General features: G+C 72.1%; 330 protein-coding genes, 2 tRNA genes and 7 pseudogenes (1 of these 339 only partly in view). 162 read left to right on the top strand and 177 right to left on the bottom strand.

Annotated features, from left to right (window positions below; genetic code table 11):
* Window positions 1-189 precede the first annotated feature (189 nt).
* Window positions 190-300: pseudogene (locus QSK39_RS32170) on the top strand (IS481 family transposase); the annotation flags it as partial.
* On the opposite strand, the gene QSK39_RS32165 reads toward QSK39_RS32170, so the two are convergent.
* A complete protein-coding gene (locus tag QSK39_RS32165) occupies window positions 297-929 on the bottom strand; it encodes a TetR/AcrR family transcriptional regulator (protein ID WP_285481604.1) in 633 nt (210 codons plus the stop codon). The pseudogene QSK39_RS32170 and the gene QSK39_RS32165 sit on opposite strands and share 4 nt — an antisense overlap.
* 70 nt (window positions 930-999) lie before the next feature.
* On the opposite strand from QSK39_RS32165, the gene QSK39_RS32160 reads away from it, so the two are divergent.
* A complete protein-coding gene (locus tag QSK39_RS32160; RefSeq protein WP_285481603.1) occupies window positions 1000-1881 on the top strand; it encodes an NmrA family NAD(P)-binding protein in 882 nt (293 codons plus the stop codon).
* Here the strand turns inward: QSK39_RS32160 and QSK39_RS32155 are convergent.
* Together QSK39_RS32155 and QSK39_RS32150 are read right to left on the bottom strand one after the other, a co-directional pair.
* Window positions 1872-2705: a carbohydrate-binding protein gene (locus QSK39_RS32155; protein ID WP_285481602.1), complete on the bottom strand. Its 834-nt coding sequence runs from the start codon at window positions 2703-2705 to the stop codon at window positions 1872-1874. The two genes, QSK39_RS32160 and QSK39_RS32155, sit on opposite strands and share 10 nt — an antisense overlap.
* Before the next feature lie 467 nt (window positions 2706-3172).
* Window positions 3173-7774 (bottom strand): DUF6531 domain-containing protein, encoded by a 4602-nt coding sequence (locus tag QSK39_RS32150; protein WP_285481601.1) that lies wholly within the window; start codon window positions 7772-7774, stop codon window positions 3173-3175.
* Between the two features lie 385 nt (window positions 7775-8159).
* On the opposite strand from QSK39_RS32150, the gene QSK39_RS32145 reads away from it, so the two are divergent.
* Together QSK39_RS32145 and QSK39_RS32140 are read left to right on the top strand one after the other, a co-directional pair.
* The gene (locus QSK39_RS32145; protein WP_285481600.1) at window positions 8160-9380 is read left to right on the top strand and encodes a sensor histidine kinase; all 1221 of its coding nucleotides are present in this window, start codon (window positions 8160-8162) and stop codon (window positions 9378-9380) included.
* Complete coding sequence (locus tag QSK39_RS32140; RefSeq protein ID WP_285481599.1) at window positions 9377-10078, top strand: response regulator; 702 nt, start codon at window positions 9377-9379, stop codon at window positions 10076-10078. Before QSK39_RS32145 ends, QSK39_RS32140 begins: the two co-directional genes overlap by 4 nt.
* Here the strand turns inward: QSK39_RS32140 and QSK39_RS32135 are convergent.
* Window positions 10012-10977, bottom strand: coding sequence for a type II CAAX endopeptidase family protein (locus tag QSK39_RS32135; protein ID WP_285481598.1), 966 nt, complete (start codon window positions 10975-10977; stop codon window positions 10012-10014). The two genes, QSK39_RS32140 and QSK39_RS32135, sit on opposite strands and share 67 nt — an antisense overlap.
* A gap of 217 nt (window positions 10978-11194) precedes the next feature.
* Between QSK39_RS32135 and QSK39_RS32130 the strand changes: the two genes are divergently transcribed.
* Window positions 11195-14329 carry a LamG-like jellyroll fold domain-containing protein gene (locus QSK39_RS32130; RefSeq protein WP_285481597.1) on the top strand — a complete coding sequence of 1045 codons (3135 nt, stop codon included), beginning with the start codon at window positions 11195-11197 and terminating at the stop codon, window positions 14327-14329.
* A 67-nt stretch (window positions 14330-14396) separates the two neighbouring features.
* Here QSK39_RS32130 and QSK39_RS32125 read toward each other — a convergent pair whose 3' ends face one another.
* Window positions 14397-15251, bottom strand: a complete 855-nt coding sequence (locus tag QSK39_RS32125) for a DeoR/GlpR family DNA-binding transcription regulator (RefSeq protein ID WP_285481596.1) — start codon at window positions 15249-15251, stop codon at window positions 14397-14399.
* A 258-nt stretch (window positions 15252-15509) separates the two neighbouring features.
* Here QSK39_RS32125 and QSK39_RS32120 point away from each other — a divergent pair, with 258 nt between their 5' ends.
* From QSK39_RS32120 to QSK39_RS32110, 3 genes are read left to right on the top strand one after another with little or no spacing between them, the layout of a single operon-like run.
* Window positions 15510-16655, top strand: a complete 1146-nt coding sequence (locus QSK39_RS32120; RefSeq protein ID WP_285481595.1) for an SIS domain-containing protein — start codon at window positions 15510-15512, stop codon at window positions 16653-16655.
* A 3-nt stretch (window positions 16656-16658) separates the two neighbouring features.
* Entirely contained in the window at window positions 16659-17630 is a 972-nt protein-coding gene (locus QSK39_RS32115) for an N-acetylglucosamine kinase (RefSeq protein WP_285481594.1), read from the top strand.
* The gene (locus tag QSK39_RS32110; RefSeq protein ID WP_285481593.1) at window positions 17627-18562 is read left to right on the top strand and encodes a DMT family transporter; all 936 of its coding nucleotides are present in this window, start codon (window positions 17627-17629) and stop codon (window positions 18560-18562) included. Before QSK39_RS32115 ends, QSK39_RS32110 begins: the two co-directional genes overlap by 4 nt.
* A 90-nt stretch (window positions 18563-18652) precedes the next feature.
* Here QSK39_RS32110 and QSK39_RS53115 read toward each other — a convergent pair.
* From QSK39_RS53115 to QSK39_RS32100, 3 genes and pseudogenes are all read right to left on the bottom strand, one after another.
* Window positions 18653-18970: pseudogene (locus QSK39_RS53115) on the bottom strand (DUF2218 domain-containing protein); the annotation flags it as partial.
* Window positions 18971-19029: 59 nt separating this feature from the next.
* A complete protein-coding gene (locus tag QSK39_RS32105) occupies window positions 19030-19455 on the bottom strand; it encodes a hypothetical protein (protein ID WP_285481592.1) in 426 nt (141 codons plus the stop codon).
* Window positions 19456-19536: 81 nt separating this feature from the next.
* Window positions 19537-20514: an AraC-like ligand-binding domain-containing protein gene (locus QSK39_RS32100; protein ID WP_285481591.1), complete on the bottom strand. Its 978-nt coding sequence runs from the start codon at window positions 20512-20514 to the stop codon at window positions 19537-19539.
* Between the two features lie 158 nt (window positions 20515-20672).
* Here QSK39_RS32100 and QSK39_RS32095 point away from each other — a divergent pair, with 158 nt between their 5' ends.
* The 16 genes from QSK39_RS32095 (at window position 20673) to QSK39_RS32020 (ending at window position 38112) form a co-directional block, all read left to right on the top strand.
* The gene (locus QSK39_RS32095) at window positions 20673-21626 is read left to right on the top strand and encodes a VOC family protein (RefSeq protein WP_285481590.1); all 954 of its coding nucleotides are present in this window, start codon (window positions 20673-20675) and stop codon (window positions 21624-21626) included.
* 11 nt (window positions 21627-21637) lie between these two features.
* Window positions 21638-22630, top strand: a complete 993-nt coding sequence (locus QSK39_RS32090) for an alpha/beta fold hydrolase (RefSeq protein ID WP_285481589.1) — start codon at window positions 21638-21640, stop codon at window positions 22628-22630.
* Window positions 22627-23805 carry an acyl-CoA dehydrogenase family protein gene (locus tag QSK39_RS32085; RefSeq protein ID WP_285481588.1) on the top strand — a complete coding sequence of 393 codons (1179 nt, stop codon included), beginning with the start codon at window positions 22627-22629 and terminating at the stop codon, window positions 23803-23805. The genes QSK39_RS32090 and QSK39_RS32085 overlap by 4 nt, the downstream gene beginning before the upstream one ends.
* 34 nt (window positions 23806-23839) lie before the next feature.
* Window positions 23840-24472 (top strand): alpha/beta hydrolase, encoded by a 633-nt coding sequence (locus tag QSK39_RS32080; RefSeq protein ID WP_285481587.1) that lies wholly within the window; start codon window positions 23840-23842, stop codon window positions 24470-24472.
* 342 nt (window positions 24473-24814) lie between these two features.
* Entirely contained in the window at window positions 24815-26845 is a 2031-nt protein-coding gene (locus QSK39_RS32075) for an AfsR/SARP family transcriptional regulator (RefSeq protein ID WP_285481586.1), read from the top strand.
* A 126-nt stretch (window positions 26846-26971) separates the two neighbouring features.
* A complete protein-coding gene (locus QSK39_RS32070) occupies window positions 26972-27385 on the top strand; it encodes a peptidase inhibitor family I36 protein (protein WP_285481585.1) in 414 nt (137 codons plus the stop codon).
* A 62-nt stretch (window positions 27386-27447) separates the two neighbouring features.
* Window positions 27448-28266, top strand: coding sequence for a hypothetical protein (locus tag QSK39_RS32065; protein WP_285481584.1), 819 nt, complete (start codon window positions 27448-27450; stop codon window positions 28264-28266).
* Between the two features lie 208 nt (window positions 28267-28474).
* Complete coding sequence (locus QSK39_RS32060) at window positions 28475-29557, top strand: LuxR C-terminal-related transcriptional regulator (RefSeq protein WP_285481583.1); 1083 nt, start codon at window positions 28475-28477, stop codon at window positions 29555-29557.
* A 121-nt stretch (window positions 29558-29678) separates the two neighbouring features.
* On the top strand, window positions 29679-31004 hold the full coding sequence (locus QSK39_RS32055; protein WP_285481582.1) for a cytochrome P450: 1326 nt from the start codon (window positions 29679-29681) through the stop codon (window positions 31002-31004).
* Window positions 31001-32194, top strand: coding sequence for an NAD(P)/FAD-dependent oxidoreductase (locus QSK39_RS32050; protein WP_285481581.1), 1194 nt, complete (start codon window positions 31001-31003; stop codon window positions 32192-32194). The genes QSK39_RS32055 and QSK39_RS32050 overlap by 4 nt, the downstream gene beginning before the upstream one ends.
* A 16-nt stretch (window positions 32195-32210) precedes the next feature.
* Window positions 32211-32528, top strand: coding sequence for a 2Fe-2S iron-sulfur cluster-binding protein (locus QSK39_RS32045; protein WP_285481580.1), 318 nt, complete (start codon window positions 32211-32213; stop codon window positions 32526-32528).
* A gap of 30 nt (window positions 32529-32558) precedes the next feature.
* Window positions 32559-33680 (top strand): NAD(P)-dependent alcohol dehydrogenase, encoded by a 1122-nt coding sequence (locus QSK39_RS32040; protein WP_285481579.1) that lies wholly within the window; start codon window positions 32559-32561, stop codon window positions 33678-33680.
* Complete coding sequence (locus tag QSK39_RS32035) at window positions 33677-35131, top strand: aldehyde dehydrogenase (RefSeq protein ID WP_285481578.1); 1455 nt, start codon at window positions 33677-33679, stop codon at window positions 35129-35131. The genes QSK39_RS32040 and QSK39_RS32035 overlap by 4 nt, the downstream gene beginning before the upstream one ends.
* A 143-nt stretch (window positions 35132-35274) precedes the next feature.
* Complete coding sequence (locus QSK39_RS32030; RefSeq protein ID WP_285481577.1) at window positions 35275-36069, top strand: enoyl-CoA hydratase-related protein; 795 nt, start codon at window positions 35275-35277, stop codon at window positions 36067-36069.
* A 15-nt stretch (window positions 36070-36084) separates the two neighbouring features.
* A complete protein-coding gene (locus QSK39_RS32025) occupies window positions 36085-37221 on the top strand; it encodes an acyl-CoA dehydrogenase family protein (protein WP_285481576.1) in 1137 nt (378 codons plus the stop codon).
* 15 nt (window positions 37222-37236) lie between these two features.
* Entirely contained in the window at window positions 37237-38112 is an 876-nt protein-coding gene (locus tag QSK39_RS32020; RefSeq protein WP_285481575.1) for an SDR family oxidoreductase, read from the top strand.
* Window positions 38113-38166: 54 nt separating this feature from the next.
* On the opposite strand, the gene QSK39_RS32015 is transcribed toward QSK39_RS32020, so the two are convergent.
* From QSK39_RS32015 to QSK39_RS31945, 15 genes are read right to left on the bottom strand one after another with little or no spacing between them, the layout of a single operon-like run.
* Window positions 38167-38634, bottom strand: a complete 468-nt coding sequence (locus QSK39_RS32015) for an AlbA family DNA-binding domain-containing protein (protein WP_285481574.1) — start codon at window positions 38632-38634, stop codon at window positions 38167-38169.
* Window positions 38635-38662: 28 nt separating this feature from the next.
* Window positions 38663-39670 (bottom strand): phosphotransferase family protein, encoded by a 1008-nt coding sequence (locus QSK39_RS32010; protein ID WP_285481573.1) that lies wholly within the window; start codon window positions 39668-39670, stop codon window positions 38663-38665.
* Window positions 39667-40599: a DUF7064 domain-containing protein gene (locus tag QSK39_RS32005; RefSeq protein WP_285481572.1), complete on the bottom strand. Its 933-nt coding sequence runs from the start codon at window positions 40597-40599 to the stop codon at window positions 39667-39669. The genes QSK39_RS32010 and QSK39_RS32005 overlap by 4 nt, the downstream gene beginning before the upstream one ends.
* A 7-nt stretch (window positions 40600-40606) precedes the next feature.
* On the bottom strand, window positions 40607-41407 hold the full coding sequence (locus tag QSK39_RS32000; protein WP_285481571.1) for an enoyl-CoA hydratase/isomerase family protein: 801 nt from the start codon (window positions 41405-41407) through the stop codon (window positions 40607-40609).
* A 9-nt stretch (window positions 41408-41416) separates the two neighbouring features.
* On the bottom strand, window positions 41417-42208 hold the full coding sequence (locus tag QSK39_RS31995; RefSeq protein ID WP_285481570.1) for an enoyl-CoA hydratase/isomerase family protein: 792 nt from the start codon (window positions 42206-42208) through the stop codon (window positions 41417-41419).
* The gene (locus QSK39_RS31990; protein WP_285481569.1) at window positions 42208-43224 is read right to left on the bottom strand and encodes an LLM class flavin-dependent oxidoreductase; all 1017 of its coding nucleotides are present in this window, start codon (window positions 43222-43224) and stop codon (window positions 42208-42210) included. The genes QSK39_RS31995 and QSK39_RS31990 overlap by 1 nt, the downstream gene beginning before the upstream one ends.
* 9 nt (window positions 43225-43233) lie before the next feature.
* Complete coding sequence (locus QSK39_RS31985) at window positions 43234-44001, bottom strand: enoyl-CoA hydratase/isomerase family protein (protein ID WP_285481568.1); 768 nt, start codon at window positions 43999-44001, stop codon at window positions 43234-43236.
* Window positions 44002-44024: 23 nt separating this feature from the next.
* Entirely contained in the window at window positions 44025-44849 is an 825-nt protein-coding gene (gene menB, locus QSK39_RS31980) for a 1,4-dihydroxy-2-naphthoyl-CoA synthase (protein WP_285481567.1), read from the bottom strand.
* Entirely contained in the window at window positions 44846-45604 is a 759-nt protein-coding gene (locus QSK39_RS31975) for an SDR family NAD(P)-dependent oxidoreductase (protein ID WP_285481566.1), read from the bottom strand. Before QSK39_RS31975 ends, menB begins: the two co-directional genes overlap by 4 nt.
* Window positions 45605-45614: 10 nt before the next feature.
* A complete protein-coding gene (locus tag QSK39_RS31970) occupies window positions 45615-46529 on the bottom strand; it encodes a hydroxymethylglutaryl-CoA lyase (protein ID WP_285481565.1) in 915 nt (304 codons plus the stop codon).
* Window positions 46526-47734, bottom strand: a complete 1209-nt coding sequence (locus QSK39_RS31965) for an acetyl-CoA hydrolase/transferase family protein (RefSeq protein ID WP_285481564.1) — start codon at window positions 47732-47734, stop codon at window positions 46526-46528. The genes QSK39_RS31970 and QSK39_RS31965 overlap by 4 nt, the downstream gene beginning before the upstream one ends.
* Window positions 47731-48906, bottom strand: a complete 1176-nt coding sequence (locus QSK39_RS31960) for a thiolase family protein (protein WP_285481563.1) — start codon at window positions 48904-48906, stop codon at window positions 47731-47733. Before QSK39_RS31960 ends, QSK39_RS31965 begins: the two co-directional genes overlap by 4 nt.
* Complete coding sequence (locus QSK39_RS31955; protein WP_285481562.1) at window positions 48906-49640, bottom strand: SDR family NAD(P)-dependent oxidoreductase; 735 nt, start codon at window positions 49638-49640, stop codon at window positions 48906-48908. The genes QSK39_RS31960 and QSK39_RS31955 overlap by 1 nt, the downstream gene beginning before the upstream one ends.
* The gene (locus QSK39_RS31950; RefSeq protein ID WP_285481561.1) at window positions 49640-50806 is read right to left on the bottom strand and encodes an acyl-CoA dehydrogenase family protein; all 1167 of its coding nucleotides are present in this window, start codon (window positions 50804-50806) and stop codon (window positions 49640-49642) included. Before QSK39_RS31950 ends, QSK39_RS31955 begins: the two co-directional genes overlap by 1 nt.
* Before the next feature lie 58 nt (window positions 50807-50864).
* Window positions 50865-51881, bottom strand: a complete 1017-nt coding sequence (locus QSK39_RS31945) for an acyl-CoA dehydrogenase family protein (RefSeq protein WP_285481560.1) — start codon at window positions 51879-51881, stop codon at window positions 50865-50867.
* A 110-nt stretch (window positions 51882-51991) separates the two neighbouring features.
* On the opposite strand from QSK39_RS31945, the gene QSK39_RS31940 reads away from it, so the two are divergent.
* Window positions 51992-52768 (top strand): FadR/GntR family transcriptional regulator, encoded by a 777-nt coding sequence (locus QSK39_RS31940; RefSeq protein WP_285481559.1) that lies wholly within the window; start codon window positions 51992-51994, stop codon window positions 52766-52768.
* Between the two features lie 6 nt (window positions 52769-52774).
* Here QSK39_RS31940 and QSK39_RS31935 read toward each other — a convergent pair whose 3' ends face one another.
* Together QSK39_RS31935 and QSK39_RS31930 are read right to left on the bottom strand one after the other, a co-directional pair.
* Complete coding sequence (locus QSK39_RS31935) at window positions 52775-54652, bottom strand: AMP-binding protein (protein ID WP_285481558.1); 1878 nt, start codon at window positions 54650-54652, stop codon at window positions 52775-52777.
* A 1-nt stretch (window position 54653) separates the two neighbouring features.
* On the bottom strand, window positions 54654-55823 hold the full coding sequence (locus QSK39_RS31930) for an acyl-CoA dehydrogenase family protein (RefSeq protein WP_285481557.1): 1170 nt from the start codon (window positions 55821-55823) through the stop codon (window positions 54654-54656).
* A gap of 63 nt (window positions 55824-55886) precedes the next feature.
* Between QSK39_RS31930 and QSK39_RS31925 the strand changes: the two genes are divergently transcribed.
* Both QSK39_RS31925 and QSK39_RS31920 read left to right on the top strand, forming a co-directional pair.
* Window positions 55887-56312, top strand: coding sequence for an FAS1-like dehydratase domain-containing protein (locus QSK39_RS31925; RefSeq protein ID WP_285481556.1), 426 nt, complete (start codon window positions 55887-55889; stop codon window positions 56310-56312).
* Window positions 56309-56710 (top strand): MaoC/PaaZ C-terminal domain-containing protein, encoded by a 402-nt coding sequence (locus QSK39_RS31920; RefSeq protein WP_285481555.1) that lies wholly within the window; start codon window positions 56309-56311, stop codon window positions 56708-56710. The genes QSK39_RS31925 and QSK39_RS31920 overlap by 4 nt, the downstream gene beginning before the upstream one ends.
* Here QSK39_RS31920 and QSK39_RS31915 read toward each other — a convergent pair.
* The 4 genes from QSK39_RS31915 to QSK39_RS31900 are packed head-to-tail and all read right to left on the bottom strand — an operon-like array spanning window position 56694 to window position 61302.
* The gene (locus tag QSK39_RS31915) at window positions 56694-58313 is read right to left on the bottom strand and encodes an AMP-binding protein (RefSeq protein WP_285481554.1); all 1620 of its coding nucleotides are present in this window, start codon (window positions 58311-58313) and stop codon (window positions 56694-56696) included. The genes QSK39_RS31920 and QSK39_RS31915 overlap by 17 nt on opposite strands.
* A 60-nt stretch (window positions 58314-58373) precedes the next feature.
* On the bottom strand, window positions 58374-59156 hold the full coding sequence (locus QSK39_RS31910; protein WP_285481553.1) for an enoyl-CoA hydratase/isomerase family protein: 783 nt from the start codon (window positions 59154-59156) through the stop codon (window positions 58374-58376).
* A gap of 10 nt (window positions 59157-59166) precedes the next feature.
* On the bottom strand, window positions 59167-60141 hold the full coding sequence (locus tag QSK39_RS31905) for a zinc-binding dehydrogenase (RefSeq protein ID WP_285481552.1): 975 nt from the start codon (window positions 60139-60141) through the stop codon (window positions 59167-59169).
* A 51-nt stretch (window positions 60142-60192) separates the two neighbouring features.
* On the bottom strand, window positions 60193-61302 hold the full coding sequence (locus tag QSK39_RS31900) for a LuxR C-terminal-related transcriptional regulator (protein ID WP_285481551.1): 1110 nt from the start codon (window positions 61300-61302) through the stop codon (window positions 60193-60195).
* 120 nt (window positions 61303-61422) lie between these two features.
* Between QSK39_RS31900 and QSK39_RS31895 the strand changes: the two genes are divergently transcribed.
* The gene (locus tag QSK39_RS31895) at window positions 61423-61971 is read left to right on the top strand and encodes a TetR/AcrR family transcriptional regulator (protein WP_285481550.1); all 549 of its coding nucleotides are present in this window, start codon (window positions 61423-61425) and stop codon (window positions 61969-61971) included.
* Here QSK39_RS31895 and QSK39_RS31890 read toward each other — a convergent pair.
* The 4 genes from QSK39_RS31890 to QSK39_RS31875 all read right to left on the bottom strand — a co-directional run bounded on the left by QSK39_RS31890 (window position 61958) and on the right by QSK39_RS31875 (window position 68426).
* Window positions 61958-63577: an AMP-binding protein gene (locus QSK39_RS31890; protein ID WP_285481549.1), complete on the bottom strand. Its 1620-nt coding sequence runs from the start codon at window positions 63575-63577 to the stop codon at window positions 61958-61960. The genes QSK39_RS31895 and QSK39_RS31890 overlap by 14 nt on opposite strands.
* Window positions 63578-63659: 82 nt before the next feature.
* Window positions 63660-65483, bottom strand: coding sequence for an AMP-binding protein (locus tag QSK39_RS31885; RefSeq protein ID WP_285481548.1), 1824 nt, complete (start codon window positions 65481-65483; stop codon window positions 63660-63662).
* Window positions 65480-66766 carry an MFS transporter gene (locus QSK39_RS31880; protein WP_285481547.1) on the bottom strand — a complete coding sequence of 429 codons (1287 nt, stop codon included), beginning with the start codon at window positions 66764-66766 and terminating at the stop codon, window positions 65480-65482. Before QSK39_RS31880 ends, QSK39_RS31885 begins: the two co-directional genes overlap by 4 nt.
* A 22-nt stretch (window positions 66767-66788) precedes the next feature.
* Entirely contained in the window at window positions 66789-68426 is a 1638-nt protein-coding gene (locus QSK39_RS31875; RefSeq protein WP_285481546.1) for an AMP-binding protein, read from the bottom strand.
* A 160-nt stretch (window positions 68427-68586) separates the two neighbouring features.
* Between QSK39_RS31875 and QSK39_RS31870 the strand changes: the two genes are divergently transcribed.
* From QSK39_RS31870 to QSK39_RS31845, 6 genes are all read left to right on the top strand, one after another.
* Complete coding sequence (locus QSK39_RS31870) at window positions 68587-69369, top strand: SDR family NAD(P)-dependent oxidoreductase (protein WP_285481545.1); 783 nt, start codon at window positions 68587-68589, stop codon at window positions 69367-69369.
* A gap of 56 nt (window positions 69370-69425) precedes the next feature.
* Window positions 69426-70271 (top strand): PaaX family transcriptional regulator, encoded by an 846-nt coding sequence (locus tag QSK39_RS31865; protein WP_285481544.1) that lies wholly within the window; start codon window positions 69426-69428, stop codon window positions 70269-70271.
* A gap of 28 nt (window positions 70272-70299) precedes the next feature.
* The gene (locus tag QSK39_RS31860; protein ID WP_285481543.1) at window positions 70300-71067 is read left to right on the top strand and encodes a PaaI family thioesterase; all 768 of its coding nucleotides are present in this window, start codon (window positions 70300-70302) and stop codon (window positions 71065-71067) included.
* A 173-nt stretch (window positions 71068-71240) separates the two neighbouring features.
* A complete protein-coding gene (locus QSK39_RS31855) occupies window positions 71241-72401 on the top strand; it encodes a 2-hydroxyacyl-CoA dehydratase subunit D (RefSeq protein ID WP_285481542.1) in 1161 nt (386 codons plus the stop codon).
* Window positions 72402-72424: 23 nt separating this feature from the next.
* Window positions 72425-73795, top strand: coding sequence for a 2-hydroxyacyl-CoA dehydratase subunit D (locus QSK39_RS31850; RefSeq protein WP_285481541.1), 1371 nt, complete (start codon window positions 72425-72427; stop codon window positions 73793-73795).
* Window positions 73792-74739, top strand: a complete 948-nt coding sequence (locus QSK39_RS31845; RefSeq protein ID WP_285481540.1) for an acyl-CoA dehydratase activase — start codon at window positions 73792-73794, stop codon at window positions 74737-74739. The genes QSK39_RS31850 and QSK39_RS31845 overlap by 4 nt, the downstream gene beginning before the upstream one ends.
* A 22-nt stretch (window positions 74740-74761) precedes the next feature.
* Here QSK39_RS31845 and QSK39_RS31840 read toward each other — a convergent pair whose 3' ends face one another.
* Window positions 74762-76249: an FAD-dependent oxidoreductase gene (locus QSK39_RS31840; RefSeq protein ID WP_353051098.1), complete on the bottom strand. Its 1488-nt coding sequence runs from the start codon at window positions 76247-76249 to the stop codon at window positions 74762-74764.
* A 50-nt stretch (window positions 76250-76299) separates the two neighbouring features.
* Between QSK39_RS31840 and QSK39_RS31835 the strand changes: the two genes are divergently transcribed.
* The gene (locus QSK39_RS31835; protein ID WP_285481538.1) at window positions 76300-76920 is read left to right on the top strand and encodes a TetR/AcrR family transcriptional regulator; all 621 of its coding nucleotides are present in this window, start codon (window positions 76300-76302) and stop codon (window positions 76918-76920) included.
* A 34-nt stretch (window positions 76921-76954) separates the two neighbouring features.
* On the opposite strand, the gene QSK39_RS31830 is transcribed toward QSK39_RS31835, so the two are convergent.
* Window positions 76955-77584 carry a transglycosylase SLT domain-containing protein gene (locus QSK39_RS31830; RefSeq protein ID WP_285481537.1) on the bottom strand — a complete coding sequence of 210 codons (630 nt, stop codon included), beginning with the start codon at window positions 77582-77584 and terminating at the stop codon, window positions 76955-76957.
* Between the two features lie 139 nt (window positions 77585-77723).
* Between QSK39_RS31830 and QSK39_RS31825 the strand changes: the two genes are divergently transcribed.
* Window positions 77724-78443, top strand: coding sequence for a phosphatase PAP2 family protein (locus QSK39_RS31825; protein ID WP_285481536.1), 720 nt, complete (start codon window positions 77724-77726; stop codon window positions 78441-78443).
* Here QSK39_RS31825 and QSK39_RS31820 read toward each other — a convergent pair.
* From QSK39_RS31820 to QSK39_RS31810, 3 genes are all read right to left on the bottom strand, one after another.
* The gene (locus tag QSK39_RS31820) at window positions 78433-79263 is read right to left on the bottom strand and encodes an undecaprenyl-diphosphate phosphatase (RefSeq protein WP_285481939.1); all 831 of its coding nucleotides are present in this window, start codon (window positions 79261-79263) and stop codon (window positions 78433-78435) included. The genes QSK39_RS31825 and QSK39_RS31820 overlap by 11 nt on opposite strands.
* Before the next feature lie 117 nt (window positions 79264-79380).
* Window positions 79381-79815, bottom strand: a complete 435-nt coding sequence (locus tag QSK39_RS31815; RefSeq protein ID WP_285481535.1) for a DUF1707 SHOCT-like domain-containing protein — start codon at window positions 79813-79815, stop codon at window positions 79381-79383.
* Window positions 79816-79885: 70 nt separating this feature from the next.
* The gene (locus QSK39_RS31810; protein ID WP_285481534.1) at window positions 79886-80575 is read right to left on the bottom strand and encodes a response regulator transcription factor; all 690 of its coding nucleotides are present in this window, start codon (window positions 80573-80575) and stop codon (window positions 79886-79888) included.
* Window positions 80576-80672: 97 nt separating this feature from the next.
* Between QSK39_RS31810 and QSK39_RS31805 the strand changes: the two genes are divergently transcribed.
* Window positions 80673-81968: a sensor histidine kinase gene (locus QSK39_RS31805; RefSeq protein ID WP_285481533.1), complete on the top strand. Its 1296-nt coding sequence runs from the start codon at window positions 80673-80675 to the stop codon at window positions 81966-81968.
* On the opposite strand, the gene QSK39_RS31800 is transcribed toward QSK39_RS31805, so the two are convergent.
* The 3 genes from QSK39_RS31800 to QSK39_RS31790 form a co-directional block, all read right to left on the bottom strand.
* Window positions 81919-83001 (bottom strand): phosphodiester glycosidase family protein, encoded by a 1083-nt coding sequence (locus QSK39_RS31800; protein WP_285481532.1) that lies wholly within the window; start codon window positions 82999-83001, stop codon window positions 81919-81921. The genes QSK39_RS31805 and QSK39_RS31800 overlap by 50 nt on opposite strands.
* 155 nt (window positions 83002-83156) lie before the next feature.
* The gene (locus tag QSK39_RS31795; protein ID WP_285481531.1) at window positions 83157-83789 is read right to left on the bottom strand and encodes a DedA family protein; all 633 of its coding nucleotides are present in this window, start codon (window positions 83787-83789) and stop codon (window positions 83157-83159) included.
* A 21-nt stretch (window positions 83790-83810) separates the two neighbouring features.
* Window positions 83811-84164, bottom strand: coding sequence for a hypothetical protein (locus QSK39_RS31790; RefSeq protein ID WP_285481530.1), 354 nt, complete (start codon window positions 84162-84164; stop codon window positions 83811-83813).
* A 234-nt stretch (window positions 84165-84398) separates the two neighbouring features.
* On the opposite strand from QSK39_RS31790, the gene efeU reads away from it, so the two are divergent.
* From efeU to QSK39_RS31765, 5 genes are all read left to right on the top strand, one after another.
* Window positions 84399-85244 carry an iron uptake transporter permease EfeU gene (gene efeU / locus QSK39_RS31785; protein ID WP_285481529.1) on the top strand — a complete coding sequence of 282 codons (846 nt, stop codon included), beginning with the start codon at window positions 84399-84401 and terminating at the stop codon, window positions 85242-85244.
* Between the two features lie 2 nt (window positions 85245-85246).
* Window positions 85247-86371 carry an iron uptake system protein EfeO gene (efeO, locus tag QSK39_RS31780; RefSeq protein WP_285481528.1) on the top strand — a complete coding sequence of 375 codons (1125 nt, stop codon included), beginning with the start codon at window positions 85247-85249 and terminating at the stop codon, window positions 86369-86371.
* Between the two features lie 62 nt (window positions 86372-86433).
* Window positions 86434-87345, top strand: a complete 912-nt coding sequence (locus QSK39_RS31775; RefSeq protein WP_285481527.1) for an undecaprenyl-diphosphate phosphatase — start codon at window positions 86434-86436, stop codon at window positions 87343-87345.
* Window positions 87346-87370: 25 nt separating this feature from the next.
* A complete protein-coding gene (locus QSK39_RS31770) occupies window positions 87371-87736 on the top strand; it encodes a BlaI/MecI/CopY family transcriptional regulator (protein ID WP_285481526.1) in 366 nt (121 codons plus the stop codon).
* A complete protein-coding gene (locus tag QSK39_RS31765) occupies window positions 87733-88656 on the top strand; it encodes a M56 family metallopeptidase (protein WP_285481525.1) in 924 nt (307 codons plus the stop codon). Before QSK39_RS31770 ends, QSK39_RS31765 begins: the two co-directional genes overlap by 4 nt.
* Before the next feature lie 28 nt (window positions 88657-88684).
* On the opposite strand, the gene QSK39_RS31760 is transcribed toward QSK39_RS31765, so the two are convergent.
* Window positions 88685-88978 (bottom strand): hypothetical protein, encoded by a 294-nt coding sequence (locus QSK39_RS31760; RefSeq protein ID WP_285481524.1) that lies wholly within the window; start codon window positions 88976-88978, stop codon window positions 88685-88687.
* A 330-nt stretch (window positions 88979-89308) separates the two neighbouring features.
* Between QSK39_RS31760 and QSK39_RS31755 the strand changes: the two genes are divergently transcribed.
* Both QSK39_RS31755 and QSK39_RS31750 read left to right on the top strand, forming a co-directional pair.
* Entirely contained in the window at window positions 89309-90349 is a 1041-nt protein-coding gene (locus tag QSK39_RS31755; protein WP_285481523.1) for an MGDG synthase family glycosyltransferase, read from the top strand.
* Window positions 90346-90807: pseudogene (locus tag QSK39_RS31750) on the top strand (polysaccharide deacetylase family protein); the annotation flags it as partial. The gene QSK39_RS31755 and the pseudogene QSK39_RS31750, both read left to right, overlap by 4 nt.
* Window positions 90808-91051: 244 nt before the next feature.
* Here the strand turns inward: QSK39_RS31750 and QSK39_RS31745 are convergent.
* From QSK39_RS31745 to QSK39_RS31735, 3 genes are all read right to left on the bottom strand, one after another.
* Window positions 91052-91125: transfer RNA gene (locus QSK39_RS31745), tRNA-Cys, on the bottom strand.
* Window positions 91126-91138: 13 nt separating this feature from the next.
* Window positions 91139-91211, bottom strand: a tRNA-Leu gene (locus QSK39_RS31740).
* 320 nt (window positions 91212-91531) lie between these two features.
* Window positions 91532-91927, bottom strand: a complete 396-nt coding sequence (locus QSK39_RS31735) for an anti-sigma factor antagonist (protein WP_285481522.1) — start codon at window positions 91925-91927, stop codon at window positions 91532-91534.
* A gap of 224 nt (window positions 91928-92151) precedes the next feature.
* On the opposite strand from QSK39_RS31735, the gene QSK39_RS31730 reads away from it, so the two are divergent.
* A complete protein-coding gene (locus QSK39_RS31730) occupies window positions 92152-93051 on the top strand; it encodes a PfkB family carbohydrate kinase (protein WP_285481521.1) in 900 nt (299 codons plus the stop codon).
* Between the two features lie 14 nt (window positions 93052-93065).
* Here QSK39_RS31730 and QSK39_RS31725 read toward each other — a convergent pair whose 3' ends face one another.
* The 3 genes from QSK39_RS31725 to QSK39_RS31715 all read right to left on the bottom strand — a co-directional run bounded on the left by QSK39_RS31725 (window position 93066) and on the right by QSK39_RS31715 (window position 95137).
* Window positions 93066-93242, bottom strand: coding sequence for a hypothetical protein (locus QSK39_RS31725; RefSeq protein ID WP_285481520.1), 177 nt, complete (start codon window positions 93240-93242; stop codon window positions 93066-93068).
* Window positions 93242-93430, bottom strand: coding sequence for a hypothetical protein (locus QSK39_RS31720; protein ID WP_285481519.1), 189 nt, complete (start codon window positions 93428-93430; stop codon window positions 93242-93244). The genes QSK39_RS31725 and QSK39_RS31720 overlap by 1 nt, the downstream gene beginning before the upstream one ends.
* Window positions 93431-93562: 132 nt before the next feature.
* Complete coding sequence (locus QSK39_RS31715; protein WP_285481518.1) at window positions 93563-95137, bottom strand: glycoside hydrolase family 13 protein; 1575 nt, start codon at window positions 95135-95137, stop codon at window positions 93563-93565.
* 26 nt (window positions 95138-95163) lie between these two features.
* On the opposite strand from QSK39_RS31715, the gene QSK39_RS31710 reads away from it, so the two are divergent.
* Window positions 95164-95973: a class I SAM-dependent methyltransferase gene (locus tag QSK39_RS31710; protein ID WP_285481517.1), complete on the top strand. Its 810-nt coding sequence runs from the start codon at window positions 95164-95166 to the stop codon at window positions 95971-95973.
* A 16-nt stretch (window positions 95974-95989) separates the two neighbouring features.
* Here QSK39_RS31710 and QSK39_RS31705 read toward each other — a convergent pair whose 3' ends face one another.
* From QSK39_RS31705 to QSK39_RS31670, 8 genes are read right to left on the bottom strand one after another with little or no spacing between them, the layout of a single operon-like run.
* A complete protein-coding gene (locus tag QSK39_RS31705; protein WP_285481516.1) occupies window positions 95990-96382 on the bottom strand; it encodes a hypothetical protein in 393 nt (130 codons plus the stop codon).
* 8 nt (window positions 96383-96390) lie between these two features.
* Window positions 96391-99618, bottom strand: a complete 3228-nt coding sequence (locus tag QSK39_RS31700; protein ID WP_285481515.1) for a WXG100 family type VII secretion target — start codon at window positions 99616-99618, stop codon at window positions 96391-96393.
* Window positions 99618-99935 (bottom strand): hypothetical protein, encoded by a 318-nt coding sequence (locus QSK39_RS31695; protein ID WP_284745683.1) that lies wholly within the window; start codon window positions 99933-99935, stop codon window positions 99618-99620. Before QSK39_RS31695 ends, QSK39_RS31700 begins: the two co-directional genes overlap by 1 nt.
* Before the next feature lies 1 nt (window position 99936).
* Window positions 99937-100194 (bottom strand): acyl carrier protein, encoded by a 258-nt coding sequence (locus QSK39_RS31690; RefSeq protein ID WP_285481514.1) that lies wholly within the window; start codon window positions 100192-100194, stop codon window positions 99937-99939.
* Window positions 100187-101833: a fatty acyl-AMP ligase gene (locus QSK39_RS31685; RefSeq protein WP_285481513.1), complete on the bottom strand. Its 1647-nt coding sequence runs from the start codon at window positions 101831-101833 to the stop codon at window positions 100187-100189. Before QSK39_RS31685 ends, QSK39_RS31690 begins: the two co-directional genes overlap by 8 nt.
* Before the next feature lie 10 nt (window positions 101834-101843).
* The gene (locus QSK39_RS31680) at window positions 101844-102446 is read right to left on the bottom strand and encodes a cysteine hydrolase family protein (RefSeq protein ID WP_285481512.1); all 603 of its coding nucleotides are present in this window, start codon (window positions 102444-102446) and stop codon (window positions 101844-101846) included.
* Window positions 102439-103830 carry an MFS transporter gene (locus QSK39_RS31675; protein WP_285481511.1) on the bottom strand — a complete coding sequence of 464 codons (1392 nt, stop codon included), beginning with the start codon at window positions 103828-103830 and terminating at the stop codon, window positions 102439-102441. Before QSK39_RS31675 ends, QSK39_RS31680 begins: the two co-directional genes overlap by 8 nt.
* Complete coding sequence (locus QSK39_RS31670; RefSeq protein ID WP_285481510.1) at window positions 103827-104270, bottom strand: MarR family winged helix-turn-helix transcriptional regulator; 444 nt, start codon at window positions 104268-104270, stop codon at window positions 103827-103829. The genes QSK39_RS31675 and QSK39_RS31670 overlap by 4 nt, the downstream gene beginning before the upstream one ends.
* A 79-nt stretch (window positions 104271-104349) precedes the next feature.
* Between QSK39_RS31670 and QSK39_RS31665 the strand changes: the two genes are divergently transcribed.
* A complete protein-coding gene (locus tag QSK39_RS31665; protein WP_285481509.1) occupies window positions 104350-104814 on the top strand; it encodes a DUF2087 domain-containing protein in 465 nt (154 codons plus the stop codon).
* On the opposite strand, the gene QSK39_RS31660 is transcribed toward QSK39_RS31665, so the two are convergent.
* Together QSK39_RS31660 and QSK39_RS31655 are read right to left on the bottom strand one after the other, a co-directional pair.
* Entirely contained in the window at window positions 104778-105746 is a 969-nt protein-coding gene (locus tag QSK39_RS31660; RefSeq protein WP_285481508.1) for a sigma-70 family RNA polymerase sigma factor, read from the bottom strand. The genes QSK39_RS31665 and QSK39_RS31660 overlap by 37 nt on opposite strands.
* Window positions 105747-105781: 35 nt before the next feature.
* Window positions 105782-106297 carry a bifunctional nuclease family protein gene (locus QSK39_RS31655; RefSeq protein WP_284745675.1) on the bottom strand — a complete coding sequence of 172 codons (516 nt, stop codon included), beginning with the start codon at window positions 106295-106297 and terminating at the stop codon, window positions 105782-105784.
* A gap of 158 nt (window positions 106298-106455) precedes the next feature.
* Here QSK39_RS31655 and QSK39_RS31650 point away from each other — a divergent pair, with 158 nt between their 5' ends.
* Window positions 106456-106932, top strand: a complete 477-nt coding sequence (locus QSK39_RS31650) for an SRPBCC family protein (protein WP_285481507.1) — start codon at window positions 106456-106458, stop codon at window positions 106930-106932.
* A 382-nt stretch (window positions 106933-107314) separates the two neighbouring features.
* A complete protein-coding gene (locus tag QSK39_RS31645) occupies window positions 107315-108748 on the top strand; it encodes an MFS transporter (protein WP_285481506.1) in 1434 nt (477 codons plus the stop codon).
* Here the strand turns inward: QSK39_RS31645 and pdxR are convergent.
* On the bottom strand, window positions 108676-110085 hold the full coding sequence (pdxR, locus tag QSK39_RS31640; protein ID WP_285481505.1) for a MocR-like pyridoxine biosynthesis transcription factor PdxR: 1410 nt from the start codon (window positions 110083-110085) through the stop codon (window positions 108676-108678). The genes QSK39_RS31645 and pdxR overlap by 73 nt on opposite strands.
* A gap of 81 nt (window positions 110086-110166) precedes the next feature.
* Between pdxR and QSK39_RS31635 the strand changes: the two genes are divergently transcribed.
* A complete protein-coding gene (locus tag QSK39_RS31635) occupies window positions 110167-111372 on the top strand; it encodes an MFS transporter (protein WP_285481504.1) in 1206 nt (401 codons plus the stop codon).
* A gap of 7 nt (window positions 111373-111379) precedes the next feature.
* Here the strand turns inward: QSK39_RS31635 and QSK39_RS31630 are convergent, their stop codons facing one another.
* Complete coding sequence (locus QSK39_RS31630; protein WP_285481503.1) at window positions 111380-112870, bottom strand: AAA-type ATPase lid domain-containing protein; 1491 nt, start codon at window positions 112868-112870, stop codon at window positions 111380-111382.
* A 121-nt stretch (window positions 112871-112991) separates the two neighbouring features.
* Here QSK39_RS31630 and QSK39_RS31625 point away from each other — a divergent pair, with 121 nt between their 5' ends.
* From QSK39_RS31625 to QSK39_RS31615, 3 genes are read left to right on the top strand one after another with little or no spacing between them, the layout of a single operon-like run.
* A complete protein-coding gene (locus QSK39_RS31625) occupies window positions 112992-114005 on the top strand; it encodes an amidohydrolase family protein (RefSeq protein WP_285481502.1) in 1014 nt (337 codons plus the stop codon).
* A 1-nt stretch (window position 114006) separates the two neighbouring features.
* Window positions 114007-114678 carry an iron-sulfur cluster assembly protein gene (locus QSK39_RS31620; RefSeq protein WP_285481501.1) on the top strand — a complete coding sequence of 224 codons (672 nt, stop codon included), beginning with the start codon at window positions 114007-114009 and terminating at the stop codon, window positions 114676-114678.
* The gene (locus QSK39_RS31615) at window positions 114675-115700 is read left to right on the top strand and encodes an NAD(P)-dependent alcohol dehydrogenase (protein WP_285481500.1); all 1026 of its coding nucleotides are present in this window, start codon (window positions 114675-114677) and stop codon (window positions 115698-115700) included. The genes QSK39_RS31620 and QSK39_RS31615 overlap by 4 nt, the downstream gene beginning before the upstream one ends.
* A gap of 208 nt (window positions 115701-115908) precedes the next feature.
* On the opposite strand, the gene QSK39_RS31610 is transcribed toward QSK39_RS31615, so the two are convergent.
* The 3 genes from QSK39_RS31610 to QSK39_RS31600 form a co-directional block, all read right to left on the bottom strand.
* On the bottom strand, window positions 115909-116700 hold the full coding sequence (locus tag QSK39_RS31610; protein ID WP_285481499.1) for a hypothetical protein: 792 nt from the start codon (window positions 116698-116700) through the stop codon (window positions 115909-115911).
* A gap of 87 nt (window positions 116701-116787) precedes the next feature.
* A complete protein-coding gene (locus tag QSK39_RS31605; RefSeq protein ID WP_285481498.1) occupies window positions 116788-118305 on the bottom strand; it encodes a CehA/McbA family metallohydrolase in 1518 nt (505 codons plus the stop codon).
* A gap of 81 nt (window positions 118306-118386) precedes the next feature.
* Window positions 118387-118713, bottom strand: a complete 327-nt coding sequence (locus QSK39_RS31600; RefSeq protein ID WP_285481497.1) for a hypothetical protein — start codon at window positions 118711-118713, stop codon at window positions 118387-118389.
* Between the two features lie 114 nt (window positions 118714-118827).
* On the opposite strand from QSK39_RS31600, the gene QSK39_RS31595 reads away from it, so the two are divergent.
* Together QSK39_RS31595 and QSK39_RS31590 are read left to right on the top strand one after the other, a co-directional pair.
* On the top strand, window positions 118828-119067 hold the full coding sequence (locus QSK39_RS31595; RefSeq protein ID WP_284745664.1) for a hypothetical protein: 240 nt from the start codon (window positions 118828-118830) through the stop codon (window positions 119065-119067).
* 274 nt (window positions 119068-119341) lie between these two features.
* Window positions 119342-124810: an ATP-binding protein gene (locus QSK39_RS31590; RefSeq protein WP_285481496.1), complete on the top strand. Its 5469-nt coding sequence runs from the start codon at window positions 119342-119344 to the stop codon at window positions 124808-124810.
* A gap of 40 nt (window positions 124811-124850) precedes the next feature.
* Here QSK39_RS31590 and QSK39_RS31585 read toward each other — a convergent pair whose 3' ends face one another.
* Both QSK39_RS31585 and folP read right to left on the bottom strand, forming a co-directional pair.
* Window positions 124851-125591, bottom strand: a complete 741-nt coding sequence (locus QSK39_RS31585) for a dihydrofolate reductase family protein (RefSeq protein ID WP_285481938.1) — start codon at window positions 125589-125591, stop codon at window positions 124851-124853.
* A complete protein-coding gene (folP, locus tag QSK39_RS31580) occupies window positions 125588-126451 on the bottom strand; it encodes a dihydropteroate synthase (protein ID WP_285481937.1) in 864 nt (287 codons plus the stop codon). Before folP ends, QSK39_RS31585 begins: the two co-directional genes overlap by 4 nt.
* A 203-nt stretch (window positions 126452-126654) precedes the next feature.
* Between folP and QSK39_RS31575 the strand changes: the two genes are divergently transcribed.
* Complete coding sequence (locus tag QSK39_RS31575; protein WP_285481495.1) at window positions 126655-127977, top strand: M14 family zinc carboxypeptidase; 1323 nt, start codon at window positions 126655-126657, stop codon at window positions 127975-127977.
* Window position 127978: 1 nt separating this feature from the next.
* On the opposite strand, the gene QSK39_RS31570 is transcribed toward QSK39_RS31575, so the two are convergent.
* The 3 genes from QSK39_RS31570 to QSK39_RS31560 all read right to left on the bottom strand — a co-directional run bounded on the left by QSK39_RS31570 (window position 127979) and on the right by QSK39_RS31560 (window position 131290).
* Window positions 127979-129010 carry a class I SAM-dependent methyltransferase gene (locus QSK39_RS31570; protein ID WP_285481494.1) on the bottom strand — a complete coding sequence of 344 codons (1032 nt, stop codon included), beginning with the start codon at window positions 129008-129010 and terminating at the stop codon, window positions 127979-127981.
* A gap of 218 nt (window positions 129011-129228) precedes the next feature.
* Window positions 129229-130296, bottom strand: coding sequence for a PadR family transcriptional regulator (locus QSK39_RS31565; RefSeq protein WP_285481493.1), 1068 nt, complete (start codon window positions 130294-130296; stop codon window positions 129229-129231).
* A gap of 91 nt (window positions 130297-130387) precedes the next feature.
* Window positions 130388-131290, bottom strand: a complete 903-nt coding sequence (locus tag QSK39_RS31560; RefSeq protein WP_285481492.1) for a LysR family transcriptional regulator — start codon at window positions 131288-131290, stop codon at window positions 130388-130390.
* Window positions 131291-131360: 70 nt separating this feature from the next.
* On the opposite strand from QSK39_RS31560, the gene QSK39_RS31555 reads away from it, so the two are divergent.
* Window positions 131361-132329, top strand: coding sequence for a YeiH family protein (locus tag QSK39_RS31555; RefSeq protein WP_285481491.1), 969 nt, complete (start codon window positions 131361-131363; stop codon window positions 132327-132329).
* Between the two features lie 116 nt (window positions 132330-132445).
* Complete coding sequence (locus QSK39_RS31550; protein ID WP_285481490.1) at window positions 132446-133930, top strand: sialidase family protein; 1485 nt, start codon at window positions 132446-132448, stop codon at window positions 133928-133930.
* A 69-nt stretch (window positions 133931-133999) separates the two neighbouring features.
* Here QSK39_RS31550 and QSK39_RS31545 read toward each other — a convergent pair whose 3' ends face one another.
* Window positions 134000-134602, bottom strand: a complete 603-nt coding sequence (locus QSK39_RS31545; RefSeq protein WP_285481489.1) for an MmpS family transport accessory protein — start codon at window positions 134600-134602, stop codon at window positions 134000-134002.
* A 159-nt stretch (window positions 134603-134761) separates the two neighbouring features.
* Between QSK39_RS31545 and QSK39_RS31540 the strand changes: the two genes are divergently transcribed.
* The 5 genes and pseudogenes from QSK39_RS31540 to QSK39_RS53325 all read left to right on the top strand — a co-directional run bounded on the left by QSK39_RS31540 (window position 134762) and on the right by QSK39_RS53325 (window position 137715).
* Window positions 134762-135973 (top strand): sensor histidine kinase, encoded by a 1212-nt coding sequence (locus QSK39_RS31540; protein ID WP_285481488.1) that lies wholly within the window; start codon window positions 134762-134764, stop codon window positions 135971-135973.
* Window positions 135970-136629 carry a response regulator transcription factor gene (locus QSK39_RS31535; protein ID WP_285481487.1) on the top strand — a complete coding sequence of 220 codons (660 nt, stop codon included), beginning with the start codon at window positions 135970-135972 and terminating at the stop codon, window positions 136627-136629. The genes QSK39_RS31540 and QSK39_RS31535 overlap by 4 nt, the downstream gene beginning before the upstream one ends.
* Window positions 136630-136672: 43 nt before the next feature.
* A complete protein-coding gene (locus QSK39_RS31530; protein WP_285481486.1) occupies window positions 136673-137188 on the top strand; it encodes an STAS domain-containing protein in 516 nt (171 codons plus the stop codon).
* 4 nt (window positions 137189-137192) lie between these two features.
* Window positions 137193-137649, top strand: a pseudogene (locus QSK39_RS31525) (chloramphenicol phosphotransferase CPT family protein); the annotation flags it as partial.
* Window positions 137599-137715 (top strand): phosphotransferase-like protein, encoded by a 117-nt coding sequence (locus tag QSK39_RS53325; RefSeq protein WP_285481485.1) that lies wholly within the window; start codon window positions 137599-137601, stop codon window positions 137713-137715. The pseudogene QSK39_RS31525 and the gene QSK39_RS53325, both read left to right, overlap by 51 nt.
* 1 nt (window position 137716) lies before the next feature.
* Here QSK39_RS53325 and QSK39_RS31515 read toward each other — a convergent pair whose 3' ends face one another.
* The 3 genes from QSK39_RS31515 to QSK39_RS31505 form a co-directional block, all read right to left on the bottom strand.
* Entirely contained in the window at window positions 137717-139012 is a 1296-nt protein-coding gene (locus QSK39_RS31515; protein WP_285481484.1) for an MFS transporter, read from the bottom strand.
* 79 nt (window positions 139013-139091) lie between these two features.
* On the bottom strand, window positions 139092-139598 hold the full coding sequence (locus QSK39_RS31510; protein ID WP_285481483.1) for a flavodoxin domain-containing protein: 507 nt from the start codon (window positions 139596-139598) through the stop codon (window positions 139092-139094).
* Window positions 139599-139707: 109 nt separating this feature from the next.
* Window positions 139708-140838, bottom strand: coding sequence for a nitric oxide synthase oxygenase (locus QSK39_RS31505; protein WP_502873329.1), 1131 nt, complete (start codon window positions 140836-140838; stop codon window positions 139708-139710).
* 438 nt (window positions 140839-141276) lie between these two features.
* Here QSK39_RS31505 and QSK39_RS31500 point away from each other — a divergent pair, with 438 nt between their 5' ends.
* Both QSK39_RS31500 and QSK39_RS31495 read left to right on the top strand, forming a co-directional pair.
* Window positions 141277-142278, top strand: coding sequence for a CobW family GTP-binding protein (locus QSK39_RS31500; RefSeq protein WP_285481481.1), 1002 nt, complete (start codon window positions 141277-141279; stop codon window positions 142276-142278).
* A 70-nt stretch (window positions 142279-142348) separates the two neighbouring features.
* A complete protein-coding gene (locus QSK39_RS31495) occupies window positions 142349-142627 on the top strand; it encodes a hypothetical protein (protein WP_285481480.1) in 279 nt (92 codons plus the stop codon).
* Here the strand turns inward: QSK39_RS31495 and QSK39_RS31490 are convergent.
* Window positions 142624-143622 (bottom strand): aldo/keto reductase, encoded by a 999-nt coding sequence (locus tag QSK39_RS31490; protein ID WP_285481479.1) that lies wholly within the window; start codon window positions 143620-143622, stop codon window positions 142624-142626. The genes QSK39_RS31495 and QSK39_RS31490 overlap by 4 nt on opposite strands.
* Before the next feature lie 121 nt (window positions 143623-143743).
* Between QSK39_RS31490 and QSK39_RS31485 the strand changes: the two genes are divergently transcribed.
* Window positions 143744-144337 (top strand): TetR/AcrR family transcriptional regulator, encoded by a 594-nt coding sequence (locus tag QSK39_RS31485; protein WP_285481478.1) that lies wholly within the window; start codon window positions 143744-143746, stop codon window positions 144335-144337.
* A gap of 10 nt (window positions 144338-144347) precedes the next feature.
* Here QSK39_RS31485 and QSK39_RS31480 read toward each other — a convergent pair whose 3' ends face one another.
* The 3 genes from QSK39_RS31480 to QSK39_RS31470 are packed head-to-tail and all read right to left on the bottom strand — an operon-like array spanning window position 144348 to window position 146903.
* Window positions 144348-144821 carry a GNAT family N-acetyltransferase gene (locus tag QSK39_RS31480; RefSeq protein WP_285481477.1) on the bottom strand — a complete coding sequence of 158 codons (474 nt, stop codon included), beginning with the start codon at window positions 144819-144821 and terminating at the stop codon, window positions 144348-144350.
* Window position 144822: 1 nt separating this feature from the next.
* Window positions 144823-145827, bottom strand: coding sequence for a non-homologous end-joining DNA ligase (ligD, locus tag QSK39_RS31475; RefSeq protein ID WP_285481476.1), 1005 nt, complete (start codon window positions 145825-145827; stop codon window positions 144823-144825).
* A complete protein-coding gene (locus QSK39_RS31470; protein WP_285481475.1) occupies window positions 145824-146903 on the bottom strand; it encodes an ATP-dependent DNA ligase in 1080 nt (359 codons plus the stop codon). Before QSK39_RS31470 ends, ligD begins: the two co-directional genes overlap by 4 nt.
* A 54-nt stretch (window positions 146904-146957) precedes the next feature.
* Here QSK39_RS31470 and QSK39_RS31465 point away from each other — a divergent pair, with 54 nt between their 5' ends.
* A complete protein-coding gene (locus tag QSK39_RS31465) occupies window positions 146958-147464 on the top strand; it encodes a DinB family protein (protein WP_285481474.1) in 507 nt (168 codons plus the stop codon).
* Window positions 147464-148390: a squalene cyclase gene (locus QSK39_RS31460; RefSeq protein ID WP_285481473.1), complete on the top strand. Its 927-nt coding sequence runs from the start codon at window positions 147464-147466 to the stop codon at window positions 148388-148390. Before QSK39_RS31465 ends, QSK39_RS31460 begins: the two co-directional genes overlap by 1 nt.
* Here the strand turns inward: QSK39_RS31460 and QSK39_RS31455 are convergent.
* A complete protein-coding gene (locus QSK39_RS31455) occupies window positions 148387-149547 on the bottom strand; it encodes a DUF1015 family protein (RefSeq protein WP_285481472.1) in 1161 nt (386 codons plus the stop codon). The genes QSK39_RS31460 and QSK39_RS31455 overlap by 4 nt on opposite strands.
* A gap of 125 nt (window positions 149548-149672) precedes the next feature.
* Here QSK39_RS31455 and QSK39_RS31450 point away from each other — a divergent pair, with 125 nt between their 5' ends.
* From QSK39_RS31450 to QSK39_RS31435, 4 genes are all read left to right on the top strand, one after another.
* The gene (locus QSK39_RS31450; RefSeq protein ID WP_285481471.1) at window positions 149673-151187 is read left to right on the top strand and encodes an MDR family MFS transporter; all 1515 of its coding nucleotides are present in this window, start codon (window positions 149673-149675) and stop codon (window positions 151185-151187) included.
* 360 nt (window positions 151188-151547) lie between these two features.
* Entirely contained in the window at window positions 151548-151760 is a 213-nt protein-coding gene (locus QSK39_RS31445; protein ID WP_285481470.1) for a DUF397 domain-containing protein, read from the top strand.
* 252 nt (window positions 151761-152012) lie between these two features.
* A complete protein-coding gene (locus QSK39_RS31440) occupies window positions 152013-152834 on the top strand; it encodes a helix-turn-helix domain-containing protein (RefSeq protein WP_285481469.1) in 822 nt (273 codons plus the stop codon).
* 513 nt (window positions 152835-153347) lie between these two features.
* The gene (locus QSK39_RS31435; protein ID WP_285481468.1) at window positions 153348-154562 is read left to right on the top strand and encodes a hypothetical protein; all 1215 of its coding nucleotides are present in this window, start codon (window positions 153348-153350) and stop codon (window positions 154560-154562) included.
* Between the two features lie 152 nt (window positions 154563-154714).
* Here QSK39_RS31435 and QSK39_RS31430 read toward each other — a convergent pair whose 3' ends face one another.
* Entirely contained in the window at window positions 154715-156949 is a 2235-nt protein-coding gene (locus QSK39_RS31430) for an ATP-binding protein (RefSeq protein ID WP_285481467.1), read from the bottom strand.
* A 169-nt stretch (window positions 156950-157118) separates the two neighbouring features.
* On the opposite strand from QSK39_RS31430, the gene QSK39_RS31425 reads away from it, so the two are divergent.
* Entirely contained in the window at window positions 157119-157952 is an 834-nt protein-coding gene (locus QSK39_RS31425; protein ID WP_285481466.1) for a hypothetical protein, read from the top strand.
* 2 nt (window positions 157953-157954) lie between these two features.
* Here QSK39_RS31425 and QSK39_RS31420 read toward each other — a convergent pair whose 3' ends face one another.
* Together QSK39_RS31420 and QSK39_RS31415 are read right to left on the bottom strand one after the other, a co-directional pair.
* Complete coding sequence (locus QSK39_RS31420) at window positions 157955-158836, bottom strand: TIGR03854 family LLM class F420-dependent oxidoreductase (RefSeq protein ID WP_285481465.1); 882 nt, start codon at window positions 158834-158836, stop codon at window positions 157955-157957.
* 35 nt (window positions 158837-158871) lie between these two features.
* The gene (locus tag QSK39_RS31415) at window positions 158872-159309 is read right to left on the bottom strand and encodes a MarR family winged helix-turn-helix transcriptional regulator (RefSeq protein ID WP_285481464.1); all 438 of its coding nucleotides are present in this window, start codon (window positions 159307-159309) and stop codon (window positions 158872-158874) included.
* Between the two features lie 79 nt (window positions 159310-159388).
* On the opposite strand from QSK39_RS31415, the gene QSK39_RS31410 reads away from it, so the two are divergent.
* Both QSK39_RS31410 and QSK39_RS31405 read left to right on the top strand, forming a co-directional pair.
* A complete protein-coding gene (locus QSK39_RS31410) occupies window positions 159389-159766 on the top strand; it encodes a DUF5313 domain-containing protein (protein WP_285481936.1) in 378 nt (125 codons plus the stop codon).
* A 16-nt stretch (window positions 159767-159782) separates the two neighbouring features.
* Window positions 159783-160718, top strand: a complete 936-nt coding sequence (locus QSK39_RS31405; RefSeq protein WP_285481463.1) for an RluA family pseudouridine synthase — start codon at window positions 159783-159785, stop codon at window positions 160716-160718.
* Between the two features lie 23 nt (window positions 160719-160741).
* Here the strand turns inward: QSK39_RS31405 and QSK39_RS31400 are convergent, their stop codons facing one another.
* Entirely contained in the window at window positions 160742-161320 is a 579-nt protein-coding gene (locus QSK39_RS31400) for a hypothetical protein (RefSeq protein WP_285481935.1), read from the bottom strand.
* Window positions 161321-161561: 241 nt separating this feature from the next.
* Between QSK39_RS31400 and QSK39_RS31395 the strand changes: the two genes are divergently transcribed.
* Together QSK39_RS31395 and QSK39_RS31390 are read left to right on the top strand one after the other, a co-directional pair.
* Window positions 161562-162137 (top strand): dihydrofolate reductase family protein, encoded by a 576-nt coding sequence (locus tag QSK39_RS31395; protein WP_285481462.1) that lies wholly within the window; start codon window positions 161562-161564, stop codon window positions 162135-162137.
* Between the two features lie 34 nt (window positions 162138-162171).
* Window positions 162172-162798 (top strand): alpha-ketoglutarate-dependent dioxygenase AlkB, encoded by a 627-nt coding sequence (locus tag QSK39_RS31390; protein ID WP_285481461.1) that lies wholly within the window; start codon window positions 162172-162174, stop codon window positions 162796-162798.
* 269 nt (window positions 162799-163067) lie between these two features.
* Here QSK39_RS31390 and QSK39_RS31385 read toward each other — a convergent pair whose 3' ends face one another.
* Window positions 163068-164345 (bottom strand): cytochrome P450, encoded by a 1278-nt coding sequence (locus tag QSK39_RS31385; protein WP_285481460.1) that lies wholly within the window; start codon window positions 164343-164345, stop codon window positions 163068-163070.
* Window positions 164346-164398: 53 nt separating this feature from the next.
* Window positions 164399-166060, bottom strand: a complete 1662-nt coding sequence (locus QSK39_RS31380) for a peptide-N4-asparagine amidase (RefSeq protein WP_285481459.1) — start codon at window positions 166058-166060, stop codon at window positions 164399-164401.
* A gap of 420 nt (window positions 166061-166480) precedes the next feature.
* On the opposite strand from QSK39_RS31380, the gene QSK39_RS31375 reads away from it, so the two are divergent.
* Complete coding sequence (locus QSK39_RS31375; RefSeq protein WP_285481458.1) at window positions 166481-167476, top strand: LacI family DNA-binding transcriptional regulator; 996 nt, start codon at window positions 166481-166483, stop codon at window positions 167474-167476.
* A gap of 77 nt (window positions 167477-167553) precedes the next feature.
* The gene (locus tag QSK39_RS31370) at window positions 167554-168765 is read left to right on the top strand and encodes an MFS transporter (RefSeq protein ID WP_285481457.1); all 1212 of its coding nucleotides are present in this window, start codon (window positions 167554-167556) and stop codon (window positions 168763-168765) included.
* Window positions 168766-168861: 96 nt separating this feature from the next.
* On the opposite strand, the gene QSK39_RS31365 is transcribed toward QSK39_RS31370, so the two are convergent.
* From QSK39_RS31365 to QSK39_RS31355, 3 genes are read right to left on the bottom strand one after another with little or no spacing between them, the layout of a single operon-like run.
* Window positions 168862-169752 carry an ROK family protein gene (locus QSK39_RS31365; RefSeq protein WP_285481456.1) on the bottom strand — a complete coding sequence of 297 codons (891 nt, stop codon included), beginning with the start codon at window positions 169750-169752 and terminating at the stop codon, window positions 168862-168864.
* Window positions 169749-172613, bottom strand: a complete 2865-nt coding sequence (locus QSK39_RS31360) for a glycosyl hydrolase 2 galactose-binding domain-containing protein (protein ID WP_285481455.1) — start codon at window positions 172611-172613, stop codon at window positions 169749-169751. Before QSK39_RS31360 ends, QSK39_RS31365 begins: the two co-directional genes overlap by 4 nt.
* A complete protein-coding gene (locus QSK39_RS31355) occupies window positions 172610-174040 on the bottom strand; it encodes an APC family permease (protein ID WP_285481454.1) in 1431 nt (476 codons plus the stop codon). The genes QSK39_RS31360 and QSK39_RS31355 overlap by 4 nt, the downstream gene beginning before the upstream one ends.
* 147 nt (window positions 174041-174187) lie before the next feature.
* Between QSK39_RS31355 and QSK39_RS31350 the strand changes: the two genes are divergently transcribed.
* Window positions 174188-175357 (top strand): ROK family transcriptional regulator, encoded by a 1170-nt coding sequence (locus QSK39_RS31350; RefSeq protein WP_285481934.1) that lies wholly within the window; start codon window positions 174188-174190, stop codon window positions 175355-175357.
* A 188-nt stretch (window positions 175358-175545) separates the two neighbouring features.
* On the opposite strand, the gene QSK39_RS31345 is transcribed toward QSK39_RS31350, so the two are convergent.
* A complete protein-coding gene (locus QSK39_RS31345; RefSeq protein ID WP_284745617.1) occupies window positions 175546-175776 on the bottom strand; it encodes a hypothetical protein in 231 nt (76 codons plus the stop codon).
* Window positions 175777-176005: 229 nt separating this feature from the next.
* Here QSK39_RS31345 and QSK39_RS31340 point away from each other — a divergent pair, with 229 nt between their 5' ends.
* From QSK39_RS31340 to QSK39_RS31325, 4 genes are all read left to right on the top strand, one after another.
* Window positions 176006-176275, top strand: coding sequence for a hypothetical protein (locus QSK39_RS31340; RefSeq protein WP_285481453.1), 270 nt, complete (start codon window positions 176006-176008; stop codon window positions 176273-176275).
* A 73-nt stretch (window positions 176276-176348) separates the two neighbouring features.
* On the top strand, window positions 176349-177836 hold the full coding sequence (locus QSK39_RS31335) for an MFS transporter (RefSeq protein WP_285481452.1): 1488 nt from the start codon (window positions 176349-176351) through the stop codon (window positions 177834-177836).
* A gap of 2 nt (window positions 177837-177838) precedes the next feature.
* Window positions 177839-178396, top strand: a complete 558-nt coding sequence (locus QSK39_RS31330) for a TetR/AcrR family transcriptional regulator (protein WP_285481451.1) — start codon at window positions 177839-177841, stop codon at window positions 178394-178396.
* 159 nt (window positions 178397-178555) lie between these two features.
* Window positions 178556-179116, top strand: a complete 561-nt coding sequence (locus QSK39_RS31325; protein WP_285481450.1) for a snapalysin family zinc-dependent metalloprotease — start codon at window positions 178556-178558, stop codon at window positions 179114-179116.
* On the opposite strand, the gene QSK39_RS31320 is transcribed toward QSK39_RS31325, so the two are convergent.
* Window positions 179104-180510, bottom strand: a complete 1407-nt coding sequence (locus QSK39_RS31320) for an APC family permease (protein ID WP_285481449.1) — start codon at window positions 180508-180510, stop codon at window positions 179104-179106. The two genes, QSK39_RS31325 and QSK39_RS31320, sit on opposite strands and share 13 nt — an antisense overlap.
* 120 nt (window positions 180511-180630) lie before the next feature.
* Between QSK39_RS31320 and QSK39_RS31315 the strand changes: the two genes are divergently transcribed.
* Both QSK39_RS31315 and QSK39_RS31310 read left to right on the top strand, forming a co-directional pair.
* Window positions 180631-181233, top strand: coding sequence for a TetR/AcrR family transcriptional regulator (locus tag QSK39_RS31315; protein ID WP_285481448.1), 603 nt, complete (start codon window positions 180631-180633; stop codon window positions 181231-181233).
* Window positions 181230-182291 carry a DmpA family aminopeptidase gene (locus tag QSK39_RS31310; protein WP_285481447.1) on the top strand — a complete coding sequence of 354 codons (1062 nt, stop codon included), beginning with the start codon at window positions 181230-181232 and terminating at the stop codon, window positions 182289-182291. Before QSK39_RS31315 ends, QSK39_RS31310 begins: the two co-directional genes overlap by 4 nt.
* A 181-nt stretch (window positions 182292-182472) precedes the next feature.
* On the opposite strand, the gene QSK39_RS31300 is transcribed toward QSK39_RS31310, so the two are convergent.
* From QSK39_RS31300 to QSK39_RS31280, 5 genes are read right to left on the bottom strand one after another with little or no spacing between them, the layout of a single operon-like run.
* On the bottom strand, window positions 182473-184152 hold the full coding sequence (locus QSK39_RS31300; protein WP_285481446.1) for a carbohydrate-binding protein: 1680 nt from the start codon (window positions 184150-184152) through the stop codon (window positions 182473-182475).
* A gap of 28 nt (window positions 184153-184180) precedes the next feature.
* On the bottom strand, window positions 184181-186064 hold the full coding sequence (locus tag QSK39_RS31295; protein ID WP_285481445.1) for a glycoside hydrolase family 127 protein: 1884 nt from the start codon (window positions 186062-186064) through the stop codon (window positions 184181-184183).
* 14 nt (window positions 186065-186078) lie between these two features.
* Window positions 186079-186876, bottom strand: a complete 798-nt coding sequence (locus QSK39_RS31290) for a carbohydrate ABC transporter permease (RefSeq protein ID WP_285481444.1) — start codon at window positions 186874-186876, stop codon at window positions 186079-186081.
* Window positions 186873-187796, bottom strand: coding sequence for a carbohydrate ABC transporter permease (locus QSK39_RS31285; RefSeq protein ID WP_285481443.1), 924 nt, complete (start codon window positions 187794-187796; stop codon window positions 186873-186875). The genes QSK39_RS31290 and QSK39_RS31285 overlap by 4 nt, the downstream gene beginning before the upstream one ends.
* Before the next feature lie 2 nt (window positions 187797-187798).
* Window positions 187799-189097, bottom strand: a complete 1299-nt coding sequence (locus QSK39_RS31280) for an ABC transporter substrate-binding protein (RefSeq protein WP_285481442.1) — start codon at window positions 189095-189097, stop codon at window positions 187799-187801.
* Window positions 189098-189265: 168 nt separating this feature from the next.
* On the opposite strand from QSK39_RS31280, the gene QSK39_RS31275 reads away from it, so the two are divergent.
* Window positions 189266-190297 carry a LacI family DNA-binding transcriptional regulator gene (locus tag QSK39_RS31275; RefSeq protein ID WP_285481441.1) on the top strand — a complete coding sequence of 344 codons (1032 nt, stop codon included), beginning with the start codon at window positions 189266-189268 and terminating at the stop codon, window positions 190295-190297.
* Window position 190298: 1 nt separating this feature from the next.
* Here the strand turns inward: QSK39_RS31275 and QSK39_RS31270 are convergent, their stop codons facing one another.
* The gene (locus QSK39_RS31270; RefSeq protein WP_285481440.1) at window positions 190299-192173 is read right to left on the bottom strand and encodes an RICIN domain-containing protein; all 1875 of its coding nucleotides are present in this window, start codon (window positions 192171-192173) and stop codon (window positions 190299-190301) included.
* 265 nt (window positions 192174-192438) lie between these two features.
* Between QSK39_RS31270 and QSK39_RS31265 the strand changes: the two genes are divergently transcribed.
* Window positions 192439-193944, top strand: a complete 1506-nt coding sequence (locus QSK39_RS31265; RefSeq protein WP_285481439.1) for an HNH endonuclease signature motif containing protein — start codon at window positions 192439-192441, stop codon at window positions 193942-193944.
* 125 nt (window positions 193945-194069) lie between these two features.
* Here QSK39_RS31265 and QSK39_RS31260 read toward each other — a convergent pair whose 3' ends face one another.
* From QSK39_RS31260 to QSK39_RS31250, 3 genes are read right to left on the bottom strand one after another with little or no spacing between them, the layout of a single operon-like run.
* Window positions 194070-194528, bottom strand: coding sequence for a dihydrofolate reductase (locus QSK39_RS31260; protein ID WP_285481438.1), 459 nt, complete (start codon window positions 194526-194528; stop codon window positions 194070-194072).
* Window positions 194525-195322, bottom strand: a complete 798-nt coding sequence (locus QSK39_RS31255) for a thymidylate synthase (protein ID WP_285481437.1) — start codon at window positions 195320-195322, stop codon at window positions 194525-194527. The genes QSK39_RS31260 and QSK39_RS31255 overlap by 4 nt, the downstream gene beginning before the upstream one ends.
* A 10-nt stretch (window positions 195323-195332) precedes the next feature.
* Window positions 195333-195926 carry a TetR/AcrR family transcriptional regulator gene (locus tag QSK39_RS31250; RefSeq protein WP_285481436.1) on the bottom strand — a complete coding sequence of 198 codons (594 nt, stop codon included), beginning with the start codon at window positions 195924-195926 and terminating at the stop codon, window positions 195333-195335.
* Window positions 195927-195980: 54 nt separating this feature from the next.
* Between QSK39_RS31250 and QSK39_RS31245 the strand changes: the two genes are divergently transcribed.
* From QSK39_RS31245 to QSK39_RS31200, 10 genes are all read left to right on the top strand, one after another.
* Window positions 195981-196649 carry a class II aldolase/adducin family protein gene (locus QSK39_RS31245; RefSeq protein ID WP_285481435.1) on the top strand — a complete coding sequence of 223 codons (669 nt, stop codon included), beginning with the start codon at window positions 195981-195983 and terminating at the stop codon, window positions 196647-196649.
* Window positions 196649-197590, top strand: a complete 942-nt coding sequence (locus QSK39_RS31240; RefSeq protein ID WP_285481434.1) for a carbohydrate kinase family protein — start codon at window positions 196649-196651, stop codon at window positions 197588-197590. Before QSK39_RS31245 ends, QSK39_RS31240 begins: the two co-directional genes overlap by 1 nt.
* A gap of 82 nt (window positions 197591-197672) precedes the next feature.
* Window positions 197673-198680, top strand: coding sequence for an Lrp/AsnC family transcriptional regulator (locus QSK39_RS31235; protein ID WP_285481433.1), 1008 nt, complete (start codon window positions 197673-197675; stop codon window positions 198678-198680).
* Window positions 198677-199564, top strand: a complete 888-nt coding sequence (locus QSK39_RS31230; RefSeq protein WP_285481432.1) for a polysaccharide deacetylase family protein — start codon at window positions 198677-198679, stop codon at window positions 199562-199564. The genes QSK39_RS31235 and QSK39_RS31230 overlap by 4 nt, the downstream gene beginning before the upstream one ends.
* On the top strand, window positions 199561-200847 hold the full coding sequence (locus tag QSK39_RS31225; protein WP_285481431.1) for an MFS transporter: 1287 nt from the start codon (window positions 199561-199563) through the stop codon (window positions 200845-200847). The genes QSK39_RS31230 and QSK39_RS31225 overlap by 4 nt, the downstream gene beginning before the upstream one ends.
* Window positions 200847-201614: an SDR family NAD(P)-dependent oxidoreductase gene (locus tag QSK39_RS31220; RefSeq protein ID WP_285481430.1), complete on the top strand. Its 768-nt coding sequence runs from the start codon at window positions 200847-200849 to the stop codon at window positions 201612-201614. Before QSK39_RS31225 ends, QSK39_RS31220 begins: the two co-directional genes overlap by 1 nt.
* On the top strand, window positions 201607-202593 hold the full coding sequence (locus tag QSK39_RS31215) for a ketopantoate reductase family protein (RefSeq protein ID WP_285481429.1): 987 nt from the start codon (window positions 201607-201609) through the stop codon (window positions 202591-202593). Before QSK39_RS31220 ends, QSK39_RS31215 begins: the two co-directional genes overlap by 8 nt.
* Entirely contained in the window at window positions 202590-203729 is a 1140-nt protein-coding gene (locus QSK39_RS31210; protein ID WP_285481428.1) for a M20 family metallopeptidase, read from the top strand. Before QSK39_RS31215 ends, QSK39_RS31210 begins: the two co-directional genes overlap by 4 nt.
* 89 nt (window positions 203730-203818) lie before the next feature.
* Window positions 203819-204316, top strand: a complete 498-nt coding sequence (locus tag QSK39_RS31205; RefSeq protein ID WP_285481427.1) for a winged helix-turn-helix transcriptional regulator — start codon at window positions 203819-203821, stop codon at window positions 204314-204316.
* 2 nt (window positions 204317-204318) lie between these two features.
* Window positions 204319-204846: a pyridoxamine 5'-phosphate oxidase family protein gene (locus QSK39_RS31200; RefSeq protein ID WP_285481426.1), complete on the top strand. Its 528-nt coding sequence runs from the start codon at window positions 204319-204321 to the stop codon at window positions 204844-204846.
* A 2-nt stretch (window positions 204847-204848) separates the two neighbouring features.
* Here QSK39_RS31200 and QSK39_RS31195 read toward each other — a convergent pair whose 3' ends face one another.
* From QSK39_RS31195 to QSK39_RS31185, 3 genes are all read right to left on the bottom strand, one after another.
* Window positions 204849-206294, bottom strand: a complete 1446-nt coding sequence (locus QSK39_RS31195) for an FAD-dependent oxidoreductase (RefSeq protein WP_285481425.1) — start codon at window positions 206292-206294, stop codon at window positions 204849-204851.
* 1 nt (window position 206295) lies between these two features.
* On the bottom strand, window positions 206296-207213 hold the full coding sequence (locus tag QSK39_RS31190; protein WP_285481424.1) for an AurF N-oxygenase family protein: 918 nt from the start codon (window positions 207211-207213) through the stop codon (window positions 206296-206298).
* A gap of 81 nt (window positions 207214-207294) precedes the next feature.
* Complete coding sequence (locus tag QSK39_RS31185; RefSeq protein ID WP_285481423.1) at window positions 207295-208059, bottom strand: AraC family transcriptional regulator; 765 nt, start codon at window positions 208057-208059, stop codon at window positions 207295-207297.
* Between the two features lie 86 nt (window positions 208060-208145).
* Here QSK39_RS31185 and QSK39_RS31180 point away from each other — a divergent pair, with 86 nt between their 5' ends.
* Both QSK39_RS31180 and QSK39_RS31175 read left to right on the top strand, forming a co-directional pair.
* On the top strand, window positions 208146-208889 hold the full coding sequence (locus QSK39_RS31180) for a sulfite exporter TauE/SafE family protein (RefSeq protein WP_285481422.1): 744 nt from the start codon (window positions 208146-208148) through the stop codon (window positions 208887-208889).
* Window positions 208890-208975: 86 nt separating this feature from the next.
* On the top strand, window positions 208976-210535 hold the full coding sequence (locus QSK39_RS31175; protein WP_285481421.1) for an adenylate/guanylate cyclase domain-containing protein: 1560 nt from the start codon (window positions 208976-208978) through the stop codon (window positions 210533-210535).
* Here QSK39_RS31175 and QSK39_RS31170 read toward each other — a convergent pair.
* Entirely contained in the window at window positions 210532-211539 is a 1008-nt protein-coding gene (locus QSK39_RS31170) for a zinc-dependent alcohol dehydrogenase (protein WP_285481420.1), read from the bottom strand. The two genes, QSK39_RS31175 and QSK39_RS31170, sit on opposite strands and share 4 nt — an antisense overlap.
* A 211-nt stretch (window positions 211540-211750) precedes the next feature.
* Between QSK39_RS31170 and QSK39_RS31165 the strand changes: the two genes are divergently transcribed.
* Window positions 211751-213679: a DNA/RNA non-specific endonuclease gene (locus tag QSK39_RS31165; RefSeq protein ID WP_285481933.1), complete on the top strand. Its 1929-nt coding sequence runs from the start codon at window positions 211751-211753 to the stop codon at window positions 213677-213679.
* Here QSK39_RS31165 and QSK39_RS31160 read toward each other — a convergent pair.
* From QSK39_RS31160 to QSK39_RS31150, 3 genes are all read right to left on the bottom strand, one after another.
* The gene (locus QSK39_RS31160) at window positions 213674-214492 is read right to left on the bottom strand and encodes a DUF427 domain-containing protein (protein ID WP_285481419.1); all 819 of its coding nucleotides are present in this window, start codon (window positions 214490-214492) and stop codon (window positions 213674-213676) included. The two genes, QSK39_RS31165 and QSK39_RS31160, sit on opposite strands and share 6 nt — an antisense overlap.
* Window positions 214493-214573: 81 nt before the next feature.
* On the bottom strand, window positions 214574-216085 hold the full coding sequence (locus QSK39_RS31155; RefSeq protein ID WP_285481418.1) for an FAD-dependent monooxygenase: 1512 nt from the start codon (window positions 216083-216085) through the stop codon (window positions 214574-214576).
* A gap of 76 nt (window positions 216086-216161) precedes the next feature.
* Window positions 216162-216809, bottom strand: coding sequence for a GntR family transcriptional regulator (locus QSK39_RS31150; protein WP_285481417.1), 648 nt, complete (start codon window positions 216807-216809; stop codon window positions 216162-216164).
* A 22-nt stretch (window positions 216810-216831) separates the two neighbouring features.
* Here QSK39_RS31150 and QSK39_RS31145 point away from each other — a divergent pair, with 22 nt between their 5' ends.
* Entirely contained in the window at window positions 216832-217248 is a 417-nt protein-coding gene (locus QSK39_RS31145; RefSeq protein ID WP_285481416.1) for a VOC family protein, read from the top strand.
* Here QSK39_RS31145 and QSK39_RS31140 read toward each other — a convergent pair.
* Together QSK39_RS31140 and QSK39_RS31135 are read right to left on the bottom strand one after the other, a co-directional pair.
* Window positions 217228-218217, bottom strand: a complete 990-nt coding sequence (locus tag QSK39_RS31140; RefSeq protein ID WP_285481415.1) for a TerC/Alx family metal homeostasis membrane protein — start codon at window positions 218215-218217, stop codon at window positions 217228-217230. The two genes, QSK39_RS31145 and QSK39_RS31140, sit on opposite strands and share 21 nt — an antisense overlap.
* Before the next feature lie 78 nt (window positions 218218-218295).
* Window positions 218296-218976 (bottom strand): TetR/AcrR family transcriptional regulator, encoded by a 681-nt coding sequence (locus QSK39_RS31135; RefSeq protein ID WP_285481414.1) that lies wholly within the window; start codon window positions 218974-218976, stop codon window positions 218296-218298.
* An 84-nt stretch (window positions 218977-219060) separates the two neighbouring features.
* Here QSK39_RS31135 and QSK39_RS31130 point away from each other — a divergent pair, with 84 nt between their 5' ends.
* The 3 genes from QSK39_RS31130 (at window position 219061) to QSK39_RS31120 (ending at window position 223102) form a co-directional block, all read left to right on the top strand.
* Window positions 219061-219804 (top strand): sigma-70 family RNA polymerase sigma factor, encoded by a 744-nt coding sequence (locus tag QSK39_RS31130; RefSeq protein WP_285481413.1) that lies wholly within the window; start codon window positions 219061-219063, stop codon window positions 219802-219804.
* A gap of 215 nt (window positions 219805-220019) precedes the next feature.
* Window positions 220020-221198 carry a GAF domain-containing protein gene (locus QSK39_RS31125; protein WP_285481412.1) on the top strand — a complete coding sequence of 393 codons (1179 nt, stop codon included), beginning with the start codon at window positions 220020-220022 and terminating at the stop codon, window positions 221196-221198.
* Between the two features lie 89 nt (window positions 221199-221287).
* Window positions 221288-223102, top strand: coding sequence for a flavin-containing monooxygenase (locus QSK39_RS31120; protein WP_285481411.1), 1815 nt, complete (start codon window positions 221288-221290; stop codon window positions 223100-223102).
* Here QSK39_RS31120 and QSK39_RS31115 read toward each other — a convergent pair.
* Genes QSK39_RS31115 through QSK39_RS31095 form a run of 5 tightly spaced genes read right to left on the bottom strand, consistent with a single transcriptional unit; the run spans window position 223099 to window position 228569 of the window.
* On the bottom strand, window positions 223099-224136 hold the full coding sequence (locus QSK39_RS31115; protein WP_285481410.1) for an acyl-CoA dehydrogenase family protein: 1038 nt from the start codon (window positions 224134-224136) through the stop codon (window positions 223099-223101). The two genes, QSK39_RS31120 and QSK39_RS31115, sit on opposite strands and share 4 nt — an antisense overlap.
* Complete coding sequence (locus QSK39_RS31110) at window positions 224133-225068, bottom strand: acyl-CoA dehydrogenase family protein (protein WP_285481409.1); 936 nt, start codon at window positions 225066-225068, stop codon at window positions 224133-224135. The genes QSK39_RS31115 and QSK39_RS31110 overlap by 4 nt, the downstream gene beginning before the upstream one ends.
* Complete coding sequence (locus tag QSK39_RS31105) at window positions 225065-226195, bottom strand: acyl-CoA dehydrogenase family protein (protein ID WP_285481408.1); 1131 nt, start codon at window positions 226193-226195, stop codon at window positions 225065-225067. The genes QSK39_RS31110 and QSK39_RS31105 overlap by 4 nt, the downstream gene beginning before the upstream one ends.
* Window positions 226195-227040 carry an enoyl-CoA hydratase gene (locus tag QSK39_RS31100; protein WP_285481407.1) on the bottom strand — a complete coding sequence of 282 codons (846 nt, stop codon included), beginning with the start codon at window positions 227038-227040 and terminating at the stop codon, window positions 226195-226197. The genes QSK39_RS31105 and QSK39_RS31100 overlap by 1 nt, the downstream gene beginning before the upstream one ends.
* Window positions 227037-228569 (bottom strand): FadD3 family acyl-CoA ligase, encoded by a 1533-nt coding sequence (locus tag QSK39_RS31095; protein WP_285481406.1) that lies wholly within the window; start codon window positions 228567-228569, stop codon window positions 227037-227039. The genes QSK39_RS31100 and QSK39_RS31095 overlap by 4 nt, the downstream gene beginning before the upstream one ends.
* 82 nt (window positions 228570-228651) lie before the next feature.
* Here QSK39_RS31095 and QSK39_RS31090 point away from each other — a divergent pair, with 82 nt between their 5' ends.
* Genes QSK39_RS31090 through QSK39_RS31080 form a run of 3 tightly spaced genes read left to right on the top strand, consistent with a single transcriptional unit; the run spans window position 228652 to window position 231724 of the window.
* Entirely contained in the window at window positions 228652-229797 is a 1146-nt protein-coding gene (locus QSK39_RS31090; protein ID WP_285481405.1) for an acyl-CoA dehydrogenase family protein, read from the top strand.
* Entirely contained in the window at window positions 229794-230564 is a 771-nt protein-coding gene (locus tag QSK39_RS31085) for an SDR family oxidoreductase (RefSeq protein ID WP_285481404.1), read from the top strand. The genes QSK39_RS31090 and QSK39_RS31085 overlap by 4 nt, the downstream gene beginning before the upstream one ends.
* Before the next feature lie 8 nt (window positions 230565-230572).
* Complete coding sequence (locus QSK39_RS31080; RefSeq protein ID WP_285481403.1) at window positions 230573-231724, top strand: acetyl-CoA C-acetyltransferase; 1152 nt, start codon at window positions 230573-230575, stop codon at window positions 231722-231724.
* 17 nt (window positions 231725-231741) lie between these two features.
* Here QSK39_RS31080 and fgd read toward each other — a convergent pair whose 3' ends face one another.
* The 8 genes from fgd to QSK39_RS31040 all read right to left on the bottom strand — a co-directional run bounded on the left by fgd (window position 231742) and on the right by QSK39_RS31040 (window position 238395).
* Complete coding sequence (gene fgd, locus QSK39_RS31075; RefSeq protein ID WP_285481402.1) at window positions 231742-232746, bottom strand: glucose-6-phosphate dehydrogenase (coenzyme-F420); 1005 nt, start codon at window positions 232744-232746, stop codon at window positions 231742-231744.
* A gap of 2 nt (window positions 232747-232748) precedes the next feature.
* On the bottom strand, window positions 232749-233804 hold the full coding sequence (locus tag QSK39_RS31070) for an NAD(P)H-dependent flavin oxidoreductase (protein WP_285481401.1): 1056 nt from the start codon (window positions 233802-233804) through the stop codon (window positions 232749-232751).
* Window positions 233801-234532, bottom strand: a complete 732-nt coding sequence (locus QSK39_RS31065) for a CoA-transferase subunit beta (RefSeq protein ID WP_285481400.1) — start codon at window positions 234530-234532, stop codon at window positions 233801-233803. The genes QSK39_RS31070 and QSK39_RS31065 overlap by 4 nt, the downstream gene beginning before the upstream one ends.
* Complete coding sequence (locus QSK39_RS31060; RefSeq protein WP_285481399.1) at window positions 234529-235392, bottom strand: CoA transferase subunit A; 864 nt, start codon at window positions 235390-235392, stop codon at window positions 234529-234531. The genes QSK39_RS31065 and QSK39_RS31060 overlap by 4 nt, the downstream gene beginning before the upstream one ends.
* A complete protein-coding gene (locus QSK39_RS31055; RefSeq protein ID WP_285481398.1) occupies window positions 235382-236122 on the bottom strand; it encodes an enoyl-CoA hydratase family protein in 741 nt (246 codons plus the stop codon). Before QSK39_RS31055 ends, QSK39_RS31060 begins: the two co-directional genes overlap by 11 nt.
* Window positions 236122-237000 (bottom strand): SDR family oxidoreductase, encoded by an 879-nt coding sequence (locus QSK39_RS31050; RefSeq protein WP_285481397.1) that lies wholly within the window; start codon window positions 236998-237000, stop codon window positions 236122-236124. Before QSK39_RS31050 ends, QSK39_RS31055 begins: the two co-directional genes overlap by 1 nt.
* Window positions 236997-237764: an SDR family oxidoreductase gene (locus QSK39_RS31045; RefSeq protein WP_285481396.1), complete on the bottom strand. Its 768-nt coding sequence runs from the start codon at window positions 237762-237764 to the stop codon at window positions 236997-236999. Before QSK39_RS31045 ends, QSK39_RS31050 begins: the two co-directional genes overlap by 4 nt.
* A gap of 232 nt (window positions 237765-237996) precedes the next feature.
* On the bottom strand, window positions 237997-238395 hold the full coding sequence (locus QSK39_RS31040; RefSeq protein ID WP_285481395.1) for a winged helix-turn-helix transcriptional regulator: 399 nt from the start codon (window positions 238393-238395) through the stop codon (window positions 237997-237999).
* A 118-nt stretch (window positions 238396-238513) separates the two neighbouring features.
* Here QSK39_RS31040 and QSK39_RS31035 point away from each other — a divergent pair, with 118 nt between their 5' ends.
* On the top strand, window positions 238514-239368 hold the full coding sequence (locus QSK39_RS31035; protein ID WP_285481394.1) for an SDR family oxidoreductase: 855 nt from the start codon (window positions 238514-238516) through the stop codon (window positions 239366-239368).
* Between the two features lie 86 nt (window positions 239369-239454).
* Window positions 239455-240492: a hypothetical protein gene (locus QSK39_RS31030; protein ID WP_285481393.1), complete on the top strand. Its 1038-nt coding sequence runs from the start codon at window positions 239455-239457 to the stop codon at window positions 240490-240492.
* A gap of 3 nt (window positions 240493-240495) precedes the next feature.
* On the opposite strand, the gene QSK39_RS31025 is transcribed toward QSK39_RS31030, so the two are convergent.
* Window positions 240496-241629, bottom strand: a complete 1134-nt coding sequence (locus QSK39_RS31025; protein ID WP_285481392.1) for a PucR family transcriptional regulator — start codon at window positions 241627-241629, stop codon at window positions 240496-240498.
* Window positions 241630-241732: 103 nt separating this feature from the next.
* Here QSK39_RS31025 and QSK39_RS31020 point away from each other — a divergent pair, with 103 nt between their 5' ends.
* Together QSK39_RS31020 and QSK39_RS31015 are read left to right on the top strand one after the other, a co-directional pair.
* Window positions 241733-242398 carry a TetR/AcrR family transcriptional regulator gene (locus QSK39_RS31020; RefSeq protein ID WP_285481391.1) on the top strand — a complete coding sequence of 222 codons (666 nt, stop codon included), beginning with the start codon at window positions 241733-241735 and terminating at the stop codon, window positions 242396-242398.
* A 131-nt stretch (window positions 242399-242529) separates the two neighbouring features.
* Complete coding sequence (locus QSK39_RS31015) at window positions 242530-243174, top strand: cutinase family protein (protein WP_285481390.1); 645 nt, start codon at window positions 242530-242532, stop codon at window positions 243172-243174.
* Between the two features lie 3 nt (window positions 243175-243177).
* Here QSK39_RS31015 and QSK39_RS31010 read toward each other — a convergent pair whose 3' ends face one another.
* The 7 genes from QSK39_RS31010 to QSK39_RS30980 form a co-directional block, all read right to left on the bottom strand.
* The gene (locus QSK39_RS31010; protein WP_285481389.1) at window positions 243178-244392 is read right to left on the bottom strand and encodes a lipase family protein; all 1215 of its coding nucleotides are present in this window, start codon (window positions 244390-244392) and stop codon (window positions 243178-243180) included.
* Window positions 244393-244422: 30 nt separating this feature from the next.
* A complete protein-coding gene (locus QSK39_RS31005; RefSeq protein WP_285481388.1) occupies window positions 244423-245391 on the bottom strand; it encodes an alpha/beta hydrolase in 969 nt (322 codons plus the stop codon).
* Window positions 245392-245402: 11 nt separating this feature from the next.
* Complete coding sequence (locus QSK39_RS31000) at window positions 245403-246980, bottom strand: acyl-CoA carboxylase subunit beta (RefSeq protein WP_285481387.1); 1578 nt, start codon at window positions 246978-246980, stop codon at window positions 245403-245405.
* Complete coding sequence (locus tag QSK39_RS30995; protein ID WP_285481386.1) at window positions 246980-253318, bottom strand: type I polyketide synthase; 6339 nt, start codon at window positions 253316-253318, stop codon at window positions 246980-246982. Before QSK39_RS30995 ends, QSK39_RS31000 begins: the two co-directional genes overlap by 1 nt.
* Window positions 253315-255045, bottom strand: a complete 1731-nt coding sequence (locus QSK39_RS30990) for a fatty acyl-AMP ligase (RefSeq protein ID WP_285481385.1) — start codon at window positions 255043-255045, stop codon at window positions 253315-253317. The genes QSK39_RS30995 and QSK39_RS30990 overlap by 4 nt, the downstream gene beginning before the upstream one ends.
* Window positions 255046-255137: 92 nt before the next feature.
* Window positions 255138-256535 carry an MFS transporter gene (locus tag QSK39_RS30985; protein ID WP_285481384.1) on the bottom strand — a complete coding sequence of 466 codons (1398 nt, stop codon included), beginning with the start codon at window positions 256533-256535 and terminating at the stop codon, window positions 255138-255140.
* A complete protein-coding gene (locus QSK39_RS30980; protein WP_285481383.1) occupies window positions 256532-258520 on the bottom strand; it encodes an MMPL family transporter in 1989 nt (662 codons plus the stop codon). Before QSK39_RS30980 ends, QSK39_RS30985 begins: the two co-directional genes overlap by 4 nt.
* Before the next feature lie 223 nt (window positions 258521-258743).
* Between QSK39_RS30980 and QSK39_RS30975 the strand changes: the two genes are divergently transcribed.
* From QSK39_RS30975 to QSK39_RS30950, 6 genes are all read left to right on the top strand, one after another.
* Window positions 258744-259979 (top strand): PucR family transcriptional regulator, encoded by a 1236-nt coding sequence (locus QSK39_RS30975; RefSeq protein WP_285481382.1) that lies wholly within the window; start codon window positions 258744-258746, stop codon window positions 259977-259979.
* A 59-nt stretch (window positions 259980-260038) separates the two neighbouring features.
* Window positions 260039-261073, top strand: a complete 1035-nt coding sequence (locus QSK39_RS30970; protein WP_285481381.1) for an aldose epimerase family protein — start codon at window positions 260039-260041, stop codon at window positions 261071-261073.
* A gap of 166 nt (window positions 261074-261239) precedes the next feature.
* Window positions 261240-261953: a transporter substrate-binding domain-containing protein gene (locus tag QSK39_RS30965; protein ID WP_285481380.1), complete on the top strand. Its 714-nt coding sequence runs from the start codon at window positions 261240-261242 to the stop codon at window positions 261951-261953.
* 133 nt (window positions 261954-262086) lie between these two features.
* On the top strand, window positions 262087-263670 hold the full coding sequence (locus QSK39_RS30960; protein WP_285481379.1) for an AMP-binding protein: 1584 nt from the start codon (window positions 262087-262089) through the stop codon (window positions 263668-263670).
* Window positions 263671-264106: 436 nt separating this feature from the next.
* Window positions 264107-265201 (top strand): J domain-containing protein, encoded by a 1095-nt coding sequence (locus QSK39_RS30955; RefSeq protein ID WP_285481378.1) that lies wholly within the window; start codon window positions 264107-264109, stop codon window positions 265199-265201.
* Between the two features lie 204 nt (window positions 265202-265405).
* On the top strand, window positions 265406-266107 hold the full coding sequence (locus tag QSK39_RS30950) for a LysE family translocator (RefSeq protein WP_285481377.1): 702 nt from the start codon (window positions 265406-265408) through the stop codon (window positions 266105-266107).
* Between the two features lie 47 nt (window positions 266108-266154).
* On the opposite strand, the gene QSK39_RS30945 is transcribed toward QSK39_RS30950, so the two are convergent.
* Window positions 266155-268614 carry a M14 family zinc carboxypeptidase gene (locus QSK39_RS30945; protein ID WP_285481376.1) on the bottom strand — a complete coding sequence of 820 codons (2460 nt, stop codon included), beginning with the start codon at window positions 268612-268614 and terminating at the stop codon, window positions 266155-266157.
* A gap of 210 nt (window positions 268615-268824) precedes the next feature.
* On the opposite strand from QSK39_RS30945, the gene QSK39_RS30940 reads away from it, so the two are divergent.
* Window positions 268825-269475 (top strand): DUF998 domain-containing protein, encoded by a 651-nt coding sequence (locus QSK39_RS30940; RefSeq protein WP_285481375.1) that lies wholly within the window; start codon window positions 268825-268827, stop codon window positions 269473-269475.
* Here the strand turns inward: QSK39_RS30940 and QSK39_RS30935 are convergent.
* A complete protein-coding gene (locus QSK39_RS30935; protein ID WP_285481374.1) occupies window positions 269463-270320 on the bottom strand; it encodes a LysR family transcriptional regulator in 858 nt (285 codons plus the stop codon). The genes QSK39_RS30940 and QSK39_RS30935 overlap by 13 nt on opposite strands.
* 68 nt (window positions 270321-270388) lie before the next feature.
* Between QSK39_RS30935 and QSK39_RS30930 the strand changes: the two genes are divergently transcribed.
* Complete coding sequence (locus QSK39_RS30930) at window positions 270389-271357, top strand: EamA family transporter (protein WP_285481373.1); 969 nt, start codon at window positions 270389-270391, stop codon at window positions 271355-271357.
* A 46-nt stretch (window positions 271358-271403) separates the two neighbouring features.
* Here the strand turns inward: QSK39_RS30930 and QSK39_RS30925 are convergent.
* Window positions 271404-271772: pseudogene (locus tag QSK39_RS30925) on the bottom strand (ester cyclase); the annotation flags it as partial.
* Between the two features lie 81 nt (window positions 271773-271853).
* Here QSK39_RS30925 and QSK39_RS30920 point away from each other — a divergent pair.
* Window positions 271854-273158, top strand: a complete 1305-nt coding sequence (locus QSK39_RS30920; protein WP_285481932.1) for a cytochrome P450 — start codon at window positions 271854-271856, stop codon at window positions 273156-273158.
* Window positions 273155-273796: a TetR/AcrR family transcriptional regulator C-terminal domain-containing protein gene (locus tag QSK39_RS30915; protein ID WP_285481372.1), complete on the top strand. Its 642-nt coding sequence runs from the start codon at window positions 273155-273157 to the stop codon at window positions 273794-273796. The genes QSK39_RS30920 and QSK39_RS30915 overlap by 4 nt, the downstream gene beginning before the upstream one ends.
* A gap of 1 nt (window position 273797) precedes the next feature.
* On the opposite strand, the gene QSK39_RS30910 is transcribed toward QSK39_RS30915, so the two are convergent.
* From QSK39_RS30910 to QSK39_RS30880, 7 genes are all read right to left on the bottom strand, one after another.
* Window positions 273798-274445 (bottom strand): GTP pyrophosphokinase, encoded by a 648-nt coding sequence (locus tag QSK39_RS30910; protein WP_285481371.1) that lies wholly within the window; start codon window positions 274443-274445, stop codon window positions 273798-273800.
* 314 nt (window positions 274446-274759) lie between these two features.
* Window positions 274760-276067: a hypothetical protein gene (locus QSK39_RS30905; protein WP_285481370.1), complete on the bottom strand. Its 1308-nt coding sequence runs from the start codon at window positions 276065-276067 to the stop codon at window positions 274760-274762.
* Between the two features lie 203 nt (window positions 276068-276270).
* Window positions 276271-277146 (bottom strand): LLM class F420-dependent oxidoreductase, encoded by an 876-nt coding sequence (locus QSK39_RS30900; protein WP_285481369.1) that lies wholly within the window; start codon window positions 277144-277146, stop codon window positions 276271-276273.
* 63 nt (window positions 277147-277209) lie between these two features.
* Window positions 277210-278349 (bottom strand): adenosylhomocysteinase, encoded by a 1140-nt coding sequence (locus tag QSK39_RS30895; RefSeq protein WP_285481368.1) that lies wholly within the window; start codon window positions 278347-278349, stop codon window positions 277210-277212.
* Window positions 278350-278489: 140 nt separating this feature from the next.
* Window positions 278490-278651 carry a hypothetical protein gene (locus tag QSK39_RS30890; RefSeq protein ID WP_285481367.1) on the bottom strand — a complete coding sequence of 54 codons (162 nt, stop codon included), beginning with the start codon at window positions 278649-278651 and terminating at the stop codon, window positions 278490-278492.
* The gene (locus QSK39_RS30885; protein WP_285481366.1) at window positions 278648-279922 is read right to left on the bottom strand and encodes an alpha/beta hydrolase; all 1275 of its coding nucleotides are present in this window, start codon (window positions 279920-279922) and stop codon (window positions 278648-278650) included. Before QSK39_RS30885 ends, QSK39_RS30890 begins: the two co-directional genes overlap by 4 nt.
* Window positions 279923-280010: 88 nt before the next feature.
* Window positions 280011-280787 carry a hypothetical protein gene (locus QSK39_RS30880; protein ID WP_285481365.1) on the bottom strand — a complete coding sequence of 259 codons (777 nt, stop codon included), beginning with the start codon at window positions 280785-280787 and terminating at the stop codon, window positions 280011-280013.
* Window positions 280788-280968: 181 nt separating this feature from the next.
* Here QSK39_RS30880 and QSK39_RS30875 point away from each other — a divergent pair, with 181 nt between their 5' ends.
* Window positions 280969-281694 (top strand): alpha/beta fold hydrolase, encoded by a 726-nt coding sequence (locus QSK39_RS30875; protein ID WP_285481364.1) that lies wholly within the window; start codon window positions 280969-280971, stop codon window positions 281692-281694.
* On the opposite strand, the gene QSK39_RS30870 is transcribed toward QSK39_RS30875, so the two are convergent.
* The gene (locus QSK39_RS30870) at window positions 281685-282680 is read right to left on the bottom strand and encodes a glycoside hydrolase family 113 protein (protein WP_285481363.1); all 996 of its coding nucleotides are present in this window, start codon (window positions 282678-282680) and stop codon (window positions 281685-281687) included. The genes QSK39_RS30875 and QSK39_RS30870 overlap by 10 nt on opposite strands.
* A gap of 60 nt (window positions 282681-282740) precedes the next feature.
* On the opposite strand from QSK39_RS30870, the gene QSK39_RS30865 reads away from it, so the two are divergent.
* Window positions 282741-283319 carry a TetR/AcrR family transcriptional regulator gene (locus QSK39_RS30865; RefSeq protein ID WP_285481362.1) on the top strand — a complete coding sequence of 193 codons (579 nt, stop codon included), beginning with the start codon at window positions 282741-282743 and terminating at the stop codon, window positions 283317-283319.
* On the opposite strand, the pseudogene QSK39_RS30860 reads toward QSK39_RS30865, so the two are convergent.
* Window positions 283295-284038 (bottom strand): annotated as a pseudogene (locus QSK39_RS30860) (helix-turn-helix transcriptional regulator); the annotation flags it as partial. The gene QSK39_RS30865 and the pseudogene QSK39_RS30860 sit on opposite strands and share 25 nt — an antisense overlap.
* 117 nt (window positions 284039-284155) lie before the next feature.
* Between QSK39_RS30860 and QSK39_RS30855 the strand changes: the two are divergent.
* Window positions 284156-285229, top strand: coding sequence for an alcohol dehydrogenase catalytic domain-containing protein (locus QSK39_RS30855; protein WP_285481360.1), 1074 nt, complete (start codon window positions 284156-284158; stop codon window positions 285227-285229).
* Between the two features lie 57 nt (window positions 285230-285286).
* On the opposite strand, the pseudogene QSK39_RS53110 reads toward QSK39_RS30855, so the two are convergent.
* The 3 genes and pseudogenes from QSK39_RS53110 to QSK39_RS30845 all read right to left on the bottom strand — a co-directional run.
* Window positions 285287-285430 (bottom strand): annotated as a pseudogene (locus QSK39_RS53110) (lipase family protein); the annotation flags it as partial.
* A 15-nt stretch (window positions 285431-285445) separates the two neighbouring features.
* Window positions 285446-285571 (bottom strand): hypothetical protein, encoded by a 126-nt coding sequence (locus QSK39_RS30850; RefSeq protein WP_285481359.1) that lies wholly within the window; start codon window positions 285569-285571, stop codon window positions 285446-285448.
* 122 nt (window positions 285572-285693) lie between these two features.
* Window positions 285694-287256 (bottom strand): GMC oxidoreductase, encoded by a 1563-nt coding sequence (locus tag QSK39_RS30845; RefSeq protein WP_285481358.1) that lies wholly within the window; start codon window positions 287254-287256, stop codon window positions 285694-285696.
* A 106-nt stretch (window positions 287257-287362) separates the two neighbouring features.
* Here QSK39_RS30845 and QSK39_RS30840 point away from each other — a divergent pair, with 106 nt between their 5' ends.
* Complete coding sequence (locus QSK39_RS30840; RefSeq protein WP_285481357.1) at window positions 287363-287980, top strand: TetR/AcrR family transcriptional regulator; 618 nt, start codon at window positions 287363-287365, stop codon at window positions 287978-287980.
* A gap of 321 nt (window positions 287981-288301) precedes the next feature.
* Here QSK39_RS30840 and QSK39_RS30835 read toward each other — a convergent pair whose 3' ends face one another.
* Window positions 288302-289180, bottom strand: a complete 879-nt coding sequence (locus QSK39_RS30835; protein ID WP_285481356.1) for a LysR family transcriptional regulator — start codon at window positions 289178-289180, stop codon at window positions 288302-288304.
* 127 nt (window positions 289181-289307) lie between these two features.
* Here QSK39_RS30835 and QSK39_RS30830 point away from each other — a divergent pair, with 127 nt between their 5' ends.
* Complete coding sequence (locus QSK39_RS30830) at window positions 289308-290186, top strand: TIGR03620 family F420-dependent LLM class oxidoreductase (RefSeq protein ID WP_285481355.1); 879 nt, start codon at window positions 289308-289310, stop codon at window positions 290184-290186.
* 115 nt (window positions 290187-290301) lie between these two features.
* Entirely contained in the window at window positions 290302-293433 is a 3132-nt protein-coding gene (locus QSK39_RS30825; protein ID WP_285481354.1) for a family 43 glycosylhydrolase, read from the top strand.
* Here the strand turns inward: QSK39_RS30825 and QSK39_RS30820 are convergent.
* Window positions 293424-293909, bottom strand: a complete 486-nt coding sequence (locus QSK39_RS30820; protein ID WP_285481353.1) for a pyridoxamine 5'-phosphate oxidase family protein — start codon at window positions 293907-293909, stop codon at window positions 293424-293426. The genes QSK39_RS30825 and QSK39_RS30820 overlap by 10 nt on opposite strands.
* A 126-nt stretch (window positions 293910-294035) precedes the next feature.
* On the opposite strand from QSK39_RS30820, the gene QSK39_RS30815 reads away from it, so the two are divergent.
* Window positions 294036-294362 (top strand): hypothetical protein, encoded by a 327-nt coding sequence (locus tag QSK39_RS30815; protein ID WP_285481352.1) that lies wholly within the window; start codon window positions 294036-294038, stop codon window positions 294360-294362.
* Between the two features lie 95 nt (window positions 294363-294457).
* On the opposite strand, the gene QSK39_RS30810 is transcribed toward QSK39_RS30815, so the two are convergent.
* The 5 genes from QSK39_RS30810 to QSK39_RS30790 all read right to left on the bottom strand — a co-directional run bounded on the left by QSK39_RS30810 (window position 294458) and on the right by QSK39_RS30790 (window position 300054).
* Window positions 294458-295435: a hypothetical protein gene (locus tag QSK39_RS30810; protein ID WP_285481351.1), complete on the bottom strand. Its 978-nt coding sequence runs from the start codon at window positions 295433-295435 to the stop codon at window positions 294458-294460.
* Window positions 295436-295460: 25 nt separating this feature from the next.
* Window positions 295461-297632 (bottom strand): xanthine dehydrogenase family protein molybdopterin-binding subunit, encoded by a 2172-nt coding sequence (locus QSK39_RS30805; protein WP_285481350.1) that lies wholly within the window; start codon window positions 297630-297632, stop codon window positions 295461-295463.
* Window positions 297629-298627 carry an FAD binding domain-containing protein gene (locus QSK39_RS30800; protein WP_285481349.1) on the bottom strand — a complete coding sequence of 333 codons (999 nt, stop codon included), beginning with the start codon at window positions 298625-298627 and terminating at the stop codon, window positions 297629-297631. Before QSK39_RS30800 ends, QSK39_RS30805 begins: the two co-directional genes overlap by 4 nt.
* A complete protein-coding gene (locus QSK39_RS30795) occupies window positions 298627-299109 on the bottom strand; it encodes a (2Fe-2S)-binding protein (protein ID WP_285481348.1) in 483 nt (160 codons plus the stop codon). Before QSK39_RS30795 ends, QSK39_RS30800 begins: the two co-directional genes overlap by 1 nt.
* Before the next feature lie 63 nt (window positions 299110-299172).
* On the bottom strand, window positions 299173-300054 hold the full coding sequence (locus QSK39_RS30790; RefSeq protein WP_285481347.1) for a helix-turn-helix domain-containing protein: 882 nt from the start codon (window positions 300052-300054) through the stop codon (window positions 299173-299175).
* Window positions 300055-300181: 127 nt separating this feature from the next.
* On the opposite strand from QSK39_RS30790, the gene QSK39_RS30785 reads away from it, so the two are divergent.
* Both QSK39_RS30785 and QSK39_RS30780 read left to right on the top strand, forming a co-directional pair.
* Window positions 300182-301045, top strand: coding sequence for a helix-turn-helix domain-containing protein (locus tag QSK39_RS30785; protein ID WP_285481346.1), 864 nt, complete (start codon window positions 300182-300184; stop codon window positions 301043-301045).
* Window positions 301042-301830, top strand: coding sequence for an SDR family NAD(P)-dependent oxidoreductase (locus QSK39_RS30780; RefSeq protein WP_285481345.1), 789 nt, complete (start codon window positions 301042-301044; stop codon window positions 301828-301830). Before QSK39_RS30785 ends, QSK39_RS30780 begins: the two co-directional genes overlap by 4 nt.
* Here the strand turns inward: QSK39_RS30780 and QSK39_RS30775 are convergent.
* Genes QSK39_RS30775 through QSK39_RS30765 form a run of 3 tightly spaced genes read right to left on the bottom strand, consistent with a single transcriptional unit; the run spans window position 301818 to window position 304331 of the window.
* Window positions 301818-302216, bottom strand: coding sequence for a hypothetical protein (locus QSK39_RS30775; RefSeq protein WP_285481344.1), 399 nt, complete (start codon window positions 302214-302216; stop codon window positions 301818-301820). The two genes, QSK39_RS30780 and QSK39_RS30775, sit on opposite strands and share 13 nt — an antisense overlap.
* A gap of 58 nt (window positions 302217-302274) precedes the next feature.
* Window positions 302275-302754, bottom strand: coding sequence for a universal stress protein (locus QSK39_RS30770; protein WP_285481343.1), 480 nt, complete (start codon window positions 302752-302754; stop codon window positions 302275-302277).
* Between the two features lie 11 nt (window positions 302755-302765).
* Entirely contained in the window at window positions 302766-304331 is a 1566-nt protein-coding gene (locus tag QSK39_RS30765; protein WP_285481342.1) for an MDR family MFS transporter, read from the bottom strand.
* Between the two features lie 87 nt (window positions 304332-304418).
* Between QSK39_RS30765 and QSK39_RS30760 the strand changes: the two genes are divergently transcribed.
* Window positions 304419-305000: a TetR/AcrR family transcriptional regulator gene (locus QSK39_RS30760; RefSeq protein WP_285481341.1), complete on the top strand. Its 582-nt coding sequence runs from the start codon at window positions 304419-304421 to the stop codon at window positions 304998-305000.
* Here QSK39_RS30760 and QSK39_RS30755 read toward each other — a convergent pair.
* Entirely contained in the window at window positions 304997-305593 is a 597-nt protein-coding gene (locus QSK39_RS30755) for a TetR/AcrR family transcriptional regulator (protein ID WP_285481340.1), read from the bottom strand. The genes QSK39_RS30760 and QSK39_RS30755 overlap by 4 nt on opposite strands.
* Before the next feature lie 115 nt (window positions 305594-305708).
* On the opposite strand from QSK39_RS30755, the gene QSK39_RS30750 reads away from it, so the two are divergent.
* Window positions 305709-306506 (top strand): SDR family NAD(P)-dependent oxidoreductase, encoded by a 798-nt coding sequence (locus QSK39_RS30750; RefSeq protein WP_285481339.1) that lies wholly within the window; start codon window positions 305709-305711, stop codon window positions 306504-306506.
* Window positions 306507-306519: 13 nt separating this feature from the next.
* Here the strand turns inward: QSK39_RS30750 and QSK39_RS30745 are convergent, their stop codons facing one another.
* From QSK39_RS30745 to QSK39_RS30730, 4 genes are all read right to left on the bottom strand, one after another.
* On the bottom strand, window positions 306520-307437 hold the full coding sequence (locus QSK39_RS30745) for an ABC transporter substrate-binding protein (RefSeq protein WP_285481338.1): 918 nt from the start codon (window positions 307435-307437) through the stop codon (window positions 306520-306522).
* 75 nt (window positions 307438-307512) lie between these two features.
* Complete coding sequence (locus QSK39_RS30740; RefSeq protein ID WP_285481337.1) at window positions 307513-308802, bottom strand: LLM class flavin-dependent oxidoreductase; 1290 nt, start codon at window positions 308800-308802, stop codon at window positions 307513-307515.
* Window positions 308799-309935, bottom strand: a complete 1137-nt coding sequence (locus tag QSK39_RS30735; protein ID WP_285481336.1) for an LLM class flavin-dependent oxidoreductase — start codon at window positions 309933-309935, stop codon at window positions 308799-308801. Before QSK39_RS30735 ends, QSK39_RS30740 begins: the two co-directional genes overlap by 4 nt.
* A gap of 146 nt (window positions 309936-310081) precedes the next feature.
* Window positions 310082-311992 (bottom strand): hypothetical protein, encoded by a 1911-nt coding sequence (locus QSK39_RS30730; protein WP_285481335.1) that lies wholly within the window; start codon window positions 311990-311992, stop codon window positions 310082-310084.
* Between the two features lie 396 nt (window positions 311993-312388).
* Here QSK39_RS30730 and QSK39_RS30725 point away from each other — a divergent pair, with 396 nt between their 5' ends.
* Together QSK39_RS30725 and QSK39_RS30720 are read left to right on the top strand one after the other, a co-directional pair.
* A complete protein-coding gene (locus QSK39_RS30725) occupies window positions 312389-312979 on the top strand; it encodes an RNA polymerase sigma factor (RefSeq protein WP_285481334.1) in 591 nt (196 codons plus the stop codon).
* The gene (locus QSK39_RS30720) at window positions 312972-313850 is read left to right on the top strand and encodes a CU044_5270 family protein (protein ID WP_285481333.1); all 879 of its coding nucleotides are present in this window, start codon (window positions 312972-312974) and stop codon (window positions 313848-313850) included. The genes QSK39_RS30725 and QSK39_RS30720 overlap by 8 nt, the downstream gene beginning before the upstream one ends.
* Window positions 313851-313852: 2 nt before the next feature.
* Here the strand turns inward: QSK39_RS30720 and QSK39_RS30715 are convergent, their stop codons facing one another.
* Window positions 313853-314551, bottom strand: coding sequence for a nitroreductase (locus tag QSK39_RS30715; RefSeq protein ID WP_285481332.1), 699 nt, complete (start codon window positions 314549-314551; stop codon window positions 313853-313855).
* Window positions 314548-315057, bottom strand: a complete 510-nt coding sequence (locus QSK39_RS30710; RefSeq protein ID WP_285481331.1) for a DUF4863 family protein — start codon at window positions 315055-315057, stop codon at window positions 314548-314550. Before QSK39_RS30710 ends, QSK39_RS30715 begins: the two co-directional genes overlap by 4 nt.
* 107 nt (window positions 315058-315164) lie before the next feature.
* On the opposite strand from QSK39_RS30710, the gene QSK39_RS30705 reads away from it, so the two are divergent.
* Together QSK39_RS30705 and QSK39_RS30700 are read left to right on the top strand one after the other, a co-directional pair.
* A complete protein-coding gene (locus tag QSK39_RS30705; protein WP_285481330.1) occupies window positions 315165-315791 on the top strand; it encodes a TetR/AcrR family transcriptional regulator in 627 nt (208 codons plus the stop codon).
* Window positions 315792-315842: 51 nt separating this feature from the next.
* Window positions 315843-316721 (top strand): S1 family peptidase, encoded by an 879-nt coding sequence (locus QSK39_RS30700; protein WP_285481329.1) that lies wholly within the window; start codon window positions 315843-315845, stop codon window positions 316719-316721.
* A 6-nt stretch (window positions 316722-316727) separates the two neighbouring features.
* Here the strand turns inward: QSK39_RS30700 and QSK39_RS30695 are convergent, their stop codons facing one another.
* The gene (locus QSK39_RS30695) at window positions 316728-317108 is read right to left on the bottom strand and encodes an ATP-binding protein (protein WP_285481328.1); all 381 of its coding nucleotides are present in this window, start codon (window positions 317106-317108) and stop codon (window positions 316728-316730) included.
* 223 nt (window positions 317109-317331) lie between these two features.
* Between QSK39_RS30695 and QSK39_RS30690 the strand changes: the two genes are divergently transcribed.
* Window positions 317332-317571 (top strand): hypothetical protein, encoded by a 240-nt coding sequence (locus QSK39_RS30690; RefSeq protein WP_285481327.1) that lies wholly within the window; start codon window positions 317332-317334, stop codon window positions 317569-317571.
* Between the two features lie 89 nt (window positions 317572-317660).
* Window positions 317661-318806, top strand: coding sequence for an NAD(P)/FAD-dependent oxidoreductase (locus QSK39_RS30685; protein WP_285481326.1), 1146 nt, complete (start codon window positions 317661-317663; stop codon window positions 318804-318806).
* Window positions 318807-318838: 32 nt separating this feature from the next.
* On the opposite strand, the gene QSK39_RS30680 is transcribed toward QSK39_RS30685, so the two are convergent.
* The 3 genes from QSK39_RS30680 to QSK39_RS30670 form a co-directional block, all read right to left on the bottom strand.
* The gene (locus QSK39_RS30680; RefSeq protein ID WP_285481325.1) at window positions 318839-322525 is read right to left on the bottom strand and encodes a CARDB domain-containing protein; all 3687 of its coding nucleotides are present in this window, start codon (window positions 322523-322525) and stop codon (window positions 318839-318841) included.
* Between the two features lie 120 nt (window positions 322526-322645).
* Window positions 322646-323518 (bottom strand): TIGR03619 family F420-dependent LLM class oxidoreductase, encoded by an 873-nt coding sequence (locus tag QSK39_RS30675; RefSeq protein ID WP_285481324.1) that lies wholly within the window; start codon window positions 323516-323518, stop codon window positions 322646-322648.
* 42 nt (window positions 323519-323560) lie between these two features.
* Window positions 323561-324343, bottom strand: coding sequence for an FkbM family methyltransferase (locus tag QSK39_RS30670; protein WP_285481931.1), 783 nt, complete (start codon window positions 324341-324343; stop codon window positions 323561-323563).
* Window positions 324344-324439: 96 nt separating this feature from the next.
* Here QSK39_RS30670 and QSK39_RS30665 point away from each other — a divergent pair, with 96 nt between their 5' ends.
* On the top strand, window positions 324440-324883 hold the full coding sequence (locus QSK39_RS30665; RefSeq protein WP_285481323.1) for a hypothetical protein: 444 nt from the start codon (window positions 324440-324442) through the stop codon (window positions 324881-324883).
* On the opposite strand, the gene QSK39_RS30660 is transcribed toward QSK39_RS30665, so the two are convergent.
* Entirely contained in the window at window positions 324870-325583 is a 714-nt protein-coding gene (locus QSK39_RS30660; RefSeq protein ID WP_285481322.1) for a hypothetical protein, read from the bottom strand. The genes QSK39_RS30665 and QSK39_RS30660 overlap by 14 nt on opposite strands.
* 163 nt (window positions 325584-325746) lie before the next feature.
* Here QSK39_RS30660 and QSK39_RS30655 point away from each other — a divergent pair, with 163 nt between their 5' ends.
* The 4 genes from QSK39_RS30655 to QSK39_RS30640 all read left to right on the top strand — a co-directional run bounded on the left by QSK39_RS30655 (window position 325747) and on the right by QSK39_RS30640 (window position 330418).
* A complete protein-coding gene (locus tag QSK39_RS30655) occupies window positions 325747-326946 on the top strand; it encodes a sialidase family protein (protein ID WP_285481321.1) in 1200 nt (399 codons plus the stop codon).
* A 5-nt stretch (window positions 326947-326951) separates the two neighbouring features.
* A complete protein-coding gene (locus QSK39_RS30650; RefSeq protein WP_285481320.1) occupies window positions 326952-327845 on the top strand; it encodes an isocitrate lyase/PEP mutase family protein in 894 nt (297 codons plus the stop codon).
* A 130-nt stretch (window positions 327846-327975) separates the two neighbouring features.
* Entirely contained in the window at window positions 327976-329967 is a 1992-nt protein-coding gene (gene ligA / locus QSK39_RS30645; RefSeq protein ID WP_285481319.1) for an NAD-dependent DNA ligase LigA, read from the top strand.
* Between the two features lie 58 nt (window positions 329968-330025).
* Window positions 330026-330418 (top strand): hypothetical protein, encoded by a 393-nt coding sequence (locus QSK39_RS30640; RefSeq protein ID WP_285481318.1) that lies wholly within the window; start codon window positions 330026-330028, stop codon window positions 330416-330418.
* Window positions 330419-330421: 3 nt separating this feature from the next.
* Here QSK39_RS30640 and QSK39_RS30635 read toward each other — a convergent pair whose 3' ends face one another.
* The gene (locus QSK39_RS30635) at window positions 330422-330562 is read right to left on the bottom strand and encodes a hypothetical protein (protein WP_169734863.1); all 141 of its coding nucleotides are present in this window, start codon (window positions 330560-330562) and stop codon (window positions 330422-330424) included.
* Between the two features lie 41 nt (window positions 330563-330603).
* Window positions 330604-331431 carry a phytanoyl-CoA dioxygenase family protein gene (locus QSK39_RS30630; protein WP_285481317.1) on the bottom strand — a complete coding sequence of 276 codons (828 nt, stop codon included), beginning with the start codon at window positions 331429-331431 and terminating at the stop codon, window positions 330604-330606.
* 82 nt (window positions 331432-331513) lie between these two features.
* Between QSK39_RS30630 and QSK39_RS30625 the strand changes: the two genes are divergently transcribed.
* The gene (locus tag QSK39_RS30625; protein WP_285481316.1) at window positions 331514-332485 is read left to right on the top strand and encodes a LacI family DNA-binding transcriptional regulator; all 972 of its coding nucleotides are present in this window, start codon (window positions 331514-331516) and stop codon (window positions 332483-332485) included.
* A gap of 3 nt (window positions 332486-332488) precedes the next feature.
* Here QSK39_RS30625 and QSK39_RS30620 read toward each other — a convergent pair whose 3' ends face one another.
* Window positions 332489-332917 (bottom strand): hypothetical protein, encoded by a 429-nt coding sequence (locus QSK39_RS30620; protein WP_285481315.1) that lies wholly within the window; start codon window positions 332915-332917, stop codon window positions 332489-332491.
* 156 nt (window positions 332918-333073) lie between these two features.
* Between QSK39_RS30620 and QSK39_RS30615 the strand changes: the two genes are divergently transcribed.
* Together QSK39_RS30615 and QSK39_RS30610 are read left to right on the top strand one after the other, a co-directional pair.
* On the top strand, window positions 333074-334255 hold the full coding sequence (locus QSK39_RS30615; RefSeq protein ID WP_285481314.1) for a sensor histidine kinase: 1182 nt from the start codon (window positions 333074-333076) through the stop codon (window positions 334253-334255).
* Between the two features lie 28 nt (window positions 334256-334283).
* Entirely contained in the window at window positions 334284-334922 is a 639-nt protein-coding gene (locus QSK39_RS30610; protein WP_502873328.1) for a response regulator, read from the top strand.
* Here the strand turns inward: QSK39_RS30610 and QSK39_RS30605 are convergent.
* Window positions 334815-335378: an RDD family protein gene (locus QSK39_RS30605; protein WP_285481312.1), complete on the bottom strand. Its 564-nt coding sequence runs from the start codon at window positions 335376-335378 to the stop codon at window positions 334815-334817. The two genes, QSK39_RS30610 and QSK39_RS30605, sit on opposite strands and share 108 nt — an antisense overlap.
* A 106-nt stretch (window positions 335379-335484) precedes the next feature.
* Window positions 335485-336249 (bottom strand): DUF3592 domain-containing protein, encoded by a 765-nt coding sequence (locus tag QSK39_RS30600; protein WP_285481311.1) that lies wholly within the window; start codon window positions 336247-336249, stop codon window positions 335485-335487.
* Window positions 336250-336477: 228 nt separating this feature from the next.
* Between QSK39_RS30600 and QSK39_RS30595 the strand changes: the two genes are divergently transcribed.
* Window positions 336478-338145: an alpha/beta fold hydrolase gene (locus QSK39_RS30595; protein ID WP_285481310.1), complete on the top strand. Its 1668-nt coding sequence runs from the start codon at window positions 336478-336480 to the stop codon at window positions 338143-338145.
* On the opposite strand, the gene QSK39_RS30590 is transcribed toward QSK39_RS30595, so the two are convergent.
* Entirely contained in the window at window positions 338126-338734 is a 609-nt protein-coding gene (locus QSK39_RS30590) for a hypothetical protein (RefSeq protein WP_285481309.1), read from the bottom strand. The genes QSK39_RS30595 and QSK39_RS30590 overlap by 20 nt on opposite strands.
* Window positions 338735-338957: 223 nt before the next feature.
* Here QSK39_RS30590 and QSK39_RS30585 point away from each other — a divergent pair, with 223 nt between their 5' ends.
* Both QSK39_RS30585 and QSK39_RS30580 read left to right on the top strand, forming a co-directional pair.
* Window positions 338958-340154: a metal-dependent hydrolase family protein gene (locus tag QSK39_RS30585; protein ID WP_285481308.1), complete on the top strand. Its 1197-nt coding sequence runs from the start codon at window positions 338958-338960 to the stop codon at window positions 340152-340154.
* Between the two features lie 137 nt (window positions 340155-340291).
* Window positions 340292-343045: a helix-turn-helix transcriptional regulator gene (locus QSK39_RS30580; protein ID WP_285481307.1), complete on the top strand. Its 2754-nt coding sequence runs from the start codon at window positions 340292-340294 to the stop codon at window positions 343043-343045.
* Here QSK39_RS30580 and QSK39_RS30575 read toward each other — a convergent pair.
* Window positions 343010-343804 carry an alpha/beta hydrolase gene (locus QSK39_RS30575; protein ID WP_285481306.1) on the bottom strand — a complete coding sequence of 265 codons (795 nt, stop codon included), beginning with the start codon at window positions 343802-343804 and terminating at the stop codon, window positions 343010-343012. The two genes, QSK39_RS30580 and QSK39_RS30575, sit on opposite strands and share 36 nt — an antisense overlap.
* 51 nt (window positions 343805-343855) lie before the next feature.
* Between QSK39_RS30575 and QSK39_RS30570 the strand changes: the two genes are divergently transcribed.
* Window positions 343856-344461 carry an SGNH/GDSL hydrolase family protein gene (locus QSK39_RS30570; protein ID WP_285481305.1) on the top strand — a complete coding sequence of 202 codons (606 nt, stop codon included), beginning with the start codon at window positions 343856-343858 and terminating at the stop codon, window positions 344459-344461.
* Between the two features lie 18 nt (window positions 344462-344479).
* Window positions 344480-344896 (top strand): DUF6924 domain-containing protein, encoded by a 417-nt coding sequence (locus tag QSK39_RS30565; RefSeq protein WP_285481304.1) that lies wholly within the window; start codon window positions 344480-344482, stop codon window positions 344894-344896.
* A 4-nt stretch (window positions 344897-344900) separates the two neighbouring features.
* Here QSK39_RS30565 and QSK39_RS30560 read toward each other — a convergent pair whose 3' ends face one another.
* Genes QSK39_RS30560 through QSK39_RS30550 form a run of 3 tightly spaced genes read right to left on the bottom strand, consistent with a single transcriptional unit; the run spans window position 344901 to window position 348637 of the window.
* The gene (locus QSK39_RS30560) at window positions 344901-346037 is read right to left on the bottom strand and encodes an iron-containing alcohol dehydrogenase family protein (RefSeq protein WP_285481303.1); all 1137 of its coding nucleotides are present in this window, start codon (window positions 346035-346037) and stop codon (window positions 344901-344903) included.
* Window positions 346038-346049: 12 nt separating this feature from the next.
* Window positions 346050-347540: an aldehyde dehydrogenase family protein gene (locus QSK39_RS30555; protein WP_285481302.1), complete on the bottom strand. Its 1491-nt coding sequence runs from the start codon at window positions 347538-347540 to the stop codon at window positions 346050-346052.
* Window positions 347528-348637: a mandelate racemase/muconate lactonizing enzyme family protein gene (locus QSK39_RS30550; RefSeq protein ID WP_285481301.1), complete on the bottom strand. Its 1110-nt coding sequence runs from the start codon at window positions 348635-348637 to the stop codon at window positions 347528-347530. The genes QSK39_RS30555 and QSK39_RS30550 overlap by 13 nt, the downstream gene beginning before the upstream one ends.
* A 110-nt stretch (window positions 348638-348747) precedes the next feature.
* Between QSK39_RS30550 and QSK39_RS30545 the strand changes: the two genes are divergently transcribed.
* From QSK39_RS30545 to QSK39_RS30535, 3 genes are all read left to right on the top strand, one after another.
* Window positions 348748-349539, top strand: a complete 792-nt coding sequence (locus tag QSK39_RS30545) for an IclR family transcriptional regulator (protein WP_285481300.1) — start codon at window positions 348748-348750, stop codon at window positions 349537-349539.
* 100 nt (window positions 349540-349639) lie between these two features.
* Window positions 349640-350200, top strand: a complete 561-nt coding sequence (locus QSK39_RS30540; RefSeq protein ID WP_285481299.1) for a hypothetical protein — start codon at window positions 349640-349642, stop codon at window positions 350198-350200.
* Between the two features lie 56 nt (window positions 350201-350256).
* Complete coding sequence (locus QSK39_RS30535; protein WP_285481298.1) at window positions 350257-350760, top strand: hypothetical protein; 504 nt, start codon at window positions 350257-350259, stop codon at window positions 350758-350760.
* Between the two features lie 66 nt (window positions 350761-350826).
* Here the strand turns inward: QSK39_RS30535 and QSK39_RS30530 are convergent, their stop codons facing one another.
* Both QSK39_RS30530 and QSK39_RS30525 read right to left on the bottom strand, forming a co-directional pair.
* On the bottom strand, window positions 350827-351303 hold the full coding sequence (locus QSK39_RS30530) for a DinB family protein (RefSeq protein WP_502873320.1): 477 nt from the start codon (window positions 351301-351303) through the stop codon (window positions 350827-350829).
* A gap of 2 nt (window positions 351304-351305) precedes the next feature.
* Window positions 351306-351923 (bottom strand): SAM-dependent methyltransferase, encoded by a 618-nt coding sequence (locus QSK39_RS30525; protein ID WP_285481297.1) that lies wholly within the window; start codon window positions 351921-351923, stop codon window positions 351306-351308.
* A gap of 65 nt (window positions 351924-351988) precedes the next feature.
* On the opposite strand from QSK39_RS30525, the gene QSK39_RS30520 reads away from it, so the two are divergent.
* The 7 genes from QSK39_RS30520 (at window position 351989) to QSK39_RS30490 (ending at window position 358437) form a co-directional block, all read left to right on the top strand.
* Window positions 351989-352573, top strand: coding sequence for a helix-turn-helix domain-containing protein (locus QSK39_RS30520; protein ID WP_285481296.1), 585 nt, complete (start codon window positions 351989-351991; stop codon window positions 352571-352573).
* Between the two features lie 91 nt (window positions 352574-352664).
* Window positions 352665-353495 (top strand): DUF4097 family beta strand repeat-containing protein, encoded by an 831-nt coding sequence (locus QSK39_RS30515; RefSeq protein ID WP_285481295.1) that lies wholly within the window; start codon window positions 352665-352667, stop codon window positions 353493-353495.
* 116 nt (window positions 353496-353611) lie between these two features.
* Window positions 353612-354517, top strand: coding sequence for an ABC transporter ATP-binding protein (locus tag QSK39_RS30510; RefSeq protein ID WP_285481294.1), 906 nt, complete (start codon window positions 353612-353614; stop codon window positions 354515-354517).
* Window positions 354514-355275 carry an ABC transporter permease gene (locus QSK39_RS30505; protein ID WP_285481293.1) on the top strand — a complete coding sequence of 254 codons (762 nt, stop codon included), beginning with the start codon at window positions 354514-354516 and terminating at the stop codon, window positions 355273-355275. The genes QSK39_RS30510 and QSK39_RS30505 overlap by 4 nt, the downstream gene beginning before the upstream one ends.
* Window positions 355275-356324, top strand: a complete 1050-nt coding sequence (locus QSK39_RS30500; RefSeq protein ID WP_285481292.1) for a hypothetical protein — start codon at window positions 355275-355277, stop codon at window positions 356322-356324. Before QSK39_RS30505 ends, QSK39_RS30500 begins: the two co-directional genes overlap by 1 nt.
* Window positions 356321-357004, top strand: coding sequence for a response regulator transcription factor (locus QSK39_RS30495; RefSeq protein ID WP_502873327.1), 684 nt, complete (start codon window positions 356321-356323; stop codon window positions 357002-357004). Before QSK39_RS30500 ends, QSK39_RS30495 begins: the two co-directional genes overlap by 4 nt.
* On the top strand, window positions 357001-358437 hold the full coding sequence (locus QSK39_RS30490; protein ID WP_285481290.1) for a sensor histidine kinase: 1437 nt from the start codon (window positions 357001-357003) through the stop codon (window positions 358435-358437). Before QSK39_RS30495 ends, QSK39_RS30490 begins: the two co-directional genes overlap by 4 nt.
* Here QSK39_RS30490 and QSK39_RS30485 read toward each other — a convergent pair.
* A protein-coding gene (locus QSK39_RS30485; RefSeq protein WP_285481289.1) for a potassium transporter Kup crosses the window boundary here: on the bottom strand, window positions 358434-359152 show its end. Its footprint extends 1174 nt past the window's final position; the window shows 719 of its 1893 coding nt (coding positions 1175-1893); its start codon lies beyond the right edge, outside the window; its stop codon occupies window positions 358434-358436. The two genes, QSK39_RS30490 and QSK39_RS30485, sit on opposite strands and share 4 nt — an antisense overlap.

Here is a 359152-nt window from a genome sequence, read left to right as displayed (position 1 = left end):
CGGGCTCGGCTCGGCTCGGCTCGGCTCGGCTCGGCTCGGCTCGGCTCGGCTCGGCTCGGCTCGGCTCGGCTCGGCTCGGCTCGGCTCGGCTCGGCTCGGCTCGGCTCGGCTCGGCTCGGCTCGGCTCGGCTCGGAGATGCTGTCGGACAACGGGTCGGCTTGCCGGTCCCAGGTCTGGCGCGGCACCTGCGCCGAGCCGCGCTGCCTGGATGGCTACCCTTCTACGATCACCGCCGACCCCACAGCTCAACCGGCGGCAAGCCACCGGTCGCGCAGCTGACCGACCTCCCCGGACATCACACCTGGTTCGCTGCCGGCAACGGAGGCAGCACGACGTCGCAGAGGCGCCGGATCCGGTCGAGGTCGACCTCCGCCGCCAAGCGGGCCTCCTCCGGCAGCTCGTCCACGGAAGGGTCGATGCCGCACAACAATCGGGGCAGCGCCGGGTGGATGACAAGGCCGATCAGCTCGTTCGCCGCCGTCTCGGCCTCGTCGGTCGCCAGGCCCCACGCCGCTGACAAGTGCGCCGCGAGTTCGCGGGCCGTGGTCCCGAACAGGACGTCGTGGAGGCCGGCTGCCAGGTCCGGCAGCCGGTCGGCTTCGGCGATGCCGAGCCGGAGCATCCTCGTGGTCGAGGACCAGCGCAGCAGCTGGAGGAAGCGCCCGCAGTACCGCACGACCGCCTCCCCCGGCTGGGCGGCGTAGTCGGCGGGCGTGCGCATCCGCTCGCCGAACAGGGTGCGGGTGCGCTCGACGACCGCGAGGAACAACGCGTCCTTCGTCGGGAAATGCGCGTACAGGGAACGCTTCGACGTTTCCGCGCGCGCCGCGATCGCATCCATCGAGGTCCGCTCGAAGCCGTCCTCCAGGAACGCGAGCTTCGCCGTGTCGAGGATGTGCTCGCGCAGCGCTTCGCCGCGTCGGGCCATGGCGTCCACCTTAAAGTATACGGTACAGTGTAGTTTACTTCCGCTTCCCGTTCGTCAGGAGTCATCATCCATGATCGTGATCACCGCCCCCACCGGGCAGATCGGCAGCAAGCTCGTCACCACACTGCTCCGGCGGGACGAGCCGGTCCGCCTCGTCGTCCGGGACGCCGGCAAGCTGCCCGCCGACGTGCGGGAACGAGCCGAGATCGTCGTCGGCTCGCACCGCGAGCGCGACGTCCTGGACCGCGCCCTCGACGGCGCCGACGCCCTGTTCTGGCTCATGCCGGCGGCCGCGACCGCGAGCAGTCCCTACGAGGCGTACGTCACCGCCTCGATCCCCGGCGCCGACGCCGTCGTCCGTCACGCGGTACCGCGCGTCGTGATCGTCTCCGCGCTCGGGCGCGGATCGCAGATCTACGCCGGCCACATCTCCGCCTCGCACGCGATGGAGGACCTCTTCCGCAGCACCGGCGCGCACGTGCGCGCACTGGGCCTGCCCGGCTTCATGGACAACATCCTGCGGCAGGTGGCCACGATCCGGAACGGCGTCGTCTCAGGCACCGTCCCGGCCGACTTCGCGATGCCCTGGATCGCGACGAAGGACATCGCGGCACTCGCCGCCGGGTACCTCCTCGACCGCACCTGGACCGGGCAGGACCCGGTCGAGGTGCTCGGCGGCGAGGACCTCTCGTACCGGGCCATCGCCGCGATCCTCACCGAGGTCCTCGGCACGCCCGTCCGTTACGAGCACGGCGACCGCGCCGCCGTCGAACCGTTCCTCGTCAGCCGTGGGTTCTCCGAGGCGATGGCCCGGTCCGTGGTGGACATGGACCTCGCCGGCGAGCGCGGCGTCACCAACGCCGTTCCCCGCACCGCCGCGAACACCACGCCCACCACGTTCCGAGAGTTCGCCGAAGAAACCGTCCGGCCGGCGGTGAACGGTCAGCGGTGAACCTGCCACTGGTCGTTGGCGTGCACCACGGTGCGAGACAGGTTCGGGCACAGGAAGTTCGCGGTCGAGGAATTGGAGATCACCGAAGTGTTGCCGGTGCTCGCGGCCTGCCACGAACCGTTCAGCTTGATCTTGTAGCTGCTGCTTTCGATGTTCCGGGTGCCCAGCGCGGTGCAGTAGGCCGCCGTGGTGTTGCCGCTGGCGTAGATCTCGAAGATGTTCCAGCTGCGGTTGTCCCGGGACTGGTCGGTGCCCGATTGCGTGTAGAGGGTGTCCCACCGGTTGGCCCGGTAGTTGAACAGTGACGCGGTCCAGGTGTTCCTGGCCGCGTCGGTCTGCTCCACCTTGCCGTGGTACGAGTCGTGGCCGTTCACCGAAGTCACGTAGCTGGTGCGGAAATTGGCGTCGATGTTCACCGACTTGGCCACGGTCACCCCGACGCACCAGTCCCAGGCCCAGACCTGCTTGGCCCCGCCGTTGTAGGCGGTCACCAGCTCCACGCAGGACCCCGGGGCCTTCATCGTCGGGGCGTAGAGGGTGTCGCCGGAGACGGTGAGATCGCTGTAGGCCGCCTGGATGGCGTCCTGCCCGGTGACCGCGGTGCCACCGGTGTAGACGCCCCAGTCGTCGTGGATGCTGGTGGCCTGCGTGCGGTGACCGGCCTGCCCGGTCCGGATCTCCCGGAACCGGTCGGCCGCGGCAACCTGGGTGGTGCCGTCGACGGCACCGGCCACGACGGTGCCCGCCGGGGCCGGCGCCGCGATCGAGGTGGCCGGCACGCTGAGGAACACCGCGGCGGACAGCACGATGAGGGTTTTTCGCATCAGAACTCCTTGTCTGAAAGCGCATCGCTCGGCACCGGTCCGGTGCATGAGCGGAATCCGCCGGGGCGGGTGACCCCGAGCGGGAATCAGGAAGTGACCGGCTTCAGGCCGCACTCGCACAGGATCCCGTTGACCGGCACCAGTTCCCGCACAGCTCGGAGTACTGCCGGCACACCGGACGGCCTGTTCCCCGTTCGCGAACCGGCCGGATCGTGCGCACTCGAGATCAAGGCGAAACCGAAGTGGCGGGCGTCAGGCGGCACCTCCGGGGACGGGGAGATATTCACCCACCAGTGTGAGAAGGGGTCACCCCCGTGGTCCAGACTTTCCGCCCAACCTGTCTGATTCCTGTCTGCACCGCGGAATCCGGCGCAGGACGAGCGGAGCCCTTCGCCGTGGGCGCGCTCGGAACCCGAGCGCGGACGCACCCGGGCACGGCGGCCACTCACTGTCCGCTTAGGACGGTCTCAGGTCGCGCGGTAGGGACGCTCGTAGTCGGTCCGGTCGTGGAACTTGGTGATGTCGCCCTTGCCGTCCTGCTTGAGCCGCGGGTACTCGGTCACGTCGAACACGTTGTCCGGGCGCCGGTACGGGTAGACGTCGTGACCCTTGCCCGGGTGGCTGGGGAAGACCACGTGCGTCTTGCCGGCCTCGGAGTTCTTGGCGAAGGTCTCGGAGACGTAGTCCCACTTCTCCTGGACCAGCGGCCGCCTCGGGTCGTTGGGGTCCTTGATCCACCCGGGCATCTTCACGTTGTTGTCCTTGAGGGTGCCTTCGAGCGTGTTGCCGCCGTGTTTCTTGGCGATCTCGGTGGCCTTGTCCTCCATCGACCCGAGGTACTTGTCCGGGTTGTTCTTCCCGGGCACCCGCTCCATGAGCCCGCCGGACCAGAAGAAGTGCTTGTCGGCCTTGAGCATCTTGTCGAGCTCCGGCTTGAACTTCTCGAACTCTTCCTTGGTCATGTTGTCGACGCGGATGGGCTGCTTCCGCGGGCTCTTCCGCGTCGCCGGCTGGGCCGCCTGCTTCCGCTTGTTCCGGTCGCGCAGCCGCTTCGCGCGGTCCTTCACCTTCCCCTTGAAGCACCGCTGCGGCGCGAGACCGAGCGGGTCGCTGTCGAGCAGCGGCTGGTCGACGTAGCCGACGGGGTTGGGCGCCGCGGCGAGACCCAGCGGGTCCTGGCTGAGGTAGCGCGTGGTCCGGGGGTCGTAGTACCGGAAGACGTTGTAGTGCAGCCCGGTCTCCTCGTCGCGGGACTGGCCGGGGAACGCCAGCGGCATCGCCGCGGTGTCGGCGCCGGCCAGCGGCACGCCCCAGAAGCTGCTGCGGTCCTGCCAGACCAGCGTCCCGCGCTCGTCGAGCAGCTCGGTCGGCGTCCCGGCGGGCGAGGTGATCACCACCCGGAACCGGGCCTCCTCGACGACACCGGCGTGCTCGACCTGCACGACGGGGCGATCGTCGTCGAAGCGCTCCCACGTGAGGAACCGGTAGGACCCGTCCGCCGGGCGGTGCTCCACCTGTTCGACGAGGTTCAGCTCGCTCCACAGGAACCGGACGTCCAGGGTGAGCTCGGGCTCCCCCTCCGGGCCGCTCACCCAGCAGCGCTTGGCGAACCGCCGCCCGATCGGGTCGTAGTGGTAGGTCCAGAGCGCACCGTCGGGCGTGCGCGCGGAGCGCAGCCGGTCGAGGTGGTCCCACTCGTAGCCGCACGACCGGTCGGCGTGGCGCCAGCCGGTGACGCGGCCCTGCTCGTCGCCTTCGAAGTGGATGTCCCCGATGCGGGCGAGCCGGTTGCGCTCGTAGCCGCGCGAGCCCGCCGGCGACGGGGCCGTCGCCGAGGTGATGTTGCCCGCGGCGTCACGGGTGAACCGTTCCGACACCCCGGGCCCGTGCGCCTCGCTGACCCGGCCGGCCGCGTCGTAGGAGAGCTGCCACGGCCGGATCGTGTCGTCGACGCCGGCGAGCCTGCCGTCCGGGCGGTAGCGGTAGGTGCGCCGCCCGACCCCGGCGACGTCCTCCTCGGCGAGCCGGTCCTCCTCGTCGAACCGCCGCCGGAGCACCACCTCGCCGTCGACGCTGCGGACGACCTCCCGCTCGGCGTCGTCGTAGGCGAATTCGACGTCGTGGCCGGCGATCCGCAGCGATCGGCGAAGCCCGGACTCCGTGAAGCGCCACTCACTGTCCACACCGGACGAAGTCCGCCGGATGACCGCGTCGCCCTCGTCGCGCCAGCACACGCCGAGCCCGTTGATCGTGTCGGCGATGACCCGGTCCCCGCCGTCGCGGCGGATCTCGACCCGCGACTCGGCGTTCTCGGCGACGACCAGCCGGCCGAGCGCGTCGTACACGTAGCTCGTGACGTCGTCGGGGGTCCGCCGCGCCACGACGTTGCCCTCGAGGTCGTAGTCGTACTCGACCACCTGGTCCGCGCCGGTGGTCATGCGCCGCAGCTGTCCCGCCGCGTCGTGGGCGTAGGTGGTCCGCCGTCCGTCGAAGTCGGTCTCTTCGACGAGCCGTCCGGCGGCGTCGCGGACGTAGTGCCAGGTGAGGCCGGCCGGGTTGGTCACCGAGGTGAGCCGCAGCTCCCCGTCGTAGGTGAACAGCGTGCGCGCGCCCGCGGCGTCGGTCTCCTCCAGCACCAGGCCGAACGGGCCGTGCTTGCGGCGCCGCGGCGCACCCGCCGCGTCGCGGTATTCGACGACGTTGCCTTCCGCGTCGTGCACCCACGTCTCGCGGCCGCCGTGCGGGCCGAGCCGCCAGGCGCGGCGGCCGTCGGCGGTCCAGCCGAGCCGCGCGGCCGCGCCGGACGCCGTGTGCGCGAGGCGCGGGCGGCCGTACAGGTCGCGGTCGCCGGGACGGGCCGCCCGGTCGGTCACGGGGGCGTCCTCGAACGGGTCGGGCGACTCGAGGACGTCCACCGGCAGCCCGTTGCCGAGCAGGGTGGTGACCGGGTCGAACTCGAACACCAGGCGCTCGATCTCGTCGTCGCCTTCGCCGGCCCGCAGCCACACCGCGCCGTCTTCGGCCGGGCTCAGCCGCACGGCGGGCGCTTCGGGGCGGTGGACGGCCACCAGCCCGTCGTCGTCGTAGTCGTAACGGGTTTCGCGGCCCAGTTCGTCCACTTGGGACAGCAGTTCGTCGCGCCGGTTCCATTCGTAGCGCCGGGAGTTGCCGAGCGGGTCGATGCGCTCGATCAGCTGGTTTGCCGCGTTCAGGCGGTAGGTCCAGGTGTGGCCGACGGCGTCGGTGTGCCGGGTCGCGCCGGGTTCGTAGGCGAAAGCCGCGTTGTAGTAGCCGTTCGCGCCCACCGCGCGGACACAGCGGCCCGCGTCGTCGTAGACGTAGCGGTACCAGGTGCCGACCCGGTCCTGCCAGCCGACGAGCCGGTGGTCGAAGTCGTAGTCGAGCGCCATCGAACGGCCCGCGAAGTCCGTCACCGTGCTCAGCTGGGCGTGCCGGTTGTACGAGAACCGCACCACCGGCGGCTGCCCCGGCGCACCGAGCGCGACGATCCGCCCCCGCTCGGTGCCGACCACGATCTCGACGCCGCCGGGACGGCGGAGCACCGTGGGCGAACCGTCGGCGGCGTACTCGATTTCGGTGCGCTCGCCGTCCTGCTCGATGGCCGTGACCGGCAGAACGCCGCCGGTGCCGGCGAAATGCAGCTCGCGATCGCCGAGCGAGAGCCGGAAACCCTGCGGCACGCGGCGGAGCCGGTGCCGCGGCCCCTGCACCGGCAGCACGGGCTCGTCGCCCGGGACGGGGTAGTCCAGCACCATGCCGTCTTCGGAGTGGAACCGGACGCGGTGCGCGTCGAGCTCCAGCCGCTGGTCCCAGGTGGACGTCCACGACGGGCCGAACCACCGGCCGGCCCGGTAGGAGGACAGGTGCGTGCGGGAGAGCTCCAGATCCGCGACCGCACCGGGCAGGGTGACGTCGACCTGGGTCATCACGACCTCACCCGTCGCGACGTCGATCGGGTCACCGCAGTAGTTCTTCGACTTGTCGGCCGTCGAACGGTCGGGGTTGTCCTTGGCCTTGGTGTCGTTGCCGCCGCCCTTGCCGCCCTTGTCCCCCTTGCCGCCGCCGCTTCCGGCGCCGCTGGTGCTCGTCTGGTCGCCGTCGTTCTTGGGGCCGCCGCCCTTGTCCCCGCCGCCGTCACCGCTCTTGTGGCCGTCGCCGCCCTTGCCGTCGCCGTGGCCCGCGCTCGAGGTGGACGTGCTGTCGTCGTCGTGCGGTTTGTCCTTCTTGCCGCCGGGGCCGTCGGGGCTGCCCTTCTCCTTGATCTTGGGCGGCGGGTCGACCTTGCCGGTCTTGCCGGGCTTGATCTTGCGCAGCGCCTTGGCGGCGTCGTCGAACAGCGTCCCGGCCTTCTTGAGCAGCGGGACGAGGGCCTTGAGCGCCTTGACGAGCTTCTTGGTGATGTCGGCGATCTTCGACGCGGTCTTGGCGACCGCCGCCACGACCTGCGGCACCACCCAGGTCAGTCCGATGCCGAGGGTGAACACCACCTGCAGCGCCCAGCTGATGAGGTGGCCGACGAGCTCGGCGATGATGTCGCGGACCAGCATCCGGACGGCGGCGACGACCTCACCGGCCGTCTTGACCCCGCTGGAGGCCCCTTCGCAGCCCTTCTGGGCGGCGGTGAGGAGGTCGACCGTGTCGGCGGCCCGCCGGCGGTACTGGTCGGAGGCGTTCCCGCTCCACGACTGCAGGTCGGCCTTGACCAGGTCGGCCAGCTCCTCGCCGACGGCCCCGAGTTCCTTGGCGACGTTGGCCCACGTCTGGGACTGGGCCTTGATCTGGTCGGCGTCCCCGGTCAGGGCGTCCAGCGCGGCGGAAAGCGGGCCGACGTGCTCGATCAGCCAGCCGACGCCGGCGGCGAGGATCGACCCGAAGGGATCCATGGCCATGGACAGCGCGTCGAGCGCGACCCCGACGGCGCCCATCGCGACCGAGGCCCAGTCGCCGCTCTCGATCCCCTGCTTGAGATCGTTCGCGGACTCCAGCAGCGGCAGCCCGGAAATGGCCGTGGTGGAATCTTCGCGCTGAGCTACCAGCGGGTTCGCCATGGCGTCGGTTCCTTCTCGCGGTTCATTCGCACTCGATGACGGCCGCAACCCCCCGCTTCCGCCGTGACGACGTCGCGCACCCCGGTGCCGCTGACGACTCCGGTGACCGGGCAGCGTCGATCCCCCACCGACGTGACCTTAGCCAGACTTCGCCACCAACCGGGGGTTAACGGCGCGGAAACTGCACGGGAGTCCCGCCGGAAGAGCCCGTTCGCACCTGCGGTTCGCGGCCACGGCCGCACCGGTGCGACGGGGACTGCGGGGCGGCGCGTGTCCTTCGGCTACCGTGCCGCGGGTGGTGGCAGCCGCGGCACGTCAGCCGAACCGATCGATCCGGGGACGGTTCTCGGCCGGCGGCGGTCGTCCGCGCTGGGAGTCACCGCCGGTGCTGGGCGTGGCCTGCGGGCTGGTCGCCCTCGGCTTGCTGCTGGCGGCGACGTTCTCGGTGTCGGCCGACCCGGCCGTGACCGGCCTCCCGCACCTCGGCGACGGAGCTTGGTGGCTGACGGCGGCGGTTCTCGGCCTGCAAGCGGCCTGCCTGGTGCCGGTGGACCGGCTTCCGGCGCTGTGGCTGACGATCCTCGCCACCGCCCCGCTCGTGCTGGCCCTGGTCGTCCCGAACGGCGCGGTCAGCCTGACCACGCTCGCCGTGGTGGTCGGCGGCTACCTCGCGATCTCCGGGAAGCTGTTCCGTCCGGTGTGGCTCGCGCTCCCGATCGCCGGGCTGCCGGTGATCGCGACCCAGTTCGCCAACGAAGTCAGCCTCGGCCCGCTCGCGGCCCCGGCCGCCTTCGGTGGCGCGGTGCTGCAGGGCCTGGTCGTGGTCGGACTGGGCCTGCTGCCCGGGATGGCGGTGGTGGCGCAGCGTGACCTGCGTGAAGCCCGGCACCGGGAAACGCTGGCGCAGCACCGCGAGCAGGAGGCGCTGCTGAAGGCCGCGGTGGAGCACCAGCGCGCGGCGATGTCGCGGGAACTGCACGACATCGCCGCGCACCACATGTCCGGCATCGCGCTCGTCGCGGGCACCATCGGCCGGCAGATCGACACCGACCCGGCGGCCGCGAAAGAACTGGCGCGGCACGTGCGCGAGCAGAGCAGCGGAGTTCTGGACGACCTGCGGCGGCTGGTCGGGCTGCTGCGCGAGGACACCGGCGAGGCCCCGGCGATCGAGTCGCTCGACGCCGTGCCGGGACTCGTCGCGGCGCGGCGGGCGGCGGGAATGGACATCGACCTCGTCGTCCCCGGCGGCCCGGAGGACGTGGGTGCCGGTGTCGGGCCGCTGGCCCAGGTCGTCGGGTACCGGATGGTCCAGGAGTCCCTGGCCAACGCCGCGGTCCACGCCCCCGGCGCGCCCTGCGTGGTCGAATTCGGCCGGCGGAGCGGGCACGGGCTCACCGTCGTCGTGCGCAACGCCGCCGGCCGGGAGCCGGATCCGGGACCCGGCGGCGGTTTCGGCCTGGTCGGCATGACCGAGCGGGCGCAGCTGGTCGGCGGCGGGATCCAGTACGGCGCGATCCCCGGCGGCGGCTGGGAAGTCCGCCTGACCCTCCCGGTGGGGGACACCGGCAGGACCGCACCGGCACACCCTCAGGAGGAGTCCGGATGATCCGCGTGCTCATCGGCGACGACCAGCACCTGGTGCGCGCCGGGATGTCCGCGTTGCTGGGCGCCGAACCCGACCTGGACGTGGTGGGCGTCGCCCGGGACGGCACCGAGGCGTTGACGATGGCTCGGGAGCTGGTTCCCGACATCGCCTGCCTCGACATCCGGATGCCCGGCCGCAGCGGGATCGAAGTGGCGGGCGAGCTCTGCGGCCCGGACGCCGATCCGGTGGTCCCGGTCCTCGTGCTGACCACCTTCGACGTCGACGAATACGTCTTCGGCGCCCTGGAAGCCGGGGCATCGGGTTTCCTGCTCAAGGACACCGAACCGGAGGCGATCGTCCGGGCCGTCCGCCAGGTGGCGGCCGGGCAGGGCACGCTCGACCAGACGCTGACGCGCCGGATCATGCGGGAGTTCGTCCAGCGCCGGCGCCTGCAGCCGGTGACCGCCGAGCGGGCCGGTCACCTGCTGACCCCGCGGGAGCACGAGATCCTGCTCCTGCTCGCGCAGGGGATGTCGAACGAGGAGATCGCGAAGTCGCTCGTCGTCGAGGTGTCGACGGTCAAGTCCCACTTGGCGCGGATGCTGCCCAAGCTCGGGGTGCGGTCGCGGCTGCAGGCGGTCGTCTGGGCCTATCAGAACCGGGTGGTCGCCGTGCCCGGGCCGGGGACCGCGACCGCGTCGACCGGCCGTTCGGGGTAGCCGAGCCGGCCCCGCGTCACGACCACGAGGACACCGGCGGCGACGACCGCGGCCGCCGCCATGGCCACCACCGCGCGGTTCGGGTCGATCGTCGGGAAGACCTCCGACCACACGACCGAAGCGAAGTTGTTGACGCTCACGTGGGCCAGCATCGCCAGGGGCAGGCTTTCGCCGGTGCGGTTGAAGATCCAGGTCATGACGATGTTGAACGCGACGCAGAACACGGTGAACGCCACCGGACGGCTCCAGTCCGCCTCCGGCCAGCCGCCCCACTCGGTGAAGAACAGCGGGAAGTGCCAGACCGCCCAGATCGGGCCGAGCAGCATCGAGCCGCGCAGCGGGCCGAACCGGCGCTGCACGCGAGGCAGCGCGAAGTCGCGCCAGCCGGGCTCTTCCGCGAGCCCGGTCGTGATCATCTGGGTGATCAGGCCCGGGATGTAGGCGGCGAGCACCATCATCGACGGGGCGCTGACCTGGTCGTCGGAGAAGACGATGCCGGCGGCGAACATCGCCGCGGGGACGCCGAGCAGGGAAATTGCGTACCAGCGGGGTTTCGCCCGCCAGCGCCACATCCGGGCGCCCCACTTCCGCAGCCCGGCGCGGCCTTCCGCCACCGCGGTGACCAGGAAGGCCGAGCCGATCGGCCCGAGGTAGGCCCCGGGCAGCACGCCGGCGAGCTGGCCCGAGCCGAGCACCTCCGGGAACTTGAAGCTCCAGACGCCGAGACCGTCCTGGGAAAGGATGTACGGCAGCCACGCGAGCCAGCTCAACGCGTTGGCGAGCAGGAAGAAACTCGGCAACGGGCGACGCCGGATGGCGCCCGGAACACCGCGGCCGCGCGCCGCGGGTGAGCCCGCGGCGGGCGGGTGCTGCGGTGGGTTCCAGCTCGAATTCGTCATGGCGCGGAGCGTAGGAAGGCCCCCGGTCACGCCACGAGCGGCAAAAGATCGAACTCGCTCGATGCCATCGAAAGGTGCAAGCCGGAGTGGCTCGCCCCCAAGGGCGTGGGCAGTCGGCCCTCGAGATACCGACATTCGGCGGTATCGAGGAGTCCGATTTATCTGTTTGGATCCCTCGGAGAGCGTTTTACAACGTTGTAAAAATGAAGGGTCGCCGATGAGAAGAGCTGGTTCCGTCCTCCTCGCCCTGCTCGTGGCGCTGGGCGTGGCGTCGGGAACGCCGCCCGCAGGTGCCGCCGAGCCCGTGCACGGCCTGAAGGCCGAGTACTTCACGCCGTCGACACCGGACGCGCACGACTTCGCCAACCTGGCCGGTACCGCCCTCGACTCGGAGGTCAACCACCCCGACCTGACCTCGGTCTTCGGGCTGGTCGCCGGGCGCACGGAACACACGACCGCCCGGTGGAGCGGGCAGCTCGCCGTGCCGCAGACCGGCGACTACACGTTCTACGCCATCGGCGACAACGGGTTCCGGCTGTTCCTCGACGGCGCACCGGTGATCGACCACTGGGTCGGCGACTGGGACACCGAGCAGACCAGCGCACCGGTCACGCTGACCGCCGGCAAGCAGTACGACTTCAAGCTGGAGATGTTCCAGGACACCGGCGGCGCCAACATGTTCCTGCGCTGGTCGAGCCCGGCCATCGCGAAGCAGATCGTGCCGCTCTCGGCGTTCACGCCGCCGGCCGACTTCGCCGTCGTGCCGCGCACGGCGGACGTGTCCCAGGACGGTCGCACGCTCACGGCCGGCTTCGACGGCCGCGTCTCGGGTACCGGCGACCTGGCCGACCACCTGCTGATCGAGGTCGACGCGACGCCGATGCCGATCTCGTCCATCACGACGAGCCGCGACCGCGCGACGATCCGGCTGGCCGAGCGGGTCCTGAAGGGCCAGCGCGTCACCGTCTACTACGACGGCGCGGGTGCGCTCGCGGTGAACGGCACGAAGATCGGCAAGACCGGACGCACCGTCGCGAACGCGTCGACAGAACGGCTCCGGACGCCGTGGGGCGAGCACGTCGACCCGCGCCACCCGCTGCCGGAGTACCCGCGGCCGCAGCTCGAACGCGACAAGTGGGTCAACCTCAACGGCCCGTGGGAGTTCTCGGCCGCCAAGGAGGGCCAGCAGCCCACGTTCGGCAAGAAGCTGCCCGAAAAGGTGGTCGTCCCCTACCCGATCGAGTCGCAGCTCTCCGGGCTCGAACGGCACGAGGACCACATGTTCTACCGCCGCACGATCACCGTCCCGCGCGACTGGAAGATCGGCGGCGGGCAGCGCCTCAAGCTCAACTTCGGCGCGGTCGACTACCAGGCCAAGGTCTGGGTGAACGGCAAGGTCGTCGCCGAGCACACCGGCGGGTACACGGCGTTCAGCGCCGACATCACCGACGCGCTCAAGCGCGGTGACGAGCAGGAGATCGTCGTCGCCGTCACCGACACGACCGGCCCGTACCAGCCCAAGGGCAAGCAGTCCCCCAACCCCGGCGGCATCTTCTACACGCCGTCGTCGGGCATCTGGCAGACCGTGTGGCTGGAACCGGTGGCGGACAAGGGCATCGACGAGATCAAGACGACCCCCGACCTCACCACGAACACGCTGGCGCTGACCGTCAAGTCCGCGGGCACCGCCACCGTCACGGCGGTCGCCAAGGACGCACGCGGCCGGCAGGTCGGCACGGTGACCGGGCCGGCGAACGCGAACCTGAAGCTGCCGGTGCCGAACCCGCACCTGTGGACGCCGGACGACCCGTACCTGTACCAGCTGGAGATCAAGCTGGGCGGGGACAAGGTCAAGAGCTACTTCGGCATGCGGTCCACCGGCATCACCACTGTCAACGGCGTCCCGAAGCTGACGCTCAACGGCAAGCCGTTCTTCTCCCTGATGCAGCTGGACCAGGGCTTCTACCCGGACGGCCTGAACACCGCGCCGAGCGACGACGCCCTCGTCTTCGACCTGAAGGCGCAGAAGGACCTCGGCTTCAACGCCGTCCGCAAGCACATCAAGGTCGAGCCCGCCCGCTGGTACTACCACGCGGACCAGCTCGGGCTGCTGGTGTGGCAGGACTTCGTGTCCCTCGACGACGGCAACAACGCCGGGGCGCAGCAGGCGTGGCTCAGCCAGGGCCTGGAAGAGATGCACCAGCTGCAGAACTACCCGTCCGTCTACGCCTGGATCGTGTTCAACGAGGGCTGGGGCGAGTGGGACAAGGCGGCCACCGGCCGGATCGCCGACCAGGTCAAGGCCGCCGACCCGAGCCGGATCGTCAACGCCCACAGCGGGGTGAACTGCTGTGCGTCCAAGGGCGACTCGGGCCGCGGTGACGTCATCGACCACCACGACTACAACAACACCGACCCGGCCGCCTCGGACGGCAGGCGCGTCGCGATGGACGGCGAGCACGGCGGCTTCACGCTGCGCACGCCGGGTCACCAGTGGCCGGGTGCGCCGATCGCGATCTACAGCGGCGTGGCGGACAAGGCGGCGCTGACGGCGAAGTACGTCGACAACACCCGCACGTTCTACCTCGGGCAGGCTCGGGCCGAGCTGTCGGCGTCGGTCTACACGCAGGTCACCGACCTGGAAGGCGAGCTCAACGGGCTTTGGACGTACGACCGCAAGCGCATCAAGGTCGACCCGGGTCCGGTCCGCGAGATCAACCGGCGCGTGATCGCGGCCGGTGCCGACGCGGGGAAGCCGTACCCCTACGCGGGCAAGGGCGCGTGGAAGCTCGACGAGCGTGGCGGAACGACCGCGAAGGACTCGAGCGGCGGCAAGAACCCGTTGACGCTCACCCCGACCGGGGCGGCGTTCAAGGACGGCGCGCTGCAGTTCACCGGCGGCTCCGCCGACACGCTCGGCCCGGTCGTCGACACGACCGGTGACTACACCGTGTCCGCGAAGGTGCGGCTCGACCAGCTGCCCGGCAACTACGCGACCGCGGTGAGCCAGGACGGCCGGGAGCGGGAGAGCCCGTTCTACCTGCAGTACGGGCAGGGCGCGTTCGCGTTCAGCACGCCCGGCGGCAACCGCGCCCGGTACGAGGTCGTGCCGGAAATCGGCCGCTGGTACCAGCTGACGGGGGTCCGGGCCGGCACCGAGATCCGGCTCTACGTGGACGGCGTGAAGGTCGCGACGGCACCGGCCGGACCGGCGCTCGCGGGCACCGGCGCGTTCACGGTCGGGCGGGCCAAGTACGACGGCCGCAACGTCGACTTCTGGAGCGGCGCGGTCGACGACGTCGCCGTGGTCGGCAAGGCGTTGACGGATGCGGAGGTCGCCGGGCTCTCCTGACGCCCACCCGGCACGCTGTCGGCGCGGGTGCCGGTCTCCGGCACCCGCGCCGCACCGGCGTTGCTCCTCACGCGATCGATCGGCGGTTCTCCCCCTGCGCCGGCATGTCGACGACCGTCACCCGCACCCCCACCGCGCGCAACGCCGCCACGCTGCCCGGGTCGGCCGATGAGTCCGTGATCAGCTCGTCGACCTCGGTGATGTCCCCGATCCGCGCCAGCGTCCGCTTGCCGAGCTTGCTGCCGTCCGCGACGACGACCACCCGTTGCGCACGGCCGAGCATCGCGCGGTTCGTCCTCGCCTCGTTTTCGTCGTGGGTGGTGATGCCACCCGCCGCGTCGATGCCGTCGACCCCGAGGAAGGCCGTGCCGATGGTGATCGACGCCAGCACCTGCTCCGCCCACGGGCCGACGAGCTCGTAGGACCGCGGCCGGGAGACGCCGCCGACGACGACGAGCTTCACCCGGGGCCGCAGCACGATCTCCATGGCCGTGTTCAGCGCGTTGGTCACCACCGTGAGATCCGCGCGGTCGGGCAGCTCCTTCGCCAGCTCGCGCGTGGTCGTCCCGCCGGTCAGCGCGATCACGTGCGGACCCGGGGGCAGCCGGCGCACCGCCTGCCGGGCGATCGCCCGCTTCGCGTCCCGCGACCGGCCTTCCCGGTACCGGACCGGCAGCTCGCAGGCCACCCCCTGGGCCAGCGCGCCGCCGTGGGTCCGGGTCAGCAGCCGCTGCTCCTCCAACGCGGTCAGGTCGCGTCGCAGCGTGGCGTCGGAGACGCCGAACCGGCGCGCGAGCTCCCCGACTCGCAGGCGGCCCGTTTCGCCCAGTTCGCGCACCATCTCCGCCATCCGCTCGGACCGGGGCGCGCGAGTGCGGGGCCGCTCTTCTCCCGGTGGATCGACGACATCGAGAAGGCTCATACGTGCGCACTATACGACGGTTTCGAGCACTTTCGTGCATCGATCCGTCGACTCATCCGTGGTGTCACCTCGGTTCGCCGGGTCCGATCGCGCAAACGCACATCCGCGATGCTCGTTTGGACGCCAACCCTTGCCCGCCGGACGCGGCACGACGTACCAAGAGCACGCCGCCGACGGCAGGCGACCTGCCTGGCGGAGCCGGCCGAGTTCCGGCGCACCCAGTCCAGGTGGCAGCCGCCGACCCGAGAGGTGATGTGGGTGTCGATCCACCAGACGCAGCCGGACGAAAGCCGCACCGCCGGCGAGATCCGGCAGCAACCCGGCACGTGGCCCGAGGTGGCGCGGACCGTCGCCGCCGCGCGGGCCGACATCGACCGCCTGCTCGGCGACGCGCTCGTCGATCCGCGGACCCGGATCGTCCTGACCGGCGCGGGGACCTCGGCCTTCATCGGGGAGGTCGTGGCCCCCGACCTCGCCCGGCACCTCGCCCGGCCGGTCGAACCGATCGCGACGACCGACATCGTCGCCGACCCGCGCTCCGTCGTCGTCGACGACCGGCCGGTGCTGCTGGTGTCGTTCGCCCGCAGCGGCGACAGCCCCGAGTCGGCGGCCGCGGCCGAACTCCTGCACCGGCTCACCCCCGCGCTGCACCACATCGTGATCACCTGCAACCCTGCCGGCGCGCTCGCCCGCCGCTGGGCCGACGCCAAGAACGCCGTCGTGCTGGCGCTTCCCGGCCGGCTGAACGACCGCGGCTTCGCCATGACGTCCTCGTTCACCGGGATGACCTTGGCCGCCCTGCTCGCCCTGGGCCCCGAAGTCGACGTGGCGGCCGCGGCCCGGGCGGCGGCCGCCGTCCTGGCCACCGCGGCCAGCCGGGCGGAAGCGGTCGCCGCCGCCGATCCGGCCCGGCTGGTCTACCTCGGCTCCGGCGCGTTCCGGGGGCTGGCCCGCGAAGCCGCGCTGAAGTGCCTCGAACTCACCGCCGGCGCGGTCGTCGGGATCGCCGACACCCCGCTGGGCTTCCGGCACGGCCCCAAGTCGGTCCTCGACGAACGGACCGTCGCGATCGTCTTCCGGTCCGGCGATCCGTACACCCGCCGCTACGACGACGACATCACGCGCGAGCTCGTGGAGTCCCTGGGGGCCGGCCGAGTGCTGGTGATCGGCTCCGACGCGGACGGCGACGCCCCGGCCGGCGCCGGCGAGTGGCCGATCCCGGGGATCGCGCACCTGCCCGGCGCACTGCGAGCCATCGTGGCGGCCGTTCCGGCGCAGTCGATCGCCCTGGCGTGTTCGCTCGCGCAGGGCCGGTCCCCCGACAACCCGTTCCCCGGCGGTGAAGTCAACCGCGTGGTCCGAGGGGTCGTCATCCACGAGTTCCCGAATCCGGCGGAGGGTTGAGCCATGTTCCTCGGTGTGGACGGCGGCGGGACGAAAACCGCCTTCAGCCTGATCGACGAGCGAGGACGCGTCGTCGCGGAAGCCCGCACGGCCGGCCTCTACTACCTGCAGCAGGGCATCGACATCGTCGAACCACTGCTGCGCCGGGGAATCGGCGAGGTGTGCGCCACCGCGGGCGTCGACGTCGCCGACCTGTCCTACGCCTTCTTCGGCATCCCTTGCTACGGCGAGATTTCCGCCGACGTGCCCGTGCTCGACGCGCTCCCCCGCCGCATCCTGGGCGAAGTCGGGTACGCGTGCGGCAACGACATGATCTGCGGCTGGGCGGCCTCCCTCGGCGGCGCGGACGGCATCAACGTCGTCGCGGGCACCGGGTCCATCGCCTACGGGGAACACCGGGGACGGCACTGGCGGGCCGGCGGCTGGAGCGAGCTCTTCGGCGACGAAGGTTCCGGCTACTGGGTGGCGGTCCAGGGGCTCGGCGCGTTCTCCCGGATGAGCGACGGGCGCCAGCCGCCGAGCGCGCTGGCCGAAGAGATGCGCCGGACCCTCGGCGTCACCACCGACCTCGACGCCATCGACATCGTCATGAACCGGTGGCACGGGGACCGCGGGAAGATCGCGGACCTCAGCAAGGTCGTCACCCGCGCCGCGGAGGCCGGTGACCCCACCGCGGCGGTGATCCTCGGCCGCGCCGGGCGGGAGCTCGCCCTCCACGTCGAAGCCGGTGCCGCCGCGCTGGGGTTCGCGCCGGAGCAGACGGTGCCGGTCTCCTACTCCGGCGGCATGTTCGGCTCGGCCCACCTCCTGGGTTCCTTCCGCGAAGCGCTCCAGCACGGCAGCCACGGCTACGAACTGCGAGAGCCCCTGCTGCCTCCGCACGTCGGCGCGGCGGTCTACGCCGCCCGGCTGGCGGGCCACGCCATCCCGCTCGACCGGATTTCCGCCGTCCCCACCCTGGAGGGGTTGTCATGAGCGCATCGAAGCGGCGCGCCGCCTGGATTCCCTACGCCGGCCTGCTGGTCCTGTTCTGGGGTGTCTGGGGCGCGTTCTCCAGCCTGCCCACCTCCCGCTACGGCTACCCCGACCCGATGGTCTACGTCATCTGGTCGATCACCATGCTCATCCCTGCGTACTTCTCCCTGCGCGGGCAGAAGATCGACCGCCGCCCGATCGCCGCGGTCTACGGCCTGCTGATCGGCCTGACCGGCGCGGGCGGGCAGCTGGTGCTGTTCAAGGCGCTCACCATCGGCCCGGCCTACATCATCTTCCCGATCGTGGCGCTCTCCCCGGCGATCACCGTCTTGATGGCGTTCGCGGCCCTGCGTGAACGGCTCACCGCGCTCAGCTGGATCGGCACCGCCCTCGCTTTGGTAGCCATCGTCCTGTTCTCGGTGTCTTCGGGCGACTCGCAGGAGACCGGCATGACCTACCTGTGGCTCGCGATCCTGGTCTGCGTCGCCTGGGGTGTCCAGGCGTACTTCATGCGCAAGGCCGCCGTCGTCGGGGTCAACGACGCGACGACGTTCGGCTGGATGACCGTCAGCGGGCTCCTGCTGATCCCGGTCGCGATCGTCATGATGGGCGGCCTCCCGCTGTCGTTCCCGTGGCAGGCTCCCGCGTTGACGGCGATCACGCAGCTGCTCAACGCCGTGGGCGCGCTGTTCCTCGTGATGGCCATGAGCCGCGGCAAGGCCACGATCGTCGCCCCGATCACCAACGCGCTGGCGCCGGTGCTGACCATCGTGCTCTCGCTGGCCGTGTTCCAGACCCTGCCGACCGGTTTCCAGGTAGCGGGCATCGTGCTCGCCCTGGTGGGCTCGTCGCTCATGGTGTACAGCACGGAAAAGAGCGGCGAAGAGCCGGCCGAAGCCGCACCGATCGATCGGCGGGAAGCCGCGTCGTGACCGCCGAGCGCAATGGCTGTGCCGCGCGGCCGGCGGACGACACCGCTGTCCCGGCCGGGGGGCGGGGTTGCCGGGGCCTTCCCAGCGCACCTCGAGGTCGTCACGCCGGCCGAACCGTTCCAGGTCCGCGGTGAGAACGTCCTGAAGCCGCGTCAACCGGTCGAGGTCGTCCGCCTCGATGCCCACCACCAAGGTGTCCGAAGTGGACCGCAAGGTGCAGGCACCCCAGCCGAAGGTGATCTTTCCTTCGTTCCCGGCGTGCTCCACCTGCACCACCTCGGGACGCGCCTGCCCGTTCCCGCCGTGCAGGTGCGCCGCCTTCCCGCCCATGGCTTCGGCGTGCCGGCACAGCTGGGCGAGGAACCGTTCGGCGCGTGAGGTGACGACGTGCGCTTCGGCGACCGGCATCGTTCAGCTCCTCCTCAGCGCGGCGGACCGGGCCGCGCGGGTGTGGGGTGTGGAGGTCATTAGCTCGAGAGCGTGCCGAAGCTGTGGAACGACACGATCGAGGCGCACCGGGAGGCGGTGCACGACGCGACCCTGGACGCGACTGCGGACCTGGTGGCCGAGCACGGGCTGACAAGTACTTCCCCGACGTTGAGGCGATCCTGTCCGCCTGGCACGACCGCCACGTCCGCGCCCACCTGGCCCGGCTGACCGAAATCCGCGACCGGGACGGCACGGCCTGCGAACGGCTCGACAAGGTGCTCGACGCCTACGCGGTGATCCAGTACGAGCGGGGCCGGCAGCACCACGGCACCGAACTGGCGGCGCTGCTGCACCGCGGCGAGCACGTCGCGCAAGCCCAGCACCACCTGCTCGCGGAAGCGGCGAAGTCCGGGGACGTCCGCGACGACGTGGCGGCCGACGAGCTGGCGGCCTACTGCCTCCACGCCTTGACCGCGGCCGGCACACTGCCGTCGAACGCCGCGGCCCACCGCCTGGCCACCGTCACGTCAGCCGCCCCGGCTGAGCTACTCCGCCGGCCCGGTGAGCGCCTGCCTGCGGAACTCGGCGGGCGTCAGGCCGGTCTCCCGTTTGAAGACCTGCCCGAAGTGGGACGCGCCGGAAAATCCGCAGCGGGCGCCGATGGCGGACGCCGGAACGTGGGTGAGCGCGGGGTCGGCCAGGTCGAGCCGGCAGCGTTCGACGCGCCGCTCACGGATGCGGCGGGACACCGTCGTGCCGGTCCGTTCGAACAGGGCGTGCAGCGACCGGGGCGACACGAAGTGCGCGGCCGCGATCCGGGTGGGGCCGAGATCGGCGTCGGCCAGGTTCACGTCGATGTAGCCGAGGATCCGCTCGAGCAGATCCTCGTGCGGGGACCGCGCGGGAACGGCGTGGCCGAGCTCGCCGCGCAGCATCGCGCCGACGAGGGTCATCAGTGAGCGCACGGCCGTGGGCCCGTGCACGCCGAGCGACTCGAGGTTGCGGTTGACGCTGAGCACCGTGCTCCACACCGTGTCGGTGAGGCCCGGCGCGCACTCGAACGGCCGCGCGGTGATCTCGCCCAGCGGATCGTCCGGCCGGGGTGTGATCGCGGTCTTGGGGAACCGGATGCAGGTGGAGCGGTAGTCGTCGCCGACGGTGAGCGTGGCCGGCTTGCCCGAGTCGTAGAGCGCGAACAAACCGGGCGTGAGCACGGCGACGCGGCCGTCCTGCGCGATGCGGATGTCCCCGGAGAGCTGCAGGGTGAGCACGTAGAACCCGGCGTCGGCGGCGCGGATCGTGCTGTGGTCGCGGTGGGCGGCGTGCCGTCCGGAGGCCATGTCGACGAAGCTGACCCCGTGCAGGTGCCGGTCGCGGACCCGGCCGGTGAACCGGTCCGGCCGGTCGCAGTCGAACTCGAAGCTCAGCACACTGCGCCGGACGGCGTCCGCCCAGGAAGCGAACGCGATCGGCCGTGGCGCCACCCCGGCGTACTGCTCCGTCAGCGCTGCGAATGACGTCATCGTCATCTCCACGGTCGTTCAGGCCACGGTACCCAGCCGGCGCGCCGCGGGCCACGCGCGCGCTGGTTCGACATCGTCGTGCGCTCTCGCGCCACACGCCGGCCCGCGGCGTCCCTACAGTTCGGCCCGGCGGACATCTCACTGTCGAGGAGTCACCCATGACCTACGTGCAAGGTTCGCACCACGTGACGCTCTCGGTGGCGAACGCCCAGGAAGACGTCGACTTCCACGTCAAGATCCTCGGGATGCGCTTCATCAAGCGCACCGTCCTGTTCGACGGTTCCCTGCCGATCTACCACCTGTACTACTCCAACGCCGCGGGCGACCCGTCGAGCGTCGTCACGACCTTTCCCTGGGCGCAGGCCGGGTTCTTCGGCAAGCGCGGCACCAACCAGGCGCGCGAGGTCCTGCTGTCGGTCCCGGACCACTCGCTGGACTTCTGGCACGACCGGCTGACCGGGCACGACATCGAGGTCACCGACGTCGAACAGTTCGGCCGGCGCCGGCTCGCGTTCCGGCACCCGTCCGGCATCGAGTACCTGTTCGTCGGCAACGACGGCGACGAGCGGGTGGGCCACCCCGGCCACGGCGTGCCGCAGGAGCACGCGATCCACGGCATCCACGGCGTCGGCGTGCACATGGCCACCCCCGACCGCATGGTCGAGTTCGCCGGCGAGTCGTTCTTCGCCCAGGACGCCCTCGCCGAAGAGGGCGACGTCATCGGGCTGCGGATCGGCGACGCCAAGCACGGCAACCACCTCGAGATCACCGTCGACCGCACCGGCGACCAGGGCACCTGGAGCTACGGCGCCGGCACCTACCACCACTTCGCGTGGAACGTCGCCACCCTGGAGAACCAGGACGCGGTGAAGTTCGAGATCGAGGGGCGCGGCTACACCGACATCTCCGAGCTGAAAGACCGCAAGTACTTCAAGAGCGTCTACGTGCGCACCCCGAGCGGCGCGCTGTTCGAGCTCGCCGTGACCCACGCCGACGGCGGCTGGACCTGCGACGAGTCGCCGCACGAGCTGGGCACCCGGTTCCAGCTGCCGGAGCAGTTCGAACACCGCCGCGACGAGATCCTGGGCCGGCTGGAACCGATCGACGTCTGAGGGTGGCCGGCGTGGCGGCACCGCACGTGGCCGGCGGGTACGAGATCACCGTCCGGCGTGGCCGGTTCTGGGTGTCCGGCGAGCGGGTGCGCACGGACCACGGGACCGTCCAGCGGGCGCCGCTGTTCGTGCAGTGGGAAGCGCCGCCGGGTGCCGCGCACCCCGTCCCGCTCGTGCTCGTGCACGGCGGTGGCGGGCAGGGCACCGACTGGACCGGCACCCCCGACGGCAGGCCGGGCTGGGCGACCCGGTTCGTCGAGGCGGGTTTCGCGGTCTACGTCGTCGACCGCTGCGGGCACGGACGCTCGCCCTACCACCCCGACGTGGTCGCCCCGATGGGCGCGCCGTTCCCCTACGAAGCGGCGCAGGCGCTCTTCCTGCCCGCCGGGGAGCGCGACGCGCAGACGCAGTGGACGTACGGACGGGAGATCGGTTCGGCCGACCTCGACCAGCTGCTCTGCCCGATGGGCCCGCTGCCCGCCGACCTGGCCGAGTCGCAGCGCCTCGACGCGGACCGGCTGGGCAGGCTGCTCGACATCGTGGGCGACGCCGTGCTGGTGACCCATTCGGCGGGTGGCCCGGTCGGCTGGCTGACCGCGGCCGCGCGGCCGGACCGGGTCGTGGCGATCGCCGCGGTCGAGCCGATGGGCCCGCCGTTCGCGGAGTTCCCCGGCCTCGGCGCGCTGACGTGGGGGCTGACCAGCGCGGAGCTCACCTGCGACCCGCCGGCCGGTGACCCGTCCGAGGTCCCCGGGCGGCGCATCCCGGCGCTCGCGGGCAAGCCGGTCGCGGTCGTGACGGGCGGGGCCTCGGCGTTCGCCGGCTTCGCTCCGGAGGTCGTGGCGTTCCTGAACGCGGCCGGGGCCGACGGCCGGCACCTGCACCTGCCGGACTTCGGCGTCGCCGGCAACGGGCACGGGCTGATCTTCGAGGCGAACTCGGACGAAACCGTGAAACCCGTCATCGACTGGATCCTGGCCACCACCCGAGGACGGACATCATGAACCAGCTGAACGTCAGCGACGAGTTCGACGCGCTCATGGCCCGGCTCGACGCGATCACGCCGCTGCTGGAAGAAACCGCCGAAGAGGGCGAGTCACTCGGTCGCGTGCCCGACAACGCCGCCAAGGCCCTGCACGAAACCGGCGTGTTCAAGGTCGGCATCCCCCGGGAGCTCGGCGGCTACGAGTTCTCGCCCCGCCAGGTGATCGACACGATCGCGAAGCTGTCCTACGCGGACGCTTCCGTCGGCTGGGCCTTCATGGCCGTGCAGATGGTCACCGGCACGACGGCCGCCTACCTCGGCCCGGACGCCGTCGCGCAGCTGTACCCGGACGTCGGCAACGGCGGCCACGCGCTCATCGCCGGCCAGGGCACCAAGCTCGGCACGGCCGTGCGGGTGGACGGCGGCTACCGCATCAGCGGGCACTGGCACTTCGCGTCCGGGATCTCGATGGCGACCCACGTCCACACCGCCGCGCTCTGCCCGGAGACCGGCGAGGCGCTGGTCTTCACCCTGCCCAAGGACCAGGCGAGGATGATCGACAACTGGGACGTCATGGGCCTGCGGGCGACCAGCAGCCACGACTACGTGTGCGAGGACCTGTTCGTGCCGGAGAGCCACGTGTACGGCATCGCGACGACCGACGTCCGGCACGGCGGCGCGATCTACCGCATGGGACTGGCGAACATGGCCGGGATCTGCCACACCGGGTGGGCGCTCGGGGTCGGCCGCCGGATGCTCGACGAGCTGAAGACGCTCGCGGCCAAGAAGACGGGCAGCCCGAACGCGTCGGTGGACACGCAGCAGTTCTACGCCGAGTACGCCCAGGCCGAGGCGAAGCTGCGCGCGGCGCGGGCCTGGGCGATGGAGGTCTGGGCGGACAGCGAAGCCACTTTGGACCGCGGCGAGCCGCTGGACACCGAGCAGGAGACGCTGACGCGCCTGATGCTCAACAACACCACGTGGTCGGTGCACGCCGTGGGCCAGACCGTCTACAAGTGGGCGGCGACGGCGGCCCTGCGGCGCGGTGTCCTGCAGCGGTTCTTCCGCGACCTGCACGCCGGCACGCAGCACATCACGTCCAGCCCGGTCGTGCTGCAGAACTGCGGCAAGCTGCTCAGCGGCCTGGCCCCCGGTGCGCACTGGGTGTTCCTGGACCTCCAGGAGGCGCGATGAGGCCGGCCGGCGCCCGGCACCCGTGGCGGGCGGGATGACCCCGTCACTCGTCGAATGGGGCACCCCGGCGGAGCAGGCCGAGCTGGCGGTGCTCGCCGTGCACGGCCGCGGCCAGGACCCGGCCTTCATGCGGGAGACGGCACGCCGGTTCGGTTCGGCGCCGGTGCGGTTCTTCGCGCCGGAAGCCGAGGGCGCCACGTGGTACCCGCTGTCGTTCCTGGAGCCGGTCGAGCGCAACCAGCCCGCGCTGGACCGGTCGTCGCGGACCGTGGCCGCCTGCGTCGACCGGCTCGCCCAGGCCGGTTTCGACCGACGGCGGGTGGTGCTGTGGGGCTTCTCGCAGGGCGCCTGCCTGCTGTCCCACGTGATCCTCACCGACCCGCGGCCGGTGGCCGGGCTGGTGTTGTTCACCGGCGGCTACGTCGGCACGACGCCCCCGCCGGCGCCGGGCGACCGGGCCCTGCACGGAGTACCCGCCGTGGTCCGGAGCATCGAAGACGACCCGTGGGTGCCCCGGCACCGGGTGGAAGACACGGCCGCGCTGCTGCGGCAGGCCGGGGCGCAGGTCGACCTGCGCATCGACCCGGGCACCGAGCACGTCATCACCGACGAGGCCTGCGCGGCGGCAACCGGTCTGCTCGACGCGGCGGCGCGCCAAGCCGGCTGACAACGTTTCGGGCCTGCGCGAAACTTCCCCGGCCGGTCACGTCCGCCCTGACCGGGAAGCGCCCGCACCCCGGCCACTTCCTGGGGCCGGCACCGGGATCGGAACGGCCGCCGGGCAATCCGGAGCGAAGCCGGACGGAAGCCGGACCGAAGCACGGGCGTCCTATCGTCCGCGCATGCCAGAACCCTCTCGGTCCTCAGTGGACTTTTCGTTCGCGCCCGGCGTCGCGGTGACCTTGTCACGGCCGAGCGTCGGCCCGCCGATTTCCGGTGGTGCTTCTCCGTCGCACAACGCCTGAACCGTCTCTCGCGTACTCCCTCGGTCACGAGGAGGACCTCCCCCTTGCCTGTCAGATTCCGGTTGCTCGGAGACATCGAAGCGCACGTCGACGGCCGGCCCGTCGACCTCGGGCACGTGCGGCAGCGCGGCGTCCTGGCCGCCTTGCTCGCCGACGTCAACCACCCGGTGTCGGTCGACCAGCTCGCCGATCGGGTGTGGGCCGGCCGGCCACCGCCTCGGGCGCGCCGATCCCTCGCCAGCTACCTGTCCCGGCTCCGGCGCGTCCTCGCCGGCGCCGAGGACGTCGTCATCGAGCACGGGCCGGGCGGGTACGTCGTCCGCGTCGCGCCGGAGGCGATCGATCTGCACCGGTTCCGGACGCTGGTGGCCGAAGCCCGGGAGAACCAGGAACTGGCGCGGTTCGACGAAGCGCTGCGGCTCTGGCACGGCGACGCGTTCGCGGGTGTGGACACACCGTGGACCGAGGCGATGCGGCAGACGCTCGCGGCCGAGCGCGAGGCGATCGAGCTCGACCGCACCGACCTCACGCTGCGCCTCGGGAAGCACAACGCGGTGCTGGCCGAGATCTCCGCGCGGGTCGCGGCGAACCCGCTGAACGAACGTGCCGCCGGCCAGCTGGTGCTCGCGCTCTACCGCGGCGGGCGGCAGGCGGATGCGCTCGACCACTACGAGCGGACCCGGCGGCGGCTCGCCGAGGAGCTCGGCGCCGACCCCGGTCCCGCCCTGCGGGAGCTGCACCGCAAGATCCTCACCGCCGACCCCGAGCTCGATCCGCCGTCCGCGGCCGCCGTGCCCCGGCAGCTGCCGGCCGCACCGGGGTGGCTCGTCGGCCGGGACGCCGAACTGGCCGTGCTCACCCGGGTCGTGGCCGCCGGCGGCACCGTGCCCGTCTGCGCGATCGGCGGCCCGGCGGGGGTCGGCAAGACGGCGCTCGCGCTGAGGTGGGCGCACGACCACCTCGCGCGCTTTCCGGACGGGCAGCTGCACCTCGACCTCCGCGGCTTCGACCCGTCCGGCGCGCCGATGGCACCGAAGACGGCGGTGCGGCGGCTGCTCGGCGCGCTGGGTGCCGACCCGGCGACACTGCCACTGGACGAGGACGAGCTGGTCGCGCGCTACCGCAGCCTGGTGGCCGGGAAGCGGCTGCTGGTCGTGCTGGACAACGCGCGGGACGCGGCCCAGGTGGAGCCGCTGCTGCCGGGGAGCGAGACCTGCGCCGTGCTCGTGACCAGCCGCCACCGGCTGACCGGTCTCGGCGTGCGCGGCGCCCGGCTGGTCGACCTGGATCTGCTGTCCGAGGCGGACGCGCGAGACCTGCTGGCCCGGCACATCGGCCCCGGCCCGGTCGCCGACGAGGCCGGTGCCGCCGCCGACCTGGTGCGGTGGTGCGCCGGGCTGCCGCTCGCGGTCGGCATCGTGGCGGCCCGCGCCACGGCGCGCCCCGGCTTCCCCCTGGACGTCCTGGTCAAGGAATGCCGGGACGCGTCCGCGCGGCTGGACGCGCTCGACGCCGGCGACCTGACGTCGAACCTGCGCGCGGTGTTCTCCTGGTCGTACACGGCCCTGGACCCGGCGGAGGCCGAGGTGTTCCGGCTGCTGGGCGTCGCACCCGGCCCGGACATCGCGCTGCCCGCCGCGGCGGCACTCACCGGTCTCGACGGCCGGCGGGTCCGTTCGGTCTTGCGGAGCCTGGTGGGTGCGCACCTGCTGCAGGAGCACGTCCCCGGCCGGTACCGGATGCACGACCTGATCCGGCTGTACGCCGCCGAACTGGCCGGCGACGAAGCCCGCGGCGCGGCCCTGGACCGCTTGACGGACGTCCAGTTGCACACCGCGCGCTCGGCGGCCTGCTTGCTGCGCCCGGAACACCCGGTCATCGAGCTGGCGACGGCGGCCGGGGGCGCCCCACCCGAGTTCGAGCACCGCGCGGCGGCGTTGGCCTGGTTCGAGGCCGAGCACGCCGGCCTGCTCGCGCTCCGCAGGGCGGCCGCGGCGCACGGCAGGCACCGGGCGGTGGGGCAACTGGCGTGGTTGCTGAGCGCCTACCACACCAGCCGCGGCCTGACGGCCTGACGGGCGGGCACCCCGGGGCGTCACCAGCCGATTGCACCGGTGCTCAACAGTCCCGCAGCTTCCGGTCCCTACGGTCCGATCGCCCAACTTGATCGAATCCCCGCGAGGGGATGGCGAGGAGAAATCGTGCGAAAGATCATTTCGGTGGCCATGACCGTCGCGGCAGTGGGTACCGGGCTCGTGGTCGCGGCGTCGCCCGCGCTGGCGGTGGGCAGCTGCGCCAGCGGCAACTTCTGCCTGTTCGAGAACAACGACTTCAACAAGGGGAACACCAACCACTGGCTCGACCTGCGGAAGGACGACTTCGACCTGCGCGACAACTACTGGTACGACGGCAACGGCAACCAGACCGACGACAGCATCGACAACGAAACCAGCTCGGTGAAGAACCGCATCGGCTGCAACGTGATGCTGTGGCAGGACGTCGGCGGCTCCGGCGCCTCCACGAAGTCGATCAGCGGTACCGACGACGGCTTCCTCGAGAACAACAAGATCGGCGACAACCGTCTCAGCGCCGTGGACATCTGCACCACGGCCTGACGCTCGCTCCGCCGGTGGTGCCCGCCCCCCGCCGGGCACCACCGGCGTTCCCGGAGGTCGCCATGCTCACCAAGGTTTTCGCCACCGTCCTGGTGCTCCTCACGCTCACCGCGTGCGGCGCCGAGCCGGTCGCGCCCGCGCTCCCCGCCGAGCGGCTCGCCCTGCCGTTCGACCGCTACCGGCCGGGCTTCGCCGAAGAGACGGAGATCGGGTGGGCCCGCGCCACGCTGGTCCGCGCCTGCCTGCGCGACCGCGGTGTCGAGCTCGCCGTGCCGGACGACGACCGGGTCCCCGGTGCGCTGGACCGCTCGCCGAACCTCCGCCGGTACGGCGTGATCGACGAAGCCTCCGCCACGAACTTCGGCTACCACTTCCCGAAGACGCCGGAGGAGCGGCAACGGCAGAGCAAGCAGCGCCGGTGGGTGGCCGGTCTCACCGAGGCCCAGCGCACGACGCTGTTCGGTGAGCACGGCTGCACCGAACAGGCGGAAACCGAGCTGACGGCCGTCGACGACGGATTCCTCACCGACGCGGACTTCCGGTCGTTGCGCAGTTCGGAGACGGACCCGCGCGTCGGCGCGGCCATCGCGGACTGGCGCACGTGCATGGCGGGCCGGGGCTACGACTACGCCGATTCGCGAGCGGCGATCTCGGACCCGCGCTGGCACCTCGACGCCGAACCGATCCCCGACGAGGAGAAGGGCACTGCCCTGGCCGACGTCCAGTGCAAGGCGACGGCCCACCTGGTCGAGGTGTGGCACGACGTAGAGGCGGCCGCGCAGGAGCAGACCATCCGCCACGACGCGGCCCGCTTCGACGGGCTGGCCACCGCCCGCCAAGACCGGCTGGCCGCCGCCCGGCGCGTCCTCGGCTCATCCTGATCGATGCCTCCGGCTGCGGAGTCGCGAGGCGCTGCTTTCGAGAGCGGCGGAGGATCGTCTCCCGGTCCAGTCCCACCACCCTCTTCCGGGAAGGATTTCCTCTCCCTTAAGGAGGCAATCGCCCGGCTCGGGTATCGATCCGGGCGTCGGCGGACGACAATCGGCCGAACAGCGCAATGCCCGTCCCCACACGAGCGAGGAGACGGCTGTGGACGACGACGTCGACGAGCTGGTGCGGCGGTCCCGCGCGGTGTTCCGCACCGCGGCCGGGCTCACCGGCGAGGCCGGCCAGGGACCGCGGGATCTGCGGTCGGCCGAAACAGTGCTCGCCCGGGCGGAACAAACGCTCGTCCGGGCGCTCACCGAAACCGGCGACCACACCGGACGGGCCCGGTTGGCGGTCGCGCTGTCCCAGGTGAGCGGCACGCTTGTGCAGGTGAAGGAAGCCCGGATCGCCGCGCGCTCGGCCGGCCTGGACGAGCTGCGGCGGAGCCTGAACCGGCTCCGCTCCGCGATCTCGGTCGCCGAGCTCGTCGACCGGGTGCCCGTGGAGATCAACCACCTCGGGTACCGGCGCGCGCTGTTCTCCCGCCTGTCCGGCCCCGACTGGAGCGCCCGGTCCGCGTTCGCCTACGCCGATCCCCAGCTGGCGCGCGACCTCGTCGAGATCGGCACGGCGATCCCCGGACGGCTGGGCCGCGAGCTCCCGGAGACCGAAGTGGTGCGCACGCGCACCCCGATCCTCGTCGAGGACGCGCAGCACAACCCGCACGTGCACCACCGGCTGATCACCCTGGCCCGGACTCGCGACTACGTCGTCGCGCCGCTGATCGGGCGCGGCGAGGTGATCGGGCTCGTCCACGCCGACCAGCACGTCGACACCGACCGGGTGGACGCCTTCGACCAGCGGCTGCTCGGCCTCTTCGCCGAGGGGCTGGGCTGCATCTTCGAGCGGGTCGTGCTCGCCGACCGGCTGGGCCGCCTCCGTGACCAGCTCATCGACCAGGCCGGCTCGGTCGACGAGCTGCTCGGCGGCGTGGACCGGGTCGATGCGCCCGAGCCCGCGGCCGACCCGCTCGCCCGGCTCGAAGGCCCGTTCTCGGAGCTGACCCGCCGCGAGGTCGACGTCCTCCGGCACCTGGTGCAGGGGCGGACGAACAGCCAGATCGCCGCCGAGCTGTTCGTCTCCCCCGGCACGGTCAAGACCCACGTCAAGAACCTGCTGCACAAGCTCGGGGCGGCCAACCGCGCCGAAGCCACCGCTCGCTACCACGCGCTGACCCGCCGGTAGCTACCCCACCGGGAGAAATCGCGGGAGAGAAACCTCTTCCCGCGGGGTGATGCACGACACGTCTCTTGGCCCAAAGATTGGACCAATACGTGCACCGTCGCCGTCTCCCGGAGGAATCCCGATGACCACCACGCCCGAGGTCACCACCCGCCCGATCCCGGACGAGATCGCCCGGCAGGTCGTGCTGCCGGAAGGCCACCGCTACGACGTCCCGCTGTTCGAGGCCTACCGGTGGCTGCGGGAGAACCACCCGCTCGGCCAGGCCGACGTCGAGGGCTACGACCGGGTCTGGCTGGTCAGCAAGCACGCCGACATCATGGAGATCGAGCGGCAGCCGCACGTGTTCACCAGCGGCGGCGGGGACGAGCCCGGTTCGCACAACCCGATCCTGCAGAACCAGGCCGGTGACACGTTCACCAAGCAGCTCACCGGCGGCAGCCTGCGCATCCTCGAGACCCTGACCTACCTCGACCCGCCCGAGCACACGGCGGTCAAGGACATCGCGAACGACTGGTTCCGGCCGGCCAACCTCAAGAAGTGGGAGGACCGGATCCGGACGCTGGCGCAGGAAGCCATCGCGAAGTACCTGCGCAGCGGCACCAACGAGCTCGACTTCGTCCAGGACTTCGCCCTCCACTACCCGCTGCACGTGATCATGAGCCTGTTCGGCGTCCCCGAAGCGGACGAGCCGCGGATGATGGCCCTGACGCAGGAGTTCTTCGGCACGGCCGACCCGGACGCCCAGCGCGCCGACGTCGAGCCGCTCACGCCGGAAGCCGCCGCGCAGCAGTGGTCCGCCGCGATCAACGACTTCTACGCCTACTTCGACAAGCTCGTCGAAGACCGCCGCGCGGACCCGAAGGACGACCTCGCCACCATCATCGCCGGCGCCCGCAAGCCGGAGGGTGAGTACTACCCGAAGGAGGTCGCCTACGGCTGGTTCATCGCCATCGCGACGGCCGGGCACGACACGACGTCGAGCACCATGTCCGGCGCGATCGAAGCGCTCGCGCAGTTCCCCGACCAGCTGGCGAAGGTGAAGGCAAATCCGGCCCTCATCCCGGACCTGGTCAACGAGAGCCTGCGCTGGGTCTCGCCCGTCAAGCAGTTCACCCGCCAGGCCACCCAGGACTACGTGCTGCGCGGACAGCAGATCCGCACGGGCGACCGGTTCATGCTGCTGTACCAGTCCGCCAACCGCGACACCGACGTGTTCGACGCGCCCGGCGAGTTCCGGCTGGACCGCAAGCCCAACCGGCACATCGCCTTCGGTTACGGCCCGCACATGTGCATCGGCCAGCACCTGGCCAAGCTCGAGCTGCGGATCATGTTCGAGGAACTGCTGCCGCTGATCGAGAGCGTCGAGATCGCCGGCGAGCGCAAGGCGGTGATGACGAACTTCGTCGGCGGGCTGCGGAAGCTGCCCGTCCGGCTGGAGCTGAAGTGAGCCGGGTCCTGATCGTCGGAGCCGGGCACGCCGGGGCCACGCTGGCCGGCCTGCTGCGGCAGGCCGGCCACCGGGGCCCGGTCGAGCTGTTCGGGGACGAGGTGGACCTGCCCTACCACCGGCCGCCGTTGTCGAAGAAGTTCGCGCAGGGTGAGCTGGAGCAGTGGCTGCGCCCGGCGGAGTTCTACCGGGAGCAGGACATCACGCTGCGCCTCGGCGAGCACGTCGTCGCGCTCGACACCGCCGGGCGCCGCGTGCACACGGCGTCGGGCGACGCCCACGACTACGACCACCTCGTCCTGGCCACCGGAGCGGCACCACGCCGGCTGGCCTTGCCGGGAACCGACTTGGCCGGAGTCGTGTCGCTGCGAACGCTGGCCGACGCCCGGATCCTGCGCAAGTGCGTCGTCGAGCGCCGCGCCCTGGTCATCGTCGGCGGCGGCTACATCGGCCTCGAAGTGGCCGCCGTCGCGCGAGCCAACGGCGTCAACGTCACCGTGCTGGAACGCGAAGAGCGGGTGCTCGCCCGCGTCGCCAGCCCCCGGCTCTCGGAGATCCTCGCCGGCCACCACCGCGGCCGCGGCACGCGGATCGTCACCGGCGTGCGGCTCACCGGACTCACCGGGCGCGATGGCCGGGTCTCGGGAGCCGTGCTCGAAGACGGTACGGAGATTCCCTGCGAGGCGGTGCTCATCGGCGTCGGCGCGGAACCCCGGGACGAGCTGGCCGCGGCCGCGGGCCTGCACTGCGACCACGGCGTCGTCGTCGACGGGCACGCGCGGACCAGCGACCCGCACGTGCTGGCGATCGGCGACGTCACCCGCCGCCCCGGGTTCGTCCGGCTCGAAAGCATCCCCAGCGCCACCGAACAGGCCCGCCAAGCCGTCGCCACCATCACCGGCGGGGCGCCGAACCCGGCCGAGGTGCCGTGGTTCTGGTCCGACCAGTTCGACCTCAAGCTCAAGATCGCCGGGCTCGTCCCGGCCGAGCCGGCCACCGTCGTCCGCGGCGACCCCGCGTCCGGCCGGTTCGCCCTGTTCCACCTCGACGGCGGTGCGCTGACCGCCGTCGAGTCGGCCAACAGCCCCGCCGAGTTCATGGCGGGCAAGAAGTTCCTCGCGTCGGGCACGCGGCTCGACCCGGTCCGGCTGGCGGACCCGGCGACCCCGTTGCGCGACGCCGTCGCCTGATCATCCGGAGGACACCGTGCCCAGCGTCACCTACGAACTGCCCGACGGATCCGTCCACCAGCTCGACGTCCCTTGTGGACAGAGCGTGATGGACGGCTCGGTCCGCAACAACCTGCCGGGCATCGTCGCGGAATGCGGTGGCAGCTGCTCCTGCGCCACCTGCCACGTCTTCGTCGAAGAAGGACAGTCCACTTTCGACGAACCGACCGGCGAAGAGCTCGAGCTGCTCGAATACGCCGACGGCGCGCGGCCGAACTCGCGGCTGTCCTGCCAGCTCATTCTCACCGACGGCTGCCCCCAGGTACGGGTGACCGTGCCGGACACCAACGGCTGATCCTCTTCCCCACCGGACAAAGGAGTTCACATGGACATCACGGCCGCAGTGGCCACCGAGCCGGGTGGCGACTTCACGCTCCAGCGCCTCACGCTCGACGATCCCGGCCCAGGCGAGGTCGTCGTCGAGATCGCCGGGGTCGGGCTCTGCCACACCGACCTCGCCGCCAAGGATGGTCATCTGCCATTTCCCCTGCCCGGCGTCTTCGGGCACGAAGGCAGCGGAGTCGTCACCGCGGTCGGCGAATCGGTCACGAAGGTCGGTGTCGGCGACAAGGTGGTGCTGAGCTTCAACAGCTGCGGCGACTGCCGCGAGTGCCGGCGCGGCGAACCCGCGTACTGCCACGAGTTCATGGCGTACAACTTCGGTGGCGCGCGCCAGGACGGGCGCAGCACCCTGCACCGCGACGGGCAGCCGCTGGGCTCGGAGTTCTTCGGGCAGTCGTCGTTCGCCACGCACGCGATCGCGCACGAGCGCAACGTCGTCAAGGTGCCCGACGACGCGCCGCTCGCCGTGCTCGGTCCGCTGGGCTGCGGCGTGCAGACCGGTGCCGGTGCGGTCATGAACTCGATGGACTGCCAACCGGGTTCCGCGCTGCTGGTGCTGGGCGGCGGGTCCGTCGGCCTGTCCGCCGTCCTGGCCGGCGCGGTGCGCGAGCTGGCGCACATCATCGTCGTCGAGCCGCACGCCGGACGCCGTGACCTGGCGCTGGCGCTCGGCGCCACGCACGTGCTCGACCCCGCCGCCGGACCGCTCGCCGAGCAGGTGCGCACGGTCGTACCGGACGGTGCCGACTACGCGATCGACACCACCGGCATCGCCGACGTGCTGCAGCAGGCCATGCAGGCGCTGGCGCACCGCGCGACCGTCGGCATCATCGGCGTACCCGCCGATCCCGAAGCGGCGCTGGCGCTGAACCTCATCCAGGCGCAGGTCCTCGGCGTCCGGGTGATCGGGATCGTCGAAGGCGACAGCGATCCCGACGTCTTCATCCCGCAGCTGCTCGAACTGCACCGGACCGGCCGGTTCCCGTTCGACAAACTCGTCACCACCATGCCGTTCGCGCGGATCAACGAAGCCGTGGCCGCCCAGCACCGGGGTGACGCCGTCAAGATCGTGCTCGTGCACGAAGGAACCCAGGAGCAGTCATGACGATCGACTACGACCACCTGTACGTCGGCGGTCGCTGGGCCGCCCCGGCCACCGGGCGGCGGATCTCCGTGCACGCGGCGGCCACCGAGGAACTCCTCGGCAGCGTCCCGGAAGGCGCCGAGGCCGACATCGACGACGCCGTCGCCGCGGCCCGGCGCGCTTTCGACGACCCGGCAGGCTGGCCCCGCTGGGAGCCGGCACGGCGGGTCGAGGCGCTCGAACGCTTCGCCGTCGCACTCGAGCAGCGCGCCGCCGAGACCTCGCGGCGGGTCAGTGCCCAGAACGGCATGCCGATCGGGCTGGCCCAGCAGTTCGAAGGCGGCTTCCCGCCGGTGCTGCTGCGTTACTTCGCGGGTCTCGTCACCGGTTCCCCGCAGGAGGAGACCCGGCCCGGGATGTTGGGCGGCAGCTCGCGGGTGATCCGCGAACCCGTGGGCGTCGTCGGGGCGATCGTGCCGTGGAACGTGCCGCAGGCGATCACCTTCCTCAAGCTCGCCCCGGCGCTGGCCGCGGGCTGCACGGTCGTGCTCAAGCCCGCACCGGAGACGGTGCTCGACGCGCTGCTGATGTGCGAGGCCGCCGCGGAAGCCGGGCTGCCCGACGGCGTGCTCAGCGTCGTCCCCGGCGGTCGTGATCTGGGCGCGTACCTCGTGGCGCACCCGGGCGTCGACAAGGTGTCGTTCACCGGCTCGACGACGGCGGGCCGGACGATCGCCGAGACGTGCGGACGGCTCCTGCGGCCGGTGACCCTCGAGCTGGGCGGGAAGTCGGCGGCGATCGTCCTGGACGACGCCGACCTGGCCTCCACCATCGAGAGCTTCTTCGCCGCGACCCTGCTCAACAACGGCCAGATCTGCTGGCTCGGCACCCGCGTCCTCGCCCCGCGGTCCCGCTACGGCGAGATCGTCGACACGGTGACCGACCTCGCGAAGTCGCTGCGCATCGGCGATCCCCTGGACGAGACCACCCAGCTCGGCCCGCTCGTGTCGGCGCGGCAACGGGACCGCGTCGAGTCCTACATCGCGAAAGGCCTGGGCGACGGGGCCCGGTTGACCGCGGGTGGCGGGCGCCCGGCGGACCTGGACCAGGGCTGGTTCGTCGAGCCGACGGTGTTCGCCGACGTCGACAACGGGCACACGATCGCGCAGGAGGAGATCTTCGGGCCGGTCCTGTCGGTCATCCCGTATTCCTCGGAGGACGAGGCCGTCGCGATCGCCAACGCGTCCGAGTACGGCCTGGGCGGCACCGTGTGGACCACCGACGCGGACCGCGGCGAGGCGGTGGCGCGCCGGGTGGCTTCGGGCACGATCGGGGTCAACGCCTACGTCAACGACCCGACGGCGCCCTTCGGCGGGATCAAGTCCAGCGGGATCGGCCGCGAGCTCGGGCCCGAGGGCCTGCACTCGTACCAGGTCTTCAAGACCGTCTACCTCGACCCCGGAAAGGGGTAGGCGGGCTCTCTCCTAAGGGGGAAATACCCGGCCCCCGGCGGCGGCATCCTTGATAACGATCGTTCACAGACCTAGATTCGGGTCACGGGCGGTCGCGAGGGTGCCGCTCGCTGTTCTTCCGACGACGAAAGGACCACTCGCCGATGGACGAGTTCACCGACGTGACGTACAAGGTCGACAACGGCCTCGCGTGGATCACGATCAACCGGCCCGAGCGGTACAACTCCTTCCGCGCCCGTACCGTCGACGAGCTCGTCAAGGCGTTCAAGAAGGCCTGGAACAGCGGCGAAGTCGGGGTGATCTGCCTGACCGGCGCCGGCGACAAGGCGTTCTGCACCGGCGGCGACCAGAAGCAGCGGGCCGAGACCGGGGACTACGGCCCGTCGGACTCCGGGCTGTTCGAGATCGACGCGCTGCACCACGTCATCCGGGACGTGCCCAAGCCGGTCATCGCCGCGGTCAACGGCTTCGCCATCGGCGGCGGGCATGTGCTGCACGTGCTGTGCGACCTCACCATCGCCGCGGACACCGCGAAGTTCGGCCAGAACGGCCCGCGCGTCGGGTCCTTCGACGCCGGCTTCGGCACCGGCTACCTCGCCCGCATCCTCGGCGAGAAGCGCGCCCGCGAGGTGTGGTTCCTGTGCCGGCGCTACACCGCGGCCCAGATGGAGAACTGGGGCCTGGTCAACCAGGTCGTGCCCGCCGCGGAGCTGCACGAGGAGGTGCGCCGGTGGGCCGACGAGATCCTCGCCCTCTCCCCCACCGCGCTCAAGGTGCTCAAGCAGTCGTTCAACACCGACACCGAGCAGTTCGCCGGTGTCGGGCAGCTGGCGTACTCGCACCTGAAGCTGTTCGGCGAGTCGGCCGAGGCGCAGGAGGGCATCACGGCCTTCGGCGAGAAGCGCGCGCCGGACTTCTCCGCGTTCCGCGGCCACTGATAACGGTCGTTCACGATGCGGTTCACCGAAGAGCAGCGGGCGTTCGCCACCGCCGTGCGCGAGTTCTGCGCGCGGGAGTGCGGGACGCCCGGGCAACGGGACGCGCTCACCGGCGGCGGCACGCTGGACACCAGCCGGGAGCTCCTGGACCGGCTGGCCGGACACGGCTGGCTCGGCGTCTCCGTACCCGAGGAGTACGGCGGAGCGGGCGCCGGGATGGTCGAAGAATGCGTGTTCCTCGAAGAGACGGCTCGCGGCCTCGCCCCGATCCACGCCTACGGGACCGGCCTCACCGCGGCGCAGACCTACCTGCGCTACGGCACCGAGGAGCAGAAGAAGGAAGTCGTCGGCGGCCTGTGCCGGGGCCGGATCGAAGCCATCGCGCTGTCCGAACCGGGCGCGGGCTCCGACCTGGGCTCGGCGCGGCTGAAGGCGGTCGCCGACGGCGGCGACTACGTCATCACGGGCCAGAAAACCTGGACGACGGCAGCGCACCTGGCCGACCACGTCCTGGTGCTCACCCGCACGGCCACCGGCGCCAAGAAGCACGACGGGTTGACGCTGCTGGTGGTGCCGCTGGACGCCGGCGGCCTGACGGTGCGGCCGATCCCGACCATGTCCACCCACACGGTCAACGACCTGTACTTCACCGACGTCCGCGTGCCGGCGGCGAACGTCGTCGGCGAGGTGGGCCAGGCGTGGCGGCACCTCATGCGCGGGCTCAGCGTCGAGCGGCTGATCATCGCGGCCATGTCGCTGGGCGCGGCGGAACGGGCGCTCGACGACGTCGTCGCGTACGTCTCGCAGCGGGAGCAGTTCGGGCGGACGATCGGCAGCTTCCAGGCCGTCCGGCACCGGATCGCCGACCTCGCGACCGAGATCGCGTGCAGCCGGTCCTTCGTCTACGAGGTCGCCGAGCGCATCGACGCCGGCGAGGAGGACCAGCTGGCCCGCGAAGGGGCGATGGCCAAGCTCAAGTGCACCGAGGTCGCCAAGCTCGTCACCCTGGAGGCGATGCAGCTGATGGGCGGCGCGGGGTACGCGAGCGAGTACGGCATGGAGGGCCAGGTGCGGAAGGCCCTCGCGCCGCCGATCTACGGCGGGGCCAACGAAATCCAGCGCGAGATCATCGGCAAGAGCTTCGGGCTCTGATCGGGAAGGTGGCAGATGAAGCCGATCTTCGCCCCGGACGTCCTGTCCGGCCAGCGGATCCTCATCACCGGCGGCGGCACGGGACTCGGCCGCGGCGTCGCGCGGCACCTGACCGCGCACGGCGCCGAGGTCCACCTGTGGGGCCGCCGCGAGTCGGTGCTCTCCGAAGCGGCCGCCGAAGCGGGTGCTCACTTCCAGGCGGTCGACGTCCGCAAGGGGGACCTGGTGGACGCGGCGATGGCGGAGATCTGGGACCGCCACGGGCCGCTCACGGGCGTGCTGAACAACGCGGCGGCGAACTTCATCGCCCCGACAGCGGGCCTGAGCACGCGGGCGTTCGAGGCGGTGAGCGGGACGGTGATGAACGGCTCGTTCAACACCACGCACGCGGCGGGCAAGCGGTGGATCGCTTCCGGGTTGCCCGGCGTGGTGCTGTCGACCCTGACGACGTGGGTGTGGTCGGGCTCGGCATTCGTGGTGCCGTCGGCGATGGCCAAGGCGGCGGTGCACGCGATGACGATGTCCTTGGCGGTGGAGTGGGCCCGCTACGGGATCCGGCTCAACGCGCTGGCGCCGGGCCCGATCCCGACGGACTACGCATGGGAGATGCTGAACCCGACGGAGAGCAGCGCGGTGGGAGCAACCCAGACGGACCAGATCCCGATGGGCCGCGCGGGCACGATCGAGGAACTGGCGAACTTGACGGTGTTCCTGTTCTCGGACGGCTGCAACTACCTGACGGGCGAGACGATCGCCATGGACGGCGGGCAGCGGCTGGCGGGCCCGGCGACCTTCGCGGGCTTGACGTCACTGTCCGATGAGGACTGGCGAGAGGTCCGCGAACGGAGCCAGGCTGCTAGTGCGGCGGCGAAGTCGCAGCGGTCGGTCTAGAAGCCACGAAGAGAGGGCCCGTGACGAACCCGGGCCCTCTCTTCGTATCAAGGGCTACGCCGCTTCGTCGCGTCGCTGCTTGGCCGTGTCTCGCGCCGCGGTGCCGGTGACCGAGTGGGGCGCGAACTCGCTCGCCGGCACGTCCACCACGAGAACCGTTTTCTGCTCGTCGGGCGTCTTCAGTTCCAGGTAGTCAACGCCGCCGAGGAAGGGCCGGACATGGTTGCGCAGCCACTGCCCGTACATCCGAACGTCAACGGATGCCAGGTCGACACCTCGCAGCTCCAGCTTGTCACTGACGCCGTAGATCAGCAGGCCACCACGAGTGTTCGCCATCGCCGCGACATCCTTCGCGAACTCGTTCCAGGCACCGTCGCGAGGTGGCTGTGGCAGAGGCTCTTTCCAGTCGAGGATGTCCGCTTCGGCCAAGCCGGTTCGAGCGGCGTCCGCGACGTTCTCGAAGGTCAGCGGCCCGGGTCGAAGCCCGAGGTGCTCGTGGATGCGGGTCCAGCTACTGGCCATCGGGCCACTTTAGGCCGCATCGCCGTGGTCAGCATCCGGCGGCGCGCTGGGCAGCATCCAGGAACGACTTCACCTTCACCGGGTCCGCGTAGTAGTCGTCACCGACACCGTCGACAGCTCGGCGACGCCCGTACTCGTACAGCACTGCCAACTTCCACAACGCCAGCGTCGTGTACCAGTCCAGTGTGGACAAATCACGCCCAGTCTGCGAGGCGTACCGCGAGGCCAGCTCGGCTCGAGTCGGATAGCCCGGCTCCAGCGCTGCGATCCCCAGCTCCTCCGTCGGTGTGAGAGGTGCGTCCGGCGACGGCCACGACGCCAGGAAATACCCGACGTCGAAGAGCGGGTCGCCCAGGGTGGCCAGCTCCCAGTCCAACACCGCCGCGATACGACCCGGGGTTGCCAAGACCACGTTGCCCAGCCGGTAGTCGTTGTGGACGATCGTCGCGCCTGACTCCGGTGGGACGTTTGCCGCCAGCCACGCTTGGACCTCGGCGAACTCCGGTGGTGCGTTGCCGTCCGCGTCCGCCACCAGACGGGCCATCCGGTGGAAGTGCCGTGCGTTGAAGCCCTCCGGCCGACCCAAGTCCGCGAGACCGAGGGCACGCCAGTCGACCGCGTGCAGGGCCGCCAGGGTGTCCACCAGCGCGTGACCGATCTGCCGTCGCGACGAAGGGGTGTCCAGCGGTGCCGGTGTCCGGTCGGTGACCACCGGGCCGTCGACGTAGCTCATCACGTAGAACGGGACGTCCAGCACCGCCGGAGCCACCGCCAGCACAGAGGCCACCGGCACGTCCGTCCCGGCCAAAGCGCCGATCAGCCGGGCCTCTCGCAGCATGTCGTGGGCACCCGGCGGGATCGGGGGTGGCGGTGGACGGCGGACGACCACCTGCCGCGAGCCGTCCGATACCAGGAACGTCAGGTTCGAGTGGCCGTCGCCGATGCGGCGGGTCGTCACCGGGCCGGAGCACAGGCCATGCGCGGCCAAGAAGCCGGAAAGCGCAGCCCGGGAGGAGGCGTCCCAGTCCCAGGTCACCGGTTGCTCTCGATCAAGTGCTGGAGGTACTGGCCCGGCCAGTGCGTCTCGAACTGCCCGGCGCCCTCCTCGCCGTCGATGGTCGCCGTGCACGCGGCTTCGGTGATGACCGTGCCCATCGGATCGCGGGTCGGCAGCTTCACCACGCCGAACGCGTCCATGACCAGGTGGGTCGTCTCGCCGGTGATGTCGACGACGTCCGCCTCCAGGCGCTTCTGCGTCATGTCGTCGTGGTACTCGGCGTGGTGGCGGATGTGCGACACCGGGATCGTGACGCCGTCCTTGACGACGTACCCGGCGAAACCCCACTCCCCGCGGGCGATCCAGATCCAGCCGTTCACCACGCGACCGCTTTCAGTGTAGGCGATGAACCACTTCCAGTGGTGCGGCACGCCCCAGTTGCGGACACCCCAGGAGTGGTCGCGATGCCCCTTGCGGTCCCACGCGATGCGCCGGCCCGCGACCTCGAGGAAGCCGGTCACGTGCCCGGTCTGCTCCAGGCGGTTCTCCGCGAACCACGCGGGCAGCCCGTCCGGGTTGGACCGGTAGCTGAACGCGTCGTGCAGCGCCGTGAAGTCGTACTCCAGCTTGACGTCGTCGCTCGTGTAGGAGACCGAAGCGGTGCGCCGCAGCTCCGGCTGCTTGACGCTCAGGCCCTCGAAGTGGAAGTTGTCGAGGTCCACGTCGTCGCCGACGACGCCCTGCTCGAGCTTCAGCGCGACCGGTTCGGCGTCCGGCCCCCACACCGACACGTTGTAGCCGGTCTTGCCGCGGTCGGTGAGGTACAGGTAGATCTGCACGCCCAGCTGTTCTTCGGGCATGATCAGTTCCCAGAACAGGCTGTCGCGCATCCGGCCGCCCGGCGCGGGCCGGTGCCGGAGGTCGTCGGCGGGCCCGAATCCGGGGTCGATGTCTCCGAGCGTCGTCATGAAACCCTTACCTTCCGGTGAACTGCGGCCGGCGCTTGTCCTTGAACGCGGCCAGCGCTTCGGTCATGTCTTCGCCGCGGGTCAGCAACGCCTGCCCGCGGTTCTCCAGCTCCAGCGCCCCGGCGTACGAGGTGATCTCCTGGTTGCGCTGCAGGGCCTGCTTCGACAGCTTCACGCCGCCCGGCGAGTTCCCCGCGATCTGCCGCGTCAGCTCGAGCGCTTCGTCGAGCAGCCGCTCGCTCGGCACGACCCGGTTCACCAGGCCGATCCGGAGCGCCTCCTCGGCCTCGACGATCCTTGCGGTGTAAGCGATCTCGGCCGCCCGGCCGGGACCGACCAGGCGGGTCAGCTGCCACGACGTGCCCAGCTCCCCCGCCGACAGGCCGACCTTGACGAAGGCGGCGTTGAACTTGGCCGTCGGCGCGGCGAGCCGGATGTCGGCGCTCAGCGAAAGCGACAGCCCGCCACCGGACGCGGCACCGTGGATCGCGGCGATCACCGGGAACGGCAGCTGCCGCAGCGCGGCGAGCCCGCCGGTGGCCAGCTCCTGGAACTTGAGGAACTCCCGCACGCCCATGCGGGTGATGACCTCGATCTCGGCGAGGTCGAACCCGGCGCAGAACGCGCGTTCGCCGGCCCCGGTGAGGATGAGCGCGCGGGCGCCGCTGTCGCGCAGCGCCCGGGCGGCGGTGCGGAGCTCGCCGAACATCTCGACCGTCATGGAGTTCATGCGGTCCGGCCGGTTCAGCTTCAGGACGAGGACACCGGGTTCGGGCTCCTCGACCAGGAGCGTCCGGAAGTCGGGCACGGCGGTCTCCTAACGTCCGGTGAAGTGCGGGGCGCGCTTCTCCTTGAAGGCGGCGAGCGCTTCGGGCATGTCCTCGCCGCGCGTGAGCAGGGCCTGGCCGCGGTTCTCCAGTTCGAGCGCGGCGGCGTAGGAGCCGATCTCCATGTTCGCCTGCAGCGCCCGCTTCGACAGCTGGACGCCGCCGGGAGAGTTCGCGCAGATCAGCCCGGCCATCGCCAGGGCTTCGTCCAGCAGGCGGTCGTCGTCGACGGTCTTGTTCACCAGCCCGATCCGCTCGGCCTCGTCGGCCAGCACGAACCGGCCGGTGTAGGCGATCTCGGCGGCGAGCGCGGGCCCGATCGTCCGGGACAGCAGCCACGACGCGCCGAGGTCGCCGGCCGACAGTCCGATGCGGACGAACGCCGCGTTGAACTTCGCCGAGCGCCCCGCGAGCCGGATGTCCGCGGCCAGCGCCAACGAAAGCCCGCCACCGGCAGCGGCGCCGTTCACCGCGGCGATCACCGGGACACGCAACGCACGCAACCCCGACAAGCCCCGCGCTGCCCGCTCCTGGCGGTCGAGCATGCCCAGCGCGGTGAGGCCGGCCAGCTCGTCGGCGTCGTCGAGGTCGTAGCCCGCGCAGAACGCTTTCCCCGCGCCGGTCAGCACGACCGCGCGGACGTCGTCGTCCTCGCCGAGGTCGAACGCCAGCTGCTCCAGCTCGGCGAACATCGTCACGGTCATGGCGTTGTACCGGTCGGGGCGGTTGAGCGTCGCCAGCACGACTCCGTCGGCGGGCCGGGTCAGGTCGATGGTCTCCATCAGCGCATCCCTTCGAGAACCGCGAGCGTCGCCGCTTCCGCTTCTTCCGGTTTCAGGCCCCACGGCGGGACGACGAGGTTCAGGTGGTCGTAGTCGCGGGCGTGCCCGGCCACCCGCGCCCGCAGATCCGCGGGACGGCAGGCCACTCCGACGGCATCGATCACGTCATCCGGGACGGCGGCGACCACGGCCGCTTCGTCGCGGGCGCGAACGGCTTCGCGGATCCGCTCCTGCGCGGAAGACCAGCCGTGCAGCGCGAAGAGCCGGTCGTAGACGCGGGACGCGGCGTACTGCGCCACCGCGAAGGCGAGCCGGCGGCGTGCGGCCTGTTCGTCCTCGTCGACCGCGCACATGAGAATCCCCATCAAGGTGATGTCGGCGGGGTCCCGGCCCGCTTCGGCCGCCCCGGCATCGAGCCCGGGCCGCACCACCTCGGCGATGTAGCGGGCGGTGTACATCGGGTGCCCGACGAGGCCGTCGGCGACCCGGCCCGCGACGCGGACCATCAGGCGGTTCACGCCCGCCGTCCAGATCGGCAGCCGCTCCTGGATCGGCGGGGCGGTGTCGGCGGTCGGGCGCAGGTGGACGCGGTAGAACCGGCCGTCGTGCTCGACCGGGCCCTCGTGCAACCGCCACAGCTTCCGCAGGACGGTGACCAGCTCTTCCATCCGCTCAGCGGGTGCCTCACCGCTGACGCCGTGCCAGTCCGCCATCATCCGCGGCGTGCCGTTGCCCAGGCCGAGCACCAGCCGGCCGCCGGACAGCTCGTCGAGGTCGCGGGCTTCGGCGGCCCAGACCAGCGGGGTGCGGCCGACGCCGTAGGCGATGTTGCAGCCGATCCGGACACGCTCGGTGGCCTGGGCCAGCACGGCCATCGGGACGGTGGCCGAGCGGTTGTACAGCTCGCCGGTCCAGACGGCGTCGAAGCCCGCCTCCTCGGCCCGGACGGCCAGGTCCGCGGCGCGCCGGAACCGCTCCGGCCCGGAGCCCGCGCTGAAGATCGTCAGTCCGTACACGACTCCCCCTCAGGCGAATTTCGGCGGGCGCTTTTCGAGGAACGCGGCGAGGCCTTCCCGCGCCTCACCGGTCTCGAAGAGCTGCTGGACCTGCTCGACCTCGTACCGGAACCCCTGCTCGAGCGGCAGGTCGAACGCCGCGTCGACGGTGCGGACCACCGCGCTCAGCGCGGGCCGGGACAGCGTGACGAGCTTCTCGGCCAGTTCCAGCGCGGCTGCCTCGGCCTTGCCCGCGTCGACGAGCCGGTCGGCCAGGCCGATGGCGCAGGCTTCGGCCGCGGGGACCTGCCGGGCGGTGAGCATGATGTCCAGGGCCCGGCCGCGGCCGACCAGGCGCGGCAGCCGTTGCGTGCCGCCCGCGCCGGGAATGAGGCCCAGCTTCACTTCCGGCAAGCCGAACCGGGCGTCGGCGCCGGCCACCCGCAGGGTGCAGGCCATCGCCAGCTCCAGGCCACCGCCGAGCGCGAGCCCGTCGACCGCGGCGATGGTGATGCGCTCGGGTGCGGCCAGCCGGTCGAGCACCCCGCGCAGCCGGTCGCCGTACGCGGTGAACGACTCGGTGTCGATACCGGACATGTGCTTGATGTCGGCGCCGGCGGCGAAGAACCCGGGTACCTCGGAGGCGATCACGATGACCTTGGCGTCCCCGGCAGCGTCGAGGGCCGCGTTCAGCCCGTCGATGATCGGCAGGCCGAGGGCGTTGGCCGGCGGGCGGGCCAGGGTGAGCACGCGGATGCCGGGACCGGCTTCGCGAGTGCTGACGGCGTCGTCAGTCATCGTCTTCCTCCACAGTGGACGGTTCAGGCACGGCGCGGGAAGCGCGCGAAGTCGGGGGCGCGTTTCTCCTTGAACGCTTCGCGGCCTTCCTGGGCCTCTTCCGAGGCGTAGAAGAGCAGGTTGGCGTCGTGGGCGAGCTGCTGGATCCCGGCGAGCCCGTCTTCGGCGGCGTGGAAACTGGCTTTGAGCAGCCGCAACGCGAACGGCGACAGTTCCAGCATCTCCCGGCACCACGCGACGGTCTCGGCTTCCAGGTCGGCCAAGGGGACGACGGTGTTCACCAACCCCATCTCGAGGGCCTGCCGGGCGTCGTACTGGCGGCAGAGGAACCAGATCTCCTTGGCTTTGCGCGACCCCACGAGCTGGGTGAGCAGGCCGGCTCCGAAGCCCCCGTCGAACGAGCCGACGCGGGGGCCGGTCTGGCCGAAGCGGGCGTTGTCGGCCGCGATCGCGAGGTCGCACACGAGCTGCAGGACCTGTCCCCCGCCGATCGCGTAGCCCGCGACCATGGCCACCACGGGCTTGGGCAGCCGCCGGATCTGGACGTGCAGGTCGGTGACGTGGAACCGGCCCGGGCGGCCGGGCTCGGACACATACCCGGTGTCGCCGCGCACGCGCTGGTCGCCGCCCGAGCAGAACGCCAGGTCGCCCTCGCCGGTCAAGATGATCACGCCGATCGATGTGTCCTCGCGGGCGGCGTCGAGCGCGTCGGAGATCTCGACCAGGGTCTGCGGCCGGAAGGCGTTGCGCACCTCCGGGCGGCAGATCGTGATCTTGGCGATCCCGTCGCCGCTGTGCTCGAGGCGGATGTCCTCGTAGGCACCCGCCTCCTTCCAGTCCACGCTCATGCCATGGTCAACCCGCCGCTGACCGACAGCGTCTGCCCGGTGATGTACCCGGCCGCGTCGGAGGCGAAGAACGCGACGGCGGCGGCGATGTCCTCGGGCTGGGCGAGCCGCTTCATCGGGACCGCGCGGACCATGCCGCCGAGCACCTTGTCGGCGTCTTGGCCGGAGCTGTCGGCGAATTTGCGCAGCGCCGGGGTGTCGGTCGGGCCGGGGCAGACGGTGTTGGCGGTGACGCCCTTGGTCGCGACTTCGCGGGCGAGGGTCTTGGTGAAGGCGATGATCCCGCCCTTGGCCCCCGAGTAGACGGCTTCCAGCGACGAGCCGACCCGGCCGGCGTCGGAGCCGATGTTGATCACCCGGCCGTAGCCGCGCTCGATCATGCCCGGGACGACGGTCCGGATCACCCGCAGCGCGCCCTTGAAGTTGATGTCGAGGATGCGGTCCCAGAAGTCCTCGTCGGTGTCGAGGAACTTCATGAAGTCGTCCCAGCCGGCGTTGTTGACGACGATCTCGACCGGCCCGAGCTCATCGGTGACCGTCTTGACGGCCGCTTGGACGGACGCGGTGTCGGTGATGTCGGCCTGCACCGCGAGCGCGCTGCCGCCGGCCGCGGTGATCTTCTCGGCGGTCGCCTGCGCGGCCTCGAGGTTGAGGTCGGCGATGGCGACGCGGTGCCCGTGCTCGCCGAGGGCCAGCGCGATGCCCTGCCCGATGCCCTGCGCACCACCGGTGACGAGGGCGACGCGGTTGCTCATGTTCTCTCCTTTACGCGTGAGCCCACTCGATGGGGCCGGCGACGATCGAATGGCTGGTCAGCTTGCGGCCGAGGACGTCCTGGACGTCGCGGGCGGCGTCGATGAGGGCGGGCAGCGAGATCCCGGTGGCGACGCCCATCTCGTGGACCATGCTCACCAGGTCTTCGGTGGCGATGTTGCCGGTCGAGCCGGGCGGGACCGGGCAGCCGCCCAGCTCGCCGAAGCTCGACTCGAAGCTGGTGCAGCCCGCTTCGAGCGCGGCGAAGGCGTTGGCCAGCCCCTGGCCGCGGGTGTTGTGGAAGTGCGCGGTGACCTCGACGCCCGGCAGCCGGTCCAGGGCGGCGGCGAAGAACTCCGAGACGTACGCGGGGTTCGCCATGCCGGTCGTGTCGCCGAACCCGACCTCGGTCGCGCCCGCCTCGGCGAAGCGCTCGGCGAGGCCGAGGACCGTGTCCAGCGGGACCTTGCCCTCGTAGGGGCAGCCGAACGACGTCGCGATGACCGCGGCGCAGCCGAGCCCGGCGTCGGTGATCCGGCGGGCCATGACGTCGTTGTCCGCCATGGTCTCGGCGATCGCGCGGTTGACGTTCTTCTTGTTGTGGGTCTCCGACGCGCTGACGAAGATGGCGGCCTCGTGGAACTTCTCGCGGGCCTTCAGGGCGTTGTCGAGGCCCTTGCTGTTCGGGACGAGCACCATGAGCCGGACGTCTCCGGGGACGTCGATCCGGTCGAGCACTTCGGCGCCGTCGGACAGCTGCGGGATGACGTCGGCGCGGACGAAGCTCGCCACCTCGATGCGCTTGAGGCCGGTGCGGCTCAAGGCGTTGATCAGCCGCACCTTCTCGTCGGTCGGGATGCGCTCGGGCTCGTTCTGGAACCCGTCGCGCGGCCCGACCTCGCGGACGTGGACTCGCTCCGGCCTCATTTCGTTCCCTTCAGCAGCTCTTCGCGGAACTCGGGCGCCGCGATCGCGGCCAGGCGGCGAGCCCGTTCGGTCAGGTCGCAGCCACGCAGGTGCGCGACGCCGTGCTCGGTGACGACGTGGTCCACATCGGACCGTCCGGTGGTGACCGGGCCGTGCAGGCGCGGGACGATCGTGGAGTGCGCGCCCGAGCGGGCGCGCACGGTGATGATCGAGCGGGCTCCGGTCAGCGCGGCGGCGCGGGAGAAGTCGGCCTGCCCGCCGATCGCTCCGATGTGGACACCGCGACGCAGCTCGGCGCCCACCTGGCCGGTCAGGTCGACCTCGATGGCCGAGTTGACCGAGACGAACCGGCTCAGGCGCGCCAGCACCTGCGGCGCGTGGGTGTAGCTCGCGGGCCGGAACTCGACCGGCAGTTCGGGCAGCCGGTCGTACAGCTCGGTGCTGCCCAGCGCCGCGCCGGTGACGATCAGCCCGCGGTCGATCTCCTTGCGGGCGCCGGTGAGGACGCCCTTCTCGACGAGCCGGAGCACGCCGTCGGAGATCATCCCGGAGTGGACGCCGAGGTCCTGGTGCCCGGCCAGCGCGTCGAGCACCGCGGTCGGCAGTGACCCGACGCCGAGCTGCAGGGTGTCGCCGTCCTCGACCAGGTCGGCGACGTGCCGGGCGATGGCCAGCTCGATGTCGTCGGCCGCGCGGACCGGGGCTTCGGCCAGGGGCCGGTCGGTCTCGACGACCGCGGCGAACCGGCTCAGCGGGATGCGCGGGGTCCCGGTGGTCGCGGGCATCCGCCGGTTGACCTCGGCGATCAGCACCGGCGTGTGCGCGAGGGCGTCGGCGATGTAGTCGACACCCACGCCGAGCGAGCACGTGCCGTCGGCGTCCGGGGGCGAGACCTGCACGAAGCCGACGTCGGACGGCAGGGCGCCCTCGGCGAACAGGCGCGGCAGTGCCGAGTAGTGGCACGGGACGATGGCGAGCCGGTCGAGCCGCCGCAGCTCGCCGAGCGCGCCGTAGGACGACAGCGCGACGCTCTCCGGCAGGTGCCGCGTCAGGCGTTCGTCCCAGCTGAGACCGCAGAACGCGCGCACCGGGCCGAAAGCGTCGGCCTGGTCGAGCAGGGCGTGCACGAGCGGCGTCGGCTCGGCGCTGGCCTGGCTCCACCAGACACCGTCGCCGGGCTTGACGAAGGCGCTCAGGTCGATCATGCGCCGAGCCGCTGGATCAGCGTCGCGGTACCGAGCCCGCCCCCGCAGCACATCGTGACCAGGCCGAACTCGGCGTCCCGGCGCTCCAATTCGGCGACGATGGTCGCCATCAAGCGGGCGCCGGTCGCGCCGACCGCGTGGCCGAGCGCGATGGCACCGCCGTTGACGTTGACGCGGTCCAGGTCCGGCTTCAGCTCGCGCTCCCAGGCCAGGACGACCGAGCTGAACGCCTCGTTGACCTCGAACAGATCGATGTCGGCCACGGTCATGCCGTTGCGGTCCAGCAGTTTGCGGGTGGCCGGGATCGGCCCGGTCAGCATGATGATCGGGTCCACGCCGACGGTGAGCTGGTCTACGATCCGGGCCCGTGCGCGCAGTCCGTGCTCTTCCACGGCCTCGGGGGACGCGAGCAGGACCGCGGCGGCGCCGTCCGAGATCGGCGACGAGCTGCCCGCGGTGATCCGGCCGTTCTCCTTGCGGAACGCGGGTTTCAGCCCGGCAAGGGTCTCGACGCTGGCGCCGGGGCGGATGCTCTGGTCGCTGCGGCGGGTCTCCCCCGCCAGGTCCAGGGGGATCATCTCGGCGTCGAAGCGGCCCGCGTCCCGGGCTTCGGTGGCGAGCCGATGCGAGCGGGCGGCGAACTCGTCCATTTCGGACCGGCCGATGTCCCAGCGATCCGCGATCAGCTCGGCGCTCTCGCCCTGGTGCACGAAGGAGTACTGCTCGCGCAGCTCCGCCGGCCACGGGTCGCCGTACAGCTCCTGGATCTTCACCGGCGAGTCGATGGGCACGTGACCCATGTGCTCGACGCCGCCCGCGATGACGACGTCGTGCGTCCCGGTGCCGACCAGGCCGGCCGCCATCTCGATCGCGGTCTGCGCGGAGCCACACCGCCGGTCGAGGGTCACGGCGGGAACTTCGGGCGGGTAGCCGGCCTGCAGCCATGCGTTGCGGCCGATGTTGCGCGACTGCTCGCCGAACGGCGCGGTGCAGCCGATCACGAGGTCCTCGACGACGTCCGGCGCGATCCCGCCGCGGGTCAGCAGCTCGGTGTAGCACGCTGCGAGGATCGCGTTCGGGTGCGTGTCGCGGTACCAGCCGCGCTCCGGGTGGGACTTCCCGATCGGGGTCCGCACGGCTTCCGCGATGAGCACTTCGCGTCCGTGGCGCATCAGATCACCGTCCCGCCGTCGACGGGCAGCACCTGGCCGGTGATGTACCCGGCGGCGTCGGAGGCGAAGAAGACGAAGCTGCCGGCGATCTCGCCGGGCTCGGCCCAGCGGCCGAGCGGGATCCGGGCGAGGGTCTTCGCGGCGAGCTTTTCGTTGCCGCGGATGTTTTCCGTCATCGCCGTCGCGGCCAGCGGGGCGAGCGCGTTCACGGTCACGTTGCGGCGGGCCAGTTCCTTGGCCAGCGACTTGGTGAAGCCGATGATCCCGGCCTTCGCGGCGCCGTAGTTGGCCTGGCCGATGGTGCCGGTCAGACCGGCGGCCGACGTCACGTTGATGACCCGGCCCGTCCCGTCGTCGGGCAGGTACGGCAGGACGGCCTTGCTGCAGACGAAACTCCCGACGACGTGGATGTCGAGGACCCGCCGGAAGGCCTCTTCGGTGAGGTCGGGGAACATCGCCGGGGCGATCGCGCCCGCGTTGTTGACCAGGATGTGCAGCGTGCCCCCGGCGAGCGCGGCCGCTTGACGTGCCGCTTCGGCCGCGGCCGCGGCGTCCCGGACGTCGAGCACGCAGTACTCCGCGCCGATGGCCTCGGCGGTGGTCTTCGCCGCCTGTTCGTCTATGTCGGTCACGAGGACTTTCGCGCCGGCGTCGGCGAACGCTTTCGCCACCGCCGCGCCGATTCCGCCGCCGGCCCCGGTGACCAGGGCGGCGCGGCCGTCGAGTCGGAACATCAGTAACTCCTGGGGAGGCCGAGGACGTGCGAGCCGAGGTAGTTGAGGACCATCTCCTGGCTCAGCGGGGCGATCTTGAGCAGCCGGGCTTCGCGGAAGTACCGCGCGACGTGGTACTCCTCCGAGTAGCCCATGCCGCCGTGGGTCTGCAAGGCGCGGTCGGCGGCCTGGAACCCGGCGTCGGCGCAGAGGTACTTGGCCGTGTTCGCCTCGCGGCCGCACGGCTTGCCGTTGTCGTAGAGCCAGGTCGCCTTGCGCAGCGCCAGTTCCGCGGCGTCAAGCCGGGCGAGCGAGTCTGCAAGCGGGAACTGCAGGCCCTGGTTCATCCCGATCGGCCGGCCGAACACCTCGCGTTCGTTGCCGTAGCGGACGGCGCGTTTCAGCGCGACCCGGCCGAGGCCGAGCGCTTCGGCGGCGACGAGCATCCGTTCGGGGTTGAGGCCGTCGAGGATGTACTTGAAGCCTTGGCCTTCTTCGCCGACGCGGTCTTCGACGGGCACGCGCAGGTCGTCGATGAACAGCTCGTTCGACGTCACGGCGTTGCGGCCCATCTTGCGGATCGGCCGGATGTCGACGTGCGCGCGGTCGAGGTCGGTGAGGAACAGCGTGAGCCCGTCGGTCTTCTTCTCGACGTCCTCGATTTTCGTGGTCCGGGTCAGCAGCAGGACCTTCTCGGACTCCACGGCCTTGGAGATCCACACCTTGCGGCCGTTGACGACGTAGTGGCCGCCGTCGCGGCGGGCGAACGTCGTGATCCGCGTGGTGTCGAGGCCGGCGCCGGGTTCCGTGACGCCGAAGCAGACGTGCAGGTCACCGGTGACGATCCGCGGTAGCGTCCGGCGTTTCAGCTCCTCGGAGCCGTGCTTGATCACCGGGTGCATGCCGAAGATGGACAGGTGCATCGAGCTCGCGGCGTTCATCCCGCCACCCGACGCGGAGACTTCTTCCAGCAGCAGCGCGGCTTCGGTGATGCCGAAGCCGTGACCGCCGTACTCCTCCGGCGTGGTGATCCCGAGCCAGCCGCCCTGGGCGAACGCGTCGTAGAACTCGGCCGGGAACTCGTGGGCCTCGTCCTTGGCGAGCCAGTAGTCGTCGTCGAACTTGCCCGCCAGCTCGGCCACGGCCGCCCGGATCGTGGCCTGGTCTTCGGTCAGCTCAAAGTCCACAGCAAGTCTCCCGCTACTCCATGTATGGACTGACTATACAAAAGGACTGACCAAATAGCTAGGCCACGGGAACCAGCGGGAGCGCGGCAGCGAGACGCTCGTTCCAGACACTGGGGCCACCGAAGAGCCGGTTGTTCAGCTTGGCGCGCTTGTAGAACAGCTGCAGGTCGTGCTCCCAGGTGTAGCCGATCGCGCCGTGGACGGTGAGCGCGCTGTCGGCGACCCGCTCCCCCGCCGCGCAGACCTGCGCCTTGGCCGCGGCCGCGTGCAGGACCGCGTCCTCGTGGCCGGCCTCGACCGACGCGGCCGCGTAGTAGACGAGTGAGCGCGCCGCTTCGACGTCGACCAGCATGGTGGCGGCCGCGTGCTTGACGGCCTGGAACGACCCAATGGGGACGCCGAACTGGTGACGCTGCTTGCTGTACTCGACGGCGAGGCCGAGCATCCGTTCCGCGGCACCGAGACTGTCGGCGGCGACGAGCACCGCGGCCCGCAACGCCGCCTGCCGCCGCAACACCTGTCCGCCCTCGGACAGCACGACCTCCCCGGGTTCCACCACGAGGTCGGCGACCGACCGGCTGCGGTCCAGGAGCTTGCGCGGCACGGCGGAAGCCTCGGCGAGCAGGACGCGATCACCGTCCGGAACGAGGAACCGCCGGGCCCGATCGCCGGCGAGCACGTACTCCCCCGTCTGCCCGTCGGCATCCAGTGGACGATCGGCACTCAGCGCGAGAACGGCGAATTCACCGTCCTCCAGAGAACTGGCCGCCAATTCGGGCTTTCCGGACAGGAATGGGGCCGCCAGCACCGCCGCCAGCCACGCGGAAGACGGCGCCACGGCACGGCCGAGTTCTTCGGCGGCCAGCGTCAATTCGACCAACCCGCCGCCTTGACCACCGTTTTCCTCGGCCGTGCCGACGGTGAACCAGCCTTCTTCGACGAACCGGCGTTCGAACGGGGTGGGATCGCCGGCCTCGAGCCAGCTCCGCACCCGGTCCGCCGGCGCGAACCGCTCCAGCCAGCCTTTGAAGGATTCCTGGAACAGTTCCTGGTCTTCGGTCAGGGTCCACCGCATGCCCGCGCCTCCCGGATTCCGGTGCCGACTACTGCTTCAATGCATCGCGGACGATACTGCGAAAATGGTAACTTAGGTCAGACCGTTAGACCACTTGTTGGGAGAACCACATGACGGGCGCTCGCGCGCAGGAGCCCAAGACCGTCCGATCGCCGGTCCGGCTCAGTCCGATGGAGGTGCCGAAGGCCTCCGACGTGCTCGCGAACGACCTTCGCGAGCGCATCCTGACCGGCGAGTTCCCCGAGGGCACCGCGCTGCCGCCGGAACGCGAACTGGTCACCCAGACGGCGATGAGCCGCACGACCGTACGTGAAGCGCTGCGCATCCTCGAGGTCCAAGGCCTGGTGCGGATCAAGACCGGCCGGGCGGGCGGCGCGTTCGTGCAGCGCCCCGGCCAGGAGGCGGTGGCGTCGTCGGTCGGCCTGCTCATCCGCGGTCAGCAGATCCGGCTGGCCGCCCTGCTCGAGACGCGTGAAGCGATCGAGCCGTTCTGCGCCCGGCTGGCGGCCCGCAACCGCACGGACGCCGACTTGGCCCGGCTGGACGCGGCGAACAAGGCGATCGCCGACACCGACGGCACGCTGGCCCAGTTCCTGCAGGCCAATGTGGACTGGCACGTCGGCGTCGCGACGGCGAGCCACAACGAGCTGCTCACCGGCATGATGACGGCGCTGTCCCGCGCGATCTACACGGCGACCGAGAACGAGGACTTCGTCGACGCCGAGGTCCGCAAGACGACGGTCCGCGCCCACCGCTCGATCACCGACGCGATCCGCGCCCAGGATCCCGATGCGGCCGTCCGCCGGATGAGCCGTCACGTCCACGCGTACGCCGAAGCGGTACTTCAGGTGGACGAGCGCACGGACATCCTCGTCGAGGACTCGTAACCGGCGTCACGCATCGGCCACGGCCGCGCGGATGTCGTCGAGCGCGTCGGGGTTTTCCGCACCGGACAGGTCCCCCGGGTCCTGGCCGAGCGCGGCCGCCCGGACCGCGCGGCGCAGGATCTTCGCCGAGCGCGTCTTGGGCAGCTGCGTCACCCGCCGGACGACACTCGGCGCGAAGGGCTTGCCGACCTCGGTCGCGACCAGGTCCCGCAGCTCCGCCGAGACGTCGTCGGAAGCACCGGCACGCGGGACCCAGAACGCCCAAACCGTCTCGCCCTTCTTCGGGTCCGGGACCCCGACCGCGGCGGCTTCGGCGACCGCCGGGTGCGCGGTGAGCACGGCTTCCACCTCGGCCGGGGCCAGCCGCTTGCCCGCGATGTTCATGACGTCGTCGGAGCGGCCGCGCAGGTACCACTGGCCGTCGGCGTCGACGATCGCGTGGTCGCCGTGGCGCCATATCCCGGGGAACGTCGACCAGTACGCCTCCCGGTAGCGCTCGTCGTCCTTCCACACCCCGCGCGTCATCGCCGGCCACGGCTGGCGGCACACCAGCTCGCCGACCTCGCCGCGCACCGGGCGCCCGGCGTCGTCGACGACGTCGACGTCCATGCCCAGCGACGGACCGCCGAGCGAGCAGCTGCGGATCGGCTCGACCGGGTACGGCGCGAGGAACGAGCCGCCCACCTCGGTGCCGCCGGAGAAGTTGATGATCGGGACCCGGCCACCGAAGACGTCGACCGCGAGCCATTCGTAGGAGTCCGGGTCCCACGGCTCGCCGGTCGAGCCCAGCGTGTGCACCGAGGACAGGTCGAAGGACGCCGGCGACGACGTGCGCAGCGTCCGGATCAGCGTCGGCGACACCCCGAGCATCGTGACGCGGTGCCGTTCGGCGAGGCGCCACAACCGGTTCAGGTCCGGTACGTCCGGAGATCCTTCGTACAGCACCAGGGTCGCGCCGTTGGCGTGCGTGCCGAAGATCGACAGCGGGCCCATGATCCAGCCCATGTCGGTGATCCAGCAGAAGACGCCGCCCTCGCCGACGTCGAAGGAGTACGCGACCTCGCTGGCCGTCTTGACGAGGAACCCGGCGTGGGTGTGCACCGCCCCCTTGGGTTTCCCGGTGGTGCCGGAGGTGTAGGCGAGCAAGAGCGTGTCCGTCGCGGCCATCGGTTCCGCCGCGACCGGCTCGCCGTCCGGCAGTCCCGTCCACCCGGACTCCCCGGCCACGACGACGTGCTCCACGGCCGGGCACGACCGCAAAGCCTCGTCCAGCAACGGTTTCATGGCGACTTCGCGACGCCGGCGCACGGTCCCGTCCGCGACGATCACCGCCTTCGTGTCGGCGTCCCGCAGCCGGGCGGCGATGGCCCCGGGCGCGAACCCGGAGAACAGGGGCACGAGGACCGCTCCGAGCCGCGCCACGGCGTAGCAGGCGATCACGGCTTCCGGGGTCATCGGCAGGAACAACCCGACGGCGTCACCGCGGCCGATGCCCAACGCGCGAAGCCCGGCCGCCACGCGAGCGGCTTCCGCGCCGAGTTCGGCGAAGGTCAGCGACCGGACCGTGCCGTCCTCGGCCTCGTGCACGACGGCCGTCCGGTCGGGCACGGCAGCCACCCAACGGTCCAGGCAGGCTTGCGCGATGTTCAGCTCCCCGCCGACGAACCAGTCCGGGTATTCGATCCCGCGCGAAAGGTCGACGACCTGGTCGTAGGGCTTGCCGAACGGCAGTCCGAGGTCCTGCACGACGGCGTCCCAGTACCAGCCGATGTCGGCCACCGAAGCCTTGCGCAGTTCGGCGATCGAGCCGAGACCGTGCGCCCGGGCGAGCCGGGTGACGTGGGCGTGCTCGACGTACTCCTCGGTCGGGGTCCAGGTGTACACGTCAGCTCCTCGGCAGGCCGAGCATCCGCTCGGCGACGATGTTGCGCTGGATGAAGGTCGAGCCGCCGGCGATCGCCGTGCCGCGGGCCTGGTAGGCCAGCCGCAGCCAGCGCGCGTCCGGCTCTTCGTCGAGGCCGAGCTGGCCACCCAGCGGGTCGAGCGAGAGCCGGAAGTCGGCCAGGTCCTCGACCAGCGGGCAGAAGTACAGCTTCCCGATCGACGTCACCGGGCCCGGTGGCTCGCCTTCGCTGGCCTGCGTCACGACCCGCTGGCCGATCAGGTAATGCGTGAGTGCGCGCCCGTACAGGTCCGCGACGCGCTGGCGGATCAGCGGGTCCGTCCCGAGGGGACGGCCGTCCGGCCCGGTCCGGGCGGCGATGTCGGCGATGATGTCCTCGACCGCGCGCTTGGTGTTGACGCGGCCCGTGGCGATGGCGACGCGCTCGTACCCCAGCGTGCCCATGGCGACGCGCCAGCCGCCGTCCACCTCCCCCACGACCAGGTCGTCCGGCACGAAGACGTCGTCCAGGAAGACCTCGTTGAACTCGGCCTCGCCGAGCATGTGGGCGAGCGGCCGGACGGTGACGCCGGGGCTGTCCATCGGGAGCAGGAAGTACGTGATGCCCTTGTGGCGCGGGCCGCCGCCGGTGCGGGCCAGGAGGATCGCGTGCGCGGCCAGCTGGGCGCGGCTCGTCCAGATCTTCTGGCCCTGGATCATCCAGCCGCCGTCGACCTTCGTGGCCTTCGTGCGCAGCGACGCGAGGTCCGAGCCGGCCTCGGGTTCGGAGAAGAGCTGGCACCAGATCTCGGCACCGGTGAGGATCGGCCGCAGGAAGCGTTCCTTCTGCGTCTCCGTGCCGAAGCCGGCGATCGTCGGGCCGGCGAAGTCCTCGCCGATGATGTTGAGCCGTTCCGGGGCGCCGGCGCGGTCGGTCTCCTCGGTGAAGATCGCGCGCAGCTTCTCGCCGGCACCTTGGCCGCCGTACTCCTTCGGCCACGACAGGCCTGCGTACCCGGCATCGAACAGGAGGGCCTGCCACTGCCGCCAGAACGGCAGCTTGCCTTCCAGGTCCGGCGGCTCCGGCCAGGGCAGGTTCGGCAGCGTGTCCGCGAGCCACTTCCTGAGCTCGGCCCGGAACCGGGCCTCCTCCGGCGAGTCCGCGAGATCCATCAGCACTCCTTCGTGATGCTACGGTCCGATGTTAATATAGGTCTGACCAAAACGGGAGGGCTTGTGACAGCGGACTTCGTCGACGAGGTCACTTTCGACGTCGAGCGGGGCAAGATCCTGGAGTTCGCGCGCGCGACCTTCGCCGAGGATCCGGTCCACACGAGCGAGGCCTCGGCACGAGCCGCGGGGTTCGCCCGGCTCCCGGCGACACCGACGCACGTCGTGGTCGCCGGGCACCACCGCGACCAGCGCCGTTTCGTCGAGAAGCTCGGCTTGGCGTTCGACCGCGTCGTGGTCGGGTCGGTCAAGTGGACCTACGTTCGCCCCTTGCTCGCCGGTGACCGCGTGCACGGCGTCCGCCGCGTCGTCGACGATCGGCGCAAGGGTGCGCTGCGGATCGTGACCCTGGAGACCGACTACGTCGACACGGCGGGCGAGAGCGTCGTGGTGGTGCGGGAAACCCTGATCGAGCGAGGAGCGCAAGCATGAGGACCCCGGTTCAGGTCATCGCCGGCGACCAGGTGCCGGCCCGCGAAATCGGCCCGGTGACCCAGACCGACGTCGTCCGGTTCGCGGGCGCGGGCGGCGACTTCAACCCCTTGCACCACGACCCCGCCTTCGCCGAGGCCGCGGGGTTCCCCGGCGTGCTCGCGATGGGCCAGCTGCACGCCGGCATGCTCGCGGCGTGGCTGAGCGATTGGGCGGGCGTGGAGCACCTGCGCGAACTGGAGGTCCGGTTCGTGGCGCCGGTGTTCCTGGGCGACGTCCTCCGGTTCAGCGGCGAAGTGACCACTGTGGACGGTGACCGCGCCGCGCTGGAGCTGGCCGCGAACCGCGGCGGCGAGCCCGTGATCCGGGCTCGCGCCGCGATCACACGGCGATCTTGAGCTTCTCCGCAATGTCGGCGCGCAGCACGTGCTTCTGGATCTTGCCGGTCGCCGTCATCGGGAGCTGCTCGACGACTTCGAGGCGCTCCGGGAGCTTCTGGATCGCCAAGTCCCGACCCAGTAGGAACTCCTTGATCTCGTCCAGCGTGACCGCGCGGCCCGGCTGCGGGACCACGTAGCAGCAGATCCGCTCCCCCAGGCGCACGTCCGGCATGCCCACGACCGCGACCGCCGCGACGGCCGGGTGCTCGGTCAGCAGGTCCTCGATCTGCCGGACGCTGATGTTCATCCCGCCCCGGATCACGATGTCCTTGAGCCGCCCGGTGACGCGCACGTACCCCTCGTCGTCCATCACGCCGAGGTCGCCCGAGCGGGAGTAGCCGCCGGGCGTGTCCAGCGCCGCGGTCTCGGCGGGGTTGCCGAGGTAGCCCAGCATGTGCGACGGACCGCGGTAGGCGATGTCGCCTTCGGTCCCGCGGGGCACTTCCGCGCCCAGGTCGTCGACGATCTTCACCGAGCTGCCCGGCAGTGCCCGGCCGTCGGACGTCACCGATCGCGCGGGGTCGTCGTCGACCGTGCACGTCGTCGTGGTCAGGTTCTCGGACCGGCCGTAGAGGCTGAGGATCCGGCAGTCCGGCAGCAACCGCCTCGCCCGCTCCACGAAACTGCCGGGGATCGGCGCGCCGGCGGCCACCCAGAGCCGCATGCTGCCGGCGTCGTGCTCGGCCGGGTCGTAGACGTCCATGAGCATCTGCAGGAACGTCGTCGCGGTGACCGCGGCGGTGCAGCCGAACCGGCGGATGTGCTCCGCGCCGCTGCGCGGTTCCCACGCGGCCATGAGGTGCGAGCCGGCGCCGTGCATCAGCGGCAGGAAGACGCTGGTGACCAGGCCGGTCGTGTGCGTGATCGGTGACGGCCCGAACTGGACGTCGTCGGCGGTGTAGCCGAACGCCGTCGCCAGCAGCCGGGAACCGCAGGCCATGGTGTTGAACGTGTGGACGCAGCCCTTGGGGCGTGACGTCGTCCCGGAGCTGTAGACGATGACGAAGGGATCGTCAGGGTCCGCGGCCGGGCCGAGTTCGGCCGCCGCCTCGTCCGGGTCGACGTCGGCGAACAGCGACTCGAACGGCGTCCCGGCCGACCCGCGCACCACGACCACCTGCTCGAGGCCGAGCGAGCGGTACATGCCGGCGTAGTCGAAGGCTTTGAACGTCTCGGCCGTGATCACCAGGCGCGCGCCGGCGTTCTGCGCGATGAAACCGACTTCGTCGCGCCGGTAGATCGGCATGATCGGCACCATGATCGCGCCGAGCCGCGACAACGCCGCCGCGGCCTGCACGAGTTCCACCCAGTTCGGCAGCTGGACGCAGACCCGGTCCCCCGTGCGGACGCCCCGGCGTCGCAGGCCGATCGCGAGCCGCAGCACGCTGTCGCGCAACCCCTTGAACGTCAGGGATTCGGTGTCGTCGGTCAGGAAGACCTTGTCCGGGCGTTCGATGGCCTGGGCGTCCAGCAGGTCGGCGAGGGTTTCCCGGCGCCAGCGGCCGGTCGCGTAGTACTGCCGGATTTCTTCGGCGGAGTAGCGGTCGTGGACCGTCATCATCGGCGATCATCCTCGATCTCGGCGATTCTGGTTCGACGGTAATATGGTTAGACCAAAACGTCAACGCCGCTGCCACACCGGTTCGCGCTTCTCCCGGAACGCCCGCACGCCCTCGACCAGGTCTTCCGTCGTGAACGCGAGCGCCAGCTGCGCTTGCAGCACATCCAGGGCCTGGCCGAGGTCGAGGTCCCGGGTCGAGTCCAGTGCGTCCTTGCCCAGCTTCATCAGCAGCGGCGACTTCCCGGCGACGCGATGCGCCCACACCCGCACGGTCTCGTCGAACTCGGCATCGGGGACGACCTTGTTGACGACGCCGAGCGCCGCGGCTTCGGCGGCGGACACCGTGTCCCCCAGCATCATCAGCTCGTTCGCCTTGAGCCGGCCGACGTTGCGGAAGATGAGCGCGGAGATCATGAACGGGAAGGCACCCACGTTGATCTCCGGGCAGCCGAACCGCGCGGACTCCTTGGCCACCACGAGATCGCAGGCGAGCGCCAGCCCGAACGCCCCGGCGAGGACGTCACCGCCCGCCGCGCAGAGCACCGGCTTGCCGAGGGCGGCGATGAGCTTGAACAGCCGCGGGAACCGGTCGAGCCCGGCGTACTTGGCGATCGGCGGCCGGTCGTCGGCGAACGCCTTCAGGTTGCCGCCCGAGGAGAAGATCCGCTCGTGCGACGACTCCAGCACGACGACCCGCACCCCGTCGTCGGCCCGCGCGGCCTCCAACGCGGCCAGGAGCTCGTCGAGGAGTTCGTCGCCCAGCGCGTTCCGGGTCTTCGGATCGTCGAGCGTCACCCAGGCGGCGCCGTGGTCGTCGACCCGGTAGCGCACCAGTTCCGGCATGCGTGCTCCTTCAGTGCGTCAGGACGACTTTGCCGAAGCCGTCACCGCTTTCGAGGTACTCGTGCGCGGCCGCCGCCTCGTCGAGCGGGAACGTCCGGTCGAGCACCGGCGGCGGAACGTCGTGCTCGGCCAGGAATCCCAGCAGCGCCGCGAAGTCGCGGGGGCTGCCCATGGTCGTGCCGAGCAGGCTGAACTGGCCGAAGTAGAACGACCGCACGTCGAGCGGCACCTGTTCGGCGCGCGACGCCCCGAGCACGACCAGCCGCCCGCCGGGTTTCAGCGCCCGCAGCGAGTCTTGCCAGGCCCCGACGGGATCGAGGACGACGTCGAACCCCTCGCCGCCCGGCGCGAGCGCCCGAGCGGCGGCAGCCCAGTCCGGCTCGGTGTACCGGACTCCCGCGGCGGCGCCGATTTCCCGCGCTCGTTCGATCTTCGCCTCCGACGACGACGTCACGCAGACGGTCGCTCCGGCCGCCGAGCCCAGCAGCACCGCGGTCGTGGCGACGCCGCCGCCCGCGCCGAGCACCAGCAGGGACTCACCCCTCCGCAACCCGGCTCGCGAGAACAAGGCGCGGAACGCCGTCACGCCGACCAACGGCAGCGCGGCCGCTTGCGCCCAGCTGTACCCGGCGGGCTTGGCGACGACGTTCTCCGCCGGCACCGAGACCGCCTCGGCGTACGTCCCGGGCCGGTGGTCGCCGAGGATCTCGAAGCCGGACGCCGGCGCGGCCTCGCCGGCACCCCACCCCAGCGACGGCAGGATCACGACTTCCTCGCCGGTGTCCAGCACTCCCGCGCCGTCGGCGCCGGGGACGTGCGGCAGCGGCGAACCGTACCGGCCCTGCCGCACCAGGACGTCGTGCCAGTTCAGCGCGCTCGCCCGCAACCGGACGACCACGTCACCCGGGCGCCCGGCCGGTGAGGGAACCTCCTCCGGCCGCAAGCATCCCGCCGCTCCGAACTCCCGCAGGACGATCGCCCGCACACTTGCCTCCTCATTAAGGTCGTACCATTAGACCCTAACCCGGAGGAGCGCTCAAGAGGGATCGGCCATGGCCAGCCGGAGGTACTGCGAGATCGCCTCCGCCCGGTTCTCCGCGCCCAGCTTGCGGAGGATGCGCTTGACGTGGGACTTGACCGTCCCGCTGGTGATGACGAGCTCGTCGGCGATGCGGTTGTTGGTCGCGCCGGTCGCCATCAGCGCGAGCACCTCGCGCTCGCGGCCGGTGAGCAGCTTCTCGAGCGCGGCCGACGAGTGCGGCCGCGTCCGCGACGGCCGCAGTTCGGCGACGGCGGCGTGCCGGGTCAGGTCGATCTCCGCGGAGGCCAGGTCGTCCAGAACGGCTTCGACGGTGCGCATCGCGACCCGCACCTGCTCGCGTTGCTCCCGCAGCCGCGTCAGGAGCACGGCCCGTTCGAAGAGCCGGCCGAAGCCGAGCGCAAAAGCCCACAGCAGGTCCCGGTCGAGCGCGGTCACCGGGCCGTCGACGTGGTCGGCGTGCAGGAACCCGATGACGCGCCCGGTCGGCAGCAGCGGCGCCGCGACGTACGACGTGAGCGCCGACGCCCGCAGGAGCGGCCGGTACACCCGCGGGTCGTGCGCCGGGTCGGTGACCAGGGCCGGCTGCCGCTTGCGGACCATCTCGGTCTCCAGCAGCAGGTGGTCGAGCCGGATCTCCGGGATCGCGGTGATCCACTCGCGGAACGTCCGTTCCGCCTCCCGGTCGCCGACCGCGTAGGACTTCCACGGCCGCCACAGCGAACCGTCGACCCGCGAGAGCATCACCCGGCCGAACCCGCAGCCCCCGACGACCGCCTCGCACGCCCGGTCCAGCAGCTCGTCGGAATCCGTCACCGCGCCGAGCCGGACCAGGCTCGCGTCGAGCGCTGCCCGCCGCCGCGCCCGCTCACCTTCGCGGAGCTCGCCCAGCTCGTGCCGCAGGGCGTAGACCTCCGCCAGCACCGCGCCGGTCCGGGCCGGATCCGCCGTTCCCACCGTCAGCCGCTCGCCGAGCTCGCCCGCGGCGGCGGTCAGGGCCACCTCGGCGGACTCCGGATCGCTCGCTCCGGCCGACGGCATCCCGGCCCGCTCGAGGGCCGAGCGCACCTGGGTGAGCAGCTCGGACGTCCGGCCACCGGTGGTCACGGCCGCGGGCCCGGCAGGAATGCGCGCACGTCGTCGTGCCCCTCTCGTCGCGATCGGGAGTCGCCGCCGATGGTAGCCCGACAATAACGATCGTTCACAGTCCTGTGTTAGGTTCGGCGGGTGGACAGGGAGCGCAAGATCCTGGATACGGCCGCCGCCGTCTTCTTCGAGAAGGGCTTCCACGGCGTCGGGGTCGACGAGCTCGGCAAGCGGGCCGGGCTCAGCGGCCCCGCGCTCTACCGGCACTTCTCCGGCAAGGACGAAATCCTCGCTTCGCTGTTCAACGAGGCGCTCGACGAGCTGCTCAGCGCCACCGCGCCGGTGCACGACGACCCGGCCGAGGACCTGGACCGGCTGATCCGCCACCACGTCGGGTTCACCCTCTCCCACCGGCACCTGGTGAACGTCTACCAGCGCGAGGACCGGTCACTGGTCGAACCGTGGAAGCGCCAGTTCGACCGCCGGCGCCGCCAGTACCTCGCCCGCTGGGAAGCCGCGGTGGCCCGCCGCTTCCCCGGCGCGGGCCCCGCCGAGGTCGCGGCCGGCACGCAGGCCTGCCTCGGCGTCATCTTCTCGGTCGCCTACTGGCCCACCGCGCTGGCGAGCACGCCGTCGCTGGCCGACCTGATCACCGGGTACGCGACGACCGGACTGTCTACTTTGGAGTGAGCTTCCGGCGGACGTCGTCGCGCAGCACGTGCTTGCGCACCTTTCCGGTCGCGGTCATCGGCAGCTCGTCCAGCACCTCGAGCCGTTCGGGCAGCTTCGGCGTAGCGACGTCCTTCTCCCGGAGGTAGCCCGTCAAGTCGGCGAGCGACGGCGGCTCACCGGCCGGGACGACGTAAGCGCAGACCCGTTCCCCGAGCCGTTCGTCGGGCATCCCGACCACGGCGACGGCGGCGACCCGCGGGTGCTCGACGAGCAGCTCCTCCAGCTCCCGGGCGCTGATGTTGAGCCCGCCGCGGATGACGATGTCCTTGAGCCGCCCGGTGACGCGCACGTAGCCGTCGGCGTCCATCACGCCGAGGTCGCCGGAGCGCGACCGGCCGTCGGCGGTGAACAGCGCGGCCGTCTGCTCCGGATCCCGGTAGTACTCCAGCATGTGGCTCGGACCGCGGTAGGTGATGTCGCCCTGGGTGCCTCGCGGCACCTCCTCGCCGAGCTCGTCGACGATCTTCACCGACGCCCCGGCGATCGCGGAGCCGTCCGACGTCGCCGACCGGTCCGGGGCGTCGTCGAGCGTGCACATGGTGGTGAGGAAGTTTTCCGAGCGGCCGTAGAGGCTCAGGACCCGGCACCCGGCGAACTGCTCCCCCGCGCGCCGCACGACCGAACCCGGGATCGGCGAGCCCGCGCAGACCCACAGGCGCAGGCTCGCCGCGTCGTGCCGGTCCGGGTCGTAGGCGCCCATGAGCATCTGCAGGAACGGCGTCGCGGTGACCGCGGCGGTGCAGCCGAACTTCGCGATCCGCTGCCACGCCTCGGCCGGGTCCCACGCCTCCATCAGGTGCGAGGCCGCGCCGGTCAGCAGCGGCAGCAGGAAGCTGGTGGCGAGCCCGGTGCTGTGGGTGACCGGGGACGGTCCGAACTGCACGTCGGCCTCGCCGTAGCCGACGCTGCGCGCGATCGCGGCGGCGCTGGCGCGCACGGTGTTCAGCGTGTGGAAACAGCCTTTCGGCCGCGCGGTCGTGCCGGAGGTGTAGACGATGAGGAAGCCGTCGTCGGGCGACGGCGCCGGACCGAGCTCCACCCCGGGCCGGTGGAGGTCGTCGAGCCGGACGTCGCCGTCACCGCGGACCGCGACGACGGCCGTCAGGTCCGGGCAGCTCCCCCGCAGCGCGGTGAACATCGCGAGGTAGTCGAACCCCTTGAACTCGCGGCAGGTGACCGCCACCTTCGCGCCGGAGTGCCGCAGGACGTAGCCGACCTCTTCGGCCCGGTAGATCGGCATGATCGGCACGAGCACCGCCCCGAGGCGGTTGACCGCCGCGGCGACGACGAAGAACTCGGTCCAGTTGGGCAGCTGCACCGCGACCCGGTCGCCGTGGCCGACGCCGAGCCCGGCCAGCCCGCCGGCCACGGCAAGAGCCTGGTCGCGAAGATCCGCGTAGGTGAGCTCACTGGTGCCGTCGGAGACGAACACCTTGCCGCCGCGAGCCTCGGCCTGCCCGTCCAGCAGGGCGGAAAGCCCCTCCGGGCGCCAGAATCCGGCCTCGTAGAAGGCCTTGATGTCGGCCTCGGCGTACCGGTCGTGAACGGAGATCGTGTGCGTCATCGGCAGCCCTTCCGACCATCAGTGATCCACACCACACTGAACTGGTCGAACGATATAATGGACTGACCATTACGAGCAAGGGTCAGCCGACCCGGACTTCGCTCAGGAATTCGTAGGCTGCCAGCCGGCTGCTCAGCAGGTCAGCGAATCCCCGACCGCCTTCCGGCAGCGAAACGACCACCCTCGGCCGGGGGCCGGAGTCTTCGACGTGCACACCGTGCTCGTGCCCGGCGTCCGACAGCTCGGCGACCAGCGCCCGGATCTCCCGGCGCAGCGCGTCCTGGCGCAGCGCGGGCTTGGCGACCTTGCCGACCGGGGTCACCGGCAGCCGGTCCAGCACGACGACCTCGGCCGGCACCGCGGCCCGTTCCTGGACGTGCTCCCGGCAGAAGGCCAGCAGCGCCTCCGGTCGCGTCGCCGTCCCGGCCTTCAGCTCGACGTAGGCCACGGGCAGCTCTCCCTTGCCCGCCGTGGGCCTGCCGACCGCGGCCGCCATGCTCACGTCGGGGTGGCGGGACAGCGCCTCCTCGATCTGCCCGGGGTCGATGTTGTGCCCGCCTCGGATGATGAGATCCTTGGCACGGCCGGAGATCCAGACGTAGCCGTCCTCGTCGACGGTGCCGAGATCCCCGGTGTCGGCCCAGCGGGTGCCCTCGTCCCGGACGTGGAGCGCGGCGTCCTGCGTGGCGTCGAGGTATCCCTCGGTCACCGACGGCCCGCCGATGACCAGCGCACCACGCTCGCCGGGCGCGCATTCGCGGACGACTCCCCCGGCCCCGTCGAGCTCGACCGCGCGGACGCGGAAGTGCGGCAGCGCCCGGCCCGCGGACCCGATCCGCGGGCGGCTGCCGTCGTTGTAGTGCCCGGTGATCGTGCCGTGCAGCTCGGTCATGCCCCAGTTTTCCCGCAGCCACACGCCGAAGCGCTCGTGGAACTCCGTCGCGAGCGCGACCGGCAGCTGGCTGCCGCCGACGTGGAAGTCCGCCAGGCAGTGGCCTTCGGCGTCGCCGCCGGCGGTGAGGATGGCCCGCGCCGTCGTCGGCGTGGCCAGCAGGGACGTCATGCGGTAGTGGCGGGCGATGTCCCAGAAGGACGCCACTACCTCGCGCGAACGGAACCCCGACGTGGTGAGCGTGAGCAGGGTCTGGCCGAAGAGCATCGCCCGCAGTCCCAGGGACAGCGACCCGCCACAGTGGAAGTTCGGCATCCCGTGCCCGACGACGCCGTCGCGTTCGGAGCCCATCAGGGCGCCGACGTTCCACGCCACGGTGAGCTGCCCGCGCTGGGTCATCCGGACGAGTTTCGGGGTGCCGGTCGTGCCGCCGGTCGGCATCGCCATGACCGTCCGGTCGGGATCGGGGTCGAAGACCCGGACGTCGTCCTCGTGCGCCTGGACGGCGGCGGCGAAGTCGTCGCCGACGGAGAACACGTGCCGCAGGCTCGGCACGTGTGCGCGTGGATCGTCCTTCCCGTCCAGGATCTCCCGGGTCGTGACCAGAGCCGTCGCGCCGACCTCGGTCAGGATCCGGTACAGCGACGCGGGTTCGAGGAACGGGTTGAGCGGCACGGCGACGCCCGCCGTCGCGGCACCCCACAGCGCGGTCAGGCCTTCGGGCACCATGGGCAGCAGCAACGCCGTGACACCGCCACTGGCGCCGAACAGGCGAGCCGACAGCTCGACCTCGCGCACCAGCTCGCGATACGTCACGATCCGCGCCGGGGCCAGGAAATCCGGCGGTTCGACCAGCACGATGGCCGGCTTCTCCGGGTCCAGCGCGGCCGCCGCGGACAGGCAGCCGAGGATCGTGTCGGCGGGACGCAGGTCCTCCGGTGGGCACGCTTCGACGTCCGCCACGTCCGCGGGCGACGTCACGCGGCGCCGCACCGGTTCGGGCCTGCGGTTCACGACTCCACCGCGACGGGCATCGGCACGGCCGCCGGCAGTGCCGGCCGCGACCGGTACAACGCGAGGGCCGCGCCTGCCCCGGCGAGGCACAGCGCCAGGCAGGCCGCGGTGATCGTCCAGATCCCGAACACGGAGTCTTCGAGGGCGACCGCGGTGAGCGGCGCGAAGCCGGCGATCACCCCGGCGACCTGCATGCCGAGGGATCCCGCGGTGTAGCGGACCTCGGTCGGCAGGCAGTCCACGATGAACGCCGGGAAGATCCCGTTGGCGGCCGCGTGGCCGAGGCCGGCGACCGCGAGCAGCGCACCGAAGATGAACGGCACGCTGCGGCTGTCCAGCGCCACGAAGTAGACGGCCAGCAGGAGGCCTTCCACAAGCAGCCCGGCGGCCAGCAGACGGCCGCGGTGCACGCGGTCCGACAGTGCGCCCCACACCGGGTTCATGACGACGACGAGGAACGTCGCCACGGTGATGACCCACAGCATCGTGGTGCGGTCGACGCCGGCGGTGTTCACCGCGTAGCTGAGGCTGTAGATCGTGAGGACGTACCAGATCGACATCATGCCGGCCATCACGAGGACGATGCCGAGGATGGCGCGCGGGTACCGCGTGAGCGCGGTGCGGATCGGCTTGGAGCGCGCGCCGGATGCGACGAAGTCGGGCGTCTCTTCCAGGCCGTAACGCAGCAGCAGGCCGACCAGGACGATCAAGGCGCTGCCCAGGAACGGCACGCGCCAGCCCCAGGATTCGAGCTGGGCCTGGGGAAGCAGCGTGACGAGCGCGAACACCGCGGTCGCCAGCACGGTGCCCGCCTGGGCACCGGCGGTCGAGAAGCTGCCGTAGAAGCCGCGTTTCCCCTCGGGGGCGTGCTCGACCGAGATGAGCACGGCTCCCCCGAGCTCACCGCCGACGGCCAGGCCCTGCCCGAGCCTGAGCACCACCAGCAGCACCGGGGCCAGTGGACCGATCGCTTCGTAGCCGGGCAGCAGGCCGACGAGGACCGTCGCGACGCCCATCAGCACGATCGTCAGGAGCACCGCCGTGCGCCGGCCGCGGCGGTCGCCGATGTAGCCGAAGAGCAGGCCACCGAGCGGGCGCACGAGGTAGCCGCTGGCGAACGTCGCCAGGGACAGCACGAGCGCCACCTGCGGGCCGACGCCGTGGAAGAACAGCTTGCCGAACACCAGCGCCGCAGCGGTGCCGTAGATGACGAGGTCGTAGTACTCCACGACGGAGCCGAGGAACGCGGCCGAGGCCGCCCGGCGGGGACTGTGTGCTGCCATGTCAACTCCACTCGAACCGGGGTCAGCGGGTGGTCGCGGTCGTCGACCGGACGACGTCGAAGGTGAGCGAGCCCTGCTCGGCGCGCTCGCGGAGGACGAACTTCCGGATCTTGCCGCTGGGTGTCGCCGGCAGCTCGTCGACGAACGCCCAGAAGACCGGAGTCTTGTGCGGGGCGAGCTGGGATCGCAGGAACCCGGTCAGCTCTTCCACCGACGGGCGTTCGAACCCGGCCCGCAGCTGGAGCACCGCGCCGATCTGCTCGCCCCACGTCGCGTCCGGGACGCCGATCGCCGCGGCGTATTCGATCGCGGGGTGCTCCTGGAGCGTGCCTTCGATCTCGGCGGGGTAGATGTTCATCCCGCCGCGGATGATCATGTCCTTGCTCCGGCCGCGGATCTTGAGGAAGCCGCGCTCGTCCAGGGCACCGATGTCCCCCATGTGCAGCCAGCCGTCCGCGTCGATCGCCGCCGCCGTTTCCTCGGGCATGCCGTGGTACCCCAGCATGTTCTGGTAGCCGCGGCAGCAGATCTCGCCGCTCTCGTGCAGCGGCACCGGAGCGCCGGTCAGCGGGTCGGCGATCTTGACCTCGAGCTGCGGGAGCGGCTGCCCGACGGTCTCCGCCTGGTCCTCCGGGCTGTCGGTGACGCGGGTCTGGCTGACGACCCCGTGGGCTTCCGTCTGTCCGAAGAGGATGCTGAACTGGCAGCCGAGCGCGGCCTGCGTCTTGCGCACGAGGGCCGCGGGCACCGCCGAGGCGCCGCTCATGATCGTCTGCAGGCTCGACAGGTCGCGGGTCACGAGATCGGGGTGGTCGAGCAGCGCGATCAGCATGGTCGGCACCACCAGGGTGTGCGTGCCGCGGTAGGTCTCGAACGCCTCCAGCAGCAGCCCGGGGTCGAACCCCGGCAGGATGACGAACGTGCCGCGCTTGGCCCACGCCCCGAGGGAGGTCACCGCGCCGCCGCCGATGTGGTACATCGGCATCGCGTTGACGTACACGCCGCCGTCGGCCATCCCGGCGCGCTCGGCCACGTGCCTGGCCTCGTTCACGAGTCCTTTGTGGTGCAGCATGGCCCCTTTCGGGAAGCCGGTGGTGCCCGAGGTGTACTGGATCTGGAGCACGTCCCCCGGCCGCACGACCGGCAGTGCGCGGGCCGGGTCGCCGCTCGCGACGAACGCGTCCCAGTCGTCGAACGTGACGATCTCCCGCAGGTCCGGGGTCTCGCCGCGGATGTCGTCGAGCATGCCGCGCATGTCGAACCCGCGGTGCCCGGCGGGGCAGAACACGCCGACGGCCCCGGACTGGCGGAGCACGAACCCGACTTCCCGGGCCCGGTAGGCGGGGTTGAGCGCCACGAGCACCATGCCCGCCAGTGCCACCCCCTGCTGCAGCACGATCCACGCCGCGCTGTTCGGGGCCCAGACGGCGATCCGGTCGCCGGGCGAGAACTTTTCCAGCAGCGCCCGCGCGACCCGCTCGGCGTCGGCGAGGAACCCGGCGTAGGTCCACGACTTCCGCGCACCGGGATCCGGCGCGCAGTCGACCAGCGCCACCCGGTCCGGGACGGTCGCCGCGGCGTGGCGCAGGGTGTCGCACACCGTGACGTCGTGCACCTCGCCCGGCTCGGCCGGCCAGTAGGACGTTTCGAGAACCCGCACGCCGCCCATCCCCAACTCCCTTGTCCGTGATGTGACCGGGGCCACCGGACCCTACCTCGACGGTCCGACAATAGGAATGGTCTGACCGGAATTTGTATGACAGACTCGGCGATGAGGTTGCATCATGCGTAGTCGATCAGCAAGCCATCCGGAGGTACCCGTGCCGCTCGTCCGCGACTACCCCGACTCCGCCGTCGTCATCGCCGGCGGCACCTCCGGCGTGGGCCTGGCCACCGCACTGGCCTTCGCGGATGCCGGCGTCCGGCGCATCGCCCTGCTCGCGCGCGGCACCGAACGCGGGAAGCTCGCCCGCGAGCGCGTCCTCGACCGGCACCCGGGCGCCGAGGTGGTGTTCATCCCCACCGACGCCGAAGACCTCAGCCAGGTCACCGCTTCCGTCGCCGAGGCGCACCGGGCGCTGGCGGGCATCGACGTGCTCGTGAACTCGACGACCGCCACCTACCGGCCGGAGCTGCTGCACCTGACCCCGCAGGCCGACGTCGAAGGGATCCTGACCCGGCAAGCCCTCCCGCCGATGCACCTGACCCGGGCGGTCCTGCCGCTGATGCGGGAGCAGGGCGGAGGCAGCATCGTGAACATCGCCTCCGACGCCGCGAAGGTGGCCACTCCCGGCGAAGCGGTGCTGGGTGCCGCGATGGCGGCGATCGTGATGTTCTCGCGCGTCACCGCCATCGAAGCCAAGCGCGACGGGGTGCGCGTCAACGCCGTGACGCCGTCACTGATCTCGGGCACGCCGACCGCCGACAACGTCCTGCGCGACGGGTTCAGCAAGAAGCTGTTCGAGAAGGCCGCGAGCCAGGCCCACCTGGGCGTCGCCGAGCCGGACGACCTCGCCGCGCTGATCGTCTTCCTGGGCGGCCCCGCGGCCGCGAAGCTCACCGGCCAGGCCATCAGCGTGAACGGCGGGATCTCCGCCGCCTGAGTCCTTCGCCATACATGGTCGTGGATCCGGTCGCAAGGCCTGTAGAATCTCCGGTCATGCCGACCCCAGGAGCTCTCGAGACGTCGTCGACCGACTCGGCGCTGGCACCCGGAAGCGCGCGGTCACTGCTGATCACGATCCTCGGCGAGCTGGTGTGGCCCACCGGCGAGCCCGTCTGGACCGCGACACTGGTGCACATCCTCAAAGGGGCGGGCTTCGAGGAGCAGACCGCCCGGCAGGCCATCGCCCGCGCGTCCGGTTCCGAGTGGATCGTCCCGGAGCGCCACGGCCGCGAAGTCCGGTGGACGCTGAGCGACAAGCTGATCCACATCTTCGAGACCGGGTCCGGCCGCGTCTACTCGCTGAGCGACCCCTTCAGCAGCTGGGACGGCACCTGGCTCGCGTTGTGGACCAGCATCCCGCAGTCCCTGCGCGGTGCACGGCGCCCGCTGTACGCCGGGCTCACCTGGGCCGGGTTCGGGAACCCCGTGCCCGGGCTGTGGCTGACCCCGCACGTCGAACGCGCCGCGGAGGTCGGCCGCCTCCTCGACGAGCTGGACCTCCGGCAGCACACCGTCGCCTTCACCGGCAACCTCGACGCGGTCGGGCTCCCCCGCGAGGAGATCGTGGCGCGGGGCTGGGACCTCGACGCGCTGCGGACCCGGTACGAGGAGGTCTGGGCGGCCATGAACGACCTGCGCCCGGCCGGCGACGACGAGATCCTGACCGCGCACATCCGGCTGGTCAGCGAGTGGCAGGAGTTCCCGCGGGTGGATCCGCAGCTCCCGGAGGCGCTGCTGCCCGACTGGGTCGGCCGGCGGGTGGCCCGCCGGATCGAAGCCTTCCGCGCGGAGTGGACGCCGATCGTGCGACGCCGCTTCGGCGAGCTGAATGCCGTCTGACCCGCTCACGACCACCAGGGGACCCTCGTTGAACCCACCAGCCGCACAACCCGTCGTCGTGGGCGGCGGCCCCGAAGCCCTGTTCGCGGTCACGGTCTTCGAAGACGGCGTCCGCGCCGAGATGACCACCGGGCCGTGGTCGGACAGCGCGGGTTCGCTGGGCGTGCTGGCGGACAACGTCCTCGGCTACGCCCTGATCGAGGGCGCGCCCGCGGGGCTCTGGTCGGTGAGTGCCGAGATCTCCCTCGACTTCTTCCGGCTGCCACCCGTCGACGGGACGACCCTGCGTGCCGAAGGACGGACACTGCACGCGACCTCGGCGACCGGCCTCGCCGAGGGATCGATCGTCGACGCGCAGGGCAGGTTGGTGTCCCGCTGCCGGCAGTGGGGGCGCTACGTAGCGCTTTCCGGCCCGGCACCCGAGGGCCGGCCCACCACCACACCGACCGTGGGACTCCTCGCCAAGATCCGGGAGCAGGTGTCCGCCGCGGACGGACGCGCCGAACTGCGCATCGACGTCGGCGACGACCTGGTCAACCCGATCGGCACACTGCACGGCGGGATTTCGTTGTGGCTGGCGGAACTCACGGCCAGTGCGGCGCTCGCGCGGCCGGACTTCGTCCCGGCGTCGTTGACGGCCACCTACCCACGCCCGTTTCCGCACGGGGAGGTCGCCACCTTCCGGGCCGAAGTCGTCACCGCCGGCCGGCGCATGGCCGTCACCCGGGTGATCGGCGCCAACCGGGCGGGCAAACCGTGCGTCGTCGCCACGGTGCACCACCACATCCCGGGCTGACCCCGGCCACGACGCCGGCTCGGTGTCGCCTTCGGTCCGGGCACGCTGCATCGACTCGTTCCTCCACCGCGTCAGCCGGGGGGTGCGGCACGTCTCCAATACTCTACGGCGATTGTGATCGAGTTACGTGACGCGTAGAGTCTCCCGTATCGCCCACGAGAGGAACCACGCTGATGACCGACGCGGCAGCCATGACCCGACTGGTGGCGGCGGCACGCGACCCGCGTGCGTACCTCGCGCGGTGGCGGTCCAAGCACCCGGGCGCGGCGGTGCTGGGCGTGCTGCCGATGAACTTCCCGCGCGAGCTCGGGCACGCGGCGGGCGCGCTGCCGGTGATCGTCCCGGACGACCAGCAGCCGATCACCGAAGGCCGGGCGCTGCTGGCGGAGTTCTACTGCGGCTACACCCGCAACCTCGCCGACCAGGCGGCGACCGGCCGGCTCGCCGTCTACGACGGGATCTTCACCGCGGACCACTGCATCCAGCTGATCGGCGCCGCCGACATCGTGCGCGCGGTGCAGCCGGACACGACCGTCTTCCTGGGCATGCTCAACTCGTCCATGAACGACCCGTGGGCGGCGGCGAAGATCGCCGACACGATGCAGCGGATCCGGGCGGAAATCGAGAGCTTCACGGGAAATCCGGTCGAACCCGAAGCACTCCGGGCGAGCATCAGGGCGTACAACCGCGACCGCAGGCTGATGCGGCGGCTGCTCGACGAGCGCAGCGCGGGCAATGCCGCGTTCAGCCCGGTCGAGCTCCAGGACATCATCGCGGCGAGCATGGTCATGGACCCCGGCGAACACCACGCGCTCCTCGCCGAGGTGCTGGCGGAACCCCGGGCCGCCGAACGGGACGACCGGGTGCGGGTGCACCTGTCCGGGCACCTCTGCCACGCGCCGCGCCGCGAGCTGCTCGAAGTCATCGAGGACAGCGGTGCGCTCGTCGTCGACGACGACCTCTACTACGGCCGGCGCTACCTTTCCACGGACGTGGCCGAGGACGGCGATCCGGTGCAGGCCCTGGGCGAGTGGTACGCGCGGCGCAACGTCACGATCCCCTGCCCGACCCGCGTCCAGCAGGACGTCGACTGGGACACCTACCTCGTCGACGCCGTCCAGCACAACGGGGCCGAGGCCGTCATCCACCTCATGCCCAAGTTCTGCGAACCGCACATGCTGTATTACCCCGAACTCCGGAAGAGTCTCGAAGCCGCCGGTATTCCCCAGCTCCAGCTGGAAACCGAGCACGAAGGCATGCCGTTGGAGACCTTCCGCACCCGGATCGAAGCCGTCGTCGAACGCGCCCGGCGGCGCCGTCCGGTCCGGGTCTGAGACCATCGATCCCAGGAGGACGAATGTTGGGCAGCATCGAAAAGCCCGTCGAGGACAAGAGCAACCGGCTGGGCGTCACCCGCCGGGGCGGCCGGATGATCACCGATTACTGGGAAGACCTCTTCACCGCACGGGAGCGGGGAAAGCAGATCGTCTGGTACAACGGCGGCGCGCTGAACCCGATCTTCCAGGCCGCCGGCCTGGCGTGGTGCCACGGCGAGGCGTTCGCCGCCCGGCTGGCCGCGCAACGGCTGGAGGGCCCGGCGCAGCTGGCCGGCGCGGAGTACGGCTACAACTCGGAACTCTGCTCGTACTCGCGGACGCACCTCGGCTGTTCCGTGCTCACCCTGCAGGGCACCGAAGGCGACCAGACGGGCGTGGTCGGCGTGCACGACCAGGAGGTGCTCGCCGCGAAGCTGCCGGCGCCGGACTTCTTCGTCAACAACTACGCCGGCTGCAGCACCGGGCAGCAGTGGGACGGCATCTCCTACCGGATCTTCGGCAAGGAACTGCCGATCTTCACCATCTCCCACCCCTACCTCTGGGGGAACCAGCCCGACGCCGGTTATCTGCGGGGCGAGGAGTGGGAAACCGCTTCCACGTTCGTCACCGACCAGCTGCGCGAGCTGATCGGCTTCCTCGAACACCAGACCGGCCGCCCCTTCGACTACGACGCGCTGTCGGAAAGCATGACCCACATCAAGCGTGCGGCCGAGCTGCGCCGGGAAGGGCTGGACCTGTGCAAGACCACGCCCGCCCCGGCGACGTTCTGGGACTGGATCGCGAGCGTCGCCCCGATCAACTTCCTGCCCGGCAACCAAGACCTCGTGGACTACTTCGCGGCCGTGCGCGACGAAATCCAGGACCGGGTCGACAACGGCGTCTCCGCGGTGCAGGACGAGAAGTACCGCCTGTACTTCGACGGCATCATGAACTGGAACAAACTCGGCTTCCTGTCACGGAAGTTCGCCGAGTACGGCGCCGCGGTGCTGGCCGGGCGCTACATCCAGAACGCGTTCTGGCAGGAGCCGCACCTCATCGACACCGAGGACCCGTTGCGCGGCATGGCGCAGCACTACCTGCTGTGCCCGACGAACCACGGCGCGAAGACCCTGGACCACCTGACCCTGCGCGACTGCCGCGACTACGGCCTCGACGGGATCGTGTTCCACTCGACCCGCACCTGCCGCGCCTTCACCGGGCCGCAGCGGTTGCTGGCGAAGTCCGCGCGGGACAACCTGGGCATCCCTTCCATCTTCTTCGAGGGTGACGTCGCGGACGCCTCCTTCTACAAGGACGGGGTGCTGGAGAGCCGGCTGGTGGCCATGCTGGAGGCGATCGACGTCCGCCGTGAGCGTGGCGCGCTGCCGGAGGACTACTCGGCCGTCTCATGACCCACTACCTGGGCGTCGACCTCGGGTCGACCACCGCCAAAGCCGTCGTCGTGGACGAGCACGGTTCCCTTGCGGGCCAAAGCGTCGTCCAGATGGGCGCGGTGAGCCGGCAGGGCATGCAAAAGGCCGTCGACGCCGCACTGACCGAGGCCGGCATCCCGGAGAACGGCGTCGCGGCCACGGTGTCGACCGGGTACGGGCGCAAGCTCGTGCCCGGAGCGCACCGGACGTTCACCGAGATCACGTGCCACGCCCGCGGAGCCGCGGCGATGCGCCCGGGTGTCAAGCTGATCATCGACATCGGCGGCCAGGACAGCAAGGCCATCAAGGTCGACGCCGACGGCCTGGTGGACGACTTCGCGATGAACGACCGCTGCGCCAGCGGCACCGGCCGCTTCTACGAAGTGCTCGCCCGCGCCATCGAGTGCGACATCGGGGAGCTGGGCGAGCTGGCGCTGACGGGCAGCGAGAGCCTCGAGGTCAGCAGCATGTGCGCCACGTTCGCCGAAACCGAGATCATCTCGATGCTCGCGGAAGGCCACTCGACGGCCGACATCGCGGCATCGGTGCACCGCGCGGTCGCGGGCCGGACCCTGGCGCTGGTGGCCCAGGTAGGCCGGCACGCCCCGGTCGTGATGACCGGCGGCGTCGCCCGGAACCCGGCGGCGGTGCGGTTCCTGGAGCAGGCGCTCCGCCTCGACGTCGAGGTGCCCGAGCACCCGCAGATCACAGGTGCCTACGGCGCGGCCCTGCTGGCGATGGAGTCGTCCGCGGAGCGCGGCGCGCCCGCGGACGGCGACGCCGACGCCGACACGAGTGAACGGCTGTTCCCGCGGACGCCGTCCGGCCATTCCTGCGCCGGGTGCGAGGGACACGCCGGCGGCGCCGTCCACTTGGGAGCGTCGATCAAGCTGCACCCGCTCAGCGAGGCGGGCCCACGATGACGTCCCCGAAGGGGAATTCCGGTCAGCGTGGTTTGCCGAACCACGTGCACAAGGCTTCGCGGAGCGACGTCGGATCGGGGGCGCCGTCCGTCGCCCAGGCGATGTAGCCGTCCGGGCGGAGCAGCAGCGCGGTCACCCCGGGCGTCTCGGGTAGCCGGCGCACGTCGACCCGGTCGGTCCAGCCGGCCGCGACGGCCCGCATCTCGGCCGAGCCGGTCAGATCGGCCAGGACCGGCCGCGGGCCTTCGGCCAGGCCGGGAACGTCGGGCAGGTACCGCCCGGTCAGCGAGTGGGTCCAAGGGCCTACGTCGTAACGGATGTCGAGGCCCTGCAGCCGGGCTCCCAAGATGTCGGTCAGGGTCACGTCGGCCTCGAGCAGCTGGGCGAACAGCGCGCGCATCGCGCGGCTGTGCGGATCCGGGCGCATGATCGCGATCTGGGCACGGGTGTTCTCCAGCACCCGCTCGGCCACCGGGTGCCGTTCGGCGGTGTAGCTGTCCAGCAAGCCGTCGGGCGCCCAGCCCCGGACGGCCGCGGCCAGCTTCCACCCCAGGTTGGCGGCGTCCTGCAGGCCGGTGTTCAAACCCTGGCCGCCGAAGGGCGGGTGCACGTGCGCCGCGTCGCCGGCCAGCAGCACCCGGCCCAGCCGGTACGTCGCCGCCTGGCGGGTGTTGTCGGTGAACCGGGCCGCCGACTCGACCGCGGTGACGACCACGTCGGTGTCGCCGACCCGGCGCAGGGCGTCCTGCAGCTCGGCCCGGGTGACCGGAGCGTCGCGGTCGGCGGGCGGTCCGGCGAACTCCACGCTGAGGACCCGGCCGGGTTTCGGCCCGTGTGCGTACAAGCCGCGGTCGGTGACGTGCCATCCGGTGGGCAGCGGCACGGCGGGGTCCAGGGTGAGCGTCGCCTGGTAGCCCGTGGTCAGCGGGTCCGTGCCGGGGAACGCGAATCCCGCCAGCTTGCGGACGGTGCTGCGGCCGCCGTCGCAGCCGACGAGATACGCGCACCGGATGGTCTTCGCGCCGCTGCCGGTGCGTACCTGCACGGTCACGTCGTCGGCGTTCCGGGTGAGGCCGGTGACCTCGTGGCCGGTCAGCACCGGCACGCCGAGCTCGGCCACCCACGCGCCGAGCAGCCGCTCGAGGGCTTGCTGCGGCAGGACTGTGGGCGGCGGGATCTCGAGGGACGACTCGGCGTTCAGCAGCAGGCCCGCGAAGTGCCCGCCGAACCGGGCCTGCCGACCGTCGGCAGCGGTGCGCTCGCGGGCGAACGACGCGAACCCCTCACCGTGCTTCGCGCTCTCCTCGGCGATCCGGTCCGCAAGCCCGCGCCGGGCGAGCAGCTGGGTGCTGCGCCCGCTGATCCCGCCGGCCTTGAGGGCTTGGTTCTGTTCGGTCAGGCGCTCGAGCACGGCCACGGAGACACCGGCAAGGCTCAGCTCGGCCGCGAGCAGCAGCCCCACCGGGCCGGCGCCGACAACCACAACGTCAGAGTTCATGAAATCTAGGATCGTCCTAAGTTTGTGACGGTGTCAAGTTTGACTCTGGTATAACTTCGGCCATGCACGAAGGACTGCGGGAACGCAAGAAGCGGGAGGCCCGGCAGCACATCTCCGATGTCGCGACGCGCCTGTTCGCCAAGCGTGGGTTCGAGGCCGTCACGGTCGTGGAGATCGCCGAGGCGGCCGGGGTCGCCAAGGCCACGGTCACCAACTACTTCCCGCGCAAGGAGGACCTGCTCCTGGATCTGCAGGCGGAGGCCGAGCGTCTGCTCGTCGACGCCCTCCGAGAGCGTCCGCCCGGCCAGCCCGCCGTCGAAGCGGTCCGGGCCTTGATGCACCGGTTGCTGGCCCAGCGGCACGTGCTGTCCACTGCCGCGCCGGGCATGGCGCGATTCGGTCGCCTGATCGCGGAGAGCCCCGCGTTGCTCTCGCGAGCCCGGGAACAACGCGAATACCTGGAATCGGCGGTGGCCCGCCGGCTGACCGAGGAAACCGGCGACGCGGTCCGCGCCGACCTGGTCGCCCGCCTGCTCCTGGCCACGGCGACCACCGTCGTGGTCACCCCGATCCGGCGGCTCGTCGCCGGTGAACCGGCCACGACGGTCACCAAGGAGCAGAACCAGGTGATCGACGAGGCCTTCGACCTGCTGGCCGCCGGGATCGGCACCTTCGGCAGCTGACCACTTCCCCGGCACCAGGCCGGACAGCGACTACCTAACGCTTTCCCACGGCTGCGCCCGCTTTCGCCCAATTGGCGCGCAGGTCCGTCAGATAGGTCCGGGCCTGCGCGCCGGGCTCGGTGCCGCGCGCGAACGCTTTCATGTTGCCGGGCCCGGCGTTGTAGCCCAAAGCGAGCAGTTCGTCGGCGGTGTACCGGGTGCCGTGCTTCGCGGGCAGCTGGGCAGCCAGGTCGTGCAGGTACCAGGCTTCGGCCTGGATGGCGAGGTCCGGATCGTCGGGCAGCTCCTGCCACTGCCGGGCCGCGAACGGCCGCCCGCGGCGGGTCTGGTCGTAGGTGGCGCGGTGCATGTTCGCCACCCCGAAAGCCGCGTCCGGCTTGAGGTTCTGCCACGCGCGCTCGAGCTGCGGATCGTGCGGTTTGTACGACTCGTTGTAGAGGATGGCCAGCACCAGCTGCGGATCGACGCCCGCTTCCCGAGCCCGGGCGATGACCTGCGAAGCGAACTTCGCCGGGTCGGGGTTCACCGCGGAGTCCTGAGTGGACGGACTCGTGGCGGGCGAAGCCGGGCCGGTCGACGTCGCGGGAGCACCGCCCACCGGGGCCGGGGAGCATCCGGCGATGGCCAGCGCCAGAGCGACCGCGAGAACTCGGTACGGTCGCATGCTTCCCGCCTTTCGTCGGCCTTCTGCCCACTCTAGGCCGTCAGCCGACGCCGGGGTGACACCGCACCAGAGCCCAGGTTAACGAACCTTTGCGTCCGGCGAACCCGGCGCTGACCACCGCGGTCATACCCTCGGCTCGGTGTCGTCCACATCGCCGCCGGGAAGGCCCGCCGTCCTCGGCACCCGGAAACCCTGCATCGCGGCCGCAGCCGGCCTCGTGGTGTTCCTGGCGCTCCTCGTCTCGGCCGGCGATCTGCTCCCCTGGGCCGGCGGATTCGACCTCGCCGTCCACCGCTGGTCCGCGACGGACCGCAGCGCCGGCCTGACGTCGTTCGCCGCCGGGGTCACGTCGACCGCCTCCTCGGCCTTCACCGCCCCGCTCGTCTTCGTGGTCGCGGTGGCTCTGACGCCGGGACCGGTGCGGGCCAAGCTGAACCGGGCCGTGCTCGTTCTCCTGCTGATGCTGCTCGGAGTGCTCACCCGGTACGCGATCTCCGAACTGATCGCCCGCCCCAGGCCACCGGCCTCGGATTGGGCCGTCGACGCCGGCGGCCTGTCCTTCCCCTCGGGTCACACCTCCGACGCGGCGCTCGCCGCGGGGTTGATCGCCTGGCTCGTCGTCCGCCGCTTCGCCCGCGCCCCACGGTGGCTCGTCTGGCTCATCGCGGTGGCCTACGCGCTCACGATCGCGTGGACCCGCGTCTACCTCGGCGTGCACTGGCCCACCGACGTCCTCGGCAGCCTCGCCTTCGTCACCACCTGGCTGTCCGCCGCACTGGTCCTGCAACGCATCGACGAACGCGAGGCGAACGACCGTCCGGGACACGCGGTCCCGGACCGCTCCGATCTCACGCGCTGAGCACGCCGGTCCCCAGCAAACCCAAGAGCACAGCGCCGACGACCACCCGGTAGACGACGAACGCCGTGAAAGTGTGGCCCGCGACGAACTTCAGCAGCCACGCGATGGCTCCGTAAGCCACGGCGAACGACACCACCGTCCCGACGAGCAGCGGCACCACGTCGAGACCGCCACCCAGTGCGTCCTTCAGCTCGTACAACCCGGCTCCCGTCAACGCCGGGATCGACAGGAAGAACGACAGCCGCGTCGCCGCTACCCGGTCCAGGCCGCGCAGCAAGCCGGTCGAGATCGTTGCGCCGGAGCGGGAGAAGCCCGGGAACAGCAGCGCGAGGATCTGGGACGACCCGACGAGCATCGCGTCCGTCAGCGTCGTGTCGGCTTCGGTGCGCTTGCCGGAGCCGAACCGGTCGGCCGCCCACATGATGGCGCTGCCGATGATCAGCGACGCCGCCACGACCCACAGCGAAGCCAGCGGTCCCTTGACCAAGGACTGGAACAGCAAGCCGGCCGCGACGATCGGCACCGTCGCGAAGATGACCCACCAGGCGAACTTGTAGTCGAACTCCTGCCTGGCTTCCCGGTGGACGATGCCCCGCCCCCACGCGCCGACGATGCGGACGATGTCGCGGAAGAAGTAGACGAGCACGGCCGCGATGGCACCGACCTGGATCACCGCGGTGAACCCGACGACGGACTGGTCGTCGACGGGGATGCCCATCAGGCCTTCGGCGATCTTCAGGTGGCCGGTCGAGGAGACCGGCAGGAATTCGGTCAGCCCTTCGACGATGCCGAGGATCACGGACTGGCCGAGGTCGATCACGCTCAAGAAAGGTTCCTTCACAAGAAGATGGCAAGCACCCGGGGCGGGGGTGGGGGGGGGGGACCCCGGATGCCTGCCAAGTCTGGTTCGACCGGTGGCCGGCCGGCCACCGCTGGTTCAGCCTCGATCGACGCCGTGGTGGTCGAATCCGTCGTCTCCGAAGCCGTGGAGCGCGGCAACGACCAGCGCGGCGAAGACGAGCAAGGCCGCCACTGCCGCGATCAGTATGACCAGGCGCCGGTTGCCGCCGACCGCCGCCTCACCGCGGCCGAGGAGAGTAGCGACGTCCGCACCGAGCTGTCGCTTGGCCGAGCCGAAGACCGGAGCCCAGCCGGCGGACGAACTCGCCGAGGCCGTCCGCGGGGGCAGGTCCGCGGCGGTCCCGGCGAGCTCGTCCCGGTACCGGGCCGCGGCGACCCGGGTCAGGCGCTCTTCCACTTCGTCGACCGTGAGCCTGCCTTCGCCCGCGGCCTCGGCCAGGTGCTGCCGAGCCTCTTCCCGTTCGGCGTCCGAGCACCGGATCCCGCTCGGATCGCTCTCATCGCTGCGCATATCCACCGCCAAGCTATCGGGTTTCGCGTTCATCACCGGCTAGGACCGGGTTAACGCCCGGCAAGAACCATCAGGGAGCGGGCAGTTCGAGGCGGTACCCGTAGCCGCGCACCGTCGTGATCGTGGGAGCGGGCGCCGAACTCGTCGCCGCGCCGGCGAGTTTCCGGCGCAGCGTCACGATGTGGACGTCCAACGTCTTGGTCGAGCCCCGCCAGTGGGTGTCCCACACGTCGGCCATCAGCGTGTCCCGGCTGATGGCCGCGCCGGGCTCCTGCGCCAGGCGGTGCAGCAAGTCGAACTCCTTGGGCCGCAACGCGATCTCGTCCCCCGACAGGGTCACCCGCCGGGCGGCCACCTGGACGACCATCTCCCCCACGCGCAACGGCACCACGCTGGACGTCCCGCGGCGCAGGTGCGCGTGCAGCCGGGCGAGCAGTTCACGCAACCGGAGCGGTTTGGTCAGGTAGTCGTCCGCGCCCACCTCGAGTCCGACGACGACGTCCATCTCCTGCGTCCGCGCCGTGATCATGATGATCAGGGCGTCGGGGGTGATCCCCCGCGCCCGCCGGCACACCTCGATGCCGTCGAGATCCGGCAGCCCCAGGTCGAGGAGGACGATGTCGTATTCGTCGATCTGCATCCGGCGCAGTGCGTCACCACCCGTGCGCGACCACATCACGTCGTAGTCGTGCATGCGGAGCGCGGATTCGAGCAGGCTCCCGATGGTTTCATCGTCTTCGACGAGAAGAACAGCGGCCATGACGAATTCTATCCGGTTTCCGATCACGAATACCGGATTTAGCAGAACGCTAACCTTCGCCGGGTGAAAAGCGCGTTCCACCGGGCAGACTGAGGACATGCGCAGACGCATCATCCTGCTCGCCGTCGCCGCCGCACTGCTGGCCACCACGCTGTTCGGAGCACCGCTGGCCGTCGGCGTCGCGAGCTATTTCGCGCAGGATGAACGCACGGAGCTCGAGCGCACCGCCGACGCGGCTGCCCTGTCGATCGCCGACGACGTCCTCACCCACGTCGGCCTGCCGCAGTTCCCGGGGTCCGAAGAGGACACGACCGGCTTGTACACCCCCGGCGGAACGCTGCTCACGGGTCACGGTCCGGCCGACGGCGACGCAATCGTGCGGCAGGCGCAGGGAGGCGAGGTCGCGACCGGGGACGTCGGCGCGGACCTGGTGGTCGCGGTGCCGATCCTGCACGACTCCCGGTTGCAGGGCATCGTGCGCGCGTCGACCCCGCACACCGAGTGGTACCAGAAGGTCGCGGTCTCCTGGCTGGCGATGGCCGGGCTCGCCGCCGCCGCCCTCGGGTTGACCTGGCTGCTGGCTTCGCGGCTCGCCGCCCGCGTCGCCGGGCCCCTCGAACACCTGTCCGGCGCGGCCGCCCGGCTCGGCGGGGGCGACTTCACCGTCCGCGCCCCGGTCAGCGGCATCGGCGAGATCGACCAGCTCGCCGAGGCACTGGATCAGGCCGCGGTCCGGATCGGGGACGCACTGGACCGGCAGCGCGCGCTGGCCGCGGACGCGTCACACCAGTTGCGGACTCCCCTGGCCGGGCTGCGCCTGCAGCTCGAATCCGCCCTCGACCCGCCGGGCCAGGACGTGGCAGCCGCGGTGGAAGCCGCGCTCACCACGGTGGACCGGCTGGAGACGACGATCGACGACCTGGTCACGCTGGCCGGCCGGCCACCGGAGGATCGCGGGGTGATCGACCCCGAGGGCCTGCTGCGCGATGTCGTGGCCGGCTGGAGCGGGCTGCTCGCCGGCCAAGGCCGTCGCCTGCGGATCGACCGCCAGGCGTCGGGGCGACCGCGAGCGGCCGAAGCCGCGGTGCGGCAGATCCTCGGCGTCCTGCTCGACAACGCCGTCGTCCACGGCCGGGGGACGGTGACGATCACGACGAGGGAAAGCGGAGACGCTTTCGTCATCGACGTCGCCGACGAAGGACGGGACGCCGCCGACGTGGTGAACATGTTCACCCGCGGCCACAGCGGCGCCGGCGGCTCGGGCATCGGCCTCGCCCTGGCCCGGGACCTGGCCGAGGCCGAAGGGGGCCGCCTGCGGCTCGGCGGCCCGGACCCCACGACGTTCACCCTGCTGCTGCCTTCGGCCCGGTCAGCGCGCCCGCTCGGGCGGTGACCGCGAAGAAGTCGCGCTGGTCGGCCGACAGGTAGCGGTCCGGCGGGGTCGGCATGTCCCCGGTCAGCGTCTTCGGGGACGAACCGGCGAGGTCCGGCCGGAACAGGTTCGCGCTGACCATCCCGCCGTGGATGTCCAGCTCCATGCCGCGCACCACACCCGCGGTCGACAACGCGTCCGCGAGCGCGGTCAGCGTGAGCTGGTCTCCGGCGACGTAGATCAGCCTGCCCTGCGCGTCGACGCCGATCCCGGAGCGCCAGGTGAACTGGAACTGGTTCTTCGCGCTGCCCCACTGCCCCGCCGGGTTGCCGGACAACCCGGGCACCGGCTTCCCGCCGTCTACGACCAGCTCCAGGTTCTGGCGCACCGCCGCGACATCCGGGGTCATGCCGGCATCCCGGCCCCACACACCGACGTCCGCCACGCCGGACTTGTCGATGACCAGGGAGGCCATGCCGTTCTTGAGCGGGAGGGCGGTCTGGCCGTCGGCGTAGAAGCCGCCTGGGGTGTCGCGGAACTTGAACCCCGAGTTGAAGGTCGCCAGCAACGACGCCCGCAGGGTGCCGGGCACCTGCGCGCCCTCGGGCCAGTGCCCGCCCGGCTCCTTGGTCCCGGCGATCAGGTGCAGGTTCGTCCACTTCTGGTCGAAGGCCACCACCGCGGCCACCACGCTGGCGTGGGCGGGATCGGGGCGGACGAACGTCGTGTAGTCGGCAGGCCGGCCACCGGCCATCCGGGCACCCGGCACCCACACGCCCTCGCCCCGCAGCGCTCCGGGCAGGGCCGGCAGCGCGGCGGGCGCGTTCGCCGGGTTGGCGGACGTCGCCGGCGGCGCCACGGGCACGGGGAGCGCGTTCACGTCGGGGGCGCCGTCGGCCGGCGGATGCCGGGTGTAGTACCAGTTCTCCAGCGCGTTCACGAGCGGCCCGGCACCCATCTGCCGCGCCCAGTCGGCCGTCCGCGCGGTGAAGGTCGCCGCACCCGGCGCCGTGAGGGCCTGGACGTAGGTGACCGCCGGATAGAGGAGCAGCACCACAATCACGACCAGCGCGCGGCGCAATCGCTTTTTACGGCGTTTGACCGGCGGCCGGGAAAAGGACGGATTTCCGGTTTGACTGACTACATCGACCATAGGTCACGGTAACGATCCCGCGGTTCGAGCCAGTCCATCGAATTGCTAGCGAATGGTTAAGCGCGATCGCCGGTCTCGCTGCGCCGCTTCCGGCTGCGGAGCAATTCCAGTGCGAGCGGGATGAGCGAGACGATGACGACGAGCGCGACGATCGGCAGCAGGTACTGGTCGATTCCGGGGATACTGGAGCCGAGAACGTAACCAGCGAGCGTGACGCCGACCGCCCACAGGAGCCCGCCGAGGACCTGCCAGATCGTGAACGTCCGCGCGGGCACGGCGAGGATGCCGGCGAGCGGGTTCAGCACGGTCCGCACGACCGGGACGAACCGCGCGAGGACGATCGCTTTGGCGTGCCCGTACCTGCCGAAGAGCTCCTCCGCCCGTGCCATGCCGCGATGCAGGTGAGGGTTTCGCGACTTGGCCAGCAGCGCTCGTCCGCCGCGCCGCCCCAGGAGGAAACCGGTTTGCGCGCCCGCCAGCGCTCCGGCGACGGACGCGACCAGCACCGCCGGCAGGGAGAGGTGCACCGTCGCCGTCGCGCTGGTCGTGCAGAACAAGCCTGCGGTGAACAGCAGCGAGTCACCGGGCAGGAAGAACCCGATCAACAAGCCGGTCTCGGCGAACAGCACGAGGAAGACCCCCGCCGTGCCGAGGCTGGACAACCACGACGTCGCGCTCAACGGGTTCATCGGCCACCTCCTCTTCGACATCTATGTAGTAGTTCTACACCTATGTCGTTTTTGGCTGCCACCCGCCCCGCGCAGCAGGTAGACGCCACCGAGCACGACCAGCACGACACCCTCCCCGACGAGCCCGCCGAGGATCGCCGTGGTGAACGCCTCGGCACCCCTGAGCGGCGGAGCCGCTTGCCCGCCACGCGATGCCGAGCCGGCCGGAACCGGGATGCCCGGGCGGACCGTCGCGACCGACACGACGACGAGCAGGCTCAGCACGAGCAGGAGAAAGACTTCGAGCCGGCCAGTTCCCCGCGCGGACCGCACGAAGATCGGCCTCAGCAGCCAGATGCGCCGCGCGACGGCGCCCGGCCTCCGCAAGGTGCACATGACACCAGCGTGCGCCGCCTACCGCAGCCGCCACAGCGTTGTCAACCGCGCGCTTGCCGGGCGCTGGAAGATGCTTGCCGACGACCGCCGCCCATCAGCACGATCCGCGCCGATGCCTGTTTTGCCCGTTCCTAAAGTTGGGCTAACTTCCCGGCAACCCCCTGGATCTGAAGGTGAGCCTTACCTAATGCTGGCGGAGTTCAGCTCGTCACCGGAGCACCAGGGAGTCGCGCGTTGCTGTTTTCCAGCCTGCTGATCGGCCTGCGGGAAGGGATCGAGGCCGCGCTCGTCGTGAGCATCCTCGTCGCCTTCCTCGTCAAGACCGACCGGAGATCGGCACTGCGCTGGGTGTGGCCGGGAGTCGCCGCCGCCGTCGCCCTGTCGATCGCCGTCGGCGCGATCCTCACCTACACCACGGCCCACCTGACCTTCGAGCACCAGGAACTGGTCGGCGGCGTGCTGTCCGTCGTCGCGGTCGCCTTCGTGACGGCGATGATCTTCTGGATGCGCACGGCCGCCCGGCACATCTCCGCCGAGCTGCGCGGGAAGCTGGAGAACGCGCTGAAGCTCGGCCCGCTGGCGATCGCGCTCGTGTCGTTCCTGTCCGTCGGCCGCGAAGGCCTCGAGACGTCCGTCTTCTTCTACGCCTCCGTCCAGACCGCCCGAGGCGAGACCGCACTCCCCCTGCTCGGCTTCACCATCGGAATTCTCATCGCCGTCGCGCTGACCTGGCTGCTCTACCGCGGCGCGCTGCGGTTCGACCTCGGGAAGTTCTTCCGGATCACCGGCGTGCTGCTGGTGTTCGTCGCCGCCGGCGTGCTCGGCTACGGCCTGCACGACCTGCAGGAAGGCGGTTTCCTCCCCGGTCTGTCCACTTTGGCCTTCGACGCTTCCGGTGTCCTGCCGGAAGCCTCGTGGTACGGCACGCTGCTCAAGGGCATCTTCAACTACTCCCAGCAGACCACCGCGCTCCAGGCGATCGCTTGGGTCGCCTACGTCGCGATCGTGCTCCCGCTGTTCCTGCGCCCGGCGCGAGCCGAGGCGACCGTTTCCCCGGCCGCGGCCGGACCGAAGGAGTGACCATGCCGACCGCATCGCGGACCGGTGCCGCAGTGACCGCTCTCGCCCTCCTCACGGCGTGCGACGCCCAGCCCCAGGCCGCCGCGCCCGGCGGGCCGATTTCGGTCACCGCCACGGACACGGCCTGCCAGGTGTCGGCGAGCACCGCGCCGGCCGGGAACATCACGTTCCAGATCTCCAACCAGGGCAGCAAAGTCACCGAGTTCTACCTCTACGGCGAAGGCGACCGGATCATGGGCGAGGTCGAGAACATCGCCCCCGGCCTGAACCGGCGCCTCATCGTCGAAGTCGCCACCGGTGGCACCTACCAGACCGCCTGCAAACCGGGCATGGCCGGCACCGGGATCCGCGGCACGTTCACCGTCACCGGCGGCGCGGCCAAGGGCACCGACGCCAACGCCGAGCTGGCCGGCGCCGCCCACGGCTACGCCCGCTACGTGACCAGCCAGACCGGCGCCTTCGCCGATGAGACGAAGAAGTTCGCCGCGACGATCAAGGCCGGGGACGTCGCCGCCGCCAAGGCCCAGTACGCCCGGACCCGCGTCTACTACGAACGCATCGAGCCGGTCGCGGCCAAGTTCGGCGACCTCGACCCGGCGATCGACGTCCGCGAAGCCGACCTGCAGCCGGGCCGGAAGTTCACCGGCTTCCACCGCCTCGAAAAGGACCTGTGGGTCACCGGCCTGCAACCGGACACGGCGGCCGTCGCCGACCAGCTGGCGAACGACGTCACCACGCTCGGCCGGAAAGCGGCCGCGCTGCAGCTGAGCGCGCTCGACCTGGCCAACGGCGCCAAGAGCCTGCTCGACGAAGTCGCCACCGGCAAGATCACCGGCGAGGAGGAAGCCTTCTCCCACAATGACCTCTCCGATTTCCAGGCCAATGTGGACGGTTCGAAAGCCGCGATCCAGGCGTTGCGCCCGGTGCTGACCCAGCGCGACCGCGCGCTGGTGTCCGCGATCGACAGCCGGTTCGCCGACGTCCAGAAGCTGCTCGACGCCCAGCGCACCGGCGACACCTTCAAGCTCTACACCGAGCTGCCGAAAGACCGGATCAAGGAGTTCGCCTCCGCGGTCGACGCCCTGTCCGAACCGCTGAGCAAGGTCGCCGAGGCCGTGGCCGAGTAGGCCGACTTCTACAGTCAGGTAGTATTTCTACATCACCGTAGTAATACCCCTGGGAAGGCGCTGTGCTGGACTACTTCGAAGCGATCGTCGTCGGCGCCTTCCAGGGCGTCACCGAGCTGTTCCCGGTGTCCAGCCTCGGCCACTCGGTGCTGATCCCGGCCGTGGTCGGCGGGCGGTGGGCCCAGGACCTGAGCGTGTCGGCCCCCGAGTCGCCGTACCTGGCGTTCATCGTGGGCCTGCACGTCGCGACCGCCGCCGCGCTGCTGCTGTTCTTCCGCCGGGACTGGGTCCGGATCATCGGCGGGTTCTTCAGCTCGATCCGGCACCGCCGGGTGCGCACCTCCGGTGAGCGGCTCGCGTGGCTGATCGTCCTCGCGACCATCCCGGTCGGGGTGAGCGGCCTGCTGCTGGAGCACCTGTTCCGCACCGCGCTCGGCAAGCCGATCCCGGCCGCGACCTTCCTGATCGCCAACGGCGTCGTGCTCTACGGCGGCGAACTCCTGCGGCGCCGGGCGAACGCGACCGCGACGCCGGTCCCGGCCGACTCACCCGGTGCCGCCGCGGACGCCGACATCGCGGCAGACGAACGCCTGTCGCGCATGTCCTTCGGCCGCGGCGTCCTGATCGGCAGCGCCCAGGTGCTCGCTTTGCTCCCCGGGATCAGCCGGTCCGGCGTGACGATGGTGGCCGGGTTGCTGCGCGGCCTGTCCCACGAGGACGCCGCCCGCTTCTCCTTCCTCCTCGCGACCCCGGTGATCCTGGCTGCCGGCGTGCTCAAGATCCCCGACCTCTTCGGCCCGCTCGGCGCCGGCATCCACGGCCAGGTCCTGGTCGGCAGCCTCGCCTCGTTCGTCAGCGCCTACCTCGCCGTGCGGTTCCTCACCCGCTACTTCCGCACCCGCACGCTGACGCCGTTCGCCGTCTACTGCGTGCTCGCCGGGGCGGGCGCGCTGGCCGTGCTGACCCTCCGCTGATACGACAGCCGTGTAGATTCGAAGGATGCGGAAGGAACCGGCACGACGCGCCCCGGGAGCCCTCGAAGCCGAGGTGCTGAACGTGCTGTGGAGCGCCGGCGAACCGCTCTCCCCCACCGACGTGCAGGCCCGCCTCGAAGACGAGCTGGCCTACACGACGGTCGTGACGATCCTCACCCGGCTGCACGACAAGGCCATCGTGACCCGGGAGAAGCACGGACGCGCGTTCCACTACGCCGCGACCGACGACGAAGCCGGGCTGGCCGCGCGGAAGATGACGAAGGTCCTCGACAGCGAACCCGACCGCAGCAGCGTCCTGGCGCGGTTCGTCACGCAGCTGTCGGACTCCGACGAAGCCGTCCTGCGAGACCTCCTGCGCGGCTCGAAGTGAGCACCGACCTGCTGATCCCACTCTTGCTACCTCTGCTGGCATGGCCCGCCGCGCGCTTGGTCGCGCCGCGGCTGGCACCGCAACCGGCGAGCTGGCTGCTCACCGCGGGCAGCCTGGTGCTCGCGGCGGGCAGCACCGCGGCGCTGACGCTGCTGGCGTTCTCCGGGCTGTCGCTGATCCCGGTCGTCGCCGCCCTCGGGCACTGGTCGCCGGAAGCGGTGCGCACGCTGAACGGCGTGGACGTGCCGCTGTCGATCGCCGCCGGCGGTGTATTAGGCGTGCTCGCGGTCCTGCTGACCCGCACCACCATTCGGTACATCCGGTGGGCCCGGCGCCTGTCGCGCGAGCTGGACCAGCACGGCCGCGACGGGATCGTGGTCCTGCCGGGCGAGGCCGCGGTGGCGTTCGCGGTCCCCGGGCGCGGCGGGCGGATCGCGGTCTCCAGCGGCATGCTGGCGGCACTGAACCCGCGGGAGCGCTCGGCGTTGCTGGCCCACGAGCGTGCCCACCTGGCCTCACGCCACCACCTGTTCCTGATCGCGTTGACGCTGTCCTCGACGCTGAACCCGTTGCTGCGGCCGCTGTGCTCGGCGGCGGGCTTCGCACTGGAGCGCTGGGCCGACGAAGCGGCCGCGCGCCGCGTCGGTGACCGCACGGTCGTCGCGCACGCGGTCGCGAAGGCCGCGCTCGCCGGCCGTCCGCACCCCGGCTTCGCCCTCGCCGCGACCGGTGGCCCGGTCCCGCAGCGGGTGTCAGCGCTGCTGACGCCGGCACCGCGGGTTCGCAGCCGGGTCCCGGCGGTAGTGCTGAGCGCACTGGTCATCGCCGTCGCGGGCCTGTCGGCCGAAACCGCCCTCGACAGCGCGGCCGACCTGCACGACGGGATCGAAGTCGCACAGGCCGACCACGCAGGCGGTTAGCCGAGCCCGGGCGCACCCGCGTCCCCCTTCACGTACTGCCCTCAGCGACCGAGGATCCAGGCCTAGCAGGCGCAAGATCGTCGGCGCGATCCGAGTCGTGGCCCCGAGCGGCACCGCGCGGTCGTAACGCGCCGCATCGGCACCCGCGTACACCGCCGGGGCCGGAGCGGGTGAACGGCTTGGCCGCGCCGGCGTGGTCGGTGCCGGTTCCGTTCTGCGCCAGCAGGTACCGCTTCGTGAACTCGGTGGTGGCCGGCGAGCGATCGGTCAGCCACAACAGCATCGCGTCGTCGTCGGTCGAGTGGGCGACGAGGTCGCTCACTCCCGGGCGGGTGGCCTTCCACTCGGCGTTGAGGCCATCCAGCAGCTTGCCGTCGTCGATGCGGATCAGCGCGTCCGGACCGGTGGGCGACTGGCCGTGCCGACGTCAGCACCGGTCCGGGGTCATGCCGCCCGGTAGGTAGCCGCCGGGTTGCCCGCCGGAGGCCGGGAGCTTCTCAGCGCTGGACTGGAACACGCCGAGAGCCGCGACACCACTCGCCCATTTCGGACGAATACCCCGCTCGACGACCCGTGACCATGGACCGATAACCGAACCTTAATCTACGGTCGTGTAGAACTTCTACTTAGTTGTCGTAGATGGGAGCGGGTCATGGCGCGCATCGTGATCGTCTCGGCGCGCGTGGGCGCCGGGCACGACGGAGCGGCTTACGCCCTGGCCGACCGGCTGACCGGCCACGACGTCGAGGTAGCCGACTACCTGGACCTCCTGCCCGGGTCGCTCGGGCCGCGCGTGTGCGCCTTCTACCACCGCCAGCTCGAGGTCGTCCCTCGCAGCTGGGACTGGACGCTGAGCGCGCTCGGGACCACTTGGGGAGCCGCGCTGGCCGCCCGGGCCGCCACCCTCGCGCAACCGCGCCTGTCCACGCTCGTCCGTGGTGCCGACCTGCTCGTCTCGACCTACCCCCTGGCCACCCAGGCGCTGGGCGCCCTGCGCACCAGAGGCGTCCTGACCGCACCGGTGGGCGTCTACCTGACCGATCCCGCGGTGCACCGGCTGGCCGTGCACCCCGGAGCCGACTTGTACCTCGCCCCGAACCGCCCGGCAGCGGACCAGGCACGGACGCTCGGAGCCATGGACACGGCCGTCACCGCCCCCGTGGTCCGCTCCGGCTTCCACCCGGCGAGCGCGGACGAACGACACCGGGCCAGGCGCGCCTTCCGGCTGCCCGGCCACGGCCGCCTGGCCCTCGTCGTCGCCGGTTCCTGGGGTGTGGGCCAGGTCCGCGAGACCGCGGCCGACGTCGCGGCCACCGGCGCGGCGATCCCGATCGTCGTGTGCGGCCGCAACACCGCGCTGCGCGCGCAGCTGCTCGCCGCCGGACACCGGCACGTCCTCGGCTGGGTCGACGACATGCCCCGGCTCCTGCACGCCGTCGACGTCGTCGTCCAGAACGCGGGCGGCTTGACGACGTCCGAAGCACTCGCCACCGGGCTGCCCGTCCTCGCCTACCGCTGCCTGCCCGGCCACGGCCGCGCCAACGCCGCCGTGCTCGATCGGATCGGGCTGGTCCCCTGGATCCGCGCCCGCCACGAACTCGGGGCGCTCCTCACCGCGGCGCGTCCCCACGATCGGCTCCTCGCCGCCCAAGACGCCGTGACACTGCTGGAAAAACTGATGGAGCCCACGTGAAAGCCGCTGCCGCGCTCGCCACTTTGGCCCTCGCCGCCCACGCCGCGCCGGCCGCGGCGTTCCTGCCCGGTCCCCGGCGCGCGCTCCTGCCGCGCCTGGCGGGCGCGACCACACCCGGGCAGGTCGCGCTGACCTTCGACGACGGCCCCTCCGCCGCCTCGACGCCCCGGTTCCTGAGGGTGCTGGCCGACCACGACGTCCGCGCCACGTTCTTCCTGCTCGGCGTCCAGGCACAGCGGGCCCCGGACGTCGTCCGGGCCATCACCGCCGCCGGCCACGACGTCGGCGTGCACGGCTGGGACCACCGCTGCCTGCTGCGCCGATCGCCTCGGGCAACCCACCGCGACCTGCGCGCGACCCGCGACCTGCTCCACCGCCTGACCGGCTCGCGACCGTGCTGGTTCCGCCCGCCTTACGGCGTCTTCAGCACGGCATCCTTGATCTCGGCGCGGCGCCTGGGTCTCACGCCGATCCTCTGGAGCACCTGGGGTTTCGACTGGACCGAGAGCTGCACACCCGGCTCGATCCGCCGCCGCGTCACGGGCCACCTCGGGAACGGCGGCACGATCCTCCTGCACGACAGCGACGTCACCACCGGCAACGGCGCCTGGCGAGCCACTCTCGGCGCACTCCCCGGCCTCATCGAAGACTGCCGCCGCCGCGGCTTGGCCGTCGGGCCGCTGCCGCGTCCGGAAGCGGCCGTGGAGGCCCACCCAGGAGTCGAACCCGGACCGTCCGGCTTTGCAGGCCGGCGCACGACCGTCGTGAAGTGGGCCGGTGAAGACCGAGTACCCCCACCAGGATTCGAACCTGGACTGAACGCGTTCTGAGCGCGTTGCCTCTTCCGTTGGGCTACAGGGGCGAAACAAAAGCACCGGCGGGACTCAAATAAATCCCCGGCACGCCAAATAAAGAAACAACGAAAAAGCCGCCCGGTTCGGTTTCCCGAGGGGCGGCTCCCTGACCTGACGGTTTCCCGTCACGGCGGGGAGCTTGCACCACCCAGCAGGCAGGCGAGTCGCGCACACGGCAGACATGCGAGGTTTCCCGCCGCCCGCGTGCTCGTGCTCGTCATGACTTGCTCCCGCCGAAATTCCCGAGGTGATGTCCATTCATCATGCACCCGCCCGGCTCCGCCGTCAATCATTTATCTCCGGCGCATTCACCGCCGGAAACCACCGCTCAGCCTGCCGCGTTCTGCATCCCTGAGGCCAACAGCTCCCGCAGCGCGTCCGACAGCGACGCGAACATCGGGAGCACCGCCGCCAGTCCCGTGATCCGGAACAGCCGCGCCAGGGTGCGGCTGTTCGCCACCACGACCAGCCGCCCGCCCTCCTGGCCCGCGAGCTCCGCGGCCGCCGCCAGGGCGCGGGCACCGGCCAGGCCGACGAACGCCACCTTCGACAGGTTCACCACCGTCGTGCCCGGTGGGGACTCCACCAGCTCGCGCTGCAGGATCGGCAGGGTCAGGGTGTCGATCTCGCCGGCGAAGGTCAGCACCAGCAGACCGGGGCGGTACTCCGTCCGGCGCGCCACGAGGGGCGCGGACCGGGTGGGGACCGGGAACGTGGGGGACACGGTTTCGGCAGGCCTTCCGCGCCGGCGCGGGGCCGGCGTCGCAGCGAGGTGATCAACGTCGGGATCTTGGTACCCAAACCGCCGGAACGGAAACGCCCTCTTTCGCCGTGGACGCCCGCCGATCGTGTCCGCAGACGACCCGAACGGGCGGTTTGCCGCCCGCCCGGGCCCGGGTAGCCGATATTCGCCAACCGAGGAGGCGCCATGGACCGGCGGTACCCGTGATGTTCAGCGAAGTCGTGGTGGTCGGGCAGATCGCCCGTGACCTGGTGCTCGAGGCCCCGGACGACCCGGCGGAGCTGCTCGGCGGGCAGGGCGCCAACCAGGCCCTGGCGCTGAGCCAGCTCGGTGTGACGGTCTCGCTGGTCGGCGTCGTCGGGCAGGACGCCGCCGGCGACGCGCTGCGTGCCCGCGCCCGGGCCGACCGGATCGGCACCACGCACGTGGTCCGCCGGCCGGGTACCGAGACGGCGGTGATCGTCGACGTCGTCGACGACGACGGCCGCCGCCGGTACCTCGAGCACATCCCGGACGCGACCCTGGTGACCGAGACCGACGTGGTCGCCGCGGCCGCCCCGATCTCGGCCGCCGGATCCCTCATCGTCCAGCTGCGCCAGCCCGCCCCGACGGCCCTGCTGGCGGCCCGGCTCGCGCGCACGGCGGGCACGCGGGTCGTCCTGGACGGCGCTCCCGGCCGCGACGCCGCCGGCCTGCTCGCGCTCGCCGACGTCGTGCGGGCCGACGGGCACGAGGCCGAGCTGCTCACCGGAGAGGCGGCCGACGACGTCGCCGGTGCGGCCCGCGCCGCGGCCGATCTGCGGCGGCGCGGGCCGTCGGTGGTCGTGCTCGAAGTGGCCGGGCAGGGGCACCTGTTCGCCGGGCCGGGCCAGGCGTGGTTCGTGCCGCACGTCGAGACCGAGGTGGTCGACCCGGCCGGGGCCGGGGACGCGCTGGTCGCGACCCTGACCGCGGCGCTGACCCGCCGCCGGCCGCTGGAGACGGCGGCCTGCCTGGCGGTCGCGGCCGCCGCGGCGACGACCGAGCACGCGGGCGGGCGGCCGCACCTGTCGCGTCCGGTCCTGGACCGGCTGCAGCCCCGGCGGCTCGAGACCGTCGACGCCTGAGCGGGGCCGCCGGGTTACTCGTGCCGGTTCGCCGTCGCGAGCCACAGGACGCCGGCGGCGGTCAGCGCGATGCCCACGACCGCCCACCAGGACCACCAGCCGAAGAACGCGACGACCAGCCCGACGGCGAGCAGCACGCCCCCGCCGGTGTCGGCGTTGCCGGCCCGCGAGAATCCCCCGGCGAGGGCCATCAACCCACCCTCCGGTCGACGGCGGCCACGACCAGCGCGGCGCAGTTCCGCACCGCCAGGCCGCGCTCCTGCGCCATCGAGATCAGCGCGGCCTGCGCGGCCGCGCCCGTCATACCCTGGGCCACCAGGACTTTCAGCGCCATGGCCACGACGTCGGTGGCGGGCGGGCGCGGGGTGCGGACGGGCATCGGACGACCTCCGGCTCGGGCAGAGCGGCAACGAACGCGACCGGATACCCCGCCGCTCCCGGTTTCACACCGCTTCACTCAACCCGCCCGGGTGATATTCGCTCAACTCCCGGCGAGCCCTCCCGCGGCCCTTCAGTCGCGGACGAGCCACACCGCCGCGTCCACCGGCACCCGGCCGCCCTCGATCGGCACGCTCGACAGCAGCACCCGCGAGCTCTCCGGCAGCTCGCACGGCTCCGCCGACAGGTTCACCACGCAGCCGAACCCCGGCTCCCGCGCGAAGGACAGCACCCCAGGAGCCGACGGTGACCACGTCAACGTCCCGTCCCCGAGCGCCGGGTGCGCCCGGCGGGCGGCGAGGGCCGCGCGGTACAGCCGGAGCATCGAACCCGGATCGACCGCCTGGGCCTCGGCCGTCGCCGCCCGCCACTGGGCCGGCTGCGGCAGCCACGGGCGGGTCCCCTCGGCCGTGAACCCGAACGGCGGCGCCGTCCCCGACCACGGCAGCGGCACCCGGCAGCCGTCGCGACCGCGGCGCGTGTGGCCGGAACGCTCCCACGTCGGGTCGGCGAGCACGGCTTCGGGCAGGTCCTCGACCTCCTCCAGGCCCAGCTCCTCGCCCTGGTAGAGGTACGCGCCGCCGGGCAGGGCGAGCATCAGCAGCAGCGCCGCCCGGGCCCGGCGCCGGCCCAGCGCGAGGTCGCCGCCGGGCGCGAACCGCGTCACGTGCCGGACGACGTCGTGGTTGGACAGCACCCACGTCGCGGGCGCGCCGACCGCTTCCAGCGCTTCGAGCGTCCGGTCGATCACCTCGCGCAACGCGGCCGCGTCCCAGTCGCAGCGGAGGAAGTCGAAGTTGAACGCCGTGTGCAGCTCGTCCGGGCGCATGTACCGCGCGAGGCGGTCCGGCCGGTCGACCCACGCCTCCGCGACGAACACCCGGTCCGGGCCGAACTCCCCCGCGATCTTGCGCCAGGACCGGTAGATCTCGTGCACGCCGTCGAGGTCCCAGTGCGGGTGCGAGCTGCGGTCGGGCGGCCGCGCGATCTCCTCGTCCTCGACGCCGAGGTCGGGGAACGCCGGGTCCTTGAGCAGGCCGTGGGCGACGTCGATGCGCACGCCGTCGACGCCGCGGGCGAACCAGAACCGCAGCAGGTCCTCGAACTCCGCGCGGACCGCGGCGTCGTCCCAGTTGAGGTCGGGCTGTTCGGGGGCGAACAGGTGCAGGTACCACTCGCCGTCGGCCACCCGCGTCCACGCCGGCCCGCCGAAGACGCTGCGCCAGTCGGTGGGCGGCAGCTCGCCGTCCGCGCCGCGCCCCGGCCGGAAGTGGTACCGCGCGCGTTCGGGCCCGCCGTCGAGCGCGGCGCGGAACCACGGGTGGCGGTCGGAGGTGTGGTTCGGCACGACGTCGACGAGCAGCCGCAGGCCGGCCCGGTGGGCCTCGGCGACCAGGTCGAGCACGTCGGAGTCGGTGCCGAACAGCGGATCGGGGGTCCGGTGGTCCTCGACGTCGTAGCCGCCGTCGACCATCGGCGAGCGGTACCACGGCGTGGTCCACACCGCGTCGACGCCGAGGTCGGCCAGGTGGCCCAGGCGCGAGCGCAGGCCCGCGAGATCCCCGGTGCCGTCCCCGTCCGCGTCGGCGAAGCTGCGTACGTAGACCTCGTAGACGACGGCGTCGCGCCACCAGTTCGCGGAGTCCATGACACCCGAGTATCTACGCTGGAGCCGTGAGCGACGCGTGGAAGTGGGATCCGTCCCTCTATTCGGGCAGTGCGGGCTACTACGCGCGGGGCCGCGCCGGCTATCCCCCGGAGCTCGCCGCGGCCTTCGCGGCCGAGCTGGAGCTCGACCGGTCCGGCCGCCTGCTGGACGTCGGCTGTGGGCCCGGCTCGCTCACGCTGCTGCTGGCCGGCTCGTTCGAAGAAGCGGTCGGGCTCGACGCCGACGCGGACATGCTCGGCGAAGCGGACCGGCTGGCCACCGAGGCGGGGATCGGGAACTGCCGCTGGGTGCACCGGCGCGCGGAGGAGCTGCCCGCCGGGCTCGGCCGGTTCCGGCTGGTCACCTTCGCGCAGTCGTTCCACTGGCTCGACCGGGAGCGGGTCGCCGCCGCGGTGCGCGGCATGCTGGCGCCCGGCGGCGCCTGCGCCCACGTGCACGCGACGACGCACGAAGGCGTCGAGGGATCGGTGCCGCGCGCGGAGATCACCGAGCTGGTGCGGGCGTACCTCGGGTCGGTGCGGCGCGCCGGGCAAGGCACGCTCCCGGACGGCACCGCCGGCGGCGAGACGGAGATCTACCGCACCGCGGGGTTCCGCGGGCCGCGGCGGTTCGAGGTCGCGGGCCGGGACGTCACCCGCACCGCCGACGAGGTCGTCGCCGGTGTCTTCTCGCTGTCCAGCGCGGCGCCGCACCTGTTCGGCGACCGCCGCGCGGAGTTCGAGGCCGACCTGCGCGCGGTGCTGCACCGGGCGAGCCCGGCCGGCACGTTCACCGAGCGGCTGCGCGAGATCGCGGTCGACCTCTGGCAGCCGTGACGTCCACTGTGGACGGTTACCAGGGGTTGTTGTCGTAGCCGTCGTCGTCGGCCTCGGCCGCGCGCGACCGGCGGGCGCGGCGAGGGGCGTCGTCCCGGGCCGCGTGCCGCGGCTCCGCCGACGGCGCGAACGGCGACCCCGCCCCGGGCTCGTCGCCGAAGGCGTCCGCGGCGAAGGCCGAGGGCGGTTCCGTGGTGCCCCGGTCGGTGCTCCAGCCCGACTTCGTCTTGCGCTGCGCCATTTCGCGCACGTGCTGGACGTACCGTTCGGCCGCCTGCACCTGCTTGGTCATGTACTCCTGGGACTGGGCCTTGATCTCCTCGCCCCGCTGCTCGCGCAGGACGCGCCGCTCGGACTGTTCGCGGACGAGGCCGTCCAGCTCGGCCTTCATCGCGTCGATCTCGCTCATGCGTGCTCCTACCAGGTCCGGGCGGACGGCGGGTCATCGTCGTCGTTGAGGGAGCCGATGATCCGGCGGCCGGGCTCGCCGAGGTTGTCGAAGACGGCACCTTCGATCCGGTAGGCCGGCGACCGGCGTTCGGTGTCCCCGCCCCCGGCGCCGCCGTGGGCACCGCCCATCGCGCCCATTCCGCCCATCCCGGTCATCCCCGACTGGCCGCTGGAGCCGGCCGACGCGCCGGCCGGGGCGAACGCCGCGGCGGGCTGGGCCTGGGTGGCACCGACGCCGCTGTGGACGCCGCCGGACATCGGCGTCTCGCCGAGCCCGGACGCGCCGCCCGCGCCGCCGGGGTCGAGACCGGCCGCCGAGAGGCCGGCGCCGCCGTGGGAGCCACCGCCGATGCCGGCCGGCGCACCACCGCCGTGACCACCGCCGTCGTGACCACCGCCGCTGCCGCCGTCGTGCGCCCCGGGGCCGTCACTGCCGTGCGAGGTGAGGTCGTCGAGGGTGCCGCGGTGGGTGGGCAGTTCGTCGATCTTCTTGTCGGGGGTGTCGCCGAGGACGTCGGAGGGCTTGTCGTCCTCGCCGAGGGTGTAGGTCGTCGGGGTGCCGCTGCCGTCGTCGACGGTGACGACGGTCGGGCCGTCCGGGCCGTCGGGCCGCTCGGCGGTGATCTTGAGGTCGCCGTCCTCGATGTGGATCTTGCCGTCGGGGCCCGGGCAGTACGTGTCGTCGGTCCCTTGTGGACCGTCGGCGTCCTTCGACCAGTCGAGCTTGAAGTCCTTGGCGGCGTCGGACCCGTCGCCGACCTTGATGTCCATCTTCCCGTCGGAGTCGGGTTCGGTCATCTCGAAGGTCTTGTCGCCCTGCTTGACCTTGAGGGTGTCGGGGGTGTCGTCGCCGAGCTTGTCCGGCTTGCCGTCGCCGTCCTTGTCGTCGCCGAGCAGGCCGTCGGGCTTGCCGTCACCGTCCTTGTCCTCGCCGAGCGGGTGGTCCGGCTTGCCGTCGCCGTCCTTGTCCTCGCCGAGCAGGCTGTCCGGTTTACCGTCGCCGTCCTTGTCGGCGCCCAGCGGGTTGTCGGGCTTGCCGTCGCCGTCCTTGTCCGCGCCGGGCTCGCCGGAGCCGGTGTCACCGAGACCCGCGCCGTCGCCGGAGTCCGTCTTGATCCCTTCGCCGCTGAACTCCTTCAGCGCGTCGGCCGCCTTCTGCTTCGCTTCTTCCGCGGCCTGTTCGGCCGCGGCCTTGCCGTCGTCGGCGCCGCCGGAACCACCCGAACCCGAGCCGGAACCGCCGCCCGAACCGGACCCGGAACCGCCGCCGGTGCCGGACCCGCCGCCGAGACCTTCACCACCGAGGCCTTCGCCGCTGCCGGAACCGCTGCCGCCGCCGAGACCGCCTGCGCCCTCGCCGGAGTCCGTCTTGATGCCTTCGCCGCTGAACTCCTTCAGCGCGTCGGCTGCCTTCTGCTTGGCCGCTTCGGCGGCCGCGGCCGCCTGCGCCTTGCCGTCGTCGGACGCCGACGGCGAAGTGTCGTCGGAACCAGAACCGGAACCGGACCCCGAACCGGAACCGGAGCCCGAACCGCCACCCGACCCGAGGCCGGAACCGCCGCCGGAGGAAGTGTCCAGATCCGGGATCGGCGGCATCGAACCACCGCCGCCGCTGCCGGAGCCCGAACCCGAGCCACTGCCCGAGCCGGACCCGCCACCGCCGGAGACGTCGGGGATCGACGGGATCGGGCCACCGCCACCACCCGCGCCGGAGCCACTGCCCGAACCACTGCCGGAGCCGCCACCCGCACCGCTGGGCAGGTCGGTACCCGAACCCCCGGAGCCCGCGCCACCGCCGGGCGCGCCGGAACCGGAGCCGCCCTCGGGAATCGGCGGCACCTGGCCGCCACCCCCGCCGGCCCCCGAGCCGCCGGAACCCGAACCCGAACCGGAGCCGGAACCCGAGCCGGACCCACCGGTACCCGATCCGCTGCCCGAGCCCGAGCCGCCGGGGCCACCGCCCGCGCCCCCGGTGGTGCCGGGGCCACCGGGCGCACCCGTGCCGGATCCGCCCGGCATGCTCACGCCCTCGAACTCGTTCTTGACCTTGCCCATGACCTTGTCGAGCGCGTCGTACGCCTGGTCGACGAGCTCCTTGGTGTCCTTGCAGGTCTTCTCGAAGCCCTTGTAGAGCCGGTCCCACATGTCGGGGTTGAACTGGTTCTGGATCCACTGCTTGGCCAGGTCCTGGCCGTGCTTCTTGATCTCGTCGCCGTCGCAGCAGCCCTGGTCGTTGAGCGTCTTGACCAGGTTGGTGCCGAAGTTGAGGTCCATCCAGCCCGCGATCTGGGCGAGGTCCTGCTCGTTGCCGTGCTCTCCGCTGGCGACCGCGATGACCTTCTGCGCCATCGTGTAGTCGGCCTTGCCGACCAGGTCGGTGTACATGCCGATGACGGCGTCGGCCTTGCCCTTGCACAGCTGGAACACCGTGGTCGCGGTGGTCTTCGTCGCTTCGCTCACGTCGCCGAGCGTCTGCGACAGCTTCGCCGCTTTGGGCTGGATCTTGTCGTTGTAGGTGTCGGACGCGGCGTCCGCGCCGGCGCCGCTCCACGTCTTGTACAGGCTGCCGAGCTGGGAACCGGTGTCGTCCAGGGTGCGGTCCACCGTCTCGGAGCCGGTCTTGAAGTGCGCGGCGTCCTGGACGAAGTTCGCGAAGCTGATCCCGCGCTGCTCGTCGAACGGGACGCGGATGTCCTTGTCGAGGTCGATCGCGCGCGTGTTGCCGCGGCAGTCGGCCGGGACCTTCGCCAGCAGCGACCCGAAGGTCTCGAACAGCTTCAGCGCGGGCGCGGCGGCGTCGAAGATCTCGTCGGACGTCTTCGTGCCGGTGGCGTCACCGCCGTTCTCGCCGGCCGCGGGCGGCTTCGTGTCGTTGAGCTTGGTCTTGCCGTCGTCGACGGCCTTCTTCTCCTGGTCTTCGTTGTAGGAGTTCTGGTCGCCGCTCGACTTGGCCTTGTCGTAGGCCTCGTCGACCGACTGCCCGGCGAAGAGCGGGTTGGCGTTGTAGGCGCCGGCGTACTTCTCGGCTTCCTGCCGCTTCTGCTTGATGTCGTCCGGTTCCTGGTCGGCCAGGAACGGCGGTGGTGGCGGGTTCTCGCGCATCCAGCTGCTGATCAGCGCGCTCTTCTGCCCGGCGGGGACGCTCGGGTCGTCGAGGATCGCCTTGACGTCGGACCACTTCTTCTTCTCGGCCATCAGAGCGAGCCCCCGGCGTTGGTGATGGCGCCGGACTGGTTGTCCTCGTTGGCGCTGTAGCTCGACCCGGCGGTGCCGAGGTTGGTGCCGAAGGAACCGAGCGTGGTGCTGTAGCCGGACACCGCGGCCCACAGCGCCTGCGCGCCGGCGGTGTACTTCGCGGCGTGGGCGTTGTGCGCCCGGCCGAAGCCCTCCGCGGTCACCTGCGGGGTCTCCAGGTCCGGATTGTCGTCCAGCAGGTGCTCCGCCAGGTCCCCGATGGTCTTGGACGCCGTCGACAACGCTTCCGTCGTCGCGGTGTACCCCCCGCCGCTCATTTCAGCGCCTCTCCTCAGATCCTGCAGTTCCCAGAGCTTCCGCGAGCACGTCCGCCACGGACCCCACGTCGGTGAACCGGTCGAGCTGGTCCAGATCGATCGTCACGCCGTAATAGACCTCCAGCGCCGCCAGGAGCTTGATCCGGCCCTTCGAGTCGATGCCCAGCTCTTCCAGGGGAGCGTCGGGCTCGACGAGGGCCGGGTCGAGCCGGAAGGTGTCGGAGACGACCTTCGTGACCTCGGCGCGGTGATCACCCACGGACGTCACCATAACGTGCCTTGGCCGCCGACCGGGCGACCTTGCCACTCGATGTGCGCGGAAGTCCGCCGGAAGGGACCAGATGTACCGCACGGAGGGTGAGATCGTGCTCGCGTGACACCGCGCGCAGCACCGCGCGGGTCACCTCTTTGAGGTCCGCGTCAGCGTCGCGCACCCACTCCGCCACCACCATCGCGCCCTCGCCGTCCTCGTCGGCGACCCCGAACGCGGCGACGCGGTCGCGGCGGACCGCGGGGTGGGCCTCGCCCGCCGCCGCCTCGATGTCCTGCGGGTGGAAGTTGCGGCCGTCGACGACGATGAGGTCCTTGAGCCGGCCGGTGACGTACAGGTCGCCGCGGTGCACGACGCCGAGGTCGCCGGTGCGCAGCCAGCCGCCGAGCCCGTCGAGCGTCGCGTCGAACGCGGCCGAGTCGCCCCGGCTCCAGTACCCGGTCGCGACGTTCGGGCCGTGGATCCAGATCTCGCCGACGGCGTCCTCGGGCTGCTCGTGTCCCTCGTGGACGATCCGGACGAGCTGCCCGACCGGACGGCCGACGGACACGAGTTCCGGTCCATCGACGGTTTCGACGGCCTGGCCCTGCGCAAGGGCTTCGCGGTCGAACTTCGCGCCGCGCGGTCCTTCTTCCCCCGCGCTCGCGACGTAGACGGTGGCTTCGGCGAGCCCGTACGACGGCCGGTACGCCTCGCGCCGGAAGCCGTGCGGCCCGAAGACCTCGAGGAAGCGTTCGACCGTGCGCGGGCGGACGGGTTCGGCGCCGTTGAGCGCGACCCGGACGTCCGAGAGGTCCAGCTCGTCGTCGCCGGGGCCGGCGTCGGCCGCGAGGTCGTAGGCGAAGTTCGGGGCGGCGGTGAACACCGCGGGGTAGTCCGCCATCTGCCGCAGCCAGCGCCGCGGCCGGTGCACGAACTCGGCCGGGGCCATGAACACCGCGCGGCCGCCGGAGAAGACCGGCAGGCACAGCAGCTGGATGAGGCCCATGTCGTGGAAGAACGGGATCCAGCCCGCGCAGGTCGTGCCTTCGTCGACGCGGTAGGCCTGGCTGCCCTGCCAGCACGCGGCGACGATGGCCCGGTGCGGGATCACCGCACCGGCCGGCTCCCGCGTCGACCCGGACGTGTACTGCAGGTACGCCGGGCTTTCCGGCGCGACCGGCACCGGGTCGGCGCCGGGCCCGGTCAGCTCGTCGGCCACGAGCAGCTCGCCGGGCGCCCCGAACTCGCGGACCCGCGCCGCCGCGGCCGAGGACGTCAGCCACACCCGCGCGCCGGAGTCGGCCAGGACCCCGCCGAGTCGCTCGGCCTGCGCGCGGCTGCCCGGCGGCATCAGCGGGACGGCGATCATGCCGGCCGCCAGGACGCCGAAGAACGCGAGCGGGTAGGCCAGCTCCTGCCCGGCGAGGACGGCGACCCGCTCCCCCGGTTCCGCGACCCGCCGCAGGCCACCCGCGACCACGCGGACGCGGGCGGCGAACTCCGCCCACGTCAGCGTGTGCTCGGCGGCGTGCGTGTGGTCCTGGTGGGTGAACAACGGGCGCGCGTCGTCCGCGCGGGCGAACAGCCGGTCCACGATCGAGGCGCGCAGCACCTCGCCGGGCACGGTCTCGGGCGGACGGGGCACGCAGCGCAACCTACTGGACGGCCCAGAGACCGCTCAGCTCGGCCACGTCCACGACGGTGGCGGTGCGGGGGAACAGCGAGCCGGTCAGGAAGTCGTGCGTCTCCTGTTCGCGGTCGGCGCACGCGTCGCGCAGGACGACGATCCGGTAGTCGCGGTCCATCGCCTCGCGGACGGTGCTCAGCACGACACCGCTGGTGCTGATCCCGGCGAGGACCAGCGTCGTGATCCCGCGCTTCTCCAGCTGCTGTTCGAGGTCCGTGGTGGTGAACGCGCCGACGCGGATCTTGCGCACGAGGACGTCGTCGGGCCGCGGCGCGAGCCGGGAGTGGATCCGCGTCCCCGGGGCGTCGGCGCGCATCGCCGCCCGGACCTGGTCGGAGGCCGCGAACGCGGCGAACATGCTCGTCTCGGGGATCGCGGCGAACTCGGCGTCTTCGAACGCGACGCGCACCCAGCCGACGTGGCCGCCGCGGGCGCGGACGTCGTCGACCACGCCGGCGACGCGGTCGAGCAGCGGGCCGGTGTCGGGCAGCTGCCCGACGATCCCCTCCTGGTAGTCCATCACGAGCAGCGCCGTGCGGTTCGGGTCCAGGGTGGTGTTCTGGTCAGGCATCGGTCTCGTCTTTCTCGGGTCGGGTGGTGCTTCGGGACAGGGAACGGTCGAACACGGTGAAGAGCAGGAACACGACGCCGATGCCGAGGAGCACCAGCGCGAGGGCGTGCAGCCCGCCGGTGTCGGCGACCGGGCCGTAGAGGGCGCCCTGCAGGGCGGAGGAAACGATCGCGCCGAGGTAGCCGAACGTGCGCAGCAGCCCGGCCGACGCGCCGATGTCGTCGGGATTCGCCTGGCGGTACACGGAGTTCTGCAGCGCGAGGCTGTTCAGCCCCTGCGGCACCCCGGCCACGAGCGCGACCACGACGAGCAGCCAGACGGCGGCCGAGGAGTCCAGGGTCAGCAGCAGCGCGCACCCGGCGAGCTGCCCGAGCGCGGCGACAGCCAGCTTGCCGCGCACCGCTTCGCGGCGCCCGGTGAGCAGCGACACGAGGATCCCGGTCGCGAACAGCGGCAGGGTGGCCAGGCCGGCTTCGCTCGCCGACAGGCCGCGGCCGTGTTCGAGCCATTGCGTGTAGCCGTAAAGGAAGCTGTACGCGACGACGTAGGCCAGCAGCGCACGGCCGTAGGTGCGCAGCAGCGGGCCGTTGCGGCCGAGCAGCCGCAGGTCGATGAACGGGTTGCCGTGCGTCAGCTCGCGCGCGGCGAAGCCCGCGGCACCCGCGACGGCGATCGCGAGCAGGTACCAGTCCCCCGCACCCGGGTGCATCAGGAACAGCAGCAGCGAGACGAGCGTGCCGGCGAACAGCGCCATGCCGGGGAAGTCGAGGTCGAACGAGCCCCGGGACTCCGGCTTCGCCGTCTTGGGGAACCGCTGGGCGCCGAGAACGAAGGCAGCCAGCGCGATGGGGATGTTGAGGGCGAAGGTCGCGCGCCAGCCGCCGACGCCGATGAGCAGGCCGCCCAGCGCCGGGCCGACCACGGAGATCGTCTGGGTCGAGATCGCCAGCACCGTGAGCACGGACGCGGGACTGTCCCGCCCGGTCCGGTCGCTCTCGTCGCGGATCAGCCGCATCGCCGCGGGGTAGCCGGCGCACGTGCCGAAGCCGAGGACGACCCGCGCGACGATCAGCCAGGCCAGGTTCGGCGCGAGGGTGCCGAGCACCCCCGCGAGCCCGACCAGCGCCGTCGCCGGGAGGAACACGCGCCGCGGGCCGTACCGGTCGATCAGCCGCCCGGCCACCGGCTGCCCGACCGCGGTGGCCAGGTACAGCGCGGAGATCAGCCACGCGGTCGCCGACGCCGGCTGCCCGAACGCGACGCCGATCGGCACCAGCGCGACCGCGATGATCGTCGAGTTGACCGGGTTGAGCACCGCGCCCGAAATCAGCGGCGCGAACAGCTTCCGGTCGAACCCGTCCCGCGTCCGCTCCCGGGTCGTCATTCTTCGACGACGCGGCCGAGCAGGGCCAGCGCCTCGTTGACCACGGCCAGCTCGTCCTCGGTGAGCCGCTGCGCGAGCGCCCCGGCCAGCCACTCCTGCCGCGAGGCGCGGGCACCCTGGCCGTACGCGCGGCCCTCGGGTGTGAAGAAGATCAGCTGACGGCGGCCGTCTTCCGGGTCGTCCTCGCGGCGGACCAGGCCGAGCTTCTCCAGCGCGGCCACCGTCGCCGCCATCGACTGCGGGCGCACCCGCTCCGCGCCGGCCAGCACGCTCGCCGTGGCCGGCTCCATCTTCGCGAGCCGGGCGAGCGCCGAGGCCTGGGCGGAGGTCAGGTCACCGACCGCCGTCGCGTCCATCATCTGCCGCCGCAGCCGGCCGACGAGCACGCGCAACGTCTGCGCGGCCGTGACCGCCGCGGCGGGAACCGTTTTCGAGGCCATATCGACAGCCTAGACTTATCAGTTGACCCTGTCGAGTTTTCGAGGCGGGCACGCGGAGTTCCGGATAGGATTCGCAGCCATGGCCTCTCCGGAAGCGCTGGTCTCCGCCCTCGCGGATCCCGCCCGTCTGCAGTTGTTCGCCCGGATCTGCGCCGGGCTCCCGGTCGACGGCGCCAAGCTCGTGAAACGGCTGGTCGACGCGGGGCTCGTCACCGTGGACGGCGACACCTACCGGGCCGTGCCCGAGGTGTTCCGCGAGGCGCTCGCCAAGGCCCCGGCCGACCCGCTCGACGGGCTGTTCCGCCACGGCAGGCTCGTCACCATCCCGCATTCGGGCCGGCGGCGGCAGCTGCTGCTCGCCCACCTCGCGGAGCGGTTCGAGCCGGGCCGGCTCTACACCGAGCAGGACGTCCGCGAGAAGCTGTCGATGGTCCACGACGACCACGCGACGCTGCGCCGCTACCTCGTCGACGAAGGCCTGCTGCAGCGCAGCAACGACGGCGGCGCCTACGGCCGCCCGTCGGAGGCCCGCGCCGCCGGCTGAGTCGCGGGCAGGTCGAACAGCGCCAGGACGGCCGGATCGGCGAACACCACGTTGTGCGCCACGCGGGCCCGGTCCACGGTGAACACCTGCAGGGTGTGCAACCGGTGGACGCCGGCGTCGTCGCGGCAGTAGGCGACGAGGGCGGGCTGGCCGTTGGCGGAGGTGCGCGTCATCCGCCAGTCGGGGCCGCGCATCGCGAAGAGCCGCTCGAGGAACCGGCCGTAGCCGTCGCGGCCGAGGAACCAGAGCGGCACCGGCGGCATCTCCAGCACGACGTCGTCGGTCAGGAGCTCGACGAGGCCCGCGACGTCGGCGGATTCGAACGCCCGGACGTACCGGTCGAGGACCGCTTCGACCGCTTTGTCGTCCGGTTCGGGAACTTCGTCCGCCGCCAGGCCGCCGAGACCCGCGCGGGCGCGTTGCAGGGCGCTGTTGACCGCGGCGGGCGTCGTCTCCAGGAAGCCGGCCACCTCCGCCGCGCTGAACTCGAGGACGTCCCGCAGGATCAGCACCGCGCGCTGCTTGGGCGGCAGGGTCTGCATCGCCGCGAGCAGCGCCAGCCGCAGCGTGCCCCGGCGGGCCAGGCGCAGGCCCGGGTCGTCGAGGCGCGCGTCCGGGAAGGGCTGCAGCCACGGGACTTCGAACGACGGCGTCAGCGGCGCGCCCGGGTCTTCGCCCGGGCGGCCGAGGCCCGAGGGCAGCGGCCGCCGGGCCCGGCCGTCCAGCGCGGTGAGGCAGGCGTTGGTCGCGATCCGGTAGAGCCAGGTGCGCACGGACGCGCGGGCCGGGTCGTAGCCGTCCCACGCCTTCCAGGCGCGGACCAGCGTCTCCTGCACCAGGTCCTCGGCCTCGTGGACCGAGCCGAGCATGCGGTAGCAGTGCACCAGCAGCTCACGCCGGTGCGGCTCGGTGCTCGTCGCGAAGTCCGGCATCGCTCTCCCGTCGCCGCCGTACGGGAGATGATTCCCTACAGGTCGTCGAAGTCCTCGGGCCGGAGGCCGTCGAGCTCCGCGCGGAAGCGGGCGACCTCGGCCTCGGTGTCCAGCACGTCGGCGGCGGGGCTTTCGGCCTCCTGCTCGACCTCCAGCTGCACCGACGCGACGTCGAGCACCTCTTCGGCGACGCTGATCGGCGCACCCTGGCGCAGGCCGAGCGCGACGGCGTCACTCGGGCGGGCCGACACGCGGGTGCCGTCCGCCAGCACCAGGTCGGCGTAGAAGATCCCGTCGCGCACCTCGGTGAGCTCGACCGCGGAGACGCCCTGGCCGAACGCGGCGAGCACGTCCCCGAGCAGCTCGATGGTGCCCGGCCGCGGCTGCGCGATCTGCTCGCGCGCCCGCACGAGGGCCTCGGCCTCGCCGTACCCGATCATGATGGCCAGCCAGCGGCGGGCGCCGTCGGGTTCCCGGAGCAGCATCAACGGCGCCTCACCGGGCACCGGGACGGCCATTCCCACCACCTCGATCGGGATCACGCTGACCACCGCACCCTCCGTGTAGGTACTCCTCCGCCCGCGAGGTACCCAGAACCACCGCGTTTCCAACGTGGTCGGGCGAGGGAGTTTTTCACCCGGCTCTCCTGGACTGCGGACTGCCCCCGGAATCCTTGCCCGGCCTGGGGCGGCGCTGTCACCGTCGTGGCGTGGAACCGACGATTTCGCGCACCATCGACATCCCGGCCGACCCGGGCACGGTGTGGTCGTGGGTCACCGACCTGCCCCGGATGGGTGAACTGAGCCCGGAGAACATCGGCGGCCACTGGCTCGACGCCACCGGCCCGGCACTGGGGGCCCGCTTCCGCGGCCGCAACGTGAACGGCGCCCTGCGCTGGTGGACCCGGGTGAAGGTGGTGCGGTTCGAGGAGGGGCACCGCTTCGCGTTCGACGTGCGGACACCGCTGGGTTCGCGGGTGTCGCGGTGGGAGTACGTGCTCGCGCCGAGCGCGGTGGGATGCCGGGTGACGGAGAACTGGTACCGCAGCGGCAGCTGGGTGGTGCGGAAGTTCATGGGACCGAAGGTGACCGGCCGGGCCGATCGGCCGGGGTACAACGTGCGGTCGATCGAGCACACGCTGGCCGCGTTGAAGGCCCGGGCAGAGGACCAGGCCGCGGCGGCTTGAGCCGAACCGCGGCGGGGCTCGGCGGGGGGGCTGGTGCGCGGCCGGCTCCACGCGCGGCGGACCCGGCGACCGCCCGGCCTCCACCAGGCCGAGCGCCGGGATCCGCGGACAAGCCCGCCGCCGGCCGAGCTTCTCCGGACCGAGGCGTGGCAGCCGCGGGCAAATCCACCGCCGGCCGGACTCCACCGCGCCGAGCGCGAGGCAGCCCGCCAACCCACCGCCAGCCGGACTCCACCGGGCCGAGCGCCAGCCAGCCCACCACCTCCCGAACTCCACCGCACCACCGCACTCCCCCACGTGACATACATCGCGCCGAACTGGTCAGTCTCTTGTTGAGACCCACCTCCTCCGGCTAGGTTGCTTTTTCAAACCTAGGAGGGCCATGACCGACACCGCGCCGAAGCCCGGCCTCGTGCTGCTGGTCGTCTCGACCGCGGCGTTCCTCGCCAGCCTCGACACCTTCATCGTCACCATCGCGTTCCCCGGCATCCGGGCCGCCTTCCCCGGCGACGATCTGGCCACCCTCTCGTGGGTGCTCAACGGCTACACCGTCCTGTTCGCCGCCTGCCTCGCCCCCGCCGGGCGGCTGGCCGACCGCTACGGCCGGAAGCGCCTGTTCCTCCTCGGCGTCGCCGTCTTCACCCTCGCCTCGGCCGCGTGCGCCGCCGCTCCGTCGATCCCGGTGCTCGTCGCCTTCCGCGCGGTGCAGGCGATCGGTGCCGCGCTCGTCATGCCGACGTCGCTCGCCCTCCTGCTGACCGCCTTCCCCGCGCACCGGCGGCCGATGGCCGTCGGCGTCTGGGCCTCCGTGGGCGCCGCGGCCGCCGCGCTCGGGCCGCCCGTCGGCGGGCTGCTCGTCGAAGCCTCCTGGCGCTGGGTTTTCCTGGTGAACCTGCCGATCTGCGCCCTCACCCTGCTGGCCGGGCCGCGCGTGCTGCGCGAGTCGCGGGACACCACCACCGGCGTCCCGGACCTCTTCGGCGCCGCCGGCCTGCTCGTCGGCGTCGGCGCACTCGCCTATGCGCTGGTCGAAGCGCCCGACCACGGCTGGAGCTCGGGGCCGGTGCTACTCGCGTTCGCGGTCGCCATCGCCGCCCTGGCGTGGGTGCCGCTGCGGTCGGCGCGCCACGCCGTGCCGGTGCTGGACCTGCCGGCGCTGCGCGTCCCGACGCTGTGGCTGGCGTGCGTCACGACCGGCGTGTTCGCGGCCGGGTTCGCGGCGATGCTGTTCGGCAACGTCCTGTTCCTGACGTCGGTCTGGCACGACTCGATCCTGGTGGCCGGCCTGTCCCTGGCCCCGGGCCCGCTGATGGTGGTCCCGGTGTCGATCCTCGGCGGCCGGTTCGTGCACCGCTTCGGCCCGGGCCCGATCGTCGCCCTCGGCGGCGTCTCGTTCGGGGCGGGCGTGCTGATCTGGGTGCTGCGCATGGATTCGACACCCGACTACGCGACGTCGATGCTGCCCGGCCAGCTCCTGACGGGCATCGGCGTCGGGCTGATCCTGCCGAGCCTCTCGGGCGTGGTGGGCACGGTCCTGCCCCCGGCCCGGTGGGGCGCGGGCTCGTCGATGGTCAACACGACGCGCCAGATCGGCACGGTCCTGGGCACGGCGGTGCTGATCGCGGTCTTCGCGGGCCCACCCGACCTGACGGACTTCCGGCACGGCTGGCTCCTGATCCTGGCCACCGCGGCGGCGACGTCGGCGGGCGGGCTGCTGATCGCCGCCCGCCGCCGCACGGATCACTACGTCGAGCCCCAGGCCTTGTCCAGCGCCGCGAGCCCGTCGTCGATCCTCTCCACCGGGATCGAGCCGTAGCCCAGCACCAGCCCCGGTGCCGGGAATCCGCCGCACAGATCGGACAGCGTCTGCACCGCCACTCCCGCGGCCGCCGCCCGCGCGGCGATCGGCTCCAGGTCGACGTCGGCCAGCGTGCACAGGTGCAACCCGGCCGCCGAGGGAACCACCCGAAGCCGCCCGGTGAACATCCGGTCCACAGTGGACACCAGACGCTCGTGCCGCTGCGCGTACACCTTCGTCGCGCGGCGGATGTGGCGGGCGAACAGCCCCTCGTCGACGAACCGGGCCAGTGCCGCCTGGGCCGGGACGTCGCCGTGCCAGTCCGACAGCCGGCGGGCGTGGCGCAGGGCGTCCTGCAACGACGGCGGCGCGACCAGGAAACCCAGGCGCAGCATGGGAAGCAGTGTCTTCGAGAACGACCCGACGTAAGCCACGCGCCCGCCGCGGTCCAGGCTCTGCAGCGGCTCCAGGGGCCGGTCGGAGAACCGGAACTCGCTGTCGTAGTCGTCCTCGACGACGACCGCGTCGGCGCGCCCGGCCCACGCCAGCAGCGCCGTGCGGCGGGCCAGGGACATCGGCGTCCCGAGCGGGAACTGGTGCGACGGCGTCACGTACACCAGCTTCGTCCGTGACGGCAACGCCGCCACATCGAGACCTTCGCCGTCCACCGGAACACCGACGACCTCGGCACCGTGGGACGCGAAGAGCAGCTTCGCCTGCCGGTAGCCGGGTTCTTCGACGGCCACGCGGTCACCCGGGGACAGCAGCACCCGGCACAGCAGGTCGAGGGCCTGCTGCGCGCCCTGCGTCACGAGCACGTCGTCCGCGTCGGCGCGCACCGAACGCGACACGCCGACGTGCCGGGCGATCGCCGCGCGCAGGCCCGGGTGCCCGCCGGGGTCGACGTAGTGCACGAACCCCGCCGCCTCCCGCAGTTCTCGCGCGAGCAGCCGCCGCCACGTTTCGAGCGGGAACAGCGCGGCGTCGGGGATGCCGACGCGGAAGTCGTACTCCGGCGCCTCCGCCACCGCGGCGGCCGGCGACGGCAGCGAACGCCAGATCGCCTTCGGCTGCGGCCCGCGCGCCGACGGGGCTTTACGCGGCTTCGGCGCGGGCAGCGAACCGCTCACGTACGTCCCGGCGCCGACGCGGCCGGTGAGGAACCCGTCGGCGGTCAGCCGGTCGTAGGCGACCGCGACGGTGTTGCGCGAAACGGCCAGGCGCCGCGCCAGTTCCCGCGTCGGCGGCAGCCGCTCGCCCGCCCGCAGCCGGCCGTCCAGCACGGCGTCGCGCAGCTGCCGGTAGATCCGGACCGACAGGTCGCCGCGCCCGGCCAGGCTGACGTGGAAGTCCATCCGGCGAGCCTACATTGGCCCAATCCGATTCGCGGGAATTGGATCTGGGATCGGGCCAAGTACCGATCTAGCGTTACCGGCATGACGCTGACCCTGGACCGCCCCGCGCCCCCGCGTTCCGGCCGCCTGCTCGCCGCCGCCCAACTGGCCGGCTCGCTCGGCGACGGCGCGTTCCTGACGTGCTCGGTGCTGTTCTTCACGCGGATCGTCGGGCTCTCCCCGGCACAGGTCGGGCTGGGTCTCACGCTCGGCTGGGCGGTGGGTTCGGTCGCGGGCGTGCCGCTCGGCCACCTCGCCGACCGCCACGGCGCCCGCGGCTCCGCGGTGCTGCTGGCCCTGTCGACGAGCGCGTCGATCCTGACGTTCCTGCTGGTCCGCACGCCGCTGCTGTTCGTCCTCGCCGCGTGCCTCTACGGCAGTTGCCAGACCGGCCTGTCCGCCGTCCGCCAGGCGCTGCTCGCGGCGCTCGCCGATCCGGAACGGCGGACGCGCATCCGGGCGCAGCTGCAGTCGGCGGGCAACGCGGGGCTCGCCGTCGGCGCCGGGCTGGGCGGGCTCGCGCTGTCGGCGGACACCGCAACGGCGTACCTGACGGTCTTCGTCCTGGACGCGCTGAGTTTCGTCGTCACCGCGGCGCTCATGCTGGCACTCCCCTCCGTGACGACGTCGGCCCCGCGCGCCGGGGAGCCGAAGCTGGCGGTGCTGCGCGACCGGCCGTACGCGGTGGTGACGCTGCTGAACGCGGTCCTGCTGCTGCGCATGCCGCTGCTGAGCGTCGCGATCCCGCTGTGGATCGTCGAGCGGACGGCCGCCCCGGGCTGGACGGTGTCCGCGCTGTTCGTGCTCAACACGGTCGTGGTGGTGCTGCTCCAGGTCCGCGTGGCCGGGCGGCTGGCGAGCATCGGCGCGGCGGCGCGGATGGTGCGGCGGTCCGGGGTGCTGCTGCTCGCGTCGTGCGTGGCGTTCGCGCTGTCGGCGTCCGGGACGTCGCCGTGGGTCGCGTTCGCGGTGCTGGTGGTGGGCGCGCTGGTGCAGGTGTTCGGCGAGATGCTGCAGTCGGCGGGCACGTGGGAGATCGGCTTCGCCCTGGCGCCGGCGGACAAGCAGGGGCAGTACCAGGGGTTCTTCGGAACGGGCGTGTCGGTGGCGCGCGCGGTGGGGCCGGTGCTGCTGAGCACGGTGGTGATCGGCTGGGGCCTGCCGGGCTGGCTGCTGCTGGGCGCGGTGTTCGTGGCGGCGGGCTGGGCGATGGGACCCGCGGTCCGCTGGGCCCAAGCCACGCGCTGATCGGCCCCTAGGACTTCAGCTGCCGCGCGTTCAGCCCGTACTGCGCCATCTTCCGGTACAGCGTCGCCCGGCCCATGCCGAGCTTCCCGGCCGCGTGCACCACCGTCGCCCCGGGCTCGGACAGGCACCGCACGATCTCGTCGCGTTCCATCGCCTGCAGCCGGCTCAACCGGTGCCCCACCCCGCTGAACACCTCCGCCGGCAGGTGCGCCGTATCGACCACGTCCGACCGCGAAGCCGCTTCGCGCACAACCCGCCGTAGCTGCTTCGCGTTCTCCGGCCAGTCGTAGGCCGTCAACGCCCGGGACGCCGCCGACGTGAACGTGACGTCCCGGCCGCGGTCGCGCCGGGCGAAGTGGTGGGCCAGCGGGAGGATGTCGTCCGGGCGGAACCGCAGCGCCGGCAGCTCGACCACCCGGTCCACCAGCGGCCGCAGCGCCACCGGCACCGCGCCCGCGTCCGGCGCGGTGAGCACGAACGGCGGTGGCCCGTCGCCCCGCACCTCGGCGAACTGCCGCGCCAGCTCCTCCGCCGCCCACGCCGGCAACGCCTCCACGCCCGACACGATCACGCACGTGCCGTCCTTGGCCAGTTCGGGCGTCCACAGCGTCAGCCACGTGTCGACGTCGTCGGGTGCCGGCGGCCGGGCGTTCAGCAGTCTCTCGCGGGACCACAGCGCCCGCCGCGCCACCGCGGCCAATGCCGTCTTACCCGCACCCGGCTCGCCGACGACCGCGACGACCCGGCCCGCCTCGAACGCCGTCCGCGCCGAATCGACCGCGGTCGTCCAGGCCGGCGACAACCGCGTGACGTCCCCCGGGGCGACGCGGTCGGCGTAGACCCGGAAGACCTCGCCGCGCGGGGTCGGCCGGGCGATGCGCCCGGACGCGCGCGCCAGCATCAGCGCCGCCGTGTTCCCGGCCGCCGCCTGGGCGAGCGCCAGCAGCAGCTCCGACGACTGCTCCGACCAGGTCGTGAGGTTGACGCTGCCGGCGAGCGCCCCGGTCAGCGGGTCGAGCACCGGCACCGCCGCGCAGGTGTAGCCGCGCAGGTCGGTGCAGTAGTGCTCGCCGGCCCGGACCAGCGACGGCGCCCGGTCGGCGAGCGCCAGGCCGAGCCCGTTGGTCCCCGCGTTGCTCTCCGCGAAGTAGAACCCCGGCGCCAGGTGCACGCGGTCGAGCGAGCGGTTGATGGAGGCGTCCGTGCACAGCCGGCTCAGCACCAGGCCTTCGCTGTCGGTGATCATCAGGCTGATCGGCTCGTTGGCCAGCGTCGCCTGCAGGCCGCGCAGCACCTCGGTGCCGCATTCGTAGAGCAGCGAACCGGTGTCGACCGCACCCGAGAACACCGGCATGACCTCGTCCTCGGGGACGCCGTACCGCTCGCTGCGCTGCCACGACGCCCGCAGCCGGGCCGCGTCGAACGACCGCGTGACGTGCACGTGCGGGTTTCCCACCTCGGCCTCCCGGAACGCGCCGTTGCGATCGGACTCCCCCACCCTACGTCCGCCGTCCGGGCGACGGCGGCCCGAGCTGTCTCATATCGAGACACCCGACGGGTCCCTGACCAGCCCCGACGTCCCTAGCGTCGCCTGCACTGCACCAACCGTGGAGGAACGCATGTACAGCAAGGACGGCGAGACGTACTTCATCGTGGATGCCCACGTGGCGCTCTGGGACGCGCGCCCGGAGAACCAGCGCAACATCCACGGAAAGCAGTTCATCGACTGCTTCTACGACTACCACCGCAACCTCAGCCCCGAGTCCGAGGTCTGGCCCTACGAGGACTACCTCTACCAGGGCGGCGAGCGGCTCGTGCGCGACCTGTTCGAGAACGGCTACGTCGACCACGCGATCTTCCAGCCCGCGCACCTCGGCGCGTTTTACAACAACGGGTTCGGGCAGACCGAAGAAGCCTTCGCGCTGACGCAGAAGCATCCGGGCAAGCTGACGTACAACCACAACTTCGACCCGCGGCTCGAACAGGCCGGGCTGGACCAGCTCAGGCGCGACGCCGAGCGCTTCGGCCTCAAGGGCGTGAAGCTCTACACCGCCGAGTGGCAGGGCGACTCCCGCGGCTACAAGCTCGACGAAAAGTGGACGTACAAGTACCTGGAAGCCTGCCAGGAACTGGGCATCAAGAACATCCACGTCCACAAGGGACCGACGATCCGGCCGCTGGACCGCGACGCCTTCGACGTCGCCGACGTCGACCACGTGGCCACCGACTTCACCGAGCTGAACTTCATCGTGGAGCACTGCGGGCTGCCGCGGCTGGAGGACTTCTGCTGGATCGCGACGCAGGAGCCGAACGTCCACGCGGGACTCGCCGTCGCGATGCCGTTCATCCACACCCGGCCGAAGTACTTCGCGCAGATCATCGGCGAACTGCTGTACTGGCTCGACGAGGACCGCATCCAGTTCTCCAGCGACTACGCGATCTGGACGCCGAAGTGGCTGGTCGAGCGGTTCGTCGACTTCCAGATCCCCGAGGACCTGCCGGAGTACGCGCCGCTGACCGTGAACCAGAAGAAGAAGATCCTCGGCCTGAACGCGGCGGCGATGTACGACATCCCGGTGCCCGCCGAGCTGCAACTGGCGCCAGTCGAGCCGCAGGCCGTGTCGGTGGCCTGAGGTGGACGCCTACACCGCGCTGGACGCGGTCCTCGACCCGGAGCTCGACGAGCCCATCACCGACCTCGGCTTCGTCAAGTCGCTCACCGTGGACGGCACCCGCGTGACCGTCCACTTGCGACTGCCGACGTCGTTCTGCGCGCCGAACTTCGCCTACCTCATGGCGTCGGACGCGAAGGACGTGCTGACCGCGCTGCCGTGGACGTCGGAGGTCGTGGTGGAGCTCGACGACCACCACGACTCGGACCTCATCAACCGCGGGCTCGCGGCTGACGCGGGCTACCGCGGCACGTTCGGTCACGAGGCCGACGAAGACCTCGAGGAGCTGCGGCTGACGTTCCGGCGCAAGGCGCACGAGGCGGCGATGGAACGCGCGCTGACGGTGCTCCTGCGGGCCGACGAGCACGTCGACCTGCACGGCGTGGTGATCGGCGACCTGCCGGACGTGCCCGCGTCGCACGCGCTGCTGCGGCGTCGCGAGGCGCTCGGGTTGCCGTCCGACGCGTCGGCGCCGGTGCTGGTCGACCACGACGGAACTCCCTTCCCCCGCGAGGAAATCCCCCTGCGGCTGCGGTTCGCGCGCTCGGTCCGGATCTCCATCGAGGGCAACTCCCACTTCTGCCGCGGGCTGCTGCACACCCGTTATCCCGAATCCACAGTGGAGGCTTCATGAAGGCGGTCCAGGTCGTCGGCTACCACGAGCCGTTGCGGCTCACCGAGGTGCCCGAACCGGAGGCGAGCGGCCCGTTCGACGTGGTCGTGCGGATCGGCGGCGCCGGCGTCTGCCGCACCGACCTGCACATCCTCGAAGGGCAGTGGCAGGAGAAGTCCGGCGTCGCGCTGCCCTACACGATCGGGCACGAGAACGCGGGCTGGGTGCACGCGGTGGGCAGCGCGGTCACGAACGTCGCCGAGGGCGACAAGGTGATCGTGCACCCGCTGATCACGTGCGGGCTCTGCCGGGCCTGCCGCTTCGGCGACGACGTCCACTGCACGCAGTCGCAGTTCCCAGGCATCGACACCGCGGGCGGCTACGCGGAGTACCTCAAGACATCCGCGCGCAGCGTCGTGAAGATCGACGACTCGCTGGAGCCGGCGGATGTCGCGGCATTGGCCGACGCCGGGCTGACGGCCTACCACGCGGCGGCGAAGGCGGCACGGCGCCTGCGTCCGGGCGACCGGTGCGTCGTCATCGGCGCGGGCGGGCTCGGGCACATCGGCATCCAGGTGCTCAAGGCCATCTCGGCGGCCGAGCTGATCGTGGTCGACCGCAACCCGGACGCGGTGAAGCTGGCGGTGTCGATCGGCGCGGACCACGGCGTCGTCGGCGACGGCTCGCAGGTTTCGCAGGTCCTCGACCTGACCGGCGGCGACGGCGCCGAGACGGTGATCGACTTCGTCGGCGAGGGTGGCGCGACGGCCGACGGGATCGCGATGCTGCGGCGGGCGGGCGACTACCACGTGGTCGGCTACGGCGAGAACATCGACGTCCCGACGATCGACATCATCTCGACGGAGATCAACCTCATCGGCAACCTGGTGGGGTCGTACAACGACCTGTGCGAGCTGATGGTGCTGGCGGCGCAGGGCCGCGTGAAGCTCCACACGGCGCGCTACTCGCTGGAGGACTTCCAGGACGCACTGGACGACCTCGACGCGGGCCGCATCCGCGGCCGCGCGATCCTGGTGCCGTAACGGCCGTGCGCCGAGGGGCATCACGCGTGATCAGCCAGGCATCACGCGTGACTGGGCGGGCATCATGCGTGACTGGGCGGGCATCACCGCGATGCCCCGCCCATCACGGGTGATGCCCCCGCAATCACGGGTGATGCCCCTCCAGTCACGCGTGATGCCTCTCCAGTCACACGTGATGCCCCTCCAATCACGGGTGATGCCCGCCGGGTCACTGGCTCGGCGGGGCCGCCGGGGCCTGGTGCACGGAAAGATCCGGACCGGCGGCGGAGTCCGGGGCCCAGGCTCCGGAGTCCGCCGTCCACGTCTGGCCGGCGAAGCTCACCTTGTCCACCCCCAGGGCTTCCGCGCGGCCGACCAGCCAGCTCGCGTACGTCCACCCCTGGGCCGCCGGGTGGGCTCCGCTCAACCGCGCCGTGCCCAGCTCGTCGGTGGCCGCCGAAGCCAGGTCGCCGGGCGCGGCCAACGTCAGGTTGCGGCAGGTCAGCGCGGCCGGGAACTGGCCGTTGAAGGCCGCCGCCATCGCGCGGGACTGCGGCTCCCACTGCGCGTACGCGTCCGGGACTCCGGAACGCTGGATCTCCTGGGCCGCCTCGGTGATCGGCAGCGTCTCCCAGCCCGGCAGCTTCTCGAGCTTCTCGTAGAACGCCGTCGCCGCGTAGACCGGGTCGCGCAGCTGGGCCACTGTGCCCCAGCCCTGGCTCGGCCGCTGCTGGAACAGCCCGACCGAGTCGCGGTCACCGCCTTCGAGGTTGCGCAGCTTCGACTCCTGCAACGCCGTGGCCAGCGCGACCGTCGCCGCGTGCGGCGGCAGCCCGAGCTTGGTCCCGACGGCCGAGATCCGCGCGGCGTTGTCCATCTGCTCCGGGGTGAACGTGTACCCGTCCTGCTGCCCGGGCACCGCCACCGTGCAGCCCGGCGTCTTGACCGGGCTGCGCGCCAGCACCGCCACCACGACGACCCCCGCGGTCAGCACCACGACCGCACCCAAGAAGAGGGCCACCTTCAGGCCACACCCGCGCACCCTGCCTCGCCTTCACCCGTTCGCCCCAGTCTGTCAAAGGCAGGACGCGGCGCACCGGGCGGAGGTTCAGTCGGAAGCGCCGAGGAAGATCGGGTTCGACATCGCGACCATCGCGTTCGGCTGGCTGGTGTTCGGGCCCCCGGACGGGCGACGCACCTCGACGCGGACCCACCGGGAGTACCGCGGGTAGGTCGTCCACGTCACCGTGGCCGCTCCCGAGTCGCCGACGGTCTCGGTGTGCTCCGGCCCCAGCTGGTCGAGGAACGTCACCGTCGTCCCCGGCACGCCGCCGACCACCGCGCTCACCGTCACCGGCGTCCCGGTGCCCGCGGGCAGCCGTGAGCCGATCCCCACCGTGCGACCGCCGCCGGACACCGTGAAGTCCAGCTGGACCGCCGACGACTCCGCCAGCCACGACCGGCCCGCCTTCAACCCGGCCAGGAGCTCCTTGCGGCGCAACCGGTCGGCGAGGACCACGGTGTGCGGGAGCGCGACGCGCTGGTCCGGGTTGTGCGCGTCGGAGTCGCCGATGGCCGGGATGAACCGGCCGCCGCGCAGCAGGCCGTCCCAGTGGATGACGCTCGCCTCGTCGTCCTGGGTCCACGGCCCGTTCCACACCTCGACGAGGTCGGCGATCTCGTACGCGAACTCGTAGGTGCAGCCGAAGCAGTTGGCGAACGGGTGCGCCGCGGTGACCAGCCCGCCCGCGCGGTGCACCTGGTCGGTGAAGCGGCGGAAGTCCGCCGCGTCGGCCGCCCGGTAGCGCCAGTCGATCCACGTGCCGGCCGGCAGGCCGATCGCGGGCCAGTGCCCGGACCGCGTCGTCACCTCTTCGCCGTTGAGGATCAGCAGGTCGTCGGTGGCGTACTGGCCCCACACCAGCTGCGAGCTGGACGTGTTGTGGTCGGTGGACACGATGAAGTCCAGCCCGGCGGCGCGGGCGTCGGCGACCAGCTGGTCCGGGGTGCGGCGGCCGTCGGAGTGGACGGTGTGCAGGTGGCCGTCGCCGCGGTACCAGGCGCGGCCGCGCTCGCGGGCCGGCGCGGACTCCGGCGCCGGATCCGGCTTGAACGGCGCGGCGTCCGGCCCGAAGGTGAGCGTGATGTCCACTTTGTAGTTCAAGCCCTGCGGCGCGACGGTGTACGGCCCGAGGATGACGTGCCAGCGGCCGGGCCGGATCGGGCCGGCGAGGTAGCCCGGCGTCGCTTCGGACGCGCTGATCGAGAACCGGTCGCGGAAGCCGCCGGACCAGCCGCGGAAGCCACGGGCGTTGCCCAGTTCGTGGCCTTCCGGGCCGAACATGCCGATGTCGCAGGCGTTCCCGCGGGTGCCGGCGGGCACCGACGGCTTGTCGTAGGAGTAGACGACGTCGATCTGCCGCACCCCGCGCGGGACGTCGACCGGCAGGTAGTACCAGTCCGGGACGTCCGGTTTCAGGGTGCCGGTGACGGTCCGGGTCTGGCTGCCGGTGCCGCCGGGCTGGTCGGCGAACGCGACGCCGGGCAGCATCCCCATGGCCGCCCCGGCCGCCGCCACACCACTCGCACGCAGCAGCGCGCGCCGGCTGAAGTCCCCAGAACTCATGCGTACCTCCGCATCGAAAGACGCCCCGACGCTAGGCCGTGAACGAGAACGCCGGCGAGAACCCGCGGTGAACTTACGGCGTCAGGACCTGGCGCGCCGCGAAAGGATCTTGGCCAGCGCGACGACCGTGACGGCGGCGGCGAGCCCCAACCGGGTGCGATCGACGGCGGGCACCCAGGCCACCGCGCCCTCGCGGACGACGAAGGCACCGGCGGGCCGGGCGAACACCCCGAACCCGGCACCTTCGCGGACGGGCAGCGGGGCCGTGTCGCCGGCGCCCCCGCCGCCACCGCCGAAGACCGCCGCGGCCGGGATCACGATCGTCCCGTCGCGCTCGACCGGATCGCCGTAGACGAGCTTCGCGGTGAACAGGTCCCGCGCGGTCGATGCCAGCTGCCCCAGTTGCATCCCGCCATCATGGCCGACTTTTCCCGCGGATCGGGTGTGAACCGGTTGTATCCGGGGCATTAACGCGTGACACCTGTCCTGCACGGGGAGTGCACGATCCGAGGGGAGACCGCGATGACCTTCGACTTCGTCGGCCGGTGGCTGGGCAGGCACCGTGACCGGCCCGGGATCACGGTGGACCTCGCCTGCGGCGGCCGGGTGACCCTGCGCGAGATCGACGGGCGGCCGGTGCTGGCGATCACGACGGCCCCGGGCCCGGACGGCCGGTGCAGCGTCGCCGCCGTGCCGCTGTCGGAGGCGGAGCGGCGGGAGCTGGGCCAGGTGCTGGAGTCGGACGTCCTCCTCGCCTCCTAACCCACCCCTTATCTCCGCGCCACCGGATGTTTCCCTACTGGTTCGCGCCGTAAGCTGCGCACCGTGCTTTGTGGCAGTCCTCGCGAGAAAAGCGTCCGTGGCAGTGTGGCCCCGGTCGCTTTTTGTGGGGTTCCCACAACGCAACCGCCTTGGCATGCGCCATCGCGGACATTGGTCTACCCGGCGGTAATCCAGCAGGGTGTAGACAGGTGCAGGCGACGCCCCAGGACAGGTGCGTCGCCTTCTGTGCGTGGGTACTTGGGAGGCTCAGCCGGTGTTCAATCGTGTCGCCATCGTCAACCGCGGAGAGGCCGCGATGCGGCTCATCCACGCCGTCCGGGATCTGTCGGCGGAAACCGGTACGAAGATCGAGACGGTCGCCCTCTACACCGATGCGGACCGCACCGCCACCTTCGTCCGTGAGGCCGATCTGGCCTACGACCTCGGTCCGGCATCGGCCCGCCCGTACCTCGACCTGGCCAAGCTCGAACAGGCCCTCGTCGAGACGAAGGCCGACGCCGCGTGGGTCGGCTGGGGCTTCGTCGCCGAGGACCCGGCCTTCGCCGAGCTGTGCGAGAAGGTCGGCATCACCTTCGTCGGGCCGAGCGCCGACGCGATGCGCAAGCTCGGCGACAAGATCGGCGCGAAGCTGATCGCCGAGGAGGTCGGCGTCCCGGTCGCGCCGTGGAGCCGCGGCGAGGTCGCCACGCTCGAAGACGCGCTGAAGGCCGGCGACCGGATCGGCTACCCGCTGATGCTCAAGGCCACCGCGGGCGGCGGCGGGCGCGGCATCCGCATGGTCGCCTCCGGCGAAGACCTCGCCGACGCCTACGAGCGCACCAGCCAGGAAGCCCTGCGCGCGTTCGGTTCCGGCGTCGTGTTCCTCGAGCGCCTGGTCACCGGCGCCCGGCACGTCGAGGTCCAGGTGATCTCCGACGGCGCGACGGCGTGGGCGCTCGGCGTCCGCGACTGCTCGGTGCAGCGGCGCAACCAGAAGATCATCGAGGAGTCGGCCTCCCCCGTCCTCGCCCCGGCGCAGACCGCCGAGCTGAAGACGTCGGCCGAGCGCCTCGCGGTCGCCGTCGGCTATCGCGGCGCGTGCACCGTCGAGTTCCTCTACCACCCCGGCGAGAAGCTGTTCGCCTTCCTGGAGGTCAACACCCGCCTGCAGGTCGAGCACCCGATCACCGAGATCACCACCGGCACCGACCTGGTCAAGCTGCAGCTGCACGTCGCCGGCGGCGGCAAGCTCGAAGGCGACCAGCCCGCCGAGCTCGGCCACGCCGTCGAAGCCCGGCTCAACGCCGAGGACCCCGACCGCGACTTCGCCCCCTCCCCCGGCCGCATCGCGCGCCTGGCGCTGCCCGCCGGGCCCGGCATCCGCGTCGACACCGGCGTCAGCGAGGGCGACACCATCCCCGCCGACTTCGACTCGATGATCGCCAAGATCATCGCCTACGGCCGCGACCGCGACGAGGCGCTCGGCCGCCTGCGCCGCGCGATGGCCGAGACCACCGTCATCATCGAGGGCGGCGCGACCAACAAGAGCTTCGTGCTCGAGCTGCTCGACCAGCCCGAGGTGATCGACGCGAGCGCCGACACCGGCTGGATCGACCGCGTCCGCGCCGAAGGCCGCCTGGTCACCCACCGGCATTCCGCCGTCGCGCTCGCCGCGGCCGCCATCGAGGCCTACGAGGACGAGGAAGAGGTCTCCGTCCAGCGGCTGCTCGCCACCGCGCACGGCGGCCGCCCGCAGGTCCAGCACGAGACCGGCCGCCCGCTCGACCTCAAGCTCCGCGGCGTCGGCTACCGCGTCGCCGTCGCGCGCATCGGCCAGAAGCGCTTCCGCGTCGGCATCTCCGCCGGGACGTCTGACGTGCACCACGCCGACGTCGAGATCGACCGCTTCGACGCCCACAGCGGCCAGATCCGCGTCAACGGACAGCGGTTCCGCCTGGTCGCGGCCACGCACGGCCCGATCCACCTCGTCGAGGTCGACGGCGTCACCCACCGCGTCAGCCGCGACGAAGGCGGCGTCGTCCGCTCCCCCGCGCCCGCGCTGGTGGTCGCGACGCCGCTGTCCGTCGGCGACGAGGTCGAGGCGAACGCGCCGATCCTCGTGCTGGAGAGCATGAAGATGGAGACGGTGCTGCGCGCGCCGTTCCGCGCCCGCGTCCGCGAGTGCCCGGTGTCGGTCGGCAGCCAGGTCGAGACCGGTGCCCCGCTGATGCGCCTGGAGCCGCTGGCCGACGGCGCCGAGGACGAGGTCGCCGAGGAGGCCGAGACCGTCGAGATCGACCTGCCGGCCGAGGCGGCGGACGTCTCCGCGGCCGACCGCGTCGAGCTCGGCCTGCAGGACCTGCGCAGCCTGCTGCTCGGGTTCGACGTCGACCCGTCGGAGCGCAAGCGCGTCCTGGCGGCCTACGTCGCCGCGCGGGCCGAGCTGGGCGGCCGGCCGGTCGAAGGCGAGCTGGAGCTGCTCACCGTCTTCGCCGACCTGTCCGAGCTGAGCCGCAACACCCCGGGCGGCGAGCTCGACACCGTGCCCAACGGCGCGGTGCACAGCCCGCGCGAGTTCTTCCACAGCTACCTGCAGAGCCTCGACGTCGAGCGCGCGGGCGTCACCGAAGGCTTCCAGGCCAAGCTGACCAAGGTCCTCGCCCACTACGGCGTCGCCGACCTGGAGCGCACGCCGGAGCTGGAGTCCGCGGTCTTCCGGATCTTCCTGGCGCAGCAACGGACTTCGGCCGACGTCGCCGTCGTCTCGGAGCTGCTGCGGCTGTGGCTGGCCGGGGCCCAGCCGGCGGAGTCGCTGAGCGACCGCGCCGGGCTGACCCTGGAGCACCTCGTCGAAGCCACGCAGGTGCGCTTCCCCGCGGTGTCCGACCTGGCCCGCGGCGTGGTGTTCCGCTGGTTCGCCCAGCCGCTGCTGCGCCGCCACCGCGCCGAGGTCTACGCCGCCGTCCGCACCGAGCTGCGCTACCTCGACCAGCACCCGGACGCCGCCGACCGCGCCGAGCGGATCCAGGCCATGATCACCGGCTCGCAGCCGCTCGTCCGGCTGATCGGGCAGCGGATCGGCCGGCCCGGCCGCGACCACGCGCCGCTGCTGGAAGTGCTGACCCGCCGCTACTACGGCAACCGCAGGCTGGCGGGTGTCGCCGTGCGCGACGTCGCCGGCTGCCGGCTGCTGACCGCCGAGCTGAACACCCCGGACGGCGTGCTGCCGCTGGTCACCACCGCCGTCGACCTCACCGCCCTGCCCGACGCCGTCCGCGCGATCGGCGAGGTGGCCACCGAAGGCGTCGTCGCCGACGTCTACCTGCGCTGGGAGGACCAGCCGGACGTCGACGCGACCGCGGAACGGCTCGGCGCGCTGCTGGCCGAGCACCCGCTGCCGGCGAGCGTGCAGCACGTCGTGCTGACCGTGGCCGGCACCGGCGGCGCGGTGATGCACCACCACTTCACGTTCCGGCGCGACGGCGCGGGCTTCACCGAAGACCGGCTGATCCGGGGGCTGCACCCGCAGATCGCGCAGCGCCTGCAGCTGCAGCGGCTGCACGAGTTCGACCTCACCCGGCTGCCGTCGGCGGACGAGGAGATCTACCTCTTCAAGGCCGTCGCCAAGAGCAACCCGGCCGACGAGCGGCTGATCGCGATGGGCCAGGTCCGCGACCTGACCCCGCTGCGCGAAGCCGACGGCCGCCTGGTCGCCCTGCCCGCGCTCGAGGATGCGGTCACCGCGTGTCTCGACGCGATCCGCAACATCCAGGCGCAGCGGCCGCAGAACAAGCGGTTCGACACCAACCGGATCATGATGTACGTCTGGCCGCAGACGGACCTGACCACCGACGAGCTGAACACGCTCGTCCAGCGCATCCTGCCGACGTCGGTGGGCGCCGGCCTGGAGGAGGTCCAGTTCCTGGCCCGCCGGCGCACCGACGCGGGCAAGCTGGCCGAACTGGCCGTCCGGATCACCTTCGACCCCGGTCACGGCGCGCGGCTGCACGTCGGGCCGGCCTCGACCGAGCCGGTCAAGCCCCTCGACGACTACCGCCTGAAGGTGCTGCGCGCGGCGCGGCGCGGCAACGTCTACCCGTACGAGCTGACCACGCTGCTCGCCGGGCCGGACGGCACGTTCACCGAGCACGACCTCGAAGGCGGCGCGCTGGTGCCGGTCAACCGGCCGAAGGGCGGGAACACCGCGGCGATCGTGGCGGGAGTCGTGACGACCCCGTCCGAGCGCCACCCCGAGGGCGTCACCCGCGTCGTGCTGCTCGGCGACCCGACGAAGTCCCTCGGCGCCCTGTCGGAGCCGGAGTGCTCGCGCGTCATCGCCGCGCTCGACCTGGCCGAGCGCCTGCAGGTGCCGCTGGAGTGGTTCGCGCTCTCGTCGGGGGCGCGGATCTCGATGTCCTCGGGCACCGAGAACATGGACTGGGTCGCCGCGGCGCTCAAGCGGATCGTCACGTTCACCCAGGACGGCGGCGAGATCAACATCGTGGTCAACGGGATCAACGTCGGCGCCCAGCCGTACTGGAACGCCGAAGCCACGATGCTCATGCACACCAAGGGCATCCTGGTGATGACGCCGGACTCGGCGATGGTGCTCACCGGCAAGCAGGCGCTCGACTTCTCGGGTGGCGTGTCGGCCGAGGACAACTTCGGCATCGGCGGCTACGACCGCGTCATGGGCCCCAACGGCCAGGCGCAGTACTGGGCGCCGAACCTGCCCGCCGCCCGCGAAGTGCTGATGTCGCACTACGACCACACCTACGTCGTCCCGGGCGAGGCCGGGCCGCGGAAGGTCGGCACGAACGACCCGGTCGACCGCGACGTCTCGCCGTTCCCGCACGCGATCGTCGACAGCGACTTCCGGACCGTCGGGGAGATCTTCTCGGCCGAGCACAACCCGGACCGCAAGAAGCCGTTCGACATCCGCACGGTGATGCGCGCGCTGTCGGACCAGGACCACCCGGTGCTGGAACGCTGGGCGGGCATGGCCGACGCCGACACGGCCGCGGTGCAGGACGTGCACATCGGCGGCCGGCCGGTCTGCCTGGTCGGCATCGAGTCGCGTTCGGTCCCCCGCCGCGGCTTCCCGCCCACCGACGGCCCGGACACCTACACCGCGGGCACGCTGTTCCCGCGGTCGTCGAAGAAGACGGCGCGGGCGATCAACGCGGCGTCGGGCAACCGGCCGCTGGTCGTGCTGGCGAACCTCTCCGGGTTCGACGGGTCGCCGGAGTCGCTGCGCAAGCTGCAGCTGGAGTACGGCGCGGAGATCGGCCGGGCGATCGTCAACTTCGAGGGCCCGATCGTGTTCACCGTGATCTCGCGGTACCACGGCGGCGCGTTCGTCGTGTTCTCCAAGGCGCTCAACCCGAACATGACGGTGCTGGCCCTGGAAGGCTCGTTCGCCTCGGTGCTGGGCGGCGCCCCGGCGGCGGCGGTCGTGTTCGCCGGCGAGGTGGCCAAGCGCACGGCCAACGACCCGCGGGTGACCGAGCTCCAGACCCAGGTCGCGGCGGCCGGCGCCGCCGAGCGGGCCGCGCTCAGCGCCAAGCTCGCGGAGACCCAGTCGTCGGTCCGCGCGGAGAAGGTCAGCGAGATCGCGGCGGAGTTCGACAAGGTGCACAGCATCCAGCGCGCCGTCGAGGTCGGCTCGGTGGACGCGATCATCAGCACGGCCGAGCTGCGGCCGCGGATCATCGAGGCCATCGAGCACGGTCTGAAGCAGTAGCGGCCCGGGGCCGGTCACCGAGGTGGCCGGCCCCGGCTCGTCACGGCACCAGGTAGCGGGTCAGCAGGCTCGCGCCGTCGGTCAGGACGGTGGCCAGCTCCAGCTCGAGCGGGTCGAACGCGCCGCCCACCGCGGCGCGGTCCGCCGTCCCGGCCACCAGGTAGGGCGCGACGGTCAGCCGGAACTCGTCGACCAGGCCCGCCTCGGCCAGCGACGCGAACAGCCTCGGCCCGCCTTCGCAGTCGATCCGCCGGTGGCCGCGCTCGGTGAGGGCGGCCACGGCGACGTCGAGCGCCACCGCGTCCTCGCCCGCGACGACCACGTCGGCTCCCGCGGCCGCCCAGGCGTCACGCAGGTCGACCGGGGCTCGCTCGCAGGTGAGGACGATCGTCGGCACCGCGGCCCGGGTGAGCACCGGCGCGTCCGGCGGCAGGCTGCTGCCGGTCGTCACGACGGCGATCGGCGGGATCGGCCGGAGTCCGTGCCTGCGGCGGCGGTCCGCGGTCTCCGGATCCGGGTGGACGCCGTCGAACTCCTCGATCACCGCGGTCCCCGCCCCGAGCAGGACGACGTCGGCCAGGTCGCTGCCCAGCTTGAAGACGACCCGGTCGGGCGCGGTGGACAGCGGCTGGGACCGCCCGCCCACGGTGATCGCGCCGTCGGTGCTCGACACGAAGTTGACGACCAGCCACTTCGCGACGTCGGGGAAGCGGTAGAGGGCTTCGAGGTCGTCCGGCCCGATCTCGCGGGTCTGCTCCGGCGGCCAGATCTGCCGGATCACAGCCACCGCACCGCGTTCTTGGGCGGGCGGGTGCCCACGATGCTCGCGATCATCTCGGTCACGTGCCGCGTCTCGCGGACCTGGTGCGCCCGGAACATCGCGGCGCCCTGCGCGGCCGCGTGCGCGGTGGCCGCGAGGGTGCCGGTGACCCGGTCGTCCATGCCGACGTCGAGCGTCTCGCCGACCACGCCCTTGTTGGACAGCGCCATCAGCACCGGCCAGCCGGTGGCGACCAGCTTGTCGACGTTCCGCAGGATCTCCAGGGACTGGTAGGTGTTCTTCGAGAAGTCGATGCAGGGGTCGATCATCACGCCCTCGCGGGGCACGCCTTTGGCGACCGCCCGTTCGGCGAGCTCGGCGGTGTCCTTGACGACCGCGGCGACGACGTCGTCGTACTGCGGTTTCACCGGGTCGGTGCGCGGGTCGAGGCCGTCGACGTGCGCGCAGATGTACCCGGCGCCGTGCTCCGCGGCGACGTCGAGGATCTCCGGCTCGTAGGCCGCCCAGTTGTCGTTGATCAGGTCCGCGCCGGCCCGGCACACCGCGTCGGCGACCTCGGCGCGGTAGGTGTCGACGCTGATCACGACGTCCGGGAAGTGCTCGTGGGCCCACGCCACGGTCGGCACCACGCGGGCGATCTCCTCCGCGACCGTGACCTCGGGCCCCGGGCTGGCCGGCACGCCGCCGATGTCGATCACCGCCGCGCCGTCCTCGATCGCCTGGCCGATGGCCGCCTGCGCGCGCTCCTCCAGGTACGTCACCCCGTTGTCGTAGAACGAGTCCGGGGTGCGGTTGACGATCGCCATCACCAGCGCGTGATCGCTGGTGAGGCGTTTGCCCCGGAAGACGAGTTCGTGGATCGGCAAGCGGCACCCCCGGTCGAAGAGCGGATCTGACCACTCCGAGCATAGTGAGCGCGGCGCCGTGGGGCGGGGTGCGACCGGTTTCGCGACTTTCGGGGGTATGGCGGGTTTGTCCCGGACCGACACACTGTGCGTGCCGGTCCGGTGACCGAGAGCCCCGGGCCGGGAACCCATCCGTGCGGCCGTGAGGAGATCCCCCGATGGCGTCAAGGTCCCTGTCCCGGCTCGCCATGGCGGCGACCGGGGTCGTGCTGTCCGCGCTGCTCGGCGGCACCGCGGCCGCGCAGCCCGCCGCCGACACCCCCGTGTTCTGGCGCGTCCCGGCGACCGCCGCCCAGGCGCACGCCCTCGAAAACGCCGGGTTCGACGTCGAGGAAGGGGACGCCGGAGCCGTGTACGTCGTCGGCGGCCAAGCCGTCGCCGCGCGGTTGCAGGGGCTGGGCTATCGGCCCACCTTCCACGACACCGTCTACAAGGAACTCCCGGCGCAGGCGAACTCCCTGGCCGCGGACACCTTCTACGGCGGGTACCGCACCGTCACCGCGCACGAGAACCACCTCACCGCGGTCGCCGCCGCGCACCCCGACCTGGCCACGAAGTACACGATCGGCCAGTCGTGGAAGAAGACCAAGGGCCAGGGCGGCCACGACATCCAGGCCATCTGCCTCACCAAGAAGCAGACCGGCGACTGCACGCTCTCGACGTCGTCACCGAAGCCGAAGTTCTTCATCATGGCCCAGATCCACGCGCGCGAGCTCTCGACCGGCGAGCTGGCCTGGCGCTGGATCGACTACCTCGCCGACGGCTACGCCACCGACGCCACCGCGAAGTCCATTTTGGACACCACCGAGGTGTGGGTGGTGCCGATCTCGAACCCGGACGGCGTCGACATCGTCGCCTCGGGCGGCAACTCGCCGAAGCTGCAGCGCAAGAACGCGGACAACAGCCGCGGCAGCTGCACCGGCACGAACATCGGCATCGACCTCAACCGCAACTCGACGTTCAAGTGGGGCGGCGACTCCAATTCGGCGTGCTCGGAGACCTACCAAGGCGTGAGCGCCGGGTCCGAGCCCGAGACGCAGGCGCTGGAGAAGCTGGCCCGCGCGATCTTCCCGGACCAGCGCGGCACCGGGAACAACGACCCGGCGCCGGCGACGGCCAAGGGCACGATGATCACGTTGCACAGCTACGGCAACGACATCATCATCCCGTGGGGCTTCACCCAGGCCACCTCGCCGAACGACGCGCAGTACCGCAAGCTCGGCGCGAAGTACGCGGCGTCGAACGGCTACCTCGTCGGCACCAACGAAGAAACGGTCGGCTACGACACGAGCGGCACCACCGACGACTTCACCTACGGTGAGCTCGGCGTCGCCAGCGTGACGTTCGAGGTCGGCGGTTCGAGCGGCACATGCGGCGGTTTCCTGCCCCGCTACACCTGCGTCGACAGCACGTTCTGGCCGAAGAACAAGGGCGCGTTCATCACCGCCGCCAAGGCCGCGGCGGCACCGTACCAGCAGTGAGTCACGGCCGGCAGGCGTAGATGCAGTTCTGCGGACGCGGGGAGTCGAGCACGTCGACGTGCCGGAACCCCGCGTCCGCGAGCATTTCCCGGGCGGTTTCGGTGCCCCACATCGCACCGAGCGCGGCGCCGCCCTCGGCCAGCGACGTCGTCGTGCAGTACATGAGGCTGATCGAGTAGCAGAGCGCGGCCAGCGGGTTGCCCACGTTCTTCGCCACGTCGCTGGAGAAGTTCGTGTCCACCATGAAGAACAGGCCGTCATCGGGCAGCGCGCCCCGGATCCGGCGCAGGACGACGTCCGGCCGGTCCTGGTCGTGGACGGCGTCGAAGGCGGTGATGACGTCGAACTCCCCGGCCAGCTCGGCGGCATCCCCGACGGCGAACTCGGCGTTCGGCAGCCCCTTGGCAGTCTCCCGCGCCTGCTCGACGACGTTCGCGTTGATGTCGAGCCCGGTGAACGTCGAGGCGGGGAAAGCCCGGGCGGCGACGGCGACGGCGTTCCCGGTGCCACAGCCGAGGTCGAGCACACGCGCGCCGGCGGTCAGTCTTTGTTTCAGCCCCGGGACCGCGCCGAAGAAGCCGTCGACGAGGTGTTCGCGGTAGACGTGCTTCCAGCTGTCGCCGGTTTTGGCGCCGAGGGTTTCGAGGTAGGGCCCGTACGCCGACCGCGGGACGCCGCCGCCTTCGGCGAAGCTGCGTTCGAGGTCGGGCAGGATGCCGGTGAAGGCGCTGAGCGTCAGCAGCGACGGCATGAGGTTCGCGGACGTCTCGCCGAGCAGGAACTTCGCGTGCTCGGGCGGGAGGGTGTAAGCGCCCGCATCGAGGGTGAAGATGCCCCCGGTGACCATGGCCCCGAGCCATTCCCGGACATACCGTTCACGCAGCCCGGCCCGGTCGGCGAGTTCACTGCTGGTGGCGGGCCCCTCGGCCGCGGCTTCGAAGAGCCCGGTGCGATGGCCGACGCCGATGAGCATGGTGAGCGCACTGCCGGTCATGGTCGCGGTGAGGTGCGCCGCAAAGTCCTTTTCCTCCATGCGGCCCGAGCTTACCCCGTGGGGCGGACCGTCCGAAGTGGACGGTCTCGCCGGCAGCCGACGCGAGGCGGCGGGCGAGGCGGGCCATGCCGGGGCCGGGCGGGCGATGCCGGCGCGGGGCCTGGCCGGGCGTCGGGGGTGGGGCGGCATTCCGCGCCGCGGGTGGCTGTCGCCCCGCGCCGGCGCCGCGAATGGCTCACTCGCGGCGCCGGCGTGGGTCAGTCCTCGTCTTCCAGGCCGGCGTCCGCGAGCACCGCGTAGACCCTGCGGCGGGCGTCGGCGAGGATCTTCTTCACCTCGGCCACCTGGGCTTCGGTACCGCTGTAGCCGACCTGGGCTGCGGCGCCGGACAGCTCGCCGAGCGCGTGCCAAAGCGCCGCGAAACGGTCGGCGCCCGGCTCGTCCTCAGGGGTGCCGTCGTCCCAGAGGGCGGCGAACTCGGCCTCCCGCCCGGCGACGTGCTCCCGACCCGCGTCGGTGAGCTCGGCAACGCGGCGGCCGCCCGTCTCGGCCGTGCGGACCAGGCCTTCGTCCTCGAGCTGCTGCAGGATCGGGTAGACCGAGCCGGGGCTGGGCCGCCACCGCTCGTTCGTGCGGCGCCGGATCTCCTGCATCAGCTGGTAGCCGTGCATGGGCTCTTCGGCGAGCAGCGCCAGCACGGCCGGCCGCACCGGCCGCGCCTGCGCCCGCCCGCGGAACTCCCGCACGCGCTGGAACGGCCCGGCCCCGCCGCCCCAGCCACCCGGCCCGCCGAAGGAACCGGGGCCACCGGGGAAGCCCGGGCCACCGGGGAAGCCGGGAAAACCGGGCCCGCCCGGCGCACCGGGCGGCTGAGGTGGGTGCGGCGGGTGGGGCGGGAACCCGCCACGCGCCAGCTCGGGCCCGGCGTCCCAGTCCTCGTGGCCGGGGTGATCGCCTGGCTCGTGGCTCGAGTGGCCGCCGAAGCCGCCCGGAAAACCGTGGCCAGGGTGCCCGAAGCCGCCGTGTCCGAGTGGCCCGGGGTGCCCCGGACCGCCGTGACCACCACCCGGGCCCTCCCCGTAGCCGGAGTACCCCGGGTGGCCCGGACCACCGTGACCACCCAGGCCGTCCCCGTGCCCGGAGTGCCCCGGCAGACCGTCCCCCGGACCGCCGTGACCACCCGAGTCTTCCCCGTGGTCGGGATGGCCAAGCCCCTCCCCCCGGCCCGGACGACCGAGCCCCGGCTGCCCGAAACCACCGTGGACGTGGTGGGCACCGAACCCGAAACCGCCGAACATGCGTCCCGCTCCCGCGCTCATCTCCATGACCGTCTCCTCCACTCGTCGTATCGCCGACACTATGACGATATATCGCCGTCCGATCGACGGCAACCCGCGGCAGCGAACCGAGGAAGCCTCAAGCCGTCCCGGACTTGACCGCCAGCGTCAGCAGCTCCGCCGCCGGGCCCGACAACCGGCGCCCCGCCGGCCACACCGCCCGCAGCACCCGGCCGAGCTCGATGCCGGCCACCGCGACCGGGACCAGCCGGCGGCCCGCCACCTCGCGCACCACGTCCAGCTCGCTGATCACCGCCGGCCCCGCGCCGGCGATCACCGCGTTGCGCACCGCCGACGCCGATCCCAGCTCCAGCAACGGTTTCACCACCGACGCCCCGGCCCGGCGCAACGCCGCCTCGACCGTCTCGCGCGTCCCCGACCCCGGCTCCCGCACCACCAGCGGCGTCGCCGCCAGCTCGGCCGCCGTCAGCGGACGACGGCGGCGGGCCCACGGGTGCCCGGCCGGGACCACCACGACGAGCCGGTCCGTCGCGACCCGCCGGGTGGACAGGCCCGGCCACGGCCCCGGCGACTCGACGAACCCGAGGTCCACCCGGCCGCCCTTGACCAGGTCGGCCACGTGCTCGGAGTTCACCACCTCGAGCCCGACGTAGGTGTCCGGCCCGGTCCGCTTCACCTCGCCGATCCACGCGGGCACGAAGTGCTCGGCCAGCGTCATGCTCGCCGCGACCCGCAGTTTCGCGCCGCGCTGGGTCCGCAGCGCCTCCGCGCCCGTGCGCAGTCCGTCCACTTCGGCCAGCACGCGGTGCGCCCAGCCCGCGATCACCCGGCCGTCCGGGGTCAGCGCCGAGCCGCGCCGGGTCCGGTCCACGAGGGACAGTCCCACTTGTCTCTCCAAAGTGGACAAGCGCTTGCTCGCCGACGGCTGGGCGATGCCGAGTGCCCCGGCCGCCTGGCCGATGCTGCCGAGGTCGTCGACGAGCACCAGCAGGCGCAGTGAGTCCAGATCCGGTCCGGTCATAGCCCCAGTCTATGACCTCCTCGCGAACCGGCGGCTACCCGAACGTCCCGGCAGGAGCGACGCTGGACGCATGGCACTGACGGCAGCGAAAACCTCCGGCCTCGCGATCACCGGGGTCGGCGTCGCCGCGGCGTACGCGCTGAGCTCGGTGTGGCCGGTGGCGGGCGCGCTGACCGTCGCCGTCGTGCTGGGCATCGCCATCGGAAGCACCCCACTGCTCACCGAAGAACACCGGAAAGCCGTCGCCCGGATCACGAAACGCCTGCTGCGCGCCGGTGTCGTCCTGCTCGGCCTGCAGCTCGCCATCCCGACCGTCCTCGCCCTCGGCCCCGGCACGCTCGCCGCGGTGGTGCTGACGGTCGCCGTCACCTTCCTCGGCACGCTCGGCCTCGGCAAGCTCACCGGGGTGCCGCGTGGCCTCGCCCTGCTGGTCGCCACCGGCTTCTCCATCTGCGGCGCCTCGGCGATCGCTGCCATGGAGGGCGTGGTCGAGCGCGACGACGAAGACGTCGCGACGGCCGTCGCGCTCGTCACCTGCTACGGCAGCCTCGCCCTCGGTGTGCTCCCCCTGCTGGCCCACGCCCTCGGCCTGGACGCGACCAGGACCGGCACCTGGGCCGGGATCTCGGTGCACGAGGTCGCGCAGGTCGTCGCGGCGGCCGGGCCGGCGGGCGCCGCCGCGGTCGCGGTCGCGATCGTGGTCAAGCTGAGCCGGGTCGTCCTGCTGGCGCCGGTGGTCGCGATCGTCGGCGCCACCGAACGCACCCGCCGCGGCGGGCACGCGCCGCTCGTGCCGCTGTTCGTCCTCGGCTTCCTCGCGATGGTCGCGGTCCGCAGCACCGGGCTCGTCCCGGCGTTCGCGCTCGACGTCGCGAAGACCGCGTCGACGCTCCTGCTCGCCGGCGCGCTGTTCGGCCTCGGCTGCGCCGTCCGGCTCGGACCGCTGCTGCGCGGCGGCGGCCGGGCGCTGCTGCTGGGTCTCCTGTCCACGCTTCTCGTGCTGGCGACCGGGTTCGGCGCGCTGGCCGCGTTCACCTGACATTTCCCTCCCGGCAAGGTGTACGTCGTTATACGCCGGGTTGTACGGGTCTTGTACGGGCCGCGTCGACGCTACCGCCGAGACGTAGGACGTAGAACGAATCCGTAGGAGAACCCGTGAAGATCACCCGGATCGCCAGAGGCCTGCTGGCCGGGCTGCTGGGGTGCGCCGCCTTCGCCGTCCCGGCCGTCGTCGGCACCGCCACCGCGCACGCCGATGTCGCCAGCACGCTGGTGTTCAGCAAGAACACCGAGGGCCACGACTGCTACCGCATCCCCACCGTCGTCAAGGCCAACGACGGCGCGCTGCTCGCGTTCGCCGAGGGCCGCAACGGCGGCGCCACCGTCTGCAACGACCTCGGCGCCATCGACCTCGTCATGAAGCGCTCCACCGACGGCGGCAAGACCTGGAGCGCGCTGCAGACGGTCATCAAGGCGAACGGCGACACGAAGGGGAACCCGGCGCCGATCGTCATCCCGGGCAGCAACCGGGTCGTGCTGCTGTCGACCATGCAGTGCTACACCAACCCCGGCTGCGGCCGGGTCCCACGCGTGTCGATCAGCGAGGACAACGGGAAGACGTGGGGCGCGCCGAAGGTGCTGACCACGGAGCTGGGCTTCGCGTCCGCGCCGAGCTGGCTGGCCACCGGGCCGTCGCACGGGATCGTGCTGACCCGCGGCGCCCACCAGGGCCGGCTGGTCGCCGGCATGAGCTACTCGAACATCGGCGCGCTGGTCTACAGCGACGACAACGGCACCACCTGGCACCTCGGTGCCACCGACAAGCCGGCCGCGAGCACGATGAACCCGCAGGAGATCAGCGTCACCGAGCTCAACGACGGCCGGATCTACGCCGCCGCGCGCAACCAGGCGAACGACGGCGACAAGTGCCTGCTGGACGGCACGCACAACCGGGCCTTCGCGATCAGCTCGGACGGCGGCGCGACCTTCAGCTCGAAGTTCGCCTTCGCCACCGACCTCGTCGCCCCGACCGTGGAGGGGTCGACGGCCCGGATGAGCGCCACCGACGCCGGCGGCAAGTACAACCGGATCCTGTTCGCCGCACCGTCCACTTGCGACCGTCGCAAGGAGCTGCGGGTGCACTCGTCGTTCGACGAGGGCGCCAACTGGACGGGCACCGCGGGCAGCCTGCTCGTGTGGGGCCAGGACGCCGCGTACTCCGACATGGTGCAGCTGTCCCAGTCCTCGGCCGGTGTGCTGTTCGAGGCGGGACCGGAGTTCCACGCCAACGACACGATCCGCTACGCCACGATCACCGACACCGCGCTCGGCGCCCCCGCCTGCGGTGGCGGCTACAGCGTGATCGACTCGAAGCCGCTCGGCACGGCCGGCACGGTCTACCTGTCCTACAACGCGGCCAACGGCCAGAACTGCGTCGCGACGATGAAGAGCGCGGCCGCCGGGACGGCCACGGCGACCTCGGCCTACCTGGAGGTCAAGGGCTCGGCGCGGCAGACCGACTCCGGCTCGTTCTCCTGGTTCGCCGGCCCGGTCAAGGCGGGCGCGGCGGACAAGTGCGTGAAGTGGGGCGGCGCCACCGGCGGCGCGTCCTTCGACAGCGAGTTCGAGCACTGCGGCTGACCCCCGTGGGTGGGACCCGCCCCCTGGCCGGGTCCCACCCACCTCCCTCCCCCTCCGGCGGCGTGGCCGTCAGAAGCCCGTGCAACTGGCCACCGCGAACTCCCCGGTCGCGGTGGCCGTCTTGACCTCTTTGCCGTCCACGACGACCTTGCAGGTCACCGAGCCGCCGTCTTCGCCGGTGGTCACGGTGAACGCGCCGACGAACAAGCCGGTGGCTTCGACGGTCTTCGTCCACGGCACCGCCGCGCCGGTCTCGCTCTCGACCGAACCCGCCCGGTCGAAGGTGCTGTAGTCGACGTCGGCGGTCTTCGAGTCCCCGGTCACCGAGTAGGTGATGGTGTGGTGCTGGGTGGCCTGGTCGTTGACGTCGCTGATGGCCTTGCCGATCACCACCACCCACAGGATGCTCACCACCAGGCCGAGGATCGACACGAAGACGCCGGCGATCGAAAGCCCTTTGTTCGTGGCCTTCCCGGCACGCACCCGGGCGACGCCGACCGCGGAGAGGATCAACCCCAGCACCACCAGTGGCCAGGCGACCACGCCGACGAACGGGATCGGCGAGAACACCAGCCCGACCAGGCCGAGCACGAAACCCGCCGTGCCGAGGCCGTTGCGCGGCGGCGCGGCCTGCGGAGCCGGGTACTGCTGGATCGGGGTGTAGTCGGTCATCGGGGATTTCCTTTCGCCTTTGCTTGACGGCGAGCAGGAAACCAGCGCCGCGGCCGTCCGCGCGTCGTCCGCGGGCCTCGACCCCGTACGACGAAAGTCGTCACCGCCGTCCCCGCGAACCGGCGCAACGGCTGAGGCCGCCGCCCGTACTCTTTCCCCATGGGACGGTCCGTGCTGGGCGTGGTGTGCACCGTGCTCGCGGTCGCCGCGAGCCTGGTGAGCGGGATCGGGAACCTCGCGCTGGAGATCAGCGTGGCCGGCAGCGACGACCTCGACCCGACCGTGGGGGCGCTCCTGGGCTGGTTCCTCGGGGTCGGCGCGGCGATCCTGCTCGTCTGGCGGCACCAGTGGCCCCTGGTCGTCACCGGGATCGCGATCGTGCCCCCGCTCCTGCTGCGCGCGGATTCGCTGGCCGCGCTGATCGCCCTCGCCGCGCTCACGACGTACTTCACCGGCTGGTGGCGCTGGAGCGCGGCGACGCTCGTGTTCGCCGCGACCGGGCTGGCGGTGTGGCGCGACGTCGGCCGGGACGCGCAGCTGTCCCTCTCCGAAGCCTGGATCTCGACGGAAACGACCGGTGCGATGCTGACCGGCGTCATCCTCACCGCGGCCGTGTACACCGCGATCCCACTGACCGTGGGGATCGTCCGGCACAGCCGGGCCGAGGCACGGCGGCGGAGCGTGGAGCAGGCGGCCCTGCGCGACCAGGTGGCGCGCCGGGAGGAGCAGGCGCGGATCGCTCGCGAGATGCACGACGTCCTGGGGCACCGGTTGTCGCTGCTCTCGCTGCAGGCGGGCGCGCTGGAGGTCACCAGCGGCACCACCCCGGACGCGACGGAGGCGGCCAAGACCGTGCGGACCACCGCCCGGCAGTCGCTCGACGACCTGCGCCAGGTGATCGGCGTGCTGCGCGGCCCGGGGTTCGCCGACCGGCCGTCCGGCGGGCCCGCGGAGCCACCCCAGCCGACGCTGGCCGACATCCCCGGCCTGGTCACCGGCGCCCGGCAGGCCGGGCTCGCCGTCAACCTCACCGTCCTGCTCGACCAGGCGGCCACGGCACCGCCCCCGCTCGGCACGGCCGCCTACCGGATCCTCCAGGAGGCGCTCACCAACGTCCTGCGGCACGCGCCGGGAGCGCCCGCGGAGGTGTCGGTGCGCGGCGCCCCGGGTGCCGGGCTGCTGATCGAGGTCGTCAACGCGCTGCCGCCGCAGCCGGTCCCCTCGCCCGGTTCCGGCACCGGGCTCACGGGCGTCAACGAGCGGATCTCGCTGCTCGGCGGCACTCTCGCGGCGGCCCGGCCGACGAGCGGACGTTCGTGCTGCGGGCCTCGCTCCCGTGGGTGGTGGCCGCGCCCTAGGCTGGCCGGGTGAGCGTGCGCGTACTGCTCGTCGACGACGACCCGCTGGTCCGCACCGGGCTGTCCATGATCCTCGGCAGCACCCCCGACCTCGAAGTGGTGGCGCAGGCCGGTGACGGCGACGAAGCCGTCCAGCAGGTCGCCCGGCACGCTCCGGACGTCGTGATCATGGACATCCGGATGCGTCGGATGAACGGGCTCGCCGCGACGGCGGCGGTGCTCGCCCAGCCGCGGGCGCCGAAGGTGCTGATCCTGACGACGTTCGACCTCGACGAGTACGTCTTCGAGGCGCTCGCCGCCGGCGCGAGCGGGTTCCTGCTCAAGGAAGGCTCGCCGCAGGAGATCATCGAGGCCGTCCGGGTGGTGGCCAACGGCGACGCGATGCTGTCGCCGCGCACGACGAAGCAGCTGATCGGCCAGTTCGTGGCGGCGCGGGCCAACCCGCGGCGGACGCGGGCCCAGGCGAAGCTGGAGCTGCTCAGCAACCGCGAACGCGAGATCGTCACGGCCGTCGCCCAGGGCAAGCCGAACGCGGACATCGCGGCGGAGCTGTTCCTGAGCGAGGCGACGGTGAAGACGCACATCACCCGCAGTTTCGCGAAGCTCGACGTGAGCAACCGGGTCCAGTTGACGATCTTCGCCTACGAAGCGGAACTCGTCACACCCTGAACCGCACTGTTGCGCCCGGGGCCCCGCGAGCGATGTAACCAGTATGGTCTGGCCCGAAGACGACGCACGGCACCGCGAGGTGCGGGCGGCGCTGCACGCATGGGCCCGCGAAATCGACGCCGCACCGTACCCGCCCGGCCTGGACATCGACGCGCTGCTGGCCCGCCACTACGCAAGCCTCCACGAAGAGCCCGAGATGGCGCTGGTGGTCACGACGACCGCCGAGGTCAGCGTCCTGGCCGTCCGCGGCGAGCTCGACCTCACCGGGAGCAGGCGGTTGCGATCCCGGCTTGCCGACGAGGTCGGCCTGGGACCGCGGGCCCTGGTCCTGGACCTGACCGGCGCGGCTCACTGTTCGGCACGAGGCCTGGCACTGCTCCTCGAAGCGACCGGGGAAGCGCGTGCCGCGGGCGTCCCGTTCGCGATCGCCGGGTGCGTGCGGGTGGTGCGCCGGGCGATCGACGCGCTGGGGATGGACCAGGCGCTGCAGCTGCACGCCACGACGGCCGAGGCGATCGAGTGGCTCGGGCTCGTGGAACGGATGAAAGCACTACGCTGACTCCGTGCCGGCCGAAGTGATCATCCTCAACGGCGGCTCCAGTTCCGGGAAGACCACGCTCGCCCGCGCGCTGCAGGCGGTCCTGCCCGGCGCGTGGCTCACGTTCGGCACCGACACCCTGGTCGACGCGATGCCCGGGGCCGGGGCGGGCATCGACTTCGGCACCGACGGCGAAGTGACTGTCGGCGAGGCGTTCCGGACCCTCGAAGCGGCGTGGATCGCCGGGCTCGCGGCCATGGTCCGCGCCGGCGCGCGGCTCGTCGTCGACGAGGTCTTCCTCGGCGCCGCCGCGTCCCAGGGGCGGTGGCTCACCGCGTTCGACGGTCTCGACGTGCTCTGGGTCGGCGTCCGGTGCGACGCCACGGTCGCCGAGGCGCGCGAACGCGCCCCGCGGCGACCGGATCATCGGGATGGCCGCGCGCCAGGCGGACCTCGTGCACCGGGGCGTGCGGTACGACCTCGAAGTCGACACGACGCACGACGAGCCGATGACGTGCGCGGAGGTCGTCGCCGCCCGCGTCCGGTGAGCTACTTCGAGCCGGCCGGCGCCGTCGCCACCGCCGACTCGCCGAACCGGATCCCCTTGGCCTCCTTGCCGATCGCGGTGAGCACGGCGACCGCGATCAGGCCGGGCACGACCGTCCACAAGAGAGCGGAGGTGTACCCGTGGGACTCCGCGATCGCTTGCTGGATCGGCAGGTTCAGCGCCGCCAGCAGGTTGCCGAGCTGGTAGGTCACGCCCGGGTAGAAGCCGCGGATCGCGTCCGGCGACATCTCCGTGAGGTGCGCCGGGATCACGCCCCACGCGCCCTGCACCATGATCTGCATCAGGAACGAGCCCAGCGCCAGCATTCCGGCGCCGTGGTCGAACGCGAAGATCGGGATCACCGGCAGGCCCAGCACCGCGGCCGTCACGATGGTCCGGCGCCTGCCCAGGCGTTCCGACAGCGTGCCGAACGTCAGGCCGCCGATGATCGCGCCGGCGTTGTACAGCACCGCGATCCACGTGCTCGCCGTCGCACTGAGGCCGGCCCCGCCGTTGTCGTGGGCCTTGAGGAAGCTCGGGTAGACGTCCTGGGTGCCGTGGCTCATCCAGTTGAACGCCGTCATCAGCAGGATCAGGTAGCCGAACCGGCGGATCACCTTCGGGTTGAGCAGGACGTCCTTGACCGACGTCCGCGTCACCTTCAGCTTCTCCCGCGTGGCCTCCCAGACCTCGGACTCGCGCACCCGCGCGCGGATCAGCAGCGTGATCAGCGCCGGGAAGATGCTGAGCACGAAGATCCAGCGCCACTCGAGTTCCAGAGCCGAGTGGAACAGCAGGTACGCGAGCGCGGCGAGCAGGTACCCGATCGAATAGCCGACCTGCAGCAGGCCGGAGAAGAACCCGCGTCGCGCGACCGGGATCTTCTCCATCGCCAGCGCCGCGCCCAGGCCCCATTCGCCGCCCATGCCGACGCCGTAGACGAACCGCAGGATCAGCAGCACGGTGAAGTTCGGGGCGAACGCGCACAGCAGGCCGGCCACCGAGTACAGCAGGACGTCGGCGATCAGCGGGATCCGCCGGCCGACCCTGTCGGCCCACAGGCCGAACAGCAGGGCGCCGACCGGGCGCATCACCAGGGTCGCCGTGGTGATGAACGCCAGCTGCGTCGCCGTCGCGCCGAACGACTTGTCCTTCGCGATGTCCGCCAGGACGAACACGACGAGGAAGTAGTCGAAGGAGTCCATGCTCCAGCCGAGCAGCGCCGCGAGGAACGCGTTGCGCTGGTCGGATGTAAGCGCTTTCTTGCCTGCTTCGGGTTCCGCCTGCCGATCCGTCACGTTTGCCCCGTCCCGTCGGTTCTCCACCGGAAGACCTCAGGGCTGGTCTAGCACTCACCGCCCCGCGTGGGCAAGGGTTTCAGAGCGGGACGCGCGTGCGGACGCGGCGGCCGACGTCGCGGGCCCACGCCTTGATCCGGTCCCAGTCGCGGAAGTCGCCCGCGCGCTGCCCCGACGCCATCAGCCGCGGGATCAGGCCGCGCACGCACGCCGGGTCGAGCCGGCCGCCGAAGGTGGCGGTGCGCTCCGCGTCGATGCGCGCGGCGAGCAGCGCCACGTTCGCCGGCAGGCTGACCTGCTGACCGGCCGCGCCCGGGCCGCACGGTCCGCTGTGGAACAGCCACACCGGACGCTCGGCGAGCGCCTGAGCGTTGCGTTCCAGCAACCGGACGGCCTCGGGCCGCCACCGGTGGTAGTACAGGGCGCTGCCGACGATGACCGCGGCGTAGTGGCCGACGTGCGCGACGTCGGCGGCGTCGCGCACGTCCACGCTCAGGCCGGCTTCGCCGAGCTCCGCGGCGATGACCTCGGCGATCTGCCGGGTTCCGCCGTGGCGCCCGGCGTAGGCGACGAGGACTGCGGTCATGCGTCCCATTGTCGGCCTTGGCGCGCCGCACTGCGGCGTGGGCCGGGCACGATCCGCCGAACGGGCGCTTTCACGTTGCTCTCCGTGGTTCCCGGCTTACCCGGCCTACTCAGTCCGGGGACAGGAAGGCCGGTCGCTGCTCGGGATCCGGTGGGTCGTAGTAGCGGTGGAAGACGGGAGTCTGGCCACCGGACAGCGGCGGGACGATCCAGCTCCAGTCGGCCGGGCAGCGGCGGCCGGACTGCTCCTCGCGGTCGAGGTGGGTCAGGAACCGCCGTGACTCGGTGTGGTGGTCGGCCATCGTCACGCCGGCCGCGTCGAACGAGTGCTGCACCGCGAGCGTCAGCTCGACCAGCGCCCGGTCGCGCCAGAGCGTGCGTTCGGACGCGATGTCCAGGCCCATCAGCTCGGCGATGACCGGCAGCAGGTCGTACCGCTGCTCGTCGGCGAGGTTCCGGGCGCCGATCTCGGAGCCGACGTACCAGCCGTTGAACGGCGCGGCCGGGTAGGTGACGCCGCCGATCTCCAGGGGCATGTTGCTGATGGCCGGCACGGCGTGCCAGCGCAGCCCGAGCCCGGCGAACCAGCGGTGGTCGGGATGGGTCAGCGGCACCTCCAGGACGGCGTCCGCCGGCAGCGTGAACAGCTGCGGATCGCCGGGGGACGCCTCGACCAGCAGCGGGAGGACGTCGAAGGACCCTCTCCGCTCCGGCGGCCGCCACCCGAGTCTTCGCACCTGCTCGGTGAACTCGGCGTAGCGCGGGTCGCCGAGGACCGAACCGTCCTCGAAGCGGTACCCGGCGTACCGGATCAGCTGCTCGTTGTGGATGCGCGGCCCGGGCGCGGCGGGCGTGTCCGGGGCGAACACCGTGATCGTCGGCCGGATCCGGCCGCCGCGGGTGGCCTGGCGCAGGTGGGCGACGCACTCGCCGGCGATCGCGGCCGGGTCGGTGACCCGGCGCCGGTCGCGGATCCGGAGACTGTGCCAGTACAACCGGCCGATGCAGCGAGCCGAGTTGCGCCACGCGACGCGCGCGCCGTAGGCCAGCTCGGCCGCGGTGTGCCGGTAGGTGCCCGTTTCGGCGATTTCCGCGCGGACCTCCGCCAGCCGCGTCTCGAAGCGATCACCTTCTTCGGCGGCGCCTTCGGCGAACATCCGGTCCAGGAATTCCTCCGCTTCCGCGGAATTGACGTTCTGCTCTTCCGAGACGCGCTGGTAGATCGGCAGCGTGGGCGTCACCCGCTCGGGTGTAACCGTCACGACGGCACCCCACTCTCCGAAATCGCGATCTGCATCCCGACCGAAAGGTTCACCGTTCCTCCGATGGTCGCCGACAACGGGACCGGCCGGAAGTCGCCGCGACAGCAGCACCTCCGGCCAGGCCGGGGAGAGTACCCCACGTTCTCGCGGACGCAATCCACCGGACGTGAACAACGCCCCGAGCACTCCGCAATTTACGCTCCCGCCAGCGGAAACGCCGCGAAAATAACTGCTACCAAGCGTTATCCGGACATGTCTCTGCGCATTTTCCGTCAATCGATCACAATGGACAGTGCGCCCGCCGTGATCCTTTCTCGCCGGATCTTGTTCGTCTTTTCGAGGGTATTCGGCGAACGGACTAGTGCGTCGGTACTCCCCCGTGTATCAGCACGCCCGCGCGCGACGTAGAGTCGTTTCGTGCGCAAGATCCCCGTGGTCCTCGTCGCCGGGTTCCTCGGCGCGGGCAAGACGACGCTGCTCAACCACCTGCTCGCCAACCGCGAGGGCGCCCGCGTCGGCGTCGTGGTCAACGACTTCGGCAGCGTCAACGTCGACGCACTGGCCGTCGCCGGCCAGGTCGACACGATGGTCTCGCTCGGCAACGGCTGCCTGTGCTGCGCGGTCGACGCGAGCGGTCTCGACGCCATGCTCGGGCGGCTTTCCTCGGCCGAGGCGGGGATCGACGTCATCGTCGTCGAGGCCAGCGGCATCGCCGAGCCGCGCGACCTGATCCGGCTGATGATCGCCAGCGAGAACCCGGACATCCGCTACGGCGGGCTGGCGGAGGTCGTGGACGCCGCCGAGTTCGAAGCCGCGCGGGAGCGTCACCCCGAGCTGGCCGACCACCTGCGGCTGGCCGACCTGGTGGTGCTGAACAAGGCCGACCGGGTGGCCGCCGAGGCGCTGGCCAAGGTCACCGCGACGGTCGAGGAGCTGGCGCCGGGCCGTCCGCTGCTGGTCACCTCGCAGGGGCGCGTCGACCCGAAGCTGTTCTTCGACCCGGAGCCCCGCGGCGAGCGCGTCGGCCAGCTGTCCTTCGACGACCTGCGCGAAGAGCACGACCACTCGCAGCACCTGCACGCGCGGTACGAGACGGTGACGTTCACCGCCGGGACGCCGCTGGCGCCCAAGGCGTTCGTCGACTTCCTCGAGCGGCGGCCGGCCGGGCTCTACCGGATGAAGGGCCAGGCGGACTTCGCCGCAGCCGACCGCTTCCACCTGCACACCGTCGGCGGGTTCGTGCAGCTCGAGCGATCGGCGTGGCCGTCGGGCGCGCCCCGGCGCACAGAGCTGGTACTGATCGGCGTGGGCCTCGACACCGACGCGGTGCTGGCGGACCTGCGTGCCTGCGTGGCACCGGACCCGTCGGCGATCGACGAGCGCGGGCTGATGTACATCACCCGGTACCTGCCGGCCTGACGGCGAGCCGCCACGCCGAAGGCCGGCAAATGCGCCGGGGTCCTGCGGGTCCCGACGGAGACTGGCGGCCATGACGACCACCGCGGTGAGCGCACCACGCTGGTACCTGGTCGGCGTGCTGCCCGAAGAAGTGCCGTTGGCCCACCTGATGACCCGCTCCGGCGACCTCCGCTACCGCCGTTCGGCGTGCGGCTCGAAGGAGTCCCGCAGCTGGAAGCCGGTGGACCTGACGACGTCGGAGGTGGCGCCCTGCCCGGAGTGCGTGGCAACCCTGCCCGCACCACCGGCGGGCCTGCGCGTCACCCCCGGCGGCGACCTCGGGCAGCTCTCGCTCGACCTGGAGCTTTAGCCGAGGGCCGGCGTCACGCCGTCGAACCAGTTGTCCCCGACTTCGCCTTCGCGCTCGCCGCTGACCGGGAGCGCGTCGAGGCGGGCGATGTCCTGCGCGGTGAGGGTCAGCGCGACGGCGCCGGCGTTCTCCTCGAGCCGTGACGCGTGCAGCGTGCCCGGGATCGGGACGACGTCGGGTGCCTTGGCCAGCAGCCACGCCAGGGCGACCTGTCCCGCGGCCGCGGCGTGCGCTTCGGCGATCTCGCGGACGGTCCGCACGGCGGCCAGGTTCGCTTCGAACGCCTCCTGGGCGAACCGCGGCATCTTGCGGCGGTAGTCGTCGGCGGGCAGGTCGTCGACGGAGGTGAGCCGGCCGGTGAGCATGCCGCGGCCGAGCGGGCTGTAGGGCACCACGCCGATGCCGAGTTCGCGGCACAGCGGGAAGATCTCCCGTTCGATGTCCCGCGACCACAGTGACCATTCGGTCTCCAGCGCGCTGATCGGGTGCACGGCGTGGGCGCGCCGGATCGTGTCCGGGCCGGCTTCGCTCAGGCCGAGGTACCGGACCTTGCCCGCGGTCACGAGGTCGGCCATCGCGCCGACGGTCTCCTCGATCGGGACGCCCGGGTCGATCCGGTGCTGGTAGTACAGGTCGATGTGGTCGGTGCCGAGGCGCTTGAGCGAACGTTCGGCGCTTTCACGGACGTACTCGGGCCTGCCGTTCATCGACGGCCCGTCCGCCTGGTGCACGATGCCGAACTTGGTGGCGAGGACCACGTCGTCGCGCCGGCCGGCGATCGCCTTGCCGATGATCTCCTCGCTCTCGCCGTAGACGTCGGCGGTGTCCACGAGCGTGACGCCGAGCTCCAGGGCGCGGCCGATCAGGCCGCTCGCGGTGTCGTCGTTCGCGTGCTCGGCGCTCTGGCCGTAGAACCGCCCGAAGCTCATCGCGCCGTAGCCGACGGCGCCCACGACGGGACCGCTCGTGCCGAGCCTGCGCTGGGGGATGGACATGGTGGTGACCTCTGGGTTCGTTCGCGGCGGGCCTGATGTCCGCACTCGTGGACATAGTAAGTCCACACTCGTGGACATGGCAACCGGCGCGTGGTGGCGCGGACCTCGTACGCTGTCGGCCATGGGCCGGGAAGAGCACACCGCGACCGCCGTCCGCCGCCGGGACTCGGCGGCCACCAAGGCGGCGATCCTGAACGCGGCCCGCGAAGCGTTCACCGAGCACGGTTACGACGGCGCCGGGGTGCGCGACATCGCGCGGGCGGCCGAAGTGGACGCCCGGCTGATCGGCCGCTACTTCGGTTCGAAGGAGGGCCTGTTCGCCGCGGTGGTCGACGTAGTGTTCGAGAAGTCGATCATGATGACCCCGGCGGGCAACGCCGACGCGGCGCGCGACCTGCTGACGGGAACGGGCAGCGTCCCGACGGCGGGCCTGCTGCTGACGCTGCGTTCGGCGCCCAACCCGCGCGCGGCGGAGATCATGCGCGAGAACATCGAAGGCAACTACGCACGCCGGTTGGCGGGCGCGCTCGACGGCCCGGACGCGGAAGGCCGGGCGGGGCTGCTGGTGGCGATCTGTTCGGGGGTGCTGCTGAGCCGCCTGGTCCTCGGCCACACGGCCTTCACCGGCCCGGACGTCGAGCGGCTGGTCCCGTACCTGCACGCGGCTTTGGACGCGGTGGCGAAGGACCCCACCGCCGAAGGCTCAGCCGACTAGCGCGACGCCGTCAGCGGGCATCGGCGTTCGGCCGCGGCCAAGCCAGATCCTTCTCGTAACAGACCGACTCGGGATCCGCTTCATGCGGCGGGAAGTTGGGCACCCGCCGGTACCCCGCCCGCTCGTAGAGCCGGATCGCCGCAGGCTGGCGCACCCCCGTCTCCAACCTCAGCCGCACCCCGCCGACGCCGCGGGCCAGCCGCTCGGACTCCGCCACCAGCTCGGCCGACACGCCGGTGCCACGAGCGTCCGGTGCCACGAACATCCGTTTCAGCTCGAACACTCCCGGTGACACCGGCTCCACCGCGCAACACCCGATCGCCCGGGCGCCGTCGCGGGCGAGCAGGTAGCGGCTCGCCGGGTCCAGTGGCCGCGGGCGCGCGTCCGAGGGCAGGTTGTAGACCACCACCAGCTCGGCCGTCATCGCCGTCATCAGCGCGAGCAGGAACCCGTCGTCGGCCGGGCACTCGGCGACCGTCGTCACCTCACGCCTTCTTCGCCCGGCTCGGCGCGACCCGGGGCGGCTCGTTCGGCATCTTCGGGTACACCGGCGGCCACGGCGCGTCCATCAGCCCGTTCGCCATATCCGCCTCGGACATCTCGAGCAGCGGCTCGATCGACTGCGGCCGCTCCCCTGCCCCGGCCCACGGGTCGCCGCGCTCGGCGACCCGGGCCGGCACCGTGCTCAGCGTGAACGCGTCGGGCTCGACGCCGTCCAGCTCGTCCCACCCGATCGGCGTGGACACCTGCCCGCCCACTCGCGGCCGCACGCACCACGTGCCGAACACGGTCTTGTGCGGTGCGTTCTGGTTGAAGTCGACGAACACGCGCGAGCCGCGTTCTTCCTTCCACCACTGCGCCGTGATCTTCGCCGGGTGCCGCCGTTCCAGGGCCCGCGCCAGCGCGACCGCCGCGGCCCGCACCTGGAAGCCGTCCCAGCGCGGCTCGAGCATCACGTACAGGTGCAGCCCCCGCGAACCGGACGTCTTCAGGTGGCCTTCGATGCCGTGCTCGGCCAGGAACTCCCTGGTCAGCACGGCGGCCTCGCGCAGCTCGTCGAACCCGATCCCCGGCGACGGGTCGAGGTCGACGCGCAGCTCGTCGGTCACCTCCGGCGCGTCGGCCAGGTACGGCCAGACGTGGAAGCCGAGGCAGCCCAGGTTCACCGCCCACAGGATGTGGGCCAGGTCCTTCGCGACCAGCGCGTCACTCGTCGTGCCGTTCGGCGTCGAGACGACCGTGGTGCTCAGCCACGACGGCGCGCCCTTCGGCACGCGCTTTTGGAACCAGTTCTTGCCGCCGGCGCCGTCCGGGTAGCGTTCCAGCAGCAGCGGGCGGCCGCCGAGCCGCGCCAGCAGCGGCCCGGAGATCGCCCGGTAGTACTCGACGAGCTCGAGCTTCGTCTCCCCGTGCTCGGGGAAGTAGACCTTGTCCGGGCTGCTGATCTTGACCTCGACGCCGTCGACGTCGAGCAGCATCGCCTCGCTCATCTCGCCTCCCCGAACAGCTTCGCGAGCTCGGCGGGCGGCGCCTCGTCGAGCTGGGCGTACGTGCACGACTCCGGGGTGCGGTCCGGCCGGAACCGGACCAGCCGCCCGCCGTGGCGGAACCGGCCGCCCTGCAGGTGCTCGTAGCGCACCTCCGCCACCCATTCGGTTCGCAAGGGCTCCCAGGTCAGCTCCTTCTGCGGCGCCCACCGGCTGTTCGCGCCCGGGCGGCGCCCCGGCTCCGGCTCGTACTCGGCCCAGGACCGCCACGGGTGGTTCTCGAGCGCGTTCTCGCGCAGCGGCGCCAGCTCCTCGACCAGCTCGGCCCGCCGCGCCTTCGTGAAGCTGCTGGCGACGCCGACGTGGTGCAGCACGCCTTCGTCGTCGAACAGGCCCAGCAGCAGCGACCCGACCCCCACGCCGTCCTTGTGCCAGCGGAACCCGGTGACGACGCAGTCGGCCGTGCGCTCGTGCTTGACCTTGAGCATGACGCGCTTGTCCTGCTCGTACGGCAGGTCGGCCGGCTTGGCCATGACGCCGTCGAAGCCCGCGCCCTCGAACCGGGTGAACCAGTCCTCGGCCTGGGCCGGGTCCTCGCTCAGCGGGGTCAGGTGGACGCGCTGCAGCCCCTCGGCCGCGGTCGAGAGCACGCTCTCCAGCTGCTTGCGCCGCTCGCGGAACGGCTCCCCGGTGAGGTCGGTGTCGCCGAGGGCGAGCAGGTCGAAGGCGATGAAGCTGGCCGGCGTCTCCTCGGCGAGCTTGCGCACGCGCGAGGCCGCCGGGTGCAGCCGCAGCTGCAGCACCTCGAAGTCGAGCCCCTGGGGCGTGACCAGCACGATCTCGCCGTCCACGACGCAGCGCGGCGGCAGCGCGGCGGCCAGCAGCTCCACCAGCTCCGGGAAGTACCGGGTCAGCGGGCGGTCGTTGCGGGAGCCGAGCTCGATCTCGTCGCCGTCGCGGAACACGATGCAGCGGAAGCCGTCCCACTTGGGCTCGAAGAGCAGCCCCGGGTCACGAGGCACCTCGTGCACGGCTTTCGCGAGCATCGGCCGCACGGGCGGCATCACGGGCAGGTCCACGCCGGCGAGCTTAATTGACTCCACCGACATTCTCGGGCGTGATACACACTGTCGGTGACCACCGAACGTCCCGAACCACCGCTGGTCGGGGGCGAGCGCGAAATGCTGCGCACGTTCCTCGACTTCCACCGCGCCACCCTCGCCATGAAGTGCGACGGACTGTCCGACGAGGACCTGCGCCGCGCGTCGAGCCCGCCGTCCACGCTTTCGCTGCTCGGCCTGGTCCGGCACATGGCCGAGGTCGAGCGCACCTGGTTCCGGCGGGTGATCGACGCCGAAGACGTCCCGCTGCGCTGGTCGGCCGAGGGCGACTTCCAGGCGGCCTACGACGCGAGCACGTCGACGCGCGCGGAGGCGTTCGAGGCGTGGCAGACCGAGGTCGAGCACTCGCGCAAGATCGAGGAGGCGGCCGAGTCCCTGGACGTCACCGGGCACCAGGCACGCTGGGGCGAGGACGTCTCGCTGCGGCTGGTGATGCTGCACATGATCCACGAGTACGCGCGGCACAACGGTCACGCCGACTTCCTGCGCGAAGCCATCGACGGCGTCACGGGGGCCTGATGGACGTGCTCGCCTGGCTGCGTGACTCCGACCCGGCCCTGCGCTGGCAGGTCGAGCGCGACCTCGCGGGCGAGCCGCCCGAGGTCTGGGAGGCGACCCGGGCGCGGGTGGCCACGGAAGGGTTCGGCGCCCGGCTGCTGGCGCTGCAGGACCCCGACGGCCAGTGGGCGGGTGGCGCATTCTTCCCGGCGGGCTTCAAGGGCGGCGAAGCCCAGCCCTGGACGGCGACGACGTGGACGTTGAACTCGTTGCGCGAGTGGGGCCTGGACGCCTCGGCGCTGCGGGGGACGGCCGCGTTGCTGGCCGAGAACAGCCGGTGGGAGTACGAGAACCTGCCCTACTGGGACGGCGAAGTCGACTGCTGCATCAACGCCTGGACCCTGGCCAACGGCGTGTGGCTGGGCGCGGACGTCGCGGGGCTCGCCGAGTGGTTCGTGACGCACCGCCTGCCCGACGGCGGCTGGAACTGCGAGTGGGCCGAGGGGGCGACGCGCTCGTCGGTCCACTCGACACTCAACTCCTTGAAGGGCCTGCTCGCGTTCGAGTCCGCAACGGGCGGCACCGGCGCGGCGCACGAGGCCCGCCTCGCCGGCGAGGAGTACCTGCTGGAGCGCGGGCTGGTCCGGCGGCTTTCGACGGGTGCGCCGATCGCGCCGTGGGTGGGCGAGTTCGCGTACCCGATCCGCTGGCACTACGACGTGCTCAACGCGGCGTCCTACTTCCGCGACGCGGACCGGCCGGACCCGCGCCTGGCGGAGGCGATCGAGCTGATCCGCGCGGCGCGGCAGCCGGACGGCACGTGGCTGCAGGCCGAGCGGCACACCGGCCGGGTGTGGTTCGAGGTGGACGCCCCGCCGGGCGAGCCGTCCAAGTGGCTGACGCTGTTCGCCACCCGGGTGCTGACCTGGTGGGACGCCGCCCGCTAGAGCTCCGCCAGCACGAGCCCGCTGCGCGGCTTCGGCGTGAAGTAGGTGGCCTTCCGCGGCATCCGGCGCCCGGCCGCGTGCACCGCGAGGACATCCGCGTACCGCACCGGCGCGAGCAGGACCACCGCGTCCGCGTCGGGCGGCGCGGGGCGGCCGGCGGGCAGCGGCTGCACGCACGGCCCGTCCGGATCCACCCCGAGCGCCTCGGCGAACAGCACCCGCTCGACGATCTCGTGGTCGATCACCGGCGCCGGCTCCGGCAGCTCCGGGAGCGGGACCCGCAGCACCGCCGAGCCGGCGCGGACCACCACCTCGCCTGTGACGGGCACCGCGTGCTCGTCGTACCGGACGTCCAGGCCGGCCGCGGACCACCGCGACACCAGGTCCTCGGGGCCGAGCCCGGTGCCCGTCAGGACCCGGTTGATCGCGCCGATCCGCAGCTGCGGGCCCGCCGTGACCAGGGCCAGCAGCGCGTCGTGGCCGGCCGCCGACGCCGCGGCCACCCGGTGGTTGCCGTCGGCGACCAGCAGTTCGGTGGCGGCGACCGCGGCCAGCAGCCGGCTCTGCAGCGGGCCCGCCGGCACCACCCACAGCTCGTGCCGCCGCCCGGCCGCGTCCGAAGTGGACAGATCGGGCAGGCCGAGGCCGGCGCAGGCCCGTTCGACCTGCTCGGTCAGCAGGTCGCCGCCGGACGCCGGGACGAGCATCGCCGCGCTCGTCGCGCAGCCCAAGCCCGCCAGCACGGCCGCGCGCTCGGCGACGACCTCGGCGTAGACGTCCTCGGTGTGCCGGACGCGCGCGGCGCCGTCGTCGGTCACCGCGGCCGGGTCGACCAGGCACAGCAACCCGAGCGCGGCGCCGTCCGGCCCGTCGATCCGGTACGGCGCGACGAACTCGCGCACCGGCCGGTAGAACCGCTTGCGGAGCCGCTCGAGCACGGCCCGCGCGACCGGGACCGCCGCAGTCAGGTCGAGCCCGCGCGCCAGCGCCGCGGGCGTGCGGGCCGGGTGCTGCACGGCCAGCAGGCTGTCCACGGCGCCGGGCGCGGCCAGCGCCGCGACGACGCGGTCGGGTTCGGCGAACTCGTCGACGTCGGGCCCGGGCACCGCGTCGCGGACCACCCACCCCTGATCGATCGGCCTGATCCAGTCGCTCATCGCACCCATCTTCCGCGCATCGCACGGTGACGGAAATTCACTGGGGTACTCGACCCTCGGATGGAATGCTTAGGATTGCAAAGTAGTTGATCCCCTTCATGACCGCCCCGAGGAGCAGCCCGCCGATGACGACCCCCGCCGCCACCAGCGCGAAAGGGGTCGGTTTCCGGTCGGACCGCGGCCCGGTGCTGATCGCGGTCATGCTGAGCACCGCCCTGGTCGCCCTGGACAGCACGATCATCGCGACCGCCGTCCCGTCGGTGGTGCGCGACCTCGGCGGGTTTTCGCAGTTCCCGTGGCTGTTCTCGGTCTACCTGCTCACCCAGGCGGTCACCGTCCCGCTCTACGGCAAGTTCGCCGACGTGCTCGGCCGACGTCCGGTGATGTTCTTCGGGATCGCGGCGTTCCTGGTCGGCTCGGTGCTGTGCGGCGCCGCGTGGAGCATGCCGGTGCTGATCGCGGCGCGCGCGGTGCAGGGCATCGGTGCCGGCGCGATCCAGCCGATGTCGATGACGGTGATCGGCGACCTCTACACGGTGGAGGAACGCGCCCGCGTGCAGGGCTACGTCGCGAGCGTGTGGGGCATGGCGTCGGTGGTCGGCCCGACGCTCGGCGGCGTGTTCGCGGAGTACCTCGACTGGCGCTGGATCTTCTTCATCAACCTGCCGCTGGGTGCGATCGCCGCGCTGATGCTGTTCCGCAATTTCACCGAGCGCGTGGAGCGCAAGCCCCACAAGGTCGACTACACGGGCGCGGCGCTGCTGACGGTCGGGTGTTCGCTGGTGATCCTGGGCCTGCTCGAAGGTGGCGTGGCGTGGGCGTGGGGCTCGGTGCCGAGCGTGGCGATCTTCGTCGCGGGCGCGGTGCTGCTGGTGGCGTTCGTGCTGGTGGAGAAGCGCGCCGCCGAGCCGGTGCTGCCGCTGTGGGTGTTCACCCGCCGCATCCTGGTGGGCGGCAACCTCCTGGCGGTGGTGGTCGGCGCGATCCTGATGGGGCTGACGTCGTACCTGCCGACGTACGCACAGGGCGTGCTCGGCGCGGGAGCGCTGGTGGCCGGGTTCGCGGTGGCGGCCCTGACGGTCGGCTGGCCGATCTCGGCATCCCTGGCGGGCAAGATCTACCTGAAGATCGGCTTCCGCGACACATCGTTGATCGGCACGGTGTTCGTGGTCGGCGGCGCGGTACTGGTGGCCCTGCTGGACGCGACGTCGTCGATCTGGTCGGCAGCGCTGGCGGCGTTCGTCCTGGGGCTGGGTCTCGGGTTGACGTCGAGCCCGACTTTGGTGGCGGTCCAGTCGGTGGTGGGCTGGGACCGCCGAGGCGTGGTGACGGCGACGAACCTGTTCAGCAGGTCATTGGGCAGCGCGGTGGGAGCAGCGGTCTTCGGCGCGATCGCGAACGCGACGTTGGCCTCGCGGTTCGCTTCACCACCGGCCGAGGTGGCGGGCAAGCTACCGCCGTCCGTGGACGCGACATCGTTGGTGCTGGGCGGGCATTCGGACTCCCCGGTGGCGACGTTCGTCAGGGGCGCCCTGGCGGAGGCTACGCACTACGTGTTCGTCGGATTGCTGGTAGTCGCGGCGGTTTCCGTCGTGGCGCTGCTACTCATGCCGCGGAAAGCCGAACAACTCGAGTTCTAGACCGCGGCTTCGGCACTTCTCACCGGGTTTCTTTCGCGACCGGAATTCGTGGCCACTCCGCAGCGGAACTCCGGATTCCCCAGGCAGCGCGGGTTGGTTCACCCCAGCTCGGACACACCGGATCGAGCACTCAGTTGCACGGAATTGTGCACGTGCACATCGACTACGAACGTCCCGGAAATGTCATGGATTTGACCCGCAATCGCTCCACAACAAACCTGTGGACCATGAGTTATCCTTCTCTCGGCGGTGCCGAACCGTCACGTTCCGCAGTTATGATCCGAACATTCGCACGCGATGCTCCGGCCCGACGCCGCCCGGCTGGCCGGTAACGCGCCTTTCGAGAACCGGAGGACGCACGTGACCGAGCAGGTCGGGCAGGCTTCACCCAGGACCGATCCCCTCGGCTTGACGTGGGTCAAGAGTTCGGCGAGCGGTAGCGGCAACGACGAGAACTGCGTCGAGACCGCCACCACGCCCGAACGGGTGTTTCTGCGCGACTCGAAGTTCCCCCGGCCGTTGCTGTCCTTCACGCACGAAGCGTGGAAAGCGTTCCTCGACTCACACTCCTAGCGACCTCAGCCACCTCTAAGCCCTGGTCAGCCCGCTCCACGGCCTGGCCAGGGCTTAGTTGCGTCGGCTGCAGGTCGGATCGCTGGACGGCCGACGTCTTGATAGCGTCTATACCAGTATCAGACTGACGCAAGCCCTAAAGACTGACGCCGATGTGCTATATGTCATACTGATGGGCGTCACATCCCGAGCGATAGGAGTGAATCGATCATGACTAGGGCACACTCGCCAGTGGCCTCCCAGCGGCGTGTGTTGGCTGAGATCAGGGAGGCACGGGAGGCTCTGCAGCTCACCCAGAAGGACGTCGCCGACGCGCTCGACTGGTCTCTGTCCAAATTTGTCCGCATCGAGGGCGGGCAGGTAGGGCTGTCGATCACCGATCTGAAAGCCCTGCTGCTGCACTACGGCATCACCGACCGGGATCGCGTGGAGACCTACGTGCAGATGGCCAAGGCCGGCAAGCAACCGGGCTGGTGGGACGCTTACAAACGCACCAACAGCCCGGAGTTCGTCAAGTTCCTGGGCCTCGAATCGGCTGCTGTCATCCTTCGCCAGTACCAGCTGCACTTGGTACCGGGACTGCTCCAGGTTCCCGAGTACACCCGGTCACTGGCGCAGAAATCCTCCGGCGACCCGGCCTTCATCGAGCGGAAAGCGAAGCTGCGCGCCGAACGACAGAGGCGACTGGAGGACGGCGACCTGCAGCATTTCTTCATCCTCGACGAGTCGGTGCTGCACCGGCGCATCACCGATGTCGACGGTTGGCGGCTGCAGCTGCACCACCTCCGGGCGGTTGCCCAGCAGGACAACGTGACACTGCGAATCCTGCCGTACCAGGCAGGCTGGGTCGACGGGATGCAGAGCTCCTTCGAGCTGCTCCAGCTGTCCGAGCAGCCCAACGACCTGTTCCTCAACCTGGAACGACCCGACGGTGACCAGTTCTTCGACGATGTCACCGGTGTCGTCAAGGCCGCCGAGTTCATCCGAATCTTCTTCGGACTCGAGGACGCCGCACTGTCTGCCGAAGAAACACCCGCGTTGATCGACCGGACATTGGAAAGGCTGGACGAGTGATGAGACCAGCGTAAAGAAGCGGCCCCCGGCTGCAACCAGGGACCGCTCCTGAAAGGCAATAACCGCCGACCCACCATGACGCGAGCGCGGACTTACTGCCGAGGCGACAGCATACGACTCTCCGACCGGAGCGTGGTGCCGCCGTCCGGCTAGAGACCCAAGAGCAACTTCCCGGGGAATGAAAACCACCCTATCGGTGATTCCGAGCCACCCCCCGGCCGAGCAAACGGGCCACGAACCCGCCAGCCGACCTCCGAGTGCCTCTCCCAAGGACAGGGTTGTCCGCGCCACACCGCCGGCTTGAGCCGATGCCGAGCCGGCCGGTGTACCTCGACCGCGCCGACGCGCGGCCGTCGACCCATGTCCGAGCCGCCGGCAATGCCCGCCGACGCCGCTTCAGGAGGCACTCGTGAAAGTCGAAGTCCCCGCCGACCGCAGATCCCAGCTCTCGCCCGTCACCCCGGACCGCGCCCGCGCGCTGCGCTACGCGTCAAGCTGTCCGGGGTGGCCACGATGAGCGACGACGGAGTACCCGACGGAGACGAGCACTGGACGACCCTGATCGGGGAATCCGTGCTGATCCTCGCCCCGCACATCGTCGCGCTGGCCCGGCTCGAAGACCTCGTCCCGCTCATCGAGGCCGACTACCGGATCCAGCACATCACCACCGTGCCGGACGACGGGGAAGATCGTCCTGACGCCGGCGAATTCGTCCGCGCTCGCGGCGGGATCCTCCTTCCCCCGCGGCAGGCCCGCCGGACCAGGCACGGACTCGTTCTCGCCGCGAGCACTCGCGGCCTCGAGGAAATGCGGGGACCAGTACTGCTGGTTCCGCACGGTGGCGGCCTCGGGCAGTTCCGCCCTTGGCGCACCGCGGCCGAGGGCGAACTCGTGACCGGCCTGGACTCGACTCAATTGCTGGACGACGACCGGGTCCGCGCCGACCGGATCGCCCTCACCCATGACCGCGAACTGGACCTCCTCTCCGAGATCTGCCCGCAGGCCGTTCCCCACGCCGTTGTCGCCGGAGACATCGCCTTCGACCGCCTCGTCGCGAGCGGTCCCTATCGCGATGTGTACCGGCGGGCGCTCGGCGTCGTGGACAATCGGAAAATCATCCTGGTCACGGTCACCTGGTCCCCCCGGTCGGGCTTCGGCAGCAACCCGGCGATCTTCCGGGAGATCACCGAGGCGGCGCGGTGCGAAGACTCACTGGTGGTTGCGTCGCTGCACCCGCAGATCTGGTCGCAGCACGGCATCAGGCAAGTACGCGGCTGGCTTTCGGACGCCATCGAAGCCGGGCTCGTGGTGCTGGCCCCGCACACCGACTGGCGCGGCGCGGTGGCCGCCGCCGACTACGTGATGGCCGATTACACCTCGGTCAGTGCGTTCGCCGCCGGGATCGGCATTCCCGTCCTACGGATTCCGCACGGCCGTCAGCCGTTGTTGCCGGGCACCCCGGTCGCGGTGCTGGCCGAGCACGCCCCGCTGTGGCAGCCGACGCGACCGCTCCTCCCCCAGCTGCACGCGGCTGCCGACGTGCAGGGCCGCGGGCTCGGCGCCCGCATCGCCGATCTGCTGACCTCGCGTCCAGGACAAGCGGGCGCAATCCTCCGAAAAGAGATGTACGACCTGCTCGGCCTCAGTGAACCGGCGCGAGCCGTGCCACTCTCTCCGGCACCGCTGCCCCGGCTCCTGCCGCGGCCGGGAACGTGGCCGACCGGGTGACGATCCCGCCGCTGCTCTGGAGCTACACGCTCGCTTCCGGCGCGCAGGGCAGCTTCACCAGCGCCGGGCACGACCAGTGCCCGGCGCTGGCGGACGTCCTCATCCACCCGGAAACACGTGTGTTCGCCGACGCACGTGCGCTGATCGCCCGGTCATTCACCGAGTTGCCCGGGCTGTCCGTCGCCGCCGCCGGTCTGGCGGGGCGCGGCTGGGTCGTCGGCGACCGTTCCGGGGGCCTCGGCGTCGTGAGCGGTGAGCTCGCGGCCGTCGCCGGCTACGTCTGGGTTCTCGGTGGCCGGCGGCTCGGCGATCTCGGCGTCGTAGCTCCTCAGCCGAGCCCGGATCCGGTCCTCCTGCGGCCCGCCGACCTGCTCGTACAACTGCAGTGCCTCGGCGAGGTAGCCGCGAGCTGCCGCCGGGTCGTCGTCGTACTCCGCCAAGTCGGCGAAGCCGACCAGCACGTCCGCGTGGTAGAACGTTGATCCCGACTCCGCCAGCACTTTTCGTGCCCGGTCCAGGCGCCGGGCCGCCGAACGGACGTTGCCGGCGCGAGCATCCAAGCGGGCGAGGCCCACCAGGACTTTCGCCTCGTCCTTCTCGTCTCCCAGGTCGGCGAACATCCCGCGAGCGAGTTCGAGGTGGTCGGCCGCTTCGCCGTCGCGAGCCACCTTCGCCAGCGTTTCGCCGATTCGGCGATGCCGTTGCGCGACGCCCCGTTCTATGCCCAACTCCATTTCGATAGCCAGGCTCGCGGTGTAGAACGCGATCGCCGCTGTGACGTCCCCTCGTCCCTGCGCCGCGGTGCCCAGCTGGTCCAGCGCCACCGATTCGTTGTGCCGGCTCCCCGCGCCACGCGCCAGCTCCAGCGCATGGCCGCATTCCCGGTCGGCCGCCTCGAACCGGCCGAGGTCCAGGTAGGCGCGACCCAGCTGGCACCGCAGCCGCGACTCCGCGACGACGTTGCCGCAGCGCTGAGCCGCGGCGATCCCCGTCTCATGCGAGCGCAGCCACTCCGGGAAGTGCTTGCGGTGCAGGAACAGCTCCCACAACGCCTCGCACAGCTGCCACGCCACCTCGTCGTGCCGCTGCGCGTACGCTTCCTCGAGGACCGCCATGGCGTTAGGCAACTGCTCGTCGAGCCAGTCGAGGGCGGCCCGCCCCGAGCCGAACGCCGGCGGCGCGTTCCGGTACTGCTCGCAGACCGGGCTGACCCTCCAGCGGATCGGGATGGCGACCATGTTCGCCCGCGTCATCGCGTGCAGGTACCAGCTCGCTACTCGCGGCACGACCTCGGCTCGGTCGCCGTCGTGCTGGGCGTGGGCGTGCAGCCGGACGAGATCGTGGAAGCGATAGCGGAACTCGTCGACCTCTTCCAGGAGGCTTGCGTCGACCAGGACCTGCAAACCTTCGGCGGGTTCGGCCAGGTCGGCCGCTGCCGCCGCCACGTCGATGCCGAACGAAGCACCCGGGAACTCACTCAGCAGCCGGTACAGTTTCGCGGGCGTCTCCGGCAGCGCCCGGTAGGACCAGTCGAACATCGCCGCTACCGAGGCGTCACCTTCCGATGACAGCCGCTTCAGCCGCGATCGCTCGTCGCCGAGTTCGGCCACCACCCGCGCCACCTGCCATCGGGGTCGCGATGCCAACCGAGCGGCCGCGACGCGCAGCGCCATCGGCAGCCGCCCGCACAACGAGGCCAGCTCGGCGACCTTGTCGAGTTCGCCGACGACCCGGGTCCGGCCCAGGACGCGAACCACCAGCTCCGCGGCGTTCGACGGGGAAAGCGGGGCCACGTCGAGGAACCGCGCGCCTTCGGAGACCAACCCGTCCAGTCGCAGGCGGCTGGTCACCAGCACCGTACAGCCGGCGGACGCGGGGATCAGCGGCCGTACCTGAGCCGCAGAAAATGCATTGTCCAGCACGACCAGCAGCCGCCGACCCGCGGTCATCGTCCGGAACAGACCAGCCTGTTCGGCCAGGTCCGGCGGCACTCGCTCGGACGCGACGCCCAATGCGCGAAGGAACGCACCGAGCGCATCCTGTGGAAGGACCGTGGTCCCGGGTGAGAACCCCCGCAGATCGGCGTAGAGCTGGCCGTCCGGGTAGCGGTCGGCGCACCGACCGCCCCAGATGACGGCGAGGGCGGTCTTGCCCACCCCACCTGGCCCGATCAGCACGGCGAGTGCGGGCTGCCCGTCGGCTTCTTGAGCGGCGATCTCGTCCAACGCCGCCAACTCGTCGGATCGGCTCGTGAAGTGCGACGGTGCCGAAGGCAGCTGCCGGGGTACCGGTTCCGGCGACCGCGGACCGGCGATCACCACGTTGCCGGTGATCGTCCCGGCCTGCAGCACCGCCCCGGCCGCACCGCCGTCGATGTGGTTGTGCACTTCGGATGGTGATGCGGCCCCGCTCCGAGAACTCATCCGAGAACTCCTGCCCAGACTCGAACTTATCTGTCTACCTGCAGCCGGCACGGCGCCGCACCGAATGTCGCGGTTTTTACCCCGAACGTACGAAAAATCGCGGTGCTTGCCTCCGCCGGTCCGTCAGAAGCAAATGATCGCCATCGACCAGGAAGGCACGACTGTGTCCGTCGACGACGTGCTCGCCGAACTCCCGCCCTACCGCGCCCTGCTGGTGGTCGACACCAAGGGTTTCGGCAGCAATCCCGACGCCACCCAGGCAATGATGTCCGCCGCGATCCCGGACGTGCTGTCCCAGGCGTTCGCCGGCGCCGGGCTGGGCGAAATCTGGGAAACGGCGCTGTTTCCCCACGGAACCGGCGACGGCTACGGGCTCGGCTTCGACCCGCGGTTCCTGCCCGCGGTGGTGACCCGCTTCTTCGATGAGCTCCAAACCGTGCTCGCCGCACGGGACGCGCGCCTGCGATCGGCCGCGCGGTCGGTCCGCCTGAGGATGCGGGCCAGCCTGAACGTCGGCCCGATCCTCGCACCCGCGCCGGGCACGACCTCGGCGGCCGCCATCGGCAGTGCCGCGATCACCACCCACCGCCTGCTCGACGCCGCCCCGGTGCGCGCCGTCCTGGAGCGTTCGGACCCCGACCAGACGTTTCTCGCGGTGGCGCTGTCCCAGCGGGTCTTCGAAGACGTCCTGGCCAGCGAATACGCGAAACTACCCGCGACGAAAGTCGTCCCGGCGGACGTCAGCGTCAAGGAATACTGCGGCACGATCTACCTTTACATCCCGAACCCGAGCGGTGACCTCCTGCGCTACGGCTACGGTGCCGGCGGCTATGCCGAGGACCTGGCCGTGGCCAAGGCCAAGATCGAGCCGCCGCCTCCGGGCAGCACAACGAACGTCATCAGCGGAACGCAGAACGGCACCGCGATCCAGGTCGGCCACGTGCACGGCGATCTGCGCCACCGGTGAGCCTAGTTCTGCAGCGGCACCAGCTCTTCCTGGAACTTCTCCAGAAACCCGTCGAAATCCCCATGCCCCGGCCGGATCACGAACTTCGACAGCCCCGCCTCGATGTACTGCTCCACCAACCGCCGCGCCTCCGGCCAGCTGGTCGCCACGAGATCCGCCAGCGGGGCGCCGGGACTCCGCCGGGCCGCCATCGCCGCCAGCTCGGGCGGCACGCCACGGTCCGCCACCAGCAGGCTCAGCCCGAAGTGGTCCTCCTCGATCTCCCGCCCCGCCTCGGCCGCGGCAGCCTGGATCGCCACCCGGGCCTCACGCGCCTGTGACGGCGTGTGGAAGCTCCCCAGCCACCCGTCGGCCAGCCGGCCCGTGCGGCGCAACGCCGCCGGTGCCGAACCGCCGAGCCACACGTCCAAGCGCTTCGCCGGACGTGGCCCCAGCGACACGTCGGCGACCTCGAAAAACGAGCCGGAGAACGACACCGAGTCCTCCTCCAGCAGCCGCCGCAGCAGCACGAGCGACTCGTCGAACACCGCCGCGCGCTTGCCGGCCGGTACCGGGAACAGGTCGTGCTCGTTCGCACGCGCCGGGCGCAGCCCGAACACCGGCAGCACCCGCTTCGGCGCCAGGCCGGCCAGCGTCAGCAGCTGCTTGGCCACCAGCACCGGGTGCCGTCCCGGCAGGATCGCGACGCCGGTGCCGACCTTGAGCTTCGACGTCCTCGCCAGTGCGTGCGCCATGCCGATCATCGGGTCGACCTCGGGCGAGTAGACCAGCTCGGACAGCCACAGCGAGTCGACGCCGGCGCTCTCGAGCCGTTCCGCGAGCCCGGCGAACTCCGCCGGCCCGGTCCCCGCCGCCGGTGCGACGCCCAGCCTGATCTTCAGCACACCGTGGTCAACCCGGCCCGGCGGCAGAGCATTCCTCAGGCCGTCGCCGCGATGACCCGGGACAGCACACTGTGGAGGGCCTCCAGCTCGGAGACCTCCATCCCCAGCTTCTCCACGACGCGATACGGGATCTTCTCGGCCTCGGCCCGCAACGCCCGCCCGGACTCCGCCAGCTCGACGATCAGCTGACGCTCGTCCGACCGGCTCCGGCTGCGCGTGACGTAACCGAGCGCCTCCAGCCGCTTGAGCAGCGGGGACAGCGTCGCCGGCTCGTGCCGCAGCGACGCACCCAGGTCCTTCACCGACCTCGGCGACCGCTCCCACAGCGCGAGCATCACCAGGTACTGCGGATGGGTCAGGCCGTACGGCTCCAGCAGCGGCCGGTAGATCGCGATCACGCTGCGCGAAGCCACCGACAGTGCGAAACACACCTGCCGGTCGAGCTTCAGCGGGTCCTCACCGAGGTCGATCATGGCGCGATCCTAACGTGGTCCACGAGACAGTTAGTACACTAACTATTAGTGTACTCTGGACCTCATGGAACGACCTGGTGTGCTCCGCTGGTTCGGTTACGCCGTCGGCGTCAAACTGCCGGACCGCTTCAAGGACTGGGCCCTGCACGACGCGACGTCCAAGCACTGGCGCGCCCGGTACGTGCTGCAGCGCTCGGTCGGCATCGTGCCGCTCTGCGCGGTGTGGCTGCTGCTGCCCGGCTCGATCTGGCTGCGCCTTTCGCTGGTCCTCATGGCGGCGCTCGTCGCGTACTTCTACTCCTGCGCCTACATGGAGGAGAGCATCGAGCACCGGCTCGGCCGGCAGGGCTTCCCGCACCACACCGGCCGCCGCGTCCGCGCCGAAGCGGCCGAGGCGAAGAACGCCGAAGCGACGGCCCGCTACATCGCGCGCTACCGGACGCCGTCGGAGGGTTAGCTACAGTCGGGGGACGATGAGACGCAAGCTCCGGCCCCCGATCCCGCCCCGCCACGGGCTGGAGCCCGCCCGGCTGAAACTGCCCGACGGCGAGTGGCCGACCCTGCTGGCGCACCTCGTCGAGCGCCTTCCGCGCGTGACGCCGGACCGGATCGAGCAGATGCTGCGCGAGGAGCGCATCCACGGCATGGACGGCCCGCTCGGCGTCGACGAGCCGTACGCGCCCGGGTCGTTCATCTGGTTCCACCGCGACCTGCCGGACGAGGTGCCGGTGCCGTTCGAAATCCGCGTCGTGCACCGCGACGAGCACCTGCTGGTCGTCGACAAGCCGCACTTCCTGGCGACCATCCCGCGCGGGCAGCACATCCTCGAGACGGCGCTCGTGCGGCTGCGCCGCGACCTCGACCTGCCGCACCTCTCCCCCGCGCACCGCCTCGACCGGGTCACCGCCGGGCTGGTGATGTTCGTGATCACCCCGGAGCTGCGCGGGAAGTACCAGACGCTCTTCCGCGACCGGCTGGTCCACAAGGAGTACGAGGCGATCGCGCCGTACGACCCGGCACTGGAGCTGCCCCGGACCGTGCGCAGCCGGATCGTCAAGGAGCGCGGGGTGCTGGCCGCGCAGGAGGTCCCGGGTGAGCCGAACGCCGAGACGTACGTCGAGCTGGCCGAGCACCGCGACGGCCTCGGCCGCTACCGGCTGACCCCCTCGACCGGGCGGACGCACCAGCTGCGCGTGCACCTCAGCGGCCTCGGCATCCCGATCCTCGGCGACGACTTCTACCCCGAACTGCGGGAGAAACCCCTCGGCGACTTCACGAAACCCCTGCAGCTGCTGTCCCGGGTCCTCGCCTTCGACGACCCGGTCACCGGAACGCCCCGCCGGTTCACCAGCGGCCTGCGGCTGGCGGCCCGCGACGGCCTCGACGCGTGGGCGGCGCCGCCGGCGTGACACCGGGGACGCCGCCGACGGCGTCACTGGTGCCAGAACTTGACCCCACTCCACGTCACCGTGATCGGTCCCGCGCCGCTGGCGGTGCGGTAGCTGCCGAACTTGTCGTAGTAGCTGCCGCTCGGGCTGGAGATGGTCTGCTTCAGCGAGCCGTTGATGTACACCTTGTGCGAGCTGCCGACCTGGTTGATCGTGTTGACCCGCACCGATGTGCCGACGGTCGCGCCGCTGCCCAGCGTCGCCCCGCCTTCCACGGCGTACATCCGGCCGCCCTTCTCCACGGCCAGCAGGAAGTACGGCCCGGCGCTCGAGCCGTCCCGGAACGTCTGCTTGAGGCTGATCCGGGAGCCGGTCATGCTGGTGATCTTGAAGGAGCCCTCGAACTGGTGGGTGCCGCCGGTGTAGGTGGCGTACCGGCGTTCCGCCCGCTGTTCACCGCTCGCGGTCGAGCAGGTGAGCTTGAAGGTGAGGCCGGACAGGCTGCCGCACCCCTTCTCCTGAGTATTGAAGCTCGGAGAATCCGAAATCCAGGACCCGCCGCCGACCTGGGCGTCCGCGTTCGGGACCAGGACCGCGAGCCCCGTCACGACCGCCGCGAGCACGCCCGCGCCGCGAAGTCTGCGCACCGTCAACCTCCTGTGTCACTCGAGGCGGCGGTGACCGGAAACAGGTTCAGACCTTTGTCCGGCGTGGAAGTGACTGTACGAGCCCGCGCGACCGCGGACAAGACCCACTTCGGCGCCCGGGAGTGTGTCGGAAGTTTTCTCGCGCGGCGCTGTCGAATCCGGCCGAGGCCGTTCGACACACTGGTGAACGCACCCAAGATCGACCTAGGAGCACCGCATGCGCACCCTGATCTCCACCTCGTTCGTCTCCCTCGACGGCGTCGTCGAAGGACCCGGCGGAGAGCCCGGCTACCGGAACTCCGGCTGGACCTTCAAGGACATCGAGTTCGACCCCGCCGCCTACGCCATGAAGGGCACCGAGCAGGAAGAGGCGACGGCACTGCTGCTGGGCCGGGTCAGCTACGAGGCGTTCGCGCCGGTGTGGCCGGGCATGACGGTCGAGTTCGCGGGCTACAACGCGATGCCGAAGTACGTCGTGTCGACCACGCTGCAGGAGTCCGACCTGGTGACGAACTGGGGCGAGACGACCATTCTCCGCTCCCTCGACGACGTCGCCGCGCTCAAGGAGACCGAAGGCGGGCCGATCATCATCAACGGCAGCGCGGCGCTGAACCGCGCGCTGGCCGACGCCCGCCTGGTCGACCGCTACCACCTGCTGGTGTTCCCGGTCCTGCTCGGCGCGGGCAAGCGGCTGTTCGGCGAGACCAACAAGGACAAGCAGGCCCTCAAGCTCGTCGAGAGCGAGTCCTACGGCAACGGGATCCAGAAGCTCGTCTACGACGTGATTCACTAGAACAGGTGTTCGATCTTGGTGTAGACTGGGGACCATGAACGCGGGTCTCCAGTCTTCCCTGTTCGGCACCGAAGGCGCGATCGCGCTGCGTCCGCTCGCGCCCGAGCGGACCGACCTCGGCTCCGGCGCGTGGGTCGACATCCAGCCAGGCTGGCTCGAGGGTGCCGACGAGCTGTTCGCGGCGCTGGTCGAGGGCGTGCCGTGGCAGGCGGAGAAGCGGAAGATGTACGACCGGGTGGTCGCCGTGCCGCGGCTGCTGAGTTATTACCGTGAGAACGTGGCGCTCCCCCACCTCGCGCTGGTCGCGGCGCGGGACGCGCTGAGCAAGCACTACCTGCGAGAGCTGCGCGAGCCGTTCCGCACGGCGGGCCTGTGTTACTACCGCGACGGCCGCGACAGCGTGGCCTGGCACGGCGACCGCATCGGCCGGGGCGCTCGCGAAGACACGATGATCGCGATCCTGTCGGTCGGCGCCGCACGCACTCTGGCGCTGCGCCCGCGGGGCGGCGGCGGGAAGACGCTGGCACGGCCGCTGGGGCACGGGGATTTGCTGGTGATGGGCGGGAGCTGCCAGCGGACCTGGGAGCATTCGGTCCCCAAGACGGCCAAGCCGGTCGGGCCGCGGATCAGCATCCAGTTCCGGCCGCGCGGAGTGAACTGAGCCCGGCCGGGGCCGGGGCCGGGGCCGGGGCCGGGGCCGGGGCCGGGGCCGGGGCCGGGGCCGGGGCCGGGGAGCGAATCGTGCGTCGGGCGTGGCGGTCTAGGGCTGATCGGATGGTTTCGGTTTCGGGCGCGCCGGTCTCGGCGTGGTCGCGCGAGTTCCGGCCTCAAGCTCGCCGATCCCGGCACCAGTCCGGCTAGTCCTCGCCCCTGGCGATCCGAGCGCACCACGGCGAGCGGCGGCCGCGGCGGCCCATCCCGCGCCGAACCTCAGTCCACCAGTACCGGCAGCTCGTCCAGACCGTACACAATGGACACCTTGCGGAACGCAAGCTCCTCCGCCGGCACCGCCAGCCGCAAGTTCGGGAAACGGCGGACCAGTGCCGGGTAGGCCGTGCGCAGCTCCATGCGGGCCAGCTCCGCGCCGATGCAGCGGTGGATTCCGTAGCTGAACGCCAGGTGCGACGTCGGCTCGCGGGCCGCGTCGAACTGCTCCATGTCCGTGCCCAGCTTCGGGTCGCGGTCCGCGGCCGACAGGGACACCAGCACGATGTCGCCCTCGGTGATCCGCACGCCGCCGATCTCCATGTCCTCCTTGGCGAACCGCGGGAACGCCATCTGCACCACCGTCAGGTAGCGCAGCAGCTCCTCGACGAACCGGTGCACGGACTGCTCGTCGCCGCGGACCGCGTCGAACGCCTTCTCGTCGCGCAGCAGCACCAATGCGCCGAGCGCGAGCATGCTGGCCGTGGTCTCCAGGCCGCCGGTGAGCACGCCGTCGGCGAGGCCGGCCAGCTCGCGGTCGGAGATCTCGTCGCCGTGTTCCTTGATCAGCATGCCGAGCAGGCCGTCGCCGGGCTCTTCGCGCTGCTTCTTCACGATGTCGAGCAAGTAGGTCAGCGACTCCGACATCGCGCCGAGCGACGCGCTCGCGCCGCCGAAGAGGTCGAAGCGCGCGGTGCCCAGCCGCTGGAAGTCCTCGCGGTCCTCGTAGGACACGCCGAGCAGCTCGCAGATGGTCAGCGACGGGATCGGCAGCGCGAACGCCTGCCACAGGTCGACCGGGCCCTCGGTCTTGGCCATCGCGTCGAGCTGCTCGGTGACGATCTCGTCGATGCGCGGGATCAGCCGGTTGAGCCGCCGCATGGTGAACTCCGGCGTGAGCAGCTTGCGCAGCCGGGTGTGCACGGGCGGGTCCGCGAAGCCCAGGCCGCCCGGGTTCTGGTCCTCGGTCACCCCGGCGTTGCCCACCAGGTTGGTGAAGTCGGTGGAGAACTCCGTCACCTTGCCGAGCACGGCCTTCGCCTCGTCGTAACCGGTGACCAGCCAGGCGTTCATCCCGAACGGCAGGTCGAGCTTGCTGATCGGCGCCTCGGCCCGGATCGCGCCGATCTCGGCGACCGGGTCGAGACTGTCGCGCCTCAGCGGCATCAGCGCCGACTCCGGCAGGAACGACGACATCTTCTCGAGGTCGAAGCCCTTTTTCGACTGACGCGCGAGATACCGACGCCCGACCCAGCCCAGGACCCGTGAGCGGAGACTCCCCATGTACCCGACAGTACCGCACTAGCCCGATCGGGTGAGGCGCACCGAGAGCTGTTTCACCTCCGCGGCGGGAGCTCCCGGTTCGCGGTGATCCGCCCGTGCTCGCTCGCGACGTAGTGGAAGTACGGTCGGCCGAGGTCGTCGGACCCGGCGAACGACGTGCGCGAGCGGCCGTCGGCCTCGGTGTTGACGCCGTTCGTGCGGGCCAGCACGCCGGACGAGCTCAGCCACTCCGTCGACCCGCGGACCGGCCACCAGCGCCGGCCGTCGCCCGCGAGGTCGGCCAAGGTCTGCGTCATCTCGGCCGAGCCGGAGATCCGCAGGTTCTGGTCGTCGGTGATGTTCGCGGTCGCGTCGGTGGTCAGCGGGTAGGACCACGTGTGCCGGGCCGCCGAGCGCACCCGTCCGTCCACAGTGGACGTCGACGTCTGCTGTCCCGAGTCGCCCTGCACGACGTGCTGGGTGAAACCGCCGCCGGTGACGTCGTCGGTGTTGCGGTAGTCGCGGGTGCGCTCGACGCGGGTGTACACGCGGCCCGCCGAGGTGTCGACGTAGCCCGCGGTCACGTCGTGACGCTTCGCCGTCACCGTCACGTTCACCCCATCGGGGATGTCTTTCACCGCAGTCTGCCTGGTCGGCGCCGCCGCGACGTCGTGCTGGGTCAGGGCGCCGGACGTCTGCGCGGCTTTTTTGTCGGTGTAGAGCAGTAGCGTCGGCACGACGGTGAATTCACCGCCGATGTCCGGGAAGGAGAAGGAGAGATCATGCGCACCGCCGTCCACGAGCCGGCCCGCGAACGGCGTGATGTCGTAGGTTTCGGCGTGCAGGCTGAAGGTGTCGATCGCGACGATCGGCCGCCACAGCTGCGGCACGATCCCGCCGGAGTAGATGTGCGGGAAGGTGAACGCGCTGCCGGCGGGCGTCCCGTCGAGCGCGAAGTTCGCTTCGCGGTACGGACCCTTGCCGCAGAGCCCGGCCGCCGGGTACTTCGCCGACACTGCATCCGGGACGTCGTCGAACCACTGCTCGTCGCAGGCGTGGCCTTCCAGCGTGACCTCGAGGTAGGCGCGGGTGATGTTGCGCGGCAGGTCCTTCGCGGTGAAGTGCACGGTGGGCGCGGCGGGTGTCGCGTCGACGTGCCCGAAGCCGGCGACGTGGTCGGCGGTCTCGGGCGCGGGGTGCTTGCGGTCGGCCTGGTAGTAGGTGAGCGTCACGGTCTGGGCGTAGACACCGGTGTAGACCGGCGAGTTGTAGTTCTCGATACCGCCGTGGAAGGGCTGCGGCGTGCGCAGCAGCGCGGCGTACGGCGTCAGGTCCTTGTCGAAGTGGTAGGTGATCGGGCGGTTGCCCTCGCCGCTGGGCTCCTCCGTGGTCCCCCACCAGACCTCGGTCGCGCCGATCCGGAGGTCGCCGATCCGGTCGTACTGGCGGCCGGAAACGGTGACGGTCTGGTCCATCACGACCTTCGCCCACGGCCCGGCGCAGGCCTTGGGCGGCGCGAGCGTGCCCTCGTAGAACTGCGGGGTGCCGTCGGCGGCGTTGGAGCGGAAGGCGTCGGCGAGCGTGACGGTGCAGTGCGGGGTGTCCGGCCGCGTCACCGCGGGCGCGGCCGCCACCGGGTCGTCGGTGTCGTGTTCGAGCACGGGATCGGCCGAGGCGACCGCCCCGGAGAGCACCCACGTCAGCACCAGTGACAGGACGATCGTGAAGATCCGCACCCGGACTCCTCCCAGTGGCAGGCACACCGCTGCGCAGCCTAGTGCGGCAACGGTGCGACGAACGGCGGGAAACCGTGAGCGGCTCGGCACCCGAATCAGGAGGAACCGGACACGATAGCCGCGTTCATCGGGCGGGCGCACCCCGCCGCCACGCTGCGAGCCAAGCTCGGCTCCGTGGCGGGCAAGGTCCGCACCGCCGGGAGGTCGGCCTCGGCGAGTTCCACGGGGTCGAGGTCCGTCGTCGCCGTGAACCGCCCGCCGACGCGTCCGCAGGCCCGGCCCTTCGCGCGCGTCGCCGATCAGCGCCATCACCCGCAGCGGCCCACCGTCCATTCCGGCCACCTCCCGTTCGCCGCCCCAACATCGGCTGAAACGTTTCATCCGCGTGGTAGGCTCACGCTTTCTCTGCGAGGGGGTGCTTTGGTCGGCATCAAGGACGTCGCCAAGCGGGCCGGCGTCTCGATCGGCACGGTGTCCAATGTGGTCAACCGGCCGCACGTGGTCGCGGTGGCCACCCGGAACCGGGTGCTGTCGGTGATCGAAGAGCTCGGCTACGTCCGCGACGAGTCGGCGCGGCAGCTGCGGGCCGGCCGCAGCCGGATCATGGGGCTGCTCGTGCTCGACCTCGGCAACCCGTTCTTCGTCGACGTCGCCCGCGGCGCCGAGCAGGCCGCGCACGCCGAGGGCCTCAACATCATCACCTGCAACAGCGGGCAGCGCTCCGACCTCGAGGCGTCCTACCTCGCGATGTTCGCCGAGCAGCGGGTCCGCGGTGTGCTGCTGAGCCCGGTCGCGACGTCCGGCGAGGCCCTGCGCGCGTTCCGCCGCAGCGGCACGCCGTACGTGTTCGTCGACCGCAAGGCGCCGACGTCGGAGGCGAGTTCGGTCGCGGTGGACGACATCGCCGGCGGGGCGCTCGCGGCCCGCCACCTCCTGGAGACCGGCCACCGGCACATCGCGTTCGTCAACGGTCCCGCGATCCTCGCCCAGTGCCGCGACCGCGAGCAGGGCGTCCGCACCGCACTGCAAGGGTCGGCGGCGGAACTGACGGTCCTCGAGGCGATCGGCCTCGATGTCTCCTCGGGCCGGGACGCGGGTGCCCGCCTCTTGGGCATGAGTCCCCGCCCCACGGCGGTGTTCTGCGCGAACGACCTGCTGGCCCTGGGCGTGCTGCAGGCGATGGTCGGCGCGGGCGTGCGCATCCCGGAGGAGATGGCGATCGTGGGCTACGACGACATCGAGTTCGCGGGCGCGGCGGCGGTCCCGCTGACCTCGGTCCGCCAGCCGGCCCAGCGCCTCGGCCGCACGGCCGCGGAACTCCTCCTGACGGAGACGGCGGACACGACGGCGGAGCACCAGGCGGTCGTGTTCACCCCGGAGCTGGTCGTCCGCGAGTCGACCCGGGTGCGTCGCTGAGCGTGATCGAAGCAGCCGGAAAATAGTTTGGCTTGCTTACGACTTTTCGGCACACTGCCGATCATGGGGCTTCACGCGTGACGAACAGGTGGGTGCGGCTGCAGGCCGTCGCGGTGTCCGGGTCCTCCGCCGAAGGGCTGATGCTCGCCGCGCTTCCGCTGCTCGCCGTTTCCATCACCACCGATCCGCGCGAGATCTCGCTGGTGAACATCGCCGGGCAGGCGCCGTGGCTGTTGCTGTCCCTCTTCGCCGGGGTGCTCATCGACCGCGTGCGGCGGACCGCCGTGCTCGCCTGGGCCTACGCCGTGCAGGTCGGGGCCGCGCTCGTGCTCGCCGCCGTCGCCTCCGCCGGGCTGCTCAGCCTGCCGGTCCTGCTGGTCGTCGCCTTCGTCGTCACCTCCGCGCAGGTGCTCGGGGACGGCGCCAGCGGGGCGCTCGTGCCCGAGCTCGTCGAGCCCGATCGGCTCGCCCACGCCAACGCGCGCCTCACCGTGATCGACCGGGGTGTCGTGCAGTTCGTGGTGCCGCCGCTGACCGGGTTCCTCGTCGCCGTCAGCGCCGGGGCGCCCGCGTGGCTGGCCGCCGCGTGCGCGTTGCTCGCCCTGCTCCTGACGCGGCGCATCCCGTCGGCGTCGGTGGTGGCCGCGCGCACCCATCCGCTGCGGGACCTGTCGGCCGGGCTCACGCACCTGGTCCGGACGCCGCTGCTGCGCTCGATCACGATCAACGTCGCGCTGGGCTCGTTCGCCGCCAGCGCCGGGAACTCGATGTTCGTGCTGTACGCGACGCAGATCCTGCACGTGGGTTCGGTCGGCTACGGCCTGCTGCTCGCGTGCCTCGCGATCGGCTGGGTGGCGTCGTCGTTCGTGGTGCAGAAGATCGTCGACCGGCTCGGGTATTCGTGGTCGATGCGGTGGGCGCAGAGCCTCGGTGCGGTGGCGCCGCTGCTGCTGGCCGTACTGCCGCCGTGGCCGCCGCTGATCGGCGTGGTGCTGGTCTTCCTGACCTCGACGGTGCTGGTCTGGAACGTCTGCTCGCAGTCCAGCCGCCAGCGCTTCACGCCGGCGCCGCTGCTCGGCCGGGTGCTGACCAGCCACCGCGCGCTGGCCTGGGGCCTGACCCCACTCGGCGCGCTGACCGGCGGCCTGGTCGCGGCGCACTGGAGCCTCCGGGGCGTCTGGCTGGTGGTCGCGGCGATCCAGGCGCTCAGCGCGGTGCTGGTGTGGTTCCAGCTTTCCCCGGAAGCCTTCCGCCGCACCGAACTCGCGACGGCCGAAGCCGCGAGCTGACGCGTCCCTCGCACGCCGCCGCTTCGCATTCGGGAAAGGCCCGGCGTGAAACCGGGTGGCGCACCGGGTCGGGGCACCGGCACGCCACCCGGAGGCCTACTCCCCCAGCGCCAGCGCCACCGCGCCCAGCAGTGCGGCGTCCTGGTCGAAGCGGGCCGACACCAGCTCCGGCGGGAACGGCACCGCGTGTGCCAGCCGGTCCGCGAGCGCCGGGAGCAGTACGTCCGCCGAACGCACCAGCCCGCCGCCGACCGCGATGCGTTGGGGGTCCAGCATGATCGCCAGGTTCGCCACGTGCATCGACAGTTCGTCGAGCGCCGCCGTCACCAGCTCCTTGGCCTCGACGTTCTCCTTGGCCAGGGCGAACAGCTCGCCCGCGGTGACCGGGCGGCCGAGCAGATCACTCGCCCGGCCGCCCAGCCCACGCCCACCGACGGCTTCCTCAAGCGGCGCCGCTCCGCTTGCGAAACCCTCGGTGTCCTGCGGCGAGAGCAGGTTGTACCCGATCTCGCCCGCAGCTCCGTTGGCGCCGGTCAGCAACCGGCCGCCGACCAGCACCGCCGCCGCGATGCCGGTGCCCAGCGAGAGGAACACCGCCGGGTCCGCCCCGGCCAGCGCACCCCAGCGCCATTCCGCCAGTGCCGCCGCCTTCGCGTCCGTCCCCACCGAAATCGGGACGTCCGGGAACTCGGCCGCCACCAGCTCGGCCAGGTGCAGCTCCTCCCAGCCCGGGACGTTCGGCGCGAGCAGGATCCGGTCCGGCAGCACGATCCCCGGGCTGACGACACCGATCGCGCAGGGGGTCGCGCCCTCGTCCGCCAGGAGCCGACGAGCCCCGGCGAGCGCCCGCACCACCACCTGCTCGGCCCCCGCCTGCGCGTCGGTGTCCAGCCGGCGCGTGGCCAGCAAGGTCCCGTCGTGGTCGGCGAGCCCCAGCGCCACCTTCGTGCCGCCGAAGTCGATCCCGAGAATCCGTTTCCCGCTCACTCCCTGAACCCCTCGATCTGCGGCGCGACCGCCGCGTCCCCGTGGTGGCCGTACCCGCCGGCCGCCTTGACCACGATCCGGCCGGTGTTGAACCCGTCGACGCTGATCACCGGCACCGCGCCCCGCAGGTCGGACGCCTGGTAGGTCACGGCCAGCGTCTGCGACTGGCCCGGCCACAGCGTGATGTCGTTGTCGTCCCAGGTCGCGTTCGCGAGCTGGTTGTCCCCCGGCGCCTCACGCCCGTCCGGCGTGCCGCGGCGGACGTCGGCCCGCAGGAAGAACGCCGCCCCCGGCGTCTTCGACGTGTTGGTCACGGTCACCGTGGTGACGTTCGCGCCCCCGGTCGAGCGCGTCGAAGCGACCGCGCTGACCTGCGACTTCGGCAGGTTCTGCAGGGCCTGCAGGTTGCTGTACTGCGACAGCGTCGCCTGCGGGTTACCGAGCGTCTTGCCCCAGTCGACGACGTCCTTCTGCGTCGAGAGCCAGTAGACGTTCCGGTCGACGACCTTCCCGCCCTGCTTGACCTGCAGCTCGACGAAGTAGACCTGGGCGGGTGCCGGCGCCTTCGTCTCGGCGGGCACCTTCGGCTTGAGAACGCCGGTCTTCACACCCTGCGAACCCAGCGAGAGGCCGGAAGCCGTCTGGTCGTCCAGGACCTTGCCCGCGGTGTCGAGCACGCGGGCCTGCACCGAAAGCCCGGACTGCGTCGTCGCCCCGAGGTTGTCCAGGGTCACGGAACCGTTGTCGTAGCCGTAGATCGCGTGCAGCGGCTTGTTCGCCTTCTTGGCGCCGAAGAACGCGCCCGCCTGGTCGCCGTCGTCGTTGTAGAGCGACCACAGCAGCGTCGGCCAGCCCTTGTTGAGCTGCCAGTAGACGACGCCGGTCGACGGGTTCGCCTTGTCGGTCGAGTGGTGCAGGAACGCCTCGAACTGCGAGCGCGTGTTCTCGTAGTTCGCGATGTTCGCGAGGTCCACATAGGACTTCAGTGAGTTCCACTTCCCGTACCGCTGCGTGATCGACTGGTCCAGCGTGTACAGCGTGCCGAACGCGTAGCCGCCGTGGTCCGGCTCGAAGTTGGCGTGGTACTGGTTGTACGCCGGGTCCTGCCACAGCTTCGCCTGCTCGGCCGGCGAAAGGAACCGCTTGATCGAGTCGAGCGTCGGCACGGTGTGCCCGGCGCTCTGCTCGCTCGCGAAGCCCCACGACCCGCCGGCGTTGGTCCGCGAGGAGTCGTCCGCGTCGAAGTGCGAGGTGTCGTACCAGTAGGACGGCGGGACCCAGTCGTACGGGCCTTCCTTCTCCCCCGACTGCCCGAGCGTCGGCGTGCTCTTGTACTCCGCCGAAGCGATCACCGGGACCTGGAAGTCCTCCTGCGCGAACGCGGTCAGGACGACGTTCTCCTGGTTGGCGAACGGCTCGTTGTCGCTCCAGCCGTAGTTGAACACGCTGGGGTGGTTGCGTTCGCGCTGCGCGATGCTGACCGACGAGTCGTGGATGATCCGCAGGTCCCGCTCGCCGAGCTGCTCGGCGGTGTCCGGCTGCCAGGCGTCACAGCACAGGAACCCGCCGATCACGAGCAGCCCGGCGCGGTCGGCCTGGTCGTAGAAGTCCTGCGGCATGTCGTGGCCCTCGAGCCGGACGCCGGAGAGACCCATGTTCTTGATCAGCGCGATCTGGTGCGCGGTGTCGGCGGAGTCGTAGCGCAGGAAGAGATCCGGCGCGAAGCCGCCGCCGCGGAACACGAAGTCCTTGCCGTTGATGGTGAACTGCCGTGCGCCCTCGGGCAGCGGCGCGGACTTCCCGACCAGGCGCGAGGTCACCGTGCGGATGCCGAAGGTGCCCTTGGACGACGTCGAGAGCACGCCGTCCTGCGAGACCGCGGTGCTCAGCGTGTACAGCGGCTGGTCACCCATCGAGTACGGCCACCAGACCCGTGGCTTGCTGATCTTCACCGGGGCGAACGTCACCGTCTGCTTGGTGTTCCCCGGGATCGTCACGCGCTGGTGGACGACGATCGGCGCGCCCGACGGCGGCGCGATGGTCGCGGCGACGTCGCCGGTCTGCGGGTTCGCCGCGTCGTTGGTGACGTCGACCTTGACCGTCAGCTTCGAACTGGACAGGTCGGCGGCGTTGTCCTGCACGACGTGCGCGTTGTCGCCGGTGAGCGCGTCGCTCACCTGCAGGGTCGGCGGGAACTGGATGCCGGTGTCGTTGTCCGGCGGGATCTGGCCCCAGTCGACCTGGTCGAGCGTGTACATCTTGAGCGGGTTGTTGGGGTAGACCTTGATCGCCAGGGTGTTCTTGCCCGGCTTGACCAGCTTCGAGACGTCGAACGTGTGCCCGGCGAACGCGCCGCTCACGATGTCCTTCGTGGCGACGAGCTTGCCGTTCACCCAGACGTCGCCCTCGCCGACGATGCCCGGGATGGTCAGCTTCGCGTGCTGGCCGTCCTTGAAGTCCGGGGTGAAGTCGGTGCGGTACCACCACGGGTCGGAGAACGGCTTGGTGACGACGGGGCCGAGCTTGTCGACGTACCCGAAGCACTTGCGCATGTTGTCGGAGTAGAAGACGTCGGGGCACTTGCCGTTCTGCACCAGCGCGTTGATCTCGGTGCCCGGCGCGCCCGCGTCGTCCGGCTTGACCGGCAGCCAGCCGCGGGTGGCGTACCCGGGCGTCGAAACCTTCTCGCCGCCGTCCTTGACGCTGGCCGTCGTGAGCACCTGCCAGCCCTGCGCGCCGATCGTGCTCAGGCCGTGCGGCCGCGTGGCCGTCTGGGTCTCCTGCGCCGACGCCGGCGCGGCCACGCTCAGCACCCCCGGCACCAGGAGCAGCGCGGCCAGCGCCGCGAGCTTCTTCGTCATGCCTGAGCCCCTTCGGTCTCGGTGGAGGCGAAGGCCTCCTTGATCTCCTTGGGTCCGAACGGCCAGGTGTTCTCGGCCTTGGCGTAGACCAGGTACGCGATCGCGCCGACGGCGATCCAGCCCAGCGACAGCCCGATCGAGAGCGGCGTCGCGGAGACGTAGATGTAGACCCAGCCGACCAGCGCGAGCAGCGTCGGCACGGGGTAGAGCCACTGCCGGTAGGGCCGCTTCAGCTCCGGCTGGCGGCGGCGCAGCGTCCAGATCGCCGCGACCTGGGCCAGCGACTGGATGATGACCAGGGTGGCGACGGCCGCGTTGATGACGTCGGTCAGCGTGAACAGCGAGCCGATGATGGTGATCGCGCCCATGGTGAGCACGCCGGCGGTCGGCAGGTTCAGCTTCGGGTGCAGCTTGCCGAACATCGACAGGAACACCTTGTCCCGCGCGGCTTCGAACGGCACGCGCGAGCCGCCGAGCAGGCCGGCGAACACCGAGCCGATCGCCGCGACGACGATGAAGACGGTGACGATCTTCGCCGTCACGGTGCCCCACGCCTGCTCCAGCACGGTGGAGGCGACCGAGGTGGCGGTCTTCAGCTCCTCCAGGGGAACCGAGCCGAGCACGCCGACCTGCAGCAGGAAGTAGAGGCTCATGATGCCGACGATCGAGAAGAGGATCGACCGCGGGATCGTGCGGCCGGGGTTGCGGACCTCGCCGCCGAGGTAGGCCGTCGTGTTGTAGCCGAGGTAGTCGTAGATCGCGATGATCAGGCCGGCGCCGAGGCCGCCCCAGAACGTGCCGGTGCCGGCCGAGCTGAACGCACCCGGGGTGAAGGCGAACGCCTGCGCGCCGCTGAAGTGCGAGAACGCCGCGACGATCGTGGTGAGCACCGCGATCAGCATGACCACGAACAGCACGGTCGTGAGCTTGCCGATCTGGCCGATCTTGCGGAACAGCGCGGCCACGATGACGAGCGTGATGCCGACGCCGATGATCTTGCCCAGTGGGGTCGTGCCCGCGTCGTCGGTGACGCCGGGGATCAGGTAGCCGAGGTACTGGACGAGGCCGATGATGCCGGTGGACATGATCAGCGGGATGAACAGCACCGCGCTCCAGACGAACAGGAACGGCATCAGCCGTCCGGTGCGGTACTGGAACGCCTCGCGCAGGTACAGGTAGGTGCCGCCGGCGCCCGGCATCGCGGCGCCGAGCTCGGCCCAGATGAGCCCGTCGGCCAGCGCGACGATCGCCCCGATGATCCAGCCGAACATCGCCTGCGGGCCGCCCATCGTGGCGACCATGGCGGGAATCGTGACGAACGGGCCGATACCGCACATCTGGGTCATGTTGATCGCGGTGGCCTGCACCGGGCCGATCTTGCGCTCAAGGGCGGGTTGCGGCTCCCCTGGGCGAGTGGGTGAACTCACGACGTGCCTCCGTCTAGTAGTTAGTAAAGTTTCTTAACATAGAACGTGCGGAGCCGGAAGAGTTCCGTCGATAAACTTGCCGCAACGCGGATCGGAGATGGGGACGTCGTGGGGCGAATCGGGCCGCAGGTGGGAACCCCGGCGAGCATGCGGGCGCTGAACCAGCGCCTGGTGCTGGAGCGGCTGCGCGGACGGGGCGAGGCGACGCGACCGCAGATCGCGGCGGCGACGGGCCTGTCGAAACCCACGGTGGGACAGGCGCTCCTCGATCTCGAGCAGCACGGACTGGTCCGGACCACTGGCCGCAGCATGGCCGGCCCGGGCCGCGCGGCGGTCGTCTACCGGGCGGCGCCGGACGCGGGCCACGTCGTCGGCGTCGACATCGGACGGCGGGCGATCCGGATCGCCGTGGCCGACCTGGAAGGCAGCATCGTCGCACGGCTCGACGAGCCCAACCGGTGCCGCTCGGCGAGCGCTTTGGTGCGCACGGTAGGCGAATCCGTCGAACGGGCGGTGGTGTCGGCCGGCCTGGCGCCGGACGACGTCGTCTCGACGGTGGTCGGCACCCCGGGCGTCCCCGACCCGGCGACCGGGACGGTCCACCGCGCGCCGAACCTCCCGGGCTGGGAGCGGCGCGGGCTGCTGCACGAGCTCGTCGCGGCGCTGGCCGGCGCGGGTTCGGACGTCGTGGTGGAGAACGACGCGAACCTGTGCGCGGTGGGCGAGCACGCCCTCGGGGCGGCGCTGGGGGTGGACGTGCTGGTGTGCCTGACGGTCGGCACGGGGATCGGCATGGGGCTGCTGGTGGACGGTCGCGTGTTCCGCGGAGCGCACGGCGCGGCGGGCGAGATCGCGGACTTGCCGTTCGGTCCGCTCCCGACGGCGGCGGGCGCACGACGGCCGGGCCCGATGGAGACGGCGGCCGCGGGGCAGGCGGTGGTTTCGGCGGCCCGTGCGCTGGGAGTGGCGGCGCGGTCGGCGAAGGACGTGTTCCGGTTGGCCCGGGGTGGTGATCCGTTGGCGCTGCGGGTGGTTGCGGAGGAAGCCGAGAAGCTGGCTTATGTGGTCGCGGCGGTCACTGCGGTGCTGGATCCGCGGTTGATCGTGCTCGGTGGCGGGATCGGGGGCAACGCGGACTTGCTGGCGGCGCCGATGCGGGAGGCGTTGGCCGCGACGGTGCCGGTGGTCCCGGAGATCGTGGCGGGGCAGCTGGGCGAGGACGCGGTCCTGGCGGGCGCCATCGCGACGGCCCTGGGGACGGCGAGGGAGCTGGTGTTCGACCGGCGTGGGTTACGCCGCGCGGCCGGCGACGGTTAGCGAGAACGACCGGTCACCCGCTGTCGCACTGCCGGAAGCCGCTGCAGGCCGGAAGAACGATCGGTCACTCCACGGGGAGAACGACCGGTCACTCCGGCCGGTGACCTACTGATCAGCCGACACAAGCCGCGACCCGCCCGTCCCACGAGAGCCACCGGCGACCGCACCGGCCTGGCAAAGCAGTGCCGCTAGTCCGAGGGACCGCGCAGCGTGAGCACCACCCGCAGCACGTGCTCGACCGCCGCCGGGAACGGCGCTGCCCGCAGCTCCCCCCGCTCCGCCAAGTTCTCCGAAGCGAACTCCAGCACCCGCTCCGGCCCACCCCGCCGCACCACGAGCGCCGCCAGGTCCTCCAGGTCCAGGTCCGGGTGGTCCAAGCGCGTCAAGGCGAACTCGATCATCAGCTCCTCCGACGTCATGTCCACCTCCTCCCCTCCATCCTAAGCACGTCGGGCTAACACTTGACCGAACGGAGATCGAGCCCCGATGTGGTGATGTCCACGTCGGCCCCGGACACCCACCGCACACACGATTGGGCCGTTCGACGGAGATTTCGGGCGATCGTGTACGGAACGCGAATACCCGGTAACCCGGACGAGCCGGTCAGTGCATGATGCAGGACCACCCGCCGGCGGATCGGAGGCGACCATGGCCCTGCATCGCCAGCGCACGCGAGCCGGGGTCCGGCGTCCGCGGCACGCCCTCCCCGCCCGCTGGTGGCCGCCCGTTCTCGTGGCCGCCTCGGTCGCCGCCGTGGTTCCCGGGGACACCGTCGGCGGCCTGCTCGTCGGGACCAGCGTGCTCGTCGCCCTCACCGCGCTCGCCGCCACCAGGCGGGTCCTGGGGCACGCCGCCGTGCACGTCAACCTGATCCTGGCCGAAGAGCTCGCCGGCGGCGAGCGCACCCAGTCCGGCTGAGCCACACCCCAACCCGAGGACTGTGACCTGTCTCGCCGCGTTACTGTACCGTCCAGACGGTATAGTAAGAGTCATGACGACGACCCTGACCCCCGCCACCGAGCCGTTGAGCCACCGGCGCCGCTGGGCGGCCCTCGGCGTGCTCGTCGGCGCGGTGCTGCTGCTCGCCGTCGACGGGACCGTGCTCTACCTCGCCGTGCCGTCGCTGACCCGGGAGCTCGCGCCGACGGCCACCGAGATCCTCTGGATCGGCGACGTCTACTCCCTCGCGCTGGCCGGCCTGCTGGTCACCGCCGGCAACCTCGCCGATCGCTTCGGCCGCAAGAAGGTCCTGCTGCTCGGCACCGCCGCGTTCGGGCTGGCCTCCGCGCTGGCCGCCTTCTCCCCCACCGCCGGCGTGCTCATCCTCGCCCGGCTGCTGCTCGGGATCGCCGCCGCGACGATCATGCCGTCGACGCTCTCGCTCATCCGCGGCCTGTTCACCGACCCCCGCGAGCGCACCCGCGCCATCGCGATCTGGTCGGCGGGCTCCGGCGGCGGCATCGCGCTCGGCCCGCTCGTCGGCGGGGCGCTCCTGGAGCACTTCTGGTGGGGCTCGGTGTTCCTGATCAACGTGCCGATCGTCGCCGTCTTCCTGATCGCCGGCGCCGTGCTGCTGCCCGAGTCGAAGAACCCGCGCCCCGGACGCTTCGACCTGCTCTCGGCCGGCCTCTCGATGGCCGCGATCGTCCCGCTCGTCTACGCCGTGAAGCACGCCGTCGGCTCGGGATTCGACGGTCAGGTGGCGCTCGCGGCCGGGATCGGCCTGACCGCGGGGACGGCGTTCGTCCGGCGGCAGCGGCGGGTGGCCGACCCGCTGATCGACGTCGCCCTGTTCCGCAACCCCGCGTTCAGCGGCGCCGTCCTCGCGGACTTCGTGTCGGTCTTCGCGCTGACCGGGTTGCTGTTCTTCTTTTCCCAGTACCTGCAACTGGTCCGCGGCTTCGGCCCGCTGGAGGCGGGGCTGGCGGAGATGCCCGCGACGCTGGCGTCGATCGTGGTCGTCGCCGCGGTGGGCGTGATCGTCGCGCGGCTCGGCCGGGGACGCGCGGTCGCGGCGGCCCTCGGCGTCGCCGCGCTCGGGCTGGCGCTGGTTTCCGTGGCGGAACGAGCGTCGCACTACGGCTGGCTCGCGCTGGCCCTGCTGCCGGTCGGGCTCGGCGTCGGCCTGGCGCTGACCCTGACCGTGGACTCGGTGCTGTCCGCCGTGCCGAGGGACAAGGCCGGCTCGGCGTCGGCGATTTCCGAGACCGCGTACGAACTCGGTGCCGCGCTCGGCATCGCGCTCCTCGGCTCGCTGGTCACCGTGGTCTACCGCGCGTTCCTGCCGGCAGACGCCCCCAGCGCGGCGCAGGACTCCCTCGCCGGCGCGGTGGCCGTGCTCGATCCGGCGTCCGGGCCGGCGCAGGCCGCCCGCGAGGCGTTCACCGGCGCGATGCAGGTAACGTCCGTCGCGGCCGCCGTCATCACCGCGATCGCGGCCGTGATCGCCTGGCGCACCATTCCGTCCGGAAAGGACTGAGCATGCCTCGCAAAGCCGGGCGCAGCCCGGAAGAAACGCGCCGGGCGCTGCTCGACGCCGCCGGGTCGGTGATCCGCACCCGCGGGATCTCGGCGTCCCTCGACGACATCGCCAAGGCGGCCGGGGTGTCCAAAGGCGGGCTGCTGTACCACTTCCCGGCCAAGGACGCCCTGGTGCGCGCGCTCGCGCAGGACATCCTGGACACCTACCGCGCCGAGGTGCAGGCGGCGCTGGACCCCGCGGACACGGCGCCGGGACGGCTGACCCGCGCGTACGTCCGCGCGTCGCTGGACACGTCCTACGACGAGATCGCCATCCGCGAGAACATCGCCCTGGTCGCCCAGCTGATCTCGATCCCCGAGATAGCGGAGCTCGCCCGCGCGGACGCCGAGCGGTGGAACGAGGAACTGAGCGAGGACGGCCTCCCCGACCACGTGGTCACCCTGGTCATCGCGGCGGCCGACGGCGCGAGCACGGCGCCGTTGTGGGGCGTCGGCCTCGAAGTGACGGCCGCACGCAAGCTGGAGCAGCAGCTCATCGAGCTGACGCTGAACGCCTGAGACCTCGCCGTCCGGCGTTTGTCAACCCGCAGTCAGTACTGGTAAATCACCACTCGCACCGCCCTACGGAAGTCGGCTCCGGGAATGGGAAACAACCGGTAAATTTTCGACAGCGCGCGCAAATCCGGCAAATCCCCGTCCCCCACGAGGAGTCTTCCGATGTCGAGGAAGTTCGCCCTGGCCGGCGCTGTCGCGCTGGCCCTGGCCGTGACGCCGATCGCCGCGGGCACCGCGTCCGCCGCTCCGGCAGGCACCCAGCAGGAAGCCGCCGTCACGACCGTTTACTACAGCACGGCCAGCGCACCGTCGTTCCGCTCGGTGATCAACGCCGGTGCCGCCAACTGGAACCGCAGCGTGACCAACGTCAGACTGGTCGAGCGCAACTCCGGCGCCAGCCTGCGCTACACCGAGGGCAACGACCCGCGGGGCTCCTACGCCTCGACCAACGGGCACGGCAGCGGCACCATCTTCATCGACTACACCCAGGCCCGCCAGTACAACCCGACCCGCATCGCGGCGCACGAGACCGGGCACGCCCTCGGGCTGCCCGACCACTACTCGGGCCCGTGCTCGGAACTGATGTCGGGCGGCGGCCCCGGCCCGTCCTGCACCAACGCGGTGCCGAACTCGGCCGAGCGCAGCCGGGTGAACTCGCTGTGGGCCAACGGTCTCGCGGCGACGAACCAGCAGCAGGTCTTCGAAACGATCTACGGCTTCTGATCGGTCCGCGCGCCGGTGGCCCCCTGGTCACCGGCGCGCTCCGGCACGTCTTCGGCCAGCTGCCACCCGCCCCGGCGACGCAGCACCACCCCGTAATACCCCGCCGCCAGAAGCACGATCGCCGCCGTGACGATCAGGCTCGGCCGGCCCACCGCCGGGTCCAATACGTTCTGGTACACCACGAACACCAGCACCGCCAACGCCAGCACCGGCGCCACCGGGAACCACGGCATCCGGTACTGCGCGTGCGCCGTCGATCCCGTGCGGCGGCCGTTGAGCGCTCCCAGGCACAGGGCCGCGTACACCGCCACGATCGACGTGCTCGTCACCACCAGCAGCAGCTTCGGGTCGGCGAAACACAGCAGCGCCGCCACCACTCCCGTCGCGACCGTTGCCACCCACGGCGTCCCGAAGCGGGGGTGGACCGCCGCCACCGCGCGGTTGATCGCGCCCGGCCAAGCTCGGTCGCGGCCGCTGCTGAACACCAGCCGGGAACTGATCAGGACGATCGCCAGCACCGCGTTCACGATCGCCAGCGCGACCGCCAGGCTGAGCACCGTGTCGAGCGTGCCGCCGCCGCGTGCGGAAATGAACTCCGACACCATGTTCTCCGCGCCGAACAGCCGGCCGAGGTCCGGCGCGCCCAGCAGCACCGCCGTCACCGGGACGAGCTCGGCGACCACCGTGATGCCGAGCGCCAGCAGGATCGCGCGGGCGATGCCGCGCGAGGCGTCCTGGGTCTCCTCGCCGAAGTAGACCGCCGAGCCGTAACCGTTGTAGGCGAACATCGCCACGGCCGTCGCGATCGCGATGGCGCCGACGGTCGCCGGGCTCCCGTCGGCCGCCACCGGGTGGGCGAGCAGGTCGGTGAACGCCCGCGCCGGGTGCAGCAGGCCGAGCGCACTGACCACGACCAGCGCGAGGATTTCGATGGCCAGGAAGATCCCGGTGACCCACGCGTTCAGCTTGATGTCGAACACGCCGACGACGGCGGCCAGCACGCACGTCGCGGCGGCGACCGCCGGACCGGGCAGGCCGGGCCACAGCACACCCAGGTAGGTGCCGACACCGAGCGCGATCACCGCGACGATCAGCACCTGCGTGATGATCATCAGGCCCAGCACGGCGAACCCCGGCAGCCGGCCGAGCGTGCGCGCGACGATCGCGTACTCGCCGCCGGCCAGCGGGAACGCCGACGCGAGCTCCGCGTAGACGAACGCCATGAACACGCCGACGACGGCCGCGGCCGCGAAGCTCAGGAACGCGCCGGTGCCGGCGCCGGTCAGCACCCCCGGCGCGATGATGAACACCGAGGACGCGGGGCTGATCGCCGAGAGCGTGATGAGCAGGGTGCCGAGGGTGCGCAGCCCTCGGCGAAGCGCAGGGGTGGTCACGACCGGGCCTCCAGTTCTTTGAAGCTCCTTCGATAAACCAGGTGACCACGGATCAAAGGCGCTCACGACCAGCTAGTCAAGGTCTTGCTTCTTTCGAAGATCCTTCGAAGAATGACCCGCATGGCACGACCGAGCAGGGCTCCCGAGCGGCGGGCCGAGCTGATCGCGGTGGCGCGGCGCGCCGTCGTCGAACGCGGAGTCCTCAACCTGCGGCTGCGCGACATCGCCGACGGCGCCGGCCTGTCGTCCGGCTCGGTGCTCTACTACTTCCCCACCCTGGCCGACCTGCTGCAGGAGGTGCAGCACGAGGCCGTCGAACGGTTCTGCACCCAGCGCGAACAGGCCTCCGCACCCGGCACCCCGAGCGAACGCCTGCTCGCGACGATCCGCGGTGGCCTGCCGACCGGCCCGGACGACGAACTGTGCGTGCTGCTCTACGAACTCGGCACGATCGCCCGCCGCGACCCGGCGTACGCCGCCCGGCACGTCGCGCTCTACGAGCGGCAGGTGCAGATCTACACCGGCATCCTCGAGGCCGGCGCCGCGACCGGCGAATTCACCCTGACCGACGCCGCGGTGGCGATCGCGCGCAACCTCGTCGCCCTCGAAGACGGCTACGGCCTGCACCTCACGCAGGCCGTGCCGACGCTGGAGCGAGCCACCGCCGAAGCGATGCTCCTGTCCTACGCCCGCACCGCCTGCGCCCTGGAGGAACCGTCATGACCCGTGCCCGCGACCTGGGCATCACGCTGCCCGGCCGGCCGGGCACGCACAACGCGCTCACCGACGTCCCCGGCGTCGAAGTCGGCTACACGACGCTGGTCGAGGGCGACTCGGTGCGCACCGGCGTCACCGCGGTCCTCCCCCGCGGCCGCGACGGGTTCGCCGTGCCGTGCGCCGCGGGCACGTCCTCGCTCAACGGCAACGGCGAGATGACCGGCACCGCGTGGCTCGCCGAGACCGGTTCGCTCACCCTGCCGGTGCTGATCACCAACACCCACGCCGTCGGCGCGTGCCACCGCGGCGTGATCGACTGGGTGGTGCGTGAACACCCCGACGGCGCGGCTGAGTGGCTGCTCCCGGTGGTCGCCGAGACGTGGGACGGCTACCTCAACGACATCAACGCCCCGACCGTCCACAGTGGACACGCGGTCGCGGCGATCAACGCGGCCCGCCCGGGTGCGGTCGAGGAGGGCTCGGTCGGCGGCGGCACCGGGATGACCTGCTACGGCTTCAAGGGCGGCACCGGCACGGCGTCCCGGATCGTCGCCCACGGCGCGGACGAGTACACGGTGGGTGCGCTGGTGCAGGCCAACTTCGGCAGCCGCCGCGAACTCACCGTCGCCGGTGCGGCGATGGGTACGCGACTGTCGGCCGACAACCCGATGGAAGAGTGGGCGGCCCCGGCCGGCGCGGGTTCGGTGATCGTCGTGGTGGGGACGGACGCGCCCTTGCTGCCGGGCCAGTGCACGGCGCTCGCGCGGCGCGTCCCGCTCGGGCTGGCCCGCACGGGCACGACGGGCTCGCACTTCTCCGGCGACCTCTTCCTCGCCTTCAGCACGGCCAACCCGGGCGCGCTGACCAGCACGTTCCCGCGCACGGCGGAGGCCGAGTACGAAAGCCTCCGGTTCGTGCCGTGGGGCCGGATCGACCCGTTCTTCGAAGCGGTGGTACAGGTAGTCGAGGAAGCGGTGCTCAACGCGCTGGTGGCGAACCGGGAGATGACCGGCCACCGCGGCCGCCGGGTGCCCGCCCTGCCCACCGCACCCTGGCTCGGCTGACCCTGTCCGGGACGAAATCGGTGATCATCCCGACGGCGCAGCGAAGGTCGCGTCCGACGGCGCCGACCTCGACGGCAGCATGGCCTGCTCCCAGTCCGCCCGTGACTTCGGCCGCGTCGCCGACGAGGGACTCGACCGGCCGTTCCTGTTGCTGAGCGCGGGCGACCCCCGAGGTGAGGCCTCAGGTGAGCTGGAGGTAGTCGAGCTCGGCGTACCCGGTGCCGCCGGCGAAGAACGGTGCGCCCTTGGCCAGCCGGATCACGTTGTAGCCCGCGTGCAGGCTCACGGACGTCGAAACCGTCCCGAACTGCCCCCAGCCGGCGGTCGGCGGGTAGCTCACCGCCGACCAGCCGCCGCCGTTGTACGCCAGCCCCTGGGTCGAGGTCGTCCCGGTGCCGTTCGCGTAGCCGATCGTCATCGTGTAGGCGCGGGCGGTCGGGACGTTCACCACGAAGTCGACGTAGCTGTCGCTGCGTGGGTCACCGGAGTTGTCGATGCGGCCGACGTAACCGCCGTTGGACGCGCTCCCGCTCGACAGCCGCTGCGCGCGGAACACCGACGCGTTCTCGGCCTCGTACCGCTGCTGGTACGCGGGCACACCACTGGTCGGCTCGACGACCAGGTGGTACGCGCTCGTCGCGGACATGTTCGGCACCGGCACGGTGATCTGCCCGTTCGCGACGGTGTAGGTCGACGTCGAGATCGCGGTCGGCGCGGGCACCGCCGTGAACCGTCCCGACGACGGTGTCGACTCCAGGGTGACGCGGACGGTGCCGCTGAGCCCGGTCACCCGCACCGAGTTGGTGCCCGACTCGTCACCGAAGACGACGTCGACCCGCTTGCGCGCGGAGTCGTAGGACGCGAACCCGTCCAGGCCGGTCTGCGCGGGCGGGGTCGTGCTCACCATCGAGCCGGCCATGTCGCCGTACCACTTGTAGAGCCACCACGTCCCGGTCGGCTGGGTGGTGTTCACGACCAGGCCGTTCACCGTCCCGTACTCGTACCAGAACGCCCGGTCGGCGCCCGCCACCCCGGCGCGTTCCAGCTTGGCGACGTAGTTCGCCACCCGCCCGGGGACGTCGACCTCGTCGGTCCACGCGTACTCGTTGATGAAGATCTGCCGCGGGCTGATGCCGAGCGACGACTCCAGCGACCGGTACGCCGCGACGTCGGCCGCGATCGCCGCGCTGCTGTGGTTCAGCTCGTGCCAGACCACCAGGTCCGGCACCGTGTTCGTGTTCTTCGCGTTCGTCAGGAACGCCCGCATCCGGGTGGCGTCCCAGCCCGAATACCCCGGGCCGGCGACCGGCGTGAGCGTGTCGCGGGTCCGGATCCGCTGCACCGTCCGCGTCCACCCGGCGGTGAAGTCGCCCGCCGCCGCGGTGTTCCAGGTCCAGTCGGGCTCGTTCCAGATCTCCCACGCGGCCACGTTGCTCACCGAAGTGGCCGCGAGCCGCTTCGAAACCATGGTGTCCACTTTGGCCAGCCAGTCGTCCCAGCTCACCCACTTGTAGGGGAAGTCCGGGTAGATGTCCGGCATCCGGATCACCTGCGCGGCACCGGCGCGGTCGGCCTGTGGCGCCACCTTCAGCGCGTCCCCGCCGGCCGGCTGGCCGTTCGGCTTCTGCCCGACGTCCGGCGGCGGCTGGGTGAGGGTGTTCAGCTTGAGCGGCAGCAGCGTCGAGTCCGCCGGGCGGCTGTTCTCGGCCAGTGCGTAGAGGCCGCCCGCGGCGGCGTGCGTGACGGGCCGGAACGGCGCCGCGGCGTTCACCACCAGGGTGTGCCCGGCGGCTTGGGCCGGAGTCACCACCGTGACGGCGGTGAGAACGGCGGCAGCGAGCGCGAGAGTACGTCGTGACATCGGTTCCTCGATCCTGACGGGGACGGGGTCACTCGGTGGTGGCGACCGGGATCCAGACCCGCATCGGGCCGGGAGTCCGGTTGCCCCAGAGGAAATACGGGATCGCGGTCAGCTCGACCGGTTCGCCGGGAGCACGGGCACCGGCGCCGTACAGCTCGTCCGACGCGGGCGGCTCGACGGAGCCCCGCGCGGTGAGGGTCACCGGCACGTCCGGCAGCCGTCCCTCGGCGAACCGTGCGGCCGGGTCGATCCGGACGTCTTCCAGCGTGACGCCCTCGGGCAAATCGGCCTGCTCCAGGCAGTACACGAGCGGCCCGCGCGTCACGGCGACACAGCCGCGCACGGCGTCGATCCGCGGGTGCGGCCGGACGATGCGGGCGGGCATCGGCAGGTCCAGCGTCACCGTGACGCCGGCCGACCAGTCGCGGCGCACCTCGGCGTAGCCGTCGCGGACGTCGGCGGGCTCACCGTCGACCAGTGCGCCGGAGGCCCAGCCCGGGATGCGCAGGGCCAGCACCAGCGCGGCGTCCGTCGTCACGGTCAGCTCGATCCGGCCGTCCCACGGGTATTCGGTGCGGGTGACGAGGTGGACGTCGGCACCGTCCACAGTGGTCCGCAGCGTCCCGGCGGTGTACAGGTGCACCTGCAGGCCGCCCTGGTCGGTGGTCGCCACGTACCCGGACAGCGACGCGACCAGCCGGGCGAAGTTGGGCGGGCAGCAGGCGCAGGAGTACCACGGCAGCCGCTGGGACGGCGCGTCCTCGTGCGAACCGTCGTGACCCGTGCGCAGGTGCAGCGGGTTGGAGTAGAAGAAGTGCGTGCCGTCGAGCGCGGTCGAGCCGGCGATCACGTTGTACAGCGCGCGTTCCATCTCGTCGGCGTACTTGCGCTCGCCGGTGGCCAGCAGCAGCCGCCAGTTCGCCTGGAAGCTCGCGATCGCGGCGCACGTTTCGCCGTACGCGCGGTCGGGCGGCAGTTCGTGCGGGTCGCCGAACGCCTCGTCGCGGTGGCGTGAGCCCTGCGCGCCGGTGAGGTAGGTCTTCGTGCCGAACGCGTCGGCCCAGACGCGGCGGGCCGCGTCCAAGAGCTGTTCGTCGCGGGTCTCGACGGCGACGTCCACGACGCCGGCGAGCAGGTAGAGCTGGCGCACGACGTGCCCGGCGACCTCGTCCGCGTCCCGCACCGGGACGTGGTCCTGCAGGTACCGCGGGCCGAACCGCTCGCCGTCGATCAGGCCGCGGCCGCGCAGGTCGAGGAACCGCCGCGCCAGCTCCAGGTACGGCCGGTGCCCGGTCACCCGGTACAGCTCGGCCAGCGCCGTCTCGATCTCCGGGTGCCCGTCGACGTCGTCGACGGTGGAAAACCGCTCCACGATCAGGTCCGCGAACCGGCGGGCCACGGTGACGAGCTGGGCGCCCACCCCGGCCCGCGCGGCGGCGACGGCGGCCTGGATGAGATGACCAGCACAGTACAGCTCGTGGCTCCAGTGCAGCTCCCGCCACCGCAGCTCGGGCTTGTCGACGGCGAAGTACGAGTTCAGGTAGCCGTCCTCCCCCTGCGCCTTCGCCACCAGCGCGGCGGTGGTGTCCAGGAACGCGCGCAGCTCGGCGTCGTCCGGCGTCCGGCCGAGCTGCCAGGCGGCCGCTTCGAGGGTCTTGTAGACGTCGGAGTCGGCGAACCACATGTTCCGGCGCGCGGCCTCGACCTCGCCGGTGACGCGCCGGAGGTTGTCCAGGGCGCCCGCGGCGTCGAGCTGGTCGACGCAGTGCGGCAGGGTCCGGGTGGCGTTGCGGTCCTGCCAGCCGCCGAGCAGGCTGTCCGGCGTGAAGGTGACGGCGCCGAGGAACAGCGGCCGCAGGATGGCCGTCGCGGCGGACGTGGGGTGGGCGGGGCCGAGGATGCGTTCGGTCATCGAGTGCTCCTGTGTCAGCCCTTGAGGGCTCCCGAGGTGAAGCCGCGGACGTAGTACCGCTGCAGGACGAGGAAGACCGCCACGCACGGCAGGGCGGAGACCACCACTCCCGCTTGCAGGGCCCCGAAGTCGACCGAGCCGAGGCTGCCGGACTGCAGGTTGAACAGGGCTACCGGCAGCGTGAACTTCTCGCCGTCGGTGAGGAAGATCAGCGGCGCGACGAACTCGTTCCACGCCGCCAGGAACGAGAACAGCGCGATGGTGACGACGCCGGGGAGCACCCCGCGCAGCAGGACCCGGCGCAGCGCACCGCCGACGGAGCAGCCGTCGATCAGCGCCGCTTCCTCGAGCTCGATCGGCAGCGCCTCGAAGGAGTTGCGCATCATGAACAGGCCGAACGGCAGCTGGAGCACGGCCATCACCAGCCCCAGCCCGATCAGCGAGTTCTGCAGGCCGAGCCAGCCGAGCAGGATGTAGAGCGGCACCAGGATCGTCGTGTAGGGCACCATCAGGATGGCCAGCGTGACCAGGAACAGCAGGTTGCGGCCGGGGAAGGCGAGCCGGGCCATGGCGTAGCCGCCGAGCGTGGTCGTCACCACGGTGACGCTCACCGCGACCAGCGCGACGACGGTCGTGTTGAGCAGGTAGGTGCCGAGGCCGGTGCCGTACTCGGCGAGCCGCCGGTAGTTGTCGGTCCCGGAGTCGCCGGCCTCGCGCCCGGTGAGCGACGAGTAGAGCGTCCAGAGCAGCGGCAGCAGGAACAACACGGCCAGCGCCGCGCTCGTGACGTACCGGCCCGCGCCGCGGATCACCGGCCCTCCCGGCGGATCAACCGCAGCTGGGCGACGTTGAGGACGATGAGCACGGCGAGCGTCGCGACCGAGATCGCGGCGGCCCGGCCCAGGTCCTGCGAGAGGAACGCCTCGCGGTAGATGTCGATGACGACCGTGGCGGTGTCGTGCCGGCCGCCGGTGAGGATGAAGAACTGGTCGAACGCCAGCAGCGAGCCGGTCAGCGACAACACCGCCGCGAGGGCGAGCGTCGGGCGCAGCAGCGGCAGCGTCACCCGCCAGAGGATCTGCCACCGGGTCGCGCCGTCGATGCGCGCGGCCTCGTAGAGCGCCGGGTCGATGCTCTGCAGGCCGGTCAGCAGGATGAGCATGTAGAACCCGGCGAACCGCCAGGTGATCATCCCGACCGTCGAGCCGAGCGCGCCGCCACCCGAGCCGAGCCAGTCCACGCGGCCGAAGCCGAGGAAGTCCACCAGGTGGTTGAGCGCGGAAGAGTCCGTGTTGAACAGCCCGTAGAACAGCAGGCTGGTCGACGCGAGCCCGACCGCGCTGGGCAGGAAGAACACCGTGCGGACCACGCCGGTGCCGGGCCGGTCGTGCTGGACGAGCAGCGCCAGCCCGAAGGCGACGACGCCGAGCACGACGGTCGTGACCAGCGTGTACTTCACGGTGAACCAGACCGCGCGCAGGAACAGCGGGTCGCCGAGCGCGTCGTAGTTCTCGACCCCGTTGGGTGCCGAGACGCCGACCAGTGGCCAATGGTTGACCGACATCCACAGCATCAGCCCGAGCGGGATGACGAAGAAGACGGCGACCAGCACGGCCATCGGCGTGGCGTAGGCGATGCCCAGCCGGCGCCTGCTCCGGGCGATCGAGCGGCGGCGGGGCGCCGGTGCCGGGGTCTCCGGCGCCGACACCCGCGAAGGCAGCAGCGACACCATCGTCAGCTGCCGGCGAGGGACTCGGTGACGGCCGCGTTGTGCTGCTTCAGGATCGAGCCCACGTCACCACCGCCGAACACCGCGTCGATCACCGTCGCGGTCCAGGGACCGTTGGTGTCGTTGAACGTCTTGCCGAAGTTGACCGAGATCGGGGTCTGGCCCTGGCCGGCGAGCCGGTTGAACACACCGAGCCGCGGGTCCTGCTTGGCGTAGGTGTTGTCGGCGAGGTCGGAGCGGACGGTGATGTTCTTGCTCTTCGCCACGACGTCGACCTGGGCCTGATCCGACAGCGTCCAGGCGATGAAGTCCCACGCGGCCGCGGCGTGGGCGCTGTTGCTGCCGATCCCGACGACGTCCCCGCCGACGAACGACGAGCTCCCGCCGGTCAGGCCGGGGATCGGCGCGACGCCGACCTGCAGCCCGGGTCCTTCCTTGATGCCCTGCAACGCGGTCGCGCCCATCGGCTGGATGCCGATCTTGCCGTCGAGGAACGGCTGGGTCCACGTCGGCCCGGACTCGTTCTTCGCCGACTGCGGCACGACGCCGTCGGTGTAGAGCTGCCGCAGCAGCGAATAGACCTGGGCGGCCTGCGGGCTGTCGAGCGTGGCGGCGGTCCCCTGGTCGTTGAGCACCGTGCCGCCGGAGGCCCAGATCATCGGCCAGCTGGTGAACAGCTGGCACCCCGGGCAGGCGCCGCCGAAGAAGTAGCCCTTGACGTCCCCGCCGAGCGCGGCGATCTTGCGCGCGGCCGCGGCCAGTTCGTCCAGCGTGGCCGGTGGCTTCGCGGGATCCAGGCCGGCGCGGGTGAACAGGACCTTGTTGTAGAAGACCGCGGACAGGTCGATGTCGTGCGGCACCGCGTAGTGCTTGCCCTCGAAGGTCGCCGCCTTCATGTGCGCCGGGGCGAGGGAACCCTTGAACGCCAGCTGGTTCACGCGGCCGGTCAGGTCCAGGAACAGGCCCTTGGCCGCGTAGTTCGGTGCGTAGACGACGTCGGCGGCCAGCAGGTCGGGCAGCTGCCGCGCGCCCGCGGCGGTGCCGACCTTCTGCTGGTAGGAGTCGGCGGGGAAGACGGTCAGCTTGACCTTGTTCTTGTGGCTCGCGTTGTAGGCGTCGATCAGCGTCTGGCTGAAGGTGGCCGTCGGCGACCGGGTCCACATGGTGATCGTGGTGCCGTCGTCCACGCCGGCGGTGTCGCCTGCCGCCGCCCCGGAGGGCCCGCTCTGGCAGGCCGCGAGGAAGAGCACGCCGGCGAGGGCGGCCACGACCCGCCCGGTCCTGGTTCGGATGTGCGAAGTCATCGACTCTCCTAACGGGAGGCCGCCGCCGGTGAACGTCGAGGAGGAAACTTCGGAAACCGGTTGCCGAATCAAGTTAGGCTCCTCCTCGCGGGTGCGTCAAGCGCCATTTGCACCACTTCGTCGGCGTTGCTGGTGGTCGTCGATCGAGGCCGGAGGTACTGTGCCACCATGCCCCCGAGGAAACTTTCGGAAACTCCCGGAAACGTCGCCAAGCCGGCCACGATCAGCGAGGTCGCGCTGCTGGCCGGCGTCTCGGTCGGCACGGCGTCGAAGGCGCTCAACGGCCGTGGATCGCTCCGCGCCGAGACCCGGCAGCGCGTGCTGTCCGCCGCCGAGCAGCTGGGCTTCCAGGCCAACCGGGCGGCCGTCACGCTCAACTCGGGCCGCACCTACACCGTCGGCATGATCACCACCGACACGATCGGCCGGTTCAGCATCCCGCTGATGATGGGCGCGGAAGACGCGCTGGGCGCCGGCGAGATGTCGGTCTTCCTCTGCGACGCCCGCGACGACCCGATCCGCGAGCAGTACTACCTGCGCACGCTGCTGTCGCGCCGCGTCGACGGCATCATCGTCACCGGCCGCCGGACCCAGGCCCGGCCGCCGATCGGCGACGCCCTGCCCATCCCCGTGGTGTACGCGTTCATCAGCTCGGCCGACCCGCACGACTGCTCCGTGGTGCCGGACGAAGCGGGCGGCGCTCGCAAGGCCGTCGAACACCTCCTGGCCACCGGACGGCGCCGCATCGCCCACGTCACCGGCCCCGAGCACCACCATTCGGCGACGGTCCGCGCCACGGCCGCCACCGAGCGGCTGGGGGAAGCCGGGCTCGAGCTCGTCGGCGCGCCGATGTTCGGCGAGTGGAGCGAGGCGTGGGGTCGCCAGGCGGTGCGGATGCTGCTCGGCGCGGGCACCGAGTTCGACGCGGTGTTCTGCGGCAGCGACCAGATCGCCCGTGGTGTCGCCGACGCGGTGCAGGCGGCCGGGCGGCGCGTGCCCGGCGACGTCGCGCTGGTCGGCTTCGACAACTGGGACGTCATGGCGCTGGCCTGCCAGCCACCGCTGACGAGCGTCGACATGGAACTGGAGGCGCTCGGGCGGACCGCCGCGGACCTGCTGCTGGCGGCGATCAACGGCGCACCTTCTCCCGGCCGGCACACGCGGCCGTGCCGGCTGGTGATCCGGGATTCGACCGCGTAGGTCACCGCCGGGTCCACTGCTGGTTGGCCCCACCGCCGCAGGTCCAGAGGATGATCTTCGTGGCGTTCGCGGTGCCGGCGCCGCTCGCGTCCAGGCACAGCCCGGACAGCGCGTTGGTGATGGTGCCGCCGGTGTTCAGGGTCCATTGCTGGTTGCGCTGGCCGTTGCAGTCCCAGATGACGACCGCGGTGCCGTTGGACGTCCCGTTGTCGTAGGCGTCCAGGCATTTGGTGCCGTTGACGACGAGCTGCCCGCGGGCCGGCGTCCAGGTCTGGTTGGGTCCCGCGGCGCAGTCCCACAGCTGGGCCTGGACGCCGTTGGCGATGCTGTTGTCGTCGACGTCGAGGCAGCGGCCCGACTGCGTGCCGACCACCTGGACCCCGGCGGTGCCCGGCAGCGGCAGGATCGCGACGTCGGTGACCGGCGGCGAGGTGCCGGCGAACGTCAGGGAGTTCGCCCCCTTGCCCAGTGAGACCACGGCGGAGACGGTCTTGGCCGTGCCTCCGGTGGCCGGGAACGCGACGACGGTCGGCTGCTGGCCGTTGACCGCGAGAGTCGGAGTCTGGGTGGTGGCGGAGCTGTAGGTGAAGGTCGCGACGGCCAGACCTGTTGCGGGCGCGGTGAAACTCGAGCCGTGGTACGCCGGGGCGTCGGACCCTTGGACGGTCAGGAGCACCGAGTCGCCGGCCGGGACGCTCACGCTGTACCCGGTGGCGAAGCTGCCGTTGTCCTGGGCGGCCCAGAGGTTCCGCACGTTCGCCGGCGCGGTGGTCAGGCCGAGGTCGGCCCAGCGCAAGGTCATCGTGGCCGCCTTGGACGTCCGGTTGAGCAGCAGCGCGGCGCGCTTCCCTTCGCCGGCGAGGACTTTGCCGTAGACCTGCAGCCCGGCGGCGTCCTCGGCGATCTTCACACCCTGTAGCCCCCGCGGATCCTGGTCGACGGCGACGACTTCCCGGTTCTTCAGGATCGACGCGGTTTCCGCACTCATCGTCGCGAGGTTGTTGCCCGCCAGCAGAGGCGCGCCGGAGATCGCCCACATGCCCAGTTCGGTCCGGCCCTGCGCGGCGGAGAGCCCGGGCATGCCGACGGTGAGCATGTCCGGGTCGTTGACGTACCCGGTGTGCTGCGACACGGGGTGCTGCGCCTGGTCGAAGTTGGTCAATGCCTGCCGGAGGGTCGCAGTCTGGCCGTAGTAGATGATGTCCGTGCTCGTGCGCCACATCGGGGCGGTGCCGGGGCCCCAGTTCCACGGGTTCTTCTTGCCCCAGTCGCAGACGGACAGGGTGAGCGCGCGGCCGGTTTGCGCGGTGGCGGCGCGATTGGCGTCGCTGATGGCCCGGTAGGTGCTCGCCGGGTCGAGGCCCTCGGCGTCGCCGCCGCACCAGTCGACCTTGACGAAGTCGAAGCCCCAGCGCTGGAATTGCAGCATGTCCTGGAGGTAGTGACCTTCACTGCCGGACCCGGGTGCCGCGGGGCGGCCGGTCGGGAAGTAGTAGCCGCAGCCGTCGCGCCCGGCGTCGGTGTAGATGCCGGCTTTCAACCCTTTGGCGTGCAGGTAGTCCGCGATCGCCGTCATCCCGCCGGGCCATTCGGTGGGGTCGACGGTGATGTTGCCCGCGCTGTCGCGGGTGCCCTGCCACCAGCCTTCGTCGATGTTGACGTGGGTGTAGCCGGCGTCCTTCAGGCCGGTCGAGACCAGCGCGTCGGCTTGTGTCTTTATGACGTTGTAGTCGATCTTGGCGGCGAAGGAGTTCCAGGAGGCCCAGCCCATGACGGGCGGTGGAACCTGCTGTTCCGTGGCGGCTTTTGCGGTGGCCGGTGCCAGGAGCGTTCCGGCCAGCAGCAGGAGCGTGGTCACCGTGGTGCGCAGCTTCATTGCTTCGCTCCGATATGTTAGCGTTAACATTCCTTGGTACGGGTGAATTGTTGACCTTTGGTGGCTGCTACGTCAAGTGGCGGATGTCGTGGGGCTGGGTTTCCAAGATGCGGCTTCGCCGGGGCGTGGGGAATCGGCGCTTCGTGTGGTTGCTTGCTGCTCGGCGCGGGAGCGCCGATTCCCCACGCAACGGTGTCCCTGCCGCTGTACGGCTTTCAGCTGATCGAGTGATGAACTTGCGTTCGACTGGCGGTAATCTTGTTGTGTGGACAGCGAAGTGGCGTGGCAAGCGGATGCGGTGGCCCTGGCCGACCGTATCTCCGCGCTGCTCACTTCCGTGCGTTCCTTGGAGGCCGAGATCGGCTCGCTGCTCGTCGAAATCGAGTCCCGTGGTGTCCTGGAGCTCTTCGGATACCGTTCTGCTGCAAGGCTCTTCGAGCATCTCGCCGACATCCCCAAGTCCGCCGCCGAGACCGTGGTCAAACGAGCCCGCGCCCTCAATCCTGGCCGCACCCTCGACGGCACCCCGATCCCCGCCGTCGCCCCCGCCACCGGCCTTGCCGCCTCGGACGGCCGGTTGAGCACCCCGATGATCGACACGATCGTCGGCGTGATGAGCCAGATCCCACCGGAGCACCGCGACGAAGCCGAGCATCACCTGCTGACGTTCGCCTCCGAGGCCGGCCACAGACAGGTCGCCGCTCTCGGAGCGCGCATCGTGGCCCACCTGGACCCCGACGGAGCCGAACCCGACGAGACCGAACCGGCCACCCCCAGCCGCGAACTGTCGTTGCGCCGCAAGAGAACCGGGTTCTGGGAACTGAACGGCCGTTTCGACGACGAAACCGGCACCCGAGCCAGCGTCCTACTGGACGCCCTGTCGCAACGCCGCACAACCGACGAGGGCCCAGACTTGCGTTCGCCGTCAGAGCGCTACGGCGACGCATTCTCCGACGCGATCGACCTGGCATTCAACTCCCCAGACTTACCGATGCAGGCCGGCGAGCGAGCGCACGTGATGGTGGCGGTGTCGTTGGCGGACCTGAGGTCTGGCCTCGCCACAGAAATCCTCGCCGACACCGGCGCCACGCCCACCACCGGCCTGACCGCCTTCACGAGCACCGACACCACACCCAAGACCGCTGGCGACCAGCCCGCCTTCGCCAGCACCATGCCAAAGCACGCCGCCGACCGTGCCACGCTCGGCAACACCGCGACCACACCCAAGCCCATTGCCGGACAGACCACCTTCGGCGACACTGCGACCAGGCCCCAGCCTGGTTCCGGCCAGGCCGTCTCCGGCAACTCCGGCACCACACCCAAGCCCGGCGCCGGCCGAGCGATCCTCGGCGACCACGGCACCATCTCCGCCGCCGAAGCCCGGATCCACGCCTGCGACTGCAGGCTCATCCCCGCCGTCCTCGGCACCACCAGCGACCCCCTCGACCTCGGCCGCCAACGACGCCTCATCTCCACCCCACTCCGCCGCGCCCTCTACCTACGCGACCGCGGCTGCGCATTCCCCGGCTGCCACCGCCCACCCCGCCACTGCCAAGGCCACCACATCCGCCACTGGGCCGACGGCGGCCCGACCGAGCTGGGCAACCTGGTCCTGATGTGCGCCCACCACCACCGGCTGCTGCACCGCTCCGGCTGGCAAGTCCGCATCGCCGCCGACGGACTGCCCGAATTCCTCCCACCGGCATTCCTCGACAGGCGCCGAAAACCCAGGCGCAACAACCTCCACCAACCCCTGCCATTCGCGGCATAAACGGGAAAGGCCCGCAGCCAACCGGCTACGGGCCTACACCCACGCCCAAGAAACAGCATCCCGAGCCGGGCCAAGCCACCGCCTCCCCGCAGCTACGGCTCGCCGCGGCCCAGAAAGCGCCGACCTCAGCCCCAGGTCAAGAACCGGTAGTGCAACCCCGTCGACGACTCCTGCCACTCCCCCACCGAATCCGGTGCACGCCCCACCTCAGGCGCCCGCGTGTCGCCCTCGAAACTCTCCCGGATCTCCGTCACCATGATCCGGTCCGCGAACGGCAACGCCGCCCGGTACACCGCCGCGCCGCCGATCACCCACCCGTCCCCCGACACCTCCGCGAGCGCCGGTTCCAAGGAGGAGAACGTCTCCACCCCCTCCTGCCGCGCACGCGACAACACCAAATTGCGCCGCCCCGGCAACGGCCGGAACCGCGGCGGCAGCGACTCCCACGTACGGCGTCCCATCAGGACAGTCGCCCCCGCCGTCAGCGTGCGGAAGTGCTTCAAATCCTCCGGCAAATGCCACGGCAACTCCCCGTCGCGGCCGATCACTCCGTTGGCCGACTGGGCCCAGATCAGGCCGATCACACCGCCACCGGGGCCTTGATGCCCGGATGCGGGTCGTAACCGTCGAGGGCGATGTGCTCGTACGTGTAGTCGAACAGGCTGTCCGCGGGCTTCAAGCTCAGCGTCGGGAACGGCCGCGCGTCGCGGGCCAGCTGCCTGCGGACCTGGTCCTCGTGGTTGTCGTAGATGTGGCAGTCGCCGCCGGTCCAGATGAAGTCGCCGACGCCGAGGCCCACCTGCTCGGCGATCATGTGCGTCAGCAGCGCGTAGCTCGCGATGTTGAACGGCACGCCGAGGAACAGGTCCGCGCTGCGCTGGTACAGCTGGCAGGACAGCTCGCCGTCGGCGACGTAGAACTGGAAGAACGCGTGGCACGGCGGCAACGCCATCCGCGGGATGTCCGCGACGTTCCACGCCGACACGATGATCCGCCGCGAGTCCGGGTTCTCGCGCAGCGTGCGCAGCACCTCGGCGATCTGGTCGATGTGCCCGCCGTCCGGGGTCGGCCACGATCGCCACTGGACGCCGTACACCGGGCCGAGGTCGCCGTCCGGGGCGGCCCACTCGTCCCAGATCGTGACGCCGTTCTCCTGGAGCCACTCGACGTTGCCGTCGCCCCGCAGGAACCACAGCAGCTCGTACGCGACCGACCGGAAGTGGACCTTCTTGGTCGTGACCAGCGGGAAGCCGTCGGCCAGGCGGTAGCGCAGCTGGTGCCCGAAGATCGACCGCGTGCCCGTGCCGGTGCGGTCCGCCTTGCGGGCTCCCGTGTCGAGGACGTGGCGGAGGAGGTCTTCGTACTGCGTATCGGGCATGCCCGGGAGCCTAGACGAGCCGCTCCAGGTAGGCCCGAAGCATGGCTTTCAGCGAGTCGAGCAGCCCGGCGGCGCCGTCGGGATCGGCGCGGAACGCCTCCTGGATGACGGCGTCCGCGGCCAGGAACGCGGTGCGGCACGCCATCGCGGCCTCGGCGTCGTCGCGGAGCAGGCGCTGGGCGACGAGCACGCGGTGCACGCCGGTGGCCATCACGCGCTTGTGGGCGACGTCGGCCTCCCGCGTCGCCTCCGTCAGCCCGCGGCCCAGCCAGAGGGCACGGAACCCGGGTTCGGCGCGGTAGAGCGCGGCGAACGCGTCGACGAGCAGGCCGACGGGGTCGTCCCAGGTCTCCTTCGCCGCCTGGTCGGCGAAGGACGTCATGAGCTCTTCGAGCCGGGCGAGGTAGCTGTCCGCCAGGGCTTCGGTGATGGCGTCGCGGTCCGGCAGGTACTGGTACAACGTGCCCACGGAGACGCCTGCCGCCGCGGCGACCCGGGTCGTCGTCAGGGCCTCGACGCCCTCCTCGGCGAGCAACCGGTCGGCCGCTTCCAGGACCCGGGCCAGCTTCTCCCGGGCCCGGGCCTGACGCGGGACTCGCTGCATGCCGCTCCAAACCTGAACGTGACTTTGTTTCGCATTTATTCTAGCCTCGGGCCCATGGCAGTGGGAAGTTCCGTACTCGACGACGCGCGCCGGGCGGTCGCCCGCGCGAGCAACGGCCTCGCCGGCGAGGGCCTGCTGATCGGCACCGCGGGCAACGTGAGCGTCCGGGCCGGCGACCACGTGGCGGTGACCGCGACCGGGATCGTGCTGGGCGCGGCCACGCCCGACGACGTGACCGTCGTCGACCTCGACGGGACGATCGTCGCCGGGGAGCTGACGCCGACCTCGGAACTGGAGCTGCACCTGGGGATCTACCGGCGCTACGACGCCGGCGCGGTGGTGCACACGCACTCGCCGCAGGCCACCGCGGTGTCACTGGTGCTCGACGAGCTCCCCTGCGTCCACTACCAGCAGCTCGCGCTGGGCGGCGCGGTGCGGGTGGCGCCGTTCGCCGTGTTCGGCTCCGCGGAGCTGGCCGCCGGCACCCTCGCGGCGCTCGACGGCAAGACGGCGGCGCTGCTGGCCAACCACGGCGCGATCGCCCACGGCCCGACGCTCGAGGCGGCGATGGACAACGCGCTGCTGCTGGAGTGGGCGTGCGGGCTGTACGTCCGGGCCGCCGCGCTCGGCGCACCCCGGGCGCTGGACGACCTGCAGCAGGAAGCGGTCGTGACCGCGGCCGTGCGAAGTGGGTACGGCCGGCCCCGGCGGATCGAGGACTGATGACGCAGACCGTCGTGACGCTGGGCGCGCACGTGTTCGACGTGCAGGTCCGGCCGGTCGAGGCCATCCCGGAGGGCCAGGGCGCGGCGCTGGTCGAGCAGATCCGGTTCGGCCCGGCGGGGACGGCCGCGGGCACGGCGGTGACGCTCGCGAAGCTCGGCGCCTGGGTCCGGTCGGCCGGCGCGGTCGGCGACGACCCCATCGGCGACCTGCTCCTGTCGATGCTCGCCCAGTACGGCATCGACACGTCGCTGGTGCTGCGCCGCGCGGGCGTGCAGACGTCGGCATCGGTGCTCCCGATCCGCCCCGACGGCAGCCGGCCCGCGTTCCACGTGCCGGGGGCCAACCTGGGTTACGAGCCGTCGGAGGCTCCCCTGGCGGCGCTGACCCGCGCGACTCACCTGCACCTGGGCGGGCCGGAGCTGATGGGCGGCGCGGCGGCCGCGTCGATTCTGGCGCCGGTGCGGGCCGCGGGTGTGGTGACGTCGGCCGACCTGCTGGCGCCGGGCGACCCCGGGGTGCTGGCCTGGATCGCGCCGGCGTTGTCCTCTTTGGACTACCTGCTGCCGAACGAGGAGCAGGTGCTGGGCTTGACCGGCGCGGCGGCACTGGAGGACGGCGCCCGGACGCTGCTCGATCAGGGCGTCGGGTGCGTGGCGGTCACGCGCGGTGCGCGCGGAGCACTGGTGGTGACAGCCGAGGAGACCATCGCGGTCCCGGCGTTCGCGGTCCCGGTGGTCGACACGACGGGCTGCGGCGACGCGTTCTCGGCGGGCTTCCTGCGAGGCGTCGGTCTCGGCCGCTCACTGCGGGAAGCGGCCGTGCTCGGGTGCGCGGCGGCCGGGTTGGTGGCCCAGGGACTGGGCAGCGACCACGGCGAATTCGACCTGGCGGCGGCCGACGCCTTCGCGGCGGCCACGCCGGTACTCCCGACGGAGTGACCCACCGAACCAGGGCACGGGTGCATCTTTCCAGCACCGCCACCCCTTGACTTGACGTTTTCCTGCACGCAGGATGCCCCTTGTGCAGAACGAAGGCAAAGCGACCGAACTGGACCGCCGCATCGTCGCGGCCCTCCAGCTCAACGGCCGGGCGTCCTGGGGTGCCATCGCCCGGCACGTCGGGGCCAGTGAGTCCACCGTCCTCCGGCGGGCCGAAAAGCTCACCGAGAGCCGCCGCCTGCGGGTCATCGGGGTCGTCGACGTGCTCCGGTGCGGGCTCGGCGTCCCGGTCATCGCCCGGCTGAAGTGCCGACCCGGCGCTGCCGCCGCCGTTGCCGAAGCGCTCGCCGCCCGGCCGGATGTCCGGTACGCCACCGTGCTCGCCGGGAGCGCCGACTGCTCCGCCGAGTTCGTGCTCCCGTCCTACGCCGACATCGCGAGCCTGCAGGAAGACGGCTTCCCCGCCGCCGAGGCCATCCGGGACGCCGAGACGTTCGCCGTCATGCGGACCTTCACCTCCAACCACGACTGGGACTCCGGCGAGCTCACCCCCGAGGCGGCGAAAGCGCTGCGCGGCGGCGACGTGCGGCCGTTCGAGGAGCAGCACTGGGAACGCCCGCCCGAGCAGCTCGACGAGCTCGACCTCGCGATCTGCGCCGCGCTCGGCGAAGACGGCCGGCTGCCGTTCAAAGAAGTGTCCAAACAGGTCGGTACCAGCGAGTCCACGGTGGCCCGCCGCGTCGATTCGCTGGTGCGCCGGGGCTGCCTGCGGTTCCGGACGCTCGCCGAACCCGCCATGTTCGGCTACGCGCTCGAGTTCATGCTCTGGCTCTCGGTCGTCCCCGGCGAGCTCGACCGGGCCGGGCAGCAGCTCGCCGCCCACCCCGGCACGAAGTACCTGAGCGCCACCACCGGCCGCTTCAACCTCGTCGGCCAGATCGTGCTGCGCCACTACGGGGAGCTCTACCGCCACACCACCGACGTCGTCGGCGCGCTGCCCGGGCTCCGGGAGGCCGACGTGACCCTGCAGGTTTCGACGCTCAAGCGCGCGTGGGCCCCGACGCCCGCGGCCAGCTTGGAGGACGCATGACGGAACAACCGTGGCAGTGGGACGAACAGACGTGGCGCGGGCACGTCGAGCACGTCCGCGCCGGACGCGCGCTGCGCCCGGCATCGTGGCCCGGTGGCGCGAAGGTCGCCGTCGCGCTGTCCTTCGACTCCGACCACGAGACGCCCGCCCTGCGCGACGGCGACGTCCTGCCCGGCAAGATGGCGCAAGGCGAATACGGCGCCCGCGTCGGCGTGCCGCGCATCCTGAAACTCCTGCGACAGCACAGCGCGCCCGCGTCCTTCTTCATGCCCGCCGTGTCGGCGCTGCTGCACGACGGCGAAGTCAAGTCCTATGTGGACGCCGGACACGAGGTGGCGCTGCACGGCTGGATCCACGAACGCAACACCGCGCTCACCGAGACCGAAGAGCGCGACCTGGCCTTCCGCGCCGCCGACGTCCTCGAACGCCTCGCCGGCACCCGGCCGGTCGGCATCCGGACGCCGTCCTGGGACTTCTCCGCGCACACCCTCGCCATCACGCGCGAGCTGGGCCTGAAGTACGACTCGTCGCTGATGGCCGACGACGACTGCTACGAGCTGATCGAGCGCGGCGAACCCACCGGCGTCGTCGAGCTGCCGGTGGAGTGGATCCGCGACGACGCGCCGTACTTCATGATGGACCGCTTCGCCTCGCTGCGGCCCTACACCCCGCCGCGCGGCGTGCTTTCCATCTGGCGCGACGAGTTCGACGCCGCCTACGCCGACGGCGGCATCTTCCAGCTCACCATGCACCCGCACATCATCGGCCACCGCTCGCGGATCGCGATCCTGGCCGAGCTCCTCGACCACATCACCGGTCACGACGGCGTCTGGTTCGCCACGCACGCGCAGATCGTCGACCACGTCCTGCAGGAGCGGTCATGACCACTGTGGACACCACCGTCGTCTCGCACCGGCTGACGGCGCAGCAGCGCAAGGCGATCGTCGCCGGCGCCGTCGGCAACACCGTCGAATGGGTCGACTGGGCCGTCTACGCGACGTTCGCCCCGGTCTTCGCCGGTCAGTTCTTCGCCGGTGGCAACGAAACCGCGGCCCTGCTGTCCACTTTGGCCGTGTTCGCCGTCGGGTTCGTCATGCGGCCGATCGGCGGCGCCGTGCTCGGCGCGTACGCCGACCGGAAGGGCCGCAAGAAAGGTCTCACGCTCACCATCTCGCTGATGGCCGGCGCGTCGATCGTCATCGCGCTGTGCCCGACGTACGCGAGCATCGGCGTACTGGCCCCGATAATCCTGCTCCTGGCGCGGCTCGTGCAGGGCTTCTCCGCGGGCGGCGAGTTCGGCTCCTCGTCGGCGTTCCTGATCGAATCGGCCGCGCCCGGACGCCGGGCGTTCGCCGGGTCGTGGCAGCAGGTCTCGGTCGGTCTCGGCTCGCTGCTGGCCGCGCTGATGGGCACGATCCTCAACGCGACGCTGTCGGACGCCGATCTGCACGGCTGGGGCTGGCGGCTCGCGTTCGGCCTCGCCGGGCTGCTCGGCCTGGTCGGCCTCTGGCTGCGGGTGTCGGTGCACGAAACCGAAGCGTTCAGCAAGATCTCCGCGAAGCCCCGGCGCAACCCGGTCGTCGCGATGCTGCGGGACCACCCGAAAGCCGCGCTGCGCGTGGCCGGCGTGACCATCGCCGGCACGCTGATCTACTACGTGTGGGTCTCCTACATGCCCGCCTACGCCCAGCTGGCCACCGGCATCCCGCTCAAGACGGCGCTGCTGGCGAACACCCTCGCCATGGTCGTGTTCATCGCGCTGCTGCCCTTCGGCGGCCTGCTGTCCGACCGGATCGGGCGCAAGGCGACGATGACCGCGTTCGCCGCCGGGTTCGTGGTGTTCGCCTGGCCCGCGTTCCACTTCCTCGGCAACAGCTTTTGGAGCGTGTTCGTCATCGAGCTGATCGGGCTGGTCCTGATCGTCGGCTACTCGGCGAACTGCGCGGTGATCATGGCCGAGCAGTTCCCGCCGGAGGTCCGCACCACCGGCATCGGCCTGCCGTACGCGCTCGCCGTCGCGATCTTCGGCGGGACCGCGCCGTACGTCACGACCTGGCTGAACGCGAACCACCTCGGCAACCTCGTGTGGGTCTACGTCGCGGCGGCCGCGCTCATCGGCGTCGCGGTCTACCTCACCATGCCCGAGACGAAGGGGAAGGAGCTGTAGTGCGGACCGTGCTCGTCACCGGGGCCGGCGGCGGCATCGGCGCCGCGATCGCGGCCCGGTTCGCCGCCGCGGGCGACCGCCTCGTCCTGTCCGACCTCCGCGCGGCGGAACTGTCCACAGTGGCGGCTGGTCTGTCCACTGAGGTCGTGCAACTGCCCGGGGACCTCGCCGAGGCGGAATTCGCCGAGGGGCTCGTCGAGCGAGCCGGGCCGGTCGACGTCCTCGTCAACGCCGCCGGGATCTACCCCGCCACTCCCCTGCTCGACATGACCGCGGCGATCTGGGACCGGGTGCAGGACGTGAACGTCCGGGCCGCGCTCCTGACCACCGTCGCGTTCGGCCGGGCGGGCAGGCCCGGCGCGGTCGTCAACATCTCCTCCGGCGCGGCCACCCGGGCGCGTCCCGGCGCCGCGCACTACGCGACGTCGAAGGCCGCGCTCGAGATGGTGACCAAGGCCTGCGCGGTCGAGCTGGGCCCGCACGGCATCCGCGTGAACGCCGTGAGCCCGGGGTTCGTCACCGTCGACAGCGACGCGAACCCGGTCACCGAGGCGTACGCGGCCGCGGTGTCGGTCAACCCGCTCGGCCGGCGCGGCGAGCCACGGGAGATCGCCGACGCGGTGTTCTGGCTCGCCGGGCCCGAGGCGGGCTGGATCACCGGCGCGGTCCTGCGGGTCGACGGCGGTTCGACCGCGGGTGCGGCCGGGCTGCCGCTGCACTGGGCCGGGGAGACACCCGTGCAACAAGGAGAGGAAGCGCATGTCTGACCGGCGCTCGTACACCGTGGTCGGCGGCGGCGCGATCGGCGGGACGCTCGCCTTCCACCTCGCGCGGGCCGGGCACCCGGTGTCCATCGTGGACACCGACGCGGGCCACGTGGCCGCCATCGCGGACCGCGGCCTCACCCTGCGCCGCCCGGACGGCGACGAGACCGTCGAGCTGCCCGCGTTCCTCCCGGACGAGGCGCCCCCGGTGTTCGGCCGGGCGCTGCTGGCCGTCAAGGCCCAGGCCACCGAGGCGGTGCTGCCGTGGCTGGCCCCGCGGCTGGCGCCCGACGGCTTCGTCGTCTCGCTGCAGAACGGGCTCAACGAAGAGCTGATCGCATCGCACGTCGGTCCGGAAAGGACGGTCGGGGCGTTCGTGAACCTCTTCGCCGACGTCGTCGAGCCCGGCGTCGTGCGGGACGGCGGTCTGGGTGCCCTGGTCGTCGGCGAGCCCGACGGCCGGATCACCGACCGCGTCGAGGAGATCGTCGCGGACCTGCAGGCGTGGGGCCCGGCGAAGGCGACCGCCAACGTCGAGGGCTACCTGTGGGCGAAGCTCGGCTTCGGCGCGATGCTCACCACGACGGCGCTGGCCGACGCCCCGATGGCCGACCTGATCGACCGGCACCGGCCGCTCATGCACGCGCTCACCGCGGAGGTGTTCGCGGCGGCCGGCGACCGCGCCCTGGAGCCGTTCGACCAGTTCGACCCGGCGGCCTACCTGCCCGGCGCGACCGGGCGCGAGGCCGCCACCGACCGGCTGGTCGCGTGGCTGCGGACCCAGCCCAAGGACCGCAGCGGCATCTGGCGCGACATCGCCGTCCGGCACCGCCCGGTCGAGGTGCACCACCACTACGCGCCCGTGCTCGCCGCGGCGGACGTCCCCCTGCTGCGGGCGATGCTGGCCCGGCTGCGCGACGTCGAGACCGGCGCCGCCGAGATGTCCGAAGACCACCTGACCGAACTGGAGCGAGCGCTGTGATCCGCGAACTGCACGAGTGGGTGCGCACGCACCGCGACGACCTCCTGGCCGACGTCGCGACCTACGTCGGCATCGAGACGCCCAGCGACGACAAGTCCGCTTTGGACCGCGGACTGTCCTGGGTGGACGGCTGGCTGCGCGAACGCTTGGGTTCCCCGGAGAACGTCCGCGACGTCGACGGCGGGCAGTACGGCGACATCAAGGTCTACGACTTCCCCGGCGCCGGCGAGCCGGTGCTCCTCCTGTGCCACTACGACACGGTGTGGCCGCTGGGGACGCTCGAGGCCTGGCCGTTCACCGTGGACGGTGACCGCGCCACCGGACCCGGGATCTTCGACATGAAGTCCGGCCTGGTGCACGCGGTGTGGGCGCTGCGCGCGCTCGACGCGGCCGGGCTGCCACGCCCGGCCGTGCGGCTGGTCCTCAACGGCGACGAGGAGATCGGCAGCCCGGCGTCCCGCCCGGTGATCGAGGAGGCCGCCGCGGGAACGCGCGCGACCCTGGTGTTCGAGGCGAGCGCCGACGGCGCGGTGAAGACCGCACGCAAGGGTGTCGGCCTGTTCCAGGTGCACACGACAGGTGTCGAGGCGCACGCCGGGCTCGACCCGACCAAGGGCGCGAGCGCGATCGACGAGCTGGCGCGGGCGGTACTCGCCCTGCACGGGCTGTCCGACCCGGACGCCGGGACCACGGTGAACGTCGGCGTGATCACCGGCGGCACCCGGCAGAACGTGATCGCGGGCGCGGCATCCGGCGAGATCGACGTCCGCGTGTCCAGCGCGGCCGAGGCTGCACGCATCGATGCGGGCCTCGCGGCGCTGAAGGCGCACGACCCGCGCGCGAAGGTCGAGGTGACCGGCGGCTGGAACCGGCCGGTGATGGAACGTTCGGAAGCCATCACGCGGCTGTACGAGCTGGCCCGCGAGGAGGCCGCGGACCTGGGCGTCACGCTGCGGGAATGCTCGGTCGGCGGCGCCAGCGACGGCAACTTCGTGGCGGCACTGGGCCACCCGGTCCTGGACGGCTTCGGCGCGGTCGGCGACGGCGCGCACGCCCGGCACGAGCACATCAGCGTCGAGGGGATGCTGGAACGCACGGCGCTGGCCGCCGCCGTCCTCCACCGGCTCGCCGGATAAACCGCTCTCGGTTTAGCACCAGTCCCCGCCGGGTACTACTGCTCTCGTAACGCAACCAGTTTTTGAGTAAGCACAGCGAGGTGGGAGCAGTGCGGGAAGCGCGGTCGAGGTGTCCGATCAACCTGTCGCTCGAGATCTTCGGCGACCGGTGGACGCTGCTCGTCCTGCGTGACGTCGTCTTCGGCGGGGCCCGGCACTTCCGGGAGCTGCTCGGCGGCGAAGAGCGGATTTCGTCGAACGTGCTGGCCGACCGGCTGGCCGTGCTCGTCGAGCACGGGCTGCTGACCCGGGCCGGCGACCCGTCGCACAAGCAGAAGGTCACCTACAGCCTCACCGAGCGGGCGATCGACCTGGTGCCGGTGCTCGTGCAGCTCAGCGCGTGGGGTGTCCGGCACCTGCCCGTCGCCGACGAGTACGCGGCCCGCGCCGAGGTGCTCACCGCCGGCGGTCCGCCGCTGTGGGAGGCCTTCATGGACGAACTGCGCGAAACCCACCTCGGAACCCGCCGCGGAACGGCGCCGGACGGCCCGACGGTCGCCGAGCGCCTCGAGGCCGCGGCTTCCTTCCGCGACCGACGAACGGAGTGACCATGGAAACCCGGCTCGACGAACGGTTCAGCGACCCCGGCACCGAGGCCACCGGCTGGGCCGAAACCGTGAAAGCCCTGGAAGCGGCCCAGATCAGCTGGCTCACGACAGTCCGCGCCGACGGACGTCCGCACGTGACCCCGCTGGTCGCGATCTGGCTCGACGGCGCCCTGCACTTCGGCACCGGCGAGACCGAGCAGAAGTACCTCAACCTGACCGCGAACCCGAACGTCGTGCTGACCACGGGCCGCAACGCGTGGGACGACGCCCTGGACGTGGTGGTCGAAGGGGTCGCCCGGCGCGTGACCGGACGCGACCGGCTGGAACGGCTCGCCGAGGCGTGGCTGGCCAAGTGGGACGGCAGCTGGGTCTACGAGGCGACCGAAGAAGGGTTCCGGCAGGGCGGGCACGACGTCGTGGTGTTCGCGGTCGAGCCGATGAAGGTGCTGGCCTTCGGCCGCAAGCGCTCGAGGACGGACGAGTCGATGCTGTCCACTGTGGAGTTCACCCACACCAGCCACCGGCCCTGAGTTCAGGCGCGGCGGAGCAGCCCGCGCCGACGGGTCCGGAGCCGGCCGGCGACCGCGTCCTCCAACAACGCTCCCACCGTCTCGCGGGCGCACGCCTTGTTCGCGCCGATGCCGCCCGACGGGCCGCGCTTGATCCACCCGGCCACATAGGTGCCCGGTTCGACGCGGCCGGCCGTGTTCGGGACCGTCCCGGTGGCTTCGTCGAACGGCAGGCCCGGCACCGGGGCACCCCGGAACCCGGCCGCCCGCACGACGCGACCGGCGACGATCTCGACGTCGCCGGTCACGCGGACGCCGCGGACCTCGGTGTCGCCGGTGAACTCCAGCGGCGACGAATGGAAGCGCAGGACGACCCGGCGCCCGCCGTCCGGGGGCGGCGAAGACCAGTCGACCTCTTCGCGCGGAACGCCCCGCAGCAAACCGGCCTTGCCTTCGCCGGCGTCGATCTCCGCGGCGACGCGCGGATCGTGCGCGTCCACCACGAGATCGCCGCGGGCCGCCAAGGCGAGCAGTTCCGATCGCGTGTACGCGGCGTCCGCCGGGCCGCGCCGGGCGAGCAGCACGACCTCGCGGACCTTGCTCGACTTCAGCCGGGCCAGCGCGGCCGGCGCGATGCTCGTGCCGGCCAGCGATTCCGGCGAAGCGGTGAGGATGCGCGCGATGTCGAGCGCGACGTTGCCGCTCCCCACCACGACCACCCGCTCGGCCGAGAGGTCGACCGCGCCGGGCGCGATCTCGGGGTGGCCGTTGTACCAGCCCACCACCGTCGCGGCCGGCAGGCTGCCACGCAGATCCTCGCCCGGGACGCCGAGGCGCCGTGCCTCCGTCGCCCCCACCGCGTAGATGACCGCGTCGTGCCGTTCGGCCAGCTCGGGCCCGGCCTCGACGCCGAGCCGCAGCCGCAGGCGGGGGTGGTCGTGGAACCGCGCGAACGTCTCGCCGATCTTCTTCGTCGACGGGTGGTCGGGGGCGACGCCGTAGCGGATCAGGCCGCCGGCCGTCGCCAGCCGGTCGATCAGCGTGACGCGGGAATTGGTGTGCAGCAGCAGATCCTCGACCGCGTACATGCCGGCCGGGCCGGTGCCGACGACCGCGACGTCCAAGGCCGCGAAGTCGCTGGGCAGGACGCGGCCGAACGCCGGCGGCGACCAGCGGTGGAAGTTCGGGGCGACCGTGGCCTCGGCGAGGACGTCCCGGCCCGTGTAGAACTCGGCGTTGATCTCCTCGTAGACCTGCAGCGGCCCGGTCAGGTCGCCGGCCGGGAAGATCGCGTCGACCGGGCAGGCGTCGGCGCAGGCGCCGCAGTCGATGCAGGTCGCCGGGTCGACGTAGAGCATGTCGGTCGTCCCGAAGTCCGGCTCGTCCGGCGTCGGGTGGATGCAGTTGACCGGGCAGACCGACACGCAGGACGCGTCGGCGCAGCAGGTCTGGGTGATCGCGAACGCCATGTCAGATCAGGTTCGCCCGCTTGTAGAACCACAGCGACGGCTTGGTGAGCAGCCCCGCGGAGTGCAGGAACTCCATCAGCCCGGAGCAGCTCGAGCGCAGCATCGACTTGTGGTGCTCGTTGGCCTTCGCCTCGCGCCGCGCGCGCTTGCCGTCGAGACCGGCGTTCTCGTACACCTTGGCGTTCCACATGCTGCCGACGATGACGTAGGACGCGATCGCGACGACCAGCGCGTTGACCTGCCGCCGCACCCAGCCGGCGCCCTCGAGCCGCTGCCGGGTCTCCTCGCGCGCGAACTTCATGTGGCGCGACTCTTCGACGACGTGGATGTTGTTGATGGTGCGCACGAACGGGACGACGCGCTCGTCGCGCATCCAGTCGCGCTGCATGACGTCGAGGACCTCTTCGGCCACGAGGATCGCCGCGTAGGCCGCTTCGCCGCTCGCGGTCGCCTTGAAGATCCGGCCGGCCTCGACGACGAACCGGCGCGGCCGGTAGGCGGGCGCGCGCAGCTTGGCGGCGCCGCGGGCGAACATGATCGAGTGCCGGCACTCGTCGGCGATCTCGGTCAGTGCCCACTGGAACGCGGGGTCGGTCGGGTCCTTCGCGTAGAAGTCCCGCAGGATCATCTGCTGCAGGATCATCTCGAACCAGATGCCGGTGCTGGCCACCGACGCCGCCTCCTGGCGGGTCAGCTCGCGCTGCTGCTCCGGCGTCATGTCCGCCCAGTAGGACGTGCCGTAGAGCGTGCTCCACTCGGGGCTCGCGCCGTGGTAGCCCGTGTCCAGCGGCGTCTCCCAGTCGACCTCCTTGACGGGGTCGTAGGAAAGCTGCTCCGACGAGTCCAGCAGCCGGCGCGCGGTCGTCTCGCGGTCCGAAGGCCCCACAGCCCCCGCTTCGCGTTCGCTGATGCTGGTCATCGCCGACCTCCTCGTCAGGTGTTACCCGAGTTCACTGTTACCAACCGTAACACATACCCGGTCCAGTGCACACCCGTCGGCTCAGTCACCGCGGAACGCGCTGGGCGGGACGCCGAGCAGGCGGTGGAACATCGTCGTGAACGCACCGGGCCCGGCGTACCCGAGGGCGGCCGCGACCTCGGCCACCGGGGTACCCGCCGCCAGCAGCGGCAACGCGTGCAGCACGCAGGCCCGGCGCCGCCACGGCGCGAGCGCGAGACCGGTCTCGGCGCGGAACCGCCGGTGCAGCGTCCGCTCGGCGACGTGCAGCCGCGCGGCCCACGCGGCCGGCCGGACGTCGATCCGCGGCTCGGCCAGGAAGCCGGTGCACAGCCGGCGCAGCGCCGGGTCGGCCGGCAACGGCAGGTCGAGCGGCAGCGGCGCGGCCCGGCGCAGCTCGTGCAGGGCCAGCTGCAGCACCGCCGCGTCCCGCCCGCGCGGTGCGTACCGCGGTTCGACGTCGACGGCTTCGCGGAGCAGCTCACGCAGCAGCGGGGTCACCTCGACGACCCGGCAGCGGGCCGGCAACCACGGCACCGCACGGGGTTCGACGTAGAGGCTGCGCGTGCTGACCCCGTCCATCCGCACGGCGTGCGGCACCCCGGCGGGGATCAGCACCGCCCGCTGCGGCGGAACGGTCCACGCCCCGTCGGCCGTGTCGACCCGCATCGACCCGGTGACGCCGTAGAGCACCTGGGCCCGCCGGTGCCGGTGCTCGGCCAGGACGTGGCCGGGCGGGTAGTCGGTGCCGATGGCCACGACGTCGCGGTCGAGGTCGTCGACGGTGTCGAGGGGGACGTTGCGCACGACCCGAGCCTAGGTGGCCGGCATTCGGAAGAAGGTGGCCGATCGGCGAATGCCTGCCACCGGCGCGCGCGGTAGCGTCGAGCCACGTGCCGATCACCTTCATCGTCCTTTTCGGACTCGGGATCCTCTCCGGCGTGACGACCGCGCTCTTCGGTTTCGGCGGCGGATTCGTGACCGTGCCGGTGGTCTACGCCGTCACGGGCGCGATGCACGTCGCGGTCGGGACGTCCACCGCGGTGATGCTGGTCAACGCGCTCGGCGCGACGGTCACCGTGGTGCGCGCGGGCCGCCTGCGCCGCGCGTACGTCTGGCCGCTGACCGGGTTCATCGCCCTCGGCGCGGGCATCGGCGCGCTGGCCGCGACGGGCGTGCCGGACGGGCTGCTGCACGCGCTGTTCACGGCGTACCTCGCGCTGACCATCGTGGACAGCGTGCTGCGGCGGGGGTTCCTCTCCGGCGGGGAACCGCGTCCGCTGGGCCGCGTCACGGCGTCCGCCGGCGGAGTCGGGATCGGCGCGGTCGCGGCGTTCCTCGGGGTCGGGGGCAGCGTGCTGACCGTGCCGCTGCTGCGCCGCCGCGGCCTGCCGATGCGCGACGCGACCGCGCTCGCCAACCCGCTGAGCCTGCCGGTCGCGGTGGTGGCGACGGCCGTCTACCTGCTCGCTCCGGGCCCGGCGGCCCTCGACCCGGTGGCGGCGGGCCTGCTGCTCGCGGGGTCCCTGCCGACGATCGCGGTCCTGCGGCGGTGGCCGCCGGCCATCCCGGACCGGGCCCACGCCATCGCGTATCTCGGCCTCCTGGGCGCGGCGCTCGTCACGGTCTCGGCGTGAACCACTCGTCGGCGTGAACCGGCTCGCCCGACCTCGGCGCTTCGGTGTACATTCGTTCACTCAACTGCGTCGAACGGCAGGATCCGGTGCACTCACGAAGCGACATCCCCGCCCGGTCCGGGCCGTTCGGCTCCGGGCTGCTCGGGCCCCTCGACCAGGACGTGACCGTACTGCGCCGCCGCGTCCAGCGCCTGCTGACCGCGACCCTGATCGCCACGAACGTCATCGGCGCGCTGGTGGTCGTCGGGCTCGCGGCGCTGCTCATGCCCGCCCCGGGCATGTCCGGTGACCTCGTGCGGCTCATGGCGGTCGCCGTGCCGGTCTACGTCGTCTCGGCGGTCGTCGTCGGCACGCTCTGGGGCACCCGCGGGGCGCTGCGGACCCTGCGCTGGGCCGCCGAAGGACGACGTCCGACCGACGCCGAGCGCATCGCCAGCCTGCGCGTCCCCCTGCGGCTCACGCTCATGCAGGCCGTCCTGTGGGGCGTGGCGACGGTGGTGTTCGCCGCGCTGGCCGTGCTCGGGCAACCCGCCGTCGCGCTGACGGTGTTCCTCGTCGTCGCGTTCGCGAGCGTCGTCGTGTGCGCGATCGCCTACCTCTTCGGCGAGTTCGCCCTGCGCCCGTACGCGGCGCGGGCCCTCGACGGCACCGCGCCGCCGCGTCCGCTCAGCGGCGGCGTCAACCTGCGGATGCTGCTGTTCTGGTGCCTGGGCACCGGAGTGCCGGTGGCCGGGCTGGTCGTCACGGCGGTGCTGGCCTGGGTGCGCGGCGACGTCTCGACGACGAAGCTCGCGGTGTCGGTCATCGCGCTCGGCCTGGTCGTGCTCTGCTTCGGCCTGCTGGTCACCGTGTTCACCGCCCGCGCGGTCGTCAACCCGATCACGTCGGTCCGCGACGCGCTGGGCCGTGTCCGGGCCGGCGAGTTCGACGTGGCCATCCCGGTCTACGACGGCACCGAACTGGGCCTGCTGCAGGCCGGGTTCAACGACATGACGGCCGGGCTGGCCGAGCGGGAGCGGATGCGCGACCTGTTCGGCAGGCACGTCGGTCACGAGGTCGCCGTCGAGGCCATGCGCACGTCCGGAACCAGCACCGAGCTGGGCGGCTCGGTGCGCACGGTGTCGGTGCTGTTCGTCGACCTGGTCGGGTCGACGGCGCTGGCCGCGAGCCGCCCGCCCGAAGAGGTCGTCGGCCTGCTCAACCGGTTCTTCACGGTGGTGGTCGACGAGGTCGACCGCCACCACGGGCTGGTCAACAAGTTCGTCGGCGACGCCGCGCTGGCGGTCTTCGGGGCGCCGGCGCCGCTCGCGGACCACGCGACGTGCGCCCTGGCCGCCGGCCGCGCCATCGCCCGCCGGCTGGCGCTCGAGGTGCCGGACGGCCCGGCGGGCATCGGCGTGGCGACCGGCGACGCGGTCGCGGGCAACGTCGGCGACCCGCGCCGGTTCGAGTACACGGTGATCGGCGACCCGGTCAACGAAGCGGCCCGGCTGACCGAGCTGGCCAAGAACGCGCCGGACCGCCTGCTGGCGTCGTGGACGGCGGTCGAAGCGGCGGCCGAGGCGGAAGCGGCGCGCTGGCGGGCCACCGAGGACGTCACCCTGCGCGGGCGCAGCCGGCCGACGACCCTGGCGTCGCCCCGCTAAAGCCGCGGGTCTACGTGGATCTTCGGGCCCGCCGGGTACTCCCCCGCGAGCACGGCACCGACCTCGCCGAGCCCGACGGTCGCGCCGACGAGCGGGCGCGGGTCGACGTCGCCGCCGGCGTAGGCCGCGATCGTGTCGGCCAGCCCCGGTGAGGCGGAGAGGACGCCGACGGCCGTGACGTCCTTCAGCACCAGCGTGCGGGTGTCGAGCGTGCTGGGCCGGCCGGACAGTCCGATGTAGACGACCCGGCCGGCCGGTTCGACGAGGTCCACGGCCAGCGCGGGCAGGTCCGCGGCGCCGGTGGCGTCCACGACCGCGTCGAAGGGCAGGTCCGGGAGCGTCGCGCGGGTCCAGACGTGCTCGAAGCCGAGGCCGCGCGCGAAGGCGCCGTCGTCCACGCCCAGCAGGTGCACCTCGGCGCCCGCGGCCCGCAGGAACATCGCCGTCAGCAGCCCGATCGTGCCCGGGCCGAGCACGAGGGCCCGGTCCCCGGCGCCGGCACCCGCGGCCCGCGCCGCGCGCAGGGCGTTGCCACCCGGTTCGACGAGCGCGCCGAGCACGGCATCGACCTCGCCGGGCAGCGCGTGCAGCGACCACGCGGGGACGGCGAGCCGTTCGGCCAGCGCACCGGGCCGGCCGCCGCGGATCCCGACCTCCTGCCGGTTCTCGCAGGTGTGCTGGTGGCCCCGCAGGCAGCGGCGGCAGGTCCGGTCGCCGAGCATGGTGTCCCCCATGACCCGCCGTCCGAGCCAGCCGTCGTCGACGCCCTCCCCGACGGCGGACACCGTCCCGGCCCATTCGTGGCCCAGCCGCATCGGGTAGGCGGAGTGGCCTTGGTGCAGGTAGGTCATCTCACCGGTGAAGAACTCGACGTCGGTACCGCAGACCCCGGCCCGTTCGACGTCGACGACGACCTCGCCCGGTTCGGCCCGCGGGACGGGGACCTCGTGGACGGCTCCTTGCCGCGGCCCGGTGAGGACGAAGGCCCGCATGGTCGAAGACATGCCTGCATGCTCGCATCCCCGGGGTACGCGACGATCACCGCGCCCCGGCTCGTCGCGGGTGTTATTCGCCGACCCGCCGCGAGAGCGGGAAATAACGCGAACCGGCGGGAAAAGAATTCCTTTCCGCACCAAAGGATTCCTGTAACGAGGCCGGTTCCGGTCCGACTAACGGGTGTTTCGCCCGAAAAGCCGGGGAGGCGTCGTGGACGTGATGACGGATCGCCAGTCCGAACAGGAGCGAGCCACGGCCGCGCGCGCCGCCGAGCGGGCCGGGCAGCGGCGGGCGAAGATCGCCTTGCTGCGCACGCCCGGCGGGATCGCCGAGGCCGACGAGCCCAGCCGCGTCGCCACCCGGATCGACCGGCTCGGCCGCTACTACCCCGACGTGCGGCCGGTGAACCCGGTGGCGCTCGCGGCCGGCGACCCGAAGGCCATGGCGGACGCCGGGGTGATCCTCGAACGGATCGTGCTCACCGACGACCTGCTCGGCGTGGGCTACCTCGAGGGCGGCGTCACGGCGTCGGCCGCGATCGGCCGGGTGAACATCCGCGACGGCCGCGGCCGGCTCACCGGGTACGGCACCGGGTCGATGATCTCCCCGGAACTGCTGCTCACCAACCACCACGTGCTGCCGGACGCGGCCACGGCCCGGTCGAGCATCATCGAGTTCGACTACCAGGACGGCGTCGACGGCCTGCCCCGGCCGGTGCGGGCGTTCGGGCTCGATCCGGACCGGTTCTTCGTCGCCGACGAGGATCTCGACTTCGCGCTCGTCGCCGTCAAGGCGTCCGCCGACGAGCTGCGGCCGTACGGGTTCAACCGGCTGATCGGCAGCGAGGGCAAGGCGATCGTCGGCGACTTCGTCACGATCATCCAGCACCCGCGCGGCGGCAAGAAACAGGTGGCGCTGCGGGAAAACCGGATCGTCGACGTCCTGGAGCGGTTCCTGCACTACGAAACCGACACCGAACCCGGGTCGTCGGGTTCGCCGGTCTTCAACGACCAGTGGGAGGTCGTGGCGCTGCACCACGCCAGCGTCCCGGCCGAGGGCCACGCGGAGTACGGCGGGTTCCTCAACGAGGGAATCCGGGTCAGCCGGCTGCTGGAGTTCCTGCGCGGACAGCGGTTCACCCCGGCGCGCCAAGCCCTGCTCGACCGGCTTTCCACCCGGCCCGAACGGGACACCGCGGCCCGGCCCGGCGGTGCTCCGCAGGTGCTGACGCTGACGATGCCCGTCGACATCCGGCTGCGCGCCGAACCGCCCGCGGCGCCGGAGAGCATCCGGATCGACCCGGACTACTCGAACCGCGAGGGCTACGACCCGGACTTCCTGCCCGGGCACACCGTGCCGCTGCCGGGCCTGTCCGACACGCTCGCCGCGCTGGCGGCCACCAACCGGCAGGCGGCGGGCGAGCCGTCCTACGTCCTGCCGTACCACCACTTCAGCGTCGTCATGAACAAGGTGCGGCGCCTGGCGTTCTTCACGGCCGTCAACATCGACGGGCGCACGAGTCAGCCGTTGCGGCGCGAGGCGGACCGCTGGTCGCTCGACCCGCGCGTCGACGCGGGCGAGCAGGCCGGCGAGGAGATCTACCGGGCCAACCCGCTCGACCGCGGGCACCTGGTCCGCCGCCTCGACCCGGCGTGGGGCGCGACGGCCGCGATCGCGCAGCTCGGCAACGACGACACGTTCCACTTCACGAACTGCTCGCCGCAGCACGAGGACTTCAACCAGAACAAGACGACGTGGGCCGGGCTCGAGGACTACGTGCTGAACAACGCCGACAACGCGGATCTGCGGGTCAGCGTGGTGACGGGACCGGTGCTCGCCGAGGACGACGACCCGTACCGCGGTGTCCGGCTGCCGCGCCAGTTCTGGAAGGTCGTCGCGATGGCGAAGGCCGACGGCACCCTCTCGGCGACGGCGTACCTGCTGAGCCAGGAGGAGCTGATCCACGGCCTGGAGCTGGCGGGCGAGTTCAGCTACGGCGCGTACCGCACGTACCAGGTGCCGGTGCGCCGGATCGCCGGCTTGACCGGGCTGTCGTTCGGCGCCCTCCCCGACGCCGACCCGCTGGAACGCCTGGAGTCGACCGGCGAGGTGCGGGAGATCGGCGTCCTCGACGACCTGGTGCTATGACCACGGCGTGACCGGCCGAGGCAGCCGCTCGCCGTCCAGGACGACGTCGACGCGTTCGGTGAGGAAGGCGATGTGGCCGGCGATGTCGCGCACGTCGGACAGCGGCTCGTCGTAGGTCCAGGCGAGATCGCGGTGCGTGCCCACCGACCAGTAGGTCGCGTGTCCCTTGTAGGCGCAGGTGGTGCGCGTGTCCGACGGCGTGAGCAGGTCCATCCGGACGTCTTCGCGCGGCAGGTAGTACCGGGCGGTGATGCCGGTTTCGAACAGCAGCCGGGGCGCGGTCGAGTCGGCCACGACGACCCCGTCGACCTCGATCCGCACCCGGCTGTCGCTGCGCCGGACGTCGATGCGCGAGAACGGGTCCCGCGGGTGGCCGACGATCGCTTCGGCCTCCTCGAGCCACTCGTCGAACGCGGCGAAATCAAGGACGACGTGCTGCCCGAGGTCGTCGTCCGCGGGCCGAAAGCCCGCACCCGGCAGGGTCACGCCGTCGCCGTCCAGGGTCAGCGGCTCCCCCGCGCAGGTGTGGACGGCGAAAGCGGTCCGCGGGTCGAGGACCGGCGGACCGCCCTCGGCCAGCTGCACCGGGTGCTCGGGCGCCGGGGTGGCGTCCGCCGGGGTGAGGGTCGCGCGGAGGTCCGCAAGGGGGAACGCGTAGGACGGCACCACCCGCTTCGGTTCCCAGACGAGCACCGCGCGCCGCGAGTCGGCGAAGGTCCGTCCACTCGCGACGGCGCGGACCCGCTTGGCCACCGGTTCGTACCGCAGCTCGGCCAGGTCCCCGGTGAACCGCGCGCCCATGCGTGTCGCCATGGGGTCAACCATCCGCGCCGGCGCGGGCCGCCGTCAACACCCTGGCGGACCGTCTCCCCGGTTGTCGGAAACCGACGCTCCCTACCCGGCCGGGCCGAGCCAGGTCGTCATCGCCTCGCGAAGGGCCTTCTCCGCCAGCTCGCCGACCGAGGCCCACGCCAGGTACCCGTCCGGGCGGGCCAGTGCCGCCAGCTGCTGGTCCGGGAATGCCAGGGGCCGCGCCGTCACCACGCGGACCCGGCTCCCCCACTCCGCCGCCACCCGGGCCGCTTCCGCCTCCGCGGCCAGGAGCACCGCGCCGCCGGTGCGGAAGCGGGTTGCCAGTGTCGTTCCGTCGTCCAGGGCCAGGTCGGGCACCCGGTGGCCGATCAGGGGGAAGTCGCCCGGGATGTCGTAGTGCTGCCAGCCGCCGCCGATGGCCGTGATCACGTGGGTCGCGCCGTCCGGGGTGTCGAGCAGGTCGGCCACCACCCCGCGCAACGCCTCCGCCCGGGGCCCGCGCGGTGCGCTCAGCGCCGTCTGCGCCAGGCTCCAGCGCTGCACCCACTCGCCGATCGGGTGCCGCTCCGGCGTGTAGGTGTCCACAAGGGACTCCGGGGCGAGCCCGCGCGCGACGAGCGCGAGTTTCCACCCCAGGTTGACCGCGTCGCCGATCCCCAGGTTGAGGCCCTGCCCGCCGGCCGGCGAATGCACGTGGGCGGCGTCGCCGCACAGCAGCACCCGGCCGCGCCGGTAGGTCGTCGCCTGCCGGGTCGTGTCCGCGTAGCGCGTGCCGACGTGCACGCGCGTCACCGCGACGTCGGTGCCGCTGACCCGCCACAGGCTGGCCTGCATTTCCTCCGCCGTCACGGGTGCGTCGCGGTCCTCGCCCACCTCGTACTCGACGGTGTGCACGCGCGGCGGCCCGTCGCCGTCGGCCCAGCCGCCGAGCACGTACGAACCGTTCTCCCCGTGCTGCCAGCCTCCCGCGACGAGCTTCTCCGGCGCGTCGAGGTCGACGATCGCCTGCCGGCCGGTGAAGACGGGGTCCACGCCCGGGAAGTCGAACCCGGCCAGGCGGCGCACGGTGCTGCGCCCGCCGTCGGCACCCACCAGCCGGCCCGCCCGGATCGCGCCCTGTCCGGTGTGGACGGTCACGCCGTCGTCGTCCGCGTCGAACCCGGTCAGCGCGACGCCGCGCCGCACCTCGGCACCCGCCCACGCACCGAGGATCTCCTCCAGGTCGGCTTGGCTGATCACGCCCGCGCCGAGGAATTCGTCGCCGGGGCCGGGCGGCCGCAGCCGGTCGGCCCGGATCCCGATCCCCGCGAAGTGCCCGACGAAGCTGTCGCCCGCCGGGGCTCCGGGTGGCGGCAGCGTGGCCGGGCCGACCCACATCGCGGCGGCCCGTTCGACCTCGGGCAGCAGGCCACGCAGGTGCAGCGCGTGCACCGACGGGGTGTTGAGCGCCCGCGCACCCATCGAGCCGAAGCGCGCCCGCGGAGTCTCCGTCTCGCGCTCCAGGACCAGCACCCGGGCACCGCCCAGCCGGAGCTCGCCCGCCAGCAGCAGCCCCACCGGGCCGCCGCCGGCCACCACCACGTCGAAGTCCATCTTCCCCACCCCAGAAACCCGGAACGATGTGCTCGGAACCACGGTAGCGAACCGGGCACGGCACCTGCCGGCGTGCTCAAGACCGCCCGGTGAGGATGTCGAACGCGTGCTGCCGGTGCGTCGCGAACAGCTCGAGTGCCGCCTCCCGGTCACCGGCCCGCAGCGCGTCCGCGAGCTGCCGGTGTTCGGCGGGGATGCCCGCCAGGTAGCCGTCGGTGTCGACGCCGATGCGGGTCAGCAGGAACAGGTGCACCTGCGACCGGATCGCCTGCCACGCCTCGCTCAGCCGCCGGTGCCCGGCAGCCTGGTAGACCGCGTCGTGGAAGTCGAGGTCGCAGCGGACCAGCTCGTGCGCGTCGGCCGCCCGTTCCATGCGGGCCACGGCGGCGTCGACCGCTGCCAGGCCGGGTGCGCGGTCGATCACCAGCCCGACGGCGAGCTGCTCCAGCGCGGCCCGCAGGCTGTCCAGCTCGGCGACGTCCACTTCGGACAGTGACGTCACGGTCGTGCCCCGGTGCCATTCGCCGCGGACGAGCCCTTCGCGGTCCAGCTTGAGCAGCGCCTCGCGCACCGGCCCGCGGCTGACACCCAGCGCCTCCGCCAGCTCCACCTCGCGCAGCTGGCTTCCCGGCGCGTACGTCCCGTCGAAGATCGCGTCGCGGATGCGGTCGGCGACCTCGTCGGCCAGCCCGCGCCGGCGTGCGGGAGCCACTTGAGCACTCATGTCCTGATGTTAACATTCAGACATGACGATCCCCCGCTTCCACCTCGCCATGCCGGTCGACGACCTGGCCGCCGCCCGCCGCTTCTACGGCGAGGTCCTCGGCCTCGCCCAGGGCCGCAGCGCCGAGACGTGGGTCGACTGGAACCTGCACGGCCACCAGTTCGTGACGCACCTGGCGCCGGAGCGGCCGCAGCGCGTCCACAACCCGGTCGACGGCCACGACGTGCCGGTGCCGCACTTCGGCCTGATCCTCGAGGTCGAGCAGTTCAAGGCGCTCGCCGAGCGGCTGCGGGCGGCGGGGACGCAGTTCGTGATCGAGCCCTACGTCCGCTTCGAAGGCCAGGCCGGCGAGCAGTGGACGATGTTCCTGCTCGACCCCGCCGGGAACGCGCTGGAGTTCAAGGCTTTCGCGGACGACTCACAGGTCTTCGCGGTCTGACGAGCCCCGCAGCGAACCCGGGTGCGCCTTCGCGGCCGGGTCGCGCCGGGTCTTGACCAGGCTGGCGACCGTCACGACGACCAGGACGCCGATGATCACCGCCAGGCTCACCGGCGTGGCGATCTCCGGGACGCGCGGGTCCAGATCGACGTGCGCCCAGTGCAGGATCAGCTTCACCCCGATGAACGCGAGGATCACCGCGAGCCCGGCCGAGAGGTACACGAGCCGGTCGAGCAGGCCCTTCACCAAGAAGTACAGGGCCCGCAGGCCGAGCAGCGCGAACGCGTTCGCGGCGAACACGATGTACGGCTCTTCGGTGACGCCGAAGACCGCCGGGATCGAGTCGAGGGCGAACAGCAGGTCGACGCCGCCGATCGCGACCAGGACGACCACCAGCGGCGTCACCATCCGGCGCCCGCCGGCGCGGGTGAGCAGCCGGCCGCCGTCGTAGGCGTCGGAGACCGGCAGGATCCGCCGGGCCGTCCGGACGACGACGTTGTGCTCGATGTCGGGATCGGCGTCGCGGTGCCGGAACAGCTGCACGCCGGTGTAGATCAGCAGCAGCCCGAAGAGCAGGAACATGAACGAGAACAGCGCGAGCAGCGTCGCGCCGAGGACGATGAAGATCCCCCGCATGACGAGCGCGAGGATGATCCCGAACGTGAGCACCTTGTGCTGGTGCTCCTCCGGGACGGCGAACGTCGTCATGATGATCACGAACACGAACAGGTTGTCGACCGACAGGCTCTTCTCGACGATGTAGCCGGCGAAGTACTCGGTGCCGAACTCGCCGCCGTGGGCCAGCGTCAGCCAGACGCCGAACACGACCGCGACCAGGATGTAGCCCACCGACCACGCGACGGCTTCGGCGAACCGGACCCGGTGCGGCCGGACCGCGGCCAGCACGAGGTCGACCGCGAGCAGCGCCAGCACGACGCCGATGGTGACCAGCCAGGTGCCGACGCCCATCGCTCCCCCGCTCCCCGTGGTTGCGGCGATCGTAAGGGCCGTCCCGCGACCGCGCACCCGGAGTCCACAGTGGACACCTCAGGCGAGGTTGGCCGCCGCCAGCTCGGTGTGCGGGTCGAGCTCGAGGCCGCCGGCGCGCAGGGTGTCGTCGACGATCCGCCAGACCCAGCGGGCCAGGAGCGCGGCCAGCTCGGCGCGGTCGACGCCGCGCGGGTTCTCCAGCCAGCGCGAGGTGCTGGACTCCACCAGGCCGACCAGCCCGAAGGCGACCGCTTCGCAGACGCGGGTGTCCACTCCGAACAGCCCGAGGTAGTGCTCGAACACCACGGTCAGCTGCCGTGCGATGGCGGTCTTGCCGTCGGCGAAGACGTCGGGGGCGCCGTCCACCGCGTGCCGGGTCAGGTAGCGGTAGAGCGAGCCGTGCTCGGCCAGCCAGCGGGTGTGCGCGCCGATCGCCGAGTGGATCAGCTCCATCGGCGTGCCGCTCGGGTTCCACAGGGGCGCGAACTCCGCGGTGATCAGCTCCGCGATCCGGGCGGCGATCGCGTGCTGCAGGTCGGCGGCGCCGTCGAAGTGCCGGTAGAGGCGCGTGCGGGCGACGCCGGCTTCGTCGGCGATCTGCTCGGTGGACACCTCGGGCCCGTGCCGGGCGATCGCACGCAGCCCCGCCTCGACGAATTCGCGGCGGCGGCGGTCGCGCTGGCCGGCCCACCGCGCGGCCCGGCCATCGGGAGGCCGCGGCCTGTCCGTCGATGTCATCGGCACGGAGTGTACCGGCGCGGCACTATGGCGTACGATGCCGTACCTCTTACTTTGGGTGCCAGATGGTCGCGGAGAGTGACAATGAGGAACGTCGACGAGGAGCCGCCGGACGCCGTGCTGCTCGCCGCCCTCCGCGCGGGTGACTTCGACGCCGCCGGCGCCCTGTTCCGCCGGCACGCCGAGCCGCTGCGCCGGACCGCGGCGGCGTGGGCGGTGCAGCCCGCGGAACGCGACGACCTGGTGGCCGAGACGTTCGTCCGGGTGCTGGCCGTCGTGCACGCGGGCGGCGGCCCGGACGGCGACCTGCGGCCGTACCTGGTGGTGACGCTGCGGAACCTGGTGTCGCGGTGGGGCCGGCAGCGCAGCCGGGTCGAGCTGTGCGAAACGGTCCCCGAGACGTCATCGAGCGGCGCCGACGAGCTGGCCCTGCACCGGTCGCACGAGAAGCTCGTGTGGTCGGCGTACTGCACGCTGCCGGGCCGGTGGCGCACGGTGCTCTGGCGGACCGAGGCCGAAGGCGACACGCCGACGGAGGTGGCGCCGCTGCTGGGCCTGACGCCGAACAGCGTGTCGGCGCTGGCGATGCGGGCGCGCGAGGGGTTGCGCCAGGCGTACCTGCAGGTCCAGGTCCCCGACGCCGAGAAGCCGGTCTGCCGGGAGCCCCGCCGTCGCATGGGCGCGTGGGTCCGGGGAGCGTTGTCCCCGCGCCGGGCGAGCGTGGTCGCCGACCACATCGCGGGCTGCGGCTCGTGCCGCACGGTGGCCACCGGCCTGGACGAAGCGAACCGCGAGCTCCCGGGCTCGGCCGCCCGCCTCACCGGCTGACCACCTCACGTACCTGGAGGGTCGGCTCGCGTACCTGCACAGTCGGCTTGCGTACCTGGAGGGTCGGCTCACCCGAGCCGTGAGCCGACCCTCTGGGTACGCGAACCGACCGTCTGGATACGCGAGCCGACCCTCTGGGTCCACCGGAGGTTGCGCCGGGGTTGCCTCGACCCCGCTTGCGCGGGTTACCGTGAAGCCCGGCCCTGGAGGTGGCGGTGGACGACGAAGTCTGCGCGGTCCGGCCCGGTACCGACGTCGCCGGGCACGCCCGGCTGCTCGCCGGGATCCACGACGCCGTCCTGGCCGGGCGGGCGCCCCGGACCGCGCCGCGCCGGCTCGTCGAACGCTCGTGGCGCCGCGTTGCCGCGCAGGGTGTCGATCCCGACCGGCCGCCCGCGCCCGATCCCGTCGGCGCCGCCGAGGTCGAACGGCGGCGCACCGCCTCCCGGCTCGGCGAAGTCCTCCCCGAACTCCGCGGCGCCCTGACGTCGGTCGCCGAAGACGCGCACCACCTGATGGTCGTCACCGACGCCGACGGCGTCGTCCTCTGGCGCGAGGGTGCCCGCGGCGTCCGGCACCGCGCCGACTCGCTCGGCTTCACCGAAGGCGCCACCTGGTCCGAGCCCGCCATCGGCAGCAACGCGATCGGGACGGCGCTGGCCGAGGCCGCCCCGGTGCAGATGTTCGCCGCCGAGCACTTCGTGCGCTCCCACCACTCGTGGGCCTGCACCGCCTACCCCGTGCACGACCCGCGGACCGGCGACCTGCTCGGGATCGTCGACGTCAGCGGGCCGGCCGAAACCGTCCACCCGATGACCGTCGCGCTGGTCGGGACGTCGGTGCGGCTGGCCGAGGCCGTCCTGCGGCAGCGGCACGAGGCCCGGCTCGAAGGTCTCCGTCAGCTGTCCGGGCACGTCCTCGCGGGCGGGCCCGGACTCGTCGTCGACGACCACGGCTGGGTCGCGGCCCGCAGCGGCGTCTTCGGGATCGACCGCGTCGCCGCGCCCCGCCACGGCGTCCCGGTCGCGGTCCGCGGCGTCGGGGCGTGCGAACCCGAGCCGGTGCCCGGCGGCTGGCTGCTGCGGCCGAGCCACCACCGCGAAACCCTCAAGCTCACCCTCGAATTCGACCCGCCGCGCGCGATCGTCGAAGGCTCGGCGCGGTGGACGCACTTGCTGGGCCGGCGGCAGGCGGACCTGCTGCGGCTGATCGCGACCGCGGGCCCGGCCGGAGTGTCGGCCGCGCAGCTGTCGGAGACGGTCTACGGCGACCGGACGCACCTGGTGACCGTCCGCGCGGAGCTGTCGCGGCTGCGCAAGCTGGTCGGCGGCCTGCTGCTCGCCCGCCCGTACCGGGTCGCGCCCGGCGTCGAAGTCGTGCTGATGCAACCCTAGGGCAACCCTTTCGCGGACCCGGTCAGCCGGGGTTGGCTGCTCGGACGCGCCGCCGACGAAGACGGTGCCCGAGACGGGGAGGTCCGCTCATGACCCAGACCCTCGAACCGGCCGCGGCCGTCGATGCCCGGCAGCGCGTCGAAGGCTGGCTCGCCGGCTTCGAGGCCGCGCTCGCGGCCCGGGACGCCGACCGGGCCGCCGCCCTGTTCGCGACGACGTCGTTCTGGCGCGACCTGATCGCGTTCACCTGGAACCTCAAGACCGTCGAGAACCGTGACGGCGTGAAGGACCTCCTCCTCACCACGATGGACACCGCCGACGCGAGCGGCTTCCACGTCACCGAGGAGCCGACCGAGGCCGACGGTGTCGTGGACGCGTGGATCGGCTTCGAGACGGCGGCCGGACGCGGCCGCGGGCACCTGCGGCTCACCGCCGAAGGCGCGTTCACCTTCCTCACGACGTTGCACGAGCTCAAGGGCCACGAAGAGCCGCTCGGCACGACCCGGCCGAAGGGCGCCGAGCACGGCGTCAACCGCGACCGCGTGACGTGGTCCGAGGCGCGGCAGGCGGAAGCGGACGAACTGGGCACCACGCGGCAGCCGTACGTCGTCGTCATCGGCGGCGGGCAGGGCGGGATCGCGCTCGGCGCCCGGCTGCGCCAGCTCGGCGTGGACCACGTCGTCGTCGACCGGTACGCGCGGCCGGGCGACCAGTGGCGCGGCCGCTACAAGTCCCTGTGCCTGCACGACCCCGTCTGGTACGACCACCTGCCCTACCTCGACTTCCCGCGCACCTGGCCGGTCTTCGCGCCGAAGGACAAGATCGCCGACTGGCTCGAGATGTACACGAAGGTCATGGAGGTCAACTACTGGTCGTCGACGACCTGCAAGAGCGCCTCCTACGACGAAGAAGCGAAGGAGTGGACGGTCGTCCTCGATCGCGACGGCGAAGAGGTCGTCCTCAAGCCGAAGCAGCTGGTGCTCGCGACCGGCATGTCCGGCAAGCCGAACGTTCCCCAGCTGCCGGGGCAAGATCGATTCCGCGGGGAGCAGCACCACAGCTCGCAGCACCCGGGCCCGGACGCCTACCGCGGCAAGAAGGCCGTGATCGTCGGGTCCAACAACTCGGCGTTCGACATCTGCGGCGCGCTGTGGGAAGCCGGCGCCGACGTGACGATGATCCAGCGCAGCACGACGCACATCGTGAAGTCGGACTCGCTGATGGACCTCGGCCTGGGCGACCTCTACTCGGAACGCGCGCTCGCGGCAGGCATGACGACGCAGAAGGCGGACCTGACCTTCGCGTCCCTCCCCTACCGGATCATGCACACGTTCCAGCAACCGGTGTACGCCGCGATCAAGGACCGCGACCAGGAGTTCTACGACCGGCTCGAAAAGGCGGGCTTCCGGCACGACTGGGGCGACGACGACTCCGGCCTCTTCATGAAGTACCTGCGCCGCGGCTCGGGCTACTACATCGACGTCGGCGCGGCCGACCTCGTGGCCGACGGTGACGTCAAGCTCGCGCACGGCCAGGTCGTCGAGCTGACGGAGAACTCCGTGAAGCTCGAAGACGGCACCGAGCTGGAGGCCGACCTGGTCGTCTACGCGACGGGCTACGGCTCGATGAACGGCTGGGCGGCGGACCTGATCAGCCAGGAGGTCGCGGACAAGGTCGGCAAGGTGTGGGGCCTGGGCTCGGACACGACGAAGGACCCGGGCCCGTGGGAGGGCGAGCAGCGCAACATGTGGAAGCCCACCCAGCAGGAAGGGCTGTGGTTCCACGGCGGCAACCTGCACCAGTCCCGGCATTACTCGCTTTACCTGGCCCTGCAGCTGAAGGCCCGCGCGGAGGGCATCCCGACGCCGGTCTACGGGCTGCAGGAACGGCACCACCTGTCCTAGGCCGAAAGCGCGCTCACGGGGTCGCCGAACAGGAGGGCGGTCCCGTGGGCGCGCTTGAAGTACAGGTGCGCGTCGTGCTCCCAGGTGATCGCGATACCGCCGTGCAGCTGGACCATTTCCGCCGCCGCGTGGGAGAACGCTTCACTGCACACGACTTTCGCGGTCGTCACGGCTTCGGCGTCCCCGTCCACCAGGGCCGCGTACAGCGCCGAGCGGGCTGCTTCGACGTGGACGTGCACGTCGGCCATCCGGTGCTTCAGTGCCTGGAACGACCCGATCGCGCGGCCGAACTGACGCCGTTGCTTGGTGTACTCCACCGTCAGTTCCAGCGCACGGGCGGCCGCACCGACCTGCTCGGAGGCGACGGCGACGACCGCGGTGTCAAGCAGCTTCCGCAGGCCGAACCCGTCGGCGTCGAGACGTCGTGCCGGGGTTGAAGCGAAGTCCACGACAGCCAGCCGGCGGGTCGGGTCCAGCGTGGTCACGCGCTCCCGGCGAACGCCGTCGAGCGGGACTTCGAACAAGCCGATGCCCTCGGCCGTCCGGGCCACGGCCAAGAGGACGTCGGCGAGGTCGCCGTCGAGGACGTAGTGGGCGCGGCCGTCGAGCCCGGTTTCCGACGCGGTCAAGCCCGGCGCCCAGTCCTCGTCCGACCACGCCAGCGCGGCGAGGGTCGTGCCCGAGGCGATCCCCGGCAGCAGCAGTTCGCAGGCTTCGTCGTTCCCGGTGCGCAACAATGCTTCGCCGCACAGCACCGCGGAGCCGAGCATCGGCGCGGGGGTGAGCGTGCGGCCGAGTTCTTGCAGGACCACGCACGCCTCGGCCAGGCCGGCGCCCGCGCCGCCGTAGTGCTCGGGGATCGTGAGGGCGGCGACGCCGATCTGCTCGCACAGCGTCGACCAGAGCTTGTCGTCGTACCCGAGCGGCGACTCCATCGCCGCCCGGACCGCTTCCGGCCCCGACCGGCGGGCCAGCAGCGAGCGCACGGCATCCCGCAGGGCGGCGGACTCTTCCGACTCGAACGGATCCGTCATCGCAGCCCCGCCAGGACGCGCGCCCGGTGGAACGAGCCGGTTCCCCAGGCCCCGGCCAGGGCCCGCACCTTGGTCAGCCGCAGGCCGAGGTCGTGTTCGGCGGTGTAGCCGATGGCGCCGTGCACCTGGAGGGCCGTGCGCGCGGCGAGGTACGCGGCGTCGCCCGCCATGACCTTCGCCGCCGAGACGTCCCGGGCGAAGGTGTCCCTGGCGACGGCCGCGCCGTACAGGAGCGGCCGGGCGAGCTCGAGCTGCGTCACGACGTCGGCGAGCAGGTGCTTGACCGCCTGGTACTCGCCGATCGCCCGGCCGTACTGGCTGCGCTGCTTGGCGTAGGCGACCGAGGCGTCGAGGAGCCACTGGCCCGCGCCGAGGAGCTGGGCGGAGACGGCCAGGACGCCCCGGTCGAACGCGACCGGGTCGGCGGCGGTCGTCCGGGTGGTCCCGGTGATCCGGAACAGCCGCCGGGCCGGGTCGATCGACGGGACCAGCTCGGTCCGGACGCCGGAGACTTCGCCTTCGTTGAGGTCGAGGACCACTCCGACGACATCGGCGTCCAGGGCGAGCGGGACTTCCGGCGGCGCGACGACCGTGGCCAGCAGGTCACCGCCGGCGAGTGCGGCGAGCCGGTCGCCGGTCAGCACCGAGGGTGCCACGGCGGCGGTTTCGACCAGCGGGCCGGGCACGGCGTGGTAGCCGAGCGCTTCGAAGGCGACCACCAGGTCGACCGCGGAACCGCCGAGGCCGCCGTGGTCTTCGTCGACCAGCAGCGCGGGGACACCGAGGTCGGCGAGCGCTCGCAGCAGTTTCAGGCCGCGTTCCGGCGAACCAGCGGCCCAGGCCCGCGCGACCGCGGCGGTGTCCGCCCCGCCCAGCAGGTCGTGCAGCGACGCGGAGAACTGGCGCTGTTCCGGCGACAGCTGGAACTTCATCGGCGCGCCTCCCTCGGCAGTTTCAGCAGCCGTTCGGCGATCGTGTTGCGCTGGATCTGGTCGGTGCCGCCGTAGATGGGCCCGGCGAGGGAGAACAGGTAGCCGTCCACCCAGTCCCGCTCGGTCTCGGCGGCCGGGCCGAGCACGTCCAGGGCCGTCTCGTGCAGCTCGACGTCCAGGTGCGACCAGAACAGCTTGTTCACGCTGGACTCCGGGCCCAGCTCGCCGCCGTCGGCGAGGCGGCTCACCGTGCCGAACGTGTAGAGCTGGTAGGCGCGGGCCCCGATCCAGGCGTCGGCGACGCGGTCCTGTGTGGACGGTGGTGATTCCTGTGAGCGCCAGAGGTCCACGAGCCGGTCGGCGGCGGCGAGGAACCGGCCCGGGCTGCGCAGTGACAGCCCGCGTTCGTTGTTCGCGGTCGTCATCGCGACCCGCCAGCCCTGCCCGACCTCGCCGATCACGTCCTCGTCGGGCACGAAGACGTCGTCGAAGAAGATCTCCGCGAAGCCGGGTTCGCCGTCCAGCTGCGGGATCGGCCGGACCGTGACGCCGCCGGCGCGCAGGTCGGCCATGAAGTAGGTCAGGCCGTGGTGGCGCTGCGCGTCGGGATCCGTGCGGAACAGGCCGAACGCGCGGTCCGCGAAGGACGCCCGCGAACTCCAGGTCTTCTGCCCGGAAAGCCGCCAGCCGCCGTCGGTCCGGACCGCCGTGCTGCGCAACGCCGCGATGTCGCTGCCCGCCTCGGGTTCCGACCACGCCTGCGCCCAGACCTCGTCGCCGCGGGCCATCGCGGGCAGGATGCGGTCACGCTGCTCCTGCGTGCCGTGCGCGAACAGCGTCGGGCCCAGCATGAAGATCCCGTTCTGGCCCACCCGGCCCGGCGCGCCGGACGCGTAGTACTCCTCCTCGAACAGCAGCCACTGCAGCATCGAGGCGTCGCGGCCGTGGTACTCGCGCGGCCACGACACGACCGACCACCGCGCCTCGGCGAGTTCGGCCTCCCACTCGCGGTGCGCCGCGAAGCCTTCGGCGGTGTCCATCGACGGCAGCGTCCGCACGTGCGCGTCGAGCCAGTCCCGTGCTTCGTCGCGGAAAGCCGCGGACGCCTCGTCGATGTCGAGGTCCATCAAGCCCCCTTGTTCGCGTCACGCATGGACCGCGCGGACTGCCCGCCGAGCGAGTCTTCCGACGTCTCCGCGTTGTGGGCGTGCGCCAAGTGGTGCAGCCCGAACACGGAGTCCATTCCGGACCGCAGTCCCATCAGGTCTTCGGCCTGGTTGACGGCCTTCTTCGCCAGTGCGAGGCCGAACGGCGGCATCGCGCCGATCTTCTCCGCCAGCTCCAGGGTGTGCTGTTCCAGCTCCGCACGCGGGACGATCCGGGTGACCATCCCCCATTCCTTGGCCTGCTGGACGGTGAAGCGCTCGCCGGTGAACAGGACTTCCTTCGCCGCCCGTGGACCGAGCACCCACGGGTGCGCGAAGTACTCGACACCCGGAATCCCCATGCGCACCACCGGATCGGCGAAGAACGCGTCGTCGGCCGCCACGATCAGGTCACACACCCAGGCGAGCATCAGCCCGCCCGCGATGCAGGCGCCCTGGACGCTCGCGATCATCGGCTTCGGGATCTCCCGCCAGCGCCGGCACATGCCCAGGTAGACCTCGGACTCGCGGGCGAACCGCTGGTCGCCGCCGACGCGGTCGGTGTGGTCCCACCACAGCACCGCGCGCCGGTCGAACGACTGGTCGGCGTCGCGGCCCGGGCTGCCGATGTCGTGGCCGGCCGAGAAGTGCTTTCCTTCGCCCGCCAGCACGATCACCTTGACTTCGGCGTCGTTCACCGCGCGGGCGAAGGCGTCGTCGAGGGCGTAGGTCATCGCCGAGTTCTGGGCGTTGCGGTAGTCGGGCCGGTTCATGGTGACCACGGCGACCGGCCCGCGGCGCTCGTAGCGGACGACGTCTTCGCTCATTTCGTCTCCTCGGTGAGCAGCCGCTTCAGCACCTTGCCGGAAGCGTTGCGGGGCAGCGCGTCCAGGAACGCGACCGACCGCGGGGTCTTGTAGTTGGCGAGCCGTTCGCGGCCGAACGCGAGGACGTCGGCCTCGGTCAGGCCGCTGCCGACGACGAAGGCCTTGCCGACCTCGCCGAGCCGCTCGTCCGGGACACCGATGACGGCGACGTCGCGGACGCCGGCCAGCTCGGTGAGCGCCTGCTCGACCTCGGCCGGGTAGACGTTGAAGCCGCCGCAGATGTACATGTCCTTGAGCCGGCCGGTGAGCGTGAGATTCCCGGCGTCGTCGAGTTCGCCGACGTCGCCGGTGTGCAGCCAGCCGTCCTCGTCGACGGCCTTCGCGGTGGCCTCGGGGTCGTCGAGGTAGCCGAGCATCACGTTCGGTCCCCGCAGGACCACTTCGCCGGGCGAGCCCTGGATCGCGACCTCGAACCCGGCGGTCGCGCGACCGGACGTCCTCGCGACCAGCTCCGCGTCGTCGCCCGGACGGCACATCGTCACCACCACGGCTTCCGTGAGGCCGTACGCGGTGAGGACGATGTCGAAGCCCAGCTCGGCGCGCATGCGCCGGACGAGTGACGCCGGCACGTCCGCGGCGCCGGTGACCGCGAGCCGCAGCGAGGACAGGTCGCCGCGTTCCGGCTCGTTCAGCAGGGACTGGAAGATCGTCGGCGCGCCCGGCAGCACCGAGATCCGCTCCCGGTCGATCACCGCCAGCGCGGCCTTCACGTCGAACACCGCCTGCGGCACGATCGTCGCGCCGGTCAGCAGGCACACGACGATCCCGGCCTTGTAGCCGAAGCTGTGGAAGAACGGGTTGATCACCAGGTACCGGTCCTCGGCGGTGACGCGGCCGCACTCCGCCCAGGCCGCGGCGACGCCGACGACCTGGCGGTGGGCCGACAGCACGCCCTTCGAGCGGCCGGTGGTCCCCGAGGTGAAGAGGATGTCACTCACGTCGTCCGGCTGGACCGCGTCCGCGCGTGCCTCGGCTTCGGCGAGGGGCACTTCGTCCGCCAGCGCGAGGAACTCGTCCCAGCCGAGCGCGTCCCCGACCGGCCGGTGCGGCTGCTCCAGGGCGACCCGGACGACGGTGCCGAGGTCGGGCAGGTCCGTGCCGGTCGCGACGATCGCGGCGTGCCGGTCGGTACCGAGGAAGTCGGCCGCCACGACCAGCGCTTTCGCCCGGCTGCGGACCAGCAGGTCCACGGTCTCGGCGGCGGTGAACCGGGTATTGACCGGCACGAGCGACGCGCCCGCGTAGAGCGCGCCGAGCGCCGCCAGGACCCAGTGGTGGGTGTTGGGGAGGGTGATCGCGACGCGGTCGCCGGGCTGGACACCGCGGGCCACGAACGCCCGTGCGACCGACTGAACACGTTCCAGAAGGTCGTCGAACCCGAGCCGCAGGGAGCCGTCGACCAGTGCCTCCGCCGAGCCGAACTTCGCGGCGGCATCGCGGACGACGGCCGGGATCGTGGTCTGTCCCACCACACCCTCCTCTGGACCGACAAACTAGAACGTGTTCTCATTACCCTAGGTCCCGGACCGGCCCGGCAGCAAGGAGGCGAGCGTGGAACCGACGCGATTCCGCCGCGAGGTCGCGGGCTGGCTCGCGGACAACCTGACCGGCGAGTTCGCCGAGCTGCGTGGCCTCGGCGGCCCGGGACGCGAGCACGAGGCGTTCGACCTGCGCCTGGCCTGGGAACGCCACCTCGCCGCGGCGGGCTGGACGTGCGTCGGCTGGCCGGTCGAACACGGCGGGCGCGGCCTGTCCCTCGGCGAGCAGGTCGCCTTCCACGAGGAGTACGCGGCGTCCGGTGCGCCCGCGCGCGTCAACCACATCGGCGAGCAGCTGCTCGGCCCGACGCTCATCGCGTTCGGCACGCCTGAGCAGCAAAAACGGTTCCTGCCGAAGATCGTCGCCGTCGAAGAGCTGTGGTGCCAGGGCTACTCCGAGCCCGGCGCCGGGTCCGATCTGGCCGCCGTCTCGACGTCGGCGGTCCGGCGCGACGGCGAGTGGGTGGTCAACGGCCAGAAGATCTGGACGTCGCTGGCGCACGTGGCCGACTGGTGCTTCGTCGTGGCCCGCACCGAACCCGGATCGCAGCGCCACCACGGCCTGTCGTACCTCCTGGTGCCGCTGCGCCAGGACGGCGTCACCGTGCGGCCGATCCAGCAGCTGACCGGGACGTCCGAGTTCAACGAAGTCTTCTTCGACGACGCCCGCACGCCGGCCGAGCTGGTCGTCGGCGAGCCCGGCGACGGCTGGAAGATCGCGATGGCCACCCTCGGCTTCGAACGCGGCGTCTCCACGCTCGGCCAGCAGATCGGCTTCCGCCGCGAACTCGACGACATCGTCGCCGAAGCCAAGCGGACCGGCACCTACGACGACCCGCTGCTGCGCACCGACCTCGCGCGCGCCCGGATCGGCCTGCGCGTCCTGCGCGCGCACGCGTTGCGGACGCTCGGCCGGCCCGCCGGGCCGGAGGTCGCCGTCGGGAAGCTGCTGTGGGCCCAGTGGCACCGCGGGCTCGGCGAGCTGGCGATGCGTGCCCGCGGCGCGCGGTCCCTGGTCGCCGCCGGTGCCGAGCTGGACGACGCCCAGCGGCTCTACCTGTTCACCCGCGCGGACACGATCTACGGCGGGTCGGACGAGATCGAGCGGAACATCATCGCCGAGCGCGTGCTCGGCCTGCCGAGGGAGGCACGCCCGTGATCCCGCAGTACCCACCGGGCCACGACTTGCTGGCCGGCAAGGTCGTCGTGGTCACCGCGGCGGCCGGCACTGGCATCGGGTCCGCCGTGGCCAAGCGGTGCCTGGAGGAGGGCGCGAGCGTCGTCATCTCCGACTGGCACGAACGGCGGCTCGGCGAGAAGGCGGCCGAGCTGGCTTCGCTCGGCAAGGTGCACGCGATTCCCTGCGACGTCACGGCCGAGGATCAGGTCCAGGCGCTCGTCGACGGCGCGGTGGATCACTTCGGACGCCTCGACGTCATGGTCAACAACGCCGGGCTGGGCGGGACGAAGTCCGTGCTGGACATGGCCGACGACGAATGGTCCCGCGTGCTGGACATCACGCTCACCGGGACTTTCCGGTGCACGCGCGCGGCGCTCAGGCAGTTCGTCGCCCAGGGCGGCGGCGGGGCGATCGTCAACAACGCGTCGGTGATCGGCTGGCGGGCCCAGGCCGGGCAGGCGCACTACGCCGCCGCGAAGGCCGGGGTGATGGCGCTGACGCGGTGTTCGGCGCTCGACGCCGCCGAGCACGGCGTCCGGATCAACGCCGTCGCGCCGAGCCTCGCCATGCATCCCTTCCTCGCCAAGGTGACCAGCGACGAGCTGCTGGAAGACCTGACCAAACGCGAAGCGTTCGGCCGCGCCGCCGAGCCGTGGGAGGTCGCCAACGTCATGGTCTTCCTCGCCAGCGACTACGCGAGCTACCTCACCGGCGAAGTCGTCTCCGTCAGCAGCCAGCACCCCTAGGAGCTCCCGTGCCCGAAGCCTTCCTCCTCGACGCGGTCCGCACGCCCGTGGGCCGGCGCGGCGGCGCGCTGTCCGGGTGGCACTCCGCCGACCTCGGCGCGCACGTCATCCGGGCGGTCGTCGAGCGCGCGGGCGTCGACCCGGACCTGGTCGACGACGTCATCCTCGGCTGCACGGACACCCTGGGCCCGCAGTCGGGCAACATCGCGCGCACGGCGTGGCTGGCGGCCGGGTTCCCGGACCACGTGCCCGGCGTGACGATCGACCGGCAGTGCGGGTCGAGCCAGCAGGCCGTGCACTTCGCGGCGCAGGCCGTCATGTCCGGCACGCAGGACCTGGTGCTGGCCGGCGGCGTGCAGAACATGAGCCGCATCCCGATCAGCGCGGCGATGCTGGCCGGGCGCGAGTACGGCTTCGACGACCCGTTCTCCGGCTCGAAGGGCTGGCAGGAGCGCTACGGCAGTGTCGAGGTGTCGCAGTTCCGCAGCGCCGACATGATCGCCGCGCACTGGGACCTCAGCCGCGAGGCGATGGAGGAATACGCCTTCCGCAGCCATCAGCGAGCCCTCGCCGCCATCGATTCCGGGTTTTTCGACGCCGAGATCGCGCCCGTCGACGGCTTCGAGCAGGACGAGGGCCCGCGCCGGGACACGTCGCTGGAGCGGATGCGCGGGTTGAAGCCGCTCGCTCCGGAGTCCCGCCTGACGGCGGCCGTGGCCAGCCAGATCTCCGACGGCGCCAGCGCGGCTCTGGTCGCTTCCGAAGCGTTCGTGAAGGAGCACGGCCTGACGCCCCGGGCGCGCATCCACCACCTGTCGGTCCGCGCGGCCGACCCGGTCTGGATGCTGACCGGCCCGATCCCCGCGACGTCCTACGCGCTCCGGAAAACCGGGCTCGCGATCGACGACATCGACCTGTTCGAGGTCAACGAGGCGTTCGCCAGCGTGGTGCTGGCATGGCTGGACGAAACGGGCGCCGACCCGTCACGCGTCAACGTGAACGGCGGCGGCATCGCCCTCGGTCACCCCATCGGGGCGACCGGGACGAAGCTCCTCGCGACGCTCCTGCACGAGCTGGAGCGCCGCGGCGGCCGCTACGGCCTGCAGACGATGTGCGAAGGCGGTGGCACCGCCAACGTCACCATCATCGAACGGCTGTGACATCGAACGGCTGTGACTCAGCCGAGGGCGCGCAGCTTCGGCAGCACGTCCTCGGAGAACTGGGTCAGGAACCGCTCCTGGTCGTGGCCCGGGCCGTGGAAGACGAGGTGGTTGAGGCCCGCGTCCAGGTACGGCTTGATCTGGGCCACCGCCTCGTCCGGGTCGGACGCGACGATCCAGCGCTTGGCGACCTGCTCGATCGGCAGCTCGTCGGCCAGCCGCTCCATCTCGTCGGCCGAGGTGACGCTGTGCTTCTGCTCCGCCGACAGCGACAGCGGCGCCCAGAAGCGGGTGTTCTCCAGCGCCTTCTCGTGGTCGCGGTCGTACGACATCTTGATCTCGATGGTCCGGTCGATGTCGTCGACGGTCTTCTCGGCCGCCTCGGCGCCTTCCTTGACCGCGGGCATCAGCTTCTCCGTGTACAGGTCCATGCCCTTGCCGGACGTGCAGATGAACCCGTCGCCGGACCGGCCCGCGTACTTGGCCACCACCGGGCCGCCTGCGGCGATGTACACCGGCACCGGCTGCTCCGGCCGGTCGTAGATGCGTGCGTCGACCAGCTTGTAGTACTCGCCGTCGAAGTTCACGTTGTCGCTGGTCCACAGCTCGCGGATCAGCTTGACCGACTCGCGCAGCCGGGCGAAGCGCTCCTTGAACTCCGGCCACTCGCGCCCCGACACGGCGATCTCGTTCAGCGCCTCGCCGGACCCCACGCCGAGGATCACGCGGCCGCCGGACAGCAGCGACATCGTCGCGAACGCCTGCGCGATCACGGCCGGGTTGTACCGGAACGTCGGGGTCAGCACGCTCGTGCCGATCTGCACCCGCTTCGTGCGCTCGGCGACCGCCGGCATCCACGCCAGCGCCCACGGCGCGTGCCCACCCTCGTGGCGCCACGGCAGGAAGTGATCCGACACCCAGACCGAGTCGAGGCCGACCTCTTCGGCACGCACCGCGTACTCGACCAGGTCCCGCGGTCCGAACTGCTCCGCCGACGCCTTGTAACCGACCTTGAGCGCCACGCTCACCCTCCCGTTTCCCGGCCGAGTCTCCGCAGGATCTCACCTGCCTCGGCCACTGTGCCCTCGACGATCCCGGCCACCGTGGGCAGGTCGTGGATCATGCCCACCACCTGTCCCGACGCTAGCACTCCGGCGTCCGTCCGGCCGTCGACCAGCCCCGCCCGCAACAGCATCGGGGTGTTGGCCGCCATGACCAGCTGACTCCAGGTCAGATCGTTGCCGTGCTTCATCGCAAGGCCTTCTTTGACCATCGCAACCGGGGACAGTCCGGTGATATTCCGGAAGCGGAGGGCATTTCTCGCGGCCTGGGCGAGCCCGCGAAGCCGGCCGGTGCGTTCGAGCTTCTCGACGAGGTCGGTGCGCAGCACCCGGTGCGGCAGGCCGTCGACGCGCCGGGTGACGACCGTCCCGGTGAGACCCTGCTCGAGGTAGACGCGCTTGACCTCGTCGGGGACCGTGCTCTCCTTGCTCAGCAGGAACCGGGTGCCCATCGCGACGCCCGCCGCGCCGTACGCGAGGGCCGCGGCGAGACCGCGTCCGTCGAAGAACCCGCCGGCGGCCACGACCGGGATGTCGACGGCGTCCAGCACCGACGGCAGCAGCAGCGTGGTCGCCACTCCCCCGGTGTGGCCGCCGCCTTCGCCGCCCTGGACGATGACGGCGTCGGCGCCCCAGGCGGCGACCTTCTCGGCGTGGCGTGCGGCGCCGATGGACGGGATGACGACGATCCCGTGGTCCCGCAGCTTGGCGATCATCTCCTTGCGCGGCGCGAGCGCGAACGACGCCACCTTGACGCCCTCGCGGATCAGCAGGTCGACGCGGTCGCCGGCGTCGGCCGCGTCGGCGCGCAGGTTGACGCCGAACGGTTTCTCCGTGCGCTTCTTGACTTCCGCGATCGCGTTTTCCAGTTCGGGGTAGGTCATCGTGGCCGAGGCCAGGATGCCGAGCGCACCCGCTTCGGCCGTCGCCGAGACGAGCCGCGGGCCGGCGACCCAGCCCATCCCGGTCTGCACGACCGGGTGCTCGATGCCGACGAGCTCCGTCAGCGCCGTCTTCACGCCGGGACTTCCTTGTCGCGCAGGCTCTTCGGGTCCACGACCTCGCGGATGAGCCGCAGTTCTTCGTCGCTCGGCTCGCGGCTGGTCACGACGCTGCCGAAGTCGATCTCGAACGTCGTCGCCGCCGCGACCTCGTCCTGTGTGACGCCCGGGTGCAGCGACACCGCCCGCATCGAGTGGTCGGGCGTGGCGAAGTCGAACACGCCGAGGTTGGTGACGACCCGGTGGACGTCGTGGAACTTCTCGGCCGACGGGCCCGCCTTGGCCGCGTTGTCGTAGCCCACGCCGGAAACGACGTCCACGGTGTCCACGAAGACCCGCGAGGAGTGCCGGGGAACCCAGTAGCTGGTGCGGTGGTTGACGGTGTTGCCCGGCGCGCCCCGCACCCCCAGCAGCTGCTTCTTCGGCCGCGCGTGGTCGCCGATCGCGGAGATGTTCTGGTTGCCGTACCGGTCGACCTGGTTCGCGCCCATGACGACGTGGCGCCGCCCGTGCGGGACGATCGTGTCGAGCATCTTGCGGAACGGCTGCCAGCCCTCGACGACGCCGTCGGTGGTGACCAGGTACGCCTCGCCGTCGGACATCAGCAGGTCGGGTTCGAAGGTCAGCCGCGCGAGCTTCGCGCCGAGCTGCGGGATCAGGCCCATCGGGCTGACGACGATCTCGCCGTCGCCGCGGAACAGCTCGGCCACCGCCACGACGGCGATCTCGGCCCGGGTCGCGCTCATGCCGCCTCCGCCTCGAACTTGTCCACTTCGGACAGGTACTGCGCGTCGCCGCCGGAGAGGAACCGGTCCACGAACCCCGGCCACGCCTCGGGATCCTTGGCGCAAGCGGCGTAGTGGCGCTGGAAGCGTTCATCGCGGCCGTAGTCCGGGACCGCCGTGGTGAAGTGGGCGCCGCGCGGGGCCTCGACGACGCCGTCGACCGCGCCCCGGTTGAGCAGCAGCGACTGCACCGGCCCGCCCGCCAGCAGCTCGGGCGTGTCGACGACCTTCTCGACCGACACGAACCGCTTGGCCGCCGCCAGGCAGAACAGGTCGTCGAAGTACGGGTCCGGGCCGAGGTACTGGGCGTTGCCGCGAGCGTCGGCGCGGTTGAGGTGCACGAGCGCGACGTCGAGGTGCTGGGCCGGGACCGCGACCAGCTCCTCGCCGTCGGCGTAGGGCGAGCGCACGGTCCGCAGGTCCGGGTTGGCGCGCATCACTTCCGAGCCGAGCCCGGCGCGCATCGGGAGGAACGGAAGCCGTTGCGCCGCCGCGGAAAGCGCGGCGCCGAACATGCCCTCGTCGTACTCGGTGACGGCGATCGCGCCGGTCTCGCGGGCGCGGCCGAACCACGGGTCGAACGGGATGGAGTCGAGCGTGACGAACCCGAACACCACGCGCTTCACCTTGCCGGCCGCGCACAGCAGGCCGACGTCGGGGCCGCCGTAGGACACCACGGTCAGGTCCTTCACGGGCGTGCGGAGGATCGCGCGGACCAGCGCCATCGGCTTGCGCCGGGAGCCCCAGCCGCCGATGCCGATGGTCATGCCGTCGCGGAGCTCCGCCGCGACGTCGTCGGCGGTCGTGCGCTTATCGGCCATTCAAGAACTCCTCGCGGGCTTCGTCGGACGCACCGAGCAGGTTGAGTTCGAAGGTGAAACCCTGCTCGAACCGGTAGCTGCGGTGCACCTGCTGGGTGTCGATGCCGTTCAGGGCCTCTTTCGCCGCCCGGATCACCCGCGGGTCCTTCTTCGCGATGTCGCGGGCGATGGCCAGGGCGGCGTCGTCCAGCTCGGCGCGCGGCACGACCTGGTAGACCGAGCCGTGCGTGTGCAGCTCGGCGGCGGTGATGGTGCGCGCGGTGAAGTAAAGCGTGCGCATGAGGTGCTGCGGCACCAGCCGGGCCAGGTGCGTCGCGGCACCCAAAGCTCCCCGCTCGACCTCGGGGACGCCGAAGGTGGCGTCGTCGGAGGCGATGACGACGTCGGAGTTGCCGGCGAGGCCGATGCCGCCGCCGAGGCAGAAGCCGTGCACCGCGGTGACGACCGGCACCGCGCAGTCGTAGACCGCGCCGAAAGCCGCGTAACAGCCCCGGTTCGCGCCGACGAGCGCGTCGTACCCGGCGCTGCGCTGGATCTCCTTGATGTCGACACCCGCGTTGAAGCCCCGGCCTTCCGCGCGGAGCACGACCACGTGGACGTCAGAGTCCTCGCCGGCCTTCTTGAGCGCGTCCGCGAGGTCGAACCAGCCCTGCACGGGCAGCGCGTTCACCGGCGGGTAGTCGACGGTGATCACCTCGACGTGGCCGTCGCGCTTGGTCAGGATGCCCATCAGCTCGCTCCGTAGACGGGTTCGGGCTCGGGCGCTTGCTCGAGCAGGTCCTTCACCACCGGGCCGAGCTCGGCCGGCTCCCAGCGGGCGCCCTTGTCCACGACCGGGCCGTGCCGCCACGCCTGCGCGAGAGACACCTTGCCGCCCTCGACCTCGAACACCCGTCCGGTCACCGGCGCGGACTCCTCGCTGCCCAGCCAGACCACCAGCGGCGAGACGTTCTCCGGTGCCATCGCGTCGAAGCCTTCGTCCGGGCGCGCCATCGACGCGAACACGGCCTCGGTCATCCGGGTCCGCGCGGCCGGCGCGATCGCGTTCACCGTCACCCCGTAGCGCGCCAGCTCGGCCGCCGCCACGACGGTCAGCCCGGCGATGCCGGCCTTCGCCGCCGAATAGTTGCCCTGGCCGACGCTGCCCAGCAACCCGGCACCGGAACTCGTGTTGATCACCCGGGCGCTCGGCACCCGCCCGGCCTTCGCCTCCGCCCGCCAATGGTCCGCGGCGTGCCGCAGGGGCGCGAAGTGTCCCTTCAGGTGGACGCGGACGACCGCGTCCCACTCGTCCTCGCCGAGGTTGACCAGCATCCGGTCGCGGACGAAGCCCGCGTTGTTGACCAGGACGTCGAGGCGGCCGAAGTGCTCCAGCGCCGTGTCGACAAGGTGCTTCGCCCCGGCCCAGTCGGCGATGTCGTCGGTGTTGGCGACGGCCTTGCCGCCCAGCGCCCCGATCTCGGCGACGACTCCGGCGGTCGCGTCCGCGTCCACGTCGTTCACCACCACCAGCGCGCCCTCGGCGGCGAAGGCGAGCGCGTGCGCCCGCCCGATGCCGCGGCCGGCGCCGGTCACGACGACCGCCCGGTCCTGGCACAACCTGCTCACGAATCCTCCCGTTGGTTGACGTCGGCCGCGGCGAGGAACGCCGGGACCTCACCCCCGCCGTGGACGCGCAGGGTCGCGCCGGAGACGTAGGAAGCCAGGCCGGAGGCGAGGAACGCGGCGCAGGCGCCCACCTCCTCGGGCTCGGCGAGCCGGCCGAGCGGCACGGTCTTGCCGACCGCCTCGACCGCGGCCTCGCTGCCGTAGTGCAGGTGGGACTGTTCGGTCCGCACCATGCCGACGTCCAGCGCGTTGACCCGCACCTTGGGCGCCCACTCGACGGCGAGGCTGGCGGTGAGGTTGTCGAGCCCCGCCTTCGCGGCGCCGTAGGCGGCGGTCCCGGGTGACGCGCGGGTGCCGCTGACGCTGGAGATCATCACGATGGAGCCGCCGCCGTCCTGGCGTTGCATGACGGCGTTGGCTTTCTGGGAGACCAGCAGCGGGGCCAGCAGGTTCAACTGGACGATCTTGTCGTGCAGCCGCGGCGAGGCGTCGGCGGCCGGCGCGTAGGGGGCGCCGCCGGCGTTGTTGACGACGACGTCGAGACGGCCGTGCTCGGCGACGATCCCGTCGATCAGGGCGGCGACCTGGGCTTCGTCACGGACATCGCACGAGACGAACTCGGCTTTCGTGGCGGTTTCCCGCCGGGCGCAGGTGACGACGTGGGCGCCGTGGGCGAGGAACACGTCGGTGATGCCCCGGCCCACCCCGCGGACACCGCCGGTGACGAGCACGACGGCGCCGGACAGGCCCAGATCGGTCTTCACGTCCCCAAAACTAGAACACGTTCCAACTTTGGGCAAGGTCGGCGAGCCGGGGCGCATGGACAAGCAAGGCGAGGTCGAGCCGAATCGCCCTCGGAGGCATCGACCTCGAAGCCACGAAGATCACGACGGGCGGCGGACCGGGCCACGCCGAGCACCCTGGCCCCTGGCACTGCTGAACGACCCCGAACTCGAAGCGACACGGCTCCCCGAGCCAGACTAGAACGCGTTACGGCTAGCGCTTCGCGGCGTCGTACTCCGCGTTGGCTTCCATGACCTCCGGCATCTGCCCCTCGACGTCCTCGATCAGCGCCAGCAGCAGCGCCGCCGTCCGGCGGCCGCGTGGCGTCAAGCTGTACTCGACCTTCGGCGGGATCGTCGGCTGCGCCTCTCGATGCACGAAGCCGTCGCGCTCGAGGGCCTGCAGGGTCTGGGCCAGCATCTTCTCGCTCACGCCGGACACCCGGCGGCGCAACGCGTTGAACCGGAGCGTGCCGTCGTGGAGCGCGGCCATCGCGAGGATCCCCCACCGGCCGGTGATGTGCTCGAGCGTCGCCCGGGAGGTGCACGCCTGCGCGAACACGTCGAACACCACCTGCCCGTGCTCGTCCAGCCACTCCGGCGCCTCGCTCATGCCGTCAACGGTACCTCGCCGGCCGCGGAAACCCAGGTGAGGATGCTCACCAAGAGTTTGCACTTTCTCAAAGTTAGTACACTCTGTCGGTAAGCAGTCCAGCAGCGAGGAGAAGCAGATGATCGTGGTCACCGGTGCCACCGGCCAGCTCGGCCGCCTGGTCGTGGAAGGCCTCTTGAAGAAGGTGCCGCCCGCCGAGGTCGTCGCGGCCGTGCGTGATCCGGAGAAGGCCGCCGAGTTCGCGGCGCGCGGTGTCCAGGTGCGCCGGGCGGACTACGACGACCCGGCGAGCCTCGCCGCGGCCTTCGCCGGCGCGGACAAGGTGCTGCTGATCTCCAGCAGCACCCCCGGCCAGCGGCTGGCCCAGCACGAAGCGGTCGTCACGGCCGCTCGCGAAGCCGGCGTCGGCCACCTCGCCTACACGAGCGTCCTGTCCGCCGACACGACGAAGCTGTTCGTCGCGCCGGACCACAAGGCCACCGAGGCGGTCATCCGCGCGTCGGGCCTGCCGTTCACGTTCCTGCGCAACGGCTGGTACACCGAGAACTACGCGCAGACGATCGGCCAGGCGCTGGCGGTCGGCTCGTTCGCGGGCGCGGCGGGCGAGGGCAGGCTGGGCGCCGTCCCGCGGATCGACTTCGCCGAGGCGGCCGTCGAGGTCCTGACCGGCGAAGGCCACGAAGGCAAGGCGTACGAACTGGCGGGCGACGAGGCGTTCAGCTACACCGACCTCGCCGCCGCGGTCACGGCCGCGTCGGGCAAGGAGGTCACGTACCAGGACCTGCCGGTCGAGCAGTACCGGAAGGTGCTCGTCGGCGCCGGCCTGCCGGAGCCGGTGGCGGCCATGCTGGCCGACGCCGACCGCGGCATCGCCGACGGCGAGCTGGCTTCGACGTCCGGCGACCTGAGCCGCCTCATCGGCCGCCCGACGACGCCACTGGCCGAAGCCGTCACCGCGTTGGTCAAGAACTGAAGGGAAGGCCCTCCTCCCCAGTTCGGCGAGGAGGGCCTTCGCGGTTTCGCGGACGCCGTCCGCCGTGCATCTCCAGGCTGTGCCGGGTGGAGCCGCTGACCGCGATCACGATGATCGCCGCGAAGTACGGAGTTTCCGGCGTGATCGGCGCCCTCACCGGCAACCAGGAGCTCGGCAGCCTGTCCGCCGAGCTGGTCGGTGCCCTCTCGGCCAGCGAAGACCGGCTCGCCGAGAAACTCGCCGGGATCGAAGGCCGGCTCGACCAGGTGCTGGAGCAACGGTATTCGGCCGCGGTCGGCGCCGGTCTGCGCACTCTGCTCGACGCGGGTGCGACCACCGGCCCGCGCGCCCGGGCCGACGAGCCGGGCCGGGCGCGGGACCTGTTCCGGGACGCCGGCGCCTCGGCGCGGTCCCCGTTGCAGGTCGCGGTGGCCGAACGGTACCTGGTGCTGTGCGCCCTCGCCCTCGGCCGCCCCGAGGTGGCCCGCACGGCCTTGGGCCTGCTGCACAAATCCGCGTTCGAGGCGCTGGTCGCCGCGATGCCCTTGGTGGGCCCCGAAGTCTACGAACGCGCGCGAGAGCGGCTCGCGCAGTCGGGCCGGCGAGTCCCCCGGTCCCGGCGCGAGGAGCGGCTCACCGAGCTGTCGGAAGAAATCCTGGACGCGGCGTCGGAGGTGTCCGACCTCGCTCTCGGCCTGCTCGCCGAGGCCCGTGACCTCGCCGAAGCCCTCGGTGCCGGCCGCGTTCCCGAGCCGGTCGTGGACTTCCTGGAACCCGAAGAGGCCGGCGCCGAAGATCGCCTGGTCACCACCGGCCGGCTGGAGATCCGCCCGTCCGGGCCCGGACCGATCCGGTTCGGGCCGCTGTCGGTGTCCTGGGCGGGAGTGCCGTCCCCTCGGCCCGGCACCCACGACCTGACGGTGACGGTGCGAGCCGAACCCGTCCTGTCCGTGCCCCTTCACCTGACCCTGCTCGCACCGGGCGCGCCGGAACCGGCCTCATGGGACGGCCACACCCTGGCAGCCGGGGCGCCGGGAATCCGGCTCACGCGAGCACTGACCACCGGCTCACCGGCCGCGGGCACGCTGAGCGTGAACGGCCTGCTGCTCTTCCGGTCGGCTTGACGGTCAGGCACCACGGGAACGCAGCACGGACGCGCGCAACGCCGCCTGCATCGCGAACCGCGCCTCGGGATCGTCCAGCCGGTCGCCGAACGCCTGCTTCAGCTGGCGCACGCGGTAGCGCACCGTCTGCGGGTGCACCGACAGGTCGATCGCGATCTTCTCCGAGTTGCCGCCGTTTTCCAGCCACGACAGCAAAGTCTCGCCGAGCCGCCGCCGGGTGCGGTCCGGGAACCCGTCCAGCGGGGCGAGTTCCTGCCGGGCCACCTGGTCGGTCAGCGGCGAGTCGGAGAGCAGCCACAGCGTCGTCAGGTGCTGCGCGCACCACGTCACCGGCGCGTCCGGCAGGGCGCCGTCGCCCACCAGGCGCAGCGTCGTCCGGGCCCAGCGCAGGGAATGCGCCGCGGCCGTCGGGGAGACCGGCGGGCCCACCGCGGCCCGGACGCCGAGCGCGGCGAAGAACCGCGCGTCCACCGGGGCCGGCACCAGCAGGTACGGCTGCGGCGCCTCGAGGTCCGCCAGGACGTCGAGCTCCCAGCACGGCGCGACCGCGGACTCCAGCACCACCGCCGCCACCTCGCCGGGGACCGGCCAGCCGGCCGCCACCGCGAGCTCGGCGAGGACCACGTCCGTCACCGCCACCGGACCGGTCACCAGCCGCAGCAGGCGACGGCGCAGGCCCGCCCGCGTGCCGTCGAGCTCCGCCTGCGCCTCGCGGTGCCCGCGGATCGACATCCGCGCCAGCTCGTCCGCGTAGCCGAACAGCATCTCCGCCAGGCTCGCCATCACCGCCGACGGCAGCCGGTGCCGCCGGCCCAGGCGCATGATCCAGCGCCAGCCCGCGCGCGTGCCGACCCGGTACGCCACCTGGAGGTCGTCGAGCGTCCGGCCCTCGTGCGCCTCGCCCGCGCCGAGGCGGCGGCACGTCTCGTACAGCCGGTCCCGGGGCGCGAGCGGATCCTCGACCAGGTCGACGAAGAGCGCCACCGCGCACTCGACGCCGTGGCGGGTCACGCTGCCGTGCCGGGCGTACACCGGGACCTCGCGCCACACCTCCCGGACGATCCAGTCCACCAGCGCCGGGACCGCCGGACGCATGAGGGTGGCGAGTTCCGTCCGTCCGAGCACTTCTCGCGTCACCGGGACTTGCTGCCGAGCACCGTCGCCGGACACCAGGTTCCCTCCACGGGGGCGGGTGAGCTTTACCGAGCGGTAAAGCAGCGAGACCGTACAGTACACCGCTATGAGCCGGCCGCGTTTCCCTGATCGATCCAGCACCCGCCGGAGCCCGGCCGCCCGGCCCACCGACGACGAGCTGCTCGACGCCGCCCGCGCGGTGTTCGCCGAACGCGGGTACGCCCAGGCCACCATGGGCCTGATCGCCGAGCGCGCCGACTCCACCAAACCGACGCTGTACGCGCATTTCGGCGACAAGGCGGCCCTGTTCCGCGCCACCGTGACGCGCGAGGTCGCCGCGGTGCGCACCTGGGTGCTCACCGCGTACGAAACGAAGAGCACGAGCCCCCTCGAAGAACGCGTCCGGCTCGCCGTGATGGCCATGTTCAGCTACGCGGGCGCCCACCCGGCCGGCTTCCGGATGCTGTTCGACTCCGCCGTCGACGAGATGTCGGACGAGCGCCGCGCCCTCGCCGACACCGTCACCACGCACGTCGTCGACCGGATCCGGGAGCACCTGCTCGCCCACGGCCGCACCCCGGGCCCCGGCGCGGACCTGCTCGCCGCGATGATGGTCGGCCTCGTCGGCCGGGCGGCGATGCACGTCTCCCACTCCCCCGGCGTCGACCCGATCGCGGCCGGCGAGCTGGCCACCGGGTTCGTCATGGCCGCCCTGCGCAACCTCGACCCCGCGCTGCTGGACCACGTCGAGGCCGGGCAGAGCGTCACCTGAGCGTCCACATCGGACTGATTGTCACCGGCTGAACAATTATTCACACCGGCGGAAAACCGCTCTTGCCTTTGCCCGCAATTCGAGAAAGCGTTTGCGGACATTCCGGTTTCCCAGCAGAGGTGTGATCAGCCATGAGTCGTCTGCTTTCTTCCGCCATCACGGTCGGCCTCGCCGCGGCCGGGCTCGCCGTGGCCACCGCGCCGGTCGCGTCGGCCGCGCCCTGCACCGACATCGACGTGCCGATCGCCCGCGGCACGTTCGAGCCCGGCACCTACGGCCTCATCGTCGGCGACCCCGTCTACCAAGCGCTACAGAACTCGCTGCGGCCCCGCTCGCTGAGCGGCTATCCCGTGAACTACCCGGCCGACCTGGGCGAGCCCGCGTCGGTGCAGAAGGGCAACACCGACCTGGTGAACCACGTCAAAGCGCAGGCCGCGGCCTGCCCGCAGCAGCGGTTCGTGCTGGTCGGCTACTCGCAGGGCGCCAACGTCGTCGACAACTCGATCGGCGTCAGCAGCGACGGCGCGCTGGTCGGCGGCCCGATCGTCGCGACCATCCCGGCGGAGCTGGCCCCGCGGATCGCGGCGATCCTGCTGTTCGGCAACCCGATCCGCGCGATCGGCAGGCAGGTGACCGGGCCGTACCAGAGCCGGACCAAGGACTACTGCGCCGACGGCGACCCGGTCTGCCAGTCCGGCGGCGCGAACATCCTGGCCCACTTGAGCTATGGCGGCGACGCCTCCGACGCCGCCGCCTTCGCCGCGAGCAAGGTCTGACACTCAGCAGTTGGACGGGGCCTGCTCACCGGTGAAGCGCTTCACGATCCACTGGTGGGCATCCCCGTTCCCGGCCAGGATTCCCGTGGCGTGGTCGGAAATGTACGTCTGCCACTGTTCACGGACACCCGCCGCGCAGTACGCCCGGTGCAGCGCCTCGGCCTGCGGCGTGTTGACGATCTCGTCGGTGCTCGCGTGGTACTGGAACACCGGCACCCGGGGCGGGTTCGCGCCCAGCTTGTTCTGCGCCAGCCGAGCCTGCCACTGCGGCGTGCTCAACGGGTTCGTCGTCGTGTAGTCGCTGATCTTCTTGAACGAATAATCGAGCAGCAGTTCCGCGACGCAGGCGTTCTTCTTGGCGTCACCCAATTGCTGGCGCCCGGTGGCGTTGAGGAAGGAATCGAGCTTCAGATCCGGGTAGGCGGCATCGAGCCCGACCGCGGCGAACGCCAGGAACCCGAACCCGATGTAGCCGTCGAGTCCCTTGGCGACCTCGGTCAGGTCGGCGGGCACGCCGCCCGCGACGACACCCACCACGTTCAGCTCCGGCGCGTAGGCGGGCTGCTTCTCCCCCGCCCACATCGATCCGCCGCCGCCCTGCGAGTACCCCTGGAAGATCACCTTCGCCGATTTCGCCAGCCGCGCCGACGGCAGGTTCTGCGCCGCCCGCACCGAATCGATGACGGCCGGGCCCATGGACTGCCCGGTGATGTACGTCGGCACGGTCGTCGGCGAGTAGCCCTCGTAGTCGGTCACCGCGACGGCGTAGCCGCTGGACAGTGAGTCGTTGATGGCGGGCTGGTCGTACAGCGTCCCGCGTTCCATCGCCTTGGACGCCGTGCACTTGAACGCCGGGCCCTGCGTGCCGACCGCGTAGCCGACGATCGGCGCCCGCGCCGGGTCCTTGCCCTTCGGCACCAGGACGGTCCCGGTGACCGCGTCCGGCCGGCCCTGGGCGTTGGTCGAGAGGTACATGACCTGCCAGGCGTCGGCGTTGGCGGCGTTCAGCAGCGGCACTGTCGGCCGCCAGCGCAGGACGTCACCGGGCTTCCCGGCCGGCAGCGGCGACGGCGGCGTGTAGAACGAGTCGTCGAACGGGCCGGGCAGGATCGGCGCCGCGACCGCGCCGGCGGGCGGGCTCGCGGCGACGACTCCCAGCGCCGCCAGGGAGACGCCGACGAGCGCGGACAGCACGCGTCGCAACGGGACAGACTTCACCACAACCTCCATCGGGGAAAGGGAATGCGCTCAGGCCGGGAGGCCGAGCGCGCCGGCGAGCACCGGCCACGAGTTGTGCAGGGCCCGCTGCCAGTACGGCCAGCTGTGCGTGCCCGGGCCGTAGTAGTCGACGGTCGCCGGGATGCCGGCCTGCCGCAGCTTGTCGGTGAAGCTCTGCGACGACAGCAGCGCCGACGGTTCCAGCACGTCGGACTGCCCCGGTGGGTCGAGCGGCCCGGTCTGCCCGTTGCCGCAGGAAAGGTAGAGCGCCACGCCGCGCAGGTCCTGGACGTGGTCGTAGGGGTTGTGCGCCGACCAGATCGGCTGCATCCCGAAGGAGTCGCCCCAGAGGTTGAGGTAGTTGAAGATCCCGGCGCGGGCCAGGATGCCGATGATCCAGACCGGGATCCCGGGGTAGAGCGTGTTCGGCACGCCGCTGTAGGACGCCGCCGCGGCGAACATCCCCTTGTGCTGGAACGCGTATGCGAACGCGCCGTAGCCGCCGATCGACAGCCCGGCGATCGCCCGGCGCGTGCCGCCGTGGTACCCGCGTTCGACGATCTGGCGGACCTCCGCGGTGTGGAAGGTGTCCCAGTCGGGCTTGCTCGACAACCCGAAGTTCCACCACTTCGTGTACATCCCGGCCGGGCCGTCCGTCGGCATCACGACGAGCGCGTCCTTGTTCGCGGTGAACGCCTTCACATCGGTGAACTGGTCCCACGACTTGTAGTCGACGGGCTCGCAGCAACCGTGCAGCAGGAACAGCACCGGCCACGTCCGCGTCGGCTGCGCGGCCCACCCGGTCGGCACGATCAGCCGGACCATCCCGGTGGTGCCCAGGGCCGGTGAGTCGATCTTCAGGTCGACGGTCCGGGCGTCGAGCCAGGTCTCCTGGACGACCTTCGCGCCGTCGTCGGCCACGGCGGGACTCGCCTGGGCGGCGGTGACACCACTGGCGAGCAGGACCACGACGGCCAGCATCAGCAGGGTGGCTCTCATCGAAGTCTCCTTCACAGGGGGATGTTTCCGTGTTTCTTCGCCGGCAGGGTCTGGCGTTTGGTGCGCAGCGTCCGCAGGGCCCGCGCGACCTGTAGCCGGGTCTGCGACGGCGCCACGACCTGGTCGACGTAGCCGCGCTCGGCGGCCAGGTACGGGCCGGTGTGGCGCTTGCGGTACTCCTCGGTGAGCCGTCGTCGCGCCGCGGCCCGCCGCTCCGGCGGGAGCTCGGCCAGCTCGCGGCGGTAGAGCACCTGCACCGCGCCCTCCGCGCCCATCACGGCGATCTCCGCGGTCGGCCAGGCCAGGCACACGTCGGCGCCGAGGTGCTTGGAGCCCATCACCGCGTAGCCGCCGCCGTAGGCCTTGCGGACGACCACGGTCACCTTCGGCACGGTGGCTTCGGAGTAGGCGTAGATCAGCTTGGCGCCGCGGCGGATGATACCGCCTCGTTCCTGGTCGCTGCCCGGCAGGTAGCCGGGGACGTCGGCCAAGGTCAGCAGCGGGATCGAGAAGGCGTCGCAGAAGCGCACGAACCGCGCGGCCTTCTCCGACGCGTCGATGTCGAGCACGCCGGCCTGGTGGCGTGGCTGGTTGGCCACGATGCCGACCGTACGGCCCTCGACCCGGCCGAACGCGCAGATCATGTTGGCCGCGAAGGCGCTGTGCACCTCGGTGAACTCGCCGTCGTCGACCAGTGCGGTGATCAGCTCGGCCATGTCGTAGGTCTGGTTCGGCGAGTCGGGCACCAGCCGGTCGAGCTCCAGGTCGGCCGGGGTGACGACGGCGCTGGTGTCGTCGGCGTACTCCGGGACGGGGTCGAGGTTGTTGGCGGGCAGGTAGGCGAGCAGCGTCTGCACCCATTCGATGGCGTCCTGCTCGTCGGCGGCCCGGTGGTGGGCGTTGCCGGCGACCTCGCTCTGCACGGCCGCGCCGCCCAGTTCCTGCGCCGTGACCCGCTCGCCGGTGACGGCGTGCACGACGTCCGGCCCGGTGACGAACATGTGCGAGGTCTCGTCGACCATCACAGTGAAGTCGGTGATGGCCGGCGCGTAGACGGCCCCGCCGGCGCACGGGCCCATGATCATCGAGATCTGCGGGACCACCCCGGAGGCGTGGGCGTTGCGCCGGCCGAGCTCGGCGTAGTACGCCAGCGAGACGACGCCTTCCTGGATGCGCGCGCCGCCGGAGTCGTTGATCCCGACGACCGGGCAGCCGAGTGACAGGGCCAGGTCCATCACCTTGAGGACCTTCTCGCCGGAGACCTCGCCCATGCTGCCGCCGAAGACGGTGAAGTCCTGGGAGAAGACGCAGATCTGCCGGCCGTCGACGGTCCCGTGCCCGGTGACGACGCCGTCGCCGTAGGGCCGGTTGGCGTCCATCCCGAACTCGCCGCACCGGTGCCGCGCGAACTGGTCGAGCTCGACGAAGGAACCGGGGTCGAGCAGCAGCCCGATCCGCTCGCGGGCGGTGAGCTTCCCCTTGGCGTGCTGCCGGTCGACAGCGCGCTTCTCGGCGATCCGGACGGCTTCGTCCTGCCTGGCCGCGAGGTCGGCGATCCGGAACGCCGTCGTCGGCGTGAGCTCGTCCATCACCGCACCCCCACGCCGAGCCGGGCCGCCAGTTCCGCCGCCAGCGCGCTCACGTGCGGCGGGTCGATCATCGACACGTGGTCGCCCGGGACGCGGGCCACTTCGAGGGCGGAGCAGTACTCGTCCCAGCCCAGGGTGTCGTCGGTGCGCAGGTACCGCGGGTCCAAAGTGGTCGTCAGCGGATGCGGATCCTGCGCCCGCAGCAACAGGACGCGCCCGTCGTACCGCTCCGGTGTGTAGCGTTCGGCCACCCGGGCGTCCACATAGGACTCGTACTGGTGGCGCAGGACGCCGGCGCCGAGGTCGGGCACCTGCTCGGTCAGCCGGTCGAGGACCCGGCGGATCTGGGCGTCTTCGTCCAATCCGGCCAGCTCGTCGCGCGGGATCGCGAACGGGACGCCGTAGGTCTTCGACACGTGCTCGGCGAAGCGGTCGAAGCGGTCCAGCAGCAGGTCGGCCGGCTTCCCGGGCGCGGGCAGCGGCAGGATCGTGTCGATCAGGACGACGAGGTCGACCGGCCCGTCGAGCCGCCGCGCCGTCTCGTACGCCAGGCAGCCGCCGAACGACCAGCCGCCCAGGCGGTACGGGCCCTGCGGCTGGATCTCCCGGATCAGCTCGACGTAGCACGCGGCCTTGGCCTCGACCGTGTCCTCGTCGTCAATCCGCTCGAACCCGTACACCGGGTGCCCCTCCGGCAGCAGCCGGACCAGCTCGCGGTACACGCTCGTCGGGCCGCCGGCCGGGTGGAACAGGAACACCGGGTCGCCGACGCCGTCACGCAGCAGCCGCACCGGGCCGCCGCCGTGGCCTTCCAGCTCCGCGCGCAGCAGGTCGGCCATCGCCGCGACCGTCGGCGTCGCGAACAGCCGTTCCACCGCGGGCACCGCGCCCAGCTGCTCCGCGAACACCGCCCGCAGCCGCCGGGCGCGTTCGGGATCGCCGCCCACGGCGAAGAAGTCGTCGTGCACGCCGGGTTCCGGGCCGCCCAGCTCGGCCCGCCAGTGGCGGGCGACCCACCGCTCGGCGGGATCGCGCGGCCCGGCGGTGACCGGCCCGGCTTTCGCCGGTCCGAAGCCGGCCTGCTCGGCGAGGTGACCGGCGAGCTCGGCCAGGCTGGCGCCGCGCAGGAGCAGCGGGATCGGCAGCGGCAGGCCGAAGTCGCGTTCCACCGCACCCCGCGCGCGCATCGCCGACAGCGAATCGAGCCCGAGCCGGGTGAGCGGCACGTCCCGGCCGACCTCGGCGTAGCCCAGCAGGCCCGCGACGAGCCCGGCCAGGTGGTCGGCGATCGCTTTTCGCGCGTTTTCGGGTGTTCCGGCCCGAAGGGCGCTCATACCGTCCCAAGTGGACGGTCCGGTGCGCGGCGCGAACAACCCGAAGAACGGCCGGTCGGCCAGCCGCGGGAACAGCTCCAGCACGGTTTCGGCGCTGACGCGGGCCACGCCGGTCGCAGCACGATCTCGGGCGAGGACGACGTCCAATGCCGACAGCGCTTCCTCGGTGCCGAGCGGCTCGAGCACCGGGTTGCGCGACCCGGCCGCGGCGCCGACCTCGCCCCAGGCGCCCCACTCGATCGTCGCCGCCGGGAGGCCCTGGGCCCGGCGCCACGTGACCAGGGCGTCGGCCCACGCATTCGCTGTCGCGTAGGCGGCTTGGCCGGGCGAGCCGAACAGCGCGGCGGCCGACGAATACACGAGCCACCAGTCGAGGTCGTGCCCGGCGGTCGCCTGGTGCAGCCGCCAGGCACCCAGCGCCTTCGGCCGCCAGACGGCGTCGAGGGCATCGGCGTCCAGGCCGATCGCGGCGCCGTCGGCCAGGACGCCGGCGGCGTGCAGCACCCCGCGCAGCGGCACGCCGCCGTCGACGGCCGCCGCCACCAGGGCCTCGGCCGTGCCGGGCTGGGCGATGTCGCCGGCGACGACGCGGACGTCGATCCCCAGGTCCGGTACCGGGCTCGCGTGGCGGCTGTTCAACACCACCCGCGTCGCGCCGCGTCCGGCCAGCCACCGCGCCGCGACCAGGCCGAGGCCGCCGAGCCCGCCGGTGATGACGTAGGCGCCGTCGCGGACCGGCTCACGCACCGCATCGCCGGGCTCGGGCCGGACCAGCCGCCGCACGTGCCGGACGCCTTCGCGCCAGGCGACCTCGTCGTCCGGCCCGTCGGCGTGGACCTCGTCGCGCAGCTGGCCGACCCACAGCCGGGCCGGGTCCGGGCCGGCGTCGAAGTCGACCGCGCTCACCCGCAGTTCCGGGTGTTCGAAGGCGAGCACGCGGACGAATCCGCGCAGCGCGGCCAGGTCGGGGTCGCCGTGCTCACCGGGCTCGACGCTCTGCGCCCCGGCCGTGACCAGCCACAACCGCGGCGGCACCGTCATCTCGGCCAGTTCGGCGACGACCCCGGACAGGGTCCCGACCAGCCGCGCGGCCCGCTCGGGGTCTGGGGTGGCTTCCCCGGCCGGAAGGACCACGACCGCGGTCGCGCCGCCCTCGCGCAGAAGCTTCGTGAGGGCGCTTCGGTCGCCGAGCCGGGCGGTGGCGAGGTCGTCGTCCACTTCGGACAGCACGATCCAGCGGCCGTCCCGTTCCCCGGCGGGCAGGTCGGCGGGTTGCCAGGCGGCTTCGTAGAGCAGCCGGTTCAGGGCCGCGTCGCGGAACCGGCGGCAGTAGACGTCGCGGAACTCGACCAGGACGACGTCGTCGGCGTCGACGAGCTGGACGCTGCCGAGCAAGCCGTCACCGGACGGGTCCTTCGAGGTCAGGACGGCGTCCACGCGCACGCCGTTTCGTGGTTCACCGGCGAGCACCACCTCGCCGATCGTGAGCGGCAGGTAGAGGGCGTCCGCGTCCCCGACGGCCGCCGCGAGCGCGTGCAGGCAGGCGTCGGCGAGGGCGGGGTGCAGCAGGTAGGCGCGGTGGTCGGCGTCGGGCGGGGCGATCGACGCCGAGGCTTTTCCTTCGGCGGTACGGACGCGACGCAGGCCGCGGAAGGCCGGGCCGTAGTCCTGGCCCAGCTCGGTCAGGACGCGGTACAGGTCCAAGGGCTCGCCGTCGACCTCGCCGAACGGCGCCGACGGTGTGCCGCCGGTCTCGATCCGGGCCGTGGCGTGGCGCACCCAGTCGCCTTGCGCGGACTTCGCGTGGACGCCGAACTCGGTGCCGGTGAGGCTGGTCGTCACCTCGGTGTGCGCGTCGAGGGTGAGGACTTCCCGCAGTTCGAGGTCGCGGATCCGCCCGGTGCGCGCGGCGGCGAGCGCCAGTTCGAGGAAGCCGGTGGCGGGGAACACGGGCGTCCCCCGGACGGTGTGATCGGCGAGCCAGGGCAGGGTCTCCGTGCCGACGTCGCCGCGCCAGAGGTGGCCTTCCGGGTGGTCGATGTGGACACCCAGCAGCGGGTGGCCGCCGTGGACCTGGGCCCGGCGCTTCGGCCAGAACCGCTCGTGCCGCCAGACCGGGCCGGGCAGGTCGACCGGGGTCGTCCGCGGCCGGGCGGCCAGCGCGCCGGGGCGGCCGCCGACGTGCAGCCGGGCGAGGCTGGTGAGGAACGCCGTCCGTTCGTCGATCCGCCGGCTCGCCGACGGCAGGGCCTGGGCACCGGTTGTCTGCTCGACGGCGGCGAGGGCGACCGGGTGCGGCGACACTTCGACGAACACGGTGTGCCCGTTCTTCGCGGCGGCGGCGAGGGCTTGGCTGAACCGCACCGGACGGCGCAGGTTCGCGGCCCAGTAGTCGACGTCGAAGGCCGGTGTCTCTTCGGGATCGTCGAGAACGGTGGTGTAGCAGGGTATTTCCGGCTCTCCGGGCTGGAGTTCGAGGTCGGCCCGGAAGCGGCCGAGCACGGCATCGACGGCGGCGGAGTGCCCGGCCCCGCCGACGGGGAGCCGCCGGGCGAGCCGCCCCAGGCGTTCGGCGTGCTCGACGAGGGCGTCGACCTGGTCCGCGGCGCCGCTGACGGTGCACTGGGTGGGCGAGGCATACACGGCGACGGTGACCTCGGGGAACTCGGCCAGTTCCTGCGGCGAAAGTTCGACGACGGCCATGGCGCCGTCCCCGCTCCGGTCGAGTTCGGCGAGCAGCCGCGCCCGGGTGGCCATGACCCGCAGGCCGTCGCCGACATCGAGCGCCCCGGCAACGACGGCCGCGGTGACCTCGCCCATGGAGTGGCCGAGGACGGCGGCGGGGGTGACGCCGTGGGCCCGCCAGAGCCCGGCCAGCGCGAGCTGCATGCCGAAGAGAGCGAGCTGGGTGGCGGCGAGATCCTCGGGTTCGCGGTCGAGGAGGTCGCGCAGGGACGACCCGGTCTCGGCCCGGAAGACGGGATCGAGCGCATCGACCTCGGCGCGGAAGGCGGGTTCGGAGCGCAGGAACCGGCGGCCCATGCCGGACCACTGGGAGCCGTACCCGGAGAAGACGAACACCACGCCGGGACCGGCAGCCATCTCACCCGTGATGCCGCGGCCCTCGCCGTGACCGGCTACCGACTCGACGGCCCCGCGAGCACCGCCCGTGAGGCCGCAATCGGACACCGACCCACCAACTCCACGAGTACCGCCCACGCCCGCGCCCCGAACATCGCCCGTCAGACCGCGGCCCGCGGCCAGCTCGCGCAACCCCGCCACCACCTCGGCGCGGCTCTCCCCCACCACCGCGCCGCGCACCGGCAAGTGCTCGCGTCCGTGGGCCAGCGTCGAGGCCACCGCGCTCAGCGGCACCTCCGACCCCTCGACCCACTCCGCCAGCTCACCCGCCCGCGCCCGCAGCACTTCCTCCGACCGGGCCGAAAGCGCGAACACTTCCGGTCCCGCAACCTCGGCCGCCCGCACCGGGAACGACGCCGCCGGCCACTCCTCGAGCACCACGTGTGCGTTCGTCCCGCCGAAGCCGAAGGCCGATACCCCCGCTCGCGCCGTCCCCGGATAACGCGGCCACTCCGTGCTCGCGCTCACCACCTGCAGCCCCGTGAAGTCGATGTGCGGGTTCGGCTCGCGGAAGTGCAGGCTCGGCGGGAGCCGCCGGTGCGTCATCGCCAGCACCACCTTCAGCAGCCCCGCGATGCCCGCCGCCCCTTCGAGGTGGCCCAAGTTGCTCTTCACCGATCCCAGCAGCAGCGGACGGTCCGGTTCGCGCCCGAGCACCGCCGCCAGCGCGCCGGCCTCCAGCGGATCCCCCAACGGCGTGCCCGTCCCGTGCGCCTCGACGTAGTCCACACTGGACGGATCGACGCCCGAAAACGCGTACGCCGAGCGCAGTAAGTCGGCCTGCGCCAGCGGGTTGGGTGCCGTCATGCCGTTGGACCGGCCGTCGGAGTTCACCGCGCTGCCGCGCAGCACCGCCAGCACCCGGTCACCCGCGCGACGAGCCGCCCGCAGCGGCTTCAGCACGACCACTCCGCACCCCTCGCCGCGGGCGATGCCGTCGGCACCCGCGTCGAACGGCTTGCAGTGCCCGTCCGCGGCCAGCACCCCGGCGCGGTGGAAGCCCGCGGTGATGCCGGGCGACAGCAGCACGTTCACCCCGGCGGCCAGCGCGAGCTCACTCTCGCCGCGGCGGAGGCTCTGCATCGCCTGGTGCACCGCGACCAGCGACGACGAACACGCCGTGTCGAGCGTGAGACTCGGCCCGCGCAGGTCGAGCAGGTACGACAGCCGGTTGGCCGCGATGCTCGCCGCCGCGCCCGTGCCCGACCAGACGTCGACACCCGCGACGTCGGTCATCGTCAGCGAGCCGTATTCGGTGGCCGACAGCCCGACGAACACGCCGGTCCGGCTGCCGCGCAGCCCGGACGGCGGGATCCCGGCGTGCTCCAGCGCCGCCCAGGCCACCTCCAGGAGGATCCGCTGCTGCGGGTCCATCGCTTCGGCCTCGCGCGGGGTGATGCCGAAGAACTCCGCGTCGAACCCGGCGACGTCGTCGAGGAACCCGCCCCGCATCGGCAGCCCCGCGAGATCCGCCTCGGGCGCGAACGTCTCCCAGCGGCCCTCCGGGACCTCGCCGATACCGTCACCGCCGGCGTCGAGGAAGCGCCAGAACGCCTCCGGCGAGTCGATCCCGCCCGGCAGCCGGCACCCGAGGCCGATGACCGCGATCGGTTCCTCCACGTGCGGGGTCGGCACCGTGGCCACGGAAGAGTCCCCTGTGGACAGATGCGCGGACAGCGCGGTGACCGTCGGGTACTGCCAGACGAGCGTCACGTCCAGGGGACGGCCGACGAACCGCCCGAGATCGGCCGCGAGGACCGTCGCGTCCCGTGAGGACAGTCCCGTCTCCTGCAACGGCCGGTCGGGGTCCACCGGGCCGAGCCGGGCGAGGAGCCACGCGCGCACCGCGTCCGTCGTGGTCATCCGAGCCGCCGCCCGTCGAGCGATCCGGCCGAGTAGGACAGCCGGGAGTGCGCCCGGCTGATCTTGCCGCTGGAGGTCCGCGGCACCTCCCCGGGCGCCAGGACGACGACGTCGTGCAGGCGCAGGCCGTGCCCGGCGGACACGGCCGCTCGCACCGCGGCCGTCACCTCGGCGGCGCCGAGGTCGGATTTCTTGGCGCGTTCCAGTGCGACGACCGCGGCTTCCCCGTCGTCGGTGCCGATCGCGAAGACGGCGGCCGAGTGCGGCCGGACGCCCGCCTGCTGCTCGACCGTCTGCTCGATGTCCTGCGGGTAGTGGTTGCGGCCGTCGACGACGACCAGGTCCTTCAGCCGGCCGGTGACGTACAGCTCGCCCTCGAAGACCACACCGAGGTCCCCGGTCGCCAGCCAGCCTTCGCCGGTGTCCGGGTCGAGCGGCGGCAGGCCGAAAGTCCCGGACGACTCCCGGCCCCAATAGCCGCGGCCGACGTTCGGGCCGCTCACCCGGATCTCGCCGACCGCACCGGGTTCGAGAGCTTCGCCGGTGCCGGGGTCGGCGATCCGCACCCGCTGCCCGGCCGGGTGGCCGCACGAAACAAGCGTCGAACCGGATGTGGCCGGCACCGCGAAGCCGGCGGCCAGCCGGTCCCGGTCGAACGTGACCTGCCGGGCCGGTTCTCCGGCGCCGGACACGGAGACGAACACGGTGGCCTCGGCCAGGCCGTAGGCCGACCGGTGGACCTCCGGCCGCAGCCCGCACTCGGCGAACGCGTCTTCGAACTTCGCGATCGTCGCCGGCAGCACCGGTTCGCTGCCGTTGGCCAGCGAGACGACCCGGCTCAGCTCCAGGTAGCTCTTTTCGGCCTCGGACACCCGGGAAGCGCAGTACGCGTAGGCGAAGTTGGGCGCCGCGCTGATCGCGCCGGGGCTGGCCGAGAGCGCGCGCAGCCACCGGGACGGCCGTTCGAGGAAGGCCAGCGGGTCCATCAGCACCGACGCCATGCCGGCGACCATCGGCGCGGCGATGCCGAGGACCAGCCCCATGTCGTGGAAGAGCGGAAGCCAGCTGACCGTCGAGGTGGTCCGGCTTTCCGCGCCGTAGGCGGTGCACGCCTGACGGGCGTTGGCCAGCACGTTGCCGTGGGTCAGCACAACCCCGGCGGGCGAGCGGGTGGAGCCCGACGTGTATTGCAGGTACGCCGTGGCACCGGGATCCGGTGCCGGCCATTCCCGCGGTTCGGCCGGTGCCAGGGAATCGACGGCGACCACCGCCGGCCGCGTCCCCGAATCGGCGAGAAACGTCTCGACCGCCTCGATTTCCCCGGTCGTGGTGAGCACGACCCGCGGGGCGCAGTCGGCGAACGTCGCGGCCAGCCGGCCCGCGTGGCCGGGCAGGCCGGGTGCGAACAGCGGCACGGCGACCAGCCCCGCCCGGATCGCGCCGAGGAACGCGACGACGTAGTCCACGGACTGCCCGGCGAGCACCGCCGCCCGGTCCCCCGCAACCGCGATTCCGCTCAACCGTGCGGCAACCGCGCCGACCCGCTCGTCGAGCTGCCGCCAGGTGAGCGTGACGGCGCGGCCGTCCGCCGCGGCGCGGTGGTCCAGGTGGGTCACGGCGATCTCGTCGCCGAGCACCCGCGCCCACCGGGCCAGCAGGGTCGCCAGCGAGGCGCGGTCGTCGGTGGTTTCCCCGGTGACGGGAACCGGCTGGGAAATGGTTTCCATGGCTCCTCGCAGATAGCGTTTACCGGCGCAGTGAATAGCTGCTCCCGGGCGGTTGTCAATCAAGCGAATTCCGATGCTCACCGGCACGCGCATTACGGCACCGCGCGTTTGTCACGCGGCGACGAGGTCACGGCGGACCGGCTCCGCAGCACGCGCACGGACAGCAGCGCACCGGCGAACGTCAGGCCGGCCGCGACGAGGAGGCCGGCGGTGTACCCGGCGGCCAGCGCCGAGCCCGCCGTCACGCCCACGTCGAGCCGCACTGTCCGTACCGCCGTCAGGACAGCGCCGATCAGCGCGACGCCCAGCGCACTCGACAGCTCCCGGGACGCCGTGAGCAGCCCGGACGCCGTGCCGGACCGCCGTTCGGCGACGACGTCCAGCGCGTGCGACGTCAACGGTGTCGTGAACGCCGAGCCGGCCCCGATGAGCACCAGCCCGGGCAGCCGCGGAAGAACGGCCGGGACGTGGTTCACGGCGGCGAGCGCGAGCAACCCGCAGGCCACCACGGCGAGCCCGGCCGCGACCGTCCGATGAGGACCGAACCGGGCCACCGCCCACGGGACCGGCGGCGTCGCGGCCACCACCGCGACCGCGACCAGCGCCAGCGGCAACCCCGCCCGGACCGGGTCGAGACCGAGGAACTCCTGGTGCAGCAGGGGCGTGAAGAAGACGATGCCCGAGATCCCGAGTCCCCACAGCACTTGCACGGCGAGCGAACCGGCGAACACCCGGTTTCCGGTCAGGTCGGCCGGCACCAGCCGTTCCCGCGCCCGGCGTTCCCGGAGCACGAACCCCGCACCGAGCGCGGCACCGGAGATCAGCAGTGCGGCGCCGGCGCGGGGGTCGTCGCCCCACGAGACGAGCGCCGCGGTGAGCAGGACCAGGCTCGCCGTCACGACGACCATCGCCCCGACGGCCGGCCGCGGACCGGGTGGCTCGCGCCCCGCCGGCACGGTCCCCGGCAGCAGGACGAGCATCGCTGCCACGAACGGGAGGTTGACGAAGAAGATCCAGGCCCAGCCCAGGTATTCGCTCAGCAGCCCGCCGAGTGCCGGGCCCAGCGCGAGCGCGGCGGCCAGGCACGCGGTCCACACGGCGGCGCCGAGCGTCCGGCCGCGCGCGTCGAGGTTCGACCGCAGCAGGCTCAGCAGGCCGGGCACGAGGAACGCGGCGGCCGCGCCTTGCAGCACCCGGGCGGCGACGAGCAGGCCCACCGAGCCGGCCAGACCGCCGGCGGCCGCGCCGAGCCCGAACGCGAGCAGCCCCGCCGGCAGCGTCGCACGGCGGCCCCAGCGGTCGATGAGGGTGCCCGCCACCAGCAGCAGGCCGGCGAACGGGAGCATGTAGCCGAGGGCGACCCACTGCAGCGTCCCGAGGTCCAGCCCGAGGTCGCGGGCGATCGAGGGTGCGCCGGCCGCGACGATGGTGTTGTCGAGGGTCGTGACGAACGCGCCGAGCGCGATCAGCACCAGCGTCCGCCGCGTCACCGCGCGCTCCCCACCAGTTCGCGGGCGGCCGGGGCGCGCCGCGGGAACCACCAGTTGGCTTCGCCGAGCCACGCCATCACGGCCGGGACGAGGACGCACCGGACGACGACCGCGTCGAGGAGCACGGCGACGGTCAGCCCGGCTCCGGCTTCCCGCACGACGCGGGCGTCCACGAAGGCGAACGCCACGAACACCAGCGCCATGATCAGCGCGGCCGCGGTGATGGTCCGGCCGGTCGCCGCGATGCCGTCGACGATCGCGGCCCGGGTGTCGCGGCGGCGGCGCCACGCCTCCTGGATGCGCGCGATGAGGAAGACCTCGTAGTCCATCGACAGGCCGAACAGCCCGGCGAACAGGAACACCGGCAGGTACGGCTCGATCGGGCCGCCGAAGGCGACCACGACCGCGCCCGTCGTCGCGGCCGCGGTCAGCAGGTTCATCACCGCCGCCGTCAGCGGGATCAGCACGCTGCGGAACACCCAGGCGAGCAGCAGCACCGAGATGCCGACGACGCTGAAGAGGAACAGCGGCAACCGCGTGGTGATGGCCGCGGAGAAGTCGGCCCGGGCCGCGACCGGCCCGCCGACGTGCGTGTCCGGGCCGCCGACGGTCGTGGCCATCGTCCGGGTCCACGTCAGCAGCTCGCCGGTCGCCGGGTCGTCGGGTGCGGTGCGCGGGACGACCGTCAGCACCCAGCGGCCGCCGGGGAGGGTGGTCGGCGGGCCGACGTCGGCCCGGGCGAGCAGCGCCTCGCGGAGCGTGCCCAGCGACGGGTCGCCCGAGCCCACGACCAGCAGCGGAGCGCCGGCGCCCGGGCCGAAGGCGTCGTGGGAGAGCTCGGCGGCGGTCCGCGTGATACTGCCGGGCGGGTCGAGGGCGGCGTCCGGGACGCCGAGCCGGAGCCCGGTCATCGGCAGCGCGAGCACGGCCACGACCAGCAGCGCGGCGAGCGTCCACGGGCCCGGCCGCCCGGTCACCGCCCGCGCGAGGCGGGCCCAGCGGCGGCCGCTCCCCTCCGCCGGGATCCGCATCCGCGTGGCCACCGGCCGCAGCAGCGCGGGCAGCAGGGTCAGCGCGGCGGCCGCGGTGAGCAGCACGGAAACCGCGGCGGCGACGGCGATCCCGTCGAGGAACGGCAGGCCGACGGTCAGCATTCCGGCCAGCGAGACGCACACGGTGAGGCCGGCGAAGACGACGCTGCGGCCCGACGTAGCCGCCGCGACGGCCAGCGCAGCCGCGGGTTCCGCGCCTTCGCGGCGGCCCTGCCGGTAGCGCGTGAGCACGAACAGCGCGTAGTCCACGCCGACCCCGAGGCCCAGCAGGGCGGCGATCTCGGTGCTGATCTTCGGGAGGGTCATTACGTGCGACACCAGTGTCACGACGGCGAGCGCGCAGCCGACCGACACCGACGCGGTGAGGACCGGGAGCAGGACGCACGCCGCCGAGCGGAACGTCACCAGCAGCACCAGGGCCGCGGCGAGCAGGCCGATCGCGGCGTTGCCCAGGTCCGGCGCGGCGGCCGTCATCGCGGCCAGCTCCCCCGACGCCCCGGCGGTGAGGTCGCCGGCGTCCCGGACGACGGCCGCGAAGGCGTCCGCGGTGTCCTGGCCGAGGTCGGCGGCCGGCGCGTCGAACCGGACGGGCAGGACCGCCGTCCGGTGGTCGTCCGACACCCGGCCGGGCGGCGGTCCGACGGCCACGACGTGCGGGAGCGCCGCCAGCCGGGCGGCGAACGCGTCGAGCCGGGCGCGGCCGGTGCCGGTGTCGACCGGGCTGTTGGGCGCGCGGACGACGACGCGTTCTTCGGTGCCGGTGGCCTGCAGCAGCCGGGCCGCGGCGGTGCTGTCCGCGGCGGGCAGGTCGACCGTGTCGCGGAAGTCCGCCCCGGTGTGCAGCACGGCGGCGACGAGCCCGGCCAGCGCCGTCAGCCACACCGCGGCGACCACGCCGGAGTAGCGGAAGCACCACGAAACGACGCCCGTCATGCTGATCACGCTAACTACGGAATGGGCCGCGAAGATACGGGCCGGGCGCACAAATCGCATTCCGGAAACCCTTGCGGCCGTGAGTGTTCCGCCGCTTGTCGGACGGGTGACAAAATCGCGCGCGCCCGTTGGTCCCCGCGTGACAGAACCCGGTCCGGGCGGTTGCCAATCTCGTTTTCGTGTGCGTACATGACCTTCGCGACGATGCGGAAAAGGGGTGGCCATGACCCGGACGATCAGCGTCCCGCACCCCCGTGGCACCGGCCGGGCGCACCAGCTGTGGTGCTCGCTGCCGACCGAGCTGGCGCGGCGGTTCCGGCCGCACGCCGATCCCCTGTCCCGGCGGATCCTCGAAGAGATCCAGCGGGCCGTGCCCGAGTACGCCAAGCCCCTCGAAGGCGAGTTCGGCAAGATGATCGTGCTGGCGATCGAGCGGGCCGTGCTCAGCTGCATCGACAGCATCGACGCGCTACCGTCCACAGAGGACGACTGGCCGAAGTTGTTCCGGGAGGTCGGAAAACGCGTTCACCACGACGGCGGCAGCCTGAACTCGCTGCAGGCCGCCTACCGCGCGGGCGGGCGCGCGGCGTGGCGCTACTTCGCCGAGCTGGGCCAGGCCCACCGCTTCCCGTCGGCCGTGCTGTGCGTCGGCGCCGAGGCGATTTTCGCTTACGTGGAAGAGATTTCGTCGTACTCGGTCGAGGGGTACACGCTGGCGCAGGCGATGGCGACCGGCACGCTCGAACGCCGTCGCCGCCGGCTGCTCGAACTCCTCCTGGCCAGCCCGCCGTCGTCCCCGGCGACGATCGCCACGATGGCCGAGGCCGCGAAGTGGACCATGCCGGAGTGGGTCACGGTCGTCGCGCTCGACCCGCGCAGCGACCAGCACCTGACGCCGGCCCCGCAGGTCGCCGACGACGTCCTGCTCGACCTCGAAGGCACCGAGCCCTGCCTGCTGACCCCGAACCCGGACCGCGACCTGCGCGGTCTCGAAGGCCGGCTGCCGGGCTGGCGCGCGGCCGTCGGCCCGCGGGTCCGGCCGGCCGACGCGGCGACGTCGGCGCTGTGGGCGCGCCGCACGCTCGACCTGGTCCGCCGCGGGCTGGTCGGCGACCACGCGGTGACGCACACGGCCGACCACCTGGCGACGCACTGGCTGCTGCTGGACCGGTTCCTGCTCGACCAGCTGTCGGCGAAGACCCTGGCGCCGTTCGCGGGCCTGACGGTGAAGCAGCAGGTCCGGCTGGCGGAGACGTTGCTGAGCTGGCTGGAGCACAACGGGAACACGCCGGACATCGCGCAGGCGCTGGGCGTGCACCCGCAGACGGTCCGCTACCGCGTGAGCCAGCTGAGCGACCTCTTCGGCGACCGGCTGGCGGATCCGGCGCAGCGGCTGGAGATCCAGCTGGCCCTGCGGGCGCACCAGCTGCTGGGCACGCCGCCGCCGGGCGAGCACTGACCCTTGACCGCGCGGCGCCGTCTCCCGCATCCTGTTAGCGCTAACAGGGAGGCTCGCCGATGACGCGCACCGAACTCACCCGGGAGCTGTTCGGGCGCGCCGGCGGCACCGACGTCCACCGGTACACGCTGTCCCGGCCCGGCGGGCTCACCGTCCGGGTGCTCGACTACGGCGGCGTCATCCAGTCGGTGGAAGCCCCGGACCGTTCCGGGCGGCGGGCCGACGTCGTCCTGGGGTACCCCGACCTCGACGGGTACGTCGCGAACAACCGGCCCGGCGCCCCGCGGGTCTTCCTCGGCGCGGTGATCGGCCGGTTCGCCAACCGGATCGCCGGCGGCGCGTTCACCCTCGACGGCGTCCTGCACCGGGTGCCGGTGAACGACGGGAAGAACAGCCTGCACGGCGGCCCGGAGGGGTTCGACACGCGGGTGTGGTCGGCAACCCCGGTCCGCGACGGCGTCCGGCTCAAGCTGGTCAGCCCGGACGGCGACCAGGGCTACCCCGGCCGGCTCACGGCGGAGGTGACGTACCGCCTCGACTCGCGGCTGCACATCACGTACCGCGCGACCACGGACGCGCCGACGGTGGTCAACCTGACCAACCACACGTACTGGAACCTGGCGGGCGGCGGCACGGTGCACGACCACACGCTGTCGATCGCCGGCAGTTCTTACTGCCCGACCGACGAGGACCTGATCCCGGCGGGCGACCCGGCGCCGGTCGAGGGGACACCGTTCGACTTCCGCGTCCCGACCCCGATCGGCGCCCGCGTGTCGGCTCCTGACCCCCAGCTGGCGATCGGTGGCGGTTACGACCACAACTGGGTCCTCGACGAGGGAGCACCGTTCGCGGCCCGGGCATGGGAGCCGACGTCCGGCCGGCTGCTGACGATGTGGACGACCGAGCCGGGGCTGCAGTTCTATTCGGGCAACTACCTGGGTAGTCCCGGCGCGGGGTTCGCGCTGGAGGCCCAGCATTTCCCGGACTCGCCGAACCGCCCGGACTTCCCGAGCACGGTGCTCCGCCCGGGCGAGGTGTACCACCAGGAGACGGTCTTCGAGCTGACGACGGCGGAGGAGCTGCCGACCGTGTGAGCGGTTCGCCCGCGCCGGCGGCCTTGGGCAAGACTCGCCCGGCCGGAGCGAGCGACATCGCGCGGCCAGCAACGTCAGCGGCATCCACCCCGCGGCACCACCCCGCCGGTGGTGTGGGCGACATTTGGCCTGCTCTCGGGGGTGCTCGGCGTTACCCTCGCCGCTCATGGGAGATCTTTCCGCTGACCTCGCGCCCACCGGTGTGCTGCGTGCCGCCATCAACCTCGGGAATCCCGTGCTTGCCCACGGGACCGCGGCCGCGCCCGGTGGGGTCACCGTCGACCTCGCTCGCGAGGTGGCCGGGAGGCTCGGCGTGCCCGTGGAGTTCGTCTGCTTCGATGCCGCCAGGAAGTCGTTCGAAGCGCTGACCTCGGATGCCGCCGACCTCTGTTTCCTCGCGATCGAGCCCGCTCGCGAGGCCTCGGTGGCCTTCACCGCGCCGTACGTCGTCATCGAAGGCGTGTACGTCGTTCCCGAGGGTTCGCCGTTGCGCTCGCCCGCGGACGTCGACCGGCCGGGCGTCCGGATCGGCGTGAAGCAGGGTTCGGCCTATGACCTGTTCCTCACGCGGACCCTTGCGCACGCGACGGTCGTGCGCGGTCCCGACGGGGTCGTCGCGTTCGAGGACCAAGGGCTCGAGGTGGCCGCCGGGATCCGGCAGCCGATGACCTCCTATGTGGCCGAGCACCCCGGGACGCGGGTGATCCCGGAGCGGTTCATGCAGATCCAGCAGGCGGTCGGAACGACGCCGGATCGCCGTCCGGAGACAGTGGCGTTCCTGCGCGAACTGGTCGAGGAACTGAAGGCGAACGGGTTCGTCGCCGACGCGCTGCGCCGCGCGAACCAGCCGGACGCCACGGTCGCGCCGCCCGCGGAGTAACTCTGCGCGTTCCCTGGTCGACGGAGGGGTATCGCTTTCTCGTCGCTGCCGTCAGGAGTGCGGCATAGCGTCTTCTCGACGGTCGCAACGAGTGCTACGTTTCCTACGGTCCAGGTCGAACCGAGGAGCTGCGATGAGGCTTTCTCCCAGCGCTCACACCGACTCGTTCTGCCGCGACCGGCTGCCGCCCGGAGACCAGTGGCCGCGGCTCGTCTTCGACCTCCCCGAACTCGGCTACCCCGACCGGCTCAACGCCGCCACCGCCCTGCTCGACGGTGCCGTCGACCGCTTCGGCGCCGACCGGCCGTGCCTGCGTTCGCTCGACGAGACGTGGACCTACGGCGAAGTGCTCGCGCGCGCCAACCGGATCGCGCACGTCCTCACCGCCGACCTCGGGGTCGTCCCCGGGAACCGCGTGCTGCTGCGCGGCGCCAACACGCCGTGGCTGGCGGCCTGCTGGCTCGGCGTCCTCAAAGCCGGCGCCGTCGCCGTCTCGACAATGCCGATGCTGCGCCGCCACGAACTCGACAAGATCGTCGACCGAGCACGGCCTGCCGTCGCCCTGTGCGACGAGCGCCTGCTCGACGAACTACCGCCCGGACTGCCCGTCGTCGCCTACGGCACCGACCTCGCCGGACACTGCGCGCGGCACCCGGCGACCTTCGACGACGTGCCGACCGCCGCCGACGACGTCGCGCTGCTCGCCTTCACCTCCGGCACCACCGGGACACCCAAGGCGACGATGCACTTCCACCGCGACCTGCTCGCCATCGCCGACACGTTCTCCCGGCACGTCGTCCGCCCCACCGCGGACGACCTCTTCTGCGGCACCCCTCCCCTCGCGTTCACCTTCGGCCTCGGCGGCCTCCTCGTCTTCCCGCTGCACGCCGGCGCGTCCACGCTGCTCCTGGAACGCGCCACACCCCACGAGCTGGCCTCGATCGTCGCCGAGCGATCGGTGACCGTGCTGTTCACGGCACCGACCGCCTACCGCGCGATCCTCGGCTCCGGCGACGGGCCCCTTCTCAAGGGCGTGCGCCGTGCCGTCTCCGCCGGCGAAGCCCTGCCGGCGGCCGTGGCCGAGCAGTACCGCGGCCTCGTCGGCCGCCCGCTCATCGACGGCATCGGCAGCACGGAGATGCTGCACGTCTTCATCTCCGCGGCCGACGACGCCGCCCGCCCCGGCACCACCGGCACCGTCGTACCCGGGTTCCGCGCGGCCGTCCTGGACCTCGACGGCGCACCCGTGCCCGACGGCACGCCCGGGCTGCTCGCCGTGCAGGGCCCCACCGGCTGCCGCTACCTCGAGGACCCGCGGCAGGCCGACTACGTCCGTGACGGCTGGAACATCACCGGCGACACCTACGTCCGCGAACCCGACGGCTACTTCCGGTTCGTGGCGCGCAGCGACGACATGATCGTCTCCTCCGGTTACAACATCGCCGCTCCCGAGGTCGAAGAAGTGCTGCTGAGCCACCCGGACGTCGACGAGTGCGCGGTCGTCGGCACGCCCGATCCGGACCGGGGCGCGGTCGTGACCGCCTTCGTCGTGCCGCGGCCCGGCGCCACGCCGGGCCCGGACCTCGTGCACGCCCTGCAGGAGCACGCCAAAGCCGTTGCGGCGCCGTACAAGTACCCGCGCCGGGTGCGGTTCGTCGACGCGCTGCCGCGCAACGCGAGCGGGAAGCTGCAGCGCTTCCTGCTGCGCGAGCGGTGACGGGGGTGACGGGCCCGCTGCCGAGGTGGGGTGGCGGTGGGCCCGTCACGTCTGGGGAGTGCCGGGGGCATGCCTCCATCGTAGCCGCGGATTCGAACACCTGTTCCCGTCCCTTCGGGTGAATTGCGACTACGGAAAGTCGCCATCACCCGAGCAATTCTCGCCGTTACAACACTTCCGAGTGACATTAAGTCCTCAATGGACACTCGCGGACCACGGCAAACACGCCGGAAACCCGATCGGGACACCCGCCACGCGGCAGGCCGAAGCCGGGTGGATCACGCGGGCGATCGTCCCGCCGTCACCGGCAGAACTCCTGACACCGCACTGACCTGCGCCGGAGGACCATCACCCCGACGTGCCGCCGAGGCGGTGGCCGGCCCGGAAACCGGGTCCCATAAAGTCTTCGCGCAGCCATCCGGAGGTGAACGCCCGCGTGCCCGACGTCGACTACTACGAGGTGCTCGGCATCCGCCGGGACGCCACGGCGGCCGACGTCAAGACGGCCTACCGCCGGCTGGCGAAGACCATGCACCCGGACGGCGGCGGCACCGTCGGCACGTTCCGGCTGCTCCGCGAGGCCTACGACGTCCTGAGCGACCCCGTCGCCCGCACGCGGTACGACTCCGGCGGCGCGACCGTGGTGGCCGTCCCGGTCCGGCCGCGGCCCCGGCGGCGCTTCGGCGACGAGCCCGGGTTCGTCCCCGACCTGCCCGACCTCGACGCCGAAGACCTCGGCTGGTGGCACTTCGCCGGGCAGGACACCCGGATGCGCCACGGCCGCCGCCGCGGGCCCGGGCACACGCCGGTCGTCGCCGCGGTGGGCGGGATGGTGCTCGTGCTGCTGCCGCTGGTCACCGGGGTGGGGTTCAGCACGCCGGTGCTCATCGTCTGGCTGCTGCTGACCGCCGGTACCGCGCTGCTCGTCCAGCGCCTGGCCCGCGGCTACCTGCGGGCGAACAAGGCGCGCGAGGCGTACGCGGAGGAGTTCGGCGGCCGCACCGTGTTCGGCGCCCCCGGCACCGAGCGCGACGAGCTCGCCGAGCGTCTCACCGCCGACCTGCTCGAGGGCTACCTGACCCGGCTGCCGGGCGCGCGGATCTTCCACGGGCTCGCGTGGCCGGGCTCGGTGTTCGCCGACGTCGACCACGCGGTGCTGTGCGGCAAGCGGCTGGTGCTGATCGAGTCGAAGCTGTGGCTGCCCGGCCATTACGAGACGGCCGAGGACGGCAGGCTGCTGCGCAACGGCCGGCCGTTCCGCGGCGGCGGCAGCAGGCTGGCCGAGAGCCTCGCGGCGTACCGCGACCTGCTGCCCGGCGTGGCGTTGCGCGGCGTGATGATCGTGTACCCGAGCCGCAGCGGCGACCTGACCACGGCCGACCCGGGTGACCTGCCGGCGGCGCCGATGACGCCCGAGGAGTTCCTGCACGAGATCGGCGAGTGGCTGGCCGCGGACTCGTCCACTGTGGACCATCAGGCACTGCGGACGATGCGCGACCAGGTCGTGGGCGGCGGCGGCCGGGCGGCTTGATCCCGGCCGGGGTGAGCTTTCGCTGCACCGGCACGAGCCGAAGGTCGGCTCGCATACCTGGAGGGTCGGCTCGCGTACCTGGAGAGTCGGCCCGCGTGCCTGGAGAGTCGGCTCGCGCACCCAGAAGGTCGGCTCGTGGGGCTGGGAGTCGGCTTGTGGGCTGGAGGGGCGGGGCGTTGTGCGGAGGCGTGCGAGGGTGGGTGCGTGAATCCCGCCGCCACGTTGGGGACCGTGCTGCTGGCCTACCTTCCCGCGGCCGTCTCGCCCGGCCCGAACTTCGTGCTCATCGCGCACACCGCCGCGGCCGGTAGCCGGCGGGCAGCCGTGGCCGTCGCGCTCGGGGTGGTTGCCGCGGGTGGGGTGCTGGCCGCCGTTGCCGTCTTCGGGCTGGGTGGGGTGCTCGCCCGGCTGCCTTGGCTGGCCGCCGCCCTGCGGGTGGTCTGCGGCGGCTATCTCGCCTGGCTCGGTGTGCGGTTGTGGCTGCGAGCCCGCAAGCCGAAAGCCCCGGAAGCACCGGATGGGGCGGCCGACCGCGGCGGCGAAGCCACCCTGCGCACCTCCGGCGCCGGCGAGGCCACACCGACCCGACCCGGCAAAGCCCCGCCGGGCCGCGGGCAGCCGCACCACTTCCGCCGAGGCGTCCTCAGCAACCTGACCAACCCCAAAGCCGCCGCGTTCTTCGGCAGCGTCCTCACCGCGACGCTCCCCCCGGCCGAACCCACCGCCGTCAAAGCCGCAGCCGTCGCGCTGATCCTCCTCACCTCGGCCGCCTGGCACCTGAGCGTCGCCCTGCTGTTCTCCGCCCCCGCCACCCAGCGCTGGTACGCCCACGCCGAACCCACCCTCAACCGCGTCGTCGGCACGATCCTCGTGGTCCTCGGCGTCGCCCTCGCCGCAACGCCGTGAGGGCCTCCCCGCCCGAAAGCGAAGAGGCCCCACGATGCGAAACGAACCTACCGGACCCCACCCGAAGCACGCTGCTTCTGCGCGTGCGCGGAGCGGGTGCAGACCTCGCCGACGTCGACCGTCTGGCCGCGGTCGGCGTACACGTCCGCCACGCCCACGAGCTGGCCCTTCGGCGACGTGCACGTCAGCTGGTAGGCCTCCTTGGGCCCGTACGTCGGCGGGATCGGCGACGCGAACGACACGTCCCCGCTCCAGTCGTCGACCGTGGCCGGGTCGGCCTGGTCGTAGTTGACCACCACGGCGCGGTAGTCGCCGGCCGGCGGGTCGAACAGCACGGCGTGCTCGGACGTCGTGCCGCCGTTCGCCGACGAGCTGACCAGGTTGCCCGCCGCGTCGTAGATGAACAGGTCCCAGTCCGTCGCGGTGCTGGCCCAGTTGATGTTCACGCTGAACTTCCCGTTGTCGACCTGGGGCAGGCCGTTGACGTGGAAGGTGAACGAGTCACCCGCCGGGTCCGCCGGGTAGTTCTGGTTGATCGGCGGCACCCCGGCCGGGTTGGTCACCGGGATCCCCTGCTGCGCCGGGCCCTGCGGGTCACGCCCGTAGCGGCCGGCGACGTAGGGCCGCGTCGACGGGTTGACCGACCACGCGAACCGCCCACCGGTCGTGGTGAACTTCGAGTTCAGGTCGTCGGTGACGTAGATCGGCGGCTTGGTGGAGCCGTCCGGCTGGATCACCGGCGACGTCGGCGTCTGGAACGTCTTGTGCAGCTTGAGCTGGTAGCCCTTCGGCGCCGAACCGATCAGCGTCGAGTGCTGCTGCGGGTCGGCCGCGCTGCCCAGCTGGTCCAGGAACGCCTGCCGGTTGCCGCCCTTGCCGGCGCCGGCCGCGGGGGCCAGGCCCTCGTACTCGGCGACGACGCTGTCGGCGTAGGGACCGTGGAAGCCGTTGCCGCCCACCTCGATGGTGAAGCCCCAGCCGCCGGTGGCCCAGTACGACCAGTCCTCGGTGCTGCCGGTGGTGTCGTACAGCGCCCAGCTCGGCTGGCTGGTGTAGCCGTTGCGCGACGCCATCTTGTCGCCGAGGGCCTTGTAGGCCGGCTCCTCCAGCGGCGGCCGGACGTCGGCCACGCCCGGCGGGCGCAGCACCAGCGCGGCGACCGTGTGCATCGTCATCAGGTTGGTCACCTGGCGCGAGGACACGATCGAGCGAATGTTGCGCACCTCGGGCTCACTGAACGGCGCGGACCCGCGGAAGGTGTCACCGCTCCAGGCGAGCTCGGCGCCGGCGCCGCCCCAGAAGCCCGCGTAGTTGCGGTTCGGGTCGGTGCCGCGGACGCGGCCGCCGGGGTTGGCCTTGCAGACGCCGGTGGCGTACTGCGGCGGCGAGTCGTTGACGTTGCAGTTCTTGCGCTTCATCTCGTAGTCGAACCGGGTGAAGTCACCCTTCGGCTCGGCCTCGCGGGAGATCTCGAAGCCGTCCGGGTTGACGATCGGCACGATGATGTTGCGGGTCTTGCCGACGAGGCTGCGGATCGAGGCGTCGCGGGAGTACCCGTTGATCAGCTCGTACGCCCACTCGATGACGTGCTCGGCGGCCGGCCACTCCCGGGCGTGGTGCACGCCCATGGTGAAGTTCACCGGCTTGCCGTCGGTGATGTTCTTGACGTCGGACGCGATCTCGATGCCGACGACGTCACGGCCTTCCCAGGTCGACTCCGGCATGGTGAACGCCGACACGAGGCCCGGGTTCTTGCGGGCCAGTTCCTTCAGCTCGTAGTTGTAGTCGTAGAGGTGCCGGTAGGTCGTGCGCCCGGACGGCAGCGCCGAAGCGGCGGTCTTCGCGGCGTACTGGCGGTCGGTCTTCGCGTCCTGGACCGACTTGGCCGAGAGGTCGGCTTCGATCACCTTCGACTTGAAGCCGCTGTTCTTGAGCACCTGGCGGTCGGCGTCGTCGGCGAGGACGACCTCGATCCCGGTCGCGTCACCCTTCTCCGTGACGTCGAGGCCGAGGGTGTTCAGCTTGTTCTTGTCGGCGCGGGTCGGCGTCTCGACCCGGACCAGCTCCGCCTTCTGCGCGGTGGTCGGCGTGCCCTGCGGCGTGAGCGCGAGGAAGTCGACGCCGAGCTGGGCCTGGCCGGCCGAGCCGCCGTAGCGGCAGCCCTGGACGACGAGCTGCTGGCCCTTCTTCACGAAGCTTTCGGCGAGTTCGTGGGTGCGCAACGCCGTGGAAGCGGCGACCACCGCACCGGTCGTCTTGTCGAACACGGCGACGTCCCAGTCGCCTTCGGCGCCCGAAGTCGGCTTCAGCCGGGCCTGGACGAGTCCATCCACTGTGGACGTCAGCTCGCGGCGATCGGTGCCCGCGGTGCCCTTGGGCTGCACTTTCGCGAAGCACGAGCGTGGTACCGACTTGTCGGCACGCAGGATGTTCTGGGCCGCGCCGGCGGTACCGGCCGGTAACGTGACGAACGCCGCCGCCAGCGCCACGACCGAAGCCGCCAGCACCAGTCTTCTTGGTGAATTCCCCACAGGCAAAGGACCTCCTCGACGAGACCGGCACAGCACGGACGTACCGGTAGCGAGTGACCGTAATGGACGAAAACCGGCTACGGTAACCGCCGTAAGTCGTACAGCCTTGACCCTGTTTTCACACCAAGGTTCGCCCGAAAGGACATTTCACCGGGAGTTCAACCACCGGTCGGCTACTGTCGGTTCATGGTCACGGTCCCTGCGCGACGGACGTCGCTCGCGGTCTCGCTGAGCGGAATCGCCGCCCTCGTGCTCGGTGCCGCGCTGGTGCTGCTGCTCCAGGTCATCCCGCCGACCGACGAGATCAGCGCGACCCGCCGCACGATCAGCGAATACGGGCTGTCGGACCACAAATGGGTGTTCGACCTCGCGGTGATCCTGGTGGCGCTGGGCTCGGCGGCCGGGCTCGCCGTGCTGCACAGCCAGCGCCGGCTGCCCGTGCCCGCGGCCGTCCTGGGTACATTGTGGACGGTCGGCTTGCTGGTCATCGTGGCCTTCCCGAAGCCGGACTGGGCCACGGTCTCGCGCTCCGACTTCGGCGGCACGCTGCACCGGATCGCCAGCGTCGTGGCCTTCGTGGCGCTCCCGCTGACGGTGCTGGTCGCGGCGCGCACGGCGTTCCCGGGCTCCCCCGGCCGCCGGTGGCTGGCCCGCGTCCTGGCGATCGCGTCACTGGGCTGGTTCGCGGTGATCCTCGGCGCCGTGGTGGTGGCCGCGGTGGACGGCGGCCGCTGGTGGACGCTCATCCCGCTCGGCCTCGTCGAACGCGGGATGGCGCTGACGGAGCTGGTCGCGTTGGGCGTCTTGCTCGCTCCAGCGCGTGCTCAGGAGCGGTAGAGCTCCGTCAGGAGGGCGGCGGCCAGGTGCGTCGCCGGGTGCGCGTCGTGGTGGCGCCAGATCAGCCGGACCGGGACGCGGTCCGCGGCGCGCAGCGGCCGGTAGCGGATGCCGTCGCGCCGGTACTGCGCCGCGGTCGCCTCGGGCGTGACGCCGACGCAGCGCCCGGTCGCGATCGCCGCCAGCCAGTCGTCGATGTCGTGCGTGTACTCCACCGCGGGCCGGGCGCCTTCGGGCCACAGGTCCAGGGTCGTGGTGCCGGTGCGCCGGTCGACGACGAGCGTGCGGTCGCCGAGCTCGGCGAACCCGATCACGCGGCGCCGCGCCCACGGGTCGTCGGACGCGAGGGCGACGACCCGGCGTTCGTGCCCGATGAGCACGTGGGAGTACCGGCGCGTGTCGACGGCCGTGCGGACGACGGCCAGGTCGCAGCGCCCCTCGGCCAGGCCGCCGGTCGCCGTGTTGGTCCGCACCAGCTGCAGTTCGACGTCCGCGTAGCGGTCCTGCCAGCGCCGTTGGAACTCCGCGGTGTGGCGGCCCACCGCCGACCACGCGTGCCCGAGCCGGAGCCGGGTGTGGCCGGTCGTGACCTCGTGCACCAGCGTTTCCGCGTCGGCCAGCAGGACCCGTGCCCGGGCGAGGACGGTGACGCCGGCCGTGGTGGGCTCGACGGTCCGGCTGGTGCGGTGCAGCAGCCGGACGCCGAGGATCCGCTCCAGCGCGAGCAGCGTCCGCGACACCGTCGCCTGCGAGACGCCGAGTTCGAGCGCGGCGTCGGTGAAGCTCCCGGTGTCCACGACCGCGACGAGGTGCCGCAAGTGACGCAGCTCCAGCGAGGCATCCATGCGCCCAGCGTATAGCTGCCGTGTCGGATGCATTTTGCGTATGCGGCACCGGCGCTGATAGTCGGGGCATGACAAGCGAAGGACGCCGGCGCGGGGCCGCGCTGATGCTGGGCAGCGGACTGTCCAACCAGGTCGGGGCGTCGGTCGCGGCCCTGGCCTTCCCGCAGCTCGGGCCGGCCGGCGTGGTGGCCGTCCGCCAGTGGGTGGCGGCCGCGGTGCTGCTCGCGACCGCCCGGCCGCGGCTGCGCGCGTTCACCGCCGCCCAGTGGCGGCCCGTCCTGGCCCTGGCGCTGGTCTTCGGGACGATGAACCTCTCGCTCTACAGCGCGGTCGACCGCATCGGCCTCGGCTTGGCCGTCACGCTCGAGTTCCTCGGCCCGCTGGCCGTCGCCCTCGCCGGGTCACGACGGCGGGGTGACCTGCTGGGTGCGCTGGTCGCGGCGGCGGCGGTCGTCGTCCTGGTCCGGCCGAGGCCGAGCACCGACTACCTGGGCATCGGCCTGGCGCTGCTCGCGGCCGCGTGCTGGGCGGCCTACATCCTGCTCAACCGCGCGGTGGGGGCGCGCATCCCCGGCGTCGCGGGCTCGGCGGCGGCCGCGGGCGCGTCCGGGCTGGCGTACGTGCCGGTCGGTGTCTGGGCGATGATCGCGCACCGGCCGGGCCTCGGCGCCGTCCTCGCCGCGGTGACCGCCGGCGTCCTGTCGTCGGCCGTGCCGATGCTGGCCGACCTGCTGACGCTGCGCCAGGTCCCCGCATCGGTGTTCGGCACGGTGATGAGCGTGAACCCGGTCCTGGCGGCACTGGTCGGCCGGGTGGTCCTCGGCCAGCGCCTCGACGCGCTCTCGTGGGCGGCGATCGGCGTGATCGTCGCGGTCAACGTCGTCGTGGTGGTCAGGCCTGCAGCACCGGTTCCGTCGTCTCCGTCAGCCGAGGGTCCGGCTTCGCCCCCGACATCGCCAGGAAGCCCCGTGCCACCCGGAGCAGCAGCGGCCAGTTCTTCGGGTTCTTCTTGTCCACCCCGCCGATCAGCTGCTTGAGCATCGAGAGCGTGTCGAAGTAGATGCGCTCGCACACCAGCTTTTCCTCGGCGTCGAACACGAAGTAGGCCGTCATGCGGACGCGGAAGCGGGACCCGGTCGCCGGGATCGCGCCGAACGGGCCGAGGTGCGTGCCCAGCAGCCAGAACTCGACGACGACGGCGTCGGCGCTGTGCCGCAGCGCGATCAGCTCGTGGTGCTGGTCGGGGAACGCGGTGCGGGTGTCGTGGTAGTAGCCGCGGACGGCGCCGTCGCCGTCGTGGACCGTCATCGTCGCGATCACTTCGTAGTGCGGGTGCGGGAACGTCGAGAGCGTGGCGTCCCAGTCCTGGGCGACCTCGTCGCGGAAGTGGTCGAGCACCAGCTTCTGCCGGGCCGCGAGGACTTCGGGTGCGGGGATGTCGAACTCGGTCATCGACGCTCCTTCGATCTACAGTGTAGGTAATCGACGATAACCTACACTGTAGGCACGCTGAAGGAAGGGGACGTCGTGACGGTGCTCGACGCAGCTCTGGCCCGGGCGAAGCCCGCCATCCGGTGGAGCCTCGGCCACGCGCTCCCCCGGACGGTGCTGCGCCGCGAAGCCCGGAAGGGCGACCTCCAGGGCCGGATGGTCGTCGCCGCGGCCGAGGGGCACGACCTCACCGGGCTGTTCGAGGAGATCCGCGCGGCCGGCCCGCTCGCGCGCACCCGCTTCGGCTGGATGACCACCACGCATGCCGCGGTCCGGGAGGTCCTCTCCAGCGACGACTTCCGCGTCGGCGTCATCGGCTCCGACGGCTCGCCGCTCGGCAGGCTGGTCGAATGGTCGGCCGGCGAGCACCTGCACCCGGTGCGGCCGCCGTCGCTGCTCGCCGTCAACCCGCCCGAGCACACGCGCTACCGCAAGCTGGTCACCGGCGTCTTCACCGTGCGCGCGGTCGAGCAGTTGCGCGGGCGCGTCCAGGAGATCGCCGACGGCCTGCTCGACGGGCTCGACCCCGGCCGGCCGCTCGACCTCGTCGAGTCCTACTGCGGCCTGCTGCCGGTGACGGTCATCAGCGAGATCCTCGGCGTGCCGCCGTCCGACCTGGGCAAGGTGCTGTCACTGGGTGCGGCGGCCGCGCCCAGCCTCGACCTGGGCCTGGGCTGGCGCACGTTCCGCGACGTCGAGACCGCGCTGGGCGAGTTCGACACCTGGCTCGGCGAGCACCTCGACCACCTGCGCAGGCACCCCGGAAAAGACCTGTTCAGCAAGCTCGTCGCGGCCCGCGACGACGGCGTCGGCCTCACCGAGACGGAGCTGAAGTCCACGGCTGGCCTGGTGCTCGCGGCCGGCTTCGAGACGACCGTCAACCTGCTCGGCAGCGGGATCGCCCTGCTCGCGGCCGACCCGGAGCAGCTCGCCGTGCTGCGCGAGCGGCCGGAGCTGTGGGGCAACGCCGTCGAGGAGGTCCTGCGGTACGACCCGCCGGTGCTGCTGACCGGCCGGCTCGCGACGCGCGCCACCGAGGTCGCCGGGGTGCCCCTGCCGCGCGGGGCACTGGTGACCACGGTGCTGGCCGGCGCGAACCGCGACCCCGGGGTGTTCACCGACCCGGGCACCTTCGACGTCACGCGGGACGGCGCGCGCGACCACGTGGCGTTCGGCGCCGGGCGCCACCACTGCCTGGGCGCTTCGCTGGCGCGCATGGAGGGCGAGATCGGGCTGCGGACGATCTTCGACCGGTTCCCCGGCCTGCGCGTGCTGCCCGGCGGCCGCCGGCGGGAGACGCGGATCCTGCGCGGCTACGAAAGCCTGCCCGCGGTGCTCTCGTCGTGACGACCCGGCGGGGCCGTCCGCCCAAGGACGCGGACGTGTTGTCGCGCGCGCGGATCCTCGAGGAGGCGCTCGCGCTCGTCGACGAAGAAGGCTTGGCCGCGGTGAGCATGCGGAAGCTCGCGCGCCGGCTCGGCGTCGACCCGATGAGCCTGTACAACCACGTCGACGGCAAGGACGCCCTGCTCGACGGCGTCGCCGAGGTCCTGCTGGCCGCGATCCCGGCGCCCGTGGCGGGAACGGGCCTGCGGGAGACGATGTCCGCGCTGGCGCACGGGTTCCGGGCCGCGATGCTCGGCCACCCGCGTGCGGCGCCGCTCGTGCTGACCCGCCGGCTCGCGTCGATGACGGCGCTCGCCCCGGTGGAGGCCGTCCTCGGTCCCCTGCTCGCGGCCGGTTACCCGCCGGACCGCGCGGTGCACGGGCTGCGCGCGGTCCTGGCGTTCCTGATCGGGACGCTGATGCGGGAGGTCGACGCGGCGCCGACGTTCAGCGGTACCGGCGACCGGGCTCGGCTCGCCGATCTCTCGGCGTCCGGGCTGCCCGCCGTCGCCGCGGCGGCGCCGTACCTCGCGGTGTGCGACCACGAAGCGGAGTTCGAGTTCGGGCTGGGCATCCTGCTGGACGCGCTGGCGCCGTGACTCAGCGGATGCGTTCGTGCAGGGCGGCCATGCGGGCGTCGAGGTCCGCGGCCGTCCGGGCCGCGGCGGCCAGCTCGCCGGCGAAGTCGTCCGGGACGCTGTCGGCGTACTTGTAGGACAGCTTGTGCTCGACCGCGGCCCAGAAGTCCATCGCGATGGTGCGCAGCTGCACCTCGACCTTGACCTTCTCGACCCGGTCGGACAGGAACACCGGGATCCGCACGATCAGGTGCAGGCTGCGGTAGCCGTTCGCCTTCGGCTTCGCGATGTAGTCCTTGGTGCGCAGCAGCTCGACGTCGTCCTGGGCGGTGAGCATGCGCGCGACCTGGTGGACGTCGGAGACGAACGGGCAGACGACGCGGATGCCGGCGATGTCGTCGAGCACGTGGGCGGCGGCGATCCAGTCGTCACCGAGGCCGCGGCGGTGGACCTTCTCCTTGATCGCCTCCGGCCGCTTCACCCGGCTCGTGATGTGCTCGATCGGGTCGTGCTGGTGGACGAAGTCGAACTCCTCGCTGAGGATCCGCAGTTTCGTCATCAGCTCTTCGATGGCGAACTTGTACATCAGCAGGAATCGCGGGAGCTGCCCGGCGACGGCGAGCTCGTCGGCCGCCTCCCGCAGGTCCTCGGCCGCCGGATCGGTGGTCACTGAAGCCTCGTGCTGTCGTCGGTCGGTTGGGCACTCCAGGTTACTGCGCTCCCCCGGATCAACGAGCACCGGCGGGCCGGAGTTCCCGCCGGTCACCGGATCGGGTCAGGGAAGCCGGCGGGCAGCTCGGCCGGTCTTGCGGGTTCGGTTCGGCCGGGTCGGTGAAGAGCTGCAGGTGCCGGGCGTGTTCCGTGCGGATCGCTTCGAGTGCCGCGGCCGGTCAGGGTGGTGATCCGCGCCCCCGGTTTCGTGCTGGTGGTTCGTGTTGTCGGAGGGTGTGCACTGGCCCGCCGCCGGTGCACACCCTCCTGGTCTCACTTGCCTTCGGTGGCGGTTTCGGTGGGGCTGTCGGTTGCGCTCGCGGTGCCGGTTGCGGTCGCGTTGTCGGCCGAGGCGGCCACGCACTTCTCCGCTACCGCGGCCGCCGCTGCCTGCTCGGCCGCGTTGTCGGCGTTCTTGTTCTTGCCCTTGGCTTTCTGCTGGCCGTCGCCCTTCTGCTCGGCGGCCATGCCCTGCTGGTCCGCGGCCGCGCCGGCGTCGGCGGTGGCTTGGGTGACGCAGTCGAGGATGGCGGTGCAGTCCTGCGCCGAGACGGCGTTCTGAGCCGCGGCTTCGCCCTGCGCTGCCATGCCCTGCTGGTCGGCCATGCCGTTCTCGTTGGCCATACCATTCTGGTCGGCCATACCGTTGCCGTTGGCCATACCGTTCTGGTCGGCCATGCCGTTCTCGTTGGCCATGCCGTTCTGGTCGGCCGCGCCGTTCTGGTCGGCCATACCGTTCTCGTTGGCCATGCCATTCTGGTCGGCCATACCGTTGCCGTTGGCCATACCGTTCTGCTTGGCCATGCCGTTCTGCTTGGCCGCACCCTTGTCCTCGGCCATGCCGTTCTCGGCGGCCATGCCGTTGGCGTCGGCGGCGCCCGCTGCCTGGGCCACGCACTGCTGGACCACGTCGCAAGCCTGGACCGCCGCCGCGTCCTGAGCAGCGGCGTCGGCCGCGTCCTGCTGGCCGGCCATGGCGTTCTCGTCGGCGGCGCCGTTCTCCGCCGCCTTGCCCTTCTGCTTCGCCGCCTTGCCCTGGCCGGCGGCTTCCTGCTGGTCGGCCATGCCGTTGGCGTCGGCCATGCCGTTCTCGGCGGCCGCGCCGTCACCGGCGGCCATGCCGTTGCCGTGGGCCATGCCGTTGCCGTCGGCCTTGCCGTTCTGCTGGGCGGCCTTGCCGTTCTTGGCCTTGCCCTTGGCCATGCCGTTCTCGTCGGCCTGCGCGGCCGCGTCCTGCCCGGCCGCGTCGGCGATCGCCGCGCACTGGGTTGCCACCGCGTTCGCCGCGACCTCTCCCCCGCAGCCGGCCGCCGCGCGGCGCTGCTGGATCTGGTCGACCACCGCCTGGCGGTTGGCGATGCGGGCCGCCGACTGGGCGTCCGGGGCCGCCTGCTGGCCCGCGATGAACGTGAGGTTGTTCTGCAGCGCCGTGTCCAGGCCGCCGCAGCTCTCGGTCGCCGCGTTGCTCGCCGGGCTGCTGAGGGCGATCGCCGTCGCCGTCGCCCCCGCGACTCCCAGCAGCGCCGCCAGCCCGATCGTGGCCTGTTTGCGGTGTCGTCCGGTACTGCGTGCGTGGGGCATCAGCCCCTCCTCTCTGGTCGCCACCTCACCACGGCACACGGCGCGTCGCCGCGAACGGTTCACCGCAAAGGGAAAACGACTTCAGAGAGTCCACTGTGGACGAAGAGGGCAGGAGACACCCGGAACCGGCGGCCCGCCGGTTCGCCCCCTGACTACCAGAGCCGAGGTAACCGGGAAGTAAACCCGCGGGCCGGAGGCCTTGCCTACCCGAGCTCGGCCAGCTGCGGCACGGCCGGCGCCATGCCCTCGATCCACGCGGCCGGCGAGCCCGTGGTCGGCGTGATGATCGCCGTCTGCACGCCGAGCTTCGCGTAGTCCGCCATGGCCCGGACGAAGTCGTCGCGGGTCTCCGGCGTCGGGCGCGGGTTGTTGGCCAGGACCGTCTTGCGGATCTCGTCGTAGTCGCGGCCGACCTCGTCGCAGTGGCCGCGCAGCACGTCCAGCTTGTGCGCGACGTCCTCGGGCGAAGACGCGAAGAGGTTGCACGCGTCGCCGTACTGCGCGACGAGCCGCAGCGTCTTGCGCTCCCCGCCGCCGCCGATCAGCACCTTCGGCCGGTGGATCGGCTGGGGCGAGCACAGCGTCTCGGCGAGCTGGTAGTGCTTGCCCTCGAACGGGCCGTTGTTCTCCGGGTCCCACATCTGCCCGCAGATGCGCAGCGTCTCCTCCAGCCGCTCGAACCGCTCGGCGATCGGCGGGAACGGCACGCCCATCCCGCGGTGCTCGCGCTCGAACCAGGCCGCGCCGGCCCCCAGCACGGCCCGGCCGCCCGAGAGGACGTCGAGGGTGGTGACGATCTTCGCGAGCAGGCCGGGGTGCCGGTAGGTCACGCCGGTGACGAGCAGGCCGAGCTCGATCCGGGACGTGTGCGCGGCGAGGAAGCCGAGGGTGGTGTAGCCCTCCAGCATGTTCGACTCGGCGGGCAGGCCGGTCGGCTCGATCTGGAAGTAGTGGTCCATGAAGGACAGCCAGGTCGCCCCGGCCTCCTCCGCGGCGCTGCCCACCCGGGCGAGCTCACCGGCGATGGCGGTGGTCCCGCCGTCGATGTCGAAGATGGGGAGGTGGAAACCGAGCTCCATGAAACGTTCTCCTGACGTGCGGTCGGCGTGCCCCTCACGCTAGAGCCTGGAGCGCGCTCCAGGTCAAGCGAGCAGCCGTGCCACCAGGTCGGTGGCTATCCGGTGCTCCAGCGGTGGCGGGACCGGCTGGACCTCGGCGGCCAGCCCGCCCGCGGCCACCGCCGCCAGGCTGCGGACCTGCAGCGTCAGCCCCAGGTCCATGGCCTGGATCGAGTTCCCGTTCGCCGCCGTCAGGTTGAGCATCCGGCCCTGGTCGAGGATGACGATCTCGCGGCCGTCGGCCTGCACGTGCCCGACCCGGCGGCCCGGTTCGCCGTAGTCGACCGTGCGGACGGTTGCCGCCCGGAGAGCGGCCGCGTCGATCTCCCACGCGAAGTGCCCGACTCCGGCGATCAGGGCGCCGTCGGGCAGGGCCGCCAGCTCCGCGGCGCCGACGACGCCCGGGGCGCCCGTCGCGGTGAAGACCGCCTGCGCGCCGGACAGGACCTCGGCCGGGGAGCCGACCCGGTGACCGTCCAAAATGGCCTGGAGCGCGCGCATCGGGTCGGTGTCGCACACCGCGACCCGCGCGCCGAGGCGCGCCAGGGTGTCCGCGACGCCCTTGCCGCACGGCCCGTAGCCGAGCACCGTCGCGCGCAGGCCCGGCACCATCAGGTTGGTGGCGTTGAGGAATCCCTGCACGACGCTCTGGCCGACCCCGAACTCGTTCTCCACCAGCAGCTTCAGCCGCGAGTCGTTGATGACGACGACCGGGTGGCGCACGCGCGCCTCGCGCAGCCGCAGGCCGCCGGTGGTCGTCTCCTCGGTGCCGCCGAGGTAGCCCGCGGGCGTGCCGGATCGCAGCAGCGACAGCGTGAGGTCGGCGCCGTTGTCGAGCGTGAGGTCCGGCTCGCACTCGAGGACCTTCGCGACGTTCCGGGCGTGCGCGGCGTCGTCGTCGGCGCGGCGGGTGTGCACCCGCACGTCGAGCGCCCGCAGCGCGTCGGCGACGTCGTCGTGGGTGGTGCCGGGCGAGCCGGTCAGCGTGATCTCGACACCGGCACCGGCCAGCAGGGTGACCAGGGCCGCCGTCTTGGGCTCGACGTGCAGGCACATCGCCAGGCGCCGGCCGGCGAGCACCGGCGCGGTCTCCTCGACGGCGGCCGCGGTCAGCGGCATGTGCTTGAGCGCCCAGCTGGTTCCGGCGTGGAGGGATGAAGACATGACTTTCCTTACGGTTGAAGAAAAAAGGACCCGGAGCGGGATCGGTCAACCGTAGAAGTCGCAGCGGTAGGAGTGGTCGCCGAAGATCGGCGCCACGAGTGCCTGTCCGCTCATGCTGCCAAGCTACCGCACGGGCGGGGTCAGGTGCGGTAGTCCTCGAACGGCCGGTCGAAGCAGTCGACGACGACGTAGTGGCGGCCCGAGACGGGGCCGGTCCGGTCTACCGGGACGTACGACTCCGGTTCGATGTCGGGGGTCAGCAGCCACCGGATCTTGGCGCGGGCCGGGCCGTTCGTCGTCATGATCGCAGGGTGGCAGCCAGGAAGCCGGCCGGATCGCCGCCGGTCGTCACCGGGATGCCCGCCGTGCGCAGGTGGTCCGCCAGCTCCGCCGACTTGCGGCCGCCCTCGAGCAGGAACGGGGGTGCGCCCGTCCCCGCGTACGCCAGCGGGCTCGCCGCGCGCAGCGTTGCCGGGTCGCGGCCCAGTGCCAGCAGGATCGATGCCCGGGTGAGCGGGTCCTGGCCCGTGAAGGCGAACTCGGCAGGCGCGTCCAGGGCCGCCACCGCGCGGACCGCGCTGTCCGGCTCCCCGGCCACGCCGAGCAGCGACGCCAGCGTGCCGCCGGTGCCCGTCCCCACGGCCGCGATGCGCGCCGGGTCGACGTTCAGCGCCGTCGCGTTGGCCTTCAGGAAGCGGACCGCGCACCTCGCGTCGGCCAGGGGCGCCGGCCAGCGCGCCGCGGGTGCGAGGCGGTAGTCGATCGAGGCGACGGCGAATCCGCGCGCCGTCAGGGCGTCGCGCAGCGGTGCGAGCCGCGACCCGGCGAGCAGCGCGCCCGGGCCGGCCGGCTTGCGGTTGCCGGAGACGAGCCCGCCGCCGTGCAGGAAGAGCGCCACCGGGGCGCCCCGGGCGTCCGGACGCGGGCGCGTGAGGTCCATGAGCAGCGGGACGCCGTCCGGGCGGCAGTATTCGACCGTGCTGCCGTCGAGCAGCGTCGAAGCCGTCGTGCCGGAGACGTTGTCGCCGGCCGCGACCGTGCCCGCCGCGCCGGTCGCGAGCACCAGCAGCAGCACCGGGAACAGCACGATCCACGCCGACACGCGCCGCGCCGTCGACGGCCGCGGGTGCGCTCGCCGCCGCGCCACGACCAGGAAGCCGAAGACGGCGATGACCTGCAGCGCGGCCGCGGCGTAGTCGGTGAAGCCGACGACGGTGTCCGCCGGCTGCCAGGGATCGAACCGCCTGAGCAGCCCCAGCGGCCGGCTCGCCACCCACAGCGCGAGGCTCGCGGCCGCGACGAACGCCCCGGCCCGGGCGGTCTTGCGGGTCGGCCACCCGAGCACGGCGACGAACGCGACGAACTCGACCGCGGCGAACAGGCCGAACAACATGGCGTAGAACTGCCAGACCCGCCAGAGCGCGGCCAGCGAGGCAGCCGGGATCAGGGCGCCGCCGAGCGCGGCGAAAGCGGCCGTGACCAGCACCGGACCGCGTCGCAGCGGGGGTGGCGCGTCGTAGCGCGCGGTCGTCGACGGGTGGCGTGTGCCGTAGTACCCGTCGACGACCTTCATGGCGCCAGTGTCACCCCGGCAGCGGGTCCACCGCCACGAAACAGGCGAACCCGGCGAACGGGCGTACTCCGATCGGGGCGTGGATCGGCTACTTGCGCGCGGCCGTGTAGTTCCGGAACAGCAGGTAGGTGTCCAGGATGTCGGACGACGCGCTCTGGACCGAGCGGTAGATCCCCCACTTCGGGCGGACGTAGTCGCCCTGGTCGGGGATGTTCACGCTCGACATGCTGCCCTGCGCGGCGACCGGCGCGCCGGAACCGGTGCCGTTGCGGATGACGCACGACGCCTTGCCCTTCGAGCCCGGCGTGAAGGTCCATTCGATGGTGATCCACTTGTCCCGCAGGGGCGAGAGGTCGGTGGCCGCGATGCTCGGCGACCCCGAGTTGGCGTACGCGCGGGCGTTGAGCATCTCCTTGCTGCCACTGCGGGTCAGGTCCAACGTCACCCACGGGCCGCCGTTGGTGGACGGGGTCTTGGTCTGGAAGATGTGGGTGAACTTGCTGGTGCCGTGCAGCGTGCCCGGGATGTACATCTCGTAGGAGAGCGTCCAGGTCTCGCCGTCGTGCATCTTGAGCGCCGTGCCGCCCTGGACCATGCCCTTGGACTCGGTGCGCTGGCGGTCGCCGCCGCCGGTGGTGTCGCGGTCGTCCTTCCAGATGTTGAAGCGGTAGTGGTCGCCCTCGACCACGACGTACTTGCGGTCCGGGTGGTGGTTGCCGCGGTCGGCTTCGATGCCCTCGAAGGCCTTGAGGCCGTCGGTGGCGGGGTCGGGGTGCCACAGCGGAGCCGCTTGGGCGGGCAGCGCGGTGCACAGCATGAGCGGGACGGCGAGCACGAGGGCCATCCGGCGGGAGATTTTCGGCATCGTCGGTGTGTCCTTTCCTGACGATCAGTTCGGCAGGGGGTGCACATCGGTCGGCGGACGGACCCGGCGATTCGGGCTGGACATCCGATGTCTGGCAGGACGAAGTTAGCGCTTTCCGGGGCCGATTGGCAAGATGTCCCCCTAATTGGTCGGTGATTCATCTGATGGTTAAGCTGGCCCCATGCCGCATTTCCGGAGTCACGACGGCTGGGACCTCGCCTATCGCGAGGTCGGCGAGGGCCGGCCGCTGGTGCTGTTCCACGGCTTCACCGGCACCGGCCGCGACTGGCTCGGCCCGGCGGCTTCCCTCGCCGCCCACGGGCACCGGGTGATCCTCCCGGACCTGCGCGGCCACGGCGAGAGCGCCCGTCCCCACGACCCGGCGGCCTACCCTCCCGACGTCCTCGCCGACGACGGTCTCGCGTTGCTCGCCCACCTCGGCCTCGACGACTACGACCTCGGCGGCTATTCGTACGGCGGCCGGGTGGTCCTGCGCCTCCTGGCCCGCGGCGCCCGTCCGGGCCGCGCGGTCGTGGCGGGCCAGGGCCTGGACGCCGTGCAGCGGGCGACGCCCCGCACGAGCGGCTACCACCGCGCGCTGACGGCCCTGATCGACGGCGAGCCCGTGGAGCCCGGGTCGCCGGCGTACTGGCTCCGGCAGGCCGGCGGCGACCCGGTCGCGCTGCGGCACGTGCTCGGCACGCACGTCCCGACCGACGGCCTGGACCGGATCCCCACACCGACTTTGGTGCTCGTCGGCACCGAAGACGACGGCCACGCGACGGCGGACGCGCTGGCCGCCGCCCTGCCGGACGGCCGCTTCGAGCGGGTCCCGGGCACCCACTTCACGGCGATGTCGAGCCCGGAACTGACCGCGGCGATGGTGGCGTTCCTGGCTCAGGCGTAGCAGTCCGCCAGGGCGCCGAACGCCGCCTTCGGTTCCCAGGGCACGTCCCCGTACGTCTCCCCCGGACCGTCTTCCAGCACCTTCACCACGCCCCAGCTCGCCATGTCCAGGTCCGCCCGCGGGTCGGCCCGGTGCACCAGCCCGTAGCAAACGAACGTGCACGCGAAAGCCGCGTCGACGCCCTCCGTCGTGAAGATCTCCAGCAGCTCGCGGAAGTACCGTGCCTGCTCCTCCTCGTCGCGGACGTACTCGCCCTTCAGCCGCACCGGAATCTCGTCTTCGTACTCCACGATTTCGCCGCAGCGGGCCCCCAGATCGGCCGCACCTCGATACGGCGTCACGCCGAACTCCGTGATCGCCACCGGCTTGCCCGACGCCACCAGCGTGCGGACGCCCTCGCGGTAGATGTGCGCGACCTCCTTCGAGCGGTGCGCGTCCACCGAGATGATGTCGAACGGCTCCCAGTCCACCCGCTCCAGCGGAATCGCCGCGTACGTCACGCGGCCGCCGAACCGCTCGCGGACCGCCGCGACCGCCCGCGCCAGGAATGCGTTGACCTGCTTCGACAACCCGGAAATGAGCTCCCGGGACGCCAGCAGCCCGGCGAGCCGTTCCTCGATCCCGTCCCCCGGCAGGAAACCGTGGTTGAACAGGCTCAGCTCGGCGCCGGTCACGAACACGATCTCGGCACCCGCCTGCCGGAGCCGTTCGGCTCGCGACGCGCCGTCGGCGAGCAGCGCGAGGATCTCCTCCTGGGTGCGATCCCAGGGGAACGGCGAGAACCACACCTCCAGCCCGAGCGCGGCCGCCTCCCGGGCCGCGTGCTCGAGCCGGTCGAGGTCGGTGCCGATCAGCCGCACCGCCGTGCAGTGCAGGTCGTCGCGGATGATCGTCAGCTCGCGGCGGACCAGGTCCGGGTCGAACGGGCGGTTGAACCGCCCGTCGCGCTCCAAGCCGGTGTCGTAGCCGATGCCCTTGGCTCGCACGGTTCCTCCGGAATTTAGGGTACGGTCCGTACCGTACCCTAAAGCGGTACACTGCGGCACATGCCCGAGAAGACCCGCCGCCGCGGTGCCGAGCTGGAAGACGCGATCCTGCGCGCCGCCGCGGAGGAGCTCGCCGAGACCGGCTACCCCGGCCTCACCATGGAACGGGTCGCGCAGCGGGCCGGCACCAACAAGAACGCGATCTACCGCCGCTGGCCGAACCGCGCCGCGCTCGGCGTCGCCGCCTACCGCCACCTGGCCGAGGACACCCGCAAGCCACCCGACACCAGCGACCTCCGCGAAGACGCGCTGGCCGCGTTGCGCGCGATCAACTGCGGCCAGTCCTCCCCCGCCGCCCGGATCCTGCGCGGCCTCCTGACCGGCGTCGGTGACGAGCCGGAGCTGCGGGAGCAGTTGTACGAACAGGCCGCCGAGGGGGGCGCGAAGATCTGGCTCGAGATCGTCGAGCGGGCCGTCGCACGCGGCGAGGCGCGGCCCGGAGCCCGGCACCCGCGCGTCGCCACCGTGGCGCTCGTGCTGCTGCGCAACGAACTGCTCACGCGCGGACTGACCACAGTGGACGACGCCGTGCTCGTGGAGATCGTCGACGAGGTCTACTTGCCGCTGGTGGGCGCGTAGATCGTCAGGCGCAGCTCCGGGTCTTCGACGGCCTGGAAGGTCGCGTAGTCGAACTCCACCGGCCCCGGCCGGAACAACGTCTTCCGGCCGGGGCCGTTCCGGCCGACGTCGTGCCGGTCCCACCACGTCGCGAACTCCGGGCAGCCCGACCGCAGCCGCGCCGCCAGCCCGGTGAACGCCGGGTCGCCGGCCCACAGGTCGTGCGCGGCGCGGAACTGCGCCACCGCGTGCTCGGCCTGCGCGGCCCAGCCCGCGCCGAACAGCCGCCGGCCGCCCTCGCCGAGCAGCAGGAAGACCAGGACGTTCCGGTCCGCTTCCGGCACCGCGGCGAAGTCGGTGAAGAGCTCGGCCGCCGCGCGGTTCCAGGCCAGCACGTCCCAGCGGCGGCCCGTCACGTACGCGGGCTCGCTCAGGCCCTCGACGAGCCGGCGGGTGGCTTCGGGCACGCGCTCACGGCCGAACGGGGTCCGCGCCGGGTTCCGGGCCAGGGCCCGCAGGTGGGCGCGCTCGGCGTCGTCCAGCCGCAGGGCGCCCGCGAGCGCCTCGACCGTCGCGGACGACGGGCTGACCGTGCGGCCCTGCTCGAGCCGGACGTACCAGTCGACGCCGATGCCGGCCAGCTCGGCGACCTCTTCGCGACGCAGGCCCGGCGTCCGGCGCCGGCGGCGGTCCGGGAGCCCGAGCGCCGCCGGGCTCAGCCGCTCGCGCCGCGACCGCAGGAACTCCCCCAGCCCGGCACGGGCCGCTTCGGGCATGACGACCTCCGGGTGGCACTCGGTAGTCCCAGGATGATACCAGGCCTGGATGCCATCCCCGATCTTCCCGACGATGGGGACATGAAAGCCGCTGTCCTCGAAGAATTCGGCAAACCACTGGCCGTGCACGAAATCCCCGCGCCGACGCTCGGCACCGGCGAAGTGCTGGTCGACGTCGTCGCCGCGCCCGTGCTGCCCTACGCGGCGGAGGTGTTCCGCGGCGAGCGGAACTACCAGCTGACGCTGCCGGTCGTCCCCGGCGCCGGCGCGATCGGCCGGGTGCGCGAAACCGGCCCGGACGCGACTCGCCTGGCCCCCGGCGACTGGGTGCTGTGCGATCCGGTGATCCGTTCGCGCGACGACGCCCGCACCCCGGACATCACGCTGCAAGGGCTGAGCGGGCGGGGCGAAGGCGGTCTGTTCCTCCAGCGCCACTTCGGCCACGGCGCGTACGCCGAACAGCTCCGCATCCCGACCGAGAACGCGATCCCGCTCGGGCCGCTCGACCCGGCCGACGCCGGCCGGTGGACCGCGCTCACGCTGTGTCTCGTGCCCTACGGCGGCCTGCTCGCGGCCGAGCTGCGCCCCGGCGAGACCGTGCTGGTCAGCGGCGCCACCGGGAACTTCGGCAGCGCCGGGGTCGCGGTCGCGCTCGCCATGGGCGCGGCGTGCGTCGTGGCGCCGGGCCGGAACGAGGCGGCGCTGGACGACCTCGAGCGGCGGTTCGGCAGCCGGGTCCGCACGGTGCGGCTCACCGGCGACGGCGACACCGTCCGGCTGCGGGAAGCGGCCGGCGCGCCGATCGACGTCGTCCTCGACCTGCTGCCGCCGTCGGCGAGCACCGCGCCCGTGCGCGCCGCGGCGATGGCGGTCCGCGAGTACGGCCGGATCGTGCTGATGGGCGGGGTCGGCATGCTCGGCGGCGACGACCTCGCGCTGCCCTACCCGTGGCTCATGCGCAACAGCGTCACGGTGCGCGGCCAGTGGATGCAGCCGCGGACGGCGAACGCGAGCATGATCGCCCTCGCCCGGTCCGGGTTGCTGGACCTCGATCAGTTCACCGTGACGGAGTTCGGTCTCGACGACATCGCCGGCGCGCTCGACCACGCGGCGAGCGGCCGGCCGCGGTTCGCGCTCACGGTGGTCCGCCCGTGAGCGTCGCTCAGCAGCCGGAGCGCGCCGGCTTGCCCGCGAACCGGTCACCCCGGCCGCGCAGTACTCGCGCCGCAGCGCCTGTGCCGGCGACAGCGGGATGATCTCGTCGAGGCTGCCGTGGAACAGGAAGATCGGCGCCTTCGGCGGGCGGGTGTCCAGCTCGTTCTCCGCCAACCGGGCCTGCCACCGCGGGGTGGTCAGCGGGTTCGCCGTCGTTTAGTCGGCGATCGCGACGGCCCAGCTGCGGCTCAGCATCGCGTCGACGAACAGCGGCTTTTCGTAGTCGGGCCGGAACTTCGACGGCGCGCAGCGGTCGCCGATGCCGCGGGTGCCGCCGGCCACCGAGACGATCGGACGGGGTCCGGCGCCGGTCCACGGCGCAGTCGGCACCAGCCGTCGGGGCCGCGCGGTGGAGCAGGACTGTCCACAAGCGACGCATGAGAACTCCCCCTCGAGTCCGGACCTCAGAAAACCGTGCCGACGTCTTCGGCGATCAGGTGGTCCAAGGCCCGCTCCGCGACGGCGGCGATGGTCATCGACGGGTTGCAGGCCGCCGTCGTCCCGGGCATCAGGGCGCCGTCGAGCACGTAGAGGCCGCGGTGGCCGAGCACGCGACCCTCGAGGTCGCACACCGACCCCATCGCGGCGCCGCCGAGCGGGTGCCACGTGCTGGGCGCCACGGCGGTCGTGTCGAGCAGCACGCCGAGCGGGCCCGCGATGCGGGAGATGCGTTCGTGGATGCGGGCGCTGAGCTTCGCGTCGGCGTTCGAAGGCCAATGCAGGATGGCGTCGTCCTTCGCGGCGTCGTAGACGAACCGGCCGCGGCCGGCGCTGACGCCGTACCCGACGAGCATCGTGGTCCGCAGGTCCGGCAGCGGCGGCAGCGACGCCTGGATGACGGTGTTGGCCGTCGCGGGGTCGTCCCATTCCTTGCTGCCGTAGACGACCGGGCCGCCCTGCGGTGCGCCGAAGTCGTCGGCGAGGTTCGTCCAGGTGTAGATGCGGTCGCCGTTGGTGCCCCAGCCGGCGCCGAGCGCGTCGGGCAGATCGGGGATGTCGCCCTTCGCGCCCGCGCGCATCAGCAGCCGCGTGGTGTTCGCCGTGCCGGCCGCCATGACCAGCGCGTTCGCGGTGAGGATCTGCTTCTCCAGCACGGTTCCCGAGGTGTCGATGCGGTCGACGCGGATCTCCCAGCGGCCGTCGGCTGCGAGCGCGACGTCGGTGACGTGGTGGAGGGTCGCGACGGTGCAGCGGCCGGTGGCTTCGGCGGCCGCGAGGTAGGTGACGTCGACCGAGTGCTTGCCGCCGTTGTTGACCCCGAGCGCGCAGTCGCCGTTGGTGTAGGACGGTTTCAGCTCGCCGTCGAGCTCGCGCAGGGCGTAGTCCCAGTCGATCGGCATCGGGATCTTCTCGACGGCGTAGCCCGCGTCGCGCGCGTTGCGGGCGAAGATCCGCGAGGCCCGGTACGGCTTGCTCTCGACGAGAGCGTCCGGCGCGGTGGCGATGCCGAGCATGGCGGCGACGCGCGGGTAGTACTCGGCGTCCAGCCGCGCGTAGTCGAGCTGCTCGGGGAAGCAGGCGTGGAAGAGCTCGGCCGTCGGCTGCAGCGTCATGCCCTGGTAGACCAGCGAGCCGCCGCCGACGCCGGCCGCGCACATCATGCTCATGCCCTGGCCGGTGACCTGTTCGAGCAGGCCGGTGTAGCGCTCGAACGGCGGCAGCGACGGCAGGCCGGGCAGCGAGGGCGCCGAGCCGAGCCAGAAGATCCGCTTGTCGGGTGCCGACGTCGGGTGCGGGAACGTCTCGGCGTCCGGCCCGGTCGGCCAGCGGCGGCCGCGTTCGAGCACCAGCACCGGTACGCCGGCCTGCGCGAGCCGCAGCGCCGTGACCCCGCCGCCGAACCCCGAGCCGATGACCACGACCCGGTGCTCCTCCCGCGTGATCCGCACGCGGCCCGCGCCGAGGGCCGCGACGCCCGCCACGGCGGCCGCGCCTTGCAGGACAGTGCGGCGGTTCAGGCTGCGCATGCGCGGCTCCTTCGACGTCGGCGGTGACCGACGGTGAATCTACGAATCCGAACCGAGAGATGGAACGGATTGCCGGTCTCACTACTCGCGAGTAATGTCCTCGGCCATGCGCGCTGTGCGACCGTCCGCGGCCGTGCCCCGGCGCGTCGACGCCCGCCGCAACCGCGAGGCGATCCTGCGCGCGGCCGACGAAGCCTTCAGCGAAGAAGCCGACGTGGTGCTGGACGAGGTGGCCCGCCGCGCCGGCCTCGGCCGGGCGACGGTCTACCGGCACTTCCCCGACCGCACGGCGCTCGCGCTCGCCGTCGCGACCCACCACCTGGCGGCGTTCAAGAACCGGGTGCGGGGCAAGGAGTCCTTCCGCGAGCTGCTGCGGGCGGTGCTGGCGATGCAGGCCCGGCGGCGCCCGCTCGTCCGGCTGTTCCGCGAGCTGCCGGAGCGCAGCCAGCGGCAGTACACCCACGCCCTGGTTTCCTTGCTGCGCCCGGCTTTCGAGCAGGCTCAGCGCGAAGGCAGCGTGCGCGCGGACCTCGAGCCCGCGGATCTGGGGCTGCTCTTCGAGATGCACGAGGCGGCGCTCGTGTCCGGGCTGACGCCCCGGGAACCGGTGGAACCGGCGGAGCGCCTGGTGCGGGTGTTCCTCGACGGCCTCGCTTGCTCCGAACGCGTGAACGCGCTTTCCCGGACCGAAGATCCGCAGGTCGGGCGCCGGAAAAGTGATTGACCGCCGGAACGCCTGGGTACTTCCGGAGCACGGCACCGGCGCCCGGATCCAGGTCTTCTCCGCACCGGGCCGCACCTTCCGCCCGTGACCGGGTCCACCCCCGGCACGGCACCGTCACGCACCTTCGCCCGTCCACCGGAGAACGCCATGACCAACGACTCAGGAGCCTGGCACGCCAAACTGCAGCGCGAACAGGAAGCGATCCAGCGCAAGCGGGCCCAGCAGGCCTCGCGAACGCCGGCCGGGACGTCCGCCACGCCCCGCTGACCCGACTGTCCACAAAGGATGCCGCGGTGCCCGCTCGAGGCTCCGCGGCATCTGTCATTCCGGCCGGGTCAGCAGGGCCTCCGCGCATTTGCGGAACGCCGCGACGAGCCGGTTGCGCTCGCCCGCCCGCGTCGCCACCGCCACCTGGGCCGGCTCGACGTCCGCCAGCGGGACGGTCGTCAGGTCCGGGCGGAAGCCGGTGACGTTCCCCGGTGGCGCCGGGATGATCGCCACCGCCTGCCCGCTCGCCACGAGCTCGATCTTGTCTTCGATCGCGTCGATGAGCGGGCCACCGGGCGCCGGGCGGCCGTCCGGACGCGGGTCGACGCGCCAGAACGCGTCCCACTCCGGGTCGAGGGCGCGGGGCAGCGGCTCGTCGGCGATGTCGTCGAGCGTCACGGATTCCTTGCCCGCCAACCGGTGGTCGCTCGGCAGCAGGAGCACGCGGGGCTCGTCGTAGAGGACCGTGACGTGCAGTCCCGCCGCCCGCAGCGGCAGCCGGACGACCGCCACGTCGGCGCGGTGCTCCAGCAGCGCCGCGCGGGCGTCGTCCCAGGCGAGGTGCTGGGTGCGTACCTCGGCGCCGGGGTGGCGGCGGCGCAGGTCGCGCACGGCCGGGGTGACGATCAGGTTCCCGGTGTAGCCGACGGTGATCCGGCTGGGCCGCGCGACCGCCCGCGCGTGGGCTGTCGCGTTCGCGGCCTTCTGCAGCAGATCCGCGGCGAGCGGGAGGAACGCCTCACCGGCCTCGGTGAGCCGCGTGCCCTGCGGGGTGCGGTCCAGCAGGCGCGCACCGACCTGCTGCTCCAGCCGCACGATCTGGCGGCTCAGCGACGACTGCGTGAGGTGCAGTTCGGCGGCGGCACGCCCGAAGTGCCGGTGCTCCGCGACGACGGTGAAGCCGCGCACCAGCTGCAGATCGAGGTCGGCCATGGTCTCAGCTTAGCGCCATGAACTGCGGTGATGCACGAATCGCATCGCGTCTCGCGAAACAATCATTGGACCCGGCGTGCCCCGCGCGGCCACGGTGGAAGGACCACACCGTCTGAGAGGGAGTTCCATGGCGACCTTGGGGCCCGTCGGCGTCTACCTGCCGATTTCGTTCACCCGCACGCCCCCGGCCGAGAGCCAGCGCGAGGCGGTGCGACGGCTGGAGCGCGCCGGGTACCGGACCGTCTGGACCAACGAGGTCGTCGGCGGCAAGGACGCACTCGTCCAGCTGGCCGTGCTGCTGGCCGCGAGCGAGCGGCTGACGTTCGGCACCGGCATCGCGAACATCTGGGCCCGCGAACCGCAGACCCTGCACGCCGCGGCGGCGTTCCTCGCCGACGCCTACCCGGACCGGCTGGCGCTCGGCATCGGCGTCGGCTACCCGCAGCAGGCCGAGGCCGCCGGCCGGGACTTCGGCAGCCCGCTGGCCACGCTGCGCGACTACGTCGGGCGGATGGACGCGGAGACCTGGCCGCCGGCACCGGCGGCGAAGTACCCGCGGATCCTCGGCGCGAACGGCCCGAAGATGCTCGCCCTCGCAGGCGAGATCGCGGACGGCGCGTACCCGGCCAACCTGCCGCCGGCCTTCACCGCCGAGGCCCGGTCGGTGCTCGGCCCGGACAAGCTGCTGGTCGTCGGCCTGGCCGTGGTCCCCGATTCCGACGCCGACCGCGCGAAGGCGGCGGCGATCGAGAAGGTCTCGACGACGGTGAACCTCCCGACGTTCTCGAACGCTTTGCGCCGCTTGGGTTTCGCCCTGGACGATCTCGCCGGGATCGCGGACGCGGTCGTGGCCCACGGCGGCCCGGACGCCATCGCGGCCAAGGTCCGCGAACACCTCGCCGCGGGCGCGGACCACGTCCTGCTCATGCCCCCGACGACGGACGACTTCGCCGCCGACGTCGCGGTACTGGAACGGCTCGCGCCGGTGCTCGACGGCCTCGGCTGACCGGCGCCGGTCTCTTGACCAGCGGACACGCCGGCCTCTATGGTCAGCGTGCCCCGCTTGATGTTAACGCTAACATCACATCTGGTCCCCGACGCGCCCCGAAGGATCGACAACGATGAAGTTGTTCTCCCCGCGCCGTTTCGGCGTCGTGGCGGCCGTCGTGGCCGCACTCGTCCCCCTGGGCACCGCCGGTGCCGGCGCCGCTCCCCCACCCGGCACCACGCGCGCCGCCGCGAGTGCCCTGTCCGTGCCCGGCATCGACGACGTCCGCGGCAACCTCACGCTCCCGACGGCGGGCGCGGGCGGCACGAGCGTGGCCTGGACGTCGTCCGCTCCCGCCGTCATCACCCCGACCGGGGAAGTCACCCGCCCGGCGACCGGCGCCCAGCCCGCGAACGTCGTCCTGACCGCGAAGGTCAGCCTCGGCCGCGAAAGCACCACGCGCCGGTTCACCGCCACCGTCGTCCCGAAACCGGTCCAGGAACCCTTGGCGGGCTACAGCTTCTTCTACTTCACCGGCGAAGGCACATCCGACGGCGAGCAGATCTACTCGGCGTTGAGCAAGGGCAACGACCCGCTGAACTGGACCGAGCTGAACCACGGGCGGCCGGTGCTCAAGTCGAGCCTCGGCGAGCTGGGCGTGCGCGACCCGTTCATCCTGCGCTCGCCCGACGGCGACAAGTTCTACCTGCTGGCCACCGACCTGCGGATCTACGCCGGGCGCGGCTGGGACGCCGCCCAGCGCTCCGGCAGCCGGTCGATCATGGTCTGGGAGTCCACCGACCTGGCGCACTGGTCGCGCCAGCGCAGCGTCCAGGTGTCCCCGCCGACCGCGGGTAACACGTGGGCCCCGGAAGCCTCCTGGGACGCCCAGCGCGGGACCTACGTCGTCTACTGGGCCTCGAAGCTGTACGCGGAGAACGATCCGAACCACACCGGCGACAGCTACAACCGGATGATGTCCGCGACCACGCGCGACTTCGTCACCTTCAGCGCGCCGCAGGTGTGGAACGACCCGGGTTATTCGGTGATCGACTCGACGATCATCAAGAACCAGGACACCTACTACCGCTTCACGAAGGACGAACGCAACAACACGTCCTCCACGCCGTGCAGCAAGTTCATCACCGAGGAGAAGTCCGCCGACCTGCTCGACCCGCACTACGGCTTCGTCGCCGACTGCATCGGCAAGGCGACGGCGACCGGTCCCGGTCTCTCCGCCGGCGAAGGCCCGACCGGGTTCAAGTCCAACACCGAGGACAAGTGGTACCTGTTCATCGACGAGTTCGGCGGCCGCGGCTACGTCCCGTTCGAGTCCACCGACCTGAACTCGGGCCAGTGGACCATGTCCACCGGCGCGCACCTGCCCGCGTCACCGCGGCACGGCACCGTCCTGCCGGTCACGCAGGCGGAAATGGCCCGGCTGAGCGCTCCCCCGGCGCCTGTGCGGGCCGACGCGAACGGCCTCGTCGCGCACTGGCCGCTGGACGCGAAGTCGGGGCCGGTCGCGGCCGACACCACCGGTCACGGCTACGACGGTGCCCTCGCCGGCGACGTCTCCTGGGCCGGTGGCTCGCTGGACTTCGGCGGTACGAACGGGCACGTCCAGCTGCCGGACAACCTGCTGACCGGCGCCGCGGCGGCGACCGTGTCCGCTGACGTCCTGGTCGACCCGGCCCAGCAGACGCCGTACTTCCTGTGGGGCTTCGGCAATACCGCGCCTTCGGGAGCGGGCGACGGCTACCTGTTCACCACCGGCGGCACCGCGAGCGGCGGCCTGCGCGGCGCGATCGCGACCGGGAACTGGACGACCGAGCAGCAGGTGGCCTCGAGTGGCGGGCTGCCCCGCGGGGTCTGGAAGAACCTGACGCTGACCGTCGGCGACGGGGTGGCGGTGCTGTACCTCGACGGCGTAGAGGTCGGACGCAACGCGAACACGACGATCAAGCCGTCGGACCTCGGCGGCGGCGTCACGGCGGCCAACTACCTCGGCCGTTCGCTGTACGCGAGCGACAAGTACTTCCACGGCAAGATGAAGGACGTCCGGCTCTACAACCGGGCGCTCACGGGGCTCCAAGTGGCCACGCTGCCGTCGAACAGCACGACGATCCGGTCGGTCGAGCTGCCTTCGCTGAAGACACCGGCCGTCATCGACTACGGCGCGTCGACCGTCGTGCTCCCTGTGAAGCCGGGGACCGACCTGCGCCGGCTGTCGCCGGAGTTCTGGCTCGCGCCGGGAGCCACGATCAAGCCGGACACGCGCACGGTGGACCTGAGCCGGCCGCGGCGGTTCACGGTCACCGGCGCCGGCGGCGACCGTCGCGTGTGGACGGTCGAAGCGCACGAGACGCGCAGCCCGGTCCTGCCGGGCTACCAGGCCGACCCGAACATCGTCGCGTTCGGTGACACGTACTACCTGTACCCGACCACGGACGGCTTCGACGGCTGGAGCGGCACGAAGTTCTCGGCGTGGTCGTCGAAGAACCTCGTGGACTGGACGGACCGGGGTGTCATCCTCGACCTCGGGCCGGACGTGAGCTGGGCGGACAAGAACGCCTGGGCACCGACGATCGCGCAGCGCAACGGGAAGTACTACTTCTACTTCTGCGCGGAGGCCAAGATCGGCGTGGCGGTGAGCGACTCGCCGACCGGCCCGTTCACCGACTCGGGCAAGCCGCTGATCGCGACGAACCCGGACGGCGGCCAGGCGATCGACCCGGCGGTGTTCGTCGACCACACCGGGCAGCCGTACCTGTACTGGGGCAACGGCAACGCCTACGTCGTCCCGCTGAACGAGGACATGGTCTCGTTCGACCCGGCGAAGATCACCCGCCTGACCGGGCTGGACGGCTTCCGCGAAGGCCTGTTCATGGCGGAACGGACGGGCACGTACTACCTGAGCTGGTCGATCGACGACACCCGCAGCGAGGACTACCGCGTCGGCTACGCGACCGCGCCGTCGCCGACCGGGCCGTTCACGAACCACGGCCTGATCTTGAGCAAGGACGCCCACCTGGGCGTCCTCGGCACCGGCCACAGCTCGATGCTGCAGGTCCCGGGCACGGACGACTGGTACCTCGCCTACCACCGCTTCGGCATCCCGGGCGGCGACGGCACCCACCGCGAGACGACGATCGACCGGCTGACCTTCCGCCGCGACGGCACGATCCTCCCGGTGACGCCGACGCTGGAGAGCGTGCGGCCGGAGCCGGTCCCCCAGTGCCGGGGAAAGGTCCGCTACAGCTGAACCCGGTGGTCCCGGGCTTCGCCGTGGAGGTCGCACGGCTGCCCGGGATCCCGGGGGCACAGGACCCACCGCTCCGCCGCGACCATCGCGTACATCCGGTAGGGCGACGCCCCGGACACGTCCTCGAGCGTCACCTCCGAAGCGCCGTCGCCGTCACCCCGGGGATAGCTCGCCAAGGCGCGGTCAAGAGCCTCGCCCGACAGCTCCCGCGCCTCGCCCACCGCGTACACGGCCCGCCCGTGGTACGGCGCGACCGTGGAGTCGAAGACGACCAGGCTCACCCGCGGGCGCGCGGCGAGGTTGCGCGAGTGGCGGGCACCGGACTCCGAGACCCACACGAACGTGTGATCGTCTTCCGGGGCGAAGTAGACCGGGCACGTCCAGGGCGCGCCGTCCGCGTCGGTCGTGCTCAGGGTGAGGTAGGCGTTCTCCGAGATCAGGGCGCGGGCGTGGGCCGCGAGGTCGTCGTCTGTCATCAGGCTCACAATTCTGTCACCCGATCGGCGAGATGGAGATCACGGGCGCGCGCGTTTACCCACGGTGAGGCGGGGTAACCGACCGCCGACCAGGATCTTCAGCTTCTTCCGTGCAGGAGTCGTTCGATGACCAGCGTTCTCGAGAACGCCCACCCCGTTCCCGTCCCGCGCCGCCGGCCGGTCGCGCCGGACGCGCTCGCCGAGCTCACCCGGCTCGCCGCGCTGGCGGAGCTCGCCCGGACCTCGTCCCCGTCGCTCATGCACCGAGCGATCCTCGCCGGCACAGGTGCTGCGACGGTGTCCGCCGCGGCCGACATCGACGTCGCCGAGGCGCACGTCCGGTGGCACGCCTGGGCGGAGACCGCGGTGGGCCTGGACGAGTACCTCCGCGTCCACACCGCCTTCGCCGAAGCCCTCATCGCCCGTCACGAAGCCTTCGAGGACCAGCTGTGAAAACCGAAGAGACGACCCTGGCCGACCTGGAGGCGCTCGGCGACGCGGCGTCCGAACTGCTGGCGGAGATCACCGAGCAGCTGGCCACCGTCGGGTCACGACGCTGAAGAGGGCCACCGCCGCCAGACCGCGACGTGGAGGATCACCGCGAGGCTGAGCGCGTTCAACGTCGTGTGCGTCGCCCACCCCGCGACCAGCCGCTCCGGCACCGCGGCCCAGTGCGCGACTTGCGGCAACGCTGCCGACAGGGCTGCCGTCAGCAGGGCCACCAGCACCAGTACCAGGCTGCGGCCCGGCAGCGGGGTCAGCCGGATGGCCGGCCACGCCTCGAACAGCATCGCCACCACGAGCACCGACGCGATGGCCGCGCCGGCGACCTCCGCGATCCACTCCGGTTGCCACGCGAGCCGGACCACCGCGTAGGTGGCGAACCCGCAGGCGAGGACCGCGCCGTGCGCCGTCGCCAGCCGGACCGCGCGCCGCCGGATCCGGGCGAACGGCCAGCCGCGCAGCGCCACGTACCAGGCCATCTGCCAGGCACCCAGCACGGCGAACCACGCGCCGTAGTCCTCGCCCGGCACCAGCCCGGTCCGGACGAGGCCGAGGTACACCGCCAGCCCCGCGGCCCAGCACACCGCCAGGGCCGCGACACCTGGCCAGCGTTCACCACGGCCTCGCAGCGGCCAGCCCTCTCCGACCAGGGTGAGCTGCAGCGTCAGCGTGAAGATGCTCGCGGCCAGCGGCACCGCCGCCGTCCCGGTGACGGCCCGGCCGAGCAGCGTCAGCGCCGCTCCCCCGGCCACGACGAGCGCCGTGTCGGACAGCCCGGACCAGCCGCCGCGCAGCAGGCTGCCCGGCCAGTCCTCCCACCAGAACGCGATCATCGCGACGATCGGCAGTGCGAACGTCACCGGCGGCCCGAGCACCTCCAGCGTGCGGGCGGGGCCGCCCGCGCCGGCCGCGAGCAGGGCGGTCACCGGCAGGACGAACACCAGCCCGGCCAGCGCCCGCCGCGGCTGGTTCCGGCGCGCGTCGGCCAGCGCTTCGGGTGTGAGCGCATCCGGCCTGCACACCGCCGGACGATCGGCCACGAGCTGGTCAGAGGACGTCATCGAGGCGGATCGGCAGTCGGTGGTGGCGCTTGCCGGTGGCGTGGTGGACGGCGTTCGCCACGGCCGCCGCGACCCCGACCATCGCGACCTCACCGAGCCCCTTCACCCCGACCGGATTGAACAGCAGGTCCGGCTCGTCCACGAACGCGACGTCGATGCGGTGGACGTCGGCGTTGACCATGATCGGGTACTCCTCGAGCGTGGCGTTGAGGAAGCCGCCGAACCGGTCGTCGGCCAGGCTCTCTTCGCGCAGCGCCCCGCCGATGCCCCACACCACGCCGCCGCGGACCTGGCTCGCCGCGGTCACCGGGCTCGCCACCCGGCCGCAGTCGACGACGCTGACCACGCGCGGCACGCGGATCCGGCACGTCGTCGGCTCCACGCGGACCTCGACGAAGTGGGCGACCCAGCTGAACGTGCTGAACTCGGGGAACACCGGCCCGGCGATGGCCAGGTGCCCGGACCTCGCCTGGTCGAGCGCCTCGGGCGGCTGGCCGGGCCCGAGCGCGCTCGCCTCGGCCTCGACCGGGTGCCCGGCCCGCTCGACAGCCGCGGCGACGTCGACCTCGCCGGTGTCGGCGACGTTCAGGTGCCTGCGCAGCTCCCGCAGTCCGGAATGGACGGCCGGCAGCGCGCTCGCCGTCCCCCACGAACCCGCGGTGAGGTGCTGCGCCGCGAACCGGGTGTCGCCGACGCGCACTTCGACGTCACCCGCCGGGATGCCGAGGTCCCCGGCCACGAGCAGCGCGATCGCCGAGCGGATGCCCTGGCCCATTTCGTGGCCGTCGACGCCGACGGTGACGCGCCCGTCGGCCTCGGCGGTCAGGTGCGCGACGGCGGGCACGATGCTGCCCGGGTAGGTGCCCGCCGCGACGCCCCAGCCGATGAGCGAGCCGTCGTCGGCGCGCATCGAGCGGGGCTCCGGGTTCCGCGCCGCCCAGCCGAACTCCTCGGCGCCGCGCCGGAGGCATTCGGCGAGGAACCGGGTGGAGAACGGCCGTCCGGTCACCGGGTCGGTCATCGTGTCGTTGGCCAGCCGCAGCGCCACCGGGTCCTGGCCGGTGGCGTGGGCCAGCTCGTCGACGGCCGACTCGAAGGCGAACGTCGCGGAGCTCTCGAACGGCGCCCGCATGTAGCCCGGCGTCTGCACGTCGGTCTGGACGAGGCGGTGCCGGCCGCGGAACGCCGGGAAACCGTAGAGCCGCGACGTGATCTCGGTGTGCATCGCCGGGAACAGGTCGTGCCGGGACGTCTGCTGGTCGACCTCGTGGACGGCGGCGAGGATCTTGCCGGTCTCGTCCGCGCCGAGGCGGACGCGGTGGCGCGTGGCCGGGCGGAAGCTCCCGTTGTGGAACGTCTGGGTGCGGGCCAGCACGAGCTTGACCGGCCGGCCGAGCCGCCGCGCCACCAGGGCGAGCGGGCCGAGGTGCGGCTGGAGCGAGTTCTTCTGGCCGAAGCCGCCGCCGACGTAAGGCGAGCGCACCTCGATGTCCGCGGCGTCGAGGCCGAGTTGCTGGGCGAGCCCGTGCCGCAGGGCCGCCGCGTTCTGGGTGCCTTCGTGCACGACGAGCGTGTCACCCCGCCACTCGACGACGGCGCCGTTCAGCTCCATCGGGACGGCGTGCTGCGCCGCGTATTCGTAGGCGCTGTCGATCCTCACCGGGCTCGCGTCGACCGCCGCGTCGGCGTCACCGACCTTGATGTCGGCGAGGAACGGCAGCGGGATGGCCTCCTCCTGGACGAGAGTGGTCGCGCCCTCGGCGTCGAGGTGGACGGCGAAGGGCTCGGTCTCGTACTCGGCGGTGACGAGCTCGGCCGCCTCGGTCGCGGCGACCAGGGTCTCCGCGACGACCAGGGCGATCGGCTGGCCGCGGTAGGCGATGTGGTCGTCCAGCAGCGGCTGCAGGCTCTGGAAGGAGAAGCCGCCGCCCATGATGAACCCGGCGCCGCGCAGTTCTTCGGCGTCGAAGCGGGTGACGACGAGCAGGACACCGGGCACGGCGGCGGCCGCGGTCGTGTCCACATGGGACACCCGGCCACGGCCGATCCTGGCCGGGGCGAGGGTCGCGTAGGCGACGCCCTCGGGAACGCGGTCGGTCCCGTAGGCGGCCTTGCCGGTGACCTTGGCGTAGGCGTCCACACGGCGGGTGTCGGTCATCGGGCAGCCCTCTCCGCGGCGATGCGCACCGCGTCGGCGACGGTGCGGATGCCCAGTTCGACCCGGAATCCGTTGGCGGTGCCGGGACGCGCGCCGACGAACGCGACTTCCCCGGCGTGGCGGGCGGCCTCGGGGGTCAGCGGCGCTCCTCGCAGGGTCCGTTCGGCGTCTTCGGCGCGCCACGGGCGGGTGGCGACGCCACCGAGCGCGATCCGGCAGTCCCCGATCACCCCGTCTTCGACGGTGAGGGCGACGGCCGCCGAGGCGAGGGCGAAGGCGTAGGACTCGCGGTCGCGGATCTTCAGGTAGGTGGAGCCGCGGCCGGAAGGCGTCGCGGGGACCCGGATGCGCAGGATCAGCTCGCCGGGGTCCAAGGTGTGCTCGCGCGTGGGATCGGCACCCGGTTCGACGTGCAGCTCCGCCAGGGGAACCGTGCGTTCGCCGCGCGGGCCGACGACGTCGACGACCGCGTCGAAGGCGAGCAGCGCGATGGCCCAGTCACCGGGGTAGGTCGCGATGCAGGCGTCACTGGCGCCCAGCAGCGCGTGGGTGCGGTCGTGACCGCCGATCGCCGCGCAGCCACTGCCGGGTTCGCGCTTGTTGCAGGGGAACTCCGGGCCGCCGCGGAAGTAGCCGCAGCGGGTGCGCTGCAACAGGTTCCCGCCGACGCTCGCCATGTTCCGCAGCTGCTGCGACGCGGCCCGCCACAGCGACTCGGCCAGGGCGGGGTACTCGTCGCGGACGACCGGGTGGCCGGCGACGTCGGCCATCCGGGCACCGGCGCCGAAGACCAGCTCGTGGTCGCGGGTCTCGATGGTGTCCAGCTCGGGCAGCCGGTGCACGTCGACGACGGCGGGCGGGGTCTCGATGCCGAGCTTCATGAGGTCGTAGAGCGTCGTGCCGCCGGCGAGCACCTTGGTGCCGGGGGCGGCGTCGCGGAGGGCGTCGACGGCGTCGGCGAGGCTGGCGGGCGCGACGTAGGCGAAGGGACGCATCAGCCTTCCTTCGCTTCGGCGGCTTGCCGGACGGCGGCGACGATGCCGGCGTAGGCCCCGCAGCGGCAGAGGTTGCCGCTGAGGTACTCGCGGATCTGGTCGTCGTCGGCCGTGTGGCCCTCGGCGATGCAGGCGAGGCCGGACATGATCTGGCCGGGCGTGCAGTAGCCGCACTGCAGCGCGTCGTGGTCGACGAAGGCCTGCTGCAGCGGGTGCAGCGCGCCGCCGGGGCCGGCGACGCCCTCGATGGTGGTGACGTCCTGCCCGGCGGCCTGCACGGCCGGGGTCAGGCAGGAGACCACGCGCCGCCCGCCGAGGTGCACGGTGCAGGCACCGCAGTGGCCCTGGTCGCAGCCCTTCTTGGTGCCGGTCAGGCCGAGCCGTTCCCGCAGCACGTCGAGCAGCGACTCGCGGGGATCCAGCGCGAGCCGGACGGCCTCGCCGTTCACGGTCGCTTCGACGGTGGTTTCTGAAGTGGACACGCGGCGACGCTAGCCCCGCGCGGGGTGGGGGCGCTTTCCCGTGGTTGCTGCCGGGGACGTCGTTTATTGCTGGTGCCGCACCGCGGTCCGGTATCCGGAAGGCGAGAGCCCGATTTGGGTCCGGAACGCCGAAGCGAAGCGCGACGGCGTCGCGAATCCGCACGCCTGCGCGATTTCCGTGACGGAAAGGTCGCCGCGTTCCAGGTGCCGGCAGGCGCGTTCGACCCGGACGCGGGTCAGGAACCGGTACGGCGTCTGCCCGGTCGCGGCCTTGAAGACGCGCAGGAAGTGGAACGGGCTCAGCTCCGCCGCGGCCGCCATTTCCCCGAGCGTCAGCGGGAGGTGGTGGTTCTCCCGGATGAACCGCACCGCCCGGCGCGTCCGCAGCTCGTCGCGCCCGGGCTCGCGCGGTCTCGGTGCTTCGGCGTGCCGCGTCAGCAGGTGGACGGCGAGGAAGGTCGCGGCCGATTCGGCGTAGAGCTCGTCGGCACCGGCGAGGGCGGCGGCTTTGAGCGCGTCCACGACGGACGCGAGCACCGGGTCTTCGACGGCGAGCGCGTCCGGCCGGCCGAGCCGGCTCGCGTCCCGGCCCCAGAGGTCGAGCGCGGTGCGGTCGATCAGGGCACCGGGAAGGTGCACGTGCGTCGTCTGCAGCCGATCCGTTCCGCACCAGCGGATCCGCGTCGGGTTCCCGGGCGCGGTCAGGCCGATCGAGCCCGGGCGGTAGCCGGCCCGCCGCCAGTGCTTGCCGTGCCTGGATTCGATCGTCGTGGTTCCCCGGCTCACGAGCACGACGGTCTGGTCGCCGACGGGCGGCAGGTCGAGTTCGGCTTCCTCGGCGTTGTCCAGCACCCGCACGAGCACGGACGACCAGCCGTTGTCCCGGCGGCTGCACAACCGCACGCGGGCAGCGGCCCCGGGATCGAAGGTCAACGCCTCGGACACACGACTCCACGGTGGGTTCCGGCCGAATACCGACGTGTCGACACTAACACCGCTTCTTCGGCGCCCCGGCACTCCTGGGAGTGACAGGACCAGGTAACCGTGCCCCCGGCGATCTACAGTCGAAAGCATGACCGACGAGCCGAACCTCCTGGGCGATCACCTCCGCGCCCGCCGTGAGCTGCTCACCCCGGCCCAAGCCGGCCTGCCGGTCACCGGTGTCCGGCGCGTCCCCGGCTTGCGCCGGGAAGAGGTCGCGATGCTCGCCGGCATCAGTGCCGACTACTACCTGCGCCTGGAACAGGGCCGCGACCGCAACCCGTCGCGCTCGGTCCTCGAATCCCTCGCCCGCGTTCTGCAGCTCGACGACGACACCACCGCCTACCTCATCGGCCTCGCCGACGTGAAACCCCGCCGTGCGCGGCGGCGACGGCGCAAGGAGACCGTTCCGCCCAGCACCGTCAAGTTCCTGGCCGCGCTGGCGCTGCCCGCCTTCGTCGAGGGCCGCTACCTCGACGTGCTGGCGGCCAACCCGCTCGCCGCCGCGATCTCGCCCCGGCTCGTGCCCGGCGCGAACCGGCTGCGGGACGTCTTCCTCGACCCCGCCGAGCGAGAGCTCTTCCCGGACTGGGAACTCGCCACGCGAGGACTGGTCGCCGGCTTCCGGCAGTCCGTCGGGACCGAGACCGACGATCCCCGGTTCATCGAGCTCGTCGGCGAGCTTTCGCTGGCCAGTCCCCGGTTCCGGGAGCTGTGGGCCCGCCACGACGTCGCGAACCGGCGGGGCGCGACCGTGCGGTTCGACCACCCGGTGGTCGGCGAACTGGTGCTGAACCGGGAAAAGCTCCTCGTCAGCGAGGCGCCGGGGCTCGTGCTCGCCGTCTACCACCCCGATCCCGGCACGGACGCCGCCGACAAACTCGCCCTCCTGGGCTCCGCGGCCCTGCCCCCGGCCCCCGCCCGCACCACTACCGAACAGGACAACCACGCATGAGCAAGCTCGCCCTCGTCACCGGCGCCACCTCGGGCATCGGGCGGGCGTTCGCCGAACGCCTCGCCGCCGACGGCCACGACCTGGTGATCGTCGGCCGGCGCCAAGAGCGCCTCGACGCATTCGCCGCCGCCCACACCGAAGTCAAGGTCCGTGTCGTGGCCGCCGATCTCGCCACCGACGAAGGCATCGACGCCGTCGCGGAGATCGCCGCCACCGAACCGCTGGACCTGCTGGTGAACAACGCGGGCGTCGCGCACTACATGCCGCTGGCCGACCTGCCCGCCGCCCAGGCCCGCGAACTGGTCAAGGTCAAGGTGCTGGCCCCGACGATGCTCGCCCGCGCGGCCGTCGCGGGCATGCGGGAACGCGGCCGCGGCACCATCGTCAACGTGGCCGGCATGATCGCGTTCAGCGGTCCGGCGCCCCACTCGCAGATGCCGCGGCGCGCCGTCTACGCGGGTTCGCTCGCCCACCTGGTCACGCTTTCGCAGACACTGAGTGCCGAGCTCGAAGGCACCGGTGTCCGGGTCCAGGTCGTGTGCCCCGGCGTGGTCGCGACGGAGTTCCACGAGCGCCAGGGCCTGGACCTGAGCGCGATCCCCCGGATGAGCGCGGCCGACGTCGTGTCCGCCTCGCTGCGCGGCCTGGAGCTCGGCGAAGTCGTCTGCGCTCCCGGGGTCGAGGACGCAAGCCTGCTGGACGCCGTGTTCCGGACCGAGCTGGCCGCTTTCGGGGGCCAGAGCCCGGAACTCGCCGGACGGTACCGGGACGGTCAGATCTCGTAGGTGACCATCGCGAGCCCGACGTTGACGCTCTTGACCCGGATCTCCAGGAGCGACAACGTGTTCGCGGGCCAGCTCACCCGTCCGGTGGTGCCCTTGCCGCACCCGAGGGACTCCCACGGGCGAGGCTGGCGCACGCTGGCCATCCGGCCGTCGACGCAGCCGCGCTGCTGCGTGCCCGCCTCCACGAACCACGTGACCTCGAGGTAGCCGCGCCACTGGGGCGGGCTGGTGAAGCTGCACGGCTTGGACACGGCTCCCCACTTCGCGGGGAAGCCCACCGCGTTGCCCCGGCAGAAGACGTCCGAACGGGTCGACGCGGCGGCCGGAACCGACGACGACGCGAGCGCGAGCAAGGCGACGACCAGGACTGCCCAAGATCGTTTCATGCTCCGAGGCTAGCGCCGGCGCCCGGCTTTCCCTGTCACTCGAACGGTTCTTTCTGGGTCAGGGAACGACCAGCACCGGCCAGTGCCCCGCCCTGATGAGCTTCGTCGCCACCGAGCCCGCGAAGCGGTGGCCCGCCTTCTGGGACGCGCCGACCACCACCGTGTCGGCCTGGCAGCGGTCGGCCGTGTCGCGCAGGGCCGTGTACGGGTCGCCGTACGTCTTGACCAGCATCACCGGCACCCGCAGTTCTTCGGCCGCTTCGCGCATCTGTTCGCGCAGCTCGGCGTACAGGTGCGTTGCCGTGTCGTGTTCCAGCACCGTGGCGACCGCCGGGCGGAGCGGGGCCAGCGGGGCCGGGCACGCCACGAAGACGACGATGAGCCTGCTGCCCTGACGCCGGGCCATGCCGAACGCGAACGCCGCCGCGCGCATGGCCGTGTCCGTGCCGTCGATCCCGGCCAGGATGGCCCGCGCCGCGCCGTCGCGGCGCGGGCCGAACCGCTCCACAGTGGACTCGAAGGCACCGGGCCCGTCCATCGCCGGCTCCCCTACCCCACCACCGCGTCCGAAGCCCGCTCGTCCTTCTCCGCGACGTCGATGGTGGTGCGCAACGTGATCGGCTTGAGCAGCAGCGCCGCGAGCACGCCGACCACGGCCACCGCCGCGGAGATCAGGAAGATGTGCGCGGTCGCGTCGCCGTAGACAGTGTGCACGACGGCCTGCACCTGCGGCGGCAGTGCCTTGAGGTTCAGCGCGCTGACCCCGCCCGTCGATGCCTGCCCCGCCGGGACGTGCAGCGCCGCGGCCAGGTCGGCCGAGACGCGGTTCGCCAGGACCGCCCCGAGCACCGAGACGCCGATGGTGCCGCCGAGCGACCGGAAGAACGTCACCGACGCGCTCGCCGCGCCGAGGTCCCGCAGGGGCACGTCGTTCTGGACCGCGAGCACGAGGTTCTGCATCGTCATGCCGACCCCGATGCCGACGACGGCCATCGCGACCCCGACGATCCACAGTGGAGTGGCGTGGTCGACCGTGCCGAGCCCGAGGAAGCCGAGCACCAGGACCACCGCGCCGGACACGATGTACGGCTTGATCCGGCCGGTGCGGCTGATCAGCCGTCCGGACACCGTCGAGGACACCAGCACGCCCGCCATCAGCGGCATGGTCAGCAGGCCGGCTTCGGTGGGGGTGTAGCCGCGGCCGATCTGGAAGTACTGGCCGAGGAACACCGCGCCGCCGAACATCGCCATGCCCACCGCGAGGCTCGCGATGATCGCCAGCGCGGGCGTGCGCTGGACGACGATCTGCAGCGGTACCACCGGTTCGCGGACCTTCTTCTCCACCACCACGGCCAGGGCCAGCAGCACGAGCCCGGCCGCCACCATGACGGCGGTCGGCCACGACAGCCAGTCGAAGGAGTTGCCGACGAACGACACCCAGATCAGCAGCACGCTCACGCCGGCGGCGATGAGCCCGGCGCCGAGGTAGTCGACCCGGACGTTCTCGCGGCGCACGGTCTCCAGCTTGAGGGTGCGCTGCAGCACGACGAACGCGAGCACCGCGATCGGCACGCCGACGAAGAAGCACCAGCGCCAGCCGAGCCACGGCACGTCCACGATCAGGCCGCCCAGCAGCGGGCCGCCGACGGTCGCCACGGCCATGACGGCGCCGAGGTAGCCGTTGTAGCGGCCGCGTTCGCGCGGCGGGATGATCGCGGCGATCACGACCTGGACCAGCGCCTGCAGGCCGCCGACGCCGATGCCCTGGAACGCCCGCGCGGCGATCAGCTGGCCGGTGTCCTGGCTGAACCCGCTGATCATCGAGCCGGCCACGAAGATCACGATCGCGATCTGGACCAGCGTCTTCTTGTTGAACAGGTCGGCGAGCTTGCCCCAGATCGGGGTGGTGGCCGTGGCAGCCAGCAGCGTGGCCGTGACGACCCAGGTGTACTGCGTCTGGGTGCCGTTCAGCGAACCGATGATCAGCGGCAGCGACGTCGAGACGACGGTCGAGCTGATCATGGCCACGAACAGCGCGAGCAGCAGCCCGGACAGGGACTCGAGCACCTCGCGGTGCCGCATCGACCCGGACGAGCCGGTGGTTTCGGACTTCATGGGATCCCTTCGCACGTTCCGGACCATCATTGCGCAATGAGCAAACTTGCACAATGAGCAATTACACTCCGCCGCTACGCTGACCCCATGGACACCCTCGACACGCTCCGCACCCGCAAGAAGGCGGCGACGCGGCAGTCGTTGCACGAGGCCGCGCTGCGCCTGGCGATGGAGCGCGGGCTGGACGGCGTGACGGTCGAGGACATCGCCGACGCGGTGGGCGTGTCCCGCCGGACGTTCTCCAACTACTTCACGAACAAGGAAGACGCGATCCTGCACGCCGACCGCGAGCGGACGGGTGTGCTCGTGTCGCTGGTTTCCCGCCGGCCGGCCGAAGAGAAGCCGTGGCAGGCGCTGCGCACGGCCAGCCGCGAGCTGTACCACGGGCGGGCGGTCCCGGACCGCGAGTGGGTGGCGCAGCTGCGCCTGCTGCGGCGGCACCCGTCGCTGCTCGCGCAGCAGGCCGGCGACCAGATCACCCTGGAGCGCGACCTGGCCGCAGTGCTGGTCGCCCGGGGCCACGACCTCGACGAACCGGTGGCACGCCTGATGACGGCGACGTTCCTCGCTGCAGTGCGGACCGCGAGCGTGCTGTGGCTGGAGGACTCGGCGGAACGCTCACTGCCCGACGTCGTCGACGAACTGCTGGGCCGGGTCAGCTTCGGCTAGGGGCGGAACGCCTTCAGCGTCGCCGTCACCAGGGCGTCCGCGTAGCTTTCGGTCAGCGGGCCGGTGCGCAGCAGCCAGCGCTGGTACAGCGGCGCGTAGAGCACCTCCAGCACCAAGTCCAAGTCCGCGTCGAGTGCCAGCTGGCCTGCTCGCTGGCCACTGCGCAGCCGGTCCTTCTTGGCCTCGTCCACCGGGGCGGCCAGCCGCTCGCGGTAGAGCGCGGCCAGGGCCGGATCGTTCGCGATCTCCGTGGTGAGCGCGCGGATCGGCGCCTCGTACACCGGGTCGGCGAACTCGGCGACCGTCGCGCGCATGACCACGCGCAGGTCGGCTTCCAGGTCGCCGGTGTCGGGCAGGGCGGCCACCTCGCCGGACGGATCGGCGCTCAGCTCCAGGACCGAGTCGAACACCACCGCGCCCTTGGCCGGCCACCAGCGGTAGATCGTCTGCTTGCCGACGCCGGCGCGGGCGGCGATCGCGTCGATCGACACCTTCGCGTAGCCCAGCTCGACGATCAGCTCGCGGGTCGCCGCGAGGATCGCCTGGCGGGACCGTTCGCTGCGGCGAGCCGCGTCGGGCTTCTTGGTGACCATGGCGACAGCCTAGCGGCGAGACGAACCGTTTCGTCTTGACACGTCGAGGACCGGCAGGCAAAGTCGACGCGAGACGAGACGAATCGTCTCGTTCACGACCGAAGGGGGTTCAGCCATGTCCGAAGGTCAGGTCTGGTTCGTCACCGGGGCTTCGCGCGGCCTGGGCCGGGCCATCGCCGAAGCCGCGCTGAACGCCGGGCACCGCGTGGTCACCGCGTCCCGCACCGAAAGCACGCTCGGAGACAGCCGGCTCGTCCACATCCCGCTGGACGTCACCGATCGCGGCGCCGTGTTCGACGCGGTAGAGCGCGCGGCCGGCGTCTTCGGCGGTCTGGACGTCGTCGTCAACAACGCCGGGGTGATGCTCTACGGGATGGTCGAAGAGGCCACCGAAGCGCAGGTCCGAGCGCACTTCGACGTCAACTTCTTCGGCGCGCTCTGGGTCGCCCAGGCCGTGCTGCCGCACCTGAAGGGCGGCGGCAGGCTGCTGCAGGTCACGTCCATGGGCAGCGGCGGCGGGATGGCGTCCGTCGGGTTCTACGGTGCCGGCAAGGCGGCGCTCGACGCGTTGACCGACGCGCTGGCGATGGAGGTGGAACGGTTCGGCGTGCACGTGACGAACCTGCAGATGGGCGGCTACGCCACCGGCCTCTTCACGACCGGCACGACGCTCACCACCCCCGACCCCGCCTACCGGGAGCTGCGCAAGGAGCTCGAGGAGATGTGGGGTGACGACGCCGGCCCCGCGCCCGAGACGGCGGCGCCGGTCGTGCTGCGCGTGGCTGCCATGGACGAGCCGCCACGACGCCTCGTCGTCGGCAGCGCGTCGTTCGACATGGTGCAGGAGCTCGCGCGGATGCGAGCCGAGCAGTACGCGCGGTGGGAGGGCCTCAGCCGTCAAGCGCCCGGCTGAGGCTCCCCCGGTGTCAGACCAGGCCCTGCTGCGACAGCCAGTCCTTCGCCACGTCCGCGGCCTTCTCGCCGTCGGAGTCGACGCGCTTGTTCAGGTCGCGCATCCCTTCCGTCGTGAGCTTCGCGCTCACCGCGTTGACGGCGGCGGTGAAGTCCGCGCCGCGCTCGTCGAGGACCTTCTTGGTCACCGCCGGGACGACGTTCTCGGTCGGCACCATGGACAGGTCGTCCTTCAGCGCGACGTACTTCGAGTCGCCGGCCTGCGGGCTGACCGAGTCGACCGGGATGACCGTGACGGCCCCGGAGTCGAGCTGCTGCACCCGCGGCCCGAGCTCCTGGACGGTCTGGAACGTCGCGTTCGTCAGCTTGTAGACGTCCGTGAGGCCCTTGAAGCACGTCAGCCGCTTCTCGCACTCCGGGCCGCCGGCCAGGACGACCTTGTCGAGCTTCTTCAGGTCGCTGATGGTCGCGAGGCCCTTCGACTGCGCCAGGTCGGCCTTGACGATGTAGGTGTTCTTGTCCTCCGCCGCCGCGTAGTCCAGCAAGGACACCCCGCTGGGCTCGAGCAGCTTGGCCAGCTGCTCGTGCTCGCCCTTGGCGTCCTTCACCGGGTCCGCGCCGAACCCGGCGGCGATCGCCGAGCCCTGGTACTCCGGGATGAACTGCAGCTCACCGGACTTCAGCGACGGGTAGATCAGCTCCCGCGACCCCAGGTTCAGCTTGCGCGTCACCGGGTAGCCCTTGGCTTCCAGGGCCTGCGCGTAGATCTCCGCCAGGATCTGGCTGTCGGTGAAGTTGAAGGACGCGACGACGATCGGCGCCCCGCCCTTGCCCGCCGCGGCGGGCTTGTCGTCCCCGCCGCCGCACGCCGTCAGGCCCAGAGCGGCCACCGCCACCAGTGCGGCCACTCGGATGTTCCGGGTCCAGCCCACGTCCCACACTCCTCAGTCAAAAACGGACGGTCAGGACCCTAACCAGCCCCACCGACAGAAACCACATGCTGGGATTCACGGGGCGAGGTGTTCACGCAGCGTCGAGCCGGCGTACTCGGTGCGGTACCGGCCCTTGCGCTGCAGGATCGGGACGACGTGGTCGACGAACGCGGTCAGCTCGTAGGGCAGCGTCGAGCCCATGATGGTGAACCCGTCGACGGCACCGGCGTCTTGCCAGGTGAGCACGTGGTCGGCCAGCTGCTCCGGCGTGCCCACGAAGTGGACCTGCCCCGCTCCCCCGGTGATCGCCGCGGCGATCTCGCGCAGCGGGGCTTCCGGACGCTCCCGCGCGGCCGCGGCCAGCTGCTGCAGGCGGCTCGAACCGCCCTCGGCCGTCAGCTCCGCGGGCAGCGGGGCGTCCGGGTCGAACGCGTCCGGGTCGAGCCCGGCGGTGTACAGCGCGTTCTGCCAGCGGAACTCCGGGCTGGCCAGGTCTTCGAGCCGCTGCGCCCGGGCCTTCGCCTCGGCCTCGGTGCCGCCGAGGGTCACCATCAGCGCGGGCAGGACGCGCACGTGCTTCGGGTCCCGGCCCGCCGCGACGACCTGGGCGTCCAGCTCGGCGCGGAACCTCACCGCCGCCTCCAGCGACGGCGGCCCGGAGAACACCAGCTCGGCGTACCGGGCGGCGAGCCCGATCCCGGCGGCCGACTGGCCCGCCTGGACGAGCACCGGGCGCCCCTGCGGCGACCGCGGGAACGGCAGCACGCCTTCGGCGTCGTAGAACCGGCCGTGGAACCGCGGCGCGTGCAGCTTGGCGCGGTCGGCCCACACGCCGTGCTCGCGGTCGCCGACGATCGCGTCCTCGTCCCAGCTGTCCCACGCGCGGGTGACGACGTCGACGAACTCGTGCGCGCGCTCGTAGCGGTCCGCGTGGTCGGGGTGGGCCTTCTCGCCGAAGTTCGCCGCCGCCAGCGGGGTGATGGTGGTGACGATGTTCCACCCCGCCCGGCCGCCGCTGAGGTGGTCCAGCGTGGCGAACCGGCGCGCGAGCTCCCACGGCTTGTTGTAGGTCGTCGACCCGGTGCCGATCAGGCCGATCTTCTCGGTGACCGCGGCCAGCGCCGACAGCACCGAGATCGGGTCGAACTGCGTCTGCGGCAGGTGGGTGACGCGGTATTCGGCGATGGCGATGTTGTCGGCGAGGAAGATCGAGTCCATCAGGCCGCGTTCGGCGGTGCGCGCGATGTTCGCGTAGTACGGCAGCCCGAGCACCCCGCGGACGTCGTCGTCGACGACCCGCCACGCGGACTCGTGGTAGCCGTTCGGCCAGATGAAGGCGTTGAAGTGCAGGGAATCTCCGGTCACAGCGCGGCTCCTTCGATGGTGCCCGCCGCGTCGGCGGCGGTGCGGCCGTGGACGGCGGGGCGGCCGCCGTACGGGTCCTGGTCGGTCCAGAGTGCCGTGGGCGCGGCCGCGCGCACCACGGGCACGACTTCGGCGGCGAAGCGTTCGAGCATGGCGAGCTGCTGCTCGTGCGGGATCATCGTGGGCAGGCTGAAGGACTGCAGGTCGTGCCCGAACGCCTCGTGCCACCAGAGGATCTTCTCGGCGATCTGCTGCGGGCTGCCGACCAGCACCGGCCCGCGCGCGATCGCGTCGTCGATGGTCGGGAACTCCATCGCGTTGCCCGGCGTGTGGTTACCAGGCCGGTTGAAGAACTCGACGATCTTCTCGTAGGTCGGGCCGAACGCCTCCCGCGCCTCCTGCGTCGTGTCGGCCAGGTACAGGAAGCCCGCCCCGGCGCCGACGAACGCGAACCGCGGGTCGTGGCCGTGCTCGGCGTACTGCTTGCGGTAGTGCTCGATCAGCACGGTGTAGTTGTCGCGTGGCTGGATCGCGTTGGCCGAGAAGAGCGGGTCACCCCACCGAGCCGCCAGCTCGGCCGAGGTCAGCGTGGTCGCCGAGCCGTGCCAGATCCGCGGGGCGCCGGCGAACGGGCGCGGCAGGCTGGTCACCGCGTCCAGCGGGCCGCGGAACCGTCCCTCCCAGGTGACGTCCTCCTCCCGCCAGAGCCGGCGCAGCAGCTCGTACTTCTCGGCGAGCGCGTCCCACTGGTCGCCGTTGGTGATGCCGAACATCGGGAGCTGGCGCAGCTCGTTGCCCTTGCCGATGACCAGCTCCAGCCGGCCGCGCGAGAGCTGGTCGACCGTGGCGTAGTCCTCGGCCACCCGGAGCGGGTCGTGGACGGACAGGACGGCGACGCCGGTCTGGATCCGGACCCGGCTGGTCGTCGCGGCGATCGCGCCGAGCAGCACGGTGACGCCGCTGCTCAGGAAGTGGCCGGCGTGGCGTTCCCCGAGCGCGACGGCGTCGAACCCGAACTCCTCCGCGTAGCGCGCCGAGGTCAGGGCCTGCGCGAAGCGCTCGTCGGTGCGGACCCGGCGACCGGTCACCGGGTTGGTCAGGTGGGGCAGGATGTCCAGAACCTGGAATCTCATGGGGTGGCTCCGTGCTGTCCGGGCTCGCGCGTGGTCCGTACCTGGTCAACCGGATCTTCGCGGAGCTATTCCCGTACGTGGGCACGTTCCACATGGTGAGCGCCCCGCCGTCCTCCCACCCGGTGCGGAGGACGGCGAGGCGGTCGTCAGCTCACGTTCTTCAGGAACAGCGACTTCGCCGTGCTGGTCTTCGACGCGTCCACGCCGTGCCCGCCGGTGTAGTCCCGCTGCTCGTTGTGCGCCCAGTCCGTGATCGGCGTGCCGCCGACGTCGAGGTGGTGGAAGGCGGAGCCGTCCCAGCCGAACTGGTAGATCCTGGTGTGGTCCGGGTAGTACGGCGTGTACGCCGCACCGGCGGTGACCTGCTTGGTCATCGTGTTGTCGAAGAAGACGTTGCGCGGCCCCGAAGAGCCGGACCACTTGACCGCCTTCTGCCCGGTCGACCAGTAGATCGGGAACCACGACGAGTCGTCCGGGGCGTCGCCGCCTTCGTCACCGCAGTGGGCCGTGCAGTTGCCCGAGCGGTGGGCGAAGGAGACCCGGTTCGTGTTCAGCTCGAACAGGTTGTTGCGTTCGTAGCCGCCGTGGATGTTGAAGTCCGAGTCGATGTCGTTGCCGATCACCACGTTGCCCGAGGCCGACCACTGGAAGGTGAAGTGCCGCAGGTCGCGGGTCGTGTTGCCGGCGTAGAGCGAGTCCCACACCCGCGAGCCGCGGAAGTAGCCGTTGCCGCCCTTGCCCTTGTTCCACGAGCCGTCCAGCTCGTTGTTCACGATCTGCAGGTTCTTGGCTTCCTCCGTCACGATCGGGTGCGAGCCGGTCATCATCGAATGGATGCCGCGGACCCAGGAGTTCGCCGCCCACTTGAACACGATGCCCTGCATGGCCAGCGACGGCGCGAGGTTGCCGTAGTTGTCCTTCGCCTGCTCCTCGGTGACCCCGGGCGGGGCCGCCTGGGTGAAGGAGAAGTCCTCGAAGCCGACGCCCACGATCGGGTCCACGATCGGCGACGCCTTCGACGCGTAGGTCGTGCCGTCGATCGGCGCCGAACCGTCCGAAGTGGAGTCGACGGGCACGTCGTACTCGAGCGGCTTGTCGACCGACACCGTGTGGTTCTTGGTGTCGATCGCGGTGATGGTGAACCACTGCTGGCGCATGTGCAGGTTCTGCAGCGGCCAGGTCGTGGGCACGGCGTTCATCGACTGGTAGAACTTCATGGTGTTGGCGGCCCGGATGTTGATGAAACCGCCGACCTTCATGTTCGTGGTCTTGGCGCTGGTGGCCAGGTACACGGTCTTGTCACCGGCGCGCGCCGCGAAACCCTTGTCACCGGGCTTCTCCCGCAGCTTCGCGCCCGCCTTCCAGTGCACGTTGATCGTGCCTTCGAAGATGTCCTTGCGGTTGGCCGGGGCACTCTTGTACTGACTGGCGTAGCTGGGGTCGACACCGCGCGACTGCACGCGGAACAGGCCACGGCCCGGCCACAGCCAGCCGCCGGAACCGTCTTCGTAGTTCATCTCGTGCTGGTCCCACTGGTCGCCGTCCGGGGTCACGACGTCGTACTCGGTGTTCTTGTCCGGCTTGTAGACGAACTTCGTCTTGTCCGTGCCGGCACCGCGCAGGATCAGGTAGTTCGCGTCGACGTGGATCTCGTGGGTGACGTTCAGCGTGCCGGCCGGGAAGGTGATCAGGCTCAGCTTGGTGTAACTCGCCGAGGGCGAGCACGACGTGTGGATCTTGTCGATGGCCGACTGGATGCCGGCGGTGTCGTCGACGCCGTCGTCCGGCTTGACCTGGTAGGTGCCGGCGAGCTGCGCCGCGGTGATCGTGCAGCTCGGGTTGACCGCGTCGGCGCCGGGCAGGTTCTGCCCGCCGCGGAAGCCGGCCTTGCTCCAGTCGTAGAGCCCGGGGATCGGGGCCGCGCGGTTGCCCGCCGACGTGTCGAGCGTGGTGAGGGCGCCGGGGCCGGGTGCCGCGGCCGACGGGCTCAGGCCGCCGAAGCCGGCCGCGGCGCACGCGGCGACGGCCACGATCGCGACGGTTGTCTTGCGTGACAAGGAAACCTCCGGAAAAGGGGTCGGTGAAACGCCGGGCCGTGGTCGGCTCGGGCGTACCAGGACGGGTCCGGCGGGCGCGGCAGGCCGCCGGCGTGACGGTCCGGCGGGACTACGGCCGGACGCGGGCCGGGAATGCGGGAATGCTAGACGGCGCCGGGAAAGGCGATTGCCGGTCTGATCAAGAGCTCCTCCGTAGCTGACTGGTTTTCACCAGGACTGCTTGAAGGCGGCGGTCAGACGAACATACAACGCGACCGCCACTTAGTAAAGTAACCTTCCGAATACCGGGCGCATACCCGGCCATCGTGACCTGGGTCACTTTCCCCGCTCTCCCCGGAACCCGTTCCCGCGCCGGCGAGAACAGCAGATGACACTCTGCGCAGCGAGAGGCGGGCGATGACCCCGGAAGACACCGAAGCCGACGACGACGCGAGCGTGATCGCGCGGTCGCGGCAGGAGCCGAGCCTGTTCGCGGTCATCTTCGACCGCCACGCCCGGCACATCCACCGCTACCTGGCCCGGCGGCTGGGCCCGACCGCGGCGGACGACGTCCTCGCGGACACCTTCCTCATCGCGTTCGGCAAGCGCGCGAAGTTCGACCCGGCGCGGCCGGACGCCCGGCCCTGGCTCTACGGCATCGCCACCAACCTCGTCTCGCGCCGGTGGCGGGCCGAAGTGCGCGAACTCAAGCTCCGCCTGGCCGTCGGGCCGCCCGCCGTGGACGACGGCCACGCCGACCGGGTCGCCGACCGGGTCAGTGCCCAGGCGCTGGGGCCGGACCTCGACCGGGCGCTGGCCGCGCTGCGCCCGCGCGAGCGGGACGTCCTGCTGCTCGTCGCCGCGGAGGGGCTGGGCTACCAGGAGGTCGCCGAAGCGCTGGGCATCCCCGTCGGCACCGTGAAGTCGCGGCTGAACCGCGCCCGCACCCACGTCCGCGCCGAACTCGGCGCCCTCGACCTCACGAAGGAGACCTTCAGCCATGGATGAGCTCGACCTGATCCGAGACCGCGCGGAGGCCATCGGCTTCGCGTCGTCGGAGCACCTCGCCCCGGCGCGGGAGCGACTGCTGGCCGCGGCGCGCGGGGAACGGCCGCACCGGTCCCGGCGCTGGTTCTGGGCCGCCGGCGCCTCGATCGGCCTGGCCGCGGCGATCACCGCGGTCGTGGCACTCGGCCCGGCCGAGCAGGTGGGCATCGGCCCCGGCGTCGCGCACGCCGACCCGGTCAAGGTGCTGACCGAAGCGGCGAGCACCGCCCTGAAGGAGCCGGCCAAGCCGCCGCGCCCGGACCAGTTCCTGTACGTGAAGACCGGGTACGCCGTTCCCCCCGACCGCGAGGTCTGGCTCTCGGTCGACGGCACCCGGGACAGCCTGATCGGCAGCACCAAGGAAGGTGGCTGCCGCAACGGCAAGGCGCCGATGTACGGCACGAACGACCCGCGCGCGGAAGGGACGCTCCAGGACTGCGCACCCAAGTCGGTCTACCGGACGGACCTGCCGACGACGGCCGACGCGATGCTGGCCTACCTCTACGGAAAGGAGGCCGATCGCGACGGCCGGGCCACCTACATCGGCAAGGCCGTCTACACCCTCGCCTACGAGCAGGTCCTCCAGCCCGCGTCCTACGCGGCGCTGTTCGAGGCGGCGGCGAAGGTGCCGGGCCTGACGGCCCTGGACCACGTCACCGACGGCGCCGGCCGTCCGGGTGTCGGGATCAGGTTCCCGGTGCCCCCGGGCTCCTCGCCGAAGGCGCAGCCGATCGTGCTGGTCTTCGACGCCACGACCTACCAGTTCCTGGGTACCCAGGACAGCGCCGTGCTGGTGAAGACCTACGTCGACGAGGTGGGGCAACGCCCCTGAGCTCAGCCCGGGTCCCGGAGGCCGTCGTGGAAGGTCGCGAACGACGACACCGGCTCGCGCGTCGTGCGGTGGCCGCTCAGCCGGTGGCTTTCGTCGGCGTACCCGAGCGCGACCCCGCAGACGATCACGTGGTCGCCGGGCACGTCGACGTGGCGGCGCAGGACCGGGTGGTAGTCGATCAGCGACGCCTGCGCGCACGTGTGCAGCCCGGCTCCGCGCGCCGCCAGCATCAGCGCCTGCAGGAACAGGCCCGCGTCGATCAGCGCACCTTGCAGGGGCAGTCGGCTGACCGTCAGGACCATGCCGACCGGTGCGCCGAAGAAGTCGTAGTTGCGCCGGTGGTGGCCGAGGCGGCCGGCCGGGTCGCCGGGCTCGATGCCGAGCGCGTCCCGGTAGAGCCCTTCGCCGAAGCGGCGGCGGCGCGAGCGGAACGGCTCGCGCCACTCGTCCGCGCCGGGCTGGTACGCGAACTCCCCCGCCGAGCGGCGGCCTTCGTCGTGCGCACCCAGCAGGTCCGCGCTGAGCGCCCGTTTCGCCGCCCCGGTCAGCACGTGCACCCGCCACGGCTGGCAGTTGGAGTTGCTGGCCGACCGGGCCGCCAGGGCCAGCAGCCGCTCGACGTCGGCGCGCGGCACCGGATCCGGCCGGAACGCCCGGCAGCTGCGCCGCGTCAGCAGCGCCTCCTCGACGGTGGTGCTCACTCGGCCGGCGGGGTGATGTCGTAGGAGATCCGGCCCGCCGGCAGGTAGAAGAGGGCGATCAGCGCGCCGCCCTTGACCTCCGGGTAGTGGTGGCTGCCCGGGCCTGGCGCGGTCCAGCCCGGGCCGCTCCAGCCGCGCGGGCCCCTCAGCGTCGCGCCGGGGTCGAGGGGCACCACCAGGTTGAGCTCGCCGTACGGGTGCTGGTGGTACTGCCCGCGGTAGGGCTCGACGCTGTCCATGTAGACGGCGGTGACGCTGAAGTAGTTGAGGACGTCCTGGGGGTCGGAGATCCGGCTGCGGCGGTACTTCGGGCCGTCGACCTCGATGTTCGCGGCCCAGCCGGCGCGGACGCCGTCGGTGATCATGCGCGCGAGGTCGTCGTACAGCGGGCTGCCGGGCCCGTGGTGCTCGTTGAGCCAGGTCTCCAGCTCCCCGCCCGCGGTCCGGTTCTTGACGGCGTCGAGGAACGGGACGCTGCGGTCGATCAGCTGCTGGGCGGTGGTCATCGTGGGCTCCTTCCGTCCGATGATCCGAAGGTAAGCCAGTGTTTCGTTACAGTCAAGTATCGTAACTTAACAGCGATTGGCCGTAACGTATCCGCTAGGCTCGGGCGATGACCTCGGAGGAGACCGCGCCCCGGCCCGGCGGCCGTCCCCGCGACGCCGCGCTCGACGAGGCGATCATCCTGGCCACGCGCGATCGCCTGGTCCGCGACGGCTACTCGCTCATGACGATCGGCGACATCGCCACCGACGCGAAGGTCAGCCGCCCGACGCTCTACCGGCGGTGGAGCACCAAGTTCGAGCTGGTCGTCGACGCGCTGGACTACGGCTTCCGCAAGCAGCGGGACAGCTATGCCGTCGACCTGAGCGGCCTGGCGCCGCGCGAGGCGTTCGTCGAAGCCGTCCGGCGACTGGACCCCGCCTACTTCAACCCGGACGCCATGGTCCTCATGGGCAACTTCGCCGGCGAGGCGATCCGGACGCCGGAGCTGCTCGGGATCCTGCGCGAACACGCGGTCGAGCCGCGGGTCACGCTGGTCGAGAACGTGCTGACCGAGCTGCAGGAACGCGGCGCGGTCCAGGACGGCATCGACCGGCACACCATCGCGACGATGTGCTTCGGCAGCTACTTCGCCGCCTTCTACCGGGGGGAAAGCCGGGACGAAATCCCCGAAGCGGTCGTTTCGGTGCTGTGGCCGGCGATCGCGACAGCGAAGGCGTCCCGCAAACGGCCGTGACATGTCCGACTCCGCACAACCAAACCGGGCTCTCATCCGTGCATTAAGAGTGTGAGGACGATTTCGGATCGACGGCGGCGCTTCCGCGCGCGTGCCGTGGCCGTCGCGGTGCTGGTGGGGGCCGGTATCGCGTTCGCCAACGCCGCCATCGGCGCGCCGGCCGGGCCCGCGCTGGCCGCCGCGCTCGGCGGCCACAGCCTGCCCGACATCACCGCTTTGGGCCGTGACCCGGCGCCCGCGCCACCGGCTTCGACGAAGCCCGCGCCGAGCCCGATCCTGCCGTTCAACGCGAAACTGACGTCGGACGACATCCCGGTCGAGGGCGGCGGCGTTCGCGACGGCGCCTGCAGCGGCTCGCTGGTGGCGCCGCAGTGGGTCGTCACGGCCGGGCACTGCTTCCACGACATCAAGGACGCGCGGATCGGCGGCCGGCCGCCGTACACGATGACCGTCACGATCGGCAGGCTCAAGGACAGCGACCCGGGCGGGCACACGGCGGTGGTCGTCGACGTCCGCCAGTCGCCGGTCAACGACCTGGCGGTGGCGAAGCTCAGCGCGCCGGTGGACGACATCGCCCCGGTGGAGCTGGCCACGAAGCGCCCGTCGGTCGGTCAGGAACTGCAGTTCGCGGGCTGGGGCTCGCACTCCGCGACCGTGCTCGGCCCGTCCGACCACCTCAAGCGCGGGCGGTTCCGGGTTTCGGGCATCGCCTCCTCGACCCTGGAGGCCCTGCCGATCGGCACGCGCACGGTCGACAACGGCCCGTGCCCGGAGGACTCGGGCGGGCCGTTCTTCGTCTCGGACGACAACGACCGCACCGCGCGCCTGATCGCCATCGTGAACACGGGGCCGCCGTGCCCCCAGCCGGGCGCGGAGACGATCGCCCGCGTCGACGTGGTCGCCGCCTGGATCCGCGAGCAGACCGGCTGACCGGGGTCACGACGCCAGCGGGATCTCCGCCCACACGGTCTTGCCGCCGTCGCGGCGGTGGAAGTGCCCGCGCCGGTCGGAACACGCGGCCACCAGGGTGAGCCCGGTGCCCGCCGGCGCGGCGTCGGGCACGACCGGGTCGAACCACGCGGACCCGCCGGCGTCCTCGACCCCGATCCACACCGCGGCGTCCGAGCAGATCAACAGGACGCGCAGGGGGCCGCCGGCGTGCCGGACGGCGTTCGTCGCCAGCTCGCCGGTGATCAGCACGACGTCCGCCGCCACCTCGGCCGGCACGTCACTCGCGGCCAGCTGCTCGCGCACCCAGGACCGCACCAGCCTGATCTGCGCCGGATCCGCCTCGAACTCGAAACTTTCCCGCGTCATGTCTTCGGCACCTCCCCCAGAACGATTTCCCCCCGCGACCTCGGGATGACCGGGCCGGGAGATCGTTACACCCGGATTAGCGCGAACGGACGTACCCGTTCGCCACCCGGCTGCCATTGGCCGGGTCATTCCTGCCGTTTACCGCACGCGGGGGCCGGGCTGTTACAGATCACGGCCGGAACGCGACACCACCGTCGAGCATCACAGGGGAGAGCGGGGGTCGATGACGGGCGAACGACAGGTGCGGCTGCGGTTGGGCACCCGCGCGGTCTCGGTCCCCGCCGGGCACGGCCGCGAAGTGCTGGAATACGCCGGGGTGACCGTGGTGCGCGTCGAAGACGGCGAACCGGTCGAGCAGGCGTGGGTCCCGGTCGGGACCTGCCCGAGCTACGCCGACGACGAGGCGCTGATCGCCGCCTGGCACGCGGCCCTGCAGTGGACGAAGTCCCCGACCGGCGCGTGAGCTGAACCACAGCCCGGCACCGTGCAGGTGTGTCACAGGGCCCGGCCACCCGGTGTCTTCATGCCGAACCCGGCATCGAAGGAGACACCATGAGCGAGCCCACCGAGGTCGTCGTGATCGGCGGCGGCTACGCCGGCGTCATGGCGGCCAACCGCCTGACCCGGCGCGACGGCGTCGCCGTCACCCTGGTCAACCCGCGTCCGCACTTCGTCGAGCGGATCCGGCTGCACCAGCTCGCCGCCGGCTCCGGCGACGCCGCGGTGGCCTACCGCGACGTCCTGGCCGAGCGCGTCCGGCTGGTCGTGGACAGCGTGACCGGGATCGACGCGGCCGCGCGCCACGTGACACTGGCCGGCGGGGGCCCCCTCGGCTACGACTACCTGATCTACGCCGTCGGCAGCGCCGGCGCGAACGTCCCCGAATTCGCCCACCCCGTCACGACTTTCGAGGAGGCCCGGCAGCTGCGGCCGGTCCTCGGCGCCGCGTCCGCGGTGACGGTCGTCGGTGCCGGCCCGGCCGGGATCGAGACCGCGGCCGAGCTGGCGGAAGCCGGGCGCGCGGTGACGCTGGTCTGCGGCGGTGAGCTCGGGCCGTACCTGCACCCGAAGGGCCGGCACGCGGTGGCCGCGCGGCTGACGAAGCTGGGCGTGACCGTGCTCGCCGACGCCGTGGTGAGCGAAGTGACCCGCGACGCCGTGCGACTGGCCGACGGCCGTGAGCTGCCCAGCGCGGTGACCGTGTGGACCGCCGGCTTCGGCGTGCCGGACCTGGCCGCGCGCAGCGGGTTGAGCACCGACGCCCTGGGCCGCCTGCGCACCGACGAGACGCTGACCAGCGTGGACGACGACCGGATCGTGGCGGCCGGTGACGCGGCGGCGCCGTCGGACCTGCCGTACCGGATGGGCTGCCAGTCGGCGGTCCAGCTCGGCCCGCAGGCGGCCGAGACGGTGCTCAGCCGGCTCGCGGGCACGCTTCCGGCCCCGGCCACCGTCGGGTTCGCCGGCCAGTGCCTGAGCCTCGGCCGCCGCGCCGGGATCTTCCAGTTCTCCCGCCGCGACGACACGGCGATCCGGCTCCACCTCGGCGGCCGGCTGGGGGCGAAGGTCAAGGAGCTCGTCTGCGCCAGCACCGTCAAGCAGCTGGCGTACGAGGCCCGCAAGCCCGGGGCCCGCAAGTGGTGGGTCACCGACAAGCGGCGCCGGGAACTGCTGCGGGAGCACCTGGTCGACGCGTGAGGAGAGGGGGTGCCTCGCGGCACCCCCTCCTGTCAGTTCCCGTTACGCCGTCCCGCGGCGACTGAAGCCCCAGCGATCGGGGCGCCGTTGATCACGAACTGCGACCCCGGCTGGATGACGACGTCGCCCTTCGCCGAGCCGGAGATCGTCACGTTCGTCAGCGTCGCGCTGCCGCGGGCGCCGCTCATCGCGAGGATCCCGGCGCCGTTGGTCGACTGGTCGATCTTGACGTTCGTGACCGCCGCCGTCACCACCCCTCCCCCGGTCTTGAACTGGATGCCGTCGTAGGTCGAGTCGTGGATCTCGGTGTCCCGCAGCGTCACCCCCGGGATATCCTTGCCCTGCGCGAAGAACGTGATCGCGCCGAACTGCTGCTGCTCGCCCCAGAAGACGCCGCCGCAGCGGTAGAGGGCGTTGTTGGCGATCGTCGTCTGCCCGGAGAACGGCAGCGGGTCGTGGTCGGTCGCCAGCATGATGCCCGGGTAGTTCATCGTGTCGTAAACGAGGTTGTTCTCGATCCGGTTCCCGTAGCCGCCGTACACCGCGATCCCGTTGGCGCGCCAGGGAAGCTGGATCGTGTTGTTGGTGAACACGTTGTCGTGCCCGATGTCGACGGACGGGTCCTTCACGTACTGGTTGGCCCACACCGCGAGCGAGTCGTCCCCGGTGGTGCGGAAGGACGAGTTGAACACCCGCGAGTTGCGCGTGCCGTTGGTGAAGTTGATGCCGTCGGCGTAGGTGTCCCGGATCCGCATGCCGCTGAACTCCAGGCCGTCGGCCGGGCCCCACAGCTCGGGCTTGTTGCTGTAGTCGCGGCCGACCCACACGCCGACGTTGGCGTGCTCGATCCAGACGTTGGAGATCTTCGTGCCGGTGCCGAACCGGCCGTTGAGCCCGACGCCGCCTTCGGCGTTCCCGTCCCCGCCGCGGATCCGGCCGGAGCCGAAGATGGCGATGTCCGAGAGCTGGACGTTCTTGTCGATGTCGAACCCGAAGTTGCCTTCGTGCGGGTGGTTGATGGTGCCCGCGTCCTGCGGCTGGATCAGGGAGTACAGCTGCGACCGCCACATGCCGGCACCCTTGATCGTCACGTTGGAGATGCCGATCTGGTTGTACTGGCCGCCGCCGTTGGGCACGGTCGGGTCGTCGGTCAGGATCTTGGACTCCTGCCGCCACTGGCCTTCCGGGATCCAGACGCAGGGGATGACGCCGTTCTGGTCGTCGGTCACCGCGCGCTGGATCGCCGGGGCGTCGTCGACGCCGTCGTTCGGCACCGCGCCGTACGCGGTGATCGACGTGCACTCGGCCGGCTTCGGCAGCGCGGGCGCCACCTGCTCCAGGTCGACCAGGTCGATCACGTAGTACGCCGCGTTGTCGCCGTTGTCCCGCTGCAGCTTGAACTTCGTGCCCGGCGGGTACGACTGGGCCAGCAGCGCGTGCGACTCGTCGAACAGCCGCCGCGCGTCTCCCCCGGGCCGGTTGGTGAGGCCCTCGGGGTCGTCGGTGGTGCCGTAGAGCCAGCTGTGCGTCGAGGACAGCGTCAGCTTCTGCGCGAACGTGCCGTTGACGTACAGGCTGAGCGTGTAGTCCTGCCCGCCGCCGGCCGCGGCGTCGGGCACCGAGTTGCGCACCACGATCGAGTTCGCCTGGTTCGTGGACGTGACCTCGACGTACTGGCCCTGGCTCGCCAGCCGGACGGACTGGCGGCCCGAGGACTCGGTCGCGAAGTTCGTGTGGCCGAACGTGCGCAGCGGGTCGGTCTGCAGCAGTTGTCCTTGGTACTGCGCCGATTCCGCTTCGTACTCGGTGTAGGGCACGGCCGCGCCGCGGCCCACCACGATCGCCCGCGACAGCTCGTTGTTGGACTCGTTGGTCTCGGCGACCGTGTTCGTCGAGTCGGCCGTTGCGGTCAGGGTCGCGCCGCCGGTGGTGGCGGTCCACGTGCCGGAGATCGCGACGTTCGCCGTCGCCCCGGCCGCGATCGCACCCGTGGCGCCGGTGAGCGTGGTGGCGCCGGCGGTCAGCCGGGTCACCGAGGTGCCCGAAGCGCTCGTGCCGCGGTTGTGCACCGCGACGGTGAACGACACCGCCGTGCCGGCCGCCGGGTTCGGCGGGTTCGACGTGATGCCGGTGACCTCGAGGTCCGGGCCCGGCGCCTGCGCGATCACCAGCTGGGTGGGCGAAGTGAACGTGTTGTTCGTGTCGTCCTGCTCGACGACCGTGTTGGCCGGGTCGACCGTGGCCGCCACGCTGTAGGTGCCCTGCGGCCGGGTGCCCGCGTTCACGGTCACCGTCGTGGACGCGCCCGCGGCGAGGGCGCCGACGGCCGCGGTGCCGACGACCGTGCCGCCCAGGCTGACGTTGACGGTCGTCGCGCCCGAGGCCGCGGTGCCCGCGTTGCGCACGGTCGCGGAGACGGCCAGCTGGCTCGTCTCCGTCGGGTTCGCCGGGGTCCAGGTGGTGCCGGTGACGACGAGGTCCGGGTTCGGCGCCGGGGTGCCGAACGCCTGGAACTCCGCGACCTGCGCGCCGGGCGCGCCGGAGTTGGCGGAGAACTGCAGCCGGACGTCGGCTGCCCGCCCGCTGACCGGGATGGTCACCGCGTTCTGGTTGGCCGCGGGGTCGAAGCGGTAGTCGGCGCCGGCTTTGAGCGAGGTGAACGCGGTGGCGCCCTGGTCGCGCCCGAGGACCTCGAAGTTCTGCGTCCGCGCGCCCCAGACCGGGTCCGGGTTGAGCTTCACGACGACCTGGTCGAGGTCGGCGTTCGACCCCAGCTTGACGGTCAGCGTGCTCGACTGGCCCGAAGCTTCCCAGTAGGTGCCGGTGTTGTTGTCGTTCGCGTTGGCGGCGACGAAGGAGAAGACACTCGACGACGCCTCGATCGGCTTGCCCGCGGCGAGGTTCTGGCCGGCCTGGGTGCCCTGGCGCACGACGTGGTTGCTGTCGGCGGACTCGTGCCCGGCGGCGTCCTTGGCCCGCACGAAGTACTCGACGCGGGTGCCGGCGGGCCGGGTCTCGGTGAAGGTGGTGGCGGTGACCGTGGTGACGGGCGTGCCGTCGCGGTAGACGGTGTAGCCGGTGACGCCGACGTCGTCGGTCGAGGCCGACCACGTCAGCTTGACCTGGCCGGACGCGGGCTCGGTCAGCGCGAGGTTCGCCGGGGCGGTCGGCGGCTGCGTGTCGCCGGTGTCGGGCCCGTAGAGCTCGAATTCCGAGAGCTGCGCGGCCGGCCACTGGGTGTTCGCGGTGACGTTCAGCCGGACGTACCGGGTCGAGGCCGCCACCGGGATGGTCACGGTGTTGGTGCTCGGCGCGAAGGCGTACCCGCTCGACGCGGCGAGGTCGGTGAAGCTCGTGCCGTCGGTGCTGCCGCGCACGGCGAGGGTCTGGGTGCGGGCCTCCCAGCCGGTGGGCAGCTTCAGCACGATCCGCGAGAGCGACTTGGTGGAGCCGAGGTCGGCCTGGATCCACTGCGGGAAGGCGTTGTTCGCGGACTCCCAGTAGGTGGCCTGGTTCCCGTCGACGGCGTTGGCGACGGGATAGCCGGGCAGCGCGCTGCTCGCCGACACCGTCCTGGTCAAGGGCACTTCCGCCGCGGCCGCCGCGGTCTGGGGTGTGCCGGGTGGGCCGCTCGCCGCGGAGGCGAGGGAGAGCCCGGCGACGGACAGCCCCACGGCGAGGAAACCGGCGACGAGCCGGGACAGGCGCGTACGAGTCATGGCGTCTTCTCTTCTTCGAGACGGCGGGGGACGGGAGCCTGAGCCACCCGAGCATGCAACAAGTGAGCGCCGTCACGCAAGAAGTAGACATCGATCAGAAAATTTACGACTCCTTCGCTGTCACCCGACTGGCGTAACCGGACGAACCAGGGCGAACCGCTCCGCGAAGGCCGCCATCTCCTCCCGCCGGCCGTCCGGGTCGGCGCTCGCGGGGCTGACGACGACCCGGGTCACGCCTTCCCGCGCGAGGTTCTCGGCGTCCACTTCGGACATTCCGATCGACCCCCATCGCGTGTACTGCACGGCATCCGGGTCCCGGCCGGCTTCGCTCGCAGCCGCCCGGGCAAGCTCGAACCGGCGGCGGCGTTCGTCCGGGGCGAGCAGGCCGCCGGGGAAGAAGCCGTCCCCGCGCCGCCCGGCCCGCCGCGCGGCGGCCGCGCTCGAACCCCCGACGTGGATCGGCAGGCCGCCGCCGACCGGCTTCGGGAAGCTGCAGACGGCGTCGAGCGTGAAGAACTCCCCCGCGTGGCTGACGCCGTGCGCGTCCCCGGCCCAGAGCAGCCGCAGGACGTCCATCGCCTCGTCGGCCCGGCGGCCACGGGTGGCGAAGTCGACCCCGGTGGCCGCGGCCTCACCGGGCAGCGCGCCGACGCCGATGGTGAGCAGCCGCAGCCGCCCGCCGGACAGCAGGTCGAGCGTCGCCAGCCGCTTGGCGAGCACCACGGGGTGGTGGTAGGGCAGCAGCAGGACGCCGGTGCCGAGCAGGATGTGCCGCGTGCCGGCGGCGGCGAACGTCAAGCACTCGAGCGGATCGCCGTAGGGCAGCGACGGGTCCAGCTCCATCGCCCCGATCTTCGCGCCGGGCTGGAGGGCGACGTGCTCAGGGACGTAGAGCGACTCGAAGCCGAGGTCTTCGGCGTCCTTCGCGAACCGCATGAGCGCGTCCGGGTCGACGCCGAAGTGGGGCGTGCTGTAGCTGATTCCGAACTTCACACCGGGCGACGCTAAACAGTGACGTCCGCGTCAAGGCAAGGGTCAACGGAGCGCGAACACCATCCCGATGTCGGCGGCTTCCTGGACCGGGTCCTGCACGGCCTCGACCGTGAACCCGCGCGTGGCGAACACTTCGCGGACGCGGTCGCGGTTCTCCGCCCACCCCTCGACCTCGACGACCGCCTGCCGGACCAGCGGCCAATGCCGCTCTTCGATCCCCCGCAGCACCTCGTGCTCGGCGCCCTCGACGTCGACCTTGAGCAGGTCGATGCGGTCGATCCCCTCCTCGTCGAGCACCGGGGACAGGGGCCGGACGCGGACGCGGTGCGTCTCGAGGTCGCGCATCACCTTCAGCTGGCGGCCGACCAGGCCACGCAGGATCGGCGCCGGCACGCGGCGGGCGGCCGGGCCCATGCCGCCCTGCCGGATCATGGCGACGATGCTGGCGGTGACCCGCTTGCGCTCCGCCTCGACGTTGCCCTCGTCCCGCCACGACGACGAGAAGATCGTCGCGCCCGGGAAGTAGCTGAAGTCGAGCTCGTCCTCGCCGGCCGCGAGCCCGAAGGGCAGCGCTTTCAGCCGCCCCGCGAAGAAGTCCCGGCCGTTGTGCGCCAGCTTCTCGTACAGCGGCGGCAACGGCTCGAACGCGAAGATCCGCACGTCACCGCCGAGCCGTTCGTAGACCGTCGCGGAGAAGACGCCGACGTTGGCCCCGACGTCGAGGACGGTCGCGCCGGGGGCGAGCTCGACGCCGTGGGCGAAGTAGCCGCCGACTTCCTCGCGGAGGAACGACACTTCCCACGGGTTGATGCTGTGCAGGTCCATCGTCACGCGCAGAGGCTTATCAGGCTCGGCGCCCATGAGCCAGCCCCATAGGTAGGTCACCCGTTCGTGGGCGAGGACATGGGCCACACTGGGAGCATGTCGGCGACGCTGCTCATCACCCGCCAGCTCGAGGTGCACGACCACGTCCTGGCGCGCGGCTGGCGGCTCGACGGGGACACCGGCCCCGCCGACGTCAAGTTCCTCGACGACGCCACGGCGGGCTGGTCGTACCCGCCCAGCTTCGGCGGCGAGCGGACCAACCCGGTCTCCGACACGACCCCGGCCGTCCTGCAGTGCCACTTCACCTTCGGCGACGAGGGCGACGTCGTGTTCGCGGTCGTCCCGGCGGGCAACCTGCGCGGCAGCGGGTGCGCGAAGCACGACACGCGTGAGCGGCAGTTCCCGCTCACCGGCGACGGCCGGGTCGACCTGGCCACGCTCACGGCGATGCTCGACGAGCTGGAGCCCCTTGCCCGGGCGCACGACGTCCACGCGCTCGTCGAGTGCCTGTACTTCGGGCCGTGCGCTAGCCGACCTTGAGCCGGCACTCGGTGCCGAGCGTGAACGCCATGACGTACCGGTGGCGGGACAGGAGGTCCGTGGCCGTCGCCTGCGGCAACGGCCCGCTCGACCGTTCGAACAAGGCACCGGCGGACGGCCATTCGCCGAACCGTCCCGACAGCTCGTTCGACCGCTCCACCCAGGATTCGCCGATGTAGCCCGGTGAAGTGCAGCCGGTCGTGCCGGGCGCCGGCGCCGGCACGAGATAGCTCACCGCGGGCACGGTCCCGGCGTCGACCTTGCCGGCCTGGGCCTCGGTGATCCGGTAGTACTCGACTGAGCTCCGGAGAACGCTGCCACCCTCGAGCCAGCCCAAGGCCCGGCCCGCAGCGTCGGCTTCGCCGATGCGCGTCAGGAAATCGCCGTCGAAGCCCGCCGTCCGGCTGTAGGTCATCCGGCAGGTGATCGTGCCGGGGTTCCGCGCACCGAATTCGGTGGCGTAATCGACTTCGCACACTTCACGCGTCCGTGGTTCGGCCCACTCGGCCCACGGCAACTGTGGTGGCAGGTCAGTCAGCGGCTTCGCCGCCCAGCGGTCGTTGATCTCCCGGTTCGCCCGGGCGGCCGCGGAATCGACGGCCGCCCGGTAGTCGTCGTGCGACAACGACGTACCGGCTTCCACCCACACCACGCACCCCACGACCACGGCAAGAGCCGTCACCCGCCATCCCCACCCCATGTCCCCAGCATGGCCCAGGCGGGTGCGCGGCCGCCAGGTTCCCCACCGCGTGCCCATCCGGGCACCCAGCGTGCTCCTTGACGGACGCGGCCGGGCTCCTTAAGTTGTCGGGACATAGGACGTCAGACATCCCATGTCCTACCTCAACGAGGAGGTCGAACCGGTGGTTCGCAGGTTCAGCACGATCCTTCTGGCGGCGACGGCGACCGCACTGTCCCTCACCCCCGCGGCCACGGCCGGCCCGGCGCACGGCTGCGCGTCGTCGGTGGCCTTCACCTCCGGCACCGAGGGCTACGACACCTTCCGCATCCCCGCGGTGGTCCGGGCCGCGAACGGCGCGCTCGTCGCGTTCGCCGAAGGACGGCGGGACTCGGCCGGGGACTCCGGCGCCATCCAGACGGTGTCGCGCACCTCGCGTGACGGCGGCTGCACCTGGGGCCCGCTGTCCGTCGTGGACAGCAACGGCGACGCCACCGCCGGCAACCCGACGCCGGTGCTCGCCCGCGACGGCGACCTGGTCCTGCTGACCGTCCACAACGGACTCGTCTCGGAGAAGCAGATCATGTCCGGGCAGGCGTCCGCGCAGGACACCCGCCGCGTCTTCGTGCTGCGCAGCCGCGACAACGGCCGCACCTGGTCCCCCGCGCGGGACATCACCGCCGACGCGAAGGCGCCGGGCTGGCGCTGGTACGCCACCGGCCCCGGGCACGCCACGCTGCTGCGGCACGGCCCGCACGCCGGCCGGATCGTGGTGCCCGCCAACCACTCCAGCTCCCCGCCCGCGGGTTCTTCCGACGTCGGCACCGAGGCGAAGTACTACGGCGGCCACGACCTCTACAGCGACGACGACGGCCGGACCTGGCACATCGGCTTCACCGACGACCGCACCGACGGCGTCGTCGCCGCGAACGAAACGTCGGCGACCGAGCTGCCCGACGGCACGCTCTACTTCTCCAGCCGCAACCAGGGCTCCGCCGCCGAGCACCGCGTCGACGGCTACAGCGTGGACGGCGGCAAGACCCTGGTCCGGCCGTACCGGGTGCAGCCGTCGGTGTCCGGGACGAAGGTCGAGGGCAGCGTCCTGCAGACGACGATCCCGTGGCTGATGCTGTACTCGGGCCCGGCCGACCCCGCGACGCGCGCGGCGATGCAGCTGCGGCTGAGCACCGACCGCGGGCACACGTGGCAGGCGGGCCGCACGCTGACCACCGGGCCGGCGGCCTACTCCGACCTGGTGCAGGCCGACCCGGCCACCATCGGCGTCCTGTACGAGACGGGCACGGCCGGCCCGTACGAGAAGATCGTGTTCGAGCGGGTGGGTTTGGCTCCGGGACAGCTCGGGAACGCCCCCGCGAGGAGGTGATCGACGTGGCCGAGCTGCTGGCTCCGCGCGTCCCGGGTCCGGCGCGGCTGCGCGAGCTGCTGGCCGGCGAGGATCTCGTCGTCGCACCGGGGGCGTACGACGCGCTGAGCGCCCGGCTGGTCGAGGCGGCCGGGTTCCCGGCGGTCTACATGACCGGCTTCGGCACGACGGCGTCGCTGCTGGGCCGTCCCGACGTCGGTCTCCTGACCATGACGGAGATGGTCCAGGCGGCGGGCCGCATCCGGTCGGTGGTGGAGGTCCCGGTGATCGCCGACGCGGACACCGGCTACGGCAACGCGCTGAACGTGATCCGCACGGTCCGCGAGTACGAGGCGGCCGGCGTGGCGGCGATCCACCTGGAGGACCAGGTGGCCCCGAAGCGCTGCGGGCACCTCGAAGGCAAGCGCGTGGTCCCGGCGGCGACCATGGTGGACCGGGTCCGGGCCGCGGTCGCCGCCCGGTCGGACCCGGACTTCGTGCTGATCGCCCGCACGGACGCCCGGGCGGTGGAAGGCCTCGACGCGGCGATCGACCGGGCCCGCCGCTACCGGGACGCCGGCGCGGACGTGCTGTTCGTGGAGGCGTTGCAGTCCGAAGCCGAGATCGAGCGGGTGGCGGGCACGTTCCGCGACGTGCCGCTGCTGTTCAACTGGGCGGAGGGCGGCAAGACTCCGCCGCTGGGGCGCGAGCGGTTGCGCGAGCTCGGGTTCCGGCTGGTGATCTGCCCGATCTCGACGCTGCTGGCGGCGACCGAGGCGATGCGCTCGGTGCTGGCGCGGATCGCGCGCGACGGGACGCCGGTCGAGGCCGTGCGCGAGCTGCCGGGGTTGACGGACTTCGCCGACCTCGTGGGCCTGCCGGAGATCGAGGAGATCGGCGACCGGTTCGGCGACGGCTGAGCAGGATTCCGCACGCAGCGAGATGCGCGCGGAACCGCTGTGCCCCACCGGACCCGCGTCGCGCGGAGCCGCCCGGACGAGCGACCCCGAAGTAGCGGAACTGTCGGACCCGACCGGTAACGTCCTCCCCGTGGAAGCTCGGGAGCGCATACAGGAACTGGCCGACCGCATCGTGGTCCTCCGCGACGCGTACTACCGGGGTTCGCCGTTGGTGGCGGACGCCGAGTACGACGCGGTCGAAGACGAGCTGCGCGGGCTCATCGAGGCGAACCCGGACCTGGCGCCGGACCCGAACCCCCTCGACCAGGTGGGCGCGCCCGCGGTGCTGCACGCCCCGATCCGGCACTCGCGGCCCATGCTCTCGCTCGAGAAGGCCACGAAACCCGAGCAGGTCGAGGCCTTCTTCGACCGCTTCCCGGGCCAGCCCGTCGTCGTCATGCCCAAACTGGACGGTCTCTCCCTCGCCGTCGTCTACGAGGACGGGCGGCTGCTGAGAGCCGTCACCCGGGGCGACGGCACGACCGGAGACGACGTCACCGTGCTCGTCCGGGCCCTGACCGACGGGATCCCGGACCGGGTCAAAGCCCCGGGCCGGGTCGAGGTGCGGGGCGAGGCCGTCATGCTGCGCTCCACCTTCGCCGCCTACAACGTCGCGCACCCCGACAAGCCGCTGATCAACCCGCGCAACGCCGCCGCGGGCACGCTGCGGGCCAAGGACCCCGCCACCGTCGCCGAGCGGCGGCTGCGCTTCTTCGCCTTCGACCTCGACACCGACCCCGACAGCGCCGACACCGACCTCGGCAGCGCCCTCAACACGCTCGGGTTCACCGCCGCCGACATGCGCCGCTGCGCCGACGCGGCCGCCGCGCAGGCCGTCATCGGCGAGATCGAACAGCAGCGCAACGAGCTGGACTACGACCTCGACGGCGCCGTCCTGCGGCTCGCCGACCGCACCGCCTACGCCGCCGCCGGCACCCGGTCGAGCTCGCCGCGCGGGGCGCTCGCCTTCAAGTTCGCGGCCGAGGAGAAGACCACCGTCCTGGCCGACGTCGTCTGGGACGTCGGCAAGACCGGCAAGATCGCCCCGGTCGCCTGGCTGGAGCCCGTGTTCGTCGGCGGCACCACCGTCACCCGCGCGACGCTGGCCAACCAGGAGGTGATCAAGGCCCGCGGCATCAAGATCGGCGACACCGTCCTGGTCCGCCGGGCCGGGGACGTCATCCCGTTCGTGGCCGGCGTGCTCGACGCGTCGAAGCGCACCGGCGAGGAGCGGGAGATCGTTCCGCCGTCCGTCTGCCCGTCGTGCGGGCAGCCGCTGACCGAGCAGGGCAACAGCCGGGAACTGTTCTGCACCAACGTCGCCTGCCCCGCCCAGACCGTGCGGCGGCTGATCCACTGGGCGTCGCGCGCCGCGGCGGACATCGACGCCATCGGCGGCGTCTGGATCGAACGGCTCGCCGAGTCCGGCGACCTCGAGCACCCTTCGGACTTCTACCGGCTGACCAAGGAACGGCTGCTGGAGTTCGACCGCATCGGCGAGGTCTCGGCCACCCGCATGATCGAGTCGATCGACGGGAGCCGGTCGGTCGGGCTGCGCCGGGCGCTGATCGGGCTCGCCATCCCGATGGCATCCGAAGGCACCGCGGCGCGCCTCTGCCGGGCGGGGTTCGGTTCCCTGGAGGACGTCGCGGCGGCGGGTGTCGACGGGCTGGTCGCCGTCGAGGACATCGGGCCGAAGGTCGCCGCGTCGCTGATCGAGCACCTCGCGCGGCTGCAGCCCGAGCTGGAACGGCTGCGGGAGCGGGGCGTGTCACTCGACGTCCGCGACGAGGACCTGCCCCCGGTCGTCGCGGCCGGGGCTCCGCTGGCCGGGAAGACGGTGGTCGTCACCGGCTCCATCAGCGATCCGCGCTCGGGGGAGAAAGTCCCCCGGCCGACGTTCCAGCGGCTCTGCGAGAAGGCCGGCGCCACCATCGCGTCGTCGGTCTCGGCGAGCACGGACCTGCTCATCACCGGCGCCGACGTCGGAGCCGCCAAACTCACGAAGGCGGAGAAGCACGGCGTGACCGTCGCGGACCAGAGCGAAATCTGGCCGCAGCTGATCGAAGCCGGAATCATCTGACGCAGGGGCTCGTGAGATGCTGCGACGGCGCAGCAGGCCCGAGGGAGAGGCGGAGCGGGTGACCACCTGGACCGATGTGATCAACTTTGTCCGGACGCGGTACGAGGTCTTGGAGGACACCGACGGCTGGCTCCGGTTCCGCCTGGAAGGCCCGGACGGCCGGACCCAGCAGGTGACGGCGCACCACGTGGAGGAGCTGCACGGCGGCGCGTGGGTCGAGATCTCGTCCCCGGTCGGCTGGGCCGACAAGATCGACCTGCGGCGCCTGCTCGACCTGGCCGGCTCGTCGGCGGTCGGCGGCGCGGCCGTGGTCGACGGGGTCGCGCTGCTCAAGCACACCGTGCCGCTGGAGGACCTCAGCATCGAGCACGAGTTCGAGCGCCCGCTCAAGGCGGTCGTCGCGCGGGCGGACGCGCTGGAGCACGACCTGACGAAGTCGGACGAGTTCTAGCTCCTACAGGTGCATCGCGAGCCACAACGCCATCCAGGCGAGGCACGCCAGCGCGCCGCCCACTCCGAACGCCAGCAGCACGCGGCGCAATCCCGCGACGACCCCGGCCCGGCCCGTCATTTCGGTGATCCCTGCATCAGCCATGCCGGAGGTTTGCCACCCACCGGGTCCGGCAAACCTCCGGTTCAGGATTCACCCATCACGAGTCCCTCGATGGTGTGCTTCTGGGTGATCGGTTCCAGGGTGCCGACGACCGGGCAGTGCAGGTGCGCCCGCACGGACTCCGGCAGTGACGCCAGGAAGCCTTGTGTCACAGCGATGTCGTGGCGTTCGTCGTTGCCCGCGCCCGGCGCGTCGAGGCCCAGCACCAGCACCGGCCGGGACTTCGCCGAGTGGTTCGCGGTGCCGCGGTGGACGGTCAGCGCCGAGCGGATCGAGATGTCGCCCCTCCGCGGGAACTTGCGCACCGCGAGGGAGCGGTAGCGCGGGTAGGTCGAACGCGGCGGGAACATGCCGTGCTCGAACGCGGCACCGTCGTCCCGGTGGGTGCCGGGGGCGATCTCGAACGGGCCCATGTCCGGCTCGGTGTCGACGGCGGTCACGTTGACGGCGAGCGAAGTCAGCCTGCGGTGGCGGGCGGTCTCTTCGGGCATCGGGAAGTCGCGGTGCCACGGCTGGTCGACCGCGCCGGCGAGCGGGACGTCGAACCCGACCTCGACGATCCGGTAGTCCGGCCCCAGCACGGCCTCCGCGACCGCGGTGATCCACGGGTGCCCGGCCAGGTCGGCGAACCCCCGCAGCTGTTCGGGGTGGATCTCGACGTAGTAGCGGTTCGGGCCGCGGCCGACGGCGCCGTCCGGCCGGGCGCGGGCCTCGGCGAACGCCGCGTCGATGTCCTCGCCGAGCCGGCGCACCCAGTCGCGCGGGAACGCCCCGGGCAGGCCGATGATGCCGTCCTCGGACAGCCGGGCGGTCAGGGACTCGACGTCGATGGCGGTCAGGTTCGTGGTCATCGGAGCCTCCGAGGGGTCACGACGGCGTGGCGACTTCAGTTTGCAACGTGGCATGCCACGTTGCAAGAGGTAGGCTGCCGTCGTGAACCCGAAGTTGCGGGACGTGGCCGAGCACGCCGGGGTGTCGGTGCGGACGGTGTCCAACGTGGTCAACGGCTTCCGCTACGTGGCCCCGGCGACCCGGGAGCGGGTGCAGGCGAGCATCGACGCGCTGGGCTACCGGCCGAACATGGCCGCCCGGACGCTGCGGCGCGGGCGGACCGGCCTGGTGGCCCTGGTCGTCCCGGAGATCGACTCACCGTACTTCGCCGAGCTCGCCGCGCGGACCGTCCGCATCGCCGGGCTCCGCGGCCTGACCGTGCTCATCGACCAGACCGACGGCGACGCCGAGCGGGAGAAGGAGCTGCTGCACGGCCGCCGCAGCCAGCTCGTCGACGGCGTCGTGTTCAGCCCGTGGGCGGTGGCCCCGGCGGAGCTGGCCGCGCGCACCGACAGCGTCCCGCTGGTGCTGCTCGGCGAGCACGACGGCCCGGCCGGGGTCGACCACGTCGCGATCGACAACGTCGCCGCCGCGCGCGAGGCCACCGGGCACCTGCTGGCGACCGGCCGACGGCGCATCGCCGCGGTGGGCATCCAGCCGCGCTCCCTCAACGCGACCGCCCGCCAGCGGCTCGCCGGCTACCGCGAAGCACTCGGGGACCTGCCCCGGCTGGAGGTCCCGGTCCAGCGCCTGCACCGGGCCGACGGCCACCGCGCGATGCTGGAGCTGCTGGACCACGCCGAGCCCCCGGACGCGGTCTTCTGCTTCACCGACGAGCTCGCGCTGGGTGCGCTGCGCGCCGCCGCCGACCGCGGCCTGGCCGTGCCGGGCGACCTGGCGCTGGTGGGGTTCGACGACATCGAGGACGGCCGGTTCAGCGTCCCGGCGCTGACGACGGTGTCCCCGGACAAGGACCGGATCGCCGAACTCGCCCTGGACTGCCTGGCCGCCGAACCCGGGCCGCCGCGCTCGATCGTCGCCCCGCACCGGCTCGTGGTGCGCGGCACCAGCTGACGCTCACGCGTCCCGGTTCACCACGCGCAGGATGAGCCACTGGTCGAACCACGCGCCGGCCGTCGTCACGACCAGCATGACCAGGCCGAGGATCAGGTGCGTGTAACTGTGCAGCGGCGCCGCGCTGTCGGTCAGCTTGGCCAGCCCGAATTGCAGGCCCAGCCGCAGCGCGAAGAGCACGGCGACGAGCGCGAGCGCCTGCTTGCTGCGCCACACCGCGCGCAGGTACTTGCGGCGCCGGGACAGCAGCGTGAACCACAGCGCCAGGTGCACCGCGACGAGCGCGAGCGGCAGGTACCCCACCCACGAGTACCGGTCGCTGAACTGCAGGCTGAAGTCGTTGCTCGCCACCAGGAGCCCGACGAGCACGAAGTACCAGCCCGGCAGGCCCTCGATCTTCCCCTGCCGGGTCGTGGGTTCGGCCTCCCGCATGAGAAATTCTCCGTTCCGGTTCATGCTCCGAGCCTTCCGTTAACCGCGGCGCGGGCGATCAACCGGCGGTACGAGATTCCGCCGCCGTCTCCTACCCAGGTACGAACTCTCGCCGCGGAGGGAGCGTGGGGACGCCGGGTGGGGCACGATCGGCAGATGACCTTCGCCCGCCACCCGGGGATCCCGTGGACCGGCCGCCGCGGCCCGCTGGTGGCCGAAGCGGTCGTCCTCGGCGTGCTGGTGGTGCTCGACATGGTCCTCGCGGCCCGGGCCATGCCCGGTCAGGGTCAGCTCGTCACCATCGCCGCCCAGTTCGCGCCGGGCGTCGGGCCGGTCGTGGCGCTGCTGGCCGTGCTGCGCCGCCGGTTCCCCGACCACATCGCCGGTCTCGCCACCGCCGTCTCCGGGCTTTCGCTGCTGGGCTCGGCGATCGCGACCCTGATCGCGGTGGCCGGGACGCGGCTCCCGCCGCAGCCCGGCGCGTCCGAGACCTTCGCGATCGCGCTGGTGGTCGGCGCCTGCTGCCACCGGCTTTCGCCCCGGGCGGCCACCGTCCAGGCCGTGCTCGGCGGCGCCGCCGCCACGCTCGCCCCGCTCCTGCGCTACGGCACCGGCTCCCCCGCCGCGCTCTACGCCGCCGCGGCCGCGGTGGTCTGGGGCGGCGCGCTGGCCGGCGGGCTGGTCCTGCGCGACGCCGAGGTCCGCCACCGCGTGGACGTCCTCGAGCTCCGGTCCGCCGAACGGCTCCGGCTGGCCCGCGAGCTGCACGACCTCGTCGCCCACCAGATCACCGGGATCGTCGTGCGCGTGCAGGCCGCGCACCGCGTCGCCGAGCGCACCGGCGGCGACACCGCGACCTTCGCCGAGCTCGAAACCGCGGGCGCCACAGCGCTTTCCGCGATGCGGCGGCTCGTCGGCGCGCTGCGGACCGGCGACGAAGACCTCTTCGTGCCGCCCGCCGACCTCGCCACCGCCGTGGACCGCGCGGTCCCCGACGACGACCGGATCCACCTCGACGTCAGCCCGGATCTGGCCACCCTGGCCGTCGCGCCCGAGGTCGTCACCACCGCGCACCGGCTGCTCACCGAGTCCCTCACGAACGTCCGCCGGCACGCGCCGGACGCCGCCGAAGTCCGGGTGCTCGTCCACCACGAACCCCGCGGCGAGCTGCGCGTCGAGGTGGTCAACGACGGCGCCGCCCGGCCCGCCCGCCGGGGCGGCTACGGCCTGCTCGGGATGGCGGAGCGGGTCGCGGCGGTGGGCGGTACGGTGCAGGCCGGACCGGCGGAGGGCCGGCGCTGGCGCGTGCTCGCGCGGCTGCCGCTCGAACCCGGCTGAGGCGAGGGAGACGGGATTGCCGACGCGAGTGCTGATCGCCGACGACCAGGCGATGGTCCGCGCGGGGTTCCGGCTGATCCTCGAAGGCGAACCGGACATCGAGGTCGTCGGCGAGGCCGCCGACGGCGACCAGGCCGTGCGGCTGGCGCGGGAACTGCGCCCCGACGTCACGCTGATGGACATCCGGATGCCCGGCGTGGACGGGCTGCGCGCCACGGAACTGCTGGCCGGCGCGGGCGTCCCGGACCCGCTGCACGTCGTGATGGTCACGACGTTCGGGCTGGACGAGAACGTGCACGCGGCCCTGCGCGCCGGCGCCTGCGGGTTCCTGCTCAAGGACGCCGGGCCGAACCTGCTCATCGAAGCCGTGCACGCGGCCGCGCACGGCGAAGCCCTCGTCTCCCCCGCGATCACCACGCGGCTGCTGGCGCACTACGCGCGCCGCGATCCCCGGACCGTCTCGGCGCCCGAAAGCCCGCTCACCCCGCGCGAGCTCGACGTCGTGAAAGCCGTGGCCCGCGGGGAGACGAACGACGAGATCTGCCGCTCGCTGGTGGTTTCACTGCCGACGGTCAAGACCCACATCGGCTCGGTCAAGCGCAAGCTGGGCGCCCGCAACCGCACCGAGATCGCCATCTGGGCTTGGGAGAGCGGCCTGACCCGCTGACTCTTTGCTCGAACACCGTGGGACGCGGACGACGACCGTGCGCGCCACGACGTCGCCGAACCGCTGGCGGCGGCGCGTCACCAGCATCACCACGATGCCCGCGATGCCCCACGCGAAGCCGTCGACGAGCATCAGCAGGTCGCGGACGACGAACGCACCCAGCGTCGGGTGCCCGCCTTCGAGGGTTTGCACGCGCAGGCGCAGCCAGCGCATCGCCGGGGTCTGGCCGCCGTGGCGGTAGGGCCACCACACCATGACGAACACGAGGCCCACGAAGTCCAGCGCGAGCATCGTGAAGACGACGACCTCGAGGAACGTGAGCAGCCCCGGGCCGTGCGGGTGGAAGAACCAGATCACCGCGATCGCGAGCAGCAGCATGGGGACGAAGACGAGCAGCTCGTCCAGCAGGAACTGCACCAGGCGGCGCCCGACGATGCCGAGTCCCGGACGGGTCATGAGCCCATGATCTCGGTCCCGGCGCCCGGGCGCGCGCTGAGCCGTGCTCTTGCCCCGGGTGACGGCCCGCCGGCGTCTGTCCAAACGCGACTCGCCGGGCCGGTGGTCAGCGCGAAGCGCGTTCGGTCGCCGGGACCAGGAACGGCCCGCCGCCGGGGCCCTCGCGGAACAGGACGCTCAGGTTCGGGCCGTACCCGGCGACCCAGGCGGGCCGGCGCGGCCGGTCGCCCAGCGCCGCGACCCCGAAGGCGTGGGCTCCGCGGGCGGTGGCGGTGGTGCCGTCGTCGTAGCGGATCTCGAGGTCCGGCGCGTGGTGGTTCTTGGCGGCGAGACGCCGGTCCGGGACGACGGTGACGACGGCCGGGCACCACCCGGTGCGGCGGGCCGCGGCCAGCCGTTTCGCCCACCGGATCCGGCGCAGGACGGCGATCGGCAGCGTGACACCCCCGACGACGAGCAGCGCGACGGCGGCGGCGAGGACGCGCGGGTCCTCGTTCGGCTCCTCGACCGTCCGCACCCGCGCCGGCCGGGCCGGATCCACGACGACGGTGACGTGGTCACCTGCCGCATAACGGCCCGAGTTCGCCTGGATGGTCGTCGTCCGCGACCGGCCGGCGAGCGGGTAGCGGATGTCGAGCAGGGAACCGTTGCGGAGCTCGTGGACGGCCTCGATGGTCCCGTCCGCCCGCGCACCGGTGCGCAGGAGCTCGTCGGCGGCCCGGTCGACGAGCACCGCGAGCGCGACTCCCCCGACGACCATCGCAACGGCGACGAAGAGCGCAAAGGTCCACCGCCACCCGCCGGCCCGGAGCCGGCGCACGCCCGGCGCCGCCGGGTCCTCGGCCTGCTCCCGGAGCCCGACCTTCCCCATGGGCCGATCGTAGACCCGCGGAGGTCGACCCGGATCTCGGTAGCGCGTCGCATGGCTTGCGGTGGCCGAACGGCGAGTCCCGAGCCCATGATCTCGGTCCCGGCGCGCTGAGCCGTCTCATACCCGGGGCCGAGGCGCGGGCCGCGACTTCGTCCCCCGGGTTGATCACCGGCCGCCGCGACCGGGCCAGGCTCGGGCGCACCCCACCCGGCGACGGAAGGAACCCCGGTGCGCATCTCCCGGACAGGACTGGCGGCCGCGACGGCCGCCCTCTTCGCGGCCTCGGTGCCCGCCGCGGCGGCGGACCCGCTCACGCCGTACACGGCGCAGCAGCTCCAGTGGGGCGACTGCCCGTTCAAGCCGGCCACCGGCGACGCGCCCGTGCAGTGCGCGGTCGTCACCGTGCCACGGGACTGGGCGAACCCGGCCGCGGGCACCGATCTCCAGGTGTCGATCAGCCGCGCGGCCGCGACGGGTGAGCGGCAGGGCGCGCTCCTGCTGAACCCGGGCGGGCCGGGCGGCCAGGGCACGCCGCTCGCCGGGTCGCTCGCCGCGCTCGAACCGTCGGTGCACCAGCTCTACGACTTCGTCGGCATGGACCCGCGCGGCACCGGCCACGCGGGCACGGCCGACCAGGGCTTCCAGTGCCAGGTCCCGGTCAGCCGCCTGCCGCAGGGACCCCTCGACGCGCGTGACCGGTCGGCGGCGAGCGTCGCGGCGCACCAGCAGGTGCCGCGGGCCACCGCCGAGGCGTGCCAGAGCGACGCGCTCGCGCCGTACGTCACGACGTGGCAGACCGCGCACGACATGGACCTCGTGCGTTCGCTGCTGGGCGACGAGAAGCTGAACTACCTCGGCTATTCCTACGGCACGTGGCTCGGCGCGAAGTACGCGTCGCTGTTCCCGGAGCACACCGGCAAGACCGTGCTCGACTCCAGCGTGAACTTCGAAGGCCGGCTGCAGGCCGACTTCGAGGCGTTCCCGGTGATCGACCAGCGGCAGTTCGACGACGTCTACGTGCCGTGGCTGGCCCGGAACTTCGCGGCGCAGCTGGGCGGGACGGCGGCGGAGGTGCAGGCGAAGTGGGAGCGCGTCCGCGCCTACTACGGCACTCACGGCGTCTCCCCCGACACCTTCGACGGCATCTTCGTCGGCAACGGCAGTGAAATCCAGTGGCTGCTCGGCGCTCTGGTCTTCCTCCAGGGCGCCGCGGCGCTCGACGGGACGTCCGCCACTCCCCCGCCGGCGCTGGCGGAGTCGATGGATGCCGCGTCGCGCAAGGCGTTCGGCGTCCCGGCCGCGTCGCTGACGCCGGAGCGGGTGGCCGCCGCGGCACCGGACTACACGCAGCGTCCCGGCACCCGGTTCGCCGTCGCGTGCGGTGACCAGCCGACGCGCTCGGCGTCCTGGTACGAGCGGCTCAGCGACCGGCAAGGGCCGCAATACCCGTTGTTCGGCTGGGCCTACGGTCTCGGGGAGACGTGTGGTTTCTGGTCCGACAAGCCACAGCACGAACTGCCTTCGCTGCCGGCTTCGGCGGCAGCGAACATCCTGGTGGTGCAGGGCGAATTCGATCCGCAGACGGGCTACGAGCAGGCGTCGGCGGCGGCGCGGTCGGCCGGGGTCCCGCTGGTGTCGGTCGACGATTCGCCGTTCCACGGCCAGTACGCCCTGGCGGGCAACCCGTGCGTCGACGGGCTCGTGAACGTGTTCCTCACCAAGAACTCCCGGCCGCACAGCACGACGTGCCCGGGTGTCCCGCTGATCGGCGAGGACCAGGTGTACCCGGTCGCCGGGCCGGTGCGGAGCACGGCGCCGTCCGTCCAAACGCGACTGTCATCGGACAGTGCTTCGCGCACGCGGGTCCGGGACGAGGTCAGCGCGATGAACCGCTGACGGTTCGTTCGGCCGCGCGGGTCCGGGCGAGCACGATCGCCGCCACCAGCGTCCACACCATCGACAGCACCCGGCCCACCGGCAGCAGCGCACTCGCGTAGTAGAAGGCCAGTGACAGCACCGAAAGCGTCGCCAGACCGCCCGCGATGTACCCGAACCAGCGGGCGAGCCCCTTCGCGGTCATGAGCACGAAGACGCCCAGGGTGACGACGTTGACGACCCCGCCGGCGTAGAAGCTGCCCAGCCGCAACGCCTGGACGGTGTCCAGCGACGCGGAGCCGGCGACGATCGTCAGGACGACGGTGAGCGCACTCGAAACCACCATGGCCAGCACGGAAACGGCGGCGACCACCATCGCCGGCCTCCGCGCGACGGCCCGGGCGAAGACGGCGAATCCGACGACGGACACGACCTGAAGCCCGGCGACGACGAGCGCGGCGGCGGGGTTGGCGCTGTAGTAGGCCGCGACGTCGGCGGCGGGGGCGTCGGGCAGGGGCAGGCTGCGGTCGGCGAGCGCACCGGCGAAGGTCACCGAGAGGAAGGCGACCAGGAAGACGGCGGCCCCCGTGATCGCGCGAGGTGTGGACATGGACGCTCCTGGCAGATCGGACGGTCGGGATGACCGCACGACCTTCCCGCAGCGACCCCCCGGACCGCGTCGGCGCGGAAGCGGCTTCGCGACTACGTAACCGGACGTACGGTCAACGCCGGCGGCGCACGAGGTGCGTAGCCGCCGCCCGCGCCGGATCTCCGTACCGCTTCTCCGTACTCGCCCCGACGTGCCGGTCCCCGAAACCGGTGATCGTGGCCCCATGACCAAACAGCTTGTGATCACCGAGCGGCGCAGGCTCACCGCCGTGCGCGCGGCTCGGTTGTTCGATGGTGCCGGATCCTCGTTTGTTGCCGATCCGCTGGTGGTGCTCGATGGGGCCACCATCCTGGGCGTCGAGTCCGGGGGAACCGCGCCCGAGGGGGCCGATGTCGTGGACCTCGGCGGGACGACCTTGCTGCCCGGGCTGATCGACACGCACGTCCACCTCGCCTTCGACGCCAGTACCGAGCCCGTCGCCCGGCTGGCCGCGCGGGATGACGCGCAGGCGCTCGCCGCCATGGCCGAAGCCGGGCGGGCGTCGCTGCGGGCCGGGGTCACCACCGTGCGGGACCTCGGGGACCGCCGCTACCTCTCGCTGGCCCTCAAGGACCGTGCCGACCAGCCGACGCTCGTCGCCGCCGGGCCGCCGATCACCAGTCCCGGCGGGCACTGCCACTTCCTCGGCGGGGTCGCCGACGCGAGTGAGGCCGGGGTACGGGCGGCGGTGCGGGAGCACGTCGAGCGCGGGACCGACGTCGTCAAGATCATGGCCAGCGGCGGGACGATGACGCCGGGCACGCGCCAGGAATGCGCGCAGTTCGACCGGGACGTCCTGCGCGCCGCCGTCGACGAGGCGCACCGGCACGGGCTGCCGGTCACCGCGCACGCGCACGGCACCTCGGCCATCGCCGACGCCCTCGCCGCCGGCGTGGACGGCATGGAACACGTGACGTTCTGGTCCGCCACCGGCGTCGACCACTCCGAGGACCTGCTGCGCGCCGTCGTCGACCAGGGCGTGGCCGTCGGGGCGACGGTCGGCATGGTGCCGGTCGAAGGGCTGGCGCCGCCCGCGGAGATCGCCCAGCGCATGCCGGGCGTCGTCGCGAACTACCGGCGGCTCGTCGAGCTCGGTGCGCGGGTCGTCGCCGGCACCGACGCCGGGATCGCCCCGGTCAAGCCGCACGGCGTGCTGCCGTGGGCGCCGCTGATGCTGCGCCAGGTCGGCCTGTCGCCGGCCGACACGCTGAGGGCGATCACCTCGGTCGCGGCGGGCGTGTGCGGGCTCGCGCACCGCAAGGGCCGCGTCGCGCCGGGGTTCGACGCCGACCTGCTGGCCGTCGACGGTGATCCGCTGGCCGACCCGCGGGCGCTGCTGCGGGTCCGTGCGGTGTGCGCGCGAGGGAGGTGGATCGCATGAAGAAGTTCTGGAAGGCCCTTGTCGCGGGCCTGGCGCGGGCCGCGTGGTTCCCGGCGCCGATCTGGCCGGCGGGACCGAAGTTCCGCTGGCCCGGCGAACCCCGCTGAACCGGCCGGGGCGCCGTATCGTTGCTGCGCATGGAGCGGGGCTTCGTCGGCCGGACGGGCGAACTGGACCTGCTGCGCACCCGCCTCGAGGAGGCGCGGGCCGGGCGCGGCGGGCTCGTGCTCGTCGTCGGCGAGCCGGGCATCGGCAAGACCAGCCTGGCCCGTGAGCTGACCCGGGACGCCGAGGAGGCGGGCGTCCCGGTCGGCTGGGGACGCGCGAGCGACGACGAGGGCAGCCCGCCCTACTGGGTCTTCCGGCAGCTGGCCCGCTCGCTGGGCCGGCCGTTCCCGACCGGGGACACCGGCGGCTCGGCGGAGGCGCGGTTCGCCGCGTTCGAAGCCTTCTCCGACGGCCTGCGCGAAGCTGCCGCGCCACACGGCCTGGTCGCGGTGCTCGACGACGTGCAGTGGGCCGACGCGGCGTCGCTCGCCCTGCTCGTCCACCTGGCCCGCGACCTCGACCGGGCGCCGGTGCTGCTCGTGGCGACCTACCGCGACACCGAGACGACCGGCCGCGAGGCCCTCACCGCGGCGCTCGCGGCACTGGCCCGCGAACCGGTCCTGACCCGGGTCCGGCTGGCCGGGCTGACCGAGGCCGAGGTCGTCGAGCAGCTCGGCCGCGGCGGCGTCTCCCCCGAGCTCGCGACGCTGGTCAGCCGCCGGTCGGGCGGCAACCCGTTCTTCGTGACCGAGCTGGCCCGGCTGGCCGGCACCGCCGGGGACGCGCTGCCGGACGGCGTCGTGGACACCGTCCGCGCGCGGTTGGCCCGGCTGGGCGAGCCGTGCCGCGCGCTCGTCGCGACCGCCGCCGTGCTCGGCCGCGACGTCGACCCGGCCGCGCTCGCCGACGTCACCGGCCGGCCGGCGGCCGACGTCCTGACCGACCTCGACGAGGCCGCGGACGCCGGCATCGTGATCGCCGGGAGCTTCAAGCACGACCTGATCCGCGAATCCGCGGCGATCGGGCTGCCGACGGCGGCGCGGCTGACCGCGCACGCCCGGATGGCGGCGTGGCTCGAACGGCGTGACCCGGCCCGGACCTCGGAGATCGCCCACCACTGGCTGGAGTCGCTGCCCGTCGGCGACGCGGCGCGCGCCGCGCTCTGGGCCGAGCGGGCCGGCGACCAGGCACTGGCCCAGCTCGCCTGGGAACGCGCGGCCGAGCTCTACCGGCGCGCGCTCGAAGCGGCACCCGCCTCCGCCGCCGAGCGGGCGCGGCTGCGCCTGCGGGAAGGGGTCGCTCACCTGCGCGGCGGTGAGATCGAGCGTGGCTCCCGGGTCCTGGAAACCGCCGCCGACGCGGCCCGGGAAGCCGGCGACCCGGCCGTGCTGGGTGAGACGGCGCTGGCCATGGAAGGCCTGTCCGACCCGTGGGGCAGCTTCAACGGCGGCAAGATCGCGCGGGAGGCGCTCGCGGGGCTCCCGCCCGGCGACGATCCGCTCCGCGCCCGGCTGCTCGCGCTGCACGCGGGGGAAGCCGGGTTCCTCGGGGGCGCCGAGGCCGAAACGGCGTCCGCCGAGGCGCTGGCGATCGCCGAGCGGCTCGGCGACCCGGACGTGCTCCGCTCGGCCTTGCGCGCCCGGCAGATGGTGCGTTCGGCGCCCGAGGGCGTGCACGAACGGCTCTCCCTCGCCCACCGGATGATCGCGCTCGGCGAGGACCGCGACGACGCCGACGTCGAGCTGTGGGGCCGGTTGTGGCGGTTCGACGCGCTGCTCATGCTCGGCCGGCTCGGGGAGGCCGAGCAGGAGCTGGGGGCGCTGCGGCCGCTCGCCGACCGCCTCCGCCGTCCGCTGGCGCGGTGGCACCACCTGCGCAGTTCCGCCACGCTCGCCATCGCGCGCGGGCAGTTCGACGACGCCGTCGAAGCGATCCGGCAGAGCTTCGCGCTTGTCGCCGACCGGGCGCACATGTCACTGCAGGGCGTGCCGATCTCCGTGCTCGCCGCCATTGCCGGGCTCACCGGCCGGACCAGCCTGGTGACGCCTGCGATGGAGCGCATCTTCGCCGAGCACGCCCCGCCGTTCGTCGGGCTGCTGCACGCCGCGTGGCCGCTGCAGGCCGGCGACCGCGACCGGGCGGGCGAGCTCTACCGCCGGGTTTCCGTGCCCGCATCGGCGCCGGTGCCCGCGACGCTGCCCGTCGCCGCGGCCGCCGTGGAGCTGGGTGCGGAGTTCGGCCCGCCGGAAGCCGTCGAACGGGCCGCCGCGGTCCTGCGGCCGCACGCCGGGCTGTTCGTGACCGGCGGCGCGGGCTCGGTCCTCGTCAGCGGCTCGGTCCGCCAGTACCTCGGGCTCGCGGCCGCGTCCGCCGGGCGGCTCGACGAAGCGGTCCGGGAGTTCAAGCTCGCGATCGCGGCCGACGACGAGGCCGGGACGCCGCCCTACGCCGCGTTGGCGCGCTTCGGGCTGGCCAAGGTGCTCGCGCGGCGCGCTCGCCCGGGCGACGTCGACGAGGCTCTCGGTCTCACGGCGTCGGTGTCGGCCGCGGCCGACCGGCTCGGGATGGCCCCGCTGCGCCGAGAGGCCGACGCGCTGGCGGCCGCGCTGCGCGGCGACGCGCCGGGCCCGCTGACCCGGCGCGAGCGGGAGGTCGCCACGCACGTCGCCGATGGACTGACGAACAAGCAGATCGCCGCCCTGCTGCACATTTCCGAGCGGACGGCGGAAAGCCACGTGCAGCACATCCTCACCAAGCTCGGCTTCACCACCCGCACCCGGATCGCGACCTGGGTGACGGCGAACGGGTCAGCGCGGGACCAGCGACCGCACCGCGTCGAGTAGTTCGGGACCTTCGAGCAGCACGGGATCGTTGTGGTCGGCGTCCGGGATCTCCACCAGCCGCGCGGACGCCGCGGCGGCGACCTCCCGGCTCTGGGCCGGCGGGACGATCGAGTCCCGGCCGCCCAGGACCACGACGGTGGGGACGCGCAGGCGGGCGACCTCGTCCCGGACCGGGAACCGGTCGCGCAGCAGCAGCCGCACCGGCAGGTACGGGTAGATCTCGGCACCGACGGCGGCGAGGTCCACGAACGGTGACCGCAGGAGCAGCCCGGCCGGCGGGTGTTCGAGAGCGAGTTCGGCGACGACGGCGCAGCCGAGGCTTTCCCCGTAGAAGAGGATCCGCTCCGGCGGCACGCGCCGGTCCTCGACGAGGAAGCGGTAGGCCGCGCGGACGTCGAGCGCCAGGCCGGCCTCGTCGGGGTCACCGGGGTTACCGCCGTAGCCCCGGTAGTCGAACGTCAGCACGGCCAGCCCGGCCTGCGCGAGCTTCGCGGCCAGCGGCGCCCGGCCGGCCCGGTTGCCGCCGTTGCCGTTGGCGACGAGGACGGTCGCTTCGGGTGCCTGGGCAGGCCGGACGAACGACGCGTCCAGCTCCAGGCCGTCGGCGGTGCGGAGCCGGACGTCTTCGGTCCCGGGCAGGGCGGGCACCGGCGTGGCGTCCGGTCGGTAGATCAGGCGGCGCTGGAAGATCCACACGAGCGCCAGGACCAGGACGGCGACCAGCACCAGCCCGAGCAGCACCTGCACGGTCCTGGTCACGGGCACCCACCCCCGGGAGACAACGGCGGGGTTCGTGCGTTGTACGAGTCGATGACCACTCTCCGATTCTCCGTCCTCGGCGACTCCCTGGCGGCCGGCGTAGGTGCCGCACGCCCCGAGGACACGCTCGGGCAGCGCCTCGCCGGGCGGTTGCGCGCGGCGGGCCACACCGTCGACCTGCACGGCTTCGGGGTGCCCCGCGCCCGCTCCGACGACTTGGAGCGCCAGGTCGGCGCCGCGCTCCGCACCGGCGTGGACCTCGCGCTGATCGTGATCGGGACGAACGACCTCGCGAGGTTCGTCCCCCCGGCGATCGCGGCGGGCCAGCTGCACGAGGCGGTGGCCCGGCTGGTCCGCGCCGGCGCGCGGGCCCTCGTGGTCCCGGCGCCCGACCTGGGGATCGTCTCGTGGGTACCGGCGCAGTACCGGCAGCTGGTCACCGCGGCGAGCGGCCAGTACGCCCAAGCCCAGGCCGACGCGGTCATCCGGGCAGGCGGCGCGGTGGCGGCCCCGGGCCCGGAACTCGGCGCACGGTTCGCCACCGACCCCGCGCTGTTCTCCGCAGACCGGTTCCACCCGTCGTCGGCCGGGTACGAGGTGATCGCGGACGCCCTGGCGCCCCACCTCCTGGCCGTGGCAGCCGACCTCGCCGCGTAGCCCCGTTAGGGTTCGCCCATGACCGCGCTACCGGGCATCCCGGTCCTCGTCCGCACCTGGTTCGGCGACGACGAAGCCTGGGCCGCCCTGGCCGAGGAAGTCCGGACGCCCAGCGAGGACGGCTTCCTGGCCAACGTCACGCCGGTGGACGACCCGGCCTTCGAGGGCCTGACCGCGGACGCGCTGCGGGAGCAGCAAACCGATGGGCCGATCGTCTCGTTCCTCGCCGACGAGACGACCCTCACCAGCGCCGAGCACCCGGTCCTGGCCGTCTGGGTGCTCCCCCACCGGGACGGCGAGCAGCGCGACCTCGCGCCGTTCCGGGTGGTGCCCGCCGAGCTGTGGAGCGTGGAGAACAACATCAACCTGGCGAACCTGGACTGGGCGGACTTCACCCGCTCGGCCGGCCCGGACGGCGTCTTCCGCGGCTTCTGAGGCGTCAGTACACCGAACCCAGCAGCTCGGCCACCTCCGCCGCCGACGGCAGCCGCGGCGCGTTCTTGGTGACCGCGTCGGCCACCGCGTCCGCCGCGATCGCCGGGAGGGCGTCCCGGGTGACGCCGAGTTCGCGCAGCGGGCGCTTGATCTCGATCGCCCCCGAAATCTCGCGGACCGCCTCGATCGCCGCTCCCGTCCAGTCCGGCGACGGGGGCAAACCCAGCGCGCGAGCCGTCGCTTCGTACGCCGGAGCCGCGGCCGGGGCGCTGAACGCCATCACCTCCTCCAGCACCGCCGCCAGGGCGACGCCGTGCGGAGTTCCCGTGTGCGCCGTCAGCGCGTGGCCGATCCCGTGGACCAGCCCGAGCCCCGACAATGTCAGCGCGTGCCCGGCCAGGTGCGCGCCGAGCATCAGCCCGGAGCGCGCCTCCAGGTCGGCGCCGTCGCGGTAGGCCGCCGGGAGCCAGCGCCCGACCAGGCTCACCGCCTGCGTCGCGTAGGCCGCCGAGAACGGCGTCGACCCCAGCGACGCCAGGGATTCGATGCCGTGCACCAAGGCGTCCAGGCCCGTGGCGGCCGTGACGCGGGCGGGCAGGCCGAGCGTCAGTTCCGGGTCCAGGACGGCGATCCGCGGCTTCACCGACGAGTGTCCGATGTAGACCTTCCGGCGCGCGCACCGGTCCTCGGTGACGCCGAACCCGTTGGTCTCGGCGCCGGTGCCGGCCGTCGTGGGCACCGCGATCAGGGGCAGGCCGTCGCCCGCGTCCCACAGCCGGTCCGCGTCCGCCGCGGCCGCGTCCGGGTTGCCGGCCAGCAGGGAGATGCCCTTCGCCGCGTCGAGGGCCGATCCGCCGCCGAGCGCGAGCACGGTCGCGGCGCCGAACTCGCGCAGGCGGGCGGCCCCGCGGTCGAGCTCCGCCGTCGACGGGTTCGGGCCGACGTCCTCGTGCACGGCGTGCTCGAGCCCGGCCGCCGCCAGGATCTTCTCCGCGCGCTCGACGATCCCGGTCGCCCGCAGGCCGCGGTCGGTCACCACGAAAACCCTGGTGTGGCCCAGGGACTCGACGAAACCGGGCAGCTCGGCCAGCACGCCGGGGCCGTACTCGGTGCGGCCGGTCGGTTCCACGGACAGGCGCATGCGATCTCTCCTTCAGAGCGCCGGGAGGTTGAGCCAGGTCGTCTTGAGGGCGGTGTAGGCGTCGAGGGCGTGCAGTGACTTGTCCCGGCCCGCACCGGTCGCCTTGAAGCCGCCGAACGGGGTGATCACGTCGGACGCGTCGAAGGTGTTGATCCACACCGTGCCGGCGCGCAGCCGCCGCGCGACGCGGTGGGCCGTCGTGACGTCGCGGGTCCAGACCGACGCGACCAGGCCGTAGTCGGTGCCGTTGGCCAGCCGGAGGCCTTCCTCGGGTGAGCCGTCGTAGGTGAGCACCGCCAGCACCGGCCCGAAGACCTCTTCGCGCTCGATGGTCGTGCCGGGCCGGACACCGTCCACAATGGTCGGTTCCATGGTCAGCCCGGCGTGCCCGCCGCCGTGCACGACCGTCCCGCCTTCGGCGCGCGCGGTGTCGAGGTAGCCGAGGACGCGGTCGAGCTGGACGTCGTCGACCAGCGGGCCGAGCACGGTCGCCGGGTCGAGCGGGTCGCCGGACCGGAACGTCTGCCCGGTGATCTTGACGACCTCGGCGAGCAGCTCGTCCTTGAGCGCGGCCGGCACGATCACCCGGGAGCCGGCGTTGCACGTCTGGCCGGCGTTGTAGAAGATGCCCCACGCGACGGCGGACGCCGCGGAGGAGAGGTCGGCGTCGGGCAGGACCAGCTGCGGCGACTTGCCGCCGGCCTCCACCGCGACCTGCTTGCCGTTGGACTCCCCCGCGTAGACCTGGAACAGCCGCGCGACCTCGGCCGAGCCGGTGAAGGCGATCTTGTCCACCTCCGGGTGTCGGCCGAGGGCCTGCCCGGCGACTTCGCCGCGGCCCGGGACGACGTTCAGCACGCCGTCCGGCAGGCCGGCTTCGGTCGCCAGCCGCGCCAGCAGCAGCGTCGCCAGTGACGTCTGCTCGGCCGGCTTGAGCACCACGGAGTTGCCGGTGGCCAGCGCCGGGCCGAGCTTCCACGACGCGATGAGCAGGGCGTAGTTCCACGGCACGACCGCGCCGACCACGCCGAGCGGCTCGCGGGTGATCCAGGCGAGCGCGTCGCCCGGCGCGGGCGCGACCTCGTCGTAGGTCTTGTCGATCGTCTCGGCGTACCAGGCGATCGTCTCGGCGGTCTTGGCGACGTCGACGCGCTGCGACTCGCTGATCGGCTTGCCCATTTCGAGCGTGTCGAGCAGGGCCAGCTCCCGGGTGTGCTCGACGACGAGCTCGGCCCAGCGCAGCAGGATCCGCTTGCGCTCGCGCGGCGGCAGGTCGCGCCAGCGTCCGTCCTCGAAGGACTCGCGGGCCGCCCGCACCGCCCGGTCGACGTCTTCCGCGCTGCCCGCGGGGATGTCCGCGAGCACCCCGCCGTCGCGCGGCGACACGCTCGGGAACGTCGCGTCCGAAGTGGACTCGACGAACCTCCCGCCGATGAACGGCCGGGTCTCGGGCGCACATTGTTCAACCGCCGCGAGCCAGTCCTGGTGGGTCAGATCCGCCACCGGTCCACCGCCTCCTCGTCCAGTTCGATGCCCAGGCCGGGCCGGGCCGGGACGGCCAGCTCGCCGGCCGGGGTGATCATCACGGGTTCGGCCAGCATGAAGTCACGGCGTTCGGGCGTCCAGCCGGGCGGGTCCCACGGGAACTCGAAGTACGGGCCGCCGCCGACGCCGGCCGAGACGTGCAGGTTGGCCAGCACGCCGATGCCGTTGGTCCAGCTGTGCGGGGTGAACGCGCGGTGCTTGAGCTGCGCGAGCTCGGCCAGCGTCCGGGCGCGGTGCATGCCGACCGCGAGCACGACGTCCATCTGGTAGACGTCGAGGACGTCTTCTTCGAGGTAGCGCAGCAGCTCCGGCACCGAGTGGTGCATCTCCCCCGCCGCGATCCGCACGCCCGGGTTCTCCGCCCGGAGCGTCTTGAAGCCGTCGATGTCGTGGTAGGGCAGGGGTTCCTCGACCCAGAAGACGTCCAGCTCGGCCAGCAGGCGCACCAGCTTCCGCGTCCGGGCCAGGTCGGTCGCGGGACTCGTGTCGCCCGCCATCCGCCAGGACTGGTTGAGGTCGACCATGATCTCGAAGTCCGGGCCGAGCGCGTCGCGGACGGCGGCCACCGCGGCGACGCCGTCGGCCACGTGGCCGCGGTCGATGCGGATCTTCATGGCGCGGAACCCGGCTTCCCGGGCCGCGAAGGCCGTCTCGACACGCTCTTCGGGTGACTTCAGCTCGGCCGAGGAGGCGTACGCGGGCAGCGAGCGGGCCGCGTTGCCGAACAGGGTCGCGACCGGCAGGCCCGCGACCTGGCCGATGATGTCCCAGAGGGCGACCTCGAGGGGCCAGAAGCAGCCGCCGTGGAAGTCGGCCGTCTCGATGGCCTTGACGTGCCGGACGATGTCGAGGGGGTCCTCGCCGAGGAACAGGTGCTCGACGGCCTCGAAGCCGGCCATGGTGTCGCCGGAGCCGATGCCGGTGACGCCGTCGTCGGTGCGGACGCGCACGATCGTGGCGTCGAAGTGGCGCCGCGGGTCCGGGTCCCAGGCCGCCCGCAGCGGCGGGTCCAGGTCCAGCCGCAGCCGGTCGAGGGTGATCGCGGTGATCTTCATCGGTCACCACGCTAGGAGCGCCCGGAACCGCGGGCAAGCGACGCCGGGACATCGCAACCCGGGTTGCGACGGTGCCAACCGCGGGCGGCCGTCGCTGTTAGCTTTCCCGCATGGCACTCGCGGACGGCACCCGGCGCCCGGGACACGGTCTCCGCCGCGACCTCGACCTGCTGGAAGCACTCGCCTCGCCCGAAGCGCAGCGCGCCGGCGAGCTGGGCGTCGTGCGGCTCGCGCAGCTCACCGGGCGGGAGAAGAGCCAGGTCTCGCGGGCGCTCAAGGCGCTCGCCGAGGAGGGCGTCGTCGAGCGCGATCCCGACACGCTCGGCTACCGGCTCGGCCGGCGGCTGTTCTCCCTCGTCGCCCGGACCGCCGAGGACCGCCTCGTCCGGGCCGCCGAGCCGGTGATGCGAGATCTGTCCGCCGAGCTCGAAGAGACCGTCCACCTCTGCGTCCTGCACGAGGAGGAGGTGCTGACCCTGCTGTCGGTGTCCGGGCACTCCTTCCGCGTGCACGGCTGGGAAGGCCGCGGCGTCCCGGCGCACTGCACGTCGGCGGGGCGCGTGCTGCTGCTCGACGCCTCCCCGGACGACCTCTACGTCCGGTTCCCCGAACCGCCGGCGCACGCCCTGCCGGAACTGTGGGCGAAGATCCAGCGGGCCCGCCGCGACGGCTACGCCCGCGTCCGCGAGGAGTTCGAGGCGGGCCTAGTCGGGGTGTCGGCCCCGATCCGGGACTTCCGCGGCCGGGTCGCCGCCGCGCTGAACGTCTCCGCGCCCGCCGGACGGCTCGGGGAGCGGCTCGACGCCGCGGGCCGCGTCACCGCGGAAGCCGCGGCGCGGGTCTCCGCGCAGCTCGGCTGGGACGAGCACCCGAAACCGCCGTCCACCGCCCGGCTCACCTGACGGGCCTCCACAGTGGAGGGTCGGCGGCTCCCTCCCGGGAGGGGGCGGCTGCTACCTCGGCGGGAGGTCCCGGTGCCTACGCCCCGGACAGACTCGGCGCATGACCGCACCACGCACCGGCTCCCCCGCCGTCCGCCACCCGCCGCGGTGGGCCGTCTTCGCCGCCCACGCCGTTCCGCTGGTCACCCTGCCGTCCGGGGTCTGGCGGCTCTTCCTCGCGGCCGGCGTCGACCTCGGGCTGCGGCCGTACCACGCGATCGGGTTCGGCGAAGCCGGCTACATCGTCGGGCTGAGCGTCGTGTCCGAAGCGCTGGCCCTGCTCACGCTCGGCCTCGTCCGGCCGTGGGGCGAGCGCGTCCCGCGGTGGATCCCCGTGCTCGGCGGGCGCCGGGTCGCACCGTACGCGGCCATCGTCCCGGCGGCCGCCGGCGCGGTGGCGCTGGCGCTGATCTGGGCGTACGCCTTCCGCGACTTCCCCGGGCTGGGCGCGGTGACGTTCGCGGGGCCGGGCTGGCACGTCCTGCTCGTCGCCTGCTACCTGCCGCTGCTGCTCTGGGCGCCGCTGCTGGGCGCGGTCACGTGGGCGTACTGGCGTCGGCGGTGCCGTGCTGTTCGCGCCGCCGGAATCGACCCCGAGAAAACGGCCGACATCACGTTTTGACGCCGGGAACGTCCGTTCATTCAGCGGCCCATCCGGAAGCGTGCTATTTGATCTCCATGACCGAATCACCGAACTACCCGAATTATCCCGAGTCCGCCGCCTCCGGTCAGCCGGCCGCGGCTCCCGCTCGGCCCAGCACGGTCGAAGGCGCTTTCTGGGCGTTCATCGCCTCGACCGTCATCGGGCTCATCGGGGGATTGCTCATCTTCGGAAATCGTGACGCGATCGCCGATGCGTTGCGCAATTCGAACAGACAAAACGGCGGCGGCCTGACCGACACCCAGATCGACCAGGCCGTGAACATCGCGATGATCACCGCGGTCGTGATCGCCGTGATCATCGCCGCGCTGTACCTGCTGTTCGCGTTCAAGCTGCGCGCCGGCCGGAACTGGGCGCGGATCGTGCTCACGGTGCTCACGGCCCTGTCGCTGCTCTCGCTGCTGGTCGGGCAGAGCACGATCGTCGGCTACGTCGGCGTGCTCGCCGCGGTCGCCGGCGTGGTGCTGTCGTTCATGACGCCGTCGAACGCCTACTTCGCGGCGGCCAAGACGATCCGCTAGGAAGGGACCCGGGCCCGCGTCACCACCGGCGGGCCCGGTTCGTCTTCGTGCCGACGAGGTGCGGGGCTACCGGCCCGTGGAGCCGTCGATCAGCTCGCGCAGGATGTCGGCGTGGCCGGCGTGGCGGCCCGTCTCCTCGATCATGTGGACCAGCGCCCAGCGCATCGACGGCGGCGTCCCGGTGCGGCGGGCGACCGGCTCGGTCAGGTCGGAGCACGCGTCGATGACGGCGTTGGCCTCCTCGACCGCCGCGCGGTAGCCGGCCAGCAGCGCGGCGGCCGTCTCCTCGGGACGCGGCCGGAACGTGCCGGGCCAGTCGGCCGTGCGCTCGCCCAGGAACGTGAAGCGCTCGACGTGGGTCAGGTGCCGCACGAGGCCCAGCAGCGACGTGCCCGACGGCACGCCGGGTGTCCGGGCCTGCGGTTCCGGCACGCCCTCGGCCTTGGCGGCCACCGCGGCGCGCAGCTGGTCGAGGAACGCGCGCAGCACCTCCTTTTCGCCGGGGCCGGTCCGCGGGGGCGGGGTGTCGCGTCGGCGGGGCACGGTCAGTTCTCCTCGGACGGTCGCTGCGTGCGGCGGATCAGCAGCAGGTGGTCGACGACGTCGGCGACCTGCCCGCCGGGCCCGGTGGCGCGGCGGGACAGGGCGTCGGCCCGCTCGACCGCCCATTCGCCGGCGTCGAGCTCCAGCGAGCGCGCCACCTCCGCCGCGGAGGCGAACCGCGCCTCCTGGTCCCACGACCACGGCGCGACCGACCCGTGGTCGACGACCAGCAGCCGCCCGCCCGGGGACAGTGCGTGCGCGGCCCGCCGCAGGACACGAGCGCGCGGCAGGGCGAAGGGCGTGTGCAGGTAGTGCGCCGAGACGAGGTCGAAGCAGCCGGCGGGAAAGGTCTCGGCCAGGTCGTGCCGCTCCGCCGTGACCCGGTCGCCGAGCCCGAGTTCCCGGGAAAGTCCGGCCAGGCGGGCGATCGCGACGCCGGAGACGTCGGCCGCGGTCACGCGCCAGCCGCGGCGGGCGAGCCACAGCGTGTCACCGCAGGCGCCGCTCCCCAGGTCGAGCGCGGTGCCCGGGGCGAGATCGGCCGCGACCTCGGTGAGCCGGACGTTCGCCCGGGGGTCGGCTCGCGGCGTCGCGTAGTGGGTGTCCCAGAACGTGGTCATGGGCCCACCGTGCCCGGCCCGTGCCGAAGTGGCACGGTTTCTTGCGGTTTCGGCAAGATGGCCGGGTGACCGACGACTTCGAGGACATCCTGCACGCCGTCGGCCCCCGGCTGCGGGCGCTGCGCCGCCACCGCGGGCTGACGCTGGCCGAGGTCGCCGGCACCACCGGGGTGTCGGAGAGCACGCTGTCCCGGCTGGAGAGCGGGCAGCGGCGGGCCAGCCTGGAACTGCTGCTGCCGCTGGCCCGGGCCTACCGCGTCCCGCTCGACGACCTCGTCGGCGCGCCCCGCACCGGCGACCCGCGCGTCCACCTCGCCCCGATCCACCGCTACGGCATGACGTTCGTGCCGCTGTCACGGCGCCCGGGCGGCATGCAGGCGTACAAGATGCTCATCCCCGGCAGCGACCACCCGCCCGAGCCGGAGCACCAGACCCACGACGGCCACGAGTGGCTCTACGTGCTCCACGGCCGGCTGCGGCTGGTCCTCGGCGAGCACGATCTCGTGCTGCCGGCGGGCGAGGCCGCGGAGTTCGACACGACGCTGCCCCACTGGCTCGGGAGCGCCGACGGGAAGGCCGTCGAGCTGCTCATCCTCTTCGGGCAGCACGGCGAACGGGCCCACCTGCGCGCCCGCGCCGCCCGTGACTGAGCGGGTGTCCGGGCGGTGTCAGGCCGGTGTCAGGTCCCCCGGCGAAGGTGGTCCCAACGCACCAGAGGGACCACACGACAAGGGGAACACCATGACCGTCTTCACCACGCCGGAACCCATCACCGCCACGCTCACCACCGCCGGCGCCCGCGTGCGGATCGCCGCGAGCGAGCGGCCGGACACGGTGGTGCGGGTCGAGCCCGTGAACCGCGCGAGCAAGTCGGACGTCAAGGTCGCCGAGCAGACCGAAGTCGCCTTCGCCGGCGGTGAGCTCACGATCAAGACCACCAAGCCCGGCGCCAAGAACGGGTCGGTCGCCATCACCGTCGAGCTGCCGGCCGGGTCGGCGCTGGTCCTGGAGACCGCCTGGACGGACGTGCACGCCGACGGCCGGCTCGGCACCTGCTCGCTGGACATCGCGTCCGGCCGGGTGCAGCTCGCCCACGCCGGCGCCCTGCAAGGCCGGCTCTCCTCCGGTGAGGTCGAGGTCGGCCACGTCGCCGGGACCGCCGACCTCGACGGCGGCACGGCCGATGTGCGGATCGGCGAGGCCGGGGGCACGCTCCGGTACGTCGGTGCGAGCGGCCGGGTGTGGCTCGGCCGGGGGCACGCCGACGTCGACTTCACCGGTTCCGGCGGCAGCTTCACCGTCGACCACGCCGACGGCAGTGTCTTCGCCAAGGCGGCGCACTGCCCGATCCGGATCGGCCGCATGACGAGCGGCCAGGCGGACCTGACCAACGCCGCGGGCGGCATCGAGGTCGGCGTCGCCGCGGGAACCACCGCGTCGGTCGACGCGGACAGCACCAAGGGCGCGGTGCGCAACTCCCTGCCGGAGAACGCGGCCGAAGCCGCGGACCACGCCAAGATCCACGCCCGCACGCGCCTCGGCGACATCGTCATCCACCGCGCGGACGCCTGACCCGGGCTCGATTTCCGGAGAACGCCGCGGCCGGACCCCCGTCCGGCCGCGGATCTCCCAGGGTTCTCCCAGAACCTCCCAGGAACCGGCCAGGCGGGCGGGCCACGCTCGCCGCCATGACCACCATCGAAGTACGCGGCCTGACCAAGCGGTACGGCCCCGACACCGTCGTGGACGACCTGTCGTTCACCGTGGCACCCGGGCAGGTCACCGGGTTCCTCGGGCCGAACGGGGCCGGCAAGTCCACGACCATGAAGATGATCCTGGGCCTCGCCGCCCCGACGCGGGGGTCCGTCAGCGTCGGCGGGCGCCGCTACCGCGACCTCCCCGTGCCCCTGACCGAAGTCGGCGCGCTGCTCGACGCGGGCGCCGTCCACGGTGGCCGGAAGGCGGCCGATCACCTGCTCGCGCTCGCGGTGAGCAACGGGCTCCCCCGCCGCCGCGTCGGCGAGGTGCTCGCCCGGACCGGCCTGGACGGCGTGGGCGGGAAGCGGGCCGGCGGGTTCTCCCTCGGCATGCGCCAGCGCCTCGGCATCGCGGCGGCGCTGCTCGGCGACCCGCGCGTGCTGATCTTCGACGAGCCGGTGAACGGGCTCGATCCCGAAGGCATCCGGTGGATCCGCGACTTCATGCGCTCGCTCGCCCGTGAAGGCCGCGCGGTGCTCGTGTCGAGCCACCTCATGAGCGAGATGGCCCAGACCGCCGACCACCTCGTCGTCATCGGCCGGGGCCGGCTCGTCGCCGACACCGCCGTGAGCGAGCTCGTCCGCGGCGAAGGCACCGTGCTCGTCCGCACGCCGGACACCGGTTTCGGGCGGCTGCTCGTCACCGCCGGGGCCAGTGTGCGCGAAGGCGTCGAAGCCTCGCTCGTCGTCTCCGGCCTGACGAGCGGGGAGATCGGCAAGCTCGCGGCCTACCACGGCGTCGCGCTCGCCGAGCTCACGCCGCAGCGCGTCTCGCTCGAAGACGCCTTCATGGAGCTCACCAAGGACAGCGTCGAGTACGAAGGAGCGAGCGCGTGACCTTCGCCCAGTCGGTCCACGCCGAGTGGATCAAGCTCCGCAGCCTGCGCTCGACCTGGTACACCGTGGCGTGCCTCTTCGCGGTGGGGCTCGGCATCACGGCGCTGGCCATGAACGCCGCCGCGAAGACCTACGCCGAGGACCCGCGGGCCTGGGACCCCACCGACCGCAGCCTGACGTCGTACATCGTCGCGCAGCTGATCATCGGCGTGCTCGGCATCCTGGTCGTCACCGCCGAGCACGCGACCGGGCTCATGCAGACGTCCCTGATCGCGACACCCCGCCGGAGCCGGCTGCTGGCGGCCAAGGTCGTCGTGGCCGTCGGCGTCGCCGTGGTGGCGGGCCAGGTGCTGATGTCCGGCGCCTTCTTCCTCGGCCAGGCCGTCCTGGCCGCCCAGGACCTGCCGCACGCGCGGTTCGGCGACCCCGGCGTGCTCTCCGCTGTGACGGGCGGCGGGCTCTACCTGGCCGCGATCGCGCTGCTCGCGGTCGGGCTCGGCACGCTCATGCGCGCCACCGCGGGCGCACTCGCCACCCTCGTCGGGATCGTCTTCCTGGTGCCGGCCCTCGCGGGGCTCTTCCCGGCGTGGCTGCGCGGGATGTTCTTCTACTGGCCCACACTCGGCGCTTCGGCGGTCTTCAAGACGGTCCCCGACCCGGACTTCCCGCACCCCTGGCTGAACCTGGCCGGGATGTGCGCGGGAGTCGCGGTGGTGCTGGCCGTCGCGTTCGCCGTGTTCCGGCGCCGGGACGTCTGATGCGGGAGGTGTCCCGGGGCCTGGCCGCCGCCGTCGCCGCGCTGCTCGCCATGGCGGGGGTCGCGGCGGCCGGCCTGGCCCTGCTCGGCGCCGGCCGGTTCACCCCGGCGGTCGTCGCCCTGGCAGTGGGCGCTCCGGTGGACGTCGAGGCGGTGCCGGCGGCCGGGCTTCCCGTCGCCTTGCACGGCGACCTGCACGGGATCCCGCTCGGGGTTTCCCTTGTGGGCGCGGTGGTTCTGGGGTTGCTGCTGCATCGTCGTGACGGCGAGTTGCTCGTCCGTGGTGCCGTGGCCGCAGCGGCGTTCTCCGCGGGAATGGCGGTGATCGCCTTACTGGCCAAGGGAAATCTCGCTCTTCCGGAGGGTACCGGCGGGCTGCGAGGCTGTGTCTCCACCGGGCCGCGGATTCCGTTGCCCGGCCGGTTGGACGCCGGGTTCTCCGTCGCGGTCGGGCCCGCGGTGCTGGGCGCGGCGATCTTGGCGCTCGCCGTGGTCGGCGTGTGCTGGCTCATGACGCGGTTTCCCTCGGTGGCAACGGGTTTTCGCGCGCTGCGGTGGCCCGCCGCGGGGCTCGCGGTGGTGTGCTTCGTCGCGGCCTGGGCGTTCGGGGGCGCGGCGGCCGCCGGTGGGGTGCTGCTCGTCCTCCCCCAGCTGGTGACCGGCGCCGTGCTGCTGGGGCTCGGCGTGCCGTGGATGGTGGACCCCGCGCTCCCCTGCGTGCCGGCTTTCGGGTCCTTCACGCCCGGGCTCTGGGTGTCCGGCGCGCTTCTGCTGGTGTCCGTCATCGTCCTCGTCGTCCGCCGCGGCCGCCCGCTGCGCCGGGCGGCGGCCGTGAGCGCGGTGGCGGGTGGCGTGGCCGTCGTCATGACGCTGCTCTCGCGCGTTTCGGCCGAGGTCTCGGTGTCCGCGTTCGGCTTCTCCGTGCCGGTCCTGGACGTGCGCCTCACCGCGAACCCGCTGCTCGCGCTCGCGGCCGGCGCGCTCGCCGGGTTCGCGGGCAGCCTGGTTCTCAGCGCGCTCTCCGTATCCTCGCCGGCATGGAAGCGATGAGTGCGCAGCGGCTGCTGGTGGTCGACGACGAAGCCACCGTCCGCGAGCTGCTGTCGGCCGCGCTCCGGTTCGCCGGCTTCCGGGTGACGTCCGCGGCGACGGCGGGGGAAGCCGTCGCCGCGGCCACCGCCGAACCACCGGACCTGGTGCTGCTCGACGTCATGCTGCCGGATCTGGACGGCTTCGAGGTGGTCCGGCGGCTGCGCGAGCGGCGCATGCCGGTCCCGGTCCTGTTCCTCACCGCGCGGGACGGGCAGGCCGACAAGGTGACCGGCTTGTCCCTCGGGGCCGACGACTACGTGACGAAGCCGTTCGACCTGGCGGAGCTGATCGCGCGGATCCGCGCGATCCTCCGCCGGACCGCCGGGCACCCGGCCGACGTCGTGGCGGTCGGCACCCTCGCCCTCGACGCCGGCGGCCACCAGGTCACGCGCGCGGGAAAGCCGGTGCGCGTGTCCGCCACGGAGTTCCGGCTGCTGCGCTACCTGATGGAGAACGCCGGTCGTGTGGTGTCCAAGGCGCAGATCCTCGACCGCGTGTGGCGCGACGACTTCGGCGGCGACGCCAGCATCGTCGACACCTACATCTCTTACCTCCGCCGGAAAGTGGACACCGAGGAGCCCAAGCTGATCCACACCGTGCACGGCGTCGGCTACGTGCTGCGGGAGCCCCGGCGGTGAAGCGGCTGTCCCTGCGGGCCCGGCTGCTCCTGCTCACCGCGGGCCTGCTGCTGGCCGGCCTGACCCTCGTCAGCACGCTGGTCTCGGACCAGCTGGAGCACTTCCAGCTCGACCGGCTCGACGGCCAGCTGCGCTCGATGACCGAGCTCATCTCCCGCGCCGCGGGCCCGCCGCCCGCCGAGAGCCCCGCCGTGCGGCCCGACCTGGTCGGGCCCGCGCTCGACCTGTTCGGCACCCCGTACGTCGTCTACCTGGACGCGAGCGGCGCGGTGGCGGGCGGCCTGCACTCCGCGCGGGTCGACGGCGCGACGCTGCCGCCGTTCGACGCGCTGCGCACGGTGCCCACCGACGGGACCGCCGTGGACCTGAACGCGGCCGACGGATCGGAGCGCTGGCGGGCCGTCGCGCGCCCGGCCGTCCGCTGGGGCGGCACGGTGGTGTCGGCCGCGCCGCTCGCCGACACCGATGCCACGCTCACCCAGCTGCGGGTGAGCAGCCTGATCACCGGCGCCGGGCTGCTCGTGGTGCTGACCGCGGCCGGCTGGTTCGCCCTCGGCCGGGGCCTGCGGCCGCTGCGCCGGATCGAGCACACGGCGGCCGCGATCGCCGGCGGTGACCTCACCCGCCGCGTCCCCGTCCTCGCGCCGCCCGGAACGGAGATCGGGCACCTTTCGGCGTCGCTCAACACCATGCTCGGCCAGCTGGAAGGGGCCTTCGCCGACCGGGCGGCGTCCGAGGCGCGGATGCGCACCTTCGTCGCGGACGTCAGCCACGAGCTGCGCACGCCGCTGTTCGGCATCAAGGGGTCGACGGAGCTCTACCGGATGGGTGCGCTGCCGGAAGCGTCCGATGTGGACGACGCGATGCACCGCATCGACCGCGAGGCGACCCGGCTCACGGCGCTCACCGAGGACCTGCTGCTGCTCGCCCAGCTCGACGAAGCCCCCGAGGACCAGCTCGACCGCGCACCGATGGACCTGCGCACCCTCGCCGTCGACGCCCGGCACGACCTGCGAACCCTCGATCCGTCGCGCACGGTCTCCCTGACCGGACCGGGCGGACTGGGGCCGCCGGGCCCGGCCCCGGTCGACGGCGACGAAGCCCGGCTGCGGCAGGTGGTCACGAACCTGGTGGGCAACGCGGCCGCCCACACCCCACCGGGCACGCCGGTGCGCATCGGCGTCGGCACGGCGGACGGGCGCGCGGTGCTGGAGGTGGCGGACGACGGCCCGGGGATGACGGCCGAGCAGGCGGACAAGGTGTTCAACCGCTTCTACCGGGCCGACCGGTCCCGGACCCGCACCGGTGGCGCGGACGCGGGCCTGGGGCTGTCGATCGCGCGATCGCTGGCCCGCGCGCACGGCGGCGACGTCGAGCTGGCGACCGTCCTCGGGGAAGGCGCCCGCTTCCGGCTCGCGCTGCCCCTCCTCTAGACGTCGATGTGGGAGCCCATGATCACCGTGCGGTCCCGGGGCAGGCCGAAGTACTCCGCGGCGTCCGCGGTGATGTAGGACGTCGCGATGAACAGCCGCTTGCGCCAGCCCGCCATCGTCGGCTCCGGGCCGCGCTGGAGCTCGATCTTGGACAGGAAGTACGACGCCTCGTCCAGCCGCAGCCGCCCTTCGGTCTGCGCCGGGTCGAGCAGGGCGAGCGCGCCCGGGACGTCCGGGGTCTCCATGTAGCCGTAGCGCGCGGTGACGAACACAATCCCGTCGTCGGTGTGGCCCAGGTCCTCGACGCTCACCCGGTTCTCGGCCGGCACTCGCGGGACCGGCTCGGTCTCCAGCGAGAGGATCACGACCTGCTCGTGCCGCACGTGGTTGTGCACGGCATTGGCGCGCAGGGCCAGCGGTGCCGTGCGGCCGCCGCGGTTGAGGAACACGGCCGTGCCGGGGACCCGCTGCGTCGGCGTCTCCCGGTCGCTCAGCTCGTCGATGAACTCGCGCAGCGGCCCCTCCTGGCGTTCGCGCTCGGCGGTGACGATCCGGCGTCCGCGCTGCCACGTCGTCATGATCGTGAACGCCGTGAGGCCGATCAGCAGCGGGAGCCACGCGCCGTGCACCAGCTTGGTCAGGTTGGCCGCGACGAACAGCAGGTCCACGGTCAGCAGGACGGCCGCGCCGGCGCCGAGCAGCCAGCGCGGCGTCC

This window comes from Amycolatopsis sp. NBRC 101858 (assembly GCF_030269325.1).
Taxonomy (GTDB): domain Bacteria; phylum Actinomycetota; class Actinomycetes; order Mycobacteriales; family Pseudonocardiaceae; genus Amycolatopsis; species Amycolatopsis ponsaeliensis.
The sequence above is the reverse complement of the archived record's forward strand: the minus strand, read 5'-3'. Positions and strand labels throughout refer to the sequence as shown.

What these genes read in the sequence shown, in the direction of transcription:
- QSK39_RS31330 (WP_285481451.1), top strand. Translation starts at nt 177,839, where the DNA reads ATGCCTCGCAAAGCCGGGCGCAGCCCGGAAGAAACGCGCCGGGCGCTG.
- QSK39_RS31115 (WP_285481410.1), bottom strand. Translation starts at nt 224,136, where the DNA reads ATGACGGATCCGTTCGAGTCGGAAGAGTCCGCCGCCCTGCGGGATGCC.
- QSK39_RS30760 (WP_285481341.1), top strand. Translation starts at nt 304,419, where the DNA reads ATGGACACCCTCGACACGCTCCGCACCCGCAAGAAGGCGGCGACGCGG.
- QSK39_RS31645 (WP_285481506.1), top strand. Translation starts at nt 107,315, where the DNA reads ATGACCGACACCGCGCCGAAGCCCGGCCTCGTGCTGCTGGTCGTCTCG.
- QSK39_RS31880 (WP_285481547.1), bottom strand. Translation starts at nt 66,766, where the DNA reads ATGGCAGCACACAGTCCCCGCCGGGCGGCCTCGGCCGCGTTCCTCGGC.
- QSK39_RS31280 (WP_285481442.1), bottom strand. Translation starts at nt 189,097, where the DNA reads ATGACTTCGCACATCCGAACCAGGACCGGGCGGGTCGTGGCCGCCCTC.
- QSK39_RS30855 (WP_285481360.1), top strand. Translation starts at nt 284,156, where the DNA reads ATGAAAGCCGCTGTCCTCGAAGAATTCGGCAAACCACTGGCCGTGCAC.
- QSK39_RS30900 (WP_285481369.1), bottom strand. Translation starts at nt 277,146, where the DNA reads ATGGAGCTCGGTTTCCACCTCCCCATCTTCGACATCGACGGCGGGACC.
- QSK39_RS31285 (WP_285481443.1), bottom strand. Translation starts at nt 187,796, where the DNA reads ATGGTGTCGCTGCTGCCTTCGCGGGTGTCGGCGCCGGAGACCCCGGCA.
- QSK39_RS30845 (WP_285481358.1), bottom strand. Translation starts at nt 287,256, where the DNA reads ATGCGCAGCCTGAACCGCCGCACTGTCCTGCAAGGCGCGGCCGCCGTG.
- QSK39_RS32155 (WP_285481602.1), bottom strand. Translation starts at nt 2,705, where the DNA reads ATGCGAAAAACCCTCATCGTGCTGTCCGCCGCGGTGTTCCTCAGCGTG.
- QSK39_RS31995 (WP_285481570.1), bottom strand. Translation starts at nt 42,208, where the DNA reads ATGGAGACCATCGACCTGACCCGGCCCGCCGACGGAGTCGTGCTGGCG.
- QSK39_RS31700 (WP_285481515.1), bottom strand. Translation starts at nt 99,618, where the DNA reads ATGGCCGAGAAGAAGAAGTGGTCCGACGTCAAGGCGATCCTCGACGAC.
- QSK39_RS32080 (WP_285481587.1), top strand. Translation starts at nt 23,840, where the DNA reads ATGACCCCGTCACTCGTCGAATGGGGCACCCCGGCGGAGCAGGCCGAG.
- QSK39_RS30990 (WP_285481385.1), bottom strand. Translation starts at nt 255,045, where the DNA reads ATGGAAACCATTTCCCAGCCGGTTCCCGTCACCGGGGAAACCACCGAC.
- QSK39_RS31835 (WP_285481538.1), top strand. Translation starts at nt 76,300, where the DNA reads ATGCACGAAGGACTGCGGGAACGCAAGAAGCGGGAGGCCCGGCAGCAC.
- QSK39_RS31005 (WP_285481388.1), bottom strand. Translation starts at nt 245,391, where the DNA reads ATGAGAGCCACCCTGCTGATGCTGGCCGTCGTGGTCCTGCTCGCCAGT.
- QSK39_RS31350 (WP_285481934.1), top strand. Translation starts at nt 174,188, where the DNA reads ATGCGGGCGCTGAACCAGCGCCTGGTGCTGGAGCGGCTGCGCGGACGG.
- QSK39_RS31770 (WP_285481526.1), top strand. Translation starts at nt 87,371, where the DNA reads ATGCGGAAGGAACCGGCACGACGCGCCCCGGGAGCCCTCGAAGCCGAG.
- QSK39_RS30695 (WP_285481328.1), bottom strand. Translation starts at nt 317,108, where the DNA reads ATGACGCGGGAAAGTTTCGAGTTCGAGGCGGATCCGGCGCAGATCAGG.
- QSK39_RS30590 (WP_285481309.1), bottom strand. Translation starts at nt 338,734, where the DNA reads ATGTCCACACCTCGCGCGATCACGGGGGCCGCCGTCTTCCTGGTCGCC.
- QSK39_RS31130 (WP_285481413.1), top strand. Translation starts at nt 219,061, where the DNA reads ATGAGGAACGTCGACGAGGAGCCGCCGGACGCCGTGCTGCTCGCCGCC.
- QSK39_RS31565 (WP_285481493.1), bottom strand. Translation starts at nt 130,296, where the DNA reads ATGGAGATGAGCGCGGGAGCGGGACGCATGTTCGGCGGTTTCGGGTTC.
- QSK39_RS32165 (WP_285481604.1), bottom strand. Translation starts at nt 929, where the DNA reads ATGGCCCGACGCGGCGAAGCGCTGCGCGAGCACATCCTCGACACGGCG.
- QSK39_RS31635 (WP_285481504.1), top strand. Translation starts at nt 110,167, where the DNA reads ATGACGCTGACCCTGGACCGCCCCGCGCCCCCGCGTTCCGGCCGCCTG.
- QSK39_RS31110 (WP_285481409.1), bottom strand. Translation starts at nt 225,068, where the DNA reads ATGAAGTTCCAGCTGTCGCCGGAACAGCGCCAGTTCTCCGCGTCGCTG.
- QSK39_RS31615 (WP_285481500.1), top strand. Translation starts at nt 114,675, where the DNA reads ATGAAGGCGGTCCAGGTCGTCGGCTACCACGAGCCGTTGCGGCTCACC.
- QSK39_RS31455 (WP_285481472.1), bottom strand. Translation starts at nt 149,547, where the DNA reads ATGAGCGACTGGATCAGGCCGATCGATCAGGGGTGGGTGGTCCGCGAC.
- QSK39_RS31300 (WP_285481446.1), bottom strand. Translation starts at nt 184,152, where the DNA reads ATGTCACGACGTACTCTCGCGCTCGCTGCCGCCGTTCTCACCGCCGTC.
- QSK39_RS31310 (WP_285481447.1), top strand. Translation starts at nt 181,230, where the DNA reads ATGACCCGTGCCCGCGACCTGGGCATCACGCTGCCCGGCCGGCCGGGC.
- QSK39_RS30835 (WP_285481356.1), bottom strand. Translation starts at nt 289,180, where the DNA reads ATGGCCGACCTCGATCTGCAGCTGGTGCGCGGCTTCACCGTCGTCGCG.
- QSK39_RS30800 (WP_285481349.1), bottom strand. Translation starts at nt 298,627, where the DNA reads ATGCGTCCCTTCGCCTACGTCGCGCCCGCCAGCCTCGCCGACGCCGTC.
- QSK39_RS30995 (WP_285481386.1), bottom strand. Translation starts at nt 253,318, where the DNA reads ATGACCACGACGGACGCGGTGCGCGCGTGGCTCCTCGCCCGGCTCGGC.
- QSK39_RS31450 (WP_285481471.1), top strand. Translation starts at nt 149,673, where the DNA reads ATGACGACCCCCGCCGCCACCAGCGCGAAAGGGGTCGGTTTCCGGTCG.
- QSK39_RS30670 (WP_285481931.1), bottom strand. Translation starts at nt 324,343, where the DNA reads ATGGACCTGCACAGCATCAACCCGTGGGAAGTGTCGTTCCTCCGCGAG.
- QSK39_RS30605 (WP_285481312.1), bottom strand. Translation starts at nt 335,378, where the DNA reads ATGACCCGTCCGGGACTCGGCATCGTCGGGCGCCGCCTGGTGCAGTTC.
- QSK39_RS31955 (WP_285481562.1), bottom strand. Translation starts at nt 49,640, where the DNA reads ATGTTCCGACTCGACGGCCGCGCCGCCCTGGTCACCGGGGCCGGCGGC.
- QSK39_RS53325 (WP_285481485.1), top strand. Translation starts at nt 137,599, where the DNA reads ATGGCCGCGCGCCAGGCGGACCTCGTGCACCGGGGCGTGCGGTACGAC.
- QSK39_RS31105 (WP_285481408.1), bottom strand. Translation starts at nt 226,195, where the DNA reads ATGGACCTCGACATCGACGAGGCGTCCGCGGCTTTCCGCGACGAAGCA.
- QSK39_RS32130 (WP_285481597.1), top strand. Translation starts at nt 11,195, where the DNA reads ATGAGAAGAGCTGGTTCCGTCCTCCTCGCCCTGCTCGTGGCGCTGGGC.
- QSK39_RS31510 (WP_285481483.1), bottom strand. Translation starts at nt 139,598, where the DNA reads ATGACCGCAGTCCTCGTCGCCTACGCCGGGCGCCACGGCGGAACCCGG.
- QSK39_RS31000 (WP_285481387.1), bottom strand. Translation starts at nt 246,980, where the DNA reads ATGGACGAGCTCACGCCGACGACGGCGTTCCGGATCGCCGACCTCGCG.
- QSK39_RS32085 (WP_285481588.1), top strand. Translation starts at nt 22,627, where the DNA reads ATGAACCAGCTGAACGTCAGCGACGAGTTCGACGCGCTCATGGCCCGG.
- QSK39_RS31065 (WP_285481400.1), bottom strand. Translation starts at nt 234,532, where the DNA reads ATGAGCGCGACCCGGGCCGAGATCGCCGTCGTGGCGGTGGCCGAGCTG.
- QSK39_RS31460 (WP_285481473.1), top strand. Translation starts at nt 147,464, where the DNA reads ATGGACGTGCTCGCCTGGCTGCGTGACTCCGACCCGGCCCTGCGCTGG.
- QSK39_RS32025 (WP_285481576.1), top strand. Translation starts at nt 36,085, where the DNA reads ATGCGGTTCACCGAAGAGCAGCGGGCGTTCGCCACCGCCGTGCGCGAG.
- pdxR (WP_285481505.1), bottom strand. Translation starts at nt 110,085, where the DNA reads ATGGACTTCCACGTCAGCCTGGCCGGGCGCGGCGACCTGTCGGTCCGG.
- QSK39_RS30815 (WP_285481352.1), top strand. Translation starts at nt 294,036, where the DNA reads ATGACCAGCGTTCTCGAGAACGCCCACCCCGTTCCCGTCCCGCGCCGC.
- QSK39_RS30935 (WP_285481374.1), bottom strand. Translation starts at nt 270,320, where the DNA reads ATGGATGCCTCGCTGGAGCTGCGTCACTTGCGGCACCTCGTCGCGGTC.
- QSK39_RS30875 (WP_285481364.1), top strand. Translation starts at nt 280,969, where the DNA reads ATGCCGCATTTCCGGAGTCACGACGGCTGGGACCTCGCCTATCGCGAG.
- QSK39_RS31405 (WP_285481463.1), top strand. Translation starts at nt 159,783, where the DNA reads ATGAGACGCAAGCTCCGGCCCCCGATCCCGCCCCGCCACGGGCTGGAG.
- ligD (WP_285481476.1), bottom strand. Translation starts at nt 145,827, where the DNA reads ATGAGCGAGGCGATGCTGCTCGACGTCGACGGCGTCGAGGTCAAGATC.
- QSK39_RS30825 (WP_285481354.1), top strand. Translation starts at nt 290,302, where the DNA reads ATGAAGTTGTTCTCCCCGCGCCGTTTCGGCGTCGTGGCGGCCGTCGTG.
- QSK39_RS31490 (WP_285481479.1), bottom strand. Translation starts at nt 143,622, where the DNA reads ATGTCCATCCCCCAGCGCAGGCTCGGCACGAGCGGTCCCGTCGTGGGC.
- QSK39_RS31945 (WP_285481560.1), bottom strand. Translation starts at nt 51,881, where the DNA reads ATGCGGTGGACCCTGACCGAAGACCAGGAACTGTTCCAGGAATCCTTC.
- QSK39_RS32030 (WP_285481577.1), top strand. Translation starts at nt 35,275, where the DNA reads ATGGACGAGTTCACCGACGTGACGTACAAGGTCGACAACGGCCTCGCG.
- QSK39_RS30540 (WP_285481299.1), top strand. Translation starts at nt 349,640, where the DNA reads ATGACCGCACCACGCACCGGCTCCCCCGCCGTCCGCCACCCGCCGCGG.
- QSK39_RS31970 (WP_285481565.1), bottom strand. Translation starts at nt 46,529, where the DNA reads ATGAGGCCGGAGCGAGTCCACGTCCGCGAGGTCGGGCCGCGCGACGGG.
- QSK39_RS30585 (WP_285481308.1), top strand. Translation starts at nt 338,958, where the DNA reads ATGACCAAACAGCTTGTGATCACCGAGCGGCGCAGGCTCACCGCCGTG.
- QSK39_RS31540 (WP_285481488.1), top strand. Translation starts at nt 134,762, where the DNA reads ATGGGACGGTCCGTGCTGGGCGTGGTGTGCACCGTGCTCGCGGTCGCC.
- QSK39_RS31715 (WP_285481518.1), bottom strand. Translation starts at nt 95,137, where the DNA reads ATGGACTCCGCGAACTGGTGGCGCGACGCCGTCGTCTACGAGGTCTAC.
- QSK39_RS30600 (WP_285481311.1), bottom strand. Translation starts at nt 336,249, where the DNA reads ATGGGGAAGGTCGGGCTCCGGGAGCAGGCCGAGGACCCGGCGGCGCCG.
- QSK39_RS31850 (WP_285481541.1), top strand. Translation starts at nt 72,425, where the DNA reads ATGTTGGGCAGCATCGAAAAGCCCGTCGAGGACAAGAGCAACCGGCTG.
- QSK39_RS30830 (WP_285481355.1), top strand. Translation starts at nt 289,308, where the DNA reads ATGGCGACCTTGGGGCCCGTCGGCGTCTACCTGCCGATTTCGTTCACC.
- QSK39_RS30685 (WP_285481326.1), top strand. Translation starts at nt 317,661, where the DNA reads ATGAGCGAGCCCACCGAGGTCGTCGTGATCGGCGGCGGCTACGCCGGC.
- QSK39_RS31575 (WP_285481495.1), top strand. Translation starts at nt 126,655, where the DNA reads ATGGCGTCAAGGTCCCTGTCCCGGCTCGCCATGGCGGCGACCGGGGTC.
- QSK39_RS31555 (WP_285481491.1), top strand. Translation starts at nt 131,361, where the DNA reads ATGGCACTGACGGCAGCGAAAACCTCCGGCCTCGCGATCACCGGGGTC.
- QSK39_RS32100 (WP_285481591.1), bottom strand. Translation starts at nt 20,514, where the DNA reads ATGACGTCATTCGCAGCGCTGACGGAGCAGTACGCCGGGGTGGCGCCA.
- QSK39_RS31755 (WP_285481523.1), top strand. Translation starts at nt 89,309, where the DNA reads ATGGCGCGCATCGTGATCGTCTCGGCGCGCGTGGGCGCCGGGCACGAC.
- QSK39_RS31695 (WP_284745683.1), bottom strand. Translation starts at nt 99,935, where the DNA reads ATGAGCGGCGGGGGGTACACCGCGACGACGGAAGCGTTGTCGACGGCG.
- QSK39_RS31975 (WP_285481566.1), bottom strand. Translation starts at nt 45,604, where the DNA reads ATGAGCAACCGCGTCGCCCTCGTCACCGGTGGTGCGCAGGGCATCGGG.
- QSK39_RS31595 (WP_284745664.1), top strand. Translation starts at nt 118,828, where the DNA reads ATGACCTTCGACTTCGTCGGCCGGTGGCTGGGCAGGCACCGTGACCGG.
- QSK39_RS30535 (WP_285481298.1), top strand. Translation starts at nt 350,257, where the DNA reads ATGACCGAATCACCGAACTACCCGAATTATCCCGAGTCCGCCGCCTCC.
- QSK39_RS31680 (WP_285481512.1), bottom strand. Translation starts at nt 102,446, where the DNA reads ATGCCTGACCAGAACACCACCCTGGACCCGAACCGCACGGCGCTGCTC.
- QSK39_RS32125 (WP_285481596.1), bottom strand. Translation starts at nt 15,251, where the DNA reads ATGAGCCTTCTCGATGTCGTCGATCCACCGGGAGAAGAGCGGCCCCGC.
- QSK39_RS32035 (WP_285481578.1), top strand. Translation starts at nt 33,677, where the DNA reads ATGACGATCGACTACGACCACCTGTACGTCGGCGGTCGCTGGGCCGCC.
- QSK39_RS31915 (WP_285481554.1), bottom strand. Translation starts at nt 58,313, where the DNA reads ATGATGACGGTCCACGACCGCTACTCCGCCGAAGAAATCCGGCAGTAC.
- QSK39_RS30665 (WP_285481323.1), top strand. Translation starts at nt 324,440, where the DNA reads ATGTCGGCGACGCTGCTCATCACCCGCCAGCTCGAGGTGCACGACCAC.
- QSK39_RS31035 (WP_285481394.1), top strand. Translation starts at nt 238,514, where the DNA reads ATGATCGTGGTCACCGGTGCCACCGGCCAGCTCGGCCGCCTGGTCGTG.
- QSK39_RS31670 (WP_285481510.1), bottom strand. Translation starts at nt 104,270, where the DNA reads ATGGCCTCGAAAACGGTTCCCGCCGCGGCGGTCACGGCCGCGCAGACG.
- QSK39_RS30780 (WP_285481345.1), top strand. Translation starts at nt 301,042, where the DNA reads ATGAGCAAGCTCGCCCTCGTCACCGGCGCCACCTCGGGCATCGGGCGG.
- QSK39_RS31160 (WP_285481419.1), bottom strand. Translation starts at nt 214,492, where the DNA reads ATGGCGACACGCATGGGCGCGCGGTTCACCGGGGACCTGGCCGAGCTG.
- QSK39_RS30785 (WP_285481346.1), top strand. Translation starts at nt 300,182, where the DNA reads ATGACCGACGAGCCGAACCTCCTGGGCGATCACCTCCGCGCCCGCCGT.
- QSK39_RS32110 (WP_285481593.1), top strand. Translation starts at nt 17,627, where the DNA reads ATGAGCGCATCGAAGCGGCGCGCCGCCTGGATTCCCTACGCCGGCCTG.
- QSK39_RS30725 (WP_285481334.1), top strand. Translation starts at nt 312,389, where the DNA reads ATGACCCCGGAAGACACCGAAGCCGACGACGACGCGAGCGTGATCGCG.
- QSK39_RS31855 (WP_285481542.1), top strand. Translation starts at nt 71,241, where the DNA reads ATGACCGACGCGGCAGCCATGACCCGACTGGTGGCGGCGGCACGCGAC.
- QSK39_RS30495 (WP_502873327.1), top strand. Translation starts at nt 356,321, where the DNA reads ATGAGTGCGCAGCGGCTGCTGGTGGTCGACGACGAAGCCACCGTCCGC.
- QSK39_RS31930 (WP_285481557.1), bottom strand. Translation starts at nt 55,823, where the DNA reads ATGGATCTCGCGGACTCGCCGGAGGAGGCCCGGTTCCGGGCCGAGCTC.
- QSK39_RS30775 (WP_285481344.1), bottom strand. Translation starts at nt 302,216, where the DNA reads ATGAAACGATCTTGGGCAGTCCTGGTCGTCGCCTTGCTCGCGCTCGCG.
- QSK39_RS30680 (WP_285481325.1), bottom strand. Translation starts at nt 322,525, where the DNA reads ATGACTCGTACGCGCCTGTCCCGGCTCGTCGCCGGTTTCCTCGCCGTG.
- QSK39_RS31055 (WP_285481398.1), bottom strand. Translation starts at nt 236,122, where the DNA reads ATGGGCATCCTGACCAAGCGCGACGGCCACGTCGAGGTGATCACCGTC.
- QSK39_RS31985 (WP_285481568.1), bottom strand. Translation starts at nt 44,001, where the DNA reads ATGACTGACGACGCCGTCAGCACTCGCGAAGCCGGTCCCGGCATCCGC.
- QSK39_RS31190 (WP_285481424.1), bottom strand. Translation starts at nt 207,213, where the DNA reads ATGACCAGCATCAGCGAACGCGAAGCGGGGGCTGTGGGGCCTTCGGAC.
- QSK39_RS30805 (WP_285481350.1), bottom strand. Translation starts at nt 297,632, where the DNA reads ATGACCGACACCCGCCGTGTGGACGCCTACGCCAAGGTCACCGGCAAG.
- QSK39_RS30690 (WP_285481327.1), top strand. Translation starts at nt 317,332, where the DNA reads ATGACGGGCGAACGACAGGTGCGGCTGCGGTTGGGCACCCGCGCGGTC.
- QSK39_RS30560 (WP_285481303.1), bottom strand. Translation starts at nt 346,037, where the DNA reads ATGCGCCTGTCCGTGGAACCGACCGGCCGCACCGAGTACGGCCCCGGC.
- QSK39_RS31795 (WP_285481531.1), bottom strand. Translation starts at nt 83,789, where the DNA reads ATGAACCCGTTGAGCGCGACGTCGTGGTTGTCCAGCCTCGGCACGGCG.
- QSK39_RS31415 (WP_285481464.1), bottom strand. Translation starts at nt 159,309, where the DNA reads ATGATCGACCTCGGTGAGGACCCGCTGAAGCTCGACCGGCAGGTGTGT.
- QSK39_RS31340 (WP_285481453.1), top strand. Translation starts at nt 176,006, where the DNA reads ATGGCCCTGCATCGCCAGCGCACGCGAGCCGGGGTCCGGCGTCCGCGG.
- QSK39_RS31720 (WP_285481519.1), bottom strand. Translation starts at nt 93,430, where the DNA reads ATGCCCGTCCGCACCCCGCGCCCGCCCGCCACCGACGTCGTGGCCATG.
- QSK39_RS31845 (WP_285481540.1), top strand. Translation starts at nt 73,792, where the DNA reads ATGACCCACTACCTGGGCGTCGACCTCGGGTCGACCACCGCCAAAGCC.
- QSK39_RS31865 (WP_285481544.1), top strand. Translation starts at nt 69,426, where the DNA reads ATGCCGACCCCAGGAGCTCTCGAGACGTCGTCGACCGACTCGGCGCTG.
- QSK39_RS31940 (WP_285481559.1), top strand. Translation starts at nt 51,992, where the DNA reads ATGACGGGCGCTCGCGCGCAGGAGCCCAAGACCGTCCGATCGCCGGTC.
- QSK39_RS31060 (WP_285481399.1), bottom strand. Translation starts at nt 235,392, where the DNA reads ATGGCCGATAAGCGCACGACCGCCGACGACGTCGCGGCGGAGCTCCGC.
- QSK39_RS30940 (WP_285481375.1), top strand. Translation starts at nt 268,825, where the DNA reads ATGGTCACGGTCCCTGCGCGACGGACGTCGCTCGCGGTCTCGCTGAGC.
- efeO (WP_285481528.1), top strand. Translation starts at nt 85,247, where the DNA reads ATGCCGACCGCATCGCGGACCGGTGCCGCAGTGACCGCTCTCGCCCTC.
- QSK39_RS30820 (WP_285481353.1), bottom strand. Translation starts at nt 293,909, where the DNA reads ATGACAGACGACGACCTCGCGGCCCACGCCCGCGCCCTGATCTCGGAG.
- QSK39_RS31255 (WP_285481437.1), bottom strand. Translation starts at nt 195,322, where the DNA reads ATGCCCGATACGCAGTACGAAGACCTCCTCCGCCACGTCCTCGACACG.
- QSK39_RS31810 (WP_285481534.1), bottom strand. Translation starts at nt 80,575, where the DNA reads ATGGCCGCTGTTCTTCTCGTCGAAGACGATGAAACCATCGGGAGCCTG.
- QSK39_RS30705 (WP_285481330.1), top strand. Translation starts at nt 315,165, where the DNA reads ATGACCTCGGAGGAGACCGCGCCCCGGCCCGGCGGCCGTCCCCGCGAC.
- QSK39_RS31315 (WP_285481448.1), top strand. Translation starts at nt 180,631, where the DNA reads ATGGCACGACCGAGCAGGGCTCCCGAGCGGCGGGCCGAGCTGATCGCG.
- QSK39_RS32065 (WP_285481584.1), top strand. Translation starts at nt 27,448, where the DNA reads ATGCTCACCAAGGTTTTCGCCACCGTCCTGGTGCTCCTCACGCTCACC.
- QSK39_RS31605 (WP_285481498.1), bottom strand. Translation starts at nt 118,305, where the DNA reads ATGAGTTCTGGGGACTTCAGCCGGCGCGCGCTGCTGCGTGCGAGTGGT.
- QSK39_RS31215 (WP_285481429.1), top strand. Translation starts at nt 201,607, where the DNA reads ATGTCTGACCGGCGCTCGTACACCGTGGTCGGCGGCGGCGCGATCGGC.
- QSK39_RS30930 (WP_285481373.1), top strand. Translation starts at nt 270,389, where the DNA reads ATGACAAGCGAAGGACGCCGGCGCGGGGCCGCGCTGATGCTGGGCAGC.
- QSK39_RS31790 (WP_285481530.1), bottom strand. Translation starts at nt 84,164, where the DNA reads ATGTGCACCTTGCGGAGGCCGGGCGCCGTCGCGCGGCGCATCTGGCTG.
- QSK39_RS30865 (WP_285481362.1), top strand. Translation starts at nt 282,741, where the DNA reads ATGCCCGAGAAGACCCGCCGCCGCGGTGCCGAGCTGGAAGACGCGATC.
- QSK39_RS31120 (WP_285481411.1), top strand. Translation starts at nt 221,288, where the DNA reads ATGACCCAGACCCTCGAACCGGCCGCGGCCGTCGATGCCCGGCAGCGC.
- QSK39_RS31245 (WP_285481435.1), top strand. Translation starts at nt 195,981, where the DNA reads ATGGCAGTGGGAAGTTCCGTACTCGACGACGCGCGCCGGGCGGTCGCC.
- QSK39_RS30580 (WP_285481307.1), top strand. Translation starts at nt 340,292, where the DNA reads ATGGAGCGGGGCTTCGTCGGCCGGACGGGCGAACTGGACCTGCTGCGC.
- QSK39_RS31920 (WP_285481555.1), top strand. Translation starts at nt 56,309, where the DNA reads ATGAGGACCCCGGTTCAGGTCATCGCCGGCGACCAGGTGCCGGCCCGC.
- QSK39_RS31195 (WP_285481425.1), bottom strand. Translation starts at nt 206,294, where the DNA reads ATGGCGTTCGCGATCACCCAGACCTGCTGCGCCGACGCGTCCTGCGTG.
- QSK39_RS30965 (WP_285481380.1), top strand. Translation starts at nt 261,240, where the DNA reads ATGGGAGATCTTTCCGCTGACCTCGCGCCCACCGGTGTGCTGCGTGCC.
- QSK39_RS30980 (WP_285481383.1), bottom strand. Translation starts at nt 258,520, where the DNA reads ATGACGGGCGTCGTTTCGTGGTGCTTCCGCTACTCCGGCGTGGTCGCC.
- QSK39_RS30770 (WP_285481343.1), bottom strand. Translation starts at nt 302,754, where the DNA reads ATGGACGGGCCCGGTGCCTTCGAGTCCACTGTGGAGCGGTTCGGCCCG.
- QSK39_RS31345 (WP_284745617.1), bottom strand. Translation starts at nt 175,776, where the DNA reads ATGACGTCGGAGGAGCTGATGATCGAGTTCGCCTTGACGCGCTTGGAC.
- QSK39_RS30880 (WP_285481365.1), bottom strand. Translation starts at nt 280,787, where the DNA reads ATGCCGAAAATCTCCCGCCGGATGGCCCTCGTGCTCGCCGTCCCGCTC.
- QSK39_RS31390 (WP_285481461.1), top strand. Translation starts at nt 162,172, where the DNA reads ATGAACGCGGGTCTCCAGTCTTCCCTGTTCGGCACCGAAGGCGCGATC.
- QSK39_RS30545 (WP_285481300.1), top strand. Translation starts at nt 348,748, where the DNA reads ATGGCACTCGCGGACGGCACCCGGCGCCCGGGACACGGTCTCCGCCGC.
- QSK39_RS31890 (WP_285481549.1), bottom strand. Translation starts at nt 63,577, where the DNA reads ATGACGCACACGATCTCCGTTCACGACCGGTACGCCGAGGCCGACATC.
- QSK39_RS32160 (WP_285481603.1), top strand. Translation starts at nt 1,000, where the DNA reads ATGATCGTGATCACCGCCCCCACCGGGCAGATCGGCAGCAAGCTCGTC.
- QSK39_RS32150 (WP_285481601.1), bottom strand. Translation starts at nt 7,774, where the DNA reads ATGGCGAACCCGCTGGTAGCTCAGCGCGAAGATTCCACCACGGCCATT.
- QSK39_RS30750 (WP_285481339.1), top strand. Translation starts at nt 305,709, where the DNA reads ATGTCCGAAGGTCAGGTCTGGTTCGTCACCGGGGCTTCGCGCGGCCTG.
- QSK39_RS31485 (WP_285481478.1), top strand. Translation starts at nt 143,744, where the DNA reads ATGGGCCGGGAAGAGCACACCGCGACCGCCGTCCGCCGCCGGGACTCG.
- QSK39_RS30960 (WP_285481379.1), top strand. Translation starts at nt 262,087, where the DNA reads ATGAGGCTTTCTCCCAGCGCTCACACCGACTCGTTCTGCCGCGACCGG.
- QSK39_RS31395 (WP_285481462.1), top strand. Translation starts at nt 161,562, where the DNA reads ATGCGCACCCTGATCTCCACCTCGTTCGTCTCCCTCGACGGCGTCGTC.
- QSK39_RS31140 (WP_285481415.1), bottom strand. Translation starts at nt 218,217, where the DNA reads ATGGGCGTCGGCACCTGGCTGGTCACCATCGGCGTCGTGCTGGCGCTG.
- QSK39_RS31020 (WP_285481391.1), top strand. Translation starts at nt 241,733, where the DNA reads ATGAGCCGGCCGCGTTTCCCTGATCGATCCAGCACCCGCCGGAGCCCG.
- QSK39_RS31730 (WP_285481521.1), top strand. Translation starts at nt 92,152, where the DNA reads ATGTTCAGCGAAGTCGTGGTGGTCGGGCAGATCGCCCGTGACCTGGTG.
- QSK39_RS31625 (WP_285481502.1), top strand. Translation starts at nt 112,992, where the DNA reads ATGTACAGCAAGGACGGCGAGACGTACTTCATCGTGGATGCCCACGTG.
- QSK39_RS30885 (WP_285481366.1), bottom strand. Translation starts at nt 279,922, where the DNA reads ATGAAGGTCGTCGACGGGTACTACGGCACACGCCACCCGTCGACGACC.
- QSK39_RS31435 (WP_285481468.1), top strand. Translation starts at nt 153,348, where the DNA reads ATGAGCGACGACGGAGTACCCGACGGAGACGAGCACTGGACGACCCTG.
- QSK39_RS30765 (WP_285481342.1), bottom strand. Translation starts at nt 304,331, where the DNA reads ATGAAGTCCGAAACCACCGGCTCGTCCGGGTCGATGCGGCACCGCGAG.
- QSK39_RS31960 (WP_285481563.1), bottom strand. Translation starts at nt 48,906, where the DNA reads ATGCGCCACGGACGCGAAGTGCTCATCGCGGAAGCCGTGCGGACCCCG.
- QSK39_RS30755 (WP_285481340.1), bottom strand. Translation starts at nt 305,593, where the DNA reads ATGGTCACCAAGAAGCCCGACGCGGCTCGCCGCAGCGAACGGTCCCGC.
- QSK39_RS30525 (WP_285481297.1), bottom strand. Translation starts at nt 351,923, where the DNA reads ATGACCACGTTCTGGGACACCCACTACGCGACGCCGCGAGCCGACCCC.
- QSK39_RS32140 (WP_285481599.1), top strand. Translation starts at nt 9,377, where the DNA reads ATGATCCGCGTGCTCATCGGCGACGACCAGCACCTGGTGCGCGCCGGG.
- QSK39_RS31545 (WP_285481489.1), bottom strand. Translation starts at nt 134,602, where the DNA reads ATGACCGACTACACCCCGATCCAGCAGTACCCGGCTCCGCAGGCCGCG.
- QSK39_RS30660 (WP_285481322.1), bottom strand. Translation starts at nt 325,583, where the DNA reads ATGGGGTGGGGATGGCGGGTGACGGCTCTTGCCGTGGTCGTGGGGTGC.
- QSK39_RS31165 (WP_285481933.1), top strand. Translation starts at nt 211,751, where the DNA reads ATGACGGATCGCCAGTCCGAACAGGAGCGAGCCACGGCCGCGCGCGCC.
- QSK39_RS32020 (WP_285481575.1), top strand. Translation starts at nt 37,237, where the DNA reads ATGAAGCCGATCTTCGCCCCGGACGTCCTGTCCGGCCAGCGGATCCTC.
- QSK39_RS31725 (WP_285481520.1), bottom strand. Translation starts at nt 93,242, where the DNA reads ATGGCCCTCGCCGGGGGATTCTCGCGGGCCGGCAACGCCGACACCGGC.
- QSK39_RS31675 (WP_285481511.1), bottom strand. Translation starts at nt 103,830, where the DNA reads ATGACGACCCGGGAGCGGACGCGGGACGGGTTCGACCGGAAGCTGTTC.
- QSK39_RS31325 (WP_285481450.1), top strand. Translation starts at nt 178,556, where the DNA reads ATGTCGAGGAAGTTCGCCCTGGCCGGCGCTGTCGCGCTGGCCCTGGCC.
- QSK39_RS31270 (WP_285481440.1), bottom strand. Translation starts at nt 192,173, where the DNA reads ATGAAGCTGCGCACCACGGTGACCACGCTCCTGCTGCTGGCCGGAACG.
- QSK39_RS31145 (WP_285481416.1), top strand. Translation starts at nt 216,832, where the DNA reads ATGACGATCCCCCGCTTCCACCTCGCCATGCCGGTCGACGACCTGGCC.
- QSK39_RS30720 (WP_285481333.1), top strand. Translation starts at nt 312,972, where the DNA reads ATGGATGAGCTCGACCTGATCCGAGACCGCGCGGAGGCCATCGGCTTC.
- QSK39_RS31815 (WP_285481535.1), bottom strand. Translation starts at nt 79,815, where the DNA reads ATGCGCAGCGATGAGAGCGATCCGAGCGGGATCCGGTGCTCGGACGCC.
- QSK39_RS31530 (WP_285481486.1), top strand. Translation starts at nt 136,673, where the DNA reads ATGGTCTGGCCCGAAGACGACGCACGGCACCGCGAGGTGCGGGCGGCG.
- QSK39_RS31230 (WP_285481432.1), top strand. Translation starts at nt 198,677, where the DNA reads ATGACGGAACAACCGTGGCAGTGGGACGAACAGACGTGGCGCGGGCAC.
- QSK39_RS31600 (WP_285481497.1), bottom strand. Translation starts at nt 118,713, where the DNA reads ATGCAACTGGGGCAGCTGGCATCGACCGCGCGGGACCTGTTCACCGCG.
- QSK39_RS32040 (WP_285481579.1), top strand. Translation starts at nt 32,559, where the DNA reads ATGGACATCACGGCCGCAGTGGCCACCGAGCCGGGTGGCGACTTCACG.
- QSK39_RS30500 (WP_285481292.1), top strand. Translation starts at nt 355,275, where the DNA reads ATGCGGGAGGTGTCCCGGGGCCTGGCCGCCGCCGTCGCCGCGCTGCTC.
- QSK39_RS32015 (WP_285481574.1), bottom strand. Translation starts at nt 38,634, where the DNA reads ATGGCCAGTAGCTGGACCCGCATCCACGAGCACCTCGGGCTTCGACCC.
- QSK39_RS30510 (WP_285481294.1), top strand. Translation starts at nt 353,612, where the DNA reads ATGACCACCATCGAAGTACGCGGCCTGACCAAGCGGTACGGCCCCGAC.
- QSK39_RS31425 (WP_285481466.1), top strand. Translation starts at nt 157,119, where the DNA reads ATGATCGCCATCGACCAGGAAGGCACGACTGTGTCCGTCGACGACGTG.
- QSK39_RS31665 (WP_285481509.1), top strand. Translation starts at nt 104,350, where the DNA reads ATGGCCTCTCCGGAAGCGCTGGTCTCCGCCCTCGCGGATCCCGCCCGT.
- QSK39_RS31240 (WP_285481434.1), top strand. Translation starts at nt 196,649, where the DNA reads ATGACGCAGACCGTCGTGACGCTGGGCGCGCACGTGTTCGACGTGCAG.
- QSK39_RS30620 (WP_285481315.1), bottom strand. Translation starts at nt 332,917, where the DNA reads ATGCGGGAGGCCGAACCCACGACCCGGCAGGGGAAGATCGAGGGCCTG.
- QSK39_RS31225 (WP_285481431.1), top strand. Translation starts at nt 199,561, where the DNA reads ATGACCACTGTGGACACCACCGTCGTCTCGCACCGGCTGACGGCGCAG.
- QSK39_RS31135 (WP_285481414.1), bottom strand. Translation starts at nt 218,976, where the DNA reads ATGACATCGACGGACAGGCCGCGGCCTCCCGATGGCCGGGCCGCGCGG.
- QSK39_RS30975 (WP_285481382.1), top strand. Translation starts at nt 258,744, where the DNA reads ATGACCCGGACGATCAGCGTCCCGCACCCCCGTGGCACCGGCCGGGCG.
- QSK39_RS31830 (WP_285481537.1), bottom strand. Translation starts at nt 77,584, where the DNA reads ATGCGACCGTACCGAGTTCTCGCGGTCGCTCTGGCGCTGGCCATCGCC.
- QSK39_RS30840 (WP_285481357.1), top strand. Translation starts at nt 287,363, where the DNA reads ATGCGCGCTGTGCGACCGTCCGCGGCCGTGCCCCGGCGCGTCGACGCC.
- QSK39_RS32135 (WP_285481598.1), bottom strand. Translation starts at nt 10,977, where the DNA reads ATGACGAATTCGAGCTGGAACCCACCGCAGCACCCGCCCGCCGCGGGC.
- QSK39_RS31250 (WP_285481436.1), bottom strand. Translation starts at nt 195,926, where the DNA reads ATGCAGCGAGTCCCGCGTCAGGCCCGGGCCCGGGAGAAGCTGGCCCGG.
- QSK39_RS30630 (WP_285481317.1), bottom strand. Translation starts at nt 331,431, where the DNA reads ATGACCACGAACCTGACCGCCATCGACGTCGAGTCCCTGACCGCCCGG.
- QSK39_RS31805 (WP_285481533.1), top strand. Translation starts at nt 80,673, where the DNA reads ATGCGCAGACGCATCATCCTGCTCGCCGTCGCCGCCGCACTGCTGGCC.
- QSK39_RS30735 (WP_285481336.1), bottom strand. Translation starts at nt 309,935, where the DNA reads ATGAGATTCCAGGTTCTGGACATCCTGCCCCACCTGACCAACCCGGTG.
- QSK39_RS30905 (WP_285481370.1), bottom strand. Translation starts at nt 276,067, where the DNA reads ATGCCCCACGCACGCAGTACCGGACGACACCGCAAACAGGCCACGATC.
- QSK39_RS32095 (WP_285481590.1), top strand. Translation starts at nt 20,673, where the DNA reads ATGACCTACGTGCAAGGTTCGCACCACGTGACGCTCTCGGTGGCGAAC.
- QSK39_RS31570 (WP_285481494.1), bottom strand. Translation starts at nt 129,010, where the DNA reads ATGGAGGAAAAGGACTTTGCGGCGCACCTCACCGCGACCATGACCGGC.
- QSK39_RS31560 (WP_285481492.1), bottom strand. Translation starts at nt 131,290, where the DNA reads ATGACCGGACCGGATCTGGACTCACTGCGCCTGCTGGTGCTCGTCGAC.
- QSK39_RS30710 (WP_285481331.1), bottom strand. Translation starts at nt 315,057, where the DNA reads ATGACCACCGCCCAGCAGCTGATCGACCGCAGCGTCCCGTTCCTCGAC.
- QSK39_RS30635 (WP_169734863.1), bottom strand. Translation starts at nt 330,562, where the DNA reads ATGGCTGATGCAGGGATCACCGAAATGACGGGCCGGGCCGGGGTCGTC.
- QSK39_RS31150 (WP_285481417.1), bottom strand. Translation starts at nt 216,809, where the DNA reads ATGAGTGCTCAAGTGGCTCCCGCACGCCGGCGCGGGCTGGCCGACGAG.
- QSK39_RS32115 (WP_285481594.1), top strand. Translation starts at nt 16,659, where the DNA reads ATGTTCCTCGGTGTGGACGGCGGCGGGACGAAAACCGCCTTCAGCCTG.
- QSK39_RS31275 (WP_285481441.1), top strand. Translation starts at nt 189,266, where the DNA reads ATGCCCCCGAGGAAACTTTCGGAAACTCCCGGAAACGTCGCCAAGCCG.
- QSK39_RS31965 (WP_285481564.1), bottom strand. Translation starts at nt 47,734, where the DNA reads ATGATCGACCTGAGCGCCTTCGTCAAGCCCGGCGACGGTGTCTGGTGG.
- menB (WP_285481567.1), bottom strand. Translation starts at nt 44,849, where the DNA reads ATGAGCGTGGACTGGAAGGAGGCGGGTGCCTACGAGGACATCCGCCTC.
- QSK39_RS30570 (WP_285481305.1), top strand. Translation starts at nt 343,856, where the DNA reads ATGACCACTCTCCGATTCTCCGTCCTCGGCGACTCCCTGGCGGCCGGC.
- QSK39_RS31910 (WP_285481553.1), bottom strand. Translation starts at nt 59,156, where the DNA reads ATGCCGGAACTGGTGCGCTACCGGGTCGACGACCACGGCGCCGCCTGG.
- QSK39_RS32005 (WP_285481572.1), bottom strand. Translation starts at nt 40,599, where the DNA reads ATGACGACGCTCGGAGACATCGACCCCGGATTCGGGCCCGCCGACGAC.
- QSK39_RS32055 (WP_285481582.1), top strand. Translation starts at nt 29,679, where the DNA reads ATGACCACCACGCCCGAGGTCACCACCCGCCCGATCCCGGACGAGATC.
- QSK39_RS31295 (WP_285481445.1), bottom strand. Translation starts at nt 186,064, where the DNA reads ATGACCGAACGCATCCTCGGCCCCGCCCACCCCACGTCCGCCGCGACG.
- QSK39_RS31385 (WP_285481460.1), bottom strand. Translation starts at nt 164,345, where the DNA reads ATGGGGAGTCTCCGCTCACGGGTCCTGGGCTGGGTCGGGCGTCGGTAT.
- QSK39_RS31660 (WP_285481508.1), bottom strand. Translation starts at nt 105,746, where the DNA reads ATGCCGGACTTCGCGACGAGCACCGAGCCGCACCGGCGTGAGCTGCTG.
- QSK39_RS30550 (WP_285481301.1), bottom strand. Translation starts at nt 348,637, where the DNA reads ATGAAGATCACCGCGATCACCCTCGACCGGCTGCGGCTGGACCTGGAC.
- QSK39_RS31495 (WP_285481480.1), top strand. Translation starts at nt 142,349, where the DNA reads ATGACGACCACCGCGGTGAGCGCACCACGCTGGTACCTGGTCGGCGTG.
- QSK39_RS30615 (WP_285481314.1), top strand. Translation starts at nt 333,074, where the DNA reads ATGACCTTCGCCCGCCACCCGGGGATCCCGTGGACCGGCCGCCGCGGC.
- QSK39_RS31200 (WP_285481426.1), top strand. Translation starts at nt 204,319, where the DNA reads ATGGAAACCCGGCTCGACGAACGGTTCAGCGACCCCGGCACCGAGGCC.
- QSK39_RS31170 (WP_285481420.1), bottom strand. Translation starts at nt 211,539, where the DNA reads ATGTCTTCGACCATGCGGGCCTTCGTCCTCACCGGGCCGCGGCAAGGA.
- QSK39_RS31335 (WP_285481452.1), top strand. Translation starts at nt 176,349, where the DNA reads ATGACGACGACCCTGACCCCCGCCACCGAGCCGTTGAGCCACCGGCGC.
- QSK39_RS30970 (WP_285481381.1), top strand. Translation starts at nt 260,039, where the DNA reads ATGACGCGCACCGAACTCACCCGGGAGCTGTTCGGGCGCGCCGGCGGC.
- QSK39_RS30895 (WP_285481368.1), bottom strand. Translation starts at nt 278,349, where the DNA reads ATGTCTTCATCCCTCCACGCCGGAACCAGCTGGGCGCTCAAGCACATG.
- QSK39_RS31705 (WP_285481516.1), bottom strand. Translation starts at nt 96,382, where the DNA reads ATGAGCGAGATCGACGCGATGAAGGCCGAGCTGGACGGCCTCGTCCGC.
- QSK39_RS31100 (WP_285481407.1), bottom strand. Translation starts at nt 227,040, where the DNA reads ATGAGCGAAGACGTCGTCCGCTACGAGCGCCGCGGGCCGGTCGCCGTG.
- QSK39_RS31015 (WP_285481390.1), top strand. Translation starts at nt 242,530, where the DNA reads ATGAGTCGTCTGCTTTCTTCCGCCATCACGGTCGGCCTCGCCGCGGCC.
- QSK39_RS30515 (WP_285481295.1), top strand. Translation starts at nt 352,665, where the DNA reads ATGACCGTCTTCACCACGCCGGAACCCATCACCGCCACGCTCACCACC.
- QSK39_RS31040 (WP_285481395.1), bottom strand. Translation starts at nt 238,395, where the DNA reads ATGAGCGAGGCGCCGGAGTGGCTGGACGAGCACGGGCAGGTGGTGTTC.
- QSK39_RS31360 (WP_285481455.1), bottom strand. Translation starts at nt 172,613, where the DNA reads ATGACGAAGAAGCTCGCGGCGCTGGCCGCGCTGCTCCTGGTGCCGGGG.
- QSK39_RS30565 (WP_285481304.1), top strand. Translation starts at nt 344,480, where the DNA reads ATGACCGCGCTACCGGGCATCCCGGTCCTCGTCCGCACCTGGTTCGGC.
- QSK39_RS31155 (WP_285481418.1), bottom strand. Translation starts at nt 216,085, where the DNA reads ATGGACTTCGACGTGGTGGTGGCCGGCGGCGGCCCGGTGGGGCTGCTG.
- QSK39_RS30890 (WP_285481367.1), bottom strand. Translation starts at nt 278,651, where the DNA reads ATGACGACGAACGGCCCGGCCCGCGCCAAGATCCGGTGGCTGCTGACC.